Below are 335,000 nucleotides of genomic sequence, written 5' to 3'. Positions count from 1 at the left end.
TCAGACGCGGGATACGCCGCATCACCGCAGGCACCCTGAGCACCAACAGTACCGCACCTATAAAGGCATATATCGCCCACTCCTTCAGATCGGCCCGCACGATCCACAACATATGCAGCAACCCAAGCCCCAATATCGGATAGACCAGGCGATGCAGTTTCTTCCAGCGCCCGCCCAGTCGCCGCTGGCTGTAGCGGTTGGACGTCATTGCCAGCGCCAGCAAGCCAAGAAAACCGAGCGCTCCGACGATGATGTAAGGCCGCTTGCCCAGCTCCACACCCAGCTGTGACCAATCGAACCCCAGGATGAACGCCAGATACCCGCTCAAATGCAGTACGACATAAGTAAAGCACCACAAACCCAACTGACGCCGGACGGCTATCCACCCCGCCCACCCCGTCAGTTTCTGCAGCGGCGTCATGCACAAGGTAACCAGCAACAGGATCAGCGTCCCCAACCCCAACCGATCCACCAGGACCTTGCCCGGGTCCGGCCCCAGGAAATTCGCCAATGCCTCATAAAGCCAAAGCATTGGCCAGATCGCCGCCGCGATGAATACGCCGATCCGCCACGCCAGAAAACGCATCAATAATCCTTCCTCAGGTCCATCCCCGCATATAAAGAAGCCACTTCATCCTGATAGCCGTTGAACATCAACGTATCGCGAACGTTGGGGCTGAGCAGCCCGCTCGGCAAACGACGCTCCCGCGCCTGGGTCCAGCGCGGATGGTCAACGGTGGGATTGACGTTGGCATAAAAGCCGTACTCATCAGCCGCAATGCTTTGCCAGGTTGTCTTGGGCTGCTCGCTGACCAGACTGATCCGCACGATGGATTTCACGCTCTTGAAGCCATACTTCCATGGCACCACCAACCGCAACGGCGCGCCGTTCTGGTTCGGCAACTCCCGCCCGTACATCCCAACCGCGAGGATTGCCAGCGGGTTCATCGCCTCATCCAACCGCAAACCTTCCACATACGGCCAGTCAATCAGGGCAAAGCCTGAACGCTGGCCCGGCATGGTCTTGGGATCCTGCAGCGTCTCGAAACGAATGTACTTGGCCTTGGAAGTCGGCTCGACCTGCTTGAGTAGTGCGGAGATGGGAAAGCCGATCCACGGAATGACCATCGACCAGGCCTCGACACAGCGCAATCGATAAATCCGCTCCTCCAGCTGATAAGGCTTCATGAAGTCTTCCAGACCATAGCGGCCCGGCTTACCCACCTCACCCTCCACGACTACGCTCCAGGGCTCGGTTTTCAACGACCCTGCATTGGCCGCCGGATCACCCTTATCGGTTCCGAACTCATAGAAGTTGTTGTAGTGGGTGGCGTCCTTGAATGGGGTGATCGACTCATTTCCAGCCGTCACCGCGCCCCATTGGGTAGCTGCAACCTTCTCAGCCAACCAGGCCGGCGCCTTGCCTGGCTCGACATTGGGATAACGCGCTACATCCGCTGCGCCGGCCCATCGCGGCAAGCTACCCACGGCGAGGCCAGCCACGGATGCCCCTAGTAACTTGCGACGGGATAGATAGAAGGATTCAGGCGTGACGTCCGATTCACGACTGTCGGACGATTTGGGGATCTTGATCAGCATGACGACTCCGCAGTGTTGGAGGGCAGATGCACCAATAGACTGCGGAGTATGGGGGAAATTAGATTAAGGCAACGTTTAGCGTCGGCGAAGACGCAACAAATATTGCACCGGACCCGACGCAGCATAGGCGAGAAATACCAGCAGCAGGACACGCGGCGGATCGCTGAAGACCACGGCGAACACCAGAACCACAGCCAGGATCGCGACAAACGGCACGCGACCTTTCAGATCCAGTTCCTTGAAGCTGTTGTATTTGATGTTGCTGACCATCAGCATCCCGGCCGCCGCAACCAGCAACGCCACCAGGAACGACATTTTCGAGCCCTGAATGCCGTAGTCGCTGAATGCCCAGACCACGCCGGCCACCACGCCCGCGGCTGCAGGGCTCGCGAGACCGATGAAGTAGCGTTTGTCGGCAGTGCCGACCTGGGTGTTAAAACGTGCCAGGCGCAACGCGGCACCGGCCACATAGATGAAAGCCACCATCCAGCCGACCTTGCCCATGTCGCCCAGCGCCCAGCCGAACGCCAGTAACGCGGGGGCAACACCGAACGCGACCATGTCGGACAGTGAGTCGTATTCGGCGCCGAATGCGCTCTGGGTATTGGTCATGCGGGCCACGCGCCCGTCAAGACCATCGAGCACCATGGCGACGAATATCGCAATGGCAGCCAGGGCGAAATAGCGGCTTGCCCCGGAATTATCACCGGCACTGAGCGCCGCCTGGGCGCTCATGGAGCTGATGATGGAATAGAAGCCGGCAAACAGGTTCGCGGTGGTGAACAGGTTCGGCAGCAGATAGATGCCACGATGCCGGACCTTACGGCCTTCAGCGTCATGGCCCTCTTCGACGTGTTCATCGATGGGCAACAGGCTTTCGGCGTCAGGAGCCTGGTTCGGCTCGTCGGGACGTTCGCTCATGGACAGTACCTTGCAACGGTGTGAAAAAATTCGACAGGCGTCTGGGACGACGGTTCGGCCGCAAACGATGCAGCTTTATACCAGAAGCCAATGCCCAAACGAAAAAACGCGGCCAGGGCCGCGTTTTTCGATCAAGTCGCGACTCAGTTCTTGGCTTTGTCGACGATCTTGTTGGCACCGATCCACGGCATCATGGAGCGCAGTTGCTCGCCGATGATTTCGATACCGTGAGCGGCGTTGTTGCGGCGCTTGGCGGTCATCGAAGGATAGCCGGTGGCACCTTCGCTGATGAACATCTTGGCGTATTCACCGTCCTGAATACGTTTCAGGGCGTTGCGCATGGCCTGGCGAGATTCGGCGTTGATGACTTCCGGACCGGTCACGTACTCGCCGTACTCGGCGTTGTTGGAGATCGAGTAGTTCATGTTGGCGATACCGCCTTCGTACATGAGGTCAACGATCAGCTTCAGTTCGTGCAGGCACTCGAAGTAGGCCATTTCCGGCGCGTAGCCAGCTTCAACCAGGGTTTCGAAACCGGCTTTGACCAGCTCGACGGTGCCGCCGCACAGAACGGCTTGCTCACCGAACAGGTCGGTTTCAGTCTCGTCCTTGAAGGTGGTTTCGATGATGCCGGTACGACCGCCACCCACGCCGGCGGCGTAGGACAGCGCAACGTTCTTGGCATTGCCGGACGCATCCTGGTAGATCGCGATCAGGTCAGGGATACCGCCGCCCTTGACGAACTCGGAACGGACGGTGTGGCCCGGGGCCTTCGGCGCGATCATGATCACGTCGAGGTCGGCGCGCGGCACAACCTGGTTGTAATGGATCGCGAAGCCATGGGAGAAGGCCAGGGTGGCGCCTTTCTTGATGTTCGGCTCGATTTCGTTCTTGTACAGGGCAGACTGGAATTCGTCCGGGGTCAGGATCATGACCAGGTCGGCAGCGGCAACGGCGGAAGCCACGTCGGTGACTTTCAAGCCGTGGGCCTCGGCCTTGGCGACGGTAGCCGAGCCTTTGCGCAGGCCGACGGTTACGTCAACGCCGGAATCTTTCAGGTTGCACGCCTGCGCGTGACCTTGGGAGCCGTAGCCAATGATGGCGACTTTTTTGCCCTGGATGATCGACAGGTCGCAATCTTTATCGTAGAAAACTTTCATGAATTTCCCCTATATCCGGCCATTCCGGCCATTCGCTAATTTGGTTAGATGCTCAGTACTTTGTCGCCACGGGCAATCCCGGTGACGCCACTGCGTACGGTTTCCAGGATCGAGGCAGTGCCGATCGATTGGATGAAGCTGTCGAGCTTGTCGCTGGTACCGGTCAACTGAACGGTATAGACGCTGGCGCTGACATCGACGATCTGCCCACGATAAATATCGGTAGTGCGTTTGATCTCGGCGCGCTGGGCGCCGGTGGCCTTGACCTTGACCAGCATCAGTTCGCGCTCGATGTGAGCGCTCTCCGACAGGTCCACCAGCTTGACCACCTCGATCAGCTTGTTCAGGTTCTTGGTGATCTGCTCGATGACTTCATCGTGGCCCACGGTGGTCAGCGTCAGACGCGACAGGGTCGGGTCCTCGGTTGGCGCCACGGTCAGGCTTTCGATGTTGTAGTTGCGCTGCGAGAACAGGCCCACTACACGAGACAGAGCACCCGGTTCGTTTTCCAGAAGCAAGGAAATAATATGTCGCATGATTAGGTACGCTCCGTCTTGCTCAGCCACATATCGCGCATGGAGCCGTCTTTGATCTGCATCGGGTAGACGTGCTCGCTGGTATCGACCTGGATATCGAGGAACACCAGGCGGTCCTTCATGGCGAAGGCTTCTTCAAGCCCGGACTTCAAGTCCTTCAGGTCGGTGATGCGGATGCCCACGTGACCGTAGGCCTCGACCAGCTTGACGAAATCCGGCAACGATTCCATGTAGGAATGCGAATGACGGCTGCCGTAGCTCATGTCCTGCCACTGGCGAACCATGCCCAGTACACCGTTGTTCAGGTTGACGATCTTCACCGGCAAACCGTACTGCAGGCAGGTCGACAGCTCCTGGATGTTCATCTGGATACTGCCTTCGCCGGTGACGCAGGCGACGTCGTTGTCCGGGAAGCTCAACTTGACGCCCATGGCCGCCGGGAAGCCGAAGCCCATGGTGCCCAGGCCACCGGAGTTGATCCAGCGGTTAGGCTTGTTGAACCGGTAGTATTGCGCCGCGAACATCTGGTGCTGGCCAACGTCGGAAGTCACGAAGGCATCGCCCTTGGTCACTTCGCACAGGGTCTCGATGACGGTCTGCGGCTTGATCACGCTGCCGTCGCCCTTGTCGTACGGGAACAGGCCACGATCACCGCGCCATTCATCGACCTGTTTCCACCAGGCGGCCACGGACTCCTTGTTCGGAGCCTCGCCGATTTCCTTGAGGATGGCGACCATCTCGGTCAGCACGCTCTCGACCGGACCGACAATCGGCACGTCTGCCTTGATGGTCTTGGAGATGGACGCCGGGTCGATGTCGATGTGGATGATCTTGGCGTTCGGGCAGAATTTCGCCGGGCCGTTGATGACCCGGTCGTCGAAACGCGCGCCCACGGCCAGGATGACATCGGCATGGTGCATCGCCAGGTTGGCGGTGTAGCTGCCGTGCATGCCGAGCATGCCGATGAACTGGCGGTCGGTGCCCGGGTAGGCGCCAAGCCCCATCAAGGTATTGGTAACCGGCAGGTTGAGCATCTTGGCCAATTCGGTCAGCGGCGCGGAGCCACCACCGAGGATGACCCCACCACCCGAGTACAGGACCGGGCGCTTGGCCGCGAGCAGCATTTCGGCGGCCTTGCGGATTTGTCCCGAGTGACCGCGTACGGCCGGGCTGTAGGAGCGCAGCTTGGCTTTTTTCGGATAGATGTACTCGAATTTCTCGGCCGGGTTGGTCATGTCTTTCGGCACGTCGACCACGACCGGGCCTGGACGACCGGACTCAGCCAGGTAAAAGGCTTTTTTCATGACCTCCGGGATTTCCGACGCGTGCTTGATCATGAAGCTGTGCTTCACGATCGGCCGGGAGATACCGATCATGTCGGTTTCCTGGAACGCATCGGTACCGACCATGGTGCTGGGCACCTGGCCAGAGATGATCACCATCGGGATCGAGTCCATGTAGGCCGTGGCGATACCGGTGATGGCGTTCGTGGCGCCAGGGCCGGATGTCACCAGAACCACGCCGGCCTTGCCGGTGGCGCGGGCATAGCCGTCCGCCATGTGGGTGGCCGCTTGTTCGTGGCGAACCAGGATGTGGGTCACTTCCGGTTCTTTGAACAGGGCATCATAGACATGAAGAAGAGCACCGCCGGGGTACCCGTAGATATATTTGACGCCTTCGTCACGCAAGAAGCGGACGAGCATCTCACCGCCAGATAAAAGCTCCACGTTGTTCACCTCTAAAACGCCAGAATACCGACCCACAAAAAGGGGACGGGTCTTAATAGGTTTACTTCTCGGCAGAGCATGAGCGACGGTGGTCGCCGACTACGTCAGCACTGACTGAGCAAGTATTGGGATCGTCCCAAGTGTTGCGGGCCTTTCCCACCCAGCGCGAGGTAACGCGTTGCGGGTGTAACAGGTCGGCGCGGATGTGCGCCTCATGATCTGCCGAGTGGGTCTGCTTCTGGCAGTCCCTCTACAGCGGACTTTGGATTCTTCTGTTTCGCCCTCTGCAAGTCAAGTCGTCAATGTGCTTTATTGAAGTAAGCACATGAGAACGCAAGAAAAAACCTTTAAACGGCTACTCTGTTAGCTTCAATTGCGCAACCCAGGACAAGGAAACAGCATGCGAACGATGTTATTGACGGCCTGCCTGCTGGCGGGCCTGAGCCCGATGAGCATGGCCGGCCAGATTTACAAATGGGTGGACGCCCAGGGCGTGACCCACTTCGGCGCCCAGCCGCCGCAAGGCGTAGAGGCGACAACCGTGGGCAGATCCGCACCGCCCGCTCCCAAGCAGGCAGCACCTGTTACCGGCGGTGTCGTCGGCGATCAAAAAGCCATCGATCAACAAGTAAAGCAGCAGGTTGCCGAGCAGGAAGCCCAACTCAAGGCGTTCTGCGAGCAGGCCAGGACCAACCTGGCGCAACTGCAGAACAATCCCAGGGTCAGGGAAGACGTGGAAGGCGAAATGCGCCGGCTCACGGATGAAGAGCGGCGCCAGCGCATCGAGGAGACCCGCAAGCAGATCGAAGAACACTGCCAGTGAGGGAAGTCAGCTGGCGTCGCTGATCAACTGGTCGAACTGCGCCAGCAACCGCTGCAACTCGGCGCCCTGCCCTGGCCGCTGGGCATAGACCATTTCGGCCATGGCCAGAATGCCCGAGGCGTTAGGCAGTGGCAGGTCGTTTTCCAGGATCGCCTTCATCCGCGGCAGGAAGATCCATTGCAGCCACTGCTCGAAATCCAGGGTATCGACCGCAAACGGCTCGACACTCGCCAGCGCCTCGGCCGAAGGCGAAACGCTGCTCCACCAACCCTGGACGCGCAGTTCGCGCTCGATCAGCAGCAACTGATCGGCGATCTGGGGAAAACGAACATCCATCAGAGTGAAACCTTGGCTTTCTGACGGGCCAGTGCGGCGCCAGCGGAGTCGCCTTGTTTCTCGCGGGCCTGGGCAATCAGTTCCCACAGGCTTGCCTGGAGTGCCGGCCGACCGCTGGAGAATGTCAGGCCGCGGCGCGCCAGTTGCTCGGCTTGCGGCGCATCGCCCTGGGCCATGCGTACCTGGGCCAGTCGATAAAGAACCTGAGGCTCGCGCGGCGCGACACGCTGGGCGCGCTCAAGGCTGGAAGACGCGCCGTTGAGGTCACCACCGGCCTGCTGCTGTTGGGCCGTAGTCAGCAGCGCCAACACCGGACCATCCAGTTGCTCATCGGCGGACAAGCCACCGGAGCTCGCCGACGGGATGCTGCTCGGCGTCGATGGCATGCTGTAGCTGCCCTGGTCGATCGGCGAGGTCTCGATAGGACCCGGCGTGATCGGCCCCGGTGTGATCGGCGTGCTGCTGATGGGTGCCGACGTGGCAGCGCCACCACCGGGCACCATCACCACGACGCCCGTATCACCCTGGGGAATCGCCTGGGTCTGAGCACCCTGCACCGGCCGCTTTACGGTCGTCTGACGGAAACCGCCATTGGCCGAGACCCGCTCGCTGTTGGAAACGGCGGTACCGGAGTCGACAACCGGAATCGAGCCGCGCTGTACGGTAGAGCAGCCGCTGAGCAAAGCCACGGCGGTTACCGCTGGAATCAACCACTTGTTCACTTGAAACCCTCTTTGCTTAATTCACCCAGTCCTTGACCCAATCCATCACCGATTCGGCTGGGTTCTGGCCGCCACACGCCGCACCGGGCGGCGGTTCGCTGCCGCGAATATACGGCATCTGAACCGCGCCCGGGCAATTCGCGTCGGAGCCCTGCCCGGTGCGTGAATCGACCCAGGCCTGGACGATGTTGTCCGGTTGCGGCATGTCCAGCGGCAACGGGTCGGCCTTGCGCATGAAACTGGTCCAGACCTGCAATGCGCCGGTGGCGCCGGTGAACGGCGTCTTGCCGTTGTCGTCACGCCCCAGCCAGACCACCGCCAGCAAGTCCTGGCTGAACCCGGCGAACCAACTGTCGCGCGAATCGTTACTGGTGCCGGTCTTGCCCGCCAGGGTCAGCGTCCGCGGAAGCACGTTATAGACCGAGCTGCCGGTACCTTCACGCATGACCCGCTGCATGGCGCTTTGGATCAGATAAATGGAAGCCGGATCGAAACGCTGCTGGATCTGGAACGGATAACGCTTGAGCGGCTCGCCGTCGGCGGTCAGCACACTGCGGATGCCACGCATCGGCGTATTGAAACCACCGTTGGCCAGGGTCTGGTACATCGCGGCCACTTCGATCGGGGTCAGGCCACCGGCGCCCAACAGCATCGACGGGAAAGCCGGGAACTCGCGGTTCACCCCTAGGCGCGCCAAGGTCTTGAGCACATTCGGCACGCCGACTTCCAGCCCGAGGCGAGCCGTTGAGAGGTTGTAGGAATGCGCCAGGCCCTGATAAAGGAATACCGTGCCGTGGGGACGACGATCATAGTTTTGCGGCGTCCAGACCTGGCCGTCCGCGCCCTTGACCGAGAATGACTCGTCGGAGAGCCAACTGGTCAGCGTGTACTGGCTCGGTTTTTCCAGAGCGGTGAGGTACACCGCCGGCTTGATCAGCGAGCCGATCGGGCGCACCGCATCCAGCGCCCGGTTGAAACCGGCATAGCTGGCCTGACGGCTACCGATCATCGCCTGGACTTCGCCGGTTTCCGGGTTGGTCACCACCATGGCCGCTTCGACTTCGTCAGAGCCCTTGCGCCCCGCCAGGCGCTTGAAGGTGTCATTGACCGAGGCCTCGGCTTTCATCTGCAGGATCGGATCGAAGCTGGTGAAGATGCGCAAGCCTTCTTCGGTCAAGTCTTCGTCGCGATAGTCTTCGCGCAGCTGACGCTTGACCAGGTCCATGAAGCCCGGGAACGAACTGTCCGCCAGGCTGCCGCGCTTGGTCACGCCCAGCGGCATCTTTTTCGCCGCTTCTACCTGCTCGGCCGTGGCCACGCCTTGTTGCTGCAACAAGTCCAAGACCAGGTTGCGCCGCTCGAGGGCGCGCTCCGGATTGCGACGCGGGTTGTAGGAAGACGGCCCCTTGACCATGCCGACCAGCAACGCCACCTGGTGCAACTTGAGCTCGGACAGCGGCTGGCTGAAGAAGAACTGGCTGGCCAGGCCGAAACCGTGCACCGCTCGCTGGCCGTCCTGGCCGACAAAGACCTCGTTGAGGTAGGCCTCGAGAATTTCCTGCTTGCTGTAATGCAGCTCTAGCAACAACGCCATCATCGCTTCGGTGAGCTTGCGGGTCAGGCTGCGTTCGTTGGTCAGGTAGAAGTTCTTGACCAACTGCTGGGTCAGGGTACTGCCGCCCTGGCGCATGTGTCCCGACGAGGTATTGACCCAGACAGCACGGGCAATCGACTTGGGCGAGACGCCAAAGTGATGGTAGAAATCACGGTCTTCGACGGCGATCAGGGTTTCAAGCAGGAACGGCGGCACCTGGTCGATCTTGATCAGGATCCGGTCTTCGAGATTTTTCGGGTACAACCCACCAATCAGCAGCGGTTCGAGGCGCACGACCGACAGGCTCGCATTGTTGGCGCCCGTCAGCGCGGCCACATAGTCACCGGAGAAACGCACCCGCACCGGCTGCGCCTGCTCCATGCCTTCATAGAACTGGAAGCCGCGAGTATTGATGTCGATGGTGTTGCCATTGACCGAAGCTGCACCCGGGCCATTGGCCACGCTTTCGCGGCGATAACCCAAGGCATCGAGCTCGGTCAGGAAATCCTCCTTGCTCAGCTTTTGTCCGACGAACAGCTCCAGCGGCCTCGCGTAGACCTTGGCCGGAATGGTCCAGCGCTTGCCGGAGAATTTCTCCTGGACCACGGCATCGAGGTAGACGGCAAAACCGGCGAGCACGACAAGGCCAACCAGGCTCAGTTTAAGGGCCCAGCCCAGCCAGGGCCGCAGGCGGCTGGCGGGAGGTTTCTTGGGGGTACGGGGGGATCGGGTACGAGTCATGGCGGCGGATTATACGCACTTTGGCGTGGTTCAACATGCGTCCGCCAAGGTTTGCGTTAGCCTCGCTTGCCGCCATAATGAGCGCCTTGAATTTTCCCGCCTCTGAAGGATCGCCCGTGAGCCAATCACTGATCGCTGCCCTGCAAAACCCGGCCCTTTACCCGCATCCCGTCGAAGGGTTCCAGGTCATCGAAACCCATATTTCCTGGGTGTTGCTCACCGGGCCCTACGCCTACAAATTCAAGAAACCGGTCAATTTCGGTTTCCTCGACTTCACCAGCCTCGACGCGCGCAAGCATTTTTGCGCTGAAGAACTGCGCCTGAACCAGCGCCTGACGCAGGACCTCTACCTGGAAGTCCTGCCGATTACCGGCAGCACCGAAGCGCCAAGCCTCGGCGGTGATGGTCCGGCCATCGAATATGCCCTGAAGATGCGCCAATTTCCCCAGAGCCAACTGCTCAGCACGCTCCAGGCCAACGGCGAACTGACCACCGTGCACATTGATGAAATGGCCGCGCAGATCGCCCAGTTCCATCTTTCGACGCCCGAGGTGCCCGCCGACAACGCGGCAGGCACGCCGGACAGCGTCATGGCGCCGGTGCGGCAGAATTTCGAACAGATCCGTCCGTTCCTCAGCGACAAGGCTGACCTGCTGCAACTCGAAGCCCTGCAAGCCTGGGCCGAAAGCAGCTTCGAACGCCTCAAGCCGCTGCTGGCCCAGCGCAAGACCGAAGGCTTCACCCGCGAATGCCACGGCGACATCCACCTGGGCAATGCCACCCTGATCGATGGCCAGGTAGTGATTTTCGACTGCATCGAGTTTAACGAGCCGTTCCGTTTCACCGACGTCTACGCCGACACCGCGTTCCTGGCGATGGACCTTGAAGACCGCGGCCTCAAGTCACTGGCGCGGCGGTTCGTCAGCCAGTACCTGGAGCTGACGGGCGATTACCAGGGCCTGGAGCTGTTGAATTTCTACAAGGCCTACCGCGCCCTGGTGCGCGCCAAGGTCGCACTGTTCAGCATGCCCGCCGAAGCCGATCCGGTGCAGCGCGCCACGACTCTGCGCCAGTACCGCAACTATGCCAACCTGGCCGAAAGCTACAGCACCATCCCGTCGCGCTTCCTGGCGATTACCCACGGTGTTTCCGCCGTCGGCAAAAGTCACGTCGCGATGCGCCTGGTAGAGGCCCTGGGCGCGATTCGCCTGCGCTCGGACGTGGAGCGCAAGCGCCTGTTCGGCGAGCAACAAGTATCGAACGATCCCCAGGCCGGCATTTATAGCAGCGACGCCAGCAGCACCACCTACGCCCGCCTGCATGAAATTGCCGACGTGATCCTGCACGCTGGTTTCCCGGTGGTAATCGACGCCACCTACCTCAAGCGTGAGCAGCGTGACGCCGCTGCCAGGATCGCCGAAGGCACGGGCGCGCCGTTCCTGATCCTCGACTGCGACGCGCCGCAAGCGGTGATCGAAAGCCGGCTCGCCCAGCGCCAGGCGGACCAGAACGACCCGTCCGACGCGAACCTGGCCGTCATCGCCGCCCAACAGGCCGGCCGCGAAGCGTTGACCCCGGCGGAAATCCTTTGCAGCAAACGGGTTCAGACCAACGAAAGCGGCACGCTGGATGTTGTGGTCGCGCAGATCCGTCAGCGCCTGCCGGGACTGTAGGAATTATTTCGGCCGTGAAGCGACGCCCGGCTTCACGGCCGTCAAATAGTGGCACTATACTGGCGTCATAAAACCAGCAGGTGATATGAAATGAGCCACCCCAAGCTTCTCGACACCCCGCTTTATGCCTTGTTGCGCAACGACGATATTGCCGGCTTCAACAGCGAACGGCCTCAAGGGCCGATCGACATGCGCGGCGGCGATTTCCGTGGTCTTGACCTGCGGGAACTGAACGCGGACAACGTCGATTTCACCGATGCCTATTTCCGTTCCGCCGATTTGCGCGGCGTCGATTTTCGTAACTCGTCGCTGGAAGGCGCGAGCCTCGCCCACGCGCAGATTTCCGGCGCCTACTTTCCGCCCGAGCTGTCGGCCGATGAGATCCTGATGTCGATGAATTTTGGCACACGCCTGCGCTACCGCACCCGCTAAGCCTGAAGCAACCGAGGCCCGGCATCGAACAGACCTCCAGCGCCCCCGCCTGCGCTGGACGACGTGCCGTTTTTGTCGTTTTGCACCTATCGTGCGTAATGCATTAGAAGGTTTTGCGTCGATTCCGACCAAACAATCACGCTTTTCCTACTGACCGCTACACTCCTGAGAAGCTTGCCCACTGCACCAGTCGGCCGTCGCAAGGAGGCTCGATGAATGATGAACTGCAACACCTGAAGAATCTGGGCAAGACGTCAGCCCAGTGGCTGCATGCCGTGGGCATCCACAGCGCCTCGGATCTTCGCCGCCTCGGCGCGGTGGACGCCTACCGCGCCGTTCGCACCCGCGGGTTCCGGGCATCAAAGGTATTGCTGTATGCCATCGAAGGCGCATTGATGGACATGCATTGGAACGATATTCCCGCTGAACGCAAGGAAGCCCTCAATAAACAGCTGGATGCCATTTCGGCTCGCCACAAAGCCTGACGCACGGTTTTCGCCGCCCACATCGCGCCGCCCCATTATTTTTGGCGAATCGAAAAACTTTGTTTGACTTGGAAATGAGAATCGCTATGATTACCACATCCGGTCGCGAGACTGGTCGATATTTGAAAAGCCCTTGGTTCGGACTCTCAGATATCTCCTCATCAGGCTAATCACGGTTATTTGACCCGGCTTTTGCCGGGTCTTTTTTTGCCCAGAATATCACTTGCCTTGTTGTTCACGCATTTGCGCGCAGTAATCCTGAGGCAGGGTGGCCGGGGTGTACCACACATAATCAGCCATGGCCGACGTAACGTTGCTCCCCTCCTCGGCCAGCATCAGCACCACCGGCGCTTCGCTGGCGCCCAGGTCCCCTACATGCAGCGGCACGCCGACGTCCTTTCGCCCATGCCAGGCACCGGCAAACAACAATGCAGGCGTCGGCGCCTTGAGCAACTGCTCCGCCATTCGCCGGTCTCGCTGCTGCTGGACCGCCAGCATCGCCGGCATCTGCGACTCCGGCAGCAGGCCGCAGTGGGACTCGCGGATCTGTCCCAGCAGCTTTTCCTTCACCACGGACGAATTGGAGCGCTCACCCTGCACCAAGGGCATTTGACGATAAATGCGCTGGATCTCCGTGCGGTCAAGATTGGCCGCCAACACCGGATAAGGCTGAGGCAAGGCGAACTCCACCACGGGTCCGTACAGGTTCCAATCCCAACCCGACGACCAGTCCAGCGCGCCGGGCAAATCCTTGGGCAAGGCTGGCAACTGGCGAACCGCGTCGACCTTCGGCTGCTGCTGTGGCGTCAGCATCTCCAAGAGCAAGCTGCCTTGGGCTCGCTGTCCGGCCAAGGCCTGGAGCAACCAGCGTTGCAACCTATGATGGTCGCGGTTGTCGTGCTGCTCTCCGACCACGACACGCGGAGCTTGCGCCAAGCGCTCGACCAAGGCATGCGACGAGAGGGCCTGGCCACTTTGCAAGTCAAGGATCCGTCCGTTGACCGGAGGCCGCGCGATACTTTGGCAAGCCGTCAACACGCTCAAAGCCAAAATCAGGAACAGGCGCACATCTGCATCCTCCAGATTGCCTCAGCGGGCGATGATCAACGGATGCCCGCGCTCCGGATGGGACTGCACCAGCACTTCCAGGCCGAATACCGCTTTGAGCGGCTCCGGGCGCAGCACTTGCCGGGGCGTGTCCAGGGCCACCGGCCGGCCGGACGCGAGCAGCAACAGGCGGTCACAGTAACGCGCCGCCAGGTTCAGGTCATGCAGGATCACCAGCACGGCAGCGCCGCGACCGGCGAATTCACGCACCGCTTGCAGGATGGTGTGCTGGTGCAAGGGATCGAGCATTGACGTCGGCTCGTCCAACAACAGCGTCTGCCCCACCTCGCCGGGCCACAGTTGCGCCAGCACCCGCGCCAAGTGCACCCGCTGGCGTTCGCCACCGGACAGGGTCAGGTAGTTGCGGCCATACAGATGCGTGGCATCCGCGGCCTGTAATGCCGATTCAACGATCTGCGCGTCCCGCACCTGGCCGCTCTGGTGGGGCAGGCGCCCCATGCCCACCACCTCTTCCACGCGGAATGCAAAATCCAGGGTCGATGATTGTGGCAACACCGCCAGACGACGGGCGCGCTCGGCGCCGCCCCACTGGGCGAGGGGCCTGTCGTCGAGCCAGACCTGGCCCCGGGCCGGACGCAACTCGCCACACAAGCCTGCCAGCAGCGTACTTTTGCCCGCACCGTTGGGTCCGAGCACACCGAGCACTTCGCCGGGATTGAGCTGAAAGTCGATGTCCGCCAGTACGGTTTTGCGTCCCCGGAGAATATGCAGGTCATGTGCTCGCAGCATCAGGCACGCCCCCGCAACAACAGATACAGGAAGAACGGTGCGCCGATGAATGCCGTGACAATGCCGATGGGCAATTCCGCCGGGGCCAGCGCGAGGCGCGCCACCAGATCGGCGAACAGCAGCAGGCTCGCCCCGGCCAGGATTGAAGCCGGTAGCAGGACGCGATGGTCGGGGCCCGCCATCAGCCTTACCAGATGCGGCACCACCAGCCCGACAAAACCGATCATGCCCGCAGCCGCCACCGCGGCCCCAACGCCCAGCGCCGTGCAGAACACCAGCTCACGCTTGAGCCGTTCGACGTCAATGCCCAGGTGCGCGGCCTCGGACTCGCCGAGCAACAAGGCGTTGAGCGCACGGGCCCGACGCGGCAACCAGATCGCCACGCCGATGCTGACCAGCAGCAAGGGCCACAAGCGCGCGTAGGTGGCGCCGTTCAGGCTGCCCAGGTTCCAGAACGTCAGGGTGCGCAGGGTCGCGTCATCCGCCAGGTAAGTGAACAAGCCGACCGCCGAGCCGGACAGCGCGGTCAGGGCGATCCCGGCCAGAAGCATGGTCGCGACGTGAGTCTGACCGTTGCGCCGGCCGAGGCGATAGACCAGCGCCGTAACCCCGAGCCCGCCGAGGAACGCACACAGTGACAATAGATAAGGTCCCAGCGCTTCGGGCAGCCCGCCCAGCATCGAACCGCCGACGATGGCAAACGCTGCCCCCAGCGCCGCACCACTGGAAACCCCGACCAGCCCCGGGTCCGCCAGCGGGTTGCGAAACAGCCCCTGCATCGCCACGCCGGATAACGCCAATACCCCGCCCACCGCCAGCCCCAGCAAGGTACGCGGCAGGCGGATCTGGCCAAGGATCAGTTCGGCCTGCTCCAGGCCATCGGCAGCCACCGGCAAGCCCGACAGGCGCATGGCGGCGCGCAGGGTATCGAACAACGGCAAGCTCACCGGCCCCAAGGCCAGGGACAACCAGATCGCCAGCAGGCATAGCAGGCCCAACCCAATGAATAAAGTGCGTGGCTTGACCAGCGCACTCATGGGGTCTTGACCGGATAAAAACCGTCGGTGAGCTTCACCAGGTTTTGCGGCAGGCGCGGACCCAATCCGCCCACCAGCAGCGTCGGGTCCAGTTCCATGACACGCCCACTCTTGGCGGCCCGGGTCGAGGACAAGATCGGATTTTCCTTGAACAGCGCGGCGCGCGCTTCTTCGCCGGTCAAGGCTCGATCGGCAAAGACCAGCACTTCAGGATTCAAGCTGGCAAGGGTTTCCACGGAAAACGGTTTGTAGCCGCTGTGGGTCGCCAGGTTGTGACCACCGGCTTGCTCCAGCAACCAGTCGGCGGCGGTGCCTTTACCGGCGATCAGCGATTTGCCGCCAGCATTGCCCACCAGCAGCAATACGCCAGGCGCCTTCTGCTTGAGCCGGGCTGCGTTTACGCGGACGGCGTGCTGGGAAAGCCGTTGTTGATAGTCATCGAACAACTCCGCAGCCTTGGTCTCGGCCCCCAAGAGCTGCCCCAGGTGACGCAGATTGGTCTGAAGCGCCTCCAGGCTCGGCGCCGCCGAGAACAACTCGACCGGCACCCCGGCCGCACGAATTTGCGCGAGCACCGGCGGCGGTCCCATTTCTTCGGTACCCACCAGAATTTGCGGCCGCAAGCTCAGCACGCCCTCCGCCGACAGCTGTCGCTGATAACCGATACTGGGCAGCGCTCGCAACGACTCGGGATGCTGGCTGGTGGTGTCCACGCCCACCAGCTTCGACTCACCGCCGAGCGCACTGACCCACTCCGACAAGGCACCCCCAGCGCTCACCCAGCGTTGCGGCAGATCGGCCGCCAGCGCTCCCTGGCTGGCCAAAAGGACGACACAGAGCGCAGCAACGCGGAAATTCAAGCGCATCGGACAGCTTCCTCAGAGATATTTTTCACAGGGCCGAGCCTGGCGACGTATCCTCGGTCACCTGTGAAGGAGGCGCCATTTGATAATTGTTTTCATTTGACCGTCAAGCTTGGATCGTCCAGAAAAACGCGAGAACCTTGTGGGAGCGGGCTTGCTCGCGAAGGCGTTGTGCCAGGCAACATAAATGCAGGATGCACCGACGCTTTCGCGAGCAAGCCCGCTCCCAAGGGTTCATCGAGGACAGAAATGAAATTTCTTTGCAGCGCCGCTGAGTTACCGGACAACAACAGTCGCGGCTTCGACATTGAAGGGCGCAAGGTCCTGGCCGTGCGGCGCGCGGGCCAGGCCTACGTCTACCTTAACCGCTGCCCGCATCGCGGTGTGCCGCTGGAGTGGCAACCCGACCAGTTCCTCGACCCCAGCGCCAGCCTGATCCAGTGCGCGACCCATGGCGCGCTATTTCTGATTGAAAGCGGTGAATGCGTCGCCGGCCCTTGCGCCGGGCAGTTCCTGGCCGCGCTAGACAGCCGGGAGGATGATCAGGGCATCTGGGTCGACCTGTAGCGGTTCAAGCAATACCGGAAGCGGGCGATCCACCCATATCTGCTCCGGCGTCAAGGTGACCCCGTAGGCCAACACTTCCACCCCGGCGGCCACCGCCTCACGCAACGCCGCCGCGTACACCGGGTCGATTTCCTGCGCCGGGCGCACCGCGTCGATGCCACTCAGGTTTACGCAATACAGCTGCACCGCCCGTACGCCGTCGCGGGCCAGACAAGCCAGTTCCCGCAAATGTTTGGCGCCACGCAGCGTCACCGCATCGGGAAATGCCGCCACATTTGTTGCATCGAAACCCAGCGTGACACTTTTGACCTCGACCCAGGCCGAGGTCTGGTCGGCATAGTCGAGTCGAAAATCGATACGGCTGTTCTCCACACCGTAGGCGACTTCGCGCTTCAGCCCGACAAAACCGTTCAGCCCCTTGATGACACCCGCGCGCAGCGCCTCTTCAACCAGGGGGTTGGCACGCGCGGTGTTGATGCAGGCCAACCGGCCTTGAGGGGTTTCGCCTATTTCCCAGGTCCCTGGCAGCTTGCGCTTGGGGTCGCTGGAGCGGCTGAACCAGACACGCGCGCCCTCGGCCATGCAATTGAGCATCGAGCCGGTGTTCGGGCAGTGGATAGTGAGCAGTTCGCCGTCAACGGTCTCGATATCGGCGAGAAAACGCTTGTAACGTCGAATCAGTCGACCTTCTTCCAGTGCAGGAGAAAAACGCATCAGCCTCGCCAGCTCCGCAGTCCACGTTCGATTCGCGTCACCGCTTCCTGTAGCCGAGGCAGGCTTTGGGTGTAGGCAAAACGCACATGATGACCGGCCTGGTGTCGACCGAAATCCAGCCCCGGCGTGAACGCCACGTGTTCGGTTTCCAGGAAATGCTGGCAGAACGCAAAGGCATCGCCGCCAAACGCGTTGATATCGGCGTAAAGATAGAACGCACCTTCGGGCTCCACCGCGATGCCGAATCCCAACTCACGCAACGCCGGCAGCAGGAAGTCGCGACGCCGCGCGAACTCGGCACGACGCTGCTCGAAAATCTCGATGGTCGCGGGTTCGAAACAGGCCAGGGCCGCGTACTGGGCCATGCTAGGCGCACTGATGTAAAGATTCTGCGCAAGTTTCTCCAGCTCACTGACCGCCGCCGAAGGGGCCACCAGCCAACCGAGCCGCCAGCCGGTCATGCCGAAATACTTGGAAAAACTGTTGAGAACAAAAGCATCATCGTCGACTTCCAGCACACTGGTGGCGTCGGTGCCATAAGTCAGGCCGTGATAGATCTCATCGACGACCAGATGGCCATTGTGGCCCTTGATTGCCCTGGACAACCCCGCCAACTCGTCCCGAGAGAGAATCGTCCCGGTCGGGTTGGCCGGCGATGCCACCAATGCCCCCACGCTGTCGTGATCCCAATGGCGATCCACCAGGTCCGGGGTCAGTTGGTAACGCACGTCCGGCCCTACTGGCACCAATTGCGCCGCACCTTCAATCAAACGCAGGAAATGGCGGTTGCAGGGGTAGCCAGGATCGGCCAGCAACCAGTGCTTGCCCGGGTCGACGAGCAGGGCACTGGTCAGCAACAAGGCACCAGACCCACCCGGCGTAACCAGGATGCGCCGCGGATCGATGTCAACGCCGTGGCGCTGCGCATAAAAGCCGGCGATGGCCTCGCGCAACTCGGGAATGCCGCGGGCTGCGGTGTAACGGGTCTTGCCGGCCGCCAGGGCGGCCTGGCCGGCCTGGATGATCGGCTCGGCGGTGGTGAAGTCCGGCTCGCCGATCTCCAGATGGATGACGTCGTGCCCGGCAGCCTGCAATTCGTTGGCGCGCGCCAGCAGCGCCATGACATGGAACGGTTCGATGGCACGGCTGCGTGCGCTGTAGGGCTGGGCCATTGGGGCCATCCTTCACGAAAAAAGAACCGATTCTACCCAACTCGGGCAGCGGTGCGGGAACGAGCGCGAATACCCGATGGTCCTACCGTAGATCGCTGGAAATGGTTCCGGCGATTGGCCCAGGCTTGACTAGAATCAAGCATTGAGCAGGATTGCATCCCCACCGAAGCGAACCCGGCCACGTTTTACAGGCCCCGGCCGCCGCAGGCTCGACAACCGGGAGTAGCGCGGCCCGATTTGATCTGGTAAGTTCGCCCGCTTGCAGCCGCAGGGCCGGCAGGTGTCGGTGATGGAGCAATCCTGCGTAGTGGATTACAAGAGTAGAGGCGGTCCATTCATGCCCACCCAAGCAAAGCAGAATCAAAATCAGTCGCTCAGCGGGTTTGAGCCGTATATCCCACAAGCGGGCGAAGAGTACATGGGCGCCCCGATGCGCGCACACTTCACCAAGATCCTGAACAAGTGGAAACAGGACTTGATGCTGGAAGTCGACCGCACCGTGGACCATATGAAGGACGACGCTGCCAACTTCCCCGACCCGGCCGACCGTGCCAGCCAGGAAGAAGAGTTCGCCCTCGAACTGCGCGCCCGTGACCGGGAACGCAAGCTGATCAAGAAAATCGACAAGACGCTGCAACTGATCGAAGACGAAGAATACGGCTGGTGCGAGTCCTGCGGCGTCGAGATCGGCGTCAAGCGACTGGAAGCACGTCCAACCGCAGACATGTGCGTCGACTGCAAGACCCTGGCGGAAATCAAGGAAAAACAGGTCGGCAAGTAATCGCCGGGGCTGTAACCGAAACGGAGCGTTCATACGCTCCGTTTTTGTTTCCGATATTTTCTCCAGACTCATAACCCCTTGTGGGAGCGAGCCTGCTCGCGAAGGCAGTGGGTCAGCCAACCTTGATGCGACAGATACACCGCTATCGCGAGCAGGCTCGCTCCCACAGGGGATATGCTTTGTTGTCGAGATTGCCTACCGCCCTGACCCCAATGACATTCGCCTTATGACTGCCTACATCGGACGCTTCGCCCCCACCCCCAGCGGCCACCTGCACTTCGGCTCGCTGGTCGCCGCCCTGGCATCGTACCTCGACGCCAGGGCCGTCGGCGGGCGCTGGTTGTTGCGCATGGAAGACCTTGACCCACCGCGGGAAGAGCCCGGCGCGCAAGCGGCGATCCTGAATGCGCTGCAAACCTATGGTTTTGAATGGGATGGCGAAATGGTCCGCCAGAGCGACCGCCATGAAGCCTATCAACTGGTCATCGATCGCTTGTTCAGCCAGGGCCTGGCCTACGCCTGCACCTGTTCGCGCAAGCAACTGGAACCGTATCAGGGTATTTACCCAGGGCTATGCCGCAACGCCGGCCACGACACCGAGGACGCCGCCATCCGCCTGCGCGTCCCCGAGCTTGAATATCATTTCACCGACCGCGTCCAGGGCGAATTTCGCCAGCACCTGGGCCGTGAGGCCGGTGATTTCGTGATCCGTCGTCGTGACGGGCTCTACGCCTATCAGCTGGCGGTGGTGCTGGACGACGCCTGGCAAGGCGTCACCGATATCGTCCGCGGCGCTGACCTGCTGGACTCCACGCCACGCCAGCTCTACCTGCAGGAACTCCTCGGGCTGCCACAACCGCGTTACCTGCATGTGCCGCTGATCACCCAGCCCGACGGGCACAAACTTGGCAAATCCTATCGTTCACCGCCGCTGACAGCGGACCAGGCTACACCGCTGCTGTTGCGGGCATTGCGCGCACTGGGCCAGCAACCGGGCCCGGAACTCTGCGATGCCAGCCCCCGCGAACTGCTGGCCTGGGGCATTCGGCACTGGGATGCGAGCAAGATCCCGCGCGTCCTCACCCTGCCCGAAGCGCAAATACCATGACGGCCCTTGCAGCCTGCCGCCTATCCGTTACCATCGCCGCACGTTTTCGGGCACGCGCATAAACAAAGAGAGGCCGGGATGTACATCTATCGCTTGGTCCTGCTTTTGGTAGTCGGGATCTACCTGTTCTCCCCGGCCATCATGGATTGGTGGATCGATGCCACGGGTGCCTGGTATCGGCCGTATCTGCTCTGGCTGATCCTGATCGTCGTGACCTTCATCCTGCAGAGCCAAAAAGATGCCGATGAGCTTTAGCCTGACCCAGATGATCCTGATCAGCGCCGCCTACCTGGCGGTGCTGTTCGGCGTGGCCTGGATCAGCGAACGAGGCATGATCCCCCGGGCGATCATCCGCCACCCGCTGACCTATACCTTGTCGCTGGGGGTCTACGCCAGCGCATGGGCGTTTTATGGCACGGTCGGGCTGGCCTATCAGTATGGCTATGGTTTCCTGTCCAGCTACCTCGGGGTGTCCGGGGCCTTCCTGCTGGCGCCGGTGTTGCTTTATCCAATCCTGAAGATCACCCGTACCTACCAACTGTCATCGCTGGCCGACCTGTTCGCCTTCCGCTTTCGCAGCACCTGGGCCGGCGCGCTGACCACGATCTTCATGCTGGTCGGCGTGTTACCGCTGCTGGCCCTGCAAATCCAGGCCGTGGCCGATTCCATCAGCATCCTGACCCGCGAACCGGTGCAACATCGAGTAGCGCTGAGCTTCTGCGCGCTGATCATTCTGTTCACGATTTTTTTCGGCTCCCGGCACATCGCCACCCGGGAAAAACACGAAGGCCTGGTATTCGCCATTGCCTTTGAATCGGTGATCAAGCTGATCGCCATCGGTGGCGTCGGCCTCTACGCGCTGTACGGCGTGTTCGATGGCCCGCAACAGCTCGAGCTTTGGCTGTTACAGAACCAGACCGCCCTCGCCGCCCTGCATACGCCTTTGCAGGAAGGCCCGTGGCGCACGCTATTGCTGGTGTTCTTCGCCTCGGCAATCGTGATGCCGCACATGTACCACATGACCTTCACCGAAAACCTCAACCCGCGCTCACTGGTCAGCGCGAGCTGGGGCCTGCCACTGTTCCTGCTGTTGATGAGCCTGGCGGTGCCACTGATTCTGTGGGCAGGTCTGAAACTCGGCGCCAGCACCAATCCGGAATACTTCACCCTCGGCATCGGCATTGCCGCCAACAGCAAGGCCCTGGCATTGCTGGCCTATATCGGCGGGCTGTCGGCGGCCAGCGGCCTGATCATCGTCACCACTTTGGCGTTGTCGGGCATGGCCCTCAATCATCTGGTGCTGCCGCTCTACCAGCCGCCGGCGGAAGGAAATATCTACCGCTGGTTGAAATGGACCCGCCGCGCGCTGATCGTTGCGATCATCATGGCCGGTTATGGTTTCTACCTGATGCTGGGCGACGGGCAGGACCTGGCCAACCTGGGCATCGTCGCGTTCGTCGCCACCCTGCAGTTCCTGCCCGGCGTGCTGTCGGTCCTGTATTGGCCAACCGCCAACCGCCGCGGCTTTATCGCCGGCCTGATGGCCGGGATCCTGGTCTGGCTGGTCGCCATGCTGTTGCCGCTGCTGGGCAACCTGCAGGGGTTCTACATCCCGCTCCTGAACATGATCTACGTGCTCGACGACACCAGCTGGCACATGGCAGCCATCGCCTCGCTGGCGGCGAACGTGCTGATGTTCACCCTGATTTCGCTGTTCACCAACGCCAGCAGTGAAGAAGCCAGCGCCGCCGAAGCCTGCGCTGTGGATAACGTGCGTCGCCCGCAACGCCGCGAACTGCACGCCGCCTCGCCCCAGGAATTCGCCACGCAACTGGCCAAGCCGCTGGGCGCCAAGGCCGCACAAAAGGAAGTCGAACAGGCCCTGCGCGATCTATACCTGCCGTTCGATGAGCGTCGCCCGTACGCGTTGCGTCGCTTGCGCGACCGGATCGAAGCCAACCTGTCCGGCCTGATGGGCCCCAGCGTGGCCCAGGACATGGTCGAAACCTTCCTGCCTTATAAGGCAGGCGGCGAAAACTACGTGACCGAAGACATCCACTTCATCGAAAGCCGCCTCGAGGACTACCATTCGCGCCTCACTGGCCTCGCCGCCGAGCTGGATGCCTTGCGCCGCTACCACCGCCAGACCCTGCAGGAACTGCCGATGGGCGTCTGTTCGCTGGCCAAGGACCAGGAAATCCTCATGTGGAACAAGGCCATGGAAGAGCTGACCGGCATCGCCGCCCAGCGCGTGGTCGGTTCGCGCCTGAGTACCCTGGGCGAGCCGTGGAAAGGTTTGCTGCAAGGCTTCATCGACCTGCCGGACGAGCACCTGCACAAACAGCACTTGGCTCTCGACGGCCAGACCCGTTGGTTGAACCTGCACAAGGCGGCGATCGACGAGCCGTTGGCGCCGGGTAACAGCGGCCTGGTGCTGTTGGTGGAAGACCTGACCGACACCCAGATGCTCGAAGACAAACTGGTCCACTCCGAGCGCCTGGCCAGCATCGGTCGACTGGCCGCCGGCGTGGCCCACGAAATCGGCAACCCGATCACCGGCATTGCCTGCCTGGCGCAGAACCTGCGCGAAGAACGCGAGGACGACGGCGAGCTGACGGAAATCAGCGGGCAGATTCTCGAACAGACCAAGCGCGTGTCGCGCATCGTCCAGTCGTTGATGAGTTTCGCCCACGCCGGCGGCCACCAGCACAACGACGAACCGGTGTGCCTGGCCGAAGTCGCCCAGGACGCCATTGGCCTGCTGGCACTCAACCGGCGCAATTTCGAAGTGCAGTTCTTCAACCTGTGCGACCCCGATCATTGGGTCGATGGCGATCCTCAGCGGCTCGCCCAGGTGCTGATCAACCTGCTTTCCAACGCGCGCGACGCCTCCCCGGCCGGCAGCGCGGTACGGGTCAAGAGCGAAGCCTTTGAACACACGGTCGACCTGATCGTCGAAGACGAAGGCAGCGGTATTCCACAGAACATCATGGATCGATTGTTCGAACCTTTCTTTACCACCAAGGATCCTGGCGAAGGCACCGGTCTGGGCCTCGCACTGGTCTATTCCATCGTTGAAGAGCATTATGGACAAATCACCATCGACAGCCCGGCCGATGTTCAGAGCCAACGCGGCACCCGTATCCGGGTGACCTTGCCGCGTCATGTCGAAGCGACGTCCGCTGTGAACTGAGACCGTCGAGAGAATCGAATCAATGCCGCACATTTTGATCGTCGAAGACGAAACAATTATCCGCTCCGCCTTGCGCCGCCTGCTGGAACGCAACCAGTACCAGGTCAGCGAAGCCGGTTCCGTGCAGGAAGCACAAGAGCGTTTCAGCATTCCAACGTTTGACCTGATCGTCAGTGACCTGCGCCTGCCTGGTGCCCCGGGGACCGAGTTGATCAAGCTCGGCCAGGGCACGCCTGTGCTGATCATGACCAGTTATGCCAGCCTGCGCTCGGCGGTCGACTCCATGAAAATGGGTGCGGTCGACTACATCGCCAAGCCGTTCGACCACGACGAAATGCTTCAGGCCGTCGCTCGAATCCTGCGTGACCGACAAACGGCGACCAGCCAGCCTTCGGAACCGACGAACGGCAAGACCGCTGCTCCAGGCAAGGCGGGCGCCAGCAACAGCAATGGCGAAATCGGCATCATCGGCTCCTGCCCACCCATGCAGGACCTCTACAGCAAGATCCGCAAAGTGGCACCGACCGATTCCAACGTCCTGATCCAGGGCGAGTCCGGCACCGGCAAGGAGCTTGTGGCCAGGGCGCTGCATAACCTGTCCCGCCGAGCCAAGGCGCCAATGATTTCGGTGAACTGTGCGGCCATCCCGGAAAGCCTGATCGAGTCCGAGCTGTTCGGCCATGAGAAAGGCGCCTTCACCGGCGCCAGCGCAGGGCGTGCCGGCCTGGTCGAGGCGGCGGACGGAGGCACGCTGTTTCTTGACGAAATCGGCGAGCTGCCCCTGGAAGCCCAGGCGCGGCTGTTGCGCGTCCTCCAGGAAGGCGAGATTCGTCGAGTCGGTTCGGTCCAGTCGCAAAAGGTCGATGTGCGCCTGATCGCCGCGACGCACCGCGATCTCAAGAGCCTGGCGAAAATCGGTCAGTTCCGTGAAGACCTGTATTACCGGCTGCACGTAATTGCCCTGAAGCTGCCGCCACTGCGCGAGCGCGGCGCGGACGTCAACGAGATTGCCAATGCCTTCCTCGCCCGCCAGAGCGCGCGGGTCAACCGCACCGACCTGAAGTTTGCCCCCGACGCCGAACAAGCCATTCGTCATTACGCCTGGCCGGGTAACGTCCGTGAGCTGGAAAATGCCGTGGAGCGCGCGGTGATCCTGTGCGAGAGCCCGGAAATTTCCGCCGACCTGCTGGGGATCGACATCGAATTGAGTGACCTGGACGATGAAGAATTCATCGGCCTGGCCCCTCAACAGGGCGGCGGCGCCAACAACACCAGCCACGAACCCACCGAAGACCTGTCGCTGGAGGACTACTTCCAGCACTTCGTCCTGGAGCACCAGGACCACATGACCGAGACGGAACTGGCGCGCAAGCTGGGCGTGAGCCGCAAGTGCCTGTGGGAGCGCCGCCAGCGCCTGGGTATCCCACGACGCAAGACGGGCGTCGCCAGCGAGAGCTGAAACACGCAGGTGACACCGCAGGATGTGAAAAAACTGTTACCTCAGCTTTTTCACGTAACAGATGCCGGGGTTTACGGTAACGAAACCCCGGCTTTTTTTCGCCTCGAAAAAACCGCTATAACCATAGAACCCCCGGTTTCTCTGGGCCTGCCAAAAGTTGGCACGCACCCTGCTATAGCTTTGGTACAAGAACAATAACAAGCAATGCACAAGACAATAAAAATAAGACGAATCGACTCACGCACAATAAAAACAAGACGGCGAGGGGCGCAGCTAACTGATTCTTTTGGAGAGGCGTTGTATTTGGGGCTTGCCCCACAACCAGGCCGAGAACAATAAAACTGTCTCAAGACAGGTGCCTGAACTGGTTGGATCGATTGATCACTGCAACACAGCGACCAAAGCAATCCGTTTGCTCTTGGCTCCCGATTGGGAGGGTCACGAAGGGAAACCTCGTGGCGCGGGCACTTAACAAAAACAAAAAGCCCGAAACCAATAATAAAAACAGAGCACGCAACTAATTCTGGGGGAGCTTCGGCTCCCCTTGTGGTTTCTGTCATTCCGCCTTCCCCGCAGCCTACAAGCTCGTCGCCTAAAGCTTGCAGCTCAAAACTCCTGTGTCCTACACCATCCCTCGACTAAATGCTAGAATCCCCGCCCATCATGCGGTCATTCCTCGTTTTTGGCCGAATATTCCTTCAAACAGTGCATCCCATGCTGAAGAAGCTGTTCCAGTCATTCCGTTCTCCCTTGCGTCGTACGCAACACATCCGCAGCACGCCTGAAGTGCTCAACAGCGGCCAGCATTCGTTGCAAAAGGCCCAATTCAGCCGTTACGCGGTGAACATCGTCGAACGCCTGCAGAACGCCGGCTACCAGGCTTACCTGGTCGGTGGTTGCGTGCGCGACATGCTGCTCAATATCACGCCCAAGGATTTCGACGTCGCCACCAGTGCCACGCCTGAGCAGATACGAGCCGAGTTCCGCAATGCGCGGATCATCGGGCGGCGCTTCAAGCTGGTGCACATCCACTTCGGCCGCGAAATCATCGAGGTCGCGACGTTCCGCGCCAACCACCCGCAAAACGACGAAGAAGAAGACAGCAACCAGTCTTCGCGCAACGAGAGCGGGCGCATCCTGCGCGATAACGTCTACGGCACATTGGAAGAAGACGCGCAGCGCCGCGACTTCACCATCAACGCGCTGTATTACGACCCGGTCAGCGAACGCATCCTCGATTACGCCAACGGCGTTCACGATATCCGCAACCGGCTTATCCGCCTGATTGGCGATCCCAGGCAGCGTTACCAGGAAGACCCGGTGCGGATGCTGCGGGCCGTGCGTTTCGCTGCCAAGCTGGATTTTGGCATTGAAAAGCACAGCGCCCTGCCGATTCGCGAACTGGCGCCGATGCTGAGGGAAATCCCGTCGGCGCGGCTGTTCGAAGAAGTGCTCAAGTTGTTCCTGTCGGGTCACGCCGCAGACACCTTCGAAATGCTCGTCGACCTTCAGCTGTTCGACCCGCTGTTCCCCGCCAGTGCCGAGGCGCTGGAATACAACCCGACCTACACCCACACCTTGATCAGCGAAGCGTTGATCAACACCGACCTGCGCATCAAGCAGAACAAACCGGTGACCCCGGCGTTCCTGTTCGCCGCCTTGCTCTGGCCCGCCCTGCCCGCCCGGGTCCTGCGTTTGCAGGAACGCGGCATGCCGCCGATTCCGGCGATGCAGGAAGCCGCCCATGAGCTGATCGCAGAGCAATGCCAGCGCATCGCCATTCCAAAACGCTTCACGATGCCGATCCGCGAGATCTGGGATATGCAAGAACGCCTGCCGCGGCGCAGCGGCAAACGCGCCGATCTGCTGCTGGACAACCCGCGTTTCCGCGCCGGTTACGACTTCCTGCTGCTGCGCGAAAGCGCCGGCGAACAGACCGATGGCCTGGGCGAATGGTGGACCGATTACCAGGACGCCAACGACAGCGAGCGCCGCGACATGATTCGCGAACTGAGCGGCAAGGATGACGGCGCCAGCGGCCCGCGCAAACGTCGCCGCAGCAGTGGCGCCAAGCGCAAACGTGCCGGTGCGCCAAGCGCCTCGGGCGAGTGATCGATGGAACGCATCTACATCGGCATGGGCAGCAACCTGGCCGAGCCCGCCGAACAATTGCGCAGCGCCGTCGAGGCGCTGGCGCGACTGCCCGAGACACGATTGGCGTGCGTTTCAGCGTTCTATCAAAGCGACTCCCTGCTCCCCGGCCAGCCGCGCTATACCAATGCCGTTGCGGCGCTGGACAGCGACCTCGCGCCGCTGGACTTGCTCGATGCACTACAGGCCATCGAAACCGGCCAGGGTCGCGAGCGCCTCGAGCGCTGGGGCCCGCGCACCCTGGACCTGGATATTCTGTTGTTCGGTGATCACCTGATCGACGAGCCGCGCCTCAAAGTCCCTCATTACCATATGCACGCCCGAGCCTTTGTCCTGTATCCGCTGGCCGAGCTCGCGCCCGCCGACCTGCGCCTGGCCGATGGGCGCTTGCTCAAGGACCTCCTCGCGGCGTGCCCCTTCGTCGACCTGGAACGCTTGCCCGCTAACTGACCCCAATCCCCTGTGGGAGCGAGCCTGCTCGCGAAAGCTTTGCGTCAGCCTCATTTGCCGGACTGGTACACCGCCTTCGCGAGCAGGCTCGCTCCCACAAAAAATCCGGGACCAGGCAGTCAGTTTTTAAACACGCCTCCACGCTGAAACGCATCAGTAACCTCGGTAACACCCACCGGTAACACATCCAATTGACTTCCCGGTTGCTCCTCACGACTATAGGCGTCCCGTCGCCGCCAACGCGGCGCTAATGGGCGTAATCCAGGCCTTACAAGCACCACGCATAGAAGGTGCGCCTGTATTGGAGCGCCTAATGAGGACTTTTTCATGCCAGCTATTACCCTGACCACGCTGCAAGGTCTCAAGCAGAAAGGTGAAAAAATCACCATGCTGACCTGCTATGACGCAACCTTCGCCCATGCCTGCAACGAGGCCGGTGTCGAAGTGCTGCTGGTGGGCGATTCCCTCGGCATGGTGCTGCAAGGGCACGACAGCACGCTGCCGGTGACCACCGCCGAAATGGCCTACCATGTAGCCGCCGTCAAACGCGGTAACACCGACGCGCTGATCCTCGCCGACCTGCCGTTCATGGCCTACGCCACCCTCGAACAAACCATGACCAACAGCGCCATGCTCATGCAGGCCGGTGCCCACATGGTCAAGGTCGAAGGCGCGTTGTGGCTGGCCGACTCGATCCGCCTGCTGGCCGAGCGCGGTATCCCGGTGTGCGCACACCTGGGCCTGACGCCCCAGGCGGTGAATATCCTCGGTGGCTACAAGGTCCAGGGCCGCAACGAAAACCAGGCGCGGCAGATGCGTGCCGATGCGATTGCGCTGGAACAGGCCGGTGCCGCCATGTTGCTGCTCGAATGCGTACCCAGCGAGCTGGCGCAGGAAATCACTCAAGCGGTAAAAATCCCGGTGATCGGCATCGGCGCCGGTAACGCTACCGACGGCCAGGTACTGGTGCTCCACGACATGCTTGGGCTGTCGATTACCGGCCGCGTACCCAAGTTCGTGAAGAATTTCATGGCCGGGCAAACCACTATCCAGGCAGCCTTGTCCGCCTATGTCACTGAAGTGAAGGCGACGACCTTCCCTGGCGCCGAGCACGGATTTTCCGCATGAACACCGTCAAGACCGTACGCGAACTCCGCGCCGCCGTGGCCCGTGCCCGGGGCGAAGGCAAACGCATCGCCTTTGTCCCGACCATGGGCAACCTGCACAGCGGGCACATGGCGCTGGTGACCAAGGCGGCGCAGCGGGCCGATTTTGTCGTGGCGAGTATTTTCGTCAATCCGCTGCAATTCGGCGCTGGCGAAGACCTCGACAAATATCCGCGCACCCTCGCGGCCGACCAGGAGAAACTGCTCCAGGCCGGCTGCCATCTGCTGTTCGCGCCCAGCGTGGAGGAGATGTATCCCGATGGCATGGCCGGGCAGACCCGCGTCAGCGTCCCACAGTTGTCCGAAGGCCTGTGTGGCGCCAGCCGTCCGGGGCATTTCGAAGGCGTGGCTACCGTGGTCAGCAAGCTCTTCAACATGGTCCAGCCGGATCTGGCGGTGTTCGGCCAGAAGGATTTCCAGCAACTGGCGGTGATCCGCGCGCTGGTGCATGACCTGAACATGCCGATCCAGATCATCGGCGAGCCGACCGTGCGCGCCGAGGACGGCCTGGCGCTGTCTTCGCGCAACGGTTTTCTCAGCCCCGAGCAGCGCGCCGTGGCGCCCGTGGTCTACCGTGCCCTGAGCCAGATCGCCGAAGCGATCAGGCAGGGGCGACGGGACTTCCCGGCGCTGATTGGCGAACAGCTCAAACAGCTCGAATCCGCCGGGCTGCGTCCCGATTACCTGGAAATCCGTGACGCCAGGACCTTGCGCCCACCTGTGAGCGAGGATCGCGACCTGGTGATCCTGGTCGCCGCCTTCCTGGGCACCACGCGCCTGATCGACAACCTGCACCTGGAACTCGACACGCCCGCCTGAACACCTCAGCGTCCCTGTGGGAGCGAGCCTGCTCGCGAAAATGGCAGGTCAGTTGGCGCAGGCGTCGACTGATACTCCGCCTTCGCGAGCAGGCTCGCTCCCACAGGAGTATGGGGCGCCTGACAGACTGTATTTGCAGATCCCGCGCGTATTGCCGCCCCCCAAGCCTTCGGGCAAACTGCCCGCCGTTTGGACCCGACCAGAGGAAACACTCATGCACGCCATCATGCTCAAGGCCAAGCTGCACCGCGCCGAAGTCACTCACGCCGTGCTCGACTACGAAGGCTCCTGCGCCATTGACGGTGAGTGGCTGGACCTGTCGGGCATCCGCGAATACGAACAGATCCAGATCTACAACGTCGACAACGGCGAGCGCTTCACCACCTACGCCATCCGTGGCGAAGAAGGCTCGCGGATGATCTCGGTCAACGGCGCTGCGGCGCACAAGGCCAAGGTCGGAGACCGCGTCATCATCTGCGCCTATGCCCATTACAGCGAAGCCGAACTGCTCAACTTCAAGCCGCGCATGCTCTACATGGCGCCGGGCAACGAACTGAGCCACACCAGCAACGCCATTCCGGTCCAGGTGGCCTGACCGAGACACTCGCTTGGCCCCCTCTCCCCTGTGGGAGCGAGCTTGCTCGCGATAGCGGAGGACCAGTCGAAGAAGATGCCGACTGACATATAGCTATCGTGAGCGAGCTCGCTCCCACAGTTGATCAACTCCGCCTGTCGGACCCTATCACCCGTTGTTGTATAAAAAAGTACCGGGAAACTGTCAGACAAAGTCAAGACAGATCGCAACGCGAGGTTTACTGTAGTCGCCCTGCGTCTGGCGATCGTGTCGACGCAGTTGTCCGGACGCCCTTCTCGGGCCGCGCCGGAATTTTTCAGTGTTAAAAAGGCCGTTCAAAGTAAAAGGAAACCCGCAGCGATGGCGTATTACCGAACTCCTCACGACGTGACCGCTCTGCCCGCCTGGCAAGCGCTGAATGACCACCGCAAAGCCATGCAGGATTTCAGCATGCGCGAAGCGTTCAATGCCGATCCGCAGCGTTTCAATCAATTCACCCTGTCGAGCTGCGGCCTGTTTCTCGACTATTCGAAGAACCTGATCAACGCCCAGACCCGCGACCTGTTGGTAAACCTGGCCAACGAAGTCGACCTCAAGGGCGCGATCGAGGCGCTGTTCGAAGGCGAAATCGTCAACGCCTCGGAGAACCGCCCGGCCCTGCACACCGCGCTGCGTCGCCCGGTCGGCGACAAATTGCTGGTCAATGGCGTCAACGTGATGCCCGATGTGCACAAAGTGCTGAACCAGATTACCGATCTGGTCGGTCGCATTCACGATGGTCTGTGGCGCGGCTACACCGAAAAACCGATCACCGACGTGGTGAACATCGGCATCGGTGGCTCCTTCCTCGGCCCGCAGCTGGTGTCCGAAGCGCTGTTGTCCTACACGCATAAAGGCGTGCGCTGTCACTACCTGGCGAACATCGACGGCAGTGAGTTCCACGAGCTGGCCCAGAAGCTGCGCGCCGAGACCACGTTGTTCATTGTCTCGTCGAAATCCTTCAATACCCTCGAGACCCTGAAGAATGCCGAGGCCGCTCGTGCCTGGTACCTGGCCCAGGGTGGCTCGGAAGCGGAGCTCTATCGCCACTTCATCGCGGTATCGAGCAACAACGCCGCCGCGGTGGCCTTCGGCATCCGTGAAGAAAACATCTTCCCGATGTGGGACTGGGTCGGCGGCCGTTACTCGCTGTGGTCGGCCATCGGTCTGCCGATCGCCTTGGCCATCGGCATGTCGAACTTCAAGGAGCTGCTGTCCGGCGCCTACTCCATGGACCAGCATTTCCAGAGCGCGCCGTTCGACCAGAACATGCCGGTGCTGCTGGCGCTGCTTGGCGTGTGGTACGGCAATTTCTGGGGCGCGCAAAGCCACGCGATCCTGCCGTACGACCACTATCTGCGCAACATCACCAAGCATCTCCAGCAACTGGACATGGAATCCAACGGCAAGAGCGTCCGCCAGGATGGCACGCCGGTATCCACCGATACGGGGCCAGTGATCTGGGGTGGCGTCGGCGCCAACGGTCAGCACGCCTACCATCAATTGCTGCACCAGGGCACCCAACTGATCCCGGCCGATTTCATCGTGCCGATCGTCAGCTTCAACCCGGTTGCCGACCATCATCAATGGCTGTACGCCAACTGCCTGTCCCAGAGCCAGGCGCTGATGCTCGGCAAGACTCGCAGCGAGGCCGAGGCCGAGTTGCGCGATAAAGGCGCCAGTGAAGAAGAAGTGCAGAAGCTCGCCCCCCACAAGGTGATCCCGGGCAACCGCCCGAGCAACACCCTGGTGGTCGAACGCATCAGCCCGCGCCGCCTCGGTGCACTGGTTGCGCTGTATGAGCACAAGGTATTCGTGCAAAGCGTGGTCTGGGGCATCAATGCCTTCGACCAATGGGGCGTGGAACTTGGCAAGGAACTGGGCAAAGGCGTCTACAACCGCCTGGTGGGCAGCGAAGAAAGCCCGGCCGAAGATGCTTCGACCCAGGGCCTGATCAGCTACTTCCGCGGACGTCATCGCGGCTGATCCGAAGTTTGCGCTAACCCTGTGGGAGCGAGCCTGCTCGCGAAGGCGGTGTTTCAGTCAACCTCCGTGTTAACTGGTCCATCGCCTTCGCGAGCAGGCTCACTCCCACAGTTGTTTTGCACATGACTTGAACCCTCCAGTTACTCGGCGCATCTTTATGTCTTGTCGCAAAACAAGAATAAGGAACCGTCATGTTCGATATCAGCCACTACCCCCACGCCGATGCCGTCCGCCGGGCTGCGCAATTGAGTCAGGACGAGTACAAGCGGCTCTATAAAGAATCCATTGAACACCCCAGCGCCTTCTGGGCCGAGCAGGCCACGCGTTTTCTTGACTGGATGACGCCCTGGCAGACCGTCCAGCGCTACGACTTGAAGAGCGGCGAAGCGAGCTGGTTCGCCGGTGGCAAGCTGAACGTCAGCGCCAACTGCATCGACCGTCACCTGGACACGCGCGGCGATCAGATCGCGATCATCTGGGAAGGCGACAATCCCGCCGAATCGGCACAGATCACCTACAAGAAACTTCACCATCATGTGTGCCGCCTGGCCAACGTGCTGAAAAGCCGTGGCGTGAAAAAAGGCGATCGGGTCTGCATCTACATGCCGATGATCCCGGAAGCGGCCTACGCTATGCTCGCCTGCACCCGCATCGGCGCGGTGCATTCGGTGGTGTTCGGCGGGTTCTCGCCGGACTCGCTGCGCGACCGGATTCTCGATGCCGATTGCCGCACCGTCATTACCGCCGACGAAGGCGTGCGCGGCGGGCGATTCATACCGCTCAAGCGCAACGTCGACAAGGCGCTGGAAAGCTGCCCGGACGTCAGCACCGTGCTGGTGGTGGAGCGCACCCAGGGCGAGGTGGAGTGGGTCGAAGGGCGCGACGTCTGGTACCACCAGGCCATGCACGACATGAGCGACGACTGCCCCCCCGAACCGATGGACGCCGAGGACCCGCTGTTCATCCTCTACACCTCCGGCAGCACCGGCAAACCCAAGGGCGTGCTGCACACCACCGGCGGCTATCTATTGCAGGCGGCGATAACCTTCAAGTACGTGCTGGATTACCGCGACAACGAAGTGTTCTGGTGCACCGCCGATGTCGGCTGGGTCACCGGCCATAGCTATATCGTCTACGGGCCACTGGCGAACGGCGCCACCACGCTGATCTTCGAGGGCGTGCCAAGCCATCCGAGCAGTTCGCGGTTCTGGCAGGTGATCGACAAACATCAGGTCAACATCTTCTACACCGCGCCGACCGCCCTGCGCGCGCTGATGCGCGAGGGCGCCGGGCCGTTGCAGGACACTTCGCGCAAGAGCCTGCGCTTGCTTGGAAGTGTCGGTGAGCCGATCAACCCGGAAGCGTGGGAATGGTATTTCAACGTCGTAGGCGAACAACGCTGCCCGATTGTCGATACCTGGTGGCAGACCGAAACCGGCGGCATCATGCTCAGCCCGCTGGTGAGCGCGCCACGGCTCAAGCCGGGCTGCGCCACCCGGCCGATGTTCGGCGTGCAGCCGGTGCTGCTGGATGAAGTCGGCAAGGAGATCAACGGCGCGGGCAGCGGCGTACTGGCGATAAAATCCAGTTGGCCGGGGCAGATTCGCAGCGTCTACGGCGACCACCAACGAATGGTCGACACCTACTTCAAGCCTTACCCCGGGTACTACTTCACCGGCGACGGCGCCCGTCGCGACGAAGATGGCGACTATTGGATCACCGGGCGTATCGACGATGTGATCAATGTGTCGGGCCACCGTATCGGCACCGCGGAGATAGAGAGTGCGCTGGTGTTGCACGACAACATTGCCGAGGCAGCAGTCGTGGGTTATCCCCATGACTTGAAGGGCCAGGGCATCTACGCCTTTGTCACGCCGATGAACGGGGTCGAAGCCAACGACGAGTTGAAGAAAGAGTTGCTGGCCCATGTCAGCAAGGAAATCGGCAGTTTTGCCAAGCCGGAACTGATCCAGTGGGCGCCGGCCCTGCCGAAGACCCGCTCGGGGAAGATCATGCGGCGGATCCTGCGCAAGATCGCCTGCAACGAGCTCGACAGCCTGGGCGACACCTCGACCCTGGCTGATCCGAGCGTGGTGGAGGGCCTGATCGACACGCGCCTGAACCGCTGAGACAACATAAAACCCGTGGCGAGGGAGCTTGCTCCCGCTAGGCTGCGCAGCAGACGCAAAATCGCTATAGCCCCTTGGAAAACAGGGGGCGCTTCGCACCCCAGCGGGAGCAAGCTCCCTCGCCACAAAAGCGCTGCCTGACTCAAACCTGCAGGCAATACCCGAGTATCCATAACTGCTAAACTCCCGCGCCTCATTTCCTTAAGGCGCGCCCGGCATGTCTTCCTTGAATCTGGCGCTGCGCGCCGCCCTCGACCAGCGTCAGGACCTGCTTGGCCAACTGCATCAGCAGGGCACCGATTGCTATCGCCTGTTCCACGGCAGCCAGGAAGGCGCTCCCGGCCTGACGGTCGACCGCTACGGCCCGCAGCTGCTGGTGCAGAGTTTTCATCAGTCACTGGAGCGCGAGGCCCTGTTGCAACTGCACGGCATCGTCAATCAACACTTGGGCCTGGATACCCTGCTGGTCTACAACGACCGCGCCCGGGGCAACTCGCGCATCGACCGCCAGGACAGCATTTATCAGCCTGACGAGGCTGCCTTGCAAGACCTGGTTGGCCATGAGTGGGGGTTGAATTACCGGGTTCGCGGACGTCACGCCGGGCAGGATCCGTTGCTGTTTCTCGATCTGCGCAACGCCCGGGGCTGGGTCAAGGACCACAGCCGGAACAAAAGCGTGCTGAACCTGTTCGCCTATACCTGCGGCGTCGGCCTGAGCGCCGCGGCGGGCGGAGCGCGCGAGGTGTGCAACCTGGACTTCGCCGAGGGCAACCTGGCGGTGGGCCGCGAGAACGGCCTGCTCAATCCCGACCTGCCGACGATGGAATTCGTCCAGTCGGATTATTTCCCGGCGATTCGCCAACTCGCCGGCTTGCCGATCAGTCAACGCCGCGGACAGAAACTGCCCGCTTACGTGCGCCTGGAGCAACGCCAATATGACCTGGTGCTGCTCGACCCGCCGGCCTGGGCCAAGAGCGCTTTCGGCACAGTCGACCTGCTGCGCGATTACCAAAGCCTGCTCAAGCCGGCACTGCTCACCACCGCCGAAAATGGCGTGCTGATCTGCTGCAACAACCTGGCGAAGGTGTCCATGGACGACTGGCGCGAGCAGGTACTGCGCTGCGCGGAAAAAGCCGGCCGCCCGGTTCGCGAGTGGAGCGTGCTGACACCTGGCAGCGATTTTCCCTCGCAGGATCAACAGCCGCCGCTCAAGACGTTGATCCTCCAGCTCTGAGCCCCCATGAATTCCCACGAATAAAACGGACAATTCTCATAAAACACAGTGGCTTCGGAACCGTAATCACATGCCATACTCCAAGGCACTCCGATTCACACCAGATGAAGCCACACATGTCCAAAGGATTGATTCGCGCTTTCGGCGCCCTGTTGACCGCACTGGCCCTCTACAGTCTGTTGGGTTTTCTGATACTGCCGGGCATTGCCCTGCGGATCGCCAATCAGCAACTGGCCGCCCATGCGACGGTGCCGGCCCAGATCCAGCGCATCGAGCTCAATCCTTTCAGCCTTGAAGTGACCTTGTGGGGGCTGGTGGTCGGCGAACCTGGCAAGGAACAGGTCGGTTTCGAACGGCTCTATGCCAACCTGCAACTCGACAGTCTCTGGTCCGGCGCCCTGCACCTGGCCGACGTCGAGCTGGACAAGCCCAGGACCGAGATCGTGTTCGCCAAGGACGGCCAGCTGAATCTGCTGGGCCTGTTCAAGCTGCCGCCCAGCGAACCGACTCCGGCGGATCCCGACGCCAAGCCGTTTCCCTTGCGAGTCGAGCGGATCAAACTGGCCAGCGGCTACGTGCACTTCCAGGACCTGCGCCCCAGCGAACCCATCGAGTTCCTGTATGACACCCTCGACTTCGAGCTGAAGAACCTCAGCACCCTGCCCGACGACAGCGCCGACATGACCCTGGTGGCCGTCGGTCCCGAGGGTGGGCAGATCGACTGGACCGGTAACTTCAGCCTGGCGCCGATCGCCTCCGAGGGCACGCTCAAGGTGACCGGGGGTCAGATGAAAGCCTGGTGGCCCTACGTGCGAGACGCAGTGCCGCTCGTTCTGGAAAACGGCGTGCTGAACCTCAGCACCGAGTACAAGCTCAACCTCGCCAAGGGCACGGAACTGCTGCTCAATAACGCGTCGGTCAGCGTCGCGCCCTTCGCCATCAAGGCGCCCGACGGCCGTCCGCTGGCAAGGCTGGAGCGCCTGGACGTCAGCGAAACCTCGCTGGACCTGGGCAAGCAGCAGGTCATCGTGGGCAAGATCCGCAGCCACAAACTCGAGACCTGGGCCGCTCGGGAAGCCGACGGGCAGTTGGACTGGCAGAAGCTCTTCGCCAGCCAGGCAGCCAAACCCAAGGTCAAGGCCGAACCGGCCTCGGCCCCGGCAGCCGCCGACTCGCCCAAGCCTGAGCCGACAACACCGAGCAAGCCTTGGCAGGTGATGCTGAAGGACGTGCAACTGCGCAATTACCACGTACATCTGGCCGACCGCCAGGCGCAGCCGGCCGTGGCCCTGGACCTCGGCCCGCTGAACCTCGACCTGCAGAACTACGACACACTCAACGGCTCGCCTTTCAACCTCAAGCTGGACACCGGGCTGGGCAAACAAGGCAAGCTGCTCGCCGATGGCGAGGTCAATCTGAATCCGGTTACCGCGAAGCTCAACGTCAAGACCCAAGACATCGACCTGCGGGTCGCCCAGGCCTACATCAACCCGTTCATCCGCCTGGAGCTACGCTCCGGGATGCTCGGCAGCGATCTGGCGGTAGACCTGAAAAGTACCGAACCGCTGGCGTTCGCCGTGACCGGCCGCGCCCAGGTCGATCAGTTGCATACCCTCGACACGCTCAAGACCCGTGACTTCCTCAAATGGCAGCGCCTGGAACTCCAGGGCCTGAATTACCAGCATGGCGACAGCCTGTCGATCGACAAGGTCAATCTGTTCCAGCCCTATGCACGCTTCATGATCAACGACGATCGCACCACCAACGTCGACGACCTGCTGATTCCACAACCCGCCGACGCCCCGGCCAGAAACACCGCGACCAAACCGGCAGCCAAGGAAAAACCGCTGGGCATTCATGTCGGCGGAATCGCCATCAATGACGGTTCGGCCAATTTCGCCGACTTCAGCCTGACGCCGAACTTCGCCACGGCCGTCCAGCAACTCAACGGCGAGATCGGCACCATCGACAGCCGCCAGGCCAAGCCCGCCACCGTCGACGTGAAGGGCAAGGTCGACCGCTATGCGCCCGTCACGATCAAGGGCGCGGTCAACCCCTTCGACCCGATGGCCAGCCTCGACATCGCCACCAGTTTCAAACGTGTCGAGCTGACTACCCTGACGCCGTACTCCGGCAAGTTCGCCGGCTATCGCATCCGCAAGGGCCGGCTCAATCTCGACCTGCATTACCGGATCACCAAGGGCCAGCTCCAGGCCGACAACAAAGTCGTGGTCGAACAGTTGCAACTAGGGGAAAAGGTCGACAGCCCGGACGCCGTGAGCCTGCCGCTCAAGCTCGCCGTCGCCTTGCTGAAAGATTCCGAGGGCAGGATCTCCATCGAGCTGCCGGTTTCCGGCAACCTCAACGACCCGCAGTTCAGCGTCATGCCGATTGTCTGGCAAACCTTGCGCAACCTGGTGGTCCGCGCGGCACAAGCGCCGTTCAAGCTGATCGGCGGGCTGGTGGCCGGCGGCGGCTCGGAAGACCTGGGCAGCGTGGCGTTCGCACCGGGCTCCAGTGACCTCAGCAAGGAAAACGAAAACGCCCTGCTCAAGTTGTCCGAAGCCCTGGGCAAACGGCCAGAGCTGAAGCTGGAGATCGAAGGCACCGCCGCCGAAAGCAGCGACGGCCCGCTGCTCGCCGCCCAGCGCCTGGAACGCGAATACCAGTACAACTACTACAAAATGCTGCAGCGCAGGGGCGACAAGGTCCCGGCCAAAGCCTCGTTGCTGGAAGTACCGGAAGACGAAAAAGCCCCGCTGCTTGAAGGCATCTATCGCACTCGCCTGAAGACTCAACCACCGGCCGAATGGACGCAACTGGATAAACAGGCCCGCATCGAAAAACTCCGTGAAGGGGTCATCAAGTTCTGGAGCGGCAGTGATCTGCTGTTGCGCGAACTGGGACAGGAACGGGCCAGCAGCATCAAGGACTTCCTGGTGGACAAGGGCAAGCTGGCCGATGACCGCGTGTACTTCATCGACGCCAGCCTCGGTCAGGCCGAAAGCGACGGTAGCGTCATTACTCCCATGCATCTGGATGCCGAATGAAAATGAAGTGTCTGTCTGGAATCGGCCTGGTCCTGCTGCTTGCGACCGGCCATGCATCAGCCGCCGAGACCCTGCGCTGCGGCAGCCAATTGATCAGCGTCGGTGATCGCTCCAGCGAGGTGCTGCAGAAATGTGGCGAGCCCACGGCGCGCGATGACCTGGGCTACCAACGCAGCGCCAATCGCCGGGAAGAGTACCCGGTGGAGGAATGGACCTACGGGCCCAACAACGGCATGTACCAATATTTGCGCTTCGTGGGGAATCGGCTGGTGGAGATCACCAGCAAGCGTGGGCGGTGATTGTGCCTCTGTGACAGGCATTTCTCACTGATAGTACCGATGCCTTCGCGAGCAGGCTCGCTCCCACATTTGACTGCATTTTTGCCTGAAGAAACTCGGTCCAGTGTGGGAGCGAGCCTGCTCGCGAAAAGAACAACCCGGTTCCTGGCCGTACACCAGGTTATCCTCCCCAGAATAGAACAGGCCCCCGGCACGAATGCCGGGGGCCTGTAATGGCCACGTCCCTGTGGCCTTTCGCATGAACTCCAAAGCAACGGCATACGTATATCTCAGCCCGCGTGCCGTGCCTTCTCCCGTTCAGGCGAGAAGCCTAGCCTTACTCGGCTTTCAGGCCGTCAGCCGATACGGCTTTGACGCCTTTGATTTTCTTGGTGATTGCCACAGCGGTGTCTTTTTGTGCGTCAGTGACTTTGGTCATAGAAGACAGGGACACAACGCCCTTGTTGGTTTCAACCTTGATGTCGGAGCCTGGAATGCCTTTCTCGGTGACCAGGTCAGCTTTGACCTTGGTGGTGATCCAGGTGTCGGAAACGTCTTCCTTAGCCTCTGTCACTTCGCCAGCAGCCAGCATCATCGGTGCCTGAGTCGCTTGAGTGGTCTCGGCAAATGCGTTAGCCATGGTCAGGGTCAGTGCAGTGGCAGCAGCGGCAGTGATAGCGAACTTCTTCATACGAGTAACTCCTGTTTTTCTCAGAAACTGCCGAAAGTGCATCGCGGCAGGTTGTCAGGAGTAGTGCGAAGGCTGTGCCAGTTTTGAAACAAAAGGAATTTTTTTATAAATCAAATAGTTAAGCGAAGCGGCTGTTTTCAGAATCATGCAAATTGCATGACCGGGGATTTTGGTACATGCAACTTGCGGGTTTAAGCCGTTCGCTAACGTTATGAATTAACAAGATTTTCCGTGGCGAGGGAGCTTGCTCCCGCTGGGCTTCGTAGCAGCCCTTTATGTAAGCCAGACGGCGCAAGCAATCTTGCGCCATGGTGACGGACTTGAGCCTCAGGTGAATGAGGTATTTACGGGGCAGCCGCGACTGTACAACCGCCCGCTGGCAAGAACTCTTCAGCAACATTAGAAGCACAGGTCCAGGCCCCCGTCCCGGCACGACTGAGAGTGATCGTTTTACCAACAATGGAAGAAGGCGCTTCCTTGATGGTGCAAGTGACGGTGGCTGTCCCGGCAGCAGCATCACCTGCGACAGCCATTGTGCAATTATTGCTTGATGCCGGTACGCCCGTGTTGGCAGCGGTTGGCGTTGTACCTTTATTCAGAAGGTCTTCAACCGGCACCTTCAACGAAGAAGCCTCCGCCAGCCCTACCGTCACCTTCGCCCGCGCCTGATACTTTGAATATTGCGGCAACGCAAACGTCGCCAAAATACCAATGATCGCCACCACGATCAGCAGCTCGATCAGCGTAAAACCCTTTTGCTTGTTCATAGACATCTCCCATGCATGAGTCGGAATCTCATGACCTGAAACGGCCGTTGCAGGGCACATGCCAACCCTGGAAAGCCCAGCCACCCAAGGCCTTCCCCGCCGCAAACGACCAACGTCCTACCCCGACAACCGCACTATCTGACGCTTTTTGTCACCTCTGCTCGCTGGTCAGCCGCATATGCTTGACTAGGCTATAAATCATGAACAGTCCGCCACTGGTATTCCCATGAATGACATTGCCCTCAGCGGCCTGGCCAAGCAACTGGTGCTGGCCGAACTGATCACTGAACAAAGCGCACAGCAGGCCTATCAACAGGCGCAGCGCAATCGCACGCCCCTGGTCAGCTATCTGGTGCAGAACAAACTCGTCCAGAGCCGCCAGGTGGCGGAAATCGCCTCGGAGCATTTTGGTATCGCCCTGCTGGACCTCAACAGCCTCGACAAGGACAACCAGCCCGCTGGCCTGGTCAGCGAGAAACTCGTGCGCCAGCATCACGCCCTGCCCCTGTGGCGGCGTGGCAACAAGCTGTACGTGGGCATTTCCGATCCGACCAATCACCAGGCCATCAACGACATACAGTTCAGCACCGGCCTGACCACCGAAGCCATACTGGTGGAGGACGACAAGCTCAGCGATGCCATCGAGAAGTTCTTCGAGTCCAGCAGCACGGGCCTGGAAGGCATGGCCGACGTCGACCTCGACGGCCTCGACATCGAGTCGATCGACGACCGCAAGCAGGATGCCATCGCCGGCCAGGACGGCGACGATGCGCCGGTGGTGCGCTTCGTCAACAAGATGTTGCTGGATGCGATCAAGGGCGGCTCTTCCGACCTGCACTTCGAACCCTATGAAAAGACCTATCGGGTACGCGTGCGCACCGACGGTATGCTGCGGGAAGTCGCAAAGCCGCCCATCCAACTGGCCAACCGCATTGCCGCGCGCCTCAAGGTGATGGCGAGCCTGGACATTTCCGAACGGCGCAAGCCCCAGGACGGTCGGCTGAAGATGCGCCTGTCAAAGACCAAGTCCATCGATTTCCGGGTCAACACCCTTCCCACCCTCTGGGGAGAAAAAGTGGTGATCCGGATCCTCGATCCCTCCAGCGCACAAATGGGCATCGACGCCCTGGGCTACGAACCGGAACAGAAAGACCTGTACATGGCGGCCCTCAAGCAACCCCAGGGGCTGATTCTGGTAACCGGGCCGACCGGCTCGGGCAAGACCGTGTCGCTGTATACCGGCTTGAACATCCTCAACACCGTGGACATCAATATTTCCACCGCCGAGGACCCGGTGGAAATCAACATGGAAGGCATCAACCAGGTCAACGTGAATCCGCGCCAGGGGCTGGATTTCGCCCATGCACTGCGCTCGTTTCTGCGCCAGGACCCGGACGTGATCATGGTCGGCGAGATCCGCGACCTGGAAACCGCCGAGATCGCCATCAAGGCGGCCCAGACCGGGCACTTGGTGCTGTCCACGCTGCACACCAACAGCGCTGCCGAAACCCTGATCCGGCTACAGAACATGGGCATCCCCGGTTTCAACATCGCCACGGCAGTGCACCTGATCATCGCCCAGCGCCTGGCGCGCAAGTTGTGCATGCACTGCCGCAGAGCCATCGAGATTCCCGAGGAAACCCTGCTCAAGGAGGGCTTCCCGCGGGAACGCATCGGCTCATTCACGATCTATGAGCCGGTCGGTTGCGAACAGTGCAACAACGGCTACAAGGGTCGCGTGGGGGTCTACGAAGTGGTCAAGAACACGCCGGAGCTGCAGCGGCTGATCATGGCCGAAGGCAACTCCCTGGAAATCGACCTGCAAATGCGCAAGGACGGCTTCAATGACTTGCGCACCTCGGGGCTGGTCAAGGTGATGCAAGGCGTCACCAGTCTCGAAGAAATCAACCGGGTCACCAAGGATTGAGCATGGCGGTCAAGGCAGCAAAAACCGACGTCTACACGTGGGAAGGCAAGGACCGCAAAGGCACAAAAATGTCCGGCGAACTGACCGGCCAGAGCCCGGCATTGGTCAAGGCACAGCTGCGTAAGCAAGGGATCAATCCGGGCAAGGTACGCAAGAAATCCACCTCGATATTCAGCAAGGGCAAACGCATCAAGCCGCTGGATATCGCGCTCTTCACCCGCCAGATGGCGACGATGCTCAAGGCCGGCGTTCCTCTGCTGCAGGCATTCGACATCATCGGCGAAGGCTTCGACAACCCCAACATGCGCAAGCTGGTGGACGAGGTGAAGCAGGAAGTCGCCGCGGGCAACAGCTTCGCCGCCTCGCTGCGCAAATGCCCGCAATATTTCGACGAGTTGTACTGCAACCTGGTCGATGCCGGAGAGCAGGCCGGTGCCCTGGACACGCTGCTGGACCGAGTCGCGACCTACAAGGAAAAGAGCGAAGCCCTGAAGGCCAAGATCAAGAAAGCCATGACCTACCCCGCGGCGGTGATCGCCGTCGCGGCGGTGGTCACCAGCATCCTGCTGATCAAGGTCGTGCCGCAGTTCGAGTCGGTATTTTCCGGATTTGGCGCAAAATTGCCGGCCTTCACGCTGATGGTCATCGGCTTGTCGGAGTTCCTGCAAGACTGGTGGTGGGTGCTGCTTGGCGGAGTGGTGGGCGGATTTTTCGGGGTGAAATATGCCCTCAAGCGCTCCCAGGCGTTTCGTGACTGGCGAGACAAGTGGCTGCTCAAGCTGCCCTTGGTCGGGACCTTGATGTACAAGTCCGCCGTGGCGCGTTATGCGCGCACGCTCTCGACCACGTTCGCCGCCGGCGTGCCGCTGGTCGAAGCCCTTGACTCCGTCTCGGGCGCCACCGGTAACGTGGTATTCAAGCGTGCCGTGCAGCGGATCAAGCAGGACGTCTCGACCGGCATGCAGTTGAACTTCTCCATGCGCACCTCAGGCATTTTTCCGAACCTGGCGATCCAGATGACCGCCATTGGCGAAGAGTCCGGTGCGCTGGATGACATGCTCGACAAAGTGGCGAGTTTTTATGAGGCCGAAGTGGATAATCTGGTGGACAACCTCACCAGCCTGATGGAACCCTTCATCATGGTGATCCTGGGGGTGGTCGTCGGCGGCCTGGTGGTTGCCATGTACATGCCCATCTTCCAACTCGGCTCTGCGATCTGACATGCCCCTGAGCGAATTTTTCGTGCTTTACCCGCTGGCCTTCGTACTGACAGCGCTGCTGCTCGGGTTGATCATCGGCAGCTTTCTCAACGTGCTGGTGTGGCGCCTGCCGAAGATGCTCGATCGCGAATGGCGCCTGCAAGCCCAGGACTTGCTCGGCCTGCAGGCCGACGCCCCCGGTCCGGTCTACAACCTGATGCTGCCCCACTCCCAGTGTCCCCATTGTGGCCATCGCATCCGCGCCTGGGAAAATATTCCGCTGTTGAGCTACCTGATGTTGCGCGGCCGCTGTTCCAGCTGCGCCGTGCCCATCGGCAAGCGCTACCCGCTGACCGAACTGGCCTGTGGCGTCCTGTCGGCATTCATTGCCTGGCATTTCGGCTTCGGCTGGCAGGCCGCCATGGCGATGCTGCTGAGCTGGGGCCTGCTGTCCATGAGCCTGATCGACGCCGAGCATCAGTTGCTGCCCGACTCCCTGGTGCTGCCATTGTTATGGCTGGGCTTGATCGTCAACAGCTTCGGGCTGTTCGTCTCGCTGAACCAGGCATTGTGGGGGGCGGTGGCCGGCTATCTGGCGCTGTGGTCGGTGTTCTGGGTCTTCAAGCTGCTGACCGGGAAAGAAGGCATGGGCTACGGCGACTTCAAGCTGCTGGCGATGCTCGGTGCCTGGGGCGGCTGGCAGATACTGCCGCTGACGCTGCTGCTGTCGTCGCTGGTGGGCGCCATTATCGGCGTCATTGTGCTGCGCACGCGCGGCGCGCCGACGTCGACCCAGATCCCGTTCGGACCTTATCTAGCCATTGCCGGCTGGATTGCCTTGCTCTGGGGTGGTCAAATAACCGACTTCTATTGGCAGTCAGTCGGTTTCTAATGAACAGCTCTGCGAAAAAACCCTGGATCCTCGGCCTGACCGGTGGCATCGGCAGCGGCAAGAGTGCGGCGGCCGAGCACTTCATCGACCTGGGTGTGCACGTCATCGACGCCGACCATGCGGCGCGCTGGGTCGTTGAGCCCGGGCGCCCGGCGCTGGCAAAAATCAGCGAACACTTCGGCCCTGGTGTATTGCAGGCAGACGGTACGCTCGATCGGGCAGCGCTGCGCAGGCTCATCTTCGAAAATGCCGAGGAACGCCGCTGGCTGGAGGCATTGCTGCATCCGCTGATCGCTGAAGAAATCGTCCATCACCTGGGCCAGGCGCAATCGCCGTACGCGATTCTGGTATCGCCACTGCTGATCGAATCCGGGCAGTACGCGATGACCCAGCGGATCCTGGTGATCGACGCTCCGGAACAATTGCAGATCGAACGCACCTTGCAGCGCGACCAGACCAGCGAACAGCAAGTCCAGGCGATCCTCAAAGCCCAATCCAGTCGCCAGGACCGTCTGAGCCATGCCGACGATGTGGTGGTCAACGACCGCGACCTCGCCTGGCTGCACAGCGAGGTCGAACGCCTACATCACTTCTACCTTACTTTGCGTGGAGGCCAACCATGAGCCAAACCCCAACCGTTGATTGCCCAACCTGCGGCGCCCCTGTCGAATGGACCCCGGAAAGCACATTCCGGCCGTTCTGCTCCGATCGCTGCAAGCTGATCGACCTGGGCGCCTGGGCGTCGGAAGAACACAAGATCCCGGTCGCACCGGATGCCGAGGATGAATTGTTCAGCGAAGAATTCAATCCTCGCTCCCATCACTAGGTTTTCCATAGCATGAGGGCCTGAAGGCGGTGCAACCTTGAAGTTAATCAAGGCTTGTCGTCATCGTTCCAGGGGGCCGACAGGTAGCGCGTACGGTTGAAGGTTTCCAGCCATTCGGGGCTGAACACCACCAGCGCGCTGACCACCATGCCGTTGATGAAGGCCTCGGGAAAGATCATCAGCCAGAGATAGCCGATGAAATCCTCCAGCCAATAAGGCATCGCGAAGATGCCGTCATGCCACAGCAGGCCAAGCCCCAGCAGCAGGCACGCCAGCGCCGACAGGGCGGCGGCGAGGAATCCCGAACAAAAGATATACACGAACAGATTGCGCGGCTGGGCACGCTCCACCAGTATCGCGCAGCATTCCGTGACCAGCACCGGCAGGAGAACCAGCAGCGCGCCATTGGCCCCGATGGCCATCATGTCCTGGCGCCCCAACAGCACCAGCGCAAGCTGGGCAAATAACCCGCCAAGGATCGCCAGCGGCCAGTCCAGCAACAAGGTGACGGCGGTCAGGCCAATGAAGTGGTACGAGACCCCCGTATCGAAATCCCGTCGCACCATCCACAACAGGATCAGCGCGAATACCGTGCCGAACAAGAGATGCTGGCGGCGACTGTCGGTAAACAGCTCGACCCACGGTGCCTTCGCCACCGCCCAGGCCAACGCCGGCACGTAGATCAGCCAGCCAACCGCCAGGGTCTGCGAGGAGAGCAACTCGGCACCGATCATCGACGTACTCCTTTGGCGTGCCCCTGCATCAGAGACTCCATGATCGCCCTGAGATTCAAGCCGGCATTCTACACCCCCGCCCGAACGCGATTAATCAACGCAACGCTTTGGGCTTGTCGTAATTGAACGCTAAGCTTGGGCTCATGGATGATTCCGATTATTTACGCTTGTTGACCATTGCGGCCGAGCAAGCCAACGCCTTCCTCTCCAATGCCCGCAAATGGGAGCGTGAGCGTTGGGTCTGCCAGCGCCTGCTGCAAGGGCTCAACGTGCCCTATCGCGCCGATGAGTTCGCGCCCGCCGGGGAGCCGCCGGACGTGTTGTTTCGCGATGCCAATTTCGAGGTGTTTTTTGTCCTCGATGAAGGCCGTCGTCTCAATGATGAATGGCGTGACGAACTGCAACGCCGCCGCAGCGCCTTTTCCCTGAGCCAACTGGTGCGTCGCGAGGCCAAGCCAAGACGGATTCCGGCCAACGAGTTCCTGATGAGACTGGCCCCGACCCTGCGCAAGAAAGCCCATAACTACACCGAGCGCGGCATGGACCTGGGGGAGCTGGATATCATTGCTTTCGCCAGCCTCAAGCGCGAAGTCCTCGACCTCAACAGCCATTTCCCGCCGCCTACCGAGTACCTGCGCCAAGGGTGGCGCTCGTTGTCGCTGGTGGGCCCGACCTTTGCCCGCGTGCTGTTCGCCCATCCCGATGCACCCGACTTCCTGCGGGGGAACCTGGGCCGCAGCATCGTCTTCGATGTGGGGATCAGCCTTTGAGCCCATTACAGGAACTGATCGCCGCCGTGCCGCAGCGGGGCCGGGTACGCTGGATCGGCGTGCGCCCCGCAGGGCATGCACCGATGATCGAGCTGGACGCCGTCGAGGCACGACTCGAAGCCGGCCTGACCGGCGATCACGCTCGCCCAGGCGTGCGTAATGCGCGGCAAGTGACATTGATCCAATGGGAACACCTGGCCGTGATCAGCTCGCTGATGGGCCGTCCCGAGAAACAACCGGTGCGTCCCGAGGAGCTGCGCCGCAACATTGTGGTCAGCGGCATCAACCTGTTCAGCCTCAAGGGCCGGCGCTTTTGCATCGGCCAGGCGATCTTCGAAACCACCGGCTGGTGCCAACCCTGCGCGCGACTTGAGCGAAATCTTGGCGAAGGCACGTTCCAGGCCGTACGCGGCCATGGCGGAATCACCGCCCGGGTGTTAAAAAGTGGAATCATTCGCCTGGACGACAGCCTGATCGTCGAGCCCGTCCCGGCAACCGGCTACGCTGCTTTTAATGCCGGATAGCCGGACGCTGTAACGTCTGCACCTTTCGCAACGTCTACCTGACGAGGCCTTTATGACCAGTCGCCTGAACCCAGAAGACCAGAAGCATGTCGAAGAGTACCTGCAACTGTCCCAGCACCGAGTCGAGCGCCGGCCTTTCCGGCCGTGGATGCTCCTGGTGGTGGTACTGGCCATCACGATTGGCCTGGGCCTGTTGAGCCGATTGATCAGTTACCTGACGCTATGAGCCGATTGATGCTCGCGCGGGTGACGGCACCGAATTCCTTTAGCCTTGCGAGATATCCCCATGACTCATCGTATTGTCATCGTTGGCGGCGGCGCCGGCGGTCTGGAGTTGGCTACCCGTCTGGGTAAGACTCTGGGCAAGCGTGGCACGGCCAGTGTGATGCTGGTCGACGCGAACCTGACCCACATCTGGAAACCCTTGCTGCACGAAGTGGCCGCCGGTTCCCTGAATTCTTCCGAAGACGAACTCAACTATGTCGCCCAGGCGAAATGGAACCACTTCGAGTTCCAGCTCGGGCGCATGAGCGGCCTGGACCGTGAGCGCAAGCGCATCCAGTTGGCCGCCACCTACGACGAAGCAGGCCTGGAGTTGTTGCCGGCCCGCGAGCTGGGCTACGACACGCTGGTGATCGCGGTCGGCAGCACCACCAATGATTTTGGCACCGAAGGCGCGGCGCAACACTGCCTGTTCCTCGACACCCGCAAACAGGCCGAGCGCTTCCATCAGCAGTTGCTGCACCATTATCTGCGCGCCCATGCCGGGCAGACTGACGTGGTCGAGCGCATCAGCGTCGCGATTGTCGGCGCGGGCGCCACCGGTGTCGAACTGGCAGCCGAGCTGCATAACGCCGCCCACGAGTTGCACGCTTATGGCCTCGACCGGATCAAACCGGAAAACATGCACATCACTCTGATCGAGGCCGGTCCACGGGTCTTGCCGGCACTGCCGGAGCGGATCGGCGGGCCAGTGCACAGGACTCTGGAAAAACTCGGGGTCAAGGTCATGACCAACGCGGCCGTCAGCCAGGTGACCGCCGACAGCCTGATCACCGCGGATGGCAAAGTCATCGACGCGAGCCTTAAAGTCTGGGCCGCCGGGATTCGCGCGCCGGAGTTCCTCAAGGACATCGACGGCCTGGAGACCAACCGGATCAATCAGTTGCAGGTGCTGCCTACACTCCAGACCACCCGCGACGAGAATATCTTCGCCTTTGGCGACTGCGCCGCCTGCCCGCAACCGGACAGCGACCGCAACGTTCCGCCCCGCGCCCAGGCCGCGCACCAGCAGGCCTCACTGTTGGCGAAATCGCTGAAGCTGCGGATCGAAGGCAAGACCCTGCCTGACTACAAATACACTGACTACGGCTCGCTGATCTCGCTGTCGCGCTTCTCGGCGGTCGGCAACCTGATGGGCAACCTCACCGGCAGCGTGATGCTTGAGGGCTGGCTGGCGCGGATGTTCTACGTGTCGCTGTACCGCATGCACCAGATGGCGCTTTACGGCATGTTCCGCACGGCGATGCTGATGCTGGGCAGCAAGATAGGGCGTGGGACCGAGCCTCGGTTGAAGTTGCATTGAGGCCTTACTGACGATTGTGCTGGATCAGCAGTATTGGTGCTGACTGATCCACCGTCATCGCGAGCAAGCTCGCTCCCACAGTTGATCGCGGTCATCCTGTGGGAGCGAGCTTGCTCGCGATGAGGGCGGTACAGTCAGTACTTAATCTCGATCAAACCTGAAACCGCTGCACCATCGTGCGCAGCGAGTTCGCCAACTGCGAAAGTTCATGGCTGGACGCGCTGGTCTGGTCGGCCCCAGTGGCCGAGCGCACGGACAAATCACGGATATTGACCAGGTTGCGATCCACCTCGCGGGCCACTTGTGCCTGCTCTTCGGCGGCGCTGGCGATCACCAGGTTGCGCTCGTGGATCTGATGCACCGACGCAGTAATGGTTTGCAGCGCCTCCCCCGCGCGCTCGGCCATTGCCAGGGTACTGGCCGCACGGCTGGAGCTGGCCTGCATGGAATCCAGGGCTTGGGTGGCACCGCTGCGCATGCCTTGGACCATCTGCTCGATTTCCTGGGTCGATTGCTGCGTGCGATAGGCCAATGCCCGGACTTCGTCGGCGACCACGGCAAAACCACGGCCGCTCTCTCCCGCCCGCGCCGCTTCGATGGCCGCGTTGAGCGCCAACAGGTTGGTCTGCTCGGCAATGGCCCGGATCACATCCAGCACCTTGCCGATGTCCTGGGACTGGCTGGCCAGGGATTGCACCAGGCCGCCGGTGATTTGCACATCGCTGGCGAGGGCGCTGATCGCATTGACGGTATCGCTGACCCGCTCCTGGCCCAACATCGCCGACTCGCTGGATTGGCGTGTCGCATCGGAGGTGGACACCGCGTTGCGCGCGACCTCTTCCACGGCGGTGGTCATTTCGGTGACCGCAGTGGCGGCCTGCTCGATTTCGTTGTTCTGCTGTTGCAGGCTTTGAGTGCTGTCGAGCGTGACGGCGTTCAATTCATCGGCAGCGGTCGCCAGTTGCGTCGCCGAGCCGCTGATGCCCTGCAGGGTTTGCCGAAGGTTCTGCTGCATGGTGGCCAACGCCTTGAGCAGGCGACTCACTTCATCATTGCCATGGGTCTCGATCGGCCGGGTCAGGTCACCGCGGGCCACACTCTCCGCGGCAGTCAGCGCCTCGCCCAGCGGCTTGACGATACTGCGGGTCAGCAACATTGCCAGGACCACCGTGGCCAGAGCCGCCAGCACCACGAACAGACTGACGATCATCCGCGAGTTGACGTAGTGCTCCTGGGATTTCTGGCTCTCGATGGACACCTGCTTGGAGAACAGTTGCGCAAGGTCGTTGAGCTGCTTGCCCGAGCCATCCACCACGGTTTTCATGTCCACCAGCAACAACTTGATCAATTCATCCCGCCGCCCCTGCTCCGCCAGGGTGAATGACTGGGCGATCCCCGCGCGGTAGGCGGTGAAGGTCTGCTTGAACTGCTCGTAGAGCGCCTTGCCTTCCGGTGTCACCACAAGCTTGTCGTAACTGGCGATTTTCTCGCTCAGTTCCTTGTCGCGGGTATCCATCTGCCCGCGATACACCGGGATGTTCTTCGGGTCTTCATCCAGGGCCATGCGCAGGGAAATGGTGCGAATGCGCAACATCAATTCGCGGATCTCGTCGCCGCCCCGGATACTCGGCAGCCATTGGGTTTCCACCGCGACCTCGCTGTCGCGAATACTCGACATCTGCCCCAGCGCAAATACGCCGAGCAGCGCCACCAGCACGGCGATCAAGGCGAAACCCAGCGCGGCGCGGGGGGCGATATTCAACTGACGAAGAAACATAACGGGCGCCTTTTCTTGTTATCGGCCTGAAGAGAGGGCGATCGTTCATGCCCCTGTCGGCGGGTTATCGGCAAGTTGTATGATGACTTGAAGGGAAGAGGCTTTCCGGCGGGCAAAAAAAATCCCCGTATCTTTCGATACGAGGATTTTTAATATGGTCGGGGTAAGGGGATTCGAACTCCTGACATCCTGCTCCCAAAGCAGGCGCGCTACCGGACTGCGCTATACCCCGGTAAAAAAAAGGCGACCTTCGCAAGTCGCCTTCCTCGATCAGCGCTTTTGGCCTCTGATCTTAAGATTCGATTCCAGCGAACTGGTTTCAAAAATGGTGGGTCGTGTGGGATTCGAACCTACGACCAATTGGTTAAAAGCCAACTGCTCTACCAACTGAGCTAACGACCCAAATATGGTCGGGGTAAGGGGATTCGAACTCCTGACATCCTGCTCCCAAAGCAGGCGCGCTACCGGACTGCGCTATACCCCGATTGAAATGGCTCCGTGACCAGGACTCGAACCTGGGACCCAATGATTAACAGTCATTTGCTCTACCGACTGAGCTATCACGGAACTGATATTTCAAGTTACTGCTATTTACCGCTACAGCGTTGAAGCTTGCTGCAACCTCTTCGACCCGTTTGCATCGCTGCGTTCGTGTGTCTGAGGCGCGCTATTCTACAATCTTCAAAACCTCTGTCAACCCCTTAAATTGCTTTCAAGACAATGATTTGCAACTTATTTTGGATTCCTTCTCAGTGAGAAGTCGCCCTCGGGGTGACGTACTGCGGGGCGCACTTTACAAGCCTTTTCCTTTGAGTTCAACGGCCTGATGAAAAAAATGGCCTCGCCAGGCAAGGCCATTTCAATCACCGGCTGTTGCGGCTTTCAGTTGAAGACGATCTCGTCGTTTTCCACGGTGCCGGTCACGGTTTCGCCGGGCATGAAGCGGCCGGACAGAATCAACTGCGCCAACGGGTTTTCGATCCAGCGCTGGATGGCCCGTTTCAGCGGCCGTGCGCCATAGACCGGGTCGTAACCCACCGCGATCAGCTTGTCCAACGCCTCGTCGCTCAGTTGCAGCTTCAGCTCACGCTCGGTGAGACGGCTGCGCAGGCGACCCAGTTGGATCTCGGTAATACCGGCGATCTGATCACGGGCCAGCGGCTCGAAGATCACCACTTCGTCCACCCGGTTGATGAACTCGGGACGGAAGTGCGTGGAAATCGCGTCCATCACCGCAGCGCGTTGCGCCTCGCGATCGCCGACCAGTTCCTGGATCTGCGTCGAGCCCAGGTTGGAGGTCATCACGATCACCGTGTTGCGAAAATCCACCGTACGGCCGTGGCTGTCAGTCAGGCGACCATCCTCAAGCACCTGCAAGAGAATATTGAACACGTCCGGGTGGGCCTTCTCGACCTCATCGAGCAGGATCACCGAGTAGGGTTTACGCCGCACGGCCTCGGTCAGGTAACCGCCCTCTTCGTAGCCGACATAGCCTGGCGGCGCACCGATCAAGCGGGCCACGGAATGTTTCTCCATGAACTCGGACATGTCGATGCGCACCATGGCCTCTTCGGTGTCGAAGAGGAATTCGGCCAGCGCCTTGCACAGCTCGGTCTTGCCCACGCCGGTCGGGCCGAGGAACATGAACGAGCCGCTCGGACGGTTAGGGTCCGACAACCCGGCACGGGACCGACGCACGGCGTTGGAGACCGCCACCACGGCTTCTTCCTGGCCGATCACGCGCTGGTGCAACAGGCTTTCCATCTTCAGCAGCTTGTCGCGCTCGCCTTCAAGCATTTTCGACACGGGAATGCCGGTCCACTTGGAAACCACCTCGGCGATTTCCTCTTCGGTGACCTTGCTACGTAGCAGCTGGTTTTCGCTCTTGCCGTGCTGGTCGACCATCTGCAGGCTGCGCTCAAGGTCCGGAATCACCCCGTATTGCAGCTCGGCCATGCGGTTGAGATCGCCCTTGCGGCGGGCCGCTTCCAGTTCCTGGCGAGACTGTTCGATCTTCTGCTGGATCTGCGCCGAGCCCTGGACTTCGGCTTTCTCCGAATTCCAGATTTCTTCGAGATCGGAATACTCGCGCTCGTGCCGGACAATTTCTTCCTGCAATCTTTCCAGGCGTTTCTTCGCGGCCTCGTCGCTCTCTTTTTTCAGGGCCTGGGACTCGACCTTGAGCTGAATCAAGCGCCGCTCCAGACGATCCAGTACCTCAGGCTTGGAATCGATTTCCATGCGGATGCGGCTGGCGGCCTCGTCAATCAGGTCGATGGCCTTGTCCGGCAATTGCCGGTCAGTGATATAGCGGTGGCTGAGCTTCGCTGCCGCGATGATCGCGCCGTCGGTGATCGCCACCTTGTGGTGAACCTCGTAGCGCTCCTTCAGGCCGCGCAAGATCGCGATGGTGTCTTCTTCGCTCGGCTCCTCCACCAGCACCTTCTGGAAGCGCCGTTCCAGGGCCGCGTCTTTCTCGATGTACTGGCGGTATTCGTTGAGCGTGGTCGCGCCAACGCAATGCAACTCACCACGGGCCAGCGCAGGCTTGAGCATATTGCCGGCGTCCATCGAGCCCTCGCCCTTGCCGGCCCCGACCATGGTGTGCAATTCGTCGATGAACAGAATGATCTGCCCTTCCTGCTTCGACAGTTCATTGAGCAAGGCCTTGAGCCGTTCCTCGAATTCGCCGCGGTACTTGGCGCCAGCGATCAGCGCCCCCATGTCGAGGGACAGCAAGCGCTTGCCCCGCAGGCCGTCAGGCACTTCGCCATTGATGATGCGCTGGGCCAGGCCCTCGGCGATGGCGGTCTTGCCCACGCCAGGTTCACCGATCAGCACCGGGTTGTTCTTGGTACGGCGCTGCAGGACCTGGATAGTGCGGCGAATTTCATCGTCACGGCCGATCACCGGGTCAAGCTTGCCTTCCTCTGCGCGCTTGGTCAGGTCGACGGTGTACTTGTCCAGCGCCTGGCGCGCTTCCTCGTGGTTGGGGTCGTTGACCGCATCGCCACCACGCAGATTGTTGATGGCATTTTCCAGGGCTTTCTTGCTCACGCCCTGGCCGAGCAGCAACTTGCCCAGCTTGCTGTTCTCGTCCATCGCGGCGAGCAGCACCAGTTCGCTGGAAATGAACTGGTCGCCCTTCTGTTGGGCCAGGCGATCGGCCTGGTTGAGCAGCCGCGCCAGATCCTGGGACATGTTCACGTCACCGGTCGGATTCTGGATCTTGGGCAGTTGGTCGAGTTCTTTGGCCAACTCTTTGCGCAGGCTGTTGACGTCAAAGCCCACCTGCATCAGCAGTGGCTTGATGGAACCGCCTTGCTGTTCGAGCATGGCCTGCATCAAGTGCGCCGGTTCGATGCCGGGATGGTCCAGGCCGACGGCCAGGGATTGGGCATCGGACAAGGCCAATTGCAGTTTGCTGGTTAAACGATCAATACGCATGGGTCACCTTCCTAATGAGCAGGCCGGACCTGAAAAAACATCCTGAATGAAGAAACCTGCCAGATACCGCTATAGATGTGGCCGATTCTGGAAGATTCAAGCAGTGCGCTGTTGATGCAGATCAGCAGAGTCTAGCGTTCAAGCCAGATCAGGGAAGCGAAGCGACCGGTGCGGGCGTTGCGACGGTAGGAAAAGAAGCGCGGATCGGTCACGGTGCACAGGCCGCCACCGTACACGGCGGTGACGCCGCGAGCCGCGAGACGCAGGCGCGCCAGCGCATAGATATCCGCCAGGTACTTCCCGGCATTGTGGCTGGGCATGAAGGCTTGTTGCGACTCGGGCAGTTGCGCAACAAAAACCTCACGCACCTCAGGCCCCACTTCGAACGCTTGCGGGCCGATGGCCGGGCCGAGCCAGGCGAGGATTTCTTCGGCCGGTACTTGCAGACGATCAAGGGTGGCTTCCAGGACTCCGTTGGCCAGCCCGCGCCAACCGGCATGGGCTGCCGCGACATGGGTGCCGGCGTGGTTACAGAACAATACAGGCAGGCAATCGGCCGTCATTGCCGCGCAGGCGATACCCGGCGTGGCGGTCCAGCAGGCATCGGCGACAGCCACCTCGGCCGGGTCAGCTTCGACCACGTCAATACCGTGGACCTGCTGCAACCAGGCCGGACGCATGGCAAAACGATCGGTGAGGCGACGACGGTTTTCAGCGACGGCTGCAGGCTCATCGCCGACATGGTCGCCAAGATTGAGGCTGTCGAACGGCGCCAGGCTGACGCCGCCCTCCCGGGTGGTGACACAGGCCTTGACCCGGGCCGGCGCGGGCCAGTCGGGTATCAGCCAGTCACTCATCCGATGAACGCCTCGCGATCCTGCTTGAGCAGCGTCAGCAGCCAGACGAAGTCATCCGGCAACGGCGATTCCCAGCTCATGCGCTTACCGGTCGTCGGGTGGTCCAGCTCCAGGAAGCGCGCGTGCAGCGCCTGGCGCGGGAAGTTTTTCAACGATTCGACCATGGTCTGGCTCGCGGCCGGCGGAATGCGGAAACGACCGCCATAGGCCGGGTCGCCCACCAACGGGAAGTTGATATGGGACATATGCACGCGAATCTGGTGGGTCCGGCCGGTTTCCAGCTTGACCCGCACATGCGTGTGCGAACGAAAACGCTCCAGCACGCGGTAATGGCTGACCGCCTGCTTGCCACCTTCCATCACCGCCATGCGCTGGCGCTGCTGGCCGTGACGGCCGATCGGTGCGTTGATCTTGCCACCGGCGGTGACCACGCCGATCACGATGCATTCATAGATGCGGCTGACGCTGCGGCTTTGCAGCTGTGTGACCAGCTGTGTCTGCGCCTGGATGGTCTTGGCGACCACCATCAGGCCGGTGGTGTCCTTGTCCAGGCGGTGCACGATCCCGGCGCGGGGCACATTGATGATGTCCGGCACATGGTGCAGCAAGGCGTTGAGCAGGGTGCCATCGGCGTGACCGGCCGCCGGGTGGACCACCAGGCCCGCGGGCTTGTTGATCACCAGGATGTCGTCGTCCTCGTAGACGATGTCCAGGGCAATGTCCTGGGCGACCCATTCTCCCTGGGCCTCCTGCTCGGCGGTCAGTTCGAGGATGGCGCCGCCATGGACGATGTCGCGCGGACGGATCACCGCCCCGTCCACTGTCAGGCGACCGTCCTTGATCCAGGCGGAAAGGCGCGAGCGCGAGTGCTCGGCGAAGAGTTGGGCGGCGACTTGATCGAGGCGTTGGCCGCCCAATTCGGACGGCACCTCTGCGCGAAGTTCTATTTTATCGGACATGCTCGGACTGGGCGTCGGCACAGCCTTTGGTTTCGGCTGCGCGCTTGTGGTTAAATACGGCGTCTTTTGCCCCGAGGCTTTCAACGGGGCGCTCATCATAACAGGACGGCCCCGCCCAAGACAGCGGCCGTCATAGGGACGCAAGCCGCCATGCAAGTGAAACACCTGCTGCTGATCGCCATCCTCGCATTGACTGCTGCTTGCTCGTCGAAGGAAGTCGTAGACGAAAACCTGAGCGAAGTCGAACTGTACCAACAGGCGCAGAACGACCTGGATAACAACAGCTATACCAGCGCCACCGCCAAGCTCAAGGCGTTGGAGTCGCGGTATCCGTTCGGTCGCTACGCCGACCAGGCGCAGCTGGAGCTGATCTACGCCAACTACAAGAACGCCGAGCCGGAAGCTGCCAAGTCCGCCGCCGAGCGTTTCATTCGTCTGCACCCGCAGCATCCGAACGTCGATTACGCTTACTACCTCAAGGGCCTGACCTCCTTCGACCAGGACGTCGGCCTGCTGGCGCGCTTCCTGCCGCTGGACATGACCAAGCGTGACCCGGGCGCCGCGCGCGACTCCTACAACGAGTTCGCCCAGCTGACCAGCCGCTTCCCCAACAGCCGCTATTCGCCTGATGCCAAGCAGCGCATGATCTACCTGCGCAACCTGCTGGCGTCCTACGAAATCCACGTGGCTGACTACTACCTGACCCGCCAGGCCTATGTCGCCGCCGCCAACCGTGGCCGCTACGTGGTGGAAAACTTCCAGGAAACCCCATCGGTTGGCGACGGCCTGGCTGTCATGACCGAAGCCTACCAGCGCCTGCACCTGGATGACCTCGCGGCCACCAGCCTGGAAACGCTGAAGCTGAACTACCCCGATCACCCATCGCTGGTCGATGGCCAGTTCACCCCGCGGGTCGATGAAGCCGACAACCGTTCGTGGCTGAGCAAGGCGACCCTCGGCCTGATCGAATCCCGTCCGCCGCTGCCGCCGGGCGAAACCCGCGCCAACCAGGACGTCCAGCGCCAGTTCCAGGACGCCAAGGAAGCCATTCCGAACGAGCTCAAGCCCAAGGACGAAAATGGCGACGTGATCGAAGAAGAAGAGCCGGAAAGCGAATCCAGCGATCGCTCCTGGTTCAGCTACATGACCTTCGGCATGTTCGACTGAAAGCCAAGGCACCATAAAAAGGGAGACCCTGGGTCTCCCTTTTTCATGCCTGCATTTTATTGCGCTGTGCGCCGTTCCTGTCCTTGGCTAAACTGCCTGATCTCTAGCCAAAAAGCCGCCCATCATGCTTCGTTTACTGTTCTGGATCGCCCTGATTGCCGCCGCGATATGGTTGTGGCGCAAGTTCAAGGCGACCTCTGCCACATCGAACACCTCGCGTGACCATGACGCGCGCCCCATGGTGCGTTGCGCCCAGTGCGGGGTGCACCTGCCGCGCGACCGGGCGCTGGCCCTCGACCAACAATGGTATTGCAGCCAGGCTCACCTCGAGCAAGGCCCGGGTACTCGTGATCGCTGAGGCCTCGCGTCCCCGCGTCAAACAGGCGCAGCGTCTGCTGCGCCTCTATCACCTGTACCGCCTGAGCATCGGCATCACGCTGGTGCTGCTGATCACCAGCAACATGGACAACCGGCTGCTGGAGTTCGCCAACGACGACCTGCTGCGCAGCGGCAGCTGGTTGTATCTGGTGCTGAACATCCTGCTGGTGGTGTTCCTTGAAAATACGCGTCGCCCTGCCCGGCTGTTCGGGCTGGCGCTCACCGACGTATTGCTGCTGTCGTGGTTGTTCTTCGTCGCGGGTGGCGCCCCCAGCGCCATCGGCAACCTGATCATTGTCTCGGTAGCCATCGGCAATACCTTGCTGAAAGGGCGAATAGGCCTGCTGATCGCTGCCGTCGCCACCCTTGGCATCGTCGGCTCGACATTTGTCCTCGGCCTCAGCGACGCGAGCCGCCCCAGCAGCTATCTACAGGCAGGCACCCTGGGCGCCTTGTGTTTCGCCGCCGCTTTGCTGGTGCAAGGCCTGACCCGACGCCTGGAAGCCAGCGAAACCCTGGCCGAGCAACGGGCCAGCGAAGTGCTCAGCCTCGAAGCGCTCAACGCCTTGATCCTGCAACGCATGCGCACCGGCATCCTGGTGCTTGATCACCAGCACCGGGTGCGACTGGCCAACGAAAGCGCCTTGAACCTGCTGGGCATGCACGACCTGGTCGGCCAGCAGATAGACGATTATTCCAGCGCCCTGGTCGAGCGGCTGCAATCGTGGCGGAACAACCCCAGCCTGCGTGCGCAAAGCCTGACCATCAGCGGCACCGGCCTGACGCTGCAACCCAGCTTCATCGCCCTCGGCCCTCTGGATCAGCAGCAGATCCTGGTATTTCTCGAAGACCTGGCCCAAGTGGCCCAACATGCCCAGCAACTGAAACTCGCCTCCCTCGGGCGCCTCACCGCGGGTATTTCCCATGAAATCCGCAACCCTCTGGGCGCCATCAGCCACGCCGCGCAATTGCTCGGTGAATCCGAGGAACTGAACAACGCCGACCGACGTCTGACGCAGATTATTCAAGACCACTCCCTACGAATGAATCGCGTCATCGAAAACGTCCTGCAGCTGTCCCGCCGCCAGCAAACCGCGCCGCAACGCCTGGATTTACGCACATGGCTGGAGCAATTCGTCCGGCAGACCCGGGAAAACGCGGCCGAACCCCAGCGATTGCACCTGAGCATCGACCCGGGCGACTACATCACACTCATGGACCCCGACCAACTGGCCCAGGTGCTCGACAATCTGCTGCGCAACGCCTGGCGTCATAGCGCAATGGTCTATGAACAGGCCGAGGCCTGGTTGAAGCTGTTCGTCGACCCGCACAGTCAACTGGCCACGCTGGACATCATCGACAACGGCCCTGGCGTAACGCCGGAGCAGCAGGCGCATTTGTTCGAACCTTTCTTCACCACCAGCAGCCAGGGCACCGGCCTCGGGCTCTATCTGTCCCGTGAGCTGTGCGAAAGCAACCAGGCCCGCCTAGACTTCAAATCACGCCAAGGCGGCGGTTGCTTTCGCATCACCTTTGCTCACGGACGGAAACAGATTTGAATACACGCTCACGGCAACGAATCCTGATCGTCGATGACGAACCGGACATCCGCGAACTCCTGGAAATCACCCTGGGAAGGATGAAACTCGACACCCGCAGCGCCAAGAACCTCGCCGAGGCCCAAGCCCTGCTGGCAGGTGAAACCTTCGACCTGTGCCTGACCGACATGCGCCTGCCCGATGGCACCGGCCTGGAACTGGTGCAACACATCCAGCAACGCGCCCCCCAACTGCCGGTGGCGATGATCACCGCCTATGGCAGCCTGGAAGTTGCTATTGACGCGCTCAAGGCCGGTGCCTTCGACTTCCTGACCAAACCGGTCGACCTGGGGCGTCTGCGAGAGCTGATCGGCAGCGCCTTGCGACTGTCGCCGGGTGCTGCGCCGAGTACGACCGTCGAGCGCTGCCTGTTGGGCGACTCGCCACCCATGCGCAGCGTGCGCCGACAGATTGAAAAACTCGCCCGCAGCCAGGCGCCGGTCTACATCAGCGGCGAATCAGGCTGCGGCAAGGAACTGGTGGCGCGCCTGATTCATGGACAAGGCCCTCGCTACAGCCAGGGGTTTGTGCCGGTCAATTGTGGGGCCATTCCAACGGAGTTGATGGAAAGCGAGTTTTTCGGCCATCGAAAAGGCAGCTTCACCGGCGCCATCGAAGACAAGCCCGGCCTGTTCCAGGCGGCTCACGGCGGAACTCTGTTCCTCGATGAAGTCGCCGACCTGCCGCTGGCGATGCAGGTCAAGCTGTTGCGTGCCATCCAGGAAAAAGCCGTGCGCGCGGTGGGCGGGCAACAGGAAGAAGTGGTGGACGTGCGAATCCTCTGCGCCACCCACAAGGACCTCGGCGCAGAAGTCGCCGCCGGTCGCTTTCGCCAGGACTTGTATTACCGGCTGAATGTCATCGAACTGCGCGTCCCGCCCTTGCGTGAACGGCGGGAAGACATCGAGCTGCTGGCCAACCACATGCTCCAGCGCCTGGCCACCAACGCCGGCAGCCCAGTGGTGACGCTCCATCCGCACGCCCTCAAAGCGCTGCAGAACTACCGCTTCCCGGGCAACGTGCGAGAACTGGAGAACATGCTCGAACGGGCCTACACCCTGTGCGAACACCAGCAGATCGAGGCCGATGACTTGCGTCTCGCCGAACACAGCGGGGCTGGCGAGGCGGGCAATCCTGATCTGATGCAGGTCGACAATCTGGAGGACTACCTGGAAGACGTCGAACGCAAGGTAATCCTCCAGGCCCTGGAGGAAACCCGCTGGAACCGCACCGCAGCGGCGCAGAGATTGAAGTTGTCGTTTCGATCGATGCGGTATCGGTTGAAGAAGTTGGGGTTGGATTGAAGGCAGCGCTCATCCTGTGGCGAGGGAGCTTGCTCCCGCTCGGCTGCGCAGCAGTCGTAAAAACACCCTGCTGTTTCCCAGATGCACCTTGCTGAATGATTTTGGGTCTGCTGCGCAGCCCAGCGGGAGCAAGCTCCCTCGCCACGGGATTTTTGGTTGCTGCCGCAGCTGCGCTCCCACAGGGAGAGCCGAACCTACAGTCGCCCCGCCGGGGCATACGGCGCAGGATCAATCACCGGCTCACGCCCCAGCATCACGTCGACGAACAACCGGCACGAAGCCGGCGCCAGCACCAGGCCGTTGCGGTAATGGCCGCAGTTCAACCACAACCCCGCAAACCCCGGCACTTCGCCAATGTAGGGAATACCCTCCGGCGATCCTGGGCGCAACCCGGCCCAATGCCCCACCAACTCGGCGTCGGCCAACGCCGGGATCAACTCCAGAGCCGAAGTCTTGAGGCTTTCCAGCGCCGCATCGGTCGGCGTCTTGTCGAAGCCTTCATGCTCCAGCGTACTGCCGATCAAGATGTGCCCGTCACGACGCGGAATCGCATAACGGCCCTTGGCCAGGACCATGCTCGGCAAGAAATCGGACGCGCACTTGTACAGGATCATCTGGCCCTTCACCGGCTCGACCGGCAACTCCAGCCCCAGCGTTCCAAGCAACTCGCCGCTCCAGGCCCCCGCAGCGAGAACCACTTGATCACCGCGTATCTCCCCCGCTGAGCTCTTCACGCCACTGACACGCTCACCGTCGCGAATGAACCCGCTGACTTCGCAATGCTCATGAAGCGTGACATTCGGCATCGTCTGCAACGCTGCCTTGAGCGACTTCACCAGCCGCGGATTACGCACGTTCGCCACATCGGCCATATGGATCGCCCGGGAAAAGCCCGAGCCCAATACCGGAACCGCATCATGGACCGCGGAGATATCCACAGCCCGCAGCGCGCGCCCTTCCCGCTCGGCCCAGGCCAGTGCTTCGGCCTGATCGTCGAGGTCCAGCCAATACAGGCCGGTGATATGCACTTGCGGATCGATCCCGGTCGCGGCAAACAAGGACTCGCCCAGCTGTGGATAAAAATCCTGCGACCAGTGGGCCAGCGCGGTGACCGCCGGGCTATAGCGCCATGGGTACAGCGGCGAAACAATACCGCCGCCGGCCCAGGATGATTCCTGGCCAACGCCGGAGCGGTCCAGCAGCACCACCCGCTGGCCTTCGGAGGCGAGATTGAATGCCGTCAGCAGGCCGATGACTCCGCCGCCGACTATCACCACTTGCTGTTGCCTGGTCATGTTCTGTTTCGACTCACAAGACAGAGGGCGCTCGTCCGCACCCGGATAAAAAACTCAACGACCCCAGCAATCCTTGGTGGTCACGCCGGCAGCGGAGTTGATATTGGCTCGCTTGCCCGTGTTGTCGATCGTAAAATCACCGCACTTGTCCGTCGCCATGGACGAGCCACTTCTGCGTAGTGCGGTCAGGGTAAAGCTCTGCTCCGTCGGCGTCAGGTTAATAGTGTAGAAATCGTTGCCACTGCTCAGGCCAGTCGCGTTGGTATAGACGTTGGTCTTCGAATAGTGACGCTCAAGGATTTGTGCCTGCTCCGACAGCAGCCCGGCGATTTCGGCTCGCCGCCCCTTTTTCATGTATTCGGTCAGGCTGGGATAGCCGATGGTGATCACGATACCGATGATCGCGATGACAATCATGATTTCGATCAAGGTGAAACCCCGGTTGGATTTGCGCATGCCTTACCTCACTGTATTTGCCGCCACATGATACGACGGCTGCCACCGACGGACTTGGTCAGCAGGTCGGTGATTCCACCACCGGAGTCATTCACGACCATATTGGTTGCTCCATTGGCGCTGACGACCGCGCTCAAGGTCGGGATCCCCCCCGTGAACACCACGCCAGCGGAAATCGTGTCGAGGGTATTGATCGAGCCATCGTTGTTGGTATCGAGCACCGCGTAGTTGAGCATCTTACCGTTGAACGCATCCACTTCGATCAGTTTGCCGGTACCGAAGCTCGCGCATGGGTCAGTGGTATCAACGGCGGCGGTGGTAAAGACCACACGCCCAAGTACCAGGCTGGCCGGGTTGATCACCCGTTCACCGGTCAGCGCGTTGTTGTATATCAGCGGCAGATACCAGCCTTTTTGCGTGGGATAGGCCACGTTGTTCTGGCTGGTGGTCACGAATTGCCCGGTAGTACCGGAAAAAATGCTGGTGATCGACTGGGCCTGCAGGTTCGCCACGGTAATCTGCCCGGCGCCACCGCTAGCGTCCCAGATCGAATAGAACCCTTGCAGGTCCTTGTTGAGCTTGTCCGCCGACTCATTGAACTTGCCCGTGCCGAAAAATACCTGGATGCCGCCCTGGGGGTTCTCCGCCAGCAGCGGTTGCGCGGTGATCGGCTGTGTCGCGCCACCTGGAGCGGTGAACAACGGCTGGCCGGCAAACGCCAGGCCCCAGGTGTTCGGCGAAGTTGCGCTGAGGTCGAACTTCCACATCCGTCCTTTCAGGTCCCCACCATAGGCCGCCTGCACAACGTTCTGGGCGTTGACCCGCAGCTTGACCGACGAAAGGCCGTTATTGGTGTCGGGGCTGTTGACGACTATCTTGCGAATCAGCGAACCGTCGCGAACGTCCACCACGTACAGCGCCGCAACGCCGGTATTACTGCCATAACCATTGGCGATGAACGCCGCCCAGCGACCGTCCGCGAGGCGCGCGACTTCAGGGCGCGCGTAGGCGTAGCCCAGGTCATTGAAGACATTGGCTGCGTTGGCGAGGGTCGGCGCGCTGATCTCCCACAGTGCCCGGATCGCGTTGCCTGCCGCTGCGTCGAACAGTTGCACCGCGTAAAACGCCCGGCCGCCCGCGCCGGTGCCACCCAGGGCCAGCGTTTTCCAGACGCTGCCCAGTTGCGCATCGAATACGGCAACCTGTCCGTCCACCAGGAATTTATGACTCACGCCATTGATGTAGCCGGGATCAGCGATGAGCTGCAATGAGGGAAGCACGGTCGACGGCATATATGCGTAACGGCGGGTTCCGTTGGCGCTGTTGATGACACTAAAGAAACCATCATTGCCATTCACCACCAGGCTGCTGCTCATGTTTGCCGCCTTGGTCGCCAGGTAATTGCTGTAACTGGTGTCGTTCAGCAGGTCCGAGGCGGTCTGGTCATTGGGCGAGGCCAGGACCAGCGGCGAATTGATGATGTCCCCCAGCAGGACGCTGCGCACCTTGAGCCCGGTCTTGTTGACGCCTTTGCTCCACTCCACCAAGTCGTTACCGGTGATCCCCGTGGGCAGGCCCTGGCTCAGGCTGGTTTGCTGGGCCGGCGAAAAGTTGCCATAGGCCAGGGTCACCGGCACGTTGGTCGCGGTGTTCCAGGACTGGTAGATCGGTGGTGTGGCACCGGGAACGATAGCGGTGTCGGTGGTCCACTGCGCTTCTGCGGTGTTCACCGTTCCAGTGGAATTGAAGCCGAATGCCTTGATGGTACCGCGCCAGTCCCTGGGGTCGTAGGTGGTCTGGTAAAAACTGGAAGTGCTGGAGAGCGTCGCGCCATTGCTGGTGCCGCCGCCTCCCGAACCGGCCTTGGAGGTGATGTCGCTCAGGGCCGACGACAGGGCCGAGTTCAAGCCTTCACTGTCGGTGGCCGGATAATATTTGCCCGCACCGTAGCGAGCGGCGTCGGAAAGCATCTGGTTGGTGACAGCAAAACCCACAGTATAAGTATTGAGGTACTGCCGGCGGAATTCGGCTCCATCCCAGCTTTTCCCGGTGACGTCGGTGCCGGTGGAACGCATGTCGATGTCGAAGGCGAATTTGGCAATGTCGTCCAGGTACAGCGTGTCGCCCTCCCCGTCCCCCTTGGGATCGGCGCCATCGTTGGCGCTGATGCCATCCCAGTTTGGCAAGCGGCTCCCCCCGGACGGATCATCGGTAGGAAACGTTCGGTCAAAAGTGGGCAAACCATCAGTGATCACCACGCCAAAATTTTTCTGGCATCGGTACTGAATCGGGCTGGTATAGGTACTTGGGGTGTTGTTGTAATAAGGCGCCATACCTCTGAAATAACGAGTGACTTCGTAGTAACTCTCAGCCAGCGGCGTATTGGCGACGGCGCCTAGAGCGTTTATGGCGCTGATCAAGGCGCTGTAGTTAGTATTCGCCTGCGTCTGGGTGACACTGCCACTTACCGGCGACAGATCGCTGATCGCACGAGCAATATAGCCGCCAGGGCCGGAATTGAAGCTGTTGGGCGAATTGAAAGTGGCAAGGCCGATGCGCAGGGAGCGATTGTTGCCGACCAGATCAGTCGAAACATTCCTTGCTACGTTTATTCGATAGTCTCTCGGGATTGAGCCGTTGGTGAAGTCCCGGCTTGAACCGTTGGCAAGGGTGACTAGATAAGATAAGTACTTAGCTGTGTAGCGAGTATTCTCGCCGCCAACCGGATCGGGTAACCGCAGGCAAACCTGACCAAAGCCAGTTCGGTAGAAGCCATACCAGCCATTTAAACAATCGCCGCGGAACAGACTCGCAAGCAAGACGTTCCCGTCGTTTGCCGCAAGCAGCGCCCTATTGCTGCTGCTACAACTTCTGTCGTCAGTGCATATAGAAATCGGTGGTTGCGTTGCCGCCGGATCAAACCCCGCCGCCCAGATAATGTTGTTCATGCTCCCCGAATCATCGATCAGCAGCATCACGTTGGGCGTCACCGCCGCCGCACTCAACAGCGGTGATTCCGACGGTGTGAAGCCATAGACCGGGGCCGTCAGGTAAAGGCTGAGCAACATCCCCCACAACGCCTGGCGCCAGCCCCGAAGCACTCTAATATTTCGCATAGATGCTCTCCACCACGCTGCGCTGGTTGTTGCCCACCACCGCCACCGCCGTGATCCGGTACAGCGTCGCCGAGGTATTGAGCGGCACGTTGACTGCCGTAAGGGTTGTGCCGATATTCTGCACGCCGTAAAACCCACCGGCGGCGGCCACCCAGAGCACCCCCGACGAGGAATAGCGTCCCGCCGCCGTCACTGTTGCCGACTCAGGCGGTGGCGCGCATTGGGCCGCGGTACAAACCGGCAGCGAATAACTTTCTGCCTGCACCGCGCTTTCCCCGACCCTCAGCGCCGCCTCGGCCATCTGGAACGACTGGTTGCGCTGCATGACGCTGCTGGTCATCTTTTCCTGAAGCGTGGCGCTCTGCATCGACGACAAACCAATCAGTGTCAGCAGCAGCAAAAAGACCAGGCTGACCAGCAAGGCCATGCCGCGCTGGCGATACCCGAAACCTGTCGACCTCATCAGTCGCCCCCTCATAGCAGCCGGTTGCGCAAGGCAGCAACCACGTTGAAGGTCTGCTCGCGCACGGTATTTTTCGGGTCGAACAGCGTCAGCGTCAGGCGCACGCTGCGGATCAGCGCCGGGTCGCTCGGATTGCCGCTGTAGCTGGTGGCCGCGATGTCCGTCGCGCTGCCGGCCACGCCGAAGGTCACGTCGAATGCCCGCACGTTATCCACCAGCACCGCCATGGTCGGGTTGCCAGCGCCGCTCCCCAGCAATAGCTGATTGTTGTTGAAACCATAGATCAGCCGCCGGATCGGAAAGGCCATCTGCCCGCTCGCGGGTGCTCGCGCTCCGGTGTAGGCGGTGGCCGTATTGCGGCAATCGGAAACGATGGTCCAGGTCGGCGCACTGCCGCTATTGCCGATATCCGCCGTGACCAGGGTCAACCTGCGGGTGGCGTTGTCCCAGCGAATCGGGGTGATCTGGCTGGCGGCGAAATCATTGTTCGAAGACGCATCGGTGACCGTCGCCAGGCAGCCGAACATGCCCACCATGCGAATTTCCTGAACCATTTTGCTCAAGGCAAACCGTGCATCCTCCTGCATCACCGCGGCGGCACTCTGGCTTACGTAAGTATTTTTCGCGGCGATGAAAATCTGCACGACGCCCAGCACGACGATCAGGCTGATGACCAGCGCGATCATCAGTTCGATCAGCCCGAAACCCCGGCTATGCCGGTTCATGGCGTCGTCGCCAATGGATCGACAGCGACCCGGCTGGTCAGCACAAAGCTGCGTCGCGCCTCGGCCGCGTTGGTCGTGTTGGCAGCCCGGGCGTCGTCCCAGGAAATGGTGATGGTGTAGACCCGCTGGTTCAGCGCAACCGTACCGGTGGCCGTGGCGCCGCCGAAAGCGACGATGTTGGTCTTGAAGTCATAAAGGTCCTGGTCCCGGGCCACGTTGAGGTTCGGCGAGCTCGGCGGCGTGATGGTGTAGTCGGCACCGGAATTGGCCCGGATGCGGTCCAACAGGTCGTAGGCGATGAAGCTGGCCTGGCTGGTCATGCGCGAGCTGTCGGTGTATTTGAGGGCATTGAGCTGGACCATCGCCGCGCCCAGCAAACCCACGCCGAGAATCAGCATCGCCACCAGCACCTCGATGAGCGTCATGCCCTCCTGCGCCGTTTTACTGCAATCCTTCATCCGCAATTTCCACCCAATACGATTCGTCCATTGAGGCAGACATTGAGCGTCCTGCTCTGCGCCCCTCTCACGTAATTGAAGCCCACCGGCGTGGTCGGTGCCGATAACCCGCCCAGGTTGTTGAAATCAATGTTGGTCACTTCTGAGGTTAGCGTCAGAGTCACGCCGCCGCCCATTGCTGGAACAACCCGCAATACATTGGTCGGATTGGCCGGGTTGCCCGTGTTGTCATACACCATCAATTCACCGCTCCAGGCACCGCCCTGCGTGGTGGGACGAATCCGCGTGGTGATGCGACGGTTGATCGCTTCCATTCGCGCGAAATTCAAGGCTCGGCGCAGGTCGTCGATCTCGGTATCGGCCTTGGTACTTTGCAGCGAGCCGGTGAATGACGGCACCGCCATGGTGATCAGGATCAGCAGCACGCCGAGGGCCACCAACACCTCGATCAGCGTGAAACCTTTTGTACGAAGATCCATCGATGCCCTCCGTTGCCGTCGGCTATACCTGCTTCTACACGCTAGAACAAACCGTCGCCGTATGCGAAGTGCCACAACGATTCATAAGCCTTAAATCCGCTTCACGCTCTCCAGGGAGGAGACGTCATGCATCAACAGGGCTTCAGCCTGATTGAACTGCTCATGGGACTGGCGATTGCCGCAATTGTTCTGCCGTGGGCCGGTGCAAGCTACAAAGAGCTGATCGAGTCCATCGAACGCGAGGATACCGCCCGGTTGCTGATCAGCGGGTTGCGTTTTGCCCGCAGCGAAGCCATCACGCGCAACCGGCGCATCTTGATCCAGGGAATCGACAATGATTGGGGCAAGGGCTGGCGGATCACGCTGGACAACAAGGAGCAAACCTTGCTGAGGGAGCGCAGCGGTCATGCTCGGGTGGTTGGCAACTCGCCAGTGAAACGCCGGGTGAGGTTCGGCGGCCAGGGAGAAGCCCTGCACCCCGACGGCGCGTTCCAGGCAGGCACGCTGCATGTCTGCGCCAGACGCGGGCCGGTCAGCCATCACCAGGTGATCCTGGCGCCCTCCGGCCGCGTCCGCCTGGAAAGTGTCAAAGCCGAGCAGGCCCTCTGTGAAAAAGGACTCAAAGCAGGGAGCGGACCCGCAGCTCTTTCGGCATCGAGAACGTAATGTTTTCCTCGCGCCCCGCCAGCTCGTCGGCGCCCGTTGCGCCCCAGGCCTGCAACTGTTCGATCACCCCGCGTACGAGGACTTCCGGTGCGGAGGCGCCGGCGGTGATGCCGATCCGCTCGACACCATCGAACCAGCTGCGCTGCATGTCCTCGGCGCCGTCGATCAGGTAGGCCGGGGTCGACATGCGTTCGGCCAGCTCGCGCAAGCGGTTGGAGTTGGAGCTGTTCGGGCTGCCGACCACCAGGACCACATCGCACTCGTTGGCCAGTTGCTTGACCGCGTCCTGACGATTCTGGGTCGCGTAGCAGATGTCATCCTTGCGCGGCCCGCCGATGGCCGGGAAGCGCGAGCGCAGGGCGTCGATCACCCGGCTGGTATCGTCCATGGACAAGGTGGTCTGGGTAACAAAAGCCAGCTTTTCCGGGTTGCGAACCTGCAAGGCCGCGACGTCCTCTTCGTCTTCGACCAGGTAGATCGCGCCGCCATTGCTGGCGTCGTACTGGCCCATGGTGCCTTCAACTTCCGGGTGGCCTTCATGGCCGATCAGGATGCATTCGCGACCGTCACGGCTGTAGCGCGCCACTTCGATGTGGACCTTGGTAACCAATGGGCATGTGGCATCGAACACTTTCAGGCCACGGCCAGCCGCTTCGGTACGCACCGCCTGGGAAACGCCGTGGGCGCTGAAGATCACGATGACGTCGTCCGGCACCTGGTCCAGTTCTTCGACGAAGATGGCCCCACGGCTGCGCAGGTCCTCGACGACGAACTTGTTGTGGACCACTTCATGGCGCACGTAGATCGGCGGCCCGAAGACTTCCAGGGCGCGGTTGACGATTTCGATCGCCCGGTCCACGCCAGCGCAGAAGCCACGGGGGTTGGCGAGTTTGATTTGCATGCTGTGCCTCGTGTCTGTGGGAGCGAGCCTGCTCGCGATGCGGTGGTTCAGTCAACTCGGTGGCGACTGTGACGCAGCCTTCGCGAGCAGGCTCGCTCCCACAGGTATTGTGGGTGCGGTAATTGCTGTTAAACGTTAAACCGCCTTCACTTCAAGGATTTCCACCTCGAAGCTCAAGGTCTTGCCCGCCAGTGGGTGGTTGAAGTCCACGGTCACCTCGGCATCGTCAAAAGCTTTCACCACACCCGGCAGCTCGGCGTTGGCCGCGTCGTTGAAGATCACCAGCAGGCCCTCGGACAGCTCCATGTCCTGGAACTGCGAGCGTGGCATGGTCTGCACGTTTTGCGGGTTGGGCTGACCAAAGGCATTTTCCGGAGGAACCACCACGGTGCGCTTGTCGCCGGCCTTGAAACCGAAGATCGCCGCCTCGAAGCCTGGCAGCAGGTTGCCGTCGCCGACCTTGAACACGGCCGGCGCCTTGTCGAACGTGCTGTCGACGGTGTCGCCGTTTTCCAGGTGCAGGGCGAAGTGAAGCTTCACTTCGGTGTTTTGAGCGATACGCTGCTCAGTCATGGACGGCATCTCCGGTTTTCTTGCTCTTGAACATATCCAGGGCGAGCATCACGGCGCCCACGCTAATGGCACTGTCGGCAATGTTGAACGCCGGGAAGTACCAGCGATTCTGCCAATGCACCAGGATGAAATCGATCACATGGCCCAAGGCAATCCGGTCGTACAGGTTGCCCAGCGCGCCACCCAGGACCAGCGCCAGCGCCACGGCCAGCCAGGTCTCGTCACGCCCCAGGCGCTTGAGCCAGACCACCAGCACGGCGCTGACCACGACGGCAATCAGGGCGAACAGCCAACGCTGCCAGCCCGAACTGTCGGCCAGGAAGCTGAATGCCGCGCCGGTGTTGTAGGCCAGCGTCCAGCTGAAGTAGTCGGGGATGACCACGATCTGCTGGTACATGGTCAACGAACTCTCGAAGTAGTACTTGCTGGCCTGGTCGATCACCAGGACCAGCACACTCAACCAGAGCCAGCCCAGCCGTCCGAAACGGCCCGCTGCGTTGGGCGCCAAATCAGGCATAGTGGCGAACCTCACCCGTACCGCTGATGTTGTCGACGCAACGACCACAGATTTCCGGATGCTCCGGGTTCACACCGACGTCTTCGCGGCAGTGCCAGCAACGGGCGCACTTGACGAAGCTCGACTTGACCACCTTGAGCTTCAGGCCGCTTACCTCGGTGACCACCGCATCGGCCGGCGCCTGCACCAGCGGCGCGACGCTGGCGGTCGAGGTGATCAGCACGAAGCGCAGCTCGTTGCCCAGCTTGGCCAGATCGGCGCCCAGCGCCTCTTCGGCGTAAAGGGTCACTTCAGCCTGCAGGTTGCCGCCGACAGCCTTGGCCGCCCGCTGGATTTCCATTTCCTTGTTGACCGCCGCCTTGACCGCCATGATCCGGTCCCAATACGCACGGTCCAGCTCGAAGCCTTGCGGCAGTTCGGTCAGGCCTTCGTACCAGGTGTTGAGCATCACCGATTCGTTGCGCTCGCCCGGCAGGTATTCCCACAGCTCATCGGCGGTGAACGCCAGGATCGGCGCGATCCAGCGCACCAGCGCCTCGCTGATGTGGAACAGCGCGGTCTGGCACGAACGACGTGCCTTGCTGTTGGCGCCGGTGGTGTACTGGCGGTCCTTGATGATGTCGAGGTAGAAACCGCCAAGCTCCTGCACGCAGAAGTTGTGGATCTTCGAGTAGACGTTCCAGAAACGGTATTCACCGTAGTGCACCTGCAATTCGCGCTGCAGCAACAGGGTGCGGTCCACGGCCCAGCGGTCCAGCGCAAGCATGTCTTCGGCCGGCAGCAGGTCGGTGGCCGGATTGAAACCGGTCAGGTTCGAAAGCAGGAAGCGCGCGGTATTGCGGATCCGCCGGTAGGCGTCCGCGCTGCGCTGCAGGATCTGCTCGGAAACGGCCATCTCGCCGGAATAGTCGGTGGACGCGACCCACAGGCGCATGATGTCGGCGCCGAGGGTGTCGTTGACTTTCTGCGGCGCGATCACGTTGCCCAGGGACTTGGACATCTTGCGACCGGCCTCATCAACGGTGAAACCGTGGGTCAGCAGCTCGCGGTACGGCGCGTGGTTGTCGATGGCGCAACCGGTCAGCAAGGACGAGTGGAACCAGCCACGGTGCTGGTCCGAACCTTCCAGGTACAGGTCGGCGCGCGGGCCGTTCTCGTGGCCCATCGGATGCGAGCCGCGCAACACGTGCCAATGAGTGGTGCCGGAATCGAACCAGACGTCGAGGGTGTCGCTGATCTTGTCGTACAGCGGCGCTTCGTCGCCCAGCAGCTCAGCGACATCGAGCTTGAACCAGGCTTCGATGCCTTCGGCTTCAACGCGCTTGGCCACTTCTTCCATCAGTTCGACGGTGCGCGGGTGCAGCTCGCCGCTTTCCTTGTTCAGGAAGAACGGGATCGGCACGCCCCAGTTGCGCTGGCGGGAGATGCACCAGTCCGGACGGTTGGCGATCATCGAGTGCAGGCGCGCCTGGCCCCAGGCCGGAACGAATTGGGTCTCTTCGATGGCCTTGAGCGAACGCTGGCGCAGGGTGTCGCCACTGGTTGGCTGCTTGTCCATGCCGATGAACCACTGCGCGGTCGCGCGGTAGATCAGCGGGGTCTTGTGGCGCCAGCAGTGCATGTAGCTGTGTTCGATGACAGTGGTGTGCAGCAGCGCGCCGACTTCGGTCAGCTTGTCGACGATGGCCGGGTTGGCTTTCCAGATGAACTGGCCGCCAAAGAATTCCAGCGACGGTACGTAGACGCCATTGCTCTGCACCGGATTGAGGATGTCATCGTTGACCATGCCGTATTTCTTGCAGGTCACGAAGTCGTCGACGCCATAGGCCGGCGCGGAGTGAACCACGCCAGTGCCGGCGCCCAGCTCCACGTAGTCGGCCAGATACACTGGCGACAGGCGGTCATAGAACGGATGACGGAAGTTGATCAGCTCCAACGCCGAACCTGGCGCGGTGGCAATCACCGAACCTTCCAGGCTGTAGCGGGCCAGGCAGGATTCGACCAGCTCTTCGGCCAGCAGAAGCAGTTTGTCGCCGACGTCGACCAGGGCGTAGTTGAATTCCGGATGGACGTTCAGCGCCTGGTTGGCCGGGATGGTCCACGGCGTGGTGGTCCAGATCACGATGGCGGCCGGCTTGGCCAGCTTGCCCAGGCCGAAAGCGGCGGCAAGCTTGTCTTCATCGGCGATCGGGAACGCGACGTCGATGGTCGAGGACTTCTTGTTCTCGTACTCGACTTCCGCCTCGGCCAGGGCCGAACCACAGTCGAAGCACCAGTTGACCGGTTTCAGGCCCTTGAACACGAAGCCGCCCTCGACGATTTTCGCCAGGGCGCGGATTTCACCGGCTTCGTTCGCAAAGTCCATGGTCTTGTACGGGTTGGCGAAGTCGCCCAGCACGCCGAGACGGATGAATTCGGACTTCTGCCCTTCGATCTGCTCGGTAGCGTAGGCACGGCACAGCTCGCGGGTCTTGTCGGCGCCCAGGTTCTTGCCGTGGGTGACTTCGACCTTGTGCTCGATCGGCAGGCCGTGGCAATCCCAGCCCGGGACATACGGCGCGTCAAAACCCGACAGGGTCTTGGAGCGGATGATCATGTCCTTGAGAATCTTGTTCAGCGCGTGACCGATGTGGATGGTGCCGTTGGCGTACGGAGGGCCGTCGTGCAGGACGAACTTCGGACGATCCTTGCCAATTTCGCGCAACTTTCCGTACAGGCCAATGCTGTCCCAACGCTGCAGAATCTGTGGTTCGCGCTGAGGCAGGCCGGCCTTCATTGGGAAGGCGGTGTCCGGAAGGTTTAGCGTGGCTTTATAGTCGGTCATTTAAGGCTCTTCATTAGCGATTGGCGCTGGTTGCGACAAGGGCACGGGCGGCGGCGATATCTGCATGGATCGCCGTCTTGAGCGCCTCCAGAGAGGCAAAACGCTGCTCTTCACGCAGCTTCTGGTGGAAAACCACCGTCAAACGCCGGTCATACAGATCGCCGGCAAAATCCAGAATGTGTACTTCGAGATGGGCCTTGCCATCCCCCTGCACCGTGGGGCGTACGCCGATATTGGCGACGCCGGGCCAGGTCTTGCCGTCGATGTCGACACTCACCAGGAACACCCCTGTCAACGGCACACGACGGCGCTTGAGTTGCACGTTGGCCGTCGGCGTGCCCAATTGGCGCGCCAGTTTCTGCCCGTGCAGGATCCGCCCGGCAATCCGGTACGGCCGGCCGAGCAAGCGCTCGGCCAATTCGAAGTCCGCCGCCGCCAGGGCATTGCGGACCTGGGTGCTGCTGACGCGCAGACCGTCCATTTCGACGGTCTGTGCCGCTTCGACGGTGAATCCCTGGGCGATGCCGGCCTGTTGCAGGTAATCAAAATCCCCTGCCCGGTCGCAGCCGAAACGGAAATCGTCGCCGACTTCCAGATGCTTTACGTCGAGACCCTCCACCAGGATGGTATCGACGAACTCGGCGGCGCTGAGCTGGCTCAGGCGCTGGTTGAAAGCCAGGCAGAGGACCCGATCGACGCCTTCGGCGGCCAGCAATTGCAGTTTGTCACGCAACCGGGCCAGACGCGCCGGAGCGGTGTCCGGGGCAAAGAACTCCCGGGGCTGCGGCTCGAAGATCACCACGCAGCTGGGCAGGCCCAACTCCAGCGCACGCTCGCGCAGCCGCGCCAGGATAGCCTGGTGGCCACGGTGAACACCGTCGAAGTTGCCAATAGTGGCGACACAGCCCCGATGCCGGGGACGCAGGTTGTGGAGGCCTCGAACCAGCTGCATAACGCGCTTCTTGCTCATAAAGTGGCCGATTATAACCACACCCGGCGGTCGGCGACAGGCAACACCGTAACCCAAAGTGATCGAACCGACAAAACCGCCGTCCGGCCCGGGATTATCGAAGGCAACCGTTCAGCTCAAGGCCTTGCGATTGAAGTCGCGCAGACGGAATCCCATCAGCAGCAACATACCGAAATAAGCCACCACGCCAGCCAGGACCAGTACACCCAGGCGCAGGAAGCGCTCGAACATCTGCCCTTCACCCCAAGCCGGCATGAAATGCATCCCCGCCAGCAACACCGCCGACATCACCGCCACGGCGACCAGCAGCTTGAGGCCGAACCTGGCCCAGCCGGGCTGCGGCTGATACATCTTCTGTTTGCGCAGCTGGTAGAACAGCAGCCCGGCGTTGAGGCAGGCACCGGCGCTGATCGCCAGGGCCAGGCCGGCATGGGCCAGGGGTCCGATGAGCAGCAGGTTGAACAGCTGGGTCATCACCAAGGTAAAGATGGCGATCTTCACCGGCGTGCGAATGTTCTGCTGGGCGTAGAAACCCGGCGCCAAGACCTTGATTACAATGATTCCAAGCAAGCCCACCGAATAGGCGATCAGCGCGCGCTGGGTCATCAAGGCATCAAACGCATTGAACTGGCCATACTGGAACAGCGAAACCGTCAGCGGCTCGGCAAGGATCCCCAGCGCCAGCGCACAAGGCAGGACCAGCACGAAGCACAGGCGCAGGCCCCAATCGAGGATGCGTGAGTATTCGTGACGGTCCTGGCTGGCGTAGGTCTTGGCCAGGGTAGGCAGCAGAATCGTGCCCAGCGCCACGCCCAGTACGCCGGAAGGCAGCTCCATCAAGCGGTCGGCGTAGTACATCCACGAGACCGAGCCGGCCACCAGGAACGAGGCGAAGATAGTGTTGATGATCAGGGAAATCTGACTCACCGACACCCCGAGAATGGCCGGCAGCATCTGTTTCATGACGCGCCACACGCCACTGTCGCGCAAGTTCAGGCGCGGCAGTACCAGCATGCCGATTTTTTTCAGGTGGGGCAGTTGATAGAGCAATTGCGCCAGGCCGCCGACCAGCACCGCCCAACCCAGGGCCATCACCGGCGGATCGAAATACGGCGTCAGGAACAGCGCGAACACGATCATGCTGACATTGAGCAGCGTCGGCACGAAGGCCGGCACCGAGAAGCGGTTCCAGGTATTGAGGATCGCCCCGGCCAGCGATGACAGGGAAATCAGCAATATATAAGGAAAGGTCACCCGCAACAGGTCGGAGGTGAGCTGGAATTTTTCCGGCGTGTCGGTGAAACCTGGCGCGGTGGCCCAGATCACCCAAGGCGCGGCGAGCATGCCGGCCGCGGTGACCAGCGCCAGCACCAGCGTGAGCAAACCGGTCACATAAGCGATGAAAGTGCGGGTCGCCTCGTCGCCCTTCTGGCTTTTGTATTCAGCCAGGATCGGCACGAAGGCCTGGGAAAAGGCCCCTTCGGCGAAGATCCGCCGCAGCAGGTTTGGCAGCTTGAAGGCGATGAAGAAGGCGTCGGTGGCCATTCCGGCACCGAATATCCGCGCGATCAGCGTATCGCGAACGAATCCCAGAACCCGGGAAAGCATCGTGATAGAGCTGACGGCAGCCAACGATTTGAGCAGATTCATGAAAAGAGTTTGTGCCTGTCGATAAACAGCAGGCGAACAACGCGCCCACTTGTGCGATACTTCGCGCCGCTAAACAGCACAGCGCCAAAGCCCGCGAGTTTACAGGTCGCACGCCGGAAAGAAATCATTCGGTGCGCCGCACCTGCCATTCAGCGGAACGTGTCACCCGCCCTTGACAACACGTCAACTCATCGGCATGATTCGCGGCCTATTTTGTTTGCTATTTCCTAAAAAGTCTTTCGAGGAGCTCGACGGTGGCCAACTCACCTTCCGCCAAAAAACGTGCAAAACAGGCTGAGAAGCGTCGCAGCCACAACGCCAGCCTGCGTTCCATGGTCCGTACCTACATCAAAAACGTAGTCAAGGCCATCGACGCAAAAGACGCTGAAAAAGCACAAGCTGCTTACGTTCTGGCTGTGCCAGTTATCGACCGCATGGCCGATAAAGGCATCATCCACAAGAACAAGGCTGCTCGCCATAAGAGCCGCCTGAATGGCCACGTAAAGGCCTTGAACGTTGCCGCTGCTGCCTAAGCGACGCGCTCGTTAAAAAACCGACCCCAGGGTCGGTTTTTTATTGCCTGGGATTTGTCAGGCGCACCACAAGCAAGAAATGTGGGAGCGAGCCTGCTCGCGAATACGGTGTGCCAGACAGCATCAATGTCACTGGCAGACCGCATTCGCGAGCAGGCTCGCTCCCACAGTGGTTTTTGCGTGGTTATTGAGCCTTGGCCCACGGCAGGATCGGAATCGCCGTCACCGCATTCTGCGGGCTACCCTCGATCACACGGTCGCTATAGACCAGGTACACCAGCGTATTGCGCTTCTTGTCGAGAAAACGCACCACCTGCATGGTCTTGAACACCAGCGAGGTGCGCTCCCGGAAGACCTCCTCGCCATCCTTGAGCTCGCCCTTGAAGCTGATCGGCCCGACCTGGCGGCAGGCGATGGACGCCTCGGCGCGATCTTCGGCCAGCCCCAGGCCACCTTTTACGCCGCCGGTCTTGGCACGCGACAGATAGCAGGTCACGCCATCGACCCTGGGATCATCGAACGCCTCGACCACGATCCGGTCGTTTGGCCCGACAAACTTGAATACCGTGGACACCTGCCCGATTTCCTCGGCAGAGGCCAACAGCGGCAGCGCCACCAGCAAGCCGATCAATCCTTTTGCCAAACCCATGATTTTTCCTTAGACGAGGATCAGGTTGTCACGGTGAACCAGCTCAGGCTCAGCCATGTAACCCAGCAGACCAACAATCGCATCAGACGATTGGCCGATGATTTTCTGTGCTTCCAGCGCGCTGTAGTTGGCCAGGCCCCGGGCAATCTCTCGACCATCCGGCGCTACGCAAACGACCATTTCGCCACGGCGGAAGCTGCCCTGGACCAGCTTCACGCCTACCGGCAGCAGGCTTTTGTTACCTTGAGACAGCGCCGACACGGCCCCGGCGTCCAGCACCAGCGTGCCCCGGGTTTGCAGATGCCCGGCCAGCCACTGTTTGCGCGCCGCCAGCATGCCGCGCTCAGGCGACAACAGCGTGCCGATGCGCTCCCCGGCCTTGAGGCGATCCAACACCCGCTCCAAACGACCACCGACGATGATGGTATGAGCACCGGAACGTGCCGCCAGACGCGCCGCGCGCAGCTTGGTCTGCATGCCGCCGCGCCCCAGGGCTCCGCCAGTGCCACCCGCCACCGCATCCAGCGCGGGATCGTCGGCTCGGGCTTCGTAGATCAGCTTGGCATCAGGGTTATTGCGCGGATCGGCGTCGAACATGCCGTCGCGATCCGTGAGAATCACCAGCAGGTCGGCTTCCACGAGGTTGGCTACCAGCGCCGCGAGCGTGTCGTTGTCGCCGAAACGGATCTCGTCGGTGACCACCGTGTCGTTCTCGTTGATCACCGGGATGACTTTCAGCTCCACCAATGCTCGCAGCGTGCTACGGGCATTGAGGTAACGCTTGCGGTCGGACAGGTCGTCGTGGGTCAGCAGGATCTGCGCCGTGTGGCGATCATGCTCGGCAAAGCTCGACTCCCACGCCTGCACCAGACCCATCTGGCCAATGGCGGCAGCGGCCTGCAGTTCGTGCATCGCGCTGGGTCGCGACGTCCAGCCCAAACGGCTCATGCCGGCCGCCACGGCACCCGAGGAGACCAGTACCAGCTCGACGCCCGCCTCATGCAGGGCCACCATCTGCTCGACCCACACCGCCATCGCCTGGCGATCCAGGCCCTTGCCATCCGCCGTCAGCAGTGCGCTGCCGATCTTCACGACCCAGCGTTGCGCACCCGTCACCTTGCTCCGCATTTTCTTCAACCTTTGCCAGCGAACAGCGCGACCCAGCGCCACTCATGGGATTATTCGTATTTGCGTTTTTCAGATACCAAAACGCCGCTCGAATGAGCGGCGCCTTGAAAACCGGCCGACTGCGATGATAACACCGCGCCGAAACACTTGAACCTGCTCCCCATGCCAGCTACCCGAGAAACCTTGTGGGAGCGAGCCTGCTCGCGATGGCATAGGGTCAACAGCATGAATGCAAACTGACACATCGCCTTCGCGAGCAGGCTCGCTCCCACAGGTTCCGATCTCAAGCGGCCTGCATCAGCACCAGATCAGTCGCGAACGTAGATGATTTCCGGACCGTCTTCGTCATCCACATCCTCTTCGTCCCAATCGTCATCACCGATGTCATGGACCGACTTGACGCCGCTGCGGCGCAGTGCACGCTGGTCATCCAGCGCCTGCAACTGGGCGCGCGCCTCGTCTTCGATGCGCTGGTCGAGCTCGGCCAGTTCTTCCTTGTAGGCCGGATCATTGGCCAGGCGATCAGCACGATCTTCCAGGTAACGCATGATGTCGTGGCAAAGGCGCTCGGTGCCTTCTTTGGCAATGGCCGAGATCACGTAGACCGGACCTTCCCACTCCAGGCGATCAACGATTTCCTTGACCCGCTCTTCGTGCTCTTCTTCGAGGATCTGGTCGCACTTGTTGAGCACCAGCCAACGGTCGCGCTCGGCCAGGGCCGGGCTGAATTTGGTCAGCTCGTTGACGATAACCTCGGCGGCATCGGCGGCATCGGTTTCATCCAGCGGCGCCATGTCGACGAGGTGCAGCAACAGACGGGTGCGGGACAAATGCTTGAGGAAACGAATCCCCAGGCCAGCACCTTCGGAGGCACCTTCGATCAACCCCGGAATGTCGGCGATTACGAAGCTTTTCCAGCGATCGACACTGACCACGCCCAGGTTCGGCACCAGGGTGGTGAACGGGTAATCGGCGACTTTCGGCTTGGCCGCCGACACCGAGCGAATGAACGTACTCTTACCCGCGTTCGGCAGGCCCAGCAGACCCACGTCGGCCAGTACTTTCATTTCCAGCTTCAGGTCACGCTGCTCGCCTGGCTTGCCCGGCGTAGTCTGGCGCGGCGCACGGTTGGTACTGGATTTGAAGCGGGTGTTACCCAGACCGTGCCAGCCGCCATGAGCCACCAGCAGGCGCTGGCCAGCCTTGGTCAGGTCGCCGATGACCTCCTGGGTGGCGGAGTCGATTACTGTGGTACCGACCGGCACACGCAGGATCAGGTCTTCGCCCTTCTTGCCGGTGCAGTCGGTGCTGCCGCCGTTGGAACCACGCTCGGCATCGAAATGCCGGGTGTAACGGTAATCCACCAAGGTGTTGAGGTTTTCATCGGCGAGCATGTAGATCGAGCCGCCATCGCCCCCGTCACCACCGTTCGGACCACCGTTTTCGATGAATTTTTCCCGACGGAAACTCATGCAACCATTGCCGCCGTCGCCAGCCTTTACTCGAATCGATACTTCATCAACAAACTTCATGACACACGCCTCTCGCCGTACGGACGAGCCAAAAAAACAAGACATAAGACTCTTGCAAAAATGAGCGCAGCGACCTGAAAACACGCCCCAACCGCAGCGCCGACAGCCCATACAAACAGTTTTGCAAGAGACTCACCCCACAAACGAAAAAGCCCCGTCGCAAGACAGGGCTTTTCCAGCGGTCTCGCAATTAAGCTGCGATAACGCTTACGTAACGACGACCGAAGGCGCCTTTTACTTCGAACTTGATCACGCCTTCGACTTTAGCGAAGAGGGTGTGATCCTTGCCCATGCCAACGCCGTAGCCAGCGTGGAATTGGGTGCCGCGCTGACGCACGATGATGTTGCCCGCTTTGATAGCCTGGCCGCCATACATCTTCACGCCAAGGCGTTTGGCTTCTGAGTCGCGACCGTTACGGGTACTACCACCAGCTTTTTTGTGTGCCATGAGTTCAATTCTCCTAGTGAGGAATTAGGCTGGAATTAAGCCTGAATACCGGTGATTTTGATCTCGGTGTACCACTGGCGGTGGCCCATACGCTTCATGTGGTGCTTACGACGACGGAACTTGATGATGCGGACTTTATCGTGACGACCTTGGGAGATCACTTCAGCCACAACGGTAGCGCCAGCAACGACTGGAGCGCCGATATTCACGTCGTCGCCATTGGCGACCAACAGAACGCGATCAAAAGTCACGGATTCGCCGGTAGCGATTTCCAGTTTCTCGATCTTCAGGTATTCACCTGGGGCGACCTTGTATTGCTTGCCACCAGTAACAATTACTGCGTACGACATGGTATTTCTCCGATAATCCTGCTCACCCAGCGCTTTATAAGAAGAGGTATTGGCTGGCATGGCTGCATGGGCTGGAAGGCCCGGATGCAATTGCGTAAGGCAGGTGCTGCCCAGGAAGTTCAGGGTGCGCGATTGTACGCAAGCCGGCAGAGCCTTGCAAGTGGCCGTCTATCGCGCCTTGACACCTGCGGACGTGGGTCCTAGCATGCCGCGCAACCCTTCTGGAGCGCCTGTCGCTGATGCAACCCCAAGCTTTCTACCGCGCTGTGGCGGACGATTTTAGCGCCGTCGACGGTATCATCAAGAAGCAGCTGACTTCCCGAGTGCCGCTGGTATCGAAAATCGGCGACTACATCACTTCGGCCGGGGGCAAGCGCCTGCGTCCTCTATTGGTGCTTTTGTGCGGTAAGGCCCTGGGTCGCGAAGGCGACGACATGCGCCTGCTGGCCGCCACCATCGAATTTTTGCACACCGCGACGCTGCTGCATGACGACGTCGTCGACATGTCCGGCATGCGCCGTGGCCGCTCGACCGCCAACGCGATGTGGGGCAATGCCCCAAGCGTGCTGGTGGGCGACTTCCTGTATTCGCGCTCGTTCGAAATGATGGTCGAACTGGGTTCGATGCCGGTGATGAAGATTCTGTCCCAGGCCACGCGCATCATCGCCGAAGGCGAAGTGTTGCAGTTGTCCAAGGTCCGCGACGCCAGCACCACCGAAGAAACCTACATGGAAGTCATCCGCGGCAAGACCGCGATGCTCTTCGAAGCCTCGACTCACAGCGCCGCCGCCCTGGCCGGCGCCACCGCCGAGCAGAGCGAAGCCCTGCGCACCTTCGGCGATCACTTGGGCGTGGCGTTCCAACTGGTAGACGACCTGCTGGACTACAAGGGCGACGCCGACACCCTGGGCAAGAATGTCGGTGACGACCTGGCCGAAGGCAAGCCAACCCTGCCGCTGATCTACACCATGCGCGAAGGCACGCCGGAACAGGCCGCGCTGGTCCGCCAGGCGATCCAGAAAGGCGGGATCGAGGATCTGGAAAGCATCCGTGCGGCGGTTGAAGCTTCCGGTTCGCTGGACTACACCGCAACCCTGGCCCGGGACTACGTCGCCCGTGCGATCAAGTGCCTCGACGCCCTGCCGGCCAGCGAATACCGCGACGCACTGGTGGAACTGAGCGAGTTTGCGGTTGCGCGTACCCATTGATTGGATGAAAACGGCGAGCTTTAGTGGCGAGGGAGCTTGCTCCCGCTCGGCGGCGCAGCCGGCGTAAAACCGGCTGACGCGATCCGCCTGAATGATCGCAGCAATCCAATCGGGGCTGCTTCGCAACCCAGCGGGAGCAAGCTCCCTCGCCACAAAAGCCCCGTATCACCCTCCTTGCGACAAAACCCTATACAATGTGCGCCCTTTTGACCTCCTGATACCCAAGGAACCTTAGTGAGCACGTTGCCTCCCTGCCCGAAATGCAATTCCGAATACACCTACGAAGACGGTACTCAACTGGTCTGCCCGGAGTGTGCCCACGAATGGTCCGCCAGCGACGAAGCTGAAGCGCCGTCCGACGATACGGTGAAAAAAGATTCGGTCGGCAACGTCCTGCAGGACGGCGATACCATCACCGTGATCAAGGACCTCAAGGTCAAGGGCACTTCGCTGGTGGTCAAGGTCGGCACCAAGGTCAAGAATATCCGCCTGTGCGATGGCGACCACGACATCGACTGCAAGATCGACGGCATCGGCCCGATGAAGCTCAAATCCGAGTTCGTCAGAAAGGTCTGAACCTGTCACACGTGCATCCCGCGTCAAGCGCGGGATGCTGCTTCGCCCCCTCCGTTTCGCCAGGCCCGCCAGTTGCGGATGACCTGAGCCATCCCAACCCATCGTCAGAAAAACCAGCGTTGCGCCAATAGAGACTTGCTATTTAGCGAATAAGAATTATTCTCATCGAACCCCATCAAGGAGATGAGAACCATGACTTATTTGATCGATGCCTGGCTGGACCGCCCACATCCCTATCTCAGGATCCTGCATCGGGAAACCGGCGAAGTCTGTGCGGTGCTTGAAGAAGAAGCCTTGAACGAGCTGCAGGACCAAGGCGACCTGGACCTCAACAGCCTCAATTCCAGTGAGCCGCTGGTGCTCAAGGAGCTGGTGCGTAACCTGTTCCTGTTCTGCTACGCCCGGGCGTTGCGCCCGACGGGTGATTTCAGTGGCAGGTTCCACGGATGAAGCAGCAAACCCTGTGGGAGCGAGCCTGCTCGCGAAGACGGTAGGTCAGTCGATATCAATGTTCGATGACACACCGCTTCGCGAGCAGGCTCGCTCCCACAAAAGGCAGTTGCCTTACAGAACGTCCAACAGCTCGACGTCAAACACCAGCACGCTGTGCGGTGGAATGCTGCCAACGCCCTGGGCGCCGTAGGCCAGTTCGCTCGGCACGTACAGGCGCCATTTGCTGCCGGCGTTCATCAGTTGCAGCGCCTCGGTCCAGCCCGGGATCACGCCACCTACCGGGAATTCGGCTGGCTGGCCACGATCGTAGGAGCTGTCGAACACAGTGCCGTCGATCAGGGTGCCATGGTAGTGGGTACGCACCTGGTCTTCGCGAGTCGGCTTGGCGCCTTCGCCCTGGGTCAGCACTTCGAACTGCAGGCCGGACGCCAGGGTGGTGATGCCTTCGCGCTTGGCGTTTTCGGCCAGGAATGCACGGCCTTCGCCAGCAGCGGCTTCAGCCTTGGCGGCAGCTTCGGCCTGCATGATTTCGCGGATCACCTTGAAGCTTGCGGACATCTCGTCCTGGCCCACGCGGCTCGGCTTGCCGGCGAAAGCGTCGGTCAGGCCGGCGAGGATCGCGTCCAGGCTGACGCCCGGCGGCGGGTTGTCGCGCAGTTGGTCGCCCAACTGACGGCCGATGCCGTAGCTGACGCGGGTTTCGTCGGTGGACAGGTTAACTTCGGACATGCTGCTGCTCCGCTGTGCGGACGGCTCGGGAGCGTGCCGTGCGTGACACAGCGCCTCCCGGAGCGCCCGGAACCAAAAGGGCGAGCAGACTAGCACAGATGCCGCCGCCCGTGACGAACCTCAATGCTTGGTCAGTTTGTCCAGATAGCCCATGGCGAATGCCGAGACCACGAAGGTCATGTGGATGATCACGTACCACATCAGGTGCTCGGGATCGACGTTCTTGGCGTCCATGAAAATACGCAGCAAGTGGATGGAAGAAATGGCAACGATCGACGCCGCGACTTTCATCTTCAGCGACGAGGAATCCATGGTGCCCAGCCAGTTGAGCTTTTCCTTGTCGGAGTCGATGTCCAGTTGCGAGACGAAGTTCTCGTAGCCGGAAATCATCACCATCACCAGCAGGCCGCCTACCAGCGCCATGTCGATCAGCGACAACAGCACCAGGATCAGCTCGGACTCGGCCATGGCAAATACGTTGGGAATGATATGAAAGACTTCCTGGAAGAATTTCAGTGCCAGAGCCAGCAAGCCCAGGGACAACCCGAAGTAGATCGGCGCCAGTAGCCAACGGGAGGCATACATTGCATTTTCGATAAAGCGTTCCATTGAGTCTCACACCTGGGCTGAAAAATCGCGGCGAGTATATCAGCCACGACCCGCCCCACAAACGCCGCCCCCTTCCTGGGGCCCGACGCTTGTGTCAAGACTTTACCGCGTTGAGGGCTCAATGCAGCGGGCGATATTCGACGCCGCCAACGTTGCGACAACGGCCTCCGTTGATTTCCCGTAGCTGTGCCTGCATGTGCAGCGACCAGATCTGCGGATCATCAGCCAGCTCATAACCGTGCAATGTCAGGTTCTGGACGATGGTGTCGAGGAGGGTTTCAGCGGCAGTCGGGCCAGGGAACGGCCCTTGGGCCTTGATCGCGGTAGGTTGCTCGCCGGCCATTCCGGCGGCGAACAGTACAGTCCACATGCCGGTGTTGCCAGCGAGCGGACGAACGGCGCATTCGATACGGGTCACCAGACCCAGGCAGTGGCGAGTAAGACAAAGGTTGCGCGACATGGCGGCGCCCCTCGGTAGATCCGGTATTCAGCCCGGGAAGACTGTTTCGATCCAATGATGGCTCTCGTTATCCTTGAACTGAGGATAGGAGAAAAGTTCCGGCCGCAAGGGATTTCGAGACCAGAATACGCCGAGCGGTCACAGTGTGGATATTGACGCCAAACTGGTGACGCAATATTCAGATTCACCAAACAATGTGGGAGCGAGCCTGCTCGCGAATACGGTGTGTCAGCCAACAACAATACTGGCCGACAGTCCGCTTTCGCGAGCAGGCTCGCTCCCACAAGGGTACCTGCGACAATCAGGAAAACATCAGGCCGGCTTCGCCTCCGCCAGCGCCTGCTGGGCCATTTCCTTTTCCGCCTCCTTGATGTCGTCCTCGCTGATCATTTCCGCGATCACCCGTAGCCGCTCCACCACGCGAGCGTTGACGCTGCCCTCCGGGAACTCGCCATTTTCATCCGGCTCACCGGCAGGCTCGCCCACCAGCAGGCTCAATGCCTCGTCGGCCTGGCGCACGGCATAGACGTGGAACTGCCCCGCTCGCACCGCGGCCAGCACCTTCTCGTCGAGCATCAGGGTCGCAACGTTGGCCTGGGGGATGATCGCACCCTGCTCTCCCGTCAGCCCGCGGGCTTCGCAGAGGCGGAAGAACCCTTCGATCTTCTCGTTGACCCCACCGACCGCCTGCACTTCGCCGAACTGGTTGATCGAACCGGTGATGGCGAAGCACTGCTTCAACGGCGTCTTCGACAGGGCCGAGATCAACGTGCAAGCCTCGCCCAGGGAGGCGCTATCACCGTCCACATAACCGTAGGATTGCTCCAGGGCGATGCTGGCCGAAATCGCCAGGGGGAATTCCTGGGCATAACGGCTGCCCAGGTACCCGGTGAGGATCATCACACCCTTGGAGTGGATCGGCTGGCCGAGGTTGACCTCACGCTCGATGTCGACAATACCGCTGCCGCCGGGGTACACCGTGGCGGAAATCCGCGCCGGCACGCCAAACGCCGAATCCCCCACTTCCAGCACGGTCAGCCCGTTGCACTTGCCCACGGCCGCGCCGTCGGTATCGATCAGGATGATCCCGGCCAGCATGTCGTCGAGGATCCGCGCCGAAACCCGTCCGGTGCGAGTCGCCTTGGCCTTGAGGGCGCGCTCGATGTGGCCGGCATCGGTCATGTCATCGCCGGCCAACTGCCGGATGAAGTCCGCTTCGCTGACCAATTGGAACAGATCACCGATTCGCGCCGACAGGCGCCCCTGATGCTCCGCCAGGCGCGCGCTGTAAGTGGCCAGGCGCGCCACCGCATCGGCGGTCAGCGGGGCCATGCCCTCCTCCGAGGTTCGGGTCTTGAGCAACTGGGCAAACTGCTCCAGGCTCTCGTCGCCCATCGGGATGTCTTCGTCGAAGTCCACCAGCACGCGAAACATTTCCTGGAAGTCCGAATCCAGGTCCTGCAACGCGTAGTACAGCTGGCGGGCGCCGATGATCACTACCTTGACCTGCAACGGAATATGTTGCGGCGTCAGGGTGACCGTCGCCAGCCGCCCCAGCTCACCCAACGGCGACTCCATCTTCAGCTTGCGCGATTGCAGGGCGCGCTTGAGCGCATCCCACACGAACGGCTCGCCGAGCATCTTTTCCGCCTCAAGAATCAGGAACCCGCCGTTGGCCCGGTGCAAGGCACCCGGGCGCAACTGCCGATACGTGGTGTAGAGCGCGCCCTGATCGGTGCTGTACTCGATGCGCCCGAACAGGTTGTCGTAGGTCGGGTGCGGTTCGAACACCACCGGCGCGCCACCGCTCGCCGGATGCCCGACCACCAGGCTCGGCGCGTATTGCTCCTCGAGCAATTTGCGGGCGACGGCGTCGGTCTTGCTGTCGTCGACCAATTGCTCGACCACGGTCTTGAGCAGGTAGACCTGCATGGCCTGCAGGTAACCGCAGACGGCGGCATTCTCGGCGTATTTTTCCGAGAGCGGCGCGAGCAACGGCTGCAAGGCCAGGGTGATGGTTTCTTCGTTGAGCTGGCGCAGTTGGTTGTTGGATTCGCGTTTCCACTGCGGCAGGCTGGCGAGCTCTTCGTTCAGACGCTCCTCCAGATTGGAAATGTCCTCATGGAAGCGCTCGCGATCGGCCTCTGGCAACTGGGCGAACTCCGCTTCATCCAGGGCCTTGCCTTCGCTCATCGGCGTGAAGGCGATGTTGCTGCTGTCACGGTACAGCGCGACATCCTTTTCCAACGCCAGGCGCTCGATCACATCGAGGGCGCGGTCGTAGCGCTGATTGAAGGCGCGGTCGATCGCGCTTTTTTTCTGTTGGTAGGACGGATGCTCGAACACCGCCGGAAAAGTCGCCAGCAGATTGTCGATCAGGCCATTGATGTCGGCGATGAAAGCCCCGGCCGTGCCCGACGGCAATTCCAGGGCACGCGGTTCGCGAGGCTCGTCGAAGTTATTGACATAGACCCAGTCCGCCGGGGTCTGCATGCGCTTGCCCTCGGCCTTGAGGTAGCGTTTGACGAACGAGAACCGACCGGTGCCGGGCTCGCCCATGACAAAGACGTTGTAACCGGGGCGTGGCATCGCCACACCGAACTGCAAGGCTTCGACCGCGCGTTCCTGGCCAAGCACACCGCGAAAGGGCTCCAGATCATTGGTGGTAGAGAAGCTGAACTGTTCAGCGGAAAACGGACGGGTCAGCGCTTCGGGCGCTAGACGCAAGCTGGCAGCAACAGGATCAGGCATCGGGCTTCCTTACATCAGGCGGGGCAGATAGCGGCATTCTGGCGCTGCCCATGCCTGACTGGCAAGGAGCGCCTCAGGCCGAAGCATAGTCGACGGCCCAACCACCGGCAGAAGCCCGTAAACAGGTGATTTCAAATAATGTTTTTGCAAAATGTCACGGAACCCTCGGAACGTGCCTAAACTCCAAACTGCGCGGCTGGAACAATAACCGGCCCACTGGCTGCTGTAGGGGCCAGACTCTGTCCATTGGTATGCACATAAAGAGAACATAGCTATGAAACGGATTCTTCTCGGTACTCTCTTCACCGCTGTATCCATCAACGCCATGGCTCAGGCCCCGGGCGGCCCGGATTGCGGTTGGGGCAACATGCTGTTCGAAGGCCAGCGTGGCACCCCGGCGCACTTCCTCGCATCCACCACCAACGGCACCTCCGGCAACGCCACCTTCGGCATGACCTCCGGCACCAACGGCTGCTCGACCAACGCGGCACTGACCTACGGTGGCAAGTCCTGGCTGGCCATGAATGGCATGATGAACGAGCTGTCCGAAGACATGGCCAAGGGTCAGGGTGAAGCACTGACTACCTACGCCGTGGTACTGGGCGTGGCGCCGGAAGACCGCGCGCATTTCTCCGCTGTGACCCACGAGCACTTCCAGCAGATCTTCAGCAAGGCTGACGTGACCGCCGAAGACGTGCATACCAACACCCTGGCCGTGCTGAAAAACGACCCTCGCCTGGCCAAGTACGCTACTCAAGCTTAAGCTCGACATCACTCGCTCCTTTCGGGGAGCGGGTTTTTTCTTTTTGGGGCCCCTTCGGTCTTTATTTTTCGACTTTCCAAGTAGCCGACTATGCTCAAACGCCTTGCCTGGCTGGCGCTCTGCGTGTGCGCCCCGCTGTCCGCCGCGCCTCATGTCGATCCTCAACGTTTGCAGCAACTGGCCAATGACCGCTTCTGGATTTCCCTGGGTCACTACGAAACGGCCAAGCTCGGTGGCTGGCGCAGCTATGTCAGCGATCGCAAGTTTTTCCTCGCACCCGACGGCAATGAACATCCCGACCGTGAGCTGACCGCCACGTTGCAAGCCTTGTATGGCCCGGCTAGCGCCGGCCAGCAACATGCCCAGTGCGTGTACCCGGCGCGAACGCGCTGGCTCAAGGCGCAGCTCAACCTGACGGACCTGCCGGCGGTCAATTGCAGCGAATTCACCCAGTGGTTCAAGGACGTATCGCCCCACAGCGCGGTGATGATTTTCCCCGCCGCGTACCTGAACAGTCCTTCCTCGATGTTCGGCCATACCTTGCTGCGCATCGACCAGGCCGACGTGCAAAGCGACAAGACCGCCCTGCTCAGCTACGCAATCAACTTCGGCGCCTACATTGAAGGTTCGGACAACAGCCTGCTCTACGCCTGGAAGGGTTTGATGGGCGGCTATCCCGGTCTGTTCGCCTTGGTGCCGTACCAGGAAAAACTCTCCGAGTACCGTAGCCTGGAGAACCGCGACCTGTGGGAATACCGCCTCAACCTGAGTCAGGCGGAAACCGAACGCATGGTCGAGCATGTGTGGGAACTCAAGCAGATCCAGTTCGACTATTTCTTCTTCGATGAAAACTGCTCCTATCGCCTTCTCGAACTGCTGCAGGTGGCGCGTCCGAGCCTGCGCCTGACCGAGCAGTTCCCGCTGACGGCGATCCCCACCGACACTGTCAAGGCGGTGAAAGAAGCCGGACTGGTGGAAAGCATCCAGTACCGGCCGTCCCGCGAGCGAGAGCTGCTCAGCCGCGCCGAGCCGCTCAGCGACGACGAGCAGCAATGGGTACAGAAAGTCAGCGCCGACCAGCAGCAACTGCAAGCGCCGGCATTCAAGGCGCTGCCGCGTCAACGCCAGGCCCTGATCATCGATGCCGCCTATCGCCTGGAGCGCTATCGCGCCAACGGCCAGGAACGTGACCCACAGCGGGCCCAGCGCAGCTTCGAACTGCTGCGGGCGATCAACCGCAATCCCGCGCCGGAACTGGACATCCCGCAACCCGGCCTGCCCGAGGACGGGCATGAATCACGCACCTGGCAGGCCGGCCTGGGTACGCGAGGCGATCGTGCGTTCGGTGAATACGGCCTGCGCATGGCCTATCACGACCTCAACGACAACGCCGAGAGTTTCCCGCTCGGCGCGCAGATCGAGATCCTGCAATTGAAGCTGCGCCAGTACGAAGGCAACGATTGGCAGCTACAACAACTGGACCTGGCGACCATTCGCTCGCTGACCCCGCGCAATGAGTTGCTGCAGCCGCTGTCCTGGCAGGTTACCGGTGGCCTGGAGCGGGTACCTGGCAAACACGACGATGAAACCCTGGTCAGCCACGTCAACGGCGGCGCCGGTGGTACCTGGGCCTTGGGTGAGGATGTGCTGGGCTTTGCCCTGGGCACGGTGCGGGTCGAGCACAATAACGACTTCGCCCAGTTCATCGCCCCGGCCGCTGGCTTCAACAGCGGCGTGCTGTGGAAAAACCCATTGGGCAACCTGAGCCTCGAAGCCAAGGGCGATTACTTCGTCAACGGCGAAGTGCGCCGTAGCGTGAGCCTGAATCAGCAGTGGGAATTGTCGCGCAACCTCGGTCTGCGCCTGAGCGCCCAGCGCGAATTCAGCCAATTGGCTTCGCCGGAAACCGAGGTGATGCTCGAAGTGAAGTGGTACCACTACTGAACGAACGGAATGATAACCGCGCTTTCACGCCTTTCTGACGAATCCGCTTCTAGACTTGCCTTACAAGTGGATCCGGCAGGCAGGCAGAACATGAGGCGCGCGGCAGTGGTACTGGGTGTGTTGATGTTGCTCGGTGGCTGCGAAACCACCCACGAGGATCTGATCGCCCGAGGTTATCCACCGGCCTTCGCCGATGGCTTCGATGACGGTTGCAGCAGTGGCCGGCAAGCGGCCGGCGCGATTACTGGCCAATTCAGGAAAGACGTGCCGCGTTATCTCAAGGACGCCCACTACGCCGAAGGCTGGAGCGATGGCTTTCGTCAGTGCCAGGCCATGCGCGAGAGTCAAGAGCGTGACGCCTACCGCGAGCGCCATTGGGACGACCGCGAACGGGCCTGGCAACAGGAGAAAGATCGGGACGCCGCCCGGGCTTATCGCTCGCCGTGAGTCGCGTACAGACATTCGTCGAAACCAAAACCCTGCGACCATGGCCCAAACTCCAATAGAGGAGAATGCCATGAGTCGCGCCTTCGTCAACGAAGACAACGCCGCCGCCCAGGCCGATCAACCGGTCGAGCGCCAGGTCAGCGTACAACCCAATTACGTCACGCCCGCCGGGCTTGCCCAGCTACAGGCGCGAGTCGCCGAGTTGCAAGCGCTGCACGGTCAACAGACAGCCCAGGGCGAGCAGGCGGACAAGCAGCGCATCGCCGACCTCGAACGGGACCTGCGGTATTTCAATCAGCGGCTGCAAAGCGCGCAGGTCGTCACCTTGAGCAAATGTGATCAGGTGCGAATCGGACATTGGGTGACATTCGCCGATGAGCACGACCAGGCGCAACGAGTGCAACTGGTCGGTGAAGACCAGGCCGATGCCGCCAATGGATTGATCAATTGGGGGTCGCCGCTGGGGCGGGCCTTGCTAGGGGCGAAGATCGGGGATGAGGTGGTGTGGAAGCGGCCGGTGGGGGATGTGGCGATCGAGGTGCTGGAAATAGAGCTTGGGTGATGTTGCTGGCCTCATGTGGGAGCGAGCTTGCTCGCGATGGCGGTGGGTCAGTCAATTATCGTTCAACTGATCTGACGCCTTCTCGAGCAGGCTCGCTCCCACAGGGTTCGATGTCGGCCAGGTATCTTGCGGCCACCCCAAAACCAATGTGGGAGCGAGCCTGCTCGCGATGGCGGTGGGTCAGTCAACTATCTTTCAACTGATCTGACGCCTTCGCGAGCAAGCTCGCTCCCACAGGGTTCGATGTCAGCCAGATATCTTGCGGCAACCCCAAAACCAATGTGGGAGCGAGCTTGCTTGCGATGGCGGTGGGTCAGTCAGTTATGTTTCAACTGATCTGACGCCTTCGCGAGCAAGCCCGCTCCCACAGGATTCGATGTCAGCCAGGTATCTTGCGGGAAACCCAAAACCAATGTGGGAGCGAGCCTGCTCGCGATGGCGGTGGGTCAGTCAACTATCTTTCAACTGATCTGACGCCTTCGCGAGCAAGCTCGCTCCCACAGGGTTCGATGTCAGCCAGATATCTTGCGGCAACCCCAAAACCAATGTGGGAGCGAGCTTGCTTGCGATGGCGGTGGGTCAGTCAATTATCTTTCAACTGATCTGACGCCTTCGCGAGCAAGCTCGCTCCCACAGGTTACTGCTTAGCCGGACGAATCAAGCCAGCTTCTTGTGCCGTACACGATGCGGCTGGGCAGCGGCTTCGCCGAGGCGCTTCTTGCGATCGGCTTCGTACTCGGTGTAGTTGCCTTCGAAGAACACCGCTTGCGAGTCGTCTTCGTACGCCAGGATGTGCGTCGCGACGCGGTCAAGGAACCACCGGTCGTGGGAGATCACAATGGCCGCGCCCGGGAAGTCCAGCAGGGCCTCTTCCAAGGAACGCAGGGTTTCGACGTCGAGGTCGTTGGACGGTTCGTCGAGCAGCAGGACGTTGCCACCCTCCTTCAAGGTCAGCGCCAGGTGCAAGCGACCACGCTCACCACCGGACAGGTCCTTGACGAATTTCTGCTGATCGCCACCCTTGAAGTTGAAGCGCCCCACGTAGGTACGCGACGGGATTTCGTAGCTGCCGATGCGGATCTGGTCAGAGCCGTCGGAGATCTGCTGGAACACCGTCTTGCTGCCGTCCAGGTCCTCGCGGCTCTGGTCGACGCAGGCCAGCTGCACGGTTTCACCGATTTCGATGGTGCCCGAATCCGGCGTTTCCTTGCCCATCAGCATGCGGAACAGCGTGGATTTACCGGCGCCGTTACCCCCGATCACGCCGACGATGGCGCCCTTGGGCATGGAGAACGACAGGTTGTCGATCAACACGCGGTCGCCATAGCCCTTGGTGACGTTCTTGAATTCGATGACCTTGTCACCCAGGCGCGGACCGGCCGGGATGTAGATTTCGTTGGTTTCGCTGCGCTTCTGGAATTCCTGGGACTGCATTTCCTCGAAGCGTTGCAGACGCGCCTTGGATTTGGACTGACGAGCCTTGGCGCCTTTGCGCACCCACTCCAGTTCTTCCTTCATGGCTTTTTCATGCGCCGACTGCTGCTTGGATTCCTGGGCCAGACGATCGGATTTGGCTTCCAGCCAGCCCGAATAGTTGCCTTCGTATGGAATGCCTGCGCCACGGTCGAGCTCCAGGATCCAGCCGGCAACGTTGTCCAGGAAGTACCGGTCGTGCGTGATCGCAACCACGGTGCCGGGGAAATCGTGTAGGAAGTGTTCGAGCCAGGCGACGGAATCGGCGTCCAGGTGGTTGGTCGGTTCGTCGAGCAGCAGCATGTCCGGGGCGGACAGCAGCAAGCGGCACAGCGCCACGCGGCGCTTTTCACCGCCGGACAGGTGCTCGACCTTGGCGTCCCAGGCTGGCAGGCGCAGTGCATCGGCGGCGACTTCCAGCTGACGGTCCAGGTTGTGGCCATCGCTGGCCTGCAGGATCGCTTCGAGCTTGGCCTGCTCGGCGGCCAGCTTGTCGAAATCGGCGTCCGGATCGGCGTAGGCGGCATAGACCTCGTCCAGGCGCGCCTGGGCGTCCTTGATCACGCTGACCGCTTCCTCGACCACTTCGCGGACGGTCTTGGTCGGATCCAGCTGAGGTTCCTGCGGCAGGTAGCCGATGTTCAGGTCAGGCATCGGACGGGCTTCGCCGTCGAATTCGTTGTCGACGCCAGCCATGATTTTCAGCAGCGTGGACTTACCCGAACCGTTGAGGCCCAGCACGCCGATCTTGGCGCCGGGGAAAAATGACAGCGAAATGTTTTTCAGGATTTCCCGCTTCGGCGGAACAACTTTGCTCAGCCGATGCATGGTGAAAACGTATTGAGCCATGGTGAACCTAGCGTCAGTGACAGGTGAAAAGAACGAGCCAGGCCATGCGCGGCGCGGGCACTTGATGTTGATCAATGCCTGCGGGCCGATTGAGCCTGGGAATCTGGAGCCGGAGCGCTCTTGTTTGACCGGCAAAGCTACCTCAACCGTCGGTCAAGGTCCAGCTGCCCAGGGCTGGCACTTTGCCACAAGTCAAGGCATGCTAGCCGCCCTTCGGGCGTCCGGCTTATAGTGCACGTCGCGCCAGTCCAGCAAACTGCAGGATTACAGCTTGTCCAACGTCACTCCGTCCCCGTCCCCGCGCGCCGCCCCTGCTGTGCCTGGCGTGCCCCTGCGCGGGACATTGAAGGGCGCGCTGGCCTCGCTGGTGCTGTTGCTGCTGGGCCTGCTTTTCTGGCAATTGCTCGACCAACTGCGCGAAACCCAGCAGCAACAGCGCCAATACACCATCGACTACACCGCCGACCTGGCCGCGCAAGTCAGCCTGAACATGGCGTTGAATGCGCAGATTGCACTCAATCTGCTACCGATCGTCGAACAACCGCAAAGCGCCGACGAACAACAGGCGCTGCTGCGCAAACTCCAGCAATCGTTGCCCGAATTACGCAGCCTGGCACTGCTGAGCCCTTCCGGCCGGGTGCTCAGCGACAGCGACGCTACCAGCGAGGATGCCGGCTACCTGGCCGAACTGGTACGGCGCAGTCATGCCCAGGCGCATTATTTCAGCAATGCCGAGGACGGTTCCGTGGTGCACCTGCTATTGCATCAGGCCAGCGGCAGTACTCGCGGTTATTGGGCGTTGCGCCTGACCCCGAGTTTTTTTGCGACATTGACCAAACAGGCCGATACCGGGCTGCGCCCGCTGTGGCTGGTGGAGAACCGGCTCAACCAGCAAATCGTCAGCCGTGACGAGGCTCCGCCCGCGCTCAACCCGACCCGATTGACCGAGCAAGACTTGAGCAACACCGTGTTGACCGTGCCCCTGAGCAGCAGTGACTGGCAGCTGCGCGGGTTGTTCGATCGCAGCCAGGTGCTCGAACAATTGCTGCCCGCGTTCATCGGCAAATGCCTGCTGGGCCTGGCGTTTTCGCTGCTGCCGGTGATCGCGCTGCTGAACATGCGTCGCCGCCAGCGTCAGTTGCATGAGGGGCGCCGCCGCTACCAGGACATTTTCGAGGGCACCGGCGTAGCCCTCTGTGTACTTGACCTGTCCGGGCTCAAGGCCTTTTTTGCCAGGGCCGGCCTGCATGATGGCGAGCAGTTGCGCGCCTGGCTGCAGGTCTCCCAGCAGCTCGAGCAGTTACAGCAGCAAGTGCACGTCACCGAAGTCAACCAGATGGCCTTGAAGCTGCTCAATGTCGACTCCTGCGAACAGGCCTGGCAACTGCTGGTGGGCAACGCGGCAAAAGACAACAACCCGGTTGGCTCGAAACTGCTCGAAGCGCTGCTCGACCAGCACAAACAACTGGAACTGGAAATCAGGCTCCAGGACGCCCATGGTCGTGACCAGCATTTGTGGCTGGTGTTGCGCCTGCCGGAAACGCAGGATGACTATAACGCCGTCATCCTGAGCATCAGCGATATCACCAGCCGCAAGCTCATCGAACTGTCGCTGCTTGAGCGCGAAGGCTTCTGGTCCGACGTGGTGCGCACCGTCCCGGATCATCTTTACGTACAGGACGTCATCAGCCAGCGGATGATCTTCAGCAACCACCACCTGGGCCAGACGCTCGGCTACGACCGTACTGAATTGCACCAGATGGGCGAGTATTTCTGGGAAATCCTGCTTCACAGCGACGATGCCGATCATTACCACCACCTGCGCCAGGAACAGCGCCGCGGCGGTTACACGCAACTGCTGCAATGCCAGTTACGCTTTCGCCATCGCAACGGCAAATGGCGACGTTTCGAGGTCCGCGAACAGGCCCTGGCCCGGGACCGCCATAATCAGGTCACGCGGATCATCGGCGTGGCCAAGGACATCACCGAGCAGATCGAGGCCAGCGAATCGTTGCGCGACAGCGAGCAGCGCTACCGGATGCTCGCCGAAAGCATCAGCGACGTGATTTTCTCCACCGACAGCAAGCTCTCGCTCAACTATGTCAGCCCGTCGGTCCAGGCAGTGCTGGGCTACACCGCCGACTGGATCTTCCAGCATGGCTGGCAGTCGACCATCGCCAATCCGCAACAACTGACCGGCATCTACAGCCTGATGGATCGCGTCAGCAAGGCCCTCGACCAGCCCGACCAGTTGGCCGAGCTGCGCAACCAGCTGCAGACCCAACTGTTCCTGTTCGACTGCCTGCGTGCCGACGGGCGCAAGATCCCCATCGAGCTGCGGCTGGTGCTGGTGTGGGACGACAACGGCGCGTTCGAGGGGGTACTGGGCGTCGGCCGCGACATCAGCCAGCAGCGTCGCGCCGAAAAAGACCTGCGCATGGCCGCGACGGTATTCGAGCATTCGACCTCGGCGATCCTGATCACCGACCCGGCCGGCTACATTGTCCAGGCCAACGAAGCCTTCAGCCGGGTCAGCGGTTATGCGGTGTCGCAGGTGCTGGACCAGTTGCCCAACATGCTGACCGTGGACGAGCAGCAGGAAGCCCACTTGCGCTACGTGCTCAAGCAGCTGCAACAGCACAGCACCTGGGAAGGCGAAGTCTGGCTCAAGCGCCGCAACGGCGAGCACTATCCGGCCTGGGTCGGCATTACCGCGGTGCTCGACGACGAAGGCGACCTCGCCAGTTATGTGTGCTTCTTCAGCGACATCAGCGAGCGCAAGGCCAGCGAGCAGCGCATCCATCGCCTGGCTTACTACGACGCCCTGACCCACCTGCCCAACCGCACGCTGTTCCAGGACCGCCTGCATACCGCGCTGCAATCGGCAGAACGGCAGAAGAGCTGGGTGGTGCTGATGTTCCTCGACCTGGACCGCTTCAAGCCGATCAACGATTCCCTCGGCCACGCCGCCGGCGACCGGATGCTCAAGGAAATGGCCACGCGACTACTCGGCTGCGTGGCCGATGACGACACCGTGGCGCGCATGGGCGGCGACGAGTTCACCCTGTTGCTGCAACCGCGCGCAAGCCGCGAAATGGCGCTCAACCGGGCGATTACCGTGGCCGAGCAGATCCTTGCCAGCCTGGTCCGACCGTTTGTGCTCGAAGGCCGGGAGTTCTTCGTCACCGCCAGTATCGGTATCGCCCTGAGCCCACAGGACGGCAACGAGCTGAGCCAACTGATGAAAAACGCCGACACCGCCATGTACCACGCCAAAGAGCGCGGCAAGAACAACTTCCAGTTCTACCAGGCCGACATGAACGCCAGCGCCCTGGAGCGCCTGGAGCTGGAAAGCGACCTGCGCCATGCGCTGGAACAGAACGAGTTCGTCTTGTATTACCAGCCACAGTTCAGCGGCGACGGCAAGCGCCTGACCGGGACCGAGGCCTTGCTGCGCTGGCGCCATCCGCGACGCGGGCTGGTGCCGCCAGGGGATTTCATCCCGGTGCTCGAAGAACTCGGGCTGGTGGTGGACGTCGGCGACTGGGTCATCAGCGAGGCCTGTCGCCAGCTCAAGACCTGGCACCAGGCCAAGGTCCGGGTGCCGAAGGTCTCGGTCAACATTTCCGCCCGGCAGTTCTCCGACGGCCAGCTCGGCACGCGAATCGCCAATATCCTGCGCAGCACCGGCCTGCCGCCGGCTTGCCTGGAACTGGAGCTGACGGAAAGCATTCTGATGCGCGAAGTCAGCGAGGCGATGCAGATCCTGGCCGGCTTGAAGAATCTGGGCCTGAGCATCGCGGTCGATGACTTCGGCACTGGTTATTCATCGCTCAACTACCTCAAGCAATTCCCCATCGACGTGCTGAAGATCGACCGTACTTTCGTCGACGGCCTGCCGTCCGGCGAGCAGGATGCACAGATCGCCCGGGCAATCATCGCCATGGCCCATAGTCTCAACCTGGCGGTCATCGCCGAGGGTGTCGAGACCCATGAGCAACTGGATTTCCTCCGTGAACATGGCTGCGACGAAGTCCAGGGCTACCTGTTCGGCCGACCGATGCCGGCCAACCGGTTTGAAGCGCAGTTCAGCAATGATGCGCTGTTCATGCTCGACTGAGATTTACATCGTCTGGGCGGGCCCCTTCGCGAGCGGGCTCGCTCCCACAGAGGAATGCATTTCAAGTGTGGGAGCGAGCCCGCTCGCGAAAGGCCCGGCCAGGACACCACTTGGGGCGCATGAAACCCATTCGTCCAGGACATGACGTCCTTTCATATGCCTTCCAAAACCGGTTGGGTTAGAATGCCCCCCTTTTCTGCCCCGATCCTTGAGGACCGCCATGTTCAGCCGTGATTTGACTATTGCCAAGTACGACGCCGATCTCTTTGCCGCCATGGAGCAAGAAGCTCAGCGCCAGGAAGAGCACATTGAGCTGATCGCTTCGGAAAACTACACCAGCCCCGCGGTGATGGAAGCTCAAGGCTCGGTACTGACCAACAAGTACGCCGAAGGCTACCCGGGCAAGCGCTACTACGGCGGTTGCGAGTACGTCGATGTGGTCGAGCAACTGGCCATCGACCGCGCCAAGCAACTGTTCGGCGCCGATTACGCCAACGTCCAGCCGCACGCAGGCTCGCAAGCCAACGCCGCCGTCTACCTGGCGCTGCTGTCGGCCGGCGACACCATCCTGGGCATGAGCCTGGCCCACGGCGGTCACCTGACCCACGGCGCCAGCGTCTCGTCCTCGGGCAAACTGTATAACGCCATCCAGTACGGCATCGATGGCAACGGCCTGATCGACTACGACGAAGTCGAGCGCCTGGCGGTCGAGCACAAGCCGAAAATGATCGTGGCCGGTTTCTCCGCCTACTCGCAGATCCTCGACTTCCCGCGCTTCCGCGAAATCGCCGACAAGGTCGGTGCCTACCTGTTCGTCGACATGGCTCACGTTGCGGGCCTGGTCGCCGCTGGCGTCTACCCGAACCCGGTGCCGTTCGCCGACGTGGTCACCACTACGACCCACAAGACCCTGCGTGGACCACGTGGCGGCCTGATCCTGGCGCGCGCCAACGCCGACATCGAGAAGAAGCTGAACTCGGCCGTATTCCCTGGCGCCCAGGGTGGCCCGCTGGAGCACGTGATCGCGGCCAAGGCGATCTGCTTCAAGGAAGCTTTGCAACCTGAGTTCAAGGCCTACCAGCAGCAAGTGGTGAAGAATGCCAAGGCCATGGCCGGCGTGTTCATCGAACGCGGCTTCGACGTGGTCTCCGGCGGTACTGAAAACCACCTGTTCCTGCTGTCGTTGATCAAGCAGGACATCTCCGGCAAAGACGCTGACGCCGCATTGGGCAAGGCGTTCATCACCGTGAACAAGAACTCGGTGCCGAACGACCCACGCTCCCCATTCGTCACCTCGGGCCTGCGCTTCGGCACCCCGGCCGTGACCACTCGCGGCTTCAAGGAAGCCGAGTGCAAGGAACTGGCCGGCTGGATCTGCGACATCCTGGCGGACCTGAACAACGAAGCGGTGATCGATGCCGTTCGCGAGAAGGTCAAGGCTATCTGCAAGAAGCTGCCGGTGTACGGCGCTTAACCAGCCCCGCTACATCGCTGTTCGAAAAAAGGCCCCTATCGAAGGATAGGGGCCTTTTTAGTTAGCGCGACTCACAGATGTTATCGGCAAACTGCTCCAGCCTCTACAGAGCCATTAAAACTGGCAACACTTCAAATATCCCCCTCCAACAGAAAAAATAATATAAGTATTCCTCACTTGATCAATCGACCTTAAGGAATACTTCAACACATGGACAATCAATCATCTTTCGATGTCGTACTAAGAACTTCCGGCGAGCATATAAACCTGCTTGAAGAGCTGCATGGTAAACCCGCACTCGCAACCTTGACCGAGTTCAGCGGAGGCTTCTTTACCGGCAGGCCCCAGCCCCATGACCACTCGACGCTTCTGGGTGCTGTCTCCAGAGATCCGCGTCTGGATCGGAAGCCGCTAAGGCTACGTTTTCGATACACCGAAGCCGGATACGCACTGACTATAAAAAACACAGGCGAGCATCAGGACAAATATATCGGCGTGACTTGGCGCAACCACTTTGGCGTGACGACTGCAAACTTTGAAGACGCCGCCTTGTTCAGCCTGATGGATCAGAACAACAACTTACTTACCCGAGACAGTTTAAAAGCAGCCCACACCCTCATCACTTTGAGGACTGCGACCGATAAATATATCGGTAGATCCAAGCGGCGCGGATCCCCTTATACCTATCTCGCCGAGACAAACGAAAATGCAAAGATAACGTTCCTGCTAACTCTCCTTGAGCAGTCCTGATCCGAAGAGCCGGGGCCTGACTCTGGCTATCCGGAGCAGGCCTCGTGGCGCTTAGGGACACGCGATCGTCAGAATAGCGCAGCATCGAAACCAGCGCGGATCTTCTCTTCAGGCAATTCGTCAGCAATAAATACGATCACGCTTTCCCGAGCTTCACCCTCCGCCCATTCGGTGTCCCAATCGAAACCGTACAGCTTGAGTACGCCCTGGAACACCAGTCGGCGGGGTTCGCCGGCAATGTTCAGCACACCTTTATAGCGCAGCAATTGCTTGCCGTGCTCTTCCAGCAGCTGGTTCATGAACGCACTCAGCTTGTCGATATCCAGCGGCTTGTCGGTGCGCAGCACGAGGCTGCTGATGCGATCGGCCGTGGTGGCCTTGGCGACCGGGCGAAGGCTGAGCCCGCCGCCCAGGTCCGCGTTGAGATTGAAGCCGCGAATGTCGAGTAACTCGGCCAGATCGATCTTGCCGTGCTCGACCACTCGGATCGGCGCCCGTCGGTTAATCCGGGTAAGGCGCTCGGCAAGCGCCTCGGCATGGGCTGTATCCACCAGGTCGGTCTTGCTAAGGAGCAGCCTATCGGCAAACCCGACCTGTGCCTGAGCGATGGCCTGGGTCAGGTGGACCTCGGCGTGGGCGGCGTCCACCAGGGTCAGGATGCCGTCAAGAATGTAGCGTTCGCGCAGGTCTTCATCGATGAAGAAGGTCTGGGCCACTGGGGCTGGATCGGCGAGGCCGGTGCATTCGATCACCAGGCGGTCGAAGGCGATTTCACCGCTGTCCAGCCGCTCGAGCAACAGGTACAGGGCCTTGGTCAGATCGGTGTGAATGGTGCAGCACACGCAACCGTTGGCCAGGGTCATGACTTGCACCGGATCGTCGCCCAGTAACTGGCTGTCGATGCCGGCATCGCTGAATTCGTTCTCGATCACGGCGATTTTCAGGCCGTGCTCGGCCTTGAGCAGATGACGCAACAACGTGGTCTTGCCAGCACCGAGAAAGCCGCTGAGGATCGTGACCGGGATGGGAGAGGACACACTGGATCTCCTGTTTCGAATTAAAATAAGGCACACAAACTCCTGTGGGAGGGAGCCTTTGTAGCGCATGCGAATCCTGAGTCTGCCCCAAAAACAACTGTGGGAGCGAGCCTGCTCGCGAAGGCGTCAGGCCAGTCGACATCATCCTTGACTGACACTCCGCTTTCGCGAGCAGGCTCGCTCCCACAGGGGATTACTTCAGTTCAACAGCATTTGGGGCCACCCTTGCCACCGTAACGGGCTTCCTGGCGTTCTCGGAAGAACGCCTCGTAGTCCATCATCGGCTTGTCGGGGTGCTTGGTTTGCATGTGCTCGACGTAGTTGTCGTAGTCGGGCATGCCGACCATCAGGCGGGCGGCCTGACCGAGGTATTTACCGAGGCGACTCAAGTCATTGAACATCGTTGCAATCCCCTGTCAAGCGTCCGGCAGCGCCTGGAATGGCGCTTCCTTGTCCGTGCGTTCTTTCGTGCCCCAGGCGGCGATGCCGACCTTGAGGGCGTAGAACAGGATGCTGAAGACCACGAACAGGAACAACACCGTCAGCGTTGCGTTGGTGTAGGCGTTGAACACCACGTGCTGCATCTGCTCGATGCTCTTGGCCGGGGCCAGGATCTGGCCGGCGGCCAGGGCATCGTTGTATTTGCGCGCCAGGGCCAGGAAGCCGATCGCCGGGTTGGCGTCGAACAGCTTGATCAGGCCTGCGGTGGTGGTGCAGATCAGCAGCCAGCTGGCCGGCAGCAGCGTGACCCAGACGTAGCGCTGGCGCTTCATCTTGATCAGCACCACGGTGGCGAGCATCAGCGCGATACCGGCCAGCATCTGGTTGGAGATGCCGAACAGCGGCCACAAGGTGTTGATGCCGCCCAGCGGATCGATCACGCCCTGGTACAGCAAGTAACCCCACAGCGCGACGCAGCCGGCGGTGGCGATCAGGTTGGCGGTCCACGATTCGGTGCGCTTGAGGGCCGGGACGAACGAGCCGAGCAGGTCCTGCAGCATGAACCGCCCGGCACGGGTGCCGGCGTCTACCGCGGTGAGGATGAACAGCGCTTCGAACAGGATCGCGAAGTGGTACCAGAACGCCATGGTGTTCTCACCCGGCAGCACCGAGTGGAGGATCTGCGCGATACCCACCGCCAGGGTCGGCGCACCGCCGGCACGGGCCAGGATGGTGGTCTCGCCGATGTCCTTGGCCACCGCTTGCAGCGCGTCGGGGGTGATTGCAAAACCCCAACTGCTGACGGTCTGGGCCACGGCCACCACGTCGGTACCGACGATCGCCGCCGGGCTGTTCATGGCGAAGTACACGCCCGGCTCGATCACCGAGGCCGCGACCATCGCCATGATCGCCACGAACGACTCCATCAGCATGCCGCCGTAACCGATGTAGCGGGCGTTGGTTTCGTTATCCAGCAGCTTGGGCGTGGTGCCCGAGGAGATCAGCGCGTGGAAACCCGAGACCGCGCCGCAGGCGATGGTGATGAACAGGAACGGGAACAGACCGCCCTTCCACACCGGTCCGGTGCCGTCGGTGAACTGGGTCAGCGCCGGCATTTTCAGCTCGGGCATGGTCACCAGGATGCCGATCGCCAGGGCGATGATGGTGCCGATCTTGAGGAAGGTCGACAAATAGTCCCGTGGCGCCAGGATCAGCCACACCGGCAGCACCGCGGCGACAAAGCCGTAGCCGATCAGCATCCAGGTGATCTGGATCCCGGTGAAGGTGAAGGCCTTGGCCCAGACCGGGTCGGCGGCAATCTGCCCGCCCAGCCAGATCGAACCGAGCAGCAACAGCACGCCGATCAGCGAGATTTCACCGATGCGGCCCGGGCGGATGTAGCGCATGTAGATGCCCATGAACATCGCGATCGGGATGGTCGCCATCACCGTGAAGATGCCCCACGGGCTCTCGGCCAGGGCCTTGACCACGATCAGCGCCAGCACCGCGAGGATGATGATCATGATCAGGAAGCAGCCGAACAGCGCGATGGTACCGGGGATGCGGCCCATTTCCTCGCGCACCATGTCGCCCAGGGAGCGACCGTTGCGGCGGGTCGACAGGAACAGGACCATGAAGTCCTGCACCGCACCGGCCAGCACCACGCCGGCGATCAGCCAGAGCGTGCCGGGCAGATAGCCCATCTGCGCCGCCAGCACCGGCCCGACCAGCGGCCCCGCGCCGGCAATGGCCGCGAAGTGGTGGCCGAAAAGGATGTGTTTGTTGGTCGGGACATAGTCCAGGCCATCGTTGTTGAGCACGGCGGGCGTGGCCCGGCGCGCATCGAGTTGCATCACGTTGTTGGCGATGAAGAGGCTGTAGTAGCGGTAGGCGACCAGGTAGATGGCCACGGCCGCGACGACGATCCAGAGGGCGTTGATCGGCTCTCCGCGGCGCAGGGCCACGACGCCAAGGGCGCACGCGCCTACGACGGCCAGCAGTAGCCAGGGCAGATGGCGTAGCAGGCTATTATTGTTTTTCATTTTTTTATTCCAGCCAGGGTGGACAAGAAAGACAGCCACCCGAGTTTAGCGCTTACCGGCGTAAAGGCCATACCCGACATTCGTCTGCCAATGGCCAAACGGGCACGATGCTGCGCCAGCAGGGTCTATAGTCAGTGAATCTCCAGAGGGATTGCGTAATGAGCGAACGCCGCCGCTTCGTACGAATTGAGTTCCATGCCAAGACCGAACTGAGCCAAGGGCCGTTCATCTGGCCGGTAAAGCTGCTGGATCTATCCCTCAAGGGGCTGCTGATCGAAAAGCCCGAACCCTGGATTGGTGACCCCGAAAAGTCCTTCATGGCTGATATTCATTTGAGCCCTGAGGCTGAGGTCAAGATGGAAGTCCGGCTGACTCACGACGACCATGGTCACTTGGGCTTTGTCTGTGAACACATCGACCTGGATTCCATTGCGCATCTACGTCGGCTGGTAGAGCTGAATCTGGCCGACCATGACGAGCTGGAGCGGGAGCTGGCGGCGCTGATTCATATCTGACGGCACCGAGCTCCCCTGTGGCGAGAGAGCTTGCTCCCTGGCCACAAAAGGCCTGCACAAGCCGCTATTCGAACAAAGCATCCAACGCCTGCTCCAACCGCGTCACGGCAATGATCTGCAACCCCGCCGGCGCTTCCTTCGGCGCGTTCCCCTTGGGCACGATGGCGCGCTTGAAGCCATGCTTGGCAGCCTCCTTGAGCCGCTCCTGCCCGCTGGGCACTGGCCGCACTTCACCCGAAAGCCCGACCTCACCGAACACCAGCAAATCATGCGGCAGCGGCCGATTGCGCAGACTGGACATCACGGCCGCCATCAACGCCAGGTCGGAGGCGGTCTCCAATACCTTCACCCCGCCCACCACGTTGAGGAACACATCCTGATCGTGGGTAGGAATGCCGCCGTGTCGGTGCAAGACAGCCAAGAGCATGGCGAGCCGGTTCTGATCCAGGCCCAGGGTGACCCGGCGCGGGTTCGCCAGGTGGCTGTCATCCACCAGCGCCTGGACTTCCACCAGCATCGGTCGAGTGCCTTCCCACGTCGCCATGACCACGCTACCCGGGACTTCTTCCTGGGCACGCGTGAGAAAAATCGCCGAAGGGTTGGAGACTTCCTTCAGGCCCCGGTCAGTCATGCCGAACACGCCCAATTCGTTGACGGCGCCAAAACGGTTCTTCACCGCTCGCAACAAACGCAGGCGACCGTCCGATTCGCCTTCGAAATACAACACGGTGTCGACCATGTGTTCCAGCACCCGAGGGCCCGCCAGCGCGCCCTCCTTGGTGACGTGGCCGACCAGGAAGATCGCCGTGCCGCTCTGCTTGGCATAACGCACCAGCAACGCCGCGCTTTCGCGCACCTGGGACACCCCGCCCGGTGCCGATTGCAGCTGTTCGGTAAAAATCGTCTGGATCGAGTCGATCACCATCACCTTGGGTTTTTCCAGGCGCGCCGTGGCGATGATGGTTTCGATGCAAGTCTCGGTCATGACGCGCAACTGATCCTGGGGCAACCCCAGCCGTCGTGCGCGCATCGCGACCTGTTGCTGGGATTCTTCGCCAGTGACATACAGCGCCGGCATGCGAGTGGCGAGATTGCACAGGGTCTGCAGCAGGATGGTGGATTTGCCGATGCCCGGATCTCCGCCGATCAGTACCACCGAACCATCCACCAGACCGCCGCCCAGCACGCGATCCAGTTCGCCGGACGCCGTGGAAAAGCGCGGGATTTCTTCGACGCTGACCTCGGCCAGGGTCTTGATCTGGGCTTGTTGCCCAGCCCAACCCGTGCGCCCGGTGGGTGCCGCCGCCCCGCCGCTTTCCACCATGGTTTCGGTCAGGGTATTCCAGGCCCCGCACTCACTGCATTGGCCAGCCCATTTGGGAAAGGTCGAGCCGCACTCGGTGCAGCCGTACATGCGCTTTGCCTTGGCCATCTGAACTCCGGGTAAAAACCGCGATGATAGCCTAGCCAGGCTTTACTGCGGGGCCGGCATTCTGATTTCGCCCTTCGCCAGATCCGCCGCGCTATTGCCCAGCGGATCCCTGGCCTCCAGGTCGGCGCCCCTGGCCTTCAAGGCATCGAGCAATTCGTCACGCTTGAACAGGCCCGCATACATCGCAGCGGTCTGTCCGGCACCGTTGCGTTGGTCCGGACTGCACTCGGTGGACAATAAACGGCGGGCGATCTGGACTTCACCCTTGAAGATGGCGCCCATCAACGCAGTATTGCCGCGTTTGTCCTGGGCGCAGGCATCGGCGCCAGCGGCCAACAGCCGCTCCACCGCGGGCGCGTGGCCGTGATAAGCCGCCAAGATCAGCGCCGTATAGCCCTTTTCATCCCGGGTGTCGAGCGAGTAACCGGCCTCGATGAACGTATCGAGCATCGGAACATCACCCCGGCGTGCGGCGTCGAAATAATAGCCTTGCAGCTGTTCCCGCACCGCAGCCGGATCGGCGGGTACAGGCTGCTCGGCCAACACGCCCACCGACCAGGTCACGAGTACCGATAGAAGAAAATTTCGCATCAGGCTTCTCCTTATGACGCAGGCCTGTGGGAGCGAGCCTGCTCGCGATCCAGACAACGCGGCCTGCCTGGGCACCGCATCGCGAGCAAACTTGCTCCTTACAGGTCGATCAGTCGCTCAGCTTCTCGGCCAGCGCCTTGACCCGCGCCAGGTCGCCTTTGGCGACACGAGCCACGCCGGTGCCGTATTCGGGGTCAGCCTTGTAGAGATACGACAGGATGATGTGCTTGCTCTCATCATCAGTCGTTGCCAATGACCCACCGAAGCTTTCGATCAAGTCATTGCGCTCCTTCTGATTGAACGAGCGGTACAGATCACCCGCCTGCTTGAAGTTCTGCTCGCGCTGGATTTTCGCTTGCTGGGTGCTGCCGGTCAGCGCTGCCTGGCTATAGCGCGCCGCAGGTTGCTCTTCGCGCGGCATCAAGCGACTCGGCTGGTAGTTCACGCCAGTGCTGGTGCTGCCGAAATTCATCGCACCGTCCTGGTTGCCATTGTTTACTGCGACCTTGGGCGCGTTGATGGGCAACTGCAACGCGTTCGGCCCGACCCGGTACATTTGCGTATCGGCATACGAGAAGACCCGACCCTGCAACAGGCGATCCTCGGAAGGCTCGATACCCGGGACCAGATTGGCCGGGGCCATCGCGACTTGTTCGGTTTCCTGGAAAACATTCGCCGGATTACGATTCAACACCATCTGCCCAACTTTTCGCTCAGGCACATCCGGCCAGATCTTGGTGGCGTCCAGCGGATCGAAATCGAACTTCGACAAGTCTTGCGGCTTGAGCACCTGAACGTACAGATCCCACTTTGGAAAGTCACCCTTGTTGATATGACTGACCAAATCATTCGTCATATGGCTGTAATCCTTCCCTTGAACTTTCACTACTTCTTTTGGATCAAGGTTTTTCAACCCCTGCAAACTTTTCCAATGGAACTTCACGTAACTGATATCGCCTTTGACGTTGATCAGTTTGTAAGCGTGCACGCCATTGCCGTCCATTTCGCGATAACTGGCCGGGGTGCCGGAGTTGGAATACAGCTCGGTCAGCGTGCGGGTGGCTTCCGGTACGTGGGAAAAGAAATCGAAACGACGCGAATCATCGTCCAGGTTGGTCCGCGGGTCGGGCTTGAACGCATGGACCATGTCGGGAAACTTGATCGCATCACGGATAAAGAACGTCGGGAAATTATTCCCGACCAAGTCCCAGTTACCATCGGCCGTGTAGAACTTGGTGGCGAAGCCTCGAGGATCACGCAGCGTCTCAGGCGAATGATTACCGTGCACCACGGCGGAAAAACGGACGAACACCGGCGTGACCTGCCCGGCGGCGAATACCTTGGCCTTGGTCAGGTCGCTCAGGTCATTGGATACCGTAAACTCGCCATGCGCACCGGTACCGCGGGCATGCACCACACGCTCGGGGATCCGTTCACGGTCAAAACGCTGGAGCTTCTGGATCAGTTGCACATCCTGCAGCAGGGTCGGGCCGTTGGGGCCGGCGGTCTGGGAGTTCTGGTTGTCGCCCACTGCCGCGCCATTATCCCGGGTCAGGGTGGCGGCATTGACGGACAGGGAAAACAGGCTGGCGGTCAGCACAACAAGGGTATGGCGGTTGGAAAAAGCACCAAGGCCAAGGGAAGTGTTCATGTGAGTTTCCTCTGATTTTATAGAGCGCATCCATGTGCGCCTTTCAGAGGCTAGTGCTCGACAAACCGAAACCTAAATAGAAATGCCGTACCGACCTGATAGAAAAAACAATATGGGGAATCGGCCCTGAACCGCGTATCACGCGCGATTGGTGGCACTTTGTAAACTTTTTGCGAGGTGCTGGGTCGATAACTGGCAAGCTTTGTAAGCATGCATGTCAGGCAAGACCCGTTTAGCTGACTTACACTGCGGCTATAAACCTCATCTGTCACAAGGAACAACTCATGGGCGTGCTAAGCGAGTTCAAGGCCTTCGCGGTCAAAGGCAATGTCGTCGACATGGCCGTCGGGATCATCATTGGTGCTGCTTTTGGCAAAATCGTTTCGTCATTCGTTGGCGACGTGGTCATGCCACCGCTCGGCCTGCTGATCGGCGGAGTGGATTTCAGTGACCTGGCGATCACGCTCAAGGCGGCCGAGGGAAATACGCCAGCGGTGGTGCTTGCCTATGGCAAATTCATCCAGACGACAGTGGATTTCATCATCGTGGCTTTCGCCATTTTCATGGGCGTCAAAGCCATCAACCGCTTGAAGCGCGAAGAAGCCGTCGCTCCGAGCGCGCCGCCTGTTCCTACCAAGGAAGAACAATTGCTCAGCGAGATCCGCGACCTGCTCAAGGCTCAGAACGAGAGGCCTTGAGCATTCTCGCCGGCCCAAAAATGGCGTCCCACGGGCGCCATTTTTTTCACCAGTAATTTTCCACCGCCACCTGGCCGGGCCGCCGCGTGAGGCTCAGTTGCAAGCCCCTGGCCTTGAGCATCTTGCGCGTGTCGTCAATCATCTGCGGGTTGCCGCACAACATGACCCGCGAATGCTCTGGCGTCAGCGCGACACCGGCGGCCTGTTCCAGCTCGCCATTTTCGATCAGTGTGGTGATGCGTCCGTTGAGGGCGCCAGGGTGCTGTTCACGGGTAACCGTCGCAATGAAGCGAAACTTATGGGCGTATTCCGCCAGATAGTCTCGCCGGGGCAACGCATCAATCAAGGCCTGATAGGCCAATTCCGGTGACTCGCGGACGCTGTAAACGAGGATGATTCGCTCGAATTTTTCCCAGACCTCGAAGTCCTGCAGGATAGAAAGAAACGGGGCGACCCCTGTCCCGGTGGACAACAGCCACAAATCGCGACCGTCAACAAAACGGTCCAGCGTCAGGTAACCAAAGGCCTGGCGCTCGACCAACAAGCTATCCCCCGGCTTCAACCGGCTGAGCTCGCTGGTGAATTCGCCGTCCGGGACGACGATGGAAAAAAACTCGAGAAACTCGTCGAACGGCGAAGACACCATGGAATAAGCCCGCCAGACGGCAGTGCCGTCCGCCTTCACCACCCCCAGTCGGGCAAACTGGCCAGCCCGGAAACGAAAGCCGCGATCCCGGGTGGTACGCAGGGTAAACAGGTGAGGCGTCAGGGGCTGCACATCGATCAGGGTTTGGCGGGTAAACTTTTCTGCGCTGTCGGTCATGAGCCTCTCCAATGGGACGAGGACCGTATTGTCCCGTAAACCAAGCACGTTAACCACTTACGATCAGTAATGGTATTGAACTGAATATTAAACATTAATGGAAGAATCTTTCATCAGCCTTATACAAAAACTAAACAGCGTATCGAAAAACATCGTAAAAACTCGACCCAGTCCATAAACAACTAACATCGACAAAAAAAATACCTAACATTGAGGAAATCTCCTACACTAATTTTTCGCAGCTTCAATTGGATCCACGACACTCAGGAGAACGCCATGGATGCATGGAAAGATTTGCAATTGCGAAAATTGTCGTGCGAACAGGACTTGCAAAAAGCCTATCGCCTCGTACAAAACTTCTTTAATTATCAGGGATTTGAATACTGCGCCTTCGCTGCATACCCGACTCTTACGGACAGACACAGGCATCAGATCAATATCAACAACTACCCTTACGGATGGAACAAGCTGTACAAACAAAACGGTTATGCCGCGAACGATCCAATACTGGCACACTGCAATCATTCATCACTGCCAATTCTTTGGAGTGAAGATATTTTTTGCGAGGCGCCCGAGTTATGGCAGGAACTGGAACATCAAGGACTCAGCCATGGCTGGACACAAGCCGTCCATGAGGAACGGGGCACCTATTACAGTCTGTTCAGTCTCGCCAGGATGCAACGCCCCATCGACCCGGAGGAGCATTATGGCAACCTGGGCTATGCCATTTTCGCCAGCCAACGGTTGCATGCGCTGGCAGGCCGGCGAATGTCCGACGCCGAGCCTTCGTCACAGACAGTCCATTTGTCGCCAAGGGAAATTGAAGTATTGAGATGGTCCGCCGAAGGCAAGACGGCATCGGAAGTCGGCAGGATCCTCTGTCTTTCCGAGCGCACCGTGAATTTCCATGTCAACAGCTGCATGCGGAAACTGAACGTGACCAACAAAATCTCGGCGGTTGCCAAGGCGGCCCATATCCACATGATCTGATCAGCAAAGCAGAACAGCCCCCTGAAAAAACCCACGAGTAATGCCCAGTAAAAAAACGTAACATCCACGGTTCCACTTGAATGATGACGTGCCAGGCACGCGACGCAGTTCATTCAGGCGGTCCCGCTGAGACACCTGCCTCCAGGCAGCGGGACATTCGTTGATTTGCCAGAGTCCCCGCCATGCCCTTGCTAGACAGTCCCTTCGCCCAACTCGACCTGATCCGCCAACCCGAACAGCAGAACGAACCACTGCAGGCATTCGACGCAGCCGATGAATATTTGCTTGCGTACCTGGCCGAACAGCAGCCGGGAGCGGATACCCGCGTTCTGGTACTCAATGACGGCTTCGGGGCCCTGGCGGCGAGCTTGGCCGGCAAGGTCAAGGTCACCAGCAGCGGCGACTCGTTCCTTGCCCTACAGGCGTTGGAGAAAAACCTGGCGCGCAACGGTTTGCCCTTCGATGCGGTACCGATCGTGCCCGCCAGCGAACCGCTGACAGGGCCGTTCGACCGTGTCCTGATCAAAGTACCCAAGACCCTGGCCCTGCTGGAAGAGCAATTGATCCGGCTGCAAGAGCAACTGGCTCCAGGCGCTCAGGTCATAGCCGCCGCGATGGTCAAGCATCTGCCACGGGCCGCTGGCGATCTGCTGGAGCGCTATATCGGCCCGGTACAGGCCTCGTTGGCGGTGAAGAAGGCCCGCCTGTTGATTGCCACGCCACAAACCAGGACCACCACCGCCTCTCCCTACCCCACTCGCTATTGGCTGGATGAGCCGAAAATCGAGTTACTCAATCACGCCAACGTATTCTGTCGCGAAGGGCTGGATATCGGCACGCGCGCCTTTTTGCCACACCTGCCAAAAAACCTCGGCACGGCGCGGGTGGCGGACCTGGGGTGCGGCAATGGCGTGCTGGCTATCGCCAGCGCCCTGCACAACCCGCAGGCCCAGTACACGTTGGTGGATGAGTCTTACATGGCGGTCCAATCGGCCGCTGAAAACTGGCGAGCGACCCTCGGCGAGCGTGAGGTGACCCTGCGGGCCGGCGATGGACTCGCCGGACAAGCGCCGCAATCCTTGGACGTGGTGCTGTGCAATCCACCCTTCCATCAGCAGCAAGTGGTCGGCGATTTCCTCGCCTGGCGGATGTTCCAGCAAGCCCGCGAGGCGTTGGTGGTTGGCGGCGCGCTGTACATCGTCGGCAACCGGCACCTGGGCTACCACAGCAAGCTGGCTCGGCTGTTCCGGGGGGTCGAGCAGGTCGCCGCCACGCCAAAATTCGTGATTCTCAAGGCCCGCAAGTAGCCCTGGCATTCAGTGCGGTCCGCTCAATGAGTCGTCAGCCCGGCGGCGTTCATGAACATCCGCATCAGGCTGGCAACGATGAACAGCGCCAGCACACTCCCGGCCCAGATCGCCACCAGCCAGCCGAGCCGCTGCCATAACGGTTTTTTCTCAGCGGCTTCGATGTCTTTCAAGTCAGGCTTGGCCATTCTCGGCACCTCACAGGTCGGTCAATGGTAGCCATCGTCATGGGTGACCTTGCCGCGGAACACGTAGTAGCTCCAGAAGGTGTACACCAGGATCAACGGAATGATGAACAGCGTGCCGACCAGCATGAAGCCCTGGCTCTGGGGCGGTGACGCGGCGTCCCAGATCGAAATGGATGGCGGCACGATGTTTGGCCACAAGCTGATGCCGAGGCCACTGTAGCCAAGAAAGATCAACACCAGCGTCAGAATGAACGGCGTGTAGTTGGCGTTGCGGGCCACGGCGCGGAACAAGCCGTACATGGTGACGAGCACCAGGATCGGCACCGGCAGGAACCAGAACAGGTTCGGCAGGGTGAACCAGCGTGCCGCGATGTCGGCGTGAGCCAGCGGCGTCCAGATGCTGACGATGCCGATCACGGCGAGCACCACGAATGCCAGTGGTCTGGCCAGATCGTGCATCTGCTCTTGCAGCTTGCCTTCGGTCTTCATGATCAGCCAGGTACAGCCGAGCAAAGCGTAGGCGGCGATCAACGCCAGGCCGCAGAACACCGTAAACGGCGTGAACCAATCCAGGGAGCCACCGGCAAACTGGCGATTGACCACCTCGAAACCGTCGATGAATGCCCCCAGCGCCACGCCCTGGAAAAAGGTCGCCGTCAGCGAACCACCGATGAACGCCTTGTCCCACAAATGCCGCTTCTCGGCCTTGGCCTTGAAACGGAACTCGAATGCCACGCCCCGGAAGATCAGGCCGATGAGCATCAGGATCAACGGCAGGTACAGCGCCGAGAGCACCACCGAATAGGCCAGCGGAAACGCCCCGAACAGCCCGGCGCCGCCCAGCACCAGCCAGGTTTCGTTACCGTCCCAGACTGGCGCGACGGTATTCATCATCACGTCGCGGTCGCGTTCGCCCTTGACGAAGGGGAAAAGAATGCCGATCCCCAGGTCGAAGCCGTCCATGATCACGTACATCATGATGCCGAAGATGATGACCACGGCCCAGATCAGCGGAAGATCAATACCCATCTCAATTCCCCTTGTGCGAGCTGTCGTTGTGGTCCACTTCGTCGTCGCCTTCGTTGGCGGCCGACAATGGACGGGCCGGGGTGCGTTTCTGGCCCGGACCGCCATCGCTCGGCTCGGCTTCGTGAGCCACTGGGCCCTTGCGCACCAGGCGCAGCATGTAGCTCAGGCCCGCACCGAACAGCGCGAAATACACCACCACGAACATGATCAGGGTGAAGCTCATTTGCGCAAAGCTGTGGCCGGACGAGGCATCCGCCGTGCGCATCAGGCCGTAGACCACCCAGGGTTGGCGGCCGATTTCCGTGGTGAACCAGCCCGCGAGAATCGCAATCAAGCCCGACGGTCCCATCCACAGCACCAGGTGCAAAAATGGCCGGGATTGGTAGAGCCGTTCACCACGCCGCAGCCAGAGGCTGCACAGGCCGGTGAAAATCATCAGCAGCCCCAGGCCCACCATGACCCGGAACGACCAGAACACGATGGTCGAATTCGGCCGGTCCTCCGGCGGAAACTCCTTCAGGGCCGGCACTTGATCGGTCAGCGAGTGCGTCAGGATCAGGCTGCCCAGGTAAGGGATCTCAACGGCAAACTTGGTTTCCTCGGCTTCCATGTCCGGCCAGCCGAACAGAATCAATGGAGTGGGCTCGTCGCCGACGTTTTCCCAATGCCCCTCGATCGCGGCGATTTTTGCCGGCTGGTGCTTGAGCGTGTTGAGCCCGTGGAAGTCGCCGATGACCGCTTGCACCGGCGCCACCAGCAGGGCCATCCACATCGCCATGGAAAGCATGCGGCGAATGGCCGGATTATCGCGACCACGGAGCAAATGCCAGGCCGCCGACGATCCGACGAAGAACGCCGTGGCAACAAATGCCGCGACCGACATGTGCAACAGGCGGTAAGGGAACGAGGGGTTGAACACCACCGCCAGCCAGTCCACCGGGATGACCCGGCCATCGATGATTTCGTAGCCCTGCGGAGTCTGCATCCAGCTGTTGGAGGAAAGAATCCAGAAAGTCGAGATCAGGGTGCCGATCGCCACCATGACCGTGGAGAAGAAGTGCAGTCCCCTGCCGACGCGGTTCCAGCCGAACAACATGACCCCGAGGAAACCCGCCTCCAGGAAGAATGCCGTGAGCACCTCATAGGTCAGCAACGGCCCGGTGACCGCACCGGCGAAGTCCGAAAAACGGCTCCAGTTGGTGCCGAACTGATAGGCCATGACCAGCCCGGACACCACGCCCATGCCGAAGTTGACGGCAAATATCTTCGACCAGAAGTGGTACAGGTCGCGGTAGGTGTCGTCACGCGTCTTCAGCCACAGCCCTTCGAGCACCGCCAGGTAGCTCGCCAGGCCAATGGTGATGGCCGGGAACAGGATGTGGAACGAGATGGTGAATGCGAACTGGATTCGGGCGAGATCGAGCGCCTCCAAACCGAACATAAGTCTTCCTCTGTCAGGTAAAACCGGCTGCGGGCGGGGCTTGCATCACAGCTCCCTGGGGATATGGAGTGTGATGCTTTTCAAATCGTTCTTTTTTTAGAACCGTCACAACGCAGGATTCTGGCCGGGTGGCCCCAGCGCAACGCCTTTGCAGGCATTGATCTGGATCAAGCAATGTTCAAAGAGTAGACCCATATTTGCCGATGGACGGCGTGGTCTTTTGTCGCGTGGCAGGTTGTCTCAGTGCTGTCATCCTGTTCCAAGTCTGGATTTCCCAAACCTGCACGGCCCCCGTGGCGAGGGAGCTTGCTCCCGCTCGGTTGCGTAGCGACCGTCAAAAATCGAGGGCCGCTGCGCAGCCCAGCGGGAGCAAGCTCCCTCGCCACTAAAGCTCCAAACTGTCCAAGATCGATGTTTGGCTAACTATTTTTCCAGCCGCCGCAACTTCCAGTTACAGCTCGGTGATAATCTCGCTCTTCACGTTACCGGACCCGTCATAGATGCCCAGCCAAGCGCCCTTGCTGCTCCGTCACCACCGACCTTTCATCGCCTTCTGGCTGGCCCGGATCTTCACGGCGAGCGGCTTCCAGATGCTCACCGTGGCCATTGGCTGGAACCTCTATCAACTGACCGGCAACGTCTTGGACCTGGGTCTCGTAGGGCTGGTCGAGTTCGCACCGCGGGTGCTGTTCATGCTGCACACCGGGCATGTGGCCGATCGGTATGACCGGCGCAAGGTCGCGGCCATCTGCCAATCCCTGCAGGCGACGATTGCCGTGGCGCTGGTGATCGGCAGCGCCACCGATAATGTTACGCGCGAGATGATCTTCATCCTGGCGTTCCTGCTGGGCGCGGCCCGCTCCTTCGAAATGCCGACGACCCAGGCGCTGCTGCCGAGCATCGTGCCTTCCGCGCTGTTTCCCCGCGCCGTGGCCGCTGCGCAGTCGGCACAGCAATCGGCGACCATCGTCGCACCCGCCCTGGGCGGTTTGCTGTACGCCTTCGGCAGCGTCTGGGTCTACGGGCCAACCGTGCTGCTCTACCTCATCGCCTGCGGCCTGATGCTCAACCTGCCCGCGCGGCAGACGCCGTTGAACAAAGGCAAGGCGACCCTGGATTCGCTGCTGGCGGGTATCCGCTTCATCCGCAGCCGGCAGGATATTCTCGGGGCGATTTCCCTGGACCTGTTCGCGGTATTGCTGGGGGGCGCAACGGCGCTGCTGCCGGTATTCGCCAAGGACATCCTGCTCACCGGCCCCTGGGGCCTGGGCCTGTTGCGCTCGGCACCGGCGGTGGGTGCCTTGCTGATGTCGTTGTGGCTGGCGCGGTTTGCCGTCGAGCGCAAGGTTGGCCGGGTGATGTTCACGGCGGTGGGCGTGTTCGGCGTCGCCACGATCGCCTTCGGCCTCTCCACTTCGTTCTGGTTTTCCTTGGCGGTACTGGTGGTGCTGGGCGCGGCGGACATGATCAGCATGGTCATCCGCGCCTCTTTTGTGCAATTGGAAACGCCGGACGAAATGCGTGGCCGGGTCAGCGCCGTGAACGGCCTGTTCATCGGCGCCTCGAACCAGCTGGGCGAATTCGAATCCGGCCTGACCGCCCACTGGTTCGGCACGGTGCCAGCGGTGGTCATGGGCGGCGTCGGCACGCTGCTGGTGACCGGGGCCTGGATCAAACTGTTCCCGACCCTGGCCAACCGCGACCGCATGCACGAGCCGGTTGTCGAAACGAAAGCCTAGGGCGTATTGCTTCGGGGACCGCTAAGCTTTTTTGCCTGTGGGTATGGCCTTGCGGGCTTGCTGGGTTTGGCCGATTTTTCTCTGTTCGATTCTTGGGCATCCGAGTTGAGGAATGCATTGGGCCTTTTCGGCAGTATTTGTGGGAAGAGTCCTAAGGGCCAAACCTGCTTGTTTATATAAACAACTTACTTACTACACGCCAGAGTAAATCTTCTTACGTATCTTTCCCTTATTAACATACGCAGACTTATTGGCATTGCAAAAAACCACTTAGCGTCACACCATGCAAAAAACATCCTCCGTGAAGCAATACCGGCAACGCTGTATAAAAATTAATACAGGGAACGAACCATGCGCGCATCGAACTGGATAATAACAACTCTTGCATTGACAATTTTCTCCGTGGCTTCAGCTATGGCTGGGCCAACCGTAACCGTCACATTCAAGAACCTTGGCACAAAGGACGCGACATACACCGTTACAAACAACAACGAAGCCTCCACCAGGAACAATTCCAACCCCACCCCCACGTCATCAATAAAAGCAGACCAATCCAACACCTACAAGGTGCAAAGTCGAACCTCTCCAGATGCCAACTTTGCAAGTTTGCGCTACAAAATGGGCAGCAAGGAGTGTGTTTATTCAACTACTTTCGTGGCGACTGCAGGTTCAGGAGGCTCCAAGATTCCAAGATGGAAGGAGTCTGCTACTCCGAGTGGCGGTGCTATCTGCACTATCACAGTCCTGTCCAGAGACTTCAGAACTTATGAATGGGCAGTGCAAATCACTATGAAGTGAGGACTGTCCGAATTCGAAGTCTTTTCAGGGCTGAACTCGGTAAACCAATATCCAAATACCTCGCCAGGAATAGGTGACTGCCATGGCAATTTCCAATGTCAACTTCATGATCCACAGCGCTCCTACTCTGAATAAAGCAACCGGAGCCAAAGCCACCGTCAGCGATAATCTGAATATCATTCACGACCCGGTAAATACCGGAGGTGATGACAGCAGCACCGTTTCTCCGCTCTCACGCCAATTGAGCGAGGCTGCTGAACGCGCAGAGGCGCGGGACGCTAGCCTGAGCAGGAAAGAGCTTTTCGCCTTGGCCATGAGCACAGCAGAAAAATTGGGTGAGGATTATATTGAAACCAAAGCCAGATATGATGCTGAAGTTCCTGATACCGATGACCCCGAACTCTTGGCGCGTGCCAGACAGGCCACTGAATACATCAACGGAGTCGTCACAGACGGCCGAGGCAAAAATCCTTTTTCCGGGATGCCGAGAGATCAACTGACCTTGATCATTTACGATGACAGCGGCGCTTTTACCGTCAATGAGCGGCGCTCTGCGCAACATGAAGTAGGCCAGCAGGAAGAGGCATGGCGGCAGATAGTCATCGCCAAGTCGGGGATGGAATCCAGCAACACAGGAAAAATGACCGATTTCTACAAGAATGTGCTCGAGCATTACCGTGGCTTGCCCGCCATTGAACAATCGCAGTATCCAGCCGATTACGAAGCCAGGCTGCTGCTTGATATAGCAATGGACCTCAAAATACCTGTTACCGATAGTGAAAACTTCTGGAACGAACTCTTCAAGGGCGATACCTCACTGGCCAAGCCCACCGCCCCCACCGAGGAGAAAGCAGCGGTCAACACCCATATCAAGGAGCCCTGAACAGATTATTCAAGAGCGACAACCCGCTGTTCGACAAGCCCCCACCTGAGCGGGACGCATGACAACTGGAGGCTCTCCGTTGAACTCAGCAGGCGTTTGAACCACTGCTCTCCAGCCTGTGGAACCGAAGTCCCACAGGCTCACTGTTATTCACCACTCCATCAGAGCAATTTATCCAGCGTAATGGGAAAGTCCCGCACCCGCTTGCCGGTCGCATGGTAAATGGCATTAGCCACCGCCGCCGCCACGCCCACGATGCCGATTTCACCGACGCCCTTGGACCCCAGCGCATTGACGATGTCGTCCTGTTCATCGACGAACACCACGTCGATGTCACCGATGTCGGCGTTGACCGGCACGTGGTATTCGGCCAGGTTGTGGTTCATGTGCCGGCCCAGGGCGTGGTCGGTCAGGGTTTCTTCGTGCAGGGCCATGCCGACGCCCCAGACCACGCCACCGAGAATCTGGCTGCGGGCGGTTTTCGGGTTGATCACCCGCCCGGCCGCGATGGCGCTGACCACGCGGTTGACCTTCACCGTGCCCAGGTCTTCGTCGACCAGCACCTCGACGAACACAGCCGAATGCGTAGCGGTGGCATAGGCTTGGCGTTTCTCATCCGGCTGGGCCGTGACCTGTGTCTGCAACGGCGTCTCGCCGCTGTTCCGAGCGAGCTCCGCCAGGGTGACACTGGCCTCCCCCATGCGCAGCTCACCGTCGACAAACGTCACTTGCTCAAGGGTTGCGCCGCTGAAGGCCGGGCAAGTCTGCCGAGCCACGGCGAGCAGTTTTTCCCGCAGCGCCTCACAGGCTTGCTGCACTGCGGTGCCGACTGACGAGACGGTAAACGAACCGCCCTGCAGCGGTGCGGTCGGCAGCGACGAATCGCCAAGCACAAAAGTGGCATTCTCCAAGGAAACGCCGGACGTCTCGGCAGCAATCTGGGTCATGACGGTATAGGTACCGGTGCCGATGTCAGTGGTCGCGCTGCTGACGGTCAGCTTGCCGTTGGGATCCAGCGACGCTCGGGCGCTGGCCTTCTGCTGCATGGCCTCCCAAACACCCCCGGCCATGCCCCAACCTACCAGTTGCCGCCCTGCGCGCATGCTGCGCGGCTCCGGATTGCGCTTGCTCCAACCGAAACGGTCGGCACCCTGGGCATAACATTCACTCCTTGCTCGAATACGGCTTGCCTTCGTTCTCGTTACGTTCGGCGTAGTTGATCAAGCGCAGCTGGACCGGGTCGATGGCCAGGGCGCAGGCCAACTCGTCCATGGCGCACTCCAGACCGATCAGTCCAAGGGCGGCGCCGGGGGCACGCATGTCCAGCGGCGTGTAGACGTCCAGGGGCACCAGTTTGTAACTCAATTCGACGTTATCGCAGTGATAGAGCATGCCGCTCCATTCCACCACATGCTCGGTGAAGTCCTCGAAGCGCGACGTCTGGCCTACGGCGCTATGGGCCACCGCGAGCAAACGTCCGTTGGCCGCCGCTCCCAGTTGCACGCGCTGGAAGGTCCGGGGCCGGTAGCCGAAGGTAAACATTTGCTGACGGGTCAGGCTGACCCGCACCGAGCGCTTGAGCGTCAGCGCGGCCATTACCGCCAACGGCAACTGGTACTGCGGGCGCAGCCCGGAACCGAAAGCGCCGCCAACGTAGGCGGCAAACACCCGCACCTGTTCTTTTTCCAGCCCGAACACCTCTTGTACATAGGCCTGGCAATTCTGCGTGCCCTGGGTTTTGTCATGGATGTGCAGGCTGCCGTCGGGTTGGTACAGAACGGTCGAAGCGTGGGGCTCCATCGGGTTGTGATGTTCTATCGGCGTGCTGTAGGACACATCAACGCTGAGTGCCGAGCTGGCGTACTCGCCCTGAAAATTCCCACGGGGCTTGGGCAATTCGGCCGGTGCCGGATGCGCTTCGTTTTGCAGGATCGTCAGATCGGTCTGATGGTCCTGGGTCTCGTAGTCGATTTCAACGAGCGAGCCGGCATAACGCGCCAACTCGAGATTTTCCGCAACCACCAGGGCGAGCGGCTGGCCGCTGTAGAGGACCTGGTCGTTGAACAACGGCCGGAACGGCGAACCCTCCGCGGCATCGGCATCCTGGTAGGGCTCGTCGTAACTGGCGATCTTCGGGCGGTTGGTATGGTCGATCACCGCGACGACGCCCGGCAGCGCCAGGGCTCGGGAAGCATCGATGCGCACGACCCGGCCACGGGCGATACCGCTGGAGACGACGCTGCCGTGCAGCAGGCCATCTTCGGGATACTCCCCGGCGTATCGGGCCCGACCAGTGACCTTGAGCAGGCCATCGGTCCGGTCAAGCGGCTTGCCTATGGTTTTGCTCAATGCATTCATCGGGTGGTTCCCCCCACCAGCGCGGCATCGCTCAAGGCGCGGATAATTGCCCGGCGTGCCAGTTTGACTTTGAAGCCGTTGTGCTCCAGCGGCTCGGCGTTCTGCATTAACGCATCGGCAGCCGCCGTAAAGGTTTCGCGGCTGACGGCCTGGCCGACCAGCCAGTTTTCCACGGCCTTGTCGCGCCACGGTTTGTGGGCTACACCGCCGAGGGCCAGCCGAGCCTGGCGAATCACCGGCCCATCAAGCTCCAGCGCCGCCGCCACCGAAACCAGCGAAAAGGCGTAGGAGGCCCGGTCACGGATCTTCAGGTAGTGGCTATGTTCAGCAAAACCCGCTGGGGGCAACTCGATGTAGGTGATCAGCTCGTCATCGGCCAATTGGTTGTCCCGATCCGGTGCGTCACCGGGCAGACGGTGAAAATCAGCGAATTCGATAGTCCGCGCGCCGCCCCGTCCCAGCACATGAACAACCGCCTCAAGCGCCGCCAGGGCCACGCACATGTCCGACGGATGAGTCGCCACGCACTGATCACTGGCGCCGAAAATCGCGTGGATCCGGTTCAGGCCGCTTCGGGCCGGGCAACCGCTGCCTGGGCGCCGCTTGTTGCACGGCACGGAAGCGTCATAAAAGTAATAGCAGCGCGTGCGTTGCAACAGGTTGCCACCGGTGCTGGCCATATTGCGCAACTGCGGCGAGGCGCCCGCCAGGATGGCTTGGGCGAGCAGCGGATAGCGCCGTTGAATCCACGGATGCCAGGCCAGATCGGCATTGCTCACCAATGCGCCAATCATCACCCCGCCCGACGGGGTCTCGCTGAGGTCCGTCAAAGGCAGACCGGTGATATCGATCAAGTGCTGGGGGCGGCTGAGGTTTTCCTTCATCAGGTCCAGCAGGTTGGTGCCACCGGCGATGAAGCGCGAATTCGCACTGGACAACTCGACGGCCGCCTGCACGGTGTCGGGCTTGCTGTAGCTAAAGGGATTCATCGCTCGCCCTCCGTTGGCTGGCAGAGCGGAAGCGCTTCCTCGATCGCGTCGCGAATATTGTTGTAGGCGCCGCATCGGCAGAGGTTGCCGCTCATCAGTTCGCTGATTTCGGCGCTGGTCTGCGCCCGGCCCTCGTTGGCCAGCCCCACCGCCGAACAGATCTGCCCCGGCGTGCAGTAGCCGCACTGGAACGCGTCATGCTTGATGAACGCCCGTTGCATGGGGTGCAGCTCATCGCCATTGGCCAAGCCCTCGACGGTGGTCAACTCAGCGCCGTCGCACATCACCGCCAGGGTCAGGCAGGCGTTGATGCGCTTGCCATCACGCAACACCGTGCAGGCGCCGCATTGGCCGTGATCGCAGCCTTTCTTGCTGCCTACCAGGTCCAGTTGCTCGCGCAGCAGGTCCAGCAACGTGGTCCAGGGCAGCACCTGCAACTCACGCACGGCGCCATTGAGTGTCAGACGTATCGGATGACGGACGAAGGACGCCTGCGTCGCTTCGGACAAGGTCGCGCTCATGGAACACCTCACGGTTGGTCGTACTCGCGGCGTTTTGCGAAACCGCCGTCATAAGGGGTACGACTTCGAGGTGGGGTGAGCGTTCAAGGCAATTGCTGCTGCGAAAGCACGGTTCTATCCCGCATGTGAGGTAACTATGTACCGCACCGAGTGTAATGTGTCGCCTTACACTCGCGTCCATGATTAAATCCTTCCAGCACAAAGGTCTTAGAATTTTCTATGAAACGGGTTCGACGCGTGGAGTTCGGGCTGACCATGGGAAACGCCTGGCTCGCATGCTTCAGTTCATGGATCGAGCGCGTATTCCGAGCGATCTGGACATACCCGGATGGCGGTTGCACCCGCTCAAGGGCGAGCTGACCGAATATTGGTCGCTGAGTGTTTCGGGAAACTGGCGAATCATTTTTCGCTTCATCGGGTCCGACATCGAACTGGTCGATTACCTCGACTATCACTGACAGGAGGCTGGAACATGCCCATGCACAATCCGCCACATCCTGGCGAAACATTGCTGGTGGACGTGCTGCCCGAGCTGGGCATCACGGTGACCGAACTGGCACGCCATCTGGGTTTCGCCCGGCCGCATCTTTCCCGTGTATTGCATGGCCATGCGCCGATCAGCCCTGACCTGGCAGTGCGCCTTGAGCGTGCAGGAATCGGCAAGGCGCGCGTCTGGCTGGGCGTGCAGACTGATTACGACTTATGGCAGGCCGAGCAACGCGAACAACCTTTGATCGAACCCCTTGCCCACCACGCATGACGCTGTCAGGCCAGCAACTCCGCCCCCACCACGCTCCTCACACCCTTGCCGGCGAGTTGCTCCACCAGCGTCAGGGCAAATATCAGGGCGGCGGCCGAGCCTTGGGCGGTGATGCAGTTGCCATCCACCACCACCGGCTGGTCGACGAAGCTGCATCCGGACAGCTGCTGGCTCACGGCGGGCAGGCACGTCATGCGGCGCTGGCGTAGCACGCCGAACGCCTGGAGTACCAGCGCCGGCGCTTCGGCGATGGCGGCAAAAAATCGCCCGGCGGCGGCCTGGTCCCTGACCAACTGCTGCAACGGCTGGTGGGTGGCCAGATGCTGCGCGCCAATGATGCCGCCCGGCAGGACGATCAGGTCGAAATCCTGAACCAGCATGTCCACCAGCATGCCGTCGGCGGTCAGGCGCGTGCCGCGTGCACAGGTGAGCATGCGTCGGCCCTCGATACTCGCCACCACCACTTCGAGCTGCGCACGACGCAACACATCGATCAGCGTCACCGTCTGCAAATCGTCGACGCCTTCAGCCACGGCAATCAGGGCTCGGGGGATCTTGGTTCCAGGAATCATGGGCGCTCTCCGCTGGGTGATCCCTCAAGACTAGCCAGCTTTGCCGGACCGTGTCAGGTGAAGGTCGCCCGTGACGGTGTCATTTGATGTAGAGCTGGGTCGCCATCCGGTTCCCCGGCGCGTTGATCGACACATTGCTGAAGCTGAAAGTGCCTTCCTGCTTGCCCTTCAGATCGAAGATGTACAGGTAACCGACCACCTTGGTGCTCGTCGAACAGTCGTTGAGATTGCCATTGCTGAACGCACACACCGGCGAGCGGGTGCCGTCGACTTCGAAGCCGTCCAGCGTGACATGAGGCTGGCGGCCATAACCGACCTCCAACACGTAGACCTTGATATTCGGCCCGCTGTGATCGCAACGGGTCTGCGCCCGCCCTGCCGCGATATTCTCAAACCCACAGGTCGGCGATTCGACCTTGAGCACCTTGACCTCGCTCAGCGGCGGCGCCGAGGCGGCGTGCGCCGCCGTTCCGAGCAGCCCCAGGTTCAAGGCGCAGGCCCATGCGAATTTTTTCATGCGATACATACCGACCTCCCCGGAATCGCGCGCAGTATGGCCCAACTTTTGCGTCTGCACACTTTGCGACGCACACCGAGGATCGCAGCCTCATCGCCGCGCTGCTATGATGCGCGGCTTTTTCCGACCCGCAGAAAATCCCGGGCGCCCCTGGCGCAGTGTGCTTTGCTGTTGAGGTCGATACATTCACGGCGCCGCGCGCGCCACGGGGAGCAGACATGCTGGAAAGGCTGTTTCAACTCAAGGCACACAATACCAACGTGCGGACCGAAATCCTGGCGGGCGTCACGACCTTCCTGGCCATGGCCTACATTCTGTTCGTCAACCCGAGCATTCTCGGCGAAACCGGCATGGACAAGGGTGCCGTATTCGTCGCCACCTGCCTGGCGGCGGCCATCGGTTCGACGGTCATGGGCCTGATCGCCAACTATCCGATCGCCCTCGCACCGGGCATGGGCCTGAATGCCTTCTTCACCTACACCGTGGTCTTGCACATGGGCCACACCTGGCAAGTGGCGCTGGGTGCGGTATTCGTTTCAGCCGTATTGTTTTTCCTGCTGTCGATCTTTCGTATTCGCGAATGGATCATCAACAGCATCCCGCTGCCACTGCGCTCGGCCATCGCCGCCGGTATCGGCCTGTTCCTGGCGCTGATCGCCCTGAACAACGCTGGCATCGTGGTGAAAAACCCGGCGACCATGGTCGGTCTCGGCGACCTGAAGCAACCGGCACCAATCCTGGCGACCCTGGGCTTCGTCCTGATCGTCGCCCTGGAAGCACTGAAAGTACGCGGCGCCGTGCTGATCGGCATCCTGGCGGTCACCGTCGTCTCGATCGTAATGGGCTTCACGCCGTTTGGCGGGATCATTTCCGCGCCGCCCTCCCTCGCCCCGACGTTTTTGCAACTGGACATCAAGGGCGCCCTGGACATCGGTCTGGTGAGCGTGATCTTCGCCTTCCTCTTCGTCGACCTGTTCGACAACTCCGGCACCCTGATCGGCGTCGCCAAGCGCGCCGGGCTGATGGGCAAGGACGGCCACATGCCGAAGATGGGCCGCGCGCTGATCGCCGACAGCACCGCCGCCATGGCCGGTTCGCTGCTGGGCACCTCGACGACCACCAGCTACATCGAGTCGGCGGCAGGCGTCAGCGCCGGCGGACGCACCGGCCTGACCGCCATCGTCGTGGCGATCCTGTTCCTGCTGGCGCTGTTCTTCTCGCCACTGGCCGCCAGCGTCCCGGCCTTCGCCACCGCGCCGGCCCTGTTGTTTGTGGCCGTGTTGATGACCTCCGGCCTGGCCGAGATCGACTGGGACGACATCACCGTCGCCGCCCCGGTGGTGATCACGGCGCTGGCAATGCCGTTCACCTACTCCATCGCCAATGGCATCGCCTTCGGCTTCATCGCCTGGACCGCCATCAAACTGGTGTCCGGCCGTGGCCGTGAGCTGAACCCGGCGCTGGTCATCCTGTCGATCCTGTTCGTTATCAAGTTGGGTTGGTTCAACGCATGACTTTTGATTCCCAAGCCTACGCCGCCCAGTTGCAGGACAAGGTCACGCGCTTGCGTGACTTGCTGGCTCCGTTCAATGCACCCGAGCCCGAGGTATTCGACTCGCCGTTGCAGAACTTCCGCCTGCGCGCCGAATTCCGCCTGTGGCGCGAAGCCGGCGAACGCCACTATGCGATGTTCTCCCAGGATGACAAGCGCACGCCAATCCTGATCGAAGAGTTCCCCATCGCCAGCTTGCGCATCAACCAGTTGATGCCGCAGCTCAAGGCCGCCTGGCAGGCCAGTGTGCCGTTGAGCCACAAGCTGTTCCAGGTGGAATTCCTGACCACCCTGGCCGGCGACGCGATGATCACCCTGTGTTATCACCGCCCGCTGGATGAATACTGGCACGCCGCGGCGTTGAAACTCGCGGCCGACCTGGGCGTCAGTATCATCGGACGCTCCAAAGGCAAACGGGAAGTGATCGGCCACGATTACGTGGTGGAAAAACTTGAGGTGGGCGGCCGTGCCTTCAGCTATCGCCAGCCCGAAGGCGCCTTCACCCAGCCCAACGGCACGGTAAACCAGAAGATGCTCAACTGGGCTTATGAAGCCTTGGGCGATCGCAGCGACGATCTGCTGGAGCTTTACTGCGGCAACGGCAACTTCACGTTGCCCCTGGCCACCCGCGCGCGCAAAGTGCTCGCCACTGAAATCAGCAAGACATCGGTCAACGCAGCGCTGAGCAACCTCAGCGAAAACGCTGTGGATAACGTCACGTTGGTACGGCTATCCGCCGAGGAACTGACCGAAGCCTTGAACGAAGTCCGCCCATTCCGCCGCTTGCAGGGTATCGACCTGAAAAGCTACGAATTCGGCAGCGTCTTCGTCGACCCACCTCGCGCCGGCATGGACCCGGACACCTGCGAACTGACCCGACGCTTCGACAACATCCTCTACATCTCCTGCAACCCGGAAACCCTCGCCGCGAACATCGCGCAGTTGAGCGACACCCACCGCATCACGCGCTGCGCTTTGTTTGATCAGTTTCCGTGGACTCATCACATGGAATCCGGCGTGTTGCTGACCCGGCGCTGACCTACGCAAACCGTCGTGGCGAGGGAGCTTGCTCCCGCTCGGTTGCACAGCAACCGCAAAAACCTGGGGCTGCTGCGCAGCCCAGCGGGAGCAAGCTCCCTCGCCACAACTGCCCTCTCCTTACTTAAGGCAACGTCCGATCATCGAACGGTTATTGCCCGATGACCGCTGCTTTATTTGACCAAATTAACCATCTAGTACAATTTATCCCCACAGGCTGAACTACAGCCCACACCAACAATAAAAATGTGGAGAAATTGCGATGCCTCCGATCGTTCTGGTGCTCAACGGCCCGAACCTGAACCTGCTCGGCACCCGCGAGCCGGCCACCTATGGCCACGAAACCCTGGCTGATATTTCCGCGCTGTGCGGCTGCGCCGCCGAGGAGTTCGGCCTGGCCGTGGAGTTCCGCCAGACCAACCAGGAAGGCGAACTGCTTGACTGGATTCACGGCGCCCGTGGCCGGTGTGCCGGGATCATCATCAACCCGGCGGCCTGGACCCACACTTCGGTTGCGATCCGCGACGCGCTGGTGGCCAGTGAAGTCCCGGTGATCGAAGTCCACCTGTCCAACGTCCACGCCCGCGAAACCTTTCGTCACCACTCCTTTGTCTCGTCAGTCGCCATCGGCGTGATGTGCGGGTTCGGCAGCCATGGTTATCGCCTGGCCCTGGAGCATTTCAGTCAGCGGTTGAAGGGTTGATGAGTATGTCCAACGTCACTGTACTGGCCGGCCTGATCGGCGCGGGCATCCAGGCCTCTCGCACGCCGGCGCTCCACGAACACGAAGGCGATGCCCAAGGCATGCGTTACCTGTATCGGCTGATTGATCTGGATGCGCTGAAACTCGACAGCGGCGCCCTGGGCGATTTGCTGGTGGCTGCCGAACGCATGAGTTTTACCGGGTTGAATATCACGTTTCCCTGTAAACAGGCGGTCATCCCGCTGCTGGACGAGTTGTCGCCCGAAGCGCGTGGCATCGGTGCGGTGAATACCGTGGTGCTCAAGAACGGCAAACGCATCGGCCACAACACCGACTGCCTCGGGTTCGCCGAAGGCTTTCGTCGAGGCTTGGGCGATGTTTCCCGTCGCCATGTCGTCCAGATGGGCGCAGGGGGTGCCGGGGCTGCCGTTGCCCACGCGCTACTCGCCGAAGGCGTGGAGACGCTGAGCATCTTTGATGTCGAGACCAGCCGTGCCGAGGCGCTGGCGAACAACCTGAACCAACAGTTCGGCACCGGCCGTGCTCGCGCCGGGCATGACCTGCCCACCGCCATGGCCGAGGCCGACGGGCTGGTGAACACCACGCCCATGGGCATGGCGAAACTGCCGGGGATGCCGGTACCGGTGGAGCTGTTGCGAGGCGATCTGTGGGTCGCGGAAATCGTCTATTTCCCGTTGGAAACCGAACTGCTGCGCAACGCCCGCGCCCTCGGCTGCCGCACGCTGGATGGCGGCACCATGGCGGTGTTCCAGGCGGTGAAAGCGTTCGAACTGTTCAGCGGCGTGGCGCCCGATGCGGGGCGGATGCTGGCGCATTTTCAGCGCATGGATAATTAAAGCCGAGTGAAAATTCCTCTGTGTCTGCGAGCCTGCTCGCGAATGCGTTGTTTCAGTAGGCGAATTTGTGACTGGCACAGCGCATTCGCGAGCAGGCTCGCTCCCACAAGGTATGCAGAGGTTCGGTGTCAGGCCTGCAAGTACCGCAATACCGATTCACAGACCATCTGCCGATGGCGCTGCTTGACCGCTTCGTCCGACAGATCGATCTGAAAGATCTCACCGAACGTCTGGCGGTTGGACACCCGATAGAAGCAGAACGAACTGATCAGCAGATGCACATCCAGCGGCTCGAGACCGGCGCGGAACACGCCCTCCTCGGCGCCTCGGCGCAATATCACACCGAGGGAATCGAGGATGGTGTTGGTCATCGCCTTGATCGCGCCAGACTGCTTCACGTATTCGGCGTTGTGGATGTTCTCGATGCAGACGATACGCACGAAGTCCACATTGCGGTCATGGTGGTCGAAAGTGAATTCCACCAGGCGCCGGATTGCGTCGACCGGCGCCAGCTCGGCCAGGTGCAGGCGGCTTTCGGTAGTGCGGATATCGCCGTAGAGTTTTTCCAGCACCTCGACGTACAGCTGCTCCTTGCTGCCGAAGTAGTAATAAATCATCCGCTTGGAGGTGTGGATGCGCTCGGCGATGGCGTCGACCCGCGCGCCGGCCAGGCCCTGCTGGACGAACTCGACGATGGCTTCCTGAAGAATATTTTCCCGGGTCTTTTCCGGGTTGTTCTTGCGACTCTTGCGCGGCGCGGCGACAGGTTCGTCGAGGGCTGCGGAAAGCTCTGGATTCATAGTCATTACGGGCTCACGGCCATCACTGCACAGGTTCGCGATTATGGGCCGCACCGCACAGTGAAGGAAGCCACGGCGTTGCCCTTTACCGCCGCGCTTACGATTTCCCTACAACTTGGCGTGCCGCAAGCCGCCGCTGCGGGACTTGGCCATGGCCGCCAGCCGCACCGCGACGTTGGCCGCGCCGTAGCCGGCATAACCGTTCTTGCGCTGGATGATTTCGAAGAAAAACCGCCCTTCGAACGGTTCGGTATAGACGTGAAACAACTCGCCGCCTTGGGCGTCACGGTCGTACAACACGTTGAAATAGGCCAGCTCGCTGAGAAACTCATCGTCGAAATCGAAACGTGCCGCCAGGTCATCGTAGTAATTGAGCGGAATGTCCAGCAACGGCACCCCGGCCTCTTTGGCACGGCTGACCTGGGCGAAGATATCGTCGCAGTCAAAGGCGATATGGTGCACGCCGGAACCGCGATAACTCGACAGCGCGTGTGAGATCGCGGTGTTGCGGTTCTCGGAAATGTTCAGCGGCAAGCGAATCGAACTGCAGCGGCTGCGCAACGCACGGCTTTTCACCAGGCCATAGGGGTCGGGCAACACCACTTCATCGTCAGCTTCGAAATCCAGCAGGCTCTTGTAGAACAGCACCCAACTGTCGAGGCTGTCGGCCGGCAGCGCCATCGCCATGTGGTCGATGCGCTTGAGCCCGGCGCCGATGACCGCACCGGGTTGCAAGTTGAAATCGGTGCCATAGACATCGGCGTCCTGGTCCACCAGGTAGATCAGGCTGCCATCCGGCGCTCGCACCGCCGCCAGCTCCAGCTCGTTGGGCCCGACCAGGCCACGATAAGGCTGGCCCTTGTAGGCCACCGCCCGCTTGAGAGCGCTGGCGCTGTCCTTGACCCGCACGGCGGTGGCGCACAACGATGGGCCATGGGCTTCAAAAAAGCTGTGGGCGAAGGAATACGGCTCGCAATTGAGGATCAGGTTGATATCGCCCTGGCGCAACAGGCTGACGTTCTTGGAGCGATGCTGGCCGGCCTTGACGAACCCCAGCCGCTCCAGCCAGTGGGAGAGCTTGGCGCCGAGGTTGTCATCCACGGCGAACTCCAGGAATTCAACGCCGTTGTATTCGCTGGCCGGCGCTGTCGCGAAGAGGATATCGCTGTTCTGCGCAGGCGCTTGCGCGGCCAGGCGCTCACGGGTTTTTTCTTCCAGGTACAGCAGCGAACGCAAACCGTCGGCGGCGTTGGCCCTGGGCGGCGCGGCGCGAAACCCGTCGTTGAAGATCTCCAGCGACAGCGGCCCGGTGTAACCGCTCTGGATGATCGGCGCGAGGAAACCCGGCAGGTCGAATTCGCCCTGGCCCGGGAAACAGCGAAAATGCCGGCTCCACTCCAGAACGTCCATCGCCAGGATCGGTGCGTCGGCCATCTGCACGAAAAAAATCTTCTCCCCGGGAATCTCGGCGATGGCGCTCGGGTCGCCCTTGGGGGACAAGGTGTGGAAGCTGTCGAGCAGCACGCCCAGGCTGGGGTGATCGGCCTGGCGCACGATGTTCCAGACCTGTTGATAAGTATTCACGTGGCGGCCCCAGGCCAACGCTTCATAGCCGATGCGCAGGCCCCGCGCACCGGCACGCTCCGCCAGCAAACGCAGGTCATCGATCAGTATCTGTTCGTCGCCGACACTGTCGGCCGAGGCATTGCTGCACACCAGCACCAGATCGGTGCCCAGCTCTTGCATCAGATCGAATTTACGCTCGGCGCGGTCGAGGTTGCGCGCCAGACGATCCCGGCGGCAGCCTTCAAAATCCCGAAATGGCTGGAACAAGGTGATGGCGATACCCAGGTCGGCGCACATCTGCCTGATTTCCCGAGGGCTGCCGTCGTAATACAGGAGATCGTTCTCGAAAATTTCCACGCCGTCGAAACCAGCGGCGGTAATCGCTTCGAGTTTTTCCGGCAGGGTACCGCTCAAGGAAACAGTGGCAATGGAACGCTGCATGACTTCGGCTCCCGGGACAGGCATCGGCTACACAAGGTGCGCCGCTTTTGAAAGAGTCAGCCGATTATTGAGCGGTCGGTTTTTTTGGGCAATTTAATATGTACCATCCGGTTAGTTTTTTGGGCGATTATCGAACACAATGCCCGATGAGCGAATTGACGATTTTTTGTCCACTGCGCACCATCGACCCCCACATTGACGCCGGGTTGCGGCGCGAGCCTCAATGCAGACCCAGACCACACCATAAGAATTTCAAGAACGGGTGCACCTATGATTCCTTCCCAGAGTTCCCGCCTGGCCCCCGGCCTGAGTGCCGCCCAAGACGGCATCGGCGACAAGATCCGTGGCGCCATGGCCGTGGGCAAGACCCGTTGGGGCATGCTTGCCCTGGTGTTTTTCGCCACCACCCTGAACTACATCGACCGCGCCGCCCTTGGGGTCATGCAGCCGATCCTGGCCAAGGAGATGAGCTGGACGGCGATGGACTACGCCAATATCAACTTCTGGTTCCAGGTCGGTTATGCGGTCGGCTTCCTGCTGCAAGGTCGCCTGATCGACCGGATCGGCGTCAAGCGTGTGTTCTTCTGCGCCGTGCTGCTCTGGAGCCTGGCAACCGGCGCCCATGGCCTGGCCACTTCGGCGGTGGGCTTCATGGTCTGCCGCTTCATCCTCGGCCTGACCGAAGCCGCCAATTACCCGGCCTGCGTCAAGACCACGCGGCTGTGGTTTCCGGCCGGCGAACGGGCCGTGGCCACCGGTATCTTCAACGCGGGCACCAACGTTGGCGCGATGTTCACGCCGATGCTGCTGCCGCTGATCCTGCACGTGTGGGGCTGGCAGGCCGCGTTCCTGTGCATGGCCGCGCTGGGCGGGATCTGGTTGCTGTTCTGGGGCCTGAAATATTTCAACCCGGAAGATCACCCCAGCGTCAAACAGTCGGAACTGGACTACATCCAGGCCCAGGAAGAACCGGACCAGGTCCGCGTACCGTTCTCCCGTATCCTGCGCATGCGCGGCACCTGGGCCTTCGCCCTGGCCTACTCGATTACCGCGCCGGTGTTCTGGTTCTACCTCTACTGGCTGCCGCCGTTTCTCAACCAGCAATACAACCTGGGCATCAACGTGACCCAGATGGGCATCCCGCTGATCATCATCTACCTGACCGCCGACTTCGGCAGCGTCGGCGGCGGGATCCTGTCCTCGTTCCTGATCGGTCGCGGGGTCAACCCGATCAAGGCGCGACTGGTCTCCATGCTGCTGTTCGCCTGCTGCATCGTTGGGGTGATCATGGCCGCCGGCTCCAGCAGCCTGTGGGTGGCGGTGTTTGCCATTTCCCTGGCCATCGGCGCGCACCAGGCCTGGACGGCAAATATCTGGAGCCTGGTGATGGATTACACGCCCAAGCACATGATGAGCACGGTGTTCGGCTTCGGCGGCATGTGCGCGGCCATCGGCGGGATGTTCATGACCCAGTTGGTGGGGCACATCCTGACCGTCACCAATAACAACTACACGGTGCTGTTCACCCTGATTCCGGCGATGTATTTCATTGCGCTGATCTGGATGTACTTCATGGCGCCGCGCAAGGTTCCGACCCTGGAAAACTGACCGTGAACTAACGGACAGCGATTTACCCGTGGCGAGGGAGCTTGCTCCCGCTCGATTGCGCAGCAATCGTAAAAAAGCGAGGGCCGCTTCGCAGCCCAGCGAGAGCAAGCTCCCTCGCCACAAAAGCCTGTGCCAGCCATAAATGGCTTGAGCTTTACTTGCGCCGCTGCTGCCACGCCGCTGCCAATCCACTCAAGCAGATCAGGACGATACCCACCACCGTGGTCAGCGTCGGCGTATGGCTGAACAACAGCCAGCCGAGCAGCCCGGCGAAAATAATCTGGCAATACCCGAACGGCGCCAGCAGCGCCGGGGCGGCGAAGCGGAAGGCCTGGGTCAGCATCAGGTGCGCGGTCATCCCGCAGGCACCCAATGCGAGCATCATCAAGCCGTGGGTCACGCTGGGCACTTGCCAGAAGAACGGCACCAGCGCGCTCATCACCAGGGTATTGCACAGTCCTGCGAAAAAGTTACTGGTGGTCGGGCTGTCGATCTCGCTGAGCTTGCGCGTGAGCAATTGGTAGAAGCAGAAAAACAGCGCCGAACAGAACGGCAACAGCACCGCCGGCGTGAACAGATCACCACCGGGGTGAACGATGATCAGCACCCCGATGAAACCGAAGATCACCGCGATCCACTGACCGCGCGTCACGTGTTCGCCCAGCAACGGCACTGACAGCGCGGTGACCAGCACGGGGGCGAGGAAGTTGACCGCGGTCGCCTCGGCCAAGGGGATGTACATCAGCGCCGTGGTGAAAAACAGACTGGTGCCCAACAGGCACAACGCCCGGGCCAGTTGCCACAACGGACGCTTGGTCCGCAGCACCCGCAGCCCCGAGCGCGGCAGGAAAATGCCCGCCATCAACAACGTGTGCACCACGTAACGGGCCCAGACCACCATGATGATCGGATAAAAACCCGAGAGATATTTGGACAATGCGTCGTGACTGGAGAACAGGAACGTTGCGACCAGAATAAGCACGATGCCCTTGAAAGCCTGGTTGACGCCGGAGAGCGGAGTGCTGACGGTCATGAGGGAAACCTGCGTTGCTTGATGAAAGGCCGTGATCCTTGATGCACTTGTTGGGCCAGCGAGGATTCCGATAGTTCTGATCCGAAGTGTAATGAAAATTCCACTCTCGGGCAGGACCGGCGCACCGATGAACCAAAATCCCTGTCAGTTGCCTGAAAGCTCAAGCATGCGCGCACCTTGCGCTCCTGAAAGCTAGACTCTTCGCCACAGCTGCCATTCTTCGCACGTCATCCAGAGGATTCCCCACATGTTATGGAAAAAAGGTCGCCGCAGTGACAACGTGGTGGACGCCCGCGGTGACGGTGGGGGCGGCGGCGGGATGCGTTTTGGTGGCGGCAAGGGCTTGAGCCTGACGGCCATTATCCTGATCGTCGGCATCGGCTGGATCACCGGCCAGGACCCCATGCAGATTCTCGGGCAACTGACCGGGCAGATGGACCAGGCTTCCGCGCCCGCTCCTTCGCAAACGCGCCAGGCGCCACCGGCCAACGACGAACAGGCTGAATTCGTGCGCTCCATCCTGGGCGATACCGAAGACACCTGGGGCCAGGTTTTCCAACAGGCCGGGCGCCAGTACCAGCAACCGAAGCTGGTGCTGTTCAGCGGTCGGGTCAACTCCGCGTGCGGCCTGGCTTCCTCGGCGACCGGCCCCTTCTACTGTCCGGCGGACCGGCAGGTTTACCTGGACATGAGTTTCTTCAAGGAAATGTCCCAGCGCTTTTCCGCCGCCGGAGACTTTGCCCAAGCCTACGTCATCGCCCATGAAGTGGGCCACCACGTGCAGACGCTGCTCGGCGTGTCGGCGAAAATCCAGGAAGCGCGCCAGCAAGGCCGGCAAATGGAAGGCGACGGTGGTTTGCTGGTGCGCCAAGAGTTGCAGGCCGATTGCCTGGCGGGCGTCTGGGCCAACCACGCACAAAAGCGCCTGAACTGGCTTGAACCGGGCGATATCGAAGAGGCCTTGACCGCCGCCAATGCCATTGGCGACGATCGTCTTCAGCAACAAGGCCAGGGCCGCGTGGTGCCGGACTCGTTTACTCACGGCACTTCGGCACAACGGGTGCGCTGGTTCAAGACCGGTTTTTCTCAAGGCCAGGTCAGCCAGTGCGACACCTTCGCGGCGAAAACCCTGTAGATGAAGTGGCGGGCATTGATCGGGCTGGTGCTGTGCTGCGCCGTAGCCCAGGCCGAGGAACACGGCGTCAAGGTGATCGCCGAGGGACGCTTGCAGATCAGGGGCGGCGCCATGGCCGTCGGTGTCAGCCCGCCACCGGCCTCGATCGAGCGGGTGCTGATCATCCTCCATGGTCGGCTACGCAATGCCGATACTTACTTGCACAGCGCTGAAAAAGCCGCGGCACAGGCCGGTCAGTCGGCGACGACGTTGATCATTGCCCCACAATTTCTCAACGAACATGACGTAGCGCGCCATCAGTTGCCTGCTGAAATCCTGCGCTGGCAGGGCAACGACTGGATGGCGGGAGGCCTGTCCACGGGGCCGAAACCGCTCAGTTCATTCCAGGTGCTGGACGACATCGTTGCGCGGGTCAGCGACCGCCAGCAGTTTCCCGCAGTGAAAGACATCGTCATCGCCGGCCACTCCGGCGGCGCCCAAGTGGTGCAGCGCTATGCCCTGCTTGCCCATGGCACTTATCGCATCAGCCCACGGTTCGTGATCGCCAACCCTTCGTCCTATGCCTACCTGGACGCACAGCGGCCCATGGCGTTCGACCCGGTCAGTTGCCCAGGCTTCGATCGCTGGAAATACGGCCTGGAGAACCTGCCCGCCTACGCTACCGGGCAAACGCCCGCCCAGCTGGAAAATCGCTACATCACGCGCGACATCGTCTATCTGCTGGGGCAACAGGACATCGACCCGGAACATCCGGCGCTGGATAAAGGTTGTGAAGCGCAGACACAAGGGGCTTATCGGCTGCTACGGGGGCATTTCTTCTTTGACTACCTGACCCGGCGTCACCCGCAAGGGTTGAATCAGCGACTGATCGAAGTGCCCGGGGTTGGGCATGATGGGGATGGGATGTTCAATTCACCGGAGGGGTTGAAGGTGTTGTTTGGGCAGTGAGCGTTGTGTCGACCGGGAAACCCTTTCGCGAGCAGGCTCGCTCCCACAGGGGATCTGCACTGGTCCTGAATCGCTGTGGGAGCGAGCCTGCTCGCGAAAGCGGCAAGTCAGGCACCGCCCGAATCAAGCCGAAAGCATCCGCCGCAACTCGGCGCAATCACGCGCATGCCAGTCTGTCAGCTCAGGCCAGGGATTGTCCGGCAGATTCACCAGCACCGTCCGCGCCCCCGCCGCGCGACCGCAGTCGAGGTCAAAGCGGTAGTCGCCCACCATCACCATGGTCTCGGGCGCCACGTTCCAGGCCTCGGCCAGTTTCAACAGGCCACCGGGATGAGGTTTGGGCGGCGCTTCATCACGGCCGAGAACGTCCTCCACGGCAAAACAATCGGCCAGGCCGATCGCCTCAAGCGTCACGTGGGCGAGCTCGCGGGCATTGCGCGTCAGGATGCCCAGGCGATAACCACGCCCGGCCAACTCGCGGACCAGCTCCACCGCCCCCGGCGCGGGCCTGGAGCCCAGCGCCAGGTCCCGCTCGTGTTCCAGCAACCAGGCATGTTTGGCCGCGGCTTCTTCAGCGGGCAATCCCGCCAGATGCGTGAGAATGTCGTCTTCAGGCGGAATCGCCAGGGCCACGCGGATCGCGGCGAAATCATGCACGGCGATGGTCAGCGTGCCGTCCATGTCGAACACCCAGTGCCGCACATCGGCCAGGCTCATGCCCAGTCCTTGCGATGGCGGATCAGGCCTTCCTGGGTCACCGAGGCCACCAGTTGCCCGGCACGATTGAACACACTGCCGCGGGAGAAACCACGGGAATTACCGGCCCAGGGGCTGTCCATGGCGTAGAGCAACCAGTCATCGGCGCGCAGGTCGGCATGGAACCACAACGCGTGGTCGAGGCTGGCGACCTGCATGTCCTTGTGCCAGACCGATTTGCCATGAGGCAGCAACGAGGTGGTCAGCAGGCCGAAATCCGACGCGTAGGCCAGCAGGTATTTATGCAGGGCCGGGGAATCCGCCAAGGCGCCATCTGCACGAAACCACACGTACTTGACCGGATCGGCCGGTTGCGGGTTGTACGGGTCCTTTTCGGTGACCGGGCGCACCTCGATCGGCTTGGGGCACAGCAGTTTTTCACGCATGTGTTCAGGCAACAGGTGCGCGCGCTGCTGGGTCAGTTCCAGTTCCGAGGGCAGGTTTTCCGGCCCGACGACCTGCGGCATCGTGCTCTGGTGCTCGAAGCCCTGCTCGTCGTACTGGAACGACGCGCTGCAGGTGAAGATCGGGTTGCCCTTCTGGATCGCCGTGACCCGTCGGGTGCTGAAGCTGCCGCCATCACGCACGCGATCCACCTGATAGACCACCGGCAACGCCGCATCGCCCGGACGCAGGAAGTAGCCATGCATCGAATGCACATGGCGCGCCTCTTCCACGGTCTGGCTGGCCGCCGACAGCGACTGGCCCAGCACCTGGCCGCCGAACAGCTGGCGAAAGCCCAGGTCCTGGCTGCGACCGCGAAACAGGTTCTCTTCGATCGGTTCCAGGGTCAGCAGGTCGACCAGATCTTCCAACACGTGGCTCATTCAGATTTTCCTCACACAGCACAAAACCGCGCAGGCTGTGCTGCGGCGGCGGATCGATAATTGGCCCGGGCCATTTTGGCGGGCATTGTAAACGTCCGTGTCGGTTAACCGTGAAGGGTCTGCAACCATTGCTCACGATTGATGCGATAGAGCACATGGTGACGCAATGGATGACCGACCGCGAGCTTTGGGTGTTCGAAATCATCGTCCGGATTGTGCTGCATGCCGATGGCCTGCATGACCTTCTGCGAAGGCAAGTTATCCACAGCGGTAAACGCCACCACTTCATCCAGGCCCAGGCGGTCGAAGGCGCAACGCAACGCGGTCCATGCGGCTTCGCTGGCATACCCCAGCCCCCAGTGTTCGCGCGCCAGGCGCCAGCCGATTTCCACCGCCGGGGTGAAATGCGCATCGAACCCGACCACGCCCAGCCCGGTAAAACCGATGAAGGCACCGGTGTCCTTGCGCTCCAATGCCCACAAACCAAAACCATGCTCGGCAAAATGCCCGCGCACCCGGCCGATCAACGCAGCGCTTTCCAGGCGACTCAGGGGGGCCGGAAAATAACGCATCACTTGCGGATCGGCAGACATCGCCGCAAACGCCGGCAGATCTTCATCGCGCCACTGCCGCAGAATCAGCCGTGCGCTTTCCACTTCCAATATCGGCTCCATCTTCACTCCCTTTCCATGCCCAGAGTCTACATCGCTGGTAGGATCCGTCACTCACCCGCCACTGAAAACACCATGCCGCTACCGCTGATCTACCACGAAGACTACAGCCCCGAATTCCCTGCGGAGCACCGTTTCCCCATGGACAAGTTCCGCCTGCTGCGCGATCACCTGGTGGACAGCGGACTGGCCCGAGACGCGGACCTGCTGCGTCCGGCCCTATGCCCGCCGGACATCCTCGCCTTGGCCCACGATCGCGCCTATATCGAACGCTACATGGGCGGCGAGTTGTCCCGCGAAGACCAACGGCGCCTCGGCCTGCCCTGGAGCGAAGCCTTGGCTCGCCGAACGGTACGCGCCGTCGGCGGATCACTGCTGGCCGCCGAGCAGGCCCTCGAACACGGATTGGCCTGTCACCTGGCCGGCGGTACCCATCACGCCCACTACGACCACCCGGCCGGATTTTGCATCTTCAATGACCTGGCGGTGATCAGCCGCTATTTCCTCGCCAGCGGTCAGGTCTCGCGAGTGCTGATTTTCGATTGCGACGTGCATCAGGGCGACGGTACGGCTCGAATACTCCATGACACTCCCGACGCCGTGACAGTTTCCTTGCACTGCGAAAAGAATTTTCCTGCACGCAAGGCGCAAAGCGACTGGGATATTCCCCTGCCGATGGGCATGGAGGACGCCGCCTACCTGAAAGTCGTCGATGACGCGCTCAATTACCTGCTGCCGCTCTATCAGCCCGATCTGGTGCTCTATGACGCTGGCGTCGATGTGCACAAGGACGATGCCCTCGGTTACCTGAAGCTGACCGACGAAGGCCTCGCCGCCCGGGACGAGAGCGTCATGCGCCATTGCCTGGGCCGGGACATTCCGGTAGTCGGCGTGATCGGCGGCGGCTACAGCAAGGACCGCAAGGCCTTGGCCCGCCGGCACGGAATCCTGCACCACAGCGCACAGAAGGTCTGGACGTCATCAGGTTGTCATTGAAGCCGGGGTGCGTTACCCACAATGCCTGTGGAGCGGCCTGTGGATAACCTGAGCGAAAGGGCCTGCAACCTATGCCCTCTATAGCTCGCAAGAGCTTGGCTGTTTTTTAACCAGACTTTCCACGCATCCATATATCCCCCTGTGGGAGCGAGCCTGCTCGCGAATACGGTGCGCCAGTTGATGGTCATGTAACTGACACACCGCATTCGCGAGCAGGCTCGCTCCCACAGGGATCCGTGCTGATAGAATGCCCCGCCTACTCCTGCCCCCACAGCCCGATCATGACCTTGACCACCAAGCCTTCCACCCCAAACATCGCCATTATCGGCGGCGGCCCCGCCGGCCTCATGGCGGCCGAGGTGTTGAGCCAGGCCGGCCTCCAGGTCGACCTGTACGACGGCATGCCATCGGTGGGCAGGAAATTTCTGCTGGCCGGTGTCGGCGGCATGAACATCACTCACTCGGAAGCCTTCCCGGCGTTCCTCTCCCGCTACGGCGAACGCACGCCGAATATCGCCCCGCTGCTGCGGGCATTCGGCGCCGATGAGTTGTGCGAATGGATTCATGGCCTGGGCATCGACACCTTTGTCGGCAGCTCCGGGCGGGTATTTCCTACCGATATGAAGGCCGCCCCGCTGCTGCGCGCCTGGCTCAAGCGCCTGCGCGATGCCGGCGTGGTGATTCATACGCGCCACCGCTGGCTTGGCTGGAATGCCGACGGCAGCCTGCGCATTGCCAGCCCGGACGGGGAAAAGGCCCTACAGCCCGACGCGACCTTATTGGCGCTGGGAGGCGGCAGTTGGTCACGCCTGGGCTCCGACGGTGCCTGGATGTTGCCGCTGGAACAGCGCGGCGTGGCCCTCGCGCCCTTGCAGCCAAGCAACTGCGGGTTCGATGTGCCGGGCTGGAGCGATCTGCTGATCGCCAAATTTGCCGGCACCCCACTGAAGAACATTGCCATCGGCCTCGACGATGACGTGCCACGCCTCGGCGAATGCGTCATCACCGTCACCGGCATCGAGGGCAGCCTGATCTATGCGCTGTCGGCGCGGATTCGTGAGGCTATCAACCAACACGGCAGCGCGACCATTCATCTGGACCTGCTGCCGGGCCGGCCTGTGGACAAGATTCTCCTGGCATTAAGCAAGCCTCGCGGTTCTCGCTCGATGGCCAAGCATCTGCACAGCCAGTTGGGGCTCGACGGGGTGAAGGCGGCGTTGTTACGGGAACTGACTTCAGCCGATTGTTTTACCGACATGGCGCGGCTGGCCCAGGCGATCAAGGCGTTGCCGGTCACGCTGGTGAAAACCCGTCCGCTGGACGAAGCCATCAGCAGTGCCGGCGGCGTGACGTTCGAAGCACTCGATGAGCGACTGATGCTCAAGCAAGTGCCCGGCGTTTTCTGCGCGGGAGAGATGCTCGATTGGGAAGCGCCGACCGGCGGGTACTTGCTTACGGGATGCTTTGCCAGCGGTCGTGCGGCGGGGTTGGGGATGGTGGAGTGGTTGCAGCGCCAGGCTTGAAATCTTTGTTGTCGCCTTCGCGAGCGGGCTCGCTCCCACAGAGATCGGGCGCTGGACACCAGAGCGGTGAACACCACAGAGCCCTTGTGGGAGCGAGCCTGCTCGCGAAAGCAATCTATCCGACGCAGCAGTCCGTCAAGGCTTACGCTTGCGCGGTCCGGTATTGAACACTGGCACTTTTCGCACTGGTTTCACCGAAGGCTCCACCGGCCCCGAGTCGCCACTGTCTACCCACTTGCCAAGGTTGCGCTTGCCGCCACCACCGGAAGCTTTCGGTTTCTTCGGCTTCTTCGGTTTCTTGATCACCTGGCCGCTGGCATCGGTTTCCGGCACGCGATGCTCAGGTTCAAAATCCTGTTCCATCTGTCGGGGCAATGCCTGACGGGTCAGGGTTTCGATAGCCGACAGCAGATTCACTTCATCGGCGCAGACCAGGGAAATCGCCTGACCGGTGGCACCCGCGCGGCCCGTACGGCCGATACGGTGGATGTAGTCCTCGGCGACGATCGGCAAATCGAAGTTCACCACCAGCGGCAAGTCCTCGATGTCCAAGCCACGGGCCGCGACGTCGGTGGCCACCAGGATCTGCACTTCGCTGGCCTTGAAACGATCCAGCGCACGCTGGCGGGTCGCCTGGGGTTTGTCGCCGTGGATGCCATCGGCGTTGACGCCCAGGCCCTGGAGTTTTTCCACCAGTGCATCGACGCCGTTGCGGGTCTTGGCGAATACCAGCACCTGCTTCCACTTGTGCTTGCGCATCAGGTGAATGAACAGTTCCGGCTTGCGCTTCTTGTCCACCGTCACCACCCATTGCTTGACGGTGTTGGCGGCCACGTTGCGCGGGCTCACTTCGATGCTCAGCGGGTCGTTGAGCATCTGCCCGGCCAGCAGGCGGATCGCATCGGAGAAGGTCGCCGAGAACAGCAAGGTCTGGCGCTTCTTCGGCAGGGCCTTGTAGATGTTCGCCAGTTCTTCGGAGAAGCCCAGGTCGAGCATGCGGTCGGCCTCGTCCAGCACCAGGGTCTGCAACTGGTTGAACTTCAGCGCGTTCTGGCGGAACAGGTCGAGCAAGCGGCCCGGCGTGGCGACCAACAGATCGACGCCTTTGCGCAGCTTCATCATTTGCGGGTTGATGCTGACACCGCCGTACACGGCGTAGGTGCTCAGCGGCAGGTTCTGCGCGTACTGGCGCACGCTTTCGTGGACCTGCTCGGCCAGCTCGCGGGTCGGCACCAGGATCAGCGCGCGCACCGAGTTGGCGGCAACTTTCGGCCCTTCGGTGGTCAACAACTGCAACAGCGGCACGGCGAAACCGGCGGTCTTGCCGGTGCCGGTCTGGGCTGCGGCCATCAGGTCGCGACCGGCGAGCACCGCCGGCATGGCTTGGGCCTGGACCGGGGTCGGCGTCTGGTAGTCGAGCGTCTCGAGGGCGCGCAGCAGGGGTTCGATCAGGCCAAGAGTGGCGAAAGTCATGGAGATACCGTAGGAAAAATCAGCGCAAGGTGTGCAATGCGCGGCAGTTTACCCTAAATCATGATTCGGCCGGTGCGGGCTTGGGCTTGCGCCACTGCGGCAACCCGATCAGGACCACGGCGCTGATAATCACCAGCATCGCCAAGGCCTCTTCGATACCGATGGTTTCCCCGGCGAAGACGATCCCCAGCAACACCGCCACCGCCGGGTTGACATAGGCGTAGCTGGTGGCTGCGGCCGGACGCACATGCTTGAGCAAGTACATGTAGGCGTTGAAGGCGATGATCGAACCAAAACCGATCAGATAGACCAGCGCGAACCAGCCTTCCAGCGGCGGCATGCTTTCCAGGCGCTCGCCACTGGCGAAGCTGCCGATCAACAGCACCACGCCGGCCACCAGCATCTCCACGGCGCTGGCCATGGCGCCTGCGGGTAGTTGCACATGTTTACTCAACACCGAACCGAAGGCCCACGAGGCGGCGGCGAACACCAGCAAAGCCGCCCCCAACGGGCTCGACTGCAGGTTGGAACCCAGGTTGAGCATGGCAATGCCGATCAACCCCAACACAATCCCCGCCCACTCGAGACGGGTATTGCGTGCACCCCAGAAATACCCGCAGAGCAAGGTGAACAACGGCACCGTCGCCACGGCCAGCGCCGCCACGCCCGAAGCTACGCCTGTATGCTCGGCGATACTCACCGCACCATTGCCGAAGGTCAGCAGCAACACGCCAATGAGCGCCCCGGCCTTCCATTGCGCCCAGGTCGGCGCCGGCGCGCCCTTCCAGCGCAAGAAGCCGTACATCAACGACCCGGCGATCACGAAACGAATCCCGGCCAGCAGCAAGGGCGGCCAATGCTCGACGCCGATGCGAATCACCAGATAGGTCGATCCCCAGATGACGTACAAGGCGAAGAAGGCAGCGATCAATGGCAACGGAAAACGGCGTGGGCCAGGCATGTTCAGCTCGAAGTCAGGACGATGAAACCTGTCATTCTAAAAAGGCAATCGACAGAAATTAAGTTACAAAATCTGTTTATCCGAGCCATACACTTTTCAAGACACAGTAAATGACTCATCAACACAATCCACCCCGTGGGAGCGAGCCTGCTCGCGAAAGCTACAGACCAGCCAACATCGATGCCGACTGACACACCGCCTTCGCGAGCAAGCTCGCTCCCACAATGGAGCTTGTGCTGTACGCATCATCTGAGTAGCCATCGAACCCTGTGGGAGCGAGCTTGCTCGCGAAGGCGTCCGCCCTGCCAACATCTGTGGTGGCTGACACTCTGCTTTCGCGAGCAGGCTCGCTCCCACGGGAGAGTTGTGCAGTGTTCAGAACCCGCGATGGCGCCTGAGATGCTCGTTGATCTTCGCTGCCGGCACCTTCTGCAAGCTGCACAGCAGGTCATGGGACAGCTCCCGCAACCCATGCTTTTGCCGCAGCTCCGAGGCCAGGTGCGCGGTGAGGTTGGCGGCCATTTCGGCGTCGGCCATGGCCCGGTGAGCCTGGCCGGTGTGGGGCAGGCCGGCGAAAGCGTTGAGCGTGCCGAGCTTGTGGTTCGGCGCCGCTGGCATCAGGCGTCGGGCCAACAGCAGTGAACAGGCAAAACTCTGCAGGCGGGTGCGCTTGATTCGTCCCAGTTCGAAGTCCCAGAACTTCTGGTCGAACGCGGCGTTGTGGGCCAACAACGGCGTAATGCCGACGAACTCGTTGACCTCGTTCATGACCTCTTCCGCTGGCGGTGCGCTGCGCAGCATGGCATTGCTGATACCGGTCAGCTGCTCGATGAAGGCCGGGACGCGCACGCCAGCGTTCATCAGGCTCTGGTAACGGTCGACTATCCGGCCTTGCTCAAGGATCACCACGGCGATTTCGGTGGCCCGGCAACCGCTGCTCGGGGTAATGCCGGTGGTTTCAAAGTCGATGACTGCGATGCGTTCCAAACCGGTGGGGCTCCTTGAAAATCAGTTCTTGAGCAGCAACGCGCCTTCGATCGGCACGTAGCGGCTGGCGGCGCGAATCAGCGAGTTGGCGGTCAACCCAGGTACTCCATAGGCCACAGCCTGCACGCCGTGTTTGCTGATGATGCGTTCGAGCAACATGTCGAAATCGCCATCACCGGAGGCCAGGACCACCTCGTCGACATGGTCGGCGGCGTCCATGATGTCCAGGGTGATGCCCACGTCCCAGTCGCCCTTGGCCGAGCCGTCGCTGCGCTGGATATAGGGCTTGAGTTTCACGGTGAACCCCAGGTTGCGCAGGATCTGCTGGAACTGCTGTTGCTTGCTGTCACCGCGATCGATCGCGTAGGCATAGGCCTCGACGATCTGCCCCTGCTTGCTCACATCGGCCCACAGCGCCGCGTAGTTGAAATGGCAGCCATAGGCTTGGCGCACGGTGTAGTAGAGGTTCTGGACATCGGCGAACACTGCGATTTTTTTCACCGCGTTTCCTCTTGAATGCACACGCACGCAGGCCACCCGGGCCGAAAAGTCGCCCAGTATGCCAGTCTCGAGGAGCGTTCCGCGAATAATCGGCCCGAGGCGCCAGGGCGCCCCGGACGAACGGCGGATCAGACGAAAGAGTCGTCGTCGCCGAACAAGGACAAATCGTCGCTGTAGTCGGCGTCGCTGAAACCGCCCTGATCGTTGCCGTAGCTATTGTTGCCGTCGCTATCGCTGTCGGCCACGCGCTGATCATCGTCCCAACCGGTGTCACCGTTGTTGGCGGTGTCATTGACCGGCTGGGCCGGCTCTTCCTTGAGGACCTCGACGATCTCCTGGGGTTGATTGCTGTGGAACAGGCTACTGATGCCTTGGGCCAGCATCACACCACCGGCCACGCCCGCCGCGGTTTTCAAGGCGCCACCGAGAAAGCTGCCCGCCGCCGGGGCCTGCTGTTGCGGCGCGGCATAGTTGCCGGGCGCAGCGCCAAAGCCTGGCTGGGCCGGTGCGTTGAAGGAAGGCCGCGCAGGTTCGCGCCAGCCGCCACCGCTGGATGCCGGTGCGCTTGCTGGCCGTGAATCGCGGTTGCTGCCACCGAAGATACTCGAAAGGAAACCACCGCCGCCGCTTGGCGCCGAAGTCTGGCTGCGGGCCTGCTGCAATTCGCCCTGCAATTGCTCGACCTGTTGGGCGAGCTGTCTGTTCTGCTCGTCCAGGCGCTTGATCGCCGCCTCTTGCACCAGGATCGCCTGGGCCATGAAATAGCCCGCCGCAGGCTGGTTGGCCAAGTGTTCCTTGATCCGCGCCTCGGCCTGGGCGTCGCGCGGGGCTGAATCCTTTTCGGCCTGCTGCAGCCGTGAAAACAGTCCATCGATCAGGGTTTGTTCTTCGCTGTTCATGGCGACCTCATCAGATTGCCGGATTAAAACCAGGCCGGTCGCAAAGACCGGTGCGATTCAGTAATGGGGTTGCGCAGCAAGCTTTCAATGGTCTTTACCTGATGTTTACGTTTGCTTGTGCGGTCGCTTGATCGGTTAAAGTGTCGGACCGCTTTTTCGAACTGCGATACCGACTCATGAATCCGTTAGAAGTACTGCGTGACTCCTTGTATTTTTTCAAGCGCAACCTGGGCCGGATCGCTCAGCTGTGCCTGCCGCTGGTAATACTTGAGGCGGTCCTGCAACAAGGGGTGGACAGCGCCATCGGCGCCGACGGTTTCTCCGGCTACAGCGTGATCGTCGGTCTCCTCGTGTACCCGCTGTATACCGCGGCGTTGATCCTGTTTCTCGATGCCCGCAGTCGCGGCGAAGCCCCGCGTGCCCGTGACCTGCTTGCGGCAGCCCTCCTCCAGTGGCCGCGCTTCGCCTTGCTGACCGCCCTTAATACGTTGCTGATCCTGATCGGCATTTCCTTGTACTTCCTGCCGGGGCTGTGGCTGATGGTCGTCCTCGCCTTCGGTGAATACCTGTTGGTTTTGCGGGGCATGGCGCCCTTGGCGGCCATGAAGGAAAGCGCGCGCCTGAGTCGAGGCAATTTCTGGCGAATCCTGTTATGCATCCTCGCCGTAATGGTCCCGTTGTGGCTGCTCAAGGGCGCCAGCGTCTCGGTATATCCGCCGCCGCAGAACCCCTTCATCAGTTTGCTGATCGACAGCGTCCACAGTTTCCTGCAACTGTTCACCACCGTGGTGCTGTTCCGAATGTTCATGTTGATTGCAGAAAAACCCGAGCCATGACCCGTCTGCTGCGATACACCTTGTTGGGCCTGTTGTTGCTCGTCGGCATTGCAGCCTTTTCCATCTATGGCCCGACCTGGCGCCCACAGGCCCGGGAAGCGATGCCCGTCAGCTGCGCCGCGAACGCCCCACCGCTGGTGCCCGGCCAAGCCCTGAAGGTGATGACCTGGAACGTCCAGTTCCTGGCTGGCAAGCGCTACGTGTTCTGGCACGACCTGGCCGAGGGCGACGATGAAAGCCCGACTCCGGAAGACATGGCCTTCAGCCTCGACGAAGTGGCACGGGTCATTCGCGACGAGCAGCCGGACGTGGTGCTGTTGCAGGAACTCGACAACGGCGCCAAGGCCAGCGACTACCAGAACCAGCTCAAGCTCTTGCAGGAACGGCTGGCCGACCTCTATCCCTGCGGCACCAGCGCTTTTGACTGGAAAGCCGATTTCATTCCCAGCCCACATATCTTCGGCAGCGTTGGTCGCCAGTTGGCGACGCTGAGCCGCTATCGCATCGACCACGCCGAGCGGGTGCAATTGCCGGTGGCCGAGGCGAACTTCATCACCCGCCAGTTCCAGCCGAAAAATGCCTTGCTGGTGAGTTACCTGCCCCTGAGCGGCGGCGGCCAACTGGCGGTGCTCAATACACATCTGGAGCGGGCCACCCAGCCGGACGACACGGCGCGCGCACAAGTCAGCGCGATAGCCAAGGCCTTGGACAAGCTTGAATCCGCCGGCACTCCCTGGCTGACCGGGGGAGACTTCAACCTGTTACCCCTGGGCCAATACCGACGCCTGCCCACCGAGCAACGCTCCCCCTATTCCGCCGACAGCGAATTGCACCTGCTGTGGGACAAATACCCGATGATCCCCACCAACAACGAGGCCAGCGGCATCGACCGCGCAAACTGGCTGACCCACTACCCCAACGACCCCGGCCTCAACGGCCCCGACCGGACCGTCGATTACCTGTTCTACAGCCCCCGCCTCAAACGGGTCGAAGCCCAGGTCCGGCAGGACGATACGTTGCGCATTTCCGATCATTTGCCGGTGATCGCGCGGTTTCTGTTGCCGGCTACCCCGTAGTCAAGCTCACCGAATATCCCTGTGGGAGCGAGCTTGCTCGCGATAGCGGTGTGTCAGTTAATGTGATGCTGCTGACCTACCGCCATCGCGAGCAAGCTCGCTCCCACAGGGGCTAAGTGTCGGACCTTTTCACTTACGCGGCTTGGCCCGCGCCGTCGCCTCCGCCACCAGCGGGTCGTCCGGCCAGTAGTGCTTGGGATACCGTCCCTTGAGATCCTTCTTCACCTCGGCGTAAGTACTACGCCAGAAGTTCGCCAGGTCCTGGGTCACTTGCACTGGTCGGCGCGCGGGCGATAGCAGGTGCAGCTTGACCACCTGCCGACCACCGGCGATACGCGGGGTGTCGGCCAGGCCGAAAAGCTCCTGCAAGCGCACCGCCAGAATAGGTGGGTGTTCGCTGTAATCCAGGCGAATCGATGAACCGGAAGGCACGCTCACGTGCTGCGGCGCGAGTTCGTCCAGCCTTTGCGGCAGAGGCCAGGGCAACAGGTTACGGACGATGCTCGACAGATCCAGGTTGGCAAAATGACTGAGGCGCGACACCCGGCCCAGATACGGCATCAGCCAGTCTTCAAGACTGAGCAGCAACGCCGCATCGCTGACATCCGGCCACTCGCTGTCGCCCTTGGTATCCAGGTCGAGCCGGCGCAGCAGCGCCACCCGCGCTTGCCACTGCCGCAGCTCCGGCGTCCACGGCAACAACTCCAACCCCTTGCGGCGTACCAGGTTGACCAGCGCCCGGCTGCGGGCAGATTCATCCAGACCGGTCAATGGCTCGCGGCTGAGCACCAGTTCACCGACCTTGCGCTGGCGCTCGGCCCGCAGCACGCCTTCGCGCTCGTCCCAATCCAGTTGGTCCTCGGTACGTACTTGCTCTGCCAGCACCGAATCGAACAGCACCGGATCGAAATCCGTCGCCAGATAGATCCGTTCTTCCCGCTGGCCTTGGCGACTGCCCAGTTCGGCAATCACCAACCACGGTTGCTTCATCAAGCTGTCGGCCTCGGCAAACAGCGCCGCGCGCCCATTCGCCAGGCGATATTCCGCGCCGCCGGGTCGCCGCTGTTGCGCGACGCGATCCGGATAGGCCAGCGCCAACAGCGCGCCGAGCCAGCGCGGATGCTCGGGATCGGCGACAGCTTCCTCGGCCTTGCCGCGCAAGTAGCCACGATATTGCCGGGCCAATTGCCGCGCCCGCTGCACACCGCCCTGAGCGCCGCGTGCCGCTCGTTCCTCGCCGGACAGTAACGCCAGGCGACTGTGCAAATCCGCGCCGGCGCCTCGAAGAATGTCACGCTCGCCCAACAACGCCGCGACATTGCAGGCCATGTCCGCCAGCCCCAGCGCCTGGCCCCGCAGCAGCAAGTGCGCGATGCGCGGATGGGCCGGCAGCTCGGCCATGGCCTGGCCGTGCCGAGTCAGTTGTCCACCGTCCAGCGCGCCCAGGCGCTGCAATAAATCCCGCGCCTGGGCATACGCGGCGGTCGGCGGGACATCAAGCCACGTCAACTGCTGCGGCGTCACGCCCCAGCGGCCCAACTGCAGGGCCAGCCCGGCCAGGTCCGCCGAGAGAATCTCGGCGCTGCCGTAGGCCGCCAGCTGTTCATGCTGGTCTTCGGACCACAGCCGGTAACACACCCCCGGCTCCAGTCGCCCGGCCCGGCCGGCCCGTTGGGTGGCGCTGGCGCGGGAGATACGCTGGGTATCGAGGCGGGTCATGCCACTGCCCGGGTCGAAGCGCGGTACACGGGCGAGCCCGGCATCGACCACCACCCGCACACCGTTGATGGTCAGGCTGGTCTCGGCGATGTTGGTGGCGAGCACCACTTTGCGCTGGCCGGGCGGCGCCGGATCGATGGCGGCGCGTTGGGCGGCCAGGTCCAGCTCGCCATGCAGTGGACACAGCAACACGTTGCCGCCCTCGCCCAAGGCTTCGGCCAATTGTTGATGAACGCGGCGAATCTCCGCCTGCCCCGGCAGGAACACCAGTACGCTGCCGGTTTCGTCGTGCAGCGCTTCGAGGAGGGTCTGCACCAGTCGCGGCTCGATGAATTCACCGGGCTGGAACGGCCGGCCCCAGCGCATCGTCACCGGGAACATGCGTCCTTCGCTGCGCAGGATCGGCGCATCATCCAGCAAACCGGCCAGGCGCTCGCCTTCCAGGGTCGCGGACATCAGCAGGATTTTCAGCGGTTGGTCTTCGCGAAACAGCTCACGGCCATTGAGGCTCAAGGCCAAGGCAAGGTCGGCGTCGAGGCTACGCTCGTGGAATTCATCGAAAATCAACAGCCCCACGCCATCCAGTGCCGGGTCGTCCTGTAGACGACGGGTGAGGATGCCTTCAGTGACCACTTCAATGCGGGTTTTCGGCCCGACCTTGCTGTCGAGGCGAATCCGGTAGCCCACGGTTTCGCCGACCTTTTCCCCCAGCTCGCTGGCCAGGCGCTCAGCCGCCGCCCGTGCCGCCAGGCGCCGGGGTTCGAGCATCAGAATGGTCTGCCCGGCCAGCCACGGCTCGTTCAACAGGGCCAAGGGAACACGGGTCGTCTTACCAGCACCGGGGGGCGCTTCGAGCACCGCTTCGTGGCGCGACGCCAAGGCTTGGCGCAGGGCCGGTAAAACTTCATCAATCGGCAAAGAAATCATGCTGGCTCCAAAACAGAGGGCCGAGTATAACGGCGAACTGTTTAGCGTGGTCTGGACTCCAACCAGCAACGCCCTTACCTGCTCAGGAGACTGTTATGCGTATTCCCTTTCGCGTGATCGGCGGCGTGCTGGTCGCCAGCCTGCTGACCCAGATCAGCGCCTGTGGCTCGATCTTCTACCCCGACCGTCGCGGCCAGATCGAGGGCAAGATCGACCCGGCCATCGCCGCGCTCGACGCCGTCGGCCTGCTGTTCTACATCATCCCGGGCCTGATCGCCTTTGCCGTTGACTTCGCCACCGGCGCGATCTATTTCGAGCCGGGCAGAAGCGTGCAGATCGAACCGGAGAAACTCAAGCCGGCCATCAACGCCGACGGCACGGTCAATAATCAGAAGCTGCAAGCCATCCTGGAGCGCGAGCTGGGCCGCAGCTTCCCGCTGGACGACCCGCGCCTGATCCAGCACAAGGGCAACGTGCAACAACTGGCCACGCTCGGTCTCGTACCCGCCGCGTAAGAGGCGCAGCCCAAGGAAGACCGCGCCATGACCACCAGCGCCGAACATGCTCGCCTGCTACGCCTGGCCACCCGCGCATCGGTGGCCGTGGCGTGCATTCTGATCATTGCCAAGGCGCTGGCCTGGTGGCTCAGCGGCTCGGTGAGCATGCTCGCCGGCCTGACCGACTCGGCGCTGGACGGCGTCACCTCGTTGCTCAATCTGCTGGCGGTGCATTACGCCCTGCGACCGGCGGATGATGATCATCGCTACGGGCATGGCAAGGCTGAATCGTTGGCCGGCATGGCCCAGGCACTCTTCATCGGCGGCAGTGCGGTGCTGATCGCGTTGCAGGCATACGAACGACTCAAGCAGCCGCTGCCGGTCGAGGCGCCCTGGCTCAGCGTCGGCGTGATCGTGTTTTCCCTGGCACTGACCCTGGCGCTGCTGGCGTTGCAGCATCGAGTCGTGCGCGCTACCGGCTCCAACGCCGTGCGCGCCGACTCGCTGCACTACCGCTCGGACCTGTTGCTCAACGGCAGCATCCTGGTAGCCCTGGTCCTGGCAGGGTTCGGCTGGTACCAGCTCGATGCCTGGTTCGGCCTGGGCATCGCCGCGTACATCCTCTGGAGCGCAGTGCAGATTGCCCGGGAAAGCTTCGCCGTGCTGATGGATGAAGAGCTGCCGCCGGACGTCAGCCAGCACATGCTCGAACTGGCCTGCGCGGTGCCCGGCGTGGTCGGCGCCCATGACCTGCGCACACGAATCTCCGGCAACCACTGGTTCGTGCAGTTGCACCTGGAATTGCCGGGCGAGCTGACCCTGTCAGTGGCCCATGGCATCAGCGACCAGGCCGCCGATGCGATCCATCGCGCTTATCCGAAGGCCGAGGTGCTGGTGCATGCCGATCCGATAAAAGCAGCTAGAAGCGGCAAGCCTCAAGCTGCAAGCTAAAGTCTGCCGGTCTTGCAGCTTGAAGCTCGAAGCTTGTAGTTGCTTCTATTGAACCTGATACCCACGACTGCTCAAGCAATCGCCCTGGGCCCGGCGGTAGGTTTGCACCACTTCCGGCGCCGGTGGGTAGGTATAGGTGCGCGGGTCGAAACCACTCTGCTGCACCGCCCAGCGATAGCAATCGTAGCCGTCCTGGTTGACCTGCTCGGGCGACTGGCCGTTGGCCGGATAAGCCACCACGTCGAAGCTGTTGCCCTGGGGCTGCGGCTGCGGATTGGCGACCGGCGCCTCGACCACGACGTAGTCCCGGGTGTTGGCCTCATAAATGTAATAGGCACCGGCGGCGAGGAAAAACAGCGAGCTGCCGATCCAGACCTCACGGGCATAATCGGGCAGATAGCGGGTACGAATGCCTCGAGGCGGCTGCACCACGACATAACGCGGCCCTTGCGGACGATACCAGTAGCCACCCGAATAGAAATAATCCTGGCCGCGATAAGGCACGCGGTAATTACGATCCGGGAAACGATCGATCACATACCCTGGCCGATATTGCGGCCCCTGACCCCAACCGTTGCCATGGCCGTCCGGCCGACCGGGCCAGTGCTGATCGGGCCGATTGTCGTGGCCTGGACGCGGCCCGCCGTTCGGATAGCCGTCGTTGCGCCGTGGAATGTCGCGGTAGTAGCCCGGTCGCGGCTCCTGGGTCTGGGTCACGCTGTCGGGCCGACCCTGGATCGGCAGGTTGTTACCAGGTTGCGGTTGCGGCGGGCGGTTGCGAACGTTGGGATCCTGCGGTGGACGCTCGTAGTGTTGCCCACCTGGGGATTGCGGCTGGACCTCGAACTGTCGGCTGTTATCGCCACGAATGATCTCGTTGCTTTGCGGCCGGGGCTGGCCTGAATAACCCGGGCCATTACCGTTTGGGCCGCCACGGTTCTGCTGATCATCCGCCATTCCCTGCGCACTGACACTTGCCCACAACAGACCAACACCTGCCAAACGCCAGATGCGCGACTTCATGAAATTCCTCACAGCGGTTCGGGGCCTGAAAATAAGACTGGAAAAGCCCAGGCCGGTTCTGCGACAGGTTATCAGGCGCGAGGTTTATTTCGCAGGCATAAAAAAGGGAGGCCCGTCGGCCTCCCCTTGAGAATCTAGTCCGTGCGCGACGCTTGTGGCATCGGCTCACCTCACGCCGTCTTCTGGACAGTGTGCAGCTCGGGGGTCTGCCAGTACCTATGGGTACTGCGACCGCAGCCGGCCGGATTGGGCGGGCTGCACTGGACTGTTTGTCCGAGCAGTGATCTTGGTGGTTAGCATAGGCCCGAGGCGCCGACAGATGATTGCTAAGATTGCTTGAATAAACACTACTTGCGCAATTTTTACCCTTGGATGGATAATCTTCCGCAATTAACCGGATAAAGGCCCGCTCAATGAGCAAACTCGACCGTTACGACCTGAGCATCCTGGCGGAATTGCAGCGCGACGCGCGCATCTCGAACCAGGAATTGGCCGAGCGCATCGGCCTGTCGCCCTCCCCCTGCTCGCGGCGGGTCAAGCAATTGGAAGACGACGGCTACATCACCCGCCAGGTTGCCCTGCTCGATCGCAAGATGCTCGGCCTGAGCCTGACCGCCTATGTGCTGATCGGCATGGACCGCCACACCCCCGACCGCTTCGAGACCTTCGAAGCCGCGATCCGCAACCTGCCGCAAGTGCTTGAATGCAGCCTGGTGACCGGCATCGACGCGGACTACCAACTGAAGGTGGTGGTGCCGGACATGGATCATTACCAGAAGCTGCTGCTGGGCCACCTGACCCGGATCGAAGGCGTCACCAGCGTGCGTTCGAGTTTTGTGCTGAACCAGGTGCTCAACAGTACCGAGCTGCCGCTGACTCACCTGCGCAGCTGAGAGCTTCTGTGGCGAGGGAGCTTGCTCCCGCTGGGTTGCGCAGCGACCCCAAATCTCCACTGGTTTGCGACTGCTGCGCAGTCGAGCGGGAGCAAGCTCCCTCGCCACAAAAAGCAGCCCATGATTATCCGGGCTGCGACACACCGCCGCAGCCCGATCCTGCGCCCCGCCGCCATGCCGTATACTCGCCCTGCCTTTTCAACCCCGCCCACGCCGGAGTGCGCCGATGGATCCTGCTGTTTTCGAAGAGTGGATGATGACCGGACTGGTCAGCATCCTGATCATTTTCATGGGGTTCATCGTCTGGGACCTGGCGAAGAAATCCAAGGCCGGGCGTTTCGGCTCGTTCATCCTGTTTTTCGTGCTCGGCCTGGGCGTGGCGGCGTTCATCATCAAGAGCGTGGTCATCGGTCTGATCGAATCCGGCTCGTTATAAACGCGCCGGTACCTCTTTCCATTGGCCCTGATCGAGCCCTTCGATCGTCCAGTCACCGATCCTGACCCGCACCAGGCGCAGGGTCGGCAGGCCCACCGCGGCGGTCATGCGCCGCACCTGGCGGTTGCGCCCTTCACGTATCACCAGTTCCAGCCAACTCGTCGGCACGCTTTTGCGAAAGCGCACCGGTGGATTGCGCGGCCATAATTGCGGTTCGTCCAGCTGACGGGTCTCGGCCGGCAGCGTCATACCGTCGTTCAACTCGACCCCATCACGCAAACGCTGCAGTTGCTCGTCGCTCGGCTCACCCTCGACTTGTACCCAGTACGTCTTGGCCAGCTTGTGCTTGGGATCGGCGATGCGCGCCTGCAACTGGCCGTCATTGGTCAGCAACAGCAATCCTTCGCTGTCGCGGTCCAGCCGACCGGCCGGGTTGATGCCCGGTACGTCGATGAAATCCTTGAGCGTGGCGCGCCCTTCGCCGTCGCTGAATTGCGTCAGCACGTCAAAAGGCTTGTTGAACAGGATCAGTTTCGCTTCGGCCGGCGGCGCCTTGGCCACACGGCGCGGGGTGGAAGCGGGAGGCTTCGCGCCAGGGCGGCGGGAAGCGGGGCGTGGAGGACGGGGCATGGCGGCAACAATATCCAACGGTCGAGGCCGACATGCTAGTGGCCCGACCGTTAAATAACCACCTTTCAGGACGGTATCAGCGGAACGGCGGCTCGTCGAAGCTGCGCAGTTTGCGCGAGTGCAACGAGTTGAGTTCGTTGCGCAGCAGGTCCAGCGCCGCGATCCCGATCTTGAGGTGCTGGTTGACCGCCCGCTCATAAAACGCGTTGGCCGAGCCCGGCAGCTTGATCTCGCTGTGCAGCGGCTTGTCCGAGACGCACAGCAACGTGCCGTATGGCACCCGCAAGCGGTAACCCTGGGCAGCGATGGTGCCGCTTTCCATGTCCACCGCCACGGCGCGGGACAGGTTGATCAACGGACGCTCCTGGGCCCAGCGCAATTCCCAGTTGCGGTCGTCGTAAGTCAGCACGGTGCCGGTGCGCAGGCGTTTTTTCAGCTCGTCGCCTTTTTCGCCGGTGATGTTCGCCGCCGCCTGCTGCAGTGCCAGCTGCACTTCGGCCAGGGCCGGGATCGGGATATTCGGCGGCACCACGCGGTCGAGGATGCCATCGCGGCGCATATAGGCGTGCGCCAGGACGTAATCGCCGATTGTCTGGGACTGACGCAGGCCGCCGCAGTGGCCGATCATCAGCCAGCAATGCGGACGCAGCACGGCCAGGTGATCGGTGATGTTCTTGGCATTGGACGGACCAACGCCGATGTTCACCAGGGTCACGCCGTGGCCATCGCTGGCTTGCAAGTGATAGGCCGGCATCTGGTAGCGATGCCAGACCACGCCAGCGGCGATGGCCGAGGCTTCACCATGATCCATGTTCTTGTCGATGATCACGTTGCCCGGCAGCACCATGCGCACGAAACGCGGATCGCTGCGCAACTGCTCCAGCCCGTGGACGATGAATTGGTCGACATAGCGGTGATAGTTGGTCAGAAGAATCCACGGCTGCACATGGCGCCAATCGCTGCCGGTGTAATGCACGAGCCGGCGCAGGGAGAAATCCACCCGCGCGGCGTCGAACAGTGCCAGGGGCAGCGGGTCGGTGTTTTCCCAATCGTAGAGGCCATCGGCGATGCCATCGGTGGCGGCCGACAGGTCGGTGCTGGGGAACACCCGCGCCAGCACTGCCGCCGTCACACCGGAACCGGCCAGTTCATCGCCCTGCTCCACCACATACGGGTACGGAATGTTCTGCTCACTGACGCCCACCTCGACGGTGACGGTGAAGTCGTGCATCAGCGGGACAAGCTGTTCGAGCAGGTATTTTCGAAATGCCGCCGGGTGGGTGACGGTGACGCTGTAGGTGCCCGGCAGCTGGACCTTGGCGTAGGCGCGGGTGGTCTGCGGGACTTCGCCATGGCAATGGTAGGTCAGGCGCAGGGCCGGATAGCGGAACAATGCGCGTTGCTCGGCGTCCGGCTCGATGCGGTCCTTGAGATAACGCTTGAGCGCCTGGTTCAGCGCAGTGGTCGCACGCTCGTGCAGGGCCGCCAGCCGGTCCACGGCTTGCTCGGCGGTTTGAACGACAATAAACGCTTCGGTCACGATCAGCTTCCTGTGTTCTGACTTGCAGGCCTTCATCTTGCCTGCATCGTAGGCCGACGGGAACAGTGGCGTATTAGTTGTCCTTGCGCGGAGCCTTTTGTGGGAGCGGGCTTGCTCGCGATAGCGGTGTGTCAGGAAACGCCGATGCTGAATGTACCGACGCCTTCGCGAGCAGGCTCGCTCCCACAGGGGTATGGGTTGTTTAGAAGCCGTGCGGGGTCGAGCGGGCGACGATGGCTTCGACATTCAGGCCGCGGGGCAACGCGCCGTAGACCCGGCCAGTGGAACCCAGCCGGCTGGCGATGAAGGCATCGCTGACGTCGCTGTTCCCCGCTTCCAGCAACAGCCTGGCTTGCAGGCCCACGGCGATGTCTTCGGTCAATTGCCGGGCACGATACTGGATGTCATCGGTGTCCTTGAACGCTGCGTGCAACCGGTCGATATGGGTCGCCAGGCGATTGTCCCCATGGCCGTCGCCCAGTTCGTCGAACAGCACTTCCAACACGCCCGGCTCTTTGGACAGAGCGCGCAAGACGTCAAGGCACTGCACATTACCGGAGCCTTCCCAGGTCGAATTGACCGGTGCCTCGCGGTACAGGCGCGGCAGGATGCTGTCCTCGACATAGCCGGCACCGCCCATGCATTCGGCCGCCTCGTTGATCATTGCCGGGGCGCGTTTGCAGATCCAGTATTTGCCTACTGCCGTCACCAGCCGGGCGAATTTGGCTTCATGCTCATCGTTCAGATGATCCAGCGCCCGGCCCATGCGCAAGCTCAGCGCCAACGCAGCTTCGCTTTCCAGGGCCAGGTCGGCGAGTACGTTCTGCATCAGCGGCTGCTCACTCAACAACTTGCCGCCGACCTTGCGGTGCGCGCAATGGTGACTGGCCTGGGTCAGGGCCTGGCGCATAAGGGCGCTGGAGCCGACCATGCAATCGAAGCGGGTCATGGCGACCATTTCGATGATCGTCGGCACGCCTCGGCCCTCTTCGCCGACCATCCAGGCCAGCGCACCACGGAACTCCACCTCGCTGGAGGCGTTGGAGCAATTGCCGAGTTTGTTTTTCAACCGCTGGATGTAGAACTGGTTGCGGGTGTCGTCCGGGCGGTGGCGCGGCAGCAAAAAGCAGGTCAGGCCCTTGTCGGTCTGGGCCAGGGTCAGGAAGGCATCGCACATCGGCGCCGAACAGAACCACTTGTGGCCCACCAGCTCATAGGCCTGGCCCGGGCCACTGGCGCCTACCGGATACGCCTTGGTGGTGTTGGCGCGCACATCGGTGCCGCCCTGCTTCTCGGTCATCGCCATACCGAGAGTGACCCCGGCCTTGTGGGCCATGCCGACGTTACGTGGATCGTATTCGGTGGCGAGCACTTTCGGCACCCAGCGCTCGGCCAGGTCCGGTTGCAGGCGCAGGGCCGGCACACTGGCAAAGGTCATGGTCAACGGACAACCGGTGCCTGCTTCGGCCTGGCTGTGCAGGTACGTCATCGAGGCGCGGGCGACATGCGCGCCAGGTTGCGGATGGGCCCACGGCAGGCTGGGCAGGCCATGTTCGATGGCGGTGCGCATCAGCTCGTGATAGGCAGGATGAAATTCCACCAGGTCGATACGATGGCCGTAACGGTCGTGGCTGGAAAATATCGGCTTGTTCTGGTTGGCCAGGAACCCCGCCTCCATCAACGGTCCGCCGGCCAGGGCACCGTAGGCGTCGATCCGCGCCTGTGCCCACCCTGCGCCGAAACGCCGCGACCATTCTTGCAGCGGCAGGTCGATACGGTACAGGTTGGCACCATCCAGGGACGGTGGTTGATTGGTGACGTCGTGGGTTTCGGCGAACTGGTGCAGGTTCATGACGGGGCTCCTTGGTCGGCCAGCAGAGGTCAGTTAAGCACCGCCTCCTGGCCGATCAAAGTGGCATATCCGCCTAAATGCCGGCGCTTTCACCCTGCTTCGGACAAAGTACCCGTCGTTGCAGAATCGCCTGCAGTGCTTCGAATTTCACCGGTTTGCTCAGGTAATCGATCAGGCTACCCGCAGGGCAATGCGCCTGGTCCACGTTCGGGCTGACCACCAGCACGGGTAAGTCCTCGCAACCTGACATCGCGCGGATCTGACAGCAGACCGACACGCCATCCGATGGTGTCGACTGGCAATCGAGCAGCACCGCGTCAAAACTGTCGCCCTGCAACAGCTCCAGCGCCGCGCGGCCACTGTCGGCGGTACGTACTCGGTAGCCAAGCTTGAGCAACATGCCGCGCATCACCAGTTGGTCGATGTTGTTGTCGTCGGCCAGCAGCACCGTGCAATCCTGGGGCAAGCGCGCAGCCCGGCGTGCGCTGCCAGGAAACGTTGCCGGGACGGCCACAGGCAATGCGATGTCAAATTCCACGTCCAGCTGGAAACGACTGCCGCGCCCCGGCTCCGAGGTATGGGTCAGGCGCCCGCCGAGCAATTCGACCAGTTGCCGACAAATCGCCAGGCCGACGCCGAGGCCGCCGTATTCGCGGGTCATCGAGCCGTCGAGCTGGAAGAAACGCTGGTACAGGGTCGCCTCCCCCAGATCGGTAAAGCCGATGCCGGTATCGATCACGGCGAAAGACAGCACCAGGCGATCGAGCTCCGACGTCCGGCCACTGACCCGCAGCGCGATGCCACCGACGCGGGTGAACTTGATGGCATTGTCCAGCAGGCATTCCAGGCACTGGGCCAATTTACCGCTGTCACCTAACAAACGGTCCGCCAGGCCGGGCGCTACGTCGACCTTGAAATCCAGGCCCTTGGCCGCCGCGTTGGCGCCGAACTGCACCTGCAGGGCCTCTATCACGCTGCGCAGGCTGAACGGCGCCGGATAGACCTTGAGCTTGCCGGCCTGCAACTCGGTGAGGGTGAGCATGCCGTTGACCATGCGCATCATGTCCCGCGCCGAACCGGCTGCGGTCTGCTGATATTGGCTGAGTTCCTCGTCCATCTCGACGGTTTCCATCAGTTCCAGGCAACCGATCACACCATTCATCGGCGTGCGCAACTCATGGGTCAACGTGGCGAGGAATTCGTCCTTGAGCTTGTTGCCCTGGGCCAACTGCTGGTTCAGCACTTCGAGTTTCTGCCCGGCGTCGAACAGCGTCTGCGCCTGCTGTTCGCGCATGGCGTTGATGCGGTCCGCAAGGGCCAGGGACAACAGCGCCACCTCGATGGCAGAGCCGATCTGGCTGGCATACATGGTCAGGAAGATGTTCGGCAGGTAACCCAACACCATCATCGTATTGACGACGCCCCCCAGCAGAAACGCCGACCAGGCAATAATGAAGTAACGCGCCACCCGCAGCCCCCGCCACCAGGCGAACAAGCCGGCGGCGAAAATCACCACGGTGAACACCAGGGCCAGCGCCGTCGCCAGGCGCAGCGCCAGTGCATAGCTGGTCATCAACGACAGGCCCACCACCACCGCGCCGTAGGCAATCAGCGCGAGCAGCAATCGGTCGAGCCAGCGGCTGTGCTGGGCGGTTTGCAGGAAACTGCGGGCGAACTGACTGCCAAACACCCCCGCGCAACCAATGAAAAATGGCGTCGCCGCGTTGGCCCACCAAGGGTTGTCCGGCCAGAAATACTCAACCGCCGCGCCGTTGACCGACAATTGATAGAGGCCGAACGAGGCGATATAGAAGATGTAATAGAGGTAACTGGTGTCGCGCACGCTCAGGTAGATGAACAGGTTGTAGACCAGCATCCCCAGCAGTACGCCATAGATGATGCCCAGCACATACAGGCGCACCGGCTGCTGTTCCAGGTAGGCGGTGCTCGACCAGAGCGTCAACGGAGCCTGGATCGAGCCCTGGCTTTGCAGGCGCAGATACACGGTCTGGCGTTGATCGGGTTGGAAATCCAGGCTGAACAGGTAGTTGTTCTGACGGACCTCGCGACTGGCGAACGGCAAGGCATCGCCGGTCTGGCGAACCAGGCGATAGGCACCTTGCGCATCGGCCAGATACAGGTCCAGGCGGTCCAGCGGCGGATACGCCAGCTCCAGCAGCCAGGTGCGCTGGGCGCCGGGATTGCCCGGGCGGTAGTGCAAGTCGATCTTCAGCCAGAACGCCGAGCGCGAATACCCTGCGTTCAGCGTGGCTTGGTCGTGGGGTTTGAAGCGCCCAACCGCGGCCTGGGCCAGGACGTCCTCGAGCGTGGCCGTGCCGCTGGCATCCTCGAACACCTGCAAGGCATGGCCCAAGGGCAGGCTTCGGGTAGATTCATCGAATTCAAGGGCGCTTGCCAAGGGGGACAAGCACAGCAGCAACATCAGCAAATAGCGCATTAAAGCCCCAGCGTGGCCTGTCCGGTTGAGTCAGGAAGCCCCCCATTCCCTGAGTAGACGTAAAACCGGCATTACCTGTTATTGGTTGGATCCATCCGTAGCATAGCCGTTGATGGCCAATTTGCACCATTGAAATTTTTCCGACAAAAGGCTCTAGCACGGGCGTCTCAGCGCCAAGCGTTGAGATAGAGCTGTTGCTTTGGTCAGGTTGGTACTGGAGGGCCATTCGTGGCGAGGGAGCTTGCTCCCGCTCGGTTGCGTAGCGACCGCAAGATCTCGGGGCCGCTTCGCGCCCCAGCGGGAGCAAGCTCCCTCGCCACAAAAGCAGTCGCCAGCAGGAAACGTCGCGTAAATCCCTCAGAGCCCGATCACCGATAAATGGGGTTTGGTGATAAGCTCGCGCACCATGAATATCTACAACTCCCGCCCCGTTGTCCTCTGTCTCTCCGGCCACGACCCCAGTGGTGGCGCCGGCTTGCAGGCAGATATCGAAGCCCTGCTCGCCCAGGGTTGTCATGCCGCCCCGGCCGTTACCGCGTTGACCGTGCAAGACACGGTCAATGTCAGCGATTTCCGCGTACTCGATCGCGAGTGGGTAATGGCCCAGGCCAATGCCGTGCTCAACGATTCGCCCGTCGCGGCGGTCAAGCTGGGGATGCTCGGTTCGCTGGAAATGGTCGACACAGTGGTCGAGCTGCTCCAGGCGCATCCACACCTGCCGATGGTCTGCGACCCGGTGCTGCGCGCCGGTGGTGGCGGACGGCTGGGCAAGGATGAAGTCGGCTACGCCATGCGCGAGCGCCTGCTGCCGCTGGCAATCATCGCCACGCCCAACCTTCCTGAAGCACGCATTCTCGCCGAACTTCCGGAAGGCAGCGCTGATGAATGCGCCGAAAAACTGCTGCCCTTCGTCAAGCACCTGCTGATTACCGGCGGTCACGGCGATGAACATGAAGTCCACAATCGCCTGTACAGCCGCGACGGACACCGCGAGACCTTCACCTGCCAGCGCTTGCCCGGCAGCTATCACGGTTCCGGCTGCACCCTGGCCAGCGCCCTGGCCGGCCGGCTGGCCCAGGGTGAACAGCTCGCCAGCGCGGTGAAGACCGCGCTGGATTACACCTGGCGCACCCTGCGCGATGCCGAACAATTGGGCAAAGGCCAGTTCGTACCGCGTCGCCTGCCGCTGGATTTCTGCTCGTAGCAAAGGAGCCGTGGAATGAAACTACGTGGCCTTTATGCCGTCACCGACAGCCAGTTGCTGGCCGGCAAGTTCCTCGCCTATGTGGAAGCCGCGCTGGAAGGTGGCGTGACCCTGCTGCAATACCGCGACAAAAGCAGCGACGAGGCCCGGCGCTTGCGCGAGGCCGAGGCGCTGCGCAACCTGTGCGAGCGCTACAAGACTCAACTGATCATCAACGATGACGCCGAACTGGCCGCACGCCTCGGCGTCGGCGTCCACCTGGGCCAGACCGATGGCCCGCTGGCGCCGGTGCGGGCGTTGCTGGGGCACAAGGCAATCGTCGGCGCCACTTGCCACGCCAGCCTGGAACTGGCCGAACAGGCCGTCCGGGAAGGCGCCAGCTACGTCGCGTTCGGGCGCTTCTTCAATTCCAATACCAAGCCCGGGGCGCCCGCCGCAAACCTTGAACTGCTCGAACAGACCCGTATCAAACTGCATATACCGGTGTGCGCCATTGGCGGCATCACTCTGGAAAACGCCGCCCCGCTGGTGGCCCATGGCGTCGACCTGCTCGCGGTGGTCCATGGCCTGTTCGGCGCCGACAGCACGGCTGAGGTGACGCGCCGCGCCCGCGCCTTCAACGACCTGCTGCAAACCAAATAGTCATTTCCCGATTTCGAGAGCCCTACCATGTCCCGTTCCGAAACCCTGTTTGCCAACGCTCAGAAACACATCCCCGGCGGCGTGAATTCACCCGTTCGTGCGTTCAAGAGCGTCGGCGGCACCCCGCTGTTCTTCAAGCACGCCGAGGGCGCGTATGTCACCGACGAAGACGACAAGCGCTACGTCGACTACGTGGGTTCGTGGGGCCCGATGATCCTCGGCCACAGCCATCCGGACGTGTTGGACGCGGTGCGCAAGCAATTGGAGCACGGCTTGTCCTATGGCGCGCCGACCGCGATGGAAACCGAAATGGCCGATCTGGTCTGCTCCATCGTGCCATCGATGGAAATGGTGCGCATGGTCAGTTCCGGCACCGAGGCGACCATGAGCGCGATCCGCCTGGCGCGCGGCTACACCGGGCGCGACAGCATCATCAAATTCGAAGGCTGCTACCACGGTCACTCCGACAGCCTGCTGGTCAAGGCCGGCTCCGGTGCGCTGACCCAAGGCGTGCCCAGCTCGGCGGGCGTACCGGCGGCATTTGCCAAACACACGCTGACCCTGCCGTTCAACGACCTCGAAGAAGTCGAGAAAATGCTCGGGGAAGTCGGCCAGGAAGTGGCCTGCATCATCGTCGAGCCGGTGGCCGGCAACATGAACTGCGTGCCGCCAGCGCCGGGTTTCCTCGAAGGCCTGCGCAGCCTGTGCGACCAGCACGGCGTGGTACTGATTTTCGACGAAGTGATGACCGGCTTCCGCGTCGCCCTCGGCGGTGCCCAGGCTCATTACGGCGTAACGCCGGACCTGAGCACCTTCGGCAAGATCATCGGCGGCGGCATGCCGGTAGGCTGCTTCGGCGGCAAGCGCGCGATCATGGAATGCATCGCCCCGCTGGGGCCGGTCTACCAGGCCGGTACCTTGTCGGGCAATCCGCTGGCCATGGCTGCCGGCCTGACCACCCTGCGCCTGATCAGCCGTCCGGGTTTCCACGCCGAGCTGAGCGACTTCACCACTCGCCTGCTCGACGGCTTGCAAGTACGCGCCGATGCGGCGGGCATCCCGTTCGTGACCACCCAGGCCGGCGGCATGTTCGGCCTGTACTTCAGTGGCGCCGATGACATCGTGACCTTCGACGACGTGATGGCCAGCGACGCCGACCGCTTCAAGCGCTTCTTCCACCTGATGCTCGAGGGTGGCGTCTACCTGGCGCCAAGCGCGTTCGAAGCCGGCTTCACCTCCATCGCCCATGGCGAGGCGGAGTTGAAGATCACCCTCGACGCGGCCGAGCGGGCCTTTGCTGCGCTGAAGTAAACGTATGGCCAATCACTGACGCTGGCTGACACCAGCGTCAGTGATTGGCCATTGCCCCGGGATACCTTTTTCCAGGTATTTGCCCAACAAGTGGCCGCTATCGTTCCCTCGCAGCAGAAAAACGAGTAAAGACTTTGTAAGGATGGCCCTGCTTATTTCATAATGCGCGCTTATTGGATCCCCCGGAGGGTCCACGCGCCCCTCAGAGGTAAGTCGATTCCCATGAACCGCACCGGCCGCACCCTTGCCTTGGGCTGCCTGTTGCTCCTTCAGCCCCTGCTCGCCAACGCACAGGCAGGCGGCAACTCGTTGTTGATCCCGGCGATGGGCCGTTGCACGCTCAACACCCAGCCACAAGATCTGGCACCGGCACTCGACGCCTGTCGAAAAGCCGCCGACGAGGGCGATGCCCAAGCGCAATATGAGCTGGGCGAGTTCTACTATGACGGCAAGGCCGCGCCCCGCGACCTCAAGCAAGCCCTCGACTATTTCGAAAAAGCCTCGCTGCAAGGCCACGCCCAGGCGCAATTCAAGCTTGGCGGCATGTTCTTCCATGGCGAAGGCGTGCCGGCCAACAACGTCCAGGCTTACATCGTCTTGAAGATGGCGGCGGTCAACGGCGCCGAAGAAGCACTGGACACCGCCGACGAAGTCGCCGAGCAGATGCCCCGCGACGAGCTGGAAGTGGCGACCCAGGTGCTGGGCCAGATCTTTCGCAAATACCTGATGGAATTGCAGAACGCCGACGGGCGTACGCCGTTTTCGCCGCTGCCCTGAATCCAAGGCCCCTGTGGCGAGGGGATTTATCCCCGCTGGGCTGCGAAGCGGCCCCCAAAGCAGCCAACTTAATCAATCTCTAATACTGGGGTGTCAGGTTTTTAGGGCCGCTTCGCGCCCCAGCGGGGATAAATCCCCTCGCCACAAGGGCCAGGTTTACTTGTCAGGCATCGGCATCGGAAACGGCATGACGTTGCCGACCGCGCCACGGGCTTCGCTGATTTTCGGCGTGCCCAGGCGCTCGACCTCGTCGATGCGCACGATCGAGTGCATCGGCACGAAGCTGCGCACCACGCCTTCGAACTGCGCCTTGAGCTTTTCTTCGCTCGGGTCGACGACCACTTGCGTGCGCTCGCCAAAGACGAATTCCTCGACCTCCAGGAAGCCCCACAGATCACTCTGATAGATCTGTTTGGCGTACATTTCGAACACCTGGCCCTGGTTGAGGAAAATCACCTTGTAGATTGGAGCTTCACGTTTGGTCATGGCTGGCGAAACACATCGGCGGGTAAAAATGAGGGCGCGAACTATAGCATAGCCACTGCTCGCGCGAATTAGCCACACAGGCCACAATTTCCCTATAATGCGCGGTTCTTTGAATCACGTGATGAACCCGTCCATGGCCAAGAAGCTTTACATCGAAACCCACGGTTGCCAGATGAACGAGTACGACAGCTCGCGCATGGTCGATCTGCTGGGTGAACACCAGGCCCTGGAAGTCACCGCTCGCGCGGAAGACGCGGACGTGATCCTGCTCAACACCTGCTCGATCCGCGAACGCGCCCAGGACCGGGTGTATTCCCAGTTGGGCCGCTGGCGCGAACTGAAGCTGGCCAACCCGGACATGGTCATTGCCGTTGGCGGCTGTGTCGCCAGCCAGGAAGGCGCGGCCATTCGTGACCGCGCGCCCTACGTGGACGTGGTCTTTGGCCCACAGACCCTGCACCGCCTGCCGGAGATGATCGACGCCGCACGCATTACCAAGCTGCCGCAAGTAGACGTCTCGTTCCCGGAAATCGAAAAATTCGATCACCTGCCCGAACCGCGTATCGACGGCCCAAGTGCCTACGTATCGGTGATGGAAGGCTGCAGCAAGTACTGCACCTTCTGCGTGGTGCCGTATACCCGCGGCGAAGAAGTCAGCCGCCCCTTCGACGACGTGATTGCCGAAATCATCCACCTGGCGGAAAACGGTGTGCGCGAAGTGACCCTGCTAGGGCAGAACGTCAACGGCTACCGCGGGCTGACCCATGACGGTCGCCTGGCGGACCTCGCCGAACTGATCCGCGTCGTGGCGGCGGTGGACGGCATTGACCGCATCCGTTACACCACCTCACACCCGCTGGAGTTTTCCGACAGCCTCATCCAGGCCCACGCCGAGGTCCCCGAACTGGTCAAGCACCTGCACCTGCCGGTGCAATCGGGTTCCGACCGGATCCTCGCGGCCATGAAGCGCAACCACACGGCGCTCGAATACAAATCCAAGCTGCGCAAATTGCGCGCAGCGGTACCGGGGATCTGCATCAGTTCGGATTTCATCGTCGGTTTCCCCGGCGAAACCGAGAAGGATTTCCAGCAGACCATGAAGCTGATCGAGGATGTGGGCTTCGATTTCTCCTATTCCTTTGTCTACAGCCAGCGCCCCGGCACGCCAGCGGCGGACCTGGTGGACGAGACGCCCGAGGAAGTGAAGAAGGAGCGACTCAATGCCTTGCAGCACCGCCTTAACCAGCAAGGCTTCGAGATCAGCCGACAAATGGTCGGCTCCATCCAGCGGATCCTGGTGACCGACTACTCGAAAAAAGACCCGGGCGAATTGCAGGGCCGCACCGAGAATAACCGTATCGTCAACTTCCGCTGCGACACTCCGGCATTGATCGGCCAGTTCGCCGACGTGCACATCGACGCCGCGCAACCGCACTCCCTGCGCGGTTCGCTGGTCCAGTAACAACACCACGCCATGTGGGAGCGAGCCTGCTCGCGAATGCGCTATTACGGTCAATATCGAGGTTGGATGTGACAGCGCTTTCGCGAGCAGGCTCGCTCCCACACTGGTCGTGGCGAGCCTGTTGTCAGATTGCACCGCTTAAGAGCTTTCGCACCCAGCCTACTGGCGTTATCCTTGATTTCATCTTAATTGCCCCTGGGCGGCTAAAAACGACCTTGAACGCACCCATCGAACCACATCGTTTCATTCTCGAGCCCTTCGAGGCTCGCCGCTTCGCCAATCTGTGCGGGCAATTCGACGAGCATCTGCGCTTGATCGAACAGCGCCTGGCCATCGAGATCCGCAACCGCGGAAACCAGTTCGAACTGATCGGCGAACCCAAGCACACCTCCTCCGCGGAAAACCTGCTGCGCCGCCTCTATCGGGAAACCAAGGCAAGCGAGCTGTCGCCGGATCTGGTCCATCTGTTCCTGCAGGAATCGGCTGTCGAGGAACTCGACAACCCAGCCGCTGCGGAACCCGCGGTGGCCCTGCGCACGAAAAAAGGCATGATTCGCCCGCGCGGCCTGAATCAGCAGCGCTACGTGAAGGAAATCCTCGCCAACGATATCAATTTCGGTATCGGCCCGGCCGGCACCGGCAAGACGTACCTGGCCGTGGCCTGTGCGGTCGACGCGCTGGAGCGCGAACAGGTGCGACGCATCCTGCTGGTGCGCCCGGCGGTCGAAGCCGGGGAAAAGCTCGGCTTCCTGCCCGGCGACCTTTCTCAGAAAATCGACCCGTACCTGCGCCCGCTCTACGATGCGCTGTACGAAATGCTCGGTTTCGAATACGTCGCCAAGCTGATCGAACGCCAGGTCATCGAGGTTGCGCCACTGGCCTACATGCGTGGCCGCACCCTGAACAACAGCTTCATCATCCTCGACGAAAGCCAGAACACCACCGTCGAACAGATGAAGATGTTCCTGACCCGGATCGGCTTCGGCTCCACCGCCGTCATTACCGGGGACATCACCCAGGTCGACCTGCCCCGTGGCACCAAGTCCGGGCTGAACCATGTGATCCAGGTGCTCAAGGATGTCCCGGGCATCAGCTTCACGCATTTCATGCCCAAGGACGTCGTGCGCCATCCGCTGGTGCAGCGCATCGTCGAAGCCTATGAACGCTTCGAGAATCGCCAGGAAGACGCGCCCGCCGCCAAGGGCAACAGCCACGATGCTTGAACTCGACCTGCAACTGGCCAGCGAACATGCAGCCCCCGGCGAGGCCCAGTTCCGTCAATGGTGCGAACTGGCCCTGCGTCAGCGTAGCGCCGACTCGGAACTGACCATTCGCCTGGTGGACGAAGCCGAAGGTCGCGAGCTGAACCACACCTGGCGGCAGAAGGACTACGCCACCAACGTGCTGTCCTTCCCCGCCGACGTGCCCGACGAACTGCTCGATATCCCGCTATTGGGCGACCTGGTGATTTGCGTCCCCGTGGTGGAGCGTGAAGCGGCAGAACAACACAAGAGCCCTGAGGCCCATTGGGCTCATCTGGTGATTCATGGCTGCTTGCATTTGCTCGGTTACGACCATATGGAAGATGACGAAGCCGAGGAAATGGAAGCACTGGAACGAACGTTGCTTGCCGAGCTGGGTCATCCCGACCCTTATGCCGGCGACGAACACTGATACATCAACCTGTAACGACAAAGGATTCAGAGTAATCGCTATGAGCGAAGATCGATCGACCAACGGGCAGAAGTCATGGCTGGGCAAGCTCACCCAGGCTTTTGCCCATGAGCCGAAAAACCGCCAGGAGCTGCTGGAGCTGCTGCGCGATGCACACCAGAACAAACTGTTGGACAGCGAAGCGCTGGCCATCGTCGAAGGCGCCATCCAGGTCGCTGACCTGCAAGTGCGGGACATCATGGTCCCGCGCTCGCAGATGGTCAGCATCAAGGCGACCCAGACTCCCCGCGAATTCCTGCCGGCCGTGGTCGATTCCGCTCACTCGCGCTACCCGGTCGTCGGCGAGAGCCATGACGACGTCATGGGCGTGCTGCTGGCCAAGGACCTGCTGCCGCTGATCCTCCAGGAGAACGGCGACAGCTTCAACATCAAGGACTTGCTGCGTCCGGCCACCTTCGTGCCCGAGTCCAAGCGCCTTAACGTGCTGCTGCGCGAGTTCCGCGCCAATCACAATCATATGGCCATCGTCATCGACGAATACGGTGGCGTGGCCGGGCTGGTCACCATCGAAGACGTGCTTGAGCAGATCGTCGGCGACATCGAGGACGAACACGATGTCGAGGAAGACAGCTACATCAAGCCACTGCCCAGCGGTGACTTCCTGATCAAGGCCCTGACGCCCATCGAGAACTTCAACGAGTTCTTCGACAGCGAGTTTTCCGACGATGAGTTCGATACCGTCGGCGGCCTGGTCATGAGCGCTTTCGGGCACCTGCCCAAGCGTAACGAAACCACCGAGATCGGCTCCTGGCGCTTCCGCATCCTGAATGCCGACAGCCGCCGGATCCATCTGCTGCGCCTGTCACCCATTGCCCGTTAACCCCTGCGAGACCCGCTAAGGAAATACATGCGCTGGATAACCCGCCCCGGCTGGCCCGGTAACCTGCTGGCCGTGGCGGCCGGCGCGATCACCACCCTGGCGTTGGCACCCTTCGACATCTGGCCGCTGGCATTGCTCGCGGTCGGGTTGTTCTACGCCGGCTTGCGCGAACTCTCGCCCCGCCAGGCCCTGGGCCGTGGTTGGTGTTTCGGTTTCGGCCTGTTTGGCGCCGGCACAAGCTGGATCTACGTCAGTATCCACAACTTCGGCGGCGCCTCGGTGCTGCTCGCCGGTCTGTTGATGCTGTTGTTCATCGCCGCCATCGCCTGGTTTTTCGCCCTGCCCGCCTGGCTGTGGGCGCGCTGGCTGCGGCGCAACGAGGCGCCCCTGGCCGACGCACTGGCCTTCGCCGCGCTGTGGTTGGGCCAGGAAGCTTTCCGCGGCTGGTTCCTGACCGGTTTCCCGTGGCTTTATTCCGGCTATAGCCAGCTCGACGGCCCGCTGGCGGGGCTCGCGCCGCTGGGCGGGATGTGGCTGATATCCTTCACCCTCGCCCTGACCGCCGCGCTGCTGTACAACGTGCCCCGGCTGCTGCGCGCCGGGCGCAAGGGCTTCATCGCTGCGGGCCTGGTGCTGCTGGTCGGTCCGTGGGTCGCCGGCATGGCGCTCAAGGGCCACGCCTGGACCAGTCCTTCGGGCGACCCGCTGAGCGTGGCGGCGATCCAGGGTAATATCGAACAAAGCATGAAGTGGGACCCCGAACAGCTCAACGCGCAGTTGGCGCTGTACCGCGACATGAGCCTCAGCTCCAAGCGCGTCGACCTGCTGGTCTGGCCGGAAACCGCGGTGCCGGTGCTCAAGGAGTCCGCCCAGGGTTACCTGGACATGATGGGCAGCTTCGCCGCCGAGCGGCATTCGGCGCTGATCACCGGCGTGCCGATTCGCCAACTGGTGCGCCACGAGAGACGCTACTTCAACGGCATCACCGTGACCGGAGAAGGCGATGGCACCTACCTCAAGCAGAAACTCGTGCCCTTCGGCGAGTACGTGCCGTTGCAGGACCTGCTGCGCGGGCTGATCGCATTCTTCGACTTGCCCATGTCGGATTTCGCCCGGGGCCCGGCCGACCAGCCGCTGCTGCAAGCCAAGGGTTACCAGATCGCTCCATTCATTTGTTACGAAGTGGTCTACCCGGAATTCGCCGCCAGCCTTTCGGCGCGCAGCGACCTGCTGCTGACCATCAGCAACGACACCTGGTTCGGCACTTCGATCGGCCCGCTGCAGCATTTGCAAATGGCGCAGATGCGCGCGCTGGAAGCCGGCCGCTGGATGATTCGTGCCACCAACAACGGCGTGACCGGCCTGATCAACCCCTTCGGCCAGATCACCGTCAGCATCCCGCAGTTCGAGCGCGGCATCCTCTACGGCGAAGTGGTGCCGATGCACGACCTGACGCCCTACCTGCAATGGCGTTCGTGGCCGTTGATCATCTTGTGCGTGTTGCTGCTGGGCTGGGCGTTGATGGCCGGACGGATGGCCAAGACCGTTTGACACACCTCTTGTAGGGCTGGATATCTCTGTGGCGAGGGAGCTTGCTCCCGCTCGGCTGCGCAGCAGTCGCAAAACCGGACAGTGCGGTTTACCTGGAGCACTGCAGGGGCCTGCTTCGCAGGCCAGCGGGAGCAAGCTCCCTCGCCACAATGGTGCTCACCTCGATTTTGTTCAGCGGTAGAACAACCAATACCCCACCAACCCTGCTGCTTCATTCATCAACTGTCCCGACTGCCAGATCGACTTGAACTCCGGCATCCAGCCGCCCAATGGCCGGGCGTTATCCTGGCCGAGAAACCCCATCGGCGCCGGTACCACCTCGAAGCCCGCACGCTGGAAGCTCCAGACCGCGCGCGGCATATGCCAGGCCTGGGTCACAACGACCACGCGCTTGACGCCTTCAGGCAACAGAATCTGCGCGCTCATCTGGGCATTTTCCCAAGTCGTGCGGCTGCGCTCTTCCAGCCAGCGTACGGCCACCCCGTGATCATCGAGCATCGCGTCGGCCATCAGCTTCGCTTCGCTGGGCGGAGTGCCATAGTGCAAGCCACCAGTAGTCAGCACAGGCAGGCCGGACGCCTTCGCCAGGCGCGCCGCATAGCGCTGGCGCTCCAGACCGATACCGGTGGGCTGGTCAGTGCCCCAGGCCAGGTCGCCACGCTCACGACCGGACCCCAGCACCACGATGGCGTCGGCCCGCTGAGCCAGGGTCGCCCATCCACTGCGCGGCAGTGGCGGCTCACGTTCCAATGCCTCGGCGCTCCACTGCACTACCACCGGCAGGCTCATCAGCCAGAAACCACCCAGGCCCGCGGCAAAACACAGGCGAGCCAGGCGCGGCCGGGAGTCGCGCCACCACCAGGCAAGCGCCAGCAGCAGTAAAAGAATGCCGGGCGGCAATAGAAGTTGTTTGATGAAATAACGAAACGGCATCGGGCATCTCCAAAGATGCCCGAAGCCTAGGTGGGTTGACGCAATGCGACAACAGATTCGAAAAAAGCCGAATCAAAAAAAAGCGACACGCGTGGATCCGGCTTCACTTGAACTGCAGCGAGCGGACCTTTACAGCATCCTTGTCGGGCGCCCGGTCCTTGAGCCAGACAACCTTGGCCGGACGGGGCGCATCGAGACGCTTGTTTGCCTGGACACCACTGGAGGAGGCCTGGTGCCCGACCTGCTCAAGGTAAGCCTTGACGACTTCGAACTCTGCGGGGCTCAAGCCGCGTAGTTCCAGCTCTGCCGGGCGTTCATCACGCAAGCGACCGGCGGTTCTTGCCGCGTCCAGGGCCACCCCGAGACGATCGATCAGTTTTTCGTACAGCTCAGGTGTAGCGACTTTTCGTTGTGATTCAACCATCCCTCACCTCATTGAAGATAAGACTCACTCCCCATTGAGAAGCTTAGCTTCGCTGGGCAAACCGGCAGGACGCCGCGACCAACGGCCCTGAACGCCGGCCGTCGGCAATGGTCGGCAACGCCTGGACACGCAATCAAGGTTTCCCTCGGCAGAGCGCGGTCATGTATGCTACGGCGCTTCCTGTAACTCCACTTCCAGCCTGGCTGGGCATCGAAAACGCCGCATCCGGCGTCGTCTGCGTCCAGCATGGCAATGAAGAGGATTGGGCCACCCCATTCAGTACAAAAGTAGCCATGCACGAACACTACCAGCCCCGTGAAATCGAAGCCGCCGCCCAATCGTTCTGGGACGAGCAAAAGTCCTTTGAAGTCAGTGAACAGCCAGGCAAGGAGACGTACTACTGCCTGTCGATGTTCCCTTACCCCAGCGGCAAGCTGCACATGGGGCACGTGCGCAACTACACCATCGGCGACGTGATCTCCCGCTACCAGCGCATGCAGGGCAAGAATGTCCTGCAACCGATGGGTTGGGACGCCTTCGGCATGCCGGCGGAAAACGCCGCGATGAAAAACAACGTGGCCCCTGCCAAGTGGACCTACGAAAACATCGCCTACATGAAGACCCAGCTGCGCAGCCTGGGCCTTGCGGTGGACTGGTCTCGCGAGGTCACCACCTGCAAGCCCGAGTACTACCGCTGGGAGCAGTGGCTGTTCACCCGTCTGTTCGAAAAAGGCGTGATCTACCGCAAGAACGGCACCGTGAACTGGGACCCGGTGGACCAGACCGTACTGGCCAACGAGCAGGTCATCGACGGTCGCGGCTGGCGTTCCGGCGCGCTGATCGAAAAGCGCGAGATCCCGATGTACTACTTCAAGATCACCGCCTACGCGGATGAACTCCTGGAGAGTCTCGACGAGCTGACCGGCTGGCCCGAGCAGGTCAAGACCATGCAGCGCAACTGGATCGGCAAGTCCCGGGGCATGGAAGTGCAGTTCCCGTACGACGTCGCCTCCATTGGCGAGGCCGGCGCCCTGAAAGTCTTCACCACCCGTCCGGATACCCTGATGGGCGCCACCTACGTGGCCGTGGCCGCCGAACATCCGCTGGCGACCCTGGCGGCGCAAAACAACCCCGAGCTGCAGGCGTTCATCGCCGAATGCAAGGGCGGCAGCGTCGCCGAAGCCGATGTCGCCACCCAGGAAAAGAAAGGCCTGCCGACCTCGCTGTTGGTCGAACACCCGCTCACCGGCGAGAAACTTCCGGTGTGGGTCGCCAACTACGTGCTGATGCACTATGGCGACGGCGCCGTGATGGCCGTGCCGGCTCACGACGAACGCGACTTCGAGTTCGCCCACAAGTACAACCTGCCGGTCAAACCGGTCGTGCGCACCAGCGCCGGTGACCAGACCCCGGCGCCATGGCAGGATGCCTACGGCGAGCACGGTGAGCTGATCAATTCCGGCGAGTACAACGGCCTGGATTTCGCCGGCGCATTCGATGCCATCGAAGTCGCGCTGATCAAGAAAAACCTCGGCGCCTCGCGCACCCAGTTCCGCCTGCGTGACTGGGGCATCAGCCGCCAGCGCTACTGGGGCTGCCCGATTCCGATCGTGCATTGCGACACCTGCGGCGATGTACCGGTACCGGAAGACCAGTTGCCAGTGGTCCTGCCGGAAGACGTCGTACCCGATGGCGCCGGCTCGCCCCTGGCGCGCATGCCCGAGTTCTACGAATGCAGTTGCCCGAAATGCGGCGCACCGGCCAAGCGTGAAACCGACACCATGGACACCTTCGTCGAGTCCTCGTGGTATTACGCCCGCTACGCCTCGCCGCATTATGAAGGCGGCCTGGTGGAAAAATCCGCGGCCGACCACTGGTTGCCAGTGGACCAGTACATCGGCGGCATCGAACACGCCATCCTGCACCTGCTCTACGCGCGCTTCTTCCACAAGCTGATGCGCGACGAAGGCCTGGTGAGCTCCAACGAGCCGTTCAAGAACCTGCTGACCCAAGGCATGGTGATCGCCGAGACTTACTATCGTCGCGAAGCCAATGGTGCCTATACCTGGTTCAACCCGAGCGACGTCGAGCTCGAACGCGACAGCAAAGCCAAGGTCATCAGCGCCAAGCTGATCGCCGACGGCCTGCCGGTGGAAATCGGCGGTACCGAAAAAATGGCCAAGTCGAAGAACAACGGCGTCGACCCACAATCGATGATCGACCAGTTCGGCGCAGACACCTGCCGCCTGTTCATGATGTTCGCGTCGCCACCCGACATGAGCGCCGAATGGTCCGACTCCGGCGTCGAAGGCTCGCACCGCTTCCTCAAGCGCGTCTGGCGCCTGGCCCAGGCTCACGTCAGCCAGGGTCTGCCGGGCAAACTGGACCTCGCCGGCCTGAACGACGAGCAGAAAGCCATTCGTCGCTCGATTCACCTGGCGATCAAGCAGGCCAGCCATGACGTCGGCCAGAACCACAAATTCAACACGGCCATCGCTCAAGTAATGACGCTGATGAATGTGCTGGAAAAAGCCGCGCAAGACACCGAACAGGATCGCGCGCTGGTTCATGAAGGCCTGGAAGCGGTGACGCTGCTGCTCGCGCCAATCACTCCGCACATCAGCCATGAACTGTGGAATCAATTGGGTCACGCCGACCCGGTGATCGACGCCGGTTGGCCGGTGGTGGACGAAACAGCGCTGGTACAAGACAGCCTGACCCTGGTCATCCAGGTCAACGGCAAGCTGCGCGGCCAGATCGACATGCCGGCCGCCGCCACTCGCGAAGAAGTCGAAGCCGCCGCACGCGCCAACGAAAACGTACTGCGCTTCGTCGATGGCCTGACGATCCGCAAAGTGATCGTCGTGCCCGGCAAACTGGTCAATATCGTCGCAAGCTAATTGGATCGGGCGTCCAGGCCACCGGCCGGACGCCGAATATGACCTGCGGGGCCGCACAGTCGGCCCATGGGTTTCAAGGGGAGCAACAAGATGATCAAACGTAATCTGCTGGTTATGGGCCTGGCGGTCCTGTTGAGCGCCTGCGGCTTCCAGCTGCGCGGCACTGGCACCACCGAGCTGGCCATCAAGGAACTGGACCTCAGCGCGCGGGACGCTTATGGCGATACCGTGAAAATGCTGCGTCAGACCCTGGAAAACAGCGGTGTGAAAGTCTACAGCGGCGCACCGTACAAGCTGGTATTGGCAAGCGAACAGCAAAGCCAGCGCAGCCTCAGCTATGCCGGCGCCGGTCGTTCGGCCGAGTACGAGCTGACCAACGTGTTGAACTACGAAATCCGCGGCCAGAATGGTCTGTCGCTGCTGGATGACAAGCTGCAGGTGCAGAAGGTCTACCTGCACGACGGCAACAACATCACCGGTTCCGATCAGGAGTCCGTCGAAGTACGCGGCGAAATGCGTCGTGAACTGGTCCAGCGCATGATGCTGCGCCTGCAACAGCTGAGCCCGGCTCAACTGGACCAGTTGCAACAGACCGCCGACGCTCGCGCCAAGGCCGAAGCCGAAGCGCTGGAAGCGGCACGCAAGGCTGAGGCGGAAACCCCGCAACAGTCGCCGTTGCAGATCCCGGCTCAATAAGCCTTGCGGGGCGCTCCGGCGCCCCGCTCGCCTGCGCCTATGAAACTCGCTCCCGCTCAACTCGGCAAACACCTGCAAGGCGCGCTCGCGCCCGTCTATATCATCAGCGGCGATGACCCGCTGCTGTGCCAGGAAGCCGCCGACGCCATCCGCTCTGCCGCCCGCCAGCAAGGTTTCGACGAACGCCAGGTGTTCGCCGCCGACGCCAGCTTCGATTGGGGTACGTTACTGCAGGCCGGGGCAAGCATGTCGCTGTTCGCCGAGAAACGCCTGCTGGAACTACGCTTGCCCTCCGGTAAACCCGGTGACAAGGGCGCCGCCGCGCTGATCGAATACTGCTCGCGGCCCGCCGAGGACACTGTACTGCTGATCAGCCTGCCGAAACTCGACGGCAGCGCGCAGAAAACCAAGTGGGGCAAGGCGCTGGTCGAAGGCCAGCAGACTCAGTTCGTGCAGATCTGGCCGGTGGATGTCAGTCAGTTGCCCAGCTGGATCCGCCAGCGCCTGTCCCAGGCCGGCCTGTCGGCCAGCCAGGACGCGGTCGAGCTGATTGCCGCCCGGGTCGAAGGCAACCTGTTGGCCGCTGCCCAGGAAATCGAAAAACTCAAGCTGATGGCCGAGGGTGGCCAGATCACGGTGGAAACGGTCCAGGCGGCCGTGGCCGACAGCGCACGCTTCGATGTCTTCGGGCTGACCGACGCGATCCTCAACGGTGAAGCCGCCCACGCCTTGCGCATGCTTGAAGGCCTGCGGGGCGAGGGCGTCGAACCGCCGGTGATTCTCTGGGCGCTGGCCCGGGAGTTGCGCCTGCTCGCGAACCTGTCGTTGCAATACAGTCAGGGCGTGCCGCTGGACAAAGCCTTCAGCCAGGCCCGGCCGCCGGTATGGGACAAACGCAAACCGTTGATGAGCAAGGCGCTGCAACGTTACTCGGCATCACGCTGGGCGCAATTGCTGCTCGAAGCCCAGCGCATCGACGCACAGATCAAGGGCCAGGCCGCAGGCTCGCCGTGGATGAGCCTGAGCCGGTTGTCGCTGTTGATGGCCGGCCAACGGCTGTCATTACCCGCTGAATAAACCGGTACCTGTGGTGAGGGGACTTGCTCCTCGCCACAAAATCTCTCCATCCAGACAACATAACCAGCACGGTCCAGGGACTGGACAAAAACCCAGCTCTGTCCCATGATTGCCTCGCGAAAAACCATCCCCAGGAGAGATCTGATCATGAGCAAAAAGCCATCCAGGCATGGCCCCAACAAGGCCAAGTCCATCGTCGCCCAGCCCCTGTTCCGCAGCCGCCAGGAACGACCCGCCAAGGGCAAAGGCAGCTACCGCCGCGAAGCCTTCCAGTCTGACAACTGGGAGGCTTCTTGCTTTCTGGCAGCCTGAAACACTCGAACAAGCTCTACAGCCCCTGCCCATGTTAAGGTCAGCACTTGATTCGTTTATCTGGACCCGTGCATGCCCCTCTGCCTTTCCCGTCGTTGGCCACTGCGCCAATTGATAGCTGCCGCAAGCGTTGCGTTATTGGTCGCCTGCGCTGAAAAACCCACCGCCGCCGATGCCCAACCGCTCAAGACCCTGCCTGCCGTGACCGCACCGGCCATCGTGCCGCCCGTAGTGCCGACCGGGGAGAACCTGGATATTGCGCCGACCCAGACCTTCGCCGAATGGCAAGCCGGGTTTCGCAAGGAAGCACTGGCCGCCGGGATCCGGGCCGACCTGTTCGACCGTGCCTTCATCGGCGTCAGCCCGGACATGAGCGTGATCAAGGCGGATCGCAGCCAACCTGAATTCAGCCGGCCGGTATGGGAATACCTCGATGGCGCCTTGTCACCTTTGCGGGTGCGCAAAGGCCAGGCCTTGCTCCAGCAGCACGCCGACATCCTGCAAAGCATCGAACAGCGCTACGGCGTTGATCGCCAGGCGCTGGTAGCGGTGTGGGGCATGGAGAGCAATTTCGGCCAGTTCCAGGGGACCAAGTCAGTGATCAATTCCCTGGCCACCCTCGCCTACGAAGGACGGCGCCCGGGCTTTGCCCACGCACAACTGATTGCCGCGCTGCAAATTCTGCAACAGGGCGATATCACCCCGGAAAAAATGCTCGGCTCCTGGGCCGGCGCCATGGGCCAGACCCAGTTCATTCCAACTACCTACAACACCCATGCAGTGGATTTCGATGGCGATGGGCGTCGTGATATCTGGGGCAGCGCCACCGACGCCCTGGCCTCGACCGCGCATTACCTGCAAAGCTCCGGCTGGCAGCGCGGCCAACCATGGGGATTCGAGGTCTCGCTCGGTGAAGGCTTCGACTACACCCTGGCCGATGGCACGATTCGCAAACCCGTCTCCGAATGGGAGCGCCTGGGCGTTTCCGAATATGGCGGTTTGCCGATTGCCCCGGATGAGAAACAGCTCTCGGCTTCCCTTCTCCTGCCGGCAGGCCATCGCGGCCCGGCATTCCTGATATTCGACAACTTCCGAGCCATCCTCAAGTACAACAACTCATCGTCCTACGCCTTGGCGGTTGGGCTGTTGTCACAGCGCTTCGCCGGCGCAGGCCTGGTCTACGGCCAGTGGCCAAAGGAGGACCTTCCCCTGAGTCGCAGCGAACGTATCGAACTGCAGACCCTGCTGGGCAAGCACAACTACGATGCGGGCACGCCCGACGGCATTATCGGCGCCAACACCCGCAAGGCGATCCGCAGCGCCCAGCAGTCGTTTGGCTGGCCGGCGGATGGGTATCCGACACACAAGTTGCTGGAGGCGTTGCGTAGTCGCTGAATCGATGTATGGCGGCTGACGCCATCGCGAGCAAGCTCGCTCCCACAGTGGCTGCGTTCCGTCAGGGAAACTCGGTCGAATGTGGGAGCGAGCTTGCTCGCGATGACTGACTTGCAGGCGCTACAAGACTAGCGGCTGACTACCACATCCTGCTCCAGCACCAACCTCTTCTCCCCCGCATCCAGCATCACCAGCGCGCCCATCGGCAACGTCAGGTTCGGATCACAATGCCCGCTGCGCCAGCCAGACAACACCGGAATACGCAGTGGTTCGAAGGTCTGCTTGAACAAGCGGTTCAGCGCCTCGCCATCCACACCGGCGACATCCCCCAATAGCACGCCTCGCAGCTTCGCCAGGGTGCCTGCCAGCCGCAATTGGGTCAGCAGACGGTCGATGCGATAGAGCGGCTCATTGACGTCCTCGACCAGCAGGATCACACCTTCGGCATCAATTTCGTAGGGCGTGCCCATGGTTGCGGCGATCATCGACAGATTGCCGCCCAGCAGGCGCCCTTGGGCAATGCCGGGTTCCACGGTGGTCAATGGATAGGCTGCGGGATGGCTCAGTACGTCGCCCGCCTTCAATTGGCCGCGCAGCAGGCTGAAGAACGACGTGACGGTCGGGGGCTCCTTGTCGCCCAGCAGGTCGGCGTTGAGCAACGGTCCGTGAAAGGTCACGAAGCCGGCGTAACGGCTGATTGCCAGATGCAGTGCGGTGATGTCGCTGTAACCGACGAAGGGCTTGGGGTTTCGTTTAATAAGCTCGAAGTCGATGCGATCGAGCAGGCGGGGGGTGCCGTAGCCTCCGCGCAGGCAGATGATCGCGTTTACCTCTGGGTCGGCGAAGGCGGCGTGCAGGTCGTTCAGTCGTGTATCGTCGCTGCCGGCCAGGTAGCCGTCTTTTTCGTAGACGCCGGGGAAAATTCGCAGATCATGGCCCCTGGCGCGCATCCATTGGATGGCTTTTTCGGTGTCCAATGGGGCTGGGCCGGCGGGGGCGATCACTCCGATCAGGCCTTCTTGAAGGAGGGCCGGGACGGGGTGGTGTGGGATTAGGGTGTGGGCCATGGGTTTTCCGGTTTTTTGATCGTGTGAATATCCGTTTCTGCGGTAATGGCTACTTAGGGTTCCGCTCTTACAGCGGGTCACTTTTGGTAAAGCGCCAAAAGTAACCAAAAGCGCTTTGCCCCACCACTCGGCACCTCGCCTGGGCTCGGTGTGCCCTCACTCCGGCATTGCTCCGTGGGCCCGCCGCGAAGGGCCATCCATGGCCCAGCGCGGCTATCCCGGCATCCATGCCGGGATGCCCACTGCGCAATGCCTGCGTTCGGCCAGCGTGGTTTAACGGGGCGCTGAGATCAGAGTCAAAAGCAGAGCAAGAGCAAGAGCAAGAGCGAGACATGTGCCAGTAACTATTTAGCTGAACCACCGCCATCGCGAGCAAGCTCGCTCCCACATTCGATCTTCGGCTGACGCAGATTTCACGACGTACAGAGAATCACTGTGGGAGCGAGCCTGCTCGCGAAGAGGCCAGCACATCCAACATTTTCATCGACTGACAATCCGCTTTCGCGAGCAAGCCCGCTCCCACAATTGATCTTCAGCAACCACAAAATTTGCGTACAACGCAGCCCCTTGTGGGAGCGGGCTTGCCCGCGAAGGGGCCGTCACACCCAACATCTTCATTGGCTGGCACACTGCCTTCGCGAGCAGGCTCGCTCCCACAGAAGAAACGCAATCCCGACAAACCAGGTCGGCCCTAAGGCCGCCTCGCGGTGGACGTTGATTTCGGCGCCCCGTTAACCACGCTGGCTGAACGGAGGTGTTGCGTAGTGGGCACCTCGGCATGGATGCCGAGGTAGCCGCGCTGGGCCAGGGATGGCCCTTCGCGGCGGCCCACGGAGCAATGCCTGCGTTCAGGCATGCCGAGCCTAGGCGAGGCACCGAGTGGTGGGGCAAAAGCGTTTTGGTTACTTTTGCGCTTTATAAAAGTGACCCGCTGTAAGAGCGGAACCGTCAGCCGCCATTACGCAAAAAACGGATATACCCCTAAAAAACTCAGGAACCCAAAAGCTCAGCCTTGACCAATTTAGCCTGCTCATCCGCATGATAAGAAGACCGCACCAGCGGCCCCGAAGCAACGTTCTTGAAGCCCATCTTGTACCCCTCCTCCGCAAACCAGGCAAAGGTATCCGGATGCACAAAACGCTGCACCGGCAAATGGCTACGGGAAGGCTGCAGGTATTGGCCCAGGGTCAGCATGTCGATGTCGTGCTCACGCATGCGCTTCATGACCTCGATGACTTCCTCATCAGTCTCACCCAGGCCCAGCATCAAGCCAGACTTGGTCGGAATATGCGGCATCATCTGCTTGAAACGCTGCAGCAGGGTCAGCGACCACTGGTAGTCCGAACCCGGACGCGCAGCCTTGTACAGGCGTGGCACGGTTTCCAGGTTGTGGTTGAAGACATCCGGCGGCTCGGCGGCGGTGATTTCCAGGGCAATGTCCATGCGGCCACGGTAATCAGGCACCAGGGTTTCCAGCTGCACGTTCGGCGACAGCTTGCGAATCTCGCGGATGCAGTCGGCGAAGTGCTGGGCACCGCCGTCACGCAGGTCGTCACGGTCCACCGAGGTGATGACCACGTATTTCAGCTTCAGGTCGGCGATGGCGATGGCCAGGCTTTCCGGCTCGTTGGTATCCAATGGCTTCGGACGGCCATGGCCGACGTCGCAGAACGGGCAACGACGGGTGCAGATGTCGCCCATGATCATGAACGTCGCGGTGCCGCCGGAGAAGCACTCGCCCAGGTTCGGGCAGGAGGCTTCTTCGCAGACGCTGTGCAGCTTGTGCTTGCGCAGCAGGGCCTTGATCCGGTCGACTTCCGGGGAGACCGGGATGCGCACGCGGATCCAGTCGGGTTTCTTCGGCAGTTCGGTGGTCGGGATGATCTTGACCGGAATGCGTGCAACCTTCTCGGCGCCGCGCAGCTTGACGCCGGCCTCTACCTTGGCACGCGGGGCCGGACGTTCGGTGACGTCCAGCGTCGGGATCATGGTTTGCACTGCATCAGTAGTCATATCAGTCGATTCCGCCCGTGAGGGTCGTCTGCTCAGCATAGTCGAGGTGTTTGACGAGCTGCGCGCGCAGCCGGGCACTTACCTCGGCAAATTCAATCGATCCTGTGTGATCGCGCAGCTGGGTCATTGCCAGCCCTGCATAGCCACAGGGATTAATCCGTCTAAACGGTTCAAGATTCATGTCCACGTTCAGCGCCAGGCCATGGAACGAACAGCCATGGCGGATGCGCAAGCCGAGCGAGGCGATCTTCGCCCCGTCGACGTAGACGCCCGGTGCATCCGGCTTGGCCGCCGCGGTCACACCGTAGCTGGCGAGCAGCTCGATCAGGCATGTTTCCATGCGAGTGACCAGCTCGCGCACGCCGAACCCCAGCTCGCGCACATCCAGCAACAGGTAGGCAACCAGTTGGCCGGGGCCATGGTAAGTCACCTGCCCGCCCCGGTCGACCTTCACCACCGGGATATCGCCCGGCAGCAGCAAGTGCTCGGCCTTGCCGGCCTGGCCCTGGGTGAACACCGGCGGGTGTTCCACCAGCCAGACTTCATCGTCGGCGCTGGTGCCACGTTCGTTCGTGAAGCGCTGCATGGCATGCCAGACCGGCTCGTAAGCCATGCTGCCCAGCTCGCGAAAGCCCAGCGTGCCCGGCATCACAACACCATATGCACGAAGCCGGTCGCTCGCAGCTCGCTGTTGATGTCGTAGAGCTGTTCCTGGCCGGTAGCAATGATGTGCAACTGGATGGTCGTGTATTTGCCGTTGGTACTCTGGCGCTCGGCCAGCGTCTTGTGGTCAACGGTGGCGTGTTTTTCAAGGATCGCGATGATCTTGTCCTTGAAGCCCACACCGGTATCGCCGATTACCTTGATCGGATAATCCGCGCAGGGAAATTCGATCTTTGGCGCTTTTACTTCGGAGTCTGTCATGGCGTAACGGCCTCGCAAGCCGTGATAACGAACATGGCCCCGCACCGGAAAGGAACGGGGCCATGCAGGTCAACACTCGAAATCAATTGAACAAGCCGTAGAAGAATAGACGGATGCTATCCCACATGCGGCGGAAAATACCACCTTCCTCAACCGCGTCCAGCGCGATCAGGTCGGCGCTGTGCACCACCTTGTCGTCCAGTTTGACTTCGACCTTGCCGATCACGTCACCCTTGGCGATAGGCGCGGTCAGCTGAGGGTTCATGGTCATGCTGGCGGCAAGCTTCTTGAGCTGGCCTTTAGGCAAGGTCATGGTCAGGTCCTGCGCCAGGCCGGCTTTCACCTGGTTGCTGGTGCCTTTCCATACCTGGGCCTGGGCCAGTTCGGTGCCCTTCTGGTAGAAGGTCTGGGTTTCGAAGAAGCGGAAACCGTAGGTCAGCAGCTTCTGGGTCTCGGCGGCGCGGGCCACTTCGCTGTTGGTGCCGAACACCACGGCGATCAGGCGCATGCCGTCACGAACCGCCGAAGACACCATGCAGTAGCCAGCCTCCTCGGTGTGGCCGGTCTTCAGGCCATCGACGGTCTTGTCGCGCCACAGCAACAGGTTGCGGTTAGGCTGCTTGATGCCGTTCCAGAAGAATTCCTTCTGGGAGTAGATGGCGTAATGCGCAGGGTCTTCGTGGATGATTGCCCGGGCCAGGATCGCCATGTCGTGAGCCGAGGAATAATGCTCGGGGTTCGGCAGGCCGGTCGGGTTCATGAAGTGGCTGTTGGTCATGCCCAGGTCGGCGACCGTCTTGTTCATCATGTCGGCGAACGCGTCTTCGCTGCCGGCGATGTGCTCGGCCAGGGCGACGCTGGCGTCGTTGCCGGACTGGATGATGATGCCGTGCAGCAGGTCGCTGACGGTCACTTGCGAGCCGACCTTGATGAACATCCGCGAACCGCCGGTGCGCCAGGCGTTTTCGCTGACGGTCACCGGATCGTTCTCACCGATCTGGCCGCGACGGATCTCCAGCGTGGCGATGTACGCGGTCATCAACTTGGTCAGGCTGGCCGGTGGCAGGCGCTGGTCACCATTGTTCTCTACCAGCACATTGCCGCTGCTGGCATCCATGAGGACATAGGCTTTGGCCGCCAGTTGCGGAGGCGAAGGCATCATCTCGACCGCGAACGCGGCCGGAGAGAGAAGCAGCGGGACTAGCAGGCAAAGGCGTTTGGCAAAGGTGGTGATGTTCATCCGTCTCTCGAAATCGCTAATGGGACTGCCCGTAGGCAAAAACTAAACAGGCCGCTTTCTAGGCTTTGTATGAAAAGTGCCTGCGCGACGATCATGCTGCGTTGAAAACAGGCTCGGAATGCTCATTGACAACCAGTCAACTCCGCTTCCTCGCCTGTTTTCGCCTTGCCTGATCGCCGCTCGGCGACTTCTCATACAAACCCTCGAGCTGCCGCGTATTTAAGTTGCTCACTCACAACCCCTGCCGGGCTTTTGTTATTCGTGGAGCCAACAACCTGACCCGCCCAAACCACGAGCGGGCCCTCAATCAATCATTCGGACGTGACCAGGCTCGGCGAACCGAGATTGGCCAGGCGTACGCTATTCTGTACCTGCTGGACCTCACCCGGAGAACCGATCGGCCCCAGGCGCACCCGATGCAGGGTCTGCTGGTTGCGCACGATCGAGCTGATGAACACCGGCGCGCTGACCATCGAGCTCAGCTTCGACCTCAACAGTTCTGCAGCGTCCGGGTTGGCGAATGCGCCCACTTGCAGATACTGGCCAGACGCTGTTGCAGAAGCGTTTTTTTTTGCATCGATCTGCACCGGCACCACGGCCGCGGCGTGTTGCTGCGGCGGCGGGGTCCATTGCTCGACCGTGCCGGTGGAGGCCGTCACGGTCGGCGCGGCATTTTGCGCCACTTTTGGTTCGTTGAGCATCAAAGGCGCCGGACGGCCACGCTGGGCCCACCATTCCTGCGGATCAATGCCTTCGACCTTGACCCGGGCGGTGCCGGTTTCAGCGTAACCGAGCTTTTTCGCCGCCGCATACGACAAGTCGATGATGCGGTCGGAATAGAACGGCCCACGGTCGTTGACCCGCAGGATCACGCTCTTGTTGTTGTCCAGGTTGGTCACCCGCACATAACTGGGCAGCGGCAGGGTCTTGTGCGCGGCGCTCATGCCATACAGGTCGTAGACCTCGCCATTGGCGGTGTTCTGGCCGTGGAACTTGGTGCCGTACCAGGACGCCGTGCCCGAAGCGACGTAGCGCTTGGATTCGGCGATCGGGAAATAGGTCTTGCCCAGCACCGTATATGGATTGGCCTTGTAGGGGCCGGTGTGCAGGGTCGGTGTCGCGTCGGGAATGCGCGAGACATCGACATCCCACCACGGCGCGCCATCCTTGTGGGCCCGGTTGATGTCCAGGCCCGGTGTGGCCCGCACGACGTTGGGACTTTTCTGGGTCGGTGCGCGACTGGTCGAACAGCTCACGACCAGCAAAGACAGCGCCGCCAATGCCACCAGCTTGAGGGGCCTGGCTTTCAGGGGTTGATAGGTAGGCATTGCCCGCATTATTTGACGCCCCGTGCTTTGACCAGCTCTTCAGACAGTTGATATACGGCCATGGCGTACATCACGCTGCGGTTATAACGCGTAATCGCGTAGAAATTCTTCAGGCCCATCCAGTATTCGGGGCCCTGCTCGCCTTCCAGGCGCATCGCGGTGACCGGCATGTCGTCACGCAGCGCATCATGACTCGACCAGCCCAGCGCTCGCAACTCCCCGACGGTTTTTGTCGGCTCGATGCCCGTGGTCAGGCCTTGGTCCACTTGGTCGCCACGCACGTCCGCAAGGCTGACCACAGGCTCGCCGGCCTCCCAGCCATGCCGTTTGAAATAACTGGCAACACTGCCGATGGCATCGGTCGGGTTGGTCCAGATATTGATGTGGCCGTCGCCGTCGAAGTCCACCGCATAGGCGCGGAAACTGCTGGGCATAAATTGTGGCAAGCCCATGGCCCCGGCGTAGGAGCCCTTGAGGGTCAGCGGATCGACCTGCTCTTCGCGGGCCAGCAGGAGGAATTCGCGTAGCTCCTTGCGGAAGAACTCGGCGCGCGGCGGGTAATCGAAACCCAGGGTCGACAAGGCGTCGATCACCCGGAAATTCCCGGTGTTGCGGCCGAAGAAGGTCTCGACGCCGATGATCGATACGATGATCTGGGCCGGTACGCCATATTCCTGCTCGGCGCGGGCCAGGGCGGCTTCGTGCTGGCGCCAGAAGTCCACACCCCGGGCGATACGCGCCTCGGTGATGAACATCGGCCGGTACTCGCTCCACTGCTTGACCCGCTCGGCGGGCCGGGAAATCGCGTCGAGGATCGACTGCTTGCGCTCGGCCTCGCGAAACACCCCCATCAGCTGTTCGCCGGCAAAACCGTAGTCGCGAGTCATCTCACCGACGAATTCGGCCACCTGCGGCGAGCCTTCGTATTCGCCGGCCAGGGCCTGCGGCGCACAGCCCAGGAAGCCGACCAGGCCGACCCACGGCGCATATCGCGTCGACCAGCCACGCATTGCTTGCATTGAACTCTTCACCTTATTCAAACCTGCGCGATCCACTTGCGATGCGTATGGATCGACATCAAAACCCCAAACGCTGACAGTAGCGTCACCAGCGAAGTTCCTCCGTAGCTAATGAACGGCAACGGCACTCCCACCACCGGCAGCAGGCCACTGACCATACCGATGTTGACGAAAACATAAACAAAAAACGTCATGGTCAGGCTGCCCGCCAACAACTTGCCGAACAGTGTCTGGGCCTGGGCGGTAATCACCAGCCCGCGCCCGATCAACAGCAGATAGATCAGCAACAGCACGCAAATGCCCACCAGGCCGAACTCCTCGCCCATCACGGCGATGATGAAGTCGGTGTGGCTTTCCGGCAAAAAGTCCAGGTGCGACTGGGTGCCCATCAGCCAGCCTTTGCCGAACACCCCGCCGGAACCGATGGCGGCCTTGGACTGGATGATGTTCCAGCCGGTGCCCAGCGGATCGCTTTCCGGGTCGAGGAAGGTCAGTACCCGCTGCTTCTGGTAGTCGTGCATCACGAAATACCACATGGCCACCGACACCGGCACGGCGGCAGCGATCACGCTGAGGATCCAGCGCCAGCGCAACCCGCCCATGAACAGCACGAACGCACCCCCGGCGAGGATCAGCAGCGAGGTGCCGAGGTCCGGCTGGCGGACGATGAGAATGAACGGAATGCCGATCAGCAACAGACTGATACACACATGCTTGAGCTGCGGCGGCAAGGACCGCTTGGACAGGTACCAGGCAATGGTCGCCGGCATGATGATCTTGAGAAATTCCGAAGGCTGGAAGCGGATCACCCCGGGGATGTTGATCCAGCGGGTGGCGCCCATGGCGTTGTGGCCCATGATGTCGACCACTACCAGCAAACCCACGCCGACCACGTAGGCCAGCGGCACCCAGCGCGCCATGAACCGTGGTTCGAGCTGGGCGATGACGATCATCGACACCAGGCCGATGCCGAACGAGGTGGCCTGCTTGGCCAGCAGGTCCCAGCTCTTGCCACTGGCCGAATACAGCACGAACAGGCTGCCGGCGGCCAGCGTCAGCAACAGGATCAGCAACGGACCGTCGATGTGCATGCGCTGCAGCAAGGTGGCGCGACGGCGCATCACATCTTCGCTGGAGAGGATACGGTCGAAATTATTCTTCACGGGCCGTAGCCTCCGCGCTGATGGGGCTTGCGAATTCGGGCTTGAGCTGGCCGTGCTCATCCAGCAGCCAGGCGTCCATGATCTGGCGCACCACCGGCGCGGCGACGCCGGAACCGGATTCGCCGTTCTCGACCATCACCGACACGACGATCTTCGGGTTCTCGGCGGGCGCGAAGCCAACGAACAAGGCATGGTCGCGATGGCGTTCCTGGACCTTGGAGCGGTCGTACTTCTCGCCCTGCTTGATCGCTACCACCTGGGCGGTACCGCTCTTGCCGGCGATGCGGTATTGCGCGCCGATGGCCGCCTTGCGCGCGGTGCCCCGGGCGCCGTGCATGACCTGCTGCATGCCGTTGTTGACCTTCTGCCAGTCCGACGGGTTGCGCAGGATGATGTCCGGCATCGGGTCCGGGTCCACCGGTTTCTGGCCTTCGATGGTCTTCGCCAGGTGCGGCCGATACCATTTGCCTTTGCTCGCCACCAGCGCCGTGGCCTGGGCCAGTTGCAGCGGCGTGGCCTGCATGTAGCCCTGGCCGATCCCCAGGATCAGGGTTTCGCCGGGGAACCAGGCCTGGCGGCGGGTTGCCCGCTTCCATTCCCGGGACGGCATCAGGCCCGGAGACTCTTCGAACATATCCAGGGAGACTTTCTGACCAAGGCCGAACTTGTTCATGTAGGACGACAACCGATCGATCCCCAGCTTGTGGGCCAAGTCATAGAAGTAGGTGTCGTTGGACCGCATGATCGCCGCTTCCAGGTCCACGTAGCCGTCACCGGTGCGGTTCCAGTTACGGTACTTGTGGTCGTAGTTGGGCAATTGGTAATAACCCGGGTCATAAACCCGGCTCGACGCGGTCACCACTCCGGCATCCAGCCCGGCAATCGCCACGGCCGGCTTGATGGTCGAACCCGGCGGATAAAGGCCACGCAGCACGCGGTTGAACAACGGCCGGTCGATGGAATCGCGCAGCTCGGCGTAGGCCTTGAAGCTGATGCCCGTGACGAACAGGTTCGGGTCGAAACTCGGCTGGCTGACCATCGCCAGCACCTCGCCGGTGTTCGGGTCCAGCGCAACCACCGCGCCACGTCGTCCACCCAGCGCCGCTTCGGCGGCTTCCTGCAACTTGATGTCGAGGCTCAGGACGATGTCCTTGCCTGGAATCGGGTCGGTACGCTTGAGCACGCGCAGCACGCGGCCGCGAGCGTTGGTCTCGACCTCCTCGTAGCCGACCTGGCCGTGCAGCTCTGCCTCGTAGAAGCGCTCGATGCCGGTCTTGCCGATATGGTGGGTGCCGCTGTAGTTGACCGGGTCGAGGGTCTTGAGCTCTTTTTCGTTGATCCGCCCCATGTAGCCGACCGAGTGGGCGAAGTGCGGCCCCTGGGGATAATGCCGCACCAACTGCGCCACCACCTCGACGCCCGGCAGGCGGAACTGGTTAACCGCGATCAGGGCAATCTGTTCTTCGGTCAGCTCGAACATGATCGGCACCGGCTCGAAGGGGCGCCGGCCCTGGCGCATGCGCTTCTCGAAGATCGCCCGGTCCTCGGGGGTCAGTTGCAGCACTTCGACGATCACGTCGAGGACTTTCTGCCAGTCACCGGACCGCTCGCGGGTCATGCTCAGGCTGAAGCTCGGCCGGTTATCGGCCACCACCACGCCATTGCGGTCGAAAATCAGCCCGCGGGTCGGCGGGATCGGCTGCACATGCACGCGGTTACTTTCCGACAGGGTCGAGTGGTACTCGTATTGGATCACCTGGAGGAAATACAGCCGCGCGATCAGCACGCCGATCAGCGTGACCACCGTAATGGCGCCGAACACGACGCGGCCCCGCACCAGGCGGGCGTCTTTTTCGTGGTCCTTGATGCGGATCGGCTGAGGCATGAGGGCAGGATTACTTGTGATAAGGGTGCCCGGACAGGACTGTCCAGGCACGATACAACTGTTCACCGATCAGGATCCGCACCAGCGGATGCGGCAACGTCAGGGGCGACAACGACCAGCATTGATCGGCACGGGCGCAGACTTCCGGCGCCAGCCCTTCCGGACCGCCGACCATGAAATTGACCGTGCGCGAATCCAGCCGCCAGCGATCGAGCTCCACCGCCAGTTGCTCGGTACTCCAGGGCTTGCCATGAACTTCGAGTGTGACGATGCGCTCGTTCGGCCCGACCTTGGCCAGCATGGCTTCACCTTCCTGGCGGATAAAGCGCGCCACGTCGGCGTTCTTGCCGCGGGTATTGAGCGGAATTTCCACCAGTTCCAAAGCCAGCTCGGACGGAAGACGCTTGGCATATTCATGCCAGCCTTCTTCCACCCACTTGGGCATGCGAGAACCGACGGCGATCAGGCGCAGTCGCACAGCGATCCCTTATTGCTGGTCTTTGTTGAGCTTGGTGAAGTGCTCATGGGTGTTTTCCGGGCTGTGGTGCGCGGCGCTGGCCGAACGGCTCTGCTCGGCACCGGCCCACAGGCGCTCCAGGTCATAGAACTGGCGCGCCGAGGCGGTCATCATGTGCACGATGACGTCGTCCATGTCCAGCAGGACCCAGTCGCTGTCGCCCTTGCCTTCTTCGCCCAACGGCTTGACGCCCTGGGCCTTTACCGCTTCGCGGACCTTGTCGAGCATCGCGCCGATCTGGCGGTTCGAAGTACCGGTGGCGATGATCATGTAGTCGGTGATGCTCTGCTTTTCGCGAACGTCGATCACCTGGATGTCCTGGGCCTTGACGTCTTCCAGGGCCGCCACGGCCACCTTGACCAGTTCTTCACCGACCAGCGCCACGCCGGTTGGCGCTTCTACCGGCAGCGGGGCGCTCTTGAAAGTGCCCTTGCGCTTTACTTTGTTCAGGTCTTTGTCAGTCATATAAAACTCGTTTTGCTCGTATGTTCGGGCGCTTCGGTACACGTTGATTCGTGTCGGCGGAGCACGCCTTGTTCAGTTCGACGCACGGTACAGACCGTGCGCATCGATGTAGGCCAGGACCGCGTCGGGCACCAGGAAACGTACCGACTTACCGCTGGCCAGCAGTTGACGGATCTGGGTGGCGGATACCGCGAGCGGCGTCTGCCAGACGAATGCAATCTGTCCGCTCGGCCCCTTGAGGGCCAGCGGGTCGCTCACCGAGCGCGCCGCCAGCAGGTTGCGCAAGGCATCCGGCGGTTCGCTGTCGGCATCCGGGCGTTGCAGCACCAGGATGTGGCAATGCTGGAGCAACTCTTCCCAGCGGTGCCAAGTGGGCAGGCCGCAAAATGCGTCCCAGCCCAGAAGCAGGAAAACCTGGGCATCGGCGGCCAACTCGGCGCGCATCAGCTCCAGGGTATCAATGGTGTAGGACGGTTTGTCCCGCTGCAATTCGCGGGCGTCCACCACCAACGGCGCCACACCGGCCACCGCGCACTCGACCATCGCCAGGCGATCCTGCGCCGACACCTGCGGCGTATCCCGATGAGGTGGCCGGGCGCTGGGCGTCAGGCGCAGCTCATCGAGGGCCAGGGCATCGGCGACTTCCAGCGCACCGCGCAAATGGCCGATGTGCACCGGGTCGAACGTACCGCCCAGGATACCGATGCGCTTTGGCGCGGTCGCCGTCACAGCGGGCGTAGTCATGGAGGCCAGTGGGTCGAGGTCGCCCAAGTCAGGCTGGCTCCTGTCCGCGCAACTGGCCGTCGCCGACCACGATGTACTTCTCGCAGGTCAGGCCTTCCAGGCCCACCGGGCCACGGGCGTGCAGCTTATCAGTAGAAATGCCGATCTCGGCACCCAATCCGTATTCGAAGCCGTCGGCAAAACAGGTCGGGGTGTTGATCATCACCGACGCCGAGTCCACTTCAGCCACGAAGCGCCGGGTTTCGCCCTGGTGCTCGCTGACGATGGAATCGGTGTGGTGGGATCCGTGGCGATTGATGTGCTCGATGGCCTGGTCCAGCCCGTCCACCACGCGGATCGACAGGATTGGCGCGAGGTACTCGGTGTCCCAGTCCTCTGGCGTCGCGACTGCGGCCTCGATGATCGCCCGGGTGCGCTCGCAGCCACGCAGCTCGACGCCTTTTTCGCGGAACTGGGCCGCCATCGATGGCAGGAAATCCCCGGCGACGGCCTGGTCCACCAGCAGGGTCTCCATCGCGCCGCAGATGCCATAACGGTAGGTCTTGGCATTGAAGGCGATGCGCTGGGCCTTGGGCAATTCGGCGTGGGCGCTGACGTAGACATGACAGATGCCGTCCAGGTGCTTGATCACCGGTACGCGGGCGTCGCGGCTGACCCGTTCGATCAGGCCCTTGCCGCCACGCGGGACGATGACGTCGACGAACTCGGGCATGGTGATCAACGCGCCGACCGCGGCGCGGTCGGTGGTTTCCACCACTTGCACGACCGCTGCCGGCAGGTTGGCTTCGGCCAGCCCGCGCTGGATGCAGGCGGCAATCGCACGGTTCGAATGGATCGCCTCGGAACCGCCGCGCAGGATGGTCGCGTTACCCGACTTCAGGCACAGGCTCGCGGCGTCGATGGTCACGTTCGGCCGCGACTCGTAGATAATCCCGACCACACCCAGGGGCACGCGCATCTTGCCGACCTGGATACCCGACGGCCGATAGCTCATGTCGCGAATCGCCCCGACCGGGTCCGGCAGAGCCGCCACCTGACGCAGACCGACGATCATGCCGTCGATGCGTGCCGGAGTCAGCGCCAGGCGTTCGAGCATGGCCGGCTCGAGCCCATTGGCCCGGCCGGCGGCCAGATCCAGCTCGTTGGCGGCGGACAGCTCGGCGCGCGCAGCGTCCAGCGCATTGGCGGCGGCCTGCAGGGCGCGGTTTTTCTGCGCGGTGCTGGCACGGCCGATGATGCGCGACGCTTCGCGGGCGGCGCGACCCAGGCGGGTCATGTAGTCAAGAACGGACTCAGTCATGGTCTGTGTGGTCTTGGCAAAGAGGAAAGCGGCAGATTATAGCTGTCGTAACCCGCGACTAACAGCATGGACTGACAGCGGTGACCGGCGGAGAAGCAAAACCGGCATGAATCGCTAGTGTTTCCGTGAATGTTCAGCGGTAATTAAGCTTTCCATTGTTATCATCTCGCTACTTTTGGCCCTGTTCCGTCCATGACCATGACCGATTCGCCTCCGATGCCCACTGCTTTGCCACACGCTTTTTTTGATCGCGACGCCCAGGAGCTTGCCAAGGATCTGCTGGGCAAGGTGATTCGCCACAAGGTTGGCGACCTGTGGCTGAGCGCGAGGATCATCGAGACCGAAGCGTACTACTTCGCCGAAAAGGGCAGCCACGCCTCGTTGGGCTACACGGAAAAGCGTAAGGCTTTGTTTCTGGATGGTGGCCACATCTATATGTACTACGCGCGGGGCGGCGATTCGCTGAATTTCAGCGCCCAAGGCCCGGGCAATGCCGTATTGATCAAATCGGCGTATCCCTGGGTGGACGCCATCAGCGGCCCGGCAAGCCTGGCGCAGATGTTGTTGAACAACCCCGATGCCCAAGGCCGGCCACGCACGCCGCAGAAACTTTGTGCCGGACAGACCTTGCTGTGCAAGGCGCTGGGCCTGAAAGTGCCGGACTGGGACGCCAGACGCTTCGACCCTGAACGGCTGCTGGTGGAGGATGTGGGGGTGCCAACGATCAATGTGATCCAGACCACTCGCCTGGGCATCCCGCTGGGACGAGACGAGCACCTGCTTTACCGCTTCGTCGACGCCGCCTACGCGCCATGGTGCACCCGCAACCCGTTGCGACGCGGACAGGTCGAGGGACGGGATTATTTTCTGCTTTCCTGAATCGACAATTTGCCCTGTGGGAGCGAGCCTGCTCGCGAAGAGGACAGTCCTTGCACCATTGATGTTGACTGATACACCGCTTTCGCGAGCAAGCTCGCTCCCACATTGAATCTTCAGTGGACGCGGATTTTGGTTACACCCGGAATAACCTTGTGGGAGCGAGCAGGCTCGCTCCTACGGTAAAAAAACATGCGGTTTGAACAATAAATGGAGTTGTCCTTATGGGCCCTTGGCTCGATAGCATTACCGGCTGGCTGACCGTCAACCCGCAATGGCTGGCGGTGGCGGTGTTTGTCGTTGCTTGTATTGAATGCCTGGCCATCGCCGGGTTGATCGTGCCGGGCACCGTGCTGTTATTCGCGATTGCGGTGCTGGCCGGCAGCGGCGCTTTGTCCCTGGGCGAGACATTGCTGCTAGGCCTTTTGGGGGGACTGCTGGGAGATCTGGTGTCCTATTTCCTCGGCCGGCATTTCCACCAGAACATCCGGCGCCTGCCGGGGCTGCGGCAACATCCGGAATGGATGAGCGCGGCCGAGAGCTACTTCCAGCGCTATGGCATCGCCAGCCTGCTGGTGGGGCGGTTTATCGGCCCGTTGAGGCCGATGCTGCCGATGGTAGCCGGGATGTGCGACATGCCGTTCCCGCGTTTTGCCGCCGTCAGCGTGCTCGCCGCGGCAGGCTGGACCGTGGCCTACCTGCTGCCGGGCTGGGCCACCGGCGCGGCGTTCCGCCTGCCGTTGCCCGAAGGTTTCTGGCCGCAGGCCGGCGTGGTCATCGGCAGCATCGCCGTGATGCTCGGGCTGAGTGTCAACAGCAGCCTGCGGCGTCATCGCCATGCCTCAGCGATCATCGCAAGTGTCGGTCTGGCGATCCTGATCGGCCTGTTTGTCGGCTTTCGTTACCTCACAGCCTTCGACCAGGGCCTGATGACCCTGGTGCAGGAGCATCGCAGCGCGACCCTGGACGAGATCGCCGTGACGTTCACGCTGATCGGTGAATTCCGCTACATGTTGATCGTCTGCAGCCTGGTGACCGTGTTGCTGCTGTTTGCACGACAATGGCGGCAGGCAATCTTTGCCGGCGGCACGATGCTGCTTACGGCCCTGGCCAACACTGGCTTGAAACTGTTTTTCGCCCGCGTGCGCCCTGAGATCCTCAGCGAACCCTTGACCAGCTACAGCATGCCCAGCGGCCACGCCTCCGGCGCTTTCGCCCTGTTCCTGAGCCTGGCGATACTGGCCGGTCGCGGCCAACCACCGCGCCTGCGCCTGACCTGGCTACTGCTCGGCTCGTTACCTGCGCTGGCGATTGCGTTGTCGCGGGTGTACCTCGGCGCCCACTGGCCGAGCGACATTGTCGCCGGTGCCGTGCTCGCCGCCACGGTCTGCGCCGCTGTCCTGTGGCTGAGCCAGCGCCAGGAACCGTTGCGCGCCATGTCGCCGAAAGTCTGGTGGCTGGTCCTGCCGGCGCTGGCGGCGGCGTTCAGCTTCTTCGCCCTGCGGCACCTGCCGCATGCGATGTTGCGGTATGCCTACTAAAGCGCAGACGCCGCCCCAACCTGTGGGAGCGAGCCTGCTCGCGAAAGCGGAGTGTCATTCAGCACATCCGCCAGCTGATCCACCGCTTTCGCGAGCAGGCTCGCTCCCACAGAGGTCCGCGTTGATCTGACGGTATAAGCACCTTAGGCAAACAGCTCACCCTGCAACTCATCCAGCAAGGCCTGGATCGCATCCAGGCGCTGCTGCGGGTCGTCGAGCTGCAGCAGGTCGATCTTGTCCAGTTCGTTGAACGGCAGCAGGTAAGCCAATTGATTGGCCAGTGACTGCTGACCGGTGGCCTCGGTGCCCATGTTCAGCGCTTCGACCATCGGGTGTTCCGCCAGGGCCCTGAGCAGCGCCACCAGGTCGGCATCCTCGTCCTGCAGCGGTTGCTCCGGTTCGTCTTCCAGCCACTCGATTTCAGCGACAGTCAGTTGATCCGGCTGGACACTGCTGGCATGCACGATAAAGCGCCGGCCGCCTTGCACACGAATCCCCAGCAGGCCGTTGTCCTGCTGGGAGAAGTCGGTAATCAGCGCCTCGCAGCCCACCCGGGCATAACCGTCGGGCGCGATACCGACCTCTTCGCCGTCAAGGATGCAGACCACCCCGAAGCCTTCGCCTTTTTTCATGCAGCGCCCGATCATATCGAGGTAACGCGCCTCGAATATCTGCAGGTCGAGGATGCAACCGGGAAACAGCACGGTGTTCAATGGGAAAAGCGGCAAGCTCATAACCTGTTCCTTAGACCGTCATCGACACCACCAGCGGCAGCAGCACCGCCGTGGCCACGCCCATCAGACTCATCGCCAGCGCCGCGAAGGCACCGGACTCCTCGCTTTCCTGCAAGGCCACCGACGTACCCACCGCATGGGCAGTCAGCCCCAAGGCGATGCCCCGGGCCTCAGGGCTATGGACACCGAGCCGGGTCAGAATACTCGGGCCGAGGATCGCGCCGAGCACCCCGGTGATCAGCACGAACACCGCCGCCATCGCCGCCACGCCACCGATCTGCTCGGCCACCAGCATGGCGATCGGCGAGGTGACCGATTTCGGCGCCATGGTCATCAGAATCATGTGCTCGGCGCCAAAAGCCCAGCCCAGCACCACCGCAGAGCCGGTGGCAAACACCCCGCCTATCACCAGCGTAGTAAAAATCGGCCAGAACAATTGGCGGATTCGCCGCAGGTTCAGGTACAACGGCACCGCCAACGCCACGGTCGCGGGGCCCAGCAAAATGCTGAGGATTTCGGTGCTTTTGCGATATTCCGCGTAGCTGATGCCGCAGCCGACCAGCACGACAATCAACAGCACCATCGACATCAATACCGGCTGCAGGAACACCCAACGGGTCTTTTCGTACGCCGCCAGCACCAACTGGTAGGCGCCCAGGGTAATGCCGATGCCGAACAGTGGATGGTGAATCACCGACGTCCAGGCCCCCTGCCAATCGAACATCATCGGGCATCCTCCGGCTCGACGATATGGCGCCGGGCCAAACGTTGCATCAGCACGCCCGTCAGCGCCACGGAGAGCACCAGCGACAACACCAGCGCGCCAACGATGGCCCAGAAGTCGGCAGCGATCGCCCGGGCATAGACCATCACGCCCACCGCCGGCGGCACCAGCAGCAACGGCAGATAACGCAGCAGGCTGCCAGCGGCAAGGTTCAACGGCTCGCTGACTTCGCCACGGACGATCAGATAGCCCAGCAACAGCAGCAGCCCAATGATCGGTCCCGGCAGGATCGGCAGGAACAAATGATTGATGGCGGTGCCCAGCAATTGGAACAGCACCAGCCAGGTCAGGCCCCGTAGCAACATCCGTTCTCTCCCCTGTAACACGTGTTCAAGCATGCGCGCGCATTATAAACACGCCCGCGCTATGGGTCGGCATTCGTAAAAAGCATGGTCGATGACCTGCCCCGCCGGTCATGTTGATCTACAGTGGTTTGCGGGGACACAGATCCCCGTTCCAGAAAAATAGAACAGATGACCCCAGGAGAGTCTCAATGCCCTACGTTCCCGTTGCAGAGCTCAAGGATTATGTCGGCAAGGAACTTGGATACTCCGACTGGCTGACCATCGACCAGGGGCGTATCAACCTGTTCGCCGAAGCCACCGGCGACTTCCAGTTCATCCACGTCGATCCGGTCAACGCCGCGCAGACCCCGTTCGGCAGCACGATCGCCCACGGGTTCCTGTCGCTGTCGCTGATGCCCAAGCTGATGGAAGACATCCTGCTCCTTCCTGAGGGGGTGAAGATGGTGATCAACTACGGGCTGGACAGCGTGCGCTTCATCCAGCCAGTGAAAGTCGGTTCCAAGGTCCGGCTCAAGGTCGACCTGGTGGACGTTACCGAGAAGAAACCTGGCCAATGGCTGCTCAAGGCCACCGCCACCCTGGAAATCGAAGGCTCGGAAAAACCGGCCTATATCGCCGAGCCGCTGTCACTCTGCTTCGTATAGGCCCTTGCGGTCGCGAAACCGCTCATGCAGTTTCGCATCGCTTCAACGCGCATAGCTGCGGCATACTCGTCGCCTGATTACCTGGATCCCGTTATGCGCGCACTTGTACCCCTGACCCTGACCCTCCTGCTCACCGCCTGCGGAAACGGCGAATCACCGCTGCCCCCAGACGCACGCCTGCCCGATGGCGGACGCTATCGCGGCGATCTGGTAGACGGGCTGTTGCAGGGCCAGGGACGCATCGACTATCCCAACGGCAGCTGGTACGCCGGACAGTTCGACAAGGGCCAGTGGCACGGCACCGGGGAATGGCATGGCAGCAATGGCGAGGTCTATCGCGGCCAGTTCCAGCATGGCCTGTTCCACGGCCAGGGCAGCCTGACCACACCGACCAGCAGCTACACCGGCGGTTTCAAGTTGGGCCGGCGGGACGGTGAAGGCACGCTCAAGGAAAACGGCGTGACCTACCGGGGCGAGTTCAAGGCCGACCGCTACTCCGGTCTCGGCCGCCTGGAACTCGACGACGGCAGCCAGTACCAGGGCCCGTTCGTCAACGGCAAGCCCAACGGCGAAGGTCAGCGCTTCGACGCCAGCGGCAACCAGTTCACCGGCCATTTCGTCGACGGCCAGCTCCAGGGCAAGGGCACGTTCAACAGCGCCGAAGGCGACGTCTACATCGGCGGCTTCAGGAATAACCAGCTCAACGGCCGCGGTCGCTACGAAAACGCCGATGGCGATGTCTGGATCGGCCAGTTCAAGGACGGTGCGCTGACCGGCAAGGGTGAACTGATCGGTGCCGATGGCAGCCACTACCGTGGGCGCTTCAATGACTGGCGCTTCACCGGCGAAGGTCGCCTGAACCTGCCCGACGGCAGCTTTTACATCGGCCAGTTCGAAGGCGACAGCTACCACGGGCGCGGCACGCTGGTGCTGACCGACGGCACCGTACAGAGCGGCACCTGGGCCAACGGCCAACGAATACGTGACGCCGACGGCAGGCTGTTGCCCGATGTGCTCGAACTCGGCCTGCTGGCCCAGGGTCGCCTGCTGGATGAGGCCCTCGCCAACATCCCGGCCTCGACGTCGGCGGTGGAGCTGTACAGCCTGACCCTGGGCGGCGATGGCAAGCAAAGCGTGTTCCTGCGTGAGTCCGACTACGTCGCCAACATGCTCGCCAGCCGTTTTGGCGCGTTCGGCCAGATTCGCCTGGTGAACCATCGCGATCACCTCGGCGACCGGCCCATGGCCACTCGTGAAAACCTGCGCCGTGCCGCCGCCACGCTGGCCGAACGCAGCGGCCCGGAAGACCTGGTGTTCATCTACCTGACCAGCCACGGCAGCAGCGAACATGAACTGGTACTCGACCAGCCGCGCATGGAACTGGCCGACCTGCCCGCCGACGAGTTGGCCGCGGTGCTGGCGCCGCTGAAGAATCGCGACAAGATCATTGTGATCTCGGCCTGTTATTCCGGCGGTTTCATCCCCGCGCTCAAGGACGAACGGACCCTGGTCATGACCGCCTCCCGGGCCGACCGAGTGTCTTTCGGCTGCTCCGAGGAGGCCAACTTCACCTACTTCGGCGATGCCTTGTTCGCCCAGGCGCTGAACCAGACCGACGATCTGGAACAAGCCTTCAAGCGGGCCAAGGGCATCGTTGCCGAACGGGAGCAGGCGGACAATTTCGAAGCGTCCGAACCGCAGATGTGGGCGCCCCGGACCGTGCTTTCTCATTGGCAATTGCTGCGCAAGCAACAGGCGCGAAAAGCATTGCAAAGTGCTGCGTTGAACGACGAGGCTAAAAAGAGCAACTAAGCTGAACCGTATCAAGGGGGAAACACTATGTACTTGACGCCTCAGCATGTTTTGCTCGCCGGCGCGACCGGATTGACCGGGGAACATCTACTGGACCGGCTGCTGAACGAGCCGACCATCACGCGGGTACTTGCGCCTTCCCGCCGGCCATTGGCCGAGCACCCGCACCTGGAAAACCCGGTTGGGGAACCGGCCGAACTGCTGCCACGGCTTGGCGGCCAGGTCGACATCGCCTTCTGCTGCCTCGGCACGACCATCAAGAAAGCCGGCTCCGAATCGGCCTTCCGCGCGGTCGACCTGGACATGGTGGTGGCCTTCGCCAAACGCGCGCGTGAATTGGGCGCACGGCACCTGGTGGTGATCAGCGCCCTCGGGGCCGACCCGAAATCGTCGATTTTCTACAACCGGGTCAAGGGTGAAATGGAAGCTGCGCTCCGCACGCAGGATTGGCCGCAACTGACCATCTGCCGACCTTCGTTGCTGTTGGGCGACCGGGTTGAACCACGCCTGGCCGAGCAATTGGCCGGCCCGTTGTCCAAGCTGATCCCCGGCAAATACCACGGCATCGAAGCCTGCCAACTGGCCAGGGCCATGTGGCGACTTGCGCTGGAGGAGCAAGATGGGGTGCGGGTAGTGGAGTCGGATGAGTTGCGCAAGCTGGGCAAATGATCATGTGGCGCCTGGCCGGGCGTCTTCGCGAGCAGGCTCGCTCCCACAAGGATCGCATTCAACGAGGCCCTGTGGGAGCGAGCCTGCTCGCGAAGGGCGCAACACGATCCAAAGCCAGGTATTCATCGTGGCGAGGGAGCTTGCTCCCGCTCGACTGCGCAGCAGTCGCCCTCGGTTCTGGATCAGCCTGAAAAGCTGGGGGCTGCTTTGCAGCCCAGCGGGAGCAAGCTCCCTCGCCACGGGGTCCAGTGGTGTCTATTACATCCCACCGGTCGCTTGAAACCCCACGCCAATCACCGTCAGCAACGACAACGGCAACAGCAACGTATCCAGCAGCGCACTCCCCGGCAAATCGAGACCCGGATAGCTCGGCGCCTCGGCGCCAAAACGGTCCTTGGCGCAGCAACCGCCGTTGAGCGCGTACATGTCCAGCCGCGTCCCCGCATACACCACCGGCGCTCCCGGCTTGGCGGCGTCGAGGGTGCGGGCAGTGGCGCAGCCGGTCAGTTGCAACACCAGCAACACCGCCAGCAGCTTATTCATCGCTGCCCGGATGATGCTCGCCCCAACGTGGCAGCATGTCTTGCGGCAGGTTCAGCAAGTTGAGGATCCGCGCGACCACAAAATCGATCAGGTCGTCGATGGTCTGCGGCTGATGGTAGAAGCCCGGCGAGGCCGGCAGGATGGTCACGCCCATGTTCGACAGCTTGAGCATGTGCTCCAGGTGAATGCTCGAATACGGCGCTTCCCGCGGCACCAGGATCAACTGGCGGCGCTCCTTGAGCGTGACGTCCGCCGCCCGCTCGATCAGGTTGTTGCAGGCCCCGGTGGCGATCGCCGACAGCGTACCGGTGGAACACGGCACCACGACCATCGCCGCCGGCGCGCCGGAGCCTGAAGCCACCGGTGACATCCAGTCTTCCTTGCCATACACACGAATCTGCCCTGCCGCCGCACCGGTGTACTCAGTGAGAAAGGCCTGCATCATCTGCGTCTTGGGTGGCAACGTCACGTCGGTCTCGGTGGCCATCACCAACTGCGCGGCCTTGGAGATGAGGAAGTGCACCTCGCGATCCTCACGCACCAGGCAATCGAGCAGGCGCAAGCCGTACTGGGCGCCGGAAGCGCCGGTCATTGCCAGCGTGATGCGTTCGGGGCCGTTGCTCTCCAAGCGAGTATTCATTTCAGTGCCTCGGCGAGTTTGCCGTGCAGGCCGCCGAAGCCGCCGTTGCTCATGATCACCACATGGGTGCCGGGCTGGGCCTGGCTCTTCACGCGCTCGATGATGCCCTCCAGGGAATTGCTGACAATCGACGGCACCGTGCACAGCGCAGCCGTGGCGCCGAGGTCCCAGCCGAGGTTGGCCGGCGCGTACCAGATCACCTGGTCGGCATCGACCACGCTTTCCGGCAGGCCGTCGCGGTGAGCGCCGAGTTTCATGGAATTGGAGCGCGGCTCGATGATCGCAATCAGCGGCGCATCGCCGATGCGCTTGCGCAGACCGTCGAGAGTGGTGGCAATAGCGGTCGGATGGTGGGCGAAGTCGTCATAAATGGTGATGCCGTTCACCTCGGCGACTTTCTCCATCCGCCGTTTCACACTCTTGAACGCGCTCAACGCGGCGATGCCCATGGACGGCACCACCCCGACGTGCCGGGCCGCCGCCAGCGTCGCCAGGGCGTTGGCGACGTTGTGCTGGCCGGTCATGTCCCATTCGACCACGCCTTGGGACTGGCCTTCGAACATGACTTCGAACGCCGAACCGTCATCCTTGAGCAGCTTGACCTGCCACTGACCGCCCGCCCCGGTGGTCTGCACCGGGGTCCAGCAGCCCATTTCAATGACCCGCTGCAAGGCCGGCTCGGTGGTCGGGTGGATGACCAGGCCGTCACTTGGGATGGTCCGCACCAAATGGTGGAATTGGCGCTCGATGGCCGGGAGATCGGGGAAGATGTCAGCGTGGTCGAACTCAAGATTGTTGAGGATCGCCGTGCGCGGGCGGTAGTGCACGAATTTCGAGCGTTTATCGAAAAACGCGCTGTCGTATTCATCGGCCTCGATCACGAAGAATGGCGTGCCACCGAGGCGCGCCGACACCGAAAAGTTCTGCGGCACGCCACCGATCAGGAAACCCGGGCTCATGCCCGCATGTTCCAGCACCCAGGCGAGCATGCTGCTGGTAGTGGTCTTGCCGTGAGTGCCGGCGACGGCCAGGACCCAACGGCCCTGCAACACATGATCGGCCAGCCACTGCGGCCCCGACACGTACGGCAAGCCTTTGTTGAGCACGTATTCCACCGCCGGGTTGCCACGGGACATGGCGTTGCCGATGACCACCAGGTCCGGCGCCGGGTCCAGTTGCGCCGGGTCGTAACCTTGGGTCAGCTCAATGCCCTGAGCCTCCAGCTGTGTGCTCATCGGCGGGTAGACGTTGGCGTCGGAACCGGTTACATGATGGCCCAGTTCCTTGGCCAGGACCGCCATCGAACCCATGAAAGTGCCGCAAATACCGAGAATATGGATGTGCATAGTCGACCTCGTAAACATGGCCGCAGGTTAGCGTAGGGAGGGGGAAATCGCACCTTGTGTTTCGAACTTATCCGCGCCAGAACACCGCAGACTCCTGCTGGAGCACAGGTTTTTGTGGCGAGGGAGCTTGCTCCCGCTGGGCTGCAAAGCAGCTCCAAGCTTCCTTCACTCTGAAACCAAAGGCGACTGCTGCGCAGCCGAGCGGGAGCAAGCTCCCTCGCCACAAAAGCAGTCCGTAGCTCAGCGGGCAATCGCGTGTTTGCGCAGCTTGCGGTAGAGGGTATTGCGGCTAATCCCCAGCTGTTCGGCAGTGTGGGTCATGTGCCAACGCTGACGTTCCAGCGCATCGAGCAACGCCAGGCGCTCGGCATCTTCCAACGGATGCTCGGTCGGGGTTTCGACCACCGCAACCGGGCGTTGGCGAATCATCGCCGGCAGATCCTCCAGCCCAATCCGCCCGCCGTCGCACAACGCCGCAAGAGTCCGCAGCACATTGCGCAACTGCCGCACGTTGCCCGGCCAGTCGAACGCCAGCAGCGCCTGGCGCGCCGGTTCATCGATGGACACCGTCTCGGCACCGCTCTCCTCGGCCAGAAGGAAATCCAGCAACTGGGATTTGTCGCTGCGCTCGCGTAACGCCGGCAGCGGGATTTCCAGGCCGTTGAGGCGGTAGTACAAATCCTCGCGAAAACTGCCGTCGGCCACCCGGTCAAGTAGTTGCCGGTGAGTGGCGCTGATGATGCGCACGTTCACCGCCTCGGGTTCGCCGCCGATGGGTACTACCTGACGATCCTCCAGCACCCGTAGCAAACGGGTCTGCAAGGCCAGGGGCATGTCGCCGATTTCATCGAGAAACAGCGTGCCACCGTCGGCCTGTTGCAGTTTGCCACGCATGCCTTCCTTGCGCGCGCCGGTGAAACTGCCGCCGCGATAACCAAACAACTCGCTCTCGATCAGGCTTTCCGGAATCGCGGCGCAATTGAGCGCGACGAAGTTTTTCCCGGCGCGCTGGCTGGCGTGGTGCACGGCCTTGGCAAACGCTTCCTTGCCGGAACCGGTTTCGCCCTGGATCAGCAGCGGCACATCGCGCTCGAACACCCGCAAAGCCTTGCGAAAATATTCCTGCAACGCCGCGTCCCCCAGGCAGATGCCCGGCAGACGGGCGGGCTCGACAGCCTTGAGCACAGGCGCGACCGCAGCCGGCACGCTACGAGCTTGCCCACGCAGGACCGCGAACAAGTGCCGACCGTCACGGGTGCGCAGCGGCCAGCTGGCGCTGGCCTGGGCGCTGGCCCGACCCAGCAACTCATCCAGCGAACAGTCGAAAAAGTCCTCGACCCGCTGGCCGAGCAAGCCACCGCGAAGGTGCCCGAGCAGGTTCAGCGCGCTCTGGTTGACTGCACAGATGCGTCCTTCGCCGTCGAACGCCAAAAGCCCTTCGCTGAACAACCCCACGGACTCGGCCTGCAGATGAAAGCGCAGCAGCCATTGATTATCGAAACAACGAAGGAAATAACAGCTCTCGATCATCTTCGCCGAGAGATTGACCAGGGCCATGGTGTGAAACTGGCTCTGGCGCGATACGTCCGGCCGCGCCGAGGACACGTCGAGCACCGCCAGCAGCTCGCCATGAGGGTCGAACACCGGGCTCGCCGAGCAGGTCAGGCCGGTGTGGCGGCCGCGAAAATGTTCTTCCTGGTGGATGGTCAGGGCCTGGCGTTCCACCAGGCAGGTACCGATGCCGTTGGTGCCTTCACAGGCTTCGCTCCAGTCGGCGCCGAGCCAGAGGCCGGCCCGTTCGAAAATCTTCCGTTCGCTGGGGGCGGTGACGCAATTGAGGATCACGCCCCGGGCATCGGTCAACAGCACCGCATGGCCGGCGCCGGACAATTGCTGGTGCAGGCTGGTCATCTCGGTACCGGCGATATGCAGAACCTGCTGCAGGCGCTCGCGACTTTCCAGCAACCGGCCATGCTCGAGCACGGTCGGCGCCAGGTTCTGCGCCGGGTCGAGGTGATAGTCCTCGAGGCAGCGCAGCCAGGAACGGGCAATCGACGGATCGCGGCCAGGCCCCTGCAAATGGGCCTTGCCCTGGGTGACCGTGAGGACTTGCCGGGCATGGCGACTCAAATGGTTGCTGTGCATTTCTTATTGTTCTCCCGAAGGACCCTTTGGACCTGCCGACACCTTACCCGTGGCGAGGGAGCTTGCTCCCGCTGGGCTGCGCAGCAGACCCAAAACCTGAGCACGCGGTGCATCAGGCTGACCGAGTTGGCTTTGGGGGGACTGCTTCGCGGTCCAGCGGGAGCAAGCCCCCTCGCCACGAAAAGCGGTCCGTCCATAGACTTGGCTTCAACGCCAGCATCCTCCAGCCCAACCACCTTTGCAATGCTGGCGCGACCTGCCAGTCACAGACTGTCTCGCCGATGGCACAAACTGTCACACCCGCCGTATCGCAACCGTGACACAGCCCCTCCGTTTGTCCGACCAGCTCCTCCCAAAGTCTTGATTTACGGGCCCCACAAGGCAATGGCCCGACCTTTGCTCTAGGCTTGAGTACCAGCGCGTTTTTTGCGCGGCTCCCTAATAAGCACAAAAGCCAAGGAGAACTCATCATGCGTTACGCTCACCCCGGTACTGAAGGCGCTATCGTTTCGTTCAAGGCCAAATACGGTAACTACATCGGCGGCGAGTTCGTCGCGCCTGTCAAAGGTCAGTACTTCACCAACACTTCCCCGGTCAATGGCCAGCCCATTGCAGAATTTCCACGTTCCACCGCCGAAGACATCGACAAAGCCCTCGACGCTGCCCACGCGGCCGCTGATGCCTGGGGCGCCACGTCGGTCCAGGCGCGTTCGCTGATCCTGCTGAAAATCGCCGACCGCATCGAACAGAACCTCGAAACCCTGGCGATCACCGAATCCTGGGACAACGGCAAGGCCGTGCGTGAAACCCTCAACGCCGACATCCCCCTGGCCGCCGACCACTTCCGCTACTTCGCCGGTTGCCTGCGGGCCCAGGAAGGCGCCGCCGCCGAGATCGACGGCAACACCGTGGCCTATCACATCCATGAACCGCTGGGCGTGGTCGGGCAGATCATCCCGTGGAACTTCCCGCTGTTGATGGCCGCCTGGAAACTCGCGCCGGCCCTGGCCGCCGGCAACTGCGTGGTGCTCAAGCCCGCCGAACAGACCCCGCTGGGCATCTGCGTGCTCATGGAGCTGATCGGCGACCTGCTGCCGCCGGGCGTGCTGAACGTGGTGCAAGGTTTCGGCAAGGAAGCCGGCGAAGCCCTCGCCACCAGCAAACGCATCGCCAAGATCGCCTTCACCGGCTCGACACCGGTCGGCTCGCACATCATGAAATGCGCCGCCGAAAACATCATCCCGTCCACCGTGGAACTGGGCGGCAAGTCGCCGAACATCTTCTTCGAAGACATCATGCAGGCCGAGCCGAGCTTCATCGAAAAAGCCGCCGAAGGCCTGGTGCTAGCGTTCTTCAACCAGGGTGAAGTCTGCACCTGCCCATCCCGGGCGCTGGTGCAAGAGTCGATCTACGACGAATTCATGCAAGTGGTGATGAAGAAGATCCAGCAGATCAAGCGCGGCGACCCGCTGGACACCGACACCATGGTCGGCGCCCAGGCGTCCGAGCAGCAATTCGACAAGATCCTGTCTTACCTGGAAATCGCCCGGGGCGAAGGCGCCGAGCTGCTGACCGGCGGCAAGGTGGAAAAACTCGAAGGCAACCTGGCCAGTGGTTATTACATCCAGCCGACCCTGCTCAAGGGCACCAACAAGATGCGCGTGTTCCAAGAGGAAATCTTCGGCCCGGTGGTGAGCATCACCACCTTCAAGGATGAAGCCGAAGCCCTGGCGATCGCCAACGACACCGAGTTCGGCCTCGGCGCCGGCCTCTGGACCCGCGACATCAACCGCGCCTACCGCATGGGCCGGGCGATCAAGGCGGGTCGCGTCTGGACCAACTGCTACCACCTGTACCCGGCGCATGCCGCGTTTGGCGGCTACAAGAAGTCCGGCGTGGGGCGTGAGACGCACAAGATGATGCTCGACCATTACCAGCAAACCAAGAATCTGCTGGTGAGCTACGACATCAATCCGTTGGGGTTCTTCTAAGCCAGAGAGTGCGAGACAGGCTTTCCTGCTTCGCCCTCTGGATTGCTTTCGCGAGCAGGCTCGCTCCCACAGGGATCTGTGGATAACTCTTCTTTGGGTTGGCATAGATCCACTGTGGGAGCGAGCCTGCTCGCGAAGGCGGCGGTCCAGCTTGCATCCATGCTGCATGCAACACACCGGTTCCAAGAGCAGCCCCGCTCCAACAGGGCCAAAAAACAATAAAAACAGGTAAACCCTTATGCCAAGCGATCATGCAAACCCGCAACCGGCAACGGCCTCGGTCGACTTTGAAAAAGTCGGCTCCGAATATTTCCAACAACGCGAGCTGAAAAAAGGCGCGGCAGGCTGGGTCCTGCTCGTGGGGCTGGGGGTGGCATATGTCATCTCCGGCGACTACGCCGGCTGGAACTTCGGCCTGGCCCAGGGCGGCTGGGGCGGGATGTTCCTCGCCACGCTGCTGATGGCCGCGATGTACTTGTGCATGTGTTTTTCCCTCGCCGAGCTGTCCTCGATGATCCCCACCGCTGGCGGCGGCTACGGCTTTGCCCGCAGCGCATTCGGGCCCTGGGGCGGATTCCTCACCGGCACGGCGATCCTGATCGAATACGCCATCGCCCCGGCGGCGATTGCCGTGTTCATCGGCGCTTATTGCCAATCGCTGTTCGGGATTGGCGGCTGGATGATCTACCTGGCGTTCTACATCATCTTCATCGCCATCCACATATTCGGGGTCGGCGAAGCCCTCAAGCTGATGTTCATTATCACTGCTGTCGCCGCCTTGGCGCTGGGGGTTTTCCTGGTGGCGATGGTGCCGCACTTCAACGTCGCCAACCTGCTGGACATCCCGGTCACCGAGGCCAAGGGCGCCAGCCCGTTCTTGCCCTTCGGCTACGTCGGCGTCTGGGCGGCGATCCCTTACGCGATCTGGTTTTTCCTCGCCGTCGAGGGCGTGCCACTGGCCGCAGAAGAAACCAAGAACCCCAAGCGCGACCTGCCGCGCGGCCTGATTGGCGCCATGCTGGTGCTGGTGGCGTTCGCCCTGCTGATCCTGGTGATCGGCCCCGGCGGCGCAGGCTCCAACGCGCTGATGGCGTCCGGCAACCCACTGGTGGAAGCCCTGGCCAAGGCCTATGGCGGCTCGACCTGGATGGGCAGCTTCGTCAACCTCGTTGGCCTGGCCGGTCTGATTGCCAGTTTCTTCTCGATCATTTACGCCTACTCGCGGCAAATCTTCGCCTTGTCCCGCGCCGGCTACCTGCCGCGCAAACTCTCGGAAACCAATAAAAGCAAAGCACCGGTGTTGGCGCTGGTGATTCCCGGCATCATCGGTTTCGGCCTGTCCCTGACTGGCCAGGGCGACCTGCTGATTCTGGTGGCGGTGTTCGGCGCGACCATTTCGTACGTGCTGATGATGGCCGCGCACATCACCCTGCGCATCCGCCGCCCCAAAATGGACCGGCCATACCGCACGCCGGGCGGCATCTTCACCTCGGGCGTGGCGCTGGTATTGGCTTGCATCGCCGTAGTGGCGGGCTTCCTGGTGGACCCACGAGTAGTGATCGGCGCCGCGATCATCTATGGAGTGTTAATTGCTTACTTTGCTTTCTACAGTCGGCATCACTTGGTAGCAGGTACGCCCGAAGAGGAATTCGCGGCCATTCAAAAAGCCGAAGAAGCCCTGCACTAAGCCGTAACGTGCCGAAAACCACGGCGCCGCCCAGCGGCGCCGTCACGGAGAACCTGTATGGCCAGCTTTGCACACACGGTCGGCGCCCAGACCTACCGCTTCGACAGCCTCAAAGACCTGATGGCCAAGGCCAGCCCGGCGCGTTCCGGGGACTTCCTGGCAGAGATCGCCGCGCTCAATGATGGCGAGCGGGTGGCCGCGCAAATGGCCTTGGCCGACTTGCCACTCAGCCATTTCATGCAGGAAATGCTGATTCCCTACGAGGCTGACGAGGTCACCCGGCTGATCGTCGACACCCATGACAAACAGGCCTTCGCCGCCGTCAGCCACCTCACGGTCGGGGGCTTTCGCGACTGGCTGCTCAGCGACGCCGCCGACGAACACAGCCTGCGGGCGCTGGCTCCCGGGCTGACGCCGGAAATGGTCGCCGCCGTCTCGAAGATCATGCGCGTGCAGGACCTGGTACTGGTTGCACAGAAAATCCGCGTGGTCACCAAATTCCGCGGCACCCTTGGCCTGCGCGGGCGCCTGTCCACTCGCCTGCAACCGAACCATCCGACCGACGAACCCGCCGGCATCGCCGCGAGCATCCTCGACGGCCTGCTCTTCGGCAATGGCGACGCCATGATCGGCATCAACCCGGCCACCGACAGCACGGCCTCGATCTGCGCGATGCTGGAAATGCTCGACGCCATCATCCAGCGCTACGACATCCCGACCCAAGGCTGCGTGCTGACCCACGTCACCACCTCCATCGAGGCGGCAAACCGCGGCGTGCCGCTGGATCTGGTGTTCCAGTCCATCGCCGGCACCGAAGCGGCCAACGCCAGTTTCGGCATCAGCCTGAGCCTGTTAAAAGAAGGCTACGAAGCCGGGCTCAGCCTGAAGCGCGGCACCCTCGGCAACAACCTGATGTATTTCGAAACCGGCCAGGGCAGCGCGCTGTCGGCCAACGCCCACCACGGCGTCGATCAACAGACCTGCGAGACCCGGGCCTACGCCGTGGCGCGCCATTTCAACCCGTTCCTGGTGAACACGGTGGTCGGTTTCATCGGTCCGGAATACCTGTACAACGGCAAACAGATCATCCGCGCCGGCCTCGAAGATCATTTCTGCGGCAAGCTCCTGGGCGTGCCGATGGGTTGTGACATCTGCTACACCAACCACGCCGAAGCCGACCAGGACGATATGGACACCCTGCTGACCCTGCTGGGCGTGGCCGGGATCAACTTCATCATGGGCATCCCCGGCTCCGACGACATCATGCTCAACTACCAGACCACCTCGTTCCACGACGCCCTCTACGCCCGCCAGACCCTGGGCCTGAAACCGGCGCCGGAATTCGAGCAATGGCTGGCGAACATGGGCATCTTCACCCAGGCCGATGGTCGGGTGCGGTTCGGTGACAACCTGCCGCCGGCGTTTCGTCACGCCTTGGCGCATTTGGGATGAGCTGCATTTATGAGTGAGTTGCCCATGGATAAAAAACCTGTCGATCCACAAAACCCCTGGCTGAATCTGCGCAACCTGACCCCGGCACGCATCGCCCTGGGCCGCACCGGCACCAGCCTGCCGACCTCGGCGCAACTGGATTTCCAGTTCGCCCACGCCCAGGCCCGCGACGCCGTGCACCTGGCGTTCGATCACCAGGGCATCCGTGCACAACTCACGGAGCGCGGCCACGAAAGCCTGCTGCTTCACAGCGCGGCGGCAGATCGAAACAGCTATCTGCAGCGTCCGGACCTGGGTCGACGGCTCGACGATGCTTCCGTACAGATCCTGCAGGACTACGCGGCGGCCCACCCGGGCGGCGTGGATTTGGCTATCGTGGTGGCTGACGGCCTGTCGGCGCTGGCGGTGCATCGCCATACGCTGCCGTTCCTGGCGCGACTGGAAGAACAGATCACCGCTGAAGGCTGGTCTGTGTCGCCAATCGTTTTGGTGGAACAAGGCCGGGTGGCCGTGGCCGATGAAGTGGCCGAACGGCTCGGCGCGAAGATGTCGGTGATCCTGATCGGCGAACGCCCCGGCCTCAGCTCCCCCGACAGCCTGGGACTTTATTTCACCTACGCCCCCAAGGTTGGCCTGAACGATGCCTATCGCAACTGCATCTCCAATGTCCGCCTCGAAGGCCTGAGCTACGGCATGGCGGCGCATCGCCTGATCTACCTGATGCGCGAGGCCTGTCGCCGGCAGCTTTCGGGAGTCAATCTGAAGGACGAAGCCCAGGTTCACACTCTAGAGGCGGAAAACGGTGCCGATATGAAAGGTAATTTCCTACTGGCGCCGCCCCCAAGCTGATCCGTTTGGCCAATTGCGTTTTTGATCCGCTTTCAGGCAGCATCTTGGCACGGTAGTCCGCCGTTGTTGTCGGACGCCATGTCGACCCTTGCAGACGAGACCTACCATGCGGATTATCCAAGCGACGCTGGAACACCTGGACCTGCTGACCCCATTGTTCGTCAAATACCGGGAATTCTATGGCTCGTTGCCCTATCCGGACTCGTCCCGGGCGTTCCTCGAAAAACGCCTGCGCCGCAAGGAATCCGTTATCTACCTGGCCCTGCCGGATGACGACGACAGCCGGTTGCTGGGGTTCTGCCAGCTCTACCCAAGCTATTCGTCGCTGTCGCTCAAGCGCGTATGGATCCTCAACGACATCTACGTCGCCGAAGACGCCCGCCGCCAGCTCGTCGCCGACAACCTGATCCGCACCGCAAAAAAAATGGCCAAGGAAACCAACGCCGTGCGCATGCGCGTCTCCACCAGCAGCAACAACGACGTGGCGCAGAAAACCTACGAATCGATTGGCTTCAAGGAAGACACCGAGTTCAAGAACTACGTGTTGCCGATCAGCGAAGGGCTTTGATCCCTCTGGGCTGCCCGCAACAGCCCTGGCCTGAGGCCTGACTCAGCTCCCCGTGGAGAGGGAGCTTGCTCCCGCTGGGCTGCGCAGCAGCCCCAAAACCTGAGCATGTAGTGCACCAAGCCGACCGAGTAGGCTGCTTTGGGGACCGCTTCGCGATCCAGCGAGAGCGAGCTCCCTCGCCACAAAAGCAGCCGACGTCTCATCCAGCCATTCCCCAGAAATCCCCAGCTACAAACTCCCCCCGCTCACCACCCCCCACCCCGTATAATCCCGATCTTCCCGGCTTGTAAGAAAAAGCGCCAAACGCTGTAGTCTTACTCCAAGCCAGACCCTCCAGCCCGCAGAGCCGGGCCGCCACCAAGGTGTTATGCATGGATTTCAACCCACTCGACCTCATTCTGCATCTCGACGTCTACCTCGACATGCTGGTGACCAACTACGGGACGTGGATCTACGCCATCCTGTTCCTGGTGATCTTCTGTGAAACCGGCCTGGTAGTGATGCCGTTCCTGCCGGGCGATTCCCTGTTATTCATCGCCGGCGCCGTGGCAGCCGGTGGCGCCATGGACCCGCTGCTGCTCGGGGGCCTGTTGATGCTCGCGGCAATCCTCGGCGACAGCACCAACTACATCATCGGCCGCACCGCCGGCGAGAAGCTGTTCAGCAACCCGAACTCGAAAATCTTCCGCCGCGACTACTTGCAACAGACCCACGACTTCTACGACAAACACGGCGGCAAGACCGTGACCCTGGCGCGCTTCCTGCCGATCATCCGCACCTTCGCGCCCTTCGTCGCCGGCGTCGGCAGAATGCCCTACCCGCGTTTCTTCGGCTTCAGCGTCCTCGGCACTGTGCTCTGGGTCGGTGGCCTGGTGACCCTCGGCTACTTCTTCGGCAACGTGCCCTTCATCAAGCAGAACCTGTCGCTGCTGGTAGTGGGCATCATCCTGCTGTCGCTGCTGCCGATGATCATCGGCCTGGTACGCAGCAAAATGAGCCAGCGCGGCTCGAAAGCCGAGACGCGCTGATCGGCCATGTGGTCTCTCAGCACCTGGCGTCGCCGCCGCACCCTGGCCAAACACCCCGTTGCCGACGAAACCTGGCAGCGGGTGCGCCATCAACTGAGCTTTCTCGACGGTATCAGTGCCGAGGAAGACCGATGGCTGCGTGACGCCAGCGTGCTGTTCCTGCACGACAAACACCTCACCGCCCTGCCCGGCGTCGAACTGCACCAGGAACAACGCCTGTTGCTTGCCGCCCAGGCGCAACTGCCGCTGATGCACCTCGGCGAGTTGAACTGGTACCAGGGCTTTCACGAAATCGTTCTCTACCCGGACGACTTCCTCAGCCCCCAGCGCTACCGCGACGCCAGCGGCATCGAACACGAATGGGACGGCGAACACAGCGGCGAAGCCTGGCCCCAGGGCCCGATCATCCTGGCCTGGGACGGCGTGATGGCGAGCGGCGGCTGGGAAGGCTACAACCTGGTGATCCACGAACTGGCGCACAAACTCGACATGCTCAACGGCGACGCCAACGGCCTGCCGCCGCTGCACGCCGACATGCGCGTCAGCGACTGGGCGCAAGCCATGCAAGAGGCCTTCGACGATCTCAACCGCCAACTGGACCTGAACCCCGACGCAGAAACCGCCATCGATCCCTACGCGGCGGAAAACCCGGCGGAGTTCTTCGCCGTCACCAGCGAGTACTTCTTCAGCGCCCCGGACCTGCTGCATCAGGCCTACCCAAAGGTGTACGAACAGCTCAAGGCGTTCTACCGCCAGGCCCCGTTGGCCCGGCTGCGGCAACTTCAGGCCGAAGATCCGGTCTATCAGGCGTCATACTAAGGTCTCTAGGGTTTGTACGAAAAGTCGCCGAGCGGCGATCAGGCAAGGCGAAAACAGGCGAGGAAGCGGAGTTGACTGGTTGTCAATGAGCATTCCGAGCCTGTTTTCAACGCAGCATGATCGTCGCGCAGGCACTTTTCGTACAAAGCCTAAGACCCTGGTAGCGTGGCATCAGCGGCCGAATATGCCTATAATCGCCGCCACTTTTTGGTCAATCCGACCAGTCATCTGGTCAACTAACGGGGGCACCGCCCAATGAGCTACAGCAAGATTCCGGCTGGCAAAGACCTGCCGAACGACATCTACGTCGCGATCGAAATCCCGGCCAACCACGCCCCGATCAAATACGAAATCGACAAAGACAGCGATTGCCTGTTCGTTGACCGTTTCATGGCCACCCCGATGTTCTACCCGGCCAACTACGGTTACATCCCCAACACCCTGGCCGACGACGGCGACCCCCTCGACGTACTGGTCGTGACCCCTTACCCGGTTGCGCCAGGCTCGGTCATCCGCGCCCGTCCTGTCGGCATCCTGAACATGACCGACGACGGCGGCGGCGATGCCAAAGTCATCGCGGTACCACACGACAAACTGTCGCAACTGTATGTCGACGTGAAGGAATACACCGACCTGCCAGCCCTGCTGATCCAGCAGATCGAACACTTCTTCGAGAACTACAAAGACCTCGAAAAAGGCAAGTGGGTCAAGATCGAAGGCTGGGCCGGCGCCGACGCCGCCCGCGAAGCGATCACCAAGTCGGTTGCCGCCTACAAGGGCTGAAACTGCAAGTAAAAGAACCCCGGTATGCACCGGGGTTTTTTTATGCCTTAATGCCGCTTAATACGTGAAAGTATTAACATGGCCACCCAATTGTTTATTTATGTTTAACTTGCCTAGTTACATTCAGGCAAACGGAAAGATCATCTTATAAATCGGAACGACATGTTTATTGCTGAAAACACAGTCGGCCCTAAACTTTCCGTTTATGAAAATCATATCCAGCGGCGATCGCTTCAGAGCCCTTCTCAAAGAAGCCAACATCCGATCTGTCGACTTCGCCAGGCTTTACGGCGTGAAGTCGCAGCACGTAAACAACTGGTTCAACCGCGGCATCCCGCCGGGGCGCATCCACAACATTGCCCGCATGCTGACCGTCAGCCCTGAATGGCTCGCCAGCGGTGAAGGCCCGCAAACCCCGTTGGGGCTCGGCCCGGGCATCACCTACGACGCCGCGGAAACCCAGGGCGTCTACAGCGTGCCGGAAACCCTCGACATCGAACTGCCCTTCCACAAGGAAGCGCCCATCGCCCCCGGCGAAACCACAACGCACATCATCGAAGACCCCGACCAGTCCATCCGTCTGCCCCGCAGCCACCTCGAATCCCTCGACATCAACCCCAACGACGTCATTTGCATCACCATGGTCGGCGACAGCATGGCCGAACGCATCGAAGATGGTTCCACAGTCGCCATCGACCGCGGCCTGACCCAAGTCGTCGACGGCCAGATCTACGCCCTCGAACACGACGGCATGCTCCGCATCAAATACCTGCACCGCATCCCCGGCAACCGACTGCGCCTGCGCAGCCAGAACAGCGCCGCCTACCCCGACGAAGTCTTCAGCGCCGAACAGATCGAAGCCCAGAACATCCGCGTGATCGGCTGGGTCTTCTGGTGGTCCACCCTCTCGAAAAAACGACCGCAGGTGTTCGACTGACCCACGCGGCTCCTACCAACACAGCTCCCCCGTGGCGAGGGAGCTTGCTCCCGCTGGGCTGCGCAGCAGCCCCTGCTTTTTACCTGCATTCCGCTAACCCAATGATTCCACACCACTTACCACTGGGATTCCGAAGCAAACCCGCGTATCCTGCGCCCCACATTTGCGAGCCCACGCCTCGCACTGACAAGGCAGATCACTTTCTGACCAAGTCCCACAGCCGGCCGCAAGAGCCGGATGTACGTTTTGAAGGCTGGTAAGGTTTGTCAAAAACGAACTGAATCAGTCAACGAGAAGCCGGCCATAAGCCGGCTTTTTAATGTCTGGTGGAAATTCATACACAGTGTTCGCGATGCTGACACTTTCTCTGTCGATGAGTAATAAAGACCCAAAGTAAGCATTTTCATTTTTTACTGAGTGAAATTTCCGAAAGGACGCAACCCGCTTGCGCCTCATAAATGCGCAGCTTAGTCTTCGATCGTCACTGCCAACAAAATGATTAGACCTTATAGCCCGCCACTGACTGGACAACGAACGTCTTCATCTGCATGACGCTTATGATTTCTGCCTGTCGCCCCCTGAACCATGAGAGAAAAGCATGAGCGAACACCCTGTTAGCCTAAGCATGCCCCCGGAAGGTTATGGCGACTGGCTGGCTGACCTCAAGAGCCGTATTCACAATGCGCAGCAGCGCGCCTCATTGGCAGTGAATCGCGAACTGGTTTTGCTCTATTGGCAGATCGGTCAGGATATTTTGATCCGGCAAACACAACAGGGTTGGGGAGCCAAGGTAATCGACCGGTTGTCTCGAGACTTGCGTACAGCCTTTCCCGATATGAAAGGCTTCTCCCCACGTAACCTCAAGTACATGCGTGCCTTTGCTGAGGCGTGGCCTGACGCAGTGTTTGTGCAAGGGGTGCTTGCACAATTGCCTTGGTACCACCAATTGGCGCTGCTGGACAAACTGCCAAACCCTGAAACGCGCTGCTGGTATGCCGCCGAAGCCATCAAGCACAACTGGGGTCAAACATGTCACCGATTTCCTGCTGGAACTAGGCGCAGGCTTTGCCTTCGTCGGTCAACAGGTGTTGCTGGATGTAGGCGGCGACGAGTTCTTCATCGACCTGTTGTTCTATCACCTCAAGCTACGCTGCTACGTGGTGATCGAACTCAAGGCAGGCAAGTTCAAACCCGAACATCTGGGGCAGCTAAGTTTTTACCTCACCGCAGTGGATGCCCAGCTCAAACACCCTCAGGACGGCCCGACCATTGGTCTTCTGCTGTGCAAAAGCAAGAATAAGGTAGTGGCTGAATATGCGCTGCGTGATAGCGCACGTCCCATCGGTGTAGCTGAATACCAATTGGTGGAGTCTCTGCCCGCGGAACTACAAACCAGCCTGCCTAGCATTGAACAGATCGAGCGAGAGCTGGCAAGCGGCAAGTCCATGGAAGACGATTCGTAATGAAGTTGCTCCCTTCAATCCCTCAACCCCTCCAGGCCTCAACCGTCAACGGCAAGTCATTCAGCTCAACAGGTTGTTTCACGCTCTGAGCACTCGTCGTTTCGTGGTATTCGGATGTAAAAAGGCCTTGCCAAGCAAGACCTTTTTACGCCTGGCGGGCAGCCAACCCCCCGCCCTACCTCATCTCAACGACATCTAAAGCCCGGTTCGCCAACAACTCACTTAGCTCAATCAACTGCAAAATCCCCAACGCGACATGCCGTCGCGAGCCTTCCAGATCGAATGCCAGATCATTGATCATCGCATTGGCAGAAGCCAGGCTTTCGCTCAGGTTCGCGAGCAGGCACTCCATGTCCACATCAGGTGCGACGGTAAACATGGCGTCGGGCTTGTCGGGCGTTTCGTTCTCAGGGGTAGGCTTGAGATCGGAATCGAAAGCCCGGTTGGTAGCATCATCGACTTTTTTGTTGCGAGCAGACTGAGCGCGAGGCTCATGTCCATCTATAGCTGGGGGGTTCGGTGTAATTTTGGCCATGGAAAAGCTCCTAGAGTCGGTTGGAGCTGCCACCGTTCGCTGCGAAACGAATTATGGGTGGCAGCTGTACGCGGGTTCGCAGACCGGGACTCTAGGGACCGGCAGACCCGAGGGTCTCCCACGCACAGCCACCTCTGACGAAAGTACAGACATGGGCTATCTGCTTTCGAAGGTGACATTGTGCGTCTATAGAGTCCGGGCTGCGAAACCCGATCACTGATGAGCAGTGACAGGACCCAAGCTACCGACCAACCCCAAGCCGCACAAGCCGGCCGATTCTGGCGTAGTTGTAGGCAACGGCGCAAGACAGCGTCAGCCCCTTTCCAGATCCCACGAGCCGGATAAACACCCTAGGCTGAGTCGCCTCCATTTCAGCGCTTCGGCTTGCCCCCGACAACGTAGTGGCAATTAAAGAAACGCCCTACACGCCCTGCTTCTTTTCCTGACTTATTTCCTTTGCCGCCCCCGGCAAAGTCTCGCGTCTACCCTGCGCCGCGAGATGCCTGCATGCCCTTCTACGAGAAAATCCTTGCCCAGGGCAACGTCATTGGCTCGCTGGTAATGGCGGCCATGGACTCGGACCAACCCGATGTCGAACGGGTGCTGAAGGATTTCCGCCAGTGCCTGAGCGACTACGACACCTGGGCGGAAGATTTCTGGGCCGGCCGGTCGCTGGACATCAAGCAGGCGTTCAAGGTGGGCGACGAGGTCGCGCTGGCGCCTGCAAGAACCGGCGGCAAGCAGGTCAGTTCTCTGGTGGCGCGGTGTCCGGCACAGGGCCCGTTGACGCTGGTGCATATGTTCCGGGCCTCGCGTTTCGTGCCGATCGGCAACACGCCGGTGATGCTGGAGCCCATCCTGGGGGGCGAGCCGGGGAGGGAAAGGTTTGGCGAGGCGGTGCGTCACGACATCGGCCCCAGCGGCATCTTGGAAATACCTGAATGCGACCGCGGCCGGCGGTACCGCATTACCTTTTTTCCTGATCTGACGACCGTTCACGTCAAGGCGCTGTACGCGTCCTACCAGCAGCTGATCGTCGAGCTCGAAGGTTGGCTGAAAGCCGAGTGGAACGAGTTTCAACCGCTGTGGAAGGCGTTTTCCGAAAGCGCTTTTCTAAAGCGTGTCGACGTATTGCAGCAGGCTCAGTTGCGCGGTTTTGAACACGCGCTGCATGGGCTATGGGACGATATCAAGCAGGTCTTCGATCTGTTGGCGGACCTGCGGGCCAACAGCGAAAAATTGCTGGAGTACCTCACCGAGGTCGAGCTTGAGCAGCTGCTGAAAGCCCCGGCAGAGGCGATAGCGAAAGCCTTGATGATCTTGAGCGACGAGCCGTTGCTCTTGGTCTACACGGCGGCCTTCACCAGTTGGCTGCGGATGTTGCCGCCGCAGTACATGGCTGAAGTCATGGGCGAAATACGCGCCGCCATTCTGATCAACTTTTTGTTGGCGCGTTTTACCGGCGGCCTGGGTCTGGGTCTGCGCCTGACCGGCAAAGTGTTGCGCCATGTCCGCTCGGAACGCGCCCGCGAGTGGTTGCAGGCATCCAGCCAGCGATTGGGCCAACTCGGCGGCGGCAGCCTCGACAAACACGCCGATGTACTGAAACCGCTGGTGATCGGTGGCCGAGGGCCGTCGGTGGGGCCGGCGCCCGTCACGCCGTTGCAGATCACCACGGGGTCGGTGCCGCTGTCGGTCAGACGTCCGGTCCCGATCGTGCGGGAAAAATCCCAGCCTGCTTCACGACTGAGCAAGTACGAACCCCACGACGACGCCCCCACCCCCTCGAAAAACCCCAACGGCGACCCCGCCGACAGCGCCGCCCAGACCCGCACCGACGGCTGCCCGGTGTCGATGGTCACCGGCGAGGAACTGCTGACCCTGGAGGACGGCACCCTCGACGGGCGCTTGCCCTTCGTCTTCACCCGCCTCTACCGCACCAGCGCCGCCGAGCTGGACGTCGGCCTCGGCCGTGGCTGGAGCCATGGCCTGGCCCATCGCCTGGTGATTGAGGGTGAGCAGGTGATCTGGATCGACCAGGAAAACCGCCGCACCAGCTTTCCTCGCCCCAGCCTGCAACGCCCCGCGATCCACAACAGCCTGGCCCGCGCGGCGATCTACCTGAGCCGCGAGCCGGACGAACTGATCATCGCCCAGCCCGGCGAAGACGCCCCTTTCCTGCACTTTCGCGACGGTCATCTGACGGCGCTGAGCGATCGGTACGACAACCGTCTGACCGTCCAGCGCAACATCTACGGCGACATCAGCCGCCTGGACAACGGCGCCCGGCGCGGTCTGCGGTTGCGCTACGAGCATCGCCACCTGGTCGCCATCGACTATCAGAGTTTTGACCCGAAGCAGCATCCGGACGATGCCTGGCGCACCGAACAGACGCTGGTGACCTACCGCTACGACGGCCGTTTCCGACTCATCGAGGCGACCAATGCCGCTGGCGAAAGCGAGCGCTACGACTACGACGACCAGCACGTCATCCTCCAGCGGCAACTGGCCGGCGGCGCGAGTTTCTACTGGGAATGGCAAGGCCTCGGCCCGGCGGCGCGCTGTGTGCGGCACAGGGCGTCGTTCGCGCAGATGGACAGCCACTACAGCTGGGGCGAAGACGGCAGCGTCACGGTCCGGCATCGGGACGGCAGCCAGGAGGTGTACGTCCACGACGACCGTGCGCGGCTGGTGCGCCAGGTCGATCCCGTTGGCGGCGAACAGCTCAAGGCTTATGACGAGCAGGGTCGGCTGACCGCCGAGCAGGATCCGCTGGGCGCGGTCACCGAATACCGCTACGACGAAGCCGGACGGCTGGTGGCGCTGATTCCGCCTGAAGGCGAGCCGACGTCCTACGAATACCGCAACGGTTTCCTGCACGCCCGACAGCGCGGCAAAGCCGTGTGGACCTACCGGCGCAATGCCCAAGGCGATGTGGTCGAGGCCATCGACCCGGATCGTCACAGCACCCGATACGCCTATGACGCCCAGGGGCAACTGCTCTCGATCCGCTATCCGGACGGCGGCACCCATCATTTTGTCCGCAATAGCCAGGGCCAGCTGACTGAAGAAACCCTGCCCGACGACAGCCAGCGGAGTTTTTCCTACGACACGTTGGGGCGGCTGCTGACCCGCAAGGACGAACATGGCGCGATTACCCACTACCAGTGGGATGCCGTCGGCCGCTTGCTGCAAACCACCCTGCCCACCGGCGCCACCCGCGCCTGGAGCTACAACGCCTACGGCAAGGTCACCGCCGAACGCGACGAACTGGGGCGCATCACCCGCTACGAATACGCCGACGACCTGCACCTGATCAGCCGGCGGCTCAATCCCGATGGCAGCGAACTGAAGTATCGCTACGACTCGGCGCGGTTGTTGCTCACCGAAATCGAGAACGAATCCGGCGAAAAATATCAGCTGGCCTACACGCCCAACGGATTGATCCGACAGGAAACCGGCTTCGACGGCCAGCGCACCGGCTACGCCTACGACCTCAACGGCCACCTGCTGGAAAAGACCGAGTTCGGTTCCGATGGCAGCCAGCGGCTCACCGCTTATCAGCGCGACAGCGCTGGCCGCCTGTTGCGCAAGACCTTGCCCGACGGCAAACCGGTCGAGTACCGCTACGACGCCCTCGGCCGGCTGGTCAGCGTCGACGACGGCCACTGGCCGCTGTCCTACGAATACGACAACCAGGACCGCCTCGTCGCCGAACACCAGGGCTGGGCCACCCTGCACTATCGCTACGACGAGGCCGGCCGGCTGACCTACTGCCGCCTGCCCGACCGCAGCACCCTCAATTACCGCCACCTCTATGGCGGCGCGCTGCTGGCCATCGACCTCAACGGCCAGTGCCTGACCGAACACCGCTTCACCGGCACCCGCGAACGCCAGCGCCAGCAAGGCCTGCTGCTCAGCGACTACAGCTACGACGAACAGGGCCGCCTCAAGGCCCAGACCGTGTGGCAGACCCAGCAGAAACAACTGTTCTGGCGCGACTATTCCTACAGCGCCAATGGCAACCTCGCCACGCTGTCCGACACCCGAAACCGACGCGCCTACCACTACGACCCGCAAGATCGCCTGCTGCGTATCGACTACGCCCACAGCCAGCCCCCCGAGCACTTTTCCCACGATCCGGCCGGCAACCTGCTGCTGCACGACCGCCCCGGCCCGACCACCCTCAAGGGCAACCGCCTGCTGATGGAGGGCGATCGCCACTACGACTACGACGCCTACGGCAACCTGGTCCGCGAGCGCCGCGGCAAAGCCCAGTGCCTGATCACCGAATACCGCTACGACAACCAGCACCGCCTGATTGGCCTCACCACCCCGGAAGGCAACGAAGCGTCCTACCGCTACGACGCCTTCGGCCGACGCATCGAAAAGACCGTGGACGGCCAGACCACCGAATTCATCTGGCAAGGCGACCAGCTCATCGCCGAAAGCAGCGACCAGCATTATCAAAGCTACGTCTACGAGCCCGGCACCTTCCGCCCCCTCGCCCTGCTCAAAGGCCAAGGCCCAAAAAACGCCACGCCGTTCTACTACCACAACGACCACCTCGGCACGCCCCAGGAACTGACCAGCCACCAGGGCGAAATCGTCTGGGCGGCGCGCTACACCGGCTACGGCAAACTCACCAAACTGGCCCACGGCGCCGGCAAGCGACTGACCCAGCCGCTGCGTTTCCAAGGCCAATACCACGACCTGGAAAGCGGCCTGCATTACAATCGGCATCGCTACTACAATCCGGACACGGGGCGGTATCTCACGCCTGACCCGAGCAAGCTGGCGGGTGGGCTCAATGGGTACCGGTACACCCTGAACCCGACGGGGTGGGTGGATCCGTTGGGGTTGGAAGGTTGCCCGGGAGCGGATAAATGCTCACCCGTCGAAGGTGCTGACACACCAAAGAAGAAGGGACGAGTAGATGAGGGCGATGTACTCCCGCCAACGGCAGGATCCGTAAATTGGAAAGGGTTCGCATCAGGGAAGCTCCAACCTCACTACCAGAAGCACGTAATTGATCAGAGAGAATTCGGCGATATATCGCAAACGGAGTATCTAAAACAAGCCAAAGATTTTTCAAAGGAAACGGGGGATTTTAATGAAGTCAACGCCGCCAACTTTATTATCAAACATGACCCTAAAACAGGAAGAGTTTTCGTCGGACATTTAAAATCTAGAGAAATTCGGACATTCTACAAAGACGACAAAAGAAGTAACGATGCATTTCAGTCAGCCATAGATTTAGCAAAAGGCTTTAGAAAGTGAAAAAAATATTCCGATTTGCAGCAATCAAAACTATAACTGAGAACACTCTAAAATTACTGACAACAGAAGAAAGGCATTCTCTCCTCCTAAACTGGTGGACACTTGATGAAAGCGACGCTATTTTCTTTAGCCTTTCAAAAGAACTGCAAAATACAATATCAAACAACGATGAACCACCAAAAAATCTTGAAGACCTACTAATCGAAGAGCTGCTCCTAGCCGGCCTAAAATCAAGCTACACCGGAGTAACAAATGAATACTTGGCCGACCAACTAGCTCGACTCGAAAATGAAGCTTTCTACGTTGAGGGCGACAAGGAGAGTTTGCATGCATGCCCGTGCTGTGAGTACCACACCCTCTTGACTACCTCAAACTACGAAATTTGCGATCTATGCAATTGGGAGGATGACGGCACTACCACCCCTGAATCCTTTAGCCACCCAAATCACATGACACTCAGCGATGCGAAAAAAGCATTTCGCGAAAAGTCTAAAAATCTGCAGCTAAACAAATGGGCTAAAACTTCTTAGACGAACCGCCGAACCATGAGATTCGACGTAGGATTGGCAGCGTATTACCACCTACCACGAACAAAGGGATAGATTTATTTTTAATAAATCCGCCCTCTTCTCAAGAGATTAATAAATCCGCCCCCTTTTCACACATGGTGGGCATTTGATCGCAAAGCATGTAGGCAGAACAGATGCTCAGCTAGCCCAAAGGATGGAAGCAGAGCCTAATATCCCAGCGGCGTCCAGATTCCCTGATAGAGCGACTGCTGAATCGTCCGCAGCCAGGGCAATAGCGGCCAACCCACAGAAAGTTGAAGAGTTTAAGCAGCACAAATACGAAGACAAGAATCACACATACTTACACCCAGCCGGTTGGTGTCAGTTTACTGCGTGACCGCAACGACTACGTCCCGGCATACAAAACTTTGTTTGTATTAAAAAAAGACCCTGAAGCGCCAGAAGGCTATTTCCTATTAACAGGATTCCCAGAAGCATGAATACAAGACCTGAAGAGTTACATGATTTTTTTGGCGCTCACTTTCATCAAGACTGGATGACAGAGCATGAAAGCGCAGAAAAAGTTATCAACGCTTTCCTGACGGAATCTGATATTGATTTCTTGAGGCGGGTTCAGCAGCAACTTAATTTATTGCTTAACGAGCAGAAAGACGAGCCAAATTTGCGAGAATATCTTTTAAAGGAGCTAAGCTGCTATTACTGTTACTGGAACGAATGGGACACCGGCGAACACTAGTGCGTACTTCATGCAGGCAACCCCACAACATGACCATCCGAAAAATAACCATTGAGCTTCACGGCAGACTTAAAAAAGCAATTTTCGAATACGACAGAGGAGATATAACCCTAACCGTAAAAGTACCGGGCGAGCCAGAGAAAACATTCACTGACGTTGATTACTACTGTTGCCTAGGCAAGGTAAGACAAGATTTCCCCGACGTTAAATTTCTGTGCAAGGGTTCAAAAATCAACGTATATCCTTCGCGCATGTGCTCGCAAATGGCCATGGGATTAGTAGCTTACGAAGTCTGTTGGGGGAAAGCCGCAGACAGCGAGAACATAGTCCAAATTTTTGATTACGAGGACAAAAACCTAGCCACAGATATCAATGCTCAGTTTGATTACCACAAGCGCTGGATGCTATCTCTACGCAACGGCTTGTGACACCAGTAATAGATATTTAAATATTCAAAGCAAACGCTCTGAACTGATCAACACGAAAATGTTACCAACCTTGCCACGGGGGTCAGATCAGTTGAATTGACTCTGGCTGATACGCCGCCATCGCGAGCAAGCTCGCTCCCACAAGGGAGCGCCTAAATCCAGATGCCCACTCCAAACCGATCATCGCGTTCGATTGTGCAAAAACGGAACCCAATCCCAACGCGCCCCTCAATCCCAGAGAGACCACGTATCACTCGGAGCGCCCCGTCATGAACCACCCCACCCTGACCTTCGCCCAACTCCACCCCGGCGATCGCTTCACCCAACCCGCCGATCACCGCCTGTTCACCAAACTCACCGACCACACCGCCCGTGAGCACAGCGTGCATTCGATCAATCTGAAGGAGGAAGGCTTCGGCTACACCGAAGACCCCATCGAAACGTTGTCCGGGGATGCCCCGGTCGAGTACGTCCCGGTCGGCGGGCCGCTGCGTGCTGGGGGCTAGCGCTTATAAAGAATCATAAACACCGTCCCATGAGCCATTGCTCCTTGCCCCAAGCCTCGAAGCGCTCCAGCACTTCCCAGCCCTGCCTGGCGTAATAGTCCCGTTGGCTGTGGGTGTGCAGGAACAAGGTGGTATAGCCTGCCTCTTTCGCATGGCTACAGATGCCGTCGATCAACTGCGCCGCGAGCCCCCTGCGGCGGGCATTCGGGCTGGTGAAGACGCAAGCAAGCCAAGGGCCGAGGTCGGGGCGCTCAGGTAGATCGTCTCCCGCCAGCGAGGCGCCGCCCAACAACTGGTCGTGTTCCAGGGCGATCAGGCATTTCCAGCGGCCATCGCGTTGCCCCGCTGCAAACTCTTCCTGCCAACTGGCGAGCGACTGCTGCGCAAATTCATAGTTGAACTCTCGATAAAGCCACTCGGCCATCAGGTTGCATTTATCCATGTGGTTGATGAGCCAATCCACTCGCAGCATTTCAGCAGTCCTTTTGTAGTCGGTTTTCCAGCGCAAACACCCGCGCAGATGCCTACCCGCGCGCATTCCCAGTAAATACCCACCTGCAACGCCTCAACCTATCGTAATCTCGCATCTGCACAAGCCCTGCCCCGAATCCGGCCGAGATCCCATTTCAAATGCCTTCCATTTATCAACTCAAACCCGCCTTCCAGAATTTGCTTCGCCCCACCGTCCAACGTCTTTACAACAAGGGTGTCACCGCCAATCAGGTCACGCTTCTGGCGGGTGCTGTGTCGGTGTTGGTGGGGGCGGTAATTGCGTGGTTCGCCAGTCATCCGTGGGTTTTTATCCTGGTACCTGTGTGGATGTTTCTGCGCATGGCCTTGAACGCGGTGGATGGCATGCTGGCGCGGGAGTTTGGTCAGCAATCGAATCTGGGCGCGTACCTCAATGAGCTATGCGATATCATCGCCGACGCTGCCTTGATCCTGCCTTTTGCCTTGTTTGCCGATACCAGCCTGCTGCTCGTGTTGTTGGTCACGCTGTTGGCGTTGTTCAGCGAATACGCCGGCGTGCTGGGGGCGATGGTCGGGGCTTCGCGGCGTTATGACGGGCCGATGGGCAAGAGTGATCGCGCCTTTGTGTTCGGCGTGCTCGCGACCGGTATTGCCCTGGGTTGGCTTGGGGCGCTGTGGGTTGATGGTGTGATGGCGGTGGTTGCCGCCCTGCTGGTTTATACCTTGGTCAATCGGGTCCGTCATGGCCTGAGCCAGGTGTCGGAAAACGCTCCCTCAGCATAAGGAAGTTGCAATGCGCGAAGCCCAGGAACTGACGTTCACCACCCACGATGGCGTGGAGTTGTTCTACCGGCACTGGCCGGCTGTCGAGGCCGCGACGGGTGAACCCCGTCAGGCTGTGTTGTTGTTTCACCGCGGCCATGAACACTCCGGGCGCATCGCGCATCTGGTGGATGAGCTGGATCTGCCCGGGTTCGAGTTTTTCGCCTGGGACGCACGCGGCCACGGCCAGTCGCCTGGCGAACGCGGCGACAGCCCGAGTTTTGCCACCAGCGCGCGGGATGTGCAGACCTTTTGTGACCACATCGGCGCAACGCACCAGATCGACGAACAGAACATCGCCGTAGTGGCGCAAAGCGTCGGTGCGGTGATCGCATCCACCTGGGTCCACGATTACGCACCGCGCATTCGCTCGCTGGTGCTGGCGTCGCCGGCCTTCAAGGTCAAGCTCTACGTGCCGTTTGCCCGTCCGGGCCTGGCATTGATGCGCAAGTTCCGTGGCAACTTTTTCGTCAACAGCTACGTCAAGGCGAAGTTCCTCAGTCATGACCCGGAGCGGGTGGCGTCCTACGACAGCGATCCGCTGATCACCAAGGCCATTTCGGTGAATGTGCTACTGGGCCTGTACGAAGCCGCCGATCGGGTTGTCGCCGACGCGCAGGCAATCCAGGTGCCGACGCAGCTGTTGATCTCCGGTTCCGACTTTGTGGTGCATCGCAAACCCCAGGAGCAGTTCTTCGAGCGGCTGGGCAGCCTGCAAAAGGAAAAACACATCCTGCCGGGTTTCTTCCACGACACCCTCGGCGAGAAAAATCGCGCACCGGCGATTGCCAGTGCCCGACGCTTCATCCTGCAAAATTTTGCCCGACCGCTGGAGCGCCCTTCCCTGCTGGACGCCGATCGCCTGGGCGTGACCTGCGCCGAAGCCGAAACCCTGGCCACGCCGTTGCCCCACAACTCGTTGCGCGATCTTTACTGGCGCATGACCCGCGCCAGCATGCGTTTTGGCAGCAAGTTGTCCGCCGGGGTAAAGCTGGGCTTCGACACCGGATTCGACTCCGGCAGTACCCTGGATTACGTCTATCGCAACCGGCCCACCGGCACGTCTGCGCTGGGCAAGATGATCGACCAGAACTACCTGAACTCCATCGGCTGGCGTGGCATTCGCCAACGCAAGTTGCACGTCGAAGAATTGCTGCGCCTGGCGATGGGCAAATTGCGCGAGCAGGACCGCGAAGTGCGCATCGTCGACATCGCCGCCGGACACGGCCGTTACATTCTCGAGGCGCTGCAAGGCGTCAACCCGTTGCCGGAGTCGATCCTGCTGCGCGACTACAGCGACATCAACGTGCGCGACGGCAGTGCGCTGATCGTTGAAAAAGGTTTGGGCGATATCGCTCGATTCGTCAAAGGCGATGCCTTCGACCGTCAGGATCTCGCAGCCCTGGAACCCAAGCCGACCCTCGCCGTGGTGTCGGGCCTGTATGAGTTGTTCGCCGATAACCAGATGGTCGCGGGCTCTCTGGCCGGCCTGGCCGAAGCGGTCGAGCCCGGTGGTTTCCTGGTCTACACCGGCCAGCCGTGGCACCCGCAGCTGGAATTGATCGCGCGCGCCCTGACCAGCCACCGCGCTGGCCAGGCCTGGGTGATGCGTCGGCGCACTCAAGCGGAAATGGACCAGCTGGTTGAGGCGGCGGGTTTCCGCAAGATCACCCTGCGGGTCGATGAGTGGGGCATCTTCAGCGTTTCGCTGGCTCAGCGAGTCCAGTAATGAGCGCGGTCATTGCTCCGGTCCGCGAACCCGCGCTGCTGAAACCGGCGGTGCTCTGGCTGCTGTTGCTGGCACCGCTGTTCTTCAGCACCTACGGCTTCGCCACCTGGGTAACGTCCCAGCGTGACGATGTCGGCACGCTGGTGTTCGCTTGGGAAAGCCACATGCCGTTCCTGGCCTGGACCATCGTGCCGTACTGGTCGATCGACTTGTTGTACGGCCTGTCCCTGCTGCTGCCCAACAGCCGCGACGAACTCAAGCGCCACGCCCTGCGCCTGCTCACGGCTCAGGTGATAGCCGTCAGTTGCTTCCTGCTCTGGCCGCTGACGTTCACCTTTGCGCGGCCGGAAATGGACGGGGTGTTCGGCTGGATGTTCGACGTGCTGGCCGGCTTCGACAAGCCGTTCAACCAGGCGCCGTCCCTGCACATCGCGCTGCTGGTGGTGCTCTGGGTCTGCTATCAACGTCATCTGCAAGGCTTCTGGCGCTGGTTGATGCACGGCTGGTTCGCCTTGATTGGCGTGTCGGTACTGACCACTTACCAACACCATTTTGTCGACGTGCCCACCGGTGCGTTGGCCGGTTGGTTGTGCGTCTGGCTGTGGCCGCTGGACCGACCGAGTCCACTGCAAAGTGCACGCCTGACGCGCGACCCGGCGCGCCTGCGACTGGCCTTGCGTTATGGCGTGGGCGCCGCAGTGCTCTTCACGTTGGCGTTCGCCTTCGGCGGCGCGTGGCTCTGGCTGATCTGGCCGGCGGTCGCGGTGCTCATGGTGGCGTTGAATTACCTGGCGTTTGGCGCCAGTGGCTTCCAGAAGCGTGAAGATGGCCGGCTGAGCCCGGCGGTGCGCTGGTTGCTGGCGCCCTATCTGGCGGCGGCGTGGATCAACTCCCGCGTGTGGACGCGCAAACATCCGCAGCCGGATCAGGTAGAGGATGGCGTCTGGCTCGGTCGGATTCCTACGTCGGCAGAACTGCGGGACCACTCGTTCAACGCCGTGCTCGACCTTTGCGCGGAACTGTCCATGGACAGCTCAGCCATCGCCTATCGCACCTTGCCGGTGCTCGACCTCAGCGCACCGACCGCCGAGCAGTGCCTGAACGCGGCGCAGATGATTGAGCAACTGCGTCAGCACGGGCCGGTCCTGGTCTGCTGCGCCCTGGGTTATTCGCGCAGTGCCACCGCCGCGGCGGCGTGGTTGCTGGACAGCGGTCGCGCCGACAGTGTCGACGCGGCCATCGCCCAGATTCGCCAAGCCCGGCCGGGTATCGTGTTGCACCCAGCCCATCGCCAGGCGTTGGAGCAACTATCCAAGGGATTCGGGGCATGGTCATGAGCAGTGACATGGAACTGCACACCGTGGCGAGCCTGCTGCGCCGCGGTCATTCGCTTGACCAGCTCTCCACCGGACTGACCTTGCTCGCGGCGCTGATCGGCCTGGGCCAATGGCTGGTGGGCAGCATCGATCCATGGCTGCTGTTGCTGAGCTTCGGCGTGTTCGTCCTCGGCCTGCAGGAAAAATATCTGGCGTTTCGCGTGGCCTTTGATGCCGATCTGTTTCAGATCGTCGCGGATGCCGACAAGCCGCTGACCGAACGCACCCAGGCGCTGGACGCCGCCCTCGCCAACCTCGGCCTGCAACCGGTCGAGCGTGGCGGGCGGTCATGGCCCGAGCGCAGCCACGGTTCCATGCGCCTGCTTCGCCGCCAAGCCTGGCTGGTGGCGACGCAAGCGCTGTTGACGGTGAGCTTCGTACTGGCGAGTCCCTGGCTGGTCTACTCGGGTCTGGGTGTTTGAAACAGCAATTGAATGGCTTTTGTGGCGAGGGGATTTATCCCCTCGCCACAGTGATGTATTCCGGCCAGTAAGCGTTGTGCAGATATTTATGTTTCTCAGGACAAGGAATCCTCATGTTCGAACCCGTGGTCGCCAACCTCATCACCTCCGCCGCGCGGATGGTCACCGGTGCTCGCAGCCTGTGGCTCGGCTGCGCGCCCACGCCGGTGCAGCGGATCTATTTCGCCAACCACAGCAGCCACGGCGACTTCGTGCTGCTCTGGGCCTCGCTACCGCCGGCGCTGCGCAAACTGACTCGGCCCGTCGCTGGCGCCGACTATTGGCAAACCAGCCCGATGCGCCGCTACATCATCAACCGGGTGTTCAACGGCGTGCTGGTGGATCGCGAGCGCAAGGACCCTTCCTACAGCCCATTGCAGCCAATGCTCGATGCGCTGGAGAACGGCGACTCGCTGATCATCTTCCCCGAGGGCACGCGTAACCCGGATGAAGGCCTGCTGCCGTTCAAGAGCGGGATCTACCACCTGATGAAAAGCCACCCCGAGGTCGAGGTGATCCCGGTGTGGATCGCCAACCTCAACCGCGTCATGCCCAAGGGCCGCGTATTGCCCTTGCCGCTGCTGTGCACCACCAGTTTCGGCGCGCCGCTGTGCATCGAAGAAGGCGAAAGCAAAGAGCAATTCCTTGAACGCAGCCGCGCCGCACTGCTGGCGCTGGCCCCGGAGCACGTCTGACATGGATCGATATACCCTGATGTTGTTTGGCGGGATCGGCGCGATTCTGCTGCTGGCTTCGCTGGTCGGTTTCATTCTCAAGCTGCGGACCAAAGGCGCACCGAACTCGGTCATCGAGAACCTCAATGCGCGGATCAATGCCTGGTGGATCATGGTGCTGGTGATCGGCATCGCGTTCTGGCTGGGCAACGCGGCGGTGATCCTGTTGTTCTACGCCGTGTCGTTCTACGCGCTGCGGGAATTTCTCACACTGACGCCCACCCGGCGCAGCGATTACCCAGCCTTGGTGGCGGCGTTCTACCTGGCGCTGCCGCTGCAATACTTGCTGATCTATTACGACTGGTACGGGCTGTTTTCGATCTTCATTCCGGTGTACGTGTTCCTGCTGCTGCCGATCCTCGCGTCCCTTGGCGGCGACAGCACGCACTTCCTGGAACGCGCCTCCAAAGTCCAGTGGGGCTTGATGATCGCGGTGTTCTGCATCTCCTTTGTACCGGCGTTGCTGACCTTGGACATTGCCGGTTTCGAAGGGCGCAACCTGCTCTTGATCGCCTATCTGGTAATCGTGGTGCAACTGTCGGATGTGTTGCAGTACGTGTGCGGCAAGTTGTTCGGCAAGCACAAGATCGCACCGAACCTGTCACCGTCGAAAACCGTCGAGGGCTTTGTCGGTGGCATTTTCCTGGCCTCGCTGATTGGCGGCGCGTTGTGGTGGATCACCCCGTTCAACCCATGGCAGTCGTTCCTCATTGCCTTGCTGATCAACCTGCTGGGGTTTGCCGGCGGCATCGTCATGTCGGCGATCAAGCGCGACCGAGGCGTCAAGGATTGGGGGCACATGATCGAAGGCCACGGCGGCATGCTCGACCGCTTGGATTCGGTGTGCTTCGCCGCACCGATCTTCTTTCATCTGGTTCGGTACTGGTGGACTTGAGATAACTGACATACCGCACACCCCTATGGGAGCTCGCTCCCATAGGGGTGCAACGCTTGGCCCAAAGTTGTGTGCAGGTAATCAGTCGAGAATCAGATGCGGCAGGAACCGGCTGGAATCCTTGGTGATCAGGCTGTTGTCTTCGCGCACGCCGATGCCGGCCGCCTGGTCGCCGATGACCCAGGAGCCGATCAGGGTGTAGCTGTCGCCAAAGCGTGGCAATGGCGCGAATTCCTGGAGGATGAACGGTGCGTCGGTATAAGGGCCATCTTCCTTGACGATCAAACCGTCAGCAGTCTGCAGCTCGATATTGGCGCCTTCCCGGGAAAAGAACGGCTTGCGCACCCAGCCCTTGGGCACGGCTTTGCTCGTGTCGGTATCCAGGTGGGCCGCGAGCAGGTTCGGGTGGCCTTTGTTGAATTCCCACAGCAGCGGCAGAATGCCCTTGTTGGAGATGATCGACTTCCAGGCCGGCTCGAAAAACTGCGTATCGCATTGGGCAATCGCAGCGCCAAACGGCTCGTGGAAGATGAACTCCCAGGCGTGCAGCTTGAACAGGTGTGGAATCCAGCGCTCCTCCAGGTCGACGAAACGCCCGTCACTGTTGAGGCCGATGTCTTCGATATCGATGTGCCGCGATTCGATGCCGACTTTTTCCGCAATCAGGCGCAAGTAGTCCGTGGTGCCCTTGTCTTCCACCGAACCTTTCATCGAGGCGAAATAAAACGGTTCCTTGAGCTGCAACTGGACAAAGGCCTGGTGCAGCTTGGTATCGATGCTGTTGAACTGGTCGGCATGGGCCGGCAGCACGCCGCGCTCGATGCATTGCTCCAGCCAGCCCCACTGGAACGCCGCCGCCTCGTAGAGGCTGGTCGGCGTGTCGTAGTTGAGCTCCAGCAGCTTGGCGGGGCCGCTGCCGTTGTAGGAGAAATCCATACGCCCGTACAGGTGCGGGTGGCCTTCAAGCCATGAAGTGCGAACCAGGTCGAAGAACGGCGCGGGAATGCTCAGGCGCTCCAGCAATTCTTCGCTCTGGACCACGCGGGCCACAAGGTCCATGCACATCTCATGGATCTCGGTCGTCGGGTCTTCCAGGTCATCCTCGATCTGCTTGAGGCTGAACTGGTAGTACGCGCTTTCGTCCCAATAGGGCTCGTCGTCGATGGTGTGGAACAGAAAGCCGAGCTGCTCGGCCGTCTGTTTCCAGTCAGGACGTTCTGCGCACTGGATCTTCTTCATGGTGCTGGTTCCTCAACCGCCGGAGCTGCTCGATCCGCCCCAACCGCTGCGGGCGCTGGAACTGCTGCCGAAACCACCGCGAGACGTGGAGGAAGCAACGGACATCGGCTTGCTGGTCTTGATGGTGTCGGTGTAGCTGCCGTACCGCGCCTGGTTGGACTTGGTAAAAGTCGAGCCCCTGGAGACACGCTGGCTGAGGGTCGAGGACCCGAAGCTGCCGCGATCATCGCGGTAACGGTAGACCGGCTCGGAGTAATAGCTGTTGCGGTTGCTGCTCAACATGTTGCCGATCAGCATGCCCGTCAGCAGGTTGCCGAAGCCTGAACCACCGACGTTTGCTTCCGAAGCGGGCAATTGGGCCCTGGCGGCGTCGACCTGGGATTGGGTGACTTCGCCATCGGCGCTCAGCTCGAAACCGCCCAGCTTGGGAATGAACTGGCCGGACGAGTCCTGCTGGCACCAATCGGGGACGAAGTCGGCATCGCAATCGGCCTGGCTGGCGTACGTCGGCGCGATGCGACGATGCTCGGCCATGGCGGTCATGTAGGCGTCGGCGCAAATGTCCACTGGCAGCTTTTCATCGACACATTGCTGGACGGACTGGAAGTTGTACTTCTTTTGCAACTTGTAGGTTTTTTCCGTTGGCCCGCAACCGGATATCGCCAGGGCGACCGACGCAGCCAGCGAAAGCTGGACGTACTTGCTTCGTTTCATCGGGATCTCCGTGGCGCAATCAGTTCGTGGAAGGCGTCATGCACGCGGCGTTCAGCATGCCGACGCTGATGGCCACGGCGGCGATGTAAATACCGGCGGCGATCTCACCGTTCTTGATACGCGCGGAAGCGCCCTTGAGCACCAGGCTGGTCACCAGGAAGGCCAGCAACTGGACGGCTGCGGCGATCACCGCCCAGACGACGAAATCCAGCAGGCTGATCGAGTAGGCGATCACGTTGCTCGCCGGAATGGCGAAACCAACCAGGGCACCGCTCAGGGCGATCGCCGCGGCCACGTTGCCCGAGCGGATCAGTTCGAACTCTTTGTGCGGCGTGACGTGGATGTAGATGAACTGAAACAGCGCGAACAGCACGGCAGCGCCGAGGATGTACAGGACGAAGCCGAACACGGCAGCCTTGTTCAGGGAAATGGAGAGCGCTTCAAGCATGGAATTCTTCCTTATTCAAAGAGTGTTCAGGTCAGTGGTGTACAGCGAAATACCCAGCGAAGTGCTCAGGCTGACAGTGCCTTCGGCGTCCTCTTCGACAGAGAACAGCAGGAATTCCCGGCGATCGGTCAGGCCGGTGTCGCGGGCGTACAGCATCGAGCGGTGCTCGACGCTGTAGGATTCTTGCGGATTGCTCACGCGCTCGCTCAACGCCACCAGCTCTGTCTGGCCAGCTTCGGAGCCCCATTCACGGGTGTATTCGACACCGTCGTGGGTGTAGGTCGGCAGGCCGATCAGGCTTTCCGGGCCAGCCAGCCGACGCAACTCCGCTTCGCTGTTGATCGTGACGTAGCTGAGGTAATTGAACAGGATCACCGACTCGACCTGCCCGGCGACGTCGCCGCTGGTGTGAACTTGCAGCCAGTAGTCTTCGTCGTTCATGTAGCAGCGCGACAGCCAGTTCGACTGCCCGAGGTCGACGATGCCCAGGCTCCAGATCTGTTGGGAGCCGGGGATGACCACGGTGCTGTTGCCGTCGAGCAACAACTTGAGCGTGGCATCGAACATGACCTGCTTGCCGGAGGCCAGGCCCAGCGGACCGCTGACGGGCGAGTCATGGCTGGCTGTCTTGTTCGCGTTCGGGGCCTCAAGCCCCATCAACTGTTTAAACCACCCCATGGGCAATTTCCTTGAGCCGCGCGGACGCGATGTAGAAGAGTTCTCCACCCGCGATGCGCGTGGTGCCAGGCGGATTGATCGATGGGTGTCGGGCACCCTTGGCGCGGTAGCCGATCAGCGTAGCGTTGTGCTGCTCTTTCATTCGGCCGTAGAGGTCGCCGAACGTCGCTTCAAACGCATCGGGCAATTTCATCAGGTATTGGGTGGCGCCTTCGCCGACACAGAGCAATTCATTGATGACCACTGACGAGCCCGGGTCCTGGGAGGCCCGCACGAGCATTTCGATGGCCATGCTGGAGGTGCATTCCAGGCTCGGCGCATAGGCGCTGGCGAGGGCGGCAATTTCGCTGTCATTGAAGTGGGCGACCACATGCCCGACGGGCCCCAGCCGATTGACCGCCAGCACCGTGGCCAGGGTCAGGTCGTCGGAATGGGTTCGCACCAGCACGCGCTCGGCGCCGGGTACGCCGGCGCGCTGTAACAGGGCGACCGAGGACAGGCTGTCGCCCTTGATGAACGAGGCCTTGCCGGGCATGGGGTTTTCTTCGAGATCGCAATCGCAGATGACGATCAGGTTGTCATTGGACGTTTCGTCCTGCAGCAATAATTCAATGACCCGCTCGCTGGAGGCGCCCTCCCACCCGATGAGAACCGTATGGCCGACCTGGCCGGTGAAATCGCCTTTGCCTTTCATGCCTTTTCTCCATACATCGATGACGCTGCTGGTGGTTTTGCCGATGGCTGCCGTCAGCAGCGCAATGCCCCCGAGCATCACCCAGGTAGCCACGAACACCCGTCCCGCCGCAGTCTGCGGCGCGAGATCGCCATAGCCGACGGTGAGCGTGGTGGTGAGATAGAAGTAGGTGAACGTGGCGGCGGCGATAAGGTGCTGCTCGCCCAGCAATACCAGGCCGATCCAGGCCGTGGACAGGTGCACGCCCAGCGCAATGGCCAGGCCGGCCCAGCCGAATCGATGGAAGAACGACGAAGCGTACGCGCGCAACAGAAGGAAAATCGACATTTCGTCCCTGACTCCGTGGGGCTTCGTTCCTGGCGGGATAATCGCGCGGGCAGTTGGGTGCTCGAGCGTAGTGGCCGGACAGCATTAAACCTGTTGTGCGGCCTGGATAGAAGTACCTTGGTGACAATAAATCCGACGAGCAGGCAGGCCGAGCACAGTCCTTGTGGCGAGGGAGCTTGCTCCCGCTGGGGCGCGAAGCGGCCCCCAAAGAATGGGACTGCTGCGCAGTCCAGCGGGAGCAAGCTCCCTCGCCACGGGTTCACTCAGGACAACGTGTACCGATCACTCAGCCGATTTTTTCTTCAGGCGTTCCAGGATCGCGTTGGCGCTGCCTTCGTTCGGCGTGATGCCGGCGTCACGCAGCTTGCGCTCCAGGTCGGAGCCGGTCGAAGCCTCGGCCAGTTCGTCCTGGGCTTGCAGTTCAGCGGCCCGCTGCTGTTGCTTGGCTTGCAGGCGATTGAGTGTACCGACCGCTGTTTCCAGCTTGCCATTGGCGCCGCCGCTGGCAATCGAAGCACTGACCTGGGCCTTCTGCACGCTTTCCCGGGCCTTGGCCATGTCCACTTGCTGACGCAGGCTCTTGATGCGGCTTTCGGCCTTGGTGATGTCCTTGCGCATGTTTTCCGCGTAACCGCCGAATTCGGTTGCGTGCTTTTGCTCGGCGTCCAGTTCGTTGGTCAGGGTCGAAATGGCTTCGGCCACCTCCAGTGCCAGATCCTCGCGGTTGGCCTGTATCGCGGCCAGGGCCTTGGCTTCCAGGTCCTTGATCTTGGCGTTGTACTCGCCGACGCGATCGGTCGCCAGCTTGTGCTTGGCCATGATCGTGACCAGCTCGCGCTTGGCGTTGGCCAGCGCGGTGTCGGCGTCGCGAATTTCCTGGTCGAGGATGCGCAGGGCCTGTTGATCGACGATCGATTCGCCGACTTCATTGGCACCGCCTCGCAGCGCGGTGAACAATTTGCTCCAGATGGACTGAGTCATTGGATAGTTCCTGTTGGCGAATTAAATGAAGAAGCGTTCGAAGGCTTCGCTGGCACGCTGCACATTGTCAACGAGGGTTTTCACCTCGGTGACGATGTTGGTCAGGCTGGAGTCGGAGCTCAACGCACCGAACATGTTGTAGACGACCTGGCCGTTGGGCATGGTCTCGATGCCGATGGACGACAGCGGAAACATCTCCCGGCTGCGCAACACGGCGTCGTTGAAGGCCGCTACATCCTTGATCGACTCGACATCCACCAGGACGGTGTCGACGATGATCTGGTCGCCGACCACGGCGATGTAGATCGGCAAGCCGCCGAAGTCATTCATTTCCAGCTTGATGCTGGATTCGGAGCCTTGGACGAGGCTCAGGGTGATGTCGTTCGCGCCCACTTCGTCCAGGGCCTGAAGGGCGCTGTAGAGACGGTCGATGTTCCAGTTATTACCTGCGCTCATGTAATTCTCCGACATGAATGAGCCAGCCAGAATCGGTTGGCGTAGCTGTTTCTCCATTTGCTTGAGCAGGCCTCGATTTTCGGGAAGCACCCAAGTCTCGTGTTTTACATAGCCTGCGGCACTCAAGCCCGCGCGCATCTGCTTCATGTAGAAGCTCGACGGTTTTTTCGCCGAGGGCTTGGCGCGATCTTCCGTGCGGCTCACTGACTCGGTCACAGAGCCGTCAGGTGGATCTGCTGGAGAGCTGGTTGGCATGGCATTGACCCCACTGTGAAAAACTCACGCGTGAGAAACACTACAGGTACTTTGCAAACCCCACAATAGCTCACGCGTGAGATTTTTATTTGTCACAAATACACTGATGCCACCTGTGGAGCGAGCCTGCTCGCGAATCGGTGGGTCAGCTTGCATTGATGTTGAATATGCCGCCGTCTTCGCGAGCAGGCTCGCTCCCACAGGATTTCCGAGCGTTCACAAATCAGGCGTCAACCCCAGGATCCCTTGTGGCGAGGGAGCTTGCTCCCGCTGGGCTGCGCAGCAGCCCCCCTCTTTGTCTCCTCACGGATAGCTGAAGCTCTTGATCAATGTCAGCTCCCCGACCGCCCGCATCGGCACCACGAACGTTTCCATTTTCTCGCTCGGAGTGCCCTCTTCAGTAATCACCGTCACCTGCGCCGTGGTCAGGGCCTGTTGCGCCTGTTCCACCTGCTCGCCGTCGCCCTCCTCATCCTCGTCACTGCGGTAGCCGCCGCCGTAATAATTCACGTACACCAGGTACTGGCCTTTGATCGGCGCGGGCATGGCGAAGATTTCCGGGCCGTAGCCGGTGGTGACGTCGACGTCGAGCGCGGCGCCGTTGGCGACGGCGCGGTCGCCGTACCAGATGTGGGCGCCATCGGGCGTCACCAGGTGCAGGTCGAGGTCGGTGCCGTCGCTATCCCAAGTCAGCAGGACCCGCAGCTTGGCCGGGGTGGCGCCGCCGGTGGTGTTGAGGAACTGCGTGCGGTGGCGCTGCTGGCCATCGGCGCTACGCACTTCAACGCTGTTGCTGCCATTGGGGAATGAGAATGGTCGGTCGAAACGGCCTTCTTCATCTGTTTTCAGCGGCAGGCTTACGCCGTTGACGATCAATTGTCCTGGTGCATTGCTGTCCTTGGGCGCGCCTTTGATCTGGCCGCTGATGCGCGCGGTGTCGGCCTGGCCCGGGGGCGTCTTGACCGACGAGGCCGGGTAGTTGACGGTCTGGCTGAAGCTTTCGCCCTCGCCCCCCGGCGCACCGCTGCGCCAGCCGCCGACGGGTGTGTCGAGCTTGATGGGGTCGGCAGCCATGGCCGGTGGCAACGCGGTCAAGGCACAAAGCAACAACAAGACCTGTGGATAACGGAGTGTCATGGTCTATTCCAGCAAGAGGTGACGGGCGAGCCCTTCGATATAGGTTTCGTCCTGGCCGTTGGGGTGAGCCTCAAAGGCCAGGTGCAGGTATTCGTGTGTGAGGTCGAGGCGGTCTTGCAGCGACAGCACGCCACGTACGTAGATGCGCTGGCGCTCGCGGTCGACATACGGCCGGCCGAAGGCGAGGCGGCAGACCGCGAAAGCGCTGATTTCGTTGTAGCCCACTTCGCTTTCCAGGCGCTGACGCCAGCCACGGCGCTGCTTCAGCAACCAGTCCTGGGCCGCGGGCAACGCTTCGCAGGACGCCACCGGATTGTCCCAGCGGCTGAGGCTGGCACGCGGATACGCATGCAGCAGGATGGCGTCGTAGCGTTGGCCGCCGTTGGCTTGCTCAACGGCTTGGGCCCAGGACATTTTGTCCGGGCCCGGTTGATCTGAGTGGTAAGTGACGTCAGTGCCGGCCAGGACCAGATCGGTGGTCCACGCGGCAATCGCGCGGGTTTCAGGCGCCGCCGGACGCGGGGCGACGCGCTGGCGGTGACTGCTGTCATCGATGCTCAGGCAATCACCATTGCGCCCGGCGTTTTGCAGCAGGTAGGTGCGAATCGCCACGGCCAATGCCTTGGCCGCTTCGACCGGTTCGGCCTTGGCTTCGCGTTGCAGGACCCGGGCGACGTATTCTTCCCGATCCAGTCGCGCGACCAGCTTGCCAGGCAGCAGGAACAGCTCGCCTTCGCTGTGGATATCCAATTGGTTGCCATTGGTGAACTCGACACGGTAATCGCCGCGCAGCTGACCCGGCGTGGCAGGACGGTCGCCAGCCATGACCCGCTGCAACGGATAACGAGCAAACAGGCCTACTTCCACGCAACGCCCGGTTTCCGCCGGCCAGCGCGACGGCAATGCCGTGGCCAAGCCATCGCCATACTTCTTCAGCACCTGCTGGCTGGTACCGCGGCCGCCGGCCCAGACGGGCGTGCCATCGGCCAGCCAACCGGCGAAACCGCCCTGGCGCGACGCTGGGCCCCGGTCACCCAGCCAACTCCAGGTCTTGACCCGCAGGCGCCCGCCCAATTGACCGACCAATCGCCCATCCGCAGCGCCGAGCACCACGTCGAGTAATACCCGCCGGGCCTGATCCTGGGCCGGCAACGTGGCCAGCGCCTTGAGCAGTTCTGCAACGGGTACCTGGGTTTGCGGCTGCAAGGTCGGCAAGTCCAGCAACCAGTTCGGCGCCCGGCGCGCTTGCCAGTAATCTCGCCAGTCCGGCGCCGAAAGCCCGAGCCGTTGCGGTTCGAAGTACAAGCCGCAGGACTTCACCAGCGCCTGATCACGGCCGATGCTCTGCCCGGCAGTGCAGCAATAGACTTCTTCTTTCGATTCGCCGCGACACTCATAGACCGGCTCGCGGGCGTCGGTGTCCACCAGCCAGGCGTAGACGAAGAGCTTCCACAGGCTGCCCAACGGTGCCGTCAACGCGTCCGGCAACGGCTGGCGGTCCAGCACCTGGGTCTGGCTCACTCGCAACAGCTGACCGTCGAAAGCCAGGCGCAAGGGCTCCTCCTGCGCTGTCGCCAGCGCAGGAATCAAGCACAACAGCCACCAGCCCCAAGGCTTGCGCATGTCAGTTGACCGTCACCTGACCGAGCGCCGGTTTCTGTTCGCGAGCCTGGTTTTGCGGCGCATACACCTGGGTGAAACGCACCGGCGGCAGGGTGAACTGGCCCTTCTGGGAGAAACGCACCAGGTGCCGCAGGCGCAGTTCGCCACTAAGGGCATCCACCGGGACCGCATAAGCCATCTGGCCCGGTTCGAAACGGGCCTTTTCCAGGGACGTCGGTTCGCTGTCGGCCTTGCCTAGCAACTGGATGCCCCATGTGGTGCGCTCCACATCAGCGCCCGGCGGCAGCGGCACTTCGAGCATGCCGTAGCGCAGCGGCGTTGAGGCCTTGCTGTTGATGATCACTTCATCCAGATAGAGGCTGTCGCTGGACAACGGCTTGTTGCCGACGGCTTCGAGCTTGAAGGTGAACGCTTCGTCGCCCGGCACGAGGCGCGACAGGCGGCGGGTGATGGACACGGCCATCGGCGCAATTGGCGCTTGCTGGCTCTGGAAGCTCAATGACGCCTGCACCGGACGCGCCTGGGCACTGGTCAGGGTCAGCATCGTTGGTAGCTGCGCGCCCTGCCACTGCCAGTAGGTTTCACCGGTCGCGCCCTGCTTGGCTGCCCAGCCTTCGGCCGGTTCCAGGGTTGTGGCCGCCGGTGCCTGTTCGATACTGCGCTGCAACCAAGTCAGGGCCAGGGCACGTTCCAGCGTGGATTGCTGTGGCAACACGCGCTGCAGCAACGCGGCGGCGCGCGCCTGATCGAAGCTCTGCAACGACAACAGCAGGGCCTCGACGAACGGCTGGGAGCTGAGTTCCAACTGCTGTTGCGCGGCGTCTGCCTGGCGACTGAAGGCCGCCGGCATTGGCACTTTTACCTGCTTGGCCAGCGATGCCGTCAGGACGCGGGCGCTGGCCAGGCCGAGGGCTGAATCCGGCGCGTACATGACGAGGCTGTCCTCGCCACTGTCCAGCACGCTCTCGGTGCTGTCTTCGCTGGCCTTCGCCAGGTCGTCCATCAGACCGCTGACCAAGGTGTTCACCGGCAGCTGCATCTGTTTGGCGAACGACAGGATCAGGGCACGTTGCAGCAATGGCGTATCACCGGCCTGCTTGGCATAGACCTCCAGCACTCGCTGCCAGTGTTCCGGCGGCAGGTTCAGGTCCAGCGCCTTGCTGGCGTGCCAGTCGGCGTAATAGGCGTAGGCGGTGAGGAATGCATCCGGCTCGCCATCCTGGCCCCACCAGGTGAAGCTCGCCGACGGGCCGGCCATCTGCACCAGGCGCAAGCGACTGTTCTGCATGATCAAACGCAAGCGGTCGCGGATCTGCGGGTTCGACGCCAGGGACGGGTAGGCAATACTCAACGGCAACAGGCGGCTGGCGGTCTGCTCGACACCGCCGTACGGGTAGCTCAACAGGTCGTCCAGGGCCGAACGGAACAGCGCTTGCGGGCTGTCATCCAGGCGCAGGCGAATGTCACTGGCGTCGGCCGGCAGGTTCAGTGGCGTGGCGTCACTCATGACGTCGAGACGCTGGCTCTGGGTGACTTGCCAACCGTTGCCGCTGGCATTGAGGTGCATGGCCAGGGCGTCCTGGGTTTCGCCATTGAGTTGCAACTGCACGGTCAAGTCGCCGTTGCTCAGTTCCATGGTCGGCAGGGCGACGTAGTTGATGCCATTTTTCAGGTCCGCGACCACACGCTGTTCGGCGCCGGCGTAGTGGATCAACAGTTCGGCCTTGAGCGGTTTTTCCGACTGGCTGAAGACGAACAGGCCCAGTTGCGGCTTGTCGCCCACGCGGAAGCGGGTCGGGCCGCTCCACTTCAGGTACAGCGGTTTTTCCGAGGCGATGAACTGCTTTTTCTGCCCCACCTGGCCGTCGTCAGCGATTGCCTTGGCGGTGATGCGCCAGCGGGTCAGGGAGTCCGGCATCTTGAAGGTAAAGCGGGCCTTGCCGTTGGCGTCGGTGACCAGCTCCGGTTGCCATGCGGCGGTGTCGACATCTTCGCGACGCGGCCGTTCCAGCACCTTGACGCCACGCTCGCTGCGGTTGGCCTTGCCCGGCGCGCCAGGGCTGCCCGGCAGCGCCACGTCGTAGCTGATGAACGACAGGCTGGCGCTGGTGCGCACGTTGTTGCGGCGGGGGTGATAGAAGAACTGGTCGATGGTGGGCGCCACTTCCGGTTGCAGGGCATAGACCATTTCATCGACGACGCTGACGGTCAGGTGCGCCGGGATCGCCTTGCCGGCGAACTGGGTGCCCAAGTCCACGGTTACGGTGTCGCCCGGGCGATACGTGGCTTTATCGGTGGCGATGGCCACGTCGATCTGCGGCGCAACCACCTTGATGCCGGCGTTCTGGAAGCTGTACTGGCCGCCCTTGGTGTACAGCACCGAGAAGGTCAGGTTCGGCGCAAAGTTGTCTTTCACGGCAATGCGCGCGCGGTATTGGGTGTCGCTGAGCTTTTCCATCTTCAGCCAGTCGGCGCCCTTGGTCAGCAGCGCGGTAGCCTCGACCTTGTCCCGCTCCAGGGACAGCAGCGCGTCGCTGACCGGTTCCGGGAAAGTGATCAAGGCCAGGGCTTCGTCACCGGTCTTGTATTCAGGCTTGTCGAAGACGATCTCGACCGTGCCCGGCACGGCCTTGATACCTTCACCGGTTACCGCATGCGCGACGGCGCCAATGACCCGGCCGTGGTCGTCCTTGAGCGTCAGGTTGTAGGTGCCAGGACGCTCGAAGGACAGGCTGAAACCCTTGTCCTTGGCCGCCAGCTTGCCTTCGCCGGTGCTCTGGTCTTCCAGGCGTACCCAGGCGTAGCTGCCCGGTGTCACGGCCTTGGCCTGCTCGTTGCCGCCTTCGTTGGCGTAGCTGAACGACACTTTCTGGCCGACGGCGCTGAACCGCTGGGGAGCGCTCAGGCGGAAATTCGCCGCGCCACGATCGATGAGGATTTCCTTGCTGGTCTTGACCCGATAGGCCGCGCCATCGCTGGCGAATACGGTAAGTGTGTAGCGGCTTGGCTTGTCGGCGGCCGGCAGGTCGAGGGCGGCGTTGCCCTTGGCGTCGGTGGTCACTTCGCTGCTGGTCAGCTCCACCGGGAATTGCCCCAGGTATTGCAGCTCGTTATCCACCATCGACAGTTGCTGGGCGCGCAGACTCAGGCTGACCTTGGCGTCCGCCACGGGCTTGCCGTCCGGGTACAGCAACACCAGATTGCCCTTGACCGGCTCGCCGGTGCGGTAATCCTGCTTGGCGAGGTTCAGGGCGATTTCGAAATGCGGCTTGACGTATTCAGCCACGCGAAAGGCGCTGCTGTAGAGCTGATCCTTGTAGCTGAAGCGCAACTCATAACCACCGGCCACGGCATTTTCCGGCAATTGGAAACGGCCCTGGGTGCCGGCCTTGGAGTCGAGCTTCAGGGCCAGGGTTTGCAGCGCAGTGCCGGTCGCGTCCAGCACGCTGACGTTGACGTCGGCGGCGGTCGGTTGCACCGAGTCGCGGGCGTTCTTGAACTCCCGGCCAACGATCTTCAGTGACACCCAATCCCCCGGCCGGTACAGCGGCCGGTCAGTGAACGCGTAAAGCTTGGTGTCGTAGATTTCGCTGTCGTAGTAGAAGTTTTCCGAGACAAACACCCCGCCCTCTTCGTCCTCGCCAATGACGAACGAACGCTCCGGGCTGACGTGCTTGAGGCGCAGCAGGCCGTCCTCATCGGTGGCACCGCTGCTCATCACGCCCAGGCCGTCGGTCCACAGCACGTTGACCTTGGGCACCGAACGGCCCTCATGCTTGCGCGCGGCCCAGACCAGCAGTTCGTCGCCGGCAATCTTGCTCACGGCCACGGTGTTGGAGACAAAGACCATCGTCGTCGCCCGGTACTTGCCGATCAGCGCTTCCACCAGGTACAGGCCCGGCTTCAACTGGCCCAGCGGGACGTAGACATTGCCCGGCGCGACGCTGACAAAGTCGCTGGACGAACCGGCCAGGTCGACGCCGGCCGGCGGCTGGATCGGTTTGGCCTGCCACAGCGGATAGCGGAACTGGCTGACCACCGGCAAGCCGGGGATCAAGGCGAATTGCGCTGGAGCGTCGTACGGGGTCGGCGCGATCAGGGCATTGCCGACCTTCAGCTCCGGCACTTCTTCAGTGACTTGCTGGCGGGACTCGTAGGAGAACGCCCGCTGCATCACCCGGCGGGACCTGCGATACCAGTTGTCCCACAGGTACGCGAGGGTATTGGACAAGCCTTCGCCCTTGAACTGGCCGTCGCTGACCACGCGATGCAGGTTCTTCTGGCGCTTGAGGAACTCCAGTGGCTTTTCGATGCGATAGACGCGGATATCGGCGCCGCCGTAGGGCTCCATGCGGAACCGGCGGTAGTCGCGACCCGGCGCTTCGAGACGGACCATCGCCTGCTCGTCGCTGGCAAAACTGCTGTCGGCCAGCAGGAAGAAGCTTTCACCGGACACCGGCGTGTAGCCGCTCGGCTCCACGGTGTCTTCGGCATTCACGAGAGGTGCCAGCAACAGGGCAAACAGCAGGGGCAGTTTCGAACACAAGCGCAGCATGCGGGCACCGGTCATTGGGTGAGAAAGTTGAGTCGATAGACGCCGATGAAGTTGGGGTTGGCTGCGTCGGGTATCCATCGGGTGTCCTTCCAGTTCATGAGTTGTTGCAGGCTTGCGGAACGCATGCCGTTGTCAGTGGGGGTGGTAGTGCCGGTGTGATAGGCGATGTAGCGGCCCATCCAGATCATCAGGTGCTGGTCGTCGCCCTGGTCGAAAAACATCAGGTCGCCGGGCCGGGCCTGGGTGACATCGCGGCCCACCAGACGGCTGTTGAACTGGATCAGCTTGATCGCGTTGACATAGGGCCCGACCTTGCCGCCGCCCTGTTGCCACTGCTGGGCCAGGCGCCGTTGCGCATCGCTCAGCGGCAGCTCCGGCGGCAGGTAGCGGTTGGACAGGCCATTGCTGCGCAACCATTTCTGGTCATGGACTTTCAGCGCTTCGTTGGCAGCGAAACGCACCAGTCCGGCGCAGTCCTGCTGGTACCAACGCGGGCTCGGGCCTTTGCTCAGTTGCTCCTGGGCGATGCGCACGAACCAGGCCCGAAAGACCTGGGATTGTTGCGCATCCAGCGGCGGCGCCTCGTCGGCGAACGCCCGCGCGCCGAGCAGCAATGCCAGCAGCAGCGCCAATCCGGGAGTGCGGATCAGTCCTGTCACAGCGCTTTCCATTCCAGCGGCAACCATTGCCAATGGCCGTCCGGCTCGCTGCCTGCAGGCAAGGTCAGCGCGTATTTGCCGTAGCCGCCGAGGGTGCGCAGTTTCGGAATCAGGTAGGTTTGCGCGGCGTTATAGAACACCGGTTCCATGTCCTGGGGCAGGCTGTCGAGGGTTTCGCGCTGCATCAGTTGCGCCATGGAGTCCGGGCCAAAGTAGACCGGCATCAACTGGTCCTTGGGCACTACATCGGCCATGGGCGGGAAGCGTTTGTCGAGGGTGCCGAGGGCCTTGTCGACCAGTTTGTCGTCAAGGGAGAACAGCAGGGTCGAACCGTGGCGCGCCAGGCTGATACGCATGAACGCCTTGCCGGTGATCGATTCGGGCTGCTCAGCGTCCTTGGCCAGGTAGGGGCCGAAGTTGGAGCTGACCTGGCGTTGCCATTGGTGCATCGCGCCTTGCTGCTTCTCTACAACCGGGAACGCATGTTCGGCGACATTGTTTTCATAGGCGCCCACCATCGAACCGAACAGCTTGCCCAGGTCGGCGTCGAGCTTGCCGTCGTCTTCGTTCAGGCTTGCCACCAGCAGCGGGGTGTACAGGCGCGACTCGGCGTACCAGCACAGGCCCGCCGCACCCGCCACGTGATCAACCATGGCCTGGGCGGCTTTTTCGTCGGCACCGAGTTTCACCAGCAGGGGCTTCTGCTGCTCGGCGGCCAGGGGCAAGGCCACGCAGGCGCTGGCGCCCATCGGCATGGCTTGCCAGATGGGCTTGAAATCGAAGTCCGGCTGGTTCTCCAATTCGTCCATGGCCAGGAAGCTGTGCCAGCCTTTGTCGTCCATGTCGAAACGCAAGCCGGCGAAGTTCGGAATGAAACGCTGGTAACCCATGGCGAGCACGCTGGCGTTGACCGAGATGCGCTGCTTGACCTGCGGCGCCTTGGGCGGCAGGCCGAAGGCTTCCGGGAAGAGTTTCTCACCGGCCAGCAACGCTTCGAGGGCCTGGGTCGAGATCATGCCCGGTTCGTCGGTAGGGCCACTGCCCTGGTCGTAGAGCTTGGTCGGGTTGGACAACACCACCAGCTTGTCGCCATGGGACGCGAAGACCAGGGATTTGCTGGCGTTATAGCTCAGTTGATAGAGCGCGACTTCATCGCTGCCCACCTTCAGGTCGCCGAGCTTGCTCAACTGGGTGTCGTCCAGGGCGACTTTCGCCAACGGCTCCAGCACCTTCGCCAATCCGCCACGGTCCATCACCAGCAGGAAATCCTTGAGTCGGCCGTCCGCACCGCGCCACAGCGCGACGTCGGCTGGCTGGTCGAAAAGCTGCTCGATCAGGCTGTCCTGAAGCTTGAGATCATGCTCGTAAATGATCCGGCGCAGGCTGCCAATCAGGCCGAGGCGGTCGGCGTGAGCTTCGTAATAGAAGACGAAATCCTCGGTGAGCGTGGCCTTGAGGAACGGCACGGCCAGCAGGTCCTTGGGCAATTGGCTCAAGGAGTGCGCCTCGAGCAGACCGTCGGGACGGCTCACGCCGAGCTTTTCCAACGCCAACTCCATGGGCGGCGCCTTGGGCTTGGTCATGAACCAGCCCAACCCGGCGGCCACGCCGGTCACCAGGCATAGCCCGATCAATATCGCCGGCCAGCGGCGCACTGGTTTGGCGACAGGGGTCGGCGTGGTCGGGGAAGCAGTGTTGTCGCTCATATTCACAAGGGCCTGTTCATCCGTGGAGCGGATACTTAGTAATTGAAAGTCTTGACCAGCAACAGATCGCCAATGGCGCGCAGGGGCACGACAAAGGTCTCGCGTTTTTCATCGACGGTGTTTTCGTTGAGTACCAGGTTGATCTGCGAGGTGATCACCTCGTTCTGGTTGCTCGTTTCATCGAAGTTGTAGCCGCCGCTGCCGTAGTTGCCCCAATAGTTCACGTAGACCAGGTAGGTACCGTGCATCGGCGCGGTCATGGTGAACATCTCGGGGCCGGGGCCATCGACGCCGTCCGGGTCGAGGCCGCCGCCATTGCTCAGCGCCGGCTGGCCGAAGAACGCATGCTGGCCATCGGGTGTGACGATATGCAGGTCGAGTTCGGCCTTGGGGTCGTCCCAGCCCAGCACCACGCGAATTTGCGCCGGGGTGCGCAGGTTGTTGGCTTCATAAAATTGCACGCGCTTGAGGGACTGGCCTTCGGAGCTGCGCACCTCGACGCTGTTGGAGCCGGCGCCAAAGGCATACGGCCGGGCAAAACGCCCCTCGTCGTCGGTATAGAGGTTCAACGGGTTGCCGTTGACTGCCAGGCTATGGGGCTGGCGCGCCGTGCCCATGTCCTTGATTCGACCCTCGATCATCGTGCGATTGCGCTGGATGCCTCGGTCAATGGGCGGTGTCGGATAGGCGACCTGAGGGTTTTCCGTGCGATCAAGCAAGCCGCTATAACGCCAGCCACCGACCGGCTCCGACAACTCGGCCGAAGGCCCGGCCCACGCCAACGGCGCACCGAGCAGCACGATCGATAAAAAAAGAAAACGCACGTATGCCTCCTGCCATGCACAACGCAACCCGGCGCCCTTCCCCGGGCGCTGTTTGTCATTATTCGGATTACGTCTGAAGGCCCCGTTACAAGGGGCCGTAGATGGCGCGAAGAGTAGCCATTTGACGGATTTTTCACAATCGGGGAACGCGCGATTCTGTGTGCGAAATCACGGACTGAGAATAGCGTGAGCCGAATAGGAATTTTATTCGGCTCACTAAATGAGCCGAATAGCGCTATTATTCGGCTCACTCACTTTCGGACAGACTCATGGCAGCTTATTGGATCTGGCAGCAGGCCGAATGGCCCGACTTCCACTGGCAAGCTGAAGCATTGGCGCCGGCGCTAAGGGAATGCGTGCAGGCCCAAGGCCAACTGCTTGGCATGACGGGCGCGGTCACGGCTTCGCTCAGCGCTCAAAACGAGTTGGACGCCTTGCTGCAGAACATCGTGACCTCCTCGGCTATCGAAGGAGAACAACTGAATGTCGGCTCGGTGCGCTCGTCCCTGGCTCGCCGTCTGGGCCTGGAACCCGTAGACGACAATCCGGCCAGCCCGCGTAGCGAGGGCTTGGCAAACCTGCTGCTGGATGCGACCCGGCATTTCAATCAGCCCCTGACTGTCGAGCGCTTGCTGGATTGGCATGAGTGGTTGTTTCCTGATCAAACCAGCAACCTGGCTCATCGGCGGATCCGCGTCGGCGCGCTACGCGGTGATGAACCGATGCAAGTGGTTTCGGGCCGGTTGGACCGCCCTACCGTTCACTTCGAGGCACCGCCTCGCCAAGGCCTTGAACAGCAATTGCAAAGGTTTGTCGATTGGTTCGAGGCAAGTCGTCAACAGATCGATCTCGACCCATTGCTGCGAGCCGGCATCGCTCATTTCTGGTTTGTCACTCTGCACCCATTCGATGATGGCAATGGTCGCTTGACCCGCACCTTGACCGACCTGGCACTGGCCCAGGGCGAGGCCCAGGCGATCCGTTTCTACGCGATGTCCGTAAGCATCCTGAACGACCGCGCCGGCTATTACCGAATCCTGGAAAACAGCCAGAAAGCCACGCTGGATATCACTGCGTGGCTGATCTGGTTCTTGCAAACATTGTTGCGCAGCCTGCACAAGGCAATGACGCAGATCGAAAGCGTCCTTGGCAAGACCCGATTCTGGCAGGCCCATCGCGCTTCAGCCCTCACACCTGAGCAAACCAAAGTGTTGAACCGGTTGCTAGATGGCGGTGAAAAAGGTTTCGAGCACGGGATCAGCGCCGCTCAATATCAGGCGTATGCCAACGTTTCCAAGGCAACGGCCACGCGCCATCTGACTGATCTGGTGCGAGAAGGCTGCCTGGAGCGACTGCCGGGTGGGGGGCGGAGTACGCGATATCAGCTAAATACCTATACAGAAAGCTCAGAAGCCATACACAAAATTTGAAGCGAGGATTTTGGCTGGAGCTCCGTACAATCTCATGATCAACTACCGGTCAGAAAAGCCGCCGCCAAGGGCGGAGAACCCAGAGGTTAAGCCTGTGAAGCTGCGTAAACTGAAACTCAAGGATTTCCGTCGATTTGAGAATCTGGAAATCGACTTCCATCCAGAACTGACGGTGATAGCCGCACGTAACGGGCAAGGTAAAACTACTATTCTGGAGGCCATTGCTATTGCGCTGGGCCCGTTCGTTGGTGCTTTCGATTTTGGCAAGTCCAAACACATTGAAAGAACCGATGCTCGGTTAATGAGAGTGGGCGCAGGCTTTGAGAACGAACCCAATTTCCCTGTTGAAATTGACGCGTGGCTAGAAGAGCCAAATATTGCCTGGCAACGAGCGTTACGCACAGCAAAAAGTAGATCCACAACCAAAGAAGCAATACCTCTGGCCAAGTGGGGGAAAAACTTACAAGAACAAACTCGCTCCGACGCCGACGTAGCATTACCTCTCGTCAGTTACTACTCGGCAGGAAGACTATGGATTAACCATAACAATATAATGCGCAAAACAGTAGTGAGTGCCAGCCGCACTATTGGTTATGAAGACTGCCTTTCCTCAGCATCTAATTTTGTCCAAATGCAACAATGGATAACCAAGGCAACGCTAGCTTCGCTTCAGCAAAAGGGCTTACCCGGTTATGAGCACTCCGATTTGCAATCTAGAATCGAAGGAATTCAAAACGCAGTTAACCTTGTACTTGAGGGCGAAGGCTGGTCAGACTTCCATTACAGCGTGGCCCACGGCCAGCTAGCCATGTCCCACCCGGACCATGGTCTTATGCCAATAAGCCTCCTCAGCGACGGCGTTCGAGCCATGATCTCATTGACCGCCGATATGGCATTTCGCTGCAGCCGCCTGAATGGACATTTCAAACAAAAAGCTTCTTTATTAACAGAGGGGATCGTATTGATCGACGAAGTGGACCTGCACCTGCACCCAGCATGGCAACAGCAGGTCATCGCATCCTTACGAAGAGCATTTCCAAAGGTTCAATTCGTGCTCAGCACTCATAGTCCCCAAGTACTTACGACAGTGAACCGTGAACAGATTCGAGTCGTCTATAGACAAGATGATATCTGGATTGCCGAGCGACCAAAGATGAGTCCTCTTGGACAAGAAGCCGGAGATGCTCTTGCAGGCGTCATGGAAGTATCTGAGCGGCCAAATATACCCATTACAGAAACTGCCCATGCCTACGAACAGTTTGCACGTGAAGGTGAAGCCGACAAGCCGGAGGCAAAAAGACTAAAAACTAAGCTAGATGAAGCGGGCTATGAAATTTCCGGGATTGAAACCGAACTTTGGGATTTCCTTTCGAAGCATGCCAAGAGTGAAAAGGATGATTGAACTGACTCATATTCCGGTTCCCGCTGCCGCTGAAAGAGCATTGTTAGACTACGCAACAGCCGTTCCCGGAGCAGGACCGGACGACTTCGACACGCTAGCTTTTCACCCATACAAAAAGATCGTCAAAGCATGCCTGCATACAGCCCAAGAAGGTCTGTGTGCTTACTGCGAAACCCCTTTGGATGCCGACAAGGGTCAGGTCGAACATATAAAGCCAAAGGGAGGGGCAAGCGCACACCCACACCTAACATTCGAATATACAAATTATGCGCATGGCTGCATCAATCCAAAAACATGTGGTCAAAATAAAGGCGCTGAAATTCTGCCAATAGAACCGAGAGTCGGCTGCAACAGTTTTTTCTCAATATCCACCGATGGAAGCCTTAGCCCTACCCCTACACTACTGGATGCAGACAAGCAGCGTGTACGCGAAACGATTCGAATACTTGGCCTTCAGCATCCACCGTTGGTGCTTGAACGAAAAAAAATGGTCGCCGCTGTGCTAGAAGTTAAATCAAAGATGCCAGCACTTGTACCGCTATTTCTAAGCACAAAAAATTTCCGGCATATTCTTAAACGCCTCTAAAAAAACGACAGATCGAACCTTGTCATTGCGTCTGAAGCCCCCAGCGTTGCCGATGCCCCCCATGTCTGCTAGTGTCGCGCCGGTTTAACAGTCAACCGGAATAGCCGCCATGGCCCGCAAGAAAGCTGCACTGGATTTCGAACAATCTCTGGCCGACCTGCAAGCGCTGGTCGAACGCCTGGAGAACGGCGAACTGTCGCTGGAAGACTCGCTGACCGCTTTCGAGCAGGGTATCGGCTTGACTCGCGACTGCCAGGCGGCGCTGGCCCAGGCCGAGCAGAAAGTGCAACTGCTGCTGGAACGCGACGGCGAGCTGACCGAAGAACCGTTCGACGCGGAACAGCCTGAATGATCGGCGCGTATCAGGCCAGCAGTCAGGCCCGGGTCAATGCCGCGCTGGACAGCTTGTTCGCCGCCCCGAGCCCTGAACTGGCGCGGCTCTACGAAGCCATGCGCTATAGCGTGATGAACGGCGGCAAGCGCGTGCGTCCGTTGCTCGCCTATGCCGCGTGCGAAGCCCTTGGCGGCGCTGCCGAGCAGGCCAACGGCGCGGCCTGCGCGGTGGAGCTGATCCACGCCTATTCGCTGGTGCACGACGACTTGCCGGCCATGGACGATGACGACCTGCGTCGCGGCCAGCCGACCACGCACAAGAAATTCGACGAAGCCTGCGCGATCCTCGCAGGCGACGGTTTGCAAAGCCTGGCTTTCAGCGCCCTGCTGGACCCGGCCCTGAGCAATTGCCCGGCAGAGGTTCGCCTGGACATGATCAGCGCCCTGGCACAAGCGGCAGGCCCGGCTGGCATGGTCGGCGGCCAGGCCATCGACCTCGGTTCGGTGGGCTTGAAACTCGACCAGGACGCCCTGGAATACATGCATCGGCACAAGACCGGCGCGCTGATCGAAGCCAGCGTCCGGCTCGGCGCCCTGGCCAGCGGCCGGGCTACGCCTGAACAGCTGCAAGCCCTGCAAACCTACGCCCGGGCCATCGGCCTGGCCTTCCAGGTGCAGGACGATATTCTCGACGTCGAAAGCGATACCCAGACTCTCGGCAAACGCCAGGGCGCCGACATCGCCCGTGACAAGCCGACCTACCCGGCCCTGCTCGGACTCGAGGCCGCCAAGGCCTACGCGATGGAGCTGCGCGACCAGGCCCTGGACGCGCTGCGACCCTTTGACGCGGCCGCCGAACCGTTGCGCGAGCTGGCGCGTTATATCGTCGAACGACGCAGCTGATACACGGTCAACCCAATTACATGTGCGTATCGGCCAAGTTCCGGCCAACGCGTGGGCAGCTTGCGATGCATAAGGTAAACTGCCGCCTCTTTTATACCTATAACGATTCGCCTGATGCCCACGACGTTCCAAGAGATTCCCCGCACACGCCCGGCCACGCCCTTGCTGGACCGCGCCAACACGCCGGACGGCCTGCGTCGGCTGGGTGAAGCCGAGCTGGAAACCCTGGCCGATGAGTTGCGCCTGGAATTGCTCTACACGGTCGGCCAGACCGGTGGGCATTTCGGCGCTGGCCTGGGCGTCATCGAGCTGACCATCGCCCTGCATTACGTCTTCGACACTCCGGACGATCGCCTGGTGTGGGACGTTGGCCATCAGGCCTACCCGCATAAAATCCTCACCGGCCGCCGCGACCGCATGGGCACGCTGCGCCAGAAGGACGGCATCGCGGCTTTTCCGCGCCGTTCCGAGAGCGAGTACGACACCTTTGGCGTCGGTCATTCCAGCACTTCCATCAGCGCTGCCCTTGGCATGGCCATTGCCGCCCGGCTGCAGAACAGCGAACGCAAGGCGATCGCCGTGATCGGCGATGGTGCGTTGACGGCGGGCATGGCCTTCGAGGCGCTGAACCACGCCCCTGAAGTCGACGCCAACATGCTGGTGATCCTCAACGACAACGACATGTCGATCTCGCGCAATGTCGGCGGCTTGTCCAACTACCTGGCGAAGATCCTCTCCAGCCGCACCTATGCGAGCATGCGCGAAGGCAGCAAGAAGGTCTTGTCGCGCCTGCCCGGCGCCTGGGAAATCGCCCGCCGTACCGAAGAATATGCCAAGGGCATGCTGGTCCCCGGCACGCTGTTCGAAGAGCTGGGCTGGAACTACATCGGCCCCATCGACGGCCACGATCTGCCGACGCTGATCGCCACCCTGCGCAACATGCGCGATCTCAAGGGCCCGCAGTTCCTGCACGTGGTCACCAAGAAAGGCAAAGGCTTCGCTCCGGCGGAAGTCGACCCGATCGGCTATCACGCGATCACCAAGCTCGAACCCCTGGATGCCCCCGCCGCCGCGCCGAAAAAGGCCGGCGGACCGAAGTATTCCGGCGTGTTCGGCCAATGGCTGTGCGACATGGCCGACGCCGACCCGCGCCTGGTGGGCATTACCCCGGCGATGAAGGAAGGTTCGGACCTGGTGGCGTTCAGCGAACGTTACCCGCAGCGTTATTTCGACGTGGCAATTGCCGAACAGCATGCCGTTACGCTCGCCGCCGGCATGGCCTGCGAAGGCGCCAAACCGGTGGTGGCGATCTATTCGACGTTCTTGCAACGCGGCTATGACCAACTGGTGCATGACGTCGCAGTGCAGAACCTCGACGTGCTGTTCGCCATTGACCGCGCGGGCCTGGTGGGTGAAGACGGCCCGACCCACGCCGGCAGCTTCGACTTGTCTTACCTGCGCTGCATCCCCGGCATGCTGGTGATGACGCCGAGCGACGAGAACGAATTGCGCAAGATGCTCACCACCGGCCACCTGTTCAACGGTCCGGCGGCGGTGCGCTACCCGCGTGGCACCGGCCCGAATGCAACGATCGAAAGCGACCTGGAGCCGATCGAGATCGGCAAGGGCGTAATCCGCCGCCACGGCAAGCAAACCGCCCTGCTGGTGTTTGGTGTACAGCTGGCGGAAGCCTTGAAGGTCGCCGAAAAACTCGACGCCACCGTGGTGGACATGCGTTTCGTCAAACCGCTGGACGAAGCCCTGGTGCGCGAGATGGCCGGCAGCCACGAACTGCTGGTGACCATCGAGGAAAACGCCATCATGGGCGGCGCCGGCGCGGCGGTCAGCGAGTTCCTGGCCCGGGAAAACATCCTCAAGTCGGTGCTGCACCTGGGGTTGCCGGACATCTACGTCGAGCACGCCAAGCCGGCGCAGATGCTCGCCGAATGCGGGCTGGACGAGGTGGGGATCGAAGCGGCGGTGCGGCTGCGGTTGCAGTTGCTGGGCTTGTAAGTACAGCCAACACAAGCCCCTGTGGGAGCGAGCTTGCTCGCGATAGCGGTGTATCAGCCGAGCATTAGTTGACTGACACTCCGCTATCGCGAGCAAGCTCGCTCCCACATTGGTTTATGTGGACCCAGTCATAACGGAACACCCATGAAACTCCGCCTCGCCCTCGCCCTCTCTCTGCTACCCGCCGCCGACCTGCTCGCCGAGACCTTCGAACGCGACCAGGCCCTCAAGCTGCCTGACATCCTGATCAGCGCCAATCGCCAGGTCGAGGCGCGCAATGACAGCAGCGCCGCCAACACAATCTTCACCCGCGACGACATCGAACGCCTGCAACCGGCCACTGTCACCGACCTGCTCAGCCGCGTGCCCGGCGTACAGGTGGCACCGTTGGGCGGGCGCGGCAGCCTGCCGGGAATCTACATTCGCGGCACCAAGTCGGCCCAAAGCCTGGTGCTGGTGGACGGCCAGCGCATCGGCAACGCGACCTCCGGCGACAGCAATCTGCAACGCTTGAACATCAACCAGATCGAACGGGTGGAAGTGCTGCGCGGTTCGCGCTCGGTGATCTACGGCGCCGATGCGGTGGGCGGGGTCATTCAGATTTTTACCCGTCGCGGCGCCCAACAAGGCCTGCAGCCACGCCTGCATATGGGCGTCGGCAATCATCAGACCTGGGAGCGCAGCCTCGGCCTGTCCGGTGGCGACGAGCAGACCCGTTTCAACCTGGGCGCCAGCCTCGACGAAAGCGAGGGGAGCAATCGGACCCATGAGTCCTACGCCAGCGACCGCGACGCCGATGCCAACCGCAACCAGTCCTTCAGTCTCAGCCTGAGCCATGCAGCCAGCGACGACCTGGAAGTTGGCCTCAACCTGCTGGATAACCGAGGCAAAAGCGAATACGACAACCCGTTCGGCCGCTTCGACTCCAACACTTTCGAGTCGCTGCCCCAACAGCCCTACAGTGAATTTGCGGTCAGCAGTTTCAGCGGTTATGTCGATGGGCGGATCAACGACGCGTGGAAATCCCGCCTCGAGCTGGGCCACAGCGAGAACAGGGAAAAAACATTCGACAAGCTCAGCGATGTCCGGGAGGTGTTCAACACTTATCGCGACTCGCTGACCTGGCAGAACGACGTGACCCTGGACGAACGCAACAGCCTGATCCTCGGCGGCGACTGGTACCAGGACCGCGTCAACAGCAGCACGCCGTTCGACGAAGACAGCCGCTGGAATCGTGCGGCATTCATCCAGCACCGCTTCCAGGCCGAAACGTTCTCGACCGAGCTGGGCTTGCGCCGCGATCAGAACCAGCAGTTTGGCGGCCAGAACAGCTGGAGCGGCACCCTTACCCTGCCGGTCAACCCGACCAACGACGTGTTGCTGACCTACAGCGAAAGCTTCCGCGCGCCGACCTTCAACGATCTTTACTACCCGGACTTCAGCAACCCGGACCTGAAACCCGAGACGGCCAGAAGCTACGAATTGCAATGGCGCAGCCAACTGAGCGACAGCGCTCGCCTGGAAGCGTCCCTGTACCGCACGAACCTGGAAGACGCGATCATCTTTGGCAGCAACTCACGGCCGCAGAACGTCGCTTCGGCGCGGATCAACGGTTTCGAAATGGCCTACCGGCAGGAACTGTTCGGCTGGCAGGGCAACCTCGGCCTGGCGATCATCGACCCGCGCGACCGCGACAGCGGCCACACCCTGGCACGCCGCGCCCGCCGCACGTTGAGCCTGGACCTGGACCGGCAATTCGACCGCCTCGGCCTCGGCGCGAGCTGGCAAGCGGTGAGCAGCAGTTACGACGATGAAAACAACCGCAACGCCCTGGGCGGCTATGCGCTGCTCGGAGTGCGCGGCAGTTGGGCGTTGAGCCGGGAAGTGAAGCTTGAGATGAAGGTCGATAACCTGCTGGACCAGAATTACAGCCGGGCGCTGTATAGCCATGACGGGGGACAGTATGGGTATCGGGAGGAAGGGCGGTCGTGGTTGTTTGGGGTGACCTGGACGCCTTCCCTCTGATCCAGGATTTATGGTGCCCGGCCTGGCCTCATCGCGAGCAAGCTCGCTCCCACAGGTGATCTGTGGCGGATATGAAATCAGCGTTCGCCACGAATCCCTGTGGGAGCGAGCTTGCTCGCGATTGGGAGCACCGCGGTCTAACGGTCTGGCGCAATCAACTCACACAACCGCGCCGTCGCCTCGATCATCTGCCCGCTGGCCCGCTCCAGGCCTTTATCCTTGACCAGCAACAACCGCCCCTGCGCCACCGGCCAGGCTTTCCAGGCGTCAAGCTGCGCCTGCTCCGTAGCCAGGACCACCTGCGGTTGGCGCTGCAATACCGACTCCACGCTCACTTGCGGCGCCGGCAGGTCCAGGTCTGCAAAGACGTTGCGCGCGCCGCACACTGACAGCGCATCACTGATGATCTGTCGGCCGCCCACGGTGTACAGCGGCCGATCCCAAACCTGATAGAACACCGGCAGCGGCGTATCCCTTCGATAGCGCTGGCGTAATGCCTCAAGACGCTCACGCAATTGCGCCGCTCGTTGCACGCCCCGCTCCGGGCGGCCGAGCTGGGCGGCGATGTCTTCGATTTGGTGGAGGAGCTGGTCGAGGCTGTGGGACTCGGCGATATAAATCGGAATGCCCAGGCCCTTGAGCTGTTCGCGCTGGGCCGGGCCGATACTGCCGGGCCAGAGCAGGAGCAGATCGGGCTGGAGGCTAAGCAAGCGCTCCATATCCAGCTGGCCATAACGGCCCACCGACGGCAGGTCCTTCAGGACCGGTGGACGATCGCCACCGTCCAGCACACCCACCAGCAGGTCGGCGGAGCCTAGTTCAACGACAATTTCAGAGAGCGACGGCGCCAGGCTGACGACACGATTGGCCGCCGCCGTCGAAGCGCTGGCGGCCAGCAGCAGAACCGCCAGCCAGAGACGCATCAGCCGAGCTGGCGCGGGATGCGGTACAGGTAGAACAGCACCGCCGTGGATAACGCCAGGAGCATCAGCGGTACCGCTTCCAACCCGACAAACACCGCCAGCGCGCCAATCCACGCCGGCAGGCCTGCCGCCAGAAACGCTGCGCGACGCCGAGCCGCGAGAGTGATCCAGGCTTGGGGTTCTTCCGGTGTATCGAGGGATTTCTGCGTGGCGACCAGGGCGTTTTTATAACCGCCGAAAAATCGCAGGCTGACAAACATCGACGCCACGCCGGCGATAAACAACGGCATCGCCAATACCGGCAGAATCGCTTCGCCCTGGCCAAACACCGCGTTGATCACGAACAGCGGCAGCAACGCCAGCGCCAGGTATTGCCACCAACTGACGGCCAGCCGCCGCCGAACCTGACCACGCGTCACGCCCGGTCGACCTCGCCCTGGTGCTCGTTGCCCATCATGTGGTCGAGCTTGCTGGCCTTGGTTGCCAGGTAAAGCTTGTTGTGCGGGTTGTGCCCGGTATGCAGCGGCACGCGCTCCGCCACCACCACGCCCATGTCGGTCAATGCCTTGACCTTGCGCGGGTTATTGGTCATCAGTCGCAACGACTTGATGCCCAGGTGTTCGAGCATCGGTTGGCAAATGCTGTAGTCACGCAAGTCGGCGGCAAACCCGAGGCGCTCGTTGGCTTCGACAGTATCGGCGCCGCCGTCTTGCAGCTCGTAGGCACGGATCTTGTTCAACAGGCCGATGCCGCGGCCCTCCTGGCGCAGGTACAGCAGTACACCACGGCCCTCGCGAGCAATGGCCTGCAGGGCCGCTTCGAGTTGCGAGCCGCAGTCGCAGCGCTGGCTGAACAAGGCATCGCCCGTCAGGCATTCGGAGTGCAGGCGACCGAGTACCGGAGCGCCGTCGGCGAAATCACCCAGGCTGAGCACGACGTGCTCGCGGCCGGTGGCTTCATCGAGAAAACCATGCATGGTGAATTGCGCAAAGGGTGTTGGCAGCTTGGAAGCGGCAACAAAAACGACAGGCACCGGTGTGCTCCTGATCTAGTACTGGAGATTCGCAGAGGCGGGCATTGTAACAGCACGATCCGACAGACGCTTAGGCTGAATTATCAACCATTACCATCGAAAAGTTTGATCACGGCTTTGGTGGCTTGCCACTCTCGTCAAAGGGATAGGGCTGCTTCCAACGTTCGAAAATCGGCTTCAATTGGCCGTTTTTCACCAGCACGTCCATGCGCCGGTCGAACAGTGCACGCAAGGCACGTCCGTTTTCGGTGTCGGCAAAGCCCAGGTACAGCGGCAGGTTGATCAGCGCAGAGAGCTTGAACTGCTGGGGGTCGTCGGCCTTGGCGAGTACATCCTGGATTTCCATCAACGCATCGATATAAAAATCGGCACGGTCGTGGACCAGCATCGGCAAGATCCCCACGGAGCGGTGGATTTCATTGAAGCGCCGGATGTTCGGCAGATAATTGTTGTATTCGTACCCGCGCATCCACACCAGCCGGTAATTGCCCACCGTGGCCAACGTGGGAGAGGGCTTTGACGCCAGGCCCAACGCATAGATGTGATCGACGTCGTAGTGCCAATTGGGGTAGAGCACCCCCTCGGATTCGTCGCGATAGGCACCGACCTGCACGTCGACTTCGCCACGCTGCACCAGGCCGATCGAACGGGTGTAAGGCACGCTGCGGGTTTCCAGCTTGACGCCTTCGGGTTCGAACACCTCGCGCAGGATATCCCAGGCCATGCCCTGGCCATCCGCCTGGGTGTAGTCGGCCCACTCCTCGCTGGCCGCGCGGATCTTGCCGGGCAACGGCGCCGACTCGGCCACGCGAACACCGAGCAACGCCCCGAGACACAACAACAGCAACAGTGTGCGGCTTACGCCCATGCCTGGTTCCCTCAGGTAAAACACCACACCAACCCTTGCATTGCCAGCCAGGCGAACACGCCGGCCAATACGTCATCGAGCATGATGCCTACCCCGCCGTGTACATGCCGATCGATCCAGCGGATCGGCCACGGCTTGAGGATATCGAAGAAGCGGAACACCAGGAAACCCGTCAACAACCAATACCAGCCTTCCGGTACCAGCCACAGGGTAATCCACATGCCGACCATCTCGTCCCAGACGATGCCTTCATGGTCGTGCACCCGCAAATCATCCGCCACTTTGCCGCACAGCCAGAAGCCGAACAGCATGGTGATGCCGAGCATCAGCCAGTAGCCCCAATCCGGCAACATCTGCCACAACGGTATGAAGGGTAGCGCAACCAGCGAGCCCCATGTGCCTGGCGCTTTGGGCAACGTGCCCGAACCGAAGCCAAACGCCATGAAATGCCAGGGATTGCGCCAGACCGAGGGCGGAACGAATTCTGCCGGAACCTGGTTGGGATGATCTGTCACGGTGTCTCCCGAAAATGTTGATAGCCCCGGATTGGCGGGGTGATGTCCTGTCCAAGACTGTCGACCAGCATGACGCCCTGCCCCGCCGTGACACTGCCGACCACATGAATCGGCCAGCCTTCGGCGAGAAGTGCCGACAATCGGACCGGCGGCAGGGTGAACAGCAACACATAGTCGTCGCCGCCACTCAGGGCGGCATGTTGTGCCTGCGGCAGGCCAAACGCCAACAGAGCGTTGGACAACGGCAACCGGTCCCGTTCAACCCGTAACGCCACGCCGGATGCCAGCGCGATATGCCCGCAGTCCGCCAACAGCCCATCGGAAATGTCCATCGCCGCGCTGGCCTTGCCCCGTAGCGCCAGGCCGAGGCAGATCTGCGGTTGTGGCGACCAGTAATGCGCCAGCAGCGGCTCGGCGATAGCAGGCTCAGCGCTGCGCTCGTCGAGAACCAGCGGCAATGCGCCAGCGGCGTTGCCCAGGTCACCACCGACGCAAAGCAGATCGCCAGGTTGCGCGCCGCTGCGGGTCAGCGCCTGGCCGCACGGCACGCGGCCGAACACGGTCATGGTCAGGCTCAACGGCCCGCGGGTGGTATCGCCCCCCACCAGCGCTACACCACAAGCCTGGGCCATCTGGTTCAGGCCACGGGCATACGCCTGCAGCCAATCGGCGGCCACCGTCGGCAAGGTCAGGGCAAGGGTAAAGGCGAGAGGACTGGCGCCCATGGCGGCCAGGTCGCTGACCGCCACGGCCAGCGAGCGCTGGCCGAGCAGGAACGGGTCGCAAGGGTCTGGAAAATGCACACCGGCCACGAGCGTGTCGGTGGATACCGCGAGCTGTTCCCCGGGAGGAACGGCCAGCAGGGCGCAATCGTCGCCGATTCCGAGCGCAACGCCCTCGCCGCCCTGCGCACAGGCAGCGGCGGCAAAGTAGTGACGGATCAGCTCAAATTCGCCCATAGCCGCTACAAGCGCCAATCAGCGCTTGAACGCCTTCACTTCGGCTTCACGCAGACGCGGGGCGAGCTTGTCGAGTACGCCGTTGACGAACTTGTGACCATCGGTGGAACCGAAGACTTTCGCCAGCTCGATCCCTTCGTTGATCACCACGCGGTACGGTACGTCGACGCGCTGCATCAGCTCCCAGGTGGACAGGCGCAACACGGCCAGCTCAACCGGGTCCAGTTCATCAATGGTCAGGTCCAGGCAAGGCGCCAGGGCGATATCAATTTCGGTCTTGTGGGCCGGGACGCCGTGCAGGATCTCGCGGAAGTATGCGCCATCGACATCGCTGAAATCGTTATCGACGCGAAACTGCGCTTCGATCTCGTTCAGCGACTGCTTGGCCATGTGCCATTGGTACAGGGCCTGGGTCGCGAGCTGACGGGCTTCGCGGCGCTTGACGCTCTTCGAAGGCTTGCCGGCGTCGGCCGGTTTCGGCTCGCGCGGATTGAAACGATCGCTTTCGTCGCTAATCACTTGGCCTCCAACTGCGCCAGCAGGCTGACCATTTCCAAGGCGGACAGGGCAGCTTCGGCACCTTTGTTACCGGCCTTGGTGCCGGAACGTTCGATGGCTTGTTCGATGGAATCAACGGTCAGCACGCCGAAGGCAACCGGTACGCCGAATTCCATGGACACCTGGGCCAGGCCCTTGGTGCATTCGCCGGCCACGTATTCGAAGTGTGGAGTACCGCCACGAATGACCGCGCCGAGGGCGATAATCGCCGCAAACTCACCTTTTTGTGCAACTTTCTGCGCAACCAGCGGAATTTCGAAGGCGCCAGGGGCACGGATGATGGTGATGTCGCCTTCGCTCACGCCATGGCGAACCAGGGCATCGACCGCACCGTCGACCAGGCTCTCAACCACAAAGCTGTTGAAACGGCCGACTACCAGCGCGTAGCGGCCCTTGGGGGCGATGAAGGTACCTTCGATGGTCTTCAGGGTCATTCGTCAGTTCTCTTAAAGAGCCGGAGCACGTTCTATACGTGCTCCTCAGTGATATTAGTCTCGAATACAGCGCCGCAGATCCATCATCTCGTTCACTTGCACGTCTTCTGTGGCGAGGGAGCTTGCTCCCGCTTGGGTGCGCAGCGCCCATAACGGGGCCGCTGCGCAGCACCCCCAAGAAGGGCCGCTACGCAGCCCAGCGGGAGCAAGCTCCCTCGCCACAGATAAATCTAACAAGCCTTGAGTGAACAATAATGCCGGAATCCGCAGGCCATTATTCGGAGGGCACGTATTCTACAACTTCCAGATCGAAACCGGATATCGCATTAAATTTCATCGGTGCGCTCATCAGGCGCATTTTGCGTACGCCCAGGTCGCGCAGGATCTGCGAACCGGCCCCGACGATGCTGTAGGTGGTCGGTTTTTTCACCGGTTGATGTTCGGTGGTTTCGCGAATGTGCGCCAGCAGCACATCGCCATCGAGCGGGTGCCCGAGCAACAGCACCACGCCGCTGCCGGCCTCGGCTACCGCGGCCATGGCCGCGCGCAGGCTCCAGCGGCCCGGCTGCTTGACCATCAGCAGGTCACGCAGTGGGTCCATGTTGTGCACGCGAACCAGAGTCGGTTCTTCGGCGCACACGGTCCCCAGGGTCAGCGCCATGTGCACGTCGCCTTCCACCGAATCGCGGTAGGTCACCAGGTTGAACTGGCCCAGTTCGCTGTCCAGCGGCTGCTCGGCAATCCGCTGAACGGTACGCTCGTGGATCATCCGGTAGTGGATCAGGTCGGCAATGGTGCCGATCTTGATGTCGTGCTCGGCAGCGAAGGCCTCAAGCTCGGCGCGACGGGACATGGTGCCGTCGTCGTTCATCACTTCGCAGATGACGCCGGCGGGCTCGAAACCGGCCATACGCGCGAGGTCGCACGCCGCTTCGGTGTGGCCGGCGCGGGCCAGGGTGCCGCCGGCCTGGGCCATCAGTGGGAAGATGTGGCCAGGGCTGACGATGTCTTCGGCTTTGGCGTCGGCGGCCGCAGCGGCCTGCACGGTACGCGCCCGGTCCGCGGCGGAGATACCGGTGGTCACGCCCTCGGCGGCCTCGATGGACACGGTGAACTTGGTGCCGAATCCGGAACCGTTACGTGGCGCCATCAACGGCAGCTTCAGCAGCTCGCAGCGCTCGCGGGTCATCGGCATGCAGATCAGGCCACGGGCGTGCTTGGCCATGAAATTGATGTGTTCGGCCTTGCAGCATTCGGCGGCCATGATCAGGTCGCCTTCGTTCTCGCGGTCTTCGTCATCCATGAGGATGACCATCTTGCCTTGGCGGATGTCTTCAACCAGTTCTTCGATGCTATTGAGCGCCACGCGGCACCCCCTTGGGTCAGGATTTGAGGTAGCCGTTGGCGGCCAGAAAGCTTTCAGTGATGTTACCGGCCGCAGGTTCGGCAGCCTTGTCGCCCAGCAGCAGGCGCTCCAGGTAACGGGCCAGCAGGTCGACCTCAAGGTTGACCCGGCGACCAGGCCGGTACGAGGCCATGATGGTTTCGCTCAGCGTGTGCGGGATGATCGTCAGCAGGAATTCGGCACCATCCACCGCGTTGACGGTCAGGCTGGTGCCGTCGACCGTGATCGAGCCCTTGTGGGCAATGTACTTGGCGAGTTCTTTCGGCGCGCGGATACGAAACTCCACGGCCCGGGCGTTATCGGTACGCGACACCACTTCACCGACGCCATCGACATGACCGCTGACCAGATGCCCACCCAGGCGGGTAGTCGGGGTCAGGGCTTTTTCCAGGTTGACCGGGCTGCCGCTCTTGAGGTCGTTCATCGCGGTGCAGTCGAGGGTTTCCCGGCTGACGTCCGCCAGGAAACCATTGCCCGGCAGTTCCACGGCGGTCAGGCAGACGCCGTTCACGGCGATGCTGTCGCCCAGCTTGACGTCGCTCAGGTCGAGCTTGCCGGTTTCGACGTGGACCCGTACATCGCCGCCCTTGGGAGTGAGTGCACGGATGCTGCCGATGGATTCGATGATGCCGGTAAACATGGAGTCCTCCTCGAGAACGGACCGTCGCTTGCGCGAAAGCCGGGAATTATACGCTGGCCTGCGGAGCGGGGACGGCGATGACTCGCCAGTCATCGCCCACGGCGCGAATGTCGGTGATTTGAAGCTGCGGCGCGTCTTTCATCTGCGCCAGCGGCCAATCGAGCAATGGCCGCGCCGTGGATCCGAGGAACTTGCCGGCGATGAAAATCTGGAATTCGTCGACCAACCCCTGCCGGGCGAAAGCACCCGCCAGGCGCGGGCCGGCTTCCACCAGCACCTCATTGACGCCACGGGCCGCCAGCTCCAGCAGCAGGCGATGCAGATCGACCTGGCCATCTTCCCCGGCGACGATCATGCATTCAGGGCCGTTGGCGTACTGTTCCTCAACCGCCATGCAGGTAGCGACAAGCGCCGGGCCGGCTCTGAAGAACGGCGCATCCAGCGGCACCCGCAGACGACCGTCCACCAGCACCCGCAGCGCCGGACGGCTCATGGCCAACGCGGTCTGCTCGGCGTCCAGCCCAAGCTCATCGGCACGCACGGTCAGCCGGGCGTTGTCCGCCAGCACCGTATCGGCGCCGGTCAGCACCACGCTGGCCTGGGCGCGCAGGCGTTGCACCGCCGAGCGAGCGGCGGGGCCGGTGATCCATTGGCTCTCGCCGCTTTCCATGGCGGTACGGCCATCCAGGCTCATGGCAAGCTTGACCCGCACGAACGGCAGGCCGTGCTCCATGCGCTTGAGAAAACCTTCGTTGAGCTTGCGCGCTTCGCCTTCGAGCACGCCGCTTTGTGTGGCGATGCCGGCCTGGGCGAGACGTTGCAGGCCGCGCCCGGCGACTTCCGGATTAGGGTCCTGCATTGCCGCGACCACCCGCGCCACGCCGGCATTGACCAGCGCATCGGCGCAGGGCGGCGTGCGCCCATGATGGCTGCAAGGTTCGAGGGTCACGTAGGCCGTCGCGCCCCGGGCCTTGTCAGCGGCGGCGCGCAGGGCATGGACTTCGGCATGGGGTTCACCGGCGCGGATGTGCCAGCCTTCGCCGACCACCACCCCGTCGCGCACGATCACGCAACCGACCCGGGGGTTGGGGTGGGTGCTGTAGTGACCGCGCCGCGCCAGTTCCAGGGCGCGGGCCATGTAGTGGGCGTCGAGGACGGCCTGCTGCGCCGCGCCGGTCATTCTTTCACCGGTTCGCGGGCCAGGCGGTCGATTTCCTCGCGGAACTCGTTGAGGTCCTGGAAACGCCGGTACACCGAGGCGAAGCGGATATAGGCCACTTCATCGAGCTTTTGCAGTTCGGCCATGACCAGCTCGCCGACGACGAGGGACTTGACCTCACGCTCGCCGGTCGCGCGCAGCTTGTGCTTGATGTGCACCAGCGCCGCTTCCAGGCGCTCGACGCTCACCGGGCGTTTTTCCAGGGCGCGCTGCATGCCGGCGCGCAGTTTTTCTTCGTCGAACGGCTGGCGGCTGCCGTCGGTCTTGATCAGGCGCGGCAACACCAGTTCAGCGGTCTCGAACGTCGTGAAACGCTCGCCGCAGGCCAGGCATTCGCGGCGGCGGCGGACCTGTTCGCCCTCGGCGACCAGTCGCGAGTCGATGACTTTGGTGTCGTTGGCACCGCAGAAGGGACAGTGCATGGTGGCAGGCAACAAAAAAAGGGAGGGCCATGGTAGCGCATCCCACTGGCAAGACAAGCCATAGGGTTTACGGTATACAGACGGGCCTATTGTAAGACCCACGGAATTCACCTTGCTGGAGCCACCCATGCCGCTACGATCGCTCGTTTTGCTCAGTCTCTTCAGCCTGCTGATGGCGTGCAGCAGCGACGCCCCCAAGCCCGCTGCCCCCCCCCCGGCCCCAGCGCCGAAACAGGCCCAGGAAAAGGCCCGGCAGGCCACCGAGCTTGGCCCGCTGCCGGCCCATCAGCGGGAATTGAGCGGCACCCTGCAAGGCGTACCGGCCGGCGCCGAAGTCGAACTGGCGCTACTGGTGATCGATGACAAGGACCGCCCGCAACAACTGCTCGCCAGCTCCAGCCTGATCGGTACCAACCAGGCGCTGCCCTTTCGCCTGCGCTTCAACCCGGAAGCGTTCCCGGTCGGCGCCCGTGTCGAGTTGCGCGGCCGCGCCAGCCAGTCCGGCCAACTGATCCTGCATCTGCCGGAACAACGCATCACGCAACCGACCACCCAGGCGCTGGGCGTCCTGCAATTCGTCAAAGCTCCATGAAGGCACCGCAACATCTGCAAGATGCCTTGATCGAGCTGCTGGGCGATGCGCGCCTGGTGTCCTGTGCGCTACCCGGCACCGACCTGGCGTTGTGGCTGATCGACGGCGAGAACATGGACCGCGCCTTCAGCCCGGAGGAAACCCGCCGCATCCTCCACGAACCGCCCTACTGGAGTTTCTGCTGGGCCAGCGGCCTGGCGCTGGCACGCTACCTGGCCGAACACCCGCAGTGGGTCGAGGGCAAGCGGGTACTGGATTTCGGCGCCGGCTCCGGCGTGGCGGGTATCGCGGCGATCAAGGCCGGGGCGCGCGAAGTGGTGGCCTGCGACCTGGATCCATTGGCGCTTGCCGCGTCACGGGCCAACGCCTTGCTCAACGGCGTAGAGCTGAATTATTCAGCGGACTTTTTCGCCGAAGCTGATCGCTTCGACCTGATCCTGGTCGCCGATGTGCTTTATGACCGGGCCAACCTGCCGTTGCTCGACCAGTTCCTCAGCCGTGGCCGCGAGGCGCTGGTGGCGGACTCCCGGGTGCGCGATTTCCAGCATCCGCTGTATCGCCGTATTGAGATGTTCGAGGCCATGACCTTGCCGGACCTGGCCGAGCCGGAGGAGTTTCGGCATGTGAGCCTGTACCACGCGCGGCGCCGGCCCTAAAAGCATCGCGAGCAAGCTCGCTCCCACAGAGGTCGCATGATCGTTTGAGATCCCTTGTGGGAGCGAGCTTGCTCGCGATGGGGCCCGGCCAATCAATACACCTCTCAAAGCCACCCCGCTTTCAGCCATCCCCCACCAAGCCGTATAGTTGCCCCATTCAAGCGTTCTACGAGACTTCCCATGACCCAGGACACGCCCTACATCTTCGACGCCACCACTGCCGATTTCGACCAGTCGGTAATCGCCAACTCCTTCCACAAACCGGTGCTGGTGGATTTCTGGGCCGAGTGGTGTGCGCCGTGCAAGGCCCTGATGCCGATGCTGCAAGGCATCGCCGAGAGCTACCAGGGTGAACTGCTGCTGGCCAAGGTCAACTGCGACATCGAGCAGGACATCGTCGCCCGCTTCGGCATTCGCAGCCTGCCCACCGTTGTGTTGTTCAAGGACGGCCAGCCGGTCGACGGCTTTGCCGGTGCCCAGCCGGAATCGGCGGTGCGGGCAATGCTCGAACCCCATGTGCAGATGCCGCCGCCAGCCGCCGCCGACCCGCTGGAACAAGCCCAGGCGCTGTTCGACGACGGGCGTTTCGCCGACGCCGAAGCCCTGCTCAAGGCACTGCTGGTGGAAGACAACAGCAACGCCAAGGCGCTGATCCTCTATGCCCGCTGCCTGACCGAGCGCGGCGAGCTGGACGAAGCGCAGACAGTTCTGGATGCCGTGAAAAGTGACGAGCACAAGGCCGCACTGGCCGGTGCCAAGGCGCAGATCCAGTTCCTCGGCCTGGCCAAGGACCTGCCGGACGCCGCCGACCTGAAAGGGCGCCTGGCGAAAGATCCACAGGATGATGAAGCGGTGTATCAACTGGCGATCCAGCAACTGGCGCGCCAGCAGTACGAACCCGCCCTCGATGCGCTGCTTAAGCTGTTCATCCGCAATCGCAGCTACAGCGAAGGCCTGCCGCACAAGACCTTGCTCCAAGTGTTCGAGCTGCTGGGCAATGATCACCCACTGGTGACGACCTATCGCCGCAAGCTGTTCGCCGCGCTTTACTGACCGACCCAGCTGTAGAGCGGCGTATCCCCGCCGCTCAGCACCTTGACCTCGGCGCTGTGGCGCAGGCGCACCAACAGCCGCTTGCCGGACGAAGCGCTGCCGGTCAGGCCTTCCAGCTGCTCCAGCAAGTCCGGGCCGGTCAATTGCCCGGCCTTGCGCAGCAGCTCCTTGGCGATCTGCCATTGGGCATCGTCCTGACTCGCCGGCCTGGCCGACGGTGTCGTCGCAACCTCGGACTTGGCCACCTGCAACTGCGCGCCGAGCTGCGCCCAGTCGCCTTCATCCATCTCGATCGTCAAGTCCACCGGCCACTCGCCGACGGTTCCGCGTATCCGCAACATCACCGTGCTCCTGAAGATTTCATCTACGCATGCTCCCATGGGCCTTGCGCGACGCCAAGCAGACGGTCAAACTCTGCGCACTTTCGTTATAAGATTACATAACCTTTCCGGAGACTCGTCATGCGTCGTCTGCTTCTCGCTTTGCCGTTCGCCCTGCTGCCGTTGGCTGTCGCTCACGCGGCCGTCGAGCATGACCACGACCATGACCATGAGCACGGCAGCCTCGCCGCCCATGAACACGGCGTCGCTCGGCTGAACGCCGCGCTGGACGGCCAGACCCTGGAACTGGAGCTGGAGAGCCCGGCGATGAACCTGGTCGGCTTCGAACACGCCGCCACCAGCGATGCCGACAAGGCCAAGGTCGCCGCCGTGCGGGCGCAGCTGGAAAAACCCTTGGCGCTGTTCAACCTGCCGGCTGCGGCCAAATGCACCGTGGCCCAGCAGGAGCTGGAGAGCCCGCTTTTCGGCGATGAGCCGGACCATGAAGACCACGATGAAGACGGCGACGAGCATCACGACGAGCACAGCGAGATCCATGCCCACTACCAATTCACCTGCGCGGTTCCGGGCACCTTGAAGAACCTGGACCTGGCGACCCTGTTCAAAACCTTCCCGGCCACCCAGAAAATTCAGGTACAACTGATCAGCCCGAGCGGTCAGCAAGGTGTTGAAGTGACGGCAAAGGCGCCGGCACTGAAATTCTGATCCGCAAATCCCGATGTGGGAGCGAGCCTGGGTGGGAGCGGGCTTGCTCGCGAAGACGGTGGCACAATCGGCATTAATGCAGTCTGACCCGCCGCTTTCGCGAGCAAGCCCGCTCCCACAGGTCCCAAATTACCTCTGAACATTGAAAAATCGGCGACATGACCCAAGCACTCATCGAACTGTCCGACCTGGGCTTCAGCTGGCCCGGGCATCCGCTCTTGCTGGATATCCCGGCGTTTCGCCTGGAGGCCGGTGAAACCCTGTTCCTCAAGGGCCCCAGCGGCAGCGGCAAGACCACGTTGCTGGGGCTGCTGGGCGGTGTGCAAACACCCGATCGCGGCAGCATCCGCCTGCTCGGCCAGGAGCTCAGCGAACTGGGCGCCGGCCGCCGCGACCGCTTTCGCGTGGACCATACCGGCTACATCTTCCAGCAGTTCAACCTGCTGCCATTTCTCTCGGTGCGCGAAAACGTCGAGCTGCCGTGCCATTTCTCGGCATTACGCGCGCAACGGGCGAAGCAACGCCATGGCAGCGTCGACCAAGCCGCCGCCACGCTGCTGGCTCACCTCGGGCTGAGCGATTCGAGCCTGCTGGATCGCCGCGCCGACTCATTGTCCATCGGCCAGCAACAACGGGTCGCCGCCGCACGCGCCCTGATCGGCCAACCGGAACTGGTGATTGCCGACGAGCCGACCTCGGCGCTGGATTACGACGCCCGGGAAAACTTCCTGCGGCTGCTTTTCGCCGAATGCCGCGAAGCCGGTTCGAGCCTGCTGTTTGTCAGCCACGACCAGAGCCTGGCGCCGCTGTTCGATCGCCACCTCTCGCTGGCCGATCTCAATCGCGCCGCCACGCCACTCGAGGTCTGAGATGTATTTGTTCCGTCTAGCCATGGCCAGCCTGGCGAACCGCCGCTTCACGGCGATCCTCACCGCTTTTGCCATTGCCCTCTCCGTCTGCCTGCTGCTGGCCGTGGAGCGCGTGCGTACCGAGGCGCGGGCCAGTTTCGCCAGCACCATCAGCGGCACCGACCTGATTGTCGGCGCTCGCTCCGGTTCGGTGAACCTGCTGTTGTACTCGGTGTTTCGCATCGGCAACGCCACCAATAACATTCGCTGGGACAGCTTCGAGCAGTTCGCCAACAACCCGAAAGTGAAATGGGCGATCCCCATGTCCCTTGGCGATTCCCATCGCGGTTATCGGGTGATGGGCACCACCGAGGCCTATTTCGAGCATTACCAGTACGGTCGCCGGCAGCATCTGGAACTGGCGGACGGCCGGGCATTCGCCAGCGATCCGTTCGAAGTGGTGCTCGGAGCTGAAGTGGCCGAGGCGCTGCATTACAAACTCGGGGAAAAGCTGGTGTTGGCCCACGGCGTGGCGGCCATCAGCCTGGTCAAGCATGACGACAAACCGTTCACCGTGGTCGGGATTCTCAAGCGCACCGGCACGCCGGTGGACCGTACGCTGCACATCAGCCTCGGCGGCATGGAGGCGATCCATGTCGACTGGAAAAATGGCGTACCGGCCCAGGGCAACGGCCGTATCAGCGCCGACCAGGCCCGCAACATGGACCTTACGCCCAAGGCGATCACCGCGTTCATGCTTGGCCTCAACAGCAAGATTTCCACCTTTGCGCTGCAACGGGAAATCAACGAGTTCCGTGGCGAGCCGCTGCTGGCGATCCTGCCCGGTGTGGCGCTGCAAGAGTTGTGGAGCCTGATGGGCACGGCGGAAAAGGCCTTGTTCGTGATTTCACTGTTCGTGGTGCTGACCGGCTTGATCGGCATGCTCACGGCGATCCTCACCAGCCTCAACGAGCGCCGCCGGGAAATGGCAATCCTGCGCTCGGTCGGCGCGCGGCCGTGGCACATCGCGACGCTGCTGGTGCTCGAAGCCTTTGCGCTGGCCTTGGCCGGAGTCATCGCCGGGCTGGCCTTGCTGTACATCGGCATCGCCGTCGCCCAGGGTTACGTGCAGTCGGCCTACGGCCTGTATCTGCCCCTGAGCTGGCCGAGCGAGTATGAATGGACGCTGCTGGCTGGCATTCTGGTCGCCGCCCTGCTGATGGGCAGCGTGCCGGCCTGGCGCGCCTATCGCCAATCGCTGGCCGATGGCCTGTCGATCCGTTTATGAGGACGTTGAAAATGCCCCGCGCCCTGCTTGCGCTGTTGATGCTGGTCAGCCTGCCATTGTGGGCGGCCGAGCCGAGAGACCTGGCCTGGTCGGAAATGATCCCGCCGGACGCGCCGCCGGAAGTGCCGAACATGACGCCCTTGCATGACCTGTCGAAAATGAGCGACGCCCTGGCCGCCGAGTCCGCGCCGGCGGCCCGGCAGGACATGCCCAACGCCCCGGTGGTCAAGGCCCTGGACGGCCAGCAGATTCGCTTGCCGGGTTATATCGTGCCGCTGGAAGTCAGCGAGGAAGGCCGCACGACGGACTTCCTGCTGGTGCCGTATTTCGGCGCCTGCATCCACGTGCCGCCTCCGCCGTCGAACCAGATCGTGCACGTGAAAAGCGAAGTCGGGGTCAAGCTCGACGAGCTTTATCAACCGTACTGGGTGGAAGGGCCGATGCAGGTCAAGCCATCCACCAGTGAACTGGCCGATGCCGGGTATCAGATGGAGGCGCAGAAGATTTACGTGTATGAGCTGCCGGAGTGAATCTGGTAGCCGATGGTTTCCAGTGAAATAGCATTCGCGAGCAGGCTCGCTCCCACCGGGTTCTGCGTCGGACACAAGATTCGTGTTCACAACCGATCCACTGTGGGAGCGAGCCTGCTCGCGAAGCCTCAAGACCCACTCATCACACTTTCATTGAGCTGAGTCAAAAGACCGCTCCAGACGGCTTCGTAACATGGGACATCCTTTTTGAATGTTCCCCGGAGCCCCCATGCAAAAGTCTCTGCTCAGCGCTTCCCTCGTCGCCCTCGCGCTCGCGGCACCACTCGCCCAGGCCCATACCGCCGGCGATATCATCGTTCGCGCCGGCGCCATCACCGTCAATCCGGATGCCGACAGTTCCAGCGTCAAGGTCGACCGTGGCCCGCTGGCCGGTGCCGACCTGGGCGGCAAGGCGACCATGAGCAGCGACACTCAGTTGGGCCTGAACTTCGCCTACATGCTCACCAACAATTGGGGGATCGAGCTGCTGGCGGCCTCGCCATTCGAGCACGACGTGAAAATCAAAGGCACCGCCCTGGGCGCGGCCAACGGCAAGCTCGGCACACTCAAGCACTTGCCGCCGACCCTGAGCCTGGTCTACTACCCGCTCGACGCCAAGTCGGCCTTCCAGCCTTACGTCGGCGCCGGCATCAACTACACCTGGATCTATGACGAACACGTCGGCAGCGACGCCAGCGCCAACGGTTTCAGCAACTTCCGGGCGAGCAACAGCTGGGGCATGGCGTGGCAAGTCGGCGCCGACTACATGCTGACGGACAACATCATGATCAACGGCCAGGTCCGCTACATCGACATCGACACCACCGCCTATGTCGACAACAACGCGGTGGCCGGCGGAACGCGGGCCAAGGTTGACGTGGACGTGGATCCATTCGTCTACATGGTGGGGTTGGGTTACAAGTTCTGACCCGTCCGGCGACGCGATCTCCATGTGGCGAGGGAGCTTGCTCCCGCTGGGCTGCGAAGCAGACCCAGAGATCTTACGACCGCTGCGCGCTCGAGCGGGAGCAAGCTCCCTCGCCACGGATTCACTATGAAAAAGGCGCCCCGAAGGGCGCCTTTCTTGTACCGGTGAAACTCAGCGCCCGAGCAACCGCGCCAGGCCCACGCTCATCGGCGTTTGCGCCGGCAAGTCGAAAAGCTCCAGCAACCGACGGTTATCAGCCCGCGAATGGCGAATGTCGCCGGAGCGCGCCGGGCCGTAGCTGATCGCGGGCAAATCCCCGACCACGTCGGCCAGGGCCTGGAGCATCTGCTTGAGCGTGGTGGCCTGGTTCCAGCCGACATTCACCGCGCCCGCTTGCACTTCAGGTTTCTCGATGGCCTGCACCAGCACCTGTACCAGGTCTTCCACGTAGACGAAATCCCGGGTCTGCTCGCCGTCGCCGAACACGCTGATCGGCAAGCCTTTCTGGGCCCGCTCGCTGAAAATGCTGATGACCCCCGAGTACGGCGAGGACGGATCCTGGCGTGGACCGTAGATGTTGAAGAAGCGGAACACCACCGGCTCGAGAGCGTGCTGGCGCCGGTAGAAGTCGAGGTAGAACTCGCTCGCCAGTTTGTCCGAGGCGTAAGGCGTTAGCGGCGCCTTGGAGGTGTCTTCGTCGATGGACTGGCCTTCGCCATTGTTGCCATAGACCGCGGCGCTGGAAGCGAACAGCACCCGTTTCACGCCCGCCTGGCGCATGGCCTCGCAGACATTCAGGGTGCCGATGAAATTGCTCTGGTGGGTACGTACCGGGTCGTCCACCGAGGCTTGCACCGAGGCCACCGCCGCCAGGTGCGCCACCGCGCTGCACCCGGCCATGGCCCGGGCGACCAGCGCCGCATCGGCGACGTCGCCTTCGATCAGTTCGACTGCCGGGTTGTCCAGCGGCAGGTTGCTGCGCTTGCCGGTGGACAAGTCATCGAGAATGCGCACCGAATGGCCGTTGGCGAGCAACGCGTCGGTCAAGTGCGAACCGATGAAACCGGCGCCGCCGGTGATTAAAACAGGGCCTTTAGCCATGGCGATAAAACCTATCCAGTAAGCCCGGGAGTGCGGCGCGCCAGGCGCGTGGCTTGATCCCGAAAGTGTGCAGAATTTTCTTGCAGGCCAGTACCGCGTGCTGCGGTTCTTCGGCGGCGTCCGGCCGCGCGGCGTGGGCCTGGGGCGTGGGCGACTCGATGGCCAGCGGGTGCAGGGCGCGGGCTTCGGTAAGAATTGCCTGGCCCAGCGCCAGCGGCGTCGTCGCCTCGTGTCCGGCGTAATGGTACGTGCCCCACAGCGGCGCCGCGCAATCGAGTTGCTTGAGCACCGAAATGATTACCCGCGCCGCATCGTCAACCGGTGTCGGATTACCCCGGCGGTCGTCGGCCAGCAGCAGCTCTTCGGGCTGCTCGGCCCGGGCCAGGAACCGTCCGAGGATGCCATCGGCGCTGTCGTCCAGCAGCCAGCCAAAACGCAGCAGCACATGCTGCGGACAGGTGGCGCGCACGCTTTGCTCGATGCGCCACAGTGCCTGGCCACGCAAGCCCAGGGGCACCGGCTCGTCTTTTTCGCTGTAGGCGGTGGCGCGCGAGCCGTCGAATACACGGTAACTCGAGGGTTGCACCAGGACGATGTTGTGATGCTGGCACAGTTCGGCCAGGCGCTCGACCGCCCGCTCCTGGCTCGCCAGGCGCTGCTCGCTGACGGTCTCGGCCTGGAACCAGTCGAAGTAGTACGCCAGGTTGATCAAGGCGTCCGGCCGGGTGTCGTCGAGCAACTGCGTCAGGCTCGCGGCATCCCAGCCATCTTCGGGCGGGCGGGGGGCAAGAAAACCGATGTCTTCTTCTGCACCGAGGCGAATCAGCGCCTGCCCAAGGGCATTTCCGCCGCCCAGTAACATAAGGCGCATTCGCATAAAGTCAGCAGGCCCAGTCTGTTGGCACAAGAATTTTGGTCGACAACGCCCGTGGGCGTGGTCGGAATCGTTGCATTTTGCGGGTTTAGTGCGCAACCGTCATCCGTAATGTGCAGATCGCCGGATTTGCGCAGGCCTTGAGGCCGCCATCGCGAGCAAGCTCGCTCCCACATGGATTGCATGCGCAGTCGAGATCCCCTGTGGGAGCGAGCTTGCTCGCGATGGGGCCTGAACAGGCGATAGAGACACCAGACGGTACTTGCACCGCCCCCACCCCACCCGCCTAAACTGCCCCTCATGAATCTGCCCCTTCCAGCCGACCACGCCATGGCAGGCTTTCACCCCGCCGTTCGCGCCTGGTTCAGCCAGACATTCCCGGCGGTCACCGCCGCCCAGGCCCGGGCGTGGCCGTTGATCAGCCAACGACGTTCGGTGCTGGTCGCGGCGCCCACCGGCTCGGGCAAGACCCTGACGGCGTTTCTCGCGGTGCTCGATGACCTGGTGCATCGCGGCCTGGAGCAAGGCGGTCTACCGGACCAGACCCTGGTGGTCTACGTCTCGCCGCTCAAGGCGTTGAGCAACGATATCCGCATCAATCTGCAAAATCCCCTGGCCGGCATCACCGAGCAGTTGCAACGAATGGGCTTGCCGCCGTTGCCCATCACCACGGCGGTGCGCACCGGCGACACACCGCAAAAAGATCGCACGGCGATGCGCAAGACCGCGCCGCACATCCTGGTGACCACGCCCGAGTCGCTCTACGTGCTGCTCGGTTCCGATTCCGGCCGGCAGATGCTCGCCAGCACGCGCACGGTAATCATTGATGAAATCCACGCCATCGCCGCGAGCAAACGCGGCAGCCACCTGGCCTTGAGCCTGGAGCGACTGCAAGCGCTGTGCGCCGAACCGCTGGTGCGCATCGGCCTGTCCGCCACGCAAAAACCCATCGAAGCGGTGTCGCGCTTTCTCGTCGGCCCGGGACGCACCTGTGAAATCGTCGACATCGGCCACGCCCGCCCACGGGACCTGGACATCGAAGTGCCGCCCGTGCCGCTTTCGGCGGTGATGGCCAACGACGTCTGGGAACTGGTCTACAACCGGCTCGCCGAACTGGCCCGGCAACACCGGACCACGCTGGTGTTCGTCAATACCCGGCGCCTGGCCGAGCGCCTGAGCCGGCATTTGAGCGAGCGCCTGGGCAAGGAGGCGGTGGCGGCCCATCACGGCAGCCTGGCCAAGGAGTTTCGCCTCGACGCCGAACAACGCCTCAAGCGCGGCGAACTGCAGGTATTGATCGCCACCGCGTCCCTGGAGCTGGGCATCGATATCGGCGATGTCGACCTGGTCTGCCAGATCGCCTCGCCCCGTTCGATCTCGGCGTTCCTGCAAAGGGTCGGACGCTCCGGCCACCAGGTCGGCGGCACGCCAAAGGGGCGTCTGTTCGCCACCACTCGCGACGACCTGATCGAGTGCGTCGCCCTGCTCGACTGCGTGCGCCGTGGCGAGCTGGACATCCTGCACATCCCCGAGGCGCCGCTGGATGTACTGGCGCAGCAGATCGTCGCCGAGGTCAGTTGCCAGGAATGGCACGAACAGGCATTGCTGGAGATGTTCCGCCGTGCCTCGCCCTACGCCGAACTCGACGAAGGCCATTACCAGGCGCTGTTGCAGATGCTCGCCGAGGGCGTCAATGGCCGCCAGGGTGTGCGCAGCGCGTACCTGCATCGCGACGCGGTCAGCCGGACCTTGCGCGGGCGCCGAGGCAGCAAGCTCACCGCCGTGACCAGCGGCGGCACGATTCCGGACAATGCCGACTACAGCGTGCTGCTCGAACCCCAGGGCCTGAACATCGGCAGCGTCAACGAAGACTTCGCGGTCGAGAGCATTGCCGGCGACGTGTTCCAGCTGGGCAATACCTCGTACCGGATCATCCGCGTCGAAAGTGGCCGCGTGCGGGTCGAGGACGCCCAGGGCCAACCGCCGACCATCCCATTCTGGCTCGGCGAAGCCCCGGGGCGCAGCGCCGAGTTGTCCCAGGCCGTGGCCCGGCTGCAAGCCTGCCTGGATGAATTGCTCGGCGCCACACCGGGCAAACTGCAACCGGCCCTCGACTGGCTGACCGGGCCCCTGCAACTGAACCTCGCCAGCGCCGAGCAACTGCTTGATTACCTCGCCCCGGCGCGCCTGGCCTTCGGCGCCCTGCCGTCCCAGGACACGCTGCTGATGGAGCGCTTTTTCGACGAATCCGGCGGTACGCAACTGATCATCCACACGCCGTTCGGCAGCCGCATCAACCGCGCCTGGGGCCTGGCCCTGCGCAAGCGTTTCTGCCGCACCTTCAATTTCGAATTGCAGGCCGCCGCCAGCGAAGACGCCATCGTGCTCTCGTTATCCACCAGCCACAGCTTCGAGCTGGACGAGGTCTGGCGTTACCTCAACAGCCAAAGCGCCGAACAGATCCTGATCCAGGCGGTGCTGGATGCGCCGTTGTTCGGGGTGCGCTGGCGCTGGAACGCCGGCGTGGCCCTGGCGTTGCCGCGTTACGCCGGTGGGCGCAAGGTCGCGCCGCAGATCCAGCGCATGAAGAGCGAGGACTTGATCGCCAGCGTATTCCCCGATCAGATCGCCTGTCTGGAGAACCTCGCCGGCGAGCGAGAGATTCCCGACCACCCGCTGGTGGAACAGACTCTCGACGATTGCCTGCACGAAGCCATGGACAGCGAAGGCTGGCTGGCCCTGTTGCGACGCATGGACGCGGGCGACATCCGCCTGGTCAGCCGCGACCTGCCGGCGCCCTCGCCCCTGGCGGCGGAAATTCTCAGTGCCCGGCCCTACACCTTTCTCGACGACGCGCCCCTGGAAGAACGCCGCACCCAAGCGGTGATCAATCGCCGCTGGAGCGATCCGCAATCCACCGATGACCTCGGCGCGCTGGACGCCGATGCTATTCAGGCGGTGCGGGAAGAGGCCTGGCCGACGCCGAGCAATATCGATGAAATCCATGAAGCGCTGATGAGCCTGGCGTGCATCGCCGACAGCGAAGCCGACGCCGAGCCGTCGTGGCTGGAGGGCTTGCGGACCCTGGCCGAGCGCGGTCGCGCCAGCCATGTGCGAATCAGCGAGGAGCGTGGTTTGTGGGTGCCGCTGGAACGGCTGACGTGCCTGCAAGCAATTTATCCACAGGCCCGATGGCAGCCGCCGCTGACGCCACTTTCGGGGTTTGATGAGCACTGGAACAGCGACGACGCCGTGGTCGAGGTGCTGCGGGCGCGACTCAGCGCCTTCGGCCCGCAGCCGCTGACGGCGATCGCCTATCCGCTGGGGTTGTCACCCGCACAAGCGACCCAGGCCCTGGCCCAACTGGAGCAACAAGGGTATGTGCTGCGCGGTCGGTTCACGCCGGGCACCGGGCAGGAAGAATGGTGCGAGCGGCACCTGCTGGCGCGGATCCACCGCTACACCGTCAAGCGCCTGCGCCGGGAAATCGAGCCGGTGACGCTGCAGGATTTCATGCGATTCCTCTTCGACTGGCAGCACCTGTCGCCATCCGCCCAAGGCCGGGGCAACGCCGTATTGCCATCGATCGTCAGCCAATTCGAAGGTTATCCGGCGGCCGCCTCGGCCTGGGACAGCGACCTGCTGCCGGCGCGGATCAAGGACTATTCAGCGAGCTGGCTCGACGAACTGTGTCGCAGCGGAAAGTTTGTCTGGACGCGCCTGAGCGCCCGCCAGAAGCTGTCCGCCAGCGCCTTGCGCAGCACGCCGATCGTCTTGCTGCCGCGCCGCCAGGTCGGGCTCTGGAGCAGCCTGGCCGAGCAGACGCCGCTCGACGAGTTGTCGCCAAGGACGCAAAAAGTCCACCAGGCCCTCAGCGAGCACGGCGCATTGTTTTTCGATGAGTTGCTGCACGAGGCGCACCTGCTGCGCAGCGAACTGGAAAGCGCCTTGCAGGAACTGGTGGGCGCCGGGCTGGTGAACGCCGACAGCTTCGCCGGGCTGCGAGCCTTGATCACTCCCGCCAGCAAGCGCCAGGCCCGCAGCAGCCGGCGCGGGCGTGGAGCGTTTGTCGGCGGCATGGACGACGCCGGGCGCTGGGCCTTGTTGCGCCGCAGTTCGCCTGCTGCGCAACCGGGTAAGCGGCCAGCGCCGACTGCGCCCGAGACCTTGGAACACATCGCCATGACCCTGCTGCGCCGTTACGGCGTGGTGTTCTGGCGGCTGCTGGAGCGCGAGGCCGATTGGCTGCCGAGCTGGCGCGAGTTGCTGCGCACCTTCCATCGCCTGGAGGCACGCGGCGAGATTCGCGGCGGGCGGTTTGTCAGCGGGCTGGCCGGCGAGCAATTTGCCTTGCCCGAAGCCATTCCCCTGCTGCGCGAAACGCGGCGCCGCCCCAGCAATGGCAGCCTGATCGCGGTGTGCGGGGTGGATCCGCTGAACCTCGCCGGGACCTTGCTGCCGGGGGCGAAAGTGCCGGCGCTGGCGAGTAATCGGCTGGTGTATCGCGATGGGTTGCCGGTGGCGGCGCTGATTGCCGGCAAGCCGCAGTTCTGGGTGGAGCTGGATGCCCAAGGGATGGCTGAGGCCAGGAGCAAGCTCATCCAGAAAAGTTGAGGGTGTCTGGGTGGGCCCCTTCGCGAGCAGGCTCGCTCCCACATTGGATTTGCGGTGAATGGTCGACCTGTGGGAGCGAGCCTGCTCGCGAAAGGGCACTCCGCTTTACCACATCATTGAGCTTGATCAGGCTGTTCATTCCCTGCCTTCGGCTCCTCGGCCAACCGCTTCGGCATCACCACCTGCTGTGGATAAGTCTGCGCAAAATGCACCGACGGCTCGTTATCCACAAGCTTCTTGAGCCGCTGGTTGAACGCCCGGCTCACCGCATATTGCCCGCCTGACACAGTGCGGAACTGGGCGGTGAGCACCAGCCCGTTGAGGTCCATCTTGTCCACGCCGAACACATCCAGCGGCCCTTGCAGGTTGAACTTGAGGAACGGGTCTTCGGAAATCGAATCGCCGGCCTCGCGGATCAGTTCGATGGCACGGTCCACATCGGTGTCGTAGGTAAACTGCACCGAGAAAAACGCAAAGGCGAATTGCCGGGACTGGTTGGTCACGGCCTTGATCTGCCCGAACGGCACCGAATGCACGAACCCCTTGCCGTCGCGCAGGCGCAGGGTGCGGATGGTCAGGCCTTCGACGGTGCCGGCGTGGCCGGAGCTGAGTACCACCCAGTCACCGATGGACAGCGTGTCTTCGATGATGATGAACAACCCGGTGATCACGTCCTGTACCAGTTGCTGCGAACCAAAACCGATCGCCAGCCCCACCACCCCGGCACCTGCCAGCAACGGCGCGACGTTGATGCCCAGGTTGGCCATGGTGGTGATCGCGCAGATCACCACCAGGATGATCTTGGCGGCGTTGCGCAGCAGCGGCAGGATGGTCTTGACTCGCGTGCTGGGTTGGCGGGCGCCGCGCTTGTTGAGCGGCGGCTTGAGAGCCTCCTGGATCGCCGTGTCGAGCACCACCCAGGTCAGCCAGGTCATCAGGAAGATCAGGCCGATGCGGCTCAAGGAATCACTGATCGCCCGGCCCACGGCGTTGCGCGAAGCGAATTCGAACAGGGAAATCCCCCAGATCCGCCCGAGGATTTCAATGAATGCCACCGCCATGACGATGCGCAACAAGGCGTGCAGCAAGCTCAACAGCCGTCCTTTGTAGGCGCTGTTACGCTGGATGGCTTCGGCCTTGGGCGACTTGAAGACGTGTTGAAATATGGTGCTGAGGAACACCATCGCGATCAACAGAATGGTGGTGAACAGGGCGCAACGCAGGGCTTTCTGGTTGTCTTCGCCGACGCCGATCAGGCTCACCGCCGACACCAGCACCATCAGCAGGATCGGCCAGTACCAGAGACCGGAAAAAATCCGCAGGGACTCCTGCAACGCCGGCTGTTTCAAGCGCTGGGCCAACGGTCGGTTGCGGATCAGGTGGGCCACCGGCCGGCGCATATGGATCACCAGCCAGCCAAAGATCATCGACGCCGACAGCCCGGTGAACACCGCAACGCTGCTGGTGATATTGCCGCCCAGTTGCCTGGCGATCTGCGGGCTGGTCAGTGCATCGCTGAGGGCGGCCAGGAAGCCGATCAGGAACAACGGCCGCGGGGTGAAACGACGAAGCATCGCCACCGCTCGCCGTTTGTGCCCGGCGTTGAACATCACGATCACGCAGAGCAGCACCGACGTGGAAAAAATACCGCTGCTGGTGGCGTAGGCGAAACACAGCGCCAGGGCGCGACCGACCGAGACTTGCAGGAAGTGGCTGACGTAGAGGGTCAGCGGCAGGCAGGCCACGGCCGGCAAGGTGTAGGGCAACACATAGCCGAGCACGTCCAGCACCCGCTGGCGGGTGCGTAGCCAGCGGCGCCGGCGCAAGCGGCGCACCAGCAATCGCGCACCGGTCCATATCAGCGCAAACGTCCCCAGCCATACGCCCGAGAGCAGCAGGAAATCCCCCGCCACGCGCCATGTGGAACGGGACGTCTGGTCCACAAGGCGATCGACCTCGTCCGCCGCCCGGTCCGCCCGCAGGCGCCAGGCGTCCACCAGGCTCTGGTTAAGGTCGAGCTTGTCCTGGACGTCATCGATGCTCGAACTGATCGCGCCCAGCAAACCGCCCTGCACCAGCGGTTCGGGCTCGGCCGGGGCCTCACTGGGATTGGAGGCGCCAGGGACAGCAGCGGTCCCGTAGGCGCTGGTGCCGGTCAGCGTCAGCAGGACCAACAGCAATACGGTGCTCAATCGAGACAAAACGCGGGGCTCCTTTACACGGGACAAGTAAGGAACTGATCAACATCGGGCCGGCAAGTTCGCTCGCAAGGCCAATACAAAACTTGGTGGCGAGGGAGCTTGCTCCCGCTGGGGCGCGTAGCGGCCCTGAAACCTGGGTACCTCGTCACGTCAGGATGAATGCATGGGCCTGCTGCGCAGGCCAGCGGGAGCAAGCTCCCTCGCCACAGAACCCGCTCAGCCCCTTCCGTCGGTAAGACCACCGAAACTTTCCAGCCCGCGCGGCGGTCATCAAAAGACACAGGCGGTACGAGGTCATTGGCACGGGAGGGATACATGACGGCGATCCACATTGGTATTTCCGGTTGGCGCTACACGCCTTGGCGGGGGGATTTCTACCCCAAGGGGCTGGCTCAGAAGCGGGAACTGCAATTCGCCTCTCGCGCGGTCAACAGCATCGAAATCAATGGATCGTTCTACGCCCTGCAACGTCCCGAACGGTATGCCCAGTGGTACGCCGAGACGCCGGACGACTTCGTCTTCAGCGTCAAGGCGCCAAGGTTCATCACCCACATCAAGCGCCTGCGGGACATCCACAAGCCGCTGGCGAACTTCTTCGCCTCCGGGGTGCTGGAACTCAAGGAAAAACTCGGGGCCATCCTCTGGCAGTTTCCGCCGAGTTTCAAATTCGACCCCGAGCTCTTCGAAGAATTTCTCAAGCAATTGCCCCACGACACCGAAGCCGCCGCCGCGCTGGCGCGCGAGCACGAACCACGCCTGGACGGCCATGCCAGCACAACGACCGACAAGAAGCGTGCGCTGCGCCATGCCGTCGAAATCCGTCATGAAAGCTTCATCGATCCACGCTTCGTCGCCCTGCTCAAACGTTACGACGTTGCCCTGGTGGTGGCGGATACCGCTGGAAAATGGCCGTATCGCGAGGACGTCACCAGCGATTTCGTCTATCTGCGCCTGCACGGCGCCGAAGAGCTATACGCCAGCGGCTATACCGACGAGGCGCTGAAGCGCTGGGGCGATCGGATCGAAGCCTGGAGCCACGGCACTCAGCCGAGTGACGCCCACCTGATCGATCCGAAAAAGAAACCCCGGGCGCGCAAGAGCCGGGAAGTGTTCTGCTATTTCGACAACGACATCAAAGTCCGCGCGCCGTATGACGCGCGCCACCTGCTGGAGCGCTTCGACCTGGACAAGCATCTCGCCACCGCTCCCGGCGTGCGCCCGGCCGAAGGGGTATTGCCATGACTACGCCAGAATCCAGCGAAGCCACCCGTGACCCGACCCAGCAATCGTTGCGGGATTTCGAACGGGTCAGCCGCTTCACCGTCCTGACGGTCAATACACACAAGGGGTTCACCGCCCTGAACCGGCGTTTCATCCTGCCGGAACTGCGCGAAGCCGTGCGCAGCGTTTCCGCCGACGTGGTGTTCCTGCAAGAAGTGCATGGCACCCACGAGCACCACCCCCAGCGCTACAGCAACTGGCCAAGCATCCCGCAATACGAGTTCCTCGCCGATACCCTCTGGCCGCAGTTCGCCTACGGGCGCAACGCGGTGTACCCGGCGGGCGACCATGGCAACGCGTTGCTGTCAAAATTCCAGATCATTCGCCACGAGAACCTCGACGTCTCCATCAGCGGCCACGAGAGCCGCGGCATGCTCCACAGCGTGCTGCGTCTGCCGGGTGGCGAAGGCCAGGACGTGCATGCGATCTGTGTGCACCTGGGGTTGCGCGAAGGTCATCGCGTCGAGCAACTGAAACTGCTTTGCCAGCGCCTGAGTGAGCTGCCGCCTGAAGCGCCAGTGATTGTCGCCGGTGACTTCAACGATTGGCGCGGCAAGGCCAATGACCTGCTCGCCCCCTGCGGCCTGCGGGAGGTATTCGCCGAACAATGGGGCAAGCCGGCCCGCAGTTTTCCGGCACGCCTGCCGATCCTGCGCCTGGACCGCATCTACGTGCGCAACCTCAAGGCCCATCACGCCAAAGTATTGAATGTACGTCCCTGGTCGCACCTTTCCGACCACGCACCGCTGTCGGTGGAGATCGAATTATGAGCGCGACGATGAACAAGGCAACGGTGGAAAAGATCGAGGTCCCGCCGACCGAGAGCAACCCGGCGCTGAACGATATCGAATACGGCTGGCACGGCAACAACCGTGTCACGCTGCTGGAAAATGGCGAGGAATATTTCCCACGGGTTTTCGAGGCAATTCGCCGTGCCCAGGAAGAAATTCTCCTGGAGACTTTCATTCTGTTCGAGGACAAGGTCGGCTTTGAACTGCGCGACCTGCTGGTGGATGCGGCCAAGCGTGGAGTGCGTATTACCGTCAATCTCGACGGTTTCGGTTGTGGCGAACTGACCACCGAGTTTCTCGCGTCGTTGAGCGAGGCCGGGGTGCGCCTGCAGATGTTCGACCCGGCTCCGAGGCACCTGGGCATCCGCACCAACTGGTTCCGCCGCCTGCACCGCAAGATCGTCGTGGTGGACGGTGTGATCGCGTTTATCGGCGGGATCAATTTCTCCGCCGACCACTTGGGCGACTTCGGTCCCGAGGCCAAGCAGGATTACTCCGTGGAGATCAAGGGCCCGGCGGTGGTGGATATCCATCATTTTGCGCTGCTCCAGACCGGCCGGCCGGGCCGGGCCAAATACTGGTGGCAACGTCGCCGCAGCCGTCGCACCGAATTGGCGTTCAATGATCATGACGGCCAGGTGCGCCTGGTCTATCGCGACAACCATGAGCACCAGACCGACATCGAGGAGGTCTACCTGCAAGTGCTGCGCAGCGCCCAGCGGCGGGTAGTGATCGCCAATGCCTATTTCTTCCCCGGCTACCGGTTGCTGCGCGAGATCCGCAACGCCGCCCGGCGTGGCGTTGAGGTGCGGCTGATCCTGCAGGGGCAACCGGACATGATGATCGCCAAGCTTGCCGCGCGGATGCTCTACGACTATCTGCTCAAGGCCGGCGTGACGATCTATGAATATTGCGAGCGGCCGCTGCACGGCAAGGTCGCCCTGGTGGATGAGGACTGGAGTACCGTCGGCTCGAGTAACCTCGACCCGTTGAGCCTGTCCCTGAACCTGGAAGCCAACGTGCTGATCCGCGACCGCGCGTTCAACCGCGAGCTGTTCGACCGCCTCGATCACTTGAGCCGCACCCATTGCACCATCATGCCCGAGAACCACGCGCCGCGCGGGCTACTCTGGCGCATGACTATCGGTTTCATGGTGTTCCACTTCCTGCGTCACTTCCCGGCCTGGGCCGGATGGCTGCCGGCCCATAAACCGCGTCTGAAACCTTTTTCACCGCCGACGGCGGTCCGGAGCGAACCCCATGAACCACTCTGAAGCGCACACCGCGCCGGGAGACGCCCAGGCGCCGGAACAGGCCAAGCCGAAGTCGCGCTGGAGCCGCTGGAAACGCCCGCTGACGCTGGCTTTTTTCCTGCTGCTGATTGTGCTGTTCACCGCGTTGGCGCGCCGCATCGACTGGTCCGAAGTATTCGCCACCCTGGCGGATTTCAAGCTGCGCACACTGCTGATCGCCGCCGCGTTGACGATCACCAGTTTCATCACCTACGCCTGCTTCGACTTGATCGGTCGCACCTACATCCGGCAGAAACTCGGCTGGCGGCAGATTCTGCCGGTGGGGGTGATCAGTTATGCCTTCAACCTGAATCTCAGTGCCTGGGTGGGCGGCATCGCCATGCGCTATCGGCTGTATTCGCGGCTCGGCGTCAGCACTGGCAACATCGCCAAGATTCTCGGCCTGAGCCTGGCCACCAACTGGTTCGGCTACATGACCCTGGCCGGCGTGGTGTTCAGCAGCGGCCTGGTGACCATGCCGCCGGGCTGGAAACTGAGCAGCAACGCGCTGCAAGGCGTGGGCGTGCTGCTGTTGCTGGCCAGTGCCGGTTACCTGGCGGCCTGCCGTTTCTCCAAGCGCCGGGCCTGGACGATTCGCGGCATGGAAATCAATCTGCCGTCCCTGCGCATGGCCGTCCTGCAATTGGCACTGGGCGCGCTGAACTGGTCGCTGATGGCGGCGGTGATCTTTACCTTGCTGCCGAGCAAACTGGACTATCCCGTGGTGCTGGGGGTGTTGTTGATCAGCAGCATCGCCGGGGTGATTACCCATATCCCCGCGGGGCTCGGAGTGCTGGAAGCGGTGTTCGTCGCGCTGCTGCAGCATGAAGTGTCGCGAGGCAGCCTGATCGCGGGACTGATTGCCTACCGGGCGATCTACTTCATCCTGCCATTGCTGATTACCGTGGTGATGTATCTGGTGATCGAGGCGAAGGCCAAGGCGTTGCGGGTCAAGCCTGGGCTCAAGTGATGCGGCGCCTGGCATGGCGCCTTCGTCGGATCGCCGCCCGGAGCAGGCTCGCTCCCACAAGAGACCTGTGTGAACCCGGGCTCAGACTTTCTGCGAGTCCTTGTGGGAGCGAGCCTGCTCGCGAAGAGGCCCGCCAGGACACCAGCTGTCTACCGCTCCTGAATGATGCTCAACCGCTCGCCCACCACCATCTCCGTGATCCAGCTCACCAGGATCGAGGTGTAGGCCTGCTGTGACACGGGGTCACTCAGGGAATGGTCGGCGCCATCGATGATCCGATGAGTCAACGAGTGAGTCTGCTGGCAGGCGGCCCGGTAGCTCATGATCGTGGCGTGGGGCACATGATCGTCCGTCTCCGACTCCACCAGCAACACATCGCCGGTGAATTGCGCGCAGGCGTGCAAGGCCCGGTTGGTATCGGCGTGCACCAGGGTGCTGCGGTAATCGAGCAAGTCAGCCTTGTCGAGGTCGCGCTTGGGCGTGTGCCACTGCTCGTCGCGGTACAGCGCCGGCACCCGCAGGGCCAGCCAGCGCACCGGTCGCAATGAGGTAAGGATCGAGGCCAGGTAACCACCGTAGCTGGTACCGACCACCGCAATCGCCGAGGTGTCCAGGGCCGGGTGGGCGAGCAACCGGTCGTAGGCCGCCAGCAAGTCCCGCAGGTTGTCCTCGCGCGTGACCCGCGACAGTGGAATCCCGGCCCCACCGGTGTGGCCGCGCAAGTCAAAGGTCAGGCACACGCAGCCCAGGCCGGCGATGCCTTTGGCCCGCTCGAGATCTCGCTCCTGGCTGCCGCCCCAACCGTGTACGAACAACACACCGGGAACCTTCGACTTGGGGCTGAGGAAGGTTCCATTCATGTGTTCATCATCAATCGCAATCTGGATGGTTTCGCTTCTAGCCGTCATAGGATTGAACCGTTACGTATTTGAGTAGGAAATCACCATTTTCCGCAGCGCCGCGATAAACCTCCGTGGCGCCGGGCGGCAGCGGTTGGTCGGTGTAGGTTTCGACTGAGGACACCCGAACCGCGCGGATCGATGGGTCCTCGACGAACACCTGCAAGGCAGCCAGTTCAGCGCTGCTGGCGCCGCCCATTCGCCAGGACTGCTCCAGCACGCCACCGCGAGGCTGGCCCCCGGTATCCGTCCCTTGGGCAATGTCGTAGTTGCGCCGCGAAGCAAAGAACGTGGGGAAAGCCTGGTTGGCGGCGTCATCGAATACCTGCGCCAGCCGGACCGCTTCGCGCACATCGTCCGGCAATTCCAGGCCGAGAAGCTCGATGTAGCCCCCTTGCGCCACCAGCAGGTCGGAGCCGCCGTAGACCTCTTCCCCTTCGTTGTCGTGGGTCAGGTGCTGCACGCCGCAGTAGCTCAAGACCTTGCCGTTGATAAAGCTTTGGCCGACGCTCTGGGTCTTGACCTCACTGAGATTCTGTTCCAGCACGATTCCCTCGCTGAACAATGCCTGGGCGTCTGGAGCCGCGACGATCTCATCGAATTGCCCGATGCTCCGGATGACTCGCTGGCCACGTCCGGCGCAAGCATGGATTGGCTTGAAGCGAATCGGCCCGGCGTAGAGCAAGTGCTCGGCGGCCTGGCGCGCATCCTTGAGCGAAAACACGCTGATGCCATCGAGCACAACGCCCCGGGTCAGCTTGGCGAACAGCGGTGACCAGCCCTTCGGCGCGACCGCATCCTTATTCAACAGACCATGGGCAATCGCCTTGGTGCAGATGAAATCGTGGTCGACGTAACCGCCCCAAAGATCGTCCGGTCCCTTGACGCCCAGGCGCAACGCAGCCTCGGGACCGATCAGGGTTTGCGTAGGCAACAGGTACAGATCCCGCCCGGCGTGGTTCCGGCTGTCATAGCTGCCGCCGAACTCCAGGCCAAGGATATTCGCCAGCCAGCGCGCCAGCGCCCGATTGGTCTCGACTTCATGCAGGGGTGCCTGGGGATTGACCGAGTGGGCCACTACACATTTGTCACGATGGATCTGGGTCATGCGTTGTCCTTTCAACTGCGCTAAATAGCCGTAGCTATAAGGATTGCAGAGATCAGGCCAACGGCACGGCGGGGGACGAACGGTCAAGGAATCGGGGGGATGAACGGATGATGTGGCACCGGGCCTGTTTCATTCTGCACGACTGGAAGCGGATGTCCGGCAATTTGCACGACATCCCGAGCCAGCATTTCCCCCGTGGCGAGGGAGCTTGCTCCCGCTGGGCTGCGCAGCAGCCCCAACCTTAAACTGACAAACCGCGGTGCACATTATTCGGGGGCTTCACCCCCAGCGGGAGCAAGTTCCCTCGCCATTGAGGCTCCGTGTCAGCTTTTGGCAGCACTCGGGTTCACCCCGAACCTTGCCCGGTAATCACTCGGCGCCAGCCCGGTGATTTTCTTGAACGTCGCTCGAAAGGCACCCGGATCCTGATAACCGACGGTCCAGGCAATGTGGTCGATGGTACCGTTGGTGTACTCCAGCATTTCCCGGGCCTTGCCGACCCGCAGGTGCTGGCAGTATTCGGTGGGCTTGAGGCCGGTAGCCGCGCGAAACCTGCGCAGGAACGTGCGCTCCTCCAGCCCGGCCTGTTCGGCCATCGCGCCAAGGGAAACATCCACCGCGCCGCTGCGTTGCAACCAGTGCTGCACTTTCAGAATCGCTCCATCGCCATGCCCGAGGATCGGCGCGAAATTGCTGCCGCACTGGCTCGCGCTGTCGCTGTGCTCGATCACCAGAAACTGCGCGGTGCGTGTGGCGATGCCGGGGCCGAGCAAGCGGTCCACCAGCCGCAGCCCGAGCTCCGACCAGGCCATGAGCCCGGCGGTGGTGATCAGGTCGCCGTCGTCGACAATGGGTTTATCGGCGTTGAGCTTGATCTTCGGATAACGTGCCGCAAAGGTCTTGGCCGAGGTCCAGTGGGTCGTGGCACTACGCCCATCCAGCAAACCGCTTTCGGCCAGCAGGATGGAGCCGACGCAAACCCCGCCCAGTACCGTGCCGCTAGCGTGTTGCGCCCGGAGCCAATCCATCAGCGTCGGTGTTGCCACAGCTTCATTGAAGCCGGCAATGGACGGTGGGATCAACAAGGCCACCAATGGCGCGTGCGGACCGGCATCACTGGCAAACACCCGCGACGGCATTTCTCCGCCCGCCGTTTGCCAGTGGCTCACGCGCAGCCGCGGCAGCTGCACACTGGCATGCTCCGCCGCAATGCCATCCGCCACGGCAAACAGATCGGTCAAACCATGCACCGCGGCCATTTGCGCGCCGGGGTAGATCAGCACGCCGAGTTCGACGAATGCCTGTTCCTGCGCCATTGTCAGTTTTCCCTCGCCTATTGTCGTTACGGCCAATTCCCGCATCACCGTTCAGGACCAATACTGACTTTCCCCCTGTTGATAACCGAGGAAGTACCATGTCCAAGCAAGCGCTCATCGTAGTCGATATCCAGAACGACTACTTCCCCGAAGGCAAATGGCCTTTGGTCGGCGCCGAAGCCGCTGCCGACAATGCCGTCAGATTGATCGAGGCGTTTCGCCAGACCGGGAACCAGGTGGTGCACATCCGTCACGAATTCACCTCCGACGAAGCGCCATTTTTTACGCCCGGCTCTGAAGGTGCGCAGTTGCATCCCAAGGTACTCAACCGCGCCGATGAACCGGTCGTGCTCAAGCACTTCGTCAATTCGTTTCGCGAAACCGAACTGCAAGCGATCCTCGAACAGCACGGCATCGAACGGTTGGTCGTGGTCGGCAGCATGAGCCACATGTGCATCGACGGCATTACCCGCGCTGCCGCTGACATGGGCTATGAGGTCACGGTGGTGCATGATGCCTGTGCCAGCCGCGACCTGGAATTCAACGGCCTCGTCGTCCCTGCGGCCCATGTCCACGCTGCGTTCATGTCGGCGCTGGGGTTTGCCTATGCGAATGTGGTGAGTACCGCGCAATTCCTGAGCGGCAGCCAGGCGTAGACGCAGCCATCGACAGCAAGCGGAAATGACTAGGCGGGTGTGAGCGGTTACGACGAGAATGGCCAGATATCTTTCCGAAGAGCCAGCCGCATGAAACGCAGACGCCCGCCGCGCCTGGTCGAATCGCCCTTCCCGACCGCTACATCAGCGCCACGGCACCCGCCCACGTGGGATTGCGCAAGCGACGTATCCAGGCCGGGTTTCCTGGGGACCATGATCTACGTCGCGGCAATCTTGCTCGCCCTGCCTGCCTACTGGCTGGCAGTGTTTACCCTGATGCTGTTCAAGGTCGAAGGCCTGTCGCCGATTCACCAGCAGATCATTATGGAACCGCTGATTATCGCGCTCATGTTCATCAGTGCGTTCGCGGCCGTCTGTACGATCAACTGGCTCGCCTCAGGGCCCAAGGTGCTTGGCTTCTGCTTCGACGAACGCCAGCAACGCCTCACCTTCACCCAGTGCCGTCCTGCCCGGGAAACCACCGAAGAATGCGTGCCCTACAGCGACATCCATTACATCAAGCCCTACACCCTGAGCACTTTCGCTAACGTGAACCACTTTGATGTCGGCTACACCGGAGCCGATGGCAAGCCGATTGCGCTTCGGTTTCGGGTGGATATCACGGTGGCGGAAATGGCGTTCCATGCCACATGGTTGACACAGTCGATTGGCGAGAGGATGCAGGAGTTATTGGATCTGGATTTGTGAGCCGGTGGATTTGCCCTCCTGGACCGGGAGGGCAAGACCTGCCAGCGAATCAATGAAGTTGTCCATGCTCCGGAATATCCGCCAACTTCAAAGCGCACCCACTACGGCCATTGATTCTCAAGGCTCGCGCATCCGTAATCTTCAAGGACACCTCAAGCTGCTCCCACGCCGGACAAAAGTCCCCTGTTTTAGCGATCGTCAAATCAATGAAGTCCAGGCCATATTCAAGGGTCCATTTGATGACAACGCAGTTGCCGTTTTTCCAGTCATGACTGATGCCGTCATCTTCAAACAGCACGCCGCTGGAGGCACCTGAAGGCGCAGGAAAAATCACCAGCTCGCGACGCCGATCAAGAGAGGGATCGTTAAGCTTGTGGCATTCACCGATCGGTATCGCAGCGCCCCCTCGCACCAACAAGGGCAAACGTTCCAAAGGCGCAACCAGAACAACGGATTGACCGCCTTCGTACCAGTCACCGGTATGCCAGTCGCACCATCCCGTCGCATTCAGGGGTAACCACACCTCGCGCTCGCGGGCGCCTTCCTCTACCACGCTGGCGACGAGGACATCTCGGCCAAGAAGGAACTCGTCGTTTTCCTCGAACGTTTCACGGTCATGCTCGTGGTCAAGAAACGTAGGTCGCAAGATGGGCTCATCTTCGTTACTGGCTTGCCACAGCAAGGTATAGAAGTAAGGCATCAATCTGTATCGGAGACCGATGGCGTCACGGACCGCATCGGTGACCGTTGGGTGCATCCATGGCTCATTGACGGTGCCATCGTCGTTCCAGGAGTGAATGGTGAAGCGTGGATGCATCACACCATTCTGGACCCAACGGACAAACAGCTCCGGATCCGGCTTGTTACCCGAGAACCCACCTACATCGTGCCCGACGTTGTACAACCCCGACAGACTCATGCCCAGGCCCATGCGGGTGTTATAGCGGAGGGTTTTCCAGTTGGTTCGGTTATCACCGCTCCAAGTCTGAACGTAGCGCTGCATGCCGGCGCAACCTGAGCGTGAGATGAGATAGGGCCGTTCCGATGGCGAAAACCGCTGTTGTGCCTCTAAAGACGCTCTCATCATCAGCAATGCCATGACAGGCCGGATATGTTTGATTGCTATTTCGCGCCCGAAGCCGTGGCAGCGTGCCTCACCGTCCCACACCTCGAACTCATTGTTATCGTTCCACGTGCATTCAATACCCAGCTCCAACAGCTGTGTTGTGACATTCGACTGCCACCAGCTGACAGCGTCCGGGTTGGTGAAGTCCAGATGAGAGCCCTCATCGTCCCAGAAGACAGAGCGCTCTGGCATGTCGTGTTCAGAGTCGCCGATGAACATGTTTCGCCTAGCTACCTCGGCGTAGCGCGGATGATCCTGCAAGAGACAAGGCTTGATGTTGGCGACCAGCCTGACGCCGGCATCACGGTAGGCCTGGGCAAGCGCCTTGGGGTCTGGGACCTTTTCACGATTCCAGTTGAAAACATAACGTTTTTCGCCAATGGAGGTGTACCCGGATGACAGTTGAAAAGAGTCACAAGGGATATCGTGCCGACGGCACAGATCAAGAAACTCCAGCAATTGTTCCTGGGCATTTTCGGCATCGGTGTAGTGCATCGTCGAGCCGCTGTAGCCCAGGCTCCATTTAGGCAGAAACAGAGTGCGTCCGGTCAGACGAACAAAAGCCTTCGTCACATCCAGTATGCGCGGGCCTGCAAGTACCCAGTAATCGAGGTCACCGGCATCCGCTTTGTACCGACGGTAGGGCCGGTGATAATTATCCAGCTCGTTCCCCAGATCAAAGAGGCTGGTGTTCAGGTTGTCATAGAACATCCCGAAGCTGGCGTGCTCCTGGTGCGTGATGACAAAGGGGATATGTTTGTACAGCGGGTCAGTGCTCGCAGCGTCATATCCCATTGCATCCAGGTTACGCATTTCAAAGCGTTTGCCGGCGCGATTCAAATCGCCGGTCTTTTCGCCGAGCCCGTAATAGCGATGTTCCGGCGCGCGAAGCTGGTAATGCTCCAGGCCTTCACCATGAGCATCAAGCGAATAGGCACCGGTGGGCCGATCCGAAACCAACGGCCTCCAGTCCTGGCCATCGTGGTATTCCCATTGCAACCACAGCGGACGATTTACCGTGATGCGGAGTTTTCTGGTCGTGAGTACCAACCGGTCCTGAAATTCTTCGACCCGGTACGCGGGCAAAGAAAAATCCGCCAACGACTCGCGGGCCCGGCCCTCCCAGGCGACATCCTCCCGGGGCGCGATGCTCCAGGTCCGATCCAGTGCCAACGCGCCTGCACGCATGAGCAGGACACGCGCCAAACCGTCTTCGAGGATATGAATCCTGAAGAGATGTCGGCCCTCGACCAGAAGCTCGATGTAGCCTTTTTCCTGGGCCTGTAATTCCCAGACTTTAAGTGACTTCATTGGGCACGCACCGCTTCAGGTTTGGACGCTCTGTCGGCGATAAACAAAATCATGAAAAACGCACCTATAAAATCAAAGAGCCCCATCGCAATGAACAATGGGTTGAATCCTATCTTGTCCACGCTGACACCGATGATCAGCGAAAAAATGAAGCTGGCAATCCAGGCACATGAGCCTCGCATTCCGTTCACAGTCGCCAGCTCATCCCGATCAAACGTTTCGACGACCAGTGCACTTAACATGCAGGAGATAATCTGGTGGCCAAAACCGCCGACTGAAATAAGCGCAATCGCTACATAGGGGTCTTCCACCTGGGTCATCACGGCTAACGAAAACATCAGGAACGCGCCAGTGATTGAACTGGCGACAATCGAGTTCACACGGGTGCATTTGAAAAATCGATGGTAAGCGCGTGACAGGTAACCGCTGGCGACACTGCCCAGATCCGCCGCCAGAAACGGAACCCAGGCAAACAGTACGATTTGCTTGAGGTCCATTCCTCTTTCGTTGGCCAGATACAGCGGCACCCAGAAACTCATGACTGCCCATGCCGGCTCTGCCATGAAGGCGGGAAGCGCGATACCGTAAAATCGCTTGTCCCGACCAATCTTTTTCAACGCTTTGAAAAAAGGCATTTGCTGGCCGATTTTTTCGCCGTCTTGTTGGATATGCTTCAACTCATCGGGCGATAAGCGCGGATGAATAGTGGGAGCGTGGTAGAGCCATCCCCAGACGGCAGCCCATATCAGGCCGATCCCGCCGGAAATCAGGAATGCGCCCTGCCAGCCCAGGCTTACATGAGCCAGATAGATGATGGGAGGGGCGAGCATCGCCCCCAGAGAAAAACCAACCCCCGCCCATCCCGCAGCGATAGGGCGTTCTTTTTTGGGAAACCAGTCCCCTATCGCCTTGGCATTGGCGGGTGTAGCCGCTGCCTCCGAAGCGCCCATGAAAAAACGCAGAATCGCCAGATGTACCCAACTCGCTGCCCCGGCATGAAGAAGGCACATCACTGACCATACGACGGCGCATATGACGAAGCCGAGCTTGAGCCCGATCGCATCGATCAGCCAGCCGCAGACGGGTTGGAAAACTGTGTAGGCAAGTTGAAACGAGGCGACGACCCACGAGTACTGTTCCGTCGACATGCTGAACGTGGTTTTCAGTTCCGGCGCCAAGATACCCAGTGAATTGCGGGTTATATAGTTGACGGTGACGCCGAGCAAAAACAGGGAAAGCATCCACCATCGCAGATGCGGGATGAATTTTAGCTTGGCCGAAAGTCGAGCATTGCGTTCGATATCGATAGTCATCAATTCTTCGCCTGTCGCCGTATTTTCCGGCGTTTTGTTTTTATTTGAGGCTTGAACGCTATGGCAACTGCTCATGATCCGTACAGAAGCAGGCGTGTATAGATTTACATCCACCGCCGACGCAACTCGACAGAAACCCAAGCACGCTAGGATTGATGGCCCTTTTCTGCTATGAAAGCTTTTACATAAATTGTCTCAATGGATAAGCCACGGTGGGAAAGTTACGCATTGCTGAAATTGCGGCACAGACGGGCCTGTCCATCGCGACGGTGTCCCGGGTGCTTGCTGGCAAATCCAACACCCGCCCCGCCACGAGAGAAAAAGTGCTGGCGGCGGCTCGTCAGCAGGGCGTGATGGAAGGCCTCGCCAATGGTCGCTTCCTGCTCAACGGGCTTACCATCTTCGCGCCCTCGCGGGCCTTCAACGTACGCTCGGATATCTTCTACTACAAAGTTATCCAGGGCATCACACAGGCGGTCGCGCAACATGATGTTCGAGTTCGCTACTGCGAGCTTGAAGAGGTTGATAGCGACGCATTGCTGTTTTTACAGAAGATGAATCAGAAGGACACCGGTGCGGCGATCCTGATTGGTATTGATGATCCGCACATACACCAACTCGCGGCGGACCTCAGCAAGCCGACGGTACTGATCAACTGCATTGATCGCAGCATGCGCTTGCCCTCGATATCGCCCGACCACTTCTTGATCGGTCATTATTCGATAAATTATCTGTTTCAGATGGGGCACCGAAATGTACTGACCCTCCAGTGTCTCAGGCGGTACACGATGGATCTGCGGATACGTGGAATCCGTGATGCATGGAAGGAGCAAAATCTCGAATTCATCGAAACAAAACACCTGATGGTTGCCGAGGGTTTCGGCAGTGCTGAATCTGAAGCGCGGGTAGCGGCCTTCCTGGAAAACTGCGCACCCGACGACCGACCGACTGCCATCCTGGCCGGGGGCGACTTCATGGCAGCCGGCGCGGTTAAAGCGCTGCAGAATGCCGGCTTGAGGGTTCCTCAGGATGTTTCAGTGATGAGCATGGACGGGTTCAACCTGGCGGACATCAACGATATACCGCTCACCACGCTTCACGTGCCCCGCGATGAACTGGGCGCGGAAGCGATAAGGGTCTTGAGACAGCAGCTTTTCGAACCGCGATCGCCTTGTGGCAATCTTCTTCTCGGTGGACACCTGATAACCGGCAGTTCGGTGCGGCGCATCAAGCACAGCGCCAAGCAAACGCCGGTCTATCAAAAGATTATTTATGACTGATCCATTCGCGGCATAACCCGTCAATCCGTGCTCATCTCACTTGATTGATCCTTGGGACACCTTGGCTTACGCAAAGCGAAAAAAACCCTCCAGGCTTTGCAGCGAAGAGGGCTTTATCGAGCTTTCAGGTTTCATTCGATGAGGAGACTCATCGAATGAAACCACTGCGGATCAGAACGGAATATCGTCATCAAAGCTGTCGAAATCCGGAGCCGGTTGCGGTGCGGCCTGTTGCGGAGCTGGGCGCTCGCGCTGTGGCTGTGGCGCCGATTGCGGACGAGGGGCTTGCTGGCGTGGAGCCGACTGCTGGTAGTTGTTGCCGCCCTGCTGCTGGTCGCCTTGCGGACGGCCACCGAGCAACTGCATGGTGCCTTGCATGTCGACCACGATTTCGGTGGTGTAACGCTTGATGCCGTCTTTTTCCCACTCGCGGGTCTGCAGCTTGCCTTCGATGTAGACCTGCGAACCCTTGCGCAGGTATTCGCCGGCAATCTCCGCCACTTTGCCGAACATCGACACGCGGTGCCATTCGGTCTTCTCGACCTTCTGGCCGGTCTGCTTGTCGGTCCATTGTTCGCTGGTCGCCAGGCTCAGGTTGGTCACGGCGTTGCCGTTAGGCAGGTAACGAACTTCTGGATCCTGGCCGCAAGTACCGACCAATATGACTTTGTTAACCCCACGGGCCATAACGTTCTCCTAGGCTTCGCACGCTGCCGGGGCCGGGTTGTTCACCAGGCGCTCAAGCGTCGCACGATCCAATAATTCGGTGTCCAGTTTGATATAAACGGCCGCCTCGTCGGCGACCACCACTGCATCGGTTACTCCAACGACGGCCCTGAGGCGCTCGGCCAGGCCTGCTTCGCGGATGGCTTCGGGCGACAACGGCAAGCGCAGGCTCGTCACATACGGAGGTTCGCGCATGGTAACAGCAAAAACCAGCCAAAGTGCAGCCAGCGCGGCACATCCCAGGAACACAACCGACAAACCGCCATGCTGGAACAGCCAGCCGCCGAGGATCCCGCCCAATGCCGAACCGAGGAACTGGCTGGTGGAATAAACCCCCATCGCCGTGCCCTTGCCGCCCGCCGGTGACACCTTGCTGATCAGCGACGGCAGTGACGCCTCCAACAGGTTGAACGCGGTGAAGAACACCACCGTGCCAATCACCAAGGCGCGCAAGCTGTCGCCGAACTGCCAGAAGAATAGCTCAGTGAGCATGAGCGTCACGACGGCGCCGAGCAAAACTCGTTTCATTTTGCGTCGCTTCTCGCCATAGATAATGAACGGAATCATGGCGAAGAACGAAATGACCAGTGCCGTCAGATAGACCCACCAGTGCTGCTCCTTGGGCAGGCCGGCCTTTTCCACCAGCGCCAGCGGCAAGGCCACGAAGCTGGACATCAACATGGCATGCAGCACGAAGATGCCCAGGTCCAGGCGCAGCAGGTCAGGATGCTTTAGCGTCGGCACCAGCGCCTGGCGGGCCACCCCGGATTCACGGTGCTGCAACGGCCCGGTGGAGCGCGGCACGATCAACGCGACGATGAGGATGCCCACCAGTGCCATGGCACCGGTCGCCAGGAACAACCCCGACAACCCAAAGGCACGGGTCAACAACGGTCCTACAACCATGGCGACGGCGAACGACAGACCAATCGTCATGCCGATCATCGCCATGGCTTTCGTGCGATGTTGCTCGCGGGTCAGGTCCGACAGCAACGCCATGACGGCAGCGGAAATGGCGCCCGCTCCTTGTAGGATCCGTCCGGCGATCACGCCCCAGATCGAATCGGCATTCGCCGCCAGCACGCTGCCGAGGGCGAACACGATGAGCCCCAGGTAAATCACCGGGCGCCGGCCGATCCGGTCGGAAATGATCCCGAAGGGAATCTGGAAAATCGCCTGGGTCAGGCCGTAGGCGCCGATGGCGAGCCCGATGAGGGCCGGGGTCGCGCCCGCCAGGTCCATGCCATAGGTCGCCAGTACCGGCAACACCATGAACATGCCGAGCATGCGGAAGGCGAACACCAGGGCCAGACCGCCTGCCGCGCGGGTCTCGCCGCTACTCATGCGTTCGCTGTGGGGATCTTGCATGGAAAAACCTCGTGTGAACCGGCGGGGATTCTACCAGTCCCATCGATTGAGGGGGTATATGGCGACCGTTTGCCGCGCAGTCTTCATGTATGGCTTGCAATAGTGTGCATCCATCCAGTATTTGCCCGTATACTCCTACGTTTTCGACGCCCGCCGAGCGAGGCCACTTTGGACAAGATCCTGATTCGTGGGGCCCGTACCCACAACCTGAAGAACATCGACCTGACCCTGCCCCGGGACAAGCTGATCGTCATCACCGGCCTGTCCGGATCCGGCAAATCATCCCTGGCCTTCGACACCTTGTACGCCGAAGGCCAGCGCCGCTATGTCGAATCGCTGTCGGCCTACGCCCGGCAGTTCCTGTCGATGATGGAAAAACCCGACGTCGATACCATCGAAGGCCTGTCGCCAGCGATCTCCATCGAACAGAAGTCGACGTCCCATAACCCGCGGTCGACGGTCGGCACCATTACCGAGATCTACGACTACCTGCGCTTGCTGTATGCGCGAGTTGGTATCCCCCGCTGCCCTGATCACGACACCCCACTGGAAGCCCAGACCGTCAGCCAGATGGTCGACCTGGTGCTCGCCCAGCCGGAAGGCAGCAAGCTGATGCTGCTCGCACCGGTGATTCGCGAGCGCAAGGGCGAACACCTGATGGTCTTCGAAGAATTGCGCGCCCAGGGCTTCGTACGCGCCCGGGTCAACGGCAAGCTTTGCGAGCTCGACGAGCTGCCGAAGCTGGATAAACAGAAGAAGCACTCGATCGATGTGGTGGTAGACCGCTTCAAGGTCCGCGCCGACCTGCAGCAGCGCCTGGCCGAATCCTTCGAGACCGCGCTGAAGCTGGCCGACGGCATCGCCCTGGTGGCGCCGATGGACGACGAACCCGGTGAAGAGATTATCTTCTCGGCACGCTTCGCCTGCCCGATCTGCGGCCACGCCATCAGCGAGCTGGAACCCAAGCTGTTTTCCTTCAACAACCCGGCCGGCGCCTGCCCGACCTGCGACGGCCTGGGGGTCAAGCAGTTCTTCGACACCAAGCGGCTGGTCAACGGCGAGCTGACCCTGGCCGAAGGCGCGATTCGTGGCTGGGACAGGCGCAACGTCTATTATTTCCAGATGCTCGGGTCGCTGGCGGCCCATTACAAGTTCAGCCTGGACAAACCATTCAACGAGCTGCCTGCGGACCAGCAGAAATTCATCCTGCACGGCAGCGGCACGCAGAACGTCGATTTCAAATACCTGAATGACCGTGGTGATATCGTCAAGCGCTCCCACCCGTTCGAAGGCATCGTGCCTAACCTGGAACGGCGCTACCGCGAGACCGAATCGGCCAGCGTGCGCGAAGAACTCGCCAAGTTCCTCAGCACCCAGCCCTGCCCGGACTGCCGCGGCACCCGTTTGCGCCGGGAGGCGCGGCACGTGTGGGTGGGTGAGAAAACCCTGCCGGCGGTGACCAGCCTGCCGATCGGCGATGCCACTGACTATTTCGGCGGCTTGAAGCTCACCGGCCGTCGTGGCGAAATCGCCGACAAGATCCTCAAGGAGATCCGCGAACGCTTGCAGTTCCTAGTGAACGTCGGCCTGGACTACCTGACTCTCGACCGCAGCGCGGATACCCTGTCCGGCGGTGAGGCCCAGCGTATCCGTCTGGCCAGCCAGATCGGTGCCGGGCTCGTGGGTGTCATGTACATCCTCGACGAACCGTCCATTGGCTTGCACCAGCGGGACAACGACCGGTTGCTCGGCACGCTGAAACACCTGCGCGACATCGGCAATACGGTGATCGTGGTCGAACACGATGAAGACGCGATTCGCCTCGCCGATTACGTCGTGGATATCGGCCCGGGCGCGGGGGTGCACGGCGGACACATCGTCGCCCAGGGCACCGCCGCCGAAGTCATGGCGCACCCCGACTCGCTGACCGGCAAATACCTGTCGGGCCGGGTGAAGATCAAGGTGCCGGCCAAGCGTACCCCACGCAATAAAAAGCTGTCGTTGACCCTCAAGGGCGCACGCGGCAACAACCTGCGCAATGTCGACCTGGAAATCCCGATCGGCCTGCTGACCTGCGTTACCGGTGTTTCCGGCTCCGGCAAGTCGACGCTGATCAACAACACGCTGTTTCCCCTCAGTGCCACCGCGCTGAACGGTGCCACCACCCTGGAAGCCGCCGCGCACGACAGCATCAAGGGCCTGGAGCATCTGGATAAAGTTGTCGACATCGACCAGAGCCCGATCGGCCGGACGCCGCGCTCCAACCCGGCGACCTATACCGGGTTGTTCACGCCGATCCGCGAACTGTTCGCCGGCGTACCGGAATCACGCTCGCGGGGCTACGGCCCGGGCCGCTTCTCGTTCAACGTCAAGGGCGGGCGCTGCGAGGCCTGCCAGGGCGATGGCCTGATCAAGGTGGAGATGCATTTCCTGCCCGACATCTATGTGCCGTGCGATGTGTGCAAGAGCAAGCGCTATAACCGTGAAACGCTGGAGATCAAGTACAAGGGCAAGAACATCCACGAAACCCTCGAAATGACAATCGAGGAGGCCCGAGCGTTCTTCGACGCAGTACCGGCATTGGCGCGCAAGCTCCAGACATTGATGGATGTAGGGCTTTCGTACATCAAGCTCGGGCAGTCGGCGACGACCTTGTCCGGCGGCGAGGCGCAGCGGGTCAAGCTGTCCCGTGAACTGTCCAAGCGCGATACCGGCAAGACCCTGTATATCCTCGACGAGCCGACCACAGGCCTGCACTTCGCCGATATCCAGCAATTGCTCGATGTATTGCATCGCCTTCGCGACCACGGCAACACCGTTGTGGTCATCGAGCACAACCTGGATGTGATCAAGACGGCTGACTGGCTGGTAGACCTCGGGCCGGAAGGCGGCTCCAAGGGCGGCCAGATCATCGCCGTAGGTACGCCGGAGCAAGCGGCGGAAATGAAGCAGTCTCACACCGGCTATTACCTCAAGCCGTTGCTGGAGCGTGACCGGGACTGAAACACCGGGCATGAAAAAGCCCCTGTCATCTCATCGATGGCAGGGGCTTTTTTATCCCGCAATAAATACATCAGAACTGCGATTGCAGGTAATTCTCCAGCCCGATCAACTTGATCAGACCCAGCTGCTTTTCAAGCCAGTAAGTGTGGTCTTCTTCAGTATCGTTGAGCTGCACCCGCAGGATCTCGCGAGTGACGTAGTCGTTGTGCTGTTCGCACAGCTCGATGCCTTTGCACAGCGCCGCGCGGACTTTGTATTCCAGACGCAGGTCGGCGGCGAGCATGTCAGGTACGGTGGTACCGATGTCAAGGTCGTCCGGGCGCATGCGTGGCGTGCCTTCGAGCATCAGGATCCGGCGCATCAACGCATCGGCGTGCTGCGCTTCTTCTTCCATCTCGTGGTTGATACGTTCGTAGAGCTCGGTAAAACCCCAATCCTCGTACATCCGCGAGTGGATGAAATATTGATCACGGGCTGCCAGTTCGCCTGTCAGCAACGTGTTGAGGTAATCGATTACGTCTGGGTGACCTTGCATCGCCCTACATCTCCACAAGCTTTGAAAGGCCCTAGTTTGAACCAAGCTGACTGCAAGGTCACTCGCCTATCGCAATAAAAGTGAAGAAAATCCGAGAAAAGGAGGGTAAATAACGCAAAAACCGCCAAAATGAGGGCGGTTCTGCTTCTCGTTTAGACTTAGTTAAGCTGTACGCCCAAGGCTTTTGCGATACCTTCTCCATAAGCAGCGTCTGCCTTGAAGAAATGCTGCAACTGGCGATCGACAACATCCGCCGAGACCCCCGCCATAGCACCGGCGATATTGCTGATCAACAGCGCTTTCTGCTCATCGTTCATCAAGCGGAACAGCGCACCGGCATGGCTGTAGTAGTCGGTATCTTCGCGATGATCATACCGATCCGCCGCACCGCTGAGGGCCAGCGCCGGCTCCGCATAACGCGGCGCCTGCTTCGGCGCCTCCACGAAGCTGTTCGGCTCATAGTTCGGAGCTGCGCCGCCATTGCTGCCGAACGCCATGGCGCCGTCGCGCTGGTAGGTATTAACCGGGCTGCGCGGCGCGTTCACCGGCAACTGCTGATGGTTGGTACCTACGCGGTAGCGGTGTGCATCGGCATAGGCAAACACACGACCCTGCAGCATGCGATCAGGCGAGAGACCCACGCCCGGCACCATGTTGCTAGGCCCGAATGCCGCTTGCTCCACTTCGGCGAAGTAGTTCAGCGGGTTGCGGTTGAGCTCCAGCTCGCCGACTTCGATCAGCGGAAACTCTTTCTGCGACCAGGTCTTGGTCACATCGAACGGGTTTTCGTAATGGGCCGCGGCCTGTGCCTCGGTCATGATCTGGATGCAGACACTCCATTTCGGGAAGTCACCACGCTCGATCGCGTTGAACAGGTCGCGCTGGGCATAATCCGGATCGGTGCCCGCCAGGCGTGCAGCTTCGGCCGGCGCGAGGTTCTTGATGCCTTGCTTGGTCTTGTAGTGCCATTTCACCCAGTGACGCTCACCCAGGGCATTGATCAGGCTGTAGGTGTGGCTGCCGAAACCGTGCATGTGACGGTAGCCGTCAGGAATACCGCGGTCAGAGAACAGAATGGTGACCTGATGCAACGCTTCGGGCGAGTGCGACCAGAAGTCCCACATCATCTGGGCACTTTTGAGGTTGCTTTGTGGCAGGCGCTTCTGGGTGTGAATGAAGTCTGGAAACTTCAGTGGGTCGCGGATGAAAAACACCGGTGTGTTGTTGCCGACGATGTCCCAGTTACCTTCCTCGGTGTAGAACTTCAGGGCGAAACCGCGTGGATCGCGCTCGGTATCGGCGGAGCCGCGCTCGCCACCCACGGTAGAGAAGCGCAGGAAAGTCGGCGTCTGCTTGCCAACCGACTCGAACAACTTGGCGCTGGTGTATTGAGTGATGTCGCGAGTTACGGTGAAGGTGCCGTAAGCGCCCGAGCCCTTGGCGTGCACACGACGCTCTGGAATGTTTTCGCGATTGAAATGAGCAAGCTTCTCGATCAGGTGGAAATCGTCGAGCAGCAGCGGGCCACGTGGGCCGGCGGAGCGAGAGTTCTGGTTATCGGCGACAGGAGCGCCACTGGCGGTCGTAAGCGTTTTGGTCTGGCTCATGCTCAAATCTTCCTAGGTCGGTTCGGACTGCCGGCTAATCGGCTGGTGAGGAGTATTGATCATGTTAGTGGCAGTATCCAAATTCATTAAATCATGGGCTTCGATAGTCATTATCTAATAAGCAAGATTGCCAATAGCCAGGCCAAGCGAAACGGCTAAAGCACTTTTCTATCGAGCACAAAAAACCGGGCACTAGGCCCGGTTCTTCGTTGCAGACTGTCGTCTTACTCGGCGCTTACAGCTTCGCCGGCAGTAGCACGATCAACCAACTCGACGTACGCCATAGGCGCGTTGTCGCCAGCGCGGAAACCGCACTTGAGGATGCGCAGGTAGCCACCCTCACGGGTAGCGTAACGCTTGCCCAGGTCGTTGAAGAGCTTACCAACGATAGCTTTCGAACGAGTACGGTCGAAAGCCAGACGGCGGTTAGCCAGGCTGTCTGTCTTGGCCAGAGTGATCAGCGGCTCGGCAACGCGGCGCAGTTCTTTGGCTTTCGGCAGTGTAGTTTTGATCAGCTCGTGCTCGAACAGCGACACCGCCATGTTTTGGAACATGGCCTTGCGGTGCGAGCTGGTGCGGCTCAGGTGACGACCACTTTTACGATGACGCATGGTTCATTCCTTACCAAACACAACGTTCGGTGATTACGACGATCAGGCAGTCGCCTTGTCGTCCTTCTTAAGACTTGCAGGCGGCCAGTTGTCGAGGCGCATGCCGAGGGACAGACCGCGGGAGGCCAGAACGTCCTTGATTTCAGTCAAGGATTTCTTGCCAAGGTTCGGAGTCTTCAACAGCTCTACTTCGGTACGCTGAATCAGGTCACCGATGTAGTAGATGTTTTCCGCCTTAAGGCAGTTAGCCGAACGTACAGTCAGTTCCAGATCGTCAACCGGGCGAAGCAGGATCGGATCGATCTCGTCTTCCTGCTCGATAACCACTGGCTCACTGTCACCCTTGAGGTCGACGAACGCAGCCAACTGCTGTTGCAGGATGGTTGCAGCGCGGCGGATAGCCTCTTCAGGATCCAGGGTACCGTTGGTTTCCAGATCAATAACCAGCTTGTCCAGGTTGGTACGCTGTTCGACACGGGCGTTTTCCACCACGTATGCGATACGGCGAACCGGGCTGAACGAAGAGTCAAGCTGCAAGCGACCGATGCTGCGGCTTTCGTCTTCATCGCTCTGACGCGAGTCTGCCGGTTCATAACCACGACCACGAGCTACGGTGAGCTTCATGTTCAGGGCGCCGTTAGACGCCAGGTTAGCGATTACGTGATCGGGGTTAACGATCTCGACATCATGATCCAGCTGAATATCGGCAGCGGTAACCACCCCCGAACCCTTCTTCGACAAGGTCAGCGTAACTTCGTCACGACCGTGCAGCTTGATAGCCAGACCTTTAAGGTTCAACAGGATTTCAATTACGTCTTCCTGTACACCTTCGATGGCGCTGTACTCGTGGAGCACACCGTCAATCTCGGCCTCGACTACTGCACAGCCGGGCATTGAGGACAACAGGATGCGGCGCAGCGCGTTGCCCAGGGTGTGGCCGAAACCACGCTCGAGAGGCTCGAGTGTGATCTTGGCGCGGGTTGGACTGACAACCTGCACATCAATATGGCGGGGTGTCAGGAACTCATTTACCGAAATCTGCATGGATGCACCTATTTTCTAGCCCTTACTTGGAGTAGAGCTCGACAATCAGGCTTTCGTTGATGTCGGCGGACAGATCACTGCGAGCAGGAACGTTCTTGAAAACGCCCGACTTCTTCTCAGTGTCTACTTCTACCCATTCTACGCGGCCACGTTGGGCACACAGATCGAGAGCTTGGACAATGCGAAGTTGGTTTTTTGCTTTCTCGCGAACAGCAACCACGTCACCAGCACGAACCTGGTAGGACGGAACGTTCACGGTCTGGCCGTTAACGCTGATCGACTTGTGCGATACCAGCTGACGGGATTCGGCACGAGTAGAACCGAAACCCATACGGTATACAACGTTGTCCAGACGGCATTCGAGCAGCTGCAACAGGTTTTCGCCGGTTGCGCCTTTCTTGCCAGCAGCTTCTTTGTAGTAGCCGCTGAATTGACGCTCGAGAACGCCGTAGATACGACGGACCTTCTGCTTTTCACGCAGTTGGGTGCCGTAATCGGACTGGCGACCGCGGCGTTGGCCGTGGATACCAGGTGCTGCTTCAATGTTGCACTTCGATTCGATCGCGCGCACGCCGCTCTTCAGGAAGAGATCGGTGCCTTCGCGACGAGCGAGTTTGCATTTTGGACCAATGTAACGAGCCATTCTTTACAATCTCCTGGATTACACGCGGCGCTTCTTCGGCGGACGGCACCCGTTGTGCGGGATTGGCGTCACGTCGGTGATGCTGGCGATCTTGTAGCCACAGCCGTTCAAAGCGCGGACTGCGGATTCACGACCTGGACCTGGACCTTTGACGTTGACGTCGAGGTTTTTCAGGCCGTATTCCAGCGCAGCTTGACCAGCACGCTCAGCAGCTACTTGAGCAGCGAACGGGGTGGACTTGCGGGAACCGCGGAAACCCGAACCACCGGAGGTAGCCCAGGAAAGAGCGTTACCTTGACGGTCGGTAATGGTCACGATGGTGTTGTTAAAAGATGCATGGATGTGGGCGATGCCATCAACCACTGTCTTTTTAACTTTTTTACGAGGACGAGCAGCAGGTTTTGCCATGATTAAATTCCTGTCGATTCGCTGGGGCGATTACTTGCGGATCGGCTTACGCGGACCTTTACGGGTACGCGCGTTGGTCTTGGTACGCTGACCGCGTACTGGCAGACCACGACGATGACGCAGACCGCGATAGCAACCGAGGTCCATCAAGCGCTTGATTTTCATGTTGATTTCGCGACGCAGGTCACCTTCAGTGGTGAACTTCGCCACTTCGCCACGCAGCTGTTCAATTTGCTCGTCGCTCAGATCCTTGATCTTTGCTGCTGGGTTGACCCCAGTCTCTGCACAAATTTTCTGTGCAGTAGTGCGACCAACACCATAGATGTAGGTCAGCGAGATAACAGTATGCTTGTTATCTGGAATGTTGACGCCTGCAATACGGGCCATTCAGTGGGACTCCAATTGACAGCTACCTACGCCCCGGAAGCCAAGAAATAGGGCGCGAGATAATATCGCTGTAATAACAAATAATCAACCCGGCAGCGCACTAGCTGCCGGGCTTAAAGCACAATCACACTCAGCCTTGGCGCTGTTTGTGACGCGGTTCCGCGCTGCAAATTACCCGAACAACACCTTCGCGGCGAATAATCTTGCAGTTACGGCACAGCTTTTTCACCGATGCACGAACTTTCATCACCAACTCCTCGAACCTTATGGACGCTACTCAGCGCAACATGCCGCTGCCGTAGCCCTTCAGGTTGGCTTTCTTCATCAGGGATTCGTACTGGTGCGAAACGAGGTGCGATTGTACTTGGGACATGAAGTCCATCACAACCACGACCACGATCAGCAACGAGGTCCCGCCAAGGTAGAACGGAACGTTTGCCGCAACCACCAGGAACTGGGGAAGCAAGCACACGGCCGTCATGTAAAGAGCACCGAACAAGGTCAAACGCGTCAGAACGCCATCAATGTAGCGCGCCGACTGCTCGCCCGGACGGATACCCGGAATAAAGGCACCGGACTTCTTCAGGTTTTCCGCTACGTCTTTCGGATTGAACATCAACGCCGTATAGAAGAAGCAGAAGAAAATAATCCCTGCACTAAACAGCAGAATATTCAACGGCTGACCAGGAGCGATCGACTGCGAGATGTCCTGCAACCAGCCCATACCTTCAGACTGGCCGAACCAGGCACCCAACGAAGCCGGGAACAGCAAGATGCTGCTCGCGAAAATGGCCGGGATAACGCCGGCCATGTTCACCTTCAACGGCAAGTGGCTGGTCTGCGCAGCAAAAACCTTGCGGCCCTGCTGACGCTTGGCGTAGTGAACAGCGATACGACGCTGGCCACGCTCAATGAACACCACGAAACCGATAATCGCTACTGCCAGCAAACCGATGGCAACCAGGGCGAAGATGTTGATATCACCCTGACGCGCAGACTCGAAAGACTGCCCGATCGCTCTCGGAAGACCGGCGACGATACCTGCGAAGATCAACATCGAGATACCGTTGCCAACACCACGCTCAGTAATCTGCTCACCCAGCCACATCATGAACATCGCACCCGCCACAAAAGTGGTTACCGCGACGAAATGGAAGCCAAAGTCACCAGTGAACGCTACGCCCTGCCCCGCCAGACCGATGGACATGCCAACAGCCTGGACGAGAGCGAGGACGACAGTGAGGTAGCGGGTGTACTGGCTGATCTTGCGACGGCCAGCTTCACCTTCCTTCTTCAACTGCTCCAGCTGCGGGCTGACAGCGGACATCAGCTGCATGATGATCGATGCCGAAATATACGGCATGATCCCCAGTGCAAAGATGCTCATCCGCTCCAGCGCGCCGCCGGAAAACATGTTGAACAAGCTAAGAATGGTCCCCTCATTCTGTCGAAACAGGTCCGCGAGTCGGTCCGGGTTGATACCTGGAACCGGGATGTGTGCGCCTATTCGGTAGACGATAATCGCCAGGAACAGAAAACGCAGACGAGCCCAGAGTTCAGACATACCGCCTTTGCCGAGCGCAGAGAGAGCACCTTGCTTAGCCATTTATTCCTCGAACTTGCCGCCAGCTGCTTCGATAGCCGCACGCGCACCTTTGGTGGCGCCGATTCCCTTTCCGATGGTGACAGCACGAGCAACTTCGCCCGACAGCATGATTTTCACACGCTGTACGTTCTGGTTGATCACGTTGGCATCCTTCAGGGACTGCACGGTGACGATGTCGCCATCCACCTTGGCCAGCTCGGACAGACGCACTTCTGCGCGGTCCATGGCTTTCAGGGAAACGAAACCGAACTTCGGCAGGCGACGATGCAGCGGCTGTTGACCGCCTTCAAAGCCTGGAGCAATAGTGCCACCGGAGCGGGAGGTCTGACCCTTGTGGCCACGGCCACCGGTCTTGCCCAAACCACTACCGATACCACGGCCCGGACGATGCTTTTCGCGACGGGAACCCGGCGCTGGACTCAGATCATTGAGTTTCATCGATTAACCCTCGACACGCAGCATGTAGTAAGCCTTGTTGATCATCCCGCGATTCTCGGGAGTATCCTGGACTTCTACAGTGTGACCGATGCGACGCAGACCCAGACCCTTAACGCACAGTTTGTGGTTAGGGATGCGGCCGGTCATGCTTTTGATCAGCGTAACTTTTACGGTAGCCATGATCAGAAGATCTCCTTGACGCTTTTGCCACGCTTGGCGGCAATGGATTCAGGAGATTGCATTGCTTTCAAACCCTTGAAGGTGGCGTGAACCACGTTTACCGGGTTAGTCGAGCCGTAGCACTTGGCCAGAACGTTCTGAACGCCAGCAACTTCGAGGACAGCACGCATAGCGCCGCCAGCGATGATACCGGTACCTTCAGAAGCAGGCTGCATGTACACCTTCGAAGCGCCATGGGCAGACTTCATTGCGTACTGCAGGGTGGTGCCGTTCAGATCAACCTGGATCATGTTGCGGCGAGCAGCTTCCATTGCCTTCTGGATCGCAGCAGGCACTTCACGCGACTTGCCACGGCCGAAGCCAACACGCCCTTTACCATCACCTACCACGGTCAACGCGGTGAAAGTGAAGATACGGCCGCCTTTAACGGTTTTGGCTACGCGGTTAACTTGAACCAGCTTCTCGATGTAGCCTTCGTCGCGCTTTTGGTCGTTATTTGACATAACTTAGAACTCCAGCCCAGCTTCACGAGCAGCATCAGCCAGCGCCTTGACGCGGCCGTGGTACTTGAAGCCAGAGCGGTCGAAAGCCACCTGCGAGACGCCAGCGGCTTTAGCACGCGTAGCGACCAGCTGGCCAACCTTAGTGGCCGCGTCGATGTTGCCAGTGGCGCCATCACGCAGTTCTTTATCCAAAGTCGAGGCACTTGCCAAGACTTTGTTGCCGTCGGCCGAAATGACCTGGGCGTAGATGTGCTGCGACGAGCGGAACACGCAGAGACGCACGACTTCGAGTTCGTGCATTTTCAGGCGTGCTTTGCGAGCGCGACGCAGTCGAGTAACTTTTTTGTCGGTCATTTGCTATGCCCTACTTCTTCTTGGCTTCTTTACGACGGACGACTTCGTCCGCGTAGCGCACACCTTTGCCTTTGTACGGCTCTGGTGGACGGAAGTCGCGGATCTCGGCGGCCACTTGACCTACCAGCTGCTTGTCGATGCCCTTGATCAGGATATCGGTCTGGCTAGGAGTCTCAGCGGTGATGCCTTCCGGCAGTTCATAATCCACTGGGTGCGAGAAGCCAAGAGCCAGGTTCAGCACTGTGCCTTTTGCTTGCGCTTTGTAACCAACACCGACCAGCTGGAGCTTGCGCTCGAAGCCTTGGCTTACGCCTTGGACCATGTTGTTTACCAACGCACGAGTGGTACCAGCCATTGCGCGAGTCTGTTGATCGCCATTGCGAGCAGCGAAACGCAGCTCACCAGCTTCTTCAACGATCTCAACGGACGAATGGATGTTCAGTTGCAGAGTGCCCTTGGCACCCTTCACCGAAAGCTGTTGGCCTGCGAATTTGACTTCGACACCGGCTGGCAGCTTAACGGGGTTCTTAGCGACGCGTGACATGCTTATCCCCCCTTAGAACACAGTGCAAAGAACTTCGCCGCCGACACCGGCAGCGCGCGCAGCACGATCCGTCATCACACCTTTGTTGGTGGAGACGATAGACACACCGAGACCGCCACGAACTTTCGGCAGATCATCGACGGACTTGTACTGACGCAGGCCTGGACGGCTAACGCGCTTCACTTCCTCGATGACCGGACGGCCTTCGAAGTACTTAAGCTCGATGGACAGCAGAGGCTTGATTTCGCTGCTGATCTGATAACCCGCAATGTAACCTTCGTCCTTCAGGACTTTGGCAACAGCTACCTTCAACGTAGAAGATGGCATGCTTACGACGGACTTTTCAGCCATCTGGGCATTACGGATACGAGTTAGCATGTCCGCTAACGGGTCCTGCATACTCATGGGCTAGACGCTCCTAATACACAAAAAATTAGCCTTTCGGCTAGTACGTGTCGCCGAGCGCATCCGTGCAATAAAAACACGGGCTCAGGCGAGCCGGGTATTCTAGACACACCCCACAAATGAATCAAGCCCCAAAAGGGGCTTGATTCAAGTTCAAGGTCACCGGTGGTCAGGATCTTGCGATACCGACCGCCGCGACTTTGACAGTGCTTACCAGCTGGCCTTGACCAGACCTGGAACGTCACCACGCATTGCAGCTTGACGCAGCATGTTACGGCCGAGGCCGAACTTGCGGTACACGCCGTGCGGACGACCAGTCAGGCGGCAGCGGTTACGCATGCGCGAAGCGCTGGCGTCACGTGGCTGCTTCTGCAGTGCTACGGTAGCTTCCCAACGCGCTTCTGGACTTGCGTTCAGATCAACGATGATAGCTTTCAGCGCTGCACGCTTGGTGGCGTACTTGGCAACGGTGAGCTGACGCTTCAGCTCACGGTTCTTCATGCTCTTCTTGGCCATTGTCCTACTCCAATCAGTTGCGGAACGGGAATTTGAAAGCACGCAGCAGTGCGCGACCTTCTTCATCCGTCCGAGCAGTGGTGGTCAGGGTAATGTCCAGACCGCGGAGAGCGTCGATCTTGTCGTAATCGATTTCCGGGAAGATGATCTGCTCTTTCACGCCCATGCTGTAGTTGCCACGACCATCGAAGGACTTGGCATTCAGGCCGCGGAAGTCGCGAACCCGAGGCAGGGAGATCGACAGCAGACGATCCAGGAACTCGTACATACGCTCACGGCGCAGGGTCACTTTGACGCCGATCGGCCAACCTTCACGGACTTTGAAGCCAGCGATGGATTTCCGAGCGTAAGTCACAACGACTTTCTGACCGGTGATCTTTTCCAGGTCGGCTACAGCGTGCTCGATGACTTTTTTGTCGCCGATCGCTTCGCCCAGACCCATGTTCAGGGTGATTTTGGTAACGCGCGGAACTTCCATCACGTTCGAAAGCTTAAGTTCTTCCTTAAGCTTCGGTGCGATTTCCTTCCGGTAAATCTCTTTTAGTCGTGCCATGGTCTCATCTACCTAGCAGTGTTCAAGCATCAACCGCTTTTTGGGTCGACTTGAAGACACGAATTTTCTTGCCGTCTTCTACTTTGAAACCAACGCGGTCAGCCTTGTTGGTTTCGCCGTTGAAAATGGCGACGTTAGAAGCATCCAGTGGAGCTTCTTTTTCGACGATACCGCCCTGCACGCCCGACATCGGGTTAGGCTTGGTATGACGCTTGACCAGGTTCAGACCGCCAATAACCAAACGGTTGTTAGCGAGAACCTTAAGCACCTTACCGCGCTTACCTTTGTCTTTGCCGGCGATCACGATGATCTCGTCGTCACGACGAATCTTTTGCATGTCGGATCTCCTTACAGCACTTCTGGGGCGAGCGAGACGATCTTCATGAACTTCTCAGTACGAAGTTCACGGGTCACTGGCCCAAAGATACGGGTGCCGATTGGCTCTTGCTTGTTGTTCAACAGAACAGCAGCGTTGCCATCAAAGCGGATGATGGAGCCGTCAGCACGACGAACACCGTGGCGAGTGCGGACTACAACAGCAGTCATCACTTGGCCTTTCTTCACCTTACCGCGAGGAATTGCTTCCTTGACGGTAACTTTGATGATGTCACCGATACCAGCGTAACGACGATGGGAGCCACCCAGCACCTTGATGCACATAACACGGCGAGCGCCGCTGTTATCGGCCACATCGAGCATGGATTGAGTCTGAATCATATAATTTCTCCGACCCCTAGCCCTTAGACTTCCACAGCGCGTTCGAGAACATCAACCAGCGCCCAAGATTTGGTCTTGGCCATCGGACGAGTTTCACGAATAGTGACTTTGTCGCCGATGTGGCACTGATTGGTTTCGTCGTGCGCGTGCAGCTTAGTCGAACGCTTAACGTATTTACCGTAGATCGGGTGCTTAACGCGACGCTCGATCAGAACGGTGATGGTTTTGTCCATCTTGTCGCTGACAACACGGCCAGTCAGCGTACGGACAGTTTTTTTCGGCTTCAGCCATGATTACTTACCTGCCTGCTGGTTGAGCACAGTTTTCACGCGAGCGATGTCACGCTTAACTTGCGAGAGCAGATGAGACTGCCCCAACTGGCCAGTTGCCTTCTGCATACGCAGATTGAACTGGTCGCGCAGCAGGCCGAGCAGTTGCTCGTTCAGCTGCTGTGCTGATTTTTCACGAAGTTCATTCGCTTTCATCACATCACCGTCCGTTTAACAAAGGAGGTGGCGAGCGGCAGCTTTGCAGCAGCCAGGGCGAAAGCCTCACGCGCCAGCTCTTCAGAAACACCCTCGATTTCATACAGGACTTTGCCTGGCTGAATCTGGGCAACCCAGTACTCCACGTTACCCTTACCTTTACCCATCCGAACTTCGAGTGGCTTCTTGGTGACAGGCTTGTCCGGGAATACACGGATCCAGATCTTGCCGCCACGTTTTACGTGACGGGTCAGAGCACGACGCGCTGACTCGATCTGACGAGCGGTGAGACGACCACGAGCAACAGACTTCAGCGCGAACTCGCCGAAGCTGACTTTGCTACCGCGCAATGCCAGGCCACGGTTGTGACCGGTCATCTGCTTGCGGAACTTCGTACGCTTTGGTTGCAACATTTGGCGTACCCCTTACTTAGCAGCTTTTTTACGAGGCGCTGGTGCTTGTGGTTTCAGTTCTTCTTGGCGACCACCAATTACTTCGCCTTTGAAGATCCAAACCTTTACACCGATCACACCGTAGGTGGTGTGAGCTTCGTAGTTGGCATAGTCGATGTCGGCACGCAGGGTGTGCAGTGGCACACGACCTTCGCGATACCATTCAGTACGTGCGATTTCAGCACCGCCGAGACGACCGCTCACTTGGATTTTGATGCCTTTGGCACCAATGCGCATGGCGTTCTGTACAGCGCGCTTCATAGCGCGACGGAACATTACGCGACGCTCCAGCTGCTGAGCTACGCTCTGCGCAACCAGCATACCGTCGAGCTCCGGCTTGCGGATCTCTTCGATATTGATGTGCACAGGCACACCCATTTGCTTGGTCAGGTCCTGACGCAGTTTCTCAACATCTTCACCTTTCTTCCCGATAACGATACCTGGACGAGCGGTGTGGATGGTGATACGTGCAGTCTGAGCCGGACGATGGATATCGATACGGCTGACGGACGCGCTTTTTAGTTTGTCTTGGAGATACTCACGCACCTTCAGATCAGCGAACAAGTAGTCCGCATAAGTCCGACCGTCTGCGTACCAGACGGAGGTGTGCTCCTTGACGATTCCCAGGCGAATGCCAATGGGATGTACTTTCTGACCCATCTCTTCGACTCCGTTACTTGTCAGCAACCTTGACAGTGATATGGCAAGACCGCTTGACGATGCGATCAGCACGGCCTTTGGCACGTGGCATGATGCGCTTCAGCGAACGCCCTTCGTTGACGAAAACGGTGCTGACCTTCAGGTCATCAACGTCTGCGCCTTCGTTATGCTCGGCGTTGGCTACGGCCGACTCCAGCACTTTTTTCATGATCTCGGCGGCTTTCTTACTGCTGAAAGCCAACAGGTTGAGCGCTTCGCCCACCTTCTTCCCGCGGATCTGGTCGGCGACCAAGCGGGCTTTCTGGGCGGAGATTCGAGCGCCCGACAACTTAGCGGCTACTTCCATTTCCTTACCCCTTAACGCTTGGCTTTCTTGTCAGCCACGTGCCCACGATATGTGCGGGTACCGGCAAACTCGCCCAGTTTGTGGCCGACCATGTCTTCGTTCACGAGAACTGGGACGTGCTGGCGACCGTTGTGTACAGCGATGGTCAGACCGACCATCTGTGGCAGGATCATCGAACGACGCGACCAGGTCTTAACTGGTTTGCGATCGTTCTTTTCCGCCGCCACTTCGATCTTCTTCAGTAGGTGAAGATCAATAAAAGGACCTTTTTTCAGAGAACGTGGCACTGTCGTATCCCTCTATTTACTTGCGACGACGGACGATCATTTTGTCGGTACGCTTATTACCACGAGTCTTCGCGCCCTTAGTCGGGAAGCCCCATGGCGATACCGGATGACGACCACCAGAGGTACGACCTTCACCACCACCATGTGGGTGGTCAACCGGGTTCATGGCAACACCACGAACGGTTGGGCGAACGCCACGCCAGCGCTTGGCACCAGCTTTACCCAACGAACGCAGGCTGTGCTCGGAGTTCGAGACTTCGCCCAGGGTCGCACGGCATTCAGCCAGGACTTTACGCATCTCACCAGAACGCAGACGCAGGGTCACGTAGACACCTTCACGAGCGATCAGCTGAGCCGAAGCACCAGCGGAACGAGCGATTTGCGCGCCTTTACCTGGCTTCAATTCGATGCCGTGTACGGTGCTACCAACTGGAATGTTGCGCAGTTGCAGAGCGTTGCCCGGCTTGATCGGTGCCAGGGCACCTGCGATCAGCTGGTCGCCAGCGCTCACGCCTTTAGGGGCGATGATGTAGCGACGCTCGCCATCTGCGTACAGCAGCAGAGCGATGTGAGCAGTACGGTTTGGATCGTATTCGATACGCTCGACGGTGGCAGCGATGCCATCCTTGTCGTTGCGACGGAAGTCGACCAGACGATAATGCTGCTTATGACCACCACCAATGTGACGAGTGGTAATACGGCCATTGTTGTTACGACCACCAGACTTCGATTTTTTCTCGAGCAGCGGTGCGTGAGGAGCGCCTTTATGCAGCTCCTGGTTGACCACCTTGACCACAAAACGGCGGCCAGGGGAAGTCGGTTTGCATTTAACGATTGCCATGATGCACCCCTTCCTTACTCAGCACTGCTGCTGAAATCGAGATCTTGGCCTGGCTGAAGGGAGATAACTGCCTTCTTCCAGTCATTACGCTTGCCCAGACCGCGAGCAGTGCGCTTGCTCTTACCCAGAACGTTCAGGGTAGTAACGCGCTCTACTTTCACGCTGAACAGGCTTTCGACGGCCTTCTTGATTTCCAGCTTGGTTGCATCGGTTGCAACCTTGAAAACGAACTGGCCTTTCTTGTCTGCCAGAACCGTAGCCTTCTCGGAAACGTGCGGGCCAAGCAGAACTTTAAATACGCGTTCCTGGTTCATCCCAGCAGCTCCTCGAATTTCTTCACGGCCGACACGGTGATCAACACCTTGTCGTATGCGATCAGACTGACCGGATCGGAACCCTGCACGTCACGGACATCGACGTGTGGCAGGTTGCGAGCAGCCAGGTACAGGTTCTGATCAACAGCGTCAGACACGATCAGGACGTCAGTCAGGCCCATGCCATTCAGCTTGTTCAGCAGATCTTTGGTTTTCGGTGCTTCAACAGCGAAGTCCTGAACCACGACCAGACGATCAGTACGCACCAGCTCAGCAAGGATGGAACGCATTGCTGCGCGATACATCTTCTTGTTCAGCTTCTGGGAGTGATCCTGAGGACGAGCTGCGAAAGTGGTACCGCCGCCACGCCAGATTGGGCTACGGATAGTACCGGCACGAGCACGGCCAGTACCTTTCTGACGCCATGGGCGCTTACCGCCACCAGAAACGTCGGAACGGGTCTTTTGCTGCTTGCTACCTTGACGGCCGCCGGCCATGTAGGCCACGACTGCTTGGTGAACCAGCGTCTCGTTGAATTCGCCGCCAAATGTCAGTTCGGAAACTTCGATCGCTTGAGCGTCATTTACATTTAATTGCATGTCAGCTTCCCCTTAACCGCGAGCCTTGGCTGCTGGACGTACAACCAAGTTGCCGCCAGTAGCGCCAGGAACAGCGCCCTTGACCAACAACAGATTGCGTTCAGCGTCCACGCGCACTACTTCGAGGGACTGCACGGTCACGCGCTCGGCGCCCATATGACCGGACATTTTTTTGCCCTTGAATACACGACCAGGAGTCTGGCACTGGCCGATAGAGCCTGGAACGCGGTGGGATACGGAGTTACCGTGGGTGTTATCTTGCCCGCGGAAGTTCCAACGCTTGATCGTACCCTGGAAGCCTTTACCCTTGGACTGACCGGTTACATCAACCAGTTGACCAGCAGCGAAGATTTCAGCGTTGATCAGATCGCCGGCCTGGTACTCGCCTTCTTCAAGGCGGAATTCCATTACGGTACGACCAGCGGCAACGTTCGCCTTGGCGAAGTGGCCAGCTTGAGCAGCTGTTACACGCGAAGCACGACGCTCGCCGACAGTGACTTGCACTGCACGATAGCCATCGGTCTCTTCAGTTTTGAACTGGGTGACGCGATTCGGCTCGATCTCAATGACCGTGACCGGAATGGAGACACCTTCTTCGGTGAAAATACGGGTCATACCGCATTTACGACCGACTACACCAATAGTCATGTTGTAAACCTCATGAGTGTACGGGGCTTTCACCCGCTATGGCCGCCCATTTCAGAGCGTTACACGACTAAGACCGAGTCTTAGCCGAGGCTGATCTGCACTTCCACACCGGCCGCAAGATCGAGCTTCATAAGAGCATCAACGGTTTTATCCGTTGGCTGGACGATGTCCAGAACACGCTTATGAGTACGGATCTCGTACTGGTCACGCGCGTCTTTGTTGACGTGCGGGGAGACCAGAACGGTGAACCGCTCTTTACGGGTAGGCAGTGGAATTGGACCACGCACTTGAGCACCAGTACGTTTCGCGGTTTCCACGATTTCCTGGGTGGATTGGTCGATCAGGCGATGGTCGAAAGCCTTCAACCTGATACGGATTTGCTGATTTTGCATTGGATTTCAGACTCCGGCTGCTATTCCCACCGGGCGCAATACGCCCGTTAAAAGGAGGCGCAATTCTATAGACGCCCCCGATAGGTGTCAACCCAATAAAAAAGCCCCCGCTAAGCGGGGGCTTTTCAACTCACCGAGTCAACTCTACAAGAGAGTCTTACTCGATGATTTTGGCTACGACGCCAGCGCCGACGGTACGACCGCCTTCACGGATAGCGAAACGCAGACCGTCTTCCATTGCGATGGTCTTGATCAGGGTGACAACCATTTTGATGTTGTCGCCTGGCATTACCATTTCAACGCCTTCCGGCAGCTCGCAGTTACCGGTCACGTCAGTGGTCCGGAAGTAGAACTGTGGACGGTAGCCTTTGAAGAACGGAGTGTGACGACCGCCTTCTTCTTTGCTCAGAACGTACACTTCAGCTTCGAACTTGGTGTGCGGCTTGACCGAACCCGGCTTAACCAGAACCTGGCCACGCTCAACGTCGTCACGCTTGGTACCACGCAGCAGAACGCCGCAGTTCTCGCCAGCACGACCTTCGTCGAGCAGCTTACGGAACATTTCAACACCGGTGCAGGTGGTGACGGTGGTGTCACGCAGACCTACGATTTCCAGCGGATCCTGAACCTTGACGATACCGCGCTCGATACGACCAGTCACAACAGTACCGCGACCGGAGATCGAGAATACGTCTTCGATAGGCATCAGGAACGGCTTGTCGATAACACGAACTGGCTCTGGGATGTAGCTGTCCAGAGTTTCTACCAGACGCTTCACAGCGGTGGTACCCATTTCGTTGTCGTCCTGGCCGTTCAGAGCCATCAGAGCCGAACCGATGATGATTGGGGTGTCATCACCTGGGAAGTCGTAAGTGCTCAGCAGATCGCGCACTTCCATCTCAACCAGTTCCAGCAGCTCAGCGTCGTCAACCATGTCAGCCTTGTTCAGGAAGACAACGATGTACGGAACGCCTACCTGACGGGACAGCAGGATGTGCTCACGGGTTTGTGGCATCGGACCATCGGCGGCCGAGCAAACCAGGATCGCGCCGTCCATCTGGGCAGCACCGGTGATCATGTTCTTCACATAGTCAGCGTGACCTGGGCAGTCAACGTGAGCGTAGTGACGAATCGAAGAGTTGTACTCAACGTGCGCGGTGTTGATGGTGATACCACGAGCCTTTTCTTCCGGAGCGCTGTCGATTTTGTCGAAAGCAACAACAGCCGAACCGAAAACTTCGGAGCAGACGCGAGTCAGAGCAGCGGTCAGAGTGGTTTTACCGTGGTCAACGTGACCAATGGTGCCAACGTTGACGTGCGGTAGGGAACGATCAAATTTTTCTTTAGCCACGACAATTAACTCCTTGCCTAAAGGGCTGAATCAGCCTTGCTTTTTAGTAACAGTCTCGACGATATGCGACGGAGCTGTATTGTATTTTTTGAATTCCATAGAGTAGCTTGCGCGACCCTGAGACATGGAACGAACGTCGGTCGCGTAACCGAACATTTCACCCAACGGAACCTCGGCGCGGATAACCTTGCCGGAAACCGTATCTTCCATACCCAGAATCATGCCACGACGACGGTTAAGGTCGCCCATGACATCACCCATGTAGTCTTCAGGCGTAACGACTTCTACTGCCATGATCGGCTCGAGCAACTCACCACCGCCCTTCTGGGCCAGTTGCTTGGTTGCCATGGAAGCAGCCACCTTGAACGCCATCTCGTTGGAGTCGACGTCGTGGTAAGAACCATCAAACACTGTTGCCTTCAGGCCGATCAGCGGATAGCCGGCAACAACGCCGTTCTTCATCTGCTCTTCGATACCCTTCTGGATCGCCGGGATGTATTCCTTAGGAACAACACCACCTACGACTTCGTTCACGAATTGCAGACCTTCCTGACCTTCGTCAGCCGGTGCAAAACGGATCCAGCAGTGACCGAACTGGCCACGACCGCCGGATTGGCGAACAAACTTGCCTTCGATTTCACAGTTCTTCGTGATGCGCTCACGATAGGAAACCTGAGGCTTGCCGATGTTGGCTTCGACGTTGAACTCACGGCGCATCCGGTCAACCAGGATGTCCAGGTGCAGCTCGCCCATGCCGGAGATGATCGTCTGACCAGTCTCTTCATCAGTCTTGACGCGGAAAGACGGGTCTTCCTGAGCAAGTTTGCCCAGAGCGATACCCATTTTTTCCTGGTCATCCTTGGTCTTGGGCTCAACGGCAACCGAAATAACCGGCTCCGGGAAGTCCATGCGAACCAGGATGATTGGCTTGTCAGCGTTGCACAAGGTTTCGCCAGTGGTGACGTCCTTCATGCCGATCAAGGCCGCGATGTCACCAGCGCGTACTTCCTTGATTTCTTCACGGGCGTTTGCGTGCATCTGCACCATACGACCCACACGCTCTTTCTTGCCCTTTACCGAGTTGATCACGCCGTCGCCGGAGGCCAACACGCCCGAGTAAACCCGAACAAAGGTCAAGGTACCCACGAATGGGTCGGTAGCGATCTTGAATGCCAAAGCCGCGAACGGCTCGTCGTCACTTGCGTGACGCTCCATTTCCTCTTCCTCGTTATCCGGGTTGGAACCCTTGATAGCGGGAATGTCGGTTGGAGCAGGCAGGAAGTCGATAACGGCGTCGAGAACCAGGGGAACACCCTTGTTCTTGAAGGAAGAACCGCAAACAGCCAGAACGATCTCACCAGCGATAGTACGCTGACGCAGAGCGGCCTTGATTTCCTCGTTGGTGAGTTCTTCACCTTCGAGGTACTTGTTCATCAGCTCTTCGTTGGCTTCGGCCGCAGCCTCGACCATGTTGCCGCGCCACTTCTCGGCCTCTTCCAGCAATTCAGCAGGAATGTCCTTGCGAACAGGAACCATGCCCTTGTCGGAATCGTTCCAGTAGACAGCTTGCATGTTGATCAGATCGATCTGACCCTGGAAGTTGTCTTCGGAACCGATAGCCAACTGGATCGGCACCGGAGTGTGACCCAGACGCTGCTTGATCTGAGCGATCACGCGCAGGAAGTTGGCACCAGCACGGTCCATCTTGTTTACGTAAACAAGACGTGGAACGCCGTATTTGTTGGCCTGACGCCATACGGTTTCCGACTGAGGCTCAACACCCGAAGTACCGCAGAACACAACGACCGCGCCGTCGAGTACACGCAGGGAACGTTCAACTTCAATGGTGAAGTCTACGTGGCCCGGGGTATCGATTACGTTGAAGCGATGCTCGTGCGGGTACTGCTTCTCGGAACCTTTCCAGAAGGCGGTGATAGCAGCAGAAGTAATGGTAATACCACGCTCCTGCTCCTGCACCATCCAGTCTGTGGTCGCGGCGCCGTCATGCACCTCGCCCATTTTGTGACTTTTGCCGGTGTAAAAAAGGACGCGCTCGGTGGTGGTGGTCTTACCAGCATCCACGTGAGCAACGATACCGATGTTACGGTAGCGATTAATCGGTGTAGTACGAGCCATAAAGCCCTCGCAAATTGAGTGACGCTAAAATTAGAAGCGGTAGTGCGAGAAAGCCTTGTTGGCTTCAGCCATACGGTGCACGTCTTCACGCTTCTTAACTGCAGCACCTTTACCTTCAGCAGCGTCCAACAGTTCACCAGCCAAACGCAGAGCCATGGACTTCTCGCCGCGCTTGCGGGCGAAGTCTACCAGCCAGCGCATTGCCAGGGCGTTACGACGGGAAGGACGAACTTCGACCGGAACCTGGTAAGTAGCACCGCCTACACGGCGCGACTTCACTTCGACCAGCGGAGCGATGGCGTCGAGAGCTTTCTCGAAGATTTCCAGGGGATCGCTGTTCTTGCGTTCCTTAACTTTGTCCAGTGCGCCATAAACAATACGCTCGGCAACGGCTTTCTTGCCGCTCTCCATAACGTGGTTCATGAACTTGGCGAGGATCTGGCTTCCGTATTTCGGATCGTCCAGAATCTCACGTTTGGCTGCTACGCGACGTCTTGGCATGATAAGCCCTCAAGCGGTCTTCAGGTTAGCCCGGGACAGCTCACGCTTGCCCGACCTTACTCTTATCGACTCAATAAAAATGAAAAACTGCAAAACGACCGATTACTTCGGACGCTTGGTACCGTACTTCGAACGACCCTGGTTACGACCTTTGACGCCGGAAGTATCCAAAGAACCGCGGACGGTGTGGTAACGAACACCTGGCAAGTCTTTTACACGACCGCCGCGGATCAGTACCACGCTGTGCTCTTGCAGGTTGTGGCCTTCACCGCCGATGTACGAGGAAACCTCGAAACCGTTGGTCAGACGCACACGGCATACTTTACGCAGTGCCGAGTTAGGTTTTTTCGGCGTGGTGGTATACACACGGGTGCATACGCCACGACGTTGCGGGCAGTTCTGCAGCGCAGGCACGTCGGATTTCTCGACGATACGCTTACGCGGCTGACGTACCAGCTGGTTGATAGTTGCCATCTACTAGCTCCACTGTTGTCTTGCGACGCTATTGTCTTACAAGAAAAGCAAAATGGCAGGAACGAATTCCCGCCAAATTTAGGGGATCAAGAGTCTAAAGAGGATCTTGTCCCCAGTCAAGGCAAGGCCCCGACCTCCCCACCCGCCGGATCTCGACAATTTGTCTCGATCCGCCGAATTGGGGCGACCGGGGCCAGGCACTCAATCAGCGCAGAACTCAGTTACCACTCGAGTTCAGTGCCTCGGTCAGTGCAGCTTCCACTTCACTGGCGCTTACGCGCAACGGCTTGTCTGCTTCACGGCGGCGCTTGCGCTCGCTGTGGTAGGCCAAACCGGTACCGGCCGGGATCAGACGACCCACGACCACGTTTTCTTTCAGGCCGCGCAGGTAGTCGCGCTTGCCGGTTACCGCCGCTTCGGTCAGTACGCGGGTGGTTTCCTGGAAGGAAGCCGCCGAGATGAACGATTCGGTGGACAACGACGCCTTGGTGATACCCAGCAGCACACGAGTGAACTTGGACACGAACTTGTCGTCCGCACCCAGGCGCTCGTTTTCCACCAGTACGTGAGTCAGTTCCATCTGGTCGCCCTTGATGAAACTGGAATCGCCGGATTCAGCGATTTCAACTTTACGCAGCATCTGACGCAGGATGGTCTCGATGTGCTTATCGTTGATCTTCACGCCTTGCAGGCGGTAAACGTCCTGGATCTCGTTCACGATGTACTTGGCCAGCGCACTCACACCCAGCAGACGCAGGATGTCGTGTGGATCGCTCGGGCCGTCGGAGATAACTTCGCCGCGGTTTACCTGTTCGCCTTCGAAGACGTTCAGGTGACGCCACTTCGGAATCAGCTCTTCGTACGGATCGGTACCGTCGTTCGGGGTAATGACCAGACGGCGCTTGCCCTTGGTTTCTTTACCGAACGCGATGGTGCCGCTGACTTCAGCCAGAATCGAGGCCTCTTTCGGACGACGAGCTTCGAACAAGTCGGCAACACGCGGCAGACCACCGGTGATGTCACGGGTCTTCGAAGTTTCTTGCGGGATACGCGCGATAACATCACCGATCGCGATCTTCGCACCATCCGCTACACCGACCAAGGCGTTGGCTGGCAGGAAGTACTGAGCGATTACGTCAGTGCCTGGCAGCAACAGATCCTTGCCGTTGTCATCGACCATCTTCACAGCAGGACGGATGTCCTTGCCGGCAGCTGGACGATCTTTCGCGTCGAGTACTTCAATGTTGGTCATACCGGTCAATTCGTCAGTCTGACGCTTGATCGTGATGCCTTCTTCCATGCCCACGTAGGTCACGGTACCTTTCATCTCGGTGACGATTGGGTGAGTGTGCGGATCCCACTTGGCCACGATGGCACCAGCGTCAACCTTGTCACCTTCCTTCACCGAAATCACAGCACCGTACGGCAGCTTGTAGCGCTCGCGCTCGCGACCGAAGTCGTCGGCAATCGCCAGCTCACCGGAACGGGACACAGCCACCAGGTGACCGTCGACACGCTCAACGTGCTTCAGGTTGTGCAGACGGACAGTACCGCCATTCTTCACCTGAACGCTGTCGGCCGCGGAGGTCCGGCTTGCCGCACCACCGATGTGGAACGTACGCATGGTCAGCTGGGTACCCGGCTCACCGATGGACTGGGCAGCAATAACGCCGACCGCTTCACCGATGTTCACCTGGTGACCACGAGCCAGATCGCGGCCGTAGCACTTGGCGCAGATGCCGTAGCGGGTTTCGCAGCTGATCGGCGAACGCACGATCACTTCGTCGATGCTGTTGAGCTCGATGAACTCGACCCACTTCTCGTCAACCAGGGTGCCCGCAGGAACGATGACGTCCTCGGTACCCGGCTTGAACACGTCACGGGCAATGACACGACCCAATACGCGCTCACCCAGCGGCTCGACAACGTCACCGCCTTCAATGTGCGGCGTCATGACCAGGCCGTGTTCGGTGCCGCAATCGATCTCGGTCACAACCAGATCCTGCGCCACGTCTACCAGACGACGAGTCAGGTAACCGGAGTTCGCGGTTTTCAACGCGGTATCCGCAAGACCCTTACGAGCACCGTGAGTGGAGATGAAGTACTGAAGTACGCTCAAACCTTCACGGAAGTTCGCGGTAATCGGCGTCTCGATGATGGAGCCGTCCGGCTTGGCCATCAGGCCACGCATACCGGCGAGCTGACGGATCTGCGCAGCAGAACCCCGTGCGCCCGAGTCGGCCATCATGTACATCGAGTTGAACGATTCCTGATCGACTTCGTTGCCGTGGCGGTCGATGACCTTCTCTTTCGAGAGGTTGGCCATCATCGCCTTGGATACTTCGTCGTTCGCCTTCGACCAGAGGTCGATTACCTTGTTGTACTTCTCGCCCTGGGTTACCAGGCCGGACGCGTACTGGCTCTCGATCTCTTTCACTTCCTCGGTGGCAGCACCGATGATGCGGGCTTTTTCATCCGGGATAACGAAGTCGTTAACACCGATGGAAACGCCGGAGATGGTCGAATAGGCAAAACCGGTGTACATCAGCTGGTCAGCGAAGATCACGGTCTCTTTCAGACCAACCACGCGGTAGCACTGGTTGATCAGCTTGGAGATCGCCTTTTTCTTCATCGGCAGGTTGACGACGTCAAACGACAGGCCAGGTGGAACAACCTGGAACAACAGCGCACGGCCAACAGTGGTGTCGACGATGCGAGTGTTCTTGACGCTGCCACCATCACGATCGTTAACGGTCTCGTTGATTCGCACCTTGACCTTGGCGTGCAGCGCGGCTTCGCCGGCACGGAACACCCGGTCAACTTCCTGCAGGTCCGCGAAAACACGACCTTCGCCCTTGGCGTTGATCGCTTCACGCGTCATGTAGTACAGACCCAATACAACGTCCTGCGACGGAACGATGATTGGCTCACCGTTGGCTGGCGACAGGATGTTGTTGGTCGACATCATCAACGCACGCGCTTCGAGCTGGGCTTCCAGCGTCAGCGGTACGTGCACGGCCATCTGGTCGCCGTCGAAGTCGGCGTTGTACGCAGCACAGACCAGAGGGTGCAGCTGGATAGCCTTGCCTTCGATCAGTACCGGTTCAAACGCCTGGATACCCAGACGGTGAAGGGTCGGTGCACGGTTGAGCAGCACCGGGTGTTCGCGAATCACTTCGGCAAGAACGTCCCAGACCTCTGGCAGCTCGCGCTCGACCATTTTCTTGGCAGCTTTGATGGTGGTAGCGAGACCACGCATTTCCAGCTTGCCGAAAATGAACGGCTTGAACAGTTCCAGTGCCATCTTCTTAGGCAGACCGCACTGGTGCAGACGCAGGGTCGGACCTACGGTAATTACCGAACGACCCGAGTAGTCAACACGCTTACCGAGCAAGTTCTGACGGAAACGACCTTGCTTACCCTTGATCATGTCAGCCAGGGATTTCAGAGGACGCTTGTTCGAACCGGTGATAGCGCGGCCACGGCGACCGTTGTCGAGCAGTGCGTCGACCGCTTCCTGCAACATACGCTTTTCGTTGCGCACGATGATGTCCGGAGCGGACAGATCGAGCAGGCGCTTCAAGCGGTTGTTACGGTTGATCACTCGACGATACAGATCGTTGAGGTCGGAAGTCGCGAAACGACCGCCATCAAGCGGAACCAGTGGACGCAGGTCTGGCGGCAGTACCGGCAGAACGGTCAGCACCATCCACTCTGGCAGGTTGCCGGAACCCTGGAAGGCTTCCATCAACTTCAGACGCTTGGACAGCTTCTTGATCTTGGTTTCGGAGTTGGTTTGCGGAATCTCTTCGCGCAGACGACCAATCTCGTGCTCCAGGTCGATAGCGTGCAGCAGCTCGCGGACAGCTTCGGCACCCATGCGGGCATCGAAATCGTCGCCGAACTCTTCCAGCGCTTCGAAGTATTGCTCGTCGTTGAGCAACTGACCTTTTTCAAGGGTGGTCATGCCTGGATCGATAACGACATAGCTCTCGAAGTAGAGAACGCGCTCGATATCACGCAGGGTCATGTCCATCAGCAAGCCGATACGGGACGGCAGCGATTTCAGGAACCAGATGTGGGCAACCGGCGAAGCCAGCTCGATGTGCGCCATGCGCTCACGACGAACTTTTGCCAGCGCAACTTCAACGCCGCACTTCTCGCAGATCACGCCGCGATGCTTCAAGCGCTTGTACTTACCGCACAGGCACTCGTAATCCTTTACCGGGCCAAAGATCTTGGCGCAGAACAGGCCGTCACGCTCGGGTTTGAACGTACGGTAGTTGATGGTTTCCGGCTTTTTAACTTCACCGAACGACCACGAACGGATCATCTCAGGCGAGGCCAATCCAATACGGATGGCATCGAACTCTTCGACTTGACCCTGGTTTTTCAGCAAATTCAGTAGGTCTTTCAAGGCCTTTCCTCCTGGCGGAGCAGAGAGCGGGCAAGACAGCCCCGCTCTCGATTCGCGTCACGTGTTATTCGGTTTCCAGATCGATATCGATGCCGAGGGAACGAATTTCCTTGATCAACACGTTGAAGGACTCGGGCATGCCCGGCTCCATACGGTGATCGCCGTCCACGATGTTCTTGTACATCTTGGTCCGGCCGTTCACATCGTCCGACTTCACTGTGAGCATTTCTTGCAGAGTGTAAGCAGCACCGTACGCTTCCAGTGCCCAGACCTCCATCTCCCCGAAACGCTGACCACCGAACTGCGCCTTACCACCCAGCGGCTGCTGGGTAACCAGGCTGTAAGAACCGGTAGAACGAGCGTGCATCTTGTCGTCTACCAAGTGGTTCAGCTTCAGCATGTACATGTAGCCAACGGTAACCGGACGCTCGAACTTGTTGCCGGTACGGCCGTCGAAAAGCTGCATCTGGCCGCTTTCCGGCAGGTCTGCCAGTTTCAGCATGGCCTTGATTTCGCTTTCCTTGGCACCGTCGAACACCGGGGTAGCCATTGGAACGCCGCCGCGCAGGTTCTTCGCCAGGTCCAGGATTTCCTGGTCGGAGAAGGTATCCAGCTCTTCGTTGCGCCCGCCGATCTCGTTGTAGATCTCGTGCAGGAACTTACGCAGGTCGGCGACCTTGCGCTGCTCTTCGATCATGCGGTTGATCTTCTCGCCCAGACCTTTGGCCGCGAGGCCCAGGTGGGTTTCGAGGATCTGACCAACGTTCATACGCGAAGGTACGCCCAGCGGGTTGAGGACCACATCGACCGGGGTGCCATTGGCATCGTGCGGCATGTCTTCAACCGGCATGATCACGGAGACCACACCTTTGTTACCGTGACGACCGGCCATCTTGTCGCCCGGCTGGATACGACGACGGATTGCCAGGTAAACCTTGACGATCTTCAGCACGCCTGGAGCCAGGTCATCGCCCTGCTGCAGTTTGCGCTTCTTGTCTTCGAACTTGTCGTCCAGCAGACGGCGGCGATCAACGATGTAGGCCTGGGCCTTCTCGAGCTGCTCGTTCAGAGCGTCTTCAGCCATGCGCAGTTTGAACCACTGACCATGCTCAAGGCCGTCGAGAACTTCGTCGGTGATTTCCTGACCTTTCTTCAGGCCTGCGCCGCCTTCGGCCTTGTGGCCTACCAGAGCGGAACGCAGACGTTCGAAAGTCGCGCCTTCAACGATACGGAACTCTTCGTTCAGATCCTTGCGGATCTCGTCGAGCTGAGTCTTCTCGATGGACAATGCACGAGCATCACGCTCGACACCGTCACGGGTGAAGACCTGTACGTCGATGACGGTACCCTTGGTGCCGGTAGGCACACGCAGGGAGGTGTCTTTCACGTCGCTGGCTTTTTCACCGAAGATGGCACGCAGCAGTTTCTCTTCCGGAGTCAGTTGGGTCTCGCCTTTCGGAGTGACCTTGCCGACCAGGATGTCGCCTGCGCCTACTTCGGCACCTACGTAAACGATACCCGCTTCGTCCAGCTTGTTCAGTGCAGCCTCACCCACGTTCGGGATGTCCGCAGTGATTTCTTCCGGGCCAAGCTTGGTGTCACGGGCCACACAGGTCAGTTCCTGAATGTGGATCGTGGTGAAGCGGTCTTCCTGAACCACACGCTCGGACAGGCAGATGGAGTCTTCGAAGTTGAAGCCGTTCCATGCCATGAACGCGATGCGCATGTTCTGACCCAGTGCCAGTTCACCCATGTCGGTGGACGGGCCGTCGGCCATGATGTCGCTGCGCTGAACCCGATCACCCTTGCTCACCAGCGGACGCTGGTTGATGCAGGTGTTCTGGTTGGAGCGGGTGTACTTGGTCAGGTTGTAGATGTCGACACCGGCTTCGCCAGTTTCAACTTCGTCATCGGCAACACGAACCACGATACGGCTGGCATCGACGGAGTCGATCACGCCACCACGACGAGCCACGACGCAAACGCCGGAGTCACGGGCAACGTTACGCTCCATGCCGGTACCTACCAGCGGCTTGTCGGCACGCAGGGTCGGTACAGCTTGACGCTGCATGTTGGAACCCATCAACGCACGGTTGGCGTCGTCGTGCTCGAGGAACGGGATCAGCGACGCAGCAACCGAAACTACCTGCTTGGGCGATACGTCCATCAGGGTGACGTCTTCCGGCGCCTTGACGGTGAACTCGTTCAAGTGACGAACAGCTACCAGCTCGTCGGTCAGGACTTTCTTGTCGTTCATCGTGGCCGAAGCCTGGGCGATCACATGATCAGCTTCTTCGATGGCGGACAGGAATACGATCTCGTCGGTAACCAGGGCGTCTTTCACCACACGGTACGGGCTCTCAAGGAAACCGTACTGGTTGGTGCGCGCATAGGCAGCCAGGGAGTTGATCAGACCGATGTTCGGACCTTCCGGCGTTTCGATCGGGCATACGCGACCGTAGTGAGTCGGGTGTACGTCACGAACTTCGAAGCCTGCACGCTCACGAGTCAGACCGCCTGGGCCGAGTGCGGAGACACGACGCTTGTGGGTGATCTCGGACAGCGGGTTGTTCTGGTCCATGAACTGCGACAGCTGGCTCGAACCGAAGAACTCCTTCACCGCCGCAGCTACTGGCTTGGCGTTGATCAGGTCTTGCGGCATCAGGCCTTCGCTTTCAGCCATCGACAGACGTTCCTTGACCGCGCGCTCGACACGCACCAGGCCAACACGGAACTGGTTCTCGGCCATCTCGCCTACGCAGCGGACACGACGGTTACCCAGGTGGTCGATGTCATCGACGATGCCTTTGCCGTTACGGATGTCGACCAGGGTCTTGAGCACCGCAACGATGTCGTCCTTGTTCAGCACGCCCGAACCTTCGATCTCGGTACGACCGATACGACGGTTGAACTTCATCCGGCCGACCGCAGACAGGTCATAGCGCTCAGGGCTGAAGAACAGGTTGTTGAACAGGGTCTCGGCGGCATCCTTGGTTGGCGGCTCGCCAGGACGCATCATGCGATAGATCTCGACCAGGGCTTCCAGTTGGTTGCCGGTGGAGTCGATCTTCAGCGTATCGGAGATGAACGGACCGCAGTCGATATCGTTGGTGTACAGAGTCTCGATGCGAACAACCTGAGCCTTGGCGATTTTCGCCAGGATCTCGGTGGTCAGCTCGGTGTTGCACTCGGCAATGATCTCGCCAGTGGCCGGATGCACGATGACCTTGGCGGTGGTGCGACCCAGGACGTAGTCCATCGGCACCTGCAGCTCTTTGATCCCGGCTTTTTCCAGCTGGTTGATGTGGCGAGCGGTGATACGACGACCTTGCTCGACAATAACCTTGCCCTTGTCATCCTGGATATCCAGGACGGCGATTTCACCGCGCAGGCGCTGAGGCACCAACTCCAGGCTCAGGTTTTCACCCTGCACATGGAAGACATTGGTTGTGTAGAACGCGTCCAGCACTTCCTCGGTGGTATAGCCGAGCGCGCGCAGCAATACCGATGCAGGCAGCTTGCGACGACGGTCGATACGCACGAATACGCAGTCTTTCGGGTCGAACTCGAAGTCCAGCCACGAACCGCGGTAAGGAATGATGCGCGCGGAGTAGAGCAGTTTGCCGGAGCTGTGCGTCTTGCCACGGTCGTGGTCGAAGAACACGCCCGGAGAACGGTGCAGCTGGGAAACAATTACACGCTCGGTACCGTTGATTACGAAGGTACCGTTTTCAGTCATCAGGGGGATTTCACCCATGTAGACTTCTTGCTCTTTGATGTCCTTGATCGCTTTGTTCGACGATTCTTTGTCGAAAATGATCAGGCGCACTTTTACCCGCAAAGGTACGGCGTAAGTCACACCGCGCAATACGCATTCTTTGACATCAAATGCCGGTTCGCCCAGGCGATAACCGACGTACTCCAGCGCAGCATTGCCGGAGTAGCTGATGATCGGGAAAACGGATTTGAAGGCCGCATGCAGGCCCACGTCGCGGAACTGATCTTTAGTCGCTCCCGCTTGCAAGAATTCACGATACGAATCCAGCTGGATGGCCAGGAGGTACGGCACATCCATGACGTCCGGCAACTTGCTAAAGTCCTTGCGGATACGTTTTTTCTCAGTATATGAGTAAGCCATCAGCGTTCCCCAGCTTGGTCACCTGCTTGTTTGGCCCCTCCCGACGGGAGCAGCCAGAAAATCGTGCAAACCCCTTGGTTTGCGCCACCACATCGGGTGGTTACAGCGCGTGATCAGCACCGACCCAGTCGGCTGCCAATAACGGAAAAAGGCCGGTGGCAAGAGCCACCAGCCATCAGCCTGTCGCTTAACGCTCGGGCTGGAGACGCAAAGTCGATGCTTACTTCAGCTCGACTTTAGCGCCTGCTTCTTCCAGTACTGCTTTGGCTTTGTCAGCTGCGTCTTTGGCAACAGCTTCCAGAACCATGGCAGGAGCGCCGTCAACTACAGCCTTGGCTTCTTTCAGGCCCAGACCGGTCAGTTCACGTACTGCCTTGATCACGTTAACTTTCTTCTCGCCAGCTTCGGTCAGCATGACGTTGAATTCGGTTTGCTCTTCAACAACAGCGGCAGCAGCAGCTGGACCAGCGGAAGCAGCAGCAGCGGAAACGCCGAATTTTTCTTCGAAAGCTTTGATCAGCTCAACAACCTGCAGAACCGACATTTCAGCTACGGCGTTGAGGATATCGTCTTGGGAGATAGACATTACTGTATTTCCTGAATTGGGGGACGGCCTACGCGGCCATCGAAATAAACAAAAAAGCGCGAGAGAAAGTGCTCAGCCTTAGGCCGCGGCAGCTTCTTTTTGCTCGCGAACTGCAGCCAGAGTACGAGCCAGCTTGCTGGTGGCGCCTTGAATCACGCTCATCAACTGCGAAATGGCTTCGTCGCGGGTCGGCAGTGTTGCCAGTACATCGATCTGATTAGCTGCGAGGAACTTGCCCTCGAACGCAGCTGCCTTGATCTCGAACTTGTCCTGACCCTTGGCGAATTCCTTGAACAAACGGGCAGCAGCGCCTGGATGATCTTTGGAGAACGCGATCAGGGTCGGGCCGGTGAACACGTCGTTGAGAACACTGTATTCAGTGTCAGCAACAGCGCGCTTGAGCAGGGTGTTACGTACGACACGTACATAAACGCCAGCTTCACGGGCCTCTTTACGGAGTCCGGTCATTGCGCCTACTGTTACGCCACGGGCATCAGCCACGACAGCGGACAGAGCGACTTTGGCAGCCTCGTTGACTTCAGCGACGATGGCCTTCTTGTCTTCGAGATTAATTGCCACGGGTTTAACTCCTGCTTGTTACCGTTTCATCCGATCGAAACCGAATGTCGTTTTGGTGTCTGATTCGGTAAGGAACCGGGAGCACCATCTGCGTAGGCTTGTGGTTTAAGACTTGCGTCGCCTACGGTCTTGGACAGCCCCCGCCAGGCAGGGACCCCAATATGTGATTGGCGCAATCGCTTGCGCCAACCTGAGTCTTACGCGTCGAGCGAGCTCTGATCGATGATCAGACCTGGGCCCATAGTGGTGCTCAGGGTAACGCGCTTGACGTAGATACCTTTCGAAGAAGCTGGCTTGATACGCTTCAGATCAGCGATCAGGGCTTCAACGTTTTCCTTCAGCTTGACGGCGTCGAAGCCGATCTTGCCAACGGAAGTGTGGATGATGCCGTTTTTGTCGGTGCGATAACGAACCTGACCAGCCTTGGCGTTTTTAACCGCGGTGGCTACGTCTGGAGTCACGGTACCAACCTTAGGGTTAGGCATCAGGCCACGTGGACCGAGGATCTGACCCAACTGACCTACAACACGCATGGCATCCGGGGATGCGATCACGACGTCATAGTTCAGGTCGCCGCCTTTCATTTCGGCAGCCAGGTCGTCCATGCCTACGCGATCAGCGCCAGCAGCCAGAGCAGCTTCAGCTGCAGGGCCCTGGGTGAACACGGCAACACGTACGGTCTTGCCAGTGCCGTGTGGCAGCACGGTAGCGCTACGAACGACCTGGTCGGATTTACGTGGGTCAACGCCCAGGTTTACAGCAACGTCGAACGACTCGCTGAACTTGACAGTCGACAGCTCGGCCAGCAGAGCGGCGGCGTCTACAAAGTTGTAGGCCTTGCCTGCTTCGATTTTGCCGGCGATAGCCTTTTGACGCTTGGTCAGCTTAGCCATTACACACCCTCCACGTTAAGGCCCATGCTACGAGCAGAACCGGCGATAGTACGCACGGCTGCATCCATATCAGCTGCAGTCAGATCCGCGTTTTTGGTTTTCGCGATTTCTTCCAGCTGAGCACGGGTAACGGTGCCAACCTTAACGGTGTTTGGACGAGCGGAACCGCTGGTCAAACCTGCAGCCTTCTTCAGCAGAACCGAAGCAGGGGTGCTTTTTGTTTCGAAAGTGAAGCTACGGTCGCTGTAGACAGTGATGATCACTGGAGTCGGCAGACCTGGCTCAAGACCCTGGGTACGGGCGTTGAAAGCCTTGCAGAATTCCATGATGTTCACGCCGTGCTGACCCAGTGCAGGACCAACGGGTGGGCTTGGGTTAGCCTGAGCGGCCTTCACTTGCAGCTTGATGTAAGCGGTAATCTTCTTGGCCATGAGGCACTCCAATTACGGGTTCGAACGCCTCGAAAGGCTCCCCGGTTGCTTGCGCGTTTATCCCAGTGACGACAAAACCCCACAGCCTTGGGCTGCGGGGTTGGGATGCCTGCTCAATCAGACCTTTTCGACCTGACTGAACTCCAGCTCTACCGGAGTAGAGCGACCGAAAATGAGCACTGCCACTTGGATCCGGCTCTTTTCGTAGTTAACTTCTTCGACCGTACCGTTGAAATCGGCGAATGGACCATCAGTGACCCGTACAACTTCACCTGGTTCAAACAACGTCTTCGGCTTCGGCTTGTCGCTACCATCAGCGACGCGACGCAGAATTGCTTCTGCCTCTTTGTCAGTGATAGGCGCAGGCTTGTCGGCGGTTCCGCCGATGAAGCCCATCACCCGAGGGGTATCCTTGACCAAGTGCCAAGTCCCTTCGTTCATATCCATCTGTACCAGCACATAGCCTGGAAAGAACTTGCGTTCACTTTTGCGCTTCTGGCCGTTACGCATCTCCACTACTTCTTCAGTGGGGACCAGAATCTCGCCAAAGCCATCTTCCATGCCAGCCAGCTTTACGCGCTCTATCAGCGAGCGCATGACATGCTTCTCGTAACCCGAGTAAGCATGCACAACGTACCAACGCTTAGCCACGGGACACCCTTAGCCAACAATCAAGGAAACAAGCCAGCCGAGCAGGGAATCAAGCCCCCACAACAGCAACGCCATTACCAGAACAACAGCCACAACGATCAACGTGGTCTGCGTGGTTTCTTGGCGAGTCGGCCATACGACTTTACGAATCTCGGTGCGAGCTTCCTTAGCGAGTACAAAGAAAGACTTGCCCTTGGCTGTTTGCAGGCCTACAAAGGCAGCAACAGCAGCAATAGCGAGCAATGCAAGTACACGGTACAGGATCGGCGAAGCAGAAAAATACTGATTGCCAACAACGCCAACAACCACCAAAGCGACTACCACTAGCCACTTGAGCAGATCGAAGCGAGAGCCTTGAGCTTCAGCTTTAGGAGTCATCTATGAAGATCCTGTGAAAAGAAAGCCAGACACACCAAGTGAATCTGGCAGGTCAGGAGGGAATCGAACCCCCAACCTACGGTTTTGGAGACCGTCGCTCTGCCAATTGAGCTACTGACCTAAAACAAAATCAGGCCGACCATTATGCCGGCCCGAAAAAGACATTACAACTGTTTACTCGATGACTTTGGCTACGACGCCGGCGCCGACGGTACGACCGCCTTCACGGATAGCGAAACGCAGACCGTCTTCCATCGCGATGGTCTTGATCAGAGTGACAGTCATCTGGATGTTGTCACCCGGCATTACCATTTCAACGCCTTCTGGCAGCTCGCAGTTACCAGTCACGTCAGTTGTACGGAAGTAGAACTGTGGACGGTAGCCTTTGAAGAACGGAGTATGACGACCGCCTTCTTCCTTGCTCAGAACGTAAACTTCTGCAGTGAACTTGGTGTGCGGCTTGACAGTGCCTGGCTTGACCAGAACCTGGCCACGCTCAACGTCGTCACGCTTGGTGCCGCGCAGCAGCACGCCGCAGTTCTCGCCAGCACGACCTTCGTCGAGCAGCTTGCGGAACATTTCAACGCCGGTGCAGGTAGTTTTCTGAGTGTCGCGCAGACCGACGATCTCAACTTCTTCCTGGATACGGACGATGCCACGCTCAACACGACCAGTCACAACAGTACCGCGACCGGAGATCGAGAATACGTCTTCGATTGGCATCAGGAACGGCTTGTCGATAGCACGCTCAGGCTCTGGAATGTAGCTGTCCAGAGTCTCAACCAGCTTCTTCACCGCAGTGGTGCCCATTTCGTTGTCGTCTTGGCCGTTCAGAGCCATCAGAGCCGAACCGATGATGATTGGAGTGTCATCACCTGGGAAATCGTAAGTGCTCAACAGGTCGCGCACTTCCATCTCAACCAGCTCCAGCAGCTCAGCGTCGTCAACCATGTCAGCCTTGTTCAGGAAGACAACGATGTACGGAACGCCTACCTGACGGGACAGCAGGATGTGCTCACGGGTTTGTGGCATCGGACCATCGGCGGCCGAGCAAACCAGGATCGCGCCGTCCATCTGGGCAGCACCGGTGATCATGTTTTTTACGTAGTCGGCGTGACCTGGGCAGTCAACGTGTGCGTAGTGACGCACGGCCGAATCGTATTCAACGTGAGCGGTGTTGATGGTGATACCGCGAGCTTTTTCTTCCGGGGCGCTGTCGATCTTGTCGAAGTCAACCTTGGCCGAACCGAAAACTTCGGAGCAGACACGGGTCAGAGCAGCGGTCAGCGTGGTTTTACCGTGGTCGACGTGACCGATGGTACCAACGTTGACGTGCGGCTTATTACGTTCGAACTTTTCCTTAGCCATCGAAATCACCCCTAGGAGAAGAATTTAGCGAGTCACACGAGCCATTAAAACAAAGGCAGATATTTTCATATCTGCCTTGTAATATGGAGCTCTTGAGCGGATTTGAACCGCTGACCTCACCCTTACCAAGGGTGTGCTCTACCAACTGAGCTACAAGAGCAAAACACTTTGCACAACCTGCAAACTTGGAGCGGGTAGCGGGAATCGAACCCGCATCATCAGCTTGGAAGGCTGAGGTTCTACCACTAAACTATACCCGCGGAGCTTGCAGCTCACGCTAAAACTGGTGGAGGGGGAAGGATTCGAACCTTCGAAGTCGTAGACGTCAGATTTACAGTCTGATCCCTTTGGCCGCTCGGGAACCCCTCCTAAGCGAGCCGGCATTCTATATCATGCCAGCCTTCTGTCAAGCATTTTCTCATAAAAAACCTGAGGTTAGCTGCGTTGACGCCGCTTCGTACCGATGACCGTTAAAGGTCTTCACTGCGAAGCGGGCGCCATTCTATGCAAACTACCCAGCAGGCGCAACCCCCTCGCAAGGCATTATTTTATGTTTTAACTCATTGAATTCTTTGGAAAGGTTTTGAAGCAGCACCTCATTCATCTTAGCCGCGCTGTCCGGTTGAACCTGGACCCAGAATCCACCAGACTCTGGAGACGCTGGCGAGCTAAACGTAACGGTACGGCCCGCAACCCCCGAAGAAACCAGTCGCTGCTCCAGTTGCCTGGCCAGCTCCGGGCGAACGAAGCCACCCAGGTAGTTGCAGTTCTTTTGCCCTTCACTCGATTTACCCGGCTCACGCCTGACTAGCGCATCCGCCGTCTCGCTCAGGAGATGAATGTCTTGCTGCGAACCTCGATACAGGCTCAGCGGAGTGACATCCTTGGCGCGAAGCGGGACCTCTTGCTGATGCCAGATGTAATAGAAGCCATTTAAAACCAGCAACAACAAAAATAGCCACCGCATAAAAAACCTCAAGACAAAGGACAAGCCATCGCCAAACCAACAAAAACCAGGTCAGGCACGACCTTGGCATCTGGAACAACCCCGGAAACCAGATCGGCATCCCCTCCCGTTAGAAACACCTCGAAATCCTCTCCCCAATATTGCCGCGCCAATTCGAGCTGAGTCAGCACGAAGCCTCTCAACATCAGCATACAGCCACGCTCCACCGCCTCGACCGTTGCCCTGCCAGGAGCAAGACTCTCGTGAGCCCGTTCTGCAGCAGTATCGTCATAGCGGATTCGCCGGGTATGGGTACGCAACTGGTTACGCATCAGAGGCATACCAGGGCAGATGAACCCTCCCAAGTGCTGCCCGTCAGGCGCTACGAAATCTGCCGTGATTGCCGTACCAAAATCCAGAACCAGGCATGCGCCCGAAGCCAGGTGGTACCCACCGAGCAAAGCCAGCCATCGATCAAGCCCCAAGCGCTCATAGTCTTCATAACCGTTTGTAACGCCCGCCATCTCCTGGGTAGGTGTTGCGCGAGCCACGGAGACGCCAAATGTCTCTACCAGGGAGGCGACCAACGAATCGGTCTCCTCAGAAGTCCTGACGCTGACAAGACGGCATTTTTTCAGCTGAAATTTATCTGAGCCTGTCAGGCTCGCAAGCAAATCGCTATCCGAGCCGACTACCCCACCGCCGACAGGGGTGACGCCATCTGCACGAACAACGCGCCACTTGATAAAACTATTGCCGCAATCAAGCTCAAGAATCATCACGCAACCTCAAGCTGAGCTCGCCACCACTGAATATCTTTTCCACACCATCCACCTTCAAACGCAGCGCACCTTGGCGATCAATGCCCATCACCACGCCGTCAATCCGATTGATACCGGCAATCAGCGACACAGCCCGCCCCTGCCACAAATGGTATTGCTCCCACTCCGACTGGATCGCTGCAAATCCCGACGCATGATGCAGCTCCAGATACCCCTGAAGCTTTCCACTCATTCGCGCCACCAACTCGTTCCGGTCAAAATCACGACCCGCTTCAAGACTCATGGACGTCCACTGCTGATCAACCTCATCAGTCGATTGCATATTCACGTTTATCCCGACACCCAGGACAACGTGACAAACGTCCGCAGGGTCCCCTACCAGCTCAAGCAGTATGCCGGCGATTTTCTTTTCACCTACCAACACATCGTTAGGCCACTTCAAGCCTGCCTCAACGACTCCCATGTCACGCAACGAATGCATGACAGCGAGCCCGACGACAAGACTAAGCCCCTCAATCTGCCGCATGCCACCGTCAATGCGCAGCACCAGGCTGTAATAGAGGTTTTCGGCGAATGGGCTGACCCATTTGCGGCCGCGACGTCCCCGACCGGCTATTTGCCGCTCGGCCAGAACAAGGAATGGCGCTTCCACGCCACGCCCGATGGACCGCAGCGCTTCGGCATTAGTGGAGTCAATGGAATCAAACAGGTGAACAGGCCACTCACAGCCTTCTGCCGCGCGGATTTGGGCCGCATCCAAAAGCAACAGCGGCTTCGCCAGGCGATACCCCTTACCCCGAACCTTATGCACAGACAAGCCTAATTCCGCCTCCAGGTGCTGTAATTGTTTCCATACCGCACTACGACTGATACCTAACCCAGCACCCAGCGCCTGGCCCGAATGGAAACGGCCGTCCTTCAGAAGTTTTAGCAACGTGAGCATACGAACTGCGCCTGATAACGAGGCCCGCATGATAGCCATGCACAAGACGGTTGCATAGAAACACCCAAGCGCTTTCCTGCGGGCAAAACAAAACCCCTACCTGCGTCAGCAGATAGGGGTTTCGGAATTTAATCTTGACGATGACCTACTCTCACATGGGGAAACCCCACACTACCATCGGCGATGCATCGTTTCACTTCTGAGTTCGGGATGGGATCAGGTGGTTCCAATGCTCTATGGTCGTCAAGAAATTCGGTAGCCAGCGCGTGCCTTGCGGTCACGTTCCAGCGAATGGGTATGCGATAGTTTGTGGGTTTTGACTCGAACTTTCGGTTCATTTCGTCTTCACACACCGCAATCTGGCCTCTTTCGAGTCTACAGATTGCTTGGGTGTTATATGGTCAAGCCTCACGGGCAATTAGTACAGGTTAGCTCAACGCCTCACAGCGCTTACACACCCTGCCTATCAACGTCGTAGTCTTCGACGGCCCTTCAGGGGACTCAAGGTCCCAGTGAGATCTCATCTTGAGGCAAGTTTCCCGCTTAGATGCTTTCAGCGGTTATCTTTTCCGAACATAGCTACCCGGCAATGCCACTGGCGTGACAACCGGAACACCAGAGGTTCGTCCACTCCGGTCCTCTCGTACTAGGAGCAGCCCCTCTCAAATCTCAAACGTCCACGGCAGATAGGGACCGAACTGTCTCACGACGTTCTAAACCCAGCTCGCGTACCACTTTAAATGGCGAACAGCCATACCCTTGGGACCGGCTTCAGCCCCAGGATGTGATGAGCCGACATCGAGGTGCCAAACACCGCCGTCGATATGAACTCTTGGGCGGTATCAGCCTGTTATCCCCGGAGTACCTTTTATCCGTTGAGCGATGG

The 335,000-nt window shown here is 60.9% G+C and carries 315 protein-coding genes, 8 tRNA genes, 2 rRNA genes and 3 pseudogenes (2 of these 328 running past the window's edge); 134 read left to right on the top strand and 194 right to left on the bottom strand.

All coding sequences use genetic code 11. The features are described 5' to 3' along the window. From msrQ to J3P89_RS04190, 6 genes are all read right to left on the bottom strand, one after another. Positions 1–586 carry the 5' portion of a protein-methionine-sulfoxide reductase heme-binding subunit MsrQ gene (gene msrQ / locus J3P89_RS04215; protein WP_434696786.1) on the bottom strand. It extends 35 nt beyond the left edge of the window, so only the first 586 of its 621 coding nucleotides appear in the window; it begins with the start codon at positions 584–586; its stop codon lies beyond the left edge, outside the window. Further along, the gene (gene msrP, locus J3P89_RS04210; protein WP_305498797.1) at positions 586–1,599 is read right to left on the bottom strand and encodes a protein-methionine-sulfoxide reductase catalytic subunit MsrP; all 1,014 of its coding nucleotides are present in this window, start codon (positions 1,597–1,599) and stop codon (positions 586–588) included. The genes msrQ and msrP overlap by 1 nt, the downstream gene beginning before the upstream one ends. Positions 1,600–1,674: 75 nt before the next feature. Beyond that, positions 1,675–2,520: a CDP-diacylglycerol--serine O-phosphatidyltransferase gene (gene pssA, locus J3P89_RS04205; protein ID WP_434628281.1), complete on the bottom strand. Its 846-nt coding sequence runs from the start codon at positions 2,518–2,520 to the stop codon at positions 1,675–1,677. 143 nt (positions 2,521–2,663) lie between these two features. Next, complete coding sequence (gene ilvC / locus J3P89_RS04200) at positions 2,664–3,680, bottom strand: ketol-acid reductoisomerase (RefSeq protein WP_003185459.1); 1,017 nt, start codon at positions 3,678–3,680, stop codon at positions 2,664–2,666. Between the two features lie 44 nt (positions 3,681–3,724). Next, positions 3,725–4,216 (bottom strand): acetolactate synthase small subunit, encoded by a 492-nt coding sequence (gene ilvN / locus J3P89_RS04195; RefSeq protein ID WP_003176102.1) that lies wholly within the window; start codon positions 4,214–4,216, stop codon positions 3,725–3,727. 2 nt (positions 4,217–4,218) lie between these two features. After that, the gene (locus J3P89_RS04190) at positions 4,219–5,943 is read right to left on the bottom strand and encodes an acetolactate synthase 3 large subunit (RefSeq protein WP_305498794.1); all 1,725 of its coding nucleotides are present in this window, start codon (positions 5,941–5,943) and stop codon (positions 4,219–4,221) included. 400 nt (positions 5,944–6,343) lie between these two features. On the opposite strand from J3P89_RS04190, the gene J3P89_RS04185 reads away from it, so the two are divergent. Further along, positions 6,344–6,766 carry a DUF4124 domain-containing protein gene (locus J3P89_RS04185; protein WP_434696785.1) on the top strand — a complete coding sequence of 141 codons (423 nt, stop codon included), beginning with the start codon at positions 6,344–6,346 and terminating at the stop codon, positions 6,764–6,766. Between the two features lie 6 nt (positions 6,767–6,772). Here the strand turns inward: J3P89_RS04185 and J3P89_RS04180 are convergent, their stop codons facing one another. From J3P89_RS04180 to mrcB, 3 genes are read right to left on the bottom strand one after another with little or no spacing between them, the layout of a single operon-like run. Continuing rightward, a complete protein-coding gene (locus J3P89_RS04180) occupies positions 6,773–7,102 on the bottom strand; it encodes a YqcC family protein (protein ID WP_434655655.1) in 330 nt (109 codons plus the stop codon). Beyond that, positions 7,102–7,824 (bottom strand): tetratricopeptide repeat protein, encoded by a 723-nt coding sequence (locus J3P89_RS04175; RefSeq protein ID WP_434571804.1) that lies wholly within the window; start codon positions 7,822–7,824, stop codon positions 7,102–7,104. The genes J3P89_RS04180 and J3P89_RS04175 overlap by 1 nt, the downstream gene beginning before the upstream one ends. A 16-nt stretch (positions 7,825–7,840) precedes the next feature. Beyond that, positions 7,841–10,159 (bottom strand): penicillin-binding protein 1B, encoded by a 2,319-nt coding sequence (gene mrcB / locus J3P89_RS04170; protein ID WP_434571803.1) that lies wholly within the window; start codon positions 10,157–10,159, stop codon positions 7,841–7,843. Between the two features lie 116 nt (positions 10,160–10,275). On the opposite strand from mrcB, the gene J3P89_RS04165 reads away from it, so the two are divergent. From J3P89_RS04165 to J3P89_RS04155, 3 genes are all read left to right on the top strand, one after another. Further along, positions 10,276–11,832: an AAA family ATPase gene (locus tag J3P89_RS04165; protein WP_434696784.1), complete on the top strand. Its 1,557-nt coding sequence runs from the start codon at positions 10,276–10,278 to the stop codon at positions 11,830–11,832. 90 nt (positions 11,833–11,922) lie between these two features. Next, positions 11,923–12,264 (top strand): pentapeptide repeat-containing protein, encoded by a 342-nt coding sequence (locus tag J3P89_RS04160; protein WP_305498787.1) that lies wholly within the window; start codon positions 11,923–11,925, stop codon positions 12,262–12,264. Positions 12,265–12,476: 212 nt separating this feature from the next. Next, positions 12,477–12,749, top strand: a complete 273-nt coding sequence (locus J3P89_RS04155; RefSeq protein ID WP_039593847.1) for a TfoX/Sxy family protein — start codon at positions 12,477–12,479, stop codon at positions 12,747–12,749. Between the two features lie 219 nt (positions 12,750–12,968). On the opposite strand, the gene J3P89_RS04150 is transcribed toward J3P89_RS04155, so the two are convergent. From J3P89_RS04150 to J3P89_RS04135, 4 genes are read right to left on the bottom strand one after another with little or no spacing between them, the layout of a single operon-like run. After that, positions 12,969–13,817, bottom strand: coding sequence for a ChaN family lipoprotein (locus J3P89_RS04150; protein ID WP_434696783.1), 849 nt, complete (start codon positions 13,815–13,817; stop codon positions 12,969–12,971). A 21-nt stretch (positions 13,818–13,838) separates the two neighbouring features. Then, on the bottom strand, positions 13,839–14,606 hold the full coding sequence (locus J3P89_RS04145; protein ID WP_434696782.1) for a heme ABC transporter ATP-binding protein: 768 nt from the start codon (positions 14,604–14,606) through the stop codon (positions 13,839–13,841). Next, positions 14,606–15,589 (bottom strand): FecCD family ABC transporter permease, encoded by a 984-nt coding sequence (locus tag J3P89_RS04140; protein WP_434697948.1) that lies wholly within the window; start codon positions 15,587–15,589, stop codon positions 14,606–14,608. The genes J3P89_RS04145 and J3P89_RS04140 overlap by 1 nt, the downstream gene beginning before the upstream one ends. 50 nt (positions 15,590–15,639) lie before the next feature. Further along, the gene (locus J3P89_RS04135; RefSeq protein WP_434628261.1) at positions 15,640–16,509 is read right to left on the bottom strand and encodes a heme/hemin ABC transporter substrate-binding protein; all 870 of its coding nucleotides are present in this window, start codon (positions 16,507–16,509) and stop codon (positions 15,640–15,642) included. Positions 16,510–16,755: 246 nt separating this feature from the next. Between J3P89_RS04135 and J3P89_RS04130 the strand changes: the two genes are divergently transcribed. Continuing rightward, the gene (locus J3P89_RS04130) at positions 16,756–17,073 is read left to right on the top strand and encodes a Rieske (2Fe-2S) protein (protein ID WP_434696781.1); all 318 of its coding nucleotides are present in this window, start codon (positions 16,756–16,758) and stop codon (positions 17,071–17,073) included. On the opposite strand, the gene sfsA is transcribed toward J3P89_RS04130, so the two are convergent. Both sfsA and J3P89_RS04120 read right to left on the bottom strand, forming a co-directional pair. Then, positions 17,029–17,787 carry a DNA/RNA nuclease SfsA gene (gene sfsA / locus J3P89_RS04125; protein WP_434696780.1) on the bottom strand — a complete coding sequence of 253 codons (759 nt, stop codon included), beginning with the start codon at positions 17,785–17,787 and terminating at the stop codon, positions 17,029–17,031. The genes J3P89_RS04130 and sfsA overlap by 45 nt on opposite strands. Beyond that, the gene (locus tag J3P89_RS04120) at positions 17,787–18,959 is read right to left on the bottom strand and encodes a pyridoxal phosphate-dependent aminotransferase (RefSeq protein WP_434696779.1); all 1,173 of its coding nucleotides are present in this window, start codon (positions 18,957–18,959) and stop codon (positions 17,787–17,789) included. The genes sfsA and J3P89_RS04120 overlap by 1 nt, the downstream gene beginning before the upstream one ends. A 337-nt stretch (positions 18,960–19,296) precedes the next feature. On the opposite strand from J3P89_RS04120, the gene dksA reads away from it, so the two are divergent. From dksA to J3P89_RS04045, 15 genes are all read left to right on the top strand, one after another. Further along, complete coding sequence (dksA, locus tag J3P89_RS04115; RefSeq protein ID WP_434628250.1) at positions 19,297–19,740, top strand: RNA polymerase-binding protein DksA; 444 nt, start codon at positions 19,297–19,299, stop codon at positions 19,738–19,740. Between the two features lie 226 nt (positions 19,741–19,966). Then, positions 19,967–20,848 (top strand): tRNA glutamyl-Q(34) synthetase GluQRS, encoded by an 882-nt coding sequence (gene gluQRS / locus J3P89_RS04110; protein WP_434601854.1) that lies wholly within the window; start codon positions 19,967–19,969, stop codon positions 20,846–20,848. A 78-nt stretch (positions 20,849–20,926) separates the two neighbouring features. After that, positions 20,927–21,103 (top strand): hypothetical protein, encoded by a 177-nt coding sequence (locus J3P89_RS04105; RefSeq protein ID WP_003176118.1) that lies wholly within the window; start codon positions 20,927–20,929, stop codon positions 21,101–21,103. After that, entirely contained in the window at positions 21,087–24,041 is a 2,955-nt protein-coding gene (locus J3P89_RS04100; RefSeq protein ID WP_434628244.1) for a sensor histidine kinase, read from the top strand. The genes J3P89_RS04105 and J3P89_RS04100 overlap by 17 nt, the downstream gene beginning before the upstream one ends. A gap of 22 nt (positions 24,042–24,063) precedes the next feature. Beyond that, the gene (locus tag J3P89_RS04095) at positions 24,064–25,500 is read left to right on the top strand and encodes a sigma-54-dependent transcriptional regulator (RefSeq protein ID WP_434655631.1); all 1,437 of its coding nucleotides are present in this window, start codon (positions 24,064–24,066) and stop codon (positions 25,498–25,500) included. Positions 25,501–26,214: 714 nt separating this feature from the next. After that, complete coding sequence (locus J3P89_RS04090; protein ID WP_434601856.1) at positions 26,215–27,612, top strand: polynucleotide adenylyltransferase PcnB; 1,398 nt, start codon at positions 26,215–26,217, stop codon at positions 27,610–27,612. A 3-nt stretch (positions 27,613–27,615) separates the two neighbouring features. Beyond that, on the top strand, positions 27,616–28,101 hold the full coding sequence (gene folK / locus J3P89_RS04085; RefSeq protein ID WP_434696778.1) for a 2-amino-4-hydroxy-6-hydroxymethyldihydropteridine diphosphokinase: 486 nt from the start codon (positions 27,616–27,618) through the stop codon (positions 28,099–28,101). A gap of 327 nt (positions 28,102–28,428) precedes the next feature. Next, a complete protein-coding gene (panB, locus tag J3P89_RS04080) occupies positions 28,429–29,229 on the top strand; it encodes a 3-methyl-2-oxobutanoate hydroxymethyltransferase (RefSeq protein ID WP_434628235.1) in 801 nt (266 codons plus the stop codon). Next, positions 29,226–30,086 (top strand): pantoate--beta-alanine ligase, encoded by an 861-nt coding sequence (panC, locus tag J3P89_RS04075; RefSeq protein WP_434696777.1) that lies wholly within the window; start codon positions 29,226–29,228, stop codon positions 30,084–30,086. Before panB ends, panC begins: the two co-directional genes overlap by 4 nt. A gap of 214 nt (positions 30,087–30,300) precedes the next feature. Further along, complete coding sequence (panD, locus tag J3P89_RS04070; RefSeq protein WP_003228271.1) at positions 30,301–30,681, top strand: aspartate 1-decarboxylase; 381 nt, start codon at positions 30,301–30,303, stop codon at positions 30,679–30,681. Between the two features lie 339 nt (positions 30,682–31,020). Continuing rightward, on the top strand, positions 31,021–32,685 hold the full coding sequence (gene pgi / locus J3P89_RS04065; RefSeq protein WP_305498770.1) for a glucose-6-phosphate isomerase: 1,665 nt from the start codon (positions 31,021–31,023) through the stop codon (positions 32,683–32,685). Between the two features lie 191 nt (positions 32,686–32,876). Continuing rightward, positions 32,877–34,814 carry an acetate--CoA ligase gene (acs, locus tag J3P89_RS04060; protein WP_434696776.1) on the top strand — a complete coding sequence of 646 codons (1,938 nt, stop codon included), beginning with the start codon at positions 32,877–32,879 and terminating at the stop codon, positions 34,812–34,814. A gap of 217 nt (positions 34,815–35,031) precedes the next feature. Next, the gene (locus tag J3P89_RS04055; protein ID WP_434601860.1) at positions 35,032–36,048 is read left to right on the top strand and encodes a class I SAM-dependent rRNA methyltransferase; all 1,017 of its coding nucleotides are present in this window, start codon (positions 35,032–35,034) and stop codon (positions 36,046–36,048) included. A 116-nt stretch (positions 36,049–36,164) separates the two neighbouring features. Beyond that, entirely contained in the window at positions 36,165–39,098 is a 2,934-nt protein-coding gene (locus J3P89_RS04050; protein WP_434696775.1) for a DUF748 domain-containing protein, read from the top strand. A 2-nt stretch (positions 39,099–39,100) separates the two neighbouring features. Then, on the top strand, positions 39,101–39,397 hold the full coding sequence (locus tag J3P89_RS04045; RefSeq protein WP_434697947.1) for a DUF2845 domain-containing protein: 297 nt from the start codon (positions 39,101–39,103) through the stop codon (positions 39,395–39,397). Positions 39,398–39,713: 316 nt separating this feature from the next. Here the strand turns inward: J3P89_RS04045 and J3P89_RS04040 are convergent, their stop codons facing one another. Both J3P89_RS04040 and J3P89_RS04035 read right to left on the bottom strand, forming a co-directional pair. After that, complete coding sequence (locus J3P89_RS04040; RefSeq protein WP_434628219.1) at positions 39,714–40,067, bottom strand: BON domain-containing protein; 354 nt, start codon at positions 40,065–40,067, stop codon at positions 39,714–39,716. Positions 40,068–40,411: 344 nt separating this feature from the next. Continuing rightward, positions 40,412–40,834, bottom strand: coding sequence for a pilin (locus J3P89_RS04035; RefSeq protein ID WP_434628216.1), 423 nt, complete (start codon positions 40,832–40,834; stop codon positions 40,412–40,414). Between the two features lie 226 nt (positions 40,835–41,060). Here J3P89_RS04035 and pilB point away from each other — a divergent pair, with 226 nt between their 5' ends. The 5 genes from pilB to yacG are packed head-to-tail and all read left to right on the top strand — an operon-like array spanning position 41,061 to position 45,678. Continuing rightward, complete coding sequence (gene pilB / locus J3P89_RS04030; protein ID WP_434628213.1) at positions 41,061–42,761, top strand: type IV-A pilus assembly ATPase PilB; 1,701 nt, start codon at positions 41,061–41,063, stop codon at positions 42,759–42,761. A 2-nt stretch (positions 42,762–42,763) separates the two neighbouring features. After that, a complete protein-coding gene (locus tag J3P89_RS04025) occupies positions 42,764–43,981 on the top strand; it encodes a type II secretion system F family protein (protein WP_434655612.1) in 1,218 nt (405 codons plus the stop codon). A gap of 1 nt (position 43,982) precedes the next feature. Then, the gene (locus tag J3P89_RS04020; protein ID WP_434696774.1) at positions 43,983–44,852 is read left to right on the top strand and encodes a prepilin peptidase; all 870 of its coding nucleotides are present in this window, start codon (positions 43,983–43,985) and stop codon (positions 44,850–44,852) included. Continuing rightward, a complete protein-coding gene (gene coaE / locus J3P89_RS04015; RefSeq protein WP_434696773.1) occupies positions 44,852–45,475 on the top strand; it encodes a dephospho-CoA kinase in 624 nt (207 codons plus the stop codon). Before J3P89_RS04020 ends, coaE begins: the two co-directional genes overlap by 1 nt. Beyond that, positions 45,472–45,678 carry a DNA gyrase inhibitor YacG gene (yacG, locus tag J3P89_RS04010; RefSeq protein WP_434696772.1) on the top strand — a complete coding sequence of 69 codons (207 nt, stop codon included), beginning with the start codon at positions 45,472–45,474 and terminating at the stop codon, positions 45,676–45,678. The genes coaE and yacG overlap by 4 nt, the downstream gene beginning before the upstream one ends. A 47-nt stretch (positions 45,679–45,725) precedes the next feature. Here yacG and J3P89_RS04005 read toward each other — a convergent pair whose 3' ends face one another. After that, on the bottom strand, positions 45,726–46,412 hold the full coding sequence (locus J3P89_RS04005; RefSeq protein ID WP_434696771.1) for an energy-coupling factor ABC transporter permease: 687 nt from the start codon (positions 46,410–46,412) through the stop codon (positions 45,726–45,728). A gap of 143 nt (positions 46,413–46,555) precedes the next feature. Here J3P89_RS04005 and J3P89_RS04000 point away from each other — a divergent pair, with 143 nt between their 5' ends. Genes J3P89_RS04000 through J3P89_RS03985 form a run of 4 tightly spaced genes read left to right on the top strand, consistent with a single transcriptional unit; the run spans position 46,556 to position 49,291 of the window. Then, positions 46,556–47,182 carry a DUF1780 domain-containing protein gene (locus J3P89_RS04000; protein ID WP_030140261.1) on the top strand — a complete coding sequence of 209 codons (627 nt, stop codon included), beginning with the start codon at positions 46,556–46,558 and terminating at the stop codon, positions 47,180–47,182. Next, positions 47,179–47,706 (top strand): MOSC domain-containing protein, encoded by a 528-nt coding sequence (locus J3P89_RS03995; RefSeq protein WP_434696770.1) that lies wholly within the window; start codon positions 47,179–47,181, stop codon positions 47,704–47,706. The genes J3P89_RS04000 and J3P89_RS03995 overlap by 4 nt, the downstream gene beginning before the upstream one ends. A 52-nt stretch (positions 47,707–47,758) precedes the next feature. Then, positions 47,759–47,932 carry a DUF3094 family protein gene (locus J3P89_RS03990; RefSeq protein WP_076386361.1) on the top strand — a complete coding sequence of 58 codons (174 nt, stop codon included), beginning with the start codon at positions 47,759–47,761 and terminating at the stop codon, positions 47,930–47,932. A 60-nt stretch (positions 47,933–47,992) separates the two neighbouring features. Then, positions 47,993–49,291, top strand: a complete 1,299-nt coding sequence (locus tag J3P89_RS03985; protein ID WP_434696769.1) for an NAD(P)/FAD-dependent oxidoreductase — start codon at positions 47,993–47,995, stop codon at positions 49,289–49,291. Between the two features lie 151 nt (positions 49,292–49,442). Here J3P89_RS03985 and J3P89_RS03980 read toward each other — a convergent pair whose 3' ends face one another. The 8 genes from J3P89_RS03980 to rluD form a co-directional block, all read right to left on the bottom strand. After that, positions 49,443–51,068 carry a methyl-accepting chemotaxis protein gene (locus J3P89_RS03980; RefSeq protein ID WP_305498740.1) on the bottom strand — a complete coding sequence of 542 codons (1,626 nt, stop codon included), beginning with the start codon at positions 51,066–51,068 and terminating at the stop codon, positions 49,443–49,445. A gap of 155 nt (positions 51,069–51,223) precedes the next feature. After that, positions 51,224–51,300, bottom strand: a tRNA-Pro gene (locus J3P89_RS03975). A gap of 94 nt (positions 51,301–51,394) precedes the next feature. Then, positions 51,395–51,470: transfer RNA gene (locus tag J3P89_RS03970), tRNA-Lys, on the bottom strand. A 5-nt stretch (positions 51,471–51,475) separates the two neighbouring features. Next, positions 51,476–51,552, bottom strand: a tRNA-Pro gene (locus J3P89_RS03965). A gap of 7 nt (positions 51,553–51,559) precedes the next feature. Next, a tRNA-Asn gene (locus J3P89_RS03960) sits at positions 51,560–51,635 on the bottom strand. Positions 51,636–51,950: 315 nt separating this feature from the next. Next, positions 51,951–54,515 (bottom strand): ATP-dependent chaperone ClpB, encoded by a 2,565-nt coding sequence (gene clpB, locus J3P89_RS03955; RefSeq protein WP_181290028.1) that lies wholly within the window; start codon positions 54,513–54,515, stop codon positions 51,951–51,953. Between the two features lie 131 nt (positions 54,516–54,646). Next, a complete protein-coding gene (pgeF, locus tag J3P89_RS03950) occupies positions 54,647–55,372 on the bottom strand; it encodes a peptidoglycan editing factor PgeF (RefSeq protein ID WP_434696768.1) in 726 nt (241 codons plus the stop codon). Then, the gene (rluD, locus tag J3P89_RS03945; protein ID WP_434571746.1) at positions 55,369–56,331 is read right to left on the bottom strand and encodes a 23S rRNA pseudouridine(1911/1915/1917) synthase RluD; all 963 of its coding nucleotides are present in this window, start codon (positions 56,329–56,331) and stop codon (positions 55,369–55,371) included. The genes pgeF and rluD overlap by 4 nt, the downstream gene beginning before the upstream one ends. Before the next feature lie 150 nt (positions 56,332–56,481). On the opposite strand from rluD, the gene J3P89_RS03940 reads away from it, so the two are divergent. The 4 genes from J3P89_RS03940 to J3P89_RS03925 all read left to right on the top strand — a co-directional run bounded on the left by J3P89_RS03940 (position 56,482) and on the right by J3P89_RS03925 (position 60,778). Then, positions 56,482–57,498, top strand: coding sequence for an outer membrane protein assembly factor BamD (locus tag J3P89_RS03940; protein ID WP_305498735.1), 1,017 nt, complete (start codon positions 56,482–56,484; stop codon positions 57,496–57,498). A gap of 124 nt (positions 57,499–57,622) precedes the next feature. Further along, positions 57,623–57,856: a PP0621 family protein gene (locus J3P89_RS03935; RefSeq protein WP_434601868.1), complete on the top strand. Its 234-nt coding sequence runs from the start codon at positions 57,623–57,625 to the stop codon at positions 57,854–57,856. Continuing rightward, entirely contained in the window at positions 57,846–59,435 is a 1,590-nt protein-coding gene (locus J3P89_RS03930) for a two-component system sensor histidine kinase NtrB (RefSeq protein WP_434696767.1), read from the top strand. The genes J3P89_RS03935 and J3P89_RS03930 overlap by 11 nt, the downstream gene beginning before the upstream one ends. Then, positions 59,432–60,778 (top strand): sigma-54-dependent transcriptional regulator, encoded by a 1,347-nt coding sequence (locus tag J3P89_RS03925; RefSeq protein ID WP_434696766.1) that lies wholly within the window; start codon positions 59,432–59,434, stop codon positions 60,776–60,778. Before J3P89_RS03930 ends, J3P89_RS03925 begins: the two co-directional genes overlap by 4 nt. 194 nt (positions 60,779–60,972) lie before the next feature. Here J3P89_RS03925 and thiO read toward each other — a convergent pair whose 3' ends face one another. Genes thiO through J3P89_RS03890 form a run of 7 tightly spaced genes read right to left on the bottom strand, consistent with a single transcriptional unit; the run spans position 60,973 to position 67,770 of the window. Continuing rightward, a complete protein-coding gene (thiO, locus tag J3P89_RS03920) occupies positions 60,973–62,073 on the bottom strand; it encodes a glycine oxidase ThiO (protein WP_434696765.1) in 1,101 nt (366 codons plus the stop codon). Between the two features lie 54 nt (positions 62,074–62,127). After that, positions 62,128–62,529 (bottom strand): type IV pilin protein, encoded by a 402-nt coding sequence (locus tag J3P89_RS03915; protein ID WP_434696764.1) that lies wholly within the window; start codon positions 62,527–62,529, stop codon positions 62,128–62,130. 8 nt (positions 62,530–62,537) lie between these two features. Further along, a complete protein-coding gene (locus tag J3P89_RS03910) occupies positions 62,538–65,645 on the bottom strand; it encodes a pilus assembly protein (protein ID WP_434696763.1) in 3,108 nt (1,035 codons plus the stop codon). Beyond that, a complete protein-coding gene (locus J3P89_RS03905; protein WP_434628166.1) occupies positions 65,632–66,108 on the bottom strand; it encodes a pilus assembly PilX family protein in 477 nt (158 codons plus the stop codon). The genes J3P89_RS03910 and J3P89_RS03905 overlap by 14 nt, the downstream gene beginning before the upstream one ends. Before the next feature lie 11 nt (positions 66,109–66,119). Then, a complete protein-coding gene (locus J3P89_RS03900) occupies positions 66,120–66,833 on the bottom strand; it encodes a PilW family protein (protein ID WP_434655581.1) in 714 nt (237 codons plus the stop codon). After that, positions 66,830–67,291 (bottom strand): type IV pilus modification protein PilV, encoded by a 462-nt coding sequence (gene pilV / locus J3P89_RS03895; RefSeq protein WP_305498723.1) that lies wholly within the window; start codon positions 67,289–67,291, stop codon positions 66,830–66,832. Before pilV ends, J3P89_RS03900 begins: the two co-directional genes overlap by 4 nt. Beyond that, positions 67,288–67,770, bottom strand: a complete 483-nt coding sequence (locus J3P89_RS03890) for a GspH/FimT family pseudopilin (protein ID WP_434696762.1) — start codon at positions 67,768–67,770, stop codon at positions 67,288–67,290. Before J3P89_RS03890 ends, pilV begins: the two co-directional genes overlap by 4 nt. A gap of 126 nt (positions 67,771–67,896) precedes the next feature. On the opposite strand from J3P89_RS03890, the gene J3P89_RS03885 reads away from it, so the two are divergent. Next, positions 67,897–68,436, top strand: a complete 540-nt coding sequence (locus tag J3P89_RS03885; protein ID WP_434601876.1) for a GspH/FimT family pseudopilin — start codon at positions 67,897–67,899, stop codon at positions 68,434–68,436. Here J3P89_RS03885 and ispH read toward each other — a convergent pair. The 6 genes from ispH to murJ all read right to left on the bottom strand — a co-directional run bounded on the left by ispH (position 68,390) and on the right by murJ (position 75,871). Further along, entirely contained in the window at positions 68,390–69,337 is a 948-nt protein-coding gene (gene ispH / locus J3P89_RS03880; RefSeq protein WP_420767641.1) for a 4-hydroxy-3-methylbut-2-enyl diphosphate reductase, read from the bottom strand. The two genes, J3P89_RS03885 and ispH, sit on opposite strands and share 47 nt — an antisense overlap. 135 nt (positions 69,338–69,472) lie before the next feature. After that, positions 69,473–69,910, bottom strand: a complete 438-nt coding sequence (gene fkpB, locus J3P89_RS03875; RefSeq protein ID WP_434571725.1) for an FKBP-type peptidyl-prolyl cis-trans isomerase — start codon at positions 69,908–69,910, stop codon at positions 69,473–69,475. Continuing rightward, positions 69,903–70,427: a signal peptidase II gene (gene lspA / locus J3P89_RS03870; protein ID WP_434696761.1), complete on the bottom strand. Its 525-nt coding sequence runs from the start codon at positions 70,425–70,427 to the stop codon at positions 69,903–69,905. Before lspA ends, fkpB begins: the two co-directional genes overlap by 8 nt. After that, entirely contained in the window at positions 70,420–73,251 is a 2,832-nt protein-coding gene (gene ileS, locus J3P89_RS03865; RefSeq protein ID WP_434696760.1) for an isoleucine--tRNA ligase, read from the bottom strand. Before ileS ends, lspA begins: the two co-directional genes overlap by 8 nt. Before the next feature lie 13 nt (positions 73,252–73,264). Then, positions 73,265–74,203 carry a bifunctional riboflavin kinase/FAD synthetase gene (gene ribF / locus J3P89_RS03860; RefSeq protein ID WP_434696759.1) on the bottom strand — a complete coding sequence of 313 codons (939 nt, stop codon included), beginning with the start codon at positions 74,201–74,203 and terminating at the stop codon, positions 73,265–73,267. A gap of 129 nt (positions 74,204–74,332) precedes the next feature. Next, complete coding sequence (murJ, locus tag J3P89_RS03855; RefSeq protein ID WP_434696758.1) at positions 74,333–75,871, bottom strand: murein biosynthesis integral membrane protein MurJ; 1,539 nt, start codon at positions 75,869–75,871, stop codon at positions 74,333–74,335. Positions 75,872–76,125: 254 nt separating this feature from the next. On the opposite strand from murJ, the gene rpsT reads away from it, so the two are divergent. Continuing rightward, positions 76,126–76,404: a 30S ribosomal protein S20 gene (rpsT, locus tag J3P89_RS03850; protein ID WP_020798646.1), complete on the top strand. Its 279-nt coding sequence runs from the start codon at positions 76,126–76,128 to the stop codon at positions 76,402–76,404. Positions 76,405–76,588: 184 nt separating this feature from the next. Here the strand turns inward: rpsT and J3P89_RS03845 are convergent, their stop codons facing one another. The 5 genes from J3P89_RS03845 to rplU form a co-directional block, all read right to left on the bottom strand. Beyond that, complete coding sequence (locus J3P89_RS03845) at positions 76,589–77,053, bottom strand: CreA family protein (protein ID WP_305498707.1); 465 nt, start codon at positions 77,051–77,053, stop codon at positions 76,589–76,591. Between the two features lie 9 nt (positions 77,054–77,062). Beyond that, the gene (gene proB / locus J3P89_RS03840) at positions 77,063–78,181 is read right to left on the bottom strand and encodes a glutamate 5-kinase (RefSeq protein ID WP_305498706.1); all 1,119 of its coding nucleotides are present in this window, start codon (positions 78,179–78,181) and stop codon (positions 77,063–77,065) included. Between the two features lie 308 nt (positions 78,182–78,489). Then, positions 78,490–79,713 (bottom strand): Obg family GTPase CgtA, encoded by a 1,224-nt coding sequence (cgtA, locus tag J3P89_RS03835; protein WP_060740551.1) that lies wholly within the window; start codon positions 79,711–79,713, stop codon positions 78,490–78,492. A 190-nt stretch (positions 79,714–79,903) separates the two neighbouring features. Then, positions 79,904–80,161: a 50S ribosomal protein L27 gene (gene rpmA / locus J3P89_RS03830; RefSeq protein WP_003205738.1), complete on the bottom strand. Its 258-nt coding sequence runs from the start codon at positions 80,159–80,161 to the stop codon at positions 79,904–79,906. A gap of 35 nt (positions 80,162–80,196) precedes the next feature. Further along, positions 80,197–80,511 (bottom strand): 50S ribosomal protein L21, encoded by a 315-nt coding sequence (rplU, locus tag J3P89_RS03825; RefSeq protein WP_003176051.1) that lies wholly within the window; start codon positions 80,509–80,511, stop codon positions 80,197–80,199. 239 nt (positions 80,512–80,750) lie between these two features. On the opposite strand from rplU, the gene J3P89_RS03820 reads away from it, so the two are divergent. From J3P89_RS03820 to J3P89_RS03810, 3 genes are all read left to right on the top strand, one after another. Further along, complete coding sequence (locus tag J3P89_RS03820) at positions 80,751–81,719, top strand: polyprenyl synthetase family protein (protein ID WP_305498703.1); 969 nt, start codon at positions 80,751–80,753, stop codon at positions 81,717–81,719. 234 nt (positions 81,720–81,953) lie between these two features. Continuing rightward, on the top strand, positions 81,954–82,295 hold the full coding sequence (locus J3P89_RS03815) for a zinc ribbon domain-containing protein YjdM (protein WP_434696757.1): 342 nt from the start codon (positions 81,954–81,956) through the stop codon (positions 82,293–82,295). 192 nt (positions 82,296–82,487) lie between these two features. Then, positions 82,488–82,745 carry a PA4570 family protein gene (locus tag J3P89_RS03810; RefSeq protein ID WP_003205743.1) on the top strand — a complete coding sequence of 86 codons (258 nt, stop codon included), beginning with the start codon at positions 82,488–82,490 and terminating at the stop codon, positions 82,743–82,745. Positions 82,746–82,859: 114 nt separating this feature from the next. Here J3P89_RS03810 and J3P89_RS03805 read toward each other — a convergent pair whose 3' ends face one another. From J3P89_RS03805 to J3P89_RS03790, 4 genes are all read right to left on the bottom strand, one after another. Further along, on the bottom strand, positions 82,860–83,477 hold the full coding sequence (locus J3P89_RS03805; protein WP_003205746.1) for an FKBP-type peptidyl-prolyl cis-trans isomerase: 618 nt from the start codon (positions 83,475–83,477) through the stop codon (positions 82,860–82,862). 120 nt (positions 83,478–83,597) lie between these two features. After that, a complete protein-coding gene (locus tag J3P89_RS03800) occupies positions 83,598–84,086 on the bottom strand; it encodes a TIGR00645 family protein (protein ID WP_047230159.1) in 489 nt (162 codons plus the stop codon). Positions 84,087–84,204: 118 nt separating this feature from the next. Then, positions 84,205–84,546, bottom strand: a complete 342-nt coding sequence (locus tag J3P89_RS03795) for a hypothetical protein (RefSeq protein WP_434628139.1) — start codon at positions 84,544–84,546, stop codon at positions 84,205–84,207. 312 nt (positions 84,547–84,858) lie between these two features. Continuing rightward, on the bottom strand, positions 84,859–87,297 hold the full coding sequence (locus J3P89_RS03790; protein WP_434628136.1) for a Lon protease family protein: 2,439 nt from the start codon (positions 87,295–87,297) through the stop codon (positions 84,859–84,861). Between the two features lie 274 nt (positions 87,298–87,571). Between J3P89_RS03790 and J3P89_RS03785 the strand changes: the two genes are divergently transcribed. The 4 genes from J3P89_RS03785 (at position 87,572) to J3P89_RS03770 (ending at position 91,013) form a co-directional block, all read left to right on the top strand. Continuing rightward, on the top strand, positions 87,572–88,060 hold the full coding sequence (locus J3P89_RS03785; RefSeq protein WP_030140293.1) for a DUF3015 domain-containing protein: 489 nt from the start codon (positions 87,572–87,574) through the stop codon (positions 88,058–88,060). Positions 88,061–88,150: 90 nt separating this feature from the next. Further along, on the top strand, positions 88,151–90,004 hold the full coding sequence (locus tag J3P89_RS03780; RefSeq protein ID WP_434628133.1) for an Lnb N-terminal periplasmic domain-containing protein: 1,854 nt from the start codon (positions 88,151–88,153) through the stop codon (positions 90,002–90,004). A gap of 90 nt (positions 90,005–90,094) precedes the next feature. After that, positions 90,095–90,451, top strand: a complete 357-nt coding sequence (locus J3P89_RS03775) for a hypothetical protein (protein ID WP_434655546.1) — start codon at positions 90,095–90,097, stop codon at positions 90,449–90,451. Between the two features lie 70 nt (positions 90,452–90,521). Next, positions 90,522–91,013, top strand: a complete 492-nt coding sequence (locus tag J3P89_RS03770; protein WP_434696756.1) for a GreA/GreB family elongation factor — start codon at positions 90,522–90,524, stop codon at positions 91,011–91,013. 657 nt (positions 91,014–91,670) lie between these two features. On the opposite strand, the gene ettA is transcribed toward J3P89_RS03770, so the two are convergent. Continuing rightward, complete coding sequence (gene ettA / locus J3P89_RS03765) at positions 91,671–93,335, bottom strand: energy-dependent translational throttle protein EttA (RefSeq protein WP_434571705.1); 1,665 nt, start codon at positions 93,333–93,335, stop codon at positions 91,671–91,673. A gap of 271 nt (positions 93,336–93,606) precedes the next feature. Between ettA and J3P89_RS03760 the strand changes: the two genes are divergently transcribed. From J3P89_RS03760 to J3P89_RS03750, 3 genes are all read left to right on the top strand, one after another. Further along, the gene (locus tag J3P89_RS03760) at positions 93,607–97,455 is read left to right on the top strand and encodes a bifunctional diguanylate cyclase/phosphodiesterase (RefSeq protein ID WP_434696755.1); all 3,849 of its coding nucleotides are present in this window, start codon (positions 93,607–93,609) and stop codon (positions 97,453–97,455) included. A 220-nt stretch (positions 97,456–97,675) separates the two neighbouring features. Further along, a complete protein-coding gene (gene glyA, locus J3P89_RS03755) occupies positions 97,676–98,929 on the top strand; it encodes a serine hydroxymethyltransferase (protein ID WP_305498691.1) in 1,254 nt (417 codons plus the stop codon). A 210-nt stretch (positions 98,930–99,139) separates the two neighbouring features. After that, complete coding sequence (locus J3P89_RS03750) at positions 99,140–99,679, top strand: hypothetical protein (RefSeq protein ID WP_434696754.1); 540 nt, start codon at positions 99,140–99,142, stop codon at positions 99,677–99,679. 68 nt (positions 99,680–99,747) lie between these two features. Here J3P89_RS03750 and yjiA read toward each other — a convergent pair whose 3' ends face one another. From yjiA to J3P89_RS03735, 3 genes are all read right to left on the bottom strand, one after another. Further along, positions 99,748–100,716 carry a GTPase gene (yjiA, locus tag J3P89_RS03745; RefSeq protein WP_434696753.1) on the bottom strand — a complete coding sequence of 323 codons (969 nt, stop codon included), beginning with the start codon at positions 100,714–100,716 and terminating at the stop codon, positions 99,748–99,750. A gap of 203 nt (positions 100,717–100,919) precedes the next feature. After that, positions 100,920–101,117, bottom strand: a complete 198-nt coding sequence (locus tag J3P89_RS03740) for a YbdD/YjiX family protein (RefSeq protein ID WP_003182142.1) — start codon at positions 101,115–101,117, stop codon at positions 100,920–100,922. A 15-nt stretch (positions 101,118–101,132) separates the two neighbouring features. Further along, the gene (locus J3P89_RS03735) at positions 101,133–103,199 is read right to left on the bottom strand and encodes a carbon starvation CstA family protein (protein WP_434571699.1); all 2,067 of its coding nucleotides are present in this window, start codon (positions 103,197–103,199) and stop codon (positions 101,133–101,135) included. Between the two features lie 158 nt (positions 103,200–103,357). On the opposite strand from J3P89_RS03735, the gene J3P89_RS03730 reads away from it, so the two are divergent. Then, a complete protein-coding gene (locus tag J3P89_RS03730; RefSeq protein ID WP_434571697.1) occupies positions 103,358–103,714 on the top strand; it encodes a PilZ domain-containing protein in 357 nt (118 codons plus the stop codon). 64 nt (positions 103,715–103,778) lie between these two features. Here J3P89_RS03730 and radA read toward each other — a convergent pair whose 3' ends face one another. The 3 genes from radA to katB form a co-directional block, all read right to left on the bottom strand. Beyond that, positions 103,779–105,146 carry a DNA repair protein RadA gene (radA, locus tag J3P89_RS03725; RefSeq protein WP_030140305.1) on the bottom strand — a complete coding sequence of 456 codons (1,368 nt, stop codon included), beginning with the start codon at positions 105,144–105,146 and terminating at the stop codon, positions 103,779–103,781. 42 nt (positions 105,147–105,188) lie between these two features. Next, positions 105,189–105,737: an ankyrin repeat domain-containing protein gene (locus tag J3P89_RS03720; protein WP_434696752.1), complete on the bottom strand. Its 549-nt coding sequence runs from the start codon at positions 105,735–105,737 to the stop codon at positions 105,189–105,191. 109 nt (positions 105,738–105,846) lie between these two features. Further along, positions 105,847–107,388, bottom strand: coding sequence for a catalase KatB (katB, locus tag J3P89_RS03715; RefSeq protein WP_434696751.1), 1,542 nt, complete (start codon positions 107,386–107,388; stop codon positions 105,847–105,849). A 284-nt stretch (positions 107,389–107,672) separates the two neighbouring features. Here katB and mscL point away from each other — a divergent pair, with 284 nt between their 5' ends. Next, positions 107,673–108,086: a large-conductance mechanosensitive channel protein MscL gene (gene mscL / locus J3P89_RS03710; RefSeq protein WP_434571690.1), complete on the top strand. Its 414-nt coding sequence runs from the start codon at positions 107,673–107,675 to the stop codon at positions 108,084–108,086. 46 nt (positions 108,087–108,132) lie between these two features. Here the strand turns inward: mscL and J3P89_RS03705 are convergent, their stop codons facing one another. Then, positions 108,133–108,909: a ferredoxin--NADP reductase gene (locus tag J3P89_RS03705; RefSeq protein WP_434696750.1), complete on the bottom strand. Its 777-nt coding sequence runs from the start codon at positions 108,907–108,909 to the stop codon at positions 108,133–108,135. Positions 108,910–109,185: 276 nt separating this feature from the next. Here J3P89_RS03705 and J3P89_RS03700 point away from each other — a divergent pair, with 276 nt between their 5' ends. Further along, complete coding sequence (locus tag J3P89_RS03700) at positions 109,186–109,899, top strand: autoinducer binding domain-containing protein (RefSeq protein WP_434696749.1); 714 nt, start codon at positions 109,186–109,188, stop codon at positions 109,897–109,899. Between the two features lie 182 nt (positions 109,900–110,081). Further along, positions 110,082–111,206, top strand: coding sequence for a methyltransferase (locus J3P89_RS03695; RefSeq protein ID WP_434696748.1), 1,125 nt, complete (start codon positions 110,082–110,084; stop codon positions 111,204–111,206). Positions 111,207–111,229: 23 nt separating this feature from the next. Here J3P89_RS03695 and J3P89_RS03690 read toward each other — a convergent pair whose 3' ends face one another. The 3 genes from J3P89_RS03690 to J3P89_RS03680 are packed head-to-tail and all read right to left on the bottom strand — an operon-like array spanning position 111,230 to position 113,864. After that, entirely contained in the window at positions 111,230–111,394 is a 165-nt protein-coding gene (locus J3P89_RS03690; RefSeq protein WP_434605841.1) for a DUF2474 domain-containing protein, read from the bottom strand. A gap of 21 nt (positions 111,395–111,415) precedes the next feature. Then, on the bottom strand, positions 111,416–112,423 hold the full coding sequence (gene cydB, locus J3P89_RS03685; RefSeq protein ID WP_434696747.1) for a cytochrome d ubiquinol oxidase subunit II: 1,008 nt from the start codon (positions 112,421–112,423) through the stop codon (positions 111,416–111,418). Between the two features lies 1 nt (position 112,424). After that, the gene (locus J3P89_RS03680; RefSeq protein ID WP_434571681.1) at positions 112,425–113,864 is read right to left on the bottom strand and encodes a cytochrome ubiquinol oxidase subunit I; all 1,440 of its coding nucleotides are present in this window, start codon (positions 113,862–113,864) and stop codon (positions 112,425–112,427) included. A 500-nt stretch (positions 113,865–114,364) separates the two neighbouring features. Between J3P89_RS03680 and J3P89_RS03675 the strand changes: the two genes are divergently transcribed. The 3 genes from J3P89_RS03675 (at position 114,365) to J3P89_RS03665 (ending at position 117,284) form a co-directional block, all read left to right on the top strand. Next, positions 114,365–115,603: an MFS transporter gene (locus tag J3P89_RS03675; RefSeq protein WP_434696746.1), complete on the top strand. Its 1,239-nt coding sequence runs from the start codon at positions 114,365–114,367 to the stop codon at positions 115,601–115,603. Positions 115,604–115,954: 351 nt separating this feature from the next. Further along, positions 115,955–116,401: a hypothetical protein gene (locus tag J3P89_RS03670; RefSeq protein ID WP_434696745.1), complete on the top strand. Its 447-nt coding sequence runs from the start codon at positions 115,955–115,957 to the stop codon at positions 116,399–116,401. An 82-nt stretch (positions 116,402–116,483) separates the two neighbouring features. After that, positions 116,484–117,284, top strand: a complete 801-nt coding sequence (locus J3P89_RS03665; RefSeq protein WP_434696744.1) for a hypothetical protein — start codon at positions 116,484–116,486, stop codon at positions 117,282–117,284. Between the two features lie 161 nt (positions 117,285–117,445). Here J3P89_RS03665 and J3P89_RS03660 read toward each other — a convergent pair. The 3 genes and pseudogenes from J3P89_RS03660 to J3P89_RS03650 form a co-directional block, all read right to left on the bottom strand. Further along, positions 117,446–119,642: pseudogene (locus J3P89_RS03660) on the bottom strand (xanthine dehydrogenase family protein molybdopterin-binding subunit). Beyond that, complete coding sequence (locus J3P89_RS03655; RefSeq protein WP_434696743.1) at positions 119,639–120,631, bottom strand: FAD binding domain-containing protein; 993 nt, start codon at positions 120,629–120,631, stop codon at positions 119,639–119,641. The pseudogene J3P89_RS03660 and the gene J3P89_RS03655 overlap by 4 nt, the downstream one beginning before the upstream one ends. Next, on the bottom strand, positions 120,628–121,152 hold the full coding sequence (locus tag J3P89_RS03650; RefSeq protein ID WP_434571674.1) for a (2Fe-2S)-binding protein: 525 nt from the start codon (positions 121,150–121,152) through the stop codon (positions 120,628–120,630). Before J3P89_RS03650 ends, J3P89_RS03655 begins: the two co-directional genes overlap by 4 nt. Positions 121,153–121,331: 179 nt before the next feature. On the opposite strand from J3P89_RS03650, the gene J3P89_RS03645 reads away from it, so the two are divergent. Further along, a complete protein-coding gene (locus tag J3P89_RS03645) occupies positions 121,332–121,610 on the top strand; it encodes a type II toxin-antitoxin system RelE/ParE family toxin (protein WP_434628070.1) in 279 nt (92 codons plus the stop codon). Positions 121,611–121,624: 14 nt separating this feature from the next. After that, the gene (locus J3P89_RS03640; RefSeq protein WP_434628067.1) at positions 121,625–121,912 is read left to right on the top strand and encodes a HigA family addiction module antitoxin; all 288 of its coding nucleotides are present in this window, start codon (positions 121,625–121,627) and stop codon (positions 121,910–121,912) included. A gap of 5 nt (positions 121,913–121,917) precedes the next feature. Here J3P89_RS03640 and J3P89_RS03635 read toward each other — a convergent pair whose 3' ends face one another. Continuing rightward, positions 121,918–122,484, bottom strand: coding sequence for a DJ-1 family glyoxalase III (locus J3P89_RS03635; protein ID WP_434696742.1), 567 nt, complete (start codon positions 122,482–122,484; stop codon positions 121,918–121,920). A gap of 79 nt (positions 122,485–122,563) precedes the next feature. Further along, on the bottom strand, positions 122,564–123,010 hold the full coding sequence (locus tag J3P89_RS03630; RefSeq protein ID WP_434696741.1) for a DUF4879 domain-containing protein: 447 nt from the start codon (positions 123,008–123,010) through the stop codon (positions 122,564–122,566). 209 nt (positions 123,011–123,219) lie between these two features. Here J3P89_RS03630 and J3P89_RS03625 point away from each other — a divergent pair, with 209 nt between their 5' ends. The 4 genes from J3P89_RS03625 to J3P89_RS03610 all read left to right on the top strand — a co-directional run bounded on the left by J3P89_RS03625 (position 123,220) and on the right by J3P89_RS03610 (position 127,151). Further along, complete coding sequence (locus J3P89_RS03625; protein WP_305498657.1) at positions 123,220–124,515, top strand: NCS2 family permease; 1,296 nt, start codon at positions 123,220–123,222, stop codon at positions 124,513–124,515. Beyond that, positions 124,512–125,591, top strand: a complete 1,080-nt coding sequence (trmA, locus tag J3P89_RS03620) for a tRNA (uridine(54)-C5)-methyltransferase TrmA (protein ID WP_434696740.1) — start codon at positions 124,512–124,514, stop codon at positions 125,589–125,591. The genes J3P89_RS03625 and trmA overlap by 4 nt, the downstream gene beginning before the upstream one ends. A gap of 262 nt (positions 125,592–125,853) precedes the next feature. Further along, the gene (aroQ, locus tag J3P89_RS03615; protein ID WP_434696739.1) at positions 125,854–126,294 is read left to right on the top strand and encodes a type II 3-dehydroquinate dehydratase; all 441 of its coding nucleotides are present in this window, start codon (positions 125,854–125,856) and stop codon (positions 126,292–126,294) included. Between the two features lie 5 nt (positions 126,295–126,299). Further along, positions 126,300–127,151: a shikimate dehydrogenase gene (locus tag J3P89_RS03610; protein ID WP_434696738.1), complete on the top strand. Its 852-nt coding sequence runs from the start codon at positions 126,300–126,302 to the stop codon at positions 127,149–127,151. Positions 127,152–127,279: 128 nt separating this feature from the next. Here J3P89_RS03610 and J3P89_RS03605 read toward each other — a convergent pair whose 3' ends face one another. Continuing rightward, positions 127,280–127,957 carry a TetR/AcrR family transcriptional regulator gene (locus J3P89_RS03605; protein WP_320389482.1) on the bottom strand — a complete coding sequence of 226 codons (678 nt, stop codon included), beginning with the start codon at positions 127,955–127,957 and terminating at the stop codon, positions 127,280–127,282. 102 nt (positions 127,958–128,059) lie between these two features. Then, positions 128,060–129,958, bottom strand: coding sequence for a 3-dehydroshikimate dehydratase QuiC (quiC, locus tag J3P89_RS03600; protein ID WP_434696737.1), 1,899 nt, complete (start codon positions 129,956–129,958; stop codon positions 128,060–128,062). Positions 129,959–130,228: 270 nt separating this feature from the next. Here quiC and J3P89_RS03595 point away from each other — a divergent pair, with 270 nt between their 5' ends. Further along, complete coding sequence (locus J3P89_RS03595) at positions 130,229–131,566, top strand: MFS transporter (protein WP_434696736.1); 1,338 nt, start codon at positions 130,229–130,231, stop codon at positions 131,564–131,566. A gap of 154 nt (positions 131,567–131,720) precedes the next feature. Here J3P89_RS03595 and J3P89_RS03590 read toward each other — a convergent pair whose 3' ends face one another. Beyond that, positions 131,721–132,599: a DMT family transporter gene (locus tag J3P89_RS03590; protein ID WP_434571664.1), complete on the bottom strand. Its 879-nt coding sequence runs from the start codon at positions 132,597–132,599 to the stop codon at positions 131,721–131,723. Positions 132,600–132,846: 247 nt separating this feature from the next. Here J3P89_RS03590 and ypfJ point away from each other — a divergent pair, with 247 nt between their 5' ends. Both ypfJ and J3P89_RS03580 read left to right on the top strand, forming a co-directional pair. Continuing rightward, positions 132,847–133,734 carry a KPN_02809 family neutral zinc metallopeptidase gene (ypfJ, locus tag J3P89_RS03585; protein WP_434571663.1) on the top strand — a complete coding sequence of 296 codons (888 nt, stop codon included), beginning with the start codon at positions 132,847–132,849 and terminating at the stop codon, positions 133,732–133,734. Further along, on the top strand, positions 133,735–134,682 hold the full coding sequence (locus J3P89_RS03580) for an alpha/beta hydrolase (RefSeq protein WP_434696735.1): 948 nt from the start codon (positions 133,735–133,737) through the stop codon (positions 134,680–134,682). A gap of 123 nt (positions 134,683–134,805) precedes the next feature. Here J3P89_RS03580 and J3P89_RS03575 read toward each other — a convergent pair whose 3' ends face one another. The 3 genes from J3P89_RS03575 to J3P89_RS03565 all read right to left on the bottom strand — a co-directional run bounded on the left by J3P89_RS03575 (position 134,806) and on the right by J3P89_RS03565 (position 136,939). Then, the gene (locus J3P89_RS03575; RefSeq protein ID WP_434571659.1) at positions 134,806–135,399 is read right to left on the bottom strand and encodes an HAD family hydrolase; all 594 of its coding nucleotides are present in this window, start codon (positions 135,397–135,399) and stop codon (positions 134,806–134,808) included. Next, a complete protein-coding gene (gene tesB / locus J3P89_RS03570) occupies positions 135,396–136,265 on the bottom strand; it encodes an acyl-CoA thioesterase II (protein WP_072411434.1) in 870 nt (289 codons plus the stop codon). Before tesB ends, J3P89_RS03575 begins: the two co-directional genes overlap by 4 nt. A 104-nt stretch (positions 136,266–136,369) precedes the next feature. Continuing rightward, positions 136,370–136,939, bottom strand: a complete 570-nt coding sequence (locus J3P89_RS03565; RefSeq protein WP_434696734.1) for a GNAT family N-acetyltransferase — start codon at positions 136,937–136,939, stop codon at positions 136,370–136,372. 72 nt (positions 136,940–137,011) lie between these two features. On the opposite strand from J3P89_RS03565, the gene J3P89_RS03560 reads away from it, so the two are divergent. Both J3P89_RS03560 and J3P89_RS03555 read left to right on the top strand, forming a co-directional pair. Continuing rightward, the gene (locus J3P89_RS03560) at positions 137,012–137,932 is read left to right on the top strand and encodes a histone deacetylase family protein (RefSeq protein ID WP_434571656.1); all 921 of its coding nucleotides are present in this window, start codon (positions 137,012–137,014) and stop codon (positions 137,930–137,932) included. Between the two features lie 281 nt (positions 137,933–138,213). Then, on the top strand, positions 138,214–139,455 hold the full coding sequence (locus J3P89_RS03555; RefSeq protein ID WP_434696733.1) for a TIGR03862 family flavoprotein: 1,242 nt from the start codon (positions 138,214–138,216) through the stop codon (positions 139,453–139,455). Positions 139,456–139,590: 135 nt separating this feature from the next. On the opposite strand, the gene J3P89_RS03550 is transcribed toward J3P89_RS03555, so the two are convergent. The 5 genes from J3P89_RS03550 to J3P89_RS03530 form a co-directional block, all read right to left on the bottom strand. Beyond that, positions 139,591–140,928, bottom strand: coding sequence for a DEAD/DEAH box helicase (locus J3P89_RS03550; RefSeq protein WP_434696732.1), 1,338 nt, complete (start codon positions 140,926–140,928; stop codon positions 139,591–139,593). Between the two features lie 58 nt (positions 140,929–140,986). Continuing rightward, entirely contained in the window at positions 140,987–141,889 is a 903-nt protein-coding gene (yedA, locus tag J3P89_RS03545; protein ID WP_030140336.1) for a drug/metabolite exporter YedA, read from the bottom strand. 375 nt (positions 141,890–142,264) lie between these two features. Next, positions 142,265–142,876: a 3'-5' exonuclease gene (locus tag J3P89_RS03540; RefSeq protein ID WP_434696731.1), complete on the bottom strand. Its 612-nt coding sequence runs from the start codon at positions 142,874–142,876 to the stop codon at positions 142,265–142,267. 21 nt (positions 142,877–142,897) lie between these two features. Continuing rightward, complete coding sequence (locus J3P89_RS03535; protein ID WP_030140338.1) at positions 142,898–143,377, bottom strand: NYN domain-containing protein; 480 nt, start codon at positions 143,375–143,377, stop codon at positions 142,898–142,900. Between the two features lie 128 nt (positions 143,378–143,505). Next, the gene (locus J3P89_RS03530) at positions 143,506–144,276 is read right to left on the bottom strand and encodes a DUF2076 domain-containing protein (RefSeq protein ID WP_434696730.1); all 771 of its coding nucleotides are present in this window, start codon (positions 144,274–144,276) and stop codon (positions 143,506–143,508) included. Positions 144,277–144,452: 176 nt separating this feature from the next. Here J3P89_RS03530 and J3P89_RS03525 point away from each other — a divergent pair, with 176 nt between their 5' ends. Both J3P89_RS03525 and J3P89_RS03520 read left to right on the top strand, forming a co-directional pair. After that, the gene (locus tag J3P89_RS03525; RefSeq protein WP_434571649.1) at positions 144,453–145,112 is read left to right on the top strand and encodes a YciC family protein; all 660 of its coding nucleotides are present in this window, start codon (positions 144,453–144,455) and stop codon (positions 145,110–145,112) included. Beyond that, positions 145,109–146,188 carry an endonuclease/exonuclease/phosphatase family protein gene (locus J3P89_RS03520; protein WP_434628020.1) on the top strand — a complete coding sequence of 360 codons (1,080 nt, stop codon included), beginning with the start codon at positions 145,109–145,111 and terminating at the stop codon, positions 146,186–146,188. The genes J3P89_RS03525 and J3P89_RS03520 overlap by 4 nt, the downstream gene beginning before the upstream one ends. Before the next feature lie 129 nt (positions 146,189–146,317). On the opposite strand, the gene hrpB is transcribed toward J3P89_RS03520, so the two are convergent. Continuing rightward, positions 146,318–148,834: an ATP-dependent helicase HrpB gene (hrpB, locus tag J3P89_RS03515; protein ID WP_434696729.1), complete on the bottom strand. Its 2,517-nt coding sequence runs from the start codon at positions 148,832–148,834 to the stop codon at positions 146,318–146,320. Between the two features lie 95 nt (positions 148,835–148,929). Between hrpB and J3P89_RS03510 the strand changes: the two genes are divergently transcribed. After that, positions 148,930–149,349 carry a polyribonucleotide nucleotidyltransferase gene (locus tag J3P89_RS03510; protein ID WP_434571645.1) on the top strand — a complete coding sequence of 140 codons (420 nt, stop codon included), beginning with the start codon at positions 148,930–148,932 and terminating at the stop codon, positions 149,347–149,349. Between the two features lie 27 nt (positions 149,350–149,376). After that, positions 149,377–150,282: a cation diffusion facilitator family transporter gene (locus J3P89_RS03505; protein ID WP_434696728.1), complete on the top strand. Its 906-nt coding sequence runs from the start codon at positions 149,377–149,379 to the stop codon at positions 150,280–150,282. Positions 150,283–150,327: 45 nt separating this feature from the next. Here the strand turns inward: J3P89_RS03505 and J3P89_RS03500 are convergent, their stop codons facing one another. Next, positions 150,328–151,305 (bottom strand): DUF6515 family protein, encoded by a 978-nt coding sequence (locus J3P89_RS03500; RefSeq protein ID WP_434696727.1) that lies wholly within the window; start codon positions 151,303–151,305, stop codon positions 150,328–150,330. A 413-nt stretch (positions 151,306–151,718) separates the two neighbouring features. Between J3P89_RS03500 and J3P89_RS03495 the strand changes: the two genes are divergently transcribed. After that, entirely contained in the window at positions 151,719–152,198 is a 480-nt protein-coding gene (locus J3P89_RS03495) for an Lrp/AsnC family transcriptional regulator (RefSeq protein WP_305498616.1), read from the top strand. A gap of 226 nt (positions 152,199–152,424) precedes the next feature. Then, positions 152,425–152,634, top strand: coding sequence for a DUF2788 domain-containing protein (locus J3P89_RS03490; RefSeq protein ID WP_305498615.1), 210 nt, complete (start codon positions 152,425–152,427; stop codon positions 152,632–152,634). On the opposite strand, the gene J3P89_RS03485 is transcribed toward J3P89_RS03490, so the two are convergent. The 4 genes from J3P89_RS03485 to J3P89_RS03470 all read right to left on the bottom strand — a co-directional run bounded on the left by J3P89_RS03485 (position 152,629) and on the right by J3P89_RS03470 (position 159,114). Next, entirely contained in the window at positions 152,629–153,195 is a 567-nt protein-coding gene (locus J3P89_RS03485; RefSeq protein WP_434697946.1) for a pseudouridine synthase, read from the bottom strand. The two genes, J3P89_RS03490 and J3P89_RS03485, sit on opposite strands and share 6 nt — an antisense overlap. Before the next feature lie 145 nt (positions 153,196–153,340). Next, positions 153,341–154,840, bottom strand: coding sequence for an AMP nucleosidase (gene amn, locus J3P89_RS03480; RefSeq protein WP_305501175.1), 1,500 nt, complete (start codon positions 154,838–154,840; stop codon positions 153,341–153,343). 166 nt (positions 154,841–155,006) lie between these two features. Then, positions 155,007–156,656, bottom strand: coding sequence for an acyl-CoA dehydrogenase family protein (locus J3P89_RS03475; RefSeq protein WP_434696726.1), 1,650 nt, complete (start codon positions 156,654–156,656; stop codon positions 155,007–155,009). Positions 156,657–156,729: 73 nt separating this feature from the next. Beyond that, positions 156,730–159,114, bottom strand: a complete 2,385-nt coding sequence (locus J3P89_RS03470) for a hybrid sensor histidine kinase/response regulator (RefSeq protein ID WP_434696724.1) — start codon at positions 159,112–159,114, stop codon at positions 156,730–156,732. Positions 159,115–159,520: 406 nt separating this feature from the next. Between J3P89_RS03470 and J3P89_RS03465 the strand changes: the two genes are divergently transcribed. The 4 genes from J3P89_RS03465 to J3P89_RS03450 all read left to right on the top strand — a co-directional run bounded on the left by J3P89_RS03465 (position 159,521) and on the right by J3P89_RS03450 (position 163,048). Further along, a complete protein-coding gene (locus J3P89_RS03465) occupies positions 159,521–160,318 on the top strand; it encodes a hydroxymethylpyrimidine/phosphomethylpyrimidine kinase (protein WP_434628003.1) in 798 nt (265 codons plus the stop codon). Positions 160,319–160,333: 15 nt separating this feature from the next. Then, on the top strand, positions 160,334–160,960 hold the full coding sequence (thiE, locus tag J3P89_RS03460; RefSeq protein ID WP_434571635.1) for a thiamine phosphate synthase: 627 nt from the start codon (positions 160,334–160,336) through the stop codon (positions 160,958–160,960). Positions 160,961–160,987: 27 nt separating this feature from the next. Continuing rightward, positions 160,988–162,271, top strand: a complete 1,284-nt coding sequence (gene hemL, locus J3P89_RS03455; RefSeq protein WP_434571634.1) for a glutamate-1-semialdehyde 2,1-aminomutase — start codon at positions 160,988–160,990, stop codon at positions 162,269–162,271. A gap of 222 nt (positions 162,272–162,493) precedes the next feature. Beyond that, the gene (locus tag J3P89_RS03450; RefSeq protein ID WP_305498608.1) at positions 162,494–163,048 is read left to right on the top strand and encodes a tetratricopeptide repeat protein; all 555 of its coding nucleotides are present in this window, start codon (positions 162,494–162,496) and stop codon (positions 163,046–163,048) included. Between the two features lie 156 nt (positions 163,049–163,204). Here the strand turns inward: J3P89_RS03450 and J3P89_RS03445 are convergent, their stop codons facing one another. Further along, a complete protein-coding gene (locus tag J3P89_RS03445) occupies positions 163,205–163,534 on the bottom strand; it encodes a DUF1820 family protein (protein WP_305498606.1) in 330 nt (109 codons plus the stop codon). A 133-nt stretch (positions 163,535–163,667) separates the two neighbouring features. On the opposite strand from J3P89_RS03445, the gene miaB reads away from it, so the two are divergent. The 5 genes from miaB (at position 163,668) to lnt (ending at position 169,101) form a co-directional block, all read left to right on the top strand. Then, positions 163,668–164,996, top strand: a complete 1,329-nt coding sequence (gene miaB, locus J3P89_RS03440; protein WP_434672882.1) for a tRNA (N6-isopentenyl adenosine(37)-C2)-methylthiotransferase MiaB — start codon at positions 163,668–163,670, stop codon at positions 164,994–164,996. 215 nt (positions 164,997–165,211) lie between these two features. Beyond that, positions 165,212–166,219 (top strand): PhoH family protein, encoded by a 1,008-nt coding sequence (locus J3P89_RS03435; RefSeq protein WP_434696723.1) that lies wholly within the window; start codon positions 165,212–165,214, stop codon positions 166,217–166,219. Continuing rightward, the gene (gene ybeY / locus J3P89_RS03430) at positions 166,212–166,670 is read left to right on the top strand and encodes an rRNA maturation RNase YbeY (protein ID WP_434696722.1); all 459 of its coding nucleotides are present in this window, start codon (positions 166,212–166,214) and stop codon (positions 166,668–166,670) included. The genes J3P89_RS03435 and ybeY overlap by 8 nt, the downstream gene beginning before the upstream one ends. A 40-nt stretch (positions 166,671–166,710) precedes the next feature. Next, entirely contained in the window at positions 166,711–167,550 is an 840-nt protein-coding gene (locus J3P89_RS03425; RefSeq protein WP_186610826.1) for an HlyC/CorC family transporter, read from the top strand. A gap of 27 nt (positions 167,551–167,577) precedes the next feature. Further along, positions 167,578–169,101: an apolipoprotein N-acyltransferase gene (gene lnt / locus J3P89_RS03420; RefSeq protein ID WP_434571625.1), complete on the top strand. Its 1,524-nt coding sequence runs from the start codon at positions 167,578–167,580 to the stop codon at positions 169,099–169,101. A 171-nt stretch (positions 169,102–169,272) separates the two neighbouring features. Here the strand turns inward: lnt and J3P89_RS03415 are convergent, their stop codons facing one another. Together J3P89_RS03415 and J3P89_RS03410 are read right to left on the bottom strand one after the other, a co-directional pair. Further along, positions 169,273–170,034 carry a YdcF family protein gene (locus tag J3P89_RS03415; RefSeq protein ID WP_434696721.1) on the bottom strand — a complete coding sequence of 254 codons (762 nt, stop codon included), beginning with the start codon at positions 170,032–170,034 and terminating at the stop codon, positions 169,273–169,275. A 103-nt stretch (positions 170,035–170,137) separates the two neighbouring features. Next, positions 170,138–170,458 (bottom strand): hypothetical protein, encoded by a 321-nt coding sequence (locus J3P89_RS03410; RefSeq protein WP_434627984.1) that lies wholly within the window; start codon positions 170,456–170,458, stop codon positions 170,138–170,140. A 293-nt stretch (positions 170,459–170,751) separates the two neighbouring features. Between J3P89_RS03410 and leuS the strand changes: the two genes are divergently transcribed. From leuS to J3P89_RS03385, 5 genes are all read left to right on the top strand, one after another. Continuing rightward, positions 170,752–173,358 carry a leucine--tRNA ligase gene (gene leuS, locus J3P89_RS03405; protein ID WP_434696720.1) on the top strand — a complete coding sequence of 869 codons (2,607 nt, stop codon included), beginning with the start codon at positions 170,752–170,754 and terminating at the stop codon, positions 173,356–173,358. A 90-nt stretch (positions 173,359–173,448) separates the two neighbouring features. Next, positions 173,449–174,054 (top strand): LPS assembly lipoprotein LptE, encoded by a 606-nt coding sequence (gene lptE / locus J3P89_RS03400; protein ID WP_434627978.1) that lies wholly within the window; start codon positions 173,449–173,451, stop codon positions 174,052–174,054. A 39-nt stretch (positions 174,055–174,093) separates the two neighbouring features. Next, the gene (holA, locus tag J3P89_RS03395) at positions 174,094–175,131 is read left to right on the top strand and encodes a DNA polymerase III subunit delta (protein WP_434571617.1); all 1,038 of its coding nucleotides are present in this window, start codon (positions 174,094–174,096) and stop codon (positions 175,129–175,131) included. Between the two features lie 147 nt (positions 175,132–175,278). Then, a complete protein-coding gene (gene arfA / locus J3P89_RS03390) occupies positions 175,279–175,443 on the top strand; it encodes an alternative ribosome rescue factor ArfA (protein WP_030140368.1) in 165 nt (54 codons plus the stop codon). Positions 175,444–175,515: 72 nt separating this feature from the next. Beyond that, positions 175,516–176,838: a lytic murein transglycosylase gene (locus J3P89_RS03385; protein WP_434696719.1), complete on the top strand. Its 1,323-nt coding sequence runs from the start codon at positions 175,516–175,518 to the stop codon at positions 176,836–176,838. Positions 176,839–176,966: 128 nt separating this feature from the next. On the opposite strand, the gene J3P89_RS03380 is transcribed toward J3P89_RS03385, so the two are convergent. From J3P89_RS03380 to J3P89_RS03320, 13 genes are all read right to left on the bottom strand, one after another. Then, positions 176,967–177,905 carry a S66 peptidase family protein gene (locus J3P89_RS03380; protein ID WP_434696718.1) on the bottom strand — a complete coding sequence of 313 codons (939 nt, stop codon included), beginning with the start codon at positions 177,903–177,905 and terminating at the stop codon, positions 176,967–176,969. Positions 177,906–178,895: 990 nt separating this feature from the next. Then, positions 178,896–179,918 (bottom strand): lipoyl synthase, encoded by a 1,023-nt coding sequence (gene lipA, locus J3P89_RS03375; protein WP_014340371.1) that lies wholly within the window; start codon positions 179,916–179,918, stop codon positions 178,896–178,898. 1 nt (position 179,919) lies between these two features. Further along, positions 179,920–180,567: a lipoyl(octanoyl) transferase LipB gene (lipB, locus tag J3P89_RS03370; RefSeq protein WP_434696717.1), complete on the bottom strand. Its 648-nt coding sequence runs from the start codon at positions 180,565–180,567 to the stop codon at positions 179,920–179,922. Next, positions 180,567–180,842, bottom strand: a complete 276-nt coding sequence (locus tag J3P89_RS03365) for a DUF493 domain-containing protein (protein WP_053125656.1) — start codon at positions 180,840–180,842, stop codon at positions 180,567–180,569. Before J3P89_RS03365 ends, lipB begins: the two co-directional genes overlap by 1 nt. An 82-nt stretch (positions 180,843–180,924) precedes the next feature. Beyond that, entirely contained in the window at positions 180,925–182,082 is a 1,158-nt protein-coding gene (locus tag J3P89_RS03360) for a D-alanyl-D-alanine carboxypeptidase family protein (RefSeq protein ID WP_434571608.1), read from the bottom strand. 311 nt (positions 182,083–182,393) lie between these two features. After that, positions 182,394–183,419, bottom strand: coding sequence for a septal ring lytic transglycosylase RlpA family protein (locus tag J3P89_RS03355; protein ID WP_434696716.1), 1,026 nt, complete (start codon positions 183,417–183,419; stop codon positions 182,394–182,396). After that, positions 183,419–184,429: a lytic murein transglycosylase B gene (gene mltB / locus J3P89_RS03350; RefSeq protein WP_434696715.1), complete on the bottom strand. Its 1,011-nt coding sequence runs from the start codon at positions 184,427–184,429 to the stop codon at positions 183,419–183,421. Before mltB ends, J3P89_RS03355 begins: the two co-directional genes overlap by 1 nt. Before the next feature lie 17 nt (positions 184,430–184,446). Next, positions 184,447–185,550: a rod shape-determining protein RodA gene (gene rodA, locus J3P89_RS03345; protein ID WP_305501174.1), complete on the bottom strand. Its 1,104-nt coding sequence runs from the start codon at positions 185,548–185,550 to the stop codon at positions 184,447–184,449. A gap of 31 nt (positions 185,551–185,581) precedes the next feature. Further along, a complete protein-coding gene (gene mrdA / locus J3P89_RS03340; protein ID WP_305498579.1) occupies positions 185,582–187,477 on the bottom strand; it encodes a penicillin-binding protein 2 in 1,896 nt (631 codons plus the stop codon). Between the two features lie 10 nt (positions 187,478–187,487). After that, positions 187,488–187,955, bottom strand: coding sequence for a 23S rRNA (pseudouridine(1915)-N(3))-methyltransferase RlmH (gene rlmH, locus J3P89_RS03335; protein ID WP_434696713.1), 468 nt, complete (start codon positions 187,953–187,955; stop codon positions 187,488–187,490). A 9-nt stretch (positions 187,956–187,964) separates the two neighbouring features. Continuing rightward, on the bottom strand, positions 187,965–188,459 hold the full coding sequence (gene rsfS, locus J3P89_RS03330; protein ID WP_434571605.1) for a ribosome silencing factor: 495 nt from the start codon (positions 188,457–188,459) through the stop codon (positions 187,965–187,967). 72 nt (positions 188,460–188,531) lie between these two features. Further along, complete coding sequence (gene nadD / locus J3P89_RS03325; protein WP_434574088.1) at positions 188,532–189,203, bottom strand: nicotinate-nucleotide adenylyltransferase; 672 nt, start codon at positions 189,201–189,203, stop codon at positions 188,532–188,534. A 28-nt stretch (positions 189,204–189,231) separates the two neighbouring features. Then, complete coding sequence (locus tag J3P89_RS03320; RefSeq protein ID WP_434601921.1) at positions 189,232–190,503, bottom strand: glutamate-5-semialdehyde dehydrogenase; 1,272 nt, start codon at positions 190,501–190,503, stop codon at positions 189,232–189,234. A 198-nt stretch (positions 190,504–190,701) separates the two neighbouring features. Between J3P89_RS03320 and J3P89_RS03315 the strand changes: the two genes are divergently transcribed. Both J3P89_RS03315 and J3P89_RS03310 read left to right on the top strand, forming a co-directional pair. After that, the gene (locus J3P89_RS03315) at positions 190,702–191,382 is read left to right on the top strand and encodes a DNA-3-methyladenine glycosylase (RefSeq protein WP_434696712.1); all 681 of its coding nucleotides are present in this window, start codon (positions 190,702–190,704) and stop codon (positions 191,380–191,382) included. Between the two features lie 221 nt (positions 191,383–191,603). Further along, positions 191,604–192,920, top strand: a complete 1,317-nt coding sequence (locus J3P89_RS03310) for a bifunctional DedA family/phosphatase PAP2 family protein (protein ID WP_434627950.1) — start codon at positions 191,604–191,606, stop codon at positions 192,918–192,920. A gap of 143 nt (positions 192,921–193,063) precedes the next feature. Here J3P89_RS03310 and J3P89_RS03305 read toward each other — a convergent pair whose 3' ends face one another. Genes J3P89_RS03305 through J3P89_RS03295 form a run of 3 tightly spaced genes read right to left on the bottom strand, consistent with a single transcriptional unit; the run spans position 193,064 to position 194,743 of the window. Further along, complete coding sequence (locus J3P89_RS03305) at positions 193,064–193,654, bottom strand: LON peptidase substrate-binding domain-containing protein (protein WP_434571597.1); 591 nt, start codon at positions 193,652–193,654, stop codon at positions 193,064–193,066. A gap of 10 nt (positions 193,655–193,664) precedes the next feature. Continuing rightward, positions 193,665–194,381 carry an LrgB family protein gene (locus J3P89_RS03300; RefSeq protein WP_305498569.1) on the bottom strand — a complete coding sequence of 239 codons (717 nt, stop codon included), beginning with the start codon at positions 194,379–194,381 and terminating at the stop codon, positions 193,665–193,667. Further along, entirely contained in the window at positions 194,378–194,743 is a 366-nt protein-coding gene (locus J3P89_RS03295) for a CidA/LrgA family protein (protein ID WP_434672891.1), read from the bottom strand. The genes J3P89_RS03300 and J3P89_RS03295 overlap by 4 nt, the downstream gene beginning before the upstream one ends. Positions 194,744–194,931: 188 nt before the next feature. Here J3P89_RS03295 and J3P89_RS03290 point away from each other — a divergent pair, with 188 nt between their 5' ends. From J3P89_RS03290 to J3P89_RS03280, 3 genes are all read left to right on the top strand, one after another. Further along, positions 194,932–195,387: a MaoC family dehydratase gene (locus J3P89_RS03290; RefSeq protein ID WP_434696711.1), complete on the top strand. Its 456-nt coding sequence runs from the start codon at positions 194,932–194,934 to the stop codon at positions 195,385–195,387. A gap of 93 nt (positions 195,388–195,480) precedes the next feature. Next, on the top strand, positions 195,481–197,199 hold the full coding sequence (locus J3P89_RS03285; RefSeq protein ID WP_434655418.1) for a C13 family peptidase: 1,719 nt from the start codon (positions 195,481–195,483) through the stop codon (positions 197,197–197,199). Positions 197,200–197,226: 27 nt separating this feature from the next. Then, entirely contained in the window at positions 197,227–197,868 is a 642-nt protein-coding gene (locus J3P89_RS03280; RefSeq protein ID WP_434696710.1) for an oxidoreductase, read from the top strand. 258 nt (positions 197,869–198,126) lie between these two features. On the opposite strand, the gene J3P89_RS03275 is transcribed toward J3P89_RS03280, so the two are convergent. The 4 genes from J3P89_RS03275 to J3P89_RS03260 form a co-directional block, all read right to left on the bottom strand. After that, on the bottom strand, positions 198,127–198,411 hold the full coding sequence (locus tag J3P89_RS03275) for a YceK/YidQ family lipoprotein (protein ID WP_434571586.1): 285 nt from the start codon (positions 198,409–198,411) through the stop codon (positions 198,127–198,129). Continuing rightward, positions 198,404–199,051: a flavin prenyltransferase UbiX gene (gene ubiX / locus J3P89_RS03270; protein WP_305498563.1), complete on the bottom strand. Its 648-nt coding sequence runs from the start codon at positions 199,049–199,051 to the stop codon at positions 198,404–198,406. Before ubiX ends, J3P89_RS03275 begins: the two co-directional genes overlap by 8 nt. After that, a complete protein-coding gene (gene mpl / locus J3P89_RS03265) occupies positions 199,048–200,397 on the bottom strand; it encodes a UDP-N-acetylmuramate:L-alanyl-gamma-D-glutamyl-meso-diaminopimelate ligase (RefSeq protein WP_434696709.1) in 1,350 nt (449 codons plus the stop codon). The genes ubiX and mpl overlap by 4 nt, the downstream gene beginning before the upstream one ends. A 240-nt stretch (positions 200,398–200,637) precedes the next feature. After that, the gene (locus J3P89_RS03260) at positions 200,638–202,542 is read right to left on the bottom strand and encodes a sigma-54-dependent Fis family transcriptional regulator (RefSeq protein WP_434696708.1); all 1,905 of its coding nucleotides are present in this window, start codon (positions 202,540–202,542) and stop codon (positions 200,638–200,640) included. A gap of 470 nt (positions 202,543–203,012) precedes the next feature. Here J3P89_RS03260 and exaC point away from each other — a divergent pair, with 470 nt between their 5' ends. The 10 genes and pseudogenes from exaC (at position 203,013) to J3P89_RS03210 (ending at position 214,119) form a co-directional block, all read left to right on the top strand. Then, positions 203,013–204,533 (top strand): acetaldehyde dehydrogenase ExaC, encoded by a 1,521-nt coding sequence (exaC, locus tag J3P89_RS03255; protein WP_305498559.1) that lies wholly within the window; start codon positions 203,013–203,015, stop codon positions 204,531–204,533. A gap of 238 nt (positions 204,534–204,771) precedes the next feature. Continuing rightward, positions 204,772–206,220 (top strand): ethanolamine permease, encoded by a 1,449-nt coding sequence (eat, locus tag J3P89_RS03250; RefSeq protein WP_434655408.1) that lies wholly within the window; start codon positions 204,772–204,774, stop codon positions 206,218–206,220. 57 nt (positions 206,221–206,277) lie between these two features. Then, positions 206,278–207,672 (top strand): ethanolamine ammonia-lyase subunit EutB, encoded by a 1,395-nt coding sequence (locus J3P89_RS03245; protein ID WP_434696707.1) that lies wholly within the window; start codon positions 206,278–206,280, stop codon positions 207,670–207,672. Positions 207,673–207,696: 24 nt separating this feature from the next. Further along, the gene (gene eutC / locus J3P89_RS03240) at positions 207,697–208,521 is read left to right on the top strand and encodes an ethanolamine ammonia-lyase subunit EutC (protein WP_434696705.1); all 825 of its coding nucleotides are present in this window, start codon (positions 207,697–207,699) and stop codon (positions 208,519–208,521) included. Between the two features lie 106 nt (positions 208,522–208,627). Next, a complete protein-coding gene (locus J3P89_RS03235; protein WP_186641436.1) occupies positions 208,628–209,089 on the top strand; it encodes a GNAT family N-acetyltransferase in 462 nt (153 codons plus the stop codon). Between the two features lie 371 nt (positions 209,090–209,460). Beyond that, the gene (locus J3P89_RS03230; protein WP_434696703.1) at positions 209,461–210,117 is read left to right on the top strand and encodes a DedA family protein; all 657 of its coding nucleotides are present in this window, start codon (positions 209,461–209,463) and stop codon (positions 210,115–210,117) included. Between the two features lie 6 nt (positions 210,118–210,123). Continuing rightward, complete coding sequence (locus J3P89_RS03225) at positions 210,124–210,936, top strand: zinc-dependent peptidase (RefSeq protein ID WP_434696702.1); 813 nt, start codon at positions 210,124–210,126, stop codon at positions 210,934–210,936. 255 nt (positions 210,937–211,191) lie between these two features. Continuing rightward, entirely contained in the window at positions 211,192–211,719 is a 528-nt protein-coding gene (gene ppa / locus J3P89_RS03220; RefSeq protein ID WP_024780093.1) for an inorganic diphosphatase, read from the top strand. 205 nt (positions 211,720–211,924) lie between these two features. Next, entirely contained in the window at positions 211,925–212,656 is a 732-nt protein-coding gene (locus J3P89_RS03215) for a LexA family transcriptional regulator (protein WP_434696701.1), read from the top strand. Positions 212,657–213,254: 598 nt separating this feature from the next. Further along, positions 213,255–214,119, top strand: a pseudogene (locus J3P89_RS03210) (PDDEXK nuclease domain-containing protein). Positions 214,120–214,294: 175 nt separating this feature from the next. On the opposite strand, the gene J3P89_RS03205 reads toward J3P89_RS03210, so the two are convergent. Next, the gene (locus J3P89_RS03205; protein WP_434696700.1) at positions 214,295–214,654 is read right to left on the bottom strand and encodes a DUF6124 family protein; all 360 of its coding nucleotides are present in this window, start codon (positions 214,652–214,654) and stop codon (positions 214,295–214,297) included. A 507-nt stretch (positions 214,655–215,161) separates the two neighbouring features. Here J3P89_RS03205 and J3P89_RS03200 point away from each other — a divergent pair. From J3P89_RS03200 to J3P89_RS03175, 6 genes and pseudogenes are all read left to right on the top strand, one after another. Beyond that, positions 215,162–219,934 (top strand): RHS repeat-associated core domain-containing protein, encoded by a 4,773-nt coding sequence (locus J3P89_RS03200; protein ID WP_434696699.1) that lies wholly within the window; start codon positions 215,162–215,164, stop codon positions 219,932–219,934. Beyond that, on the top strand, positions 219,931–220,464 hold the full coding sequence (locus J3P89_RS03195; protein ID WP_434696698.1) for a CPCC family cysteine-rich protein: 534 nt from the start codon (positions 219,931–219,933) through the stop codon (positions 220,462–220,464). The genes J3P89_RS03200 and J3P89_RS03195 overlap by 4 nt, the downstream gene beginning before the upstream one ends. A gap of 145 nt (positions 220,465–220,609) precedes the next feature. Next, positions 220,610–220,943: pseudogene (locus J3P89_RS03190) on the top strand (RNase A-like domain-containing protein). After that, on the top strand, positions 220,940–221,200 hold the full coding sequence (locus tag J3P89_RS03185; protein ID WP_434696697.1) for a contact-dependent growth inhibition system immunity protein: 261 nt from the start codon (positions 220,940–220,942) through the stop codon (positions 221,198–221,200). The pseudogene J3P89_RS03190 and the gene J3P89_RS03185 overlap by 4 nt, the downstream one beginning before the upstream one ends. A 29-nt stretch (positions 221,201–221,229) precedes the next feature. Continuing rightward, on the top strand, positions 221,230–221,628 hold the full coding sequence (locus J3P89_RS03180) for a hypothetical protein (protein ID WP_434696696.1): 399 nt from the start codon (positions 221,230–221,232) through the stop codon (positions 221,626–221,628). Positions 221,629–221,897: 269 nt separating this feature from the next. Beyond that, positions 221,898–222,134 (top strand): hypothetical protein, encoded by a 237-nt coding sequence (locus tag J3P89_RS03175; RefSeq protein WP_434571568.1) that lies wholly within the window; start codon positions 221,898–221,900, stop codon positions 222,132–222,134. Between the two features lie 13 nt (positions 222,135–222,147). Here the strand turns inward: J3P89_RS03175 and J3P89_RS03170 are convergent, their stop codons facing one another. Next, positions 222,148–222,606 (bottom strand): GNAT family N-acetyltransferase, encoded by a 459-nt coding sequence (locus J3P89_RS03170; RefSeq protein WP_434696695.1) that lies wholly within the window; start codon positions 222,604–222,606, stop codon positions 222,148–222,150. A 158-nt stretch (positions 222,607–222,764) separates the two neighbouring features. Here J3P89_RS03170 and J3P89_RS03165 point away from each other — a divergent pair, with 158 nt between their 5' ends. The 6 genes from J3P89_RS03165 to J3P89_RS03140 all read left to right on the top strand — a co-directional run bounded on the left by J3P89_RS03165 (position 222,765) and on the right by J3P89_RS03140 (position 228,622). Further along, on the top strand, positions 222,765–223,388 hold the full coding sequence (locus J3P89_RS03165) for a CDP-alcohol phosphatidyltransferase family protein (protein ID WP_434571567.1): 624 nt from the start codon (positions 222,765–222,767) through the stop codon (positions 223,386–223,388). 10 nt (positions 223,389–223,398) lie between these two features. Then, positions 223,399–225,156, top strand: a complete 1,758-nt coding sequence (locus J3P89_RS03160; protein WP_434696694.1) for a bifunctional alpha/beta hydrolase/class I SAM-dependent methyltransferase — start codon at positions 223,399–223,401, stop codon at positions 225,154–225,156. Then, the gene (locus J3P89_RS03155) at positions 225,156–226,493 is read left to right on the top strand and encodes a phosphatase PAP2/dual specificity phosphatase family protein (protein WP_434696693.1); all 1,338 of its coding nucleotides are present in this window, start codon (positions 225,156–225,158) and stop codon (positions 226,491–226,493) included. Before J3P89_RS03160 ends, J3P89_RS03155 begins: the two co-directional genes overlap by 1 nt. Continuing rightward, positions 226,490–226,954, top strand: coding sequence for a hypothetical protein (locus J3P89_RS03150; protein WP_434697945.1), 465 nt, complete (start codon positions 226,490–226,492; stop codon positions 226,952–226,954). The genes J3P89_RS03155 and J3P89_RS03150 overlap by 4 nt, the downstream gene beginning before the upstream one ends. A gap of 113 nt (positions 226,955–227,067) precedes the next feature. Further along, entirely contained in the window at positions 227,068–227,688 is a 621-nt protein-coding gene (locus J3P89_RS03145) for a lysophospholipid acyltransferase family protein (RefSeq protein ID WP_434571559.1), read from the top strand. Between the two features lies 1 nt (position 227,689). Next, a complete protein-coding gene (locus tag J3P89_RS03140; RefSeq protein ID WP_135847378.1) occupies positions 227,690–228,622 on the top strand; it encodes a phosphatidate cytidylyltransferase in 933 nt (310 codons plus the stop codon). Positions 228,623–228,703: 81 nt separating this feature from the next. Here the strand turns inward: J3P89_RS03140 and J3P89_RS03135 are convergent, their stop codons facing one another. From J3P89_RS03135 to J3P89_RS03075, 13 genes are all read right to left on the bottom strand, one after another. Beyond that, a complete protein-coding gene (locus J3P89_RS03135) occupies positions 228,704–229,861 on the bottom strand; it encodes a glutathionylspermidine synthase family protein (RefSeq protein ID WP_434696692.1) in 1,158 nt (385 codons plus the stop codon). Between the two features lie 12 nt (positions 229,862–229,873). Then, on the bottom strand, positions 229,874–230,575 hold the full coding sequence (locus J3P89_RS03130; RefSeq protein ID WP_434571557.1) for a DUF1190 domain-containing protein: 702 nt from the start codon (positions 230,573–230,575) through the stop codon (positions 229,874–229,876). A 19-nt stretch (positions 230,576–230,594) separates the two neighbouring features. After that, positions 230,595–231,023 (bottom strand): DUF350 domain-containing protein, encoded by a 429-nt coding sequence (locus J3P89_RS03125; RefSeq protein WP_434571556.1) that lies wholly within the window; start codon positions 231,021–231,023, stop codon positions 230,595–230,597. Between the two features lie 15 nt (positions 231,024–231,038). Continuing rightward, positions 231,039–231,701: a DUF2491 family protein gene (locus J3P89_RS03120; protein WP_434696690.1), complete on the bottom strand. Its 663-nt coding sequence runs from the start codon at positions 231,699–231,701 to the stop codon at positions 231,039–231,041. Beyond that, positions 231,688–232,722 carry an ion channel gene (locus J3P89_RS03115; RefSeq protein WP_434571554.1) on the bottom strand — a complete coding sequence of 345 codons (1,035 nt, stop codon included), beginning with the start codon at positions 232,720–232,722 and terminating at the stop codon, positions 231,688–231,690. Before J3P89_RS03115 ends, J3P89_RS03120 begins: the two co-directional genes overlap by 14 nt. A 282-nt stretch (positions 232,723–233,004) precedes the next feature. Next, on the bottom strand, positions 233,005–233,703 hold the full coding sequence (locus tag J3P89_RS03110; RefSeq protein ID WP_434601949.1) for a PspA/IM30 family protein: 699 nt from the start codon (positions 233,701–233,703) through the stop codon (positions 233,005–233,007). 21 nt (positions 233,704–233,724) lie between these two features. Continuing rightward, a complete protein-coding gene (locus J3P89_RS03105; RefSeq protein WP_434697944.1) occupies positions 233,725–234,306 on the bottom strand; it encodes a YjfI family protein in 582 nt (193 codons plus the stop codon). 411 nt (positions 234,307–234,717) lie between these two features. Further along, on the bottom strand, positions 234,718–235,551 hold the full coding sequence (locus J3P89_RS03100) for a YfaP family protein (RefSeq protein WP_434696689.1): 834 nt from the start codon (positions 235,549–235,551) through the stop codon (positions 234,718–234,720). Positions 235,552–235,554: 3 nt separating this feature from the next. Next, on the bottom strand, positions 235,555–237,174 hold the full coding sequence (locus J3P89_RS03095; protein WP_434696688.1) for a DUF2300 domain-containing protein: 1,620 nt from the start codon (positions 237,172–237,174) through the stop codon (positions 235,555–235,557). 1 nt (position 237,175) lies between these two features. Continuing rightward, positions 237,176–241,744, bottom strand: coding sequence for an alpha-2-macroglobulin family protein (locus tag J3P89_RS03090; RefSeq protein ID WP_434697943.1), 4,569 nt, complete (start codon positions 241,742–241,744; stop codon positions 237,176–237,178). Beyond that, positions 241,741–242,400 carry a DUF1175 domain-containing protein gene (locus J3P89_RS03085; RefSeq protein WP_434627877.1) on the bottom strand — a complete coding sequence of 220 codons (660 nt, stop codon included), beginning with the start codon at positions 242,398–242,400 and terminating at the stop codon, positions 241,741–241,743. The genes J3P89_RS03090 and J3P89_RS03085 overlap by 4 nt, the downstream gene beginning before the upstream one ends. Then, positions 242,385–244,094, bottom strand: coding sequence for a DUF2138 domain-containing protein (locus J3P89_RS03080; RefSeq protein ID WP_434696687.1), 1,710 nt, complete (start codon positions 244,092–244,094; stop codon positions 242,385–242,387). The genes J3P89_RS03085 and J3P89_RS03080 overlap by 16 nt, the downstream gene beginning before the upstream one ends. Positions 244,095–244,129: 35 nt before the next feature. Further along, a complete protein-coding gene (locus J3P89_RS03075) occupies positions 244,130–244,918 on the bottom strand; it encodes a YfaP family protein (protein WP_434571543.1) in 789 nt (262 codons plus the stop codon). A gap of 269 nt (positions 244,919–245,187) precedes the next feature. Between J3P89_RS03075 and J3P89_RS03070 the strand changes: the two genes are divergently transcribed. The 7 genes from J3P89_RS03070 to J3P89_RS03040 all read left to right on the top strand — a co-directional run bounded on the left by J3P89_RS03070 (position 245,188) and on the right by J3P89_RS03040 (position 253,610). Further along, positions 245,188–246,348, top strand: a complete 1,161-nt coding sequence (locus J3P89_RS03070; RefSeq protein ID WP_434696685.1) for a Fic family protein — start codon at positions 245,188–245,190, stop codon at positions 246,346–246,348. A 94-nt stretch (positions 246,349–246,442) separates the two neighbouring features. Continuing rightward, a complete protein-coding gene (locus J3P89_RS03065; RefSeq protein WP_434696684.1) occupies positions 246,443–247,750 on the top strand; it encodes an AAA family ATPase in 1,308 nt (435 codons plus the stop codon). Beyond that, positions 247,743–248,336 carry a retron system putative HNH endonuclease gene (locus J3P89_RS03060; RefSeq protein ID WP_434696683.1) on the top strand — a complete coding sequence of 198 codons (594 nt, stop codon included), beginning with the start codon at positions 247,743–247,745 and terminating at the stop codon, positions 248,334–248,336. Before J3P89_RS03065 ends, J3P89_RS03060 begins: the two co-directional genes overlap by 8 nt. 109 nt (positions 248,337–248,445) lie before the next feature. Next, positions 248,446–248,688: an exodeoxyribonuclease VII small subunit gene (locus J3P89_RS03055; protein ID WP_305498501.1), complete on the top strand. Its 243-nt coding sequence runs from the start codon at positions 248,446–248,448 to the stop codon at positions 248,686–248,688. Next, positions 248,685–249,572 carry a (2E,6E)-farnesyl diphosphate synthase gene (gene ispA / locus J3P89_RS03050; protein WP_434627865.1) on the top strand — a complete coding sequence of 296 codons (888 nt, stop codon included), beginning with the start codon at positions 248,685–248,687 and terminating at the stop codon, positions 249,570–249,572. Before J3P89_RS03055 ends, ispA begins: the two co-directional genes overlap by 4 nt. Before the next feature lie 114 nt (positions 249,573–249,686). Next, positions 249,687–251,585 carry a 1-deoxy-D-xylulose-5-phosphate synthase gene (gene dxs / locus J3P89_RS03045; RefSeq protein WP_434696681.1) on the top strand — a complete coding sequence of 633 codons (1,899 nt, stop codon included), beginning with the start codon at positions 249,687–249,689 and terminating at the stop codon, positions 251,583–251,585. A 144-nt stretch (positions 251,586–251,729) separates the two neighbouring features. After that, positions 251,730–253,610, top strand: a complete 1,881-nt coding sequence (locus J3P89_RS03040; RefSeq protein WP_434696679.1) for a TonB-dependent receptor domain-containing protein — start codon at positions 251,730–251,732, stop codon at positions 253,608–253,610. A gap of 137 nt (positions 253,611–253,747) precedes the next feature. Here J3P89_RS03040 and J3P89_RS03035 read toward each other — a convergent pair whose 3' ends face one another. The 12 genes from J3P89_RS03035 to nrdR form a co-directional block, all read right to left on the bottom strand. Further along, positions 253,748–254,533: a cobalamin-binding protein gene (locus J3P89_RS03035; RefSeq protein WP_434696677.1), complete on the bottom strand. Its 786-nt coding sequence runs from the start codon at positions 254,531–254,533 to the stop codon at positions 253,748–253,750. Then, on the bottom strand, positions 254,533–254,952 hold the full coding sequence (locus J3P89_RS03030; protein ID WP_434627853.1) for an MFS transporter: 420 nt from the start codon (positions 254,950–254,952) through the stop codon (positions 254,533–254,535). Before J3P89_RS03030 ends, J3P89_RS03035 begins: the two co-directional genes overlap by 1 nt. Further along, positions 254,949–255,566, bottom strand: coding sequence for a GTP cyclohydrolase II (gene ribA, locus J3P89_RS03025; RefSeq protein WP_305498489.1), 618 nt, complete (start codon positions 255,564–255,566; stop codon positions 254,949–254,951). Before ribA ends, J3P89_RS03030 begins: the two co-directional genes overlap by 4 nt. Before the next feature lie 109 nt (positions 255,567–255,675). After that, positions 255,676–256,434 (bottom strand): substrate-binding periplasmic protein, encoded by a 759-nt coding sequence (locus tag J3P89_RS03020; RefSeq protein WP_434696676.1) that lies wholly within the window; start codon positions 256,432–256,434, stop codon positions 255,676–255,678. 11 nt (positions 256,435–256,445) lie between these two features. Next, a complete protein-coding gene (locus J3P89_RS03015; protein WP_030140455.1) occupies positions 256,446–256,949 on the bottom strand; it encodes a phosphatidylglycerophosphatase A family protein in 504 nt (167 codons plus the stop codon). After that, on the bottom strand, positions 256,946–257,908 hold the full coding sequence (thiL, locus tag J3P89_RS03010) for a thiamine-phosphate kinase (RefSeq protein ID WP_434696675.1): 963 nt from the start codon (positions 257,906–257,908) through the stop codon (positions 256,946–256,948). The genes J3P89_RS03015 and thiL overlap by 4 nt, the downstream gene beginning before the upstream one ends. 18 nt (positions 257,909–257,926) lie before the next feature. Next, positions 257,927–258,427, bottom strand: coding sequence for a transcription antitermination factor NusB (nusB, locus tag J3P89_RS03005; protein ID WP_434696673.1), 501 nt, complete (start codon positions 258,425–258,427; stop codon positions 257,927–257,929). After that, a complete protein-coding gene (gene ribH, locus J3P89_RS03000; RefSeq protein WP_039594266.1) occupies positions 258,424–258,900 on the bottom strand; it encodes a 6,7-dimethyl-8-ribityllumazine synthase in 477 nt (158 codons plus the stop codon). The genes nusB and ribH overlap by 4 nt, the downstream gene beginning before the upstream one ends. A 274-nt stretch (positions 258,901–259,174) precedes the next feature. Further along, positions 259,175–260,266: a bifunctional 3,4-dihydroxy-2-butanone-4-phosphate synthase/GTP cyclohydrolase II gene (ribBA, locus tag J3P89_RS02995; protein ID WP_434696671.1), complete on the bottom strand. Its 1,092-nt coding sequence runs from the start codon at positions 260,264–260,266 to the stop codon at positions 259,175–259,177. A 16-nt stretch (positions 260,267–260,282) separates the two neighbouring features. Further along, complete coding sequence (locus J3P89_RS02990) at positions 260,283–260,945, bottom strand: riboflavin synthase (protein WP_092204487.1); 663 nt, start codon at positions 260,943–260,945, stop codon at positions 260,283–260,285. A gap of 46 nt (positions 260,946–260,991) precedes the next feature. Beyond that, positions 260,992–262,125 carry a bifunctional diaminohydroxyphosphoribosylaminopyrimidine deaminase/5-amino-6-(5-phosphoribosylamino)uracil reductase RibD gene (gene ribD, locus J3P89_RS02985; RefSeq protein WP_434627844.1) on the bottom strand — a complete coding sequence of 378 codons (1,134 nt, stop codon included), beginning with the start codon at positions 262,123–262,125 and terminating at the stop codon, positions 260,992–260,994. Next, positions 262,122–262,586, bottom strand: coding sequence for a transcriptional regulator NrdR (gene nrdR / locus J3P89_RS02980; protein WP_013694316.1), 465 nt, complete (start codon positions 262,584–262,586; stop codon positions 262,122–262,124). The genes ribD and nrdR overlap by 4 nt, the downstream gene beginning before the upstream one ends. Before the next feature lie 127 nt (positions 262,587–262,713). Between nrdR and J3P89_RS02975 the strand changes: the two genes are divergently transcribed. From J3P89_RS02975 to trxA, 3 genes are all read left to right on the top strand, one after another. Then, complete coding sequence (locus tag J3P89_RS02975) at positions 262,714–263,178, top strand: YbaY family lipoprotein (RefSeq protein ID WP_434696670.1); 465 nt, start codon at positions 262,714–262,716, stop codon at positions 263,176–263,178. Then, entirely contained in the window at positions 263,175–263,834 is a 660-nt protein-coding gene (locus J3P89_RS02970; protein ID WP_434696669.1) for a class I SAM-dependent methyltransferase, read from the top strand. The genes J3P89_RS02975 and J3P89_RS02970 overlap by 4 nt, the downstream gene beginning before the upstream one ends. Before the next feature lie 180 nt (positions 263,835–264,014). Further along, the gene (gene trxA, locus J3P89_RS02965) at positions 264,015–264,887 is read left to right on the top strand and encodes a thioredoxin (RefSeq protein ID WP_434696668.1); all 873 of its coding nucleotides are present in this window, start codon (positions 264,015–264,017) and stop codon (positions 264,885–264,887) included. On the opposite strand, the gene J3P89_RS02960 is transcribed toward trxA, so the two are convergent. After that, positions 264,881–265,228 (bottom strand): hypothetical protein, encoded by a 348-nt coding sequence (locus J3P89_RS02960; RefSeq protein ID WP_434627832.1) that lies wholly within the window; start codon positions 265,226–265,228, stop codon positions 264,881–264,883. The two genes, trxA and J3P89_RS02960, sit on opposite strands and share 7 nt — an antisense overlap. A 120-nt stretch (positions 265,229–265,348) precedes the next feature. On the opposite strand from J3P89_RS02960, the gene J3P89_RS02955 reads away from it, so the two are divergent. From J3P89_RS02955 to J3P89_RS02935, 5 genes are all read left to right on the top strand, one after another. After that, positions 265,349–265,933 (top strand): DUF2796 domain-containing protein, encoded by a 585-nt coding sequence (locus J3P89_RS02955; RefSeq protein ID WP_434696667.1) that lies wholly within the window; start codon positions 265,349–265,351, stop codon positions 265,931–265,933. Between the two features lie 158 nt (positions 265,934–266,091). After that, the gene (locus J3P89_RS02950) at positions 266,092–266,802 is read left to right on the top strand and encodes an ABC transporter ATP-binding protein (protein WP_434696666.1); all 711 of its coding nucleotides are present in this window, start codon (positions 266,092–266,094) and stop codon (positions 266,800–266,802) included. Position 266,803: 1 nt separating this feature from the next. Then, positions 266,804–268,069, top strand: coding sequence for an ABC transporter permease (locus J3P89_RS02945; protein ID WP_434696665.1), 1,266 nt, complete (start codon positions 266,804–266,806; stop codon positions 268,067–268,069). A gap of 11 nt (positions 268,070–268,080) precedes the next feature. Beyond that, positions 268,081–268,599, top strand: a complete 519-nt coding sequence (locus J3P89_RS02940) for a DUF3299 domain-containing protein (RefSeq protein WP_434571515.1) — start codon at positions 268,081–268,083, stop codon at positions 268,597–268,599. A 229-nt stretch (positions 268,600–268,828) separates the two neighbouring features. Next, complete coding sequence (locus tag J3P89_RS02935; RefSeq protein WP_434696664.1) at positions 268,829–269,527, top strand: OmpW/AlkL family protein; 699 nt, start codon at positions 268,829–268,831, stop codon at positions 269,525–269,527. A gap of 171 nt (positions 269,528–269,698) precedes the next feature. Here the strand turns inward: J3P89_RS02935 and J3P89_RS02930 are convergent, their stop codons facing one another. After that, positions 269,699–270,628, bottom strand: coding sequence for an NAD-dependent epimerase/dehydratase family protein (locus tag J3P89_RS02930; RefSeq protein WP_434696663.1), 930 nt, complete (start codon positions 270,626–270,628; stop codon positions 269,699–269,701). Then, the gene (locus J3P89_RS02925) at positions 270,621–271,505 is read right to left on the bottom strand and encodes a sugar nucleotide-binding protein (RefSeq protein WP_434571510.1); all 885 of its coding nucleotides are present in this window, start codon (positions 271,503–271,505) and stop codon (positions 270,621–270,623) included. The genes J3P89_RS02930 and J3P89_RS02925 overlap by 8 nt, the downstream gene beginning before the upstream one ends. 297 nt (positions 271,506–271,802) lie before the next feature. Between J3P89_RS02925 and J3P89_RS02920 the strand changes: the two genes are divergently transcribed. After that, the gene (locus tag J3P89_RS02920; protein ID WP_434696662.1) at positions 271,803–276,116 is read left to right on the top strand and encodes a DEAD/DEAH box helicase; all 4,314 of its coding nucleotides are present in this window, start codon (positions 271,803–271,805) and stop codon (positions 276,114–276,116) included. A 113-nt stretch (positions 276,117–276,229) separates the two neighbouring features. On the opposite strand, the gene J3P89_RS02915 is transcribed toward J3P89_RS02920, so the two are convergent. Then, positions 276,230–278,317 carry a mechanosensitive ion channel family protein gene (locus J3P89_RS02915; protein ID WP_434696661.1) on the bottom strand — a complete coding sequence of 696 codons (2,088 nt, stop codon included), beginning with the start codon at positions 278,315–278,317 and terminating at the stop codon, positions 276,230–276,232. 315 nt (positions 278,318–278,632) lie between these two features. On the opposite strand from J3P89_RS02915, the gene J3P89_RS02910 reads away from it, so the two are divergent. The 4 genes from J3P89_RS02910 to J3P89_RS02895 are packed head-to-tail and all read left to right on the top strand — an operon-like array spanning position 278,633 to position 282,651. Then, positions 278,633–279,559: a DUF72 domain-containing protein gene (locus J3P89_RS02910; protein ID WP_434655285.1), complete on the top strand. Its 927-nt coding sequence runs from the start codon at positions 278,633–278,635 to the stop codon at positions 279,557–279,559. After that, positions 279,556–280,368 (top strand): endonuclease/exonuclease/phosphatase family protein, encoded by an 813-nt coding sequence (locus J3P89_RS02905; protein WP_305498461.1) that lies wholly within the window; start codon positions 279,556–279,558, stop codon positions 280,366–280,368. Before J3P89_RS02910 ends, J3P89_RS02905 begins: the two co-directional genes overlap by 4 nt. Then, positions 280,365–281,663 (top strand): cardiolipin synthase ClsB, encoded by a 1,299-nt coding sequence (gene clsB / locus J3P89_RS02900; RefSeq protein WP_434696660.1) that lies wholly within the window; start codon positions 280,365–280,367, stop codon positions 281,661–281,663. Before J3P89_RS02905 ends, clsB begins: the two co-directional genes overlap by 4 nt. Further along, complete coding sequence (locus tag J3P89_RS02895; protein ID WP_434696658.1) at positions 281,650–282,651, top strand: lysylphosphatidylglycerol synthase domain-containing protein; 1,002 nt, start codon at positions 281,650–281,652, stop codon at positions 282,649–282,651. The genes clsB and J3P89_RS02895 overlap by 14 nt, the downstream gene beginning before the upstream one ends. Before the next feature lie 149 nt (positions 282,652–282,800). Here J3P89_RS02895 and J3P89_RS02890 read toward each other — a convergent pair whose 3' ends face one another. The 3 genes from J3P89_RS02890 to J3P89_RS02880 form a co-directional block, all read right to left on the bottom strand. Then, positions 282,801–283,559 (bottom strand): alpha/beta hydrolase family protein, encoded by a 759-nt coding sequence (locus J3P89_RS02890; RefSeq protein ID WP_434571500.1) that lies wholly within the window; start codon positions 283,557–283,559, stop codon positions 282,801–282,803. Continuing rightward, positions 283,549–284,658: a DUF3182 family protein gene (locus J3P89_RS02885; protein ID WP_434627800.1), complete on the bottom strand. Its 1,110-nt coding sequence runs from the start codon at positions 284,656–284,658 to the stop codon at positions 283,549–283,551. The genes J3P89_RS02890 and J3P89_RS02885 overlap by 11 nt, the downstream gene beginning before the upstream one ends. A 323-nt stretch (positions 284,659–284,981) precedes the next feature. Beyond that, positions 284,982–285,974 (bottom strand): GlxA family transcriptional regulator, encoded by a 993-nt coding sequence (locus J3P89_RS02880; protein ID WP_434696657.1) that lies wholly within the window; start codon positions 285,972–285,974, stop codon positions 284,982–284,984. 98 nt (positions 285,975–286,072) lie between these two features. Between J3P89_RS02880 and J3P89_RS02875 the strand changes: the two genes are divergently transcribed. Continuing rightward, a complete protein-coding gene (locus tag J3P89_RS02875) occupies positions 286,073–286,630 on the top strand; it encodes a cysteine hydrolase family protein (protein WP_434696656.1) in 558 nt (185 codons plus the stop codon). Between the two features lie 90 nt (positions 286,631–286,720). Further along, complete coding sequence (locus J3P89_RS02870) at positions 286,721–287,338, top strand: hypothetical protein (protein WP_434696655.1); 618 nt, start codon at positions 286,721–286,723, stop codon at positions 287,336–287,338. Positions 287,339–287,387: 49 nt separating this feature from the next. Here the strand turns inward: J3P89_RS02870 and J3P89_RS02865 are convergent, their stop codons facing one another. Next, positions 287,388–289,775, bottom strand: coding sequence for a TIM-barrel domain-containing protein (locus tag J3P89_RS02865; RefSeq protein WP_434696654.1), 2,388 nt, complete (start codon positions 289,773–289,775; stop codon positions 287,388–287,390). Further along, entirely contained in the window at positions 289,772–291,088 is a 1,317-nt protein-coding gene (locus tag J3P89_RS02860; RefSeq protein ID WP_434601986.1) for an MFS transporter, read from the bottom strand. The genes J3P89_RS02865 and J3P89_RS02860 overlap by 4 nt, the downstream gene beginning before the upstream one ends. Positions 291,089–291,300: 212 nt before the next feature. On the opposite strand from J3P89_RS02860, the gene J3P89_RS02855 reads away from it, so the two are divergent. Then, on the top strand, positions 291,301–292,368 hold the full coding sequence (locus tag J3P89_RS02855) for a LacI family DNA-binding transcriptional regulator (RefSeq protein ID WP_434655269.1): 1,068 nt from the start codon (positions 291,301–291,303) through the stop codon (positions 292,366–292,368). A 171-nt stretch (positions 292,369–292,539) separates the two neighbouring features. On the opposite strand, the gene J3P89_RS02850 is transcribed toward J3P89_RS02855, so the two are convergent. Together J3P89_RS02850 and J3P89_RS02845 are read right to left on the bottom strand one after the other, a co-directional pair. Further along, positions 292,540–293,055 (bottom strand): single-stranded DNA-binding protein, encoded by a 516-nt coding sequence (locus tag J3P89_RS02850; RefSeq protein WP_024778338.1) that lies wholly within the window; start codon positions 293,053–293,055, stop codon positions 292,540–292,542. A gap of 9 nt (positions 293,056–293,064) precedes the next feature. Further along, a complete protein-coding gene (locus tag J3P89_RS02845) occupies positions 293,065–294,462 on the bottom strand; it encodes an MFS transporter (protein WP_305498449.1) in 1,398 nt (465 codons plus the stop codon). 168 nt (positions 294,463–294,630) lie between these two features. Here J3P89_RS02845 and uvrA point away from each other — a divergent pair, with 168 nt between their 5' ends. Next, on the top strand, positions 294,631–297,465 hold the full coding sequence (uvrA, locus tag J3P89_RS02840) for an excinuclease ABC subunit UvrA (protein WP_434696653.1): 2,835 nt from the start codon (positions 294,631–294,633) through the stop codon (positions 297,463–297,465). 70 nt (positions 297,466–297,535) lie between these two features. On the opposite strand, the gene bfr is transcribed toward uvrA, so the two are convergent. From bfr to J3P89_RS02580, 52 genes are all read right to left on the bottom strand, one after another. Then, positions 297,536–298,000 (bottom strand): bacterioferritin, encoded by a 465-nt coding sequence (gene bfr, locus J3P89_RS02835; protein ID WP_024778335.1) that lies wholly within the window; start codon positions 297,998–298,000, stop codon positions 297,536–297,538. Positions 298,001–298,158: 158 nt separating this feature from the next. Next, entirely contained in the window at positions 298,159–299,607 is a 1,449-nt protein-coding gene (locus tag J3P89_RS02830; protein ID WP_434627781.1) for a catalase, read from the bottom strand. Positions 299,608–299,831: 224 nt separating this feature from the next. Further along, positions 299,832–300,218 (bottom strand): 50S ribosomal protein L17, encoded by a 387-nt coding sequence (rplQ, locus tag J3P89_RS02825; protein ID WP_003176402.1) that lies wholly within the window; start codon positions 300,216–300,218, stop codon positions 299,832–299,834. Positions 300,219–300,260: 42 nt separating this feature from the next. Further along, positions 300,261–301,262: a DNA-directed RNA polymerase subunit alpha gene (locus tag J3P89_RS02820; protein WP_003176403.1), complete on the bottom strand. Its 1,002-nt coding sequence runs from the start codon at positions 301,260–301,262 to the stop codon at positions 300,261–300,263. A gap of 22 nt (positions 301,263–301,284) precedes the next feature. Further along, positions 301,285–301,905: a 30S ribosomal protein S4 gene (gene rpsD, locus J3P89_RS02815; protein WP_003176404.1), complete on the bottom strand. Its 621-nt coding sequence runs from the start codon at positions 301,903–301,905 to the stop codon at positions 301,285–301,287. An 18-nt stretch (positions 301,906–301,923) separates the two neighbouring features. Then, positions 301,924–302,313: a 30S ribosomal protein S11 gene (rpsK, locus tag J3P89_RS02810; protein WP_002555466.1), complete on the bottom strand. Its 390-nt coding sequence runs from the start codon at positions 302,311–302,313 to the stop codon at positions 301,924–301,926. A 30-nt stretch (positions 302,314–302,343) separates the two neighbouring features. Further along, on the bottom strand, positions 302,344–302,700 hold the full coding sequence (gene rpsM / locus J3P89_RS02805) for a 30S ribosomal protein S13 (protein WP_009045849.1): 357 nt from the start codon (positions 302,698–302,700) through the stop codon (positions 302,344–302,346). Between the two features lie 130 nt (positions 302,701–302,830). Beyond that, positions 302,831–302,947: a 50S ribosomal protein L36 gene (rpmJ, locus tag J3P89_RS02800; RefSeq protein WP_002555468.1), complete on the bottom strand. Its 117-nt coding sequence runs from the start codon at positions 302,945–302,947 to the stop codon at positions 302,831–302,833. A gap of 30 nt (positions 302,948–302,977) precedes the next feature. Next, the gene (gene secY / locus J3P89_RS02795) at positions 302,978–304,306 is read right to left on the bottom strand and encodes a preprotein translocase subunit SecY (RefSeq protein ID WP_018612224.1); all 1,329 of its coding nucleotides are present in this window, start codon (positions 304,304–304,306) and stop codon (positions 302,978–302,980) included. Continuing rightward, positions 304,307–304,744, bottom strand: a complete 438-nt coding sequence (rplO, locus tag J3P89_RS02790; RefSeq protein ID WP_003186032.1) for a 50S ribosomal protein L15 — start codon at positions 304,742–304,744, stop codon at positions 304,307–304,309. A gap of 3 nt (positions 304,745–304,747) precedes the next feature. Continuing rightward, entirely contained in the window at positions 304,748–304,924 is a 177-nt protein-coding gene (gene rpmD, locus J3P89_RS02785) for a 50S ribosomal protein L30 (RefSeq protein ID WP_003176408.1), read from the bottom strand. Positions 304,925–304,926: 2 nt separating this feature from the next. After that, positions 304,927–305,427, bottom strand: a complete 501-nt coding sequence (rpsE, locus tag J3P89_RS02780) for a 30S ribosomal protein S5 (protein WP_003186035.1) — start codon at positions 305,425–305,427, stop codon at positions 304,927–304,929. A 3-nt stretch (positions 305,428–305,430) separates the two neighbouring features. Beyond that, a complete protein-coding gene (gene rplR / locus J3P89_RS02775; RefSeq protein WP_003186037.1) occupies positions 305,431–305,781 on the bottom strand; it encodes a 50S ribosomal protein L18 in 351 nt (116 codons plus the stop codon). 10 nt (positions 305,782–305,791) lie between these two features. Then, entirely contained in the window at positions 305,792–306,325 is a 534-nt protein-coding gene (gene rplF, locus J3P89_RS02770) for a 50S ribosomal protein L6 (protein WP_003186039.1), read from the bottom strand. Between the two features lie 12 nt (positions 306,326–306,337). Next, positions 306,338–306,730 (bottom strand): 30S ribosomal protein S8, encoded by a 393-nt coding sequence (gene rpsH, locus J3P89_RS02765; RefSeq protein WP_003186040.1) that lies wholly within the window; start codon positions 306,728–306,730, stop codon positions 306,338–306,340. 210 nt (positions 306,731–306,940) lie between these two features. Then, a complete protein-coding gene (rpsN, locus tag J3P89_RS02760) occupies positions 306,941–307,246 on the bottom strand; it encodes a 30S ribosomal protein S14 (RefSeq protein WP_003186042.1) in 306 nt (101 codons plus the stop codon). Between the two features lie 13 nt (positions 307,247–307,259). Then, the gene (rplE, locus tag J3P89_RS02755) at positions 307,260–307,799 is read right to left on the bottom strand and encodes a 50S ribosomal protein L5 (protein WP_030140492.1); all 540 of its coding nucleotides are present in this window, start codon (positions 307,797–307,799) and stop codon (positions 307,260–307,262) included. Between the two features lie 22 nt (positions 307,800–307,821). After that, positions 307,822–308,136, bottom strand: a complete 315-nt coding sequence (gene rplX, locus J3P89_RS02750; protein WP_003176416.1) for a 50S ribosomal protein L24 — start codon at positions 308,134–308,136, stop codon at positions 307,822–307,824. Positions 308,137–308,147: 11 nt separating this feature from the next. After that, the gene (gene rplN, locus J3P89_RS02745; protein WP_002555479.1) at positions 308,148–308,516 is read right to left on the bottom strand and encodes a 50S ribosomal protein L14; all 369 of its coding nucleotides are present in this window, start codon (positions 308,514–308,516) and stop codon (positions 308,148–308,150) included. A gap of 23 nt (positions 308,517–308,539) precedes the next feature. Then, on the bottom strand, positions 308,540–308,749 hold the full coding sequence (rpsQ, locus tag J3P89_RS02740; protein ID WP_151264718.1) for a 30S ribosomal protein S17: 210 nt from the start codon (positions 308,747–308,749) through the stop codon (positions 308,540–308,542). A gap of 60 nt (positions 308,750–308,809) precedes the next feature. Beyond that, on the bottom strand, positions 308,810–309,001 hold the full coding sequence (rpmC, locus tag J3P89_RS02735) for a 50S ribosomal protein L29 (protein WP_002555481.1): 192 nt from the start codon (positions 308,999–309,001) through the stop codon (positions 308,810–308,812). Continuing rightward, positions 309,001–309,414 carry a 50S ribosomal protein L16 gene (gene rplP, locus J3P89_RS02730; protein WP_003186052.1) on the bottom strand — a complete coding sequence of 138 codons (414 nt, stop codon included), beginning with the start codon at positions 309,412–309,414 and terminating at the stop codon, positions 309,001–309,003. The genes rpmC and rplP overlap by 1 nt, the downstream gene beginning before the upstream one ends. Before the next feature lie 12 nt (positions 309,415–309,426). Then, on the bottom strand, positions 309,427–310,113 hold the full coding sequence (rpsC, locus tag J3P89_RS02725) for a 30S ribosomal protein S3 (RefSeq protein ID WP_003176422.1): 687 nt from the start codon (positions 310,111–310,113) through the stop codon (positions 309,427–309,429). Between the two features lie 13 nt (positions 310,114–310,126). Further along, entirely contained in the window at positions 310,127–310,459 is a 333-nt protein-coding gene (gene rplV / locus J3P89_RS02720) for a 50S ribosomal protein L22 (protein ID WP_003103908.1), read from the bottom strand. Between the two features lie 11 nt (positions 310,460–310,470). After that, positions 310,471–310,746, bottom strand: coding sequence for a 30S ribosomal protein S19 (rpsS, locus tag J3P89_RS02715; RefSeq protein ID WP_002555486.1), 276 nt, complete (start codon positions 310,744–310,746; stop codon positions 310,471–310,473). A 16-nt stretch (positions 310,747–310,762) separates the two neighbouring features. After that, on the bottom strand, positions 310,763–311,587 hold the full coding sequence (gene rplB / locus J3P89_RS02710; RefSeq protein WP_003186055.1) for a 50S ribosomal protein L2: 825 nt from the start codon (positions 311,585–311,587) through the stop codon (positions 310,763–310,765). 14 nt (positions 311,588–311,601) lie between these two features. Beyond that, positions 311,602–311,901 (bottom strand): 50S ribosomal protein L23, encoded by a 300-nt coding sequence (gene rplW / locus J3P89_RS02705; protein ID WP_002555488.1) that lies wholly within the window; start codon positions 311,899–311,901, stop codon positions 311,602–311,604. Then, complete coding sequence (gene rplD, locus J3P89_RS02700; protein WP_003186057.1) at positions 311,898–312,500, bottom strand: 50S ribosomal protein L4; 603 nt, start codon at positions 312,498–312,500, stop codon at positions 311,898–311,900. Before rplD ends, rplW begins: the two co-directional genes overlap by 4 nt. 12 nt (positions 312,501–312,512) lie before the next feature. Next, positions 312,513–313,148, bottom strand: coding sequence for a 50S ribosomal protein L3 (rplC, locus tag J3P89_RS02695; protein ID WP_003186059.1), 636 nt, complete (start codon positions 313,146–313,148; stop codon positions 312,513–312,515). An 80-nt stretch (positions 313,149–313,228) separates the two neighbouring features. Next, positions 313,229–313,540 (bottom strand): 30S ribosomal protein S10, encoded by a 312-nt coding sequence (rpsJ, locus tag J3P89_RS02690; RefSeq protein ID WP_003186070.1) that lies wholly within the window; start codon positions 313,538–313,540, stop codon positions 313,229–313,231. Positions 313,541–313,697: 157 nt separating this feature from the next. Further along, the gene (gene tuf / locus J3P89_RS02685; protein WP_003186071.1) at positions 313,698–314,891 is read right to left on the bottom strand and encodes an elongation factor Tu; all 1,194 of its coding nucleotides are present in this window, start codon (positions 314,889–314,891) and stop codon (positions 313,698–313,700) included. A 30-nt stretch (positions 314,892–314,921) separates the two neighbouring features. Continuing rightward, on the bottom strand, positions 314,922–317,027 hold the full coding sequence (gene fusA / locus J3P89_RS02680; protein WP_053125865.1) for an elongation factor G: 2,106 nt from the start codon (positions 317,025–317,027) through the stop codon (positions 314,922–314,924). A 30-nt stretch (positions 317,028–317,057) separates the two neighbouring features. After that, complete coding sequence (gene rpsG, locus J3P89_RS02675) at positions 317,058–317,528, bottom strand: 30S ribosomal protein S7 (protein ID WP_003186074.1); 471 nt, start codon at positions 317,526–317,528, stop codon at positions 317,058–317,060. Positions 317,529–317,630: 102 nt separating this feature from the next. Continuing rightward, positions 317,631–318,002 (bottom strand): 30S ribosomal protein S12, encoded by a 372-nt coding sequence (rpsL, locus tag J3P89_RS02670; RefSeq protein ID WP_003186084.1) that lies wholly within the window; start codon positions 318,000–318,002, stop codon positions 317,631–317,633. A gap of 217 nt (positions 318,003–318,219) precedes the next feature. After that, positions 318,220–322,419 (bottom strand): DNA-directed RNA polymerase subunit beta', encoded by a 4,200-nt coding sequence (gene rpoC, locus J3P89_RS02665; protein ID WP_434627776.1) that lies wholly within the window; start codon positions 322,417–322,419, stop codon positions 318,220–318,222. 64 nt (positions 322,420–322,483) lie between these two features. Further along, the gene (gene rpoB / locus J3P89_RS02660) at positions 322,484–326,557 is read right to left on the bottom strand and encodes a DNA-directed RNA polymerase subunit beta (protein WP_434571472.1); all 4,074 of its coding nucleotides are present in this window, start codon (positions 326,555–326,557) and stop codon (positions 322,484–322,486) included. Positions 326,558–326,777: 220 nt separating this feature from the next. Next, positions 326,778–327,143, bottom strand: coding sequence for a 50S ribosomal protein L7/L12 (gene rplL, locus J3P89_RS02655; protein WP_053125869.1), 366 nt, complete (start codon positions 327,141–327,143; stop codon positions 326,778–326,780). A gap of 78 nt (positions 327,144–327,221) precedes the next feature. After that, positions 327,222–327,722 (bottom strand): 50S ribosomal protein L10, encoded by a 501-nt coding sequence (rplJ, locus tag J3P89_RS02650; RefSeq protein ID WP_047230484.1) that lies wholly within the window; start codon positions 327,720–327,722, stop codon positions 327,222–327,224. A 197-nt stretch (positions 327,723–327,919) separates the two neighbouring features. Next, positions 327,920–328,615: a 50S ribosomal protein L1 gene (gene rplA, locus J3P89_RS02645; RefSeq protein WP_030138521.1), complete on the bottom strand. Its 696-nt coding sequence runs from the start codon at positions 328,613–328,615 to the stop codon at positions 327,920–327,922. After that, positions 328,615–329,046 (bottom strand): 50S ribosomal protein L11, encoded by a 432-nt coding sequence (rplK, locus tag J3P89_RS02640; protein WP_003176435.1) that lies wholly within the window; start codon positions 329,044–329,046, stop codon positions 328,615–328,617. The genes rplA and rplK overlap by 1 nt, the downstream gene beginning before the upstream one ends. 117 nt (positions 329,047–329,163) lie before the next feature. Then, positions 329,164–329,697: a transcription termination/antitermination protein NusG gene (gene nusG, locus J3P89_RS02635; RefSeq protein ID WP_010443972.1), complete on the bottom strand. Its 534-nt coding sequence runs from the start codon at positions 329,695–329,697 to the stop codon at positions 329,164–329,166. A 9-nt stretch (positions 329,698–329,706) separates the two neighbouring features. After that, positions 329,707–330,075, bottom strand: coding sequence for a preprotein translocase subunit SecE (secE, locus tag J3P89_RS02630; protein ID WP_024776457.1), 369 nt, complete (start codon positions 330,073–330,075; stop codon positions 329,707–329,709). Between the two features lie 45 nt (positions 330,076–330,120). After that, positions 330,121–330,196: transfer RNA gene (locus tag J3P89_RS02625), tRNA-Trp, on the bottom strand. Between the two features lie 53 nt (positions 330,197–330,249). Continuing rightward, a complete protein-coding gene (gene tuf, locus J3P89_RS02620) occupies positions 330,250–331,443 on the bottom strand; it encodes an elongation factor Tu (protein WP_003186103.1) in 1,194 nt (397 codons plus the stop codon). An 84-nt stretch (positions 331,444–331,527) separates the two neighbouring features. Next, a tRNA-Thr gene (locus J3P89_RS02615) sits at positions 331,528–331,603 on the bottom strand. A 26-nt stretch (positions 331,604–331,629) separates the two neighbouring features. Further along, positions 331,630–331,703: transfer RNA gene (locus tag J3P89_RS02610), tRNA-Gly, on the bottom strand. A gap of 24 nt (positions 331,704–331,727) precedes the next feature. After that, a tRNA-Tyr gene (locus J3P89_RS02605) sits at positions 331,728–331,812 on the bottom strand. A gap of 142 nt (positions 331,813–331,954) precedes the next feature. Continuing rightward, positions 331,955–332,410: a hypothetical protein gene (locus J3P89_RS02600; RefSeq protein ID WP_434696652.1), complete on the bottom strand. Its 456-nt coding sequence runs from the start codon at positions 332,408–332,410 to the stop codon at positions 331,955–331,957. An 8-nt stretch (positions 332,411–332,418) separates the two neighbouring features. Then, on the bottom strand, positions 332,419–333,168 hold the full coding sequence (locus tag J3P89_RS02595; protein WP_434655257.1) for a pantothenate kinase: 750 nt from the start codon (positions 333,166–333,168) through the stop codon (positions 332,419–332,421). Next, a complete protein-coding gene (gene birA / locus J3P89_RS02590; RefSeq protein WP_434696651.1) occupies positions 333,158–334,114 on the bottom strand; it encodes a bifunctional biotin--[acetyl-CoA-carboxylase] ligase/biotin operon repressor BirA in 957 nt (318 codons plus the stop codon). The genes J3P89_RS02595 and birA overlap by 11 nt, the downstream gene beginning before the upstream one ends. Positions 334,115–334,246: 132 nt before the next feature. Further along, positions 334,247–334,362 (bottom strand): 5S ribosomal RNA (rrf, locus tag J3P89_RS02585). 149 nt (positions 334,363–334,511) lie between these two features. Then, positions 334,512–335,000 (bottom strand): 23S ribosomal RNA (locus J3P89_RS02580); it runs 2,403 nt beyond the window's last position.

Origin of the sequence: Pseudomonas sp. Z1-14 (genome assembly GCF_051132005.1) — a bacterium.
Lineage (GTDB): Bacteria > Pseudomonadota > Gammaproteobacteria > Pseudomonadales > Pseudomonadaceae > Aquipseudomonas.
The sequence above is the reverse complement of the archived record's forward strand: the minus strand, read 5'-3'. Positions and strand labels throughout refer to the sequence as shown.

Bases quoted from the DNA above. Each gene is read 5' to 3' on its own strand.
- msrP (WP_305498797.1), bottom strand. From the start codon at position 1,599: ATGCTGATCAAGATCCCCAAATCGTCCGACAGTCGTGAATCGGACGTC.
- pssA (WP_434628281.1), bottom strand. From the start codon at position 2,520: ATGAGCGAACGTCCCGACGAGCCGAACCAGGCTCCTGACGCCGAAAGC.
- ilvC (WP_003185459.1), bottom strand. From the start codon at position 3,680: ATGAAAGTTTTCTACGATAAAGATTGCGACCTGTCGATCATCCAGGGC.
- ilvN (WP_003176102.1), bottom strand. From the start codon at position 4,216: ATGCGACATATTATTTCCTTGCTTCTGGAAAACGAACCGGGTGCTCTG.
- J3P89_RS04185 (WP_434696785.1), top strand. From the start codon at position 6,344: ATGCGAACGATGTTATTGACGGCCTGCCTGCTGGCGGGCCTGAGCCCG.
- J3P89_RS04180 (WP_434655655.1), bottom strand. From the start codon at position 7,102: ATGGATGTTCGTTTTCCCCAGATCGCCGATCAGTTGCTGCTGATCGAG.
- mrcB (WP_434571803.1), bottom strand. From the start codon at position 10,159: ATGACTCGTACCCGATCCCCCCGTACCCCCAAGAAACCTCCCGCCAGC.
- J3P89_RS04160 (WP_305498787.1), top strand. From the start codon at position 11,923: ATGAGCCACCCCAAGCTTCTCGACACCCCGCTTTATGCCTTGTTGCGC.
- J3P89_RS04155 (WP_039593847.1), top strand. From the start codon at position 12,477: ATGAATGATGAACTGCAACACCTGAAGAATCTGGGCAAGACGTCAGCC.
- J3P89_RS04145 (WP_434696782.1), bottom strand. From the start codon at position 14,606: ATGCTGCGAGCACATGACCTGCATATTCTCCGGGGACGCAAAACCGTA.
- J3P89_RS04135 (WP_434628261.1), bottom strand. From the start codon at position 16,509: ATGCGCTTGAATTTCCGCGTTGCTGCGCTCTGTGTCGTCCTTTTGGCC.
- J3P89_RS04130 (WP_434696781.1), top strand. From the start codon at position 16,756: ATGAAATTTCTTTGCAGCGCCGCTGAGTTACCGGACAACAACAGTCGC.
- sfsA (WP_434696780.1), bottom strand. From the start codon at position 17,787: ATGCGTTTTTCTCCTGCACTGGAAGAAGGTCGACTGATTCGACGTTAC.
- J3P89_RS04120 (WP_434696779.1), bottom strand. From the start codon at position 18,959: ATGGCCCAGCCCTACAGCGCACGCAGCCGTGCCATCGAACCGTTCCAT.
- dksA (WP_434628250.1), top strand. From the start codon at position 19,297: ATGCCCACCCAAGCAAAGCAGAATCAAAATCAGTCGCTCAGCGGGTTT.
- gluQRS (WP_434601854.1), top strand. From the start codon at position 19,967: ATGACTGCCTACATCGGACGCTTCGCCCCCACCCCCAGCGGCCACCTG.
- J3P89_RS04105 (WP_003176118.1), top strand. From the start codon at position 20,927: ATGTACATCTATCGCTTGGTCCTGCTTTTGGTAGTCGGGATCTACCTG.
- J3P89_RS04100 (WP_434628244.1), top strand. From the start codon at position 21,087: ATGCCGATGAGCTTTAGCCTGACCCAGATGATCCTGATCAGCGCCGCC.
- J3P89_RS04095 (WP_434655631.1), top strand. From the start codon at position 24,064: ATGCCGCACATTTTGATCGTCGAAGACGAAACAATTATCCGCTCCGCC.
- J3P89_RS04090 (WP_434601856.1), top strand. From the start codon at position 26,215: ATGCTGAAGAAGCTGTTCCAGTCATTCCGTTCTCCCTTGCGTCGTACG.
- folK (WP_434696778.1), top strand. From the start codon at position 27,616: ATGGAACGCATCTACATCGGCATGGGCAGCAACCTGGCCGAGCCCGCC.
- panB (WP_434628235.1), top strand. From the start codon at position 28,429: ATGCCAGCTATTACCCTGACCACGCTGCAAGGTCTCAAGCAGAAAGGT.
- panC (WP_434696777.1), top strand. From the start codon at position 29,226: ATGAACACCGTCAAGACCGTACGCGAACTCCGCGCCGCCGTGGCCCGT.
- panD (WP_003228271.1), top strand. From the start codon at position 30,301: ATGCACGCCATCATGCTCAAGGCCAAGCTGCACCGCGCCGAAGTCACT.
- pgi (WP_305498770.1), top strand. From the start codon at position 31,021: ATGGCGTATTACCGAACTCCTCACGACGTGACCGCTCTGCCCGCCTGG.
- acs (WP_434696776.1), top strand. From the start codon at position 32,877: ATGTTCGATATCAGCCACTACCCCCACGCCGATGCCGTCCGCCGGGCT.
- J3P89_RS04055 (WP_434601860.1), top strand. From the start codon at position 35,032: ATGTCTTCCTTGAATCTGGCGCTGCGCGCCGCCCTCGACCAGCGTCAG.
- J3P89_RS04050 (WP_434696775.1), top strand. From the start codon at position 36,165: ATGTCCAAAGGATTGATTCGCGCTTTCGGCGCCCTGTTGACCGCACTG.
- J3P89_RS04045 (WP_434697947.1), top strand. From the start codon at position 39,101: ATGAAGTGTCTGTCTGGAATCGGCCTGGTCCTGCTGCTTGCGACCGGC.
- J3P89_RS04040 (WP_434628219.1), bottom strand. From the start codon at position 40,067: ATGAAGAAGTTCGCTATCACTGCCGCTGCTGCCACTGCACTGACCCTG.
- J3P89_RS04035 (WP_434628216.1), bottom strand. From the start codon at position 40,834: ATGAACAAGCAAAAGGGTTTTACGCTGATCGAGCTGCTGATCGTGGTG.
- pilB (WP_434628213.1), top strand. From the start codon at position 41,061: ATGAATGACATTGCCCTCAGCGGCCTGGCCAAGCAACTGGTGCTGGCC.
- J3P89_RS04025 (WP_434655612.1), top strand. From the start codon at position 42,764: ATGGCGGTCAAGGCAGCAAAAACCGACGTCTACACGTGGGAAGGCAAG.
- J3P89_RS04020 (WP_434696774.1), top strand. From the start codon at position 43,983: ATGCCCCTGAGCGAATTTTTCGTGCTTTACCCGCTGGCCTTCGTACTG.
- coaE (WP_434696773.1), top strand. From the start codon at position 44,852: ATGAACAGCTCTGCGAAAAAACCCTGGATCCTCGGCCTGACCGGTGGC.
- yacG (WP_434696772.1), top strand. From the start codon at position 45,472: ATGAGCCAAACCCCAACCGTTGATTGCCCAACCTGCGGCGCCCCTGTC.
- J3P89_RS04005 (WP_434696771.1), bottom strand. From the start codon at position 46,412: ATGATCGGTGCCGAGTTGCTCTCCTCGCAGACCCTGGCGGTTGGCTGG.
- J3P89_RS04000 (WP_030140261.1), top strand. From the start codon at position 46,556: ATGGATGATTCCGATTATTTACGCTTGTTGACCATTGCGGCCGAGCAA.
- J3P89_RS03990 (WP_076386361.1), top strand. From the start codon at position 47,759: ATGACCAGTCGCCTGAACCCAGAAGACCAGAAGCATGTCGAAGAGTAC.
- J3P89_RS03985 (WP_434696769.1), top strand. From the start codon at position 47,993: ATGACTCATCGTATTGTCATCGTTGGCGGCGGCGCCGGCGGTCTGGAG.
- J3P89_RS03980 (WP_305498740.1), bottom strand. From the start codon at position 51,068: ATGTTTCTTCGTCAGTTGAATATCGCCCCCCGCGCCGCGCTGGGTTTC.
- clpB (WP_181290028.1), bottom strand. From the start codon at position 54,515: ATGCGTATTGATCGTTTAACCAGCAAACTGCAATTGGCCTTGTCCGAT.
- pgeF (WP_434696768.1), bottom strand. From the start codon at position 55,372: ATGAGTGACTGGCTGATACCCGACTGGCCCGCGCCGGCCCGGGTCAAG.
- rluD (WP_434571746.1), bottom strand. From the start codon at position 56,331: ATGTCCGATAAAATAGAACTTCGCGCAGAGGTGCCGTCCGAATTGGGC.
- J3P89_RS03940 (WP_305498735.1), top strand. From the start codon at position 56,482: ATGCAAGTGAAACACCTGCTGCTGATCGCCATCCTCGCATTGACTGCT.
- J3P89_RS03935 (WP_434601868.1), top strand. From the start codon at position 57,623: ATGCTTCGTTTACTGTTCTGGATCGCCCTGATTGCCGCCGCGATATGG.
- thiO (WP_434696765.1), bottom strand. From the start codon at position 62,073: ATGACCAGGCAACAGCAAGTGGTGATAGTCGGCGGCGGAGTCATCGGC.
- J3P89_RS03915 (WP_434696764.1), bottom strand. From the start codon at position 62,529: ATGCGCAAATCCAACCGGGGTTTCACCTTGATCGAAATCATGATTGTC.
- J3P89_RS03910 (WP_434696763.1), bottom strand. From the start codon at position 65,645: ATGCGAAATATTAGAGTGCTTCGGGGCTGGCGCCAGGCGTTGTGGGGG.
- J3P89_RS03905 (WP_434628166.1), bottom strand. From the start codon at position 66,108: ATGAGGTCGACAGGTTTCGGGTATCGCCAGCGCGGCATGGCCTTGCTG.
- J3P89_RS03900 (WP_434655581.1), bottom strand. From the start codon at position 66,833: ATGAACCGGCATAGCCGGGGTTTCGGGCTGATCGAACTGATGATCGCG.
- pilV (WP_305498723.1), bottom strand. From the start codon at position 67,291: ATGAAGGATTGCAGTAAAACGGCGCAGGAGGGCATGACGCTCATCGAG.
- J3P89_RS03890 (WP_434696762.1), bottom strand. From the start codon at position 67,770: ATGGATCTTCGTACAAAAGGTTTCACGCTGATCGAGGTGTTGGTGGCC.
- J3P89_RS03885 (WP_434601876.1), top strand. From the start codon at position 67,897: ATGCATCAACAGGGCTTCAGCCTGATTGAACTGCTCATGGGACTGGCG.
- ispH (WP_420767641.1), bottom strand. From the start codon at position 69,337: ATGCAAATCAAACTCGCCAACCCCCGTGGCTTCTGCGCTGGCGTGGAC.
- fkpB (WP_434571725.1), bottom strand. From the start codon at position 69,910: ATGACTGAGCAGCGTATCGCTCAAAACACCGAAGTGAAGCTTCACTTC.
- lspA (WP_434696761.1), bottom strand. From the start codon at position 70,427: ATGCCTGATTTGGCGCCCAACGCAGCGGGCCGTTTCGGACGGCTGGGC.
- ileS (WP_434696760.1), bottom strand. From the start codon at position 73,251: ATGACCGACTATAAAGCCACGCTAAACCTTCCGGACACCGCCTTCCCA.
- ribF (WP_434696759.1), bottom strand. From the start codon at position 74,203: ATGCAGCTGGTTCGAGGCCTCCACAACCTGCGTCCCCGGCATCGGGGC.
- murJ (WP_434696758.1), bottom strand. From the start codon at position 75,871: ATGAATCTGCTCAAATCGTTGGCTGCCGTCAGCTCTATCACGATGCTT.
- J3P89_RS03845 (WP_305498707.1), bottom strand. From the start codon at position 77,053: ATGGGTTTGGCAAAAGGATTGATCGGCTTGCTGGTGGCGCTGCCGCTG.
- proB (WP_305498706.1), bottom strand. From the start codon at position 78,181: ATGCGGAGCAAGGTGACGGGTGCGCAACGCTGGGTCGTGAAGATCGGC.
- cgtA (WP_060740551.1), bottom strand. From the start codon at position 79,713: ATGAAGTTTGTTGATGAAGTATCGATTCGAGTAAAGGCTGGCGACGGC.
- rpmA (WP_003205738.1), bottom strand. From the start codon at position 80,161: ATGGCACACAAAAAAGCTGGTGGTAGTACCCGTAACGGTCGCGACTCA.
- rplU (WP_003176051.1), bottom strand. From the start codon at position 80,511: ATGTCGTACGCAGTAATTGTTACTGGTGGCAAGCAATACAAGGTCGCC.
- J3P89_RS03820 (WP_305498703.1), top strand. From the start codon at position 80,751: ATGCAACCCCAAGCTTTCTACCGCGCTGTGGCGGACGATTTTAGCGCC.
- J3P89_RS03810 (WP_003205743.1), top strand. From the start codon at position 82,488: ATGACTTATTTGATCGATGCCTGGCTGGACCGCCCACATCCCTATCTC.
- J3P89_RS03805 (WP_003205746.1), bottom strand. From the start codon at position 83,477: ATGTCCGAAGTTAACCTGTCCACCGACGAAACCCGCGTCAGCTACGGC.
- J3P89_RS03800 (WP_047230159.1), bottom strand. From the start codon at position 84,086: ATGGAACGCTTTATCGAAAATGCAATGTATGCCTCCCGTTGGCTACTG.
- J3P89_RS03795 (WP_434628139.1), bottom strand. From the start codon at position 84,546: ATGTCGCGCAACCTTTGTCTTACTCGCCACTGCCTGGGTCTGGTGACC.
- J3P89_RS03790 (WP_434628136.1), bottom strand. From the start codon at position 87,297: ATGCCTGATCCTGTTGCTGCCAGCTTGCGTCTAGCGCCCGAAGCGCTG.
- J3P89_RS03785 (WP_030140293.1), top strand. From the start codon at position 87,572: ATGAAACGGATTCTTCTCGGTACTCTCTTCACCGCTGTATCCATCAAC.
- J3P89_RS03780 (WP_434628133.1), top strand. From the start codon at position 88,151: ATGCTCAAACGCCTTGCCTGGCTGGCGCTCTGCGTGTGCGCCCCGCTG.
- J3P89_RS03775 (WP_434655546.1), top strand. From the start codon at position 90,095: ATGAGGCGCGCGGCAGTGGTACTGGGTGTGTTGATGTTGCTCGGTGGC.
- J3P89_RS03770 (WP_434696756.1), top strand. From the start codon at position 90,522: ATGAGTCGCGCCTTCGTCAACGAAGACAACGCCGCCGCCCAGGCCGAT.
- ettA (WP_434571705.1), bottom strand. From the start codon at position 93,335: ATGGCTCAATACGTTTTCACCATGCATCGGCTGAGCAAAGTTGTTCCG.
- glyA (WP_305498691.1), top strand. From the start codon at position 97,676: ATGTTCAGCCGTGATTTGACTATTGCCAAGTACGACGCCGATCTCTTT.
- J3P89_RS03750 (WP_434696754.1), top strand. From the start codon at position 99,140: ATGGACAATCAATCATCTTTCGATGTCGTACTAAGAACTTCCGGCGAG.
- J3P89_RS03740 (WP_003182142.1), bottom strand. From the start codon at position 101,117: ATGTTCAATGACTTGAGTCGCCTCGGTAAATACCTCGGTCAGGCCGCC.
- J3P89_RS03735 (WP_434571699.1), bottom strand. From the start codon at position 103,199: ATGAAAAACAATAATAGCCTGCTACGCCATCTGCCCTGGCTACTGCTG.
- J3P89_RS03730 (WP_434571697.1), top strand. From the start codon at position 103,358: ATGAGCGAACGCCGCCGCTTCGTACGAATTGAGTTCCATGCCAAGACC.
- radA (WP_030140305.1), bottom strand. From the start codon at position 105,146: ATGGCCAAGGCAAAGCGCATGTACGGCTGCACCGAGTGCGGCTCGACC.
- J3P89_RS03720 (WP_434696752.1), bottom strand. From the start codon at position 105,737: ATGCGAAATTTTCTTCTATCGGTACTCGTGACCTGGTCGGTGGGCGTG.
- katB (WP_434696751.1), bottom strand. From the start codon at position 107,388: ATGAACACTTCCCTTGGCCTTGGTGCTTTTTCCAACCGCCATACCCTT.
- mscL (WP_434571690.1), top strand. From the start codon at position 107,673: ATGGGCGTGCTAAGCGAGTTCAAGGCCTTCGCGGTCAAAGGCAATGTC.
- J3P89_RS03705 (WP_434696750.1), bottom strand. From the start codon at position 108,909: ATGACCGACAGCGCAGAAAAGTTTACCCGCCAAACCCTGATCGATGTG.
- J3P89_RS03700 (WP_434696749.1), top strand. From the start codon at position 109,186: ATGGATGCATGGAAAGATTTGCAATTGCGAAAATTGTCGTGCGAACAG.
- J3P89_RS03695 (WP_434696748.1), top strand. From the start codon at position 110,082: ATGCCCTTGCTAGACAGTCCCTTCGCCCAACTCGACCTGATCCGCCAA.
- J3P89_RS03690 (WP_434605841.1), bottom strand. From the start codon at position 111,394: ATGGCCAAGCCTGACTTGAAAGACATCGAAGCCGCTGAGAAAAAACCG.
- cydB (WP_434696747.1), bottom strand. From the start codon at position 112,423: ATGGGTATTGATCTTCCGCTGATCTGGGCCGTGGTCATCATCTTCGGC.
- J3P89_RS03680 (WP_434571681.1), bottom strand. From the start codon at position 113,864: ATGTTCGGTTTGGAGGCGCTCGATCTCGCCCGAATCCAGTTCGCATTC.
- J3P89_RS03675 (WP_434696746.1), top strand. From the start codon at position 114,365: ATGCCCAGCCAAGCGCCCTTGCTGCTCCGTCACCACCGACCTTTCATC.
- J3P89_RS03670 (WP_434696745.1), top strand. From the start codon at position 115,955: ATGCGCGCATCGAACTGGATAATAACAACTCTTGCATTGACAATTTTC.
- J3P89_RS03665 (WP_434696744.1), top strand. From the start codon at position 116,484: ATGGCAATTTCCAATGTCAACTTCATGATCCACAGCGCTCCTACTCTG.
- J3P89_RS03655 (WP_434696743.1), bottom strand. From the start codon at position 120,631: ATGAATCCCTTTAGCTACAGCAAGCCCGACACCGTGCAGGCGGCCGTC.
- J3P89_RS03650 (WP_434571674.1), bottom strand. From the start codon at position 121,152: ATGAGCGCGACCTTGTCCGAAGCGACGCAGGCGTCCTTCGTCCGTCAT.
- J3P89_RS03645 (WP_434628070.1), top strand. From the start codon at position 121,332: ATGATTAAATCCTTCCAGCACAAAGGTCTTAGAATTTTCTATGAAACG.
- J3P89_RS03640 (WP_434628067.1), top strand. From the start codon at position 121,625: ATGCCCATGCACAATCCGCCACATCCTGGCGAAACATTGCTGGTGGAC.
- J3P89_RS03635 (WP_434696742.1), bottom strand. From the start codon at position 122,484: ATGATTCCTGGAACCAAGATCCCCCGAGCCCTGATTGCCGTGGCTGAA.
- J3P89_RS03630 (WP_434696741.1), bottom strand. From the start codon at position 123,010: ATGTATCGCATGAAAAAATTCGCATGGGCCTGCGCCTTGAACCTGGGG.
- J3P89_RS03625 (WP_305498657.1), top strand. From the start codon at position 123,220: ATGCTGGAAAGGCTGTTTCAACTCAAGGCACACAATACCAACGTGCGG.
- trmA (WP_434696740.1), top strand. From the start codon at position 124,512: ATGACTTTTGATTCCCAAGCCTACGCCGCCCAGTTGCAGGACAAGGTC.
- aroQ (WP_434696739.1), top strand. From the start codon at position 125,854: ATGCCTCCGATCGTTCTGGTGCTCAACGGCCCGAACCTGAACCTGCTC.
- J3P89_RS03610 (WP_434696738.1), top strand. From the start codon at position 126,300: ATGTCCAACGTCACTGTACTGGCCGGCCTGATCGGCGCGGGCATCCAG.
- J3P89_RS03605 (WP_320389482.1), bottom strand. From the start codon at position 127,957: ATGACTATGAATCCAGAGCTTTCCGCAGCCCTCGACGAACCTGTCGCC.
- quiC (WP_434696737.1), bottom strand. From the start codon at position 129,958: ATGCAGCGTTCCATTGCCACTGTTTCCTTGAGCGGTACCCTGCCGGAA.
- J3P89_RS03595 (WP_434696736.1), top strand. From the start codon at position 130,229: ATGATTCCTTCCCAGAGTTCCCGCCTGGCCCCCGGCCTGAGTGCCGCC.
- J3P89_RS03590 (WP_434571664.1), bottom strand. From the start codon at position 132,599: ATGACCGTCAGCACTCCGCTCTCCGGCGTCAACCAGGCTTTCAAGGGC.
- ypfJ (WP_434571663.1), top strand. From the start codon at position 132,847: ATGTTATGGAAAAAAGGTCGCCGCAGTGACAACGTGGTGGACGCCCGC.
- J3P89_RS03580 (WP_434696735.1), top strand. From the start codon at position 133,735: ATGAAGTGGCGGGCATTGATCGGGCTGGTGCTGTGCTGCGCCGTAGCC.
- J3P89_RS03575 (WP_434571659.1), bottom strand. From the start codon at position 135,399: ATGAGCCTGGCCGATGTGCGGCACTGGGTGTTCGACATGGACGGCACG.
- tesB (WP_072411434.1), bottom strand. From the start codon at position 136,265: ATGAGCCACGTGTTGGAAGATCTGGTCGACCTGCTGACCCTGGAACCG.
- J3P89_RS03565 (WP_434696734.1), bottom strand. From the start codon at position 136,939: ATGGAGCCGATATTGGAAGTGGAAAGCGCACGGCTGATTCTGCGGCAG.
- J3P89_RS03560 (WP_434571656.1), top strand. From the start codon at position 137,012: ATGCCGCTACCGCTGATCTACCACGAAGACTACAGCCCCGAATTCCCT.
- J3P89_RS03555 (WP_434696733.1), top strand. From the start codon at position 138,214: ATGACCTTGACCACCAAGCCTTCCACCCCAAACATCGCCATTATCGGC.
- J3P89_RS03550 (WP_434696732.1), bottom strand. From the start codon at position 140,928: ATGACTTTCGCCACTCTTGGCCTGATCGAACCCCTGCTGCGCGCCCTC.
- yedA (WP_030140336.1), bottom strand. From the start codon at position 141,889: ATGCCTGGCCCACGCCGTTTTCCGTTGCCATTGATCGCTGCCTTCTTC.
- J3P89_RS03530 (WP_434696730.1), bottom strand. From the start codon at position 144,276: ATGAACAGCGAAGAACAAACCCTGATCGATGGACTGTTTTCACGGCTG.
- J3P89_RS03525 (WP_434571649.1), top strand. From the start codon at position 144,453: ATGAATCCGTTAGAAGTACTGCGTGACTCCTTGTATTTTTTCAAGCGC.
- J3P89_RS03520 (WP_434628020.1), top strand. From the start codon at position 145,109: ATGACCCGTCTGCTGCGATACACCTTGTTGGGCCTGTTGTTGCTCGTC.
- hrpB (WP_434696729.1), bottom strand. From the start codon at position 148,834: ATGATTTCTTTGCCGATTGATGAAGTTTTACCGGCCCTGCGCCAAGCC.
- J3P89_RS03510 (WP_434571645.1), top strand. From the start codon at position 148,930: ATGCGTATTCCCTTTCGCGTGATCGGCGGCGTGCTGGTCGCCAGCCTG.
- J3P89_RS03505 (WP_434696728.1), top strand. From the start codon at position 149,377: ATGACCACCAGCGCCGAACATGCTCGCCTGCTACGCCTGGCCACCCGC.
- J3P89_RS03500 (WP_434696727.1), bottom strand. From the start codon at position 151,305: ATGAAGTCGCGCATCTGGCGTTTGGCAGGTGTTGGTCTGTTGTGGGCA.
- J3P89_RS03495 (WP_305498616.1), top strand. From the start codon at position 151,719: ATGAGCAAACTCGACCGTTACGACCTGAGCATCCTGGCGGAATTGCAG.
- J3P89_RS03490 (WP_305498615.1), top strand. From the start codon at position 152,425: ATGGATCCTGCTGTTTTCGAAGAGTGGATGATGACCGGACTGGTCAGC.
- amn (WP_305501175.1), bottom strand. From the start codon at position 154,840: ATGAAGGCCTGCAAGTCAGAACACAGGAAGCTGATCGTGACCGAAGCG.
- J3P89_RS03475 (WP_434696726.1), bottom strand. From the start codon at position 156,656: ATGAACCTGCACCAGTTCGCCGAAACCCACGACGTCACCAATCAACCA.
- J3P89_RS03470 (WP_434696724.1), bottom strand. From the start codon at position 159,114: ATGCGCTATTTGCTGATGTTGCTGCTGTGCTTGTCCCCCTTGGCAAGC.
- J3P89_RS03465 (WP_434628003.1), top strand. From the start codon at position 159,521: ATGAATATCTACAACTCCCGCCCCGTTGTCCTCTGTCTCTCCGGCCAC.
- thiE (WP_434571635.1), top strand. From the start codon at position 160,334: ATGAAACTACGTGGCCTTTATGCCGTCACCGACAGCCAGTTGCTGGCC.
- hemL (WP_434571634.1), top strand. From the start codon at position 160,988: ATGTCCCGTTCCGAAACCCTGTTTGCCAACGCTCAGAAACACATCCCC.
- J3P89_RS03450 (WP_305498608.1), top strand. From the start codon at position 162,494: ATGAACCGCACCGGCCGCACCCTTGCCTTGGGCTGCCTGTTGCTCCTT.
- J3P89_RS03445 (WP_305498606.1), bottom strand. From the start codon at position 163,534: ATGACCAAACGTGAAGCTCCAATCTACAAGGTGATTTTCCTCAACCAG.
- miaB (WP_434672882.1), top strand. From the start codon at position 163,668: ATGGCCAAGAAGCTTTACATCGAAACCCACGGTTGCCAGATGAACGAG.
- ybeY (WP_434696722.1), top strand. From the start codon at position 166,212: ATGCTTGAACTCGACCTGCAACTGGCCAGCGAACATGCAGCCCCCGGC.
- J3P89_RS03425 (WP_186610826.1), top strand. From the start codon at position 166,711: ATGAGCGAAGATCGATCGACCAACGGGCAGAAGTCATGGCTGGGCAAG.
- lnt (WP_434571625.1), top strand. From the start codon at position 167,578: ATGCGCTGGATAACCCGCCCCGGCTGGCCCGGTAACCTGCTGGCCGTG.
- J3P89_RS03415 (WP_434696721.1), bottom strand. From the start codon at position 170,034: ATGCCGTTTCGTTATTTCATCAAACAACTTCTATTGCCGCCCGGCATT.
- J3P89_RS03410 (WP_434627984.1), bottom strand. From the start codon at position 170,458: ATGGTTGAATCACAACGAAAAGTCGCTACACCTGAGCTGTACGAAAAA.
- leuS (WP_434696720.1), top strand. From the start codon at position 170,752: ATGCACGAACACTACCAGCCCCGTGAAATCGAAGCCGCCGCCCAATCG.
- lptE (WP_434627978.1), top strand. From the start codon at position 173,449: ATGATCAAACGTAATCTGCTGGTTATGGGCCTGGCGGTCCTGTTGAGC.
- holA (WP_434571617.1), top strand. From the start codon at position 174,094: ATGAAACTCGCTCCCGCTCAACTCGGCAAACACCTGCAAGGCGCGCTC.
- arfA (WP_030140368.1), top strand. From the start codon at position 175,279: ATGAGCAAAAAGCCATCCAGGCATGGCCCCAACAAGGCCAAGTCCATC.
- J3P89_RS03385 (WP_434696719.1), top strand. From the start codon at position 175,516: ATGCCCCTCTGCCTTTCCCGTCGTTGGCCACTGCGCCAATTGATAGCT.
- J3P89_RS03380 (WP_434696718.1), bottom strand. From the start codon at position 177,905: ATGGCCCACACCCTAATCCCACACCACCCCGTCCCGGCCCTCCTTCAA.
- lipA (WP_014340371.1), bottom strand. From the start codon at position 179,918: ATGACTACTGATGCAGTGCAAACCATGATCCCGACGCTGGACGTCACC.
- lipB (WP_434696717.1), bottom strand. From the start codon at position 180,567: ATGCCGGGCACGCTGGGCTTTCGCGAGCTGGGCAGCATGGCTTACGAG.
- J3P89_RS03365 (WP_053125656.1), bottom strand. From the start codon at position 180,842: ATGACAGACTCCGAAGTAAAAGCGCCAAAGATCGAATTTCCCTGCGCG.
- J3P89_RS03360 (WP_434571608.1), bottom strand. From the start codon at position 182,082: ATGAACATCACCACCTTTGCCAAACGCCTTTGCCTGCTAGTCCCGCTG.
- J3P89_RS03355 (WP_434696716.1), bottom strand. From the start codon at position 183,419: ATGCGGGCAATGCCTACCTATCAACCCCTGAAAGCCAGGCCCCTCAAG.
- mltB (WP_434696715.1), bottom strand. From the start codon at position 184,429: ATGCAAGCAATGCGTGGCTGGTCGACGCGATATGCGCCGTGGGTCGGC.
- rodA (WP_305501174.1), bottom strand. From the start codon at position 185,550: ATGCGCCGTCGCGCCACCTTGCTGCAGCGCATGCACATCGACGGTCCG.
- mrdA (WP_305498579.1), bottom strand. From the start codon at position 187,477: ATGCCTCAGCCGATCCGCATCAAGGACCACGAAAAAGACGCCCGCCTG.
- rsfS (WP_434571605.1), bottom strand. From the start codon at position 188,459: ATGACTGACAAAGACCTGAACAAAGTAAAGCGCAAGGGCACTTTCAAG.
- nadD (WP_434574088.1), bottom strand. From the start codon at position 189,203: ATGACTACGCCCGCTGTGACGGCGACCGCGCCAAAGCGCATCGGTATC.
- J3P89_RS03320 (WP_434601921.1), bottom strand. From the start codon at position 190,503: ATGACTGAGTCCGTTCTTGACTACATGACCCGCCTGGGTCGCGCCGCC.
- J3P89_RS03315 (WP_434696712.1), top strand. From the start codon at position 190,702: ATGACCGATTCGCCTCCGATGCCCACTGCTTTGCCACACGCTTTTTTT.
- J3P89_RS03310 (WP_434627950.1), top strand. From the start codon at position 191,604: ATGGGCCCTTGGCTCGATAGCATTACCGGCTGGCTGACCGTCAACCCG.
- J3P89_RS03305 (WP_434571597.1), bottom strand. From the start codon at position 193,654: ATGAGCTTGCCGCTTTTCCCATTGAACACCGTGCTGTTTCCCGGTTGC.
- J3P89_RS03300 (WP_305498569.1), bottom strand. From the start codon at position 194,381: ATGATGTTCGATTGGCAGGGGGCCTGGACGTCGGTGATTCACCATCCA.
- J3P89_RS03295 (WP_434672891.1), bottom strand. From the start codon at position 194,743: ATGTTGCTACGGGGCCTGACCTGGCTGGTGCTGTTCCAATTGCTGGGC.
- J3P89_RS03290 (WP_434696711.1), top strand. From the start codon at position 194,932: ATGCCCTACGTTCCCGTTGCAGAGCTCAAGGATTATGTCGGCAAGGAA.
- J3P89_RS03285 (WP_434655418.1), top strand. From the start codon at position 195,481: ATGCGCGCACTTGTACCCCTGACCCTGACCCTCCTGCTCACCGCCTGC.
- J3P89_RS03280 (WP_434696710.1), top strand. From the start codon at position 197,227: ATGTACTTGACGCCTCAGCATGTTTTGCTCGCCGGCGCGACCGGATTG.
- J3P89_RS03275 (WP_434571586.1), bottom strand. From the start codon at position 198,411: ATGAATAAGCTGCTGGCGGTGTTGCTGGTGTTGCAACTGACCGGCTGC.
- ubiX (WP_305498563.1), bottom strand. From the start codon at position 199,051: ATGAATACTCGCTTGGAGAGCAACGGCCCCGAACGCATCACGCTGGCA.
- mpl (WP_434696709.1), bottom strand. From the start codon at position 200,397: ATGCACATCCATATTCTCGGTATTTGCGGCACTTTCATGGGTTCGATG.
- J3P89_RS03260 (WP_434696708.1), bottom strand. From the start codon at position 202,542: ATGCACAGCAACCATTTGAGTCGCCATGCCCGGCAAGTCCTCACGGTC.
- exaC (WP_305498559.1), top strand. From the start codon at position 203,013: ATGCGTTACGCTCACCCCGGTACTGAAGGCGCTATCGTTTCGTTCAAG.
- eat (WP_434655408.1), top strand. From the start codon at position 204,772: ATGCCAAGCGATCATGCAAACCCGCAACCGGCAACGGCCTCGGTCGAC.
- J3P89_RS03245 (WP_434696707.1), top strand. From the start codon at position 206,278: ATGGCCAGCTTTGCACACACGGTCGGCGCCCAGACCTACCGCTTCGAC.
- eutC (WP_434696705.1), top strand. From the start codon at position 207,697: ATGGATAAAAAACCTGTCGATCCACAAAACCCCTGGCTGAATCTGCGC.
- J3P89_RS03235 (WP_186641436.1), top strand. From the start codon at position 208,628: ATGCGGATTATCCAAGCGACGCTGGAACACCTGGACCTGCTGACCCCA.
- J3P89_RS03230 (WP_434696703.1), top strand. From the start codon at position 209,461: ATGGATTTCAACCCACTCGACCTCATTCTGCATCTCGACGTCTACCTC.
- J3P89_RS03225 (WP_434696702.1), top strand. From the start codon at position 210,124: ATGTGGTCTCTCAGCACCTGGCGTCGCCGCCGCACCCTGGCCAAACAC.
- ppa (WP_024780093.1), top strand. From the start codon at position 211,192: ATGAGCTACAGCAAGATTCCGGCTGGCAAAGACCTGCCGAACGACATC.
- J3P89_RS03215 (WP_434696701.1), top strand. From the start codon at position 211,925: ATGAAAATCATATCCAGCGGCGATCGCTTCAGAGCCCTTCTCAAAGAA.
- J3P89_RS03205 (WP_434696700.1), bottom strand. From the start codon at position 214,654: ATGGCCAAAATTACACCGAACCCCCCAGCTATAGATGGACATGAGCCT.
- J3P89_RS03200 (WP_434696699.1), top strand. From the start codon at position 215,162: ATGCCCTTCTACGAGAAAATCCTTGCCCAGGGCAACGTCATTGGCTCG.
- J3P89_RS03185 (WP_434696697.1), top strand. From the start codon at position 220,940: ATGAATACAAGACCTGAAGAGTTACATGATTTTTTTGGCGCTCACTTT.
- J3P89_RS03180 (WP_434696696.1), top strand. From the start codon at position 221,230: ATGACCATCCGAAAAATAACCATTGAGCTTCACGGCAGACTTAAAAAA.
- J3P89_RS03175 (WP_434571568.1), top strand. From the start codon at position 221,898: ATGAACCACCCCACCCTGACCTTCGCCCAACTCCACCCCGGCGATCGC.
- J3P89_RS03170 (WP_434696695.1), bottom strand. From the start codon at position 222,606: ATGCTGCGAGTGGATTGGCTCATCAACCACATGGATAAATGCAACCTG.
- J3P89_RS03165 (WP_434571567.1), top strand. From the start codon at position 222,765: ATGCCTTCCATTTATCAACTCAAACCCGCCTTCCAGAATTTGCTTCGC.
- J3P89_RS03160 (WP_434696694.1), top strand. From the start codon at position 223,399: ATGCGCGAAGCCCAGGAACTGACGTTCACCACCCACGATGGCGTGGAG.
- J3P89_RS03155 (WP_434696693.1), top strand. From the start codon at position 225,156: ATGAGCGCGGTCATTGCTCCGGTCCGCGAACCCGCGCTGCTGAAACCG.
- J3P89_RS03150 (WP_434697945.1), top strand. From the start codon at position 226,490: ATGAGCAGTGACATGGAACTGCACACCGTGGCGAGCCTGCTGCGCCGC.
- J3P89_RS03145 (WP_434571559.1), top strand. From the start codon at position 227,068: ATGTTCGAACCCGTGGTCGCCAACCTCATCACCTCCGCCGCGCGGATG.
- J3P89_RS03140 (WP_135847378.1), top strand. From the start codon at position 227,690: ATGGATCGATATACCCTGATGTTGTTTGGCGGGATCGGCGCGATTCTG.
- J3P89_RS03135 (WP_434696692.1), bottom strand. From the start codon at position 229,861: ATGAAGAAGATCCAGTGCGCAGAACGTCCTGACTGGAAACAGACGGCC.
- J3P89_RS03130 (WP_434571557.1), bottom strand. From the start codon at position 230,575: ATGAAACGAAGCAAGTACGTCCAGCTTTCGCTGGCTGCGTCGGTCGCC.
- J3P89_RS03125 (WP_434571556.1), bottom strand. From the start codon at position 231,023: ATGCTTGAAGCGCTCTCCATTTCCCTGAACAAGGCTGCCGTGTTCGGC.
- J3P89_RS03120 (WP_434696690.1), bottom strand. From the start codon at position 231,701: ATGGGGTGGTTTAAACAGTTGATGGGGCTTGAGGCCCCGAACGCGAAC.
- J3P89_RS03115 (WP_434571554.1), bottom strand. From the start codon at position 232,722: ATGTCGATTTTCCTTCTGTTGCGCGCGTACGCTTCGTCGTTCTTCCAT.
- J3P89_RS03110 (WP_434601949.1), bottom strand. From the start codon at position 233,703: ATGACTCAGTCCATCTGGAGCAAATTGTTCACCGCGCTGCGAGGCGGT.
- J3P89_RS03105 (WP_434697944.1), bottom strand. From the start codon at position 234,306: ATGAAGCAGATGCGCGCGGGCTTGAGTGCCGCAGGCTATGTAAAACAC.
- J3P89_RS03100 (WP_434696689.1), bottom strand. From the start codon at position 235,551: ATGACACTCCGTTATCCACAGGTCTTGTTGTTGCTTTGTGCCTTGACC.
- J3P89_RS03095 (WP_434696688.1), bottom strand. From the start codon at position 237,174: ATGCGCAAGCCTTGGGGCTGGTGGCTGTTGTGCTTGATTCCTGCGCTG.
- J3P89_RS03090 (WP_434697943.1), bottom strand. From the start codon at position 241,744: ATGACCGGTGCCCGCATGCTGCGCTTGTGTTCGAAACTGCCCCTGCTG.
- J3P89_RS03085 (WP_434627877.1), bottom strand. From the start codon at position 242,400: ATGGAAAGCGCTGTGACAGGACTGATCCGCACTCCCGGATTGGCGCTG.
- J3P89_RS03080 (WP_434696687.1), bottom strand. From the start codon at position 244,094: ATGAGCGACAACACTGCTTCCCCGACCACGCCGACCCCTGTCGCCAAA.
- J3P89_RS03070 (WP_434696685.1), top strand. From the start codon at position 245,188: ATGGCAGCTTATTGGATCTGGCAGCAGGCCGAATGGCCCGACTTCCAC.
- J3P89_RS03060 (WP_434696683.1), top strand. From the start codon at position 247,743: ATGATTGAACTGACTCATATTCCGGTTCCCGCTGCCGCTGAAAGAGCA.
- J3P89_RS03055 (WP_305498501.1), top strand. From the start codon at position 248,446: ATGGCCCGCAAGAAAGCTGCACTGGATTTCGAACAATCTCTGGCCGAC.
- ispA (WP_434627865.1), top strand. From the start codon at position 248,685: ATGATCGGCGCGTATCAGGCCAGCAGTCAGGCCCGGGTCAATGCCGCG.
- dxs (WP_434696681.1), top strand. From the start codon at position 249,687: ATGCCCACGACGTTCCAAGAGATTCCCCGCACACGCCCGGCCACGCCC.
- J3P89_RS03040 (WP_434696679.1), top strand. From the start codon at position 251,730: ATGAAACTCCGCCTCGCCCTCGCCCTCTCTCTGCTACCCGCCGCCGAC.
- J3P89_RS03035 (WP_434696677.1), bottom strand. From the start codon at position 254,533: ATGCGTCTCTGGCTGGCGGTTCTGCTGCTGGCCGCCAGCGCTTCGACG.
- J3P89_RS03020 (WP_434696676.1), bottom strand. From the start codon at position 256,434: ATGGGCGTAAGCCGCACACTGTTGCTGTTGTTGTGTCTCGGGGCGTTG.
- thiL (WP_434696675.1), bottom strand. From the start codon at position 257,908: ATGGGCGAATTTGAGCTGATCCGTCACTACTTTGCCGCCGCTGCCTGT.
- ribH (WP_039594266.1), bottom strand. From the start codon at position 258,900: ATGACCCTGAAGACCATCGAAGGTACCTTCATCGCCCCCAAGGGCCGC.
- J3P89_RS02990 (WP_092204487.1), bottom strand. From the start codon at position 260,945: ATGTTTACCGGCATCATCGAATCCATCGGCAGCATCCGTGCACTCACT.
- ribD (WP_434627844.1), bottom strand. From the start codon at position 262,125: ATGACCGGCGCGGCGCAGCAGGCCGTCCTCGACGCCCACTACATGGCC.
- nrdR (WP_013694316.1), bottom strand. From the start codon at position 262,586: ATGCACTGTCCCTTCTGCGGTGCCAACGACACCAAAGTCATCGACTCG.
- J3P89_RS02975 (WP_434696670.1), top strand. From the start codon at position 262,714: ATGCCGCTACGATCGCTCGTTTTGCTCAGTCTCTTCAGCCTGCTGATG.
- J3P89_RS02970 (WP_434696669.1), top strand. From the start codon at position 263,175: ATGAAGGCACCGCAACATCTGCAAGATGCCTTGATCGAGCTGCTGGGC.
- trxA (WP_434696668.1), top strand. From the start codon at position 264,015: ATGACCCAGGACACGCCCTACATCTTCGACGCCACCACTGCCGATTTC.
- J3P89_RS02960 (WP_434627832.1), bottom strand. From the start codon at position 265,228: ATGTTGCGGATACGCGGAACCGTCGGCGAGTGGCCGGTGGACTTGACG.
- J3P89_RS02955 (WP_434696667.1), top strand. From the start codon at position 265,349: ATGCGTCGTCTGCTTCTCGCTTTGCCGTTCGCCCTGCTGCCGTTGGCT.
- J3P89_RS02950 (WP_434696666.1), top strand. From the start codon at position 266,092: ATGACCCAAGCACTCATCGAACTGTCCGACCTGGGCTTCAGCTGGCCC.
- J3P89_RS02945 (WP_434696665.1), top strand. From the start codon at position 266,804: ATGTATTTGTTCCGTCTAGCCATGGCCAGCCTGGCGAACCGCCGCTTC.
- J3P89_RS02940 (WP_434571515.1), top strand. From the start codon at position 268,081: ATGCCCCGCGCCCTGCTTGCGCTGTTGATGCTGGTCAGCCTGCCATTG.
- J3P89_RS02935 (WP_434696664.1), top strand. From the start codon at position 268,829: ATGCAAAAGTCTCTGCTCAGCGCTTCCCTCGTCGCCCTCGCGCTCGCG.
- J3P89_RS02930 (WP_434696663.1), bottom strand. From the start codon at position 270,628: ATGGCTAAAGGCCCTGTTTTAATCACCGGCGGCGCCGGTTTCATCGGT.
- J3P89_RS02925 (WP_434571510.1), bottom strand. From the start codon at position 271,505: ATGCGAATGCGCCTTATGTTACTGGGCGGCGGAAATGCCCTTGGGCAG.
- J3P89_RS02920 (WP_434696662.1), top strand. From the start codon at position 271,803: ATGAATCTGCCCCTTCCAGCCGACCACGCCATGGCAGGCTTTCACCCC.
- J3P89_RS02910 (WP_434655285.1), top strand. From the start codon at position 278,633: ATGACGGCGATCCACATTGGTATTTCCGGTTGGCGCTACACGCCTTGG.
- J3P89_RS02905 (WP_305498461.1), top strand. From the start codon at position 279,556: ATGACTACGCCAGAATCCAGCGAAGCCACCCGTGACCCGACCCAGCAA.
- clsB (WP_434696660.1), top strand. From the start codon at position 280,365: ATGAGCGCGACGATGAACAAGGCAACGGTGGAAAAGATCGAGGTCCCG.
- J3P89_RS02895 (WP_434696658.1), top strand. From the start codon at position 281,650: ATGAACCACTCTGAAGCGCACACCGCGCCGGGAGACGCCCAGGCGCCG.
- J3P89_RS02890 (WP_434571500.1), bottom strand. From the start codon at position 283,559: ATGACGGCTAGAAGCGAAACCATCCAGATTGCGATTGATGATGAACAC.
- J3P89_RS02885 (WP_434627800.1), bottom strand. From the start codon at position 284,658: ATGACCCAGATCCATCGTGACAAATGTGTAGTGGCCCACTCGGTCAAT.
- J3P89_RS02880 (WP_434696657.1), bottom strand. From the start codon at position 285,974: ATGGCGCAGGAACAGGCATTCGTCGAACTCGGCGTGCTGATCTACCCC.
- J3P89_RS02875 (WP_434696656.1), top strand. From the start codon at position 286,073: ATGTCCAAGCAAGCGCTCATCGTAGTCGATATCCAGAACGACTACTTC.
- J3P89_RS02870 (WP_434696655.1), top strand. From the start codon at position 286,721: ATGAAACGCAGACGCCCGCCGCGCCTGGTCGAATCGCCCTTCCCGACC.
- J3P89_RS02865 (WP_434696654.1), bottom strand. From the start codon at position 289,775: ATGAAGTCACTTAAAGTCTGGGAATTACAGGCCCAGGAAAAAGGCTAC.
- J3P89_RS02860 (WP_434601986.1), bottom strand. From the start codon at position 291,088: ATGACTATCGATATCGAACGCAATGCTCGACTTTCGGCCAAGCTAAAA.
- J3P89_RS02850 (WP_024778338.1), bottom strand. From the start codon at position 293,055: ATGGCCCGTGGGGTTAACAAAGTCATATTGGTCGGTACTTGCGGCCAG.
- J3P89_RS02845 (WP_305498449.1), bottom strand. From the start codon at position 294,462: ATGCAAGATCCCCACAGCGAACGCATGAGTAGCGGCGAGACCCGCGCG.
- bfr (WP_024778335.1), bottom strand. From the start codon at position 298,000: ATGCAAGGTCACCCAGACGTAATCGATTACCTCAACACGTTGCTGACA.
- J3P89_RS02830 (WP_434627781.1), bottom strand. From the start codon at position 299,607: ATGAGCCAGACCAAAACGCTTACGACCGCCAGTGGCGCTCCTGTCGCC.
- rplQ (WP_003176402.1), bottom strand. From the start codon at position 300,218: ATGCGTCATCGTAAAAGTGGTCGTCACCTGAGCCGCACCAGCTCGCAC.
- J3P89_RS02820 (WP_003176403.1), bottom strand. From the start codon at position 301,262: ATGCAGATTTCGGTAAATGAGTTCCTGACACCCCGCCATATTGATGTG.
- rpsD (WP_003176404.1), bottom strand. From the start codon at position 301,905: ATGGCTCGTTACATTGGTCCAAAATGCAAACTCGCTCGTCGCGAAGGC.
- rpsK (WP_002555466.1), bottom strand. From the start codon at position 302,313: ATGGCAAAACCTGCTGCTCGTCCTCGTAAAAAAGTTAAAAAGACAGTG.
- rpsM (WP_009045849.1), bottom strand. From the start codon at position 302,700: ATGGCCCGTATTGCAGGCGTCAACATTCCAGATAACAAGCATACTGTT.
- rpmJ (WP_002555468.1), bottom strand. From the start codon at position 302,947: ATGAAAGTTCGTGCATCGGTGAAAAAGCTGTGCCGTAACTGCAAGATT.
- secY (WP_018612224.1), bottom strand. From the start codon at position 304,306: ATGGCTAAGCAAGGTGCTCTCTCTGCGCTCGGCAAAGGCGGTATGTCT.
- rplO (WP_003186032.1), bottom strand. From the start codon at position 304,744: ATGAAACTCAATGATCTGAGTCCAGCGCCGGGTTCCCGTCGCGAAAAG.
- rpmD (WP_003176408.1), bottom strand. From the start codon at position 304,924: ATGGCTACCGTAAAAGTTACGCTGATCAAAAGCATGACCGGCCGCATC.
- rpsE (WP_003186035.1), bottom strand. From the start codon at position 305,427: ATGTCAAATAACGACCAAAAGCGCGACGAAGGCTACATCGAGAAGCTG.
- rplR (WP_003186037.1), bottom strand. From the start codon at position 305,781: ATGACCGACAAAAAAGTTACTCGACTGCGTCGCGCTCGCAAAGCACGC.
- rplF (WP_003186039.1), bottom strand. From the start codon at position 306,325: ATGTCACGCGTCGCTAAGAACCCCGTTAAGCTGCCAGCCGGTGTCGAA.
- rpsH (WP_003186040.1), bottom strand. From the start codon at position 306,730: ATGAGTATGCAGGACCCGTTAGCGGACATGCTAACTCGTATCCGTAAT.
- rpsN (WP_003186042.1), bottom strand. From the start codon at position 307,246: ATGGCCAAGAAGAGCATGAAGAACCGTGAGCTGAAGCGTCAGCTCACC.
- rplE (WP_030140492.1), bottom strand. From the start codon at position 307,799: ATGGCACGACTAAAAGAGATTTACCGGAAGGAAATCGCACCGAAGCTT.
- rplX (WP_003176416.1), bottom strand. From the start codon at position 308,136: ATGCAAAAGATTCGTCGTGACGACGAGATCATCGTGATCGCCGGCAAA.
- rplN (WP_002555479.1), bottom strand. From the start codon at position 308,516: ATGATTCAGACTCAATCCATGCTCGATGTGGCCGATAACAGCGGCGCT.
- rpsQ (WP_151264718.1), bottom strand. From the start codon at position 308,749: ATGGACAAAACCATCACCGTTCTGATCGAGCGTCGCGTTAAGCACCCG.
- rpmC (WP_002555481.1), bottom strand. From the start codon at position 309,001: ATGAAAGCGAATGAACTTCGTGAAAAATCAGCACAGCAGCTGAACGAG.
- rplP (WP_003186052.1), bottom strand. From the start codon at position 309,414: ATGTTGCAACCAAAGCGTACGAAGTTCCGCAAGCAGATGACCGGTCAC.
- rpsC (WP_003176422.1), bottom strand. From the start codon at position 310,113: ATGGGTCAGAAAGTACATCCCATTGGCATTCGCCTGGGAATCGTCAAG.
- rplV (WP_003103908.1), bottom strand. From the start codon at position 310,459: ATGGAAGTAGCCGCTAAGTTGTCGGGCGCTCGAATCTCCGCCCAGAAA.
- rplB (WP_003186055.1), bottom strand. From the start codon at position 311,587: ATGGCAATCGTTAAATGCAAACCGACTTCCCCTGGCCGCCGTTTTGTG.
- rplW (WP_002555488.1), bottom strand. From the start codon at position 311,901: ATGAACCAGGAACGCGTATTTAAAGTTCTGCTTGGCCCGCACGTTTCC.
- rplD (WP_003186057.1), bottom strand. From the start codon at position 312,500: ATGCAATTAAATGTAAATGACGCTCAAGCGATCGAAGTTTCCGAACTG.
- rplC (WP_003186059.1), bottom strand. From the start codon at position 313,148: ATGACTATTGGTGTAGTCGGTCGTAAATGCGGTATGACCCGTATTTTC.
- rpsJ (WP_003186070.1), bottom strand. From the start codon at position 313,540: ATGCAAAATCAGCAAATCCGTATCAGGTTGAAGGCTTTCGACCATCGC.
- fusA (WP_053125865.1), bottom strand. From the start codon at position 317,027: ATGGCTCGTACTACACCGATTAATCGCTACCGTAACATCGGTATCGTT.
- rpsG (WP_003186074.1), bottom strand. From the start codon at position 317,528: ATGCCAAGACGTCGCGTAGCAGCCAAACGTGAGATTCTGGACGATCCG.
- rpsL (WP_003186084.1), bottom strand. From the start codon at position 318,002: ATGGCAACTATCAACCAGCTGGTACGTCAGCCGCGTAAGCGTATCGTC.
- rpoB (WP_434571472.1), bottom strand. From the start codon at position 326,557: ATGGCTTACTCATATACTGAGAAAAAACGTATCCGCAAGGACTTTAGC.
- rplL (WP_053125869.1), bottom strand. From the start codon at position 327,143: ATGTCTATCTCCCAAGACGATATCCTCAACGCCGTAGCTGAAATGTCG.
- rplA (WP_030138521.1), bottom strand. From the start codon at position 328,615: ATGGCTAAGCTGACCAAGCGTCAAAAGGCTATCGCCGGCAAAATCGAA.
- rplK (WP_003176435.1), bottom strand. From the start codon at position 329,046: ATGGCCAAGAAGATTACCGCTTACATCAAGCTGCAAGTGAAGGCCGCT.
- secE (WP_024776457.1), bottom strand. From the start codon at position 330,075: ATGACTCCTAAAGCTGAAGCTCAAGGCTCTCGCTTCGATCTGCTCAAG.
- tuf (WP_003186103.1), bottom strand. From the start codon at position 331,443: ATGGCTAAGGAAAAGTTCGAACGTAATAAGCCGCACGTCAACGTTGGT.
- J3P89_RS02600 (WP_434696652.1), bottom strand. From the start codon at position 332,410: ATGCGGTGGCTATTTTTGTTGTTGCTGGTTTTAAATGGCTTCTATTAC.
- J3P89_RS02595 (WP_434655257.1), bottom strand. From the start codon at position 333,168: ATGATTCTTGAGCTTGATTGCGGCAATAGTTTTATCAAGTGGCGCGTT.
- birA (WP_434696651.1), bottom strand. From the start codon at position 334,114: ATGCTCACGTTGCTAAAACTTCTGAAGGACGGCCGTTTCCATTCGGGC.